Source organism: Aeromonas bivalvium, assembly GCF_046078285.1.
In the GTDB taxonomy this organism is placed as follows: domain Bacteria; phylum Pseudomonadota; class Gammaproteobacteria; order Enterobacterales; family Aeromonadaceae; genus Aeromonas; species Aeromonas bivalvium.
This window is the reverse complement of the sequence record NZ_JBGXBV010000002.1, coordinates 1-456,715: the sequence shown is the minus strand read 5'-3', so window position 1 is coordinate 456,715 and position 456,715 is coordinate 1. Positions and strand designations below refer to the sequence as shown.

The following is a 456,715-nucleotide window of genomic DNA, read 5'->3' as shown; positions in this document are numbered from 1 at the left end:
CCGGCAAGACCTTCGCCACCGAATACAGCGGCATCGAGCCCGACATCATGACGCTGGCCAAGAGCCTCGCGGGCGGTTTCCCGCTCTCGGCCGTGGTGGGCAAGGCGGCGGTGATGAACGCCGCCAAGCCGGGAGGACTCGGCGGCACCTATGCCGGCTCCCCCATCGCCTGCGCCGCCGCCCTGGCGGTACTGGACGTCATCGAGGAAGAGCAGCTCAACCAGCGGGCACTGGCCCAGGGGGAGCAGCTCAAGGGGCGGCTGCACCAGCTGGCCGAGCGGTTCGACTGCATCGGCGACATCCGCGGTCCCGGGGCCATGGTGGCCATGGAACTGGTCAAGGGGCGCGATGCCAGCCAGCCCGATCCCGAACTCACCAAACGGCTGGTGGCCGAGGCGGGCAAACGGGGACTGGTGCTGCTCTCGTGCGGGGTGCGCGCCAACGTCATCCGCTTCCTGGCGCCCCTCACCGCCGCCCCGGCACTGATCGACGAGGGACTGGACGCCCTGGAGCAGGCCCTGGCCGCCGCCCTGGCATAAGCCAGGCCCAAGACCCGGCGCTCGACTGAGTATTTGCCCCAGGGCAAGTCTCTGAGCGCAAAGTGGATATATCCATTATCCCGGGCGACCATGGCTTGTCATCCCCCCGCATCTGGGGCAAAATGCGCGCCGCTAAAATAACCGACTTGGTTGCCAAGTCGGTTATTTCATTTTGTTGTTTTATCACCAATCCGAGGCCGGGCCTTTTTCCCGGAAATGATACCCGGGGTCGCACGCACAGATGGCGCGAACCCACCCATGAATTTATGCCGCTATGAGGAACAAGATGGGGCTCTCTTTCACTTCGTCTCCGCTCGCCGGAGTCCGTCTTGGCAACACGATTGCCAGCGTCCGCACCACTCCCGTGAGTGGCTGCCCGTTCAGCCCCCTGGCGTCTCGCCATGGCAGTGCCCTCGTGGCCGTGCGGGAGGTGTGCTGATGTCCAACGCCCCTGTTCGCCTCAAGAAGAGCCTCAAGCTGTGGCAGGTCGTGGTCATCGGCCTCGCCTATCTGACCCCCATGGCGGTGTTTGACACCTTCGCCATGGTCTCCGACATCACCAGCGGCCATGTTGCCACCTCCTACCTGCTGGCCCTGGCCGGGATCCTGTTCACCGCGTTCAGCTACGGCCACCTGGTGCGCAAATATCCCTCCGCCGGCTCCGCCTACACCTATGCCCAGAAGACCTTCCACCCCTATGTGGGCTTCATGGTGGGCTGGTCCTCCCTGCTCGACTATATGTTCATGCCGATGATCAACATGCTGCTGGCCAAGATCTATCTGACCGCCATGTTCCCCGGGGTGGAGCCCTGGGTCTTCATCTTCGGCCTGGTGAGCGTGATGACCCTGCTCAACCTGAGGGGCATCAACCTGGTGGCCAATTTCAATGGCCTGATCGTGCTGGTGCAGGTGGCCATCATACTGGTGTTCCTGGCCCTGATGGCCCATGCCGTCTACTTCGGCGAAGGGGAAGGCACAGTGCTGAGCAGCCGTCCCTTCTACTCGGATCACACTGCACTGCTGCCGCTCTTTACCGGTGCCACCATTCTCTGCTTCTCCTTCCTGGGATTCGACGGCCTGAGCTCCCTCAGTGAAGAGACCCCCAACGCCGGCAAGGTGATCCCCCGCGCCATCGTGCTGACCGCCCTCATCGGCGGCATCATCTTCGTGCTGGTCTCCTACTTCCTGCAGCTCTACTTCCCGGATATCTCCCGCTTCAAGGAGCCCGATGCCGTGCTGCCGGAGATCGCCCTCTACGTCGGCGGCAAGCTGTTCCAGAGCGTGGTGCTGGTCAGCACGACCGTGGCCGTGCTGGCCTCCGGCATGGCGGCCCACGCCGGGGTATCGCGCATCCTCTATGTGATGGGGCGGGATCGCATGATCCCGGAGCGGGTGTTTGGCTATGTCCATCCCACCTGGCGCACCCCGGCCATCAACGTGCTGCTGGTGGGTGCCCTGGCCCTCTCCGCCGTCTCCTTCGATCTGGACATCGCTCTGGCCCTGGTCAACTTCGGTGCCCTGGTGGCCTTCACCTTCGTCAACCTGTCGGTGATCGCCCAGTTCTGGGTGCGCGAGCAGCGCAACAAGTGCCTCAAGGATCACCTGATCTACCTGCTGCTGCCCCTGCTCGGTGCCGCCACCCTGGGAGCCCTGTGGATCAACCTGGAGCAGAGCTCCCTGGAACTGGGCCTCATCTGGGCTGGCCTTGGGGTGGCCTATCTGCTGCTGCGTCTGGCGGTATTCCGCATCCCCTTCCGTCAATACGAGGAAGCGGCGGACGGTCAGTAAGTCCGATGGCCATACAAAGAGGGGAGCTAGATGCTCCCCTCTTTCTATTCTGCTCCGGCCGATTGTGTTCCGGTCGATGGTGTTCTGGCCGATTGCGCCGCCAGGTCACCGACGAGCCGATGCTCAGTAGATGCCCGATTTACGCAGCACGGCCCTGCCTGCCGCCTGGGCCGGATCCGCCACCGCATCTTCGACCCGCGCCTTGGTGTTGCGAGCCTTGTTGTAGGCCTCGTCCACCCCAGTGGCCTGGGCCGCCTTGCGCCTGGCGTAATCGGCAGGATCCTCCACTGCATCTTCGACCCGCGCCTTGGTGTTGCGGGCCTTGTTGTAGGCTTCGTCCACCCCAGTGGCCTGGGCCGCCTTGCGCTTGGCGTAATCGGCGGGATCATTGACGACATTGTCTACCCGCTGCTTGGCACTCGCCGCGGAACAGCGACTGTTCACTCCGGTCGCACTGTTGACGGCAGAACCGATCGCGACTTGCTCGGCGCTGCAGCCGGCAGAGAGGGGATTCGCCTGGGATGGCAGGGAGAACAGGGCCAAGGGAAGGAGAAGAAGGGACCAGGGTTTCATGATCATGACAGACTCACCATTGCTAATAACATGACCAGACAGTCTACCCCTGCCAGGAGGAGAGTGTTACCAGAACCCCTGTCACCTCGCCATTCACACGTCAGTTTCTAACGCGGCGCACTGCCACGTCAGTCATATGAGCTAAAAACAGGTCAATTTTCAGCATAAATGCACCACCAAACCCCCTCAATGGGTCGCTGTCATCAAACCATCATCAAATCGTCACTTTGTCATATTTCTGTCATAGAGCCTTGCTTAAATGCGCGGGTCTACTTCAACCCAGAACGGTATTACCGTCCCCAAGAGGCGATATGCAACAGACGCAATCCTTGCCACAGCAGCGCACCTCCACCCACAAGTCGCTGTTCAACTGGCTCACCGTGATCGCACTGGTTTACACCATACTGGTGGCCGTTGGCGCCGTCTCCCACGGCTTCAAGGGCTTCTCCGGCGGTGCCGATGGGGCGGCCCAGATCTTCGCCTTCGCCAACAATCCCTTCGTCGCTCTCTTGCTCGGCATCCTGGCCACCGCCCTGGTGCAATCGTCCAGTACCGTCACCTCGGTGATCGTCGGCCTGGTGGCCGGTGGCCTGCCGATGGCCATGGCGGTGCCCATGATCATGGGGGCCAACCTCGGCACCACCATCACCAACACCATTGTCTCCCTGGGCCATATCCGCGACAGGGCCGAGTTTCGTCGTGCCTTCGCCGCCGCCACCGTCCATGACTTCTTCAATCTGATGGCGGTCTTCATCTTCCTGCCTCTGGAGCTGATGTTCGGCCTGCTGCAACACTGCGCCGAGGCCATCTCCCATCTGCTGGTCGGTTCCGCCGACATGTCGATGAAGGGGGTGGACTTCATGAAGCCGCTGACGGCCCCGGCCATGCAGCTCATCGATGGCGCCGTCGCCTTCCTGCCCGGCAAGGGGCCCGCCCTGGCCACCATCGTCATCGGCATCCTGCTGATCCTGGGCTCGGTCACCTACCTGGGCAAGGTGCTGCAAAAGGTGCTGGTCGGCCGTGCCAAGGCGCTGTTGCACAAGGCCCTGGGCCGTGGCCCCCTCACCGGCATCGCCTCCGGTACCCTGGTCACCATCATGGTGCAGTCCTCCTCCACCACCACCAGCCTGATGATCCCCCTGGCGGGAGGCGGTGTCTTCACCACCCGCCAGCTCTACCCCTTCACCCTGGGGGCCAACATAGGCACCACCATCACGGCCCTGCTGGCGGCCACCGCCATCGGTGGCAGCGGTGCCGAACTGGCGCTGACCATCGCCCTGGTCCATGTGCTGTTCAACCTGTTTGCCGTGGCGCTCATCTATGGCGTGCCCTTCCTGCGCGAGCTGCCCCTCAAGGCCGCCGAGTGGCTGGCCCGGGTCGGCAGTGAAAACAAGATGCTGGCCCTGGGTTATGTGGGGGGCCTCTTCTTCGCCCTGCCCGCCCTCATGATGATGGCCAGCAGATAATGGCGTAGTCGGGAATGGGGTAGTCGGAAATGGGTAGCCCCCTCGCCTGCCCCACCCATCTCGATGATGGCCAGCAGATAATGGCATGGGGAGCGAATACAGCATTCGCTCCCCGTTTTTTGCCAGCCCTGTCCCCCCTGATTATGCCCGGCCGAGCACATTCAGGGAGCCACGCCCTGTTCACCCACCTTTGCCAGCCCTGTCCCCCCCTGATGATGCCCGGCCGACCACATTCAGGGAGCCACGCCCTATTCACCCACCTTTGCCAGCCCGGTCACATCTGGCGCCGCCCGGCTCGCCCTTCGCCCCCGGCTGGGATAAGATGCCCAGCTCATGGCACCCGTTCTCATTTCACTTGAGGGAAACCCGATGAAGTTCATTTTGATCGCCATCCTGATCGCCCTGGCGGTCTTCTATTTCTACTCCAGCAGCAACAACAAGAAGCTGGCCGAGGAGAACATCCGCGCCGGCGATCTCTTCCTCGCCGAGAACAAGAGCAAGGCGGGGATTGTGACCACGGAGTCCGGCCTGCAATATCAGGTGCTGACCCCGGGTCAGGGCGGCATGCACCCAAGCGCCAGCAGCAAGGTCAAGGTGCACTATGAAGGCAAGCTGATGGACGGCACTGTGTTTGACAGCTCCATCGCCCGGGGCGAGCCCATCGAATTTGGCCTCAACCAGGTGATCTCGGGCTGGACCGAAGGGGTGCAGCTGATGACGGTGGGCGAGAAGGTTCGCTTCTTCATCCCGGCCAGGCTGGGCTACGGCAATCGGGCCGCCGGCAAGATCCCGCCCGGTTCCCTGCTGATCTTCGAGGTGGAGCTGCTCGCCATCCAATAGGTCAGCCCCATGATCCCCGAGGCCAGCCCGGTGCTGGCCTCGTTGCCACTCAGCCTCCCCCCGCCCTCCCATCGCAACTTTCAATCAATAGTGAACAGTGCTTCTACTTATCGCTTGATTGTTAACCACCCATCCAGGGCAGATAATGGTGCCATCGCCTCGGCCCCTCTCTCTGGAGTCCCATCATGCCCATTGCCCCCGTCTGGTTCATCTCTCACGGCGCCCCCGATCTGGTGTTGCGTGACCAGCCAGCCACCCAGTTTCTGACAAGATTGCGCCTCGGCGACATCAAGGGCGTGGTGGTGATCTCGGCCCACTGGTTCAGCCGCAGCGAGTTGCAGATCAACGTCGAGCCCAACCCGGCGCTCATGTATGACTTTTACGGTTTTCCCGAGCCCCTCTACCGCATTCGCTGGCCTGCCAGCAGCCCGGGCTGGTTGCAGCAGACGGTGAGCGACGACCTGGCGGCCGCGGGTCTGCATGCCGCGCCGGTACTCCGGGAGCTGGATCACGGGGTCTGGTCGCCGCTCTCCTTGATGGATCCCGCCAGCGAGACCCCACTGGTGCAGATCTCCCTCCCGGCCAGCTTCACCCCGGCCCAGCTGTGGCGCCTGGGTGAAGCCCTGCATGGCCTGCGCGCCCGGGGGATCGGCATTCTGGCCTCGGGGGCCATCACCCACAACCTGGGGGCCCTGGGACCAGATGGCTCGCCGCCTCCGTCCTGGGCCAAGGAGTTCGTCGACTGGCTGGAGCAGGCCATGGCCCGTGGCGATCGCCCTGCCCTGGAAGATTACCGGGCCCGCGCCCCGGGAGCCGTCGCCTCCCATCCCCATGACGATCACCTGCGCCCCTTGTTCGTGGCGCTCGGCGCCGCGGCCATGGACAGGCCAACCCGGCTGCATCAGAGCTGGGACTATGGCAGCCTCTATATGGGATCCTACCGCTTCGGCTAGGGTCGGCGCCCCTGAGCCCGGGATGAGGAAGGGGGCGGCGCCTGAGGGCTCGCGCCCATCGGATAACGCGATGGCGCCGTCTTCGCCAGCAAAAGCAGGAGGGGCCTTGGCCCCTCCTTCGCGTCATGCTTCCCCCATCAACGGGGCGACTGAGCCCGCATCGTCAGCTGCTCGGCGAGGCGATGACCATGCAGATAACTCTCGATCAGGGCGCCATCGGCCCGGCCACTCGCGATCTGCTGATACCAATGGGCCAGCATGGCGGCAAAACCGCGGCTCGCCAGCACTGGTTGCCAGTCGTCCGGCACCAGCGCCGCCATCTGCTTGTCTCGTGCCATCGAGCCCCGGGTGCAGTTCTCCAGATGAAGCGAGAGGTTGTCGCCGTAGGCGTCAATGCGCTCCTCCGTGATGCCGGCGCTGCGGTTCATGCTGCCGCTGATGGCGCGATCGCCACTCTGCCAGCTCACGCTCACCCCGGCCAGCAGGTTGCTGTCCTTCGCATCCGGCCGCAATACCGCATGGAGATCCCCCTGCGGCACGCCGCCATAGAAGCAGAGGCTGTCGAGCACATGGATGAAGTCGTCAAAGATGAAATCCCGCGCCCGTCCCGGCAGGGCAAATCTGTGCTTCTGCCAGTTGAGCTCGGTGAGCGGCCGGGCCCGGGCGGCAGCCATGGCGGGCAAGTAGCGGCGATTGAAGCCGACAAACAGCGGGCAGTCCTGCGCCAGGGCCAGATTGGCCAGTGTCTCGGCCTCGGCCAGGTTGTCGCACAGGGGCTTGTCGACAAAGGTGGGGATCCCTGCCCGCAGGCACTGCTCGGCCAAGGTGCGATGCACCGAGGTCGCGGCGTGGATCATCACGGCGTCCGGGCGGCTCCCTAGCAGGGCATCCACCTCGGTGAAACACTCGGCCACCCGATACTGACGGGCCAGCTTGCCGAGCACCGCCGGGTTGCGAGTGCAGAGCAGCGGGGTGACCCCCTCATCGCTCGCCAATAGCGGCAGATAGGCTTTCTGGGCAATATCGCCAAGACCAATCAGGGCAATGCGCATGTCAACTCCTTGTGATGGATGCGATGGGCAACAGAATAACATCCGATATGCGCTATTCCCCCTCTTTTGCCAGTCCCTTGGCCTGCGCTCTGGCATCGAGCCATTTGCCGACTCTGGCCCCCAGCTCGGAACAGAGCATGGCGCTGACCGCAGCCCAGAGCAGCTGGTTGAAATCAAAGTTCGCCTGCTGTTCAAACAAGAGGGGCACCAGCAGATTGAACCCGATGATCCCGAGCAGCAGCCCGAGCCCGCTGCCCACCTTCTCTCTTCTCGATCTCGCCTTCATCGCCATCTCATTGCTCCTGTTAAAGGAGGCAGGAGAGAGCCCATAGACCCCCACCTGCCACCATATCCGGCAACGCAAGATAGCAAAGCCCTTCCCTAATTGGGACAGCCATCTTTCTGAGTAAGCCGTTACCAAGCTGACTATCGATAACATGACGGGCGGGGGAGGAAATGATGGCGAGAGACGTACTGCGTCATAGTCATTCTGACACTGCCATTGCATTGCTCAGGTGGTGAAGATCAACACCATTCCCGGCATCGATTGGACTGCCTTGGTCTGGATATGAAACGTGAGCTGACGATTCAACGCTGCGGCTGATGACATCGCAGCTGACCACAATGGCGGGCAAATCGCTGGCAATGCTCCCTGTCCCCCACCACTCTGATACCTGGTCGTCGAAACAGTGCCACTCGCTTGAGCCAGCTAACCTCGTCCAACCCCAGCCTCGCCAGGATGGGAGCAAGATGAGCTGGAATATGACCACGCTTGCCTACCCGAATGGCGCGCCCTGTCCAGTCCACCAACATCAGATAGTCAGTGAAGGCATAAGGCAGGTCATCCTGATAGGGTGTGCCTTGGCCAGCAAATGGCAGCAATAACGGCGGCAGCGACTCTGCTGCTGGCTCCCGCTCAAGGCGTTGCTTGATGCTGGTGTAATCGCTCTGCTCGGGTCGCTCTGCCAGCGCCGCCCGTATCGGATTGAGGTCAACATACGCCATACAGGCCAGCAGGGCTGACTCGGTAAGCAGGGCCTGACTCTTGAAGCGCCCTTCCCAGAAATGGCCCTTGCAACCATCTTCCCGATTGGCCTGCCGCGCCAGGGTTTCGTTGAGCAGCCGCACAAACCAGCTGATGGAGTGCAGGCGTTCACGCCACTGCCCTATCAGTTGCTGCACCACAGCCCGTTCGGGCTCAATCAGGGATTCCCCCTGATACCAGCGCCGCACCAACAGCGGCCATTGAAACAGCGCAGCCCAGCGCTCGGCCACCTCCCGCTCGCTCCAACTGGCGGCGGTATCCGGCTCGACCTTGAGCACCAGGTGATAGTGATTGCTCATCACCGCATAGGCACAAACACCGATGGCAAACAGTCGCGACAATTGGCCCAACTTGTCCACCACCCACTGGCGCCGATGCTCGTAACTCTGGCCGGAATGGGCATCTTCCCCGCACAGAAACGCCCGCCGCACACAGCGACTGACCACGTGGTAGTAAGGCGTATCCTGCAAACTGATTTGACGTGAACGGGCAATGGTCATGGCTCACCCCCTGGGCAGTGACACCTCAAGCCAAGTACAGGGCTACGTCGCTGTCAAAAAGGTGGGTGTCCCAGACTTCATTTGACGCGAACGGGCAATGGTCATGGCTCACCCCCTGGGCAGTGACACCTCAAGCCAAGTACAGGGCTACGCCGCTGTCAAAAAGGTGGGTGTCCCAGATTTCCTCCCGTCAAAAAGGTGGGTGTCCCAGATTTCCAGATTTCCCCGGCGCAGACCAGCGCCGTCACGGCGGCCCAGAGCATCTGGTCAAAAAGGTGGGTGTCCCAGATTTCTGTTTTTTATTTCTGATAGTTGGGTCACTTTAAGGCTCGCCCCGGCAGTTTCGTTTGGCTTACCATAGCCATCCAGAACCTGTTGAACTGCGATGGGTTACTGCCACCGCGGGTCAAAGGAGCATATTGGAAGCTGTCATCCACGGGCGGTAGCGTGGGATTCGGAGGCGTTATGCCTCATACAAAAAGGTGGGTGTCCTAGATTTTTGTCTACCCGCCGCACACAGCGACTGACCACGTGGTAGTAAGGCGTATCCTGCAAACTGATTTGACACGAACGGGCAATGGTTATGGCAAGTTCCTCGGCAGTGACTCCTCAAGCCAAGTACAGGGCTACGCCGCTGTCAAAAAGGTGGGTGTCCCAGATTTCCTCCAAGCTTACGCCGCTGTCAAAAAGATGGGTGTCCCAGATTTTGCCAGCGCGGGTCAAGGAAACATATTGGAAGCTGTCATCCACGGGCGATAGCGTGAGATTTGGTGGTCTTACGCCTCACACAGAAAGGTGGGTGTCCTAGAGTCATCGCTGCTGATGCTCGCACAGGCAGCTTCGTTTGGCTTACCATAGCCATCTAGAACCTGTTGAGCTGCGATGGGTTGCTGCTAGCGCGGGTCAATGGAGCATATGGAAGCTGTAATCCACGGGCGGTAGCATGGACTCTGGCCAAACTACGACCAGAACCAAATGGTAGGTGTCCCAATATCTCGCGTTCCGAAATGGTGCATGCCAAGTTTTTTAGTAAAGAATCCCAACTCCATTTAATGTCATTACACCGACCGAAATTAATAAATGACTTACCGTCTTTAAAAATCAGCTCTCTCAAAAATTAGTCTTTACTTCGAGAAGTACCAATCTATCCTAAACTCGTTGCATATAATGGAAGTTTATAATGAGCGTTAACCATCACATAGAAATGAACCTAGAGCACTACTTTAGCTTGCATGAACCTGAATATGCATTTCTAATTACAGGTTCTTGGGGGGGTGGCAAAACATACTTTATTGACTCAGTTATTGAAAGCACGGAACGAAAAAATGAAAAAATGAAAATTGTAAAAATAAGTTTATTTGGTTTAAAAAGATCATCTGAAATAAACGACTTAATATTTCAATCATTCCATCCCATTCTTGGTTCAAAGGGTATGCGGATGGCTGGAAACATATTTAAAAGCGCAATAAAACTCGGGTTAAAGGTTGATCTTGATAGCGACGGAAAACCAGATGGTCAAGTTGAATTCAAGAGTGAAAACATATTTAGCGAGATTATTGAAAGATTAAAAAACAATAAAGAAAATAGTTTTGTATTGATATTGGATGACCTAGAGAGAACAGATATATCAATCACAGAAATCCTTGGCTACATTAATTACATTGTTGAAATATCGAAACAAAAGGTTGTTTTGATTGCCAATGAATCAAACATTTCTGAAAAAGAAAAATATAGTTTATTTAAAGAGAAGGTTGTAGGAAAGACATTTGAAGTTAAACATGACTTTGATGAATTCATTAACGCAACAGTACAGAAACACCCTTCATGTGATTTGTCAGGAAACGTTGAAATCATCAAAGATATATATGAAAAATCAAAGCTAAAAAATCTTAGAAAAATAAAAAGATCTATCGAGAACTTTGAATACTTGATAAGTCATATTGATGAATATAAGAGCAATGATGAATTTTATAAAAACTTAATCAGATGCTACTTCTCACTCAGCATGGAAATAGCTACTGGCAATATCAATGAAGAAGCCATAAGAAATAAATTTCCTTTTAATCGTGTAAATGCTGATGAAAAATTATTTGAAAATTCAGGCCTGACATCGAAGGAGATATACGAAAACTATTTCAAAGGCTATCCACAACTTTACTCAGGTGATGCTTGGTGTGACTATTTATACAAAGGTGACATAGAAAAAATAACCTCCCTCACTAAAGAGCTAGTATATTTCAATAAAGATAAAGACAATGTAAAAGATGACCCTCTATGGCTTAAATTATGGTATTATAACAAATTAGAGTTAGATGAATTTAATAAACTACTTCATGAGATGGAAGATGATTTCAAATCTCTAAAAGAGTACGAGCTACCAATCTATTTGCATATTGTTTCGCTAATGATATTTTTTATAAAGAATGGGCTTAGCTCACTCTCAATTCAAGACGTAAAAAATACCGTAAACCAATATGCGGTTAAATTTAAAACAAGCCCTCACTGGAAACAATCATATATCGGTAAAAAGGGAAGGACTAATGGAAGTGGATATGGATACATTTGTGATGAAGATGGAGATGACGACTTCGATTTCTGTAGAGAATTAATTAGATCTGAAAATGAAAAATCATATCTTGCTGAAGAGGCGGAGCACACTAAAAATAAAATTATTGAGGCCACATCTCACCTTTTTAACGAATTTAATGATACGACGTTTAAATCTTCATACGAAGAATATAAATACGAACCTATTTTTAAACATATAAATCCAACCGAATTCACTCATGTTATATTAAATAAATGCAACAATGAAATAAGCACATTTAATCAGCATCTGTTTGCCAGATATACAGAGTCAATGAATCTAAACAATAGACCAATATGCTTTTACTTTAGAAGTGAATTGTCATTTTGGATATCTTTAGAAGAAGAGCTAGCTAAAAATATAACTGACTCAGATACACTAAAAAGACACCTGATACAATTACTTATAAATAACAACATAAAAAGAATAATTAATATTTTAGAACCCCATCAGTCTTAATGATATTCTTGGAATAAGAAAGGACTCTAACGGACTATAAAAAGGCGACCACTCGGTCGCCTTTTTATTGATCTCGCTTTCCAATCAGCAAACTCACCTTGCCGGTCGCTTGGCTCCATTGCCTTTGGCCGCAGGCTTGCCGCCCTGAGTGGCGGGTTTGGCGCCCGGCTTGGCAGATCCGGCACGGGTCGGGGTTTTACCCTTATGGGCGGGTTTTCCGGCAGGTTTGCCCTGACTTGTGCCCTGTACGGCAGACTTGCCGTTACCCGCCCCTTTCTGCAACTGGGAGCCCACCGGTTTGCCATTGCCCGCCTTGCCACCAGCAGCCTTGCTGTCCGCCCCATTACCACGCTGATGCACGATATTGCTGTGACGGGTCAACGCAGGCTTGAGGCCCTTGTTACGGCTGCGCTCGGCCTTGGCTTCGCCGCGACCTTCCGGCGGCACCAGGCAGTCGGGGCCGTTGCCGATCAGGTGACCTTTGCCCATCTCCAGCAGGGCTTCGCGGATCATGGGCCAGCCGGCCGGGTCGTGGTAGCGCAGCAGCGCCTTGTGCAGGCGACGACGACGCTCCCCTTTCACCACGAACACGTCCCCGCCCTGGCGGCTCACCTTGCCCAGCGGGTTTTTCTCGGTGTAATACATGGTGGTGGCGTTGGCGAGCGGCGACGGGTAGAAGTTCTGCACCTGATCGAGCTTGAAGCGGTTGGATTTGATCCAGAGCGCCATGTTCACCATGTCTTCATCCGTGGTGCCCGGGTGAGCGGAGATGAAGTAGGGGATCAGGTACTGCTGCTTGCCCGCCTCTTTGGAATACTTGTCGAACAGCTCCTTGAAGCTGTAGTAGCTGCCCATGCCCGGCTTCATCATCTTGGAGAGCGGACCCTCTTCGGTGTGTTCCGGCGCGATCTTGAGATAGCCGCCGACGTGGTACTTGGCCAGCTCCTTGATGTAGCGCGGATCTTCCACCGCGATGTCGTAACGCACCCCGGAGGCGATCAGTATCTTCTTGATCCCCTTCACATCCCGCGCCTTGCGGTAGAGGTTGATGGTCGGGGTATGGTCGGTGTCCATGTGCGGGCAGATGGTCGGCCAGACGCAGGAGGCTCGGCGGCAGGTCTGCTCGGCCTTGGGGCTCTTGCAGCGTAAGCGGTACATGTTGGCGGTGGGACCGCCGAGATCCGAGATGACGCCGGTAAAGCCCGGCACCTTGTCGCGGATCTCTTCGATTTCCTTGATGATCGACTCTTCCGAGCGGCTCTGGATGATGCGCCCCTCGTGCTCTGTGATGGAGCAGAAGGAGCAGCCGCCGAAGCAGCCACGCATGATGTTGACCGAGGTCTTGATCATGTCGTAGGCCGGGATCTTCTCCTTGCCATAGGCCGGGTGCGGCACCCGCTGGTACGGCAGGCCGAACACCCCGTCCATCTCGTCGGTCTCGAGCGGGAAGGCGGGCGGGTTGACCCAGATGATGCGATCGCCGTGGGCCTGGGAGAGCGCGCGGGCACAGCCCGGGTTGGTCTCGTGGTGCAGGATGCGCGACGCATGGGCGTAGAGTACCTTGTCTTCCTTCACCCGCTCGAACGCCGGCAGCTTGACGTAGGTCTTCTCCCAGGGTTTCTGCTTGGGCGGCTGCACCAGGATGGGCTTGGCCTCCTGCTCCGCCGGCGCTGTGCCTTCGTCATCGGCGCAAGGCGCCCCTTCCATATAGGGGTTCATGATGGGGTCGATGCGGCCAATCTGGTCGAGCTTGCTCGAATCCACCCCGCGCCAGCCCGGCAGCGGCTCCTTGCGGATGACGGCAGTACCGCGAATGTCCTGCATGGTGTCGATGGTCTCGCCACCTGCGATGCGGTGAGCCACCTCCACCAGGGGGCGCTCGGCGTTGCCATAGATGAGGATGTCGGCCTTGGCGTCGATGAGGATCGAGCGGCGGATGGTCTCGGACCAATAGTCGTAGTGGGCGATACGGCGAAGCGACGCCTCTATGCCGCCGATGACCACGGGGACCTCTTTATAGGCCTCTTTGCAGCGCTGGGTATAGACCAGGGTGGCGCGGTCCGGCCGCTTGCCGCCCACATCCCCCGGGGTGTAGGCGTCGTCGTGGCGCAGCTTCTTGTCGGCGGTGTAGCGGTTGATCATGGAGTCCATGTTGCCCGCGGTCACCCCGTAGAAGAGGTTGGGCTTGCCCAGACGCATGAAGTCATCCTTCGATGACCAGTCCGGCTGGGCGATGATACCGACCCGAAAGCCCTGGGATTCGAGCATGCGGCCAATGACCGCCATACCGAAGCTCGGGTGATCCACGTAGGCGTCGCCTGTCACCAGCACTATGTCGCAGCTGTCCCAGCCGAGCTTGTCCATCTCCGCGCGGGACATGGGCAGGAAGGGCGCAGTGCCGTAGCACTCGGCCCAGTAGCGGGGATAGGAGAAAAGGTTGGTAACCGGCTGCATTTTGACCACCTGGAACAATTCGGGTCGCGCATTATACCGGCAGAGCCAGGCGGGGGCGACGGCTTTTTGTCCCTGCTAATCGAAAGGGATAGCCGCTGCCACCCTGGGGCTAAGGGGCCCGCAAGGGGGGCTGGCGCCAGAACCTGTGGCGATGGCGCTGCCACCACTGATAACCGCCAAGCAGGATCCAGAACAGGGCAGGCAGCAGGAACAGGGGATGGGTCAGCTCCCGCACCATCAGCAGCCCCAGCAACACCATGACGAAGGGGCGGATCTCATAGAGCCACAGGGGCCAGCCACGCTTGCGCCTGCCCTTGTCATGACGTTGCTGATGGCTGATGCGGTACCAGACCAGGCCCCCGATGAGATAGGCAGCCAGACCCGCCAGCAGCAGGCTCGGCTGCTGGCTGGCCCCCATGAGCAAGAGTCCGCAGCCCAGGCAGAGAAAGGGCAGCGTCCCGTGACGTGACATGGCCAAGATGAACCCCTCGTTCAGAAGATGGATCCAGCCTAGTCAATGGCAGCCGACCCGGGTCGGCGCAGGCACTAGGCCATACCATATGGTGTCCCCCCTCATACTCTGGGCTGGGTGCCGATGGCCTCATCCACCTGCTGGCTGCGCTGCCCTGTCATGCCGGCCCTCCTGGCCAGCAAATGATAACAGGCGGGGATCAGCAGCAGGGTCACCAGGGTCGCGAGGGACAACCCGAAGAAGACCACGGTTCCCACCGTCATCCGGCTCTCGTAGCCCGCCCCCATGGAGAGCATCAGGGGCACGGCGCCAATCACGGCGGTCAGGGAGGTCATCAGGATGGGGCGCAGACGGCGCACCGCCCCCGAGATGATGGCCTCTTCGAACCCCTGGCCCCGCTGACGCAGCTGGTTGATGAACTCGACTATCAGTATGCCGTTCTTGGTCACCATGCCGATCAGCATGATCATGCCGATCTGGCTGTAGATGCTCATCTCCTGTCCCGTCAGCCAGAGGCCGAGCAGGCCGCCGAAGATGCCAAGCGGCACCGTCATCATCACCACGGCCGGGGTGATCAGGCTCTCGAACTGGGCCACCAGCACCAGATAGACCACCAGCAGGGCCAGAGCGAACACCAGGGCCATCTCCCCCTGGTTGTCGCGATAATCCTTGGAGTCGCCGGCGTAATCCACCGTCATGCCCGCCGGCAGGTTGTCGTTGGCCCAGCCGTCGAGGAAGTCCAGCGCCTCCCCCAGGGTGTGGCCGGGGGCGAGATCCGCGGTCAGGGTCACCGCCTTCTGGCGCTGATAGTGATTGAGCCGGTTGGGGCTGGCCACCTGCTTGAAGCTGGCCAGGGTGGAGAGGCTCACCATGTCGCCACTGGCGGCCTTGAGGTAGATGCGGCTCAGATCCGAGACGCCGTTGAGCTTGGTCTGATCGGCCCGCAGATAGACGTCATACTCCTCCCCCCTGTCGACATAGGTGGTCTTGCTGGTGCCGCCAAGCAGGGTTTGCAGGCTGTTGGCCACGGTGGAGACCGGGATACCGAGCTCGCTGGCTCGCTCCCGCGCTATGGTCACCTGCAGCTCGGGGGTCTTCTCGGCGTAATCGAGATCCCCGTTGAGCATCAGGCCGCTCTGCTGGGCCAGCAGCTGGAGCCGGCCGCCCACTTCATTGAGCTCCCCATAATCGCCCCCCTGCAACACGAACTGCACCGGGGCGGTGGAGCCGCGCCGAAAACCGGGCTGGAAGGGGCGGATCATCACGTCCGGAATGCCGGACAGACGGGCAGTCAGTGTCTTGGTGAAGGCGGTGGCGCTCTGGTCCCGCAGGGCCCAGTCGGTGAGCTGTATGATGGCCATGCCGGTCTGATCGCCCCCCTTGCCAAAGGCGGGGGTGCTGAAGCTCATGGCCTGCACCACGCCCTGGCCGAGCAGCGGCATGATGGCGGCCTCCACCTGCTGCATGTTGCGCTTCATCCGCTCTATGCTGGTGCCCTCGGCTCCCTTGACGAACACATAGACGACCCCCCTGTCCTCGGTCGGCGTCAGGTTGGCGGGCAACAGCCTGAGCAGCGCCAGACTGCCTCCCAGGCAGAGCGCCAGCACCAGCAGCGCCCAGCCGGAACGGGGCAGCAGCCAGCCAAGCAGGCGACGGTAGTGGCCCTCTACCCGGCCGAGGGCTCGGTCCAGGGCCGCTGTCAGCGGGTTGGTGCTCTCCTTGGCCCGCATCAGCCAGGACCCCATGGCCGGGGTCAGGGTCAGTGCCACCAGGGAGGAGCAGATCACCGCGAGGGACAGGAGGATGGCGAACTCGGTGAAGAGCCTGCCCACCATGCCATCCATGAAGGCGATGGGCACAAACACCATCACCAGCACCGCCGTGGTGGCGATGACGGCAAAGCCCACCTCGCGGGTGCCGTGCCAGGCCGCCAGCAGCGGCGGTTCGCCCCGTTGCAGGTGATGGTGGATGTTCTCCACCACCACAATGGCGTCATCCACCACCAGGCCGATGGCGAGAATGAGGGCCAGCAAGGTGATGAGGTTGATGGAAAACCCCAGATACCAGGCGCCGATGAAGGCCGAGATCAGCGACACAGGCACAGTGATGGCGGGGATAAGGGTGGTGCGCCCCTGGCCGAGGAAGAGGTAGAGCACGGCCACCACCAGCAGGGCGCTGATGGCCAGGGTGTTGTAGACCTCCTCGATGGACTGCTTGATGAAGATGGTGGAATCGTAATCGACCTCGAGGGTCGCTCCTTCCGGCAGGAAGCGCTGCATCTGGGTCATCTTCCGGGATATGCCTTCTGCCACCGCCAATGGGTTGGCGGTGGACTGGGGGATGACCCCTATCCCCAGGCTCTCCCGGCCGTTGCGCTGGTAGGCGCTGTCTTCGTTCTTGGCCCCCACGTCCACGTCGGCGATGTCCGCTAGATAGATGGGTTGACCGTTGCTGGCGGTGGTCACCTGGAGACGGCGAAAATCGGCGGCCGTGTGATAGAGGCGCGCTATCTGTACCGCCACCGTCATGCTGTCATTGCGGATCTCTCCCCCCGGCAGCTCTATGTTCTCCCGGGTCAGCGCCGCCTCCACATCGCTGATGGTGATGCCGCGGGCGGCCATGTCCACCGGGCGCAGCCTGACATACATGACCCGCTCCAGATCGCCGGAGAGCATCACCTCGCTCACCCCGTCCACCAGGCTCAAGGGGTCGACCAACACCCGGTTGGCGTAATCCGTCATGGCGGTTCTGTCCATCTGGCTGCTGCTGAAGTTGAGCCAGATGGCGACGTCGCCGTTGCCGCTGTCCTTGGTGATGAGGGGCTCGTCCACCCCGTCCGGCAGCTTGATGCGGGCGCGGGAGATGGCATCGCGCACGTCCGACACCCCCTCCACCATGTTCCAGCCGAGCTTGAACTCCACCGTGATCATGGAGCGCCCCTTGCGGGTCACCGAGTTGATGTTCTTGATGCCGCTGATGCCGGAAAGCTGATCCTCGATGGGCTTGGTGACCTGGCTCTCCATCACCTCGGGCGCCGCCCCCTCATAGGTGGTGCTGACGGAGACGGAAGGGGTCTGCACGTCCGGCATCTCCCGCACCGTCAACTTGGAGAAGGCCACCAGACCAAACACGGTGAGCAGGGCACTGATCACCACGGCCACCAGGGGCCGGCGTACCGAAATATCAGAGAGCCACATCAGCCGTTCACCTTCGCCAGATCCTTGACCAGCAAGCCATCCCTGAGATTGACCAGCCCCTCCACCACGATGCGATCCCCCGCCTTGAGCCCCTCGGTGACCCAGACCTGCTCGCCCTGGGTCTCACCGAGCACCACGGGCAGCCGCTTGACCCGGCCATCGGCCTCGAGGCGATAGACGAAGCGCTGCTCGCCCAGGTACTCCACCGACTGGCTCGGGATCAGGGTCATCTGCCGGGCGGGCAGGGCCAGCTCGACGCTGAGCAGCATGCCGGGACGCAACTGGCCCGCAGGATTGGGGAAGATGACGCGAGCCTTGATGTTCTGGCTGCTGTCTGAGACCCGGCTGTCCACCGTCTCCAGGCTGCCCTGGAACTGCTGATCCGGCCAGGCGGCGCTGATCGCCGTCACCGTCATGCCCGGGCGCAGCAAGGAGAGATAACGCTCGGGCACCGCCAGATCCAGACGCAACTTGTCCAGCTCATCCAGGTGCAACAGGCTGTCCCCATTGCCCACCAGGGCCCCTTCACTGAGATCGATCAGGCTCACTGTGCCATTGAAGGGGGCGCGCAATTCGCGCAGCCCCAGCTCGTAGCGGGCGGCGGCCAGGCGTGCCTGGGCCATGGCGGTCGTCGCCTCCTGCCCCTCCAGTTCGGAGCTGGTCACGGCCCCCCGCGCCACCAGGCGCCTCATGTCCCGCAGCTTGCGCTCCTCGTCGCGTACACTGGCGCTCTGCTCCGCCAGTTCCGCCTGCTGCTTGCCTACGTCCAGCTGGATCAAGACCTGACCCGCCGTGACCTGCTGGCCCGAGTGCACCAGGATGCGGGCGATACGACCCGTCACCTCTGGGCTCACCACCACGGCCCGATTGGCCGCCAGCTTGCCAACCAGCTTGAGGGTGGGGTTGCTCAGGGTCTCGCTGACGGTCTGGGTACGGATATTGACCCTGTGGGCGGCGCCCTTGACCTCGGGCGCTTCGGATCGGTAATACCAGGCACCGAGCACCAGGAGGAGAAGCACCGTCAGTGGCAACCAGCTACGCATTTTCATTGATGGATCCAGTAAACAAGGGTATGAATTTCACAATAGAGGGCCATTCTAGCCCCACTTCTTGCCGCGACTATGTATAAGTGTGACAAAAGGTAACAGGCCTGGCCCGCCAGCCGGCGGATCTCGCCCCTGCTCGCCCCAGACGCGGCCCATCATCATCAGCAAGGAGAGAACCGTGACACGAAGACCCAGATTGGGGCTCGCCCTCGGCAGTGGCGCCGCCAGAGGCTGGTCACATATAGGCATCATACGTGGGCTGGAGCGACTCGGGGTCAAACCCGATCTGGTCGCTGGCTGCTCCATCGGCAGCTTCGTGGGCGCCGCCTATGCGGCGGGGGCCCTCGACGCCCTGGAGGAGTGGGTACGCGGCTTCACCCGGCTGCAGGTCGTCAGCATGCTGGATCCCGCCCTTTCCGGTGGCCTGTTTCGAGGGGAAAAGGTATTTGGCATCGCCGGCGGCCACCTGGGGGAGCCCGACATCCAAGATCTGCCCATGCCGTTCTCCTGCGTCGCCACCGAGCTCGATACCGGTCGCGAGATCTGGCTCAAAGAGGGCCCCTTGCGCCAGTGCGTGCGCGCCTCCTGCGGCATGCCGGGTCTGCTGACCCCGACCCTGCTCAACGAGCAGTGGCTGGTCGATGGCGCCGTGGTCAATCCGGTGCCCATCTCGCTGGCCCGTGCCATGGGGGCCGAGGTGGTGATCGCCGTCAACCTCAACACGGACCTGCACCAACCCTGGGGCCAGGAACAGGAGGAGGTCTTGCCTGCCCAGAGCAAGCTGTTCGGTCAGTGGTTCAATCGCAGCGAAGGCCCGACCCCGCCCGGCATGTGGAACGTGATGAGCAGCACCCTCAACATCATGCAGGAGCGGATCACCCGGGCCCGCATGGCGGGGGATCCCCCCGAGATCCAGCTCTGCCCTCGCCTGGGCGGCCTCTCCATCATGGACTTCCACCGGGCGGCCGACGCCATCGAAGAGGGGGAAGCCTGCGTCGAGCGCAACGCCCATCAGCTCAAGGATGAGCTGACCCGGCTCGGCCTGCTCTCCCCCTGAGGACGGCACCGCGCAGGGAAAACACGGACAAAAAAATGCCGCCCCTGGGGGCGGCATTTCTCACTGGAACATTCTCAAGGCTCAGCCTTTGGTGAGATCGTCCGGACCAATCTGACCAATCTCGGCGACTTTCTTGTCGGCCAGCAGCCAGAGAGTGAACTTGTGCAGTTCCGGGTGATGAGCCAGGGCAACCAGGAAGGCGCCACCGACTTCACGGTAACCGAGTTCATAGTTTTTCAGGGTGGTGGGGGGAACACCCAGCAGATCGGCAAACTTGGGTCGGCTCAGGCCGACGGCTTCACGGATCTGGCGGATCTTCTTGCCAACAGTGTCAATGTTTGAATTCATAGTGGTTCCATACTCCGTATGGCGGATTGACTCCGCCTTATTTTTCGCGACGACTCGTAGTCAAGTGTATCAGTTTTGGACGGACTCGTTATGGTCGAGTCTCTATCTTATATACGCCTTCTGGCGACAACCCTTAAAAACCTCGGGGATGGTAATCGCTCAATCGCCCGAGGTAAACAGTCTCGAAAAGAAACCTTTATGGAGGCCCGATGAATCCTCCGTATAATCCCACCACTACCCATAAAGAGTAATAAACATGGCGTTTCCCGGCATCATCTCCCGCCTCCACCCAAGTACCCGCCCCCAGGATCTGGCCCTGCAACTGCAACAAGGCCAGCACTACCGGGCAGAAGCTCTGCTGCTGCCGGCCACCATGACGGCACACGCCGCCGAGATATTGCAGACCCTGCCAGAGCGCATCAGCCTCTATCTGACCCAGTCAGAACCGGGGCTTCCCCTGCGCAATCATGACGGCGTCATGACAGGTGAAGGCCTCTTGACCCTGCAAGATGGGCGCACCATGCCCCTGGCCAGCGAACCTGGACGAGGGATGCTGGTTCCCGAATCCGGCCTGCGCGACATGGCACGCTGGCTGGAGGCCGGCCATCGCCACTTCGTCTGTCCCGCCGCCGTGCAGCCGGTCGCCCGCGCCATTCTCAACATCTGGCCCCTCGACCCCTACCTGGCCAAACATTTTTTGCTCAGCTTCACTCCCCTGCTCGACACCGCCACCGAGCAGGAACTGCTCGCCGTATTGTCAGCCCGTCTGGAGCCCGCCAGCCCTTGCTCCGCCTGGGTTGGGTCCTATATGAAGCTTGAAAAACGACTGCACAGGACCTACTTAGACCACTAAATCCCGACCCTGAACCGCCCCTGAAGCAAGCGACACAAATTGGCTCACCCCTGTTTTGTGAGCTTGATCATGGTTTGAAATGGGAATAAAGTGCGCATCGTCATCGGATTGACACCCTTTTTTGGTGGGGAAAATGTGTGCAAGCACACCCCGCTGGTTCATGGATGAGAGAGATCCTGGAACACGGGATCCCTGTCAGACTCCTTGCCATCGTTGGCAGAGCCTGCAGCTTACATAAATCAAAAAGTGCGAAGCACGTGACAACGTGTTGCTCAACGAGGATATATTTATGATGAAAATGGCCCCTTCCCTGATTGCCATCGCCATGGCAACCCTGGGTGCTACTGCTGCCCAAGCCGCTGACAACGATCTGTACCTGGGTGTTGGTGCCGGTGCTGCTCACATCAACGGTCTGAACAAGATCGATGGCGTGAAAGACGGTGAAGAAAACGCTGCTGCTGCCAACGCCTTCGTCGGTTACAACTTCACCGAAAACTTCGGCGCCGAGCTGGGCTACCAGTACGCCGGTCGTGGCAACACCAACGGCTCCCGTTTCGAAAACCAGGGCGCAACCCTGTCTGGTATCGGTCGTCTGCCGGTTGCCAAGGACCTGTCCATCTTCGCTGAAGGCGGTGCCTACTGGGCTCACACCGACGGTCTGGAAACCAGCGACACTCGCGTTTCCCCGCTGGCCGGCCTGGGTCTGACCTACAAGCTGAACGACGCCCTGGATCTGCAGGCTCGCTACCGCTACATGTGGAATGTCTCCGACATCTCCACCTCTGCTTACAACACTTCTGGCGACAACTACAAAGACAACCAGAGCATCGGTACCGTGGAAGTGGTTTACCACCCGTTCCGCACCTCCTATGTTGAGCCGGTTGCTGCCCCTGTCGTTGAAGAAGCCGCTCCTGCTCCTGTCATGGTTGAGAAGAACTTCACCATGAGCTCCGACGTGCTGTTTGCCTTTGGCAAATCCACTCTGAAGCCGGAAGGTGTTGAAGCCCTGAACGGTCTGTACCAGCAGATCATCGACGCTCAGCCGAAAGATGGCAGCGCCGTGGTTGTCGGTTACTCCGACCGCATCGGTTCCGACGCTTACAACCAGAAGCTGTCCGAAGCCCGTGCCCGTACCGTTGCTGACTTCCTGGTCGGTAAAGGCATGGCCGCTGGTAAAGTCGCCATCGAAGGTCAAGGCGAAGCCAACCCGGTCACCGGCACCCAGTGTGACGGCATCAAGGCCAAGGCTCAGCTGATCGCCTGCCTGGCCCCGGATCGTCGTGTAGAAGTTCGCGTTTCCGGCGTACAGGAAGTTCAACAGTAATCTCCACGAGATACTGATCAAAGGGGACGCATCGCGTCCCCTTTCGCTTTTTGGGGCCAGATTGCGACACCTCTTGTCGGAACGCCTCCGCCAAATCCCCTCCAATGCCCCCCTGTTGCCCCCTCGGATGCCGCCTATCTGTTCGATAACTTGATCAATGCGAGTCAAAAGAATACAGTTATTCCGCTTCTAAGGTATTGGATGAGTTATTAAAAGTGTCTCTACCGGTTAGTTGTCCACGGCTGCCTTTGGTGCCGTGAGTAGCCAGGAGTCCTTCATATTCGTTCATGCCATCCGTGCTACAACACGGAGATATGCCATTCGGGCTTTGCTCGGGTGAACAGCATATGACTAAGAGTGCGCGCCAATGGCACGGCAAACTCAACGAGGATATAACGATGAAAATGAAAGTGGCACCGACCCTGATTGCCCTGGCCCTGGCGGCCGCGGGCAGCACCGCAGCTCAGGCTGCTGACAACGACTGGTACACCGGCATCGCCGCCGGTTGGGCCTATACCCACGATCTGGAAGATTTCGGCAAGAACGCCGATGTGGACAAGGACGCTACCGCGCTGAGTCTGTTCGGTGGTTACAACTTCACCGAAAACTTCGGGGCCGAACTCGGCTATCTGTACGCCGGCAAGGCGGGCATCGATGGCGTCGATTTCACCAGCAAGGGCGCGACCCTGTCTGGTATCGGCCGTCTGCCCCTGGGTGATATCTTCTCCGTCTTTGCCGAGGGTGGTGCCTATGTGTTCCACGCCAACGGCAATGGCCAGAGCGACAACGGCATCGCCCCCCTGGCCGGCCTGGGCCTGACCGCCAAGCTGTCCGACCTCATCGACGTGCAGGCTCGCTACCGCTACATGTGGGACGTGGGTGACGAGAACAAGACCGGCAGCGACAACATGATCTGGGAAACCGACATGAGCGTGGCCACCCTTGAGCTGGTGCTGCACCCGAATCGTACCTCCTATGTCGCGCCGGTCGCCGCCCCCGTGGTCGCCGAACCCGAGCCCGTCATCGTCGACAAGAGCTTCTCCCTGAGCTCTGACGTGCTGTTTGCCTTTGGCAAATCCAGCCTCAAACCGGAGGGGATGGATGCCCTGAACGGCCTGTATCAGCAGATCGTCGAGATCCAGCCCAAGGATGGCAGCGCCGTGGTCGTCGGTTACACCGACCGCATCGGCTCCGACGCCTACAACCAGAAGCTGTCTGAAGCGCGTGCCCGCACCGTGGCCGACTTCCTGGTCGGCAAGGGCCTGCCCGCCGGCAAGGTCGCCATCCAGGGTCAAGGGGAAGCGAACCCGGTCACCGGCAGCCAGTGTGATGGCATCAAGGGCAAGAACGAGCTGATCGCCTGCCTGGCACCGGATCGCCGCGTCGAAGTGCGCGTCACCGGTGTACAGGAAGTGCAGCAGCAGTAATGTTGCGTGTCTGACCCTGGTTCATCAGAAGAGGAGGCCCAGATGCCTCCTCTTTTTTATTGCCCCGTCTGCACCTGACCCTGGGTCTCCTTGCACCCTGGCCCCCTCTCCCCTTCCTGGGATCCGGCTCACAGGACACGCTGCCAGATGGGTACCGGGCCACGCAAAACCAGAGGGGGTGGCTATAACTAGATGGTGCGTAACAACTTTTGCACAACAACAAAAGAGGATAAGCGATGAAACCAAGCCTGTTATCCGCACTGATTGCCGTGGCTCTCACATCAGCTGCCAGCCTTCCCGTCCAGGCCAACGACTGGTATCTCGGGGGCGGTGGCGGCGTTGCCATCGGCCATGATATCGGTGATCTCGGCAAGGATGTCGACAAGAACGATACCGCCTGGAGCCTGTTCGCCGGGTACAACTTCAACGAGAACTTCGGCGCCGAGCTCGGTTACCTCAACACCGGCGACTGGCAGGTCGACAACGAGCAGTTCAGCAGCCAGGGGGCCACCCTGTCCGCCATCGGTCGCCTGCCGATCGGGGATGTCTTCTCGCTGTTTGCCGAGGGGGGCGCCTACCTCTATCAGGTGGACACCATCAATGGTTCCGACAATGACTATGCCCCGCTGCTGGGACTGGGCATGGGCGCCCGGCTGACCGACTGGCTCGATCTGCAGGCCCGTTACCGCTACATGTTCCGGGTCGGCGACGATGTCGACAACGGCAAGCTGGGCAGTGGCACGGATCGCTGGGTGACCGATGCCAGCGTCGCCACCCTGGAGCTGGTGTTCCACCCGAACCGCCATGCCTATGTGGCCCCCGTGGTCGCCCCCATGGTCGCGGCGCCCGAGCCCGTCATGGTCGACAAGCGCTTCTCCCTCAGTTCGGATGTCCTGTTCGAGTTCAACAAGTCCTCCCTGCGGGCCGAGGGCAGCAGCGCGCTGGCGGATCTCTACCAGCAGATAGTCGCGGTCAACCCCAAGGATGGCCAGATCACCGTCATGGGCTACACGGATCGCATCGGCTCGGATGAGTACAACCAGACCCTGTCCGAGGCCCGCGCCCAGACGGTGGCCGACACCTTGATAGGCATGGGCCTGCCGGCGGACAAGGTCGCCATCCAGGGCATGGGTGAAAGCAGCCCGGTCACCGGCACCCAGTGTGACGGCATCCAGGCCAAGAGCGAGCTGATCGGCTGTCTGGCGCCGGATCGCCGGGTCGAGGTGCGTGTCACGGGCATCCAGTCCGAGCAGACACCGGCCCCGGTGACGGCGGCGCCTGCCACCGAACCCATGGATGGCTGATCGGGCACTGTCCCTTGCGTTGTGCAAATGAAAGAAGGGATGCCGAGGCATCCCTTCTTGCTTGCCCTCCCCGTCAGAAGGAGGTGCGACGATAGCGCCGGTACTCGGGGCGCCAGAAGTTCGCCTCTATGGCCTTGTCGATCACCTCGTCCGGGGTCTGCACCGCCTTGCCCTGCAGCATGGCGGTCTTGGCCACCATCTTGGCGATGTAGCGGGACACCTCGTGGATATCCGCCAGATCCGGCAACAAGGATCCCTCCTCTCCCTTGACCAGGGGCGAGCACTCCGCCAGGGCGCGGCTGGCGGACATCAGCATGGCATCGGTCACCCGCTTGGCGCCGGAGGCGATGACCCCAAGACCTATCCCCGGGAAGATGAAGGAGTTGTTGCACTGGGCAATGACGTAACGCTTGCCCTTGTACTCCACCGGTGCGAACGGGCTGCCGGTGGCCACCAGCACCTGACCGTCGGTCCAGCGGATGAGATCCGCCGGCGTCGCCTCCACTCGGGAGGTGGGGTTGGAGAGGGGGAAGATGATGGGGCGGGCACAGTGCTTGTGCATGGTCTTGACCACCTCTTCGGTGAACAGACCCGGCTGGCCTGAAACCCCGATCAGGATGTCGGGGCGGCCGTGCTCCATCACCTCCAGCAGGGAGATGTTGTCCCCCACCGGCCAGTCGGCGATCCGCTCCACCGGCTGGGAGAGACGGCGCTGGAAATCGAGCTGGTTGGGGATCTTGTCGGTGATGAGGCCGAAGCGGTCCACCATGAAGACCCGGCCGCGCGCCTGGGCATCCGTCAGCCCTTCGGCCTTCATCTGGGCCACTATCTGTTCGGCGATGCCGCAGCCGGCGCTGCCGGCGCCGAGGAAGGCGACCCGTTTCTCGGAAAGCTTGGCCCCCGAGGCCTTGCAGGCGGCGATGAGGCTGCCGAGCGTCACCGCGGCCGTGCCCTGGATGTCATCGTTGAAGCAGCACAGTTCGTCCTTGTAGCGATTGAGCAGCGGCATGGCATTGCTCTGGGCGAAGTCTTCGAACTGCAACAGAATATCGGGCCAGCGGCGTTTGACCGCCTGGATGAAGGCGTCGACGAACTCGTAATACTCCTCCCCCGAGATGCGCGGATGACGCCAGCCCATGTAGAAGGGATCGTTCAGCAGCTGCTGGTTGTTGGTGCCGACATCCAGCACCACCGGCAGGGTATAGGCCGGCGAGATGCCGCCACAGGCGGTGTAGAGGGAGAGCTTGCCGATGGGGATGCCCATGCCGCCTATGCCCTGATCCCCCAGGCCCAGGATCCGCTCGCCATCGGTCACCACTATCACCTTGACATTCTGCTTGGTGGCGTTTTGCAGCATGTCATCGATCCTGTCCTTGTCGGAATAGGAGATGAAGAGGCCACGGGCCCGGCGGTAGATGTTGGAGAACTCTTCACATGCCTTGCCCACGGTCGGGGTATAGATGATGGGCATGATCTCGGTCAGGTGATCCCGGATGAGCCGATAGAACAAGGTCTCATTGGTGTCTTGAATGTTGCGCAGATAGATATGCTTGTCCATATCGTTGCCAAACGCCATGAACTGGCGATAGGCACGTTCCACCTGCTCTTCTATGGTCTCTATGTTCTGGGGCAGCAGACCTTCCAGGTTGAAGTTGCTGCGCTCCTCGCTGGTGAAGGCACTGCCCTTGTTGAGCAGCGGGGTCTCCAGCAGGGCGGGACCGGCGTAGGGGATATAGAGAGGACGTTTCTGATTATTATCTTCAAACATGGATCGGGTACCTTGACGATGACCTGGACAAAGGAGTCCGCCGATCCTAGGGGCTTGGGCCAACAATTTCAAAGGGTTTACACCTCCATTGCCACAGGTTTGCGACCCAGTCGGCGAAAGGCCCCCGGGGTCTGACCAGTCAGACGGCGAAAACGGTTCGCAAAGTTGGCGCCATCGCTGTAACCGACCCGGCTGGCCAGCTCATTGAGGGGCCAGTCGGTATAGAGCAATAGCTGGCGCGCCTTCGCCATGCGCAGCCCGGTCAGCCAGGCCATGGGCCCCATTCCGAAGCCCTGCTGACAGAGGCGGTGCAGGTGGGGAGGCGAGCAGGCCAGCAGGCTGGCGAGCCGGGCCACCGTCCAGGGTTCATCCAGCCGTCCCTCCACCAGACGTTGCAGGTGTTGCAGCCGATCGAGAGAGGAGCCCCGCGTCTCCCGCCGCAGCACCCGATCCAGCAGGGCCAGCAACAGGGAGAGCAGCTGGGGTTGCAGGGTGGAGCGACTCCCCTCCCTGTGCATCAGTTGCAGCAGATGGTGCAGCGACTCCCCCTCGTCACTGACCCGGCAGCCATGGCCCAGCCGGTGCAGATGGTGCCAGCGCGGCACATCGTCGAGCAGGATCCAGCTGATGCGCCAACTGTCGCCATCTAGCCGAAAGCCGCCGGGCAGGGCGGCGGGCAGAAACACCAGGGCCCCGGCCGGGATGGGGCTCTCCCCCTGCTCGGTCAGCAGGACGCCCCCCTCGCTGTGACTGATCAGCAGGATGTGAAAGGCGGGGCAGTTGCGCTGGATCAGGTAGTGCTCCCGCAGCTCCGACAGACCGGTCAGGAAGATGCCGGCCTCCCCCAGCAGGGGCAAGCCCTCCCGTCCCAGCATCCGCTCCTCGCAGGCCGGGGCAATCTCCAGACACTCACGGGCAAACATCTTGCGTCTCCCAATCGATGCGGTGTCGAAAATGAATCGACAATGGATAGTTTTGCACAAAGAAGACGATAGCCGCTCACAGCGGTCATTTCAGCAACAGCGCCTATGATACCGGCTATCTACTTTGGCTTTCCAGCACCCGGTTAACAGCGATGAACTATTGGCAAGCGATTTTCAAACAAACCACCGACAAGGCGTTCATGGGCAGGCTGTGGCGACTGGCCCTGCCCGTCTCCCTGCAATCCATGATGTTCTCCCTGCTTGGCCTCATCGACATCATGATGGTGAGCCAGCTGGGGGCGACCGAGGTCGCCGCCGTCGGCTTGGGAAACCGGGTCTTCTTCTTCAACCTGCTGGTGATAGCCGGCCTCTCCGGCGGCGTCTCCGTGCTGGCGGCGCAATACTATGGTCGCGGTGACATGGGCGGAGTACGCCGGGCCCTCACCCTGGCCCTGCTGGGATCCCTGCTGGTCAGCCTGCCCTTCGCCCTGCTCTATACCTTCTCCCCCGGCAGCGTGCTCGGCTTCGCCAGCCAGGATCCCGTGCTGCGCCCCCTGGCGGATCACTACCTGATGATCACCGGGGCCACCATCCTCTGCACCGCTCTGGTGGTGCCCCTGGAGGCGGCACTGCGCTCGGTGGGCAACGCGGCGGCCCCGACCCGGATCGGGATCATTGCCATCATCGCCAACGTCATCCTCAACTATGCCCTCATCTTCGGCCACTTCGGCTTCGAGGCCATGGGGGTGGCGGGCTCGGCCTGGGGCACCACGCTGTCGCGCCTGCTGCAAACCGCCCTGCTCATCGGCTATGTGATGCACAAGGAGGGACGCCTGCTGCCCCGTCGCCCCGACTGGCTGCTGGCCCTCTCCCCCAGGGAGGTGCGTCGCTTCGTGCTGATCGCCCTGCCCCTGCTGCTCCACGACGGGCTCTGGGCCTTCGGCATGCTGCTCTACGGCTTCCTCTATGCCCACCTGGGGGTCGATTCCCTGGCCATCATGACCACCCTCGGGGCCCTGGAGGGGATCCTCATCTCCCTCTTCTTCGGACTGGCGGTGGCCTGTGCCACCCTGCTCGGTCACCGCCTCGGTGCCGAGGAGTACGAGGCCGCCTGGCAGGAGTCCCAGCTGCTGCTGATGCTGGCACCGCTTGGCGCCCTCCTGGTCGGCCTCTTCGTCTGGTTCATGCAGGCGCCCCTGCTGCTCTGGATTGGCAACCTGCCCGCCGACCTGCTGCCCGAGGCCGGCCAGGTGCTCGGCATCCTCTGTCTGGGCATGCTGATCAAGGTGTTCAACATGGTGGGGATCGTCGGGGTGCTGCGCTCCGGGGGCGACGTCAACTACAGCATCCTCATCGACATCATCGCCATGTGGTGCATAGGACTGCCGCTGGCCTGGGTCGCGGTGAGCTGGCTCGGCTGGCCGCTGACCTGGGTCGCCGCCGTGGTGCTGCTCGAGGAGGTGAGCAAGATGTGGCTGGTCCAGCGCCGGGTGCGTCGCCGCCGCTGGCTGCGCAACCTGGTCATCAACTAGGTTGCGCCACGGGCACAAGTTGCAGCAAATCAAAGAGTGGCCGGGCTCCCCGGTGTATGCTGATGGCCGATACTGTGACGGGCGGCCCCAGGGCGGCCCAGGTTAGGAGAGAGACGATGCAGATACAAAGAGAGACCCTGAGTCAGGAGGCCCTGCTCACCCTGGCCAACGAGCTTATCCGCAGCCACGAGGATTTCATCCACGGCATGCGCGCCGACGCCGTGGAGCAGCGCGGGGACGTGCTGGTGTTCAAGGGGGAGTATTTCCTCGACCAGGATGGCACCCCCACCCCCAAGACCATGGCGGTGTTCAACATGTTCAAGTACCTGGCCCACCGGCTCTCGGACAAGTACCGACTGGCCTGACGGCAAGAGGGGATGCCATGACATCCCCTCTCCATCCCGCCCGCCTCAGGCGACCCGCGCCGCCGCGGCCTCCGGCCCCACCACGCAGTTGCGGCCCGCCACCTTGGCCTGATAGAGCCGCTCGTCGGCCCGGTTGAGCAGGCTCTCCACCGACTCGGATGGCTGCATCATGGCCACCCCTATGCTGACGGTCACCTCCAGCAGCTCCTCGCTGGTCGGACTCTTGATGAGACGCGCCTCCACCGCGAGCCGCAGCCGCTCGGCAAACTCCCTCGCCTGTCCGGCCCCCTCGCAGCGAGGCAGCAGGACGGCAAACTCCTCGCCGCCGTAACGCCCCAGCACCATGCCCGGCTCCAGCTGCTCCGCCAGGCTGGCGGCCACCTCCTTGAGCACCGCATCCCCCGCCAGGTGGCCGAAGGTGTCATTGATCCGCTTGAAGCGATCGAGATCCAGCAGCAGCAGGGCGAAATCCTGCTGCTGGTAGAGGAAGCGGGCGCGGGCCTGCTCCAGCCGTTTCATCAGCAGGCGCCGGTTCATCATGCCGGTCAGCTCGTCGGTGGTGGATTCCCGATAGAGTTGCAGCAGCATATTGAGCTGGCCGCACTGCACCCAGGCACTGGCCAGGGCAAACAGGCAGAGCAGCCAGACCTGATCCAGGGTGGCGCCACCGAGCAGGGGCTGGCCCAGCAGCAACCAGTTGCCTCCCAGCATGGCCAGCAGGATGCAGGCCGCCAGTTGCAGGCTGAGGGAGAGGGGCACGGGGAAGATGGCAAACAGGCTGATGAGCAGATAGGGAAAGGCGCTGTAACCGGCCTGCAGCGGCTGATCCGGTCCAAAGCTGGCCAGACAGAACAGGGAGAACAGCATCATCACCGTCATCAGGTAGCCGAGCGCCAGCTTCATCCGCTCCCGGCGAAAGTGGATCAGGTAGGAGAGCGGGATCAGGGGGGAGAGGGCCAGCAGGCAGAAGGCCCGTGCCTTGAGCAGCAGACCGAACTGCGCCTCGCCCAGGGTCAGCCAGTCCACCAGGCCCCAGGCGGGAATGCCGACCATCAGCAGGCAGGTGAGCAGTCGCAACCTGACCGTCATGAACCCCATCCGGGTCAGGGTAAAGTCTTCCGAGTGGGCGCGGGCACTCCAGAACTCCGACAACTTCAGCATCCAGCGTCTCCAGATCGCAAAGAGGGGCTCATTTTACGCCGATGCGCGGCAAAAAACCCGGGTCACCCCGCGATTTTTACCGATCGGGCCGGACGCAAACCGGCGGATCATATTACTGGCACGAAAACGTTTCAACCTCGCGACAAATAAACCCGTTGAGCGCCATTTGCCGCTGGATCTCCCCCCTTCAGTCACTACAATAGCCGCCAAAATTTCTCCCCACTCCCAGCACACAGAGGTATTTATGGAACAGGCTGTTCCCCAGCGCGCGACCGACCAGTCCGAACGACGCCCCCATCCGGATCTGGTCTACGGCATCAACGAGGTGCCTCCCCTGCCCCAGACCCTGTTCGCCGCCCTGCAACACATGCTCGCCATGTTTGTCGCCATCATCACCCCGCCCCTCATCATCGCCAATGCCCTCGGCCTGCCCGCAGACGACACCCGCTACATCGTCTCCATGTCCCTGGTCATGTCCGGCATCGCCTCCTTCATCCAGACCCGCCGCCTCGGCCCCGTCGGCTCGGGACTGCTGTCGGTGCAAGGCACCAGCTTCAACTTCCTCGGCCCCATCATCGCCTCCGGCCTCGCCCTCAAGCAGGCCGCCATGCCCACCGAGGATCTGCTCGGCACCCTGTTTGGCACCATGCTGGTGGCCGCCCTCACCATGGTGGTACTCAGCCGCTGCCTGCATCTGGTGAGCCGGATCATCACCCCCCTGGTGACCGGCATAGTGGTGCTGCTCATCGGCCTGACCCTGATCAAGGTGGGCCTCATCAGCATGGGGGGTGGCTATGGCGCCCTGGCCGACGGCAGCTTCGCCAGCCACTCCAACCTCTTCCTCTCTTTGCTGGTGCTGGGCCTCATCGTGCTGCTGCAACGCAGCCACAACCCCTGGCTGCGCCTCTCCGCCATCATGATCGCCATGCTGGTCGGTTACGGCGTCGCCCTGCTGATGGACAAGGTACAGGCCCCTGTCCTGAGCGGGCCCCTGCTGATGATCCCGGCGCCGCTGCGCTATGGCCTCGGTTTTGACTGGCAACTGTTCGTGCCGCTCGCCATCATCTTCGTGGTGACGGCGCTCGAAGCCATCGGCGACATGACGGCCACCTCGGATGTCTCGGGGGAGCCGGTCAGCGGCCCCCTCTACATGAGCCGCATCAAGGGCGGCGTGCTGGCGGATGGCTGCAACTCCATGCTGGCGGCTCTCTTCTCCACCTTCCCCATGTCCACCTTCAGCCAGAACAACGGCGTCATCCAGCTGACCGGGGTCGCCAGCCGCCACGTCGGCCTCTTCATCGCCGCCATGCTGGCCCTGCTCGGCCTGTTCCCGGCGGTGGCGAGCCTGGTGCAGCAGATCCCCGAACCCGTGCTCGGCGGCGCCACCATCGTCATGTTCGGCACCATAGCCGCCGCCGGGGTGCGCATCATCTCCCGCGAGGAGCTGGACCGCCGCGCCCTGATGATCCTCGCCGTGTCGCTCGCCATGGGGCTGGGGGTGGCGCAGGTGCCCGAGGTGTTGCAGCACCTGCCGGAGCTCGCCAGGAGCGTGCTCTCCTACGGCGTCGCCACCGGCGGTCTCACCGCCATCCTGCTGAACCTTCTGTTGCCAAAGCGCGCTGGCGCCCAGGCCTGATCCCTCGTCAATGAATCGGTAAAGCCCCGCAGTGCGGGGCTTTACCTCTCCTCCCGTCGCGGGTACTGTGCTTGCCAGCCCAAGCGTCAGGATGCCTTCATGCCTTATACCCTGCTGCCCCCACCGCCCGCCCACCAGACACCCGACCAGATCCTGGCCGAGGAGCAGCGCTGGCTGCAGGTGTGTGCCCGCGACACAGTGGCCCGTGCCCATCTCTGGCAGGGGCCCCAATGCCTCATCGTCACCCGCAAGGACACCCGGCTGCCCCGCTATCAGGCGGCCTGCGAGCGGCTTGCAAGGGAAGGCTGGCCTGTGTTTGTGCGCGACAGCGGCGGCACCGCCGTGCCCCACGGTGCCGGCATCCTCAATCTGTCGCTCATGCTGCCGCGCACCAGCACGGATCTTGGCCACTACTACCGGCTGCTGGGGGCCCCGCTGCTAGGTTTGCTGGCGCAATACGGCCTTGCGGGGAGCTATGACTTCGTGCCCGGCTCCTTTTGCGACGGCCAGTACAATCTGGTGATCGGGGGTCGCAAGGTGACCGGCACCGCCCAGCGCTGGCTGGCGCCGGGCCAGGATCACGCCGGCGCCGTGCTGGCTCAGGCCATGGTGCTGGTCGAGGGGGACGTGGACGAGGGTACCCGGATGGCGAGCCGCTTCTATGAACTGGCTGGCGGGGAGCTGCGCTTTGCACCCGGCACCTCCACCACCCTGGCGCAAGCCCTACAGTGGCAGGGGAGCGATGGCGAACTGGTGACAGAGATCAGTCACCGACTGCAGCAGCGCCTGGCGGCTGACTAGCCCCTCCTTTGCCCAGCCCCTGAATGCCCACGCCCTTCTACGGGCCAACAAAAAAGCCACGACCCGAGTCGTGGCTTTCATTTTGAATGGATGGTCGCGGGATCAGGCCGTCTGCGGCTCGGGCTCGGATTCTGTATCGCTGTCCCGACCCCGACGGAAGTAGGCCCTGGTCTCGGCGATCACCACGTGACGCAGACCAATCAGGCCGATGAGGTTGGGCACCGCCATCAGGCCGTTGACGATGTCGGCCAGCAGCCAAATCAGATCCAGATGGAGGAAGGCCCCGCTCGCCACCAGCGCCAGATAGACGAGGCGATAGGGCTTGATCCCCTTGACCCCGAACAGATACTCGGTGCAGCGCTCGCCGTAGTAGTTCCAGCCGAGGATGGTAGTGAAGGCGAAGAACAAGAGGCCAATGCTCACCAGATACTGGCCGATCCGGGCATCCAGCCCCTGGGCGAAGGCGGCGCTGGTCATGGCGGCGCCGCTGAGCTCGCCACTCCAGGCCCCGGTCACCACCAGAGTCAGCCCGGTCATGGTGCAGATGATCAGGGTGTCGAAGAAGGTGCCCGTCATGGAGACCAGCCCCTGCTCCACGCAGGAGTTGGTCTTGGCCGCCGCCGCCGCTATGGGGGCCGAGCCCAGACCCGACTCGTTGGAGAAGACACCCCGCGCCACCCCGGACTGGATCGCCAGCATGATGCCGGCGCCGACGAAACCGCCGGTGGCCGCATGGCCGGTGAAGGCGCTGTTTATGACCAACATCACCGCTTCGGGCAGGGCGCCAGCGTTGTTCACCAACACACCGGCGCAGGCGAGGATGTAGAAGATGGCCATGAAGGGCACCACCTTGCTGGCCACGCTGGAGATGGATCGAATGCCTCCCAGGGTCACCAGGGCCACTGCCAGGGTCAGCACCACGGCAGTCGCTTCCCGGGGCACCGAGAAGGAGAGGCTCATGGCGTCCGAGATGGCGTTGACCTGAGGGAAGGTGCCGATGCCGAAGAAGGCCACCCCTATGCCGAACAGGGCAAACAGCCTGGCCAGCGGCCTGGAGCCGAGCCCCTTCTCCAGGTAGTACATGGGGCCACCGGCCATCTGGCCGTTGGCGTCGGTCTGGCGATACTTGACCGCCAGCAGGCACTCGGCGTACTTGGTGGCCATGCCAAACAGAGCGGCCATCCACATCCAGAACAAAGCGCCCGGGCCCCCCAGCTTGATGGCGGTAGCGACCCCGACTATGTTGCCTGTGCCTATGGTGGCCGAGAGGGCGGTACAGAGCGCGGCGAAGCTGGAGACGTCCCCCTGCTTGCCCTGGCCCTGATCGCGGCCAAAGACCAGCTTGAGGGCGAGCGGCAGCCGCACCAGTTGCAGCAGGCCGAGGCGAAAGGTGAGATAGACACCGGTCCCGACCAGCAGGATCAGCAGGGGCGGACCCCAGACAAAGCTATCGATGGCGGCAAGCGCCGATTGAATTGATGACATGCATCCTCCTTAAAAAACAACGATTAAGGAGGAGAAGGATGATCTTCCCAAATAGTCGCGATCACCAGAGGGTGATCGGATGCGGGCCAAGCCCAGGTACAACCATCCCATCCCCTCTGTCCTTTTGCCTGAGAGTTTCCGGCCTGAATATCATTGATAAACAAGACCTTGCTCCTTCGGCGCCCGATTGAACGGGTCTCTCCAGAGTATCGTCCAGTAGCAGTCCACACCGGTTGCCCGGTACCTGAAAGATTCACTTCTTCGGTGGATGGTTGCCCATCGCTCTCCTGCTACCTTCATCCGAACTAGTTTTGGATTAGGAGGCGGCATAGTAATCGAAAATATTGTGATCTGTCTCGCAACAATCCCTTTTTTTCGCCCTTGGCCACCACATCCGGCCAAAGGTAAATAGATTGTTAATTATCAGATGGTTAGACCGCGTCTCACCAGAGCCCGCCTCCCCCCTCCTCTCCTTCTCTTTTTTCCTGGGATATCAATTTTCCCTTTCGTCTCGACCAGAAAAACTTGCCGACATAGCCAATCAAAATGCTTGCATGACAAGTCAATAAACCGATAATTGCGCGCATATCCAAGCAGTAATCATGGAAGTTATGCAACCTGCAGGATAGGTCCCTTCCGGACCGCTCGCCTGAGCCGGCCGTTGCCGTCTCAACAAACCAAGGCTAGGGCAGACCCGCCCCCTAAGGATGATCAAAAGACAATGAAAGAGACCCTTGTGGCACAAGATTACCGCCAGCTGGTTGAACAATTCGGATCCCCCCTGTTGCTGCTCGACAAGGCCGCCGTGCGCCGCCAGTATCGGGCCCTGTCTGCAGCCCTGCCCGAGGTGCGGCTGCACTATGCACTCAAGCCCCTGCCCCACGAGGCGGTCGTTTCCGTGCTCAAGGAAGAGGGAGCCTGTTTCGATCTGGCCACCAATGGCGAGGTGGATCTGGTGCGCTCACAAGGGGTGCGGCCGGGCCGCTGCATCCACACCCACCCCATCAAGCGCGACAGCGATATCCGCTATGCGCTGGAGTATGGTTGCACCGTCTTCGTCTACGACAATCCCCTGGAGCTGGAGAAATTCCTGCCCTACAAGGACGAGGTGCAGCTGCTGTTGCGGGTCAGCTTCCCCAATCCACACACCAAGGTCGACCTCTCCAAGAAGTTCGGCTGCACCCCGGAGCAGGCTCTGCCGCTGCTGCAACTGGCCCAGGCCAAGGGGATCAAGGTGATGGGGCTCTCCTTCCACGTCGGCTCCCAGGTACCCAACAGCGATCGCCACGTACAGGCCATCGATGCCTGCCGCGACATCATGGAGCAGGCCTGGGCGCTCGGGCTCAAGCCCTGGGTGCTGGATATCGGCGGTGGTTTCCCGGTCGACTATGATGGCGGCGAGTTCGACATCGACGGCTTCTGCGCCCCGATCCGCGCCGCCCTGGCCAAGCTGCCCGCCACGGTGCAGAAGATTGCCGAGCCGGGCCGCTTCATCAGCGCGCCAGCCATGACCTCGGTCGCCAGCGTGATGGGCAAGGCCCACCGCGGCGACAAGATCTGGTACTACCTGGATGACGGCCTCTACGGCAGCTACAACGGCCAGCTCTACGATCACGTCACCTACCCGGTGAGCACTCCCTATGCCCGCGGCGAACTGCACAATGCGGTGCTGTCCGGCCCCACCTGCGACAGCGTGGACGTGATCCGCGACGGCATCATGCTGCCGGACCTCGAGATCGGCGAGCTGGTGATCGGCAAGGTGATGGGGGCCTATACCTGGGCCTCGGCCTCCACCTTCAACTTCTTCCCCAAGGCCAATATCCTGATCCTCGATAGCGCGGCCCAGGGCCAGAAGCTGGTGGCCGCCGCCTGAGACGGGCCGGCCCATGACAAGAGGGGGAGCCACTGGCTCCCCCTCTTCGTTTCGCTCATGGCGTGGATCAGAACTGGCTGGCCAGCAACCAGCCGGTGTAGCCGATGAAGACGCAGAGCAGCAAGCCCCCTTCCACCCGGTTGATGCGGCCCTGGCCCTTGCGGCCCAGGCACATCACCAGCAGCAGCAGGGTCAGCCCCATCATCAGGCTCCAGTCACGGGAGAGCACGGCCGGGTCCACATCCAGGGGCGCGATGCCGGCGGCGATGCCGACCACGGCCAGGGTGTTGAACAGGTTGGAACCGAGCACGTTGCCCAGGGCCAGGTCATGCTCCTTCTTCTTGATGGCCATCAGGGAGGAGGCGAGTTCCGGCAGGGAGGTGCCGATGGCGACTATGGTCAGCCCGATGACGAGATCGCTGATGCCAAAGCCCTGGGCTATGGTCACCGCGCCCCACACCAGCAAACGGGAGGCTCCGACCAGCAACACCAGACCCACCAGCAGCCAGAAGATGGCCTTCTTGAGCGGCATGGCCTCGCTGTCTATCTCCACGTTCACGTCCGCATCCAGGGCATCCCCCTTGCCGGTGATCCCGGCCCAGATGGACCAGCCCATCAGCACCACAAAGACCAGTCCCAGGATCAGGGCGTCGGTGCGCCCCAGGTGACCGTCCATCAGCAGGGCGCCGGAGAGCAGGGTGATGCCGAGCAGGATGGGGATCTCCTTGCGTACCACCTGGGAGGAGACGGCGATGGGGCTGATGAGGGCGGTCAGGCCCAGGATCAGGGCGATATTGGTGATGTTGGAGCCATAGGCATTGCCAAGGGCCAGCCCGGGGTTGCCTTGCAGGGAGGCCAGGGCGGAGACCACCATCTCGGGGGCCGAGGTGCCAAAGCCGATGATCACCATGCCGATGAGCAGGGGCGGCATGCCGGCGTAACGGGCGGTGGCGGCGGCACCATCGACAAACTTATCCGCGCTCCAGACCAGCAGGGCCAGTCCGGCAATCAGGGCAACAAAAGCCAGGGTCATACGTCTTCTTTCCAGTCGGGGTTGTGCTTGGGGGCGCCGTGGTCATCACGGCATCAACAGGGGGCGCCGGCCCAGAGGGCCGTGCCGGCGCCAGTGTAACCGAGCAAAGGCTGTTTTCAAGGGGTAACTAAGCCTTGATTAACCGTCACACCAGGGTGAGCAGACTGGCGGCATCCGAGACCTCGAACTTGCCCGGCGCCTCTACCCGCAGCGCCCTGACCACCCCATCCTCGGCGATCAGGGCAAAACGCTGGGCCCGCACGCCGCCAAAGGCCCCCGTCTCCTTCTCCAGCCCCAGGGCGCGGGTCCAGCTGGCATCGCCGTCCGCCAGCATGGTGATGGCCTGCGCCCCCTGGGCGTCCCGCCACGCCTTCATCACGAAGGCATCGTTGACCGAGAGGCAGTAGAGGGCATCGATTCCCCGGGCGGTGAACTCGTCCGCCAGCACCACATAACCGGGCAGGTGGGCGTTGGAGCAGGTGGGGGTGAAGGCGCCGGGCACGGCGAACAACACCACCTTCTTGCCCGCGAACAGGGCCCGGGTATCCAGGGTCTGCCTGCCCTCGTCCGTGATGAAGGTGAATTCGCCCGCGGGCAGTGGCTGGCCAATGGCTATCATGATGGGTCTTCCTGACGGTGAATGATGACTCGCAGTCTACCCCAGATGCGCGCGCCGTGCAGGCTAGACTCAGGCGCCGCCCCTCGCCTGCCAGTGGGCGAGGGCTGTCAGGGAGTCGGGGGTGAACTCGGCGGCCCGGCTGGCTATCTCCGTCAGGCTCATCCAGTGCACGGCGCTCACCTCCTCGGCCTGCAGTTGCAGCGGCCCCTGGTAGCGACAGCTGTAGAGGTAGCCCCACACCCGGTAGTGGTCCCCTTCGGCCAGGAAGCGGCCATGGTCATGGAGCGCCACCCCGTCTATCCCCAGCTCCTCCCCCAGCTCGCGCAAGGCACTGGCCAGGGGTTGCTCCCCCACCGTCATGACGCCGCCGGCGCAGGCGTCCAGCATGCCGGGACAGAAATCCTTGCCGAGGGTACGTCGCTGTACCAGTATCTGATCCCCCTCCCCCAGCACCAGTATGTAACTGGCGCGATGGCGCAGATTCTCCCGGCGCACCCGCGCCCGATCCGCGACCTCGATGACATTGTCCTGCTCATCGACTACGTCGACCCACTCCATTGCCGTTCTCCGAAACATGCTGCTGACGCCGCAGTATACATGGCGCGGCCCCTGGCCGGATCCGCCTTCGCCCCTTTTCCTCGCCCTCATGGGCCAGTGCCCGCCATGAAAAAGGCGCCTGTCGGCGCCTGCGTGATGACGATGCCCGTCTCAGTTGTGCAAGATCTGGGACAAGAACAGCTTGGTGCGATCGGATTGGGGGTGCTCGAAGAAGGCTTCGGGCTCGTTCTCCTCGATGATCTGGCCCCTGTCCATGAAGATGACCCGGTCGGCCACCTGCTTGGCAAACCCCATCTCATGGGTGACGCAGAGCATGGTCATCCCCTCGTTGGCCAGCTCCACCATGACGTCCAGCACCTCCCGCACCATCTCGGGATCCAGCGCCGAGGTCGGCTCGTCAAACAGCATCACCTGGGGGTTCATGCACAGGCTGCGGGCGATGGCGACCCTCTGCTGCTGGCCGCCGGAGAGCTGCCCCGGATACTTGAGGGCCTGCTCCGGGATCCGTACCCGCTCGAGAAAGGTCATGGCGATCTGTTCCGCCTCCCGCCTCGGCAGCTGCTTGACCCAGATGGGCGCCAGGCAGCAGTTCTCCAGCACCGTCAGGTGGGGGAAGAGGTTGAAGTGCTGAAACACCATGCCCACCTCGCGCCGCACCGTCTCTATGTTCTTGAGATCCGAGGTGAGCGCCATCCCCTTGACCAGGATGTCACCCCGCTGGTGCTCCTCCAGCCGGTTGATGCAACGGATCATGGTGGACTTGCCGGAGCCAGAGGGGCCGCAGATGACTATCTTTTCCCCCTTGCTCACCTTGAGGTTGATGTTGCGCAGCACATGGAACTCGCCATACCACTTGTTGACACCCTTGAGTTCGACCACATAGTTGTTTTCCATAATCGACAGCTCCTAACGCTTGTGGCCCGTGTGCAGCTTGCGCTCCAGGTAGATGGAATAACGGGACATGCCAAAACAGAACATCCAGAAGATCAAGGCGATGAACACATAAGCCTCGGTGGAGAAACCGAGCCATTGCGGATCCGCCAACGCCACCTTGGAGATGGCCAGCAGATCGAACAGACCGATGATCAGCACCAGGCTGGTGTCCTTGAACAGGGCGATGAAGGTGTTCACCAGGGAGGGAATGGTGATCTTGAGGGCCTGGGGCATGATGATGAGCCCCATCACCTTCCAGTAAGAGAGCCCAAGGGCATCCCCCGCCTCGTATTGCCCCTTGGGGATCGCCTGCAGGCCGCCGCGCACCACCTCGGCCACGTAGGCCGACTGGAACATGATGATGCCGATCAAGGCCCGCAGCAGCTTGTCAAACTCCACCTCTCCCGCCACGAACAGCGGCAGCATGACCGAGGCCATGAACAGCACGGTAATGAGCGGTACCGCGCGCCAGAACTCGATATAGACGGTGGAGAGGCTGCTGATGATGGGCATGTGGGAGCGGCGCCCCAGCGCCAGCAAGATGCCGAAGGGCAGAGCCACGGCGATGCCCACCACCGCCAGCACCAGGGTCAGCATCAGACCGCCCCAGAGGTTGGTTTCCACCTGGGATAGCCCCAAGCCGCCATGGAGCAGCACGAAGGCGATGCAGGGAAACACCAGCAGGGTAAAGAGTGCCAGCCAGCCCTTGTACGGCGTTCTGGGCCAGATCAGCAGTGCCAGCAAGCTCGCCATGCCAGCAAATACGATGTTGACCCGCCAGCGCTGATCCACCGGATAGAAGCCATAGATGTACTGGCCGAAACGGCTCTCGATAAACAGCCAGCAGGCCCCTTCCTGGCCACAGTCGGCCCGGCTGCTGCCACTCCAGGTCGCGGAGATCAGGGCCCAGTCGATCAGATGCCAGATGGCGGGCAGCAGCAGATAGATCAGTGCCAGGGTCACCAGACCGTTCCACCAGTTGGGAAACAGGTTGGCCCTCAACCAGGCGAGCAGGCCGCGCCGACCCGAGGGGGGCGGCAGTGCCTCTTGCAACTCATTGACGTACATGGCGCCCCCCTCTCATCTGCCGATGAAGGCCAGAGGTGATACCTTGGCTGCATCTCATGGGATCTCCTCAGCGCTCCACCAGCGCCATCTTGCGGTTGTAGAAATTCATCAGGATGGAGGTGCCGATACTGATGACGAGATAGACCCCCATGGTCATGGCGATCACCTCGATCGCCTGCCCGGTCTGGTTGAGGGTGGTGCCCATGAAGACGGACACCAGATCCGGGTAACCGATGGCGGTCGCCAGGGACGAGTTCTTGGTCAGGTTAAGATACTGGCTGGTGAGGGGCGGTATGATGACCCGCATGGCCTGGGGGATGACCACCAGCTGCAGGGTTCTGGAGGTGGATAGCCCGAGTGCCGAGGCCGCCTCCGTCTGGCCATGGCTGATGGCCAGGATGCCGGATCGCACTATCTCGGCGATGAAGGCCGCCGTGTAGATGGTCAGTGCCAGCAGCAGGGCCACCAGCTCGGGCAGCACCGTCAGGCCGCCACGGAAGTTGAACCCTTGCAGGGTGGGCAGGCTCCAGCCTATTGGGCTGCCCGCCAGCCAGAAGGTCGCCAGCGGCAGTAGCAGGATCAGCGCCAGGGCGCTGAGCCAGACCGGGAATGCCTTGCCGGTCAGCTCCTGGCGGCGATGGGCCCAGCGCCTCAACCCCCAGCTCAGCGCCAGCGCCAGCAGCAAGGCCCAGAGCACATAGCCAAAGCCCTCCTCAAACAGGGGCTTGGGCAGATAGAACCCCCGCACGTTGAGGAAGGCCAGCCCGCCAAGATCCACGCTCTCACGCGGCGACGGCAGGGTGCGCAGCACGGAGAAGTACCAGAAGAAGATCTGCAGCAACAGGGGGATGTTGCGAAAGGTCTCGATATAGATGGTGGCAATGCGCGACACCAGCCAGTTTTTCGACAGACGAGCCACACCCAGCACGAAGCCGAGCAGGGTCGCCAATATGATCCCCAGCGCGGAGACCAGCAGGGTGTTGAGCAGGCCGACCAGGAAGGTGCGGCCGAAGGTGTGGGTCTCATCGTAGGGGATCAGGCTCTGCAAGATGCCGAAACCGGCCGTGTTGCCGAGAAAGCCAAACCCTGTGGTGATGCCGCGGGCCTCCAGGTTGGCCAGGGCATTACTGATGATGTAGAACAGGAAACCGAGGACAGCCGCGACGGCCAGACACTGGAAGATCAGCGCCCTTACCTTCGCGTCATACCACCAGCGGCCCTGTACTTTCCTCTGGTCGTGCGGATGTGACGCCATAGGGATTTACTCCGACAAAGCCAAGGCAAGAGGGAAAACGGGGGGCCTTGGCCCCCCGCACTGCTAGCGAATGGGAGGCGCGTACATCAGGCCACCCTTGTTCCACAGCGCATTGATGCCGCGATCTATCTTGAGGGGAGATCCGGCCCCCACGTTGCGCTCGAATATCTCGCCGTAGTTGCCGACCTGCTTGATGATATTGTAGGCCCACTTGTCATCCAGGCCGAGCACGCCGCCCTTGGGATCCTCGAGCCCCAGCAGACGCCGCACATCGGGGTTGGGCGATTTGAGCATCTCGTCCACGTTGGCACTGGTGACCCCGGCCTCTTCGGCGTTGAGCAGGGCATTCATGCTCCAGCGCACCACCTTGAACCAGGGTTCATCCCCCTGGCGCACCACGGGTCCCAGGGGCTCCTTGGAGATCACCTCCGGCAGCACGACGGCGTTCTCCGGCTTGGAGAGCTTGATCTTGAGGGAGTAGAGCTGGGATTGATCCGAGGTCAGCACGTCACAGCGTCCAGCCTCGAATCCCTTGACGGTCTGATCCGAGGTATCAAACACCACGGCACTGTATTTCATGCCGCCATTGGCGCGGAAATAGTCGGCCAGGTTGAGTTCTGTGGTGGTACCGGACTGGATGCAGACGGCGGCGCCATCAAGCTCCTTGGCACTCTTGACCCCCAGAGCCTTGGAGACCATGAAGCCCTGGCCATCGTAGTAGTTGACCCCGGCGAAGGTGAGACCGAGGGAGGCATCCCGGGTCAGGGTCCAGGTGGTGTTGCGCGAGAGCATGTCCACTTCACCGGACTGCAGGGCGGTGAAGCGCTCCTTGGCGGTCAGGGAGACATATTTGACCTTGTTGGCATCGCCCAGCACGGCGGCGGCGACGGCGCGGCACACGTCCACATCCAGGCCGGTCCAGGTGCCTTTGGCGTCCGGGTTGGAGAAGCCGGGCAGACCGTCCCCCACCCCGCACTGCACGAACCCCTTCTTCTTGACCGTATCCAGGGTTCCCTCGGCCAGGGCGCTGGCTGACGCCAGCGACAACGCCACCAATACACCAAGCTTATGTATCTGTTTCATATCACTCTTCCCTGTGGTTCGACTCGAATAGACATCACCGCAACCTGCCGATGACCTTCTCCCTTTTCTCACTTTTTTGCAGCTTATCCAGCCCGAAAAAAGCCTGTCAATCGGTGCAAACCGGCACAGAAATGGTGCAACAGCACAACATCACTTCCAGGCCCGATATACACCTTATGAATAAAAAATAGACCTATGTTGACCAAATAACATACCGAACTTTCCCAGCCATACCGTGTGGATATTTTTCCCGCTATTTTTGCCCTGCCCCATAAGTGGGCAGGTTTTTTATTACAACTGACTCAGATGATTCATATTTTTGTCATGGGATGCGGCCATAGTGTGCCCTGTCCAAACGAGAGGGTATGGTCGTGATGAAGGTGTTCAAGAGTTTGTCCCCCCGCCAGATAGCGCGTTACGTGAAGAGTTTTCACCGCGGCAGTTTCATGGTCGAGGAGATGGGCCAGTTTGAATTTACCGGGGGCGAGATCAATCTGGAGAGCCTGAGTTGCCGGCAGACCTTGAGCCTGGCGATGAGGGTAAACCGGGCGGTTCGCAGCCTGCGTCAGGACAGCCAGCTGTTGGGATAACTTCCGCGAGTCTTATTGGTCCTTTGCTTCTATCTTATTTTTTTCGGCTCGCCGGTCACTGACCGCGCGGGCCATCTTCTATGGCGGTGATCACCCCGTTCTCGACGGTGACGAACTGCATGAACTGACTCTTGCCGAAGTTGTAGGTCCAGCGTTCGGCATACTTGACCGTCATACGCACGCCAAAGCCGTTCTCCTCATAACGGGTCAACTCCTCCTTGAGCATGGGCTGGCCGCAGCGCACCAGCAGCAGGGCCGTGCTGTCCCCCTCGGTCAGCAGGTCGCTCTTGCAGCGCAGGGTGGCGGCAAAGGCGGGGAGCGTCAGGGCAAGCAGCAGGCAAGACGTGATCAGTCGTTTCATGTGGCGTTCCATCTGAACAGGGCGGCACCCAGGGTGACGCAGACCAGGGTAAACAGGGCGATCTGGGCCAGGGGGCTCGCCACCTCCTGCCAGCCGGCCCCTTCCAGCATCACGGCCCGCGCCGCGGCGATGATCTGGGTCAGCGGCAAACGGTCCGCTACCCCTTGCAACCAGGCGGGCGCCCCTTCCAGAGAGAACCAGACACCGGACAAGAACATCATGGGCAGACTGATGAGATTGAGCAAACCGCTGGCCAGCTCTTCGTTCTGGAGGCGGGCCGCCACCAGCAGACCCAGGGACGCCATGGCCGCCCCACCCAGCAGGGCGATGAGCAGCAATAGCCAGCCAGAGCCGAGCAGAGGTGCCCCCAGCAGCCAGTGGGCAACCAGAAATACCAGCAGACTCACCACCAGGGTGATGGCAAGGCGCGACAACAGCTGGGCGCAGAGAAACTCGGCGGCACTGAGCGGGGTCGCCCTCAGCCGCTTGAGCACCCCGTTCTTGCGATACCGCACGATCACATATCCGACGCCGAACAGGCCCGAGAACATCAGGTTCATGCCGATCACCCCGGGCAGCAGCCAGTCCCCATAGCGAATGGCCTGACCGGGCAGGGTATCACGCACCAATGGCGTCAGGCTGTGTCCCTTGAGCAGGTATTCGGCCAGCCCTCCCCCCGGCGAGTCCGGATTCACCCAGTAGTTGCCCCCGGCCGGATTGAGCAGCAGATCCAGCTGATGGTGGCGCACCTTGCGCTGGGCCGAAGCCAGGCTCTCGTACTCCACCAGCCTGAGCTGGGGAATGGTCTCCAGGGCCTGATAAGCAGGAGGCAGGGGCCCCACCACCCCGAGCTGCAACAGAGGGCGCTGGTTGCCTGAGAAGATCAGGGAGAACCCCAGCACCAGCAACAGGGGCACCAGCAGATTCCAGGCCAGAGCGGCCCTGTCGCGCACGAACTCCAGGTTGCGGGCATGGAAAAGCGCGCCGATGCGCCTCAGGCTGTCGCTCATCTTGGACTCCTCTGTGTCAGGCCCAGGTTCATGCACCGCTCCTCAGGCTGTGGCCGGTCAACTTGAGGAAGAGATCCTCCAGGTTGGGAGAGCGGATCTGCATGCCGGTCAGGGGCACCTGCAACGCCAGCAGGCGCGGCATCAGACTCGCCACGTCGGAGCAGACCAGCTCCACCTGTCCCCCCTGCCGGGTGCAAGGCAGCCCCAGTCTGGCCAGGGCGGGGTGATCGGACAGGCGCACCAGCACCCCCTCGAAATGCTGGTCCAGCAGGGCCTGGGGGGTATCCAGGCTGAGCAGATGGCCATGGTCGACGATGGCGATGCGATCGCACAGCTGCTGCGCCTCGTCCATGTAATGGGTGGTCAGCACTATGGTCTTGCCCTGGGCCTTGATGGCCTTGACCCTGTCCCAGAAATGGTGGCGGGCCTGGGGATCCAGCCCGGTCGTCGGTTCATCGAGAAACAGCAGCTCGGGATCCCCCAGCAGGGCCAGAGCCAGCAGCAACCGTTGACGCTGGCCGCCGGAGAGGCGACGACTGTCCCGATCGACGAAATCCTCGAGGGCGCAGAGGTGGATCAGCAGCTCGAGGGGCAAGGGCCGGGGATAGAGGCGGGAGAAGAGGCGCAGGGTGTCGCGCACGGTCAGGAAATCCTGCAGCGCCGTGTGCTGGAACTGGATGCCGATGCGGCCACGATAATCGGCACCGGGCGGCGCGCCATGGAACAGGATGCGGCCGCTGTCCGGGGTGAGGATCCCCTCCAGCAGCTCTATGGTGGTGGTCTTGCCGGCCCCGTTGGGACCGAGCAGGCCGAAACAGCTGCCCGCCGCTATGGCAAAACTGAGCCCATCCACCGCCTTGACCCCGGCGAAATGCTTGACGAGATCGACGACCTCTATGATGGCTGGCATGGCTTCCTCCCCTGGCTCATTCGACTATAACGAAAACCGGGGATCCGTCCCATCTTTGCCGCAGGCCAAAAACAAACGGCGACCCCAGGGTCGCCGTTTGCAGCAAGCAGGCTGGATCACAGAATGTCCAGCAGCTCCACTTCGAATACCAGGGCAGAGTACGGCGGGATGGAGCCGGCACCACGGGCACCGTAGGCCAGATCCTGCGGGATGAACAGCTTCCACTTGGAGCCAACCGGCATCAGTTGCAGCGCTTCAACCCAACCGGCGATGACGCCGGTGACCGGGAATTCAGCCGGCTCGCCACGGGCGACCGAGCTGTCGAATACGCCACCGTCGGTGAAGGTACCGTGGTAGTGCACACGCACGGACTGGCCGGCAACCGGCACGGCGCCATCGCCTTTAACCATGACTTCATACTGCAGGCCGGAATCGGTCACCTGCACGCCATCGCGCTTGGCGTTATCGGCCAGGAAGGCTTCGCCTTCGGCGGCGGCGGCCTTGGCGGCCACTTCCTGCTCGGCCTGCATGCGGCTGGTGATCACCTGGAAGGCGTCATTGATATCGTCGCGGCTGACCGCAAACTCCAGACCGTTCAGGGCATCTGCCAGACCCTGTTGCAGGGCGGGGATATCCAGACCGGCGAAGGCTTGCTGTGCCAGTTGATCACCCATGTTGCGGCCGATGCCATAGCTGGCCTTCTGTTCGATAGAGTCGTATTGGGACATTGAGATTCTGCTCCGGGTCCATGTGTCAAAAGAGCGGGAATGATAACAGAGTTTTTACCCGGGTGCTGCCGTCAGGGCTCCCCGTCCTGCGCCGGACCCACCCGGTCCACTCCGACCAGGGGAAGCCGCGGGGCCAAGGGGCTGGCCACCGCCGGCACCAGGGTCAGCGAGGCTGACCCCGATCGAGTCTGAACTCAACCCCTACTGATCCAGCAGGGCCCGCACCGCCGATACCTTGGCACCGTCGGTGATATTGACGCGGCCATCGTCCGATGGTCCCCATGTTGACGCCATGGCGAAGATCGGCACCATGCCGCTACGCCAGTTCTTTCTCAGTTCCGATCCAGCAGGGCCCGCACCGCCGATACCTTGGCGCCGTCGGTGATATTAACCCGACCGTCATCCGAGGTCCCCATGTTGACGCCATGGGGCACCATGCCGCCACGCCAGCCCATGCCGGACATATGGACCTCGTTCACCCCGGTGAACTCCAGTATGGTGCGCACGTTGTCGGCATTGACGCCGGCCCCCGGCATCAGGCTGGCACGCCCCGCCAGGGCCTGGGCCATGGCCTGCAGCGTCTCCAGCCCTGCCAGGGCGGTCGGAGCATGGCCGGAGCTCAGGATGCGTTCGCACCCCGCCCCCACTATCACCTCCAGATCCGCCCGCCAGTCGCTGCACAGATCGATGGCGCGGTGAAAGGTGACCCCCAGGGGGCCGGCCGCCGCCACCAGCTGCCTCAGCCTGTCTCCTGGCACCCGCCCCTGCGGGTCGAGCAGGCCGACCACCACCCCCTGCAGGCCGGCGGCGCGGGCGGCGGCGATGTCTTGCAGCATCAGCTCGAACTCGAGTTCGCCAAAGCAGAAATCCCCGGCCCGGGGACGGATCATGGCATAGATGGGAACACGGCCATGGCGCGCCGCCTGCTGCATCAGGCCATAGGAAGGGGTGAGCCCGCCGAGGGCGAGGGCGGAGCAGAGCTCGATACGATCGGCCCCGGCATCCTGGGCGATGAACAGGGACTCCAGGTTGTCGATGCAGACTTCGAGACGGGTCATGATATCTCCTCGTGATGGGTGAGGTGAGACCCGTTGTCGAGTCTCACAGATGAAGCAGGGCCGCACCGCGCACCCCGCCCGCGCCGCCAAACCGGGCCTGGCGGATCTCGGGCAGGGCGACACCGGGCAACAGATGACCCGGCAGGCGCAGCGGCAATTGTTCGTAGAGTGCGGGCAGGCCGCACAGGCCGCCACCGAGCACCACCACCTCGGGATCCAGCACGGAGAGGGCGGTGGCCAGGCCCGCCGCCATGATCTCCAGCCAGCAATCCAGGGTAGTGACGGCGTTCGGCTCCCTGGCTTCGAAGCGGGCCACTATCTGCTGGCCCGAGACGCGCTCGCCGCTGAGCTGCTGATAGAGGCGCTCGAGACCGGTACCCGAGGCATAGGTCTCGAAGCAGGCGAGCCGGCCGCAACCACAGCGCGGGCGCGGCAAGTCGGGGTATTTCATCAGGATGGTGCCGGGCAACGGGTAGTGGCCTATCTCTCCCGCCAGCCAGTTTCGTCCCTGCACCAGGCGCCCGTTGACGTAGACGGCGCCGCCGATCCCGGTGCCGATGGTGACCGCCAGGGCCGACTCGGCCCCCTCGGCGGCCCCTTGATGCACCTCGGACCAGAGGAAACAGTTGGCGTCGTTGTCGACCCGCACCTCACGGTCGAGCAAGGCACTCAGATCCGCCCCCAGATGACGGCCATTGATGCAGGGCAGATTGGCGGCCACTATGCTCTTGTCGCTGCGATTGAGGATGCCGGGAAAGCCGATCCCGACCATGCCACGCACGCCATAGCGCTTGTCCGCCGCCAGCACCCTGTCGAGGATCAGCCGCTGCAGCGCCGCGTAATCGTCTCCCGGCGTTCCGAGCCGCTCCTCGTGACACAGGGTCAAGGCGCCATCATAGATGGCGAATGCCACCTTGGTGCCGCCGATATCGAAACCGTAATACATGCCCACACTCCCTTGCAGCTTGAGAAAACGACGCTATTCCTGAGCGGGTCATTGTATTAATTCGCAAAAAAAATAAAGTGACCCACACCGTAAAACTGGCGGCCCGTCACAAGAGGCGGCACATTTTTCGCTGCAGGCAGGGCTGGCCCCGCTGGGTCAGGGTGCGCTGCTCCCCGTCGAAGCGAAAGCCGCGCCTCAAGTAGAACCCCTCCCCGACCCGATTGCCCGCCAGCAGCCAGAGACTGACCCGCTCGAACCCCGCTCGCCGCATCTGCATCGCCACCGCCTGCCACAGCCGTTTGCCGTGACCCTGACGCCAGTGGGCCGGGTGCAGGTAGAGGGCGCGGATATGGGCCTCGGGCCCGGTCTCCCCTTCTTGATGCTGCCAGTAGAGCAGGCCTATCACCCTCTGTTCGATGCAGATCAGCATGGGTTTGGGATCGTCCCCCGCGAGCCGCCGACGCCACAGCTGCAAGTGGACCCCGGGCGCCAGCGCATCCAGCAGCTCGGGGCCCAGTACCTCGCCATAGGCCGCCAGCCAGCTGGCCCGTTGCAGCACCGTCATGGCGGCGGCGTCTTGCAGCCGGGCCAGACGCAGGGTCGCCGTCAGGGTTTGCACTGGGGCGTGAGTCCGGCGGCGCGGGCCTGCTGATAGAGGGGGGTTGCCGTGGCCAGCTCGGCGCGCAGCTCGGCGATGCGGTTCGCATTGCTCGGGTGGGTGGAGAGCAGCTCAGGGGGAGCCTTGCCCCCGGCGGCGGCCCCCATGTTCTGCCACAGCGGGATCGCCTCTGCCGGGTTGAAACCGGCGCGAGCCATCAGAGCCAGTCCCAGCCGATCCGCCTCGCTCTCCTGCTCGCGGCCATAGGGCAGGGCTATCCCCACCTCGACCCCGAGCCCAAGCGCCGCCATGGTGGCGGCGCGATACTCGCTGGTGCCAAGGGCGATGTCCGCCGCCGCCAGCCCCAGTCCCGTGATCTGGCTGCGCGACAGCCGCTCGTTGGAGTGCTGGGCCAGCACGTGGGTCAGCTCGTGACCGATGACGGTGGCCAGCTGATCCTGATTTCTGGCCACGTCGAGCAAGCCGCTGTAGACCCCTATCTTGCCGCCGGGCAGGGCGAAGGCGTTGACCTGTTTGGAGTCAAACACCACCACTTCCCAGTCGCTGATGCCATAGCTGCTCGGCACCTGGGCGGTCACCGCCTGGGCGACGCAGGAGACATAACCATTGACCCTGGCGTCCTTGCTCAACTTCTCCTGCTGCTTCATCTGGTTGAAGGAGTCCGCCCCGAGCTGGTTCATCTGCTGGGGGGAGAAGAGCAGCATCTGGCTGCGGCCCGTGGGGGACTGGGCGCAGGCACCGAGCAACAGACCGGCGGCGGCCAGCAGGCCTGCCTTGGTGAGGAGTGAGGTCATCGACGGAGTCCTTGTGACGGAGAATGCCTTATTCTCGGGAAAGCGCGCACCGGGTGCAAGTCGGTCAGCATGACCTGCGGCTTGCTGCCATAAAAAAACGAGCCCGAATGGGCTCGTTTTGGCAAGGCTTGCCGCGGGGCGGTATTACATCAGGCCCAGCTTCTTGAGGTCGGCCTGAACCACCTTGGCCGGAACCGGCACATAACCGTCCTTGGCAACGATGGTCTGACCGGCCTTGGAGAGGATCAGCTTGACGAACTCCTGCTCCATGGGGGAGAGCGGCTTGTTCGGGTGCTTGTTCACGTACAGGTAGAGGAAGCGTGACAGCGGATACTTGCCGGTGATGGCGTTGTCGGCAGTGGCCGCGACGAAGGTGGTGCCATCCTTGGAGAGCGGTACGGCACGCACCCCGGAGGTGACATAGCCGATGCCGGAGTAACCGATCCCGTTGAGGGAGGCGGAGACCGACTGCACCACGGAGGCGGAACCCGGCTGCTCGTTCACGCCGCTCTTGAAGTCGCCGTCACACAGGGCGTGCTCCTTGAAGTAGCCATAGGTGCCGGAGACAGAGTTGCGACCGAACAGTTGCAGATCCTTGCCAGACCAGCTGCCATCCAGGCCCAGGTCGGACCATTTGCTGGCGGCCTTGGCTTCGCCGCACTTGAGGGTGCTGGAGAAGACGGCATCAACCTGCTGCATGGTCAGCCCCTTGATGGGGTTGTCCTTGTTGACGAACACGGCCAGGGCATCGACGGCGACGCGAATGGCGGTCGGCTTGTAGCCGTGGCGCTTCTCGAACGCTTCCTCTTCACCGGACTTCATGGCGCGGCTCATGGGGCCGAACTGGGAAGTGCCTTCGGTCAGGGCGGGAGGGGCGGTGGAGGAGCCGGCGGCCTGGATCTGAACGTTGACGTTCGGATAGACGCGCTTAAATTCTTCGGCCCACAGGGTCATCATGTTAGCCAGGGTATCGGAACCCACGGACGACAAGTTACCCGAGATGCCGCTGACCGGCGCATATTCGGGCAGATCCTTGTCGACGCCGTAAGCCATAGAGCCGGCAGAAAACAGCACTGCCGCAGTAACACCGATCACACTGGCCAATTTGTTGAGTTTCATCCAATCTCTCCAAAATTACAGAAGGTCCGTTCTTTAAGACGGCGCCAGTATCCGACCTGGCAGTGACAAATTTATGGCGTGATCATGACGCTTTCATGACAGCCAGCCAGATAAGCATAAAAACGGGGAGGGCCACCACTGTGGCCCTCCCCCTTGTCGTCAACCCCTTGATGTTCAATGAGGTCTACTTCGCCATCGCCAGCTTGGCCACCACCAGCCGCGCCGGGATCAGGAAGCTGAAGCGGCTCCCCATGCCCACCCGGCTATCGATGTCGAGGTGGGTATCGTGGTGGCTCAGGGCATGCTTGACGATGGCAAGGCCCAGCCCGGATCCACCGGTGTGACGGGAGCGCGCCTTGTCGACCCGGTAGAAGCGCTCCGTGAGCCGCGCCAGATGGTCCGGGGTGATCCCCTCCCCTTCGTCGCTCACCGCGAACAGGGCCTGATTGCCCTGACGGCGCCACTCCACCTGGATCTTGCGGCCCGGCGGCGTGTAGTGAATGGCGTTGTAGACCAGGTTGGACACGGCGCTGCGCAGCTGATCCTCGTCCCCGAGCAGCCAGAGATCCGGCTGCACCAGAAACTCGATGACATGGGCGCGATCCCCCGACAGGGCCCGCGCCTCCTGCTCGAGCAGGGAGAGCATGGCCGGCATGTCGACGCGATGGGACAGGTCGATATCCGGCGCCGCCTCGATGCGCGACAGGGTCAGCAGCTGGTTCACCAGATTGTCCATGCGCACCGTCTGCTCCATCATCACCCTGTGGGCCTTGGCCCACATGGCGGGCGGCGGCGGCTCCTCCGTCATCTCCAGGTACCCCTTGAGCACGGTGAGCGGGGTGCGCAGCTCATGGGAGACGTTGGCCACGAAGTGCTTGCGGGTCTTCTCCAGGCTGCGCAGCCGGGTCACGTCCCGCACCACCAGCATGGCCTGATCCTCGGCGTAGGGCATGATGCGAAACTCGAGAAACTTCTCCTCATTGATGGGGGAGTGCATCTCGAAGGGCTCATCATACTCCCCCTTGCCCAGGTAGCTGACGAAGGAGGGCTGGCGGATCAGGTTGCCGATGTGCTGGCCTGCATCCTCCGGCCAGCGAAAGCCGAGCAGCTGCTCCGCCAGCCGGTTGCACCAGAGGATGCTGCCGTCGGTGCGAAACACCACGGCGGCATCGGGCAGAGCCTCGGCCCCCTCCCTGAAGCGGCGGATGAGGCCCGCCAGCTCGCGCCGCCTGGCCCGATGGCGCTGCTGCAGCTTGTAGATGCCGTTGAAGATGTATTCCCAGCTGCCGCTGCCACTCGGCGGTACCAGGCTGCGGTCATGCCATAACCAGTCCGAGAGCCGCTTCTGGAAGCGGTAGTGCCAGCCAAGGTGCAGACAGGTTGCCACCAGCAGGCAGAGGGTCAGACTCTCCGTCAGCCAGCCAAACAAGGCGAAGGGCAGATAGAAAAACGCCATCCGCCACAACTGTCGTCGCCAGGCATAAGGTTGCAACATTAAGATCTCCTAGAGACAGCAAAGAGCAGGGCTCACTCCCGGCAGGCATGAGATTGCCCGATCATCCAGAGACTGCCAATGGCAACAAGCGCCAGCCAGGGTGAGATTGCAGCACAGGGCCCCTAGAGACGGGTGGAGAAGCGGTAACCTGCCCCGCGCACCGTCTGGATCAATCTGTCGTGGCCCGATCCCTCGACCGCCTTGCGCAACCGGCGGATATGCACGTCCACCGTCCTGTCTTCCACATAGACGTTGGTGCCCCAGACATTGTTGAGCAGCTGCTCGCGGCTGTAGACCCGCTCCGGGTGCGTCATGAAGAAATGGAGCAGCTTGAACTCGGTCGGCCCCATGTCCAGCGCCTTGTCCTCGGCACTGACCCGGTGGGAGACGGGATCCAGCCTCAGCCCCTGTACCTCGATCACCTCGTCCACCGAGGTGGGGGAGACACGGCGCATCACGGCATGGAGACGGGCGGTGAGCTCCTTGGGGGAGAAGGGTTTGGTGATGTAGTCGTCGGCGCCCGCTTCCAGGCCGCGTACCTTGTCCTCTTCCTCGCCCCGGGCGGTCAGCATCACCACGGGGATCTGGCGGGTCATCTCGTCTTGCTTGAGCTGCTTGAGGAACTGGATGCCGCTGCCCCCCGGCATCATCCAGTCCAGCAGGATCAGCTCGGGATAGGGTTCACACACCTTGGCCAGACCGTCGGCGAAGTCCGCCGCCTCTATCGCTTCATAACCTTTTTGCTCCAGTACAAAACAGAGCATTTCGCGGATCGGCGCCTCATCCTCGACCACCAGTATTCGCTTTGCCATATCCCTTCTCTCTCCTCATGAAGATTGGTGCGCCAATTATTAGAAGTTTGTATGACATTTTTATGACTTTATGACAGGGAGGATAATAAACGTTTTCAGTCGCGACTGTCAGCGTGGCGCGCCAGCAGATCCCAGCGGTTGCCACTGATGTCCTCAAACACCACCACTGTGCCGTACTCCTCTTCTCGTGGCTGTTCACAAAAATGGACACCGGCGGCGCGCATCCGCTCATAGTCACCCCAAAAATCCCGGGTCTCGAGGAAGAGGAACACTCGCCCGCCTCCCTGCTTGCCGATCTGGGCGCGCTGCTCGTCATTGGCGGCCCGGGCCAGCAACAGGGCGCAACCCGGCTGACCAGAGGGGGCTACCCTGACCCAGCGCTTGCCGGGCTTGCCAGGTTCATCGAGGGCGCTGTCTTCGAGCAGGGTGAAGCCGAGGGCCTGGGTGAAGAAGTGGATGGCGGCATCATAATCCGCCACCAGCAGGGTGAGGGCGCCGAGGTGGGAAGCCATGGGGGGTACCTTGTCTGACGATGGGAAGTGGGCAGAGTGTGCCCCACTCCTCTGCCAGATAGCAAACAGGGCCGAATGGCCCTGTTTTTTCGCGTCGGCCCGGGGCCGATGGCAGACCGTCAGCCGGCGCAAGTGCTCGGGATGACGGGGCGCCTCAGAAGTAGAGGCGGGTCACGGACTCGATGACGCAGCCGGGGCGACGCACGCCCTCGATCTCGACCTTGATCTCCTTGAGCAGCTCCAGCCCCCCCTTGACCGGCGTCACGCCAATCAACCTGGTGCGGGCACGCACCTGGCTGCCCACCTTGATGGGATAGGGGAAGCGCACCTGATCCAGACCGAAGTTGACCACCATGCGGGCCGTGGGGAACTCGGGGTTCGCCTCATCCACGGAGCCGGTGAGCCTGGGCAGGAGTGCCAGGGTCAGGAAACCGTGGGCTATGGTGCTCTTGAAGGGCGACTCGGCGGCGGCGCGCTCGGGATCTGTGTGTATCCACTGGTGATCGCCGGTCACGGCGGCAAACTGGTTGACCATCTGCTGACTGATGTGAAGCCAGTCACCGACATGGGTCTCTTCGCCGAGCTGGGCCTGCAGGCGCTCGAACACCAGGGCCGCCTCCCCTTCGAGGACGATCGTCGGCGCCTGGGGAGCCATGGCCTGACCGTTCACGGTCTGACGCTGCTCGCCCTGTTGTTCTGCCTCGGCAACCGGCTGACCATGGGCGTCAAGCACCCGCCCCAGCAAGGGGTGAAGGTGTGCTTTTTGCTGAAACTCACGCCAATAGTCGCGGATGGCCGGTGAGAGCCAATCCTTGAGCTCGAAGGGGTGCTGCGCCAGGATTTCACGCTTGCGCTTCAGAAAATCGACCACTTTCATTAACCGATCCCTATCTCTAATTAACCAGTGAACAGGTCTAACCAGTATCATTTTATGAAAGTTTCAACTGCAAGTGCAAAAAAATCTCAGCGTACAACTGTACCGGAGGTGAAAGTGATTACTCACAGGGACTCGCGAGAGCGAGCCACGACGGGCAGGAAAACGCTTGCCTTGGGGAAGCTTGAAGGGAAAATGCGGCTGATGCCATGACCTGGCCGGGCCATGTCACTCCCCCACCCTCACCACACCATCACAGGATGGCCAGACACTCGCACCATCACACAGCACGGACAGCCACCCGCCGGTGGCTTGAGTAAAGGACGAGGAGGCAATGGGCGGCGGCGCAGCCTCAGGTTGCGCCCTCGGGGGAGTGAGGCCGGTCGGCTCGCAGGAAGCGGGGCGAGCAGGCTCAGTCAGCCCAGCGGTTGCCTTCCTGAAAGCTCCAGGCCAGGATCCGGCTCTGCTTGTTGCCCAGGTTCATCTCTATCACCCGCACCCGCCTGGCTTCCAGCTGCTTGAGTCCCTGCCTGGCCGCCGCCAGATTCTCCTTCTTCGACACCAGGGAAGTGAACCAGAGACACTGGTCGGCAAACGCCCGGCTCTCGCGGATCAGGGAAGCGAGGAAGGCGGCCTCGCCGCCATCGCACCACAGCTCCGCCTTCTGGCCACCAAAGTTGAGCACGGGTGCCTCACTCGTCTCCTCTCCCCCCTTGCCCAGATTGCGCAGCTTGCGCCGGGTGCCGGCGCTGGCCTCGGCCAGGGAGGCATGAAACGGCGGGTTGCACAGGGTCAGGGTAAAGCGCTCCTTGGGCCCTATGATGCCGTGAAACACCCGCCGGGGATCGGCCTGCAGGCGACACTCTATCTGCTTGCCCAGACCGTTGCTGGCCGCCAGCAGGCTGGCCGCCTTGACCGAAACGGGATCGATGTCGGCCCCGACGAAACGCCAGCCATATTCTCGGCTGCCGAGCAAGGGATAGATGCAGTTGGCCCCCACTCCGATATCCAGCACCCTCACCCCCTTGCCGGTGCGCGGTGCCTCCAGCCCCTCGCTGACAAGGTCGGCCACGTGATGCAGATAGTCGACCCGGCCAGGGATGGGCGGACAGAGATAGCCCGCGGGCAGATCCCAGTGGCGGATCCCATAGTGCAGCGCCAGCAGCGCCTGGTTGAGCGCCTTGACCGCCGCCGGATCGGCGAAATCCAGGGTGCGGCCGCCATGCTCGTTGGTGAACACGAAGGGCGCCAGTGCGGGGGTTCGCTGGCTGAGCGCCGCCAGATCATAGGGGGCCTGATGGCGATTGCGGGGGTGCAAGCCGGCTTTGAGGGGAGTCTCTTTGGTCATCTGAGGCCTGATCTGTCTGGCAAAAAGCGGGCCCACACTATAGAGAGTCGCGCGGCAAAAGTCTAAACGGGGTCATGAAAAACCGGGCCGCCAGGGCCCGGTTTGAGTGAGGTTGGAAAAACGGTCCGTACTGCGGGCGGTTTGTCCAGCCTGGCTCTTAGATCTCGATGCGGCGCGCCTGCCAGAACTTGTTGCGCCAGTACTGATTGTCCAGCCGTGAACGTGTGACGCCGGCCCGGGTCGAGGCGTGAATGAACTCGCCGTTGCCCACATAGATGCCGACATGGTTCAGTCGACGATTGATCTTGAAGAACACCAGGTCTCCCTCGACCAACTCCTGCCTGGACACCCGGGTTCCCTCGTGTACCTGGGAACGAGTGTCGCGGGGCAACTCTATCCCCACGGCATTGCGATACACTTCACGGGCGAAGGCGGAACAATCGATGCCGCGCTCACTGGTTCCACCGAAACGGTATGGGGTACCACGCCACTCTTTGAATACGGTCAGAATTTCATTTACATCGGGTGTCTGGTTGACTTCCGGTTCAACCACGGGCTCCACCATGGAGACTTCGATCTTGCTTGCGACATCCGGTTGGGGTGCCGAGGCACAACCCACCATGCCGAGCGAGATCAGCAGCAGCATCAGGTAACGCAATCCTTTATCCCCGCAAATGTTAAAACTTGTTAAAATACAGCCTTTGGCAGGCTATTGATGAAATGCAACAGTTCTCGACTATATCCAAGTATTCTATCGAGGCAAGTGAAAATCCCTATCAAGCTCACATTCTTGCAATAAAATGCGTTATTTTTCAGCATTGATGTGACGACAGCCAGACAAGATGCCATGCCAGCATGCCGCACCACCTCTCTTGTTGGGTGATATCAACCCCTGTTTTATCGACTTTCTTAAGTGAATAATGATGACAATCACGGATCTGTTTCTGTTAAATAGCGCCACCCTGGCTCCTGCTCTGGTACAGACGCTGGAGTCCGAACTCAATCCGGTTCAGCACCTGCAGTGGCAGGGAGTGGTGCAGCCCCATAGACGCCGGGAATTTCTGATAAGCCGGGTGGTGATTAACCGGCTGTTGGCCCAGCGTCTGGGTCAGGATCCGCAAAAACTGCAGTTTTGCAGTGGCCCCCACGGCAAGCCCATGCTCGCCGGCCAGGGGGCACAGTGCTGCCACTTCAACCTGAGTCACAGCGGCGACTGGCTGGCCATCGCCATCGGCGAACAGGGCCCCATTGGCGTCGACCTCGAACTCGGCCGCCGGGCCCGCTCCCCGCTCCCCCTCGCCCAGCGCTTCTTCGCCCCCGCCGAGTATCAATACCTGGCCGCACTGCCCAAGGCGCAGCAGGCCGGCAGCTTCTATCGCTTATGGTCACGCAAGGAGGCGGTGCTCAAGGCCCATGGTGGCGGCATCGCCGCCGGATTGGAGAAGGTGGAGTTCGTGCCGCAGCAAGGATGGCGTCTGGTCAATCGCCTCGACGGGATCGACTATCGGGTGCAGGACTGGCCCTGGCAGGGGGGCTGGCTCAGTCTCGCCGGCCACCAGGATGACGTGCGCCTGCATCGCCTCGACGAACAGCTTGAAATCGTGGCGCTGCAACCCCATCTTTATGAAAACCCTTAGCAAAGAGCCCGCCTCATGATCGTTGACATCCATCCCCAGAATTTCCAGCATGAACTGCTCGATGCGTCCATGCAAAAACCGGTCGTCATCTACTTCCATGCTCCCCAGATGCCGGAGTGTCAGGGCATGACGCCGCTCATCGAACAGCTGGTGGGCGAAGACAATCCCCAGGTCACCCTGGCCAAGGTGGACATGAACGACCCCCAGCTGCAACCGCTGGCCGGACAGCTCGGCTTGCGTGCCCTGCCCGCTCTGGTGCTGTTCCATCAGGGCCGCCCGGATGAGCAGGCCTTCCTGGAGGGCCCCCAGGACGAGGCGACCCTGCGCGGCTACTTTGCCGCCTTCTCTCCCAAGGAAGAGGAACTGCTGCTCAAGCAGGCGCAGCACGATCTGGCCGAAGGCCGGTTCGAGGAGGCCTACGCCCAGCTCGCCAAGGCCCATCAGCTCGCCGCGGATCGCCACGATATCCATCTCTGGCTGATCCAGGCCGCCCTCGAGCTCAATCGCCTCGACGAGGCGGCACAGCGCATCGCCCAGATCCCCATGGCCGCCCAGGATGAGCACTACCAGACTCTCAATGCCCGGCTGGCCCTCGCGCAACAAGCGGCGGAGAGCCCGGAGCTGCGTGCTCTGGAAGAGCGTTATCAGCAGACCCCGACCGATTTTGCCCTCGCCCAGGAGCTGGCGGTGCTCTACAACCAGGCTGGGCGTCAGGAAGAGGCATTGACCCTGCTGCTGACCATATTGCAGCGTGACCTCGCCTTCGGTGAAGCCAAGAAGACCTATCTCGACATACTGGCCACCATGGGAGCCCATCCGGCCGCATCAGGATTCAGAAGAAAACTATATAGCCTGCTCTACTGATAGCCGACCAGCATGAAGCACAACCGGGCTATGTCAGGCACCCCTGGGTGAGGGACATGGCTCTTGTTGTCAAAGCCTGATGCCCGTAAGAGGGTAGGCAGAGGGAGTGCGAAGCAGTGAGTGAGGAGAGGGAGAGGCAAATTTTAGGCAAAAAAAATGGCGCAGTGACTGCGCCATTTTTTCGCATGAATTACTTCTTGTAGGAAGTAGCCATGTTGTCCAGACGCTGGTTAGCGCGCATGGCTTCTTGGTTGGCTTGAGCAACATCAGCGGCCATTTTGGATTGATCAGCACGAACAGCGCTAACATCTTGAGCCAGTTGGTCAACTTTGTTAGACAGATTCTGTACGGAAGTTTCCAGTTCGCTGGTGTTTGCACAACCGCCCAGCAGGGCAGACAGACCAACAACACCTACCAACAACATTTTTTTCATTTTTAAAGCTCCCTTGAACTCGCCAGACGTTTAGCAAGCGGCGTGATTATGGCACAAAAAAATATGACTTTGGATAGGCCCCATCACAGATAAATGCATTAAAACCCTCATTTTTTTTTCCACTTGCACGACTTGAGCAAATTTCAATCAAAACGGGGCCCCAGTGATGGAGTTCGCACAAAGCGTAACCAAAAAAAGCCCTTATTACAATTTCGTATGGAACTTAAGCCGAACGCTCAGTCAACATCTGACGATACTGCACCAGGTCTTCGATGGTCAGCACCGGCAACCCGTGCTGACGACCAAAGGTGACCAGGTCAGGCAGTCGTGCCATGGAGCCATCTTCCTTGGTCAGTTCGCACAGAACGCCGAAGGGTTTGAGACCCGCCAGCTGCATCAGATCCACGGTCGCCTCGGTATGACCACGGCGGGTCATGACGCCCCCGTTGCGGGCCCGCAGCGGAAACACATGGCCGGGGCGGTTGAGGTCGGACGGCTTGGCGTCATCGGCGATGGCGGCGCGTATGGTGGTGATGCGATCGGCGGCGGAGACCCCGGTCGTCACCCCTTGGGCGGCCTCTATGGTGACGGTGAAGGCGGTCTGATATTGGCTGGAATTGGCCTCGACCATCATGGGCAGCTCGAGCTGGCGTACCCGTGCCTCCGGCAGGCAGAGGCAGACGATGCCGGAACACTCGCGGATCATCATGGCCATCTGTTCCTGGGTCATGGACTGCGCGGCGAAGATGAGATCCCCTTCGTTCTCGCGATCTTCATCGTCGGCGACCAGTACGCCTCGGCCGGCGCGCAGGGCTGCCAGGGCCGCTTCGACCCGTTCGATGGGATGACCAAATTCACTGAGTAAAGACTGATTCATGGTAAGACTCCGTTGACTTCACAAGTACCAGAATCAGGGCATGGAGCAGACAGAGAGAGGCATGCGGCGGCCACCCGAAAGGGCCACGCGTGGAACAGTCTGTCTTATCCTCTTTCATCCGGACTATGACCGTCGGCTCCGGCATCTCACCGGATCTGCTGACCCCGACCAGTGGCCGGGCGCTCGCGGGCTCCCCGAATCGCATCGGGATACCGCCGGTGGGGAATTTCGCCCCGCCCTGAGAATAAGCCCGCACAGACTAAAGGCATTGTGCTTCGGATACCAGCCCGGGACGGCAAAAATCGGGATCGTGGAGATTTCGCCGCCGGGCTGTCCTTTGACTTTTCGTTTATGGCATAGTGCCTTAAAAAAGCGCGGCCAGTGGGCATCAGCCCGCCCCGGCAGCCATCACACAACGGAAACGATGACAGACATGGAAAAGAAAATACTGCTGACGGATTGCCCCGATGCCAAGGGCCTCATCGCCAAGATCACCAACATCTGCTACAAGCACCAGCTCAACATCATCAAGAACGACGAGTTCGTGGATCACGAGAACGGCCGCTTCTTCATGCGCACCGAGCTGGAGGGGCGCTTCAATGACGAGACCCTGCTGGCGGATCTCGACGATGCCCTGCCCGCCGGCGCCCAGCGTCGCCTGGTCAAGGCCGGCAAGAAGCGCATCGTCATCCTGGTGACCAAGGAGACCCACTGCCTCGGCGACATTCTGATGAAGAACTACGCCGGCGCCCTGGACATGGACATAGTGGCGGTGATCGGCAACTACGACACCCTGGCGGAGCTGACGGGCAAGTTCGACATTCCGTTCCACACCGTCAGCCATGACAACCTGAGCCGCACCGAACACGAGGAGCAGGTGCGGGCCATCATAGATGGCTATCAGCCCGACTATGTGATCCTGGCGAAGTACATGCGGGTACTGACCCCGAGTTTCGTCGCGGCCTACCCGCGCAAGATCCTCAACATCCACCACTCCTTCCTGCCCGCCTTCATCGGGGCGCGCCCCTATCGCCAGGCGTTCGATCGCGGCGTCAAGCTCATCGGCGCCACCGCCCACTTCGTCACCGACGATCTGGACGAGGGCCCCATCGTCGAGCAGGACGTGATCCACGTCGGTCACACCTTCAGCGCCGATGACATGGCCAAGGCGGGTCGCGATGTGGAGAAATCCGTGCTGAGTCGCGCCCTGGCACTGGTTTTGAGCGAACGGGTCTTCGTCTATGGCAACAAGACGGTGGTGTTCAAGTAAATCCGCTTCAAGGAACCAACAAAAAAGGCCCATACGGGCCTTTTTTCATGGTGTGCTTCTGGTGAGGACCATGGGCCCAGCTCAGAGCGGCAGTTCGTTGACCGTGAGCCTGCCCTGCTGCAGCTTGAGCTCGGCCTTGAGGTCGCTCTGCTGTGGCTTGAGGTAGCCGAGCTGCTGGAGCTGCTGCAGCATGGGGGCCAGCTGGGGCACCGCCTCCCCCATTCCCTCGCTCAGACTGAGTTGGAGCAGGCCGGAGAGCGCCTTCACGCCCTCCTGCTCCTCCGCCAGTGTGGCCAGGCTGGTCGGCGCCAGGGTCAGCTCTCCCGACAGGGAGGCGGGCTCGCCATTGAGCCGTGAGCTCAATTCGGTCAGGGTCAGGGTCAGGCCACGGCCCAGCACCCGATCCAGCGCCTCCATCAGGGCCTGCTGATCCAGGCTGCTCTGGGCGCTCAGCTCCTGCAATGCCTGGTAACCCGCCAGATCCAGCCCCCTGACCTCGAGGTCGAGGCGGGCATCGGTCAGGGCGAGTCTGTCGCTGTCATTGGCCATGTCCATGGCCGCCAGCTGGATCTGATAATGGTTGGACAGGGTTTCGGCCGCCTCCCCTTCCAGCTGGCTCTGGCTGGTCAGCCGTTGCAGGGAGACATTGACCCCTTCCTGGGGCTGGGTCAGGGAGAAGGTCTCCAGCGCCATCTCGCTCTGGGGCGAGAGCCAGTTGCCGTTGACCTCCCTCAGCTCGGCGCTGCCCCTCAGCCGGCTCAGCACCATATCCGCCTGGCTCTGGGTTTCATGCAGCGTCATGCCGGCCCAGTCGAGGGCCATGTAGCCATTGCCCGCAAGATCGCCGCTGTAATCCGCCTGCAATGGCTGGAACGTCATCTGGCCCTGCTCGTGCTTGAGGCTGAATGCCCCTATGTCCAGCTTGCTCTGATTATCCCGGGTCCAGAGGTTGGTGAGGCTGGTCAGGGTCAGGCGCCACTCCTTGAGCCCCTGGGCCGCCAGCAGGGGGGCCAGCGAGCCCTGCTCGGTATCGAGCAGGATCTCGTTTCTGACATAGAGGGGAAGGATCAAGCCCTTCACCTTGAACGCCAGCACGATGGGTTCGGCCTGGCTCAGTTCTTCATCGAGCCGGGCCAGGGCCGCCGGGCCTATCACCAGCTGCATCTCCCCATCGCGCCGCCACAGGGTGCTGCGCCCAGGTTGCCACTGCAACGCGATCCCGCTCTGCTCACGCAGGGTGACGGTCTGCTCGGCCAACTGGCGATCGAACGCCTGGCCGGTCATCCAGCAAGCCCCCAACCCCACCCCTGCCAGCGCCGCACCGGCGACGCCCCATACCCACTTTTTCATCCCATTGTCCGTTTTCAGCACGTCTTGTCAGGCACTTTACGGGGCTAACCTCGCGCCAGCAAGAACGGCGCATCCTTACAGCAGCGGGCTGAAGAGGTAAAAGATGTTTTCCATGACCCGTTTGTACCAGGGGCGGGCGCGCCACTGGGCGAGGGTCATGGGGGTTGCCTCGCTCATATAGCCTTCCACCAGCTTGCTCAACTCGCCGACGAACTCGGGGTTGTCCACCAGCAGGGTCACCTCGAAGTTGAGCCAGAGGCTGCGCCTGTCCAGGTTGACCGTGCCCACCAGGGCAAAGTCGTCGTCCACCAGCACGCTCTTGGTATGCAGCAGGCCGGCATCGTAGCGATACACCTCCACCCCGGCCTCCAGCAGCTCCTCCATGAAGGCGTTGCAGGCATGATTCGCCATCAGGGAGTCGTTGCGGGCCGGCAGGATCAGCTGCACCTGCACTCCTCGCGCCGCCGCCGAGGAGAGGGCCGCCGCCAGGGGATCATCGGGCACGAAGTAGGGGGTCGTCAGCACCAGGTGGTGACGGGCCTGATAGATGGCGAGCAGCAGGCTCTGCTGGATGCAATCGCCGCCCACAAAGGGGCCGGATGGGATCAACTGGGCACGATAATTGTTCTGGGGCCAGGACTCGGGCTCGTGCTGCAGGCTGTCGAGCAGGCGCTCCCCCGTCTCCATCTCCCAGTCCCACACGAAGATGGACCACATCAGCGGCACTATGGGCCCCTGCACCCGAATCATGATGTCGACCCACTGGCCAACCCCGGCGTTCTGCTTGAAGAAGCGGGGATCCACCATGTTCATCGAGCCTGTGTAGCCCACCCGATCGTCTATCACCACCAGCTTGCGGTGCATGCGCAGATCCTGGCGCTGGAAGGGGATGCGCCAGGCGCCGACCGGCAGCACCTCCACCAGCTTGACCCCGGCCTTGCGCAGCGCCTTGGGCCAGGCGGAGCGAAAGAAGCCCTTGCTGCCCACCGAATCGAGCAGCAGACGACAATCCACGCCGCGCTGTGCCACCTCGCACAGGGCCTCGCACACCTCGTCCGCCCAGCCCCCCGGGTGCCAGATGTAGAACTCCAGATAGCAGGATTGGGTGGAATGGCGGATGTCCTGGGCTATCTCCCGCAGGATGGATCCGGGCTGACTCAGCAAGGTCATGCGATTGCCCGAGAGCATGGGCATGGCGAGCCGCCCCTGGATCAGGTCATGCAGCGGTTGCGCCTTCTCGCCCACCTCGCAGGCGTGCTCGGGAAAGAGGCGGGCCAGCTGGCGGATCCACTTGGCATAAGGGCGATACATGGCCTGGGCCCGCTCGGCGCGGCGCTTGCCCAGACGCACCTCGCCAAACAGCACGTAGAACCCCACCCCGGCAAACGGGATGGCGTAGATGAGGGCGAGCCAGGCGAGGGAGACACCGATGGGGCGCCGTTTCATCACCACCCGCAGGGAGACGCCGGCGACGATGACGGTGTGAAACAGCAGCAGCAACAGACCCAAGAAGCGGGAAAACAGCAGATGAAGATCATATTCCAGGGTGTTGAACACGGAAGCTCCTTTGGAGATGGGGTGGGGCGGCCAGGAGATCCCGCCGAGCTGGGATGATATGCTGTCGGGCCAATTCCATTCAATCAGGACACAAGCATGATCCTGCACACCATGCTGCTCAGCCTGGCCATGTTAGGGCAAGGCTCATATGACATCAATGAACAGCAGATCAATCAGTACCTGCAATCCCAGGTCCAGGTGGACAAGCAGCTGGAGCTGCCCGGCATCATCAAGGCCCACGTCAAGCTCGAGCAGAGCGATGTCCAGATAGGACGCCAGAGCCCGGATACGGCCCGGGTCTTTGGCAAGGGCAAGCTCAACGTCAGCCTGCCGGACAACACCCAGTATGACGCCCACCTCACCATGACCTATGAGGCCAGGCCAAGGTATGACAAGGCCCAGGGCGCCCTGTTTCTCGACAACATGAAACTGATCGAATACAAGCTGGAACCCTTGGCGGCGGAGCAGAAGTTCGGCTTCATGCTCAACATGCTGCTCAAGAGCATGGAGAAGCGGCTGGAGACCCAGCCCGTCTATCGTCTGGACGACAAGGATCCCCAGCAGGCCTGGCTCAAGGAGAATCTTGTCGGTCTGGAGCTGACGCCGGGCACCATACACCTGCTGACCAAGGGATCATGAGGGCAGGGCACACGCTTCGGCTTCGGGATGGCGGATCAGCAGCTCTATCTGGTATCCCTGCCGATGCTGCTTGATGAAATGGGCATGGAGGGGCCCCTTGAGCTCCTCCAGTGCCAGTGCGACGAACCCCACCTTGTGGTAGAAGGGCTGCTCGAACGGCAGGGCATGGCAGACGATGGGTTTGCTGACGAGATCGCGGCACGCCAGCGCGAGCAGGCGCGAACCCAGCCCCAGAGACTGGTAATGGGGTAGCAGGCGAAACCCGCACAGGTGGTAATACTCTTCCTCTTCCCGCAGCCGCACGGCGCCCACCAGCCAGTGCGCGTCGCGCACCACGAACACCCGCTCGCTCAGATCGGGCACATAGTAGGAGAATGTGGTTTCGTAGTAGTCCCTGATCAGGGACAGGTCCGCATCACAATACTCCTCGAACGTGAGCTCCATGGCTCGACCATCCATCACACCACACTCCCCTGCCCGCACTGCCGCTGTCGACAACCCCAGACCGGTCTGATCAGACCAGCCAGCGGGAGAAGATAACACGGGGCTGAGCGACAAAACAGCCGGCACTGCGCGGTTTGTGAATAAGCGCGGATCCCCCCGCTCGCGGCCGGCATCCGTGGTGCTGCTGGCAGCATCCCGCGCCGCGGCAAGCCCCTTGTTCTTCCCGGGCCAGGCTGCTTTACTCAACGGGCATGGATGCAAGGAGAGACCCGTGAACACAAGGATGTCGCTCACCCTCATACTCGTCATCGGCCTGCCTGTCTGGGCCCAGTCCCCTCCCCCTGCCGAGGTGGTGATGGTCGGGGCCCAGGCCCGGGATCCCGCGCCCGGCAAGCCGTTTCAGGTCTACAAGTCGCAACAGCGCAATGGCGTGACGCGCTATTCGGACATCAAGCCGGAAGAGGGGCACTACGAGGTGATGCAGTTCAACGACTGCTTCGCCTGCAACCCCAAATCCAGGGTCGACTGGAACACCACCGGCCTCTTCCTCCATGACTACGCCAGCACCATACAGGCTGCGGCGCACGCCTATGAGGTGGAGCCGGCCCTGATCCGCGCCCTGATCCACGCCGAGTCGGCCTTCAACCCCGTCGCCGTCTCGCGCAAGGGGGCCATGGGCCTCACCCAGCTGATGCCAGCCACCGCCCGCGAGCTGGGGGTGGGCAACCCGCTGCTGGCGGAGCAGAACATCTTCGGCGGGGTCAAATACCTCGCCGGCCTGCTCAGGCAATACAAGGGAGATGTGGCCCTGGCCAGCGCCGCCTACAATGCCGGCGCTGGCGCCGTTCAAAAATATGGCGGCATCCCCCCCTATGCCGAGACCCGGGCCTATGTCCATCGGGTGCAACTGCTGCATCAGCGCTACCTCACCGTGATGAAGGCCAAGGGACTCTGATCTCCCCATCAACACGAAAAAAAACACGCCGGATGGCGTGTTTTTTTTCGATGCACGGATAAATCCGGGTTATTTCTGCTCGGTCGCCACCAGGCGATAGGCCAGTGCCCCCAGGATGCCGCCCACGATAGGCGCCACCCAGAACAGCCACAGCTGGCTCACCGCCCAGTCCCCCACGAACAGGGCAACGCCAGTGCTGCGCGCCGGGTTGACCGAGGTGTTGGTCACCGGGATGCTGATCAGGTGGATCAGGGTCAGGCACAGACCGATGGCGATGGGGGCAAAGCCCGCCGGTGCCCGGCTGTCGGTGGCCCCCATGATGACGAACAGGAAGAAGGCGGTCATCACCACTTCACACACCAGGGCCGCCAGCATGGAGTAGCCACCGGGGGAGTGCTCACCGAAGCCGTTGGAGGCAAACCCGCCACTGACATCGAAACCGGCCTGACCGCTGGCGATCACGAACAAGACGGCGCCGGCCGCGATCCCGCCCAATACCTGGGCCACTATGTAAGGGGCGACACCGGAGGCCGGGAAGCGGCCACCGGCCCACAGGCCAACGGTCACCGCCGGATTGAGGTGGCAACCCGAGATGTGACCGATGGCAAACGCCATGGTCAGCACGGTCAGACCAAACGCCAGGGAGACCCCGAGCAGACCGATACCCACATCCGGAAATGCCGCCGCCAGCACGGCGCTGCCACACCCGCCCAGCACCAGCCAAAAGGTGCCCAAAAACTCTGCTGCATATGGTCTCACGATAATTCTCCTGATTGATCAATCTCTTCTATGGCAAGAGCCTCACAAGGGGCCGCCATCTCAGCAAGTGTATTATCGGGATATGAAGACGAATGACGAGCTACCCAGTTTCCGGCAAAAGTGTGACATTCATCACAAGTTATTGTTCTTACAGCGATATATCCACAATATGAAAAAGGGATTGAACAATGGCGTCGGGGGAGAGCGACAAGAGGTGTCCAAATGAATCAAAAAACCGTCAGAAGCGGGCTGGAACCCGCCACTGGACGGGGCGCCAGCAGCCTATCGGTAGCGACCCCGCGCGGCCCCGGAGACCCGGCCCGCCATCTTGATCAGACTCTGGCGCGTATGGAAATGGCACAGGGCGACGCCGAGGGCATCGGCGGCATCGGCCTGAGGAGTGGCGGAGAGCTTGAGCAGATGAGTCACCATATGCTGCACCTGCTCCTTGGCGGCGCCCCCCGTTCCCACCACGGCCTGCTTGATCTGGGTCGCCGAATATTCACTCACCGGCAGAGAGGCGTTCACCGCCGCGACGATGGCACTGCCACGGGCCTGCCCCAGCTTGAGGGCCGAGTCTGCATTGCGGGCCATGAAGACACGCTCGATGGCAAACTCGTCAGGCTTGAACTGGGTAATGATCTCGCAGACGCCGTCATAGACCTGCTTGAGCCGCTCTGGCAGCTCGCCACAGTCGGTGCGGATACAACCGGACCCCAGGTAGCTGGCCTTGCCGGCAACGATACGAATGACGCCGTAGCCGGTGATCCGCGAGCCAGGATCGATTCCCAAAATGATACTCATGACAGCCGTTGTTCCAAAAAACCATGATGGGCGCCAAGATAGCAAACTCGAGGCCCCTGCGCTTGCCCAAGCCATCACTCAGGTGCGCTGGCAGGCGAAAATCCGGCTGCGCCTCCCCTATTCCCGCCCCTCCCTCGCGAGGTGGCGATAGAAGGTGGTGCGGCTGATGCCAAGCCGGCGCGCCGCCTCGCTCACGTTGCCGCCGCACTCTGCCAGGGTCTGCTGCACCCGCTGCCGGCTCTGCTCGCGCAGGGTGGTGGTGCCCCGGGGAGCCGGCATGGCGGCCACCTCGGGCAGGTGCAGGTGGGCGGGGTCAATCCAGCCCTGCCCTTCCGCCAGCACGCAGGCCACCTCCAGTGCCTGCTTGAGCTGGCGCACGTTGCCGGGCAGAGGGTGGGCCAGCAGCCGCTGCTCCGCCTGCGGCGTCAGTTGCAGGGCCGGGTCCATCTCGGCGAGCAGGTTCAGGATCAGCTCCTGGCGCTCGGGCACCGACCAGGCCCGCAGGGGTGCCAGTTGCTGGCGCCAGCCGCAGATGCGGTAGTAGAGATCTTCGCGAAACGTCCCGGCCGCCACCATGGCCGCCAGATCCCGGTGGCTGGCGCTCACCAGCCAGAAATCCACCGCCTCGGGTCTGTGGCTACCCACCGGGGTGACGGCGCGCTCCTGCAGCACCCGCAGCAGCCGGGTCTGGGCCGGGAGCGGCAACTCGCCAATTTCATCCAGCATCAGGATGCCCCCATGGGCGGCGCGCAGATAACCCTGGCTGCCCTGGCTGCGGGCGCCGCTGAAGGCCCCGCCTACATAGCCAAACAGCTCGGCCTCCACCAGATCGGCGGGCAGGGCGCCGCAGTTGACGCACACCAGAGGCCGCTCCCGACGGCTCGATCTGGCGTGCAGGGTGCGCACCAGGTGCTCCTTGCCGCTGCCGGTCTCCCCCTCGATGAGCAGGGAGATGCCGCGCTCCAGCATCTTGAGGGGCACCTGCTGCGCCTGCGATCCCCCCTCCTCAACCGCGCTCGGCAGGGGGAGCCTGGCGGCGCGCTCCCCCGCCTCCGGCACCAGCCGCAATCCGCGCCGATCCCGCAGCAACTGCTGACCGTCGAAGGGGTGCTGGCCTAGCCAGAGCCGTCCGGCCCGGTTGGCCCCGAGCAGCTCGCCCCCCTCCCCCAGCAGCAGGCGGGCAGACCAGAGGCTCTGGGGATCGAGATCCACCAGCCAGCCCGGCTGGCGCGCCAGCAGGGCGTTTTCCAGGGTCATGGCCAGGAGCCGCACCGTGCCCAGCATGTCGCCATCGTGATGGGCCGCATCGGTGGAGATGTCGAGCACGCCCAGCAGTTGCCCGTCCGGCCCGAGCAGGGGGCAGGCGCTGCAACTGAGGAAGCTGTGCTGAGCGAAGAAGTGCTGGGCCCCCAGCACCTGCACCTCGCTCTGCTCGGCCAGCGCGGTACCGATGGCATTGGTGCCCTTGCTCGCCTCACCCCAGCGGGCGCCGCTGCGCAAAAAGATACGCTCGGCATGGCGGGCGAAACCGTCGTCTCCACTGGCAGCCAGAATGGCCCCCTCACCGTCGCACAGCAGCAGGCGACAGGGTCTGCCCGCCAGCAACTGGGCAAACAGCGGCAGCACGAAGCGCTGAAAACAGGTAATCAGCGTCCTGTGTTCCTCCTGGCGGGCCGACAACTCCCCCTGGGGCAGCAAATCCAGCTCGGCGCTCTGCTGGCGGATCAGGCCCTGATGCAGGCAGCGCTGCCAGGAGCGCTGGATCGGGCTGGGACTGGGTTGAAGTGACTCACTCATCACGCCTCCTGCTCATACAGAACATGAATAGGGCCGGGGCTAGATTGAGATAACTCGCTCATCACGCCTCCTGTTCACAAAGGGCACAGTGTCACGGCCACTGTCCAGAAACGGCACAGTCTCATCGGGACCACCGCGGTCACTGGTTAATCAAGATACGCCGCCGCACCCCGTTTGATAACGTTTTTGTAACTTTTCGCCCTCTGGTCAGACCCTCTGGCACGGCACTTGCGATGACAGGAAGCAACCGGACTGCCCGCCAGGCCGGTCAGGACCACACACACATAAGGATGATGAGATGATTTATACCGCTCCCGGTCAGGCAGGTGCCCTGGTCAGCTTCAAATCCCGTTATGACAACTTCATCGGTGGCGACTGGGTGGCGCCGCGCGCCGGCCGCTACTTTGAGAACATCTCGCCGGTGGATGGCCGGGTTTTCTGCGAGGTGGCCCGCTCCGACGCCGCCGACATCGAGCTCGCCCTGGATGCCGCCCACAAGGCGTTCGCCAGCTGGAGCAAGACCAGCGTCACCGAGCGCAGCAACCTGCTGCTGCGCATCGCCGATCGCATCGAGCAGAACATAGAGGTGCTCGCCGTCGCCGAGACCTGGGAGAACGGCAAGGCGGTGCGCGAGACCCTGGCCGCCGACCTGCCGCTGGTGGTGGATCACTTCCGCTACTTCGCCGGCTGCATCCGCGCCCAGGAGGGCTCCGCCGCCGAGCTGGACCAGCACACCGTCAGCTACCACTTCAAGGAGCCCATCGGCGTGGTCGGCCAGATCATCCCCTGGAACTTCCCCCTGCTGATGGCCGCCTGGAAGCTGGCCCCGGTACTGGCGGCAGGCTGCTGCAGCGTGCTCAAGCCCGCCGAGCAGACCCCGGTCACCATCATGCTGATGATGGATCTCATCAAGGACATACTGCCCCCCGGCGTGGTCAACGTGGTCAACGGCTTCGGCGCCGAGGCGGGCCAGGCGCTCGCCACCAGCGACCGGATCCAGAAGCTCGCCTTCACCGGTTCGACGGAAGTGGGTGCCCATATCCTGCGCTGCGCCGCCGACAAGCTCATTCCCTCCACCGTGGAGCTGGGCGGCAAGTCCCCCAACATCTACTTCGCCGACGTGATGCAGCACGAGAGCAGCTACATCGACAAGGCGGTGGAAGGGATGCTGATGACCTTCTTCAACCAGGGCGAGGTGTGCACCTGCCCCTCCCGCGCCCTGGTGCAGGCCAGCATCTATGACGACTTTATGGACAGGGTGCTGGCCCGCGCCCGCACAATCGTGCAGGGCAACCCTCTCGACACCGCCACCCAGGTCGGCGCCCAGGCGTCCCGCGAGCAGTTCGACAAGATCCTGAGCTACATGGAGATTGGCCGCGGCGAGGGGGCCAGGATGCTGATCGGCGGCGGCCCGGCCAAGGTGAGCGGGCTGGAGGGGGGCTTCTACATCCAGCCCACCATCTTCTCGGGCCAGAACAAGATGCGGGTGTTCCAGGAGGAGATCTTCGGGCCGGCGCTCGGGGTCACCACCTTCAAGGACGAGGCGGATGCCCTGGCCATTGCCAACGACACCCAGTACGGGCTGGGGGCGGGCCTGTGGACCCGGGACAGCAACCTGGCCTGGCGCATGGGGCGCGGCATCCAGGCCGGCCGGGTCTGGGTCAACTGCTACCACGCCTACCCGGCCCACGCGGCCTTCGGCGGCTACAAGAAGTCAGGGATAGGCCGCGAGACCCACAAGATGATGCTGGACCACTACCAGAACACCAAGAACCTGCTGGTGAGCCACGACATCAACCCCCTCGGCTTCTTCTAAGCCCATCCCGTGATCCACAAGGGCGCCTGCGGGCGCCCTTTTTCATGCGGTTCAGGCCACGGGTTGGCCCAGTTGCTGGCGATAGCGCTGGGGGGCGCAGCCCTGTTCGCGCTGGAACATAGCGATGAAAGCCGAGGTGGAGGCGTAACCGAGGCGCCAGGCGATCTCCTGCACCGGCATCTCTCCCCGCAGCCAGTCCAGCGCCTTCACCAGCCGCAGCCGGGTGCGCCACTGACCGAGGCTCATGCCAAGCTCCTTCTGGCAGCGCCGCGCCAGGGTGCGCTCCGTGGTGTGCAGCGCCCTGGCCCACTCCACCAGCGTGCGGTTGTCCTCCGGCGCCGCCTGCAACGCCGCCAGCAGGGGGGCCAGCAGGCGATCCCGGCTCTGGGGCAGGTAGCTCGGCTGGCAGCGGGTGCGGGCCAGCTTCTCGATGAAGAGCGCCCCCTGGCGCGCATCCCACTCGTCCTCCATGTGACCGACCCGGCGCTGGGTGAAATCCTCCAGCAGGGCCCGCAGCAAGGGGGTGAGGGCCAGCAGCTGGGGCTCCGCTGGCAGGCGCGGGGCCAGCGCGTGGCTGACGTAGATGGAGGTGTAATCCAGGGTCTGCTCGTTGAAGGCGCTGTGGGGCAGGTTGGCCGGCACCCAGATGAGGTAGTCCGGGGGCGCCACCAGCCGCTCTCCCCCCACCTCCACCACCATGACCCCCAGGCTGATGAGGCTGAGCTGGCCCCAGGGGTGGGCGTGCTCGGCGCAGGCGTTGCCCCCCTGGATCTGGCTGTAGCGAAAGTAGAGGGGGTTGGGGTCGGCCAGCAGGCGATCCTGCTCGGCCAGGGTGAGGGTGCCCATGCAGATTGTCCCAAAGCGGTTATGACATGTCTTATTTACGCTACTTGCCTCGTTCAAGACAAGGCTAGACTCTCCCCATCGTACCAAGGAGTGCCTATGCCTTTTCTCTTCCCCCTGCTCGCCATCCTGATCTGGGCCGCCAATACCGTGGTCTCCAAGGCCGCCGCCGGCGTGCTGGATCCCGCCGCCATCTCCTTCTATCGCTGGGTGCTCGCCGCCCTCGCGCTCTCTCCCTTCTGCCTGCCGCAGCTGTGGCGCCGCCGGCGCGATCTCCGCCCCTGGCTCGGCAAGCTGCTGGTGCTGGCAGCCCTTGGCATGGTGCTCTTCCAGTGCCTCGCCTACTACGCCGCCCACAGCACCTCGGCCACCAACATGGGGGTCATCGGCTCACTGATCCCGCTGCTCACCCTGCTCATCGGGGCCTGCTGCTTTGGCCAGAAGCCGGGCAAGCAGGCGCTGCTCGGCATGAGCCTCTCCCTGTTCGGGGTGCTCTGGCTGCTGGGTCAGGGCAACCCCCTGGCGCTGCTGCACAGCGGCATCAACCCCGGCGATGGCATGATGCTGCTGGGGGCGGCCAGCTATGCCCTCTATGGCCTGCTGATCCGCCGCTGGCAACTGCCGTTCGGCCCCTGGCTCAACCTCTACCTGCAGATCCTGCTGGCGGTGCTGCTGCTCATCCCGGTGGCCCTGAGTGCGGACTCCCTGGCGGTGCCTGCCGAAGGCTGGGGTCTGGTGCTGTTCGCCGGGCTCGCCTCCTCCATCTTCGCCGCCTACTGCTGGATGCGCGGCCTCGCCACCCTGGGGGCGGAGCGCACCTCGGTCTTCATGAACCTGATGCCCCTGTGTACGGCCCTCATCGCCGTCATCACCCTGGGAGAGCCCATTCACGACTATCACCTGCTGGGGGGCGGTCTCATCCTGAGCGGGGTCATGCTCTCCCAGCTCAGGCCGAGGGTACGCCGCCCTCTGCCGGAAGGGGCATGATCCGGCCTGCACCATGAAAGAAGGGAGCCTCGGCTCCCTTCTTGCTGCCCTCGTCAGGGCAAATCTGACCTTTTCGCCATGGTGGCGTCTCATGGTGTCCTTGCCCCACCGCGCCCTCATGGGCAGCGAAGGCCCTGCGGGCCGCTCAGGCATTCACCCCCTTCATCCCCTCGGCGGTATAGCGCTCCCCCGCCACCGGCAGGGTACGGATGGCCTGGCCCAGGGCCCCGAGCTCCGCAGGCGTAAGGCGCACCGAGAGGGCGCCGAGGTTATCCTCCAGGTGGGTCAGGCGCCGGGTGCCGGGGATGGGCACTATCCCCTCCCACTGCGCCAGCAACCAGGCCAGGGCTATCTGAGCCGCCGAGCATCCCTTCTGCCGGGCCAGGGCCATGACCGCCTGCACAAGGGTGCGGTTGGTGGCGAGGTTCTCCCCCTGAAACCGCGGCAGACTGGCCCGAAAATCCCCCTCCTCGAACACCGCCTCCTGCTGGTAGCGCCCGGTCAGAAACCCGCGCCCCAGGGGGGAATAGGCCACCAGACCTATCCCCAGCTCCCGGCAGGCGGGGAGCACAGCTGCCTCCACCTCCCTCGTCCAGAGGGAGTATTCGGTCTGCACCGCCGCCACCGGGTGCACGGCATGGGCGCGCCTCAGGGTGGCCTCGCTCACCTCGCACAGGCCGATGCGGGCTATCTTGCCCTCCTGCACCAGCTGCGCCAGGCCAGCCATGGTCTCCTCGACGGGATGGGCCGGATCGAGCCTATGCACATAGTAGAGATCGATCTGCTCGATGCCGAGGCGGCGCAGGGAGCCCTCGCAGCTCTGACGGGCATAGCGGGCACTGTTGTCGAGAGTGCGCCTGTACTCCCCGTGCTGGCGCACTATGCCGAACTTGGTGGCGACCTTCACCTGCCCCCGCCGGGTCGCGAGAAAGCGCCCGATCAGCGCCTCGTTGTGGTGGGGGCCGTACATGTCGGCGGTGTCGAGCAGGTCGATGCCCCGCTCCACCGCCTCCGCCAGCACCCGCAAGGAGGTGTCGTCGTCCCGCGGGCCATAAAACTCACTCATGCCCATGCAGCCGAGGCCCATGGCGGATACGTCCAGATCAGTTCCCAGTGTTCGTCGTTGCATCGCTTTTTCTCCCTGACAAGTTGCAGGGGAGTATGGTCTTCCGAAAATGAATGAGATATAGAGATAACTGGCAACCCATATTCCGATAATGGAAATACTATGCACGATACCCTGCTCTGGGACGACGCCCGCGTCTTCCTGGCCATCGCCCGCAGCGGCACCCTGAGCGGTGCCGCCCACGCCCTTCGCATGGGGGTGGCCACCGTCTCCCGGCGCCTGGACAGGCTGGAGGCGGCCCTCGGCCTGCCCCTGTTCAGCCGCCACCAGCAGGGCTATCGTCTGACCGACGACGGGGAGGCCCTGCTGGAGCGGGCCGAGGCGCTGGAACATGCGGGACTGGCCTTTGGCGAGGCGGGGCAGCAGCGGGGACAGGTGGCCGGCACAGTGCGCCTCGCCACCGCCGAGAACCTGGCCAACCCCCTTATCATCCCCTCCCTGCCAACGCTCTTTGCCCAGCACCCCGAGCTGAGGGTGGAGCTGGTCACCGGGGTGCAGACGGTGAACCTGCACAGGCGCGATGCCGATCTCGCGGTGCGCATGGTCAAGCCCGATGCCGGCAACCTCACCATCAAGCGGCTGGGCACCATGGGTTTCGGTCTGTATGGGGCCCGCACCTATGTCGATACCCGCCAGGCGGGGACAGATGTCGCCAGCTTCGAGCAGGACGACTTCATCGGCTGGAACGAGACCAATGGCCACCTGCCCGCCGCCAGATGGATGACCCGCATGCTGCGCGGCCGCCCCTGCCGGCTGGAGACCGGCACCCTGGCGGCCCAGCTCGCCGCCGCCCGGGCCGGTCTCGGGCTGGCGGTGCTGCCCCACTTCCTCGCCCGCCAGACGGATCTGGTCTGCCTGCTGCCAGAGCTTGGGGTGGATCAGCCCATCTGGCTGGTGCTCCACAGCGATCTCGCCCACTCCCGGCGGGTGCGGGCCGTGGCGGATCACCTGATCGCCCTGTTCGAGCACTCCCGCGCCGCCCTGCACCCCTTATCGGGCGACCCCAGCTAGGTCAGGCCGGATAGCAAAAGGGGAGCCTGGGCTCCCCTTTTGCTATCCATGCTGTGCTAACGCCACCTCAATTGCCCCGACGCCAGTGGTAGCGCCGTTCGGGGCGGCCCCGCTGACCGTAGTTGAGATCCACGTCCAGCTTGTCTTCGGACTCCAGAAACTCCAGATAACGGCGCGCCGTGGTGCGGCTCAAGGAGAGGCGCAGCGCCACCGTATCGGTGGAAAACGCCGTGTCCGGCTCGCCGGCCAGCAGTTCCAGCACCTGGCGCAGGGTGATGGCGTCGATGCCCTTGGGGGTATCGCGCACCTCCTTCGGTTGAATGCGCCCCTTGCCCATCAGCTTGTCCAGATCGCTCTGTGCCAGGGAGCCCCGCTCGCAGATGCGCCTGTGCAGGGTGAGGATCTCCTCCAGGCTCTGTTGAACCCGAAACAGCCGCAGCGGCTTGATGATGTAATCCTGCACCCCCAGGTTCAGGGCCTGCTGTATGGTCTCCACGTCGCAGGAGGCGGTCACCATGATGACGTAGGCCTCCCGATTGTGGCTGCGCAGCCGGTTCACCCACTCGAGGCCCGAGCCGTCCGGCAATGAGATGTCTACCAGCAGCAGCTGGGGTTCGGCCGCTCGCATCATGAGATCGGCCTGGGTCAGGCTCTCGGCCCGACCCAGCAGGGAAAATCCGGGGGTGGAGGAGACCAGCTCGGCCAGGATGGCACCGATCCGTTCGTCGTCCTCGATCACCAGGGTGAAAATGGGCGCCATGACTCACACCAATTGGTTTTTATTCAAGTAGATACCGAACAAGGTGGTCTGTTCGGCGGTGCGGCGCCATTCTATCACACCCCCTCGTCTGGCCACCGTCTCCTTGACCAGGAAGAGGCCCACCCCGTGATCCCCGGTCTGACGGCTCACCCCGTAATCGAACAGGTGATCCGCCAGCGCCTCGTCCACCCCCTCGCCGCTGTCTTCCACCTCGATCACCAGGCGGCGGCCGAAGTCGTTGATGGAGATAAGCACCCGCGGCGGACACTGCTTGCGCCTGGCCCAGGCGGCGCGGATACCGTTGTCCAGCAGGTTGCCGATGAGGGTAATGAGATCCGCCGACACCGCCGCCGGATACTCCCCGAGCGCCGAATCGGGATCGAGTGCCAGGGTCACCCCCAGCTCCCGCGCCCGGCTGAACTTGCCGAGGATGAGGCCGGCCACCGGCTTGTCCTCGATGGCCCGCAGCAGATCCTGCAGCATGGTCTGGCACGCCTCGCTCTCCTGCTGGATCAGCTCCACCGCCTGATCCACGTGGCCCAGCTGCAGCAATCCGGAGAGACTGCTCAGCTTGTTGGCGAACTCGTGGGTCTGCATCCGCAGCATCTCGGCGTATTGGCGCAGGTGAGTCACCTGCATGCCGAGGCTGCCGGTCAGCTCGGGGCGGCTGAAGATGAGCAGACGGCCGGGCACCTTGCCCTCCACCGCCTGCCAGCGTCCCACGAACGCCTCCCCGTGCACGGTAAAACCGAATTCGGTCTCCACCTGGGTCACGGCGGGCGCCAGGGGCGGCGAGACCTGTGCCAGTGGCTGGCCCAGCAGGGCATGACGCCCTGTACCCGGCAGGCGCAGCTGATAAAACGCGGCGCTGTTGAGCATGCGGATACGGCCCCTGCAGTCCAGGGCTATCACCCCTTCCGGGATATGCTCCAGCACCAGATCCTGCAGCATGAAGCGATGGACGATGGCCTCGGGCTCGAGATCCAGCAGGGTGCGACGCAGCAGATGCTGCACCCAGAGCGCCAGCAGCAGGCCGCAGCCCAGCACGGCCAGGATGGCGCAGGCCAACAGGGCGACCCGCTCCAGATAGATGCCCTCCACCGTCTGCATCAGGTAGCCCACCACCACGGCGCCCATGGTGCGACCATCCGGGCCGAGCACGGGGGCGAAGCAGCGAATGGCGGGCCCCAGGGTCCCCTCATCCTTGGAGCAGTAGCTGATCCGCTGGTTGAGGGCGGGCCAGATGTCGTCGCCCCGAAACCGGCCGCCGACTCGTTCCGGGGAGGGGTGGCTCAGACGCACCCCATGCTCGTCGGTCACCACCATGTAGGCGGCGTCGGTGCGGCTGCGGATCCCCTCCACATAGTCCCGCAGGCCCGGATCCCGCCCCTGCTTGAGGGCCTGCACCACCCGGGTGTCCGCCGCCAGCACCCGGGCCAGATCGCCGCCGCTCTCCTGCAGGTTGCTCTCCAGCAGGTGGCGGATAAAGAGGGCGAGCAGGCTGCCCAGGATCAGGATCAGCAGCAGTGACAGCCCGAGGGAGAGGGTGACCACTTGGTGACGCAGTTTCATCGATTAGCCTTGCAACATCAGGACGCGGACCAATAGTGCGGACGCCACCAGGTCTGGTCAATGAGGGGCGCGGGATCACCGTCAAAATCCGCCAATCCCTCCTCGCGGGCGGTGAGGGCCACGGCGCGAGCGACCGCGCGGGCCACCTCCCCCACCTGCTCGATGGGAGGCAGCAGGCGCCCGTCGGCAAGGGGATAGGCCCCCACCGCCCGCACCGCCGCCTGCAACATGCCATCGCTGATGCGCCGCGCCTTGACCGCGCAGGCGCCAAGACCAATGCCCGGGAAGACATAGACGTTGTTGCACTGGGAGACCACCCGCGCCTCCCCGTCCACGGTGACGGGGGCAAACGGGCTGCCGGTGGCGAGCAGGGCTCGGCCATCTGTGGCCTGCCACACCTGCTCCGGCGTCGCCTCTGCGCTGCGGGTCGGGTTGGAGAGCGGCAGTATCACGGGGCGTTCGCACACCGCCCCCATAGCGCCAAGCACGGCCTCGGTAAAGAGGCCACCCTGGCCGCTCACCCCGATCAGCACCCCGGGGCGCAGGCGGGCGATGAGTGCGGGCAAGGTATCGCAGGCTTCCGCCGCCGGACGGGCGAAGGGCTGCTGGGTCTGGGTCAGATTGGCCCTGTCCTGGCAGACCAGGCCATCCTGGTCGAACAGCTGTATCCGCTGTGGGCTGCCCGCCAGCTGCGCCAGCATGGCGGCGATGCCGCAACCGGCAGATCCCGCCCCGACGATGAGCACAGGGGTGTCGGCCAGGGCAGTGCCCGCCTGCTGCAACCCCGCCAGCACGCAGGCGGAGGCCACCGCCGCCGTGCCCTGGATGTCGTCGTTGAACATGCACAGCTCGTCCCGATAACGGGCCAGCAGATTGGCGGCATGCTTGCCGGCGAAATCCTCGAACTGCAGCACCACCTGGGGCCAGCGTTTGCGAATGGCCGCCACCACCTTGTCCATGAAGTGGTAATAGGGCTCCCCATCCACCCGGTTGGCCTGCCAGCCGAGGTAGGAATCATCCTCCAGCAGATCCGGGTTGTTGGTGCCCACGTCCACGCACAGGGGCAGGGTGCGGGCCGGGTTGATGCCACCGGCGGCGCTGTAGAGCGCCAGCTTGCCGATGCAGATCCCCATGCCGCCGATGCCGAGATCCCCCAGACCCAGCACCCGCTCCCCGTCGGAGATGACGATGACGTCCACCTCCTGCTCCACCGAGGCGAAGATGGCATCCAGATCCTCCCTGTCGTGCCAGGAGAGATAGAGACCGTGGCTGCGCAGATAGAGATCGCTGTGGCGCTGGCACGCCTCCCCCACCACAGGGGTGTAGATGATGGGCAAGAGCTCGGGCAGGTGGTGGCGCACCAGATCGTAGAACAGCACAGGGTTGTCCTCCTGCAGCTGGCGCAGCAGCAGATGCTGATCGAACGGGCTTTGCATGGCGCTGACCAATCGGTAGATGCGGCGCCGCTGCTGGGCCAGGGACTCCTCCTTGTGGGGCATGCGCCCCATCAGGCCTTGTCGCTTGCGTTCGGCGTAGGGCAGGCTGGTGCCCATCATGATGTCGTTCATGGTCTGTTCCTTATGCCAGCAGCGAGATGAGCAGGGTGGCCAGGATCAACATGACGGCGCCCCCGAGACGAGAAGAGATCTGGGCGAACGGCATCAGCTTCATGCGCTGGGCCGCCGACAGCACGGCCACATCCCCCGTGCCCCCCATGTTGGCCATGCACAGACCGCCGGTGATGGCCGCCTCGATGGGATAGAAACCTATCATGCGCCCCACCAGGGCCGCGCCGAGGGCGCCGCCGACCACGGTCACCAGCACCAGCACGAAGTAGCTGACGGAGAAGGCGCTGATGAGCTCAGGGATGCTGGTATAGGCGACCCCGATCCCCACCAGCAAGGAGGGAGTGAGATTGGTGACCACGAACTGGTACCAGTCGGCGGCCGCCTGCTCGTAACGACGCGGCAGCAGGCCGCTCACCTTGACGAAGGCCACCGCCAGTATCATGAGGGCGAAGGGGTGCATGGGGATGAAGTTGCCGAGCAGGGAGCCCAGCACGAACATGCTGGAGCTGATGAAGAGCCCGAGTCCCAGGCTCTCCAGGGTCGGCGCCTGGGCCTGTTCTTCGGCCACACCGACACTGCTCTCTTTCACCATCAGCTGGCCGTTGCCGGTCAGGGACGGGAAGCGGCGACCGAGGCGCACCAGCAGGGTGCCCACCAGAATGGCCAGGGTGTTAGCGATGACCACGGCGGGCACCATGCGCGAGAGCAGATCGGCGCTCGACATCTGCAAGGGGCCGGAGAGGATCTCCACCAGGGGCACGGCGCCCGCCCCCATGCCGCCACCCATGATGGGCAGACCGATGAGCAGCACCGCATGCTTGAAGCCGTACCCCATCAGGGCGCCCACCAGACCGACGCTGAGCAGCGCCACGGCGACCCCACCCAGGATCACCGGCAGGTAACGCATGGCGGCGTTTTTCAGCAGGGCACTGCTCATCCCCAGCACGGACCCCGTCACCAGGCTGGCGATGAAGAAGTTCAGAAAGCCCCCCTCCTTCATGAAACGGGTGATCACCTGACCCGCTTCGACCGGCAGCACCTGGTATTCGAACAGGGCGGCGCCGCCGAAGATGGCGAGTATGGTGCCGCCTCCCAGGTATTCACGGATGGGGTGGATGCGCTCGCCAAGCTCGCTTAGCAGGGTGCCGAGCACGAACATCAGCGCCAGGGCGCCGACCATGCCGAGCGGCAGTGAGCCGTTCCAGCCGGAGAAGAGGACGCAGGCGGCCAGCCCGAGGAAGATCATCATGGGCATGCCGGCGATCTGTTGGCTGCCCCAGGGGGTGGCTTTCGCAGTAGAGAGGCTTTTCATTGTTATGCTCCAGGGTGTGAGGTGGCGCTACTCTAGTGCCCCGCCCTCCGCCTGTCGGTTAGCCCGGCTGCAAAGGCATATAAAAACATTAAAACCTTAAACGCCACCTCCCTCTGCCCGGCCAAGGCCGGACAGGCTGCTGTCCCCCTTGCCCGCCGTGACCCAGCGCCCCGGTAAACAAGATCTCGATCACACTATTTACTTAGCCTGCTAAATAAATATAATACTTAGCAGGCTAAGTAACAGGAGCGAGATGATGGTTAAGGATCTGGAGATGTTGCGCGAGTTGTCCCTGGCGGAACAGTTGTCCCGGCTCAGCCGGTTGTGGCGTACCGTGGCCGATCACGAGCTGGCCCCCCTGGGTCTGACCCATCCCCGCTGGACCGCGCTGTGGAAGCTCTCCCGCCTCGGGGGATCCCTCAGCCAGAAGAGCCTGGCCGATGCCCTGGAAATCGAGCTGCCCTCCCTGATGCGCACCCTGGGTCAGCTGGAGGAACAGGATCTGATCGCGCGCCACTGCTGCCATCAGGACAAGCGGGCCCGCATCGTGACCCTGACCCCGGCGGGCAAGGCCCTGCTCGACCAGATCGAGGACCGCATCATAGGGGTGCGCCGGGAGCTGCTCGGCGGCATCAGTCAGCAGGAGCTGACCCGGTTCGAGGAGATCATTGCCCGCATCTCGACCAACGCCATCGACAAGCTGACACAGCAGAGTGAAGAGAGAGAATAAAAGATGACGCCGGATCAACAATTTGCCCGCTGGATAAAATTTGCCATGCTCGGCTTCGCGGGGGTATTTGCCTACTTCCTGCTGGCCGACATAGAGATGCCCCTCACCCCCCAGGCCATGGCAACCCGGACCGTCACCCGCATCACCCCTCAGGTCAGCGGCAAGATAGTCGAGGTGGCGGTGAGCAACAACCAGACCGTCAAACGGGGGGATCTGCTGTTTGCCCTGGATAGCGAGCCCTTTCGCCTGGCGGTGGAGCAGGCCCAGCTCGCCCTGGATCAGGCCATACAGGACAACCGTCAGCTCGACGCCAGCCTGGACGCCGCCAAGGCGGATCTCAGCGCCAGCCTGACCGATCTCGCGCAAAAAGAGCGCGATGCCCATCGTCTGGAGACGCTGTTTGGCAAGAAACTGGTCTCCGCCCAGCAGCGGGATCAGGCCAACAGCGCCTGGCAGACCGCCCGCGCCAACCTGATGGCAAGTCAGGCGCGCCTGGACCAGATCAGGGTCAACCGCGGTCTGGCAGGCGCCGACAACCTGCGCCTGCGCCAGGCCCGCAACAAGCTGGCCCAGGCCGAGCTCAACCTCGCCTACAGCCAGGTGACGGCGCCCCAGGACGGCATAGTAACCAATATGCAGCTCAAGCAGGGCAGCTTCGCCGCCGCCGGCTCGCCCCTGCTGGCCCTGGTCTCTGACAAGGTGGATCTCATCGCCGATTTTCGCGAGAAGAGCCTGCGCAACGTCACGGCGGGGGCCAGGGCCCTGATCGCTTTCGACGGCAAGCCAGGCCAGATCTTCCAGGCCAAGGTCAGCAGTCTGGATGCCGGGGTCAGCGCCGGTCAGTTCGATGCCAACGGCCTGCTGGCCAGCCCGGTGGAATCGGATCGCTGGGTGCGTGATGCCCAGCGCCTGCGCCTGCACCTGACCCTGGATCAGATGCCCCAGGGCCTGCCCACCGGAGCCCGTGCCACCGTCCAGCTGCTGCCGGACAATGCCCTGACCGCCCTGTTTGCCCGCGGCCAGATCCGGTTGCTGAGCCTGCTGCACTACATCTACTGATGACGACCGGACGCCCATAATGGCAAGCACCCTGATCAATCCCACCCTCTGGCACAGGCCCCTGGCGGCCAACGAGCTGCGCCAATGCCTGCGCATCGCCTTCGGCAGCACCCTGGGCTTTCTGCTCTGCAAGCTGTTTGGCTGGAACTACGGGGTCTTCTTCACCGTGACCCCCATGCTGCTGCTCGGCATGATACCCGTGATGAACGGCCACGCCGCCCGCCAGCTCATCGCCGCCGCCGTGATGTGCGGACTGGAGGTGGGCCTGCTCGGCGGTCTGTTTGGCGCTCATCCCGCCCTGATGACCCCCGTCGCCTTCCTGCTGTTCGTCTATCGCTTCGCCGCCATGTCCCGGGGCAGCCTGTTTCTGTTTGGCGCCAACGGCGTGCTCAGTCTCAGCATCATGCTGCACTTTGCCAGCTACCCGGACACGGACTTGAACGATCTCATCTTCAGCAACCTCTGGGCCAGCGTGCTCTCCGTGCTCATCGCCTACCTGATGACAGCCCTGCTGCCTGACGTGGAGCCCAGACCCAGCCCAGCGAGCCAGCCCAAAGCGCCGCACCGGATGCGCCACGAGGCGCTGCTGGGGGCCGGGGTCGCCACCCTCTCCTTCCTCATATTCCAGATGTTCGACCTGCGCGACTCCATGTCCGCCCAGGCCACCACCCTGCTGGTGCTCTTCCCCATGCACTGGAACGGCGCCCTCGGTTATGCCAGGCGCCGGGCCATGGGCACCCTGCTCGGGGTCAGCTTCGGCATCCTGTGCCAGCTGGTGCTCTATGACTGGTCCGGGCAGCTGATCCTGGTCGCTCCCCTGCTCTGGCTCGGCGCCATGCTGTTCAGCCATGCCCACGTCAAGGAGGGGAGCGGCTCGGGAGTCGGTTTTGGCGCCCTTACCACCCTCGGCATCCTGTTCGGCCAGTATCTGACCCCGGGCAACGATCTGGTGTTCAGCGCCCTCTATCGGGTCAGCAGCATCCTCTTTGCCATCGTGGCCACCCTGCTGGCCTGCTACCTGCTGCACCACCTGCTTAACCGGTTCGAGGCGACCCGCTTCGGCCACTGACTACTGTGATGAGCCCATGGATGAGCTTGCTTTTTGCCCCGATCATCGGGGCTTTTTTTGGCCACAGGCCAGGCCCGGAGCGAGGGGGAAACGTCACGACTCGACCAGGGGTTTGCCCCTGCCCCTTGCCTGAGCCGCCCGCTCTGTTAGGCTTTACCCCAAGTGATGGGTTCAGTCGAACCTATACCGCACCATGGAGTCTTCATCGTGATATTTCTGCGCTTTTCTCTGCCGGGCGCCCTGCTGCTCGGCCTCGCGGGCTGTGCCCCGGCTCCCCACTCCCTCACCGTCACAGGTGGCGCCCCAATAGCCTATCAGTGTGCCAACGACCAGAAGGTGCAGGTGAGCTACTACGCCCTCTCTGACGACAGCCTCAACTTCATCAAGCTCGCGCTGCCCAATGGCAAGGATTACACCCTGCCCCAGGTGGTGTCTGCCTCTGGCGCCCGCTATACCGATGAGCACGAGGCCGTCTGGTGGAACAAGGGGAACGAAGGCTTCGTCGAGGTGAGGGGCGAGCAGGGTGAATGGCAGAGCGCCTACACCGACTGCAAGCAGCAATGAGCCCAAGGGCCCACGGACAGCAAAAAGGCCAACCCCCGGGTTGGCCTTTTCGTTGCTTCTGCCCTGTCGTGGCTCAGGCGCGTTTGTCCGTCACCACCAGCCAGAGCGCATGGACCATGCCGGGCAGGCCGCCGAGCAGGGTCAGCACTATGTTGATGAGGAAGTGGAGGCTGAAGCCCACCTGGATAAAGGCGCTGACAGGGGGCAGAAAGATGGCCAGCAGGATCTTGAGCAGATTGTTCATGGCGTTCCTCATGAAAGAGCGATTCGGGTTGGCCTAACCATAAACATCCCTGGCCTCAACTGCAAACCTGACAGGGGATCCGCTCCCCCTGTTGCGCCCGCCAGAGCGCGAGATCGTGAATGATCTGGTTGCTGCTGCCGCGCCAGAGCAGGCCGGGGTCCGCCAGCCCTTTCTCGAACTTGCCGTCCACCAGCACATCCAGTAAGCAAACCAGCTCACGCTGGGCTGGAGTGAGCTCGCCAAGCAGATAGCCGGTCCAGCACCAGATGTCCTTGCCGGGGCACTCGGCCCGCACCCGCCGCACCAGCGCCAGCACATGCGGCACGTTGGCGGGGTGGAGCGGATCGCCGCCCGAGAGCGACAGACCTCGCCGCTTGATGCGTGGATCCTTGAGATCCCTGATGACGCGATCGCTCATGGCCTCATCGAACGGCTTGCCACCATCGAGGCGCCAGGTGCTCTGGTTGTAGCAGCCCGGGCACTGGTGCTCGCAGCCCGACACGAACAGGGTGGCCCGGGTGCCGGGGCCGTTCACCACATCGACCGGGTAGTACTGGTGGTAGTGCATCTTCTCTCTCTATTTCAGCCCCCTCATCCCCAGCCCTTCTCCCGCAAGGGGAGAAGGGAGCTGATCGTCGCCAACAGCTCCTCGATCGGCCCCCTCTCCCCTGGGATAGGGGCCGACTTGCCCCTTGTTAAGGGGAGGCTGGGATCCGCTCTGGACTCACATATGCTTGACCCGGCGCTTCACCTCTTCCTGCTTGCCCGCATTGAAGGGGCGCGCATCCGGGCTGCCGAGGTAGCCGCACACCCGGCGGGTCACCGACACCTTGGCCGGGTCATGGTTGCCGCAGCGCGGGCAGGTGAAGCCCTTGGAGGTGCATTCGAACTCGCCGGTAAAGCCGCAGTCGTAGCACTCGTCTATGGGGGTGTTGGTGCCGTAGTAGGGCACCTTGTCGTAGCTGTAGTCCCAGACGTTCTCGAGCGCCTCCAGGTTGTGCTGGATGTTGGGGTACTCGCCGTAGCAGATGAAGCCGCCGCTGGCGATGGGCGGATAGGGCGCCTCGAAGTCCAGCTTGTCGTAAGGGTTTACCTGCTTCTCCACGTCCAGGTGGAAGCTGTTGGTGTAGTAGCCCTTGTCGGTCACCCCGGCCACCACGCCAAACTCCTTGGCGTCGATGCGGCAGAAGCGGGTGCAGAGATTCTCGCTCGGGGTGGAGTAGAGGCTGAAGCCGTAGCCGGTTTCCTCCTTCCACTGGTCGGTGGCCGCCTTGAGGCGGGCGATGATGGCGATGGCCTTCTGGCGCAGGGTCTCGCTGTCGAACAGATGAGTCTGCGTGCCGAATAGGGCGTTGATGGTCTCGTGCACTCCTATGTAGCCGAGCGAGATGGAGGCGCGGCCATGTTTGAAGATCTCGCTGACGTTGTCGTCGGCCTTGAGGCGCACGCCGCAGGCCCCTTCCATGTAGAGGATGGGGGCAACCCGCGCCTTGACGCCGTCCAGTCGCTTGATGCGGTACATGAGCGCCGTCCTGGCCACCCGCAGTGCCGCATCCAGCTTGTCCCAGAAATCCGCCTCGTCGCGGGACTTGAGCGCGATGCGCGGCAGGTTGAGGCTCACCACCCCTATGTTGTTGCGCCCTTCATGAATAAGCTCGCCATTCTCCTCGTAGGCACCGAGGAAGGAGCGGCAGCCCATGGGGGTCTTGAAGGAGCCGGTCACCTTCACCACCTGGTCATGGTTGAGGATGTCCGGATACATCCGCTTGGAGGCACACTCCAGCGCCAGCTGCTTGATGTCGTAGTTGGGATCGCCCTGCTTGTGGTTGAGGCCATCCTTGATGGCGAACACCAGTTTCGGGAAGACGGCGGTCTTCTTGTTCTTGCCAAGGCCGGCGATGCGGTTGCCGAGAATGGCACGCTGGATGAGACGCGACTCCCAGCTGTCGCCGAGGCCGAAGCCGAAGGTGACAAACGGCGTCTGACCGTTGGCGGTGTGCAGGGTGTTGACCTCGTACTCCAGGGACTGGAAGGCGTCGTAGCACTCCTTCTCGGTGCGGGCCATGGCGTAGGCATCCACGTCGCTGATGCCCCACTCCTCGGCCACTTCCCTGTGCTTCTGCCAGCTGATGGTCACATAGGGAGCCAGCACCTCGTCGATGCGGTTGATGGTGGTGCCGCCATAGATGTGGCTCGCCACCTGGGCGATGATCTGGGCGGTCACCGCGGTGGCCGTGCTGATGGATTTTGGGGTGTCTATCTCGGCGTTGCCCATCTTGAAGCCGTGGGTCAGCATCCCCTGCAGGTCGATCAGCATGCAGTTGAACATGGGGAAGAAGGGGGAGTAGTCGAGATCGTGGAAGTGCAGATCGCCGCTCTCGTGGGCCTGCACCACCTCGCGGGGCAGCATGTGGCTGATGGCGTAGTGCTTGGCGACTATGCCCGCCAGCAGGTCGCGCTGGGTCGGGATCACCTTGGAATCCTTGTTGGCGTTCTCGTTGAGCAGGGCCGCGTTGGTCTGCTCCACCAGACCGCGGATCTCCTGAGCCAGCCGGCCGCGGGCCTCGCGGGCCTGATCCCGGTCGTGACGGTACTCGATGTAGGCGCGGGCGATGGCCTTGTCGTCGGACGCCATCAGATGGTTCTCGACCCGGTTCTGGATCTCGTGGATGTCCACCTCGCCCCGCCCTTCCAGCTCCTGGCTGACCGCGCCTGAGATGCGCAGTGCCAGCGCCGGATTGGCCTGATTGACCGCTTCCGCCGCCCGGCTCACCGCCTCGGCGATCAGCTGGCCATTGAATGGTGCGCGACATCCATCACGTTTGATCACAACCGGTTTCATCTCTTATCCCCGCAAAAATGGTCGTATCGGGTCGACCCGATGAGCGATGCCAGCCCACCCGGCTCACGAGGGCGAGGCGGGGCCAGCCGGGCCTCTGACCCTGGCTGGCATCTGGCAGATGCTGGCGTTATCCACAGCTTACAAACACAATATATAGGTTATTTTTTTCTTTAATGCCCTATATGTGGTGGCTATTAGGCCCCAAAGCCGGTTCCGCTTTCTTGATCCAGAACAGGTTTTCCGCCAGCTGCTCAGTTCGAAATCAGACCCAAAGGGGTTCAGACTACATCCAGGCCAGACCCTGCTTGGCCCGGGCGCCGATCCCCCTATCGCGCTTTTTCCAGGCCTTCCCTTGTGCGTCGTGACGGCGCCATCCTGTCACCCCCCTGTCGTCATTCCTGCTCCTGCGGCCAGCAGAAACAACAGACCCGGCCTGGGCCGGGTCTGTTGTCATCGTGAAGAGAGGGAGATCAGGACTGGAGCGCCGCCTGCAGCTCGGCCTCGGTCCAGATGGTGATGCCAAGCTCCTGGGCCTTGGCCAGCTTGGAGCCGGCGGCCTCCCCTGCCACCAGCACGTCCGTCTTGGCCGAGACCGAGCCCGCCACCTTGGCCCCCAGCGCCTGCAGCGCCGCCTTGGCGTCATTGCGCGAGAGCTGGGTGAGGGTGCCGGTCAGCACGAAGGTCTTGCCGGCGAAGGGTTGCTCCCCTGCCTCCTTCCTCTCGATGGCGGGCCAGTGGATACCGGCCGCCAGCAGGGCGTCCAGCACCTCCATGTTGTGGGGTTGGCGCAGGAAGAAGTAGACGTGCTTGGCCACCACGTCCCCCACGTCCGGCACGGCCAGCAGCTGCTCCACGCTCGCCTCCCGCAGCGCCTCCAGGGTGAGGAAGTGGTTGGCAAGGTTCAGCGCCGTCGCCTCCCCCACCTCGCGGATCCCCAGAGCAAACAGGAAGCGGGGCAGGGTGGTGCTGCGGGCCTTGTCGATGGCCGCCACCAGATTGAGGGCGGATTTGGGCCCCATCCGCTCGAGGCCGGCCAGCTGGATGGCATTGAGGCTGAACAGGTCCGCGGGGGTCTTGATCATCCCCTTGTCCACCAGCTGATCCACTATCTTGTCCCCCAGGCCATCCACGTCCATGGCGCGCCGCGCCGCGAAATGCTTGATGGCGGCGGCGCGCTGGGCCTCGCAGAACAGGCCGCCGGCGCAGCGGGCCACCGCCTCCCCTTCCAGCCGCTCCACCGCCGAGCCGCACACGGGGCACTCGGTCGGGAAGAGGATAGCGCGGGCATCACCTGGGCGCTTCGCCTCCACCACGGCCACTATCTGCGGGATCACGTCCCCCGCCCGGCGCACTATCACGGTGTCGCCTATCATGACGCCGAGACGCTCGATCTCGTCGGCATTGTGCAGGGTGGCGTTGGAGACGGTGACGCCGCCGACGAACACGGGCTTGAGCTTGGCCACCGGGGTGATGGCACCGGTGCGCCCCACCTGGAACTCTACGTTCTCAAGCTCCGTCATCTCCTCCTCGGCCGGAAACTTGTGGGCGGTGGCCCAGCGCGGCGCCCGGGCCACGAAACCCAGCTCCTGTTGCAGCGCTATGTCGTCCACCTTGTAGACCACGCCGTCAATTTCATAGGCCAGCTCGCCGCGGCGGGCCAGGATGTCGTCGTGAAAGGCCTGACAACCGGCCGCCCCTTCCATCAACTTCACCTCTGGGCTGAGCGGCAGCCCCCAGGCCTTGAGCTGATTGAGACGAGCGAAGTGGGAGTCCCCCAGTTCATCGCCGCCGACCCCCACGCCGTAGGCATAAAAACTCAGGGGACGGCTCGCCGTGATGCGGGAATCGAGCTGGCGCAGGCTGCCGGCGGCGGCGTTGCGCGGGTTGACGAACACCTTCTCCCCGGCGGCCAGGGCTTTCTCGTTCATGGCCGCGAAGCCGGCCCTGGGCATGAAGACCTCCCCCCGCACCTCCAGCCTCGCTGGCCAGCCGCTGCCCCGCAGGGAGAGCGGAATGGCCTTGATGGTACGCACGTTCTCGGTGATCTCCTCCCCCGTGGTGCCATCCCCCCGGGTGGCGGCCTGCACCAGCTGACCGTCCACATAGAGCAGGCTCACCGCCAGGCCATCGAGCTTGGGCTCGCAGCAGAAGGTGAAGGTCAGCTCCCGCTTGAGGCGATCCTTCATGCGCTGCTCGAACGCCTGCAGCTCCTCGCCGCTGAACACGTTGTCCAGGCTCAGCATGGGGATCTCGTGGCGCACCTGTCTGAAGGCCGAGAGTGGCGCACCGCCGACCCTGGCACTGGGGGACGAGGGGGTCTTCAGCTCGGGGTGCTCGGCCTCGAGGGCGATCAGCTCGCGCATCAGGCGATCGTATTCGGCGTCCGGCACAGTGGGGTTATCCAGCACGTAATACTGGTGGCCGTAGTCATTAAGCAGTTCACACAGCTGGCTGTGGCGGGAGAGGGGCTCGCTCATGAAAAAGTCTCGAAGTGTGATGAAAAATCCAGGCCGGGGCAGAAACAAAAATGCGGCACCTGGGTACCGCACTCTTGCTCTTGCAGACCCCGGGGAGTCTTAGTCGCGGCCCGCCTCGAAGGCGGCCAGCTCGCGGCGATAACGGGCTATGGTCTCGTCGCTCAAGGGGCTGCGCTCCATGTCGGTCAGCATGGCATCCAGATCGCTGGCCAGCTGATCGGCGGCCTGCAACATGTGTTCGAAGGCAAACGCCACATTGCTGCGCAGGGGCAACTGCATGAAGAGGGACACGCCCGGGGTGCTGAACTGCTCCATCCGGTAGGGATTGAAGGTGCCCGGCTTGACCATGTTGATCATGGAGAAGAGCACCTCGCCATGACCATCCAGCCCCTCGTGGCGGTGGAAGATGTCCATCTCGCCAAACTTGAACGCCAGGGATTGCAGGGAGGCGAGCAGGGCGGCCCCTTGCAGCTCCTGACCAGGACGGGCCATCAGGTTGATGACATAGACATCCTGCCAGATTTTCTCTACCGGGGCGCGTACCGGCTCGGGCTCGTCATAGACGGGGGCCTGAACGGGGGCGACGCGTTCGCTCCGGGTCTCGATCTGGGGCGCTCGTTCGGCGACGGGCTCGGCAGCCTGACGGGGTTGGGCCCGGGGCGCCTCGCCAAAGCTGAGGCCGCTGGTGTAATCGGGCTCGCTCTGGGTCTCATCATCGAACGGCTGCATGGCAGGTTCGCGCTGGGGACGGGAGCGGTAGACCGGGGTGCGACGATTGACCTGGGCAGGCTTGCGCTGCGGCTCGGGAGGCACTGTCTCCAGCACAGGCTCCTCCATCTCCTCTTCCTCTTCATAGGCGGGAGGGGGGGCGACCGGGCGAGCGACGGGTTTGCGCGGGGCGGGCGGCGGCAGCTCGTCCTCATCCTCGTCATCGAGATACTGGCTGCGCGGGACGGCTTCGCTCTGCAGCTTGGGTTCGGCGCGGCGGCCAGCACTGACCACGCGTACCTGACCGATGCCATCGCTGTCGAAGGCATCGCTGTCACGATCCCGTGTTTTGCTGTCCATCCGGTTCAAGGGTTTCTCCTTGATCGGGGACTGACGATTCTTCCTGTTGCTCCACAACCCGTGAATGAGCAATGCCGCAATGGCAATCCCGCCCAAGGCGACCAAGATGTAACGCAATTCCTGCATTAGCTGCTTCTCTTTCTAGTTTTGCTCAGCCAAAGCGACGGCTTCACCGATATCGACCGATACGATGCGAGAAACCCCGGGCTCTTGCATCGTTACGCCGACCAGTTGTTCGGCCATCTCCATGGAGACCTTGTTATGACTGATATAAATGAACTGTACTGTGCTCGACATCTCTTTGACAAGAGAACAGAAGCGACCGACGTTCACTTCATCGAGCGGAGCATCCACCTCATCCAGCATGCAAAATGGCGCCGGATTGAGTCTGAAGATGGCAAAAACCAGCGCCAGCGCGGTCAAGGCCTTCTCCCCCCCGGAAAGCAGGGCAATGGTAGCATTCTTCTTGCCCGGAGGTCTTGCCATGATGCTCACCCCTGCCTCCAAAAGATCGTCGGAGGTGAGTTCCAGCCAGGCACTCCCGCCCCCAAACACCTTGGGGAACAGGGATTTTAAATCTTCATTGACCTTATCGAAAGTGTCACGGAAGCGTATTTGTGTCTCTTTATCAATTCTTTTAATGGCTTGGCTCAAAGTTTCCAGCGCCTGTTCGAGATCCTGACACTGATCTTCCAGGTACCCGGCCCGGCTCTTCGCCTCTTCATATTCCCCGAGGGCGGCCAGGTTGATGGCCCCCAGCGCCTCCACCTGCCCCTCCAGGGTCTGGATCTCCTGGCGCAGGGCGGTGCGGTTGGCGGCGATCAGCGCCGCCTGATCGAGGTCGATCAGGCGCACCCCCAGCTCCTCGAGCTGCTCGTGCAGCCCCTGCCTGCGGGTGAGATTGCGCTCGCGCTCCAGACGCAGCTGGGCCAGCTGCTCTTGCAGGGTCACCATCTGCGCCCGATCCCGGCTGCGGGCCTGCTCCAGCTCGGCCAGCTCCTGATCCAGGCGGGCGATACGCTGATGACAGGCCAGTTGGGCCTCTTCGAGGGCCCGTTGCTCGCCGAGCAGGGGCGACAATTCCTGACTCTCCTGCGGCTGCGGCGCCTTGAGCTGCGCCAATTCCAGCCCGAGTCGGGCCAGTTCCTGCTCTCCCAGGGCGATGAGCTGGCTCAGGTTCTGTTTTTCCAGCAGCAGGCGCTGGCATTGTCCCTGCTGCTGCTCACGGCGCCCCCGCACCGCCTCCAGATCCTGCTCGGCCCGCAGTGCCTGTTCCTCGAGCAGGCGCCGCTGTGCCTGCTGTGCCTCCCCCTGGGCCAGATGTTCCTGCCACTGGGCATCGGCCAGCTCGTGGGCCTGGGTGAGGGCTTCGCCGCGGCTGGCCTCGGCGGCCTGCTCGGCGTCGAGGCGACTCAGCTCTTCCCCGAGCTGGCCCAGGCGCAGCAGACGCTCCTGACGCTGGCCCTGCTGCTGGCTCCAGGCTTCCCGCAGCTGCTGCCACTGCTGCTCCTGCTCGCGCAGGGCACGCTGGCTCGCCTCAACGGCGCCGTGCAGCTGGGCGCGATCGCCATCGGCTCCCCCCAACTCGGCATTCAGCCGGGCCAGCGCCTGTTCCCCTGCGGCCAGCTCGGTGTGCAACCGCTCACGTTCCCCCAGCAGCGCCAGGGTGCCGAGGGCGCCGCCCTGACCGAGATCGGCCCAGTTGGGGCCAAACCAGTCTCCCGCCGGGGTCAGTACCGACTCACCGGCCAGGAGCGATGGCTGGCGGGCCAGTGCCGCCTGCCTGTCATCGGCCAGCCAGATGACGTTGAGGAAGGCGGGGATGTGCTCCCCCTCCAGCCGGGCCGCCAGGGTACCTGGCACCGCTGGGTGGGCAGGGCCTATCCAGAGCCCGTCTTGCTCCAGGTTGCACTCATCCCCCGGCTGGGCGGTGAGCCAGCGCCCGAGCACCTTGTCCAGGGCCTGGGCCCACTCGGGGGCGATCTGCAGCCGGTCCGCCAGGGTGGCCCCCGCCATCTGCTCTCCCAAAATCTGATCAAGGGTGGCGAGGCGGGCACCGAGTTCCCGCAGCAGACCGCCCTGGCGATCCCGCTCTCCCTTGAGCGTCTCGTGGCGGGCCACACCGGCCTGCCACTGCGCCTCCAGCTCCTCATGACGGGCCCGGGAGAGCGCCAGCTCCTCCGACAGGGCATCCAGTCGAGGCTGCAGATCCGGCTGCTGGCCGAGGGCGTCCCCCTGCGCCTCCTCGAGCTTGAGGCGGGCGAGCCGGGTCCTGGCCTGCAACTCCTGCAGACCCTGTTGCTGGGTGCGGATCTGGTTGAGCTGGGTTTGCAGCTGCCCCTGACGCTGCTGCCACAGCTGTTGCCGGCCCCTGGCTCCCTCGAGGGCCTCGCTCGCCGCCAGTCGTCGTGCCTGCTGTTCGGTGAGCAACTGCTCACACTGCTCGAGGCGGGCCTCTTCCTGCTCGGCGCTCAGGGCAAGATTTGCCTGGGCCTCATGCTGCTCGGCCAGCCGACCCTTGAGCCCCTCGATCCGCTCGCTCAGGGCGCCATGGCGAGCCTGCCAGTCGCGGCCCAGCTCGTCTCGGTGCAATTGCTGCTGCTCAAGCCGGGCGATGGCCTGGCCGCCGAGGAAGAGTTGCTGCTGACGCGCCGTCTGCTCGGCCTGGGCCTCCTGGCGGGCCACCGACAGACCGATGTGACGACTGTCATCCTGGCTGCGTCTGGCATCGAGGGCGGCGATGGCAAGCTCCACCTTGCCCAGCTCCTCCTTGGCCTGGGCCAGCCGGGTCTCCAGCGCCCACAGCTCGGAGCCGATGAGCTCGGCGCGGGCGGCGCGCGAGCGGCTCTTGAGCCGGGTGTAGCGTTCGGCGGTCTCGGCCTGGGATTTGAGGTGTTCGAGGCGCGACCCCAGCTCGCCGCGAATGTCGCCGAGGCGCTCCAGGTTCTCCTGGGTGTGGCGGATGCGCAGCTCGGTTTCCCGACGCCGCTCCTTGTAGCGGGAGACCCCGGCGGCCTCCTCCATGAACAGTTTGAGATCGGCGGGGCGCGACTCCACCAGCCGGCTGACAGTGCCCTGCTCTATGATGGCGTAGCTGCGCGGACCCAGGCCCGTGCCGAGGAAGAGGTCGGTGACATCCTTGCGGCGGCACTTCTGGCCGTTGATCTCGTAGTGGTTGGAGCCGTCCCGCAGCACCTCCCGGCGCACCGAGATCTCGCTGAAGCGGCCAAATTCACCGGGCACCCGGTTGTGGGGATTGTCGAACACCAGTTCGACCGAGGCGCGGCCATGGGCGCTGCGGTTGAGGGAGCCGTTGAAGATGACGTCGGTCATGTTCTCGCCGCGCAGATGGCGGGCCGAACTCTCCCCCAGCACCCAGCGCACCGCGTCGATGACGTTGGACTTTCCGCAGCCATTGGGGCCCACTACGGCGGTCATGTCGGCACTGAGCACTATCTTGGTCGGCTCGACAAACGACTTGAAGCCGGCGAGCTTGATCAATTTCAGACGCATGGGGGCCTATATCCGGGCTAAATAGTGGGGAGGCGGGCTGGCGACTTTACCAAATCAACGGCTTGTTTGTAATATGCAGGCTGTTTCCTGTCACGGATGGAGCTCAGATGAGCCAATCACGCCCCCTAGTCAAAGACTCTATCAGCGGTGCAGACTACTTCCTGCGAGGTTTCTCGCTGATCCGCCAGCCGGGGATCCGCACCTTCGTGCTGATCCCCCTGCTGGTCAACTTCGTGTTGTTTGCCGGTGCCTTCTACGCCCTCTTGCTGCAACTGGACGGCCTGTTTGCCTGGTTGCACCAGCAGATCCCGAGCTGGCTCTCCTGGCTCGATTATCTGCTCTGGCCCATCGCCCTGCTCACCATACTGGTGGTCTTCTCCTTCCTGTTCAGCTCGGTGGCAAACTGGGTGGCCGCCCCCTTCAACGGTCTGCTGGCCGAGAAGGTGGAGCAGCAGCTCACCGGGCAGGCCAGCGCCGAGACGGGCATGCTCGACATCGTCAAGGATGTGCCGCGCACCTTCGGCCGTGAATGGAAGAAGCTCAAATACTATCTGCCCAAGGCGATCGGCTGCCTGATCCTGTTCCTGATCCCCGTGGTCGGCCAGACCCTGGCCCCCCTGCTCTGGTTCCTGTTCAGCGCCTGGATGATGGCGATCCAGTATGTGGATTATCCGTTCGACAACCACAAGATCGACTTCATCACCATGCGCGATGCCTTGAAGCAGCGCCGCGGCAAGTGCCTGAGCTTCGGCGCTCTGGTGACCCTCTTCTCCGCCATTCCGGTGGTGAACCTGTTCGTCATGCCGGTGGCCATCTGTGGCGCTACCGCCATGTGGGTGGATCAGTACCGGGATGAACAGCTCGGACGCTGAGGCGATGACGACATGAGAAAAAGAGGGGGCGACAGCCCCCTTTTCATTACTTAATCTAATGTGAATATGGTGTCGCTTGTAGGGACTGCGCAGGATTGTTAGGATGCGGGCCTTTCTTTAATCCCGGGTATTTCTCATGTTACATGCACTCTTCCTGCTCGGCCTGGTGGCCGAGGGAATGACGGGGGCCCTGGCGGCGGGTCGCAGGCGGATGGACTTGTTTGGCGTTGTCATCATCGCCTCGGCCACGGCCATCGGTGGCGGCACCATACGGGATGTGCTGCTCGGTCACTACCCCCTGCTCTGGGTCGAGCATCCCCACTATGTGGTGCTGGTGGCGGGGGCCGCCCTGCTCAGCGTCATCTGCGCGCCCCTGATGCGCTACCTCGGCAAGCTGTTCATGGCCCTTGATGCCCTGGGACTGGTGGTCTTCTCCATCTTCGGGGCGGCCCGGGCTCTGGAGATGGGCCACGGCGCCGGTATCGCCTGCATCATGGCGGTGGTGACCGGGGTGTTTGGCGGTGTGTTGCGGGACCTGCTCTGCCAGCGCATTCCCCTGGTGTTCAGACGCGAGCTCTATGCCGGCGTCTCCCTCATCACCGCCGGGCTCTATTGCCTGGCCCTCGAGCAGGGTCTGCCCAACGACTGGGCGGCGTTCGGTGCCATCGGCATCGGCTTCGTGCTGCGGCTGCTGGCGGTGCGCTTCAAGTGGGGACTGCCCACCTTCAACTACCAGTACGCCTCCCACTGAGGGATGGCGAGCAACAAAAAAGCGCCTGACGGCGCTTTTTTGTTGCTCGGGGCTACTTGATCCCTTCCGAGCTGAAGAAGGTCGCCTTGTCGGCGATGAACCGGATCTTGATGTTCTGCTCGGCGTCGCCCCAGACACAGCTGGTGGTGCCGAGCACGTCGTCACAACTGTCCGCCTTGCCGAGGATGGCACTGGCCTGGCTGTAGCTGATCCCCATCTCCAGCTTCTCATAGTTGTCACGGTTGACCTTGCTGCAACCCGTCAACGCCAGGGCCATCAAGGCACCTATCAGGATCTGCTTCATCTCGTTCTCCTCTTCTGGTGAGCGCAAAGCCTAGCAGGCCGGTCCCGCCCCTGTCAGCAAATAAGGCCGAATGAGTCTACCAACTGCGGGCCGGGCCGGTATCGAGGTGAACGAAATTGTCGCTGGGGTAGTAACCCACCCCGCCCACCTTGAGCTGCAGCGCCGCCTTGTGCAGGTGGGCGAGCTGCACCCCTTGCAGCCGCACATCGACCGCCTGGCCCAGGGTGTGATAGCTGCGCTTGGCAACCCCCTTGCTCCGTCTGTGCTTGGCGGCATTGGTGGCGGGGGAACGGTAACCCGAGATGAGCTGGATCTCGCCCCTGTGGCCGAGGCGTTGCTGCAACAGGAAGAGCTGATCGAACAGCTTGCGATCCATGTTGAACACCTCGTCCCGCCTGTAGTCACGCAGCAGGTGATTGAGTTCGGCCAGACCATCGGGCAGGTAACGCCCCTGCTCCCAGTAGCTTGCCTTGACCCGCTCGCCGGTATTGAGGTTGAAGAAGCTCAGCTCGCGGCTGTGGGTGCTGCGGCTCGCCAGGGCCGGAAAGGAGAGCAGGCTGGCGCCCATCGCACAACCGGCCCCCAACAGCAGGCGGCGTCGGCTTATCTCTGTGTCGAGCATGTCGGCTCCGTCCGTATGTGAATGAATTTGATACAACCGCTCGAACTTACCCGCCGCCTCGCCCCCCTGTCAAACCCAAACCCGCCGACAAAAAGCCCGGCCGGGGCCGGGCTGTCGACTCTGTGTGCGGGATCACAAGAGTTGGGGCTGGAAGCTGACTCGATCAAATCCATAGATGTCGCTGCGCAGCTGCTGGCGCCCGTCACTGTCGATCCAGCTGCTCCAGTAGACGGTAAACACAGGGGTCGGCGTGCTGAGGGGCAACCACTTGGTCTTCTCCTCTTTCAACAGGCTGGCCACCTTGTCCGGCTGGTAACGGGAGTCGGCCAGCAGCAGTTCGGCCAGATCATCGGCATGTTCGACCCGGATGCAGCCCGAGCTGAAGGCCCGTGCCCCCTGCTCGAACAAGCGCTTGCCCGGAGTGGAGTGGAGATAGATGGCGTCATTGTTGGGCAGGTAGAACTTGTAACGACCCAGGGCATTGTGGTCCCCCGGTTTTTGCCGCAGCCGGTAGGGGAAGCCCTCGGCCAGGGCCTGGTGCCACTGCTCCTCGGTGAAGTAGAGGGGATTGCCTGCACTGTCCGTCACCTCGAACCGCTCCCGGGCAAGATAACCCGGATCCCGGCTCAGCTTGGGCAGTATGTCCTTGCTCAGGATGGATCTGGGCACATGCCAGGCGGGGTTGAGCACCACTGAGCGGATCTCGCTGGCGAGGATGGGGGTCTCCCGCTGCTCCTTGCCGACGATGACCCGGCTGGTGAACACCTCGCTCCCCCCCTGCACCACGCTCAGCCGATAGTCGGGAATATTGACCAGCACGTAACGGCTGCCCACCAGGTGATCCACCAGATCCCGCCGCCAGAGATTGCGCAGCAGCAGGCTGGCGCGCACCACTGGGCCCGTGTTGAGCCAGGCCAGGGTGCGGCGACCTATGATGCCGTCTGCGGTCAGGCCGTGACGGCCCTGAAACAGCCTGATCGCCTGCTCGGTCTCGGGATCATAGCGCTCGTCCTCGTGGGCGGGGGCGATATCGCCGAGTTCGTTGAGCATGGCGCGGATCTGCCCGAGTGCGGGGGAGGGCTCGCCCAGCCTCAGGGTCGGCATGGCGAGAGTCGGCCAGTCCCTGGCCATGGGCAGGGCAAGCAGGCGCGCCACCTGGGCCCGCACCGCATCGTATTCCGCCACCTGGGGACGCAGGCTCATGACTTGTTCGAGCAGATCGCCTCCCTCCGGCGGCAGGATCGGAGGCAGGGAGAGATCCAGCTTGCGGGTCTTGAGCTGCTCGCGCGCGACGAGATCCATGGCACGCCACCCTTGCTGGAAGCGGGCCAGCTTGCCAAATGCCTCGTCATAGAGGGGACCACGCTCCTGCTCTGGGGTAGCCTTGAGCCGCTGCCACAAGGGCTTGAACTCGGGGTGCAGCTGGGCCAGCACCGCCTCCTGCAGCTGCTGCTCCAGCTCGTGCCTGGCCTGCTCGGCCCTGGCATCCTGGTACCACTCATGGGTTCCGCTTGCCGCACTCACCACCACGGCGGTTTCGGTGGCCTGCGCCTGCCCCAGCGGCCAGCACCCCAGCCACATCAGGTTTGCCAATGCCAACCAATACTTCTTTGCCATGTGAACCTCAATTCATCCGAACATTGCTTGCAATCGATACGGCCTGACTGTCTGCCCATGATGCGACAATCGGCGCAAGCTGGCTAGCGCACCCGGGTATAGCGCCGCCAGATCCGCTCATAGTCACTGGTTGCCTTGAAGGCAGCCAGAGCCTGGTTGAACTGCGCCAGGAAGTGGGCAGAGACAGTTTGCCGACTCAGCATAAAGTAGCTCGGCGACTCATACACCACCATGGGATGGTACGAGAACTGGCCTTCCATCCCCTCCTTGCCGAGCCCGCTGGGGGTCGCCAGCATGTCCCCAAGGAATCCGTCGATGCGGCCCCGAGCCAGCTTGACGTAATTCTGCTTGTCGCTCACCGCGCTCACCTGCCCGGGATAGCGGGCGAGCAAGGCCATCACCTCATCACCGTAAAAGTAATCCTTGGTGATCCCCAGCCGGTACCCCTTGGCCAGCCAGGTCGCCAGATCCTGCTCCTGATACACCTTGCCCTGCCGCACCCACAGCAGGGTACGCCCCGGGTTGTAGGGATCGGAAAAATAGGCATAACGGGCACGTTCATCGTTCATGTTGGCTTCCATCGCCACATCGATCTCGCCGTACTCCAGCCCATGGAGCACCCGCTTCCACGGCAGCTCCAGATAGGTGACCTCGCAGCCCATTCTGGCCAGCACGGCAGACAGCACCTCGGCCGCGTAGCCGTGCACCCGGGACGGCGGCGGCGCCTCACGGTAGTGATAAGGGGGCCAATCGTCGAACCCGACCCGCAGCGGGGACGCGCATTCGGTTGCCGCCAGCAAGGCCGGTGACAACAACAAGACGATCAGGGGGAGAAACAAGCGGTTCATGGGCCATCCTTGCGCAAGAGTGAGTCCATCATAAAGGGAGAAAGATGACATGGCGACTGCCACCGCCGAAAAACAGGTGTCAGGCCATGACGCACCCTTGCCCTTCGGCCAGGAGGCGCTCCACGGCCCGGGGGCCCGTCATATGGCGCCTCCGGGGAGATAAACCCATATGAAGCCTGGTCTGCCCGTCCCCCGAGAGGTGGCGAGCCTGGTTGGCCTGGGGCTAGGCTGGGGTTAATATGTGACCAAATATTTTTTTGTGATCCACTATGCTTTTTTTGCAATTGGATTAGCATATGCGCGGTTAGCCCCGCCACAGGCCGTAGAGAGCAATATGACTTACAAAAAGTTCGGATTCATCACAGCCATCCTCGCCTTGAGCGGCTTTTATCTCTACACCCTCTATCTGGCTGCCCACCCCGACGTGAGCCTGGCCTACCGCCTCTATTACCTGGAAGGCAAGACCCGCTTCTGGGAACACAATTCCAGCATGACCTATCGGGTGGGCAACGAGCTCAACCTGACCAAGCCGAGCCGTTTTCTCTCAAGCGAAGGCTGGGCCAAGAAGCCGAGCGAACAAGGCACCCAGCTCAGCGGCCAGGGCGGCCTCTACTTCCTGCTGCCCCAGCGCGGCGCGGCCCACACCCTGACGGTCCAGGCGCGCATCAACAGCCCCGAGGCGGGCGCCCTGCTCAAGGTCGCCATGGGCAATGACTTCGTCACCACGGTCAAGCTGGCCAAGGCGGGGCTGAACGAGATCAACTTCCGCCTGCCCGGTGAGGCCCTGAACCAGGATCCCCAGCAGCTCAACTTCCTGGCCCTGTCGACCGCCACCCCGCTCAATGTCGAATCACTGCGCCTGACCACAGAGCCCAGTCGCCCCCTTCTCCACTGAAGTCCCCGTTCTCCTATAAGGACAACCCCATGTCGCAAGCCGATTTCCGACTCTCTCTGGTCGTGCCCGTTTATAACGAGGAAGAGAGCATAGATGCCTTCATTGCCGCGATAGACACAGAACTTGCCTCCATCAGGGAGCACCTGGAGATCGTCTTCGTCAATGACGGCAGCCGTGACAGCACCCGCGAGGTGATCGAGCGGGCCATCGCCCGGGATCCACGCGTCACCCTGGTCAACCTGGCCCGCAACTTCGGCAAGGAGGCGGCCATGACCGCCGGTCTGCACCAGGCCCGCGGCGATGCCATGGTGCCCATGGATGTGGACTTGCAGGATCCCCCTGCCCTCATCCTGGAGTTCGTCAAGCTGTGGCAGAGCGGTGACTACGACACCGTCTACGGCATCCGGGTCGACCGCAGCGCCGACACCCCGATGAAGCGGATCACCGCCGGCGGCTTCTATCGCTTCTTCAACATGCTCTCCAGCACCACCAAGCTGCCGGAGAATGCCGGTGATTTTCGCCTGATCGATCGCCGGGTGGTGGAGGCGCTCAAGCAGCTGCCCGAGCGCAACCGCTTCATGAAAGGCCTGTTCGCCTGGGCCGGTTTTCGCGCCGTCGGTGTCCCCTACGAGCGCCCCGCCCGTCACGCCGGCGAGACCAAGTTCAACTACTGGAAGCTGTGGAACTTCGCCCTCGACGGTTTGATGAGCTTCTCCAGCTGGCCGCTGCGGGTGTGGAGCTATGTGGGGATCGGGGTCTCCTTCATCGCCTTCCTCTACATCCTCAAGATAGTGACCCAGGTGCTCTTCTTCGGCATCGACGTGCCCGGCTACGCCTCCCTGATGTCGGTGGTGCTTTTCCTCGGCGGCATCCAGCTGTTGTCGCTGGGCATCATAGGCGAGTACATAGGCCGCATGTTTGTGGAAGTGAAGCAGCGCCCCGTCTATCTGGTCGAAGGGGTCTATGGCCAATATGCCGCCGATGAGGCGGGCAAGCCCGCTGTGCGCAAGAGTCGGGCCAAGGCGGCCAAGCCGGTGCAATCCGCCCAGGACAGCGACGACAAGGAGCAGCAGACCCCATGATCTCCCGGGATGAATGCTGGCGTCTGGTGCGATTCGGTTTCGTCGGGGGAGGCGCCACCCTGGTGGATCTGGGCACCTCCTTCGCCCTGTTTCATGGCTGGCCGGGCATCAATGAACACCTGGTCACCACCCTCGCCTTCCTGATCGCCTTCTGGTTCTCCTTCTTCGGGCACAGGTACATCACCTTCCAGAAACAGGGGGCTGCCGGCAAGTTTCTGCTGGTGGCGCTCTTCTCCCTGGCGGTGCGCAACCTGATCCTGAGCGGCCTGCTGTTTGCCGGGCTCTCCGGCCTGCTGCCCGTGGTCATCGCCACCCTGACGGTGACCGTACTGACCTATGTTCTCTCCCGTATCTGGGTATTTGCCTGATGAGTGACCTGACCCTGTCCCAGGGGGCAAACGCCCCCTATCGCCCCTCCCTGCGCCTCGCTGGCCGGGACTGGCTGCTGATCCTTGCCGCCTTCTTCCTGAGCCGGCTCGCCCTGTACGGCATGGGCTACTTCGGTACCCAGCTTTACGGCCCCGATGTGGGCCCCTTCCAGGCCTATTGCCAGTTCGACTGCGTCTGGTTCCAGCGCATCATCGAAAATGGCTATGACCTCTACCCCCGCTGGCTCAGCAAGGGCAATGCGGCCAACTGGGCCTTCATGCCTCTCTACCCCATACTGGCCGGCAGCATCTCCAACCTGCTCGAGGTCGAGAGCCTGTTCGGCCTGATGCTGGTGGCCAACCTCGCCTTCTTCATCAGCCTGCCGCTGATGCTGCTGGTGTTGCGCCAGCTCAGGCTGGGGGACGATACCGCCCGCTTCGGGGTCTGGCTGCTCGCCTTCTCCCCCTTCTCCGCCTACTTCGTCTCGGGCTATACCGAGCCCATGTTCATGGCGCTCATGCTTGCCATGTTCCTGTTCGCCTATCGGGAACAGTGGCTCATGGTCGCCTTCCTCGGCATCTTCATCTCGGGGACCCGCAATCTGGGGGTGATGATGGTGTTCCCCGTGCTGATCCTGGCGCTGCAGGCCTACGGCTGGCGGGAGTTTTTCCGCTTCACCGAGCGCACCCTCAAGGTGGTGTTCACCCTCTGGCTGATCCCGTTTGGCCTGTTCGCCTACATGGTCTATCTGCACAACCTGGTGGGGGATGCCTTCGCCTTCAAGCACATCCAGGTCGCCTGGGGCCGTGAAATGGACAGCCCCCTGGACTGGTGGCTGAGCGGCTTCGAGCTGGGGGGACGCAAGGCCTATCTCTCCATCATGGTGATGTTTGGCTGGGCCCTGAACCTCTATCTGTTCAGCCAGAAGCGCTGGGCCGAGGCGACCCTGATGTTCATCTGCTGCACCATACCTCTGATGACGGGGCTCAACGCCATGCCGCGCTACATGTTCGGCCTCTACCCGACCCTGCTGGCCATCATACTGCTGACCCACCGCTGGCCCGCCCTGCGCCCGGCCGTGCTCTGCCTCTCCGGCATGGTGGCCTCCTTCATCGCGGTCGCCTTCGTCAACCACCTCTTCTTCACCGTCTGACCCAGAGGTAACGAAGAGAGCCATGGCTGAATGCCGGTCAAGGGACCGGCATTGTTCTGGCAGGCCTGCTCCCCCGCTTTGCCCCCGTCACACTTTCCCATCCTTGAAAACGTAACCAGGGTCACAGAGCTCACAGATCGGCATTTTGCCGATCCAAGGAGGCGAGTCCCCCTCCTAGAATGGGTGCTCATTCGAACTGCCCTGCTCAAGGAATGGCATATGCGTCCCTCGCTTCGCTTCTCTCCCCTGTGGCTCGCCCTGCTGGCCGGCCCGCTGCTTCCCCATCAGGTACTGGCCGCCCCCGAGGTTCGTCTCTATGTGGATGGCGAGCCGGTCGGCGACGCCGTGACGCTGGACAAGGGCATGATCACCCTGACCCATCCCCTGACCAAGGGCAGCCACCAGATCCGCATCGGCGATGCCGGCAACCGCTGCGGCACCAGCTTCGGGCCCACCGAGGCGAGGCCCCTCCCCTTCGGCACCGCCCAGCCCATGGACAAGTGCGCCAAGGGGACAAGTTTCACCCTGAGAGTCGTTCTGGCGGGGGACTACGAGTTCAGCTTCAACCCCGATACCCCCAGCCTCAAGGTGCTGCGGGCAACCAAGAAGAGCGAGTTCAAACGCCAGCCGCCAGCGGAGTCCTGCATCAGCTGGGATGGCGGCCCGGTTACCGTATCCCTGAAAGGGGTCTGGCCCGACGGCACCCGGCTGCGGGAGGCTTACTCGGGACAGGAAGCCGTGGTCAAGGGGGGCAAGCTCACCCTGACGCCGAGCAAGGAGAGCGGCGGCCTGCTGCTGCTCGAACCGGTCAAGGCCGCCAAACCGGTCCCCTTCAGCTGGGATCAGGCGAGCGTCTATTTCCTCCTGACCGACCGCTTCCACAACGGCGACCCCAGCAATGATCACAGCTTCGGCCGCCAGAAGGATGGCCAGGACGAAGTGGCCACCTGGCACGGCGGCGACTTCAAGGGACTGACCGAGAAGCTCGACTACATCAAGTCCCTCGGCATCAACGCCATCTGGATCACCCCCATGGTGGAGCAGGTGCACGGCTTCATCGGTGGTGGCGAACAGGGCAACTTCCCCTTCTACGCCTACCACGGCTACTGGGCACTGGACTTCACCAGGATTGATCCCAACTACGGCGACGAGGAGAGTCTGAAAACCCTGGTGGACGAGGCCCACAGGCGCGGCATGCGGATCATCCTGGATGTGGTGATGAACCATGCAGGTTACGCCACCCTGGCCGATCTGCAGGATCTGGGGCTTACCGATCTGACCCAGCACACCGGCAAGCTGCCGAGCCGCTGGAACGAATGGCGCCCGAGCGGCGGCCTCAACTGGCATGGCTACAACCAGTTCATCGACTATCAATCGAGCGATTGGAGCAACAAATGGTGGGGCCCTGACTGGGTGCGCGCCGGTCTGCCCGGCTACCCCCAACCCGGCACAGACGACGTCACCGGCTCGGTGGCGGGGCTGCCGGATTTTCTCACCGAATCAGCCAAACCGGTGGGCCTGCCGCCCCTGCTGGCGGCGAAAAAAGACACCCGGGCCAGGGCGCTGTCCAATGCAAGCGTGAGCGATTACCTCATCGCCTGGCACACCGACTGGGTGCGCCGTTTCGGTATCGACGGCTTTCGGGCCGACACCGTCAAGCACCTGGAACCGGAAGTCTGGGCCAGGCTCAAGCTGGCGGGCACCGCCGCACTCAAGGAGTGGAAGGCCGCCAACCCGGACAAGGCCCTCGATGATCTGCCCTTTTACATGGTGGGCGAGGTGTGGGATCACGGGGTGAGCAAGGATTTCTGGTATCAGCACGGCTTCGACTCCCTGATCAACTTCGACTACCAGCGCGAGTTCGCCCTGCCCCAGGCCCAGTGCCTGGCAGGAGCCGAGCCCACCTATGCCAGCTACGCCAGCCGCATCAACCAGGATCCCGAGTTCAACGTGCTGAGCTACATCAGCTCCCACGACACCAAGCTCTTCTTCGGCGACTACCAGGACGTGGCGCTGCAACGGCGGGTGGCCAACAGCTTCATGCTGCTGCCGGGGGGCATCCAGATCTACTACGGGGACGAGTCCGGCCGGGGGCTGGCCAAGGATGGCGGCGTGTTCGATCAGAGCGTGCGCTCCGACATGAACTGGCAGGAGCTGGCCAGTGGCGACAAGGCCGAGCTGGTCAAGCACTGGCAGCGGCTCGGCCAGTTCCGCGCCGCCCATCCGGCCATCGCCGCGGGCAGCCACAAGAAGATTTCCGATGCCCCCTACGGCTTCGTCCGGGAGAAGGGGGAGGACAAGGTGGTGGTGGTGTTTGCCGGCCGCCAGCAGTAGCGGCCAAGCCAGAAATAAAGAGGGGAGCCCATGGCTCCCCTCTTCCCATTTCCCAGCCCAGATCAGCCCTGGGACTGGGCGGCCAGCGCGGGCCACTGGTCGGTGGCCCGGGCCAGGGTCTCCTGCCACAGGGGCCAGGCCAGCAGGCGATGCTGATAGGCCCCCGCCGCCCCCGGCAACCAGATGCCGTAGTTGAACAGCCGCTGCGCCATGACGGCATAGCAAGCATCCACTATGCCGGGGGCGCCGAAGTAGAACTCGGCCCCTGCCTGGGACCAGAGCACCTGCAACCTGGCCAGCTCGGGCAGCGCCGCCAGGGGCGGCTCCTGCACCCTGGGGGCGCCGAGGAAGAAGGGCAGCAGGGTGCGCGTCTGGCCAAACCCGGCGTGCAGCTCGGCGCACAGGCTGCGGGCCAGGGCGCGCTCGGCCCGATCCGACGGATACAGGTGGCGCTCGGGGCAGATCTCATGCAGGTATTCGGCGATGGCCAGGGAGTCATGTACCCGCACGGCCCCATGATCCAGCCAGGGCACCAGGCCGGCCGGAGCCTGCTGCTTGAGGCGATGCATGTCGGCGGCATCCGCCAGATCGAAGGCCCGCTCGCGCCACGCCAGTCCGCTGAGCCCCAGCACCAGGGCGGCTCGCATCGCCCAGGTCGAGCCGGTCCCCACCGTCAATACCATCTCGTCCATCTGCTTCTCCTCTATCCCTGTGCCATCGGCGGCCGGCAGCGGCTATTGACAAGGTTGCAACCTATCCCGGCCAGGCATCACAATTGTCGCGCCACGGGTTTGACCCTCATGGGCGGCGGTGCTAGTTTGGTGTTCCAAAACAAATAGTTAACATCGAGCTATGGACAGCCAATTTACCATCGTCATCGCAGATGACCACCCCCTGTTTCGGGGCGCCCTCTATCAGGCCGTGCACATGGCCATCAGCGATGCCCAGCTGCTGGAAGCGGACTCCATCGACAGCCTGGCCCAGCTGCTGGCGGCCCATGCCGAGGTCGATCTGCTGCTGCTGGATCTCAAGATGCCGGGCGCCAACGGCTTCGAGGGGCTGGTACACCTGCGCGGCCAGTATCCGGACCTGCCCATCGTCGTGGTCTCGGCCTCGGAGGATCCCGCCATCATTGCCCAGGTGCTGCGGCTCGGTGCCCTCGGCTTCATCCCCAAATCCTCCCCTCTCCAGCAGCTGGTGACGGCCCTCAACGCCGTCATCGCCGGGGATACCTGGCTGCCCGAGGGGATCTCGCTCCAGTCCGAGTACGAGGACGGCCCCGACTTGGCCAGCAAGCTCGCCAGCCTCACTCCCCAGCAGTACAAGGTGCTGGTGATGCTGCGGGACGGCAGCCTCAACAAACAGATCGCCTGGGAGCTCAATGTCTCCGAGGCCACCATCAAGGCCCATATCACGGCCATCTTTCGCAAACTCGGGGTCAAGAACCGTACCCAGGCGGTCATTGCGCTCCAGCAGATGGACATCAAGGACGACTAAGCCCTCACAGCCTCGGCGCAAAGCACCGTACCCAGGCGGTCATTGCGCTCCAGCAGATGGACATCAAGGACGACCAAGCCCTCACAGCCTCGGCGCAAAGCATCGTACCCAGGCGGTCATTGCGCTCCAGCAGATGGACATCAGGGACGACTGAGGCTGCCCCGCCTCACACCAGGATCCAAACAACCATCTAAATACCCCCACCTGGCCTGACATTGACGCCTTTTCGCAATATTTGTGGCTCGACAATTAGCACGATCGTCCTCTATGCTGGCGAGCCGGACGAGAGAGGGAATGGGATGAGCAAGGGCCGGTTGACCCGGGAGTACATTCTGGACCAGGGCTTCGAGCAGGCGAGCATCCAGGGGCTGGAAAGCCTGACCATAGGCTCCCTGGCCAGTGCCTGCGACATGTCCAAGAGCGGCCTGTTCGCCCACTTCCAATCCCGCGACAACCTGCAGATCGCCGTGCTCGAGCATGCCGCAGAGGTGTTTCGGAGCAGGGTGATCCAGCCGGTACGCCGGCAGCAGCACCCGAGCCAGGGCGAGAAGCTGACGGCCCTGCTGCACGCCTGGCTGGCCTGGAACCAGAGTTTCGCCGGACGCTGCATGTTCCTCGATGCCTGGACCTCGGCACAAGAGGGGGCGGTACAGCAGGCGGCCCGCCAGCTGGTGCGCTTCTGGCTCGACTACCTGGCTCGCCAGGTGGTGCAGGGTCAGGAGCAGGGGGAGTGGCGCGGGGATCTGGATCCCTGGCGCGCCGTCTACCGCCTCTATGGCCTCTATCTGGGGGATCAGGTGTTCGGTGCCCTGGGACTGTGCCAGGATGCCGGGCAACATTTCTGGCCCGAGGTGGAGGCGCTGCTGGCCAGCTGGCGCGCGCACTGACCCCGCCCTGAGGCCGAAAGAGGCGCCAGGAGGGCCTGCGATCCACGCTAGCAGGCAAGGCTGGCCGGGCCGCTTTTCACCGCCGACCAGCATTTTTTTAAAACCGACAAAAAAGCACGACCGTTCGCAACCCAATGATGCGCTCGCCCCGTGTCGCCACAGGATTGACCCATGAGCAGCAAGATCTACTTCAACACCCGCCGATTCAGCCCGAGCAAGTGGTTGCTGGGCATAGGCACCCGACTGCACCACGGCCTGGCCCCGCGCCACGCCAGGCGTACCGCCAGCCGCCTGCTGCTGACTCCCCAGCGCAATCAGCGGGACCAGGCCGCGCCCGAGGGGCTCGTCCGGCAGGCCGTCCACACCGGCGAGGGGCAGCTGATGAGTTACCGGCTCGGCCAGGGTCCGGTCTGGCTGCTGATGCACGGCTGGTCTGGCAGCGCCAGTCAGTTGTTCCCGCTGATGGAGCAGGTTGCGGCCCAGGGCTTCACCGCCATCGCCTATGATCATCCCGCCCATGGCAACAGCGAGGGCAGCACGGGCCACCTGCCCCGCTTCGTACGGGCGCTGGATGAGCTGATCGAGCGGGTCGGCCCCATCCATGGGGTCATGGCCCACAGCATGGGGGGCGCTGTCGCCCTCTCCAGCCGCCATCCCGGCCTGGAGCACTGCCCCCTGCTGCTGGTCGCCCCCGTCATCGACTATGTGCCCCAGCTCTACGCCATGGTGGCGCGATCCGGTTATTCGATGCGGCTGTTCGATGCCGTGGTCAAGGAGATAGAGCAGGAGTACCAACACCCTTTGAGCGAGGTGGATCCCCTGGCCGCCCTGGCCAGACGCAGCGGCCCGACCCTCATCGTCCACGACGAGGCGGACAGGTTCGCCCCCCACAAAGACTCATTGCGCGCCAGCCAGGACGGCCGTACCCGCCTCATTTCCACTCAGGGGCTGGGTCATGGCCGCATCCTGGCGAGCCCGGCCCTGTTTGCCGCCTTCGCCCAGCTGAGCCAGTCAGCCTCCTAGGCCCCGGCTGCCAACGGGCCGTGAAAAATGAGATCGCGGCCCATTTTTATCCCGGATACAAGCTCTTATAGTTAAGTGGCGCGGTGGCAACCGCCCTTGCACTCACCATAAGGCGCATCCCTATGGCCAGACCCAATACAGCACTGCTGTTAACCGGCGGTGGCGCACGCGCCGCCTACCAGGTTGGCGCCCTCAAGGCCATTGCCGAATTCTATCCCCGCAATCAGGGGATCCCCTTCCCCATACTGTGCGGCACCTCGGCCGGCGCCCTCAACGCCACCTCTCTCGCCTGCCACGCCTCCTGCTTTCAGCTCGGGGTACGCAAACTGGAGTGGGTCTGGCGCCGCTTCGAGACGCATCACATCTTCGATTTTCACCCGGGTCGCCTGCTCTGGCGCCTGCTCTACGAGGGCTCGGCCGGCCTGATCCACCCGGACCCGAACCGCGCCTTCAACCTGTTCGACAACGGCCCCCTGCGCAAGCTGCTCGAACAGCTCATCGACTATCACCGCATCGATGACAACATCCTCTACGGCAGCCTGGAGGCCCTGGCCATCACGGCATCGGACTACGGGGACGGGCTCAGCACCACCTTCTTCCAGGGGCGATCCCAGCACCAGCCCTGGCAGCGGGAGCGCAGGCGCGGCGTCCGCACCCTGATCACCTCGGATCATCTGCTCGCCTCCAGCGCCCTGCCCTTCGTGTTTCCCGCCACCCGCATCGGCGACAAATTCTATGGGGATGGCTCCATCCACCAGCTCAGCCCCCTGAGCCCGGCCATCCACCTGGGAGCGGAGCGGATCCTCGCCATCGCCCTGGCCTCGCCGCCCGAGCCAGGCCAGGGCCAGTTCCGGGAGCGGCTGACCAGCTCCCACATCGCCAGCCACCTGCTGGAGACAGTGTTCACCGATACCCTCAACTCGGATCTGGAGCGGCTCGGGCGCATCAACCTCACCCTGTCGCTCATCCCGGAACGGGACAGGGCCAGGCTCAAACTCAAGGAGGTGGAGGCCTGCCTGTTGCAGCCGAGCCAGGATCTCGATCTGCTGGCACTCCCCTTCCTGCCGCAGTTGCCGACCAAGATGCGGCGCCTGCTGCGGATCCTCGGGGTCAAGGGGGATGAAGCCAGCAGTCTGGCCAGCTTCCTGATGTTCGTGCCCGGTTACTGCCAGCAGCTGATTGCCCTCGGCTATCAGGACACTCTGGACGACAGGGAGAGGGTGGCCCGCTTCCTCGACATCCAGAGTCCGCTGACCCAGCCCCAACCGCGCCAGGCCAACCCCAGCCGCTAGCCTGGGCGCCCCGGCAAGAGGCCCCTCAGCCGCCGCGGCTCGGGGCCGACCATGGGGTTGCCAAGAGGCGCTCCGGCTCGATACGAAAGGCCGTCAGCCCCCCTCCAGCAGGCGCTGCTCGGCCTGCTCTATGGCGGCATTGGTGCCAAAGAGCACTAGCGTATCCTCCGCCTCCAGCCGCAGCTCCCCCCTGGCCTCCAGCACCTCCCCCGCCCGGTGCAGCTCCTTGATGTGCACCGATCCCAGGGCCAGCTCGTGGACCCGGCGACCGATGGCCCAGGCCTGGTCGCTGAGCCGCACCGGATGCAGCCGCTCCAGACCATGGTCCCGCTCCAGCCCCTGGGCGCTCTGCTCGCCCCAGTAGAAACCGTGCAGGAAGGAATACTGGCTGGATCGCTCCTGCTCCATACGCCGGATCACCCGGCCTATGGGCACCTCGCAGTGGCGCAGCAGGTGGGAGACCAGCATCAGGGTTCCCTCCTGGGATTCGGGTACCACCTCATGGGCCCCCGCCTGCTTGTACTGCTCGAGCAGGCGATCGTCCCGGGTGCGCACCAGCACCTTGACCCCCTCGGCCAGCTGGGGGATGAGGGCAAGCATGGCGTCGATCCGCTTGGCATCGTCGAAGGTGATGATCACCAGCCTGGCCCGGGTCAGACCGGCTGCCAGCAGTATGTCCCGCCGGCTGGCATCGCCAAAGGCGACCTGCTCCCCCGCCAGCTTGGCCTCGCCGACCCGCTCGGGATCCAGGTCCAGGGCCAGGAAGGGGATCCCCTCCAGCTTGAGGAAGCGGGCGCAGGTCTGACCGGCCCGGCCGAACCCGGCGATGATGACATGACCACTCTTGCCAAGGCCGGATTGGGCCAGCTCGGATTCACCGAGCAGGGGGGAGCGGCTCAGCCAGCGCGCCAGCTCCCGGGATCGCCCCACCAGCCAGGGGGTAAGGGCGATGGAGATGACCCCGACCCCGATCAGCAGGGAGACGAGACGCTGACCCAGCATGCCGTATTGATGAGCCAGGGCCAGCAGCACGAAACCAAACTCCCCGACCTGGCTGAGCATGATGCCCGCCGCGAGGGCATCGCGCTTGCGCTCCCCCATCAGGCGCCCCGCCAGCAGTACCAGCAAGGATTTGAGCAGCATCAGCAGCAGGACGAAGCCCATCAGCTGCCAGCCATGGCGCACCACCAGCAGCCAGTCCATGGTCATGCCGATGGTGACGAAGAAGAGTCCCATCAGCACGTCGCGAAACGGCTTGATGTCTACCTCCAGCTGGTGGCGATAGTGGGACTCCCCCAGCATCATGCCCGCCAGGAAGGCCCCCAGGGCCATGGAGAGCCCCATCCACTGGGTCAAGGAGGCCGCGAGCAGGGCCACCAGCAGGGCGCTCAGGACGAACAGCTCATCGGAGCGGGCCCGGGCCACCTCGTGAAACAGGGAGGGCAGCAGCCACTTGCCCACCGCCAGCAGGCCGAGCAGGGCCAGGATCCCCTTGAGGGAAGCCCAGGAGATGGCCGCCAGCAGGGCCTCTCCCTGGGCCTCGGGTTCGGCCAGTATGGGGATCATCACCAGCAGGGGCACCACGGCAAGATCCTGGAACAGCAGGACGCTGACCCCCAGCTGGGCTCGCCGGGTATGGAGCTGCTTCTGCTCCCCCAGCTGCTTGATCACCACGGCGGTCGAGGAGAGGCTGAGGGTGCCGGCCACCACCAGGGCCTGGGGCAGGGTCAGCCCCCACAGCCAGCCCAGCCAGCAGAACAACGCCGTGGTCAGCACCACCTGCAGCCCCCCCACCCCGACCACCAGGCTGCGCATGGCGATGAGCTTGGAGAGGGAGAACTCGAGGCCGAGGGAGAACATCAGGAAGACCACCCCCAGCTCCCCCAGGGTGTGCATCATGGCCTGCTCCTTCACCAGCGCCAGGCCATGGGGGCCCAGCAGCACGCCGGCGATCAGGTAGGCGAGGATCACCGGCAGTCCCAGGCGCCGGAAAACCGCCACCAGCAGGACGGCGGCAGAGAGCAGGATCAAGAATTCCGTATACAATTTTTCCTCCATTTTTATCGACTTAAGTCTAGCCAGCCTGGGTTGGTCCCATAGAACATATTTTGGGCACAGCTTTTGCATTTCGACTGCCAGGGGCGGGCCAGAGGGCCGCTAGGTGAGGAAAGAGAATGGACAATTCAATATCTTGGAGAGAGGCAAACGCCTCGGTCGGCTTCGATGCAACCCAGTGGATCCGCCAGCTGGATCATCAGACGCCCGCCCTCAAACAGGCGGACAAGGGTCTGCTCGAGCGCCTGCTCGGCCAGCAGACCCTGAGCGAGCTGCTGGCAATCTTTGCCCGCACGGCGGCAAGGGTTGTCCGCATTCACAGCCTCTGCCTCGAAGGGCCGGCTCACCACAGCCTGATCCAGTGTCTGCCCCAGGAGCAGATCAGCCTGCACAGCCACCAGTTTCCCCTCAAGGACAGTCACGGCCTCTGCCTTGGCCAGCTCCACTACCAGCTGACCCAGATCCCGAGCGAGGGTCAGATCGCCGAGTTGCAGAGCTGCCATCGTCAGTTGCAGCTGGCCCTGCCCCTCTACCTGCGCCTGGCCAATCTGGAACAGCAGGTACGCCTCGATCACCTGACCGGCCTCGGCAATCGCGCCTACTTCGACGAGGCCCTCGGCCGCGCCGTGGAGCAGCACAGCCGCGACCCTCATGGCCTGGTGCTGGTGCTGCTGGATCTCGACAGATTCAAGCAGATCAACGACACCTGGGGTCACCCGGTGGGCGATCTGGTGCTCAGCCGCTTCGCCCAGCTGCTGGGCCAGAGCATTCGCGCCACGGATCAGGCGTTTCGCCTCGGCGGCGACGAATTTGCCCTGCTGCTGCAACCCGCCGAACCCGAGGCCTGGCGCCCGGTCTGGTTGCGGCTGCAACAGATGCTGCGCAGCCACCAGGAGCTGGCGAGCTTCTCGGTCGGTTGCACCCTGGGGGCCGCCTGCTGGCAACCCGGCATGGATGTCTACACCCTGTACGAGACGGCCGACAGCCACCTCTACGCCCGCAAGAAGGCGGATGGAACGGCCTGAAACAGCAGCAGCCCTGGCGCCCGCAAGAAGGCGGATGGCACGGCCTGAAACAGCAGCAGCCCTGGCGCCCGCAAGAAGGCGGATGGAACGGCCTGAAACAGCAGCAGCCCTGGCGCCCGCAAAAAGGCGGATGGCACGGCCTGACCTTCCCAGTCACTCGCATGGCGGCATGAACACAGCAAAACATCGAGGCGGCCAATGGCCGCCTCGATGTTTTCATGGCAAGGGGTCATCCCCCTCTTGCGGATTGACGGGTGGGCCCTGCCGCAGCCAGGACAGTCCCTGCGGACCCGTGCGGGCGAACCCCTCGCAGATGAAAAGGCCAGGCACCGCGGCCGGCTGCTCCCCATAGAAGAGAATGGGCACGCGGCCTCGCTGCCAGGAGGGGATGCCGTACTCCTGCCACAGCTTCTTGAGGCGGCGGCTCCCGCCCCGCCCCTGGGGCCTCAAGGTCTGGCCCGGCGCCACCGCGAAGCGCAGGGAAAGAGGTTCATCGGCCCGGGGCAACCGCAGGGGCCCCTCCTCGCTTTGGATAACGCCCAGGGTGCCCAACTCCTCCGGCAGGGTCGCCCTCACCCCGAGGGTGAGGGGGATCTGATCGCTCAGGGGGGCGAGATCCGGGCGCACCAGATAGAGCCGCCCCTGATGGCGGCGGCAGCTCACCCGCCCCCAGTTGAGCTGGGGGTTGGCATCGGGGCGGGCCAGTGCCAGCTCGTCCCAGAGCCGGGCCAGCTGATCCCGGGCCGGCATCTCCCCCCCCTGGCGCCGGATCCAGTGGCGCAGCAGGTTGTTGCGCCTGGCGGGGCTCAACTCATGGAGGGGGGCTATGCGCAGCGCCTCTCCGTCCCCCGCCCGTTGCCAATCTCCCTCGGCCAGCTCGGCGAGGAGCGTCTCCTGCTCGGCGCACAGGGCCATGCTGCGGGCCGCCGTCTCGGCGATGGCGGGCCAGCGCGCCTTGAGCACAGGGATCACCTGCTGGCGCAGGAAGTTGCGATCGTAACTCACATCCTGATTGCTCTCATCCTCGACCCAGCTCACCCCGGCCTCCCCCACTGCCTCGGCCAGCACCTGACGGGGCTCCGCCAGCAGGGGGCGCAGCAGCAGCCCGTCGGCGAAGGGCTGGCTCGGCAGTATCCCGGCCAGCCCCCGGGGGCCGGCGCCACGCTTGAGGGCCAGCAACAGGGTCTCCAGCTGATCGTCCTGATGGTGGGCGGTGAGCAGCCAGCCGCCGGGAGGCAGGGCCGCCCCAAGCCTGGCGTAGCGCGCGCTGCGGGCCTGGGCCTCGAGACTCTCGCCATTGCCTCGCGCCAGCTGAACCCGCTCCACCTGCAGCGCCACCCCCAGCTGCCGACAGAGGGCGGCGCAGCGCTCGGCCCACTCGTCGGCGTGAGGGCTCAGACCATGATGCACATGCAGGGCGCCCAGGGGCAGTCGATGCTCGCGGGCGTAACGCTCGGCCAGCAGCAGCAGCAGGGTGGAATCCAGACCGCCGCTGTACGCCACCAGCAGGGCGCTGGAACTTGTTGGCGTCGGCAGGGTCTGACAGAAACGTGAATAGAGTCGAGAAATCATAGGCTTCCCCAGGATGGACGGACCATCTTAGCAGATGCGGGCTTATCAAGCTGTACCCCGGCTGTTAGAGTGAAATCGCCTGCTCACCCCTTGAGCAAGGAAGCAAATGACCCGAATTGGAACCATAAGAATGCACAACAAGAAAAGCATACTGGCCGGGCTCATCGCCCTGGCACTGCTGGCTGGTTGCAGCCAGGGAGACCATCAGAGCCAGGCCCGTTCAGGACTGAACCTGGCCAACATGGATACCGGCGTCAAACCGGGCGACGATTTTTTCCGTTATGCCAACGGCCGCTGGCTCGCCAGCGCCCAGATCCCCGATGACAGGCCCGCCGACGGCGCCTTCTACACCCTGCGCGACAAGTCCCTGGCGGACGTGCGTACCCTGATAGAAGCCCTGCCCAAGGACGCGCCCCAGGGCTCGGAAGATCAGCAGATCCGCGATTTTTACGCCAGCTACCTGGATCAGCAGACCCGGGATGCCAGGGGCATGAGCCCGCTGCGCCCCCTGCTCGCCGAGCTGGACAAGGTGAGCGACAGCCAGAGCCTGGCCCGTGCCCTGGCCCGCGCCGGCAAGGTCGGCGGCAATGCCCCCTTCGGCTTCTGGATAGGGCCGGATGCCAAGGCGCCGAGCCAGTACATCGTCAATCTCGGCCAGTCCGGTCTCGGCCTGCCGGACAGGGACTACTACCTCAAGACAGATGCGGCCAGCGTGAACCTGCGCCGGCAGTACCAGCAGCACATCGCCACCATGCTGGGCCGGGCCGGCGAGGACGATGCCAACACCCAGGCCGCGCAGATAGTGGCGCTGGAAGCCGCCATTGCCCGCATCCAGTGGGACAAGGTGGCGCTGCGGGACAGGGAGAAGAGCTACAACAAGCTGGCCACGGGTGAACTCGGCCGCCTCGCCCCCCATATCGACTGGCAGAGCTATCTCGCCGAGGCGGGGATCGCCCATCAGCGCCAGCTGATCCTGGGGCAGCCCGGCTACCTCCAGGCCTTGGACGCGCTGATGGCCCAGACCCCGACCACCCAGTGGCGCAGCTACCTCAAGTGGCAGCTCATCAGCGACTATGCCCCCTACCTCGACGGCGAGACCGACAGGGCCAACTTCGCCTTCTTCGGCACCACTCTGAGCGGCACCCCCAAGCAGCGCGCCCCCTGGGAGCGGGCCCTGGCGGTGCTCGATGCCCACCTGGGGGAGGCGGTTGGCAAACGCTATGTGGCGCAATACTTCCCCCCCGAGGCCAAGGCCCGCATGGAGCAGCTGGTGGAGAACCTGCGCACCGCCTATGGCCAGAGCATTGAGGAGCTGGACTGGATGTCCCCGGACACCAAGCGCCAGGCCAGGGAGAAGCTCGCCAAGTTCAGGCCCAAGATAGGCTACCCGGACAAGTGGCGGGATTACAGCGGCATCCGGGTCGAGCCCGATGATCTGGTGGGCAACCTGATGCGGGCCCGCGCCTTCGAGTACCAGGAGAGCCTGGATCGCCTCGGCACCCCGGTCGACAAGGATCTCTGGTACATGTCGCCCCAGACGGTGAACGCCTACTACAACCCGAGCAACAACGAGATCGTCTTCCCGGCCGCCATACTCCAGCCCCCCTTCTTCGACATGGCGGCGGACGACGCGGTCAACTACGGCGCCATCGGCGGGGTGATCGGCCACGAGATGGGCCACGGTTTCGATGATCAGGGGGCCAAATCCGACGGTGACGGCGTGCTGCGCGACTGGTGGACGGCGCAGGATCTCAAGGAGTTTCGCTTTCGCACCAGCCGGCTGGTGGCCCAGTACAACCGCTTCGAGCCCATCGACGGCCAGTTCGTCAACGGCCAGTTCACCCTGGGGGAGAACATAGGCGATCTCGGCGGCCTCACCATAGCCCACAAGGCCTACGAGATCTCCCTGGCCGGCAAGGAGGCGCCTGTGCTGGACGGCTTCACCGGCGAGCAGCGCTTCTTCCTCGGCTGGGCCCAGGTGTGGAAGGGCAAGTATCGCCCCGAGCTGATGCAGATGCTGCTCGCCTCGGATCCCCACTCTCCGCCCGAATACAGGGTCAACGGCGTGGTGCCGAACATCCCCGCCTTCTACGAGGCGTTCAACATAGATCCCCAGGACAAGCTCTATCTGGCCCCGGCCAAGCGGGTCAAGATCTGGTGATGACAACCCGGGCAGGGGGCGGCCGACCAGCGGCCCCCTGTCCGTCACAGACACAACAAGCAGCAACAAGGGTCACATCCATGAAAGCCTTATTCCTTGCTCTCGGCCTGCTCACCCTGCCCCTGACCACCCTGGCGGCGGACGGCTTCTTCCAACAGCTGACGCTCCCCTCAGGCCAGGTGGTGACCGTCGGCGAAGGGCGCGGCGAGCCCGCCTCCACCGGCAGCTACGACGTGCGCCTCTACACGGGTGCCAATCCCCAGTTTCCGCTGGATCAGTTCATCGACGGCAAGGTGCTGCTGCGAGACGGCAGCATCAAGGCACTCAAGCTGCAGGATCTCGACGGCGACAAGCAGCCCGAGCTCATCGTCATCGTCGAGAGCGCCGGCAGCGGCAGCTACCTGAGCGCCGACGCCTTCACCATCTTGCCCCAGAAGGGGCTGGACACCTTCAACCACGTGGAGGGACTGGCCCCCAGTGACGATGTGATTGAGGCCCTCAAGACCCCGCGCGACTGACAAACCCTCACGCCCCGCCAGCGGGGCGTTTTTTTACCCCGCGCCTCCCGATGCGGCGCCCCCCCACAGGGCGGATGGACGCTTATTTTTTCTGCGCTTATACTCGCCGCACCCTGCCATAACGAAACACAAGGAGGTAAAAAATGGTTATCCAAGCGTGTCCGATGTTCTCGGCTCGCCTGTTCGGCACATTCAAGTGCTCTTGCCTGCATACCATCGCGCTGCGATAGCGGGTTCGAGCAAAGCCGACTCCCTTCCATACCGAGACCTTTCTCGACTCTGCCGTTGTCGCCAGCGCTCCTGATGACAGGGATTTCCCATCCCGCGATTTAAGAGAGCAAGAGCATGACAACCCTGATGAGTACCCATTCCCTGCAGATGAGTGCGGGGCACCTTCCGTTATTTAACCACCTCGAACTCGGCATTCGCGCAGGCGACCGACTCGGCCTGATTGGCGCCAACGGCTGCGGCAAGAGCACATTGCTCGCGCTGCTGGCGGGCGAGCGCACGCCCCAGGCCGGCCGGGTCGTGCAGGCCGCCGCCTGCCGCTGCGAGTTCGTGGCCCAGCAACTGCCAGCCGGGCTCTCGCTCCTCAGCACCCGCGCCGTGCTGCTGGATGCCCTGGGCAACGACCCGGGCGCCGAATGGCAGGTGGACAAGCTGCTGGCCGAACTGCAGCTGGAGGCCCAGGCCGCGCTGCCGGTCACTGCGCTCAGCGGTGGCCAGCACAGCCGGCTGCAGATAGGCCGCGCCCTGCTGCGCCAACCCAATCTGCTGCTGCTCGATGAGCCCAGCAACCACCTGGACTTGCCCGCCCTGCTCTGGCTCGAGCAGTTTCTGCTGGGCTGGCGCGGCGCCTTGGTGCTGGTCTCCCACGACGCTCGCCTGCTGGACAGGGTCACGGATCAGACCCTGATCCTGCAGGGCGGCCAGCTGCACCGCTTCGCCCTGCCCTGCAGCCAGGCCCGGGCGGCGCTGGCTGCCGAGGATGAGCAGACCCGCCTGCGCAGGGCGGACGAGCAAAAGGAGATAGACCGCCTGAGCGCCAGCAGCAAACGTCTCGCCATCTGGGGGCGCGAGTATGACAACGAGAAGCTGGTGCGCCAGGCCAAGTCCATGGAAAAACGCGTCGCCCGCCTGCAGGAGGAGCAGAGCCAGGTCGCGGCGCCGGCCCCCTGGCGACTCGAGCTGCACGGGCTGAGCCTGCCCGCCGACACATTGCTGCGACTGGAGGCCCTCGACGTATCGCCGGCGCCGGCACTGCCGCTGCTGCTGCGGGCAGAGGGGCTCTGGCTGCGGGCGGGAGACAGGGTCGCCCTGCTCGGTGCCAACGGCACCGGCAAGTCCTCCCTGCTGCGCCAGTGCTGGCGCGAGCTGGCCACCCAGAGTCCGCAGGCGGGCTGGTACTGCCACCCCGGCGCCAGCATCGCCTATTACGATCAGTCCCTGCAGCAGCTGGCGGACGACGCCACCCTGAGCGACGCCCTCTACCCGCTGGCCCCCCTGCCTGAGGTGACGCGGCGTCAGGCGCTGATCCGGGCGGGCTTCCCCTATGTCCGTCACGGCCAGCAGGTGCGCACCCTGAGCGGGGGCGAGCGGGCACGGCTGCTGTTTCTCGCCCTGTCGCTCGGCAGCCACCACATGCTCTGGCTCGACGAGCCCACCAACCACCTGGATCTGGCGGGCAAGGAGGAGCTGGCCGAGGCCATTGCCGCCTTCCCGGGGGGCGTGCTGCTGGTCTCCCATGACCGGGAGCTGATCGAGCGCAGCTGCAACCGCTTCTGGCTGATCAAGGACGGGCGCATCCAGGAGGCTCACAGCGCCGAGCGGGCCTATGCCGAGCTGCTGGGCGATGCCCCCTTGCCCCAGGCGGGCAGCCCGGCTCAATCAGGTGAAGCGCAGGCCGCGGCCGCCACGGGGAATGACGAAGAGGCGCTGCTGGCGCGCTGGTACGAGCTCGATGCCCTGCTCGCCGCCGATCTGGCCCGCAAGCCCAGGCACCAGACCCCGCGCCTGCAACAGCAGTGGCGGGGCGAGCTGCAAGCCCTGGCCATTCGCCTGGGGCTCGGCGCCCACTGAGGTGAGCCTTCCCGGTACATCTCAATGCCTGTGCATCGACGACAAGCCCCGCACTGCGGGGCTTTTTTGAAGGTTACTTGATGGCGCAGACGTCGCCGGCCAGCATGCGGCGGCGCCTGCGCCGCCACAACGAAAAGCCGCCATACCCCAGACTGAGCAGCACGGCATAGAGTACCTGGGAGGCAAGCGCCACCAGCACGGCAAGACAGAGCAGCACGCTCACCCCCGCCAGCCACTTGCCGCCTCCCGTCAGCAGACGCCAGCCCGCCGCCATGCACAGCAGATAGACCAGCACGAAGTTGCCGTTGGCGTAGCGGATCAGGGTATCCAGGGGCAGGGTCCAGTAGAGGATCAGGGTGATGGAGAGGACGCAGACGACGATCACCCAGCCGAGGGCCCGTACCGGCGCCCCCCGGGCCGACAGGGTGGCCAGGGACGCGGGCAGCTTGCCTTCCCGCGCCATGCTCCAGATAAGCCGCGCAAAGCCTTGCAGGTAGATGTTGATGCTGGCAAAGCAGGAGAGGTAACCCAGGATGGCCACCAGCCACTTGGCGGTGGGGCCGAACAGCAGGGAAAGCAGGGTCGGGATGGCGGTGGCATTGGTCGCCTCGTCACCGTAGAGACCGTACTTGAGCACCACCAGGGAGTGAACCCAGTAGATGAGCCCGGCCAGCAGGACGCCGCCGAGCAGAGCCAGGGGGTAGTCCCGCTCCGGGTTTCTGAACTCCTCCCCCATGTGGGCGAAGGCCTCCAGGCCGACGAAGCACCAGAACATCACCGCCAGGGCAGTGGCCATGGCTGGCCACTGCCCCGGGGCGGGCAGGGGCGTCGCCGCGTCCTGCCAGCGGATCTCCCCCTTGATGGCGATGAGCAGGGTCAGCCCCACGATGGCCAGGGCGATCAGCAGTTGCAGGTTGCCCGAAGAGCGCGCCCCCCGCAGCCCCAGCAGCAGCACCCCCAGCAGGGTCAGCAGCTGGATGGCCCACAGGGTCAGCTCGCCGAGCTCGAACAGGGCGTGCCAGAATCCCGCCGCTATGGTGAGGGCGGCGGGCAGCCCCACCGGCAGCACCGCCAGGAACAGAAAGGCCGAGTAGCGCTCGGCCCCGGCCCCGAACGCCTTGCCGATAAGATGAGGCGCGCCCCCCGCGTGGGGATAGCGGCGCCCCAGCCTGGCGAAGGTGAAGGCGATGGGCAGCACCAGCACGATGAGCAGCCCCCAGGCCCAGAGGGAGGCTTCCCCTGCCAGGGAGGCGGCGGCGGCCGGCACCACGAATATTCCGGTGCCCAGCAAGGAGGTCGCCAGCAATCCCATCCCCTGCCACAGACCCAAATCCTTCTTTAAACTCGACATAATCCCTTGTCCGATGTGAGAATCGCCCACCATGTTAGGCCAAATCGGCGCGGCTGATAAGCCATCAAGCCGCCCCTTGGCGACGGCGAAGTGACGGTTGTCGCCGCCATTTCGTCGGCAGCGGATCGAACGCCCCCAACAGAGGCAACAAAGAGGCAAGGTGGACAGATACGACGAGAAGATGGTGGCCCTGCTGCAGCAGGATGGCCGCCTCAGCATCAGCAAGCTGGCCGAGGCGGTGGCCCTGTCCCGCTCGGCGGTGAGCGAGCGGCTCAAACGCCTGGAAGAACGGGGCATCATCCTGGGTTATCGCGCCGTGCTGGCCGAGCCAGAGGGGCAGATCAGCGCCTTCTTCGAACTCTGCTTTCGCACGCCCCGCTGCGAACAGTATGGCGCCCTCATCGGCCAGATCCCCGAGGTGCGCCTGTGTTACAGCATCAGTGGCGATACCGACATGCTGGTGCAGGTGAGGGTGGCCGGCATGGCGCGGCTCGAAGCCATCCGCCAGCAGCTGGAGGCCCTGCCCCAGCTCACCATGATCAAGACCCACACCATCCTCAGTGAACTGGTGGATCGTACCCGCTAAACCCGGCTCCCCATGGGCAACCCCCATCCCCTTGTGAGTGAACGGGTGGCTCGTACCGCCAGGCTCCCCCTATGCACAAAGCCGCCCTGAGGCGGCTTTGTGCTATCCGAGACCAGGCTCAGAACAGCAGGGAGTAGAGGATCCCCGTCATGGCCAGCACCCCTATCAGGGTGACGAACAGGTTGCTCGGCTGGCCGGCAAACCTGGCCATGGCGGGCACCTTGCGGATGGCGTACATGGGCATCAGGAACAGCAGCATGGCGATGATGGGGCCACCAAGGGATTCAATCATACCCAATATGCTGGGGTTGATGGTGGCCACGGCCCAGGTGGTCAGGATCATGAACAGGGCTGTGATGCGATCGAGCTGGGCCACTTCCAGTCGCTTGCCGCGCTCGCGCAGGGTCTTCACCATCAGGCCGTTGAACCCCTCCTTCGCTCCCAGATAGTGACCGAGGAAGGACTTGCTGATGGCGACCATGGCGATGAGGGGGGCCAGGGTGGCGATCACCGGGTTGTCGAAGTGGTTCGCCAGGTAGGAGAGGATGGAGATGTTCTGCTCCTTGGCCGCCAGCAAGTCGGCGGGGGAGAGGGCCAGCACGCAGCTGAACACGAAGAAGAGCACGCTGACCACCATCATGATGTGGCTGCCGAGCAGGATGCGGTTGCACTTGCCATCCGCCCGCTCCCCGTAGCGCCGCTTATTGTCCACCGCGAAGGAGGAGATGATGGGAGAGTGGTTGAAGGAGAACACCATCACGGGGATCGCCAGCCAGAGCGTCTTGATGAAGTCACCGCCAAAGGCCTCGGACAGGGGGGGCGCCTCGCTGATGATGGCACCGTTCCAGTGAGGCACCAGATAGAGGGCCAGCCCCATCAGGGCGATGACGAAGGGGAAAACCAGCACGCTCATCGCCTTGACGATGAAGTGGCCCCCCAGGCGCACCACGGCCATCAGGGCGAGGATCAGCCCCAGGGCCAGCAGGGCCCGCGGCGGCGGTGTCATCCCCAGCTGGTGCACCATCAGGCTCTCCACCGTGTTGGTGATGGCCACCGCGTACATCAGCAGGATAGGGTAGATGGCGAAGAAGTAGAGCAGGGTGATGAGCTTGCCCGCCGTCTTGCCGAAGTGCTCCTCGACCACCTCTGTGATGTCCCCCTCCCGGGTCGAACCGGAGAGGACGAAGCGGTTGAGGCCACGGTGGGCGAAGAAGGTCAGCGGCAGGGCCAGCAGCGTCATGGCCAGCAGTGGCCAGAGGCCGCCCACGCCGGCATTGATGGGCAGAAACAGGGTGCCGGCACCGATGGCGGTACCATAGAGTCCCAGCATCCACACCAGATCGGCCCTGTTCATGCCGCTGGCGCGCGCCCCCTGACGTGGCAGGCCGGCCTCTACTGCAATATTCATCTCGGACATGGGTCTTTCCTGTAGTTTGACAATCGAAATCTGGCACATGGCATACGCCGCCTCGTTCCGACTCCCTGGAACCCTGTCTCCCCCCTGGATGCTGCCCGCGTCCCGACCCGGGCCTATCGCGGCAACATGCTGGCAACGGCGGGGGCGCGCAGACGGGTCAGATCCCATCGGCCGCTCGGGTCATTCACATCCCGTTAACCCCTGCCATGTCTATGGGGTCACTGTAAATTAAACGCCCGGCCAAACAATAGATAAATTTTAATGATTCAACAAAAGTTTGACCTAAATCGTGTTTCCGGTGCCCAGGTTCACACTCTTGTCCCAAACTTGTAAAACCGGGGTAAACCGAAGGCCGCCCCAGAGGTCATGGCCGCCGGGCGTTAACAAGGTGTTTGCATCTTGCGCTTGGTGCGCCCGATTGTGCGCCGCCCTGCCCTGGCGTACCCTGTTCTCCCCACCTTTTCGCTGGATCAACATGGCCATCACCCGCACCGATCTTGCCGAGCTGGCGGTGTTTGCCGCCGTCGCCCGCCACCAGAGCTTCAGCAAGGCCGCCCTCGAACTCGGGGTCTCGGCCTCCGCCCTCAGCCACAGCCTCAAGGGGCTGGAAACCCGGCTGGGGATCCGCCTGCTCAATCGCAGCACCCGGGCCGTGGTGCCCACCGAGGCGGGCCAGCGGCTGCTCGTGGGGTTGCTGCCCACCCTCACCACCCTGGAGGAGGCCCTGGCGGAGCTGACCCGCCACGGCGACGAACCTGTGGGGCGCCTCAAGATCAGCGCCCCCCGCAGCGCCATCGACGAACTGCTGACCCCGGTGCTCATCGACTATCTGGCGCTGTATCCGCGCATGCAGGTGGAGGTGGTGGAGCAGGAGCTGATGCCGCGCCTCATCGAGGATGGTTATGACGCCGCCATCTTCTATGGCGACCTGCTGCCCAAGGAGATGATCGCCGTGCCCATCGGGCCGCCCCAACGCTACCTGGTGGTGGGCTCCCCCGCCTATCTGGCCGAGCACGGCACGCCGCAACACCCCAGGGATCTGGCGCGCCATGCCTGCATCGGCTATCGGCTGACCCCCTCCCACCACTACCGCTGGGCCTTTGCCGGGGAAGAGGGAAGCCTGCTGGAGATAGAGGTGAGCGGGCCGCTGACCGCCAGCTCCCCCTCTCTCTATCTGGGGGCGGCCGAGGCGGGTCTGGGGCTGGCCTACTGCCTGGAGGAGGAGGTGAGCGCCCCCCTGGCGGCGGGTCGGCTGGTGGCCGTGCTGACCCCCTGGAGCCCCACCTTCGCCGGTTTTCACCTCTTCTATCCCAGTCGCCATCAACTGAGCAGGGGACTGCGCGCCCTGATCGATCTGCTCAAGGCCCGCCAGGCGCCCAATTACTGAGAATTACTCAGCAATTCATTAAATAAAAACCGGATTATCAAAGAAAAGCGATCAATCTAGACTATCAGCTCGATGATTGCCGCGAGATAAGTCTTATGTCCGCCCATGTCAGCCTGCGTCAGCAGGCCATGATCCGCCGTTTCTGGGGCCAAGCCCTCCCCTCCATCCTCGCCATGCTGGTCTCGGGTGCCTACTACCTGATCGATGGCATCTTCGTCGGTCACTACGTGGGGGCCTCGGGTCTGGCCGGGATCAACTTGGTCTATCCGGTCATCATGGTGCTGATCGGCCTCGCCGCCATGGTCAGCATGGGCACGGCCACCGCCATCTCCTTCCAGCAAGGGGCCAGGCAGCCGGGATTGGCCCGCCAGGCGCTGGTCAACGGACTCTGGCTGCTGCTGATCCTGGGCACGGTAGCGCCGCTGCTGCTGCACCACTGGCACACCGACATCCTGCTGGCCCTGGGCATGGAGCAGGGCAGCGAGACATGGCGCCAGGCCAGCGACTACCTCGGCTGGATAGGGGGCGGCACCCTGCTGCTGGCCAGCAACCTGGCGGTGCCCTATCTGCTGCGCAACGACGGCCGTCCCCGCCTCGCCATGGTGCTGGTGAGCGGCGGCGCCCTCCTCAACATCATCCTCAACTACATCATGGTCGGCCGGCTGGGGCTGGGACTGATAGGAACGGCCCAGGCCACCCTCATCTCGGAAGGAGTGGTGAGCCTGCTGGGGCTGGGCTACTTCTTCACTCCCTACGCCAGGCTGCGCCTTGGCTGGCACCAGCTCCTGCCCAGGGCGCGGCTCATGCCAGGACTGCTGTTCACCGGCCTGCCGAGCCTGATCGCCCAGTTCAACCTCGGCCTGCTGCTGTTGCTGCACAACCTCCAGCTGATGGTGTACGGCTCGGTCAAGGATCTGGCGGGCTTTACCGTGGCCGGTTACACAGAGGCGGTGTTCATCGTGATCCTGCAGGGGCTGGCGTTTGGCATCCAGCCCCTCATCAGCCAGGCGGCGGGGGCCGGTCGCCATCGGGCTCTGAGCTTCCTGATGGCCATGGGGCTCAAAGTGACGCTGATCTACGGGGTGGCGGTCTGGCTGCTGGTCCAGCTGCTGCCGCGCCAGGTGGCCATGCTCTACACCGGCAGCCAGGATGGCGAGCTGCTCGCGGCCGCCGTTCGCAGCCTGACCCTGAACCTGGGGGCCATTCCCCTGGAGGGGGTCATCATGTTCGGCATAGTGCTGCTGCAATCCATGACCCGCACCCGCCAGGCCCTGCTCATCTCGGTGGCCAAGACTCTGCTGTTGCTGCCGCTGATCTTCTGGCTGCCGCTCCAGTGGGGCCGGGACGGTGTGCTGCTGGCCCAGCCCGTCACCGTGCTGTTGCTGACCCCGCCGCTGTGCTGGCTGCTGTGGCGTGAATGGCGCCGCCTCAAGGAGGCCGATGCCCCGCTGGCAAGGCCAGGTCCCGCTCTCCCCCGCCGGGAACAGGTACTCGATCGTACCTAAAGCCGGCTGGCACGGATGCGGATCTCGGGCTCGGCCAGCGCCTGCTGGGCGGCCACCAGTTGCAGCTCGCCAGCCCCCGCCAGCCAGGTCTGGGCCAGCACGGCATCGACGCTGGCGTTGGTGCGCTCGAACGCCGTCACCGGATCAAACCCCGCCAGCAGATTGGCCAGCAGGGTGGCGCTCAGCAGGTCTCCGACGCCTATGGGGTGGCGGGCAAAGGGGTAGAGAGGGCGAGCGATATGGAAGGCCCCCGCCTCGCACACCAGCAACATCTCGAAGCGGTCCGCGGCAAAGCCCGCCCTGCAAAGGTGCTTGACCATCAGGATCTTCACCCCCTGCTCCCTCAGCTGCTGACAGGCCGCCAGGGCCTGGGGCACATTGCGGATCTCCCGGCCGATGAGCTGTTCCAGCTCCAGCAGATTGGGGGCCAGCATATCGGCGCAAGGCAGCGCCCGGGCCTTGAAAAAATCGGCGACGCCGGGGGCCACCACGCACCCCTTGTCCGGATCCCCCATGACGGGGTCGCAGAAATAGATAGCGTTGGGGTTGAGCGCCTTGAGGTGGGCCACCGCCGCCAGGATCTCCTCCCCCTGCTCGGCCGAGCCGAGATAGCCGCTCAAGATCCCGTCGCACTGCCCCAGCACACCTATGTCGGCAAGCCCCGTCATCAGCGCACTGATGTGGCCATCCGGCATCCGCATTCCCTGCCAGCCTGCCTTGTACTGGGTATGGTTGGAGAACTGCACCGTATTGACGGGCCACACCTCTACGCCTAGGCGACGCATGGGAAACACGGCGGCGCCATTGCCGGCACAACCAAATACCACGTGGGACTGGATGGATAACACTCGTTTCATGACAAGCACCCATGACAATGGATTGATAACGCAGGCAAAAACGGGCCTTGCGGCCCGTTGTGTCACTCTCGCTTAACGCAGCACCTTGACGGTGTAGCTGCCATCGGCCTGACGATAGAGACCGTGGATGTCGGTCTCGAAGCCCGGATAGTGGGCGCCGATCTCGCACAGCATCTCGAGGAACTCCAGCACCGGCTGGGAGTCGGCCGTCACCATCTCCCCCGGCAGCACCAGGGGCACTCCCGGCGGGTACGGCAGTATCATGTTGGCGCTGACGCGATTCACCATGTCCCGCAGGGGCACCTCCTCCACCTTGCCCGCCAGCTCCTGCTGCCAGGCGGCGTGGGGGGTCATGGTCATCTCGGGCAGCACGTCGAACGCCTTGAACATCAACTCAGGCAGACGGTACTTGCAGGTCAGCTCGTGAATGCGCTGGGCCAGCTCCTGGATGCGCATCCCTTCGTAGAAGCCGGGGTCTTCCCGATACAGGCTCGGCAGTATGCTCTTGATGGTGAGGTTGAGATCATAGCCGCGCTTGAACTCGGTCAGGGCGCGCAGCAGCTGCATCGCCTTGGACTGATCGATCCCGATGGAGAAGAGGAACAGCAAGTTGTAGGGGCCGGTCTTCTCCACCACTATGCCGCGCTCGTCCAGGAACTTGGAGACCAGGGAGGCGGGGATGCCGCGCTCCAGCAGCTGGCCGTCGCGACCCATGCCCGGGGTCAGCAGGGTCACCTTGATGGGATCCAGGTACATGTGGTCGTCATCAATGTCCTTGAAGCCGTGCCAGTCATCCTTGGGATCCAGCTTCCAGCACTCGAGGGTGTCGATGTCGTCCGGCTGCCACACGTCGAAGAACCAGCCTTCGCTTTGCTCGCGCAGGCGCTTGATCTCCTTGCGGAAAGAGATGGCCCGCTCGATGGAGTCCTTGATGAGGCGCTTGCCGCTGTTGCCCCGCATCATGGCGGCGGATATCTCGGTGGAGGCCACTATGCCGTACTGCGGCGAAGTGGAGGTGTGCATCATGAAGGCTTCGTTGAAGGTCTCCTCCTCCACGTCCCCCTTGATGTGGATCATCGAGGCCTGGGAGAAGGCCGCCAGCAGCTTGTGGGTGGACTGGGTCTCGTAGAACACCTTGCCCGGCATGGCCTCGCCGCTCATGCCGCACTTGCCCTCATAAATCGGGCTGAAGTTGGTGTAGGGCACCCAGGCACTGTCGAAGTGGATGAAGGGGGTGTCCAGCGCCTCCTTGATGAAGCCGGTGTTGTAGAGCAGGCCGTCATAGGTGGAGTTGGTCACCACGGCGTAGCGCGGCATCTGGGCACCCGGGGTGGCGGCCACCTTGGCGGCTATGGTGTCGCGGCTGAATTCGCTTTGCGGAATGCCCCCCAGAATGCCGTAGGCGTTGCGGGTCGGGCGAAAATAGATCGGCGTCACGTCGTTCATCATCATCAGGTGAGTGAGGGACTTGTGACAGTTGCGATCCACCAGCACGGTACTGCCCGCCGGCGCCGAGTACATGCCGACTATCTTGTTGGCGGTGGAGGTGCCGTTGGTGACTATGTAGGAGCGATCGGCGTTGAAGGTGCGGGCGATGTACTCCTCGGCCTCCTTGTGGGGACCCGAGTGATCCAGCAGGGAGCCCAGCTCCGGCATGGAGATGGAGACGTCCGCCTTGAAGGCATTGGGGCCGTAGAAGTCGTAGAAGAGGCTGCCGGCCGGGCTCATCTGGAAGGCGGTCCCCCCCATGTGACCCGGGGTGCAGAAGGTGTACTTGCCCTCTTCCACGTACTTGAACAGCGCCTTGGTGAACGGCGGCAGTATGGCGTCCTGATACGCCTGGGTGGCCTGGCCCATCTTGAGGGCGATGTCGTCGGCCATGCCGAGACGGTATTCGAAGAAGTGGACGTTCAGACGCAGGTCGGTCAGGTGAATGTCCAGGGTGGACTGGTCGTTGGCGAAGGCGAAGATAGGCAGCTTCTCGTTGCGATCGTGGATCTCCTTGCAAAGCCCCAGGGAGTATTTGTCCCAGTCGAAGATGGCGCCGCAGACGCGGGGGTTCTTCTCGATGAGCTTGAGCAAGTCGGCCACGTCGACCGGGTAGACGACCTCGAAGCCCTTGCGCTCGAGGGAGGCTTGCAGCTGGCGGATGGGTTCTTCTTTGAAGAAAACGCCCAGGTGGTTGAGGATGGCAATGATGTTCATCTTGATGCTCCACACGTGAAGAGGCGCTCTCCATCAGGGATGGTGAGTGAAGAGCGCATGGAAAAGGAAAAGGGATCAGTGGCTGGCTTGTTCTTTGAGCAGGGCGTCGTGCTGACGCAGACCCTGTTTCTTGGCGTAGAACATCAGGATGATGAGCGACACCACGAAGGTAGCTGTGAGGTTGGAACCCTGGGCCCCCATCAGGGCCACCAGACAGAAGACGCAGGCCACACCGGAGAAGATCATGGTGCCCATGCTGCGGGAGGTCATGCCCTCGAAACGGATGAGGTTAATGCTGGAGTAGAAGTAGGGCAGCATGGTCAGCAGCACCGCATCCGTGGTCAGCACGTTGAACAAGTCGGCGGCGTGGGCGGAGTGGGAGGTGAAGGCGGTCAGCACCACCATCAGCGCCGTCATCTTGAGGGAGCCCAGGATCAGACCCTTCTTGGCCACGCCGTTCTTGTCCACTTCGCCGTAGATCTTCGGGAAGTTGCCGTCGTTGGCGGCGCGCTTGCCTGCCTCGCCCACCAGCATCATCCAGGAGCCCAGGGAGGTGAAGCAGGCCAGGGCGGTAAAGGCAGACACGAAGGGGGCTGACCAGTCACCAAAGATGGCGGAGGAGGCCATGGCGAACGGCGCGCCGGAGGCCGCCACTTCCCCGGCCGGGAACATGCCGCCGATCACCTGGGTGGAGAGTATGTAGATGACACCGGCGATGCCGGTACCCAGCATGGTGGCAAGGGGAACGGTGCGCTTGGGATCCTTCACCATGCCAGAGGAGACGGCGGCAGACTCGACGCCGACGAAGGACCAGAGGCAGATCAGCACGGCGCTGATCACTGCATGCAGATCGCTGCCGCTGGTGGTGTTCCAGTTCTGGCGGTAGAGCTGGGGGTCGAAGTGGCCCCAGCCGATCAGGGCTGTGCCCACCACGGGCAGCAGGATCAGCACCAGACCCAGGGTACAGAGCCGGCTCACCCAGCTGCCGCCAAGCAGGTTGACCAGGGTAAAGATCCAGACCGCGGCTATGGTGGCGACCGATGCCGGTATGGGGTCATTGAGGATGGGGAAGAAGACCGAGAGGTAGGAGACCCCTGTGATGGCGATGGCCAGGTTGCCTATCCAGTTGGCGTGGTAGTAGAGCACGCCGGTCTGGAAGCCGAACACAGGGGAGATCTCGCCGGCGTAGGCGATGGGGCCTCCCTCTTGCGGGTTCTTGGTGGCGAGGCGGGCGAAGACGAAGGCCAGGCCCATGGCGCCCACCAGGCAGATGGCCCAGCTGAACACAGAAATGGAACCTATGGTGGCCAGGGCCGAAGGCAGCAGCGCGATGCCGCTCCCCATCATGTTGCCGGCCACCACACCTGTACAGGCGATGAGGCCGATCTTCTTGCTCGTATCGAGGGACATAAGATCTCCGGGGCAGTGAAAGGTCGGGGCATCCCATGCACTACTGGGCAGCACCCCGCCAACGAATGGCCACAGACTAGGCCTCTGCCCCCCGGAAAACATAAGGAACCGCTAACGGATAAAAATATGAGCCGTTTTTTTTCGCTGCCTCGCAGCCATTAAAAAACACATTTAAAAACAGAGTCTTGAGAGCATTCTCGCCAGCAGCTTGATAAAACCTTGATATCCGGCAATCTGGTTTTCGCCCCTTTATCACTCCCTTATCCGGCCCCCTTGATGTTTTTCCCGGGACACACCCGAGAGAAAGGGACTCTCATAGCGCCCCCCCCCCTTGTGGGCATCCGAACGCCCTCTGAGCCATGACGTGGCCGCTCATCCCTATCCGGCCAGCAATAAGACAGTGGCAACCCTCGACGTGGCGGCAAACCTCAGCGGCCATACTCTGTTTTTGGCAATGGGCAGGCCATAGCCACATTCACGGTGAGATAGCGTGGTGAACAGCAGGAAACAAATCAGGCTGCGCCAAAACGGGCTATTCAAGCTGGCGGGCAAGCAGGATTGAGACAGGCAGAAACGACACAGGCCGCCCGAAGGCAGCCTGTGCAAGGGGCTGGCCACAGAACCGCCCGAAAGGAGACAAGAGCCCCAGTGTTAGAAGAGCTTCACCTTGCTCTGGCCCAGCCCATTGAACAGGGCGGGAGTGAGGGTCTCCATGTTGCTGTAAAAACCCAGTTGCTGGCAGAGCAGATAGGTCTGCTCGGTCGCCTCCATCAGGAAGGCCTGACTGTAGGCATCCCCTGCCGCCTCGGGGCGACCGTCCAGCTCCGCCAGCTTGCCCTGCAATATGTAATAGAGCACGGAGCGGCCCCGGCTGGCGGCCCGCGCCAGCAGATAGCCGGCCTGTTGCGGCTGCCCCCCCAGGATGGCCTGCAGGGTCAGCGCCTCCCACACCCGGGCGGGCAGTGGCCCCTCCCCCCGTACCAGGACGGCGAGGCGGCTGCCTGTCTCCAGCAGACGATCGCTCTCGGACTTGCCCGCCAGGGTCGCCAGCGCCTCGCCGGCCAGATAGCGCTCCGCCAGCAGCAGGGGCTGGTCGGGCTGACTGGCGAGGGCCTGGTCGAGCAGCACTATGCCGCGCCTGAGGGCCACGGGATCCCGGCTGTTGATGTAGTAGCGCGCCTCCATCATGGCCATCAGAGAGGCGTCATCGGTGGGCCAGCCCATGCCGGGCACCACTTCGGGCCTGTCCAGGGCGCGCAGCAGATCCTGACTGCTCGCCTGCAAGACCTGATGCACCTTGTGGCGGCTGAGCTGGTACTGCTGACTGAACAGCACCCGGTTGGTGTTGAGGTTGCGGTACTCCAGATCCAGATAGGTGCCCCGTGGCTGGCGGCTGACCCGTACGCTCAGCTCCTTGCCGGGCAGTATGCCCCCCGTCGGATTGGTGGCGCCGTACTGCACCCGCAGCGCCGTGGCGGCCGCCACCTCCCCCATCAAGGCACGGGTGATACCGTCGGCCAGGCGCACGTTCTCGTTATTGCCATCCATGCCGGCGTGGAAGCGAAACACCAGCAGATGGGGATCCAGCATGGCGCGCACCCTGGGGCTGGCCCCCTGATAGCTGAGCAGGCTCACCATGGCGATCAGCACCAGGACCACGAAGAGATCGAAGCCAAACATCCTGGCGCGGCTGCGGGGATCCTTGGCCCGAGCCGAGATGGCGCGGGTCAGGGGCCCGGCCGGGAAGGGGGCCGGGCCAGGCGGCGCAGGCTCGGCACAGGCCGATGGGGCCTGCATGGGCGGCAACGCCGCCGCAGGGGCTCCATCATCGGCCGCCCCCTGGGAGAGCGGCGGGACCGTTCGCACCGGCGCCACCAGCTTGTAGCCCCGTTTTGGCACTGTGACGATATAGTCGGTCGCGTCGGGGCGGCCGTCTTTCAAGAGTTTGCGCAACTCGAAGATGGACTGGGTCACCACCTGATCGGTCACCTCGGCGCCATCCCACACCTCGTCGATGAGGCAGTCGCGGCCGAACACAGTGCCGGCATGGCGGGCCAGAAAGCGCAGCAGGTTGACCAGCCTGGGTTCGAGGTAGACCTCGCGGTCGGGGCGACACAGCAGGTTTTCATCCACCTTCAGGGTCCAGTCATGGATCTCAATAACCGATTCGCTCATGGTTCACTCGCAGCAGATAAAGAGAAGGCCAGATGCGAGTGGCACACACCCTGAGTGGTCGACGAGGCAGGATCTTGGCAAAGAGGGTCTGCCGCAGGGTGGGCGCCTCCTTGCATCAGAGTGGGCGGGCCACTCGGTTTGGGTCTGCGGGCATCCTTGCGGGTCTTCCAATCGGTGAGATCGGAAGGGGGAATACTGTAAGCAAAGCGGGCGCCAGAACCCACCTCTTTTGCCCACCAATCACCGCTGAATTGATCCAAGAAGGGGTTTTGGCAGACAGTGCCGGCAGATAGCCATGTGGGCAGGATTTTCATCCGGGCAGCCAACCCCGAAAACAAGAAGGCCCCCGCATTGCGGGGGCCTTCGACAGCGCCAGGACGGCGAGGGCTTAGCAGTAGCCGTAGCCCAGCAGACGCTGGTAGCGCTGCTCCAGCAGCTGGTCGGCGTCCAGGGGGCGCAGCGCCTCGAGATCCTGCTTGATGCGGGCCTTGAGGCGCTCGGCCATCAGGGGCACATCGCGGTGGGCGCCGCCGAGGGGCTCTTCGACGATGCTGTCGATGAGTTTGAGCTCCTTGAGACGCTGGGCCGTGATGCCCATGGCATCGGCGGCCACCGGTGCCTTGTCGGCGCTCTTCCACAGGATGGAGGCGCACCCTTCCGGCGAGATGACGGAGTAGGTGGAGTACTGCAGCATGTTGACCCGATCGCCGACGCCGATGGCCAGGGCGCCGCCGGATCCGCCTTCACCGATCACGGTGCAGACCACGGGCACGGTCAGACCGGCCATCACTTTCAGGTTGCGGGCGATGGCCTCGGACTGACCACGCTCCTCGGCGCCCACGCCGGGGTAGGCACCCGGGGTGTCGATGAAGGTGATGATCGGCATCTTGAAGCGCTCTGCCATCTCCATCAGGCGCATGGCCTTGCGGTACCCTTCCGGGCGCGGCATGCCGAAGTTGCGCTTGATCTTCTCCTTGGTCTCGCGACCTTTCTGGTGACCGATGATCATCACGGGCTCGCCGTCAAGACGGGCGATGCCGCCGACGATGGCCTTGTCATCGGCGTAGGCGCGATCGCCGGCCAGTTCGTCGAAGTCGGTGAAGATCTGCTCGATGTAGTCGAAGGTGTAGGGACGCTGAGGATGACGCGCCATCTGGGACACCTGCCAGGCACCCAGATCGCCGAAGATCTTCTTGGTCAGCTCTTCGTTTTTCTTCTCCAGCCGACGAATGTCCTCATTGAGATCGACGGCACTGTTGTGCTCACTCACATGGCGGAGTTCATCGATCTGCGCCTGCAACTCGGCAATCGGCTGTTCAAAATCCAGAAAAAGACTCATAGGGCCTATAGATCCTCTAATCAAAAACCAATTCCACCCGCTCTCGTCCCAGCAGGACGCGCAAGTCATCTATCAGTTGATCGGTGGGCGTCACCCGCCACTCGGTACCAAGGGTCAGTCGCACCCGGGAGCCGGGGCGCCGATAGTGTACCTGAACCGGACAGACTCCGGCACGGGCGGGTTCCAAAATCTCGTTAAAACGCTGAAAAAAGCGTTCATCTATCCGTTGTTCGTCGAGGAAGATGCGGATCGCTCTGGCGAATCGTTCCCTCGCATCGTTGATATCCAATACTTCACGGGCCGACATTTTAAGGCCACCGGAGAAGTCATCAAAGCTGACCTGTCCAGAAACCACCAAAATACGGTCTTTTTGCATCAATTCTTCGTACTTTTCCAGCGCTTCGCTGAACAGGGTCACGTCCAGACGCCCGGATCTGTCGTCCAGGGTGAAGATCCCCATCTTGTTGCCGCGCTTGGTCACCATGCTGCGGGCCGCGATCACCAGCCCCGCCGCCGTGGTCACCGTATCCCGGGAGGTGGGGTGCAGGTCGCACAGCCGCCCCGACGTGTAGCGACGCAGCTCGCCGCTGTACTGGTTGATGGGGTGACCGGTGAGATAGAGGCCGAGGGTCTCCCGCTCCCCCTCCAGCCAGACCTTGTCCGGCCAGTGGGGCACGTTGGCGAACGCCTTCTTGACGTCGTCTATCTCCTGGGTCAGTACCCCGAACATGTCCACCTGACCGAACGCCTGGGCCTTGGCATGCTGCTCGGCGGCGCGCATGGCTTCTTCCAGGGTCGCCATCAGGGCGGCGCGGTGGGGGCCGAGCCGGTCCATGGCGCCGGAGTAGATGAGTTTTTCCATCACCCGCTTGTTGATCTTCTTGATGTCGACCCGGTTGCAGAAGTCGAACAGATCCCGGAAGGGGCCGTCCTGATCCCGGGCGCTGAGGATGGCGTCGATAGGGCCTTCCCCCACCCCCTTCACCGCACCTATGCCGTAGACGATGTGGCCGTCCTCGTTGACGCTGAAGCGATAGCGGCCCGTGTTCACGTCCGGCGGTATCACGGTGAGCCCCATGCGCTGACACTCGTCCACCAGCGTCACTATCTTGTCGGTGTTGTCCATGTCGGCGGTCATCACCGCCGCCATGAACTCGGCCGGGAAGTGGGTCTTGAGCCAGAGGGTCTGGTAGGAGACCAGGGCATAGGCGGCGGAGTGAGACTTGTTGAAGCCGTAACCTGCGAATTTCTCCACCAGATCGAAGATCTTCATCGCCAGCTCGCCGTCGACGCCGTTCTTGACCGCCCCCTCCTCGAAGCCGGCCCGCTGCTTGGCCATCTCCTCGGGTTTCTTCTTGCCCATGGCCCGGCGCAGCATGTCCGCGCCACCCAGGGTGTAGCCCGCCAGAGTCTGGGCTATCTGCATCACCTGCTCCTGGTAGAGGATGATGCCGTAGGTGGGCTCGAGTATGGGTTTGAGGCTCTCGTGCTGCCACTTCTCGTCCGGGTAGGAGATGGCCTCCTTGCCGTGCTTTCGCTCGATGAAGTTGTCCACCATGCCGGACTGGAGCGGGCCCGGACGGAACAGGGCCACCAGGGCGATCATGTCTTCGAAGCAGTCGGGCTGCAGCCGCTTGATGAGATCCTTCATGCCGCGGGATTCGAGCTGAAACACCGCCGTGGTCTCGAAGCGCTGCAACAGGTCGAACGACTTCTTGTCGTCGATGGGGATGGCGGCGATGTCGACCGGCGGCTTGCCCTCCTTGGCCAGGCGCGGGTTTATCATGCCAAGGGCCCAGTCGATGATGGTCAGCGTGCGCAGCCCCAGGAAGTCGAACTTGACCAGGCCGGCGTACTCCACGTCGTTCTTGTCGAACTGGGTGACCGGGTGCTGGCCCTCGCTGTCGCAATAGAGGGGCGCAAAATCGGTGATCTTGGTGGGGGCTATCACCACGCCACCGGCGTGTTTGCCGGCGTTGCGGGTGATCCCCTCCAGCCGGCGGGCCATGTCGATGAGGTCTTTCACCTCCTCGTCCTGCTCGTAGAGCTCCGGCAGCTTGGGCTCGGCCTCGAACGCCTTGGCCAGGGTCATGCCGGGATCCGGCGGGATCAGCTTGGAGATGCGATCCACGAAGCCGTAGGGGTGACCCAGCACCCTTCCTACGTCCCGCACCACCGCCTTGGCCGCCATGCTGCCGAAGGTGATGATCTGGGACACCGCATCCCGGCCATACATGTCAGCCACGTGGTCGATCACCTCGTCCCGTCGGTCCATGCAGAAGTCGACGTCGAAGTCAGGCATGGAGACCCGCTCGGGGTTGAGGAAACGTTCGAACAGCAGATCAAACTCGAGCGGATCCAGATCGGTGATCTTGAGGGCATAGGCTACGAGCGATCCCGCCCCCGAGCCCCGGCCCGGCCCCACCGGAATGCCGTTGTCCTTGGACCACTGGATAAACTCCATCACGATGAGGAAGTAACCGGGGAAGCCCATCTGGTTGATCACCTTGAGCTCGATGTCGAGACGCTCGTCATACTCGGGACGGCGCTCGGCCCGTACCGCCGGATCCGGGAACAGAAACGCGAGACGCTCCTCCAGCCCTTCCTTCGATTTCATCACCAGGAACTCTTCCGTGGTCATGTCGCCGGTGGGGAAGTTGGGCAGAAAATATTCCCCCAGGCGCACGGTCACGTTGCAGCGCTTGGCGATCTCCACCGTGTTCGCCAACGCCTCCGGGATGTCGGCGAAGAGCTCCAGCATCTCGGCCTGGCTGCGCAGATACTGCTTGGGGCTGTAGTTGCGCGGCCGGCGCTTGTCCGCCAGGGTGTAGCCGTCATGGATGGCGACCCGGATCTCGTGGGCATCGAAGTCTTCGGCCTCGAGGAATACCACCTCGTTGGTGGCCACCACCGGCAGGTCGAACTCGGTGGCGATCGCCACCGCCATGTGCAGGTAGACCTCCTCGTCCGGGCGCTCGGTGCGCAGCAGCTCCAGATAGTAGGCATCGGGGAAGTGCTGGCGGTAGAAGGCGAGACAGGACTCCGTCATCTGCCGGTTGCCCTTGAGCAGAAACTTGCCCACGTCCCCCTCGCGGCCGCCGGACAGCACTATGACCCCCTTGGCGTGCTCGCCAAGCCAGCCCTTGTCGATGACGGGCTTGTCCTGGACATGGCCGCGCTGATAGGCCCGGGAGATGAGCAGTGTGATGTTCTGGTAGCCCTCGTTGTCCATGGCCAGCAGGGTGAGGCGAAACAGCTCGTCGCCAAGCTCCTGGCTCTGCACCCAGAAGTCGGCCCCGACGATGGGCTTGATCCCCTTGCCGTGGGCCGTGCCGTAGAAGCGCACCAGGCCGCACATGTTGACCTGATCGGTCAGGGCCAGGGCGCCCTGGCCATCGGCGGCGGCGGCGGCCACGATGGGGCCTATCTTCTGCAGGCCGTCGACCATGGAGAAATCGGAATGCACGCGCAGATGGATAAAGCTAGGCTCGGCCATGGTCACCTCTTGGGTTGGCGGAAGAGAGAGTCAATTGCATCATGGGTGAGGGGCTGGCTCACTCCTGCCCGAGCGCACGGCGCACCGGCTTGAAGCTCTGACGGTACTCGGGCAGGGGGCCGCGCTCGGCCAGTATGGCAAGGTGCTCCGCGGTGGGATAGCCCTTGTGGCGGGCGAAGCCGTACTCGGGATGGCGGCTGTCCAGCTCGGTCATCTCGGCGTCGCGGGTCACCTTGGCGAGGATGGAGGCGGCGCTGATGGCGGCCACCAGGCTGTCCCCCTTGACCACGGCGCGTGCCTCCATCGGCAAAGTCGGGCAGCGGTTGCCGTCGATGAAGACCAGCTCGGGCGTCACCTTGAGCCCCGCCACGGCGCGCTGCATGGCCAGCATGGTGGCGTGCAGTATGTTGAGCTTGTCTATCTCTTCGGGCGTCGCCCGGCCTATGGCCCAGGCCAGGGCCTTCTCCCTGATCTCGCCGTACAGGGCGAGGCGCTTCTTCTCGGAGAGCTTCTTGGAGTCGGCGAGGCCAGGGATGGGATTGGCGGGATCCAGGATCACGGCGGCGGTGACCACGTCCCCCACCAGGGGGCCGCGACCCACCTCGTCCACGCCGGCAATCAGCTTGTCTTCGGGAATATCGATCGTCATCTCGGAGCCTTGAATCAAAACCGGCCCCGCAGGGCCAGTATCAGCACAACATCACGCATTACGCGCACATTCCTGCCCAACTAGCGGTCAAGCAACGCAGCGACCGCTTCCGCAGCCTGCACGTCCGCATTGCAGCGGATCTTCTCGTGCAACCGGGTGAAGGTGGCGATGAGTTCGCTGTTGTCATGGTCGAGCAGCTTGCTGACCTCTTCCACCAGGTTCTCCGTGGTGCACTCATGCTGAAGGAGCTCGGGCACCAGCATCTGATCCGCCAGCAGGTTGGGCAGGGAGACATAGTCCGTCTTCACCAGACGCTGGGCCAGCCAGTAACTGAAGGGTTTGAGCTTGTAGCCCACCACCATGGGTTTTTTCACCAGCATGGCTTCCAGCGCCGCGGTGCCGGAGGCGAGCATCACCACGTCGGCGGCGATCATGGCCTCCCGGCCCTGGCCGTCCAGCAGCACCATGTCGAGATCCGGCGCCACCTCGGCCTTGATGGCCATGAACTGCTCGCGCCGCTTCTGGTTGACCAGGGGCACGATGAAGCCGAGATCCGGGTTGTGCACCGTCAGGTGCTTGCACGCCTCGAGAAACAGGGGCGCCATGAAGCCCACTTCCGCACTGCGACTGCCCGGCAGCACCGCCAGCCAGCGGCGGGACGAATCCAGCCCCAGTTCGGCGCGCACCGCCCCTTGATCCGGTACCAGGGGGATGTCGTCCGCCATGGTGTGGCCAACGAAGCGACAGGGGGCGTCGAAGCGGTCGTAGAACGCCTTCTCGAACGGCAGGAAGGCGAGCACCATGTCGGTGGCCGCCTTGATCTTGTGAATGCGGCCCTGACGCCAGGCCCAGACCGAGGGGCTGACATAGTGGACCGTCTTGATACCGGCGCGGCGCAGTTTCAGCTCCACCCCGATATTGAAATCCGGTGCATCCACCCCGACGAAGATGTCAGGGGGATTGGCGATGAAGTGGCGCAGCAGCTCGCGGCGCACCTTGAGGATGCGGGGCAGACGGCCCAGCACCTCGGTGATCCCCATGACGGAGAGCTCTTCCATCTCGAACAGGGCCTTGACCCCGAGCGCCTGCATCCGTGGCCCGGCAATCCCTTCAAACTGCGCGTCCGGGTAGCGGGCCTTGAGCTCGCGCACCAGGCCGGCGGCCAGGATGTCGCCGGAGGTCTCTCCGGCGACTATGCCGATGCGGATGGGATCAGGCACGGATGATGCCACGCTCGTTGTCCTTGAGGAAATCCACATAGAGCTGGACCGCAGGCTCGGTGGCCGCCATCTCGATCAGCACGGGCAGCACCTCTTCGATGGTCTTGCCGGAGCGGAAGATCTCCTTGTAGGCGCGCTTGACCGCCGAGATGGCCTCAGGGCTATAGCCACGGCGACGCAGGCCTTCGGAGTTGACCCCGAACGGCTTGGCATAGTTGCCCGCGGCCATCACGTAGGGCGGCACGTCCTTGTTGAGGGCGGCGCAGCCACCGACGAAGGCGTGGGAGCCGACCCGGCCGAACTGGTGAATGGCGGAGAGGCCGCCGAAGATGACGAAATCGCCGATCACCACATGGCCCGCCAGGGTGGCGTTGTTGGCGAAGATGCAGTTGTCACCGATGATGCAGTCGTGGGCCACGTGGACGTTGACCATGAACAGGTTGCCGCTGCCCACCTTGGTCAGGCTCTGGTCCTGGGTGGTGCCGCGATGCACGGTGCAGTTCTCGCGAAACACGTTGTTGTCGCCGATCTCGAGGAAGGTGCGCTCGCCGGCGTATTTCTTGTCCTGGCAATCCTCACCGATGGAGGTGTGCTGGAAGAACTTATTGCCACGGCCAATCCTGGTCGGGCCCTTGATCACCACATGGGAACCCACCCAGGTGTCGTCGCCTATCTCCACTTCGGCACCAATGACGGTAAAGGGGCCGATTTCAACCCCTTTACCTATCACGGCAGACTCATGGACGATGGCAGTATCGTGAATCATGGCTGTCGAATCGATCACTATTACACCTCGCGTTTGGCACACATCAGCTCGGCGGTACAGACCACCTCGCCATCGACGGTGGCCACACCGGTAAACTTGGCGATGCCGCGGCGCTCCTTCAGGAATACCACGTCCAGCACCAGTTGATCGCCAGGACCGACCGGGCGCTTGAAGCGGGCGTTGTCGATGGAGGCGAAGTAGTAGAGTTCATTGGGGGACGGCTTGCCCACCATGGTGAACGCCAGGATGCCGGTGGCCTGGGCCATGGCTTCCAGGATCAGCACACCGGGGAACACCGGCTTAGCCGGGAAGTGTCCCTGAAAAATGGGTTCGTTGAACGAGACGTTCTTGATGGCGCGCAGCGTCTTGCGCTCATCGCTGATCTCGTAGTGCTCCACCTTGTCCACCATCAGGAAGGGATAACGGTGCGGCAGCAGATCCATGATTTCCTGGATCCCCAGGCTTTTCTTTTCAGTAGTCAAAACAGTACCCTATCGTGATTATTCTTCTTCACCCAGTTTCTTCTCAAGCTTGCTTATCCGCTTGTGCATCTCGTCGATACGCATCACCCGGGCGGCGGTCTTGCGCCACTCTTTATTGGTTTGCAGGGGGATGCCGGAGGAGTAGACACCGGGCTCGGTAATGGGTCGCATCACCATGGCCATACCGGTAACGGTGGCCTGGTCGCAGATCTCCATATGCCCGTTGAAGACGGAAGCGCCGCCAATAATACAATACTTACCGACCTTGAGACTACCGGCCATCACGGTCGAGCCCGCCACGGCGGTGCCGTAACCGATCTCGACGTTGTGGGCGATCTGACACTGATTGTCGATGATGACGTTGTCGGCAATGCGGGTGTCTTCCAAGGCTCCCCTGTCAATGGTAGTACAGGCGCCTATCTCGACCCGATTGCCTATGGTGACACCGCCCAGCTGGGGGATCTTGATCCATTCGCCACGCTCGTTGGCGTAGCCAAAGCCGTCGGCCCCGATGACGGTGCCGGCTTGCACCAGGCAGTCGGTGCCCAGGGTCACCTTGTGATACAGGGTGACGTTGGCCCACAGGCGGGAGCGAGCTCCCAGCCGGGTGTCCTTGCCAACGAAACAGCCGGGGCCGATGCGCACATCGTCCCCCAGCACCACACCGGACTCAATGACCGCATTGGCACCGATGGCAACCCTCTCACCCAGCTGGACATCGGCGGCGATGACGGCGCTAGGATGGATATCCGTGGCCGGCTGCGGCGTGGTGTCCAGCAACTGGGCAACCCGGGCAAAGCCGACATAGGGATCCTTGAGCACCAGGGCATTGGTGGGGCAAAACGGCAGATCCGCCTCTGTGATGAGCACGGCGCTCGCCTTGCTCTGCGCCAGATAGTCGCGGTACTTCTTGTTGGACAGGAAGGTGATATCCCCCTCCCCGGCCTTCTCCAGTGTCGCTACCCTGCGAATTTCCAGGTTTTCGTCCCCATGAACCTCGGCCCCCAGTTGCTGGGCCAGCTGTGCGAGAGTGAATACCATCAATTAGTTGCTCTTGCTGACCTGAGAAATGACCTGACCGGAGATGTCCAGCTTGCTGGCGGCGTAAGGGGCGGCATTGCGCTCCAGCACCAGATCGTAACCATTGCTCTTGGCGATGGAGTCGATGGCAGCTTTCACCTTGGTCAGGATCTTGTTGCGTTCTTCCGCCTGACGACGGCCATTATCCTGCTCGAACGCCTGACGCTTCTGGTTGAATTCCATCTGCAGCTTGGCCAGCTTCTCCTGGTTCTGCTTCTTCTGCTGGGCGCTCATGAAGGCTTCATCCTTCTTGAACTTCTCGACCAGCTTCTGGCCGTCGGCTTCCAGCTTCTGCAGCTCGCGCATGCGCGGCTCGAACTCGCCTTTGAGCTTCTGGGAAACGGCTTCACGCTGGGGCAGCTTCTGGAAGATTTCGCCCATGTCGACCACGGCAATCTTGGTGTCAGCCAGGGCGGAACCCATGCCAGCAGCCATCAGAGCAATACTCAGACCCGCGACTTTCAATGCTTTGTTCACACTAACTCCTTGTTCCCTCAAGGTGAGGGTAACGGATTACCTTGAATGACAAGCGGCACCCTGTGCCGACTCGTTACTTGGCGGGGCCGACAGGCCCCGGCATTACCTGCCCTCGCCAGGAGGGCATCTCATCGAGAAAGGCGCCAGGAAGGCCCCTTTCTGTTAGAAGGTTCGACCTATGTTGAACGAGAAGAACTCTGTCCTGTCACCCTCGTACTCCTTGAGCGGCCGCGCGATGGCGAACACCAGGGGGCCCATGGGGGAGAGCCACTGCAACGACAGGCCATAGGAGGCGCGGAAGTTGGTGGGATCCGAGTAGTCCAGCAGATACTTGCAGCCCGTGGTGCAGCGATCCTTGTACTGGTCATAGTCGAAGGTGGTGTCCCAGACCGAACCGGCATCGAGGAAGACGCTGGTACGCAGCTGGGGCTGATAGGTCTCGGACGCAAACGGCGTCGGCACTATCATCTCCAGAGACGCCACCGCCAGGGCGTTGCCCCCCACCGAACTGTCGGTGCCCTGGGTCACGTCATTGCCCGCGACGTTGTAGTAGTAGAGCGCCTTGGGACCGACCGTGTTGCTCTTGAAGCCACGCAGGGTATCGAAGCCACCGGCGAAGTAGTTCTCGAAGAAGGGCAGCACGTGCTCGTAGTCACCGTTGTTGCCATAGCCGTTGCCGTAGGAGGCGCGGGCACGGGCCATCAGCACCCACTGGTGATCCGCATCGAACGGGAAGTAGTGGGCGTCCTCGGCGTTGAGCTTGAAGTACTGCAGATCCATGCCGGGAATCGTCACCTTGGCATTGACCCGCTGGCGGTTGCCGTCGGTCGGGAAGGTGCCCTTGTTGAGGGTGGAACGGGTCCAGCCGGCGGTGAAGTCGACCGTGTTGAAGGTCAACCGGTTGTCGCCGTCTATGTTGCCGTTGTAGACCTTCCAGAACTCCTCTACCTGCTGATAGGGGTTGGGCTGGGAGAGCTTGTTGTTCTCGATCCCGAGGCTGAAGTCGAGGCGGTTGTTCTCGTTGACCGGGAAGCCGCTGGAGAGACGGAAACCTATGGTGGTGTTCTCGTAGTCGACGATGTTGGCATCGGCCGCACTGAACTCGTTGTAGTAGAGGCGACCGCCCAGGCTGACACCGTCCACGGTGAAGTAGGGATCGTTGTAGCTCAGATCGACGCTCTTGGAGTACTTGTTGGTACTGGCGGAGATGCCGATCTTCTTGCCGGTGCCCATGAAGTTGTCCTGCTGCAGGCCCGCCTGCAGGCTCAGACCCGACTCGGTACCATAGCCGACACCGGCGTTGATGGAGCCCGCCGGCTGTTCCTTGACCTTGAAGTCGAGATCGACCTGATCGTCCCGGCCAGGCACCCGCTTGGTGTCCACGTCCGCGCTTTCGAAGAAGCCGAGACGGTTGAGACGGGTCTTGGACTGTTCGACGTTGTCGGAGGAGAGCCAGGTGCCCTCCATCTGGCGCATCTCGCGACGCAGCACCTCATCCTGGGTGGTGACGTTGCCGCTGAAGTTGATGTTGCGCACATAGACACGGGGGCCCGGCTCTATGTTGACGATGAGCTCCACCTCTTTGCTCTCGTCATTGATCTGCGGGAAGGTGGTGACCTTGGGATAGGCGTAGCCGTAACGGCCGAGGAACTTGGAGAGCACCTCTTCGGTGTGGGTCACCTGGCTGGCGGAATAGACGCTGCCCGCCTCGATGGGGATCAGCTCCTTCATCTCGCCACCGCGATCTATCATGTCGCCCTTGAGCTGGACGCCGGAGACCTTGTACTGATCCCCTTCCTTGAGATTGAGGGTGACATAGACCCCCTTCTTGTCCGGGGTCATGGAGACCTGGGTCGACTCCTGGGCGAAGCGGATGTAGCCGCGGTCCAGGTAGTAGGAGCGCAGCACCTCGATGTCGCCGGCCAGCTTCTGCTTCTGATAACGCTGATCGCCGGTGAAGTTCCACCAGGGCACGTCATCTTTCAAGGAGAGCTGGGCCAGCAGCTTCTCTTCCGGGAACACCTGGTTGCCGACGATGTTGATCTGCTGGATCTTGGCCGCTTCCCCTTCCACGAAGGTGAACTTGAGGTCGACCCGGTTGCGGGGCAGCGGGGTGACGATGGCCTTGACCTTGGCGGAGTACTTGCCCACGCCGTAGTAGAAGTCTTCCAGTCCCTTCTCGAGGGAGCTCAGCACGGTGCGATCAAGGGGGTCGCCCACCCGGATGCCGGAGGACTCCAGGCTCTGGGTCAGCTGCTCTTCCTTGATGTCCTTGTTGCCGGAGAACTCGATGCTGGAGATGGTCGGCCGCTCCTTGACCGCCACTTGCAGCACGTTGCCGTCCCGATAGACCTTGACGTCCTCGAAGTTGCCCGAGGCGTAGAGCCGCTTGATGGCGGCGGCCAGGGTGACAGGATCCACGGTGTCACCGACCCGGATCGGCAGGTTCAACAGGGCGGCGCCCAGGGTCACCCGCTGCAAACCGTCGACCTGAATGTCTTGCACCACAAAAGAGGCAGGGGCCGCCTGGGCCAGGAAGCTGGCACCCAGCAGGCAACTCAACACCAATGCTTTTTTAACAGCCATTTTGTTCTTATGTGTCCTTGTTGATGCTCTGGCCTCAGAGGCGAGCGAAATCATTAAACAGCGCAATACCCATCAGCAACATCAGAATGGCGGCGCCTATCCTGAACCCCACTTCCTGGATCCGCTCCGAGACCGGCTTGCCGGTCACCGCCTCGATGAGGAAGTAAACCAGGTGGCCGCCATCGAGCACCGGCAGGGGGAACAGATTGATGATCCCCAGGTTGACGCTGATCAGCGCCAGGAAACCGAGAAAATAGACCAGACCATAATCGGCGCTGTTGCCCGCGCCCTTGGCGATGGAGATGGGGCCGCTCAGGTTGTCCAGCGACACTATGCCACCGATCAGCTTGCCTATCATGTCGAAGGTGAGCGTGATCAGGCTCCAGGTCTTGTGCATACCCTGCCAGAGGGCATCGAACGGCCCATACTGTAACAGAATTCGATATTCATCCGGTAATGGAACCACCTGAGGCGATATTCCTACGAATCCCACCGCCTTGCCCTTCACCTGCCTGGACTGGGGGGTCAGCTCGATGGGCAGTTCGCTGCCATCCCGCGCTATGGTCAGCCGCAGGGGTTGCTCGGGAGAGGACTGCACCTGGCCCACGAAGCGAGCCCAGTCGGCCAGCGGCTCCCCCTCCAGGGTCAGGATCTTGTCGCCCTTGCGCATCCCGGCCGCCGCAGCGGCGCTCCCCTCCACCACCTCGGCCACCACAGGCAGCACCTTGGCACCCAGGGGCACTATCCCCAGGCTGGAGATGGGGGACTCCTTGTCCGGATCGAACTGCCAGTCGTGCAGCATCAGCGTCTTGTCGGTGACATAGCTGCTCTGGGGCGCAGTCAGCTTGAGGGTGACCGCGTCTTCCCCCAGGTGGCTGATGAGGGCATAGGTGATGCTCTCCCAGTCGCCGGTCGGCTCACCGGCCACCTCGACGATCTGCATGCCGGGCAGCAACCCCGCCTCGGCGGCGATGGATCCGGTGCGCACCTCGTCGACGATGGGCTTGACGCTAGGGACCCCTATCATGAACATCAGCCAGAAGGCGAACAGTGCAAACACGAAATTCGCCATGGGGCCGGCGGCGACGATGGCCATCCGCGCCCAGACGCTCTTGTGGTTGAAGGCCTGGGCCTCCTCCCCCGGCTTGAGCTCGTCGACCCGGCCATCCAGCATCTTGACGTAGCCGCCGAGCGGGATCAGGGCCAGCACATACTCGGTGCCATCCTTGCCCATCTTGCGCCAGATAGCCTTGCCAAAACCGATGGAGAAGCGCTCCACCTTGACGCCGCAGCGGCGGGCCACCCAGAAGTGGCCAAATTCATGTACCGCGACCAGCAACCCGAGGGCGACGATGAAGGCGCCTATGTTCCACAACAGCGTGCCCATCAGCCCAGCACCTCGACTCGGTGTGCGACCCTGCACCCGAAGGGGGGAGTGGCAATCTGCCTGAGCGCGTCATTCATCGGCTAAGTTCCTCAATCAAGTCGTGAGCCCGGGCCCGGGCCGCCCCGTCCAGGGCAATCAAATCATCCAGCGAACCGGCACCCTGCTGACCGAAGGCCTGCAGGGCCGCCTCGTTGACTCTGGCAATATCCATGAAACCGATGCGCTCGGCAAGGAAAGCCGCTACCGCCGCTTCGTTGGCGGCATTGAGGGCCGTGGTAGCCGCCTGACCTTGTCGGCAGGCCGCCATGGCCAGGGCCAGGCAGGGGTAACGATCCAGGTCGGGCCGGATAAAGCTGAACTCTCCGACACTGAAGAAATCCAAAGGTTCCACCCCGGAGGAGATGCGGTCCGGATAGGCCAGGGCGTGGGCGATGGGGGTACACATGTCCGGGTTGCCGAGCTGGGCCAGCACGGAGCCATCCTTGTACTGCACCATGGAGTGGATGACCGACTGGGGATGGATGACCACCTGGATCTGCTCGGGGGCGGCATTGAACAGCCAGCGCGCCTCTATGTACTCCAGCCCCTTGTTGAACATGGTGGCGGAGTCCACCGAGATCTTGGCCCCCATGGACCAGTTGGGGTGCGCCACCGCCTGGGCCGGGGTGACAGAGGCCAGTTCGTCGATGTCGCTGTAGCGAAACGGGCCACCGGAGCCGGTCAGCAGTATCTTGCTGATGCCGGCGGCGGCCAGATCGCAGAAGCCGGGCTGACGCTGGATGGCCTCGGGCAGACACTGGAAAATGGCATTGTGTTCGCTGTCGATGGGCAGCAGCTCGGCACCATGGTCGCGCACCGCCTCCATGAAGAAGGCGCCGGACATCACCAGGGCCTCCTTGTTAGCCAGCAGAATGCGTTTGCCGGCACGCACGGCGGCCATGGTAGGAGCCAGCCCCGCCGCACCGACGATGGCGGCCATCACGCTGTGGGCGTCGGGGTGCGCCGCCACCTCGCATAGAGCCTTGGCGCCGGACAGCACCCGGGTCTGGCTGCCGTGAGCCTTGAGCCGGCTCGCCAGTTCGCGGGCAGCCGTCTCGTCCACCATGACGGCGAAGCGAGGAGAGAATTCGAGGCAATCACGCACCATGGCATCCAGGCTGCGCCAGGCGGTCAGGGCCAGCACCTGCCAGCGCCCGGGATTCTGCCGCAGCACCTTGAGGGTGCTCTGGCCGATGGAGCCGGAGGCCCCCAGGATCACGAGCTGGCGCATCAGACCCCCTGGCTCAGCAGCAGATAGCTGAGCAGGAACACGGGCAGCGCCGCGGTCAGGCTGTCGATGCGATCCAGGATGCCGCCATGGCCGGGCAGCAGGGTGCCGGAATCCTTGATGCCCGCCTCGCGCTTGAACATGCTTTCGGTCAGATCGCCGAGCACGGAGGCCAGCACCGCCAACAGGGAGCAGAGCAGCACTGTCCCCATCTTGGCGGGGACGAAGCCCATGAACCAGGTGACCCCGACCGCCAGCAATCCGGCGGTAAACAGGCCGCCGCACAGCCCCTCTATGGTTTTACCCGGGCTGACCGCCGGCGCCAGCTTGTGCTTGCCGAACGCCTTGCCAAAAAAATACGCGCCAGAATCTGCCGCCCAGACCAGCCCCATGACAAACAGCAGGATCCAGGCGCCCATGGCGGAGTCGTGATAGAAGTTGTAGCCGCGAATGGCGACCATGGACCAGAAGAAGGGGATCAGGGTCACCAGACCGAACAGGGACTTGAGCCAGATGGATGCCTTCCACAGCCGGGCGCTTTGGGGATAGCGCAGCACCAGCAGCAGGCCGAGCAGCCACCAGCTGGCGGCGGTCCAGAGTACCCCCATCAGCAGGGGATGCAGGTCGGGCGCCCATAACTGCTCCACCGGCAGCCACACCAGACTGGCCCCCAGCAACAGACAGAACAGCAGCGGGATCCATTCCCGCCGCTCGGCACTCACAAAACCACTCCATTCACGGCTGGCCAGCAGAAAGACCAGGGCTGCCAACAGGGCAAAAAATTTCAAAGGCAAGAAAAACAGCGCCCCCAGCACCAGGGGGATCAGACACAATGCGGTAATAATTCGTTGTTTTAGCAAAAGAAACCTCTCTCTTGGGAGCGGGGTTTAGCCGGTCTGTTGCGCGGCGATCAATTCCCGGATCTGTTCACCCGTACACCCGAAGCGACGCTCGCGGGCCACGAAAGAGGCAACTGCCTCACTGAACTCGGCCTCGTCAAAGTCGGGCCATAACACAGGGGTAAAATGGAGCTCGGCATAGGCGAGCTGCCATAACAAAAAGTTGCTGATGCGGTGATCACCACCGGTGCGGATCAGCAGATCGACCGCAGGCAGGTCCGCCATGCAGATGGCTTGCCCCAGTCGTGTCTCATCTATCTCGTCGGCCTGCAGCTCGCCGGCCGCCACGGCCCGTGCCAGTTGGCGCGCCGCCTGGGCTATGTCCCACTGGCCGCCGTAGTTGGCTGCGATGTTGAGGGTCAGACCTGTGTTGCCATCGGTCAGCGCCTCCGCCTTGGCGATCTTGCCTCGCAGCCGCTCGCTGAAACGCGAGGTATCGCCGATGACCCGCAAGCGGATGCCATGGCTGTGCAGCTTCTTGACCTCGCTGCCCAATACGGTGAGAAAGAGTTCCATCAGGGCACTGACCTCCCCTTCCGGGCGACGCCAGTTCTCGCTGGAGAACGCAAACAGAGTCAAGGCTTCCATCTTGGCCTGAGCGGCAAAGGTGACGGCAGCCCGCACGGCCTTGACGCCGGCCTTGTGCCCATAGACCCGCATCTTGCCACGGTTCTCGGCCCAGCGCCCGTTGCCATCCATGATGATGGCCACATGACGGGGCAGACACTGGTTGGCGCTATCGCCTAACGCTGCCAAACGCGACATTCATTTCTCCCACAAAGACAAAAGCGCCGTGCAGGGGCACTACACGGCGCTCGTAATATACCTGTCAGAGCCTTAGATTTCCATTAGCTCCTTTTCCTTCGCGGCCAGGGCTTCATCCACCAGCTTGACGAAGGAATCGGTGAGTTTCTGGATCTCTTCCTGGGCACGACGGTCGTCGTCTTCGGAGATCTCCTTGTCCTTGAGCAGCGCTTTCAGGTCTGCGTTGGCATCGCGGCGGATGTTGCGCACGGCGACGCGGGCACCTTCGGCCTCGGCACGGACGATCTTGGTCAGATCCTTGCGGCGCTCTTCGGTCAGCGGCGGCAGCGGCACCCGCAGGGTCTGGCCGTTGCTGGACGGGTTCAGGCCCAGATCCGAGGTCAGGATGGCTTTTTCCACCGCCTGGATCATGGAGCGATCGAAGATGGAGATGGACAGGGTGCGGGCATCTTCAGCCACCACGTTGGCCAACTGCTTGAGCGGAGTCGCTGCGCCATAGTACTCAACCTGGATGCCGTCGAGCAGGCTCGGGTGAGCGCGGCCAGTACGGATCTTGGACATCTGGGATTTGAGCGATTCTACGCTCTTGGACATGCGGTCCTTGGCGTCGTTTTTAATCTCGTTGATCACAGTGGTTTTCCTTTTGGCGAACGAACCCGCAACGGGTCCGTTTCTGACTTATTTACTGACGTAATGGATAAGAGTCCTGTCGGCTCATTTACCAATGTGGTGGATCAGGGTGCCTTCCGGCTCACCCATGATAACCCGACGCAGGGCGCCCGGCTTGTTCATGTTGAACACCCGGATCGGCAGGTCGTGGTCACGCGCCAGGGTAAAGGCGGCAAGATCCATTACTTTGAGTTCTTTATCAAGCACTTCGTCATAGCTCAGCTCATGATACAGCACGGCGTCCGGATTCTTAACCGGATCATCGCTGTAAACACCGTCGACCTTGGTGGCCTTGAGCACGACGTCAGCCTCGATCTCGATCCCGCGCAGGCAGGCCGCAGAATCGGTCGTGAAGAAGGGGTTGCCGGTACCGGCGGAGAAAATGACGACCTTGCCGGCGCGCAGCTGGCTGATCGCCTCGGCCCAGACATAGGAGTCACAGATGCCCTGCAGGGAGATGGCAGACATCAGACGGGCATTCACATAAGCACGATGCAGGGCATCACGCATGGCCAGGCCGTTCATCACGGTCGCCAGCATACCCATGTGGTCACCCACCACGCGGTTCATGCCCGCCTTGGCAAGACCGGCACCCCGGAACAGGTTGCCGCCGCCGATGACCAGACCGACCTGAACACCCAGCTCAACCAGTTCCTTGATCTCTTGGGCCATGCGATCCAGTACTGCCGGATCGATGCCGAAGCCTTCTGCGCCTTGCAGGGCCTCACCACTCAACTTAAGAAGAACGCGTCTGTATGCAGGTTTGGGATTGGTACTCATGTCACTGATTCCTGGTCATATAAAGACCGCGACATAAGTCGCGGTCTGGAGTTAGCGAAAACCGGTTCGGTTATGCCTTCTGAGCAGCCGCGATCTGGGCAGCAACTTCGGCAGCGAAGTCAGTTTCCTGCTTCTCGATGCCTTCGCCTACTTCGAAGCGAGTGAAGGAGACAACGTCAGCACCTTCTTTCTTCAGCAGCTCGGCAACGGTCATGGACGGATCCTTGACGAAGGGTTGACCAGTCAGGGATACCTCACCGGTGAACTTCTTCATGCGGCCTTCAACCATCTTCTCGGCGATCTCTTTCGGCTTGCCGGAGTTGATGGCGATGTCGATCTGGATTTCGCGCTCTTTGGCAACGACTTCGGCAGACACATCTTCGGGCTTGACGAACTGCGGGCTGTTGGCAGCAACGTGCATGGCCAGATCTTTGGCCAGCTCGTCGGAACCACCGGTCAGCTTGGTGATAACACCGATGCGGGAACCGTGCACGTAGGTACCCAGGTTGTCACCTTCCACCAGCATCACGCGACGCAGGTTCATGTTCTCACCGATCTTGGCGATCAGGTTGGTGATGGTCAGCTCGACGGTCTCGCCGTTGCCGAAGTCGGCCGCTTTCAGGGCGTCAACGTCAGCAATTTTCTGGGTGGCAGCGATCTCGACGATCTTCTGACCCATGGCCAGGAAGCCGGCATCCTTGGAGACGAAGTCGGTCTCGCAGTTCAGCTCGATCATCACGGCAACCTTGCCTTCGGTACGGGCAAAGATCACGCCTTCGGCGGCGATACGGCCCGCTTTCTTGGCGGCTTTGGCCTGACCAGATTTGCGCATGTTTTCGATAGCCAGTTCGATATCACCGTTGGCTTCTTCCAGCGCTTTTTTGCAATCCATCATGCCAGCGGCGGTGCGCTCGCGCAGTTCTTTCACCAGGGCGGCGGAAATATTTGCCATGTCCAGTATCCTCGGTCTCGAGTTATCAAGAAACAGGGGCCACAAGGGCCCCTGCTAACCAATTACATCAGCTTGGTTAATAAGGGCTTTAACAGACCTTATCAATTACTCAGCTTCAACGAAGCCATCTTGTTCGGCTTGAACAACGATGTCTTGAGCGCGCGCTTCCAGTACGGTATCAGCAGCAGCGTTCAGGTACAGTTGAACGGCACGGATCGCATCGTCGTTACCCGGGATGACGTAATCAACGCCGTCCGGATTGGAGTTGGTATCAACGATGGAGACAACCGGGATACCCAGGTTGTTGGCTTCTTTGATAGCGATGTGCTCGTGGTCGGCATCGATCACGAACAGAACGTCAGGCAGGCCGCCCATGTTCTTGATACCACCCAGGCTCTTCTCCAGCTTTTCCATTTCGCGAGTACGCATCAGCGCCTCTTTCTTGGTCAGCTTTTCGAAGGTACCGTCCTGGCTCTGGGTTTCCAGATCTTTCAGACGCTTGATGGACTGACGAACGGTTTTCCAGTTGGTCAGCATGCCGCCCAGCCAGCGATGGTTCACATAGAACTGATCGCAACGAGCAGCAGCTTCTTTGACGGCTTCAGACGCGGCACGCTTGGTACCAACGAACAGTACCTTGCCTTTCTTGGCGGCAACGGAGCTCACGAAGTTCATGGCTTCATCAAACATAGGAACGGTTTTTTCCAGGTTGATGATGTGAACCTTGCTGCGGGCACCGAAGATGTAGGATTTCATTTTCGGGTTCCAGTAACGAGTCTGGTGACCGAAGTGAACGCCGGCTTGCAGCATGTCGCGCATAGAAACTTTAGCCATTTTATACCTCTGTATTGGGGTTAGGCCTCCACACATCCCATGTAACCGACCCCAGAGGGGCACCCCGGTACAGGTGTCGATGTGTGTGTGTTATTGATTAAGGGTGATGAAACCGGATCAGTAGTTCCGGTTCCGGCGCGCTTTATATCACAAGTTTGCCTCAGGCGCCACCGGCAGCCGTGCTAAAAACGGGTGCCCGAGCTTCACTCTGTGCCAGAGATTTGACCCTGTGATGACAATCACACTGGAAGTCGGCGGGGGTTGCGGATAAAATTTTGCCCTGATTGCAAACGCATCTATTTTTCATTACCTGCTTGTTGTCGGCCATGCCGGCGAGGAACCAGGCCGCAAGAGAGATCCCATGTCCATTAAAATCAAGACGCCGGAAGAGATTGAAAAGATGCGCGTTGCCGGCCAGCTGGCCGCCGATGTGCTGGTGATGATAGCCCCCCACGTCAAGGCTGGCGTCACCACTGACGAGCTCAACACTCTGTGCCATGACTTCATCGTCGATGTCCAGCAGGCCATACCCGCGCCCCTGAACTACCACGGTTTCCCCAAGTCCATCTGCACCTCGGTCAACGACGTCATCTGTCACGGCATCCCCAACCACAAGAAGTTGCGGGAAGGGGACATCATCAACCTGGACATCACCGTCATCAAGGATGGTTTCCACGGCGACACCTCCGCCATGTTCATCGTCGGCCAGACCACGCCCCTGCGCCGTCAGCTGTGCAAGGTGGCCCAGGAAAGCCTGTACGCCGCCATCAAGCGGGTGCGCCCCGGCATGTGCATCACCGAGATCGGCGCCGTGATCCAGCCCATCGTCGAGCAGGCGGGCTTCTCCGTGGTGCGCGACTACTGCGGCCACGGCATCGGCGCCGAATTCCACGAAGAGCCGCAGATCCTGCACTATCGCAACAGTGGCAAGCTGGAGCTCAAGCCGGGCATGTGCTTCACCATAGAGCCCATGGTCAACAGCAAGAAATACCACTGCCGCACCAACCCGAAAGATGGCTGGACTGTCACCACCAAGGATGGCGGCGACTCCGCCCAGTGGGAACACACCCTGCTGGTGACCGAGGATGGTTGCGAGGTGCTGACCCTGCGCCCCGACGACACTATCGACCGCCATATCAAACACGGTTAACATCAAACCCCGGCCCCGCGCCGGGGTTTGTGTTTTCAAGATGACGAGATGCCATGGACGCCAGCCTGCTTTCCCCCCACCTGCTCCCCGATGACGACCTCGGTCGGGACAACTGCAAAGAGTACCTGACCCGTTTCCTCGGCTGGTTGCACGAGCGCTTCGATGCCGGTGACAACATCATAGAGCTGGTCGCCACCCGCTCCCTCTACATGGATCAGCTGCTGACCCGGCTGTGGCACAAGTTCGGCTTCGATCAGGAGAACCACCTCACCCTGATCGCGGTCGGCGGTTATGGCCGGGGCGAACTGCACCCCCACTCCGACATCGACCTGCTGATCCTCTACCAGGGGGATGAGCTGGATGAGGCCCTGGGTCAGCGCATCGGCGAGTTCATCACCCTGCTCTGGGATCTCAAGCTGGAGGTGGGCCAGTCGGTGCGCAACCTGGCCGAGTGCATCGAGCAGGGGCTGGCCGACATCACGGTCGCCACCAACCTCATAGAGGCGCGCTACATCACCGGCAATCAGGCCGGCTTCGAGGCGCTGCAGCGGGCGACCCGCCCAGAGGTGTTCTGGTCGAGCGAGGATTTTTTCCGCGCCAAGCGCGCCGAACAGGCCCAGCGCCACCAGCAGTTCCTCGGCACGGCCTACAAGCTCGAGCCCGACCTCAAGAGCAACCCGGGGGGGCTGCGGGATATCCAGACCCTGGCCTGGGTCGCCCGCCGCCACTTCGGCGCCACCACCCTGTTCGAGATGACCAGCCACGGCTTCCTCAACCGGGCCGAGTACCGGGAGCTGCTCGACTGCCAGAATTTCCTCTGGAAGGTGCGCTTCGCCCTGCACATGGCCATCAACCGGGGCGACAACCGGCTGCTGTTCGACAGGCAGCGCACCGTGGCCGAGATGCTCGGCTTCGAGGGAGAAGGCAACCGGCCGGTGGAGCAGATGATGAAGCGCTTCTACCAGACGGTGCGCCGGGTCTCCGAGCTCAACGAGATGCTGCTGCAGCTGTTTGACGAGGCCATTCTCGGCAACACCGCCATGGACGTGCGCCGCATCAGCGACGAGTTCCAGCTGCGCGGCCGCCTCATCGATGCGGTGGATGCCGAGCTGTTTGGCCGCGATCCCGCCGCCATCCTGCGGCTCTTCTACCAGATAGCCCAGCACCCCGAGATAGCCGGCATCCACTCCGCCACCCTGCGCCAGCTGCGGGAGGCGCGGCGCAAGCTCGACTGCTGGCTGCAGGAGATCCCCGAGTGCCGGCGCCTGTTCATGGCGCTGTTGCGCCACCCCGGCGGCATAGGCCAGCCCCTCACCCTGATGCACAAATACGGGATCCTGGCGGCCTACCTGCCCCAGTGGAACCTCATCGTCGGCCAGATGCAGTTCGACATGTTTCACGCCTACACGGTGGACGAGCACACCCATCGGCTGCTCAAGAACATCCACCAGTTTCCCAATCCGGCCAGCCGCCAGACCCACCCGCTCTGCCACGAGATCTTCAATCGGCTGCGCAAGCCGGAGCTGCTCTGCATCGCCGCCCTGTTCCACGACATCGCCAAGGGGCGACGCGGGGATCACTCCGAGCTTGGCGCCGTCGATGCCCTGGAGTTCTGTCAGCTGCACGGCCTGGATCGCTACGAGAGTCGCCTGGTGGCCTGGCTGGTGCGCCACCACCTGCTGATGTCGGTCACCGCCCAGCGCCGGGATATCCACGACCCGGACGTGGTCACCGACTTCGCCCAGAAGGTGCGCGATGAACAGCATCTGGATCTGCTCTACTGCCTGACGGTGGCCGATATCTGCGCCACCAACGATACCCTGTGGAACGACTGGAAGGGCACCCTGCTGCGGGAGCTCTATTTCTCCACCCAGAAGGCGCTGCGCCAGGGGCTGGAGAATCCTCCCGACATTCGGCTGCGCATCCGTGAAAACCAGCGCCAAGCGCGCCAGCTGCTCGGCCAGCGCCACCTGGACGATGCCTCCATCACAGCCCTGTGGAGCGACTTCAAGGCCGACTACTTCCTGCGCCACAGCCCGGAGCAGATCGCCTGGCACAGCCGCCATATCCTGGAGCAGGAGGGGGCCGGCGAGACGCCCCTGGTCACCATAGGCAAGCACCCGACCCGGGGGGGCAGCGAGGTGTTCATCTACTGCCGCGACACCCCGAACCTGTTCGCCACCGTGGCCTCGGCCCTGGATCAGAAGAACCTCAACATCCACGACGCCCAGATCATGAGCTCCCGCAGCGGCTATGTGCTCGACACCTTCATCGTGCTCGAGCCCAATGGCGAGCCCATCAGCCCGAACCGCACCGCCACCATCAAGAAGGCGCTGGAAAAAGCCCTGCAGGAGCCGGGCAGACTGGTATTGCGCAACAAACCCCTGTCACGGCGCCATCGCCAGTTCATGGTGCCGACCCGGGTGGTGTTCCTGCCCCACAAGGGCGAGAACCGCCACACCCTGCTGGAGCTGACCGCCCTGGATACCCCCGGCCTGCTGGCCCGTATCGGCGCCGTGTTCCAGCAGTGCGGCCTCTCCCTGCATGCCGCCAAGATCACCACCATAGGGGAGCGGGTCGAGGATTTCTTCAGCCTGACCAATCGCGATGGTGAGCCCCTGACCCAGCAAGAGCAGCGGGCCCTGGAAGAGAAGCTGGTGCATCAGCTCAACCCCCAGGAGCAGGAAGCCTGAGCCAAGTGAACCTATTGGGCCACGCCCGCCGCAGTTCTGGGGAAGAAATCCCCCCTCCCCCTTAAAACCGGCGGGAAAAGTGTGATACAACAAACAGAATTTTTTCAAAGGAACCCCACCATGACCGAGTTGCAACAGATCATTGAGTCGGCCTTCGAGCGCCGCGACACCATCACCCCTGGCACGGTAGACGGCGCCACCAAGGCCGCCATACTGCAAGCCATCGAGCTGCTGGACAGCGGAAAGGCCCGGGTCGCCGAGAAGATCGCCGGCGAGTGGGTCGTCCACCAGTGGCTGAAAAAAGCGGTGCTGCTCTATTTTCGCATCAATGACAACGGCATCATCAAGGGTGACGACGCCCAGTACTTCGACAAGGTTCCCCTCAAGTTCTCCGACTACAGCGCCGAACAGTTCAAGGAAGCGGGTGTGCGCGTGGTGCCGCCGGCTACCGCTCGCAAGGGCTCCTTCATCGCCCCCAATACCGTGCTGATGCCCTCCTACGTCAACATCGGCGCCTTCGTCGATGAGGGCACCATGGTCGACACCTGGGCCACCGTCGGCTCCTGCGCCCAGATAGGCAAGAACGTCCACCTCTCCGGCGGCGTCGGCATCGGCGGCGTGCTGGAACCCCTGCAGGCCAACCCGACCATCATCGAGGACAACTGCTTCATCGGTGCTCGCTCCGAAGTGGTGGAAGGCGTCATCGTGGAAGAGGGCTCCGTCATCTCCATGGGCGTCTTCATCGGCCAGTCCACCCGCATCTATGACCGCGAGACCGGCGAGATCCACTATGGCCGCGTCCCGGCCGGCTCAGTGGTGGTCTCCGGCTCCCTGCCGTCCAAGTGCGGCAAGTACAGCCTGTACGCCGCCGTCATCGTCAAGAAAGTGGATGCCAAGACCCGTGCCAAGGTCGGCATCAACGCCCTGCTGCGCTCCATCGACGAGTAACAGGCTTCATGGCTATACAAAGGGCACCCCAGGGTGCCCTTTTTCGTTTCCAGCGCCTTCCGAGAACGGGCCTGAACGGCACCACCGATTTTGGTGCCCCAGTCACAGGCCGATCGTACTTTCTCGGCTATCATGGCTGGGCAAGACGCTTTCAAGCCAAGGAACAGTCGAATGTACGAGAATCTGAAGAGTTTGGGGATCCAGGATCCCACTGCGGTGGACAGTTATACCCTGCGCCAGGAAGCCAACCACGACATCCTCAAGATCTACTTCAAGAAGCAGAAAGGCGAGTTCTTCGCCAAGAGTGTCAAATTCAAGTACCCGCGCCAGCGCAAGACCATACTGGTGGACTCGGGCACCCACCAGTACAAGGATGTCACCGAGATCAACGCCAATCTCAAGTACGTGGTGGATGAGCTCGACAGCCTGACCCAGGGGATCCATGTCCAGGCGGATCAGGATCTCAAGAAGAAGATTTTGCGTGACCTGCGCCATCTGGAAAAAGTGGTGGCCAACAAGATAAGCGAGATAGAAAAGGATCTGGAAAAGCTCTGAGCCCGGCTCAATGCCGGCTCACGGCAACCAAAAGGGTGCCTCTGGGCACCCTTTTGGTTGCATCTTGGCCCCGGGGCCGCAGATGCCCAACATGAAAAGAGGGAGGCCAGCGCCTCCCTCTTTTCGTCTTCTGTCTGTCAAGCAAGCGGATTAGTTGCTCTTCATCCAGATATCCATGTCGGTCTTCAGGTTGTCGGACTTGGTACCGAAGATGGCTTGCACACCGGAGCCTGCCACCACCACACCGGCGGCGCCCAGCTTCTTCAGACCCGCCTGGTCAACCTTGGCCACATCTTTCACCCCAACCCGCAGACGGGTGATGCAGGCATCCAGAGAGGCGATGTTCTCTTTGCCACCGAAGGCGCTGACCAGGGCAGCAGACATCTCGTCCTTGCTCTGACCCACGGTCTCCTCGGCACTCTCATCTTCGCGACCCGGGGTTTTCAGGTTCATGGCACGGATGACCACGGTGAAGACCACGTAGTAGATGACCGCATAGACCAGACCCAGACCCACCAGCAACAGCATGTTGTCGGCACGGGGTGATTGCACCACGAAGTCGATGAAGCCGTTGGAGAAGGTGTGACCGTGTACGACACCCAGGGAGTTGGTCAGCACATAGGCCAGACCGGCCAGCAGGGCGTGAATCGCATACAGCACAGGTGCGACGAACAGGAAGGAGAACTCGATAGGCTCTGTGATACCGGTCAGGAAGGAGGTCAGGGCTGCGGAGGCCATGATCCCTACGATCTTGGCGCGGTTTTCCGGCTTGGCAGCGTGAGCGATGGCAAACGCAGCGGCAGGCAGACCGAACATCTTGAACAGGTAACCACCGGCCAGTTGACCGAAGCCGTTACCGGCAGCACGGGAAGCGTCATCGGCAGTCAGGAAGCAGGTCATGATGCCGTGTACGGTTTCGCCAGCAGCGTTGACACAGGTACCCGCCTGATAGAAGAAGGGGACGTTCCAGATGTGGTGCAGACCGAACGGGATCAGGGAGCGCTCAACCACGCCGTAGATACCGAAGGCCAGTACCGGGTTCTGGTTGGCAGCCCAGTCGGAGAAGGCACCGATGGCACCACCGATCGGCGGCCAGATGAAGGAGAGCACAACACCCAGGCCGATGGAGACGAAGCCGGTGATGATGGGCACGGCACGCTTGCCGGCGAAGAAGCCGAGGTACTCGGGCAGCTGGATCTTGTAGAAACGGTTGAACGCCCAGGCGGCGACACCACCGGCGAGGATACCCCCCAGCACACCGGTGTCTATGCTCTCGACGCCCATCACAGGTGCCATGACCTTCAGGGTTGCGACCATGATGCCGTAGCCGACGATGGCAGACAGACCGGATACACCGTCGTTATTGGTAAAGCCAAGGGCCACGCCCACGGCGAACAGCAGGGCCATCTGACCAAACACTGAACCACCGGCCTGCTCCATCAGTTGGGAGACGATTTCCGGCAGCCAGCTGAAGTGGGCTGCGCCCACCCCCAGCAGAATACCTGCAACGGGCAAGACCGATACAGGCAGCATCAGCGCCTTACCGACCTTTTGCAGATTAGAGAAAGCATTTTTTAACATGTGTGTACTCCTGAATGATTGTTCCCTAACGGACCCATTCGAAGTTAAGCCTATCATCCGCATGAATGCTAACCAGAACTGGGGGATCGGGTGTTTTTTATTTTGACCAAGGAAATATACCCCATGAAATAGGGAAATTCTTCAGTCAGAAATTAGCAGATAAGAAATTTGGAGAGGAGATCACAAGATGATTGACACAAGACAAAAGCAGAATTTTAGAATTAATTTCCGGCAGGATAACTATATTTCAATTCAATGAAAACTACCGTTTCTTATTGTATTTTCTCTTTACCAAAACAACACAAAAAGAAACTCAATGTAACCACGTGTAACCGACATCCCATTTAGTGTAGAACCAATATAGCCATTAAAAAGGCCCCCGACAATGGAGGCCTGATAAATATAACCACGTCAGCGGATGATGTTATTTCTGCTGGGAGCGCTTCACCGCATCGATAAACACAGACTTCGCCTTGGTGGAACCGGCCCGTTCGGCTTCACTGACCAGCTGCATCGCCTTGTCGATATCGCCAGCCTTCACCGCTTTTTCGATCTGGCTGTTGTAGAAGGTTTCCGTCTCGCTCAGCATGGCGGGCGCCGGCTTGCTCGGCGCCGTGGCCACCAGAGCCGTCCCCGCCACCGCGGTCGTCGCCGCCGCAGTGCTGGCCTGCTGGCCCTGGCTCAGGGCCACTTTATCGGCATATTCGGGCTTGAAGACGGCTTCTATGCCCTGCGCCTTGGCCATGTCGGTGACCACTATCTGCACCAGGCCCCAGGGAGAGTGCGGGATCACCGGATCTGCCACGGCCGGCTCGACCGTGTTGTTGGCCCGGGCGAAGGCCTTGGCGGGATGCAGTATGGTGGTGGAGCCGCTCAGCTGATCGGCCGGCGCATAGACCACCATATAGGTTTCGCTGGCCGGGTTGCCCGGCATGCTGCGATCGACAAAGACCTTGCCTTCGATACGATCGCCATCCATCAGGTGTGCCGGCTGGTAAGCAAATACGGACTCCCCTAACACACGGGTCACCTTGAAGTTGCCATCCAGCATGATGACCTTGGGCTGCAAGACTGACTTGCCGACCTGAGAGGCCAGGCGGATGTAGAGGTTCCCCGTGTCCTTGGGCAGACGATAGGCGGCAAAATAGCTCATGCCTTCATCGAAGCGGTAGCTGGGCTGTTTGCCATCCAGGCTCAGCAGCGTCTCCCCTTCGGGCAGATTGGCGTATTGGAATTCGCTGAAACCGGCACAGCAACTGTTGGCCTGGGCAAGGGCTTGCCTGGCCTGATCGGCGTTATCCAGCACGGCGCCATGCTCCTGCAAGGAGACCCCCATGTTACCCGCACAACCGGTCAACCAGGCGGTCACTACGGCTGCAATCGACATCTTTACCAGCGTCATTCTTATTGTCCCCATAATCCAATGGCCGTTACCCGGCGAAACGAAACTGCCCCCAAGTGGGGGCAGTCACTAACTTAACTGAAAGCCGGGCTTACCACCAAGCTTCCGCTTGGATACCGAAGTTCCAGGTGTTGTCGTCGTTGTTGCTGCCATTGAAGGTCTGACCGTTGTCGCCACCGGACTTCAGGTAGGACGCAAACACACGGATTTCCGGACGGGCCCAGAAGCTGGAACCGGCGGACCAGGCCTGAGCGATGGTGTACTTCTGACCAGTGCGGTCCTGGCTGTCCTGATCACGGACATCCTGGGTGTCACGATAGTAGCCCAGCTCCAGGATGGTCTTCTGGATGTCATCCCACTTGTACATGGGACGGATCACCGCGGAGAAGGTATCGGCATCGGAGCCAGTCACACCGTTGATGGTCACGTCATTGGACTGACCGTAGACCAGCTGGTGACCAAACTCGACCTTGTCACCGACAGGCAGCACGCCCCAGTTGATGATGCGGAAGCCGTCGCCGCTGGCGCCATCCTGGCTGGTCCAGTTACCGGCACCGTAGTAGATCGGCAGGGTGGCATAGCTGTCGCTCATGTACTGCAGCGTGGTCTTGTTGAAACCACCCAGCAGGTTCTGGGTCAGCTCGGCGGTCACCATGACGCCATCCTTGATGTCGTCGTTGACTTTTTCCTGATCGTCGGTCGGGTTGGCGATGGCGTAATCAACACCCAGCTCCAGGGAAGCGTCGCTCCACAGCGGGATGCCGGCATAACGGGCATCCAGGATGTTGTTGTTCAGCTCGCCAGCATCGCTGCGGGTCCAGGCCAGGGAGAATTTGCCCGGACCGGCCTGGATGTTCTCGATACCGGCACCGGCACCGGACACGTCCCAGTAGTAGAAGTCGGAGATGTGGATGTCGTGACGCTGGTAGTAACGCTTACCGGCCCACAGGGTCGCTTCCGGGGCAAAGCCCAGCACGCCCTTGGCCTGGACGTTGAACTGACGCAGGGCGAAAGTGGCATCGTCTTCACACTGCTTGGTGTCGAAGTTGCAGCTGGTGCCAGTGCCTTCCCAGTCGTTGGACTGGTTGCTGACCATGGCGACCATGGAGTCGACGTAGAAGGACTTGCCATCCTTGTTGTAGACCTCTTGGCCCAGTTGTACTTCGCCGTAGGTCTCGTTTTCGTTACCCAGACGACCTACCTTCTGCTTGTCGAAGGTCTGCATGTCACCATCTTCGGAGATGCCGACACCGGAACGGAAGTAGCCGTGGAAATCAACGGCGAAGGCGGCTTGAGAAGCCAGGGCTGCGGTTACTGCGGCAGCGATCGGGAGCCACTTTGCTTTCATTTTCATTTTCCTTATTTCCCGCTGTGGAGTGTGTGTCCTGAGGTTCAACTTCCTATCACCATAAAAACGTTTTGGTGATAACCGGGGTCGATTATAGGTAGGTGATATAGGGACAAACATGAGCCATTTCACAAAACAGGGACAAATAACACCCAACCTTTCCAAGGTAGCAGCAGCACCCTAAATAACGCGATATACAGCAACAACTAACCAATTAACATCCATTCAAGCCGAACAACACCAACATGAAAGCGGTACCAACAATTATTTCGCAACGAAAACAAAGCTTGATTGTGGCAATGGGATGACAAAAACATGACTGAAATCGCTTTCAATGAGGAACTTTTAAATTTGCGACTTGTCTGCATAGCCCCACTTTATCCAGGCGGATATCAGGATGCTGGCGCTTCAGAAAGACAGATGAGGAAAAAATAATATTTGCCGTCAGGAAGAGACCACAAAAAATAACGGGCCAAATAGTGGCCCGTTTATCTTGTATAAAAGCGTCAATGATGTTCCCCGGGTGCTGACGAGAGGCGCTCTTGCCACTCAGCCAGCCAGGCGAGCGCCACCACTTCCGGCTCGTCCACCTGGGTCGCATCTATTTCCAGTCGGGGCAGCAGGGCATGGGCCCCCAGCTCCTGAAGCAGGGTGTCTAGCTGGCGACCGGCGCCGCAGAAGTGCTCATAGCTGCTGTCACCCATGGCGATCAGCGCATAATTGAGCCCCTTCATATAGGGGGCTCTCTCCCTGAGATCGGCGGCAAAGGGGGCCAGGTTGGGGGGAATATCCCCCTGGCCCGTGGTCGCCGACACCAGCAGCAGGAAACGACTGATGTCTATGTCTTCGAGGCGCGCCTCCTCGTGAAGACGGCACTCATGGCCCTGCTCCTCCAACGACGCCATCAGCGTCTGTGCCACCAGAAAGGCGGCGCCATAGACGCTGCCCACTACTATATCTATCTGTGCCATCTTGCCTCCTCAGTCGGGGAATGACCCCAGCATGCCACAGTGGGGGAACAGGGCAAGGCACCAGGTGGCAGAAGCGGCGTGCCGGTCAGTAATCACTCTCGCTGGCGGGCCATCCCAACCTGGCGAACAGGCTCAGCAGCTCGGCGCCGAGGGGGGCCTGGATCCGCATCGGCACCTTGAGCACAGGGTGCTCGAAGCTCAGGGTGCGCGCCACCAGCAGCAGGCGCTGGCAGTCAAAATGCTCTCGAAAGAAGCGATTGTGGCGGCCATCGCCATGGGTGGTGTCCCCGACGATGGGGTGGAACAGGTGATCGAGATGGCGGCGCAGCTGATGTTTGCGGCCGGTGTGGGGCGCCAGGCGCACCAGGCTGTAGCGACTGGTGGCGTGCTTCTTGGACACCGCATGGGGCAGCTCCACCTGATGCAACCGGCTGAAACTGGTCACCGCCTCCTGGGCGGGCTTGTCCGGATCGGCGAAGGCATCGGCTATCTTGTCCAGCTGCTCCTTGAGGGGATAATCGATGAGCCCGCGGGCCGGGGCCCAGCCCCGCACCAGCGCCAGATACTCCTTGTGCACCCGCCGCCCGGCAAATGCCTCGGTCAGGCTGCGGGCCACCTCGGGGCTCAGGGCAAAGAGCAGCACGCCCGAGGTCGGCCGATCGAGCCGATGCACGGGATAGACGTGACGACCCCCGATGAGATCCCGGGTCATCTGCATGGCGAAACGGGTCTCGCCCTTGTCGAGCCAGCTGCGGTGCACCAGCAGGCCGGAGGGCTTGTTGACCGCCACCAGCCAGTCATCCTGATAAAGCAGGGTCGGCGCCAGCGCATCTTCCCCGGACTCGGAGCCAGGGGGCAGGGGCTCACTCATTTTTCCACCACCTTGCCGGAGAGCAGCAGATCGAAGCGGGCGATAAGCCGCAGCAGGTCGGCCACCTCCGCCAGGTTCTCCTTGTAGCTCTCGCTCGCCATGGGATAAAGGGAGACATTGGCGGGCAGGGGTGCCTGCAACATGACCAGCTGCTCCATACGCGGGATCAGCACGAACTGCAGCCACTGATCGAAGCTCAGGGTATCGACGCAAAACGGCAGCGTGCTGGCCAGCGCCTCTTCCCCTGGGTGGTCGCTCTGCCAGCGATCCAGACGCTGCAACTCGGCGCTCAGCTCGCCCAGCAGGCCAGCCACCAACAGATACTTGTTCATCATCTACTCCTCAAGGCCGGGAGCCTTGCTCAATCGGGCCGGTCGCATCAGCCGCCAGATACCATCAGGGATAGCCCGGCCGGTCGCATCCGCTGCCGGATGCCATCAATGACTGTCGGGCAGGGGCAGATCCGTCGGCGGGGATACACAAAGGGGCGCCACTATACACAATCTCGCCACAGTTAGGCAGGGGCCACGCCGCTGGCTATCTGGTGCCGGCTCCTTATAATCGGGGGCCATGACCCATCAGCCTCTTCATACCATGACCGCCATCAACACCCTGACCGAATTCCTGACCCAGGCCGATACCCAATTCCAACTGTTCGATCTGGGCCGCCAGGTGCGCCCCCTCGACAGCGCCGAGTTCGTGCGCGTCGAACAGCAAGCCATCCCCTACCCCTGGCCCCTGCAGCAACACGCCTGGCTCGCGGTGCACTTCTTCCAGCGTGCCGAGGAGAAACACTACCTCTGGTTCCTCAAGTTTGCCCTCGATGAGCGGGGTCTGCTCGTCAGCGCCGGTCCCAAGCACTTCATGGATCTGGTGGTCGAGACCCTGGGCTACAAGCTGACCGGCGAGCTGGACGATGCCACCGCCAAGCGGTTGGCAGACAACCCCTACACCTTCCGCCCGGCCGAGGCCAAGATGGCCAGCCTGCACGCCAAGCTGGGATGCCAGCTCGAACAGGCACCCTCCGGCTACTATCAGGCCCTGTGCCACTATCTGGCCGCCCCCAGTGAAGAGGGCTGGCAGCAGCTGGGCCTGCAGGGCTTTGCCGATCTCGCCGAGCGCCTGCAACAGGAGAGCAACCTGGCCCTGGTGTGCAAGGCCATGGCGCGCCTGCCCGAGGCGCCGCTGCACGCCCTGTGCCAGAGCCTGGAGAGCGCCCCCCTGCCCCCTGCCCTGCAAGGGGCACTGCTCGAGCGCATCGCCCGGGAGCAGGAGTCGGCTCACCCCAATCCCGAGACCCTGGCCTATCTGTGCCGCGCCTTCGCCGCCACCGCCAGCAACGGCCAGCGCATCAACAAGCTGTTGACCCTGCTGGAGACTCACCCCAGCCCCAGCCTGCTGCTCGCCATCGCCGGCCGGCTCTGGCCGGATCTGCAAGATCCCGCCCTACTCGATCTCTTCCTCGAGCGACTGGCCGAACAGCCGACCCCCTTCTTCAATCAGGTCTTTGCCGAGCTGGTCACCCTGCCCCTGTTGCGGCCCCAGGTGCTCGCCACCCTGCGCAGCCCGACCCGAAGCGAGGCGGTCAGCCGCGCCATCGGCCGCCTGTTCAAGGCAGGCTGACCGCAAGGAGCCCATCATGGAAGAACTGCTCTGGATCCTGCTGCTGGTTGTGCTGGCATCCGCCTTCTGGCACCAGCGTCGCCAGGCCGAACTGGCATGGCAATACCTGAGGCGCTACTGCCAGCAGCATCAGCTGCAACTGCTGTCGGTGGCCCGCAGCCATCGGCAGCTGGCCCATCGCCCCCTGCGCCTGCTCACCTGCTACCAGTTCGAATTCAGCAGCGATGGCGAGAGCCACTACCTTGGCACCCTCACCATGCAGGGGCTCAAGATAGCCGGGGTCGAGCTGCCCCCCCACCGGCTGCCGAGCGAGGGATAGCGCCAGCGATCGGACGAAGCGAGGCAGGGGGCGGCTATAATCTAGGCATTTGCACCAAGGAGAAGAAAGATGGACCCCATGGTACACGACATGCCCACCCTCTTTGCCCAGCTGGGGCTGCCCAACGATGCCGACAGCCTGCGCCGCTTCATCGACAGCCATACCCTGCGCGATGGCATGGCGCTGGCGGACGCCCCCTTCTGGAATGCGTCCCAGGCCAGCTTTCTGCGCGAATCCCTGCGCGATGATGCCGCCTGGAGCGAGACCATAGATCAGCTCGATGTGCTGTTGCGCCAATGACCCCGGGCTCGCCGGGGCAGTGACAAGCGCCAGCCCATGACTTACCCTGCCTGCGCCAACCGCCCCGCACCAACCCGGCCCAGGGGCCGCCCCGGCCAAGACCCCAGAGGAGCCCTCATGTCGTCCAGCGAAATACATCAGATTGCCAGCGAGCTCAAGGCCCGCGGTATCAGTCCTACCACCGCCATGATCAAGGCGCGGCTGAGCCAGCCCATCCCCATGGCCGAGCTGCTCAAGGGCCTCAGCCAGTGGAAGCAGGCCCAGCTCAAGGCGCCCCAGGCTGAACCGGCACAGGAGACGCAGGTCCAGGCGCCTTGCGCTCAGTCGGACTCGGCCACCCCGGAGGCGGACGGCCACAGCCTGCAGAGCCTGAGCGATCGGCTGGCGCGGCTCGAACAGAAGCTGGACCACCTCCTTGCCCTCATGACCCAGCCCCGCTAAATCAGGCCCAGCATCCACCATGTATATTCTCGAACTCACCTTCGAATGCTATCGCGACACCTCCCTCGGCGAGGCCGAGGGTGCCATCGTCAACTACCTCGACATGCTGCGCTATCAGGGCCAGATCCTGGGCCGGGAGTTTCCCACCAGCATCCACGATGGCCATTTCATCAGCCGGGTGGTCTGCCCCGAGCAGGACAGCCTGCACCCGGACAACCAGAGCGAGCTGGTGACCCTGGCCGAGCAGAGGCTGCACCAGGCCGGTCTGCTGGCCCCCAAATTGCAACTGCAAGGGATGGATCTGCTCTCCGACAGCACGGATCCCTGCCCCCAGGGCGAAGCCCGCCCCGGCTGGCTGCTGCTCTATACCAGCTTCCTCCACAGCTGCTCGCCGGTGCGCTGCGGCGATCACTTCGCCCCCGTCCCCCTCTATCGGCTGCCCGCACTCGCCAACGGCGATCACAAGCAAGTCATCAAGTGGCAGGAGGATTGGGAGGCCTGCGATCAGCTGCAGATGAACGGCTCCATCGCCGAACACGCGGCCCTGCACGAAATAGGGGAGACGGGCAGCCGCCTCGCCCGGCGCGGCCGGGATCTGTGCCAGCGGCTTGAGGCCCTGACCGGCATTCCCGTCTACTACTACCTCTATCGGGTCGGCGGCCTGAGCGGCGCCGAGGAGCGTGCGCGCCCCTGCCCGGGCTGCGGCGCTGACTGGGCACTCCAGGCCCCCCTGCACGAGATCTTCGACTTCAAGTGCGATCCTTGTCGACTCGTCTCCAACCTCTCCTGGGATTTCAAGGACTGAGGGGCGCCAGCAATAAGCAGATGGCAGAAGGGCCTGGCCATGGCGGCCAGGCCCTTCTCGTTTCAGGCGATGTCACATCACCCCTCGATGGGGCCGGGTCTCCAGCCGGGCGAGCAAAGCAGGCAGGGCAAAAGTCCCTTCTCCCCCAAAGTCACTTCACATGCCCCCCTTCATTCAGATCACCTCTCAGTGAGGCAAGGTTTCCAGCCGGGCAAGGAAAGCGGGCAGGGAGGGCGCCAGCGCGAGGCGGCGGCCCGAGTCGAGCCACTCCAGCCACACCTGGCCTGTCTCATTGTCCAGGGAGATGAGGGTCATCTCGTTGCGGGTGGTGGCGATAAACAGCGACGGGGTCCGCTTCAGCTTGCGCAGCATCAGCAGGTGGCCTATCAGGTTCTCCCGCAGCAAGTCGAGATCCTGCTCGTTCCAGGGCAGGATCAATTCGAGGCGCAACCCCTTGAACAGGCAAGGCAGCGGCCGGCTGAACCCCAGACCGAACCAGAGCCTGGCGCTCGGATGCAGGGTCAGCTCGAGGGCCGCCTCCATGGCGCTGAAATCGGCGGGCTCGGGGCGAACATGGGGCCGCCAGGCGACCTGTCCCCCGCTGGGCTCCCCCAGCTCGCAGGGGGAGCGCCAGTCCGCCTCCCACTGGCACAGAGGCAGCCCGCGCCGCGCCTCCCCCTCCCGCTGCCAGCGCAACAAAAAGTGCGTCAGGGCAGACAAGACTTGATCCGGCATCGAAATTCCTCACAATTAGCGACAACATTCGCCATTGCACCATCAATCCCATGAGCAAACAAGACAGATACCAGGATGCCGCAGCCCTGCAGGGCCTGAGCCTGGGCCAGCAGTCCGCCTATATCAGCCAGTACAGCCCGGCGCTGCTGCAACCCGTGCCCCGCAGCCTCAACCGTGACGACCTCGCCCTGCCGGATCCCCTGCCGTTCCAGGGCTCAGACATCTGGACCCTGTACGAGCTCTCCTGGCTCAATGGCAAGGGCAAACCCATGGTGGCCCTGGGAGAGGTGAGCGTGCCCGCCAGCAGCGCGAACCTCATCGAATCCAAGTCGTTCAAGCTCTACCTCAACTCCTTCAACCAGACCCGTTGCGCCAGCATGGCGGCGGTGCGCGACCTGCTGACCCAGGATCTGAGCGCCTGCGCCGGCGCCCCGGTGGCGGTCACCCTCTTCCCCCTGGAACAGGCGCCGCACCGGATAGCCACTCTGCCCGGGGAGTGCATCGATGACCTCGATATCGAGGTGGACGAGTATGAATTTGATGCCGGCCTGCTGGCGGACGCCGCCGGGGACGAGGAGGTGGAGGAGACGCTGCACAGCCACCTGCTCAAGTCCAACTGCCTGGTCACCCACCAGCCAGACTGGGGCTCAGTGGTGATCCGCTATCGCGGCCCGCGCCTGGATCGGGAGAAGCTGCTGCGCTATCTCATCTCGTTTCGCCAGCACAACGAGTTCCACGAGCAGTGCATCGAGCGGATCTTCACCGACCTCAAACACTTCTGCCGCCCGAGCCAGCTGACCGTCTACGCCCGCTATACCCGCCGTGGCGGTCTGGACATCAACCCGTTTCGCAGCGACTGGGAAGCACCCGCCGAGAACCTGCGCCTGATCCGGCAGTAAGCAGGAGGGACGCTGACGGCAATGACACCGGTATCATATCTGTCAGTAAACTCTGGACTCACGGGGGGGGGCTTGGATAACATGCCCTCACCCCCGTGCGGCCCTCAATACCATGAATCAACTGTTTTTTCTGGCAATGATGATGTCCTCCCTGTCGGCTCCCAGCGTGGACCTGACCAAGGATCAATTGTCTATCGATCTCCAGCAGGCTCAGACCCTGGTGCAAAGCGATCCGGCCAGATGCGTACAGATCACCTCCGCCTTCCTGGTCCGCACGGCCAACAATCCCAAGCAGATCATCAATAGTCGCCAGGACTATGGCTACCGCGAACCCATGCTCACCTTCGGCACCATAGCCCAGGCCACCGGTGCCCACCTGCTCAAGGGGGAGTGCCTGATCCAGCTCGGTCAATACAAGCTGGCCCAGCAGGACCTGCAGCAGGCCCTGACCCTGGCCAGCAAGGAGCAGCAACCAGAGCTGCAGGCCCAGAGCCTCTATCTGATGCTGCGCAACCAGAACCTGCTGGGTGCCGGTCAGGACAATGCCCCCCTGCGCGCCCAGCTCTCCCGCCTGCTCGACGAGCGGACACTCCAGAACAGTCCACTGCAGGTCTACAGCCGACTGCTGCGCGCCACCGATCAGATCCAGGCCCATCAGTTCGAGGAGGCCAAGCAGCGGATCACCGAGGCGCGGCAGTGGGCAAACGCCACCGGCGACATCAGAGCCCTGGCCTGGATCGATGCCGTCAGCGGCGACCTCTATCATGCCCTCGGTCAGCCGCAACTGGCCCTTGGCGACTACATCTCGGCCCAGCAACAGGCCAGACCCCTGGCCGACCCCCTCTTCCTCGGCCTGCTCGCCAACCAGATAGTGAACCTCTATCAGGAGGAGCAGGAGCCCCATAAGGCGCTGCAATACGCCAACGAGGCCACCAACTACTTTCACGCCCTCGGCAACCCCATACTGCTCAGCCAGGCCCTGAGCGTGCTGGCGAGTCTCAACCGCAACCAGGGCGACATGAACATGGCCCTGGTCTACTTCTTCAATGCCCTGGATCTGCTGGACGAAGGGAGCCAGCGTACCCGGGTCGCCCAGCTCAAGTACGAGATAGGCAAGACCTATCTGCAAAGCGGCAACCTGCCCCTGGCCCGCAGCTATCTCAGCGCCGCCCGCCAGGCGCACAGGGCGGGAGATGACAAGGAGCCCCTGATCGATACCCTGCTGCTGCTCGGGGAGCTGCACCTCAAGCAGAAGGAGGCGGCCATCGCCATCCTGCAGCTGGAAGGGGCCCAGGAGCTGGCCAATCAGATAGACGACGTGCGCCGCCAGCTCGAGATCTACCGCCTGCTCTCCCTGGCCTATGAGCAGAAGGGCTACCTGCAACAGGCCCTGGAGAGTTACAAGCGCTTCCACCAGCTGAGCGAGCGGATCAACCAGCAGCAGGTGGATCTGGAGCAGGAGGCGATCCGCGACAACTACAGCCAGATCGAGCGGGAGCAGCAGATCAAGGCCCTGGAGCTGAGCCTGGATCACAGTCGCCACCAGCAGGAACGCTACCTCTGGTCGAGCGTCATCTCGGGCCTACTGCTCGCCTTCTTCATCTACCTCTTCTTCACCCTCTGGCTGCGACTCAAGAGTGCCCGCCAGCAGGCGCGTTTTCTCGGCGAAGCCATGCTGATTGAACCCCGCAGCGGCCTGGCCAACTGGCAGCGCCTGATGAATCGCTGGCCCAGGGAGATGGCCAAGCGCCAGCAAAAATCGGAGCGCTGGTACCTCAATGAGCTGACCGAGGGGGAGTTCGACGACAAGCTGCACTACCTGCTGTTCCGGGTTCCCTTCCTGGCCAACAACCTGGAACGCCACGGCTATCAGCTGGCACGGGAGATAGAGAGCGCCTTCGGCGACTATGTGGCCGGGCTGACCCCCACCGATGGCCGCATCTATGACCTGCGCGAGGGGCATCTGCTCTATGTGGTGCCCCAGCGCCACGTCGCCCAGCTGCATCAGCTGGCCAGGCAGCTGCTGGAACAACTCGCCGCCTTCCCCTGCGATCAGCCCCTGGATCGCCGCATCAGCCTTGGCATCGTCAGCCACCCCTTCCTGCCCAAGGCCGCCAGTGCCCTCGATCACCTCGGTCTGTTCGACCTCTGCTACCTGGCCCTGGCGGGCGCGACCCAGCTCAGCGAGCGAGCCAATCAGAGCGCCTGGCTGGAACTGGCGGCGATCGACTGCCAACAGGCGGCGTTTTTTAACGGTGACGTGTGGCAATGCTGCCTGATGGCGATTGACAAGGGATTGGTAAAAGTAAACTCTTCTCACGACAAACAGTGGATCAACTGGCCTGGCCTGTCACGGACGAGAGGCGCAGATGATCGATGACAAGATAGCGGATCGCTGGGGATCTGAGTCGGCCTCGCCCACAGAGGACTATCCCACCTCCATGGACAATAACAACAAACAGGGCAGCCTGAACAATGAATGACATCACTGCCGTAGCAGGGCAACTGGCCAGACTCAGGGAGTCGCTCCAGCACAAGCAACTCGAGCTCGATGAAACTGTGCTCTGCAGCCAGGCCGAGCGCAGCCGCAGCATCCAGTTTATCGCCAAGCTGATGCAGGCCTGCCGCGGCCATGATCGCGAACTCGACAACAAGCTCGCCCGTCTCAAGCAGAAGCTGGAGGGACAACCCTCCCTGACCAGCCTGGACAACGACCTCGCCGCCATCGAGAAGCTGCTGCAACAGCACAGTACGGCCCTGGAAGAGTCTATCACCCTGACCGCCAGCGCCATCGAACTCGGTTCCCGGCAGCTCAAGTCCCTCAAGGGATTCCCGGAGGAGACCCGCAAGTCCCTCAAGGCCTTCCTGGCCGCCCCCAACGGCTATGGCCTCAGCGACCATCAGCGCCGGGTCGCCCAGCTGCTGGAGTTCTACCAGCAGGCCATCAAGATCCAGCTGCTGCCCAGCCAGCCTCTCCCCCCTTATGGCACCTCCGCCGACAAGGGGGCCAATGGCGTGCCCCAGGAAACGGACGAGGCCGCCAGCCTCGACGTCAAGGTCTACAACCGCATCGCCGACGAGCTGCAGCGCCTCATCACCGAGCTCGATTTTGCCGGCGCCGTGGGGGAGAGCCTGGGAGAGATCCGCCGCCAGCTGCTGATGGGGATGGATCCCTCCCTGCTGGCAGAGTCCTGCCTGCAGGTGATCCAGCTCATCATCGAGGGCACCCGCGAGGAGCGCAAGAGCTCGCGCGCCTTCCTGACCGCCCTCAACGAGAGCCTCTCCTCGGTTCATTTCAACTTCACCGAATCCCTGGATGAGGGGCGGGCCTTGCAGCAGGCGAGCCAGACCAGCCGCCAGGCCCTGGACAACGAGGTCCAGGCCATCGATGACACCCTGACCCGCCACCACTCCTCGGAGGCGCTCAAGCAGGCCATCAGCGACCACATGGCCGCCATCGGCCTGCTGCTCAAGGAGCGCGAGGCCATGACGGCCCGCGAGCTGCACCTCATCACCCGCCTCTCCACCATGGAGGCCAAGCTGCGGCTGATGAAGGAGGAGACGGCGGAGTACAAGAAGCGCCTCACCATCCAGAAGCACAAGCTGTTCCTCGACAGCCTGACCCAGGTCCACAACCGGGCGGCCCTGGATGAGCGGCTCGAGCTGGAATACAAGCGCTGGCTGCGCTATCGCACCCCCCTGTGCCTGGCCATCATCGACATAGATCACTTCAAGGGGATCAATGACAACTACGGCCACATGGCGGGGGACAAGGCACTCAAGGTGGTCGCCAAGGCGCTGCAAAAATCCCTGCGCGATACCGACTTCATCGCCCGCTTCGGCGGCGAGGAGTTCGTGGTGCTGCTGCCCAACGTCAATCCGGACAAGTTCGAAACCCCTCTCGAGAACCTGCGCAAGGCGATCAAGAGCATTCCGTTCCGTTTTCGCGATGCCAGGGTCGAGATCACCATCTCCATCGGTGCCACCCTGTTCAAGGAGGGGGATCAGCCCTCCGACGCATTCGAGCGGGCGGACAAGGCGCTCTATGGCTCCAAGCACGCTGGCCGCGACAGGGTCAACACCGACCTGGGCTGATGCCCACCGTGAAGGGGGGGCCGGCACGCCGGCCCCCTTCGCAGCCGCTCAAAAAAACGGCAGTCGCACCCGCCCCTATTCCCCTCCCCCATCCGTTGGCTCTACTATCAGGCGAGAGGGATGCCCAAAGGCATCCCCTCTATCCCCAGGGAAAGAGAGAACGATAACAACTGAGCGAGAAGGGGAAGATCATGATCACGCACATCAATCCCGTGGGCAGCATGGACCTGCTGTCCCAGCTCGAAGTCGACAGACTCAAGCAGACGGCCTCCAGCGATATCTATCAACTGTTTCGCAACTGCTCGCTGGCGGTACTGAATTCGGGCAGCCACACCGACAGCTCCAAGGAGATTCTGGAGCGTTTCAAATCATTCGACATTCATGTGATCCGGCGCGAGCGCGGGGTCAAGCTGGAACTGTTCAACGCACCTGAGCACGCCTTCGTCGATGGCGACATCATCCGCGGCATCCAGGAGCATCTCTTCTCGGTACTGCGCGACATCCTCTATGTTTCCAACCAGATAGAAGCCAACCGCCTGGTGGATCTGACCAGCCCGAGTCACATCTCCAACCTGGTCTTCTCCATCTTGCGCAACGCCAAGGCGATCCACCCGGGGGCGGACCCCAACCTGGTGGTGTGCTGGGGCGGTCACTCCATCAACGAGACGGAATACCAGTACACCCGCGCGGTGGGCAGCGAGCTGGGCCTGCGCGAGCTCAACATCTGCACCGGCTGCGGCCCAGGCGCCATGGAGGGGCCCATGAAGGGGGCTGCCGTGGGCCATGCCAAGCAGCGGGTGCGCGATGGCCGCTACATAGGCCTGACCGAGCCCTCCATCATAGCGGCCGAGCCTCCCAACCCCATCGTCAACGAACTGGTGATACTGCCGGACATAGAGAAGCGGCTCGAGGCGTTCGTGCGCCTGGGCCACGGCATCATCATCTTCCCGGGCGGGGTCGGCACCGCGGAGGAGCTGCTCTACCTGCTCGGCATCATGATGCACCCGGCCAACGAGCGCCAACCCATCCCCATCGTACTGACCGGGCCCAAGGAGAGCGCCGACTACTTCCGCGCCATCGACGACTTCATCAAGGCGACCCTGGGAGAGCCGGCCACCAGCCTCTATCGCATCATAGTGGGAGATGCCCCCGAGGTGGCCCGCACCATGAAGGAGGCCATGCCGCGCATTCGCGAGTACCGCAAGTCGGTGGGGGATGCCTACTCCTTCAACTGGTCCCTCAAGATAGAGCCCGACTTCCAGCTGCCCTTCGAGCCCAACCACGCCAACATGGCCAGCCTGGATCTGCACCGCAACCAGGCGCCACAGCAGCTGGCGGCGCACCTGCGCCGCGCCTTCTCCGGCATAGTGGCGGGCAACGTCAAGGAGGCGGGGCTCCATGCCATCGAGCAGCACGGCCCCTTCAAGCTGCACGGCGACAAGGAGCTGATGGTGCTGATGGACAAGCTGCTGGAGAGCTTCGTCAAGCAGCAGCGCATGAAGCTGCCGGGCAGCCAGTATGTGCCCTGCTACGAGATAGTGCGCTAGGACAAGGAGCATCACCCCGTGACGGGAGGGGCGCAATGACGCCCCTCCCTTGTTACAATGGCGCCATTCCCGCGCGCCAGCGCCACACCCCGCCGCTCCCCGAGCCGGCCCTTGGAGAAAGCGCACCGCCACCATGTCGCCCAAGTCTCATCTGCTGATCATCGATGCCCTCAACCTCATCCGCCGCCTCCATGCGGTACAGGCCCAGCAAGCTCTGAGTCCGGAGCAGGCACTGCTCGCCACCCGGGCCAACCTGGTCAACACCAGCCGCAAGCTGCTGGCAGGTGCGGCGCCGACCCATGTCATCGCCGTATTTGATAGTGAGCTCGATGGCGAGGTGCCAGGCTGGCGCAAGGGGCTCTATCCTGACTACAAGGCGGGGCGCAGCCCCATGCCCCCCGAACTCAAGGCCGGGCTGGCCAGCCTGCAGGATGCCTTCTGGGAGTGCGGCATCGATGCCCTGCTCTCCCAGACGGACGAGGCCGATGATCTGGTGGCCACCCTGGCCTGCGGCATCGCCCGCCACGGCCACAGGGCCACCATCATCTCCACCGACAAGGGGTTCTGCCAGCTGATAGGCCCCGGGATCCAGGTGCGCGACTACTTCAACAAGCGCTGGCTCGATGCCGCCTTCGTCCAGCAGCACTATGGGGTCGCCCCGGACCAGCTCGTCGATTTCTGGGCCCTGACCGGGGTGGCTGGCTCCAGCATCAAGGGGGTGGCGGGCATAGGCCCCAAGGGCGCGACCCAGCTGCTGCAGCAATACGGCAGCCTGGACGGCATGCTGGCAGTGGCCATCGAGGAGGCTGGCAAGCCCCTGCAAAAGGTGCTGGCCCAGGCCGAAAATGCCAGACTCGCCCAGACACTGGTGCGACTGAGGCTCGACATTCCCCTGGGCTTCAACCTGCAGGAGATCCGCTATACGCCTCGCTGATCCGCGTCGGCGCAATCATGACGGCGCTCACCTTCGCTGTTGAGGAAAACCGGTAGAATGTAAAGAAACATGGTGGGATTGGGGTAAAAATGATATAAAAACCGCCGAATCCTCCCCCTCCTCTGTTCCCTAGAAGTGGATACGTTTCATGTCAAAAACCAAGATCACCGTCATCCCGGGCGACGGCATAGGCCCCAGCATCATCGAATCCGCCATCCAGATCCTGACCCATGCCGGCTGCGACTTCGAATATGAATACGCCGATGCGGGCCTGGTGGCCCTCGAGAAACATGGCGAGTTGCTGCCCCAGTCCACGCTCGATCTGATTGAAAAGAACAAGATCAGCCTGAAAGGGCCGCTCACCACCCCGGTCGGCGGCGGCTTCACCTCCATCAACGTCTCCCTGCGCAAGCGATTCCATCTCTACGCCAACGTTCGCCCCGTCATCTCCTTCAAGGGCACCAAGAGCCGCTACGACAACATCGACATCATCACGGTGCGGGAAAACACCGAAGGCATGTATTCGGGGGCAGGCCAGAAGCGCAGCGACGACAACAACAGCGCCGAGGCGATGAGCATCATCACTCGGGATGGGGCCGAGCGCATCGTCACCTTCGCCTACGAGCTGGCCCGCAAGGAGAGTCGCAAGAAGGTCACCGCGGTCCACAAGGCCAACATCCTCAAATCCACCTCGGGCCTGTTCCTGGAAGTGGCCCGGGAAGTCGCCGCCCGCTACCCGGACATCCAGAGCGAGGAGATGATAGTCGACGCCGCCTGCATGAACCTGGTGATGTACCCGGAGCGGTTCGATGTGATGGTCACCACCAACCTGTTTGGCGACATCCTCTCGGATCTGTGCGCCGGCCTGGTGGGGGGCTTAGGCATGGCCCCGGGCGCCAACATAGGCGAAGGGGCGGCCATCTTCGAGGCGGTCCACGGCTCGGCGCCGGACATCGCGGGCAAGAACATCGCCAACCCCACCTCCGTCATCCTCGCCGCCATCCAGATGCTGGAATACCTCGGCATGCAGGACAAGGCAGAGCGGATCCGCGAGGCGGTGCGCGCCACCATAGAAGCGGGCGAATGCGTGACCCGGGATCTGGGGGGCAGCGCCTCTACCGACCAGTTCACCCAGGCCATCATTGCCCGGCTGTAAATGATTTAATCCATTGATTTAAAAAGGGAGCTTCGGCTCCCTTTGTTTTATCAGACTCACCGCTTTCCCCTTGTCCCAATGGCAACTATGTTCAATAGACCAAGGATAAGGAGATCCGACATGCGAGCTATGCTGATGCTGCTATTGATAAGCAGCGGGGTAATGGCCATCGACAGACCCGTCGCGCAGCGAGCCTGGAAAGAGGCCCCCCCACAAACCCCCACTCAGACCTGGCAATCCAGTCTGGACACCAATGACCTGTTGAAAGCCCCCAAACCCCTCTCCTTTGGCGTCGAGATCACCACGGACAACCTGGGCAACCAGACCATCACCCACTACCAGAAGCTCAATCTGACGCCGGAAAAGAGCGTCAGCCTCGCCTTCGAGAATTACAAGCCCAAGATCAAGTTCAAGGCAGGCGGCATGAACACGGCGGTCAAGTTGCGGGGCGACGGGGTCAAGGTGCAGTTCAACCCGACCGACAAGACGATCCCGCTGCAAGTCGAGCTCAAGGTCACCGATGACGAGTCTTCCCTGCGCTTTGACTACAAGTTCTAGCTTGCTCCTCTTGCCCCAAAAAGCAGACCGGCTCGCGCCGGTCTGCTTGTTTCTGTCTTTTCGGGGTGTCGCCGTCAGATCTTCTCTTCGAGCTTGGAGACCCAGTACTTGTTGTAGACATGTACCGTGATCTCTTCCCTGTCGTGGTAGAGCTGCTTGGCCTGGATCACGAAGGCGTTGTCGATCTGCCTGAGCAGGTCACGCAGCACCTCTATGTTGTGCACCGCCTCGGCATAGCGCTTCTTCATCGGCAGCTTGAGGTTGAACATGGCCTCCTGGCAGTCCCCTTCCCGGAACCAGTCCGCGATCATGTGGGTCACCCGCGCCGGCTTCTCCACCATGTCGCACACCAGCCAGTAGATGTTCTTCTTGCCGGGCCGCCAGACGAAACCGTCATCACGAACATGCTTGACCTGGCCCGTCTCCATCAGGGATGGGGCCATCATGCCGTTGTCCACCGCGGTCACCATCATGCCGCGACGCACCAGCTGATAGGTCCAGCCGCCGGGGCAGGCCCCCAGATCCACCGCCTTCATGCCGGAGGTGAGACGACGGCTCCACTCCTCCTTGGGTACGAACACATAGAAGGCCTCTTCCAGCTTGAGGCTGGAGCGGCTCGGCGCATCGGCCGGGCAGCGCAGGCGCGGTATGCCCATGTGGAATTCGGAGTTGTTGAAGGAGTAGGAGTAGCCCAGCAGCAGGTGATCGTTGGCCATGAAAAAGGCGTGGAACACGGGGCGGTTGCCTGTCTCCTTCTTGGTCAGGATCTCGTTGCTGCGCAGGGCCTGGCGCAAGGGGACGGTGAACTTGCGGCAGAAGGCCGACAGCTCTTTCGCCTCATTGGTGTCGGCGGTTTCCACCCGCAGATCGCCACAGATGGTGTAGTCACGCGCCGCTTCGATGATGGGGGAGATCCGATCCGCCACGTCCAGATCCTTCAGCTCGTGGGTCACCACCAGCATCTGACGGATGAAGATAAGCTCACGGAACGGCAGCTTGCGCGCCAGCAGATCGGCCTGCTCCTCGTCATACAACTCGTATATCACGTAACCGCTGTCGTCCTTGACCCGGGCGAAACCGTAGCATTGCATGTTACTGGCACGCTCGGTGATCTCTGCCGCCGCCTCTTTCTCAAAACCGGGGCGGCAATAAAGCAGCAGATTATTCATTTTTTCCTCCAAGACGACAGCCCACCCAGACAAGGGCGGTCCATCCCAACATAAAACAGAGGCCACCGGCCGGGGTCACAAGCCCCAGCCCCTTGCTGCCAAGCAGCACCATGGCATAAATACTGCCGGAGAATCCCAGGATCCCCAGCGTGAACGCAACGCCCGCCACCGTCACGGCACGGCGGCGCGGTGCACACCAGCCCAGCATCAGCAGGGCCAGGGCATGAAAGAACTGATAGTTGACCGCGCTCTGATAGGCCGCCAGCTTGGCCGGCGTGACACCGCTCGCCGCCAGGCCATGGGCACCATAGGCCCCCAGGATGGTCGCCGTCAGGCCAAACAGGCCCGCGAGCACCAACCAGACAGGATGAGTTCGCATCCAGACACTCCTTCTCGACAGGGAAAACGGATCAGATGGCCCCTGCCCCGATGAAGGCCCTGATGTGGGCCGCCGCCTGCGCCAGGTTGTCCGACTCGGTCAAACCGCTTGCCTTGCGCGGCTTGAAACCGTGATCGCCATCGGTCAGCCAGCGCACATCGACCCGGGCACAGAAGGGAAAATCGGCTAGCTCGAGGCGACTGCCGAAGCTGTCGCGCTCCCCTTGCAGCAGCAGGGTTGGCGTCGCGATCGTCTTGAGCACCTCGCCGCGCCAGGCATCGGGCTTGGCGGGAGGGTGGAAAGGATACCCGAGAACGAGCAATCCTGCAGCATTCACCTCATCGGCTATCTCGGCCGCCATCCGCCCCCCCATGGATTTGCCGGCCAGATAGAGCCTGGGATGGGCGAACTGCTGTACCATCTGGCGCCAATGGTCCAGCAAGACCGGCTGCCGGTCCGGCGGTCTGCGCCTGCCGTCCTGGGCCCGCTTGCTCATGTAGGGAAAGTTGAAGCGCACCACCTCTATCTCCGGCCCCGCCAGCAGTCGGGACAGCTCGGCCAGGAAGCTGTGCTCCATGCCGGCACCGGCGCCATGGGCCAGCAGGATACGCACCGGGGCGTCCGCCGCCCCCTCCCGGATCAGATCAGGCATCGGCCAGCCTCGCCCGGCGGCGGGCCTCTTCCTGTTCCACCAACTCCAGCATCCAGTCGCGAAACGCCACTATCTTGCCCTGATCCGCCTGCTGTTCCTGACACACCAGGTAGAAGGCATTCTTGCTCACCAGCACCTGCTCGAACGGACAGATGAGACGGCCCGCCTCGATTTCAGGCTGAGCCAGCACGCTGTGGCCGAGCGCCACCCCCTGGCCATGGATCGCCGCCTGGATCACCATGGTGGAGTGGCTGAAGATGGGTCCCTGGTTGACGTTGGGCGCATCGATGTCGAGCTGGCGAAACCAGGCCTTCCAGTCGCGACGGGAGGTGTCGTGCAGCAGGGTGTGACGGGTCAGATCCTCCGGGGTGCGCAGCGGCTTGGGGCCGGTCAGCAGCAGGGGGGAGCAGACGGGGATCAGGTACTCGGTGTGCAGTTTGTCACAGCGCAGTCCCGGCCAGTTGCCGCGACCGTAATAGATGGCCACGTCCACGTCGTCGGTGAGCGCCCCCTCGTCCATGTCCACCGCCTTGATCCGCACGTCTATGTCGGGGTGGCGCTCGCTGAAACGCACCAGCCGCGGCACCAGCCACTGGATGGCGAAGCTGGGCTGCAGGGAGACGGTGAGGGCCCCCTTGGCGCTGCGGGCCAGCAGCTTGTCGGTGGCCTCCGAGATGGAGGCGAAGATGTCCTTGATGTCGAGGAAGTAGCCTTGCCCCTCCTCGGTCAGCAGCAGGGAGCGGTTCTTGCGCCGGAACAGCTTGATGCCAAGGTACTCTTCCAGTGCCTTGATCTGGTGGCTGATGGCAGCCTGAGTCACGAACAGCTCTTCGGCTGCCCGGGTAAAACTTAAGTGGCGCGCCGCCGCTTCGAAAGCCTTGAGCGCATTGAGCGGGGGTAAACGACGAGACATGACACCAGCCAACGATGAGTTTTTCTAATGGACGGCATTATAATTTGTCGGTTGCGGGCCGACCAGCGAATAAACATAATTCGCCCCGCAATCCGTTGTCATATGGCTCACTTTTTCTGCTCCGTGTGGTTCACATGTGCTTTTTGAGCCGGCTTCCGATTGTGGTGTTGTGTTTCTTCCTCTGCGGGAAGAGGGGTTTTGGCCGCAAGGCTTTGACCCAGTCTGTCATCTGAATGTGTTTGGCGCCTCCTATGGATGGCGCCTTTTTTTGTTGAAAAAATAATGGATTGGCACCCCATGAACCGCCGGGGTGCCGTCGTCACACCTTGAACTGACCGACCAGTTGCTGCTGTTGATCCGCCAGGGCGGCCAGGGCCCGGCTGTTTTCGGCCGCACTCGCCGCCTGCTCGCGAATGCGGTGGCTCACGTCGCGAATGTTGCTGACGTTACGGTTGATTTCGTCGGCCACCCCGCTCTGTTCCCCCGCTGCCCTGGCTATCTGCTCGTTCATCTGGTGTATGGTGCCCACCGCATAGATGATCTGCTCGAGCACCCGCACCGAGGAGTCCACCTTGCCCAGGGTGAGATCCGCCTGACTGTGGCCGCTCATGATCGCCTTGACCACCCCTTGAGTGCCCGATTGCAGCTGATGGATGAGAGCCTGGATCTCCACGATGGCATTCTGGGTACGACCGGCCAGGTTGCGCACCTCGTCCGCCACCACAGCGAAGCCACGCCCCTGCTCCCCGGCCCGCGCCGCCTCGATGGCGGCATTGAGTGCCAGCAGGTTGGTCTGCTCGGCGATGCTCTGGATCACGGTGAGGATGTCGTTGATGTTCTCGCTGTTGACCGACAGTCGCTCCACCTCCGGCTTGGCCTCGCTGATCACCGCCATCAGCCTGGCCATGGCCTCCTGGGTATCGGCCACCACGAACTTGCCCTCCTGGGCGGCGCTGTCGGCCTCATCGGCCGCCGCCACCGCCGCCCTGGCATGGCCCGAGACCTGCAGGGCGGTGGCACTGAGTTCCTCGAAAGCCGTCGCCACCAGATCCACCTCCTGGTACTGGGCCTGCATCCCCGCGCTGGTGCTGTCTGCCACCACGGCGGCCTCGCTGGCGCTGGCCCGGGTGCCGCCCACCGTGGTGATGATGTCGCCTATGGTGATTTGCAGCTTGTCGAGAAAACCGTTGAAACCATCGGCCAGCTCGCCAATCTCGTCGCTGCGCTGGATATCGATGCGTTGGGTGAGATCCCCCTCCCCCGAGGCAATGTCCTTGAGTCGCGCCACCACGGCACGGATGGGGGCCACGATGCGATGGGCCATCCACCAGATAAACAGCAGGGCGCCCAGGGTGATGGCCCCCCCGACCCCGAGCTGAGACCAGACGCTGCTCCTGGCCTGGGCCGCCAGCTCTCCCTGCAGCTGGTTGGCCGAGGCCAGCACCACGGTGCGGGGCAGATCGATATAGATGCCCCAGTGCTGGGAGGTGCCCCGCATGGCGACCGGCATGAAGCTCTGCAGGCTGGCACCATCCTGGCTCCACTGGGTGAGCGGCTCTCCCTGGCGCAGCCAGTCGCCAATCTGGGTCAGCAGTGCCTGATCCCGGGTACCGGGCGCCTCCCCCGGCTTGATGTCAAACCCGGCGGCGCCCGCCACCCGGCCCCCCTGGCTCAGCAGCAAGATGCGCCCCTGGCCCTGGTAGAGGGTCTGATCCATCTCGGCCACCAGCGTCTGCAACCTGGCCAGGGAGATGTCCATGCCGACCATGCCAAGCAGTGCTCCCTCTTCGCGCAGCGGCGTGGTGACCGAGGTCATCAGCACCTGCTCGCCCCCCACGTCGTCCAGATAGGGCTCGAGCAGACAGAGCGCCTGCTCCCGCAGGCTGCAGCGATACCACTCGTTCTGGGGCGTGCCGAACGCATCCGGGCTGGCATCCTTGAGGGTCGCCTCGTCCATCACCTCCAGGCTCACCTTGTCCCCCACATGGGCCCAGTAGCTGGAGAAGCGCCCCTTGTCGTTGGAACCCAGCTCGGTCGAGCCCTGGTAGTTGGCATCTTCCCCATCCAGTTGATCCGGCTCGAAGATGGCGTAGGCGCCGATGAGATTCGGGGAGTGGGTGACCGCACTGTGCAGCTGCTGGTTGATGGCGCCCCGCAGCGCCTCGGAGTGGGTGAAGTTGTCGGCGGCGTTCTGGCGCTGGAACAGCAGGCTCTGGGCCAGCAGGGTGGTCCTGAAGTAGGCTTCGTCCAGATAGCTGGTGATCCTGGCCGCCTGCTCGGAACCCATGGCCTGCATCCAGCGGGTGGCGGCGAGCTCGGCCTCCGTGGTGGTGGACCTCATCACCTCATCTTGCATGCGCGAACCGGTGTAGAGGGAAGAGACCACCAGGGTGGCGGCACACAGCAACAGGGAGCAACCCGCAATCAGGGTAATACGCCCCTGGACCGAGAGAGAAAACATGCGAAAGATCCTTTTAGTGCAGTCGTCTTCAGGTTATCGGTGGCAACAACAAAAACTTAACCACCCGTATCGAGATCCAGGCTGAGCTGGTTCACCTCCCCCTCCCTGGGCAGACCCACCACCAATCCCAGGAGCCGTATGGGTTTCCCCTCCGCCCGCAGCAGCCCTTCATGGAGCAGATCGTGGAACAGGGTGGCCGAATAGCCACCGTGGCTGCGATAGACGCTGGTCTGCTGGAAATCGGCAAACTTGAGCTTGATCCCCTGCCCCATGATCTGTTCGGGTGGGCAGCGCTGACCAAAGCGCAGCTCCAGTTCGGGGATAAGCCGGCTGAGCACGGCCCAGCAGGCCGCCTCGTCATGGACATCCGCATCCAGGGTGGTCTCCACCCCTATGGTCTTGCGCACCCGGGTCGGCTGCACCTGGCTGTCGTCACGACCCCAGACTCGCTCGGCCAGCATGGCTCCCAGCTTGCCAAAGCGTGCCTTGAGCTCCTCGTCACTGAGCTGGCGCGCATCCTCGCACAGATAGAGCCCCTGCAACTCGAGCCGCTCCGCCGTCTTGCGCCCTATCCCAGGGATCTTGCCAAGGGGCAGATTGCGCACGAACTCATCCACCTCCTGGGGGGCGATGACGAAGAGGCCGTCCGGTTTGCGCCGCTCGCAGGCGAGCTTGGCCAGAAACTTGTTGGGGGCCACCCCGGCCGAGGCAGTCAGCCCCAGCTCGCTGGCGATGGCAGCACGGATTTCCATCGCCATCAGGGTCGCGCTGCCGCCGCAGTGGGGGCTGGCGCTCACATCCAGATAGGCTTCATCCAGGGAGAGGGGCTCCACCAGATCCGTGTAACGGTGGAAGATGGCCTGGATCCGGGTCGAGGTCTCCTTGTAGAGGGCCATCCGCCCCGGCAACAACACCAGGGGCGGACAGAGCTTGCGCGCCAGGGCGGTGGGCATGGCAGAGCGAACCCCGAAGCGGCGCGCCACATAGTTGCAGGTGGAGATGACCCCCCGCCTGTCCGCCGCGCCACCGATGGCCAGCGGCACCTCCCGCAGGGCCGGGTTCTCGCGCATCTCGACGGCAGCGAAGAAACAATCCATATCGATGTGAATGATCTTGCGCATGACACTGTACAAATAAACAGTTTATGACCCCATGCTACCGCAGCGCGCCCCTGGATGCCATGCCGGATCTGCACAAGACGCAGCCCCACTCCTTCCCCTCGTGCGGGGGCGGCTCAGGAGGCCATGGCAACCCCATTCAGGGGGCCACCGAGGAGACACTGACGCCATTGCACTAGTCTGCAAGACGCGACAAGGGAAGATTCGGGAGGGGATATGAAAAGAGGATGGCGATATCGGGGGCTGGTCGCGGGCTTGCTGCTCTGGCCCATGCTGGGGAGTGCCAAGCAGCATCCCACCGCCGAGTGCCGCTGGCTGCACGACAGGATACTCATACTCAAGCAGAGCATTGCCAGGGGAGACACCCTGGGCACACGAGAGGAGCTGGCCCGCTGGCAGCAGGAGTACCAGAAAAAACGGTGCAGCCAATACGACTACTGACGTGGCCAGGAGAGGAGCTGCATCGCCAACCCGGCAACCCGGCAACCCGGCAACCAACAAGGCCATCCCGGGGGATGGCCTGATGGCAATCAGATGATCCTGTGCTCTTCCAGCATCTTGCGGCGAGCCTCTTCCTTGGCCATCTTCTGCTTGCGATTGTCGCAGGGTTCCGGACAGTCGCACTCCTTCTCAATCCCTATGGTGCCAAGGCCGCCACAGGAGCCGGAGATGCTCTTCTTCTGGAAGATGTAACCGATGGCCATGCCGACCACCACCAACAGAAACACCCCGAAGGTGATCAGAAAAATCTGCATATTCAATCCTTACCCCTGATTGCGGGTCAGAAATGGCTGGAAGGCGGGGGAGTAAGTCTCCTCGAACCCTTCATCCGTCTTGGTCACCATGAAGATGGCCAGCCCCTGTTCGGTGGCATAGGCCATGCCCTTCTCGGGCCCCATCACGGTCAGCGCCGTGGCCAATCCATCTGCGGTCATGCAGGAGGGATGCACCACTGTCACCGACACCAGTCGATGGTGAATGGGCTTGCCGGTGGCGGGATCTATGGTGTGGGAGAAACGCTGACCATCCATCTCGTAATAGTTGCGATAATCCCCCGAGGTGGCAACCCCGTTGTCACCGACCTGGATCACCTCCTGTACCGAGCCCAGATTGGCGGTCGGCTTCTCGATGGCAACGCGCCAGGGGTGACCCTTGCCGTTGACGCCATTGATGCGCAGTTCGCCGCCTATCTCCACCAGGTAGTTGCGCGAGCCCCTGGCTTCCAGGTACTCGGCCACCTTGTCCACCCCAAAGCCCTTGGCGATCGAGGAGAGATCCACATAGAGATCCGGGATGTCCTTTTGCAGGGTATCGGCATCGGCCGAGGTGATCACATGCAGATTGCCGAGGCCCGTCTTCTGCCGGGTCTGGGCGATCAGCTCGTCGGACGGCACCTTGGTCGGCCGCTTGTCCGGGCCAAAGCCCCACAGGTTGACCAGGGGTCCCACGGTCACGTCCAGCGCGCCCCGGGTCTCGCGACCCAGATGGAGGGACTCGGTCACCACACGGGCTGTGTCGCGGGACACCACCACGGGCTGGTTGTCACGGCTCTGGTTGAAACGCGACAGCTCGGACTCGGGCCGGTAGGTGGACATCTGATCGTTCACCCGCTCGAGCAGCCGATCGACCTCGGCCTGGAAACCGGCCTTGTCCTGGATGGCATCGTCCGCCACCTTGATGGAGTAGTAGGTGCCCATGGTGCTGCCGGTGATGTGGATCTCCGGATGGGTCTTGACGTTCTCCTGGCCGCACCCCGCCAAGAAAAAGGCTAGCCCGAAGGCTAGCCAGGTCTTTACAACACTGTGCATGGATTAACCACCAAAGTCATCCAGGAGGATGTTTTCGTCTTCAACGCCGAGGTTTTTCAGCATGTTGATGACGGCCGCGTTCATCACGGGAGGTCCACACATGTAGAACTCGCAATCTTCCGGCGCCTCGTGGTTCTTGAGGTAGTTCTCGAACAAGACGTTGTGGATGAAGCCGGTGTAGCCATCCCAGTTGTCTTCCGGTTGCGGATCCGACAGGGCGACGTGCCACTGGAAGTTGTCGTTCTCGGCGGCCAGCATGTCGAAGTCTTCGACATAGAACATCTCGCGCTTGGAACGGGCACCATACCAGAAGCTCATCTTGCGATTGGTCTTCAGGCGACGCAGCTGGTCGAAGATGTGGGAACGCATCGGCGCCATGCCGGCACCACCACCGATGAACACCATCTCGGCGTCGGTGTCCTTGGCGAAGAACTCGCCGAACGGACCCGAGATGGTCACCTTGTCTCCGGCCTTGAGGCTGAAGATATAGGAGGACATCTGGCCGGGAGGGGCGGTCCAGTTGCTGGGCGGCGGGGTCGCGATCCGCACGTTCAGCATGATGATGCCGAACTCTTCCGGATAGTTCGCCATGGAGTAAGCACGAATGATCGGCTCCTTCACGGTGGACTCCAGATCGAAGATCTTGAAGCGATCCCAGTCACCACGATACTCCTCGGGAATATCGAAGGTGTTGTACTTGACGTGGTGAGCCGGGGCTTCGATCTGGATATAACCACCGGCGCGGAACGGGACGCTCTCGCCATCGGGGATCTGCAGCTTGAGCTCCTTGATGAAGGTGGCCTTGTTGTCATTGGAGATGACGGTACATTCCCACTTCTTCACCCCGAAGATCTCTTCCGGCAGTTCGATGTCCATGTCGGCACGGACCGTCACCTGGCAGGCCAGACGCTCGCCGTGACGGGCCTCGCCCTTGCTGATGTGATCCAGCTCGGTCGGCAGTATGTCGCCGCCACCGGATTTCACCCGCACCTTGCACTGACCGCAGGAGCCGCCGCCGCCGCAGGCGGAGGAGACGAAGATACCGCTGCCGGCCAGCACGCCGAGCAGCTTGCCACCCGCCGGGCTGCTGACAGCCTTGGCCGGGTCGCCGTTGATGCTGATTGTCACGTCACCTGCGGTCACCAGCTTGGACTTGGCGAACAGAATGACTGCCACCAAGGCCAGCAGGATCACGGTGAACATGACCACACCCAGAATAATTTCCATTTATGATTCCTTTTCCGATTACAGGGAAATACCAGAGAAGGACATAAAGCCCAGCGCCATCAGACCCGCAGTGATGAAGGTGATGCCCAGACCGCGCAGGCCGTCCGGCACATCGGAGTACTTCATCTTCTCGCGGATCCCCGCCATCGCCACGATGGCCAGCATCCAACCGGCACCCGAGCCCACGCCATAGACCACAGACTCCACGAAGTTGTAGTCACGTTGCACCATGAAGGAGACGCCACCGAAGATGGCGCAGTTCACGGTAATGAGCGGCAAGAAGATGCCGAGGGCGTTGTAGAGGGCCGGGAAGTACTTGTCCAGGGTCATCTCCAGGATCTGCACCAGGGCCGCGATCACCCCGATGAAGGTGATGAAGCTCAGGAAGCTCAGATCCAGACCTGACACCAGGGCACCGTCTTTCAACACGAAGTTGTAGATCAGGTTGTTGGTCGGGACCGCGATGGTCTGCACCACCACGACCGCGACGCCCAGACCCATGGCGGTCTTGACCTTCTTGGACACCGCCAGGAAGGTACACATGCCCAGGAAGAAAGAGAGGGCCAGGTTTTCGATGAAAATCGAACGAATCAACAGACTCAGATAATGTTCCATACCTTAATCCTTCGCCTCCACCTGCTTGGGATCCTTGGTGCGTACGCCCCAGATGATCAGACCAATGATGAAGAATGCACTCGGCGGCAGCAGCAGCAGGCCGTTGGGCACATACCAGCCACCATTGTTTACCAGCGGCAGCAGCTCGATGCCGAACCAGGTGCCTGAGCCCAGGATCTCGCGCACTGTGGCCACGGTCAGCAGCACGGCGCCATAGCCCAGGCCGTTGCCGATACCGTCCAGGAAGGAGGGCAGCGGGGCACTCTTCATGGCGAAGGCTTCCGCACGACCCATCACGATACAGTTGGTGATGATGAGGCCGACGAACACCGACAGCTGCTTGGAGATGTCATAGGCATACGCCTTGAGCACCTGGTCAACCACGATAACCAGGGAGGCGATGATCGCCATCTGGGCGATGATGCGCACACTGTTGGGGATCTGGTGGCGGATCAGAGAGATGAACAGGTTGGAGAAGGCGGTGACCGACATGACCGCCAGGGTCATGACGAACGCCGTCTTCATCTGGCTGGTAACGGCCAGGGCGGAACAGACACCCAGCACCTGCAAGGCGATGGGGTTGTTACCGAGCACCGGCGTCAACAGCAGTTTTTTCATTGCGCTATTGTCAGCCATTGTTGAGTTCTCCTGCGCGGATCTTGGCAAGGAAAGGACCGAAGCCCTGGGGGCCCATCCAGAAATCGAACGAGTGCTGGACACCGTTGCTGGTCAGGGTGGCACCGGAGAGACCGTCGATCTCGTGCTCGGAACCTTCAGGGGCATGGCCCTTGATCACCCGCAGCGCAGGTTGGCCTGCCTGGTCGAACAGCTTCTTGCCGACGAACAGTTCGCGCCAGGCCGGATTCTCGACCTCACCACCCAGACCCGGGGTTTCGCCCTGGTCATAGTAGGTGATGCCCTTGACGGTCTGGCCATCGGCCGCGACGGCGACGAAGGCATACATGGTGGACCACAGACCCTGGCCGTACACCGGCAGGATGATGTTGTCGACCTTGCCTTCGCTGTCTTTGGCGAAGAAGACCGGCATCAGCTTGGAGATCTGACGGATACCTGCCTTGTCGTCGGCAGGCGCCAGACGAATGTTTTCGGCCGGGTTCTTGGCTGCCAGCTTGAAATCGAAGCCGTCGGCGTCGCCGTCAACGAATTCGCCGGTGGTCAGGTCGACCAGGCGAGCTTCAATCTTGTCACCATACAGCTTGCCCAGCTCGCTCTTGGCGATGCTGGCGGTATCGATGCCGGCAACGGAGAGGATGTTGCTCTGCTTGTCCAGCGCCTTGTTCAGCTGCTGAGCCGGACGCAGGCCCACGGCGGCCACGGAGACCACGATGGAGCAGACCAGGCACAGGCCCGCCACTATGCTGACGGTACCGACGGTTGAATCTTTATTAAACGCCACGACTGATCCTCCGCTTGATGTTCGCCTGCGCCACGAAATGGTCAAACAAGGGGGCAAACAGGTTCGCAAACAGAATGGCCAACATCATGCCTTCCGGGAAGGCGGGGTTCACAACACGGATCAGCACCACCATGAAACCGATCAGGGCGCCGTACCACCACTTGCCCTTGTTGGTAAAGGCGGCGGAGACGGGGTCGGTCGCCATGAAGGCCATGCCGAAGGCAAAACCACCCAGCACCAGGTGCCAGTGCCAGGGCATGCTGAACATGGGGTTGGTGTCGGAGCCGATGACGTTGAACAGCAGGGAGGTCACCACCATGCCGACCATGACGCCGGCGATGATGCGCCAGGAAGCGATCCGCATGTAGACGATCATGGCTGCGCCGATGAGGATCATCAGGGTGGACACTTCACCGATGGAACCCGGCAGGTTGCCAAGGAAGGCATCCATCCAGCTGATGGCCTGACCGGTTGCACCGTTGATCAGTGCCATCTGGCCACCTTGGGACCACTGGCTCAGGGCGGTTGCGCCGGAGAAGCCGTCGACGGCAACCCAGACGGCGTCGCCGGAGATCTGGCTCGGATAGGCGAAGAACAGGAAAGCACGACCCGCCAGCGCCGGGTTCAGGAAGTTCTTGCCGGTACCACCGAACACTTCCTTGGCCATGACCACACCGAAGGTGATACCCAGGGCGGCTTGCCACAGGGGCAGCTCGGGCGGCACTATCAGGGCGAACAGGATGGAGGTCACGAAGAAGCCTTCGTTGATCTCGTGCTTGCGGATCATGGCAAACAGCACTTCCCAGAAGCCACCGACGATGAAGACGGTGATATAGATGGGGAAGAAGTGCGCCGCACCGATAAGCATCTTGCTGCCGACGCCGGCGACCGCCGGATCCAGCGAGGCCCCCAGCAGGGTGGCCAGGCCATATTGCCAGGAGGCGGCACCGGCGGCGGAGCCGAGGTGCGCGATGGCGGCGATGGCCTGGTTGCCGACGTTGAACATGCCCCAGAACATGGCCGGGAACACAGCCAGCCACACCATGATCATCATGCGCTTCAGATCGAGCGCATCACGGACGTGGGCGGCGTTACGGGTTACCAAACCCGGGGTATAGAAGATGGTGAAGGCCGCTTCGTACAGGGCGTAGTACTTCTCGTACTTGCCGCCCGGCTCGAAGTGGTGTTCCATCTTTTCAAGAAATTGCTTGAAACTCATCGCTTAACCTTCCAGTTCGATCTTGGTCAGGCACTCACGCAAGATGGGGCCGTACTCTGTCTTGCCGGGGCAGACAAAGGTACACAGCGCCAGATCTTCCTCATCCAACTCCAGGCAACCCAGCGCCTGGGCGCTGTCGGTGTCACCGGCGATCAGATCCCGCAGCAGCAGGGTCGGCAGGATGTCCAGCGGCATCACCCGCTCATAGTTGCCGATAGGCACCATGGAACGATCACTGCCGTTGGTGGTGGTGGTGAAATTGATCAGCTTGCCCTTCACCAGGTGAGACAGGGTGGTACGGGTGATGGAGAACTTGCTGGCGCTGGGTTTGATCCAGCCCAGGAACTCCTTCTCGCGACCTTCACCCAGTACGCAGACCTGATTGTGGTAACGACCCAGATAGTCGTGCGCCTCATCGGTCTTGGCACCGCTGAGCAGGGAACCGGAGATGATGCGGTTCTCGTCGGCACGCAGCTCGTTGCTGGTCAGCTGGCTGATGCAGGCACCCTGACGGGTACGCAGCAGGCGCGGCTTGACCACGTTCGGGCCGGCCAGGGCGATCACCTTGTCGGTGAAGATCTGGCCAGTGGTGAACAGCTTGCCGAATGCGATCACATCCTGATAGTTGATGTGCCACTGGATCTTGTGGCTGCCAACCGGATCGATGAAGTGAATATGGGTACCCGGCAGACCTGCGGGGTGAGGACCAACGAAGACCTCTTCCTGGACTTGCGCTACGGAAGCCTGCGGCAGACTGCCTTCGCCCTTGCACACATACACCTTGCCATCCGTCAGGCGGCTGAGCAGGGTCAGACCGTCGATGAAGGCCTGGGATTGCTCCTTGATGATGAGCTCGGCACTGGCGGCCAGCGGGTTGGAGTCCATGGCGGTCACGAAGATCGCACGGGGCTCGGAACCGACGGCGGGCACCTTGCTGAAGGGGCGGGTACGCAGCGCAGTCCATTGACCTGACTCGACCAGGATCTCTTGCACCTTGCTGCGCTCGAGCTTGGCCAGCTCGGCGGAGGCAAAGTGCTCAAAGGTCACCTGCTCGTCAGACCCATCGATGTCGATGACCACGGATTGCAGAATGCGTTTGGCACCACGGTTGATCTCTGAAACTACGCCGGTGGCGGGAGCCGTGAATTTAACGCCAGGGTTCTTCTTATCTTCGAAGAGCACCTGACCTTTAATGACGCGATCCCCTACTTTGACAAACATAGTAGGTCGCATCCCCACGAACTCTTCGCCCAGTGTAGCAACACGGGTGATGGCCGGGCCATCGTAGATTACTTGCTCTGGCGCACCCAGCACGGGGATGTCCAGTCCTCTTTTAATTGTAATCATACTCACTTGCACTACCGTTACGGGGAGAGAGAATGGTTAGCGCCGAGAAATACATCACGACGAGTTGTTGAACACACGCGGCACATGGCTAGCTGAATACAAACAAACAACAAATCAGCAACATACAGGGTGTGTCAAAAGCGCTTGAGTTTACCACTTCCGGCTTGATGACTGCCACGTCAAATGGGGAAAATTAACCCCCTATCACAAAATTAGCTTGGGCTGCTGCCCGGCCCGTCGGCATGAAAATCCCCTATGCCGCCGCCGCCGGCATGAAGTACCACCTAAGAGGTATTCTGCGAGATCGCACCGGCAAGATTAGAAAAATTGATGGCGTACCGTCCAAAAAACGTTCGATAAAACGGCAAGGGATGAGTTCGATGTTAACGAAACATCACAGCGGCCCGGGTATCGCCCTGCCTATTGAGGGCCCAGCTTGCTGACGCAGCCTGGGGTGCGCGGCGCCATCCCCTTTTGCTGCCACTCCTCGGCCGTATAGGTATGCAATGCCAGTGCATGAACCGGGCCAGCCAACAGCTCGGCCAGCAACTGGTTGATCTGGCGATGGCGGGCGATGAGGCGCTGGCCGACGAAGGCCTCGCTCACGACGATCACCTTGAAGTGGCTCTCGGCTCCCGGCTCGGTACGGTGCATATGACTCTCGTTGAGCACCTCCAGGTGGCTGGGTGACAGCGCCTCGCTGAGGCGGGCCTCGATGGTCTGTTGCATCTTCATGGGGTACTCCGACAGAGGGAAAGGACATGGGCCCTCATTCTATCGACTTTGAGGGGCAGGGAGAACTTGCACGGCGGGGCGATTGGTGAATCGGGGCACCACCGCTAGAATAGCGCCATCCGATCCAGCCGTGAGACAAAGAGTTCGATGCAGACCCACCTCGAGACAGACCATTGCCGCCTGACCCTGCTGCGCTACCCGCGCCAGGCGCAGGATCCCCTGCAGGCCTGGGATGCCGCCGATGAGTACCTGATCCAGCACCTGGCCGAGCAGCCTCCCACCGGCAGCGGTCCCGTCATCATCATGAATGACAACTTCGGCGCCCTGGCCGCCTTCCTGCACGGCCATCAGCCCCTGTGCATCACCGACTCCTTCGTCAGCGAGCAGGGCACCCTGGCCAACCTGGCGGACAACGGCCTGGATCCGGCCAGCATCCGCATCCAGGACGCCCTGGCGCCACTGCCCGAGGCGCCGTCCCTGGTGATCATCAAGGTCTCCAAGTATCAGGCCCTGCTCGAACAGCAACTGCTGGCCCTGCGCGCCGTGGTCACCCCGGCGACCCGCATCATTGCCGCCGGCAAGGCCAAGGAGATCCACAGCTCCACCCTCAGGCTGTTCGAACACTATCTGGGGGAGACCCGCACCTCGCTGGCCTGGAAGAAGGCGCGGCTCATTCACTGCACCGTCGCCAGCGCCCCCGACGAGCGTCCTCCCCTTGCCGATCCCTTCCCGACCGTCTGGCCCCTGGAGGGGAGCGGGATGCAGATCCACAACCACGCCAACGTCTTCTCGCGCACCAGCCTGGACATAGGCGCCCGCTTCATGCTGGCCAATCTGCCCATTCACAGCGCCCGCAAGGTGATCGATCTGGGCTGTGGCAACGGGGTGCTCGGTCTCTCCCTGCTGGCGCGAGACAGCGAGGTGGAGGTGACCTTCATCGACGAATCCTACATGGCGGTGGCCTCGGCCCGGCTCAACGTCCAGCACAATCTGCCAGATGCCTTGGCGCGGTCCCACTTTCTGGTCAACAACTGCCTGGACGGTCTGCCGAGCGGCTATGCGGACCGTATCCTCTGCAATCCGCCGTTCCACCAGTTGCAGGCGATCACGGACCATATCGCCTGGCAGATGTTTCAGGATGCCCACAGGGTCTTGCCCAAAGGGGGGGAGCTCTGGATAGTGGGCAACCGGCATCTGGACTATCACAACAAGCTCAAGCGACTGTTTGCCAATGCGCAAGTCGTTGCATCCAATAATAAATTCGTTATTTTGAAAGCCATCAAACGCTAGAGGACCCCATCATGAAATCATCCTTTCTGCTGCTCACCGCCCTGCTGCTTGGCGGTTGTGCGACCCACTGGCCCGAGACGGCACTGCTCAATCCCCAGGTGATCCCGGCGAACCAGCAATACTACTCCGGCAACCGCATCACCATGGAGGGCATCGACAAGCGCACCGCCGCCCATGTGTTCGCCATCCAGCAAAAAGAGAAGGCCCCCGTCTACATCCGAAGCGAACAGCCCCTCAACACCCTGCTGGTCGAGCGTCTTGGCGAAGGGCTGCGCGGCCAGGGGCTGGAAGTGGGCAGCAGCGGCACCACCCACCTCACCCTGCAGGTCAACAATGCCCTGGTCAATGTCGACGAGAAGACCTTCACCTATGTCACCAAATCCAAGGTGAGCCTGCAGGTGATGGCCGATTTTCAGGGCAGCCGCCTGACCAAGGTGTTCAACGCCAGCGCCAGCAAGGAGGGGCCGGGTGAACCCAGCATCGCCGATCTGGAGCGGGTGCTGAACCAGCAGCTCGGCAACCTGATCCAGCAGATCATGGCCGACGAGCAGCTGCGCGGTTACCTCAAGGGCCAACCGAGCGCCTGATCCCTCAACGTCCAAGGAAATATGCGATGAAAAAGCTGATGTTACTGGCCCTGCTGGTCTGCCCGCTGGCCTTCGCCGCCCCCAAGGTGAAGCTGGAAACCAACCACGGCAACATAGTGGTGGAGCTGGCCCCCAAGGCGGCGCCCCAGACGGTGAAGAACTTTCTGCGCTACCTGGCCGATGGCAGCTATGACGGCAGCCTGTTCCACCGGGTCATCCCGGGGTTCGTGGTGCAGGGGGGCGGCTACAACCAGCAGTTCCAGCAGCTGCCTACCTATGATCCCGTGGTGAACGAGTCCAAGGGGGGCCTGCCCAACGTCCGCGGCAGCATCGCCATGGCCCGTACCCAGGCGGTAGACAGCGCCACCCGCCAGTTCTACTTCAACCTGGCCGACAACAACAACCTCAACGCCAATGCCGGCGCCGGTTACACCGTGTTCGGCCAGGTGGTACAGGGCATGGAGGTGCTGGACAAGCTGGCCCAGGTGCAGACGGGCTACAGCCCCATACTGCGCGCCAACGACGTGCCCACCAGCACCATCATCCTCAAGAAGGCGAGCCTGCTCGCCAACTGAGCCAAAGGCGGGCCCTACCGGGCCCGCCTTGCATCGCGATCCCCCCCGGGTCCAGCATCAGGGCCCAGCCCCCATCCCTCGCCGCCATCCGGCTCAGCCCCGCGGATCAAGGCAACTCGCCAATTTCTGGCACATGGGAGAGGTACTTCCCGACTGACTTCCTCTGAGTACCACCAGGGCGATGACGAGGCCCGGCCCCGAGCACGCCCTCCCACCACAGGCCCAGCCCCCCATTTGACGGCGCTGCCACGGCAGGTCCCGGGCAGATCGACCCCCTCTTTATCCCCGCAATATCCCCGCAATCTGAGCGCCCGCCTTGGCGCGGCACCATGAACCTGCCAAAATGGCTCACTTTTTTCGAGGAGTCAGGCACTTGAACGCTGTCAGCAAACCAAGCTGGAGAGAATCCCTGCGGGTCTATCTCGAGCCCCGCGTCCTTATTCTGTTTGCCATGGGGTTCTCCTCCGGTCTGCCGCTGCTGCTGGTGTTCGGCACCCTCTCCTTCTGGCTGCGGGAAGCCGAGGTGAGCCTGACCGACATCGGCTACATGAGCTGGGTTGCGCTGGCATATGGGGTCAAATGGCTATGGTCCCCTCTGGTGGACAGGCTGGCCCTGCCCCTGCTGTCGCGCCTGCTCGGCCGGCGCCGCAGCTGGATGCTCTTCTCCCAGCTGCTGATCGCCGCGGCCCTGGTCGGCATGTCCTTCTGCGATCCCAAGACCCAGCTGGCCCAGCTCGCCCTGTTCGCCCTGCTGGTGGCGTTCGCCTCCGCCACCCAGGACATCGTCATCGATGCCTACCGCATCGAGTCCGCTCCCGAACGCTTGCAGGCGGCCATGGCGGCCTCCTACATGACGGGCTACCGGCTCGCCATGATCATGGCGGGAGCCGGCGCCCTGGCGCTGGCGGCCTGGCTTGGCAGCAACAGCGCCTATGACTATCGCGGCTGGCAGCTCACCTATCTGCTGATGGCGGGGATGATGAGCATCGGCCTGGTCACCACCCTCTGCTGTCACGAGCCCGACATCGATGTGGCGAGCCAGGACAGACAACAGGCGCAGCGCAAGGCTCTCCTGCTGCAACATGGCTGGCCCACCCCCCTGGCGGGACTCGGCGCCTGGGCCTATGAGGCCATCTGGTGCCCCTTCGCCGACTTCTTTGCCCGCCATGGCCGCTCGGCCCTGCTGATCCTGGGGCTCATCGCCTGCTATCGCATCTCGGACGTGGTGATGGGGGTCATGTCCAACAGCTTCTATGTGGACATGCAGTTCAGCAAGACGGAGGTGGCCACCATCACCAAGGTGTACGGGGTCATCATGACCCTGGTGGGGGCCAGCCTGGGGGGAATACTGGTGATGCGTTTTGGCACCCTGCGCATCCTGATGCTGGGGGCCCTGCTCACCGCCAGCACCAATCTCCTGTTCGCCCTGCTCAACCAGCTCGGCCACAACCTGGAGCTGCTGACCCTGATCATCTCCCTGGACAACCTGAGCGCCGGCATCGCCACCGCCGCCTTCATCACCTATCTGTCGAGCCTGACCAACGTCGCCTTCTCGGCGACCCAGTACGCCCTGTTCAGCTCTGTGATGCTGCTGCTGCCCAAGCTGCTTGCCGGGTTTTCCGGCCGTTTCGTCGAGCAGTTCGGCTACAGCACCTTCTTCGTCACCACCAGCCTGCTCGGCATCCCTGTGCTGCTGCTGATCGCAATGGTTGCCAGACGGAACATGGCCTTGTCACCGAAATCGGACAAATAGCAAGCGTTTGCGCGAAATTGGGGGTGATTAGATTCACACTTCCAGAGAAAGTTCCCTCTTGAACGTTTATCCGCTGAATTTATTTGGCTAGAATCCCTCCGCTCCTTGTGGGCAGGCTACGGAAAACCTCAACTAAACGCACAAGAGACCAATAAAATGGCCAAATTTACCAAGACTCTGATCGCTGCTGGTCTGCTGGCGGCTTCCGCCACTCCGGCTATGGCTGCTGACTATAGCGGCGACATCCACAAGAACGACTACAAGTGGTTCCAGTTCAACGTGATGCACACCATCGACCAGCTGCCCTACAGCGAAGCCGAAGGTGGCTACAACGACACCTACTTCGAAATGGAATTCGGTGGTCGCTCCGGTATTTTTGACCTGTACGGTTATGTCGACGTATTCGATATCTTCCAGAGCAAGCACGACGACAAGCATGACAGCGACAACCTGTTCATCAAGTTCGCCCCGCGCCTGTCCATCGATGCCATGACCGGCAAAGATCTCTCCTTCGGTCCGATCCAGGAAGTCTACATCGCCAACCTGGTCAACGTGGGTGGTCCGGATGGCCTGTTCGAAGCCATGACCGGTCTGGGTGCCGACGTACAGGTGCCCTGGTTCGGCAAGGTGGGCATGAACCTGTATGCACGCCACGTCAACGAAGGCTCTGGCGAGCAAGGCTGGAACGGCTATCAGTTCTCCATGAACTGGTTCAAGCCCTTCTACACCTTCTCCAACGGCAGCTTCGTCGCCTATCAGGGCTACCTGGATCACCTGTTCGATGCCAAGGACAGCTCCACCGACGGTACCGCCATGTTCAACGGCCTGTACTGGCACTCCGACCGCTACGCCGTCGGTTACGGCCTGAAGTACTTCAACGACATCTACGGCATCCAGAACGGTACCTTCGGCCTGAAGACCACTGGTTTTGGCCACTACTTCTCCGTGACCTACAAGTTCTAATCGAACCTGTTCTCACTGAGACAAAAAACCGGAGCCCAGGCTCCGGTTTTTTTTGGCGTCGGTCCGACGAAATAAAGAGGGGCATCCCCTCTTTATCCGCAGTCAGTCGCGGAAATTCTGGAACTGCATCGGCTGGCCCAGCTCGGCGCCACGCACCAGGGCCATGGTCTCCTGCAGATCGTCGCGCTTCTTGCCGGTGACTCGCACCTCGTCACCCTGGATGGCGACCTGCACCTTGATCTTGGAATCCTTGATGAGCTTCACCAGCTTCTTGGCGGTCTCTTTCTCGATCCCCTGCTTGAACTTCACGGTCAGGTGGAAACGCTTGCCGGAGTGAACGCTGTCGCCCACCTCCATGGAACTGTTCTCGATGTTGCGCTTGAGCAGGGCGCCCCGCAGCATCTCGACCATCTGCTTGAGCTGGAAGTCGGCATCCGCCTCCAGCTTGACCTCTTCCTTGTTCAACTCGAAGCTGGCTTCAACACCACGAAAATCGAATCGGGTGGCCAGTTCACGATTGGCGTTGTCGACCGCGTTCAACACCTCGTTCATTTTGACTTCAGAGACAATATCGAATGACGGCATGGCCGGGGCTCCTCATGTTGCATTATTGGCGGCCAAATCTACCAGAAAACCGGCAAATTTGCTGATTTCGATAAAGACGCTCTGTTAGAATCCTTGCCATTGCCGACAGGTGAGACCCATGAGTGTCCACCTCCAAGCCTCCCAGGCTGGACGGCCCACCCTGATGATCGAGTCATATCATGCCAAGCGGATCCCAACTTCCCCCTCCCCCCTCCTGGTCCCTGCTCGGTTGTGGCGCACTCGGCGGCGTGTTCGCCACCCTGCTGACCCAATCCGGCCAACCCACCCAGCTGCTGCTGCGCGAACGCCACAGAGCCACCCTGCATCCTGTCGTCGACTTCACCGGTCTGGATGGTCAGCATACCCTCATCGCCATCCCCCGCGCCTTCGTGGCCGATCGCCCGGCCATCCGCCGCCTGCTGGTGATGACCAAGGCGGACCAGGTGATCCCGGCCCTGCTCCCTCTCCTCGGCAAGCTGGACAAGCAGGTGCCCATCGTCCTGCTGCACAACGGCATGGGAGTGGCCGAGCGCGTGGTCGAGCTGTTCCCCGACAACCCCGTCATCGCCGGCGTCACCAGCCATGGCGCCCTGCAGCAGGGCCACTTCGTGTTTCGTCACACCGGCCGTGGCGAGACCTGGCTCGGCCCGGTCAACGAGGCGGGGCGCCAGTTCGCCCCCCTGGCCGATCGACTGGCCCAGGCCCTGGGTCAGGCGAGCTGGGATGAGCAGATCCTCACCCGCCAGTGGCACAAGCTCGCCATCAACTGCGCCATCAACCCCCTCACCGCCCTCTATCGCATCAAGAATGGCGAGCTGACGGGTCCGCGCTTTGCCGACACCCTGCAGCAGATCTGCATCGAGGTGGCCGACGTCATGAACGCCGAGGGGATCACCACCACGGCGGAGGAGCTGGCGCGGCGGGTGCAATCGGTCGCCGGGCTCACCGCCGACAACTACTCCTCCATGCACCAGGATCTGGAGCAGGGCAAGGAGACGGAGATAGAGGCCATCACCGGCTTCCTGCTGGCCAGGGCCCAGGCACACGGCATCATGGTGCCGGTCAATCAGGGGCTCTACCAGGCCATCAAGGATCGCAGCCAGGACCAGGGCTAAGCTTTGACGGCTCGCCCCCCATTTCTCACAGGAGTCACCCCATGAGCGTCTTGTTGCTGGTCGCCCCCGGCTCGGAAGAGATAGAAACCGTCGCCACCCAGGACGTGCTGGTGCGCGCCGGCATAGAGGTGGTGCTCGCCTCCTGCTGCCCGACCGGTCAGCGCCTCGTCCGCGCCTCCCGTGGTGTGCAGCTGATGGCAGATTGCCACCTCGACGAGCTGCCAGCAGGCGACTTCGAGTTGATCGTCGTGCCCGGCGGCCTGCCCGGCAGCGAATGTATTCGGGATAACCCCAGGGCCATCGCCCTGCTGCGGGCCCAGGCCGAGGCGGGCCGCTGGCGCGCGGCCCTGTGCGCCGCCCCCGCCGTGGTATTGCTGCCCCATGGTCTGCTGGGGGAGGCCAAGGCCACCTGCCATCCCGGCTTCTGGGCCCGGATCCCCGCCCCCCAGCTCAGCCAGGAGCGCGTCGTCATAGATAGCGGCTCTCGACTGGTGACCAGTCAGGGACCCGGCACCGCCATCGAGTTTGCCCTCGCCCTGGTGCGAGTGCTGCGGGGCGCCGAGGCGGCCGATGCCGTGGCCGGCCCCATGGTGCTGTAACCGGCAGGGGAACTGTCCGAGTCACGCCAACGAAAAGGCCTCCGCAAGGGAGGCCTTTCTTATGACTGCGCCAGAGGGGAGACTTACTTGACGGTCACCCGGGCAAACTTGCGCTTGCCGACCTGGTAGACGGCGGTGCCGGCACCGATGAGTGCCTTGCCATCGTCCAGCTTCTCGCCATCCACCTTCACCGCGCCCTGCTTGATCATGCGCAGCGCCTCGGAGGTGGTGGCCACCAGATCGGCCTGCTTGAGCAGGTTGGCGATGGCCAGGCCGTCCCCTTCCAAAGCCAGTTCGACTTCCGGCATCTCGTCCGGGATGGCGTTCTTGGAGAAGCGCTGGGTGAAGTCTTCGTGGGCCGCCTCGGCTGCCGCTTGGTCGTGGTAACGGGCGATGATCTCCTTGGCCAGCCAGATCTTCACGTCGCGCGGGTTCAGGGTCCCGGCTTCGATCCCTGCCTTGAACTCTTCAATCTCGGCGAGCGGACGGAAGGAGAGCAGCTCGTAGTAGTTCCACATCAGGGTGTCGGTGATGGACATGATCTTGCCGAACATCTCCCCCGGGGCATCGTGCACGCCTATGTAGTTGGCGGCGGACTTGGACATCTTCTTGACGCCGTCCAGGCCTACCAAGAGCGGCATCATCAGCACGCACTGGGTCGCCATGCCGGCATCTTTTTGCAGCTCGCGGCCCATCAGCAGGTTGAACTTCTGATCGGTACCGCCGAGCTCGACGTCCGCTTTGAGCGCGACCGAGTCATAGCCTTGCAGCAGCGGATAGAGGAATTCGTGAATGGCGATGGACTGGCCGTTGCTGTAGCGCTTCTTGAAGTCGTCGCGCTCCATCATGCGGGCCACGGTCTGCTTGGCCGCCAGCTTGATCATGCCGGTCGCGCCCAGCTCGCCGAGCCAGGTGGAGTTGTACTCGATGCGGGTCTTGGCCGGGTCCAGGATCTTGAACGCCTGCTCGGCATAGGTGAGGGCGTTGTGCTTGATGGCCTCTTCGGAGAGCGGCGGACGGGTGGCGTTCTTGCCGGAGGGGTCACCCACCATGGCGGTGAAGTCGCCGATCAGCAGGATCACTTCGTGGCCCAGGTCCTGGAAGGTCTTCAGCTTGTTGAGGATCACGGTGTGACCCAGGTGGATGTCAGGTGCCGTCGGGTCCATCCCCAGCTTGATGCGCAGGGGGCGCCCTTCCTTCAACTTGGCAACCAGTTCCTCTTCCACCAGAATTTCTTCCGCTCCGCGCTTGATCTCGGCTAGCGCCACCTCGAGCTGGGACATTTTTTGACTCTCCAATCACGATTCCACAGGGCCAGCCATATTACTGGAATGGCGGGCCAATTGGAAAGGCGGTAAACTCCGACCTTCTTCCCGGCTCAACTTCGTCAGCTTCCCATGGTCCTTTGGCACGCCTTCAACTCTCTCCCCACCTGGCACCGCAAGATGGTGCTTATTCTGAGCATACTGGTGATGATGCTGGCGGCCTGGCCGAGCGAGCGCGCCGTGGCCACCCGGGTCGATGACAACGACAACGAGCTGGCCGTCGAGCAGCAGGTCGATGAGGAGGCGCTGCTGGCACGGGCCGAGCCCGTCACCCCGCCCAAGCCGCGTTATGTCACCAGGCAGGTGAAGGTGCGCAGCGGCGACAACATGGGGGTCATCTTCCAGCGTCTGGGCCTCAGCACCGCGGATCTGCACCTCATCGATCAGCTCGAGGGCACGGATACCCTGCGCCTGCTCAGGCCCGGCCAGGAGCTCACCTTCAAGCTCACCCAGGGCGGCGAGCTGCACAGCCTCTATTACCCCCACAGCCTGGAGCAGGCGCTCAAGGTGAGCCGCAAGGACGACAGCTTCACCGCCAGGGCCGTTCGTCTCGAGCTGGACACCCGGGAAGCGAGCGCCCAGGGCAGCATTCGCTCCAGCTTCTGGGGCGCCGCCGTGGAGGCGGGCATGACGGAGGATCAGATCATGGATCTCGCCGCCATCTTCGGCTGGGACATCGACTTTGCCCAGGACCTGCAACCGGGGGACAGCTTCCGGGTGCTGTTCGAGGAGAAGTATCAGGATGAGGAGCGGGTCGCTTCCGGCGACATCCTGGCCGCCGAGTTCATCAACCAGGGCGAGATCTATCGCGCCGTGTTGAGCGAGGATGGCAACTACTACACCCCGGCGGGCAAGGCGATGCGCAAGAGCTTCCTGCGCGCCCCGGTCAACTTCAAGTACATCAGCTCCAACTTCAACCCCCGTCGCCTGCACCCGGTCACCGGCAAGGTGCGCCCCCACAACGGCATCGACTATGTGGCGCCGGTGGGCACCCCCATCATGGCGGCGGGCAGCGGCAGCGTGGTGGCGGCCGGTTACAACCAGTTCAACGGCAACTACGTCTTCATCAAGCACGCCGGCAACTATGTGACCAAGTACCTGCACCTCTCCAAGCGCACCGTCAACAAGGGGCAGCGGGTGAAACAGGGGCAGACCATCGGCCTGCTCGGCGGCACCGGCCGGGTCACAGGCCCGCACCTGCACTATGAATTCGTGGTGGGCGGCATCCACAAGAACCCGCGCACCCTGATCCTGCCCCAGGCCGAGACCCTGAGCGGCAACGCCCTGAGCCGATTCAAGGTGCAGGCCCGCCAGCAACTCGCCAAGCTGGAGCAGCCGCAGTTGCAACTCGCCCAGCGCCGGGACGCCTCTTGACGGCCATCTCGGCGACTGGCGACACGGGCCGCTCGCACGCCCCTGAACCACAAGGAGCCTTGTCATGGCAGAGCGTCATATCGGATTGATCTCGGGGACCGGAGCAGGGTATGGCATCGAACCGTTCCTTTGCATCATTGAAAGGGGGTTGTCATGACCGAACGCTATATAGGATTGATGTCCGGAACCAGCCTGGACGGCATCGATGCCGTGCTGGTGAGCATGGAGGGCGAGACCCTCAAGGTCGAGACGGCCCTCTGCCATCCCTGGCCTGCCGATACCGCCCACACCCTGCATGATCTCTGCACTCCGGGGGAGAGCGAAATCGACCGCATGGGGGTGGCCGACAATCGGGTGGCCCGCGAATTTGCCGTCGCCACCCAGGCCCTGCTCGCCAAGGCCGGCCTCACGCCTGCCGATATTCGCGCCATCGGCAGCCACGGCCAGACCATTCGCCACCGTCCCGCCCTCGGCTTTACCCTGCAGATAGGCAATGCGGCCCTGCTGGCGGCGCTGACCGGCATCGACGTGGTGGCCGATTTTCGCACCATGGACATGGCCCTCGGCGGTCAGGGGGCGCCCCTGGTGCCCGCCTTCCATCAGGCGCTCTTTGCCCGCCCCGGCGCCCTGCGGGTGGTGCTGAACCTCGGCGGCATCGCCAATATCTCTGTGCTGCCCGGCCTGGCCGATGGCGGATCTGGTTCAGGGGTATATGGCTTCGATACCGGCCCGGCCAACACCCTGCTCGATGGCTGGTATCGCCGCCATCATCCCCACGGCGGCAGCTATGATGCCGGTGGCCAGTGGGCCGCGAGCGGCCAGCTTGTTCCCGCGCTGCTCGAGAAACTGCTCGCTCACCCCTACTTCGCCGCCCCCGCTCCCAAGAGCACGGGGCGGGAGATGTTCACCCTGGAGTGGCTCGACGGCGAGCTGGCAGGCACGGCATACGCCCCCGTGGATGTGCAGCGCACCCTGCAGGCGCTGACCTGCCACAGCATCGCCCGCCAGTTGCCCGCACTGGATGGCGCGCCAACCCGGCCCGAGCTGTTTGTCTGCGGCGGCGGCGCCCACAACGCCCCCCTGCTGGCGGAGCTTGCTGCCCTGCTCCCTGGCTGGCATCTGGCCAGCACAGCCCTGCTCGGCCTCGCGCCGGACTGGGTGGAAGGGGCCGCCTTTGCCTGGCTGGCACAGCGCTTTATCCAGCGAAAGCCGGGCAACCTGCCTGCGGTGACCGGCGCCAGCCGCCCGGCGGTGCTGGGCGCCCTCTATCCCGCCTGAGGCGGGTCACCGGGCGCCATCCCCTGAATAGAACAAGCCCGAACAGGTGCACCTGATCGGGCTTGTTGTTATGGCTGACGCCAGATGGCGCAGACCCGTCGCTGGATGCGCCTTACCCGAGCCGCTCCTTCAGCCTGGCCGCCTGCGCCTTGAAGAGATCATGATCGGCCGCATGCCGGCTCCTGGCGGCGGTGATCCACTGCACGCCCGTCTCGTCGGCGTGGGAAAACTCGATGCGAAATTCATATTTCGCGCTGGAGAGCAGCCCCATCAGGGCGCCAACCAGAAAACCCACCAGGGGCAGGAACAGCACGATGAGCCAGTTGCCCGCCTGCTCGTAGGAAGGGGTGAAGTAGAAGAGCACACTGGAGGTGACCACCCCCAGCAGCAAGATCTTCTTGAGCCGATCCACCCAGCCGAGTGATTTTACCTGCACGCCGACGATACGGCCCAGATCGTAGCTATCCTTGTTGACCCTCAGTGTGTTGTCCGACTATTCAATGGCAATGGCCATCCTGATACTCCGTCCTGTTGGCTATGGCGATAACGGGTCTGCCGTGGCGGCCCCGGGCTGTGCATCCCGTGGGCATGACGGGACCAGCGGCCAGCCACAGGGGCGATGGGCGGCGCCTCCCACCAACAGGAATACACGATGCGCATGGTATCGTATGGCGCCAAACATCAAAAGAAGTTCACATCAAAAGGCGAGGCGGCTCACCTCCTGCCTGACCCTTTTCGCCCGTGCAGCCTGTGTCTTTCCTGACAATCCCAGCTCTTGGGCAAGGTAGTTGGGGATCCGGAAGGCGGGAGCCAGATTGCATCCCAAGAAGATCGGGATACGCCTGGGCGGCAAAGCAGGGCAAACTCCGGGCCCGCTCATATGGAGGGTCATGGTTGGAGCGACATATACCGGCGGGGCGGCGAGTCGGGGCAGGCCCCTCCCCTTGCCTGCTTCTGCTGCCTGCTGGCGGGCTGCACTCGCGCCGCTGAAAAAATATGGCATAGGCGGCGCGGCAACCTGCCCATGTCTGCCTCGGCATCAGAGGCTAAAAAGCGCCCTCTCTTTCTCCCGCTTTTATTTCATGGCTTGTGGCCATGCAGAGAGGATGAATGTTATTTCAGTGTGCTCGCCGCAGCATATTTCGGCGGCGCTGAACAGAGCGTCTAGAGTGTGATAAATAGATAGCTATGCAAAACCGGGGCAATAATCTGCAATCCCGTCAAGGTCATTAACTTATGGTTCACACCTTGTAACCCTGATGAGTGGCAATAAGGCGCTATCTGGTCCCACTTTCATATGAAAGCGGGATCGTCATCACCTTTATTTGCCATGCCCGTCATGAATTGAATCGCAAAATGAATATATTTCACTCTGTTGAGCCACCTCATAGAAACAGGATCCCGGTTTGCATCCCCGAATAGTCGCCCCCTAGAATCCTTCCGTCTGAATCACCAGGCCAATTTCTCTCCCTTGTCTGTTGCACGCGCTGTCTGCATCGAAACAGGGCTCGACACTGTGATGATCGTTCTCCTTTTCTTCGTCGCCCTGCGACGGGAACGGGCAACTGTTGCCGCAATATCACGAGTCGCCAGCGCGCCGCATTCGGCCAGGGAAGAACAACGCGGCCCGGACCCTACATCAAAAACGAAAAAGGAGTATCGCCATGAGTGGTACCATCATCAAATCCGCCAGAAATACCCCCAATGCCCCCCAGGATCTGGGGCCCTATACCCAGAGTGTGGCTTTCTCCCACTACAACAATATTGCCGCCCAGCTGCCGGTCGATCCCAGGACGGGCAAGATGATCGAGGGAGATATCCAGGCGCAGGCCAGGCAGTGCCTCACCAATATCCAGGCCATCGTCCAGAGCATCGGCCACGGCATGGAGGACATGGTGAAGGTGACCCTCTTCCTCGCGGACATCGCCGACCTCGATGCCGTCAACGCCGTCTATCGGGAATTCTTCCCCCACTCGCTGCCGACCCGTACCGTGCTGGCCGTCGCCGCTCTGCCGCTCGGTGCCAGGGTGCAGATGGACGCCCTGCTCTCCAACGGGGAAGGCACCTTCCCCCAGGCCCCCTGCCCGCTGCTCAAACTCGCCCGAAACAGCGACCGCGCCCCGCAGGATCCGCTCTCCAGCCAGAGCGTCGCCTTCTCCCACTACAACAATATCGGTGCCCAGCTGCCCATGGATCCCGCCACCGGCGCCCTGGTTGACGGCGGCATCCTCGAGCAGGCGGCCCAGTGCCTGCGCAATATCAAAACCGTGCTGGAGAGCATCGACGTGCCCTTCGACGACATCGTCAAGGTGACCCTCTATCTGACCAATCTGGCGGATCTCGACGCCGTCAACGAGGTTTACACCACCTTTTTCCCGGACTCCGCCATCGCCCGTGCCGTCGCCTATCTGCCCGCCCGCTCTGTGGTGAGTGCCGTCGCCCTGCCGCTGGGCGCCCGGGTGCAGATGGATGCGGTCATCTCCCACGGCGACGGCACCCCGCCCCAGCTGGTGGAAGACAGACACAATCTGGTGATCCGTGCCCGCAATACCGACCAGGCGCCACGCAGCCCGCTCCATAGCCAGAGCGTCGCCTTCTCCCACTACAACCATCTCTCTGCCCAACTGCCGATTGACCCCGCCACCGGCAAGATCCTGGCTGGCTGCGTCAAGGAGCAGACCGCCCAGTGCCTCGGCCATATCAAGACCATCGTCGAGAGCATCGGCCACGTGATGGACGATATCGTCAAGGTCAATATCCAGCTTGCCAACATCGCGGATCTGGCGGACATGGATGCCATCTACACCCAATACTTCCCGGCCTACCTACCCGCCCGCACCGTCATCGGCGTAAGCGAGCTGCCCGCCGGCGCCCTGGTGCAGATTGATGCAGTGATGTCCAACGCGGAAAGCACACCGCCGCAGGTGTAAGGTTGCGTTAAATAATAAAAAGAGACCGGCTGATAGCCGGTCTCTTTTTATGTAACATGTGGGGGATTACTTTTATGGCATCGTCTTAAAGAACGCGAACGTCCGATTACGCTTCGCTAATCGAACCTACAAGCTCATGCATATAATTGATGTCACTACAGATACTTGGGGATGGTTAGTGATGAGTAAAATTTCAGAAAGAGTAAGACATGTAAAAATCAGAGATGGATATTGTTTGATTTGTGGAGAATTTGGCACACTCTCGATAGATCATGTTCCTCCACAGGGTTCAATTACTGTAACCAAGGTTGAACAACGTCATATTATGGAAATGATGGGAGCAGGTGCCAAATCAATAAAAGGCGTACCATCAACCAATGGAAGCAAATTCAGAACAATCTGCAGCGACTGTAACAGTAATATCTTAGGAGGCAATGATGGCGAGGTTGCGGATGCAAATAAAAAGCTGACAAGTAAAATTCGTAATTATTTTCAGAATCCAACCTCCCCATATAATACCGTATCTATTGACATAAACCCTATCAAATATGCCAGAGCGATGATAGGCCATATTCTATCTGCAACATCAGTGACCGAGTGTAAAGAGCCACCACAAAAATCTCTGTACTTTGATCCACTAAAGAAATTTGTACTAGGGGATGACTATGCTATTACAAAAACCCATGATATATATTATTGGTTTTATCCTTACGATCGTCACTTGAGCGCAAAGTGTGTGAGCTTTTTCAATCAAGGGCATTCTACAGCACTAAGTTTATTGTCATTTTTTCCAATCGCATTTCTCGTAACCCCAAAAGATGAAGGTATATACCCAACGCATGCCGCGCGATTTGATTTCAGTTCTAGTAAATTAGTTCTAGATTTATCCAGTTACAACATTCATTTCTCTGACTTTCCTTTTTCAGAACTAAAAGGAAATCAGATGTGTTTACTAAACGATTGTCAGACAATAATAAGTTATCCAATTAAGAACCAAGAGATATAGTATATTTAACTATTTTTATTACAATAAAAAAGCGCCTCCCAAGGGAGGCGCTTTTCAATTCAGTATCAAGCAATCAGCTATTACAGGGATTCAGCGGTTGCAACCACGTTTTCCACGGTAAAGCCGAATTCCTTGAACAACAGCTCGGCCGGGGCGGACTCACCGAAGGTGCGCATGCCGATGATCTTGCCGCCAAAGCCCACGTACTTGTACCAGTAGTCGGCGATGCCCGCTTCGATAGCCACGCGCTTGGTGACGGCGGCCGGCAGGACGGACTCCTTGTACTCGGCGGACTGGGCATCGAACACGTCGGTAGACGGGATGGAGACCACACGCACGGCACGACCCTTGGCAGTCAGCTGCTCATAGGCTGCGGCAGCCAGCTCCACTTCGGAACCGGTGGCGATCAGGATCAGCTCCGGGGTACCGGCGCAATCCTTCAGCACGTAACCGCCCTTGGCGGCATCGGCCAGTTGCTGGGCGGTGCGGTCCATCTGGGCCAGGTTCTGACGGGAGAAGATCAGAGAGGTCGGGCCGTCGGTACGCTCGATGGCGTGTTTCCAGGCGATGGCGGACTCTACCTGGTCACAGGGACGCCAGGTGCTCATGTTCGGGGTCAGACGCAGGGAGGCGATCTGCTCCACCGGCTGGTGAGTCGGGCCATCTTCACCCAGACCGATGGAGTCGTGGGTGTAGACGAAGATGGCGCGCTGCTTCATCAGGGCGGCCATGCGCAGGGCGTTGCGGGCGTATTCCATGAACATCAGGAAGGTGGCGCCGTAGGGGATGAAACCACCGTGCAGGGCGATGCCGTTCATGATGGCGGACATGCCGAACTCGCGCACGCCGTAGTGGATGTAGTTGCCTGCGGCGCTCTCGGGAGTCAGGGACTTGGAGCCAGACCACATGGTCAGGTTGGACGGCGCGAGATCCGCGGAGCCGCCCATGAATTCCGGCAGCAGCTTGCCGAAGGCTTCCAGAGAGTTCTGGGAGGCTTTACGGGTCGCGATCTTGGCCGGGTTGGCCTGCAGGGTTTCGATGATCTTGGCGGAGTCGCTTGCCCAGTTGGCCGGCAGCTCGCCAGTGGTGCGGCGCTTGAATTCGGCAGCCAGGGCCGGGTGAGCGGCTTCATAGGCGGCGAACTTGGCAGCCCAGTCGGACTCGAGCTTGGCGCCCTTTTCCTGACCGTTCCACTCGGCGGCGATGTCGGACGGAATGACGAACGGCGCGTGGTCCCACTTCAGGAAGGCACGGGCGGCGGCGATCTCGTCGTTGCCCAGCGGTGCGCCGTGGCAGTCGTGGGAGCCGGACTTGTTCGGGGAACCGTAACCGATGATGGTGCGGCAGCAGATCAGGGTCGGCTTGCCGGTCTCGGCCTTGGCGGCTTCGATGGCGGCGTTGATGGCTTCCGGGTTGTGGCCGTCAACGGCCGGGATGACGTGCCAGCCGTAGGCTTCGAAGCGCTTGGGAGTGTCGTCGGTGAACCAGCCTTCTACGTGACCGTCGATGGAGATGCCGTTGTCATCCCAGAACGCGATCAGCTTGCCCAGACCCAGGGTGCCGGCCAGGGAGCAGGCTTCGTGGGAGATACCTTCCATCAGGCAGCCGTCGCCCATGAAGGCGTAGGTGTAGTGGTCGACGATGTCGTGACCCGGCTGGTTGAACTGCTCGGCCATGGCCTTCTCGGCGATCGCCATGCCCACGGCGTTGGTGATGCCCTGGCCCAGCGGACCGGTCGTGGTTTCAACGCCCGGCGCGTAGCCGTACTCCGGGTGACCCGGGGTGCGAGAGTGCAGTTGGCGGAAGTTTTTCAGATCCTCGATGGAGAGGTCATAACCGGAGAGATGCAGCAGGGAGTACAGCAGCATGGAGCCGTGGCCGTTGGAGAGGATGAAACGGTCGCGGTCGGCCCATTTGGGGTTGTTCGGGTTGTGCTTGAGGTGGCTGCGCCACAGCACTTCAGCGATATCCGCCATTCCCATGGGGGCGCCCGGGTGACCGGAGTTGGCTTTTTGCACGGCATCCATACTCAATGCACGGATGGCATTGGCAAGCTCTTTACGAGAAGGCATCTGTATCTCCTGATATTGCTTCATTTGATGGCCAAGTTTTTAGGCGCGTTATTGTCCCAGCAGGGGGCGCGGCGTGCAAATATTATCTGGGCGAATAAAGTGGCTTTGGGAGCGCAGTCGCTTTTCTCGGGCCGGCAAACGATTCGGCCCGCGCCACGTTCCAGCCCTTTGGGGGTAGGGCTGGCCGCGGTCGGCACCAAACCAAAATAGTGCTGGCAATCCCACTGCCCCCTCTCTAAAATAGACGTCCAGATGTAGATACCTCTACAAATCCTGTCCTTTTATCCGGTTATGGCCGAGGCGATAACCCCCAAGCGTTGAGAATTCATCCATGGCAAAGCTGTTTACTTCCGAGTCGGTCTCCGAAGGCCATCCCGATAAAATCGCCGACCAGATCTCCGATGCGGTGCTGGACGCCATCTTGGAGCAGGATCCCATGGCCCGTGTGGCCTGCGAGACTCTGGTCAAGACTGGCATGGTGCTGGTCGGCGGCGAAGTAACCACTTCCGCCTGGGTCGACATCGAGCAGATAGTGCGCGATACCGTGCGCGAGATTGGCTACACCCACTCCGACATGGGCTTCGATGCCGACTCCTGCGCCGTGCTCAATGCCATCGGCAAGCAGTCCCCGGACATCAACCAGGGTGTCGACCGCGCCGATCCGTACGAGCAGGGTGCCGGTGACCAGGGCCTGATGTTCGGCTACGCCACCAACGAAACCGACGTGCTGATGCCCGCCCCCATCACCTACTCCCACCTGCTGGTGAAGCGTCAGGCGCAAGTGCGTAAAGACGGCACCCTGCCGTGGCTGCGTCCGGATGCCAAGAGCCAGCTCACCTTCGCCTACGACAGCGAAGGCAAGATCCTGGGCGTCGATGCCGTGGTGCTCTCCACCCAGCATTGCGACTCCATCAGCCACAGCGACCTGGTCGAGGCGGTGCGCGAGGAGATCATCAAGCCGGTGCTGCCGGCCGAGTGGATCAGCAAGGAGACCAAGTTCTTCATCAACCCGACCGGCCGTTTCGTCATCGGCGGCCCCATGGGTGACTGCGGTCTGACCGGTCGCAAGATCATCGTCGACACCTACGGCGGCATGGCCCGTCACGGTGGTGGCGCCTTCTCCGGCAAGGATCCGTCCAAGGTGGATCGCTCCGCCGCCTACGCCGCCCGCTACGTGGCCAAGAACATAGTCGCCGCGGGTCTGGCGGATCGCTGCGAGCTGCAGGTCTCCTACGCCATCGGCGTGGCCGAGCCCACCTCCATCAGCGTCGAGACCTTTGGCACCGCCAAGGTGGCCGAAGAGCTGCTGGTCGCCCTGGTGCGCGAGCACTTCGAACTGCGCCCGTATGGCCTGATCGAGATGCTGGATCTGAAGCGCCCCATCTACCAGGCTACCGCCGCCTACGGCCATTTCGGTCGCGACGAGTTCCCTTGGGAGCGTACCGACAAGGCCGAGCTGCTGCGCGCTGCCGCCGGTCTGTAAGCCGCCATCTGGCAAAGCCATGTGGCAAGAAGGGGAGCCTGGGCTCCCCTTTTTCATGGCCGCTCTCCGGCTAGGCGTGCGCGCCTCCCCTTGCACCGACGCCAGCAGCGGGTAGACTGCCCCCTCTCGTTCATGCCCTGACATCGCCATGACCCAATCAGTCCCCACACTCCCCCAGATGCAGCAGACCCTGACCGAGCGGGTGGATGCCTGCTTCAGCCAGGCCGAGCGGCGGCTCGGACGCACTTTTGCGCGTCCGCAGATCCACTGCAACATGCGGGGCCGGGCGGCGGGGTCGGCGCGGCTGCAAACCTGGGAGCTGCGTTTCAACCCTGTGCTGTTTGCCGCCAATTATCAGGCCTTCCTGGACGAGGTGGTGCCCCACGAGGTGGCCCATCTGCTGGTCTATGCCCTGTGGGGCGAGGGGCGCGGCAAGAGCCGGGTACTGCCCCACGGCCGCCAGTGGCAGTCGGTGATGCGGGAGCTGTTTGGCCTCGAGCCCAGCACTACCCACAGCTTCGATCTCGCCGTGCTGGCCCAGCCGACCGTGCCCTACGCCTGCACCTGCCAGCAGCACGGGCTCTCCATCCGCCGCCACAACAAGGTGATGCGCGGCGAGGCTCGCTACCATTGCCGCCGCTGCAAGCAGCCACTGGTGCCGGTGGCGCAGCCTGGCTAGACCGTCGTCCCCGGGGCAAGTCGCTCTCTTTTCTTCATTCAACCCTTTCACTGCCAAGGATATTCATGTTTCGCCCCCTGCTCTCCATCGCGCTCGCCCTGCTCATCATTGCCCCGGCCCACGCCCAGACCTTTCGCGAAGCCAAGCGGGATCTGGTCAAGCTCTACCGCACCCAGCCCGCCGTCACCAGCTTCTACTGCGGCTGTGACATCGACTATCGGGGCAAGCAGATGAGCCCGGATCTGGCCAGCTGCGGCTATGAACCGCGCAAGCAGGCCAAGCGCGCCGCCCGCATCGAGTGGGAACACGTGGTGCCCGCCTGGGAGTTCGGCCACCAGCTCCAGTGCTGGCAGGAGGGGGGGCGCAAGAATTGCGGCAAGAGCCCGGAATTCAACAAGATGGAGGGGGACATGCACAACCTCTTCCCCGCCATCGGCGAGGTCAACGGCGACCGGGCCAACTACCGCTTCACCGACTGGAACGGCAAGCCGAACCAGTATGGCCAGTGCCAGATGCTGGTGGATTTCAAGGCGCGTCAGGTACAGCCGCCCAAGGGGCCGGTACGGGGCCAGATCGCCCGCGCCTACCTCTACATGAGCCAGCAGCATGGGCTGCGTCTGGCGGCGCAGCAGCGTAGACTGTTCGAGGCCTGGGACCGCCAATACCCGGCACAGGGCTGGGAGTGCGAGCGCAACCGCCGCATCGGCAAGCTGCAGGGCAATACCAATCCCTTCATTGAAAAGCAGTGCCAATAACCCCATTTGACCAGGGAGGGGGAGCGCCCCCTCTCTACCATGAACCCCTTTCCCGCTGTCGCGTGAGCCTTGCTCGCCGCCGTGCAGTAAGGTATTGAAGGGGTTCCAAGCAAGAGACTGACAAGCCGCCATGCGCATTCCACGAATTTACGAACCGGCCCCTCTGCAAGTGGGCCAGACCCTCGCCCTGTCGGAAGACGGTGCCAACCACATCGGCCGGGTGCTGCGCATGCAGCCGGGCCAGCAGCTCGAGCTGTTCAACGGCGACGGCCACCAGTACCCCGCCACCATCACGAGCGTGGGCAAGAAGTCGGTGGAGGTGACCATAGACAGCTGCGACGCCCAGTCGGTGGAATCCCCCCTGGCCATCCACCTGGGCCAGGTGATCAGCCGCGGCGACAAGATGGACTTCACCATCCAGAAATCGGTGGAGCTCGGCGTCACCTGCATCACTCCCCTCTTCTCCGAGCGCTGCGGCGTCAAGCTGCCCGCCGATCGGCTGGAGAAAAAACGCGAGCAGTGGCAGAAGGTGGTGATCAGCGCCTGCGAGCAGTGCGGCCGCAATACCGTGCCCGAGGTGCGCATGCCCATGGAGCTGGATGCCTGGCTAGGGGAAGAGACCCAGGAGCTCAAGCTCAACCTGCACCCGCGCGCGCCCTACAGCATCAACACCCTGCCAGTCCCCGAGCACGGCGTGCGTCTGCTGATCGGCCCGGAAGGGGGCTTGTCCAGCGACGAGATCGCCCGTACCGTGCAGGAAGATTTCAAGGAGATGCTGCTGGGGCCGCGGGTGCTGCGCACCGAAACCGCCGCCCTGACCGCCATTACCGCGCTGCAGTGCCGCTTTGGCGATCTGGCCTGAAACAGGTTTTAAGAATCTCACTCGCAATCGAGCCACCAGAAGGAATTTCGGATGACCATCAAACTCGGCATCGTGATGGACCCCATCTCGGCCATCAACATCAAGAAGGACTCCAGCTTCGCCATGCTCGAAGAGGCGCAAAAGCGCGGCTACGAGCTCTTCTATCTGGAGATGAAGGATCTCTACATGGAGGGCGGACGGGCGTTTGGCACCATGCGTCCGCTCACCGTCAAGCATGACTATGCCCACTGGTTCAGCCTGGGGGAGGTGGTGGATCAGCCGCTGTCGACCCTGGACGCGATCCTGATGCGCAAGGATCCCCCCTTCGACACCGAGTTCATCTACGCCACCTACATGCTGGAGCGGGCCGAGGACGAGGGCTGCCTCATCGTCAACAAGCCCCAGAGCCTGCGCGACGCCAACGAGAAGCTCTACACCGCCTGGTTTGCCGAGCACACCCCGACCACCCTGGTCACTCGCCGCGCCGACAAGCTGCGCGCCTTCCACGCCGAGCACAAGGACGTCATCCTCAAGCCCCTGGACGGCATGGGCGGCGCCTCCATCTTCCGCATGAAGGAAGATGACGCCAACGTCGGCGTCATTATCGAGACCCTCACCGCCCACGGCAGCCAGTACTGCATGGCCCAGACCTTCCTGCCCGCCATCAAGGAGGGGGACAAGCGGGTGCTGGTGGTGGACGGCGAGCCCGTGCCCTACTGCCTGGCCCGCATCCCGGCCCAGGGGGAGACCCGTGGCAACCTGGCGGCCGGTGGTCGTGGCGAAGCGCGCCCCCTGAGCGAGTCCGACTGGGCCATCGCCCGCGCGGTCGGTCCGACCCTCAAGGAGAAGGGGCTTATCTTCGTCGGCCTCGACATCATAGGCGACCGCCTAACCGAGATTAACGTCACCAGCCCCACCTGCATCCGCGAGATCGAAGCCGCCTTCCCGGTGCACATCACCGGCATGCTGATGGATGCCATCGAGCGCCGCCTCGGCCGCTAAGCCCGAGGCCCGGACGAGAAAGGGAGTGGCCAGGCCACTCCCTTTTTTATCTGACGGCCGCCATCTGGATGGGGATGCGCAGCCATCGGCCCGCCCTGACAGCCCCCACCAGGGCGGCGCCGGGCGAAAAAGCGGTTTTGCCCACCCGCCCTAGCTGCCATAATTGGCCCAAATCCTCGGCCCATGCACTCTTTGACCCATGCAAACACTGCAAAATCATTTTCTGCTCGCCATGCCGAGCCTCAAGGATCCCTACTTCGAGCGCGCCCTCGTCTATCTGTGTGAACACAATGCCGAAGGTGCCATGGGGCTGGTAGTCAACATCCCGGTGGACATGTCCCTGGACACCATGCTGACCCAGCTCAAGCTGACGCCGCCCCCCAGACCCGAGCTCAAGCAGCCGGTGCTGCAAGGGGGACCGGTCGCCGCCGAACGCGGATTCGTGCTCCACAGCTTTCGCCCCGGCTTCAACTCCACCCTGCAGGTCAGTGACGAGCTCATGGTCACCACCTCCAAGGACATCCTGGAGACCCTGGGCACGGACGAGGCCCCGGATCACTACCTGGTGGCCCTGGGCTATGCCGGCTGGAGCGCCGGCCAGCTCGAGCAGGAGCTGGTGGACAGCGCCTGGCTGGTGATACCGCCGGATCCTGCCCTGCTGTTCGAGACCCCCACCCATCTGCGCTGGCAGCAAGCCGCCGCCAGCATAGGGGTCAATCCCCTGCATCTCTCCAGCGACATTGGCCACGGCTGAGCCGGGCCGCCACATTAGGAACAGACGATGTCATCACGCAGCATCATGGGCTTTGATTACGGCACCAAGAGCATAGGGGTCGCCATCGGCCAGGAGCTCACAGGTACGGCCCAGCCCCTTCGCTCCCTCAAGGCCAACGACGGCATCCCCAACTGGGACGAAATCGAGAAGTTGCTCAAGGAGTGGCAACCGGACCTGCTCATTGTCGGCCTGCCGCTCAACATGGATGGCACGGATCAGGAGATCACGGTGCGGGCCCGCAAGTTCGGCAACCGCCTCCATGGCCGTTTCGGCAAGCCGGTGGCGTTCAAGGACGAGCGGCTCACCACCACGGATGCCCGCGCCCGCCTGTTCGAGCGCGGCGGCTACAGGGCACTGGACAAGGGCAGCGTGGACGGGGTCTCCGCCCAGCTCATCGTGGAAGCCTGGATGGAAGAGCAGTACGGTTGAGCCAGCGGGCCGACCACAGCTTATCTCCCCGCCCCCGCAGACGCCCCCATGGCAGCGCGCCAACCCACAGCAGCCCCTGGCCGTCATGACGAACCGCGAAACGGTGAACGCGGTCAAGCCATGCCGGCCATCCCCTGATGACATGACAATGCCGGGCAGCCCCCAGAAGTACGCCGGGCTGTCCCGGCGTGCTCCCGTCCATCAAGGGGGTCGAACTGTCACTCCGTCAGCCGGCTCAGGATGGCGTGGGCCGCCTCGATACGGGCTTCATTCGGATAGTTTCGATTGGCCAACATGACGATGCCGATGCCCTGGGCCGGAACGAAGGCCACATAGGCGCCGAAGCCGTTGGTCGATCCCGTCTTGTTGAACAGGGTCTCGCCCTTCGCCACCACAGGCTTGGCGATGGGCGTCACCCCATGGGCCTTGAACGCCATATCGGCACTGTTGCCGGCTTGCAGCTCGGCCAGGCTCAGCGGGTAGTCATACATCTCCCACCCCAGCCCCTGGGTCATCTCCCCCACCGAGTAGAAACCGGTACGGGTCAGCGCCATCGCACGCTTGATCCCATCGTCTCCCTGATATGCCATGTTGGCCTCGACAAACTTCAGCAGATCCGCCGAGTTGGTCTTGATGCCATAGGCCTCGTCCGCCAGGACGCCCGGATTGACCCGAATGGGTTTGCCCTCTTTCGAGTAGCCATAGGCGTAGTTGGCCATGGCCGCAGCGGGCACCTTGAGATAGGTATGCTCAAGACCGAGTCCGGGCAGCAGGGTCTGGCTCATCAGCCGCTCAAACGGCTGACCCAGGCTCTGCGCCGCCAGATGGCCAAACAGGCCGATGCTGGGGTTGGAGTACTGGCGATGGCTGCCTGCCGGGTAGGCTGGTGTCCACTGGCGATAGTAGGCACGCATCTTGTCCGTGGAGTCCACCTCGTCGGGGAATTGCAGCGGCAGGCCCCCGGCGCTGTAGGTGGCCAGCTCCCCCATGGTGATGCCGTCAAATGCCGATCCCTTGAGCCAGGCGGCATGCTGGCTCACCTTGTCATCGAGCTGGAATCCCCCCTTGATCAGGGCGTAGGCCCCAAGCGTTGCCGTAAGAGTCTTGCTGACCGAGCCTATCTCGAACAGGGTCTGATCGCTCACCCGCTGGCCGCTCTCCTGGTTGGCCATCCCATAGTTGAAGTAGTGGGCCTTGCCATCTTTCAACACCGCCACCGCCATGCCGGGAATATGATGCTCCTTCAGCAGGGGCTTGATGGTGGCGTCGACGGTCTGGCGCAGGGCATCAGGCCCTGTGCCGGACGTGCTCCTTACCGTATCGGCCAGCGTCTGGCCCGCCCACAGCAGCGCACTCGCCACCAAAGTCATCCGCAGGTGTTGTTTCATCACTCTCTTGTCCTCTCATTTGTCGGGATCGCCGCCCGTACGGCGAACAGTGAGGCCAGCATAGGACACCTGCATGTGCTGGGTATGAGCTTGTGTGAAGTCCGGGTGAAGTGACGCCGGTTCGCCCATGAAAAAGGGGAGCCAGTGGCTCCCCTCGTCATCGCGGCAAAGCGACAGCGTTATTTCTTGGCCGGGGTATCCCAGATCCCCGCTTCCAGCTGGCTGCGGATCTCGGGGTACTTGTTGGCATCGAAGGTCGGCACCTTGCCGAGCTTGAGCTGGTCGTTGTAATCCTTGGCCAGCTTGATGGCCACCCCGGAGAGCAGCAGGATGGCGACCAGGTTGACGATGGCCATGAAGCCCATGGAGACATCCGCCATGGCCCACACGGTCGGCAGCTCGCCGACCGAACCGAACATCACCATGCCGAGCACAAACAGCCGGAACAGCAGCAGGCCGCCCTTGTGGTTGTGCTCCAGGAACACCAGGTTGGTCTCGGCGTAGGAGTAGTTCGCGACGATGGAGGTAAAGGCGAAGAAGAAGATGGCGGTGGCGATGAAGATGTTGCCCGCACTGCCGATCTGGGAGGAGAGCGCCCGCTGGGTCAGCTCCACCCCGGTGATGCCGGAGCCCGGCTCAAACTGCCCGGACATCAGGATGATGGCGGCGGTACAGGTACAGATGACGATGGTGTCCATGAAGACCCCCAGCATCTGCACATAGCCCTGGGACGCCGGGTGCGGCGGATAGGGTGTGGCAGTGGCGGCGGCGTTCGGCGCCGACCCCATGCCCGCCTCGTTGGAGAAGAGGCCGCGCTTGATGCCGTTGATCATCGCCTGGGAGATGGCGTAACCCAGGGCGCCTGACCCGGCCTGCTCTATGCCGAAGGCCGATTTGAAGATGAGGACGAACACGCCAGGCAGCTCAGAGATGTTCATCACCACGATTGCCAGGGCCAGCAGTATGTAGGCCAGTGCCATGAAGGGCACCACCAGCTCGGCAAAACGGGCGATGCCGCGGATGCCGCCGAAGATGATGAGGCCCGCCAGCAGCACCAGGGCGATGCCGCTCATCCAGTCGGGAATGCCGAATGCCACGTTCATGGCCAGACTGATGGAGTTGGCCTGCACCGCATTGAACACCAGGCCGAACGCCATGATGAGGCACAGGGAGAACAAGACCCCCATCCAGCGCATGCCGAGGCCGCGCTCCATGTAATAGGCAGGACCACCGCGATAGTTGCCATCCTCATCCTTGACCTTGTAGAGCTGGGCCAGGGAGCTCTCGACGAAGGCGGTCGCCATGCCGATGAAGGCGATCAGCCACATCCAGAAGATGGCCCCGGGGCCGCCGAGGTAGATGGCGACGGCGACACCGGCCAGGTTGCCGGTGCCCACCCGGGCCGCCAGGCTGGTACACAGGGCCTGGAAGGAGGAGATGCCCGCCTTGTCGGATTTGCGGCTGTGGCGCAGGACCGAGAACATGTGGCCGAAGTGGCGTACCTGAATAAAGCCCAGGCGGAAGGTGAAGAAGATGCCGACCCCGATCAGCAGGTAGATGAGCACGGCTCCCCACATCAGGTCGTTTAGTAAAGCTATCAAGGTATCCATAATTCTCTCGTTGTCATTCACATCCATGGCCAGTCTGCGCTGACCGTTTTGCTGTATGTTGCCGAATTAGCTTTCTGCTAAAGGGGCGGAATCTAGCATAGCGAGCCCATTCAGAATAGTGATCCCGCTCACCCGGATCACAAAAAACGAGCGATGACAGGCCAAAAAGCACCAAATATTCAGCAAATCTTCAACAAAACCATTAATCCACAGCCCGGCTGACGACCAGGTTCCGCCCTGGGGGCGCGCCCATCCCTCCCCTCTCCACGCCATCGTTTGCCCAAACGTTTGCCAGACACGGGCAGAAAATCGGCCCAGTTCCGCCAAACGTTTTACACGTAATAAAATTTCAAGTAGTGGTCATGATATTTTTTGTGATCAATCACACAAAACCAGAAAAACCCTGAAAAAAGTGCCGTTGACAAGCGACTCGATAAGGATGGGAATGCATGAAAAAACCGATATAAATCATTAGCTTTAACCATGACTCACCCCAGGGTTCCTCCCGCTGTTCGATCCCTGTGCAATCCCCCCTCTTGCGGGCAGCCCCCCAACTGTATTAAGTAGGCAAACAGTGTGGATGGGGAGCTCCCCTCCCGCAGTTCTGAGCGTCCGCCGCCCTGGTTTTGTAATTAATTTTCAAAACTGGCCGCCCACGCCATCACCCTGGGATGACTCCCCATCAAGAGATGATATTTGCCATGGCCGATAAATTAACCCAGCTCAAAGCCCTGACCACAGTCGTCGCCGACACCGGTGATATCGAAGCCATCAAGCGCTACCAGCCGACCGACGCCACCACCAACCCCTCCCTGGTGTTGAAGGCCTCCGAGATCCCCGAGTATGCGCCCCTGATCGACGACGCCATCGCCTGGGCCAAGGCCCAGAGCCAGGACAAGGCGCAGCAGATCATCGATGCCGGCGACAAGCTGGCGGTCAATATCGGTCTGGAAGTGCTGAAGATAGTGCCGGGCCGCATCTCCACCGAAGTGGATGCCCGCCTCTCCTTCGATACCGACGCCAGCATTGCCAAGGCCCGCAAGCTGATCCGCCTCTACAACGAAGCCGGCATCAGCAACGATCGCATCCTGATCAAGCTGGCCTCCACCTGGGAAGGCATTCGTGCCGCCGAGGTGCTGGAGAAAGAGGGCATCCAGTGCAACCTGACCCTGCTGTTCTCCTTCGCCCAGGCCCGTGCCTGCGCCGAAGCCGGCGCCTTCCTGATCTCCCCGTTCGTCGGCCGCATCCTCGACTGGTACAAGGCCAAGCACAACCGTGACTACACCGCGAGCGAAGATCCGGGCGTGGTTTCCGTCACCGCTATCTACGACTACTACAAGCAACACGACTACCCGACCGTGGTCATGGGCGCCAGCTTCCGCAATACCGGCGAGATCCTGGAGCTGGCCGGCTGTGACCGCCTGACCATAGGCCCGGCCCTGCTGGAAGAGCTGAGCAAGGCCGAGGGCGTGGTCGAGCGCAAGCTGCACTATACCGGCGAGCGTCAGGCAAAACCGGCTCCCATGAGCGAAGCCCAATTCCGCTGGGAGCTGAACCAGGACGCCATGGCCGTCGAGAAGCTGGCAGAAGGCATCCGCCTGTTCGCCGTCGACCAGGGCAAGCTGGAAACCATGCTGGCCAGCCGCCTGGCCTGACTCGAGGCACGATGACGCCATGCATAAAACCGGGAACCCGAGAGGGGACCCGGTTTTTTTATTGCCCGACATACCCCAATTGATACCCGTCATATGGCTGTAATGAAAACGTTTTAATTTTCATGATGCTGTGTTATACGATTGGTGAAAACAATAACAACCAAGGAGGGATCCATGGATATGTTCAGCTTTGAGGTTGAAGATGTTGTTGAGTTGGGTTCACGCGGTCGCGGGACAACGGGAAAAAAACGCAAATGGAGAGAGATCGAGGCATTGAAGGATAAACATCGTCTGCAAAAGGAGCTGCAATCGATCGATATCACCTACGATAGTCTCTCCGAAGAGATAGTGCTGTAACGGCATCCTCTCTCGACCAGGCCCCCTGCGGGGCCTTTTTATTGCCGCGATGACCAGCGCCCGCCTTGGCGCCTCATCAATCGGCAGGCCCCAAAAGCAGCAGGCCCGGCATGATGCCGGGCCTGCGCCATTGTGCTGGTGTCAGCTGATGGGCAACGAGAGCCGGTGGGCCAGCTCCTTGAAGTGTTGACTCACCTCGGGTCCGAACAGGGGATCGCCGATGGCCCGGTTCTGCCACTGCTGCTCCAGCTGACGCCAGTCATCCTCGGTCAGCGCCTCCCGCAGCAGGGGGAACACCACCCCCTCCTCGTAGTTCATGTGCGCCTCCTGCTGGGCGATGAAGCGGGCCAGCTTGGCGGTGAACTGGTCGAGGGGAATGACGGCATCCAGCAGTATCATCTCCACCATCTCCTTGAGCTCGGTGCCCGCCTCTATCAGGCTGGCGTGCTCCAGTTGCAGGCGGTGACTGATCTCCCCTTCGACCAGACGGTACTTGAGGTAGTACTCATAGATCAGATCTTCCTTGGGATGGTGATAGCTATCAGACACCTCTCGCAGGTAGTCGATCACATCACGCACCAGCGCATAGTTGACCGCTCGCTCCTCATTGATGGCATCGAGCTTGCTTTTCAGCAGCTGAAGTAGTTTGGCGATGTTGAGATGATCCTGGTGCAGCTTGGCTAACATAAGCTCTCCTTGGCTTAAAAATGAGCATGTCCGCCTTTGAGTATACGGCCATTTGCCCCCTCAACTTTGCCCTTCGTCAAGTCAGCTGCAGACAGAGTCCCACTCGATGGGCCCCTGACCCTGTTGTGCCAGCAGGCGATTGGCCTCGCTGAAGTGGCCGCAGCCGATGAAACCGCGATGGGCCGAAAGCGGGCTGGGATGGGGCGCCGTCAGTACATGATGGCGGCTCCGATCGATGAAGCGCCCCTTCTTCTGGGCATGGGCCCCCCACAGCAGAAACACCACTCCCTCACGACTGACATTGATCTGTTCAATCACCCGATCGGTGAAGGTCTCCCACCCCAGGCTGGCATGGGAGTGCGCCTGACCCGCTTCCACCGTCAGCACCGTATTGAGCAGCAACACCCCCTGCCTGGCCCAGGACTCGAGGAAGCCGTGATTGGGGATGGTGAATCCGGGCAAGTCCCGCGCCATCTCCTTGTAGATGTTGACCAGGGAGGGCGGGGTGCGCACACCGGGCAGCACGGAGAAGCAGAGGCCATGGGCCTGATCCGGGCCGTGATAGGGATCCTGCCCCAGGATCACCACCTTGACATCGGCGAGCTCGGTCAGCTTGAAGGCGTTGAATACCTCGCTGGCGGGGGGATAGACCAGCTTGCCCGCCTCGCGTTCGGCCCTGACAGCGGCCAGGGTCTGCTTGAAATAGTCCTGCTCCTTCTGGGAGCCAATCACATCCTTCCAGGTCAACACCGGGATACCTCGTTCTCAGTTTCGGCAAGGGGCCCAGAATAGGGGGATGCCCCCTCGGGTGCAACCGGGGCAAGGATGACCTCACTCGGTGGCGGATAGCCGGAGCGTCGCCCCTCCTCCGCTCCCGGGCCGGGCCAACCGGTCAAATATGGACAAAATTCATGATAAGATGTAGTTAAATTACTAGATTAATAAATCAAAAGAAGCATAATTGGCATATCTTATGATTTGGTAAAAATGACTTAAATTTGATTAAACTCAATTAATTAATTGCCTTAAAGCGCCGCTTTTCGGGTATTTTTTGATTTGGATCAAATTTGGTTTTATTACCACCATGCTATATATGACCCCATCAAAGTAAAGGTGTAAGGCAAGGGCCCGTTAAATCACCCAGGTGGTTTAAATACATCAGGGTAATGTCCTTACAGTTGAATCCGCTTTCCCATGAGGAGTCATACCATGATCAAGGGCATTCAAATCACCCAGGCCGCCAACGCTGCCTTGCTGAACTCTTTCTGGTTGCTGGACGAGGCGCAGCAACAGGCGCGCTGCATCTGCGCCAAGGGCGATGTCTTCGCCGCCGATCAGGAAGTCAAGCTGTCGGATCTTGGCCAGTTCGAATACCGTGAACTGCCGCTGCAGAGCGAGCCCGTGGTCGAGGGCGGTCAGCATCTGAACGTCAACGTACTGAGTCGCGAGACGCTGGAAGATGCGGTCGCCAATCCGGAAAAATACCCCCAGCTGACCATCCGCGTCTCCGGCTATGCGGTGCGTTTCAACGCCCTGACCCCGGAGCAGCAGCGCGATGTCATCACCCGTACCTTCACCCAGAGCCTCTGACCCGCTCTGCGCCCACAGGTACCATCAAAAGCGGCCCGAACGGGCCGTTTTTTTGTGGGTCATATCTGGCGTCGACACGACAAGGCCCCGCATCGCGAGGCCTTTTTCGTTTGTCGTGACGGCCGTCGCTATCAGGCGGAGGTATCCAGAGGCTCGAAACCCTTGATGAGATCGTCGATGGCCTTCATCTGCTTGAGGAAGCCTTCCAGCTTCTCCAGGGGCAGAGCGCTCGGGCCGTCGCAGCGGGCAACCTTCGGATCCGGGTGGGACTCAATGAACAGACCCGCCAGGCCCACCGCCATGCCGGCACGGGCCAGCTCGGTCACCTGCTCGCGGCGACCGCCGGAGGCGGCCCCCAAGGGGTCGCGGCACTGCAGGGAGTGGGTCACGTCGAAGATGACGGGGTAGCCGCCGGTGCTCTTCTTCATGACGCCCAGACCCAGCATGTCCACCACCAGGTTGTCGTAGCCGAAGTTGGCGCCGCGCTCGCACAGGATCAGGCGATCGTTGCCGCACTCCTCGAACTTGTCGGTGATGTTCTTCATCTGGCTCGGGCTCAGGAACTGCGGCTTCTTGATGTTGATGACGTTGCCGGTGCGGGCCATGGCCTCCACCAGATCGGTCTGGCGCGCCAGGAAGGCGGGCAGCTGGATGACGTCCACCACCTCGGCCACCGGCTTGGCCTGAGCGGGCTCGTGCAGATCGGAGATCACCGGCATGCCGAAGGTCGCTTTCAGCTCCTCGAAGATCTTCATCCCCTCTTCCAGACCCGGGCCGCGGTAGGAGTGGATGGAGGAGCGGTTCGCCTTGTCCCAGCTCGCCTTGAACACGAAGGGGATGCCGAGCTTGCTGGTCACTTCCACGTACTTCTCGCACACCGCCATCGCCATGTCGCGGGACTCCAGCACATTCATGCCGCCGAACAGCACGAAGGGCTTGTCATTGGCGACGTCGATCTGGTTGATCTTGATATTCTTCTGTTCCATCTCAGGCATCCTTAGGTGAGGCTCGGGGCTCGATATGCTTCTGTTTCACTTCCCAGGCACCCTTAACGTGAAGAGGCTCGGGGCTCGATATGCTTCTGTTTCACTTCCCAGGCACCCTTAACGTGAAGAGGCTCGGGGCTTGATATGCTTCTGTTTTACTGCCCAGGCACCCTTAACGTGAAGAGGCTCGGGGCTTGATATGTTTCTGTTTTACTGCCCAGGCACCCTTAACGTGAAGAGGCTCGGGGCTTGTATTCAGCTTGGTCCGCTGTGCCTTGGGCACAGCGGACCTGGATATTGTTCAGTTTCGTTTCCCAGGCCGTCTCAATGGAGGGGCTTGGGGCTGAGGTCCAGGGCGGCCAGCTGCATCTTGAGCACGTCGGCCACCGGATCGTCCGGGCACTGCTCAATGAAGTATTCAAAATCGTCGGCGGCAAAGCGCGGGCAGTCGAGCTGCTCGTAGATAAAACCCCGATCCCGCGTCTCCTGGGGATCCCCCGGTTTCATGCGCAGCAGCAGTTCGCTGGCGCGCAACGCCTCCGTCATGCGGTTCTCCCGCAGCAGGGCCGCCTTGTTGACGTTGAGCAGTCGCTCGATGATCTCCCACTGGCCCGAGGGTTGCAGGTAATCCTGACTCAGGCTCGCCAGGTTGCCGAGGGCGCCCCGCAGCAGCGACTCGATGCGGGCCAGGCTCAGCACCTCGCCGTTGAAGGGATCGACATAGACCTCCCCCTCGTCGCCGGCAAAACTCACCAGGAAGTAGCCGGGGAAACAGATCCCCTCCACGTCGAGGCCGATGCGCCGCCCGAGCTGGATCAGCAGTATACCGAGGCTGACCGGGATCCCCTGGCGCCCGGTCAGGACGGCGGCCAGATCGCTGTTGGCGGCGGAGAAGAAATCCTGCCAGTCGCCGTGAAAGCCCAACCCCTGGTAGAACCCCTGGATCAGCTGGCTGCGCACCTCGTCGGCCGTCCCCTCATGGATGGACTCGTTGAGCCACTCATCCAGCAGCTCCAGTTCCCGCAGGGCCTCCTCTGTGTCGCGCTGATAGATATCCTCGCTGACACTCAGGGCCAGCAGCGCCAGATCCTGGGCCTCGAAATCGGTCCACTCATCGATGCGAAACATCAGACACCCCCGGGCGAAGCAGGCCGCCACAGACATTCAAGGTAAAACCGGCCGCGCGGCGCCGATGGCTTGCTGACATCCTCACTCCTCACGCAAACAGGCTGGCATGTTTGAACAGGGCCAGCTTGACCACGAAATAGAGCCAGCCCAGGGAGCCCAGGAAGGCGAACCAGCGGATCAGATTGCCCCGGGCCAGGCGCAGGGCCATCAACGCCAGGAAGGCCACCACCAGGATGGCCACCAGCTTCTCGCTGAGCCAGGGCACGGCGTTGTTGAGGGGGTTGAGATCCAGCACCATGCACAATAGCACTCCGCTGATCACCACCAGGCCGTTGCACCAGCCGCTCACTTGCAGGGTACGCGGGCTGCGCGCCAGGAGAGACCCGGTCTGCTGCCAGTAAAAACGCAGGATGAACATCAGCACGGCGGCGGCGATCAGCAGCAGGTGCAGATGCTTGAGAGCAAAATACATCACAAAACCTCAATTGACTCGTTGCGGTGCGCCGGCCGGTGGGCCCGCTCACCGCGAATGGGGTAAAGGGTAAAAGAGAACCCCTACCCTTGAAATGGTGCGGGATCGGGCTCAGCCGCCACGCCTGGCCAGCATCCCAGGGTCACCCGCTCGTTGTCCCCGTAGTCACGTACGGTCGCAACCTGCTGATAACCCTGACCTAGCAGCAAGCGACGCACCGCCTCCCCCTGCTCCCAGCCATGCTCGAGCAAGAGCCAGCCCCCCGGCAGCAGATGGTCGGGGGCCTGCGCCACTATCTGGCGCAGGTCAGCCAGCCCCTGCTCGTCGGCCACCAGGGCCGAGCGCGGCTCGAAACGCACATCCCCCTGGGCCAGATGCTGATCCGCCCCGTCGATATAGGGGGGATTGGAGACAATCATCGCAAAACGCGGTGCATCCTCCAGGGGCGCAAACCAGCTGCCCTCGCGCACGACGATGGGCAGCCCCAGGGCGGCGCTGTTGCTGCGGGCCAGGGCGGCGGCGTCCGCCATCCGATCCACCGCCCAGATATCGGCATCGGGGCGTTCGGACTTGAGCGCCAACGCGATGGCGCCGGTGCCTGTGCCCAGATCCAGCAGGGCACAGGGGCTGGCCGGCAGGCGCGCCAGGGCCTGCTCCACCAGCAGCTCGGTGTCCGGGCGCGGGATCAGGGTGGCCGGGCTCACCTTCAGCGGCAGGGACCAGAACTCCCGCTCGCCGATGAGATGGGCGATGGGCTCGCCATTCAGACGGCGCGCCAGCCAGCCCTGCAGGGTCGCTTGCTGGGCGGCATCGAGCTCGCGCTCGGGCCAGGTCATCAGGTAGCTGCGCCGACACCCCAGCAGATGGCAGAGCAGGGCATCGGCATCGGCGCGGGGAGATTCCCCCTGTGCCAGGGTCGCCATGATGTGGGCGCGGGCCTGCTGGATCTGCATCAGTGGCGCTCCCGTCCGCTCGCCATGGCGAACGCCGCCAGCGAGCCTCTTTGCATCGGCACTGTGCTCATCAGCCGTTATCCGCCAGGGAGGCGAGCTGATCCGCCTGATACTCCTGCACCAGGGGGGTGATGACGCAATCCAGATCCCCTTCCAGGATTTCGCCCAGCCGATAGAGAGTGAGGTTGATGCGGTGTTCGGAGAGGCGACCCTGAGGGTAGTTGTAGGTGCGGATGCGCTCGGAGCGATCCCCGGAGCCCACCAGATTGCGGCGGGTGCTCTGCTCGGCGGCGCGGTGGCGCTCGTCCTCGGCCGCCTGCAGGCGAGCGGAGAGCACGGACATCGCCTTGGCGCGGTTCTTGTGCTGGGAGCGCTCATCCTGGCACTCCACCACCAGGCCGGTGGGCAGGTGGGTGATGCGGATGGCGGAATCGGTCTTGTTGACGTGCTGACCACCGGCCCCGGAGGCGCGGAAGGTATCTATCTTCAAGTCCGAGGCATTGATTTCGATCTGCTCGGCTTCCGGCACTTCCGGCAGCACGGCCACGGTACAGGCGGAGGTGTGGACCCGGCCCTGGGATTCGGTCTCGGGTACCCGCTGCACCCGGTGACCGCCGGACTCGAACTTGAGGCGACCGTAGACGTGCTCGCCGTCCACCTTGGCGATCACCTCCTTGTAGCCGCCATGCTCGCCATCGTTGCAGCTGACGATGGAAACGCGCCAGCCCTGACGCTCGGCATAACGGGAATACATGCGAAACAGATCCCCCGCGAAGATGGCCGCCTCGTCACCGCCGGCGCCGGCGCGGATCTCCAGGTAGCAGTTGTTGTCATCCCGGGGATCCCGGGGCAGCAGCATCACCTGCAACGCCTGCTCCTGCTCCTCCAGGCTGGCCTTGACCAGGGGCAGCTCCTCCTGCGCCATCTCGCGCAGCTCGGGGTCATCCTCCTCCAGCATCAACCTGGTGGTCTCGAGATCCTCTTCGGCCTGGCGAAAGCGCTGGAAGGCGTGAACGATATCTTCCAGCTGGGCATATTCCCGGGTCAGGGCACGGTATCTGTCCTGATCCGAGGCGACCCCGGGTTCGCCGAGCAGGGCCTGTACTTCTTCATGGCGCTCGATGAGGCCTTCCAGCTTTCTGATCAGTGACGGGTTCATGGTTTCCGGTATCTCAATGGTGACGGGGCCGCGGCGGGCCCGGACAAGGTTATTCGGCGGACAGGCCAAGGATCTGGCGCAGCTGACCCAGCTGCTCCCGATCGCCACTGGCGCCGGCCTGGCGCAGGGCCTGGGTCGGGGCATGGATCAGCTTGTTGGTGAGCCTGTGGCTCAGGGCGCGGGCGGCCGCCTCGGGGGACTCGCCCTGTGCCAGGGCTTGCAGGGTGCGAGCCAGCTCCTCTTCGGCATACTGCTGGGCCTGGGCACGGTAATCGCGAATGAGGTCGACCGCATGGAGCGAACGGTACCAGCCCATGAAGTCGTCCCGCTCTTCCAGCACGATAAGCTCGGCCTCGGCGGCCGCCCGTTTGCGGGTCTCCAGGTTCTGCTCGATGATCCCCTGCAAATCGTCCACCGTGTAGAGGTAGGCATCGGAGAGATCGTCCACCTCGGCCTCTATGTCCCTCGGCACCGCTATGTCCACCAGGAACATGGGTCTGAAACGGCGCGCCTTGAGGGCACGCTCCACCATGCCCTTGCCGATGATGGGCAAGGGACTGGCGGTGGAGCTGATGACGATGTCCGCCTCGTGCAGGTAATCGGGGATCTCTTCGAGCGTCATCACCTGGGCGCCAAACTCCTCGGCCAGGGCATGAGCCCGTTGCAGTGTGCGGTTGGCGACCATCATCTGACGCACGTTCTGCTCGCGCAGATGGCGGGCCACCAGTTCGATGGTCTCGCCGGCGCCCACCAGCAGCACCTTGGTCTGGGAGAGATCCGAGAAGATGCGCCGGGCCAGGCTGACCGCGGCGAAGGCCACCGACACGGCGCTGGCGCCGATCTCGGTGTCGGTGCGCACTCTTTTCGCCACCGAGAACGACTTCTGGAACAGGCGTTCCAGCGAGCCCTTGAGCACCTCGGCCTGCTGGGCATGGGCGTAGGACTGCTTGATCTGCCCCAGGATCTGGGGCTCTCCCAGCACCAGGGAGTCGAGGCCGCAGGCGACCCGCATCAGGTGGCGCACCGCCTCCTCATCGTGATGGCGATAGAGGGCGCCCTGCACCTCGCCGGCATCCAGGCCGTGGTAGCGCTGCAGCCACTGGGTGACCTGATCGTCGTGCCCCTGCTCCAGGGCGCAATAGAGCTCGGTGCGGTTGCAGGTGGAGACGATCACCGCCTCGTGCACCCCGGGCTGCGCCGCCAACTCCCGCAAGGCGTGGTCGATGCAATCGGGGCCAAAGGCGACCCGTTCCCGCAAGGCGACACTGGCGGTGTTGTGGTTGATTCCGAGGGCAAGCAGACTCATGAGTGGGCGCTGGTCGTTTCTTGGGCACAGGGTGTATAAGGCTGCCAATTGTACGAGAAAGGGTAAGGCTTTAAAAGCAATACGGCCGCCCCGTATACTGTGCCAAACCACCATGTCGGGAGCCCTACCTTGTTCTTGCGATTTTTGCCCCTGCTCGGCCTGCTGCTGCTCGCCGGTTGTACCACGACCTCCCCCCAGCGCCAGCAAGTGGATTGGCAGCAGGAGCGCGCCCGCCTCGAGCGACTCGACCACTGGCAGCTGTCGGGCAAGATGGCCATCATCAGCGCCCAGCAGAGGGGCAGTGCCCGCCTCAACTGGCAGCAAGATGGCGAGGATTATCGCCTCAACCTCACCAGCCTCATCGGCACCAGCATACTGGAACTCTCCCGCAGCCAGGGCCGGGTCAGCCTGACTGACAACGAGGGGCGCCAGCACCAGAGCCAGGATGCCGAGGCGCTCATCTTCCAGCTCACCGGCTGGCACCTGCCCATCGCCGGCCTGCCGGACTGGATCAAGGGGCTGCCCGGCAAGGCGGACTACCGCCTCAACCCCGACAACAGCCTGGCGAGCGTACGCGATGGCCAGTGGCAGATAAGCTATCAGGAGTACCGGGATCAGGACGGCTATCGCCTGCCTCATCTGCTCACCATGACGGGGCCCCAGAGCCGCCTCAAGTTGCAGATCAACGAGTGGGCCCTGCAACCATGACCCAGCTGCGCTGGCCCGCCCCGGCCAAACTCAATCTCTTCCTGCACATCAATGGCCGCCGCCCCGACGGCTATCACGAATTGCAGACCCTGTTCATCTTCCTCGATCAGGGTGACTGGCTCGAGTTCGAGCCATTGCCGGACACGGACCTGCTCACCCTGACCCCGGCCATCCCCGGGGTACCCGATGAGCAGAATCTCATCATCCGCGCCGCCCGCCTGCTGCAGACCAGATTGCCGCGCCCCCAGGGGGCCCACATCCGGCTGGAGAAAATTCTGCCCATGGGGGGCGGCATCGGCGGGGGGTCGTCTGACGCCGCCACCACCCTGGTGGCCTTGAATCACCTCTGGCAGGCAGGGCTCGCGCAAGATGAGCTGGCCGAGCTCGGCGTCAGCCTGGGGGCCGATGTGCCTGTGTTCGTGCGCGGTCGCGCCGCCTTTGCCGAAGGAGTGGGAGAGCAGTTGCAGCCGGTCACCCTGCCGCAGCACTGGTATCTGGTGATCAAGCCGCAGTGCCATGTCAGCACGGCGGCCGTGTTTCAGGATCCCGAACTGCCCAGAAATACCCCTAAATTGACATTGCAGGGATTGCTGGCAGGAGAATGGAAAAACGATTGCGAGCCCCTGGTGAAAAAGCGCCACCCCGAGGTTGCCAATGCGCTCGGCTGGTTGCTAGAATACGCGCCGTCAAGAATGACGGGCACAGGAGCCTGCGTCTTTGCTCAGTTTGAAGACGAAGTGAGTGCTCGAAAGGTGTTGGCCAAGGTACCGAAAGCGTGGGGAGGGTTTGTCGCCAAGGGCGAGAACATATCACCACTCTTCGTGACATTGCAACAGGCTCAATGATTGGGGTATCGCCAAGCGGTAAGGCAGCGGGTTTTGATCTCGCCATTCCTAGGTTCGAATCCTAGTACCCCAGCCATCATTGCAGTACGGGAAGCGTAACCGAAGGCAGACTCCCGTCATGGCTTCGCCCCCTCCCTTTCTGCTATAAGGTCTGTGCAGGGTTCATTCGGTTGGCCTGCCGGTCCGGGCCCTTAGCCCTGCCCCGTCAGCTTGCTAAATCGTTTGCTACCGAACGATGATGGGTCCGATAACGGACTCACCCACATACTGGATGCAACCCCGAGGTTTCAAACCGTGCCTGACATGAAGCTGTTTGCTGGTAACGCAACGCCGGAACTAGCCCAGAAGATCGCAGATCGCCTGTTTATCAAACTCGGCAATGCTGCCGTAGGTCGCTTTAGCGACGGCGAAATCAGCGTACAGATCAATGAGAATGTACGTGGTGGCGATATCTTCATCATTCAATCCACCTGTGCCCCGACCAACGACAATTTGATGGAATTGATCGTGATGGTGGATGCCCTGCGTCGTGCTTCAGCTGGCCGTATCACTGCTGTCATTCCCTACTTTGGCTATGCCCGCCAGGACCGCCGCGTCCGCTCCGCCCGTGTGCCCATCACCGCCAAGGTCGTCGCAGACTTCCTCTCCAGCGTGGGTGTGGATCGCGTGCTGACCGTTGACCTGCATGCCGAACAGATCCAGGGCTTCTTCGATGTCCCGGTAGACAACGTGTTCGGCAGCCCGGTGCTGCTGGAAGACATGAAGTCCAAAAACCTCGAATCCCCCGTGGTCGTCTCCCCGGACATCGGCGGCGTGGTCCGTGCCCGTGCCATCGCCAAGCTGCTGGATGACACCGACATCGCCATCATCGACAAGCGTCGTCCCCGTGCGAACGTCTCCCAGGTCATGCACCTGATCGGTGACGTTGCCGACCGCGACTGCATCATAGTCGACGACATGATCGATACCGGCGGCACCCTGTGCAAGGCCGCCGAAGCGCTGAAAGAGCGCGGCGCCAAGCGGGTGTTTGCCTACGCGACTCACCCTGTCTTCTCCGGCACCGCCGTCGAGAACATCAAGAACTCGGTCATCGACGAGCTGATCATCACCGACTCCATCCCGCTGACCCCGGAGATGAAGGCCGTTGGCAAGGTCAAGCAGCTGACCCTCTCTACCGTGCTGGCCGAGGCGATTCGCCGCATCAGCAACGAAGAGTCCATCTCTGCCATGTTCGAGCATTGATGCCGGCTCGCCAGTGCGCTGGCAGGCCAGAACAGAAAAACCGCCCCCGTGGCGGTTTTTCTCTTTTCCGGGGTCTTGGCCGCGGCGGGACAGCATTGGTTGAGTGATCGTCACTCGGCGGCTAGAATATTGCGTCCTATTGCCCCGGGCACACCGCTTTGGGCAGCTGCGAGTGAAGAGAGCGAGCGTGACAAGCCAAATCAAACTGATCGTCGGGCTGGGCAACCCCGGCGCCGAATATGCCAAGACACGCCACAACGCGGGTGCCTGGTATGTCGAGCAGCTGGCCCGCTGGCACAATGTCAGCCTGCGTGAAGAGCCCAAGTTTTATGGTCACACGGCCCGCATCCTGGTGGAGGGACAGGACGTTCGCCTGCTCATCCCGAACACCTACATGAATCTCTCCGGCAAGGCAGTGGCCGCACTGGCCCGCTTCTACCAGATAGAGCCGCAAGAGATGCTGGTGGCCCACGACGAACTGGATCTGCCCCCCGGCATCGCCAAGTTCAAGCAGGGTGGCGGCCATGGCGGCCACAACGGCCTCAAGGACATCATCGCCAAGATGGGCAACAACAAGGAGTTCTTCCGGTTGCGGCTCGGCATCGGCCACCCCGGCGCCAAGGAGCTGGTCGCCGGCTTCGTGCTGACCAAGGCGCCCAGCAGCGAGCAGGGCCTGATCGACGCCGCGCTGGACGAAGCCCTGCGCGCCACCGACATCCTGTTCAAGCAAGACATGACCAAGGCCATGAACCGCCTGCACAGCTTCAAGGCCGAGAAAGTCTGATCCGGCACGCCGGACGGGCCATCACGAGCAAGATATGACCAAGGCCGGGCACCGCGAGGCGGCGCCAGGCCGAGAAAGCATGACACGGGTCGCCCGGGCGGCCTGACAGCATCCACCAAGTAAGGTAACTATCCATGGGTTTTAAATGCGGTATCGTGGGCCTGCCCAATGTAGGCAAATCCACCCTGTTCAATGCGCTGACCAAGGCCGGCATCGAAGCCGCCAACTTCCCGTTCTGCACCATTGAGCCGAACACGGGTGTCGTGCCCATGCCGGATCCCCGTCTCGACCAGCTGGCGGCCATCATCAACCCCCAGCGCGTCGTGCCGACCACCATGGAGTTCGTGGACATCGCCGGTCTGGTGGCGGGCGCTTCCAAGGGTGAAGGTCTGGGCAACCAGTTCCTGGCCAACATCCGCGAGACCGAGGCCATCGGTCACGTGGTGCGCTGCTTCGAGGACGAGAACATAGTCCACGTCGCGGGCAAGGTCTCTCCGGCCGATGACATCGAGGTGATCAACACCGAGCTGGCCCTGTCGGATCTGGATGCCTGCGAGCGCGCCATCCACCGTCAGTCCAAGCGCGCCAAGGGCGGCGACAAGGATGCCAAGCTGGAAGTGGAAACCCTGGAAAAGATTAAAGCCGCTCTGGAAGATGGCAAGATGATCCGTGGTCTGGATCTCTCCAAGGAGGAGCTGGCCGCCGTTGCCCACCTCAACTTCCTGACCCTGAAACCCACCATGTATATCGCCAACGTGGCGGAAGATGGCTTTGACAACAACCCCTTCCTCGACAAGGTGCGTGAAATCGCCGCCGCCGAGAATGCCGTGGTGGTCGTGGTCTGCTGCGCCATCGAGGCGGACATCGCCGAGCTGGATGACGCCGACCGCGCCGAGTTCATGGCGGATCTGGGCATCGAGGAGCCGGGCCTGAACCGGGTAATTCGCTCCGGTTACGAGCTGCTGAACCTGCAGACCTATTTCACCGCCGGGGTGAAGGAAGTGCGGGCCTGGACCATCCCAGTCGGTGCCACGGCGCCCCAGGCGGCTGGCAAGATCCACACCGACTTCGAAAAAGGCTTTATTCGCGCGCAAACCATCGCGTTTGACGACTTTATCACCTACAAGGGTGAGCAAGGCGCGAAGGAAGCGGGCAAGATGCGCGCCGAAGGCAAGGACTATATCGTCAAGGATGGCGATATCATGAACTTCCTGTTCAACGTCTAACCCCATGACAGGCCAGCAAATGCTGGCCTGTTTTTTAAGGGGTAGCAGCGGTTGGCCCAAGGCTCCCTGAGCTTAAAAAAGTCAGATTGTTGGGCTTTTGCGCGACAGAGCGCAATATCTGGCCAAACGCACCCAAATTCGGTTTTTCTGGCAAAAAAAGGGTTGACGCCCCAAAGCCAGATACGCATAATTCGGGCCGCACAGTGACGAGGCAACGAGGCACTGGAAGCAAGGTTGGCTATGTAGCTCAGTTGGTTAGAGCATCGCACTCATAATGCGAGGGTCACAGGTTCGAATCCCGTCATAGCCACCATTAATCTTGCAGTTGGGGTATCGCCAAGCGGTAAGGCAGCGGGTTTTGATCTCGCCATTCCTAGGTTCGAATCCTAGTACCCCAGCCATTTTTGAAAGTTCTTTGGCAAGTCTCATGACTGTCGAGGAGCGCTGTTGGGGTATCGCCAAGCGGTAAGGCAGCGGGTTTTGATCTCGCCATCCCTAGGTTCGAATCCTAGTACCCCAGCCATTATTATGTTTTCTTCCACCTTGTGGTTGATAACAAAGGCTATGTAGCTCAGTTGGTTAGAGCATCGCACTCATAATGCGAGGGTCACAGGTTCGAATCCCGTCATAGCCACCATTCTTGTTCTGTTGGGGTATCGCCAAGCGGTAAGGCAGCGGGTTTTGATCTCGCCATCCCTAGGTTCGAATCCTAGTACCCCAGCCATTATTGCCGTTCATCGAACTTGTCGGTGAACACTGTGGTCAACGTAAGAGATTGTTAATCTCGTCGACGTTGCTAGGTTTCTATCCTGGTGCCGCAGTCATTTTTAAAGGTTCCTTGATCAGTCTCATGACTGTCGAAGAGCGCTGTTGGGGTATCGCCAAGCGGTAAGGCAGCGGGTTTTGATCTCGCCATTCCTAGGTTCGAATCCTAGTACCCCAGCCATTATTTTTATCATCGGCTTGACCGGTGATGTAAGGCAGTGTGGTGAGCGTGAGCGATTTTACTCTCGTCAACGTACCTGGGTCCGCATCCTAGTATCACAGCCATTTTTCTGTCGTTGACATCAAGGTGTCTATGACACACGAACAGGGCCGCTGGCCCTGTTCGTTTAGACGTTCAAGGCTATGTAGCTCAGTTGGTTAGAGCATCGCACTCATAATGCGAGGGTCACAGGTTCGAATCCCGTCATAGCCACCATATTGTTTTGCGGAAGTGGCGAAATTGGTAGACGCACCAGATTTAGGTTCTGGCGCCCTAGGCGTGAGAGTTCGAGTCTCTCCTTCCGCACCATCAATAGCAGTACCAAACAGACCAGCCCAGGCTGGTTTTTTTGTGCTTGTTTTTCCCCATCGAGCACGCCCCTGCCTGCCCTTCCCATATCCAGTCGTGCCAATAAGAAAGCGGCCCAGGGGCCGCCTGTCTCTCATCTCTGTCATCAGAACGGGAACAGCCAGGGAATGGTCAACACGCTCACCGCCATCACCAACAGGGTGAAGGGCACCCCGATACGCACGAAGTCGATGAAGCCATACTCGCCGGGCCCCAGCACCAGGGTATTGACCGGCGAGGAGACGGGAGTCATGAAGGCCGCCGAAGCCGCGATGGCAATGGTCATGGCGAAGGGATAGGGCGAGACGCCCATCTGCTGGGCGGCGCCGATGGCGATGGGCGCCATCAAGACGGCGGTGGCCGTGTTGGAGATAAACAGACCGGTCAGGGCCGTCAAGGCAAACAGGCTGGCCAGCATCACTCTCGGTCCCATCTCCCCGACCAGGGCCATCAGGCCCCCGACAATCAAGTCCACTCCCCCGGTCTTTTGCAGGGCCAGGGCGAAGGGCAGCATGCCGACGATGAGGATCAGGGTCGGCCAGTGAATGGACTGGTAGGCGCTCTCGAGATCGATGCAGCGAAACTGACCCATCAGCAGACAGGCAATCAGGGCGGCCACCACATTGGGCACGGGGTCCGTCACCATCAACAGCACCATGATCCCCAGCGAGAGCAGCGCATAGGCCGCCTGACTGCGCGCCGGGGCCATTTCGTCCACCTCGGCAGGCAACCCCAGCAACAGGAAGTCACGGTGATGGCTGTGCAGCTGACGGATGAGGCTCCAGTTGCCCGCCAGCAGCAGCCTGTCCCCCAGCTGCAGCGGTTCATCCACCAGGCGCCCGACCAGGGCCTCGCCATTGCGCCGTATTCCCACCACGCTCAGGCCATACTGGCTACGAAACGCCGTCTCCCGCAGGCTCTTGCCAAGCAGGCTGGATTCGGGGATGAGCGACACCTCGGCCAGCCCCACCTCCCGCGCCTGATCCGAGAAGTACTCGCCCCTCAGTATCATGGGCTCGAGCATGGCCTCGCGGCAGAACGTTCGGATATCCACTTCGGGATCCGCCATGTCGATGAGCAGCACGTCCCGCGCCTGAAATTCCGAGATCCCGGAGACGCTCACCATGACCCGCCGAAACTTGCGCCAGCGCTCCACCCCTATGACGTTGGCGCCATAACGGGCCCGCAGCTGCAAGGCATCCAGGGTATGGCCTATCAGGGGCGACCCCGGCCGGATCGCCAGTCGCCGCGCCCGCCCGGTCAGACGATAGTCGCGGATGAGATCCCGCAGCGTGCTGCGCCTGCTCCCCTTGTTGCGTCCCGCTTGGACGTCCCTGGCCAGGGAGCCGCGCACCAGCAGCATGTAGGCGATGCCGAGCAGCAGAATGAGCAGGCCCATGGGACTGAAGTTGAAAAAGCCAAAGCCCGGAATGCCATGGCGCACCAGCTCGCTGTTGACCACCATGTTGGGAGGGGTTGCCACCAGGGTCATCATGCCGCTGATGAGGCCGGCGAAACCGAGCGGCATCATGAGCCGCCCCGCCGGGATCCCCATGCGGTTCGCGACACTGAGTACGACCGGGATGAAGATGGCCACCACCCCGGTCGAGCTCATCACGGCGCCGAGCCCGGCCACCGCCACCATCAACAGCACCAGCAAACGGGTCTCACTGTTGCCCGCCACCTTCACCAGGGCATCGCCCACCTGATAGGCGATGCCGGTGCGCACCAGCCCCTCCCCCACCACGAACAGGGCGGCGATCAGGATGACGCTGGGATCGCTGAAACCGGCCAGCGCCTCGGGCAGGGTCAGGGTGCCACTCAGCACGAACAGGATAAGCACCAGCAGCGCCGTCACATCCATGCGCACCCGGTTGCTGACAAACAGATAGATGGCCCCCAGCAGCAAGCAGAGCACCCAGATCAACTCTCCATTCAACGCCCTCTCCTCCCTTACTTGCAGTCCTGGATAGCGGTGGACTCTATCAGAACACAATCACGGCATCAGCGTCTTGTGACATATCAAGAAAGCCCCTGGCCGTCACCGCCAGCATCATGGCTCCGGTACCGCCACAAGGCAGATGAAGGCTGGGTGAGACCCATGAAGCCCCGGCATGGGCGAAAGACATTGCCGGGCAAGAAGAGACCAGGCCCCATCCAGGGGGCGAGCGTTTCGGCGGGACGATACAGATGGGCACAGGCACGGCGAGGCAGAGCTTCCAAGGTAGCTTGCCAATTCTTCCCATCCTGTGCATGCATCGACGACCAGGAGAAAAAACGGCAGCAATTGCATCCGTTTTCCTCCAACCTTATAGTCTGCACTATTGTTCCAAACGCAGCCCAATCAATACCATGCTGGATAACGCCGACCTTGCCCCCCATGAGAAGTGGTGGCTGACCCTGACCTCACCCCAGATAGCCTTTCAGACTCAATGGCGCGAATATCTCAAACCCACCTCGTTGAGGGATGGGCTCGAGGATCGCAACACCCTCGCAGATGACTGGAATATCGAGAATCGCCTCGATCTGCACCGCCAGATACGCCAGCTGGCCTTTGGCGAGTGTCATGGTCACCTGATGCTTGAAGAGTATGGAGCCTTTCACTGCATGCAACCCAGCCAATGGCAGGCGAGGCGAGAGCGTGCACAAACCCCGCACCAGCGTGCCTCACTCGATTTCGTGGCTCGTACCGCACCTTACATAGGTGCGCACGGAGTGCAGGCCTGGGACTACGGCCGCGCCTCCTACCTTGCCCGGGAAGGGCTGCGCTATGGCTGGGTCAGCGAGGAAGAATTCGGCTTTATCCACAACCACCTCGCCTATCAGGCACGCCGGCGATACCACTCATGGCTGCAATACACCCAGGCCTGGTATGCCGGTCGCTGCCTCTGGAAATTCAGCCATGAAGAGGGGGAGCCTGAGCAGGCCGCTTATGCATTGCTGCACGGCTGGATCGCCAACCAGATGAGGACAATGCTGGCCGACGCCATCAGGGATCCGGACAACCCCATTCACGGGCAAAGTTGGTATGACGTACCTATGCCCGACATCCCGCAACCCCAGAGCCTCATCGACCTCTTCAATGACGAGCCGCAGGAATAAATCATGGACATCTGGCAACGACTCGGGCTCAAAGAGACCGGCGATCTGTCCGCCATCAAGCGCGCCTACCACATCAAACTGCGTGACTGCCACCCGGAAGAGGATCCCGAAGGATTCCGCCTGCTGCGTGAGGCATATGAAAAGGCCAGCCGGCCACCCCCTGCCATGAGCCAGGCGACCGGACCTGCAACCGAGCTGGTTCATCCTGCCGAAGCATCAGAGCTGACCGCCCTGCTTTCGTTACTTGGCGACGCCAGTCGACGCTTTGTCATGACCGAGTGGGATGAGTGGCAAACGTCGCTGCACTCCCTCTCATTGGTGCAGCAGAGCCAGCTCTCGGACGAGGTGCTGCAACGTATTTTTCAATGGCAGTGGCTACCGGCGCCGCTGATAGAGCATCTCTGGCAAGCGCTCGATTGGGCCTCACTCTTGCGCCGCTCCGGCGACATGCAAAAAAAGGGGGAGTTCCTCGACTGGTGGCGACAGGCACCGCTGGCTGCGCCCCTCGAATGGCTCGCGACCTTGGATCATGCCCATCAACGCGCCGTGCTGGCTTTTTACCAGCCATTGCTGCTGTCGTTGGACGCCGGTGATCGCAATGGCGTGCTGGGGCTCATTTATCACTCTACCCTGCCCATCGTCGGCGATCACCCGGACCTGATGCGTCTGCAACTGCGGGCCCTGCAAGCCGCCGGTGATGATGGCGATGCCACCCACCGCCTCTCCCTCACCCTGGCTCTGTTGGCCCAGGAACAACTGAGCGAAGATGACTGGCGGTTACTCTCCGACTCCGCCCTGCGTTGCGGCAAGGAACTACTGGTGATGCGCATCGCCGAGACACTGGCAGAAAGAGGCTACGAGGCGCTGCTCACCAACCATCTCATCGGCTGGTACATCCGCTGCGAACCCGAGCTGGCGCGCTGGCTGCAAGCCCTGGCCATCGCCAACCACTGGCCAACCACCCGCAGCGCTTTCTGGGAGCCCCAGTGGCTGATGCAGCCTTGGCTGCAACCCGATCCGCTGGAGACGTGGTTGCACGCTCAGATGGTGAGCCTTGACAAGACGCCACTCACGATACTGGCCCTGGAGTCCATACCGGGTCTTCGCGGTGCACTTGCCCGCCTCTGGTGGAGCAGTGAATATGGCACCTGGCAAGCCCTGGAGGCGGCACTGGCGCAACCCGAACTGGCCGATGCCGAGGGCGGCTGGCTGTTCCTGGTACGCCTGCTGCAGCGCCATGCCCGCCGCAAGCTGGCCGAACGGCCCGACTTGCCCCTGCTCGACGCCCTGCTCGCCGGTTATGGCAAGGATGACTGGCTCGCCATCGCGCCCCCCAGTGCCGAACAGCTTGCCTGCGCAACGCCGGAGCAATGGCTCGATTATCTGCGCCGCTATCCGCTGCTGCCCGACGCCTGGTTCAAGGCCATCGCCCAACGAGCCAGCAAGGAAGGGTGGGATGAGAAGATGATGCAGGGGGAACATCTGGGCGCTCGCCTCTCCCATCAACGCTACTACAGCGACACTGTGCTCGCCGATGCCTGGCATGGCGAGAGCTGGCCCGGCTGTTTCCGCTGGGCGCTGTTTTATTACGCCCGCCCCTGGACGCCGAATCAGCACCTCGACGCCCTGCGCCAGTCGATGGGGTCTCTGCCAGCCAATCAGGATGACACGCCGCTGGCCACCTTGCTGCACCTCTGTGCCCAGCCCACCGTCTACCAGGCGATCATCATGGATGCCTGCGCCCGCTGGCCACAGCAGTACGTGCTGTCACTGGCGCTGCGCCACCAGACCGAATCCCTCAAACACTCCGATGTCGGCGACGAGGCTCTGCTCGAGCGCGCCCGTTTGAACGAACTGCCCGCCCTGGCCGCCCTGATCGACCGGCGACTGGATAACGAGCCGGATCTGGCCTGCACCATAGTGCTGTGGAACCTGCTGCTTTGCCACAAGACAAGTAACGAGGCTTATGAATACCTTTTGACTCCGCTACGCCAACGGCTTGAAACACTGCGCCAGGCACAGGGATTGGCACTGGAAGTCTACCCTTACGCCGAAGAGTCACTGATCTACGCTTACTTGCAACAGGACCCCGACAATATCACCACGCTGGAAGAACTAGAGAAACACCACCCGAACGCAGCCGCTGCCAAGTTTGTCTATCCCGTCTGTTATGCCCTGGCCATGCTGGCTCATGATTTTGGCAGCCATGGCTTTCAGGCCCGTCAGCTCGACCCGCTCTACAAGCAACAGGACGACCTCACGCCAGCCCAGCAGGAGGTGAGCTCTCTGGTGCAGGGCTATCTGGAGGACAAGCTCAACACCCAGCTTGAACATGACAGGGCACACGCCAAGAAGCGTTTCAGGCTACAAAGCGGTGCACAGCTGATCTTCGTCAGCATACTGTCAGCCATCCTGCCCTACTTTGTGTTTCCACTGGAACCATCCCTGCGTGAAGTCCTCGCCTCCGGCTCACCCTACTGGGTGGAATACTATTCCCTCGGTCTGGACATGGCGGCGATGCTGTTCATGAATCTCTATCTGATGTGGCACATCTGCCGGGCCCAGACACGTCCGCGTACCAGTCGGAACTATCTGATCTGGAGCCTGATCTGGCTAGCCATCGCGTTCTACATCAACAGCGCCTGGCTGGCTGTTCCACTCTGGCTAGGTCACCTCGTCATGAGCTGCCGGCTGAGGCCTGGCGCACTGCGCCGTGGCTGGCCCAGGGCGTTCTACAAGCAGGGCAGGATGTCGCTGAGCGATATCCTCGACTAGTGCCACTGAGTGAGCAGCTTGTTCATCTGCTGGCGGAACGAGTTGATGACTTGCGGGTCCTGGCTGGCCAGGACCCGTTCGAACTGCAGCAGCCACTGCTCGATCTGACGACGCTCGTCGCCGATGCTCTCTTCATAGAGTTGCTGCAATCGCTCGCTCAGGGTCAGATTGGGTAGGGCATCGCGCGGATGCTGCTTGAGCCGGGCAAGCCGCTCTCGGCTCTCACGCTTGCTCTCTTCGGTCACGCCGGCAGGACTTCTGTCTATCACCTTCTGGAACAGTTCACCCGAGTTCACCAGGGTCACGTCCACCTCCAGCATGCCATTGATGTCGTAGCTAAAGCGCACATCCACTTCCTGGATACCCTTGCCGGTCGGCAGCGGGATCTCGAGATCGTCCACATGCAGGTTGTCGCGCACCCAGAAACGCTCCCCCTGATAGATGCTGATGCACACGGCCCTCTGCTGCTCGTGTCGGCTCTGATAACGCTCTACCCGTGAGGCCGGCACCACGGTATTGCGCTCGAGGATGGGACTGAACACGCCACTCAGATCCCCTTGATTGACCGCAACCCCCAGGGTAAAGGGGCAGACATCGGTCATGATGAGCTCTTCCACCGCACTGTCTCGCAGGCGGCAGGCTGCCTGGATGGCCGCCCCCATGGCCACCACCCGATCCGGATCCAGCTCGTGGCGACCAAAGCGGCCGAGCAGGCGTACCGCGGTTTGCTGCACCTCGCTCTGGCGGCTCGCCCCGCCGACAAAAATCAGTTCGTCGACTTCGTCGGGCTGCAGGCGCGCATCGGAAAGTGCCTGACTCAGCGGTTTGCGCAGCCGGTTGAGACTCTCGCGCCAGATGTCGGTCAGCTCGCTCTCGACGAAGCCGAACGTCCGGTTCCACTCAGCACCAAGCACCACCTCAAGGCCGCTGCCGCTACGATGACGTTTCGCCCGCTCGCAAGCCAGATAGACCTGCCCGAGTTGGGAGAGCGTCAGCTCGCCGCGATCGATACCGAGCCGACCCAGCACCGCATCCACCAGATCCTGGGTAAAATCCTCGCCACCGAGCCGGTTGTCCCCCGCCGAGGCGCGCACCTCCATGATGCCCTCCTGATACTCCACCAGGGTCACATCGAAGGTGCCGCCCCCCAGATCGAATACCAGAAAGCGGCGACTATGCTGCTCGTGCAGGCTGTAAGCCATGGCCGCAGCCGTCGGCTCGTTGATGAGTCGCACTGCCTCGAGTCCGGCCAACTCGGCCGCCAGCCGCACCTGCTTGCGCTGCTGATCACCAAAATAGGCCGGTACCGAGATGACGACCTCACGGATCCCGTGACCCAGCCAGGTCTCCGCATCCGACTTCAGGCTGCCGAGCACCAGCGCGCAGAGTTCGGTCGGGGTGTACTGCTCCCTGCCCAACCGGTAGCGCCGCTCGCTGCCGAGAAAACGCTTGAAATGGGAGGCCGTATTGGACGGATGTGTCAGTTGACGGGTGACCGCAGCCTGGCCCATCAACAGGGTATCGTCCTCGCCGATACTGATGATCGACGGCGTCAGATCTTCGCCATGGGCATTGGGAATGAGGTAGGCCTTGTCCTCTTGCCAGACGGCAATCGCACTGTTGGTTGTTCCCAGATCGATGCCGATGGCCGGCGTCCGAACCACTGTCATGACGATACCTCTACGCAAGTGAGTCCATTTCAGAATCTGGATTGTCGCGATGGAGGTTATCCGCAGTCAAGTGGAACTCAATTTGGTCGACCAGCGACTCATCGCCATGGTGCATTGTCAGCCCGGTGGGCGTGAGTGCAGTGAAAGGGGTTTAACGAAAAGCCATAAAAAACGCCCCTCTCGGGGCGTTTTGTTCACGGCAGCCATTACATGGCGTTGGTGGATTCGAAGATCTTGTCGGCGGACGCTTCGACAAAACCCGGGTAGAGGGTGCCGTCGGCCTGGGGGTAGCGCAGGGCGAACTCGTAGAAGCAGCTCGGAATGGTACGCACGCCGTCGCTGAAGGCCACCTCGGCCTTGTCAGCCATGGTGGAGGATTGCTCCAGCATCACCTGGGGATCCCCCTTCACCTCGCCACCGACGGTATTGAGCACGAAGCCCGCCGCCTTGAGGGCGGCATTGACCTGCTCGATGGTATCGAACTCCTTCAGGCGGTTGATGTTGACGGTGAAGTGGTTGGCACGATAGCCCCAGGCCGCCATCCAGGCCGCGTACTCGCTCTCGGCCAGCAGGGTCTGGTAGTCGGCGTGGGAGACCTGCCAGGGGGCACCGGCGTAGAGGAAGGCCGAGGTGTCGGTCAGGTGATCGGGCACCTGATCCACCAGCTTGTGGATGATGGCCTGGGCGCCTTCGGAGAGTTCCTCCACCTTCAGCTCGCTGATGAACACCTTGGGCGCATCCGGATCGGCATGTTCGAAGTGTTTGGCATAGAGCTTCTTGGCCTTGAACACATACTCGCCCTTCTCCTCGTACCCCAGGGCACGGAAGTGGGCCGCCAGTGTCTCGAGACCGAGCTTGGGCAGGTTGTAGGTCCGAAACGCCACGTGATCGTTGATGATGGGGGCACCGCCTCCCAGCAGTTGATGAACCTTGTGGGCACTGGGGGTGACTTGAATGTAGTTGTCCCACAGATGGCCAAACAGGGTCTCGATATCCTTTTGCATCTCTCTTTCCTTTGATTGCGGGTACAGACAAGGGCACCTGTTCAGTGCCCCTCTTTATTTTCTTGTTATCAGCAGACCGGGGATATGACGCAGTCGTCGGCGGCCTTGGGCCTCTCCTGCGGCATCAAACCCGCTCCTTCTCGATTAGAAGGTCAAACCCGGGGACAGCTGCTCCGGCATGGCAGCCTTGCTGTCTTCGACGGAGGCAACCGGATACGCACAGTAGTCGGCGGCGTAGTAGGCGCTCGCCCTGTGGTTGCCGGAGGCACCGATACCGCCGAAGGGTGCGGCGCTGGAGGCCCCCGTGATGGGCTTGTTCCAGTTGACTATGCCGGCACGAATGCGCTTGAAGAAGTGGTGCCAGTCCGCCTCGTTGTCGCCGAGCAGGCCGGCGGAGAGGCCGAAGCTGGTGGCGTTGCCTTGGTCGATGGCGGCATCGAAGTCGTCGTAGCGAATGAGCTGCAGCAGCGGGCCGAAGTACTCTTCGTCCGGCAGTGCGCTGACCGCACTCACGTCTATGATGCCCGGAGAGACGAAGCCGGTGCCCGCTTCCAGGTGTTTGAGGGCAAGCAGACTCTCGCCGCCCAGCGCTTGCAGGTTGGCTTGCGCCTCGACCATGGTTCGCGCCGCACGCTCGCTTATCATGGCGCCCATAAAGGGCTGCTCGGCGGCGTCATAGAGACCGACCTTGATCTGGCCGACCACCTCCACCAACCGTTTGACTAGGGCATCGCCGCGCTCGCCACGCTCCACGAACAGGCGGCGGGAGCAGGTGCAGCGCTGGCCGGAAGTGATGAAGGCGGACTGGACGATGGCATGGACGGCGCCGTCGATGTCGCTCACATCTTTCACGATGAGCGGGTTGTTGCCGCCCATCTCCAGCGCCAGGATCTTGCCCGGCTGACCGGCGAACTGCTGGTGCAGGAAGTGGCCGGTGCGGGACGAGCCGGTGAAGAAGAGGCCGTCGATGTCCGGATTGCCCGCCAGGGCCTTGCCTGTCTCCACTTCCCCCTGCACCAGGTTGATGACACCGGCGGGCAGGCCGGCCTCCAGCCACACCTTGAGCATGGCTTCGGCCACCATGGGGGTCAGCTCGGAGGGTTTGAACACCACGGTATTGCCGGCGATGATCGCGGGCACTATGTGGCCGTTGGGCAGGTGGCCCGGGAAGTTGTAGGGGCCGAACACGGCGACCACGCCATGGGGCTTGTGGCGCACGAACGCCTTGGCACCGGGCATGGGGTTTTCCACCGTGCCGGTGCGCTCGTCATGGGCACGGATGGAGATGGCGATCTTGCCCTGCATGGCGGCCACTTCGGTGCGGGTCTCCCACAGGGGCTTGCCGGTTTCCCGGGCTATGGTGAGCGCCAGGGCTTCCTTGTGTTCGCCCAGCAGGTCGGCGTAGCGGCGCACTATGGCCAGACGCTCCTCGAGGGCCAGATCGGACCAATGGTAGAAGGCCGCGCGGGCCGCCTTGACGGCGGCATCCACCTGGGCCTGGCTTGCCGCCTGCCCTTGCCAGATCACCTGATCCTTGGCCGGATCCCGCGACTCGAATCCCTTGCCCTCGCCCGCCAGCCATTGGCCGTTAATCAGCTGTACTAATTCGCTCATTGCATATCCTTGTTGCTTGCGTTGCCTGGCGTCCGAGCCTGCGGGCGCCCAGTCGTCATGTTCGCGGGAAGGGGCATCCCCTCCCCCTTGTCAGTCCAGATCCACGACCCGCACCAGATCGCCATTCTCCACCTTGAGGGCGGCGGCCATCTTGGGCGGCACTATGGCCTCCTGCTTGTCCAGATCGACCCGGATATTGCCAAGACAGGCCCGATACTGTTCGAAGCGGGTGTTGCACAGCAGATAGGTGTGGCCCCCCAGGGGTTCCCCCACCACCACGGTCAGGCGCTTGCTGCGGCGTATGGTGCGGATGTTGTTCACGTCGCACTCGACGGTGGGGCCGGCATCGAAGATATCCACATAACCGCGGTTCACGAAGCCTTCATCTTGCAACATCTTGATGGCAGGACGAGTCTTCTCGTGGGTCTTGCCGATGACGGCCCGCGCCTCATTGCTGAGCAGATTGACGTAGATGGGGTACTTGGGCATCAACTCGGCGATGAAGCGCTTCTTGCCGATCCCGGTGAGATAGTCGACGGTGGGAAAATCCATCGAGAAGAAGTGCTTTTGCAGCCACTCGTAAAACGGGCTGTGACCATTGGCATCGGAGACGCCGCGCATCTCGGCAAAGACGGTCTTGTCAAACAGCTCCGGATGCTCGGCCATGAACAGGAAGCGGTGCTTGGAGAGCAGTCGGCCATTGAGCCCCTCGCGGGCACATTCGCGCAAAAACAGGGTACACAGCTCGGAATTGCCGGTGTAGTCGTTGGACAGGGTCAGCGTCTCGACCACGTTGTAGATGCCGAGCTTGGGGGAAGAGTGGACGACCTTGCCGATATGGTAGTTGTAAAACGGCTGGGACAGGCCCACGGCCGCGTCGATGGCACAGGTACCAACCATGTCCCCGCTCTCCAGATCCTCGGCCACGAAGAAATAGAGGCAGTCGCCCTTTCCCGCGGGTTTGTCCGAAAAGGTCTGGGTGGAGGCATCGATCTTGCGCTGCAGCAGCTCATCATTGACCGGCAAGGAGGTCATGCCGGTGCCGGATTCGATGGCACAGGTCTTGAGCCCGGCAAAATCTTTCTGTTCGATGGGACGAATTAACAACATAGATGACAACTCCCTTTCATTGACGACAGGTGGGGTCCCGGCTCCTGCCGGGAGTGGCCCCCACCTCAATTCGGGATCAGGCGTTAACGACCTGAGCCACGGCCAGCTCGAAGCGAGCCAGCCCTTCCTTGATGTCCGCTTCCGGGATCACCAGGGAGGGAGCAAAACGCACCACGTTGGTGCCAGCCACCAGGGCCATCAGCCCCTGATCGATGGAGGCCAGCAGGAAGTCGCGGGAACGGCCCTTGAAGTCATCGTTGAGCACGGCGCCGAGCAGCAGGCCCTGGCCACGCACTTCGCTGAAACAGTGGTACTTGGCGTTGATGGCGTCGAGCCCGGCACGGAACAGCTGCTCGCGCTGCTTGATGCCGCTGAGCACCTCCGGGGTGTTGACCACGTCCAGCACGGCCTCGGCCACGGCGCAGGCCAGCGGGTTGCCGCCGTAAGTGGAGCCGTGAGTACCCACTTTCAGGTGGGCCGCTATCTCGGTGGTGGTCAGCATGGCGCCGATGGGGAAGCCGCCGCCGAGCGCCTTGGCGCTGGTGAGGATATCCGGGGTGACCCCCAGGCCCATGTAGGCAAACAGCTCGCCGGTACGGCCGACCCCGGATTGCACCTCGTCATAGACCAGCAGGGCATTGTGCTTGTCGCACAGCTCGCGCACCCCTTTGGCAAACTCGTCGGTGGGACGAATGATGCCACCCTCCCCTTGCAGCGGCTCCATCACCACGGCGCAGGTATTGTCGGAGATGACGGCGGCCAGCTCGGCCAGATCGTTGTAGGCGACATGGGTGATGTCGGCGGGCTTGGGACCGAAGCCGTCGGAGTAGGCCGCTTGGCCGCCGACGCTGACGGTGAAGAAGGTGCGGCCGTGGAAGCCCTGGTGGAAGGCGATGATCTGGGTCTTGTGGGCACCGAACTTGTCGATGGCATAGCGGCGAGCCAGCTTGAGCGCGGCTTCGTTGGCTTCGGCGCCGGAGTTGCAGAAATAGACCTTCTCGGCGAAGGTGGCGGCGACCAGCTTCTTGGCCAGGCGCAGGGCCGGCTCGTTGGTCATCACGTTGGAGAGGTGCCACAGCTTCTCGCCCTGGGTTTTCAGGGCCTCGACCAGCTTGGGATGGCAATGACCCAGGCCATTGACCGCGATACCGCCGGCGAAATCCACATACTCGCGGCCTTCCTGATCCCAGACACGTGACCCTTCACCACGCACCGGGATGATCTTGGCGGGCGCATAGTTGGGAACCATGACTTCATCAAACACTTCACGTGTCACTGCCAACAACTCTGACATACTTGCTCTCCTTCCAGATGGCGACAGAATAATCCACCGCCTAAAAGTTAAATCCGTGTAAACGTGACGGGATTATCACAGAAAAAAAGTAAAAAGTCTGTAACCTGACGACCTACAAGGAACAATGTTCGATTGCTCATGAGATTTTAGGCAGCCCCATTGCATAACGGCTCAGAGGGTATTGGCAAGAGATAATTTGGGCAGGTAGCAGAGTGAATAAAGTGTCAGGGAAAATTTTTCCGGCGACATATGGAAAACGAGAGTCAGATCACGACTTTCGACCGAAATGGGGTGAAATCCCCCCGGGATCCCGGGAGTCAGGAGCCAAAAACCTAGTCGAACGAAGCCCATTCTCCATGACGACACCGGCCGTTTCCCTCAGGGCTGGCGCCATTTGGACGGGGGAAGAGCGCCAGCCGCGGCACTTGGTGGATTATCCTGTCAAAGGGGGAAGCAGAGCAGAAAATAGGGATCAGCGCCGGGAGAGAAAGTTGGCCAGCAGCTCGTGGCCCTGTTCGCTCAGTATGCTCTCGGGATGAAACTGCACCCCTTCCACCGCCAGCGTCCTGTGGCGCAGCCCCATGATCTCGTCGAACGAACCATCGGCGTGCTCGCTCCAGGCGGTCACCGCCAGGCAGTCAGGCAGGGTGTCGCGCCTAACCACCAGGGAGTGGTAACGGGTCACCCGCAGCGGATCCTGCAATCCTGCAAAGACCCCCTCCCCCCCATGGCGGATCAGGGAGGTCTTGCCGTGCATCACCCGGCGGGCACGCACCACCTCGGCGCCAAACGCCTGGGCCAGGGACTGGTGACCAAGGCAGACCCCGAGGATGGGGATACGACCGGCAAAATGTGCGATAGCGTCCAGCGAGACGCCCGCTTCATTGGGGGTGCAGGGGCCGGGGGAGATCACCAGGTGATCGGGGGCCATGGCCTCGATGTCGGTCAGGGTCAGAGCATCGTTGCGCTTGACCACGACCTCCTGCCCCAGGGAGCCGAAATACTGCACCAGGTTCCAGGTAAAGGAGTCGTAGTTGTCGATCAGTAACAGCATGGGCAGCGGGAGGCTTAGCGATCCAGGTAGCGGCCCTGTTCCATCTCCCGCTCCCGTTGGCACTCGGCGAGGTAGATGGCGGCGACGATGGCGGGGGTGGCATGGTGCCGGTCGATGGCGTTGGAGACCATCAGTTGCAGGGTATTGAGGTTCTTGGCCTTGCGAAACTTGCGCAGCCAGTGGCCCTTGTCCCCCAACTCTTCAATGGTGATTTTTTCTTCGGTCAACATGTTCACTCTTGGGACTCAAGGTCCGCTCAAATCGGGATCCGGAGATCGCTCATAGCGGCGGGCAAAACAAAGAAAGCCAGGTTGATACCCGGCTTTCTACGGTGTCACCACAATCCGATATATCAGGCTCTTGGAACGAAGCCGACCACATCATATACCCTGGCCAGGGTTTTTTCAGCCCTTTCCCTGGCCTTTTCTGCGCCGGCGGCGAGAATGGCTTTCAGGTGGGTCTCATCCTGACGCAGCGCGTGGAAACGGGCTTGCAGCGGCTCGAGCAGGGCGACCACGGCCTCGGCGGTCTCCGTCTTCAGATGGCCATACATCTTGCCTTCGAAGTGCTGCTCCAGCTCCGGAATGGTGCGGCCGGTCACCCCCGACATCAGGGTCAGCAGGTTGGACACCCCGGGCTTGTTCACCGGATCGAAGCGCACCACGGCAGGATCGTCGGAGTCGGTGACGGCCCGCTTGATCTTCTTGACGATCTGCTTGGGATCTTCCAGCAGGCCGATGAAGTTCGCCTCGTTGTCGTCGGACTTGGACATCTTCTTGGTGGGATCCTGCAGGCTCATCACTCGGGCCCCCTCTTCCGGAATGAAAGGCTCCGGCAGGGTGAACACCTCCCCATGCAGGTTGTTGAAGCGGGTGCAGATGTCGCGGGTCAGCTCCAGGTGCTGCTTCTGATCGTTGCCGACCGGTACCTGGTTGGCCTGGTAGAGCAGGATATCCGCCGCCATCAGCACCGGGTAGCCAAACAGGCCGACGTTGACGTTGTTCTCGAAACGGGCGGACTTGTCCTTGAACTGGGTCATGCGCGACAGCTCGCCCATCTGGGTGTAGCAGTTGAGGATCCAGCCTAGCTCCGCGTGCTGGGGCACGTGGGACTGGATGAAGACGGTGCTCTTGGCCGGATCGACCCCCACCGCCAGATAGAGGGCGGCGGCATCGAGGCACGCCTTGCGCAGGGCGGCCGGATCCTGGCGGGTGGTGATGGCGTGCAGGTCGACGATGCAGTAGAGGCAGTCGAAGTCATCCTGCATCTTGACCCACTGGCGCAGGGCGCCCATGTAGTTGCCTATGGTGAGTTGGCCGGAGGGCTGGGCGCCGCTCAGTACGATTGGTTTAGCCATGAAGGGAGTCCTTGTTCTTATTCGGCCAGCAGGGCGTCGAGTTCACCGAAGCGCTCGCACACCCAGTCAGGATTGGAGTCGGCGATGGGGCGGCCATAGTTGTAGCCGTAGGTAAGACCCACCACCTTCATGCTGGCGGCCTGGGCGGCCAGCACATCATTTTCGGAGTCGCCCACCATCAGGGTACGGGAGGGCGTTACCCCAAGTTCGTGGCAGGCGTGCAGCAAGGGTTCGGGCCTGGGTTTCTTCTCGGGCAGGCAGTTGCCCCCGAGCCAGAGCGCGAAGCAGTCGCTGATGCCGAGGGCATCGAGAATGGGTTGCACGAAGTGGCTGGGCTTGTTGGTCACCACCGCCTGTTGATAGCCCAGGCGTTGCAGGCGACGCAGGCTCTGCTCCACCCCGTCATACATGGCCAGCCCTTCCAGCAGACAGGCCTGGTAGTGACGATCGAACAGAGGGCGCGCCCGCTCAAACAGCTCGTCGCCTTCGCGATACGCCAGGGCACGGCTGATGAGCTTGTCGGCGCCATTGCCGACCCAGGTACGCACCACGGCCTCATCGGCCTCGGCCAGCCCCAGATCGGTGAGGGTGCGATTGACCGCCAGCGCCAGCTGGGCGGCACTGTCTATCAGGGTGCCGTCCAGGTCGAACAGCACCAGGTCGAAGGGACGCTCAACGGACATGGGCCAGCTCCGCACGCATCTGGTCGATCACCGCCTTGTAGTCAGGCTGGCTGAAGATGGCGGAGCCCGCCACGAACATGTCGGCACCGGCCTCGGCGATCTCGCGGATGTTGTCCACCTTGACGCCGCCGTCGATCTCGAGGCGGATGTCACGACCGCTCTCGTCGATCAGGCGACGCACCTGGCGCAGCTTGTCGAGGGTGCCGGGGATGAAGCTCTGACCGCCGAAGCCCGGGTTGACCGACATCAGCAGGATCACGTCCAGCTTGTCCATCACGTATTCGAGGCAGGAGAGCGGCGTGGCCGGGTTGAGCACTAGGCCGGCCTGGCAGCCCTGCTCCTTGATGAGGCCCAGGGTGCGGTCCACGTGATCGGAGGCTTCCGGGTGGAAGGTGATGAGGGAGGCGCCCGCCTTGGCGAAATCGGGCACGATGCGATCCACCGGCTTGACCATGAGGTGCACGTCGATCATCGCCTCGATGCCGAAGTCACGCAGGGCCTGACAGACCATGGGGCCTATGGTCAGGTTGGGCACATAGTGGTTGTCCATCACATCGAAATGCACCACGTCGGCCCCCGCAGCCAATACCTTGGCAACATCGTCACCCAGGCGGGCGAAGTCGGCGGAGAGGATCGAGGGGGCTATCAGAAAGTCTTTCATCACGTCATCCATTGGCAGCTAGGCGAAAAGCGGCGCAATTTTACCCCAAAGCGGGCCAGGAAACGAGGCCGATCACCGCCTCTCCCCGCCCGAAGACGCGGGAGGGAGCCTGCCGGGCAGACCGGAAACGGGGAAGACAGAGGAGGGAGTGACCAAAGCTGACTAGGCTGATAACCATCAGGAGGCACCCATGAACCAGCGACTCTCCCTATGGCATACCCTCACCAGCACCCTGGCAGCCCTGTTTGGCGTGCAATCCCAGCGCAATCGCCAGCGGGACTTTGCCGGCGGCTCGCCCCTTCTGTTCATCCTGATGGGACTGCTGCTTATTGGCGCCCTGGTCGGCAGCCTCTGGCTGCTGGTGAGCTGGGTGCTGGGGTAAGGCAGGCCTTGCTCAGGCGCTCGCCTCGCTCTCGATCAGATCTCCGGGATACCAGCCCTGCTCGGGGGCGATGCCGGGCGGATAGAGCGCCAGCAGCTCGGCCACCTTGTTGCGGGTGCCGCCATTGCGGCTGATGGTGCGCTTGACCAGGATCTCGTCGAGCCTGGCACCGCGATAGAGCTCACGGGTCAGCTCGATGTCGTGGTTGCTGATGAGCACGGGCACCCCCTTCTCGGCAGCCGTATGACGGGCCAGCCGGGCCAGGATCGCCTGATCGTCCAGGGTAAAGCCCCCGGCGGAATAGGTGGTGAAGCTGGCGGTGGTGGAGAGCGGCGCATAGGGGGGATCGCAGTAGATCACCCAGTCCTGCTCCGCCCGCTTGATGGCGTCGGCATAGCTCTCACAGATGAATGTGGCTTTTTGTGCCTTCTCGGCGAAGGCCCACAGCTCCTTTTCTGGGAAGTAGGGCTTCTTGTAGGAACCGAACGGCACGTTGAAGCCGCCCTTCTTGTTGTAGCGGCACAGGCCGTTGAAGCCATGGCGATTCAGGAACAGGAACAGCAGGGAGCGATCGAAACTACCCTGGGTCTGATTGAACTGGGTACGCAACCGGTAGTAAGCCGCCTTGTGGTTGTTGTCGGCCACGAACAGCTTGCGCGCCTCGGCGATGAGCCGATCCGGCTTCTGCTTGAGATGGTTGTAGAGCGCAATCAGATCCGGATTGATGTCATTGAGCACATAGGCGTCATAGTCGGTGTTGAGAAACACGGATCCGGCGCCGACGAAGGGTTCAAGCAACACACGCCCTGCTGGCAACCGCTCGGCAATCTCTTCCACCAGGGAGTATTTTCCCCCGGCCCATTTTAAAAAAGCGCGTGTTTTCTTCATGGAAATCCGGCGTTAAGGAGGCAGCAACCCAAAAAGGGGGACGATTCTACCCCCTTATCCGACCTGCCGCTATGGCTTCAGCTCTTTTTGTACCTGGGCGAACGACTTGGGCCAGGGCTGTCCCTTGAGCAGGGCCGGCGGCAACTGGCGGATTGCCGCCTTCGCCTGCTGGGCGCTGCCGTAATCCCCCTGCAACACCACGAACCAGGGACTGCCGCGAAATTGGGTCTGATAGAGCCAGATCTTGCCGGCCAGACGATGTTCGGCCACGAACTTGTCGACCGCCGGGCGATTGCTCGCCCCCATCAGCTGCACGCTGTAGTGGGTTCTGGCCTTCTTCTGCAAGGTGGCGACCGGCGTCAGGGGGACGCGGGGGGCGGCCACGGCAGGTTCCGTGTGCTTGGTCGAGTCAGACTGGATTGTGCTCGTCTGGCGCTGGGCGGAAGCCGCGTCCTGACGAGGCTGCGTCCCGGCCTGACTCTGGGGATTGGCGGGGGCGGCCTCGCCGGTCAGCTCCTTGACCACCTGGGTCGGCAGAGCGCCGCTGACGCCGGGCTGGGTCATCAGCTTCTCGACCACGTCGTCGGAAATGACCAGACGACGCCCCTCATAGTTGCCGGCATCCGCGGTCACCGTCTCGCTCTGTACCGCCTTGGGCAGGTCCTGGCTCTCGGCCTGCCAGTCGCGCACCAGGGCGGCGTTGTCCTGATCGCCACTCCCGGTGCCGACCGCTGCGCTCTGGGCTGATCCCTCCTGGGTCACGGCCCCTTGCGACCCGTCCCCCGGGATGGGCAGGGGCAGCGGGGCATCGAGGGCTTGGCTCCCCGCCACGTCTTCCTGTTTGTCCCCAAACAACGCGGGCACCAGGTAAGTGAGCGCCAACAAAATGCCGATGACGGCAACAAACCCCAGCACGATCGTCTTGATGGGCAACTTGGGTTGGGGCTTCTTGGGTCTTCTGTCGGTCATGATATCCTCCAGGGCCTGCATGATGGTGGACGGGTGTCCTTTCGCCTGGCTCAGGATCTCCTCTACCTTGCTTTTGGGCAAGAGGCTGGCCGGTATCTTCTGTGCCTTGGCCTTTTCATACAGGAAGATCCGCTGTTCGGGGGCGCTCAGGGGCGCGACCTCCAGCTCCAGGGCAGGCATGGCCCGCCCCTTCAGCCCAGCCCGTCCCCTGCGACACCAGCCGTCATCCCCGCTGAGCAGGATCGCCAGCTGATGGGGTCTGGTCAGGGTGTCGTTGTGGCGGCACAGGGCCCACAGCTCGCCAAGCAGCTCGGCGGGCAGGTCACTGGCCCGCTCGATGAGCAGCAGCAGGGTGGCGGGTTTGCCCTCCAGCATGCGAAAGAAGCTGTCGGCCAGGGCATCCTGAGGATTGAACAAGGGCCTGTCGACCACCTGCTCGAGCAGTAACTGGCGCACCTCGGCCATCTTCATGTCGGGGCGGCCGATGAGGCTCACCACTGTCACCTTCTCTGGCAGGCGGCCGAGCAAGGATTCGCAGAGGGTGGCGCGGCCGCTGCCGGCCGGACCGGAAAGAAAAATGAAAGGGTGATTGAATTCAATCAGATGCAGCAGCCGTTCGACCAGCTGCCGCTGGGAGGGAAACTGGAGTAACTTACTCACATTCGGACTCGATCACCGACTGCAGTTGGGCATCAGACACATCGGCCACCACTTCGGCATGGCCGATCCCCACCGGCAATACCAGGCGAAGCTTGCCCGCCAGCACCTTCTTGTCCCGGCGCATGTGGCGCAGGTAAGCATCGAACCCCATGCCGACAGGGCCCTTCACCGGCAGCCCGGCGGCCAGCAGCAGGGCGCGGATCCGCTCCTCTTGCTCGCCATCGAGCTGGCCACGCAAGCGGGCCGTGGCGGCCGCCTGCATCATGCCTGCGGCAACCGCTTCACCGTGCAGCCAGTTGCCGTAGCCCTGTTCCGCCTCGATGGCGTGACCGAAGGTGTGACCCAAATTGAGCAGCGCCCGTACGCCGTGCTCCGTCTCGTCCTCGGCCACCACTTCCGCCTTGATCTCGCAGCAACGCTTGATGGCATAGGCCAGCGCCGCCGGATCCAGCCGTTGCAGCCGGGACATGTTCTGTTCCAGCCAGTGGAAAAAATCCGCATCCCAGATGATGCCGTACTTGATCACCTCGGCCATGCCGGCGGCAAACTCGCGCGCGGGCAGGGTCTGCAGGCACTCGGTGTCGATGACCACCAGCTTGGGCTGGTAGAAGGCGCCTATCATATTCTTGCCGAGGGGATGGTTGACGGCGGTCTTGCCGCCGACGGAGGAGTCGACCTGGGAAAGGAGGGTGGTGGGCACCTGAATGAAGGGGATGCCACGCTGGAAACTGGCGGCCGCGAAGCCCACCACATCCCCTATCACACCCCCACCCAGGGCGATAAGTGTGGTATCGCGTCCATGGTTGGTCTCAAGCAGCGCAGACATGATGCGCTCGAAGGTCGCCAGGGTCTTGTGCGCCTCACCATCCGGCAGGATCAGGTGTTCTACCTGATAATCCGTCAGCAGCTGGCTCACCCGCTCGAGATAGAGGGGCGCCACGACAGTGTTGGTCACTATCATGACCCGCTTGCCCTGGATGGCCTGAGTCAGCGCCTCGGGGCGCTGCAACAGTCCAGCCGCAATTTCTATGGGGTAAGAGCGCTCACCCAGTTCGACCTTCAACCTTTCCATGGACGTCCTCGAGATTACATACCGATCAGCTTGACGATTTGATTGGCGACGACTTTAGCACTCTGATCATCGGTGTGGATAACAAAGTCGGCCACTTCCTCGTACAGGGCGTTGCGCTCTTGCGCCAGACGCTCCAATACCTCGCGGGGCGGCTCTTCGGTTTGCAGCAGCGGACGGCGCTTGTCTCTCTGTGTGCGCGCCAGTTGCTTCTCTATGGTGGTTTCGAGGTAAACGACGATGCCGCGAGCAGAGAGCTTGTTGCGGGTTTCGCGGCTCTTGATTGCTCCGCCGCCCGTTGCCAGCACTATGCCTTGCTGCTCGGACAGATCGCCGATCACCTTCTCCTCGCGGATCCGGAAACCTTCTTCGCCTTCAACATCGAACACCCAGCTGATATCGGCACCACTGCGGCGCTCAATTTCATGATCTGAGTCGAAAAACTCCATATGCAGTTGTTCTGCCAGATGTCTACCTATGGTGCTCTTGCCCGCACCCATGGGACCTATCAGGAAAATATTGCGTTTCTCAGCCATGTCTTTTCGTTAGTAATTACAAACTGTACGACCCCGATGAACTATGGATCGGGGTACCTATGAACCTTATCTTTCGATGGATCAGGAGGGGGATTATCTCAATAGAAATCGGGACTGGCAACCGCAGCCCTTACGCCCCAGCCTCATTGGGGCGTAAGGTTATATGTGTTTTAACCTCACATGTAAAGCATTCAGAAGCTGTCGGTAACTATCCTCGGGGTCACGAAAATCAGCAGTTCCCGCTTCTTGTTCTCGCTGGTGGTCTTGCGAAACAGGGCGCCAAGACCCGGGATGTCCCCCAGCAGCGGCACCTTGCTGACATCGTTCTTGATGGTCTGCTGATAGATGCCGCCCAGCACCAGGGTCTCCCCGTTGTTGACCAGCACCTGGGTGGTGATGGACTGGGCATTGATGGAGACCGCATCCCCGGTACCGGTCGGTACCGTCTCCCCCTTGGTATCCTGGGTCACGGTCAGGTCCAGGATGACCCTGTTGTCCGGAGTGATCTGCGGCGTCACCTTGAGGCTCAGCACCGCCTTCTTGAACGTGACCGAGGTGGCGCCACTGGAGGAGGACTCCACATAGGGGATCTCGGTACCCTGCTCGATCAGTGCCGGCTTCTGGTTCGCCGTGGTGACTCTCGGGCTCGCGATGATCTCCGCCTTGCTCTCTTTTTCCAGTGCAGAGAGCTCGAGATCCAGCAGGGTGCCGTTGGCGAGACGGGCCACCTGGAAGGCCAGGGTACCGGCGGCATTGGTCACCGGCAGATTGACGTTGAGCCTGTCTTCGACACTCCCAGCCACCCCTGTGCCATTGGAACTGTCATTACCCTCTATGGTGCCCGAGGTGCTGTTGCCGTGACCATCGTTCTTGCTGACCCCCCAGCGTACCCCGAGCGCCTCGTCGAAGCCGTCATCTATGGTCACCATCCTCGCCTCTATCACCACCTGCTTGACCGGAATGTCGAGGATGTCCAGCATCCGCTTGATGTTGCTGATGACCTCCGCCGTGTCTTTCACCACCAGCACATTGGTGCGCTCATCCACGCTCACGGCCCCCTTGGCCGAGAGCAGCTTGGTGCTCTCGGAGGAGAGCAGGGCCGCCACTTCCGACGCCTTGGCGTAGTTGATTTGCAGGTAATCTGTGTAGAGGGGGGCGAGATCCGCCACCTGATTGCGGCTCTCCAGCTGCTGCTTCTCGCGGGCGGCGATCTCTTCGGCCGGCGCCACCAGCAATATGTTGTCATCGAGCCGCTTGTCCAGCCCCCGTACCTTGAGGATGATGTCAAGCGCCTGCTCCCAGGGCACCCCATCGAGGCGCAGGGTGATGTTGCCTGAGACCGAATCCGTGGTCACCAGATTGAGGTTGTTGAAGTCCGCGATGAGCTGCAACACGGTGCGCACCGGTATGTCCTGGAAGTTCAGGGAGATGGGCTTGCCCTTGTACTGCCTGGCAGCCGCGCCAACCGGTGCCCGTTTCTTCACCTCTATGATGAAAAGCTTGTCCGCCTGATCGTAGCGATAGTCGAACTGGCCGGTCACCGCCAGTTCGAATCGGGTGTCATTGCCCTGGCGAAACGTCTCTATCTGGGAGACAGGGGTCGCAAAATCCAGCACATTGATGATGTTCAGCAAATCATCCGGGATCCGGGTACCATGAAACTTGGCCACCACCTTCTGCCCGGTACTGCTGACATCGACGGCCGCCGAACTGTTGTCCAGGCGCACCAGAAATTCCCCCTGGCCATCCTTGCCCCGGCGAAAATCGACCCCCTTGACCGTGTTGAAGTAGGCGCCGCCCTGAACGCCATTGCTGGCGGACGAGACCATGGGGATCTTGGCGACGGGGGTCGGCTCAGGCTTGGAGGCCTTGTCGCCGAGGGAGACCAGCAGCTTGTTGCCCTGCTGACGCACCTGATAGGGCATCAGTCTGTCCAGGGCGATCCGCACCTCCAGCCCGGTCCCCTTGCCATCGACCTTGATGCTGTCGACCCCCTGCTGCTGGATGGGCAGCGGGTTGACCTTGAGTGCCCCTACCGCCCCCGGGATGCTGAGCATCAGCTGGTTCGGTTGATAATCCAGGCGATCGGTAAACCCGGAGACGGGTTCGCTGAAGCCGAGCTCCAACAGGAGTTCACCGGCCAACAGGGGGTTGACCTTGACCTCCTGCAGGGTCGGAATAGCCCATGCCAGCTGCAAGCCAGCGCCCAGTAACAGCGCAGCCACCCTGAAAAGTATCGCCATTGTTGTTCTCATCGACGCTCGTCCCTGATTATCGTTTTACTTCAAGAAGATGGGTCATTACCGGCCGCGAACCTCATGCTCATCCCTGATTATCTTTTTGCCTCGAGACCTGCCATCACCAACTGGGTCTCTCGCGTCACCCAACACCCCTTGCCGTCGGGTATCGTCTCCAGCAGATCGACCGCCGTCTTGCTGATCCGGATGATCCTGCCCTGATCCAGTCCCATGTAATGATTCAGTCCCATGCGCATCGACTGGCCATCGGGCGTGCGGATCAGCGCCCACAACTGCCCCTGACGGCCCATGGTGCCCTGCATGGCCAGGCTCGCCAGCGAATAGTTTTCTAGTACCTCCTTGGGTCTGTCGGCAACGATCTGGGCACAATCGGCCTTGGGCTTTTGCTCCACCCCGGCGCGACTTTCCGGCTGGGGTGCGATGAATGGGCTTCGTTTGTCACTCGAATCATAGCCCATGGGGGAGAAGGGCGTGATGGTGGGCAGCGGCTCTATGGCCACTGGCGGCCTGGCCCTGACCTCACTGAGGTAGCCATCCAGGTTTTCCTGGTTGTTGCAGGCGGTCAGCACGAGGGCGAGACCGCATCCGATGAAGGGTCTCATTTCTGTTGCCCTCCGGCATTGTCATTGTACTTGTAGGTCTTGGCCAGCATGGACATGGCGATGATGTCGTTGCCTGCCCCCTGGCTCAGGGTGAAGGAGTCGAGGATGACGATGCGCGGCAGGGCCGCCATGGCGGCGGTGAACTTGCCAATCTCATGGTAGCTGCCGGCCACCTCGATGCGCATCGGCAGCTCGGTAGAAAACTCATGGGGCGTCTCGGGCTCCCAATGGATGCGCTTGAGGGTCAGGCCGTTGTCGGTCGCGATGAAGCTGATGTCATCGAGCAGGCCGGCGACTTCATGGGTATTGGGCAACTGCTTGAGCTGGGTATCGACCAGTTGCTCCAGTTCGGTAAGCTGGGTCTTGTAGGCGGGCAAATTGGCCGCCAGCATGGCCTTGCTCTCGAACTGCGCCTTGAGCTCCCCCTCCTTGTTGCGCTCCTGGGTCAGGGCGGTCGTGGAGTCCGCGATCACATAGTAATAGATGGCGCCAGCGAGCAGGGCACAACCGAACAGGATCAGCACCACCTTGGCCGCCTTGGGCCAGTCCCCTATGTTGTTCAGGTCCAGATCGTTGAATTGCTGCAGATTCATGACTTGTTGCCTCCCGCCCCATCTACCGGCGACTCTGTGACCTGAAACATCATGGAGAACTGGCTGAGAGCAACGGGAGCCACATCCGAGGCGAAGATGGTGCTCAGTCGCGATGATCCCAGCCAACCGGCCCCATCGATGCGCCGCATCATGCTGGCCACCCGGCCGTAGGCTTCCGCCTTGCCGTTTACATCGATGACATCATGCTTCAGTGCCAGTGTGTTGAGATAGACCCCATTGGGAACCAATAATGGCAACTGGTTGAACAGGCGCACCGGCAAGTTGCGTCTCTGCTGCAGCCGCTCGATGAGCTGCATCCGGTCGAGCAGGCCCTGGCGCTTCTCCTTGATGAGACGGATCTCGCCCAGCTGGGCATCCAGGGTGACCATCTCCCGCACCAGGCGCTGATTCACCTCCCGCTGGCTGGCTGTCTGCTGGTTGATGAACCAGTCCACCGCAAACCCCAGGGAGGCCGTCACCGCGAGACAAACCCCGAACAGCACCCCGAATTGCGCCTTCTCGCGCTTCTGCCTGGCTTCACGCCAAGGCAGCAAATTTATATTTGACATGGGGTGAAGCTCCGCAAGGCCAGACCAAACGCCGTCATGTACTTCGCGCCATGACCACGGCTCTCATCACCGCCACGGCCAAACAGGGCAAAGGGATCCGGGTGCAATACCTCCAGGGAGAGCTCCTGGTGCAGCGCCTCGGTCAGGCCGGCCACCAGGCTGCCCCCTCCGGTCAACACCAGCTTGGCCAGCTCCCGCTGTCCCGACGAGCTGGCAAACAACTGAATGTTGCGGCGCACCTGTTGCAGCAGATTCTGCAAATAGGGTTGCAGCACCTCCATTTCATGGTCGGCGGGCAACTGCTGCCGGACCTTGGCGAGCTCGGCTTCTTCCAGGGGAAGGTTATAAAAGGAGGAGATGGCCTGGCTGTACTGATCGCCACCAAAGTTTTGCAGTCGAAAATAGGTCACCTCGCCTTTTTGCAGGGAGGCGAAGGTCATGGCACTGGCCCCTATGTCGATGACCGCCACCGGTTTGTCCAGGCTGGCGAGATCGGGCTGGCAGGCCAGCACGGCGCGCACCAGGGCATGGGCCCCCACATCCACCACCCGGGTAGTCAGCTCGGCTTCGGCCAGGGCACTGACCCGGCCATTGACGCTCTCGGTGCGAGCGGCGCTGAGCAATACCCGCTGGCGATCCGTTTCCGATGCGCCGGCCAGCACCTCGAAGTCCATGCTGACTTCATCCAGGGGATAGGAGATGAGTTGCTCCGCCTGCAACTGCACCTGGGCCTCCAGCTCTCCCTCGCTGAGGTGGCCATCCACCAGGATCACCTTGGTGATCACATTGGAACCCGTGACGGCGGTGGCGACCTGCTGGTTGCTGCCGATGAGTTGACGCTTGAGGGTCTTGATGGATTGACTGACCCGCTCGATATCCTGCACCTGATAGTCGATCAATGCCCCCTTGGGCATGGCGACGTCGGCAACGGATTCGAGTCTGGGCTTGGCCGCAGAGCCGTTGAGGGTGACCGCCTTGATGGACTGGCTGCCAAAATCCACTCCTATCAAGGGGACCAGAGTTCCTTTCTTGAATAGCCCAACCATATACACATCCATGCGTTGCTGGTTTTGGCATTGATTGTAGAACAGCTAACGCCAGATGGCGGGTCGCGTGCAGTTAGAATGGTTGAATTATCAGTGCCATAACACATCCTTCCCAGATAGCGACTATCATGGTCATCCTGGCCCGGCTTGGTGAAAAGAGCCCGGGATGCTAATCTGGGCGCTCTTTGCCCAGCCATTCCCCCACCGGAAAATATCGAATTTTCGTCGGCAGTGGGGGTATACTCTGCGCCCTTTGGTTAATTTTAAGACGATTGGTAGTTCTTCCATGCTGAAATGGCTCGTACGCCTGTTTATTGTGATGATGCTGGGTGCCGTGCTGGGTGTCGCCAGCCTCATTGGCATCTATTTCTACATCAAGCCCCAGTTGCCGGATGTCTCGGCCCTGCGCGACGTCAAACTGGCCACCCCCATGAAGGTGTACAGCCGCGACGGCGAATTGATCGCCCAGTTTGGCGAAATCCGTCGCATTCCGCTGCAGTTGAGCGAGATCCCCCAGCCCATGATCGATGCGGTGCTGGCCACCGAAGACGCCCGTTTCTACGAGCATCCCGGCATAGACCCCATCGGGATCCTGCGGGCCGCCACCGTCTGGGCCGTCTCTGGCCGTCCCCAGCAAGGGGCCAGTACCATCACCCAGCAGGTGGCGCGCAACTTCTTCCTGACCAATGAGAAGACCATAGTGCGCAAGGTGAAGGAGGTTTTCCTCGCCTGGCGTATCGAACAGAACCTCACCAAAGACGAAATTTTGGCGCTCTATCTCAACAAGATCCCCCTGGGCTATCGCTCATTCGGGGTCGGCGCCGCCGCCCAGGTCTACTTCGGCAAGGAGGTGAGCGAGCTCACCCTGGACGAGATCGCCATCATTGCGGGCCTGCCCAAGGCCCCTTCCATGCTCAACCCCATTCGCTCCCCCGAGCGCGCCTTCGCCCGCCGCAACGTGGTGCTGGGCCGCATGCTCGATACCGGCAAGATCACCCAGGCCCAGTATGACGAAGCCAGCAAGATGCCCATCAAGGCTCGCTACCATGGCGCCGAGACCACACTGCACGCCCCCTATCTGGCCGAGATGGTACGCCAGAAGATGGTGGATCAGTTCGGCGAAGATGCCTACACCATGGGGCTGCATGTCTACACCACAGTCACCGCCAACCGCCAGCGCGCCGCCAAGGAGGCCCTGCTGGAAGGCATCATCGCCTACGACACCCGTCACGGCTACCGTGGCCCGAGCGCCCAGCTCTGGAAGGAGGGGGAGCCCCAGTGGGACTACAACCAGATAGTCGCACACCTCAACAAGGAGCCTGCCTACTCGCCCCTGATCCCCGCCGTGGTGACCAATCTGGGGGACAAGAGTGCCAGCCTGGTGCTCAAGAACGGCAAACAGGCCGAGCTGAACTGGGATGGCATCAAGTGGGCTCGCGCCTTCATCACGGACTCCCGCCAAGGCAATGCCCCCAAGAGCGCCAGGGATGTGCTGAAAGTGGGTGCCCAGATCTGGGTGCGCGAGCAGGGTGAGGCCCTGATCCTGGCCCAGATCCCGGACGTCAACGCGGCCCTGGTCGCCATGAACCCGGCCGATGGTGCCATCGAGGGCCTGGTGGGCGGCTTCAGCTTCGAGTTGTCCAAGTTCAACCGGGTCGACCAGGCGCGTCGCCAGATCGGCTCCAACATCAAGCCCTTCCTCTACGCCACCGCCCTGGAGCAGGGCTATACCCTGGCGTCCATCATCAACGATGCACCGATCAACCAGTGGGACCCGGCCAAGGGCCCTATGTGGCAGCCGAAGAACTCCCCGGCCGTCTATGATGGCCCGACCCCCCTGCGCATCGGTCTGGCCAAGTCCAAGAACGTGATGTCGGTGCGACTGATGCGGGCCATCGGGCTGGATACCTATATCGACGGCCTGACCCGGTTCGGTTTCCCCCGCGAACACATACAGCGCCATGAATCCCTTGCGCTCGGGGCTGCCGAGTTCACCCCGCTGGAGGTGGTGCGCGGCTTCGCCATGCTCGCCAATGGCGGCTATCAGGTGACCCCCTATTTCATCACAGAGGTGAAAGACAGCTTCGACAAGACGCTGTTCTCCGCCAACCCGGCCGCCGCCTGCCGTGGTTGCGGCACCCTGGCCGCCGCCGACATGAACGCCCCCGATGCCTACCTCAACGTGCCCGGTGACTGGCGCGCCCAGTGCGCCATCGACCCCGTGGTGCCCAACAATCTGGCGCCCCAGACCATCAGCGCCCAGAGCGCCTTCCTCATCACGGACACCCTGACCACCGCCATCTGGGGCGGCCGGGGCTGGATGGGCACCGGCTGGCGAGCGGCCCGCGACCTCAAGCGCCGCGACATCTCCGGCAAGACAGGGACCACCAACGAATCCCGGGATGCCTGGTTCTCCGGCTATACCCCGAATCTGGTGGCGACCGCCTGGATCGGGTTTGACAATCATCAGCGGGCCCTGGGCCGGGCCGCCTACAACCCGAACATGGGCCGCGATCAGACCGCGGGAGGCGAGTTTGGCGGCAACGCGGCGCAGCCCATCTGGATCGACTTCATGAAGGTGGCCCTCGACAAGGTGCCCGAGCAGCCGATGCCGGTGCCCGAAGGCATCATCAAGCTGCCGATCGATGGCGAGACCGGGCTGCTCTCCCACAGCGGCGCCACCACCACTGAGTATTTCAAGGAAGGGACGGAGCCGACCCGCTATGCGACCCCGAGCTCGGACGGCAATCGCGTCTATGGCGACGGCTACTATGGCGAGGGCCCCGTCTCCACCGACGATCTGTTCTGATCCGAAGCGGCTCCCTCGAGGAGCCCATGAAAAAAACCGGCGCACTGGCGCCGGTTTTTTTTGCATCAGATCCCTGGGTTCAAGACGCCAGATGTGCCTTCATCAGGGTGCGGATGCGGGCCGCCAGCTCATTGAAGCAGGGGCGACGCACCGAATAGTGGCGATAGAGCAGCGAGATGGCCCGTCCCGGCACGGGATCGACCACGGGCCGATAGCTGACCCCGCCCTCGTCACGCTGGGCAGGCACCGCCAGCCGGGGGATCAGGGTCATGCCGCTGCCCGCCGCCACCATGTTGCGCAGCGTCTCCAGGCTGGTGCCCTTGAAGCGCACGTCCTCCCCCACGCCGGCGGCGAAACAGAAGCCCATGGCCTGATCCCGCAGGCAGTGACCGTCTTGCAGCATCAGCAGTTTCTTGCCCTTGAGATTGCCAAGCGGCACCGCCTTGGCCTGGGCCTCCGGGTGCTGCCTGGGCACAGCCAACCACATGGGCTCCTCATAGAGCGGCAGAGAGCCAAAGCCGTCCATGCCGTCCAGTTCAGCCAGGATCACGCAGTCCAGCTCCCCCTCCTCCAGCCGCTTCATCAGCAGCTGGGTCTGCTCTTCGTAGAGGTAGAACTCCAGTTTCGGAAAGTGTTCGCGCAGATCCTGGATGATGTGGGGCAACAGATAGGGGCCGACCGTGGGGATGAGGCCGATGTGGATCTCTCCCGACATGGGCTCGGCGAAGTGCTGACCTATGCTCTTGAGCTCGCGCACCTCCCGCAGCACCTTGCGGGCCTGCTCGGCCATGGCGTCACCGGCGGGGGTGAACAGCACCTTGCGGGAGGTGCGTTCGATCAGGATCACCCCCAGTTCGTCCTCCAGCTTGCGCAGCTGACCGCTCAGGGTCGGCTGGCTGACGAAGCAACGCTCCGCCGCCTTGCGAAAATGCTTCTCCTCTTCCAGCGCCACCAGGTATTCGAGATCGCGAAGGTTCATATATCCCCACTGCTTGCCGATAAAATCGGCCCCTAGCATGCCCAATAAGTGCTTGAGGAACAAGGCGATCGACGCCAGAGCCCGCCTGCCATCGCCTCCCTTGGGCGCCCCCGCAGGCCATCAGTCCTGCTGCAGACGGGCCAGGAAGGCGGCGGGATCCCCCAGATAGGCACCGACCGCTATGGGCTGCAACTCGTCCCCCCACGCCAGCCCCAGGGTCGGATAACCCTGGCCTCCGAGGCGGCGCAACCAGGTCTGGCTCTCCCTCAGGGCGGGCTCCAGCGCCTGCTGTTCATAGGCGTGGCGAAAGGCCCCCTCCTCCAGCCCCAGCTCGGTCGCCAACCGGGTCAGTGTGGCGAGATCCCCGACCCAGACACCGTCCCGATAGTGGGCGCTTTGGATCCGTTGCAGCAGGGCCAGCTCGTCCGCCCCCAGGGCGCCGGCCGCCAGGATGGCACGAATGGGGGGCGCCGAATCGAGCATGAGCGCCTCGTTGAGCAGCAAGCGGTTGAAGTAGGCCTCACCGAAGGGTTGGCCCGTCATCGCCTGGATCCGTGCGTCGTGGGGTTTGACGTAGTCCCGCAGCGCCGGTCCCATCCGTTGTCGCCGCTCCCCAAGCCAGAGTCCGCCCGGATGAAGCCGGATGCTCACCGTCGCCAGGGTGGCCGCAGCGGCCAGCAGGGGCGCCGAGCCATAGCACCAGCCACAGAGGGGGTCGTACACATAATGCAGTGTCTTGTGAGGTATCGACATGTTGTTCGTCTCTTTGTTCAATGACAAAAAAACCGGGCCCGGGCCCGGTAAAAAAACACAGGGAAGCAGGCGTTGGCCTTACCAGCTCATTTCGCCGGTATTGACCTTGGCGCCGATGGCCAGGCCATCATCGAGCGGCAGGGAGGGGTAAGCCTGCTTCAACCCTTCGATCAGCGCAGCTGAACCCTTGCTACTGGCCAGCTCCTGCTCGAAACGCTGCACATAGTCACGGGTAAAGGTGACGGCATCCACGCCCTTGGGCTCGTCCCCCAGGAAGTGGCCGGGCACGACGCGCTCGGGTTTCAGGGCCAGCAGTTCGTTGAGGGTCTTGACCCAGTGGGCGCGGGCTTCCCTGGTCTGGCTGTCGGCCATCCATACGTGTACGCCGCTGTAGACAGGCACGCCACCGAACGCGGTCTTGATGGACGGCGCCCACAGGTAGGCGGTCGGAGTATTCATCTCCTTGACCTCGATCGTCTCCCCTTCCAGGGTCAGATGGCTCGCCGTCATCACCTGGGGAAGGGTCAGGCTCTTGGGCGCATTTTCACCCAGGATCGGACCCCAGTACGCCAGCTTGGCATCCTTGGTCTTGTTGATATGGTCGACCACGTGCTGATCGGCCAGCACCTTGACGTTCGGGAAGGCCGCCATGATGGGCTCCAGACCGAAATAGAAGTCGGGGTCGCCACCACTGATGTAGACGGTGGTCAGCTGCTTGCCGCTCTGCTTGATCATCTCCACCAGCGCCTGGCCACTCTTCACGTCAAACTGGGCATCGATCAGGATGGCTTCCTTGTCACCGGCCACCAGGGAGGAGGAGACGGGGAAGATGGCATGCTCACCGGGGTTGTAGACGGTGACGCTGAGTGGCGCCGCCATGGCGGCGCCACTCAGCAGGGTGGTCGCCAGGGTCAGATTGCGGATCAGGGTGCGGTTCATTCGGTATTCCTCAACAGGTTAGCGGGGGTTCATCAGATGGACACAGTGTATTGGATCACTTAAGTTACAAATACCGCATGAAAAGCGCATCACTGTTGCACATATCGAGCATATAGAGGTTTGAAGATGGATCGACTCACCGCGTTGCGGGTCTTCGTCAGCGTCGTAGAACAGGGCAGCCTGAGCGGCGCCGGGGAGAGGCTGGAGATGTCCCGGGCCATGGTCTCCCGCTACCTGGCCGAGCTGGAGCGCTGGATGGGGGCCCGCCTGCTCCACAGGACTACCCGTCGCCTCAGCCTGACCGGGCCGGGGGAAGAGGCGCTGAACCGGGCCAGGGCCATGCTGGCACTGGGGGAGGAGATGGAGCAGATCGCCATCCGGGGCGACGAGACGCCCAAGGGCCAGCTGCGCATCACCAGCAGCTACTCCCTCTCGGATGCCCTGCTGGTGGGGGCGGCCAACGAGTATCTGGCACTCTACCCCGACACCGCCATCGACATACTGCTGCTGGACAGAACCGTCAACCTGGTGGAGGAGCGCATCGATCTGGCCCTGCGCATCACCAACGATCTGGACCCCAACCTGGTGGCCCGCCGCCTCGGCACCTGCCACTCCGTGGTCTGCGCCAGCCCGGCCTATCTGGCCAGGCACCCGACCCCGCAGCGCGTTCAGGATCTCGCCCTGCACAACTGCCTCACCTACACCTATTTCGGCAAGAGCCTGTGGGAGTTTCAGGGGCCAGGCGGCCCCCAGTCGGTGCCGGTCAGCGGCAACCTCAGCGCCAACATCTCCAACCTGCTGCTGAATGCCACTCTGGCGGGCGCCGGCATCAGCCTGCAACCCCGCTACTCGGTGGTGCAGCACCTGGCACGCGGGGAGCTGGTGGCCCTGTTGCCTGAGTGGCAGCCCAAGCGGCTCGGGGTCTACGGTGTCTATGGCACCCGCAAGCAGATGTCTCCCCTGCTGCGCAGCTTCCTCGACTTTCTGGTGGCCCGGATGGCCGAGGACTCGCTCTGGCAATAAAAAAGGGGCCGAACGGCCCCTTGTCTATCGCGGGATCAGGCTTCGAAGCCCGTCATGGGGAGTGGCTCCTCTTCCCCGGGTGCGAGGAAAATATCCTGATAGGCCATGTAGATGGAGTAGTTGAGGGCGGGCAGCACCACCAGCAGGCCGATCAGCATCAACAGGGTGCCAAGCAGCAACATGGCGCACCCCAGCAGGCCCCACCAGAGGAAGGGCCACATGTTGCGCAGGCACCCCTGAAAACTCAGCCTGACGGCCTGCCAGACGCTGACATCGTGAAAATAGATCAGCGCCGGGGCGAAGGTCACCGCCATCAGCACGGGTACCAGCAGGGCCATCCCCACCAGCAGGCAGAGCAGCACGCCCCTGGCCTGCTCCACCGTCAGGGTGAGCTGCTCCGGATCCTGGCTGAATATATCCTCCAGCCCCCACAGGGAGAGCAGCCCCAGACAGAGCATGACCACCAGGGTGAAGAGTCCCAGGGTGAGCAGGCCACCCATCACCAGTGGCGTCAAACGGTGACGAAAACCGGCGAAGAGATCGGAAAAGGTCAACCGCCCCTGCTCGTCACCGCCCTTGGCCACCACCATCCAGCCCGCCATCCACACCATGTAGAGCAGCTGGGAGATGAAACCACCGGCCGGCAACTGCTCAATCAGCAGGCCGATGCCGAGCCAGAGCAGCAACATGGCGACACTCGGCCCCATGCCCTTGTTGAAGATGTCGAATCCGCTGCGGATCCACAACCAGCCACGACCCAGGGGGTGGCGCTGGGGCTCGACGCGCAAGGCGCGGTTACTGTTCATCATTAAGCCTCGGTTCGGTTGTCGGGGAGGAGGGCGCTCAGGGCACTGTCACCGTCACCATGATGGTGGCGGTATAGGATCCGGTTCGCACCGGCTGACCCGGCAGCCTGGTCGGGTACACCCTCACCCTGTAATCTGTCTTGTGGGTAATGTGCGAATAGGGTACCGCGATGCCGGTATCCAATGGAATAGGTGTGTCCCCATCCTGCTCGAGCAGTCCTATGCCCACCCCCGCCAGAGAGGTGGTGATGAAGTTGCCCTGGCTGGCGAGGGCGCCGCCGAAACGGTAATCGAGGGGAGTGACATAGTCGCTCGGCACCTGACTGCAAGTCACGCTCACGTTGACGCTGCGCGGAGCATAGCCCTGGGGCACGCCTCCCTCGACGAAGGCGCTCTGGGCCACGGCACCGAGATCTAGGGGAATGCTGCTGCCCGCCGGGAACTGGCAACTCGGGGTCGAGGTGACGCTGATGTTCATGGCCAGCCGGCTGAACTCGTTGCCGACTCCGGTATCCGGTGCATTGACCCGGCGCACGAACAGGCTGGCGACCGTGCCGCTGAAGGTCTGGGTGCCCGTGATCCCCTTGAGCAGCTTGAGGGTGTAGCTGCCGCCATTGACATGAATGCCGCCGAGCGCCAGGTCGAGCAGATTGCCGACACAGAGCAGCAGCACGCCTGACGTGGTCGCATTGAAGGGCACGGTACGATCGCTCCCCCCCACATTGAATGCCACCCTGAGCCCGAAGTAGTCATTGAGCTTGATCAGGGTGCCCATCGGATCGGCCAGGGTGGGCAGCGTGGTGGTTCCCTGATAATGGGTGGTCTGCAGCAGGCCCAGATTGATGCCGGTGCAGTTGCAATTGGCCGAGCTGGTGGTGGCAAACGTGCCGCCGGTCTCCTCCCCTGGCTGGTAGAGCGCCGACGGGCTGGTCAGGGGCACGGTCGCCATGAAGGCACTGGTGCACTGGCCGTTGACGGCATGGGCCCCCGGCAGGTAGCAGAGCGTCACCAGCAGGATGAGTACAGCGCCAAGCCCCCTCATGCCCGACCCCTTGCGATCTTCCCCCATCATCCCCCTCCCAGCCCAAAACCCTGTTCATGGTAATTGCCATCGTCATCGATCCATCGCAACCGGCCATGACTGACCCCTTTGAGCCCCGCCATGGGCAGCCTCAGCTCCCCCAGGGGCGGGATCAACGCCGCCTCGCGCCAGGCCTGCGGCCCCTGCCCTCCTTCCAGCAGCACCTCGCTCACGCTGATGTGAAAAGGGCTGTCATTGCGCACCCTCAGTCCCTGCCCAGGCTCCAGCCGCCACACCAGGTGAGCCACCGCCTGACGAGGGGATCCCGCCAGGCCGGCGGGGCGATAGAACAGCTTGATTCGGGTGCGATAGGCGATCTGCACCCTGGCCCCCGTCGCTCTCGCCCTGGGGGGCAATCCCAGCACGTTGAGCCAGAATAGGGATTCCCGATCCCGGGCCAGGGCGCGATTCGCCACCCTGTAGATGCGCAGCGCCTGCCCCTTGCCCGCCCCCAGTCGCATCACGGGCGGCGTCACCAGGAAGGGGGCCTGGCTTCTGTCTGGCCCCAGGTTCGCATTTCCCTCATCGACCCAGGCCTGCAACAGACTGGGAGCCCCATCGTCGTTGCGCACCATGAGGCTGGTCTCGGTCGAATCTGCCTGGTAGATGAGGCGGGTCGCCAGCAGGTTGATGGCCCCCTGCACCTCGCCCTGAACCAGCAGGATCCCGCACAGCAGCCCATATCGAATCCTATTTGTCATTCTCCCTCCCCGGCCAGCCTGACCCGCGCGGCAGGGCGCCCTGCTCTCCCCCATTACTGCGCCTCCTCCCGCAGGCAGCGAGCCGCCACCTGCTGATAGGGAATGGCGGGATCCACCTCGGGTTGCCGATAGTCGAGGCGGCAGCGTTGATGGCTGCCCTTGCCCCACTCCACATGGAGCGGCCCCGATTCACCCCGCACGAAGATGAGGCCGCCCTGGCCCACCACGGCCACGGAGCGGCCACCGGCATCCACCACATCGGCGCCAAAGGGCAACGGCTCCTGGCTCGCCAGGCTGGCCTGCAGCAGCAGGGGCTGGCCAATCCGGGTCTCGTAATCGAGCTTGACGATGGCACCGCGCCTGGGCGCCACCAGCTGAGCGCTGCCGTCTATCTCCACGTCCACCGGCAGGCCGCTCGGATCCAGGCTGATGATGTTGTTGCGATAGGGATTGAGTCCGGCCACGACGGCGTAGCCATCTCCATCCACCTCGCTGCCGATCCCCTGGCTTATCCTGGCCCCCTGGGCCCCCCTGGCCTCCACCAGCGCCATTGTTTCCCCCTGGCTCTGGCCGAGGGCCCAGCCCTCCTCGTGGATCAGCAGAGTCCCCTTGGCTGAGGCCACGTACTGGGCGTAATTCTCCCCCTGGCTGGTGCTGACGCCGAGCTGGGTCTTGGCCCCCTGATACTGCAGGTTGCCGCCATAGCCATAATGGCTGCCGCCATGGCTGGCATAGAGGCCGTAATAGAGGCGGCCATCGCGGGCTCCGCCATTGAGATCCGCCCGGATCAGATGGCCCTGCCCCTCCTGGTAGGAAAAGGTGCTGCCGAGGCGAGGGCTGCCCAGGCTCTCCCCTATGGGGATGCTGAGACTCAGCACATACTGGTTCCCGCCGTCATCGTCGAGGGAGTGACTGGCGGAGAAGGTGAGGCTGCCCCAGGCGAACCCCTTGTTGTAGCCAAGCTGGAAGCTGCTGCTGTTCCCCTCTCCCCCCCAGTAGTTGCGGGTGATGCCGCTCAGATAGAGATCCCCCAGTTCCCCCACGGGTTGGCTGATATTGAGCTGGAAGCGGTTGCGCTCCCGCTGCACCAGGCTGGGGTTATCCCCCTGCAGCACCGCCATGTCGTTCAGATCCAGATACCCCTCGCTCGAGAAACGGTAGGCGGCCAGGGTGACGTAGGTGCGGGTGTAATCCATCTGCTTGCTGTAGGCCAGGCGGTAGCTCTGACCCGACTGCGCCTCGGCAAGGCCCGACTCGGCGGGCAGATCCCGCGCCCAGGAGCCGGTGACATCGAGGGCCAGGGCGCCATAGTCGGAGCCGACCGCCAGACCGCCGAGCAGGGCGCCATAATCCTGAGCCCCGATGAGCCCGCCGTAGAGGGTCAGGGTATTGGAGAGGCCGCGCCGGTAGGTGCCCTGCAGGAAGTTGGGGCCCTGATCCCCGTTGTCGCCGCGATGGCGGCCCAGGGTCAGGCTGAAGCGGGACGCATCTGCGCGCAGCATCTGCACCACGGAGGAGAATGGCAGGGTGAAGCTGCGGCTGCGGCCATCCGCCTCCGTGATGGTGACATCGAGATCCCCGGCGAAGCTGGTGGCATAGAGGTCATCGATGGCGAAGGCCCCCGGGGCGACCTGGGTCTCATAGATGAGGGCATCCCCCTGACGTATGGTGACCCTGGCATTGGTGTCGGCGCTGCCGCGCACCACGGGGGCGAAGCCCCGTTCGAAATCCGGCAGCATGGCATCATCGCTGGCGAGCTGGATGCCGGTGAAGGGGACGCTGTCAAAGCTGTCTCCCGGGGTGAAATACTCCCCCAGGGTGAGCTGGGCCCGCATTGCCGTGACATCCCGCTGGACATAGCTGTTGAGCGCCCGATAGTCCCCATGGCCCTCGAACGATCCGTTGTGGCGCAGGCGCCAGCCCCCCAGGTTGAGCCCGCCATTGAGGTTGACGTTGCCGCTGAGGTGCTCGGAGGTACCACGCTGGTCGCTGTAATAGAGGTTGGCGTTATACCCGATGAAGGCGGCGTTGATCCCCTCAACCCACTGATCCGGCCCCACATGGTTGCGGCGTACCCGTCCGACATAGGCCTGGGGCAGGCTGAGTGATCCGGTCAGGCTGGGCAAGTCCATGGTGAAGCTGGCCTCGGGCACCAGGGCTGCCACCTCGATGCAGTCGCTCTTGAGCAGTCTCTTCACCGTCCGCTGACGGGGGAGACGCTCGACCAGCAGGCCCCACTGCTCGACCTGGCTGGCCTTGAAACAGAAACGGGGGGCATCTGGGGTCTCCCCCGCCCGTATCTCCAGGCGCTGGCTCAGCTTCTCCTTGCCATTGATGATGATGTCGAGCTGATAGAGCCCGGGGGGCACGAAGTCGGGGCGGGAGAAACGGGTCAAGTCTATCTCCATGCCGAGGCTGCCCAGCAGCTGGCTGTCAAACTCCACCTCGGCGGCGGGCGCCGCAGCCGGTTCGGCGGCCATGGTCCCCTGGCCGATGAGCAGCAGAAGCGGGAACCACCCGGGATGAGCGCCCCGCCACAGCGTGCGGATGCCGGGAAGCGCAAAGGTGAGGGGGCGCATGGCAGCAAGCTCACGGACTGTCAGGGCTCACCTCCTTCCTGAGACGAACAAGGGCCGGATACGGGCCTGAAAACGCCGATCCCTTACGCGTCAGTTGAACGAAAACCGGCCCATCTCCCGGGCACCGTAGTCATTGAGCCAGTAGAAGGTCACCGCCTTGGCCTTCACGGCACCCCGCAACTGTTCCAGCGGAAAATCGAAGCTGCCCCCCGGCGCCACCATGCCGCCGCTGCGGTTGCTGAACGTCCTGGCCTGGGCTGTCTGCAACTGGAGATTGCTGATGCTGACGTGAAAACGGCCCGGATTGCTGGCCCGCAGCACATAGCCCTCGGCCCGCGGCACCAGCTGCCAGCGCAAGCCATTGGCCGACTGCTGGATATCACCGGGCAACCCCTGAGGACGGTAGAACAGCTTGATCCGGGAGCGAAAGGCGAGCTGCACCAGGTTCTGACCCGCCATGGCCGCCTTGGCACTGGGGGGCACCTCCAGCACATTGAGCCAGAGCACGGACTCCTTGTCCCTCGGCAGGCCCTGCCCCACGTAGGCGACGCGAAGGGATTGGCCCCGCTGCGCCTCGATGCGGGTGATGGGAGGGGTGATGAGAAAGGGCAGCTTGTCGGCCCCAGGCCGGATCCGGCGATCGCCGGCATCCATCCAGACCTGCACCAGCGCCGGCGCCATGCCCTTGTTGGTCAGCTCCAGCGTCACCTCACGGGCCGTGGCGGGGTAGATGACCCGGGTGCCGGATATCTGGACCTGAGCCCAGGCCAGCATGGGGAGCAGGGCCAGGGTGCACATCAGCAGACGACCACACCACCTGACGCCCAGGGTCTGACTCGCCAGCGGGATCATGGGAAGTCACTCAGTGATAGTCGAGGGAGTAGATGAGATCCGCCGACACCAGACCGGCTCCCACAGTCCCGGTGGCGATGTAGCGGGCGCTGTAATAGAGAGTGGCATCACCGGTGGCGCTGAAGTCGACCAGCACATCATTGCCCGTGTTGTCCCTCAGATCGATGGCCGTGCTGTTGGCCGACAGGATCTGCACCTCGACATTGGCTGCTGGGTTCTTGCCGCCGGATGCCACCGCCTTGTTGCTCAGGTTCCCGGTACTCTGCTCCACCCCTATGTTCTCGAAGTAGGCGCGCACCGAACCCGTGGTGGGGCAGCTGGTGAGATCCAGTTTGAAGCCCGTGGTGCCGGCGGTCTGTCCGAGACCGGAGAGGGCATTGGTGCTGACGGTGGGCAGGGTCACGAACGCCGACGAGTTGCCACCGTTGACCGAGATGTCACAGGTGCCAGCGGTGACTTCGCCCGTGATGGTGATGGTGCCGTTGAACGCCAGGGCGGCGCCCGACATCAGCAGACCGCTTGCGATGCCAATCGTTACTAGGGGGGTCATTTTCATCACAGCCTCCAGCAAAGCCGTTGGAGTAGAGGCGCCTGGTGTGCGGTGGCTGAACCGCGGCTCACCCGGTACAGGGTCATTTAGCGCCCGAACATTACTGACATATAAGTAAATAGCACACAGCCATGAAACCCGCTTGCGTCGCCTGAAAATGACGCAAGCCGCCATGGCGACTCCTCCGGGTCTGCCCTGCCGACGACCTGCGCCAGACAGCCGGATGACAATGTGGCATCATCGCCCCCTCAATGACCCATGCCGGAGCCCCCATGCGCCTCTTGTTCTCTGTGTGCCTGCTGCTGTGCAGCGCCAGCCTCCATGCCGAAACCGGCTTCATCAGCCGCCTGCTCAACCAGCCGGTTCCCGGCGGCGTCGCCGTCATTCCCCTCGACGAGGGGAGTCAATCCCCCGCCCCCCGCTATCAAGACAAGCCGGTGCTGGTGGTCAAGGAGGAGGGGAGACAGTGGGTCGCCATCGTCGGCATTCCGCTCAAGAGCAAACTTGGGGAACACCGGCTCGTCCTGGCCGATGGCCGCACCCTCACCTTCAACGTCGCCGACAGGCACTACCGCGAGCAGCACATCAAGCTCAAGAACAAGCGCCAGGTCAATCCCGATCCGGACGATCTCGCCCGGATCCAGCGCGAGCTGGCGGAGCAGACCCAGGCCTATCAGACCTTCAGCGCCACCCAGCCAAGCAACTTGCTGTTCGACAAGCCGGTGCAGGGCCCGCTCTCCAGCCCGTTCGGCCTGCGCCGCTTCTTCAATGGCGAGGAGCGCAACCCCCACTCCGGCCTCGACTTCGCGGTCGGCGCCGGCACCCCCATCAAGTCCCCCGCCGCCGGCAAGGTGATCCTCGTGGGCAACTACTTCTTCAACGGCAATACGGTATTCGTCGATCACGGCCAGGGGCTCATCAGCATGTTTTGCCACCTGTCGAAGGTCGATGTGACGCCGGGTCAGAGCCTGCCACGCGGCGGCATCGTCGGCCGGGTCGGCTCGACCGGCCGCGCCACCGGCCCCCACCTGCACTGGAACGTCAGCCTCAACGATGCCCGCGTCGATCCCGCCATCTTTATCGGCGCCTTCAAGCCCTGAACGGGGCATCAAAACCAGGAGGGCAGCCCATCGGCTGCCCTCCTGCTATTCCTCATGGGATGAGTTCCCCTGTCAGGACAGTGCCGCCGTGCCATGGCGAGCCGACTCCTGCCTCATGGCCCACACCATGATGATCACCAGCAGGGTGCTGCTGGTGGGCAGCGCCAGCCAGACCCCGGCCACCCCCCACAGGGAGGAGAAGGCCCACAGGAAACCGCCAATCAGTACCAGCTTGCCCCCGGTGAGCAGGGAGGCGATGCGGGCCCGGTTGATGGCCTGGAAATAGACAGCCCCTACCAGCAGCAAGCCCTCCATGGGCAGGCCCCAGAAGTAGAGCCAGATGCCGAGGCTGGCCACCGGCAAGAGGGCCGCGTTGTCACCGGCAAAGAGATAGACCACCCCCTCAGGCCAGAGGTAGAGCGGAATCATGCCGCACAGCGCCACCGCCAGGGTCACCCCCAACGCCAGGTTGCGCACCCGCAGCACCCGCTGCCAATTGCCCGCCCCGGCGTTGAAGCTGGCGATGGGCTGGATGCCCATGGCGATCCCCTCGAAGATGAGATAGAAGAAGGCCTCGCTGTAGCTGATGACGCCGTAGGCGGCCACGTGCAGGGAGCTGCCGACCGACAGCAGCGCCTTGTTGTGCAGCGCCAGCACCACCGACAGATAGAGGTACATCAGAAAGCTCGACGCCCCGAGTCGCACTGTTTCCCCCATCAGGCGCCAGTCCGGCATCAGGGTATCCCAGCGGATGCGCAACTGGCTGCGGGGGGTGAAGAAGTGCCACAGGCACAGGCCCCCGGTCACCGCCTGGGAGAGCATGGTGGCAATCGCCGCCCCCGCCAGTCCCCAGGGGATCAACGCCATCAGCAGGTAGTCGAGCAGCACGTTGAGCACGCCGCCCCCCACCAGGATCCAGGTGGTGAGGCCGGGTCGCCCGTCGTTGCGCAGCAGGGCGGTGAACGCCATTGAGAGCACGGCGAAGACCCCGAGCCAGGCGTACCACTGCAGGTAGGCAAACCCGGCGTCGAAGATGACCCCCTCGGCCCCCATCCAGATCAGCATCTCCCTTCCGTACCGGATGCCGATGAAGGCGAGCACGGCGGAGGCGACGAGCACCATCACCAGGGCGTTGCCGACGATGTGGCGCGCCTTGGCCTGCTCCCCCTTGCCCAGATAAAACGAGGCGAGGGACGAGGAACCCATGCCGATCAACGCCCCCACCGCATAGAGCACGGCGCAGATGGGGTAGGCCAGCATCATGCCCGCCAGACCGTCCTGGCCCAGGATATGGCCGACGAAGATGCCGTCTATGGTGACATAGACGCCGGTGACCAGCATGGCGGCCACCGTCGGGGTAACGTAACGCAGGAAAAGACGAGAGAGGGGGGCCGTGCCCAGATCGACAGTGGACATAAATTGCTCAAGGGAGGGGAACGGCCAGAATAATAGCCAAACAAGACCCGGATCACCCGTTATTTATGTTGCAGATCATTCATGTGGAAGGCTTTACCCACCCCAGCCCCTGCTTTAGGCTAAGGCGACTTCTCATGATCGGAAACGCGCCTCATGTTGCACCGCCTGCTCCCCCTGCTTTTCCTCTGCCTTCCCCTGCTCTCCCAGGCCGATGACGCCACCATCCAGATAGAGGAACTGCTCCAGAGCGTGCCCAAGGGTGAGACCCCGGAGAATCAGAAGCTGAGGGAGAGTTACCAGCAGGCGCTGCAATTTGCCCGGGATGCCGAACGCTATCGGGCCCAGGGCAAGGCCTACCAGCAGCTGATGATCGACTATCCCAAGGAGTCGGCCCGGCTCAAGGATGCCCTGCACAACTACCAGCCCGTCAACCGGGTGGCCCTCGCCAGCCTGAGCGAGGATGCCCTGCGCCAGGCGCTGGGGCTGAGCAGCAGCCGTCAGCTCAATCTGCGCAAGGAGCGCCAGGAGCTGCTCGACGGCCTCAATCAGCAGGAGATCACCGGCCAGGAGTTCCACCTGCGCATCGATGAGCTGCGCAAGCAGTTGCAGCAGACCCGGGCCCAGCTCGATCGCATGAGCTTCAGTGGCGAGTCGGATCGCCTGCACGAGGCCCAGCAGCTGATGACCCGTCTCAAGGAGCAGTCCCTGTCGGACAGGATCCAGATGCTGGAGCTGGAGCAGCTCTCCGCCCAGCAGCGCAGCGATCTCGCCAAGCTCAAGGTGCAGGGGCTCAACCTCGCCATCACGGACGAGGATGAGTGGCAAAACGCCCTCGTCAATCAGCAGAACCTGCTCAGGCGCAAGAACACGGAGCGGACCCTGGCCGAGAGCGAGCGCCTCCAGGCCCAGCTCACCGCCGACATGCCGCTGCTGCAAGAGCAGCAGCAACAGAACCAGACCCTCTCCATCCAGCTCGGCGCCCTGGAGGAGCGGATCGAGGGGGTGCAAGACGAGCAGCGGGATGTGGACAACAGCCTCTCCCACCTCAACGACCTGGTGAACTCGGTACGAGAGCAGCTGGAATGGCTGCAGATAAGCAACGCCTATGGCGAAAACCTGCGCAGCAAGCTGGCCGACCTGCCCGCCCTCTTCCCCCTCGACAAGCTCGAATCGGCCATAGTGCAGTCGCGCATCGCCAAGTACAGGTATGAGGGGGAGCAGGAGGAGCTCAAGGATCCGGCCAAGGTGCGGGATCAACTGCTCAAGGAGGAGGACAAGCTGGATCGCGCCCAGCTCACCGTGCTCGACAACCTGCTCAAGACCCGTCGCCTGCTGCTGACCCGGCTCAACGATGCCGCCGACACCCTGATCCAGGAGCAGACCCGGCTCAAGCTGCTCTATATCCGCCAGAACAGCAAGATAGACGAGATCCGCGAACTCAGTGCCAGTCACCTGTTCTGGCTGCCCGACGTGCCGCCACTGGCCCCGGCCGTCCTGCTCGGGGTACCGGCCGCCCTGGGGCTGGCCCTCGACCCCGCCAACTGGTGGCAGCTGCCCCTGGCCCTGTCCGAGGGGGGCGCCACCCGGCTCACCTTCACCGTGCTCGCCCTGCTGCTGCTGTTCGTGACCTGGATCCGGCTGGCCCGCCACCTGAGCCACTTCAGCCAGCAGATAGCCCCCAGGATCGGCAAGGTGACCCAGGACAAGTTCAGCCTCACCAGCCGTCTGCTGCTGCGCTCCCTGATGGCCGCCCTGCCCCTGCCCGCCATGGCGCTGCTGCTGCGCTATCAGCTGGAAGGGGCCTGGCAATATCCCTTCACCATCGCCATCGCCAAGGGGCTGGGGGAGATCTGGTTCCTGCTGCTGGCGCTGCTGCTGGTGCGTCATCTGACCCTGGAGAAGGGGATCCTCATCCACCACTTCGGCTGGAACGGCGCCCGGGTCGCCCGGGTCTGGGGCCAGTTTCGTACCCTGCTGCTGATCCTGATCCCCAGCTTCTTCGTGCAGGGCATGGCCGACAGCTACCAGGAACACGCCTTCTACGACACCCTGGGCCGACTCGCCTTCATTGTGGGGGCGCTCTGGCTGCTGCTGTTCTTCGTGCGCCTCAACCGGGAGCGCCTGCCGCTCACCTGGGGCCAGGCGGACATGAACAAGCCCCACCTGTTGCACCACTTCATCTGGAATGCCCTCATGCTCGCTCCCCTGGTGGCGGTGGTGGGCGCCCTGCTCGGCTACTTCTACACCTCCCGCACCCTGCTGCGCCAGCTGGAGGTCAGCCTGCTGATGGGGCTGGGCTGCCTGCTGGTCTACTACCTGGCGCGGCGCTGGATGCTGATCCAGCGCCGTCGCCTCGCCTTCGATCGCGCCAAGAGCCGGCGGGCAGAGATCCTGGCCCAGCGGGGACGCGAGGAGCAAGATGACCTCAGCTCGGAGATCCCGGACGTGGTGGAGGAGCAGGAGCTGGATCTGGACACCATCAGCGCCCAGTCACTTGGCCTCATCCGAACCCTGCTGATGCTGGGCTTCACCATGCTGCTGGTGGTGCAGTGGTCCGATCTCAACTCGGCCTTCAGCTTCCTCAGCAACATAGAGGTGTGGCAGGTGAGCAGCAAGGTGGCGGGGATAGAGCAGCTCTCGGCCATCACACTGCAGGATCTGATGCTGACCCTGTTCGTCTTCATCCTGACGGTGATGACGGCGCGCAACCTGCCTGGTCTGATGGAGCTGACCCTGCTCCAGCACCTCAGCCTCTCCCCCGGCACCGGCTTCGCCCTGACCACGGTCAGCAAGTACCTGGTGATCCTCATCGGCGCCCTCACCGGCTTCTCCATGCTCGGCATCGACTGGTCCAAGACCCAGTGGCTGGTGGCGGCGCTCTCGGTGGGGCTGGGCTTCGGGTTGCAGGAGATCTTCGCCAACTTCGTCTCCGGCCTCATCATACTGTTCGAGAAGCCGATCCGGCTCGGCGATACCGTCACCATTCGCGATCTGACCGGCACCGTCTCCAAGATCAAGACCCGGGCCACCACGATCGTGGACTGGGACAGGAAGGAGATCATAGTCCCCAACAAGGCCTTCATCACCGAGCAGTTCATCAACTGGTCCCTGTCCGATGCCATCACCCGGGTCAAGCTGCGCATCCGCATCGGCCTGACCCAGGATCCGAAACGGGTGCAGCAACTGCTGGAGCAGTGCGTGCAGGAATCCAGCCTGGTGCTGGATACCCCGACCCCTGAGGTGTTCCTGATCGAGTTCACCGATTCGGCCCTCATCTACGAGATCCGCCTCTACGTCAACAACATGGACCACAGGATGCCCATCACCCACGAGGTACACTCCGCCATCCTGGAGAAGCTCCATGCCCTGGGCATGCACCTGCCCCACCAGCAGATAGACATCAGGATGAGCCGAGGCTGAGCCAGCCCCAAAGAGCGACAAATCCGGCGCCGTGTCTCTACGTAGCGACACAGACAACAGGAGCCCATGATGCAGGGCTGGTAGAGTGCGACAAGCGCAGCGCCGTGCACCAACAACAGGAGCCAATCATGCAGATCATCGCCCACCGCGGGGCCAGTGGCCTGGCCCCGGAGAATACCCTCAAGGCCATCCGCCTCGCCCTGACCCTGGGGGCCCCCGCCATCGAGATCGACGTGCAGCAGGCCGATGGCGAGCTCTGGGTGTTCCACGACCGTCGCCTGGAGCGCTGCACCGACGGTCACGGGGTACTGACCCGGCAGAGCGCCGACTACCTGAGGGGCCTGGATGCCGGTGAGGGGGAGCCCATCCCGACCCTGTGGCAGGTGATGGCCGCCATCGCGGGACGCTGCGAGCTGCACATAGAGCTCAAGGGGAGCGACACGGCAGAGGGAGTGGCCATGCTGACCCGGCGGGCCGAGCGCGATCTCGGCTTCACCCCGGCCCACTGGCTGGTCTCTTCGTTCCACCACCCCGAGCTGGCCCGCTTCGGCCGGTTGCGCCCGGATGTCCGGCTCGGCGCCCTCATCGCCCACCGTCCCCTGGCGCTCTCCCCGCAAATCCAGGCCCTCGCCCCCTGGTCCCTCAACTGCGACCTCGACTTCGTTGATCAGGCCCTGGTGCACGAGATCCATGACCGCGGCCTCAAGATCCTGGTCTATACGGTCGATGATGTGGACGATGCCAGGCAGCTGGCCGAGTGGGGAGTCGATGGCATCTTCACCAATCATCCTGAGCAAATGCTCAAAGAAACCCAAATGGGTCAAAACGGCCCAGACCGCGAAAATAAAGGCTCGCAGGGGATAAAGAAGCCGGAAATCGGCCGATAACCTAGGGGACCAAAACAATAAAATACATCCCCATGACTAACGCAGACTGACGCTCACAAGGACGTAGATATGAACCTATCCATCAAGAACAAGCTGGTACTGGCCGTCGGCCTGATCATCCTGATCATCACAGGGCTGCAGGTCTGGTACAACACCACCCAGCTCAAGGGAGAAACCCAGCGCCTGGTCTGGAACATCATTGACGAGAGCTCCAGCTCCAACGTCAAGGGGATCTCCCGCTGGCTCGACTCGCGCATCGGCATGGTCACCTCCGCCAAGGAGGCCTTCACCGACCAGGATGCTCCCATCAGCCATCTGGCCCAGGCCATGAATGCGGGCAATTTCGATCTGGTCTATGCCGGCACCCAGGACGGCAAGATGATCCAGAGCAAGCCCACCGACCTGCCTGCCGGCTATGATCCGCGCCAGCGCCCCTGGTACAAGGCGGCCATCGCCGCCGGCAAGCTCATCGTCACCGAGCCCTATGCGGACATCACCACAGGCCAGCTCATCGTCACCATCGCCGAGCCCTTCAGCCGGGGCAACACCCAGGGAGTGATCGCCGGTGACGTCTCCATCGACAGCCTGGTGCGCGACATTCTGGCCATGAGCCAGGAGGGCACCTACGCCATGCTGGTGGACAAGAATGGCACCGTCATCGCCCACCCGGACAAGACGCTGGCCCTCAAGCCCGCCACCGAGCTCTCCCCCGAGCTGACGGCGGCCAGGATCAACGAGCTGGCCCATGACGGCATGATTTCCGACATGGTGATCGGCGGCAAGGCGAGCGTGTTCGACCTCACCGAGATCCCCAACTCCAGCTGGTATTTCGGCATAGTGGTGGACGAGGCGGTCGCCTACCAGTCCGTCTCCCGCATGGTGACTTCCACCCTGCTGCAAGGCCTGCTGACCATCCTGATCGTCGCGGGTTTCTCCTATCTGGCCATCAGCCGCGCCCTCTCCCCGTTGCAGATCCTGGGTGACGCCATCGCCGATCTCTCCCGCGGCAACGGCGATCTGACCCGCCGCATCAAGATCGAGCGGGAAGACGAGGTCGGGGCCGTGGCCAAGCACGTCAACACCTTCATCGAGCGCATCCACGTCATGGTGCAGGACATCTCCAACTCCTCCGGCCAGCTCAACCTGCAGGCCCGCTCCTCCCACGACATGGCGGAGAAATCGAGCCAGGGTCTGGCGCGCCAGCAGAACGAGATCTCCCAGATAGCCACTGCGGTGCACGAGATGTCCGCCACCGCGGTCGAGGTGGCCAGCAATGCCGAGCAGACCGCAGACGCGGCGCGCACCTCCTCCGAGAGCTGTGAACACGGCAAGCAGGTGATCGCCCGCAACCAGCGTTCCATCACGGATCTGGCGGGTCAGGTGGAGCAGGCCTCCAACATCATCCAGGAGCTGGAGAAGAACGCCCAGGAGATCAACACCATCCTCTCCACCATCCAGGGCATCGCCGAGCAGACCAACCTGCTGGCCCTCAACGCCGCCATCGAGGCCGCCCGGGCCGGCGAGCAGGGCCGCGGTTTTGCCGTGGTCGCCGACGAGGTGCGGGTACTCTCCCAGCGTACCCACAGCTCCACCGTCGAGATCCGCAACATGATAGAGACGCTGCAACGCAACACCCAGGGGGCGGTCAGCACCATGCACGAGGGGCAGCTGCTGGCCCAGAACAGCGTGGACGATGCCAGCAACGCCACCCTGGCCCTGGAGCAGATCACCGCCTCCATCAACCAGATCTCCGACATGGCAACCCAGATCTCCAGCGCCGCCGAGGAGCAGCGAGCCGTCACCGACGAGGTGAGCCGCAACATCCAGGCGGTGAAGGATGTCTCGGACGAACTGGCCGGGGATGCGGACAGCTCCCGCAACCTCTCTGCCCAGCTCAAGAACATCTCGGGCGAGCTGAGCAACCAGGTCGGCATGTTCCGCATCTGATCCCGGCATGGCGCTCGCCAGCCACCATGATAAAGGGGCCGCACGGCCCCTTTCTGCTATGGCCTCGCCATGGTCTCCCTTCCCCTCTCCCCCCAACTGGCTCGAAACAGGCATCCTCATATGAGGCATGTTCTGTTATAAAACAGTATGCTATCGCCGACTTCGAATTAGTTTTTTGAAGCCGATACCAGAGCGGCTCATCAGCGAATAATTCTTATTAAACAATTTTGATAAAAAACTTAAAAACTTTAGGGTTAATACCTAAAAAGAGAGGCATTTCTCATTTTGCCGACAGAAAACTTCGTACAATTCTGAGGTTAAAATAACCAAATCAAGGCGTGTGGCTGATCCTGATCACTGATGGATGGCGATAATTCTGGTGTTTTCATCCAAGGAATGGGGTGACTCTAATAAAAGTCACCATTGCCAAGCACTAAAACAGAGCAGTTTGACTTGCATCAAGCCTGAATTTTTTTGATAGAGCAAAATCGTGCCCAGCAAATCTATCCCTAAGGAGGCAGATGTGGATATTATCAAGACCGATGTCGCCATCATCGGTGCCGGTGGTGGTGGCCTGCGTGCCGCTATCGCCATAGCAGAAGCCCATCCCGACCTCGAGATCGCCCTGATCTCCAAGGTCTATCCGATGCGCAGCCATACCGTCGCCGCCGAAGGTGGCGCCGCCGGCGTCGTCCGTGACGACGACTCCCTCGAAAACCACTTCAACGACACCGTCTCCGGTGGCGACTGGTTGTGCGAGCAGGACGTAGTCGACTACTTCGTCGAAAACTGCACCAACGAGATGATCCAGCTGGAGCACTGGGGTTGCCCCTGGAGCCGCAAACCGGACGGCAAGGCCAACGTGCGCCGTTTCGGCGGCATGAAGATCCCCCGCACCTGGTTCGCCGCCGACAAATCCGGCTTCCACATCCTGCACACCCTGTTCCAGACCTCCATCAAGTACCCGAGCATCAAGCGCTTCGACGAGCACTTCTGTCTGGACCTCATCGTGGAAGAGGGCCGCGTCCAGGGCGTGTTGACCTTCGACATCCAGAACGGCATCACCCGCTTCATCCAGGCCAAGTCGGTGATCCTGGCCACCGGCGGCGCCGGTCGTGTCTATCGCTACAACACCAACGGCGGCATCGTCACCGGCGACGGCATGGCCCTGGCCTACCGTCACGGCGTGCCCCTGCGGGACATGGAGTTCGTCCAGTATCACCCGACCGGCCTGCCGGGCACCGGCATCCTGATGACAGAGGGCTGCCGTGGCGAAGGCGGCATCCTGGTCAACAAGGATGGCTACCGCTACCTGCAAGACTATGGTCTGGGCCCGGAGACCCCGGTCGGCGAAGCCAAGAACAAGTACATGGAGCTGGGTCCGCGCGATCGTCTCTCCCAGGCCTTCTGGCAGGAGCAGCAGAAGGGACGCACCATCCCAGGCCCCATGGGCGACGTGGTGCACCTCGACCTGCGCCACCTCGGCGAGAAGTACCTGAAAGAGCGCCTGCCCTTCATCTGCGAGCTGGCCAAGGCCTACGTGGGTGTGGATCCGGTGAAAGAACCCATCCCGGTCCGTCCGACCGCCCACTACACCATGGGTGGCATCGAGACCAACGGCCAGTGCGCCACCCGTATGCCGGGCCTCTATGCCCTGGGCGAGTGCGCCTCCGTCGGTCTGCACGGCGCCAACCGTCTGGGTTCCAACTCCCTGTCCGAGATAGTGGTGTTCGGCAAGGTGGCCGGTGAGCACGCCGGTGAATTTGCCAAGACCCAGCAGCATGGCAACACCCAGGCCCTGGCCGCCAAGGCCGAGGCGCTCATCAAGCAGCACCTCTCCCTGCTCGATATCGACGGCACCGAAAACCCGGCGGATATCCGCAACGAACTGGGTCTCTCCATGGAAGCCGGGGTCGGTATCTACCGCACCGAAGAGCTGATGCAGGGCACCATCGACAAGATCAACGAGCTGAAAGCCCGTTACAAGAAGATCAAGATCAACGACAAGTCCTCGGTCTTCAACACTGACCTGCTGTACGCCATCGAGCTGGGCTACATGCTGGACGTGGCGGAAGCCATGGCCCACTCCGCCATCAACCGCAAGGAGTCCCGCGGTTCCCACCAGCGGCTGGACGGGTTCGAGGAGCGTGACGACGTCAACTTCCTCAAGCACACCCTCTCCTTCTACAACCAGGAAGGCACCCCGACCATCGACTACTCGGATGTGAAGATCACAAAATCCCAACCGGCGAAACGTGTATACGGCTCCGAGGGTGAGAAACAAGACGAGGCTAAGAAGCATGGCTGAGATGATCGAAATTGAAATCCTGCGCTACCGTCCGGAGCAGGATAACGAGCCCTGGATGCAGACCTTCCAGGTGCCTTACCTCAAAGAGATGTCCCTGCTGGACGCCCTGCAGTACATCAAGGATCAGCTGGACTCCACCTTAAGCTTCCGCTGGTCCTGCCGGATGGCGATCTGCGGCTCCTGCGGCATGATGGTCAACGGCATTCCGAAGCTGGGTTGCAAGACCTTCCTGCGGGACTACCTGCCAGGCAAGATGACCATAGAGCCCCTCAACAACTTCCCCATCGAGCGCGATCTGGTGGTGGACATGTCCGATTTCATCGAGAAGCTGGAGAGCATCAAGCCCTACATCATCCCGTCTGAGCCGCGCAGCCTGTGTGACGGCGAGTACACCCAGACCCCGGCCGACATGGCGAAGTATCACCAGTTCTCCATGTGCATCAACTGCGGTCTGTGCTACGCCGCCTGCCCGCAATATGGCATCAACAAGAAGTTCACCGGCCCGGCGGCCCTGGCGCTGGCCTATCGCTACAACGCCGACAACCGCGACAGTGCGTCCAAGGAGCGGATGAAGATCATCAGCCAGGACGAGGGCGTCTGGGGTTGCACCTTCGTGGGCTACTGCTCCGAAGTGTGCCCTAAGGGCGTGGATCCGGCCGCCGCCATCCAGCTTGGCAAGGTCGAGAGCGCCAAGGACTACATGATCGCCATGTTCAAGCCGGATTGAGACCAGGAGTGAGACCATGAACAACACCCAGAGCAAACGTAAGCCCTACGTGCGCGAGATGAAGAAAGACTGGTGGCTGAAGAATGCCTTCTACACCGGTTACATGATCCGCGAAGGCACCAGCATCTTCGTCTCCATCTACGCCGTGGTGCTGATGTGGGGTCTGCTGCGGCTGGTACAGGGTCAGGAGGCGTTCAACGGCTGGCTGGAATCCCTGCAAAGCCCCATTGCCATCCTGTTCCACGTCATCGCCCTGGCCGCCTGCCTGTTCCACGCCAAGACCTGGTTCGCACTGGCCCCCAAAGCCATGCGTATCTTCCGTGGCGAAGAGCTGGTGCCGGAGAAACCCATCGTCATCGCCCAGTATGTGGCGCTGGCGGCGGTATCCCTGCTGATCCTGTTTATCGTGGCTTGAGGAGATTAATAATGAGACGTTCTGACGAGCCCGTGTTTATTGGCGTCTGTTTGGTACCGGTAGCGCTATATGAGGAAAAATCATGAGACGTTCTGACGAACCCATTTACTGGGGACTCTTTGGTGCCGGTGGCATGGTGGTTGCCATGCTGCTGCCGGTCATTGTCCTCATCACAGGTCTGCTGGTGCCCATGGGCATCATGGACGTGGAGACCATGAGCTTTGAGCGCGTGCATGATTTCGCCAGCTCCTGGTGGGGTGCCTGCATCCTGCTGGTCATCATAGCCCTGCCCGTCTGGCATGGCATGCACCGCATCTACCACGGCCTGCACGATCTCGGGATCCACACCACCAAGCTGCACCACTATGTGTTCTATGGCTTCGCCTTCCTGGTGTCCGCCATCACCGTCGGCCTGCTGATGGTGCTGGTGCTCCAGTAATCCTTACGTTGCCAGCAACAGATGATAAAACCGGGCCCAGTGCCCGGTTTTTGTTTAGCCTATGACCGCCACGCAATTCTTCGTTTGGCGGCATGGAGCTCAAGGAAGCGGCATTGCCTCCTGCCACAGGGTCAGCAGGGGCGCAGGGATGGCGCCGTAGCGCAGGGTCGGCGTCTGGTGCCAGTGCGCCAGTTTTTGCAGCGCCTTGCCCAGATCCTGCGCCAGGGTGCGCGTCACCCTGACCCCGTCTTCCAGATAGAGGCTCTTGACCTCGAACACCCCCTCCTTGCGATGGGCCTTGGCGTCCATCCTGCCCACCAGCTTGCCGCGATGCAGCAAGGGCAGCACGAAGTAGCCGTACTGGCGCTTGGGGGCCGGGGTGTAGCACTCGATGCGATAGTCAAAGTCAAAGAGCTCGCTGGCCCGCTTACGATCCCACACCAGCGGGTCAAAGGGCGAGAGCACGGCGGTGTGGCTCGCCTTGAGGGTGCCCGCCTGGGCCCGGACCAGCTCATCGGCCAGGGAAGCGTGAACGAAGGCGCCGTGCTGCCACCCCTCCACTCGTACCGGCAACAGCTCCCCCTCGTCCGCCAGCTGGTGGAGCAGGGCGTCGTATTTCCCCCGTTTAAGGCGATAGTAATCCGCCACCCAGCCGGTCTTGACCAGCCCCAGCGCCCGGCAACTGGCTCGCACCATGTCCCGCCGGGCGAGATCAGGGCTCGGCAGATCCCGCTCGTCGTTCCATTCCGGCATGACCCGCTCGGCGAGATCGTAGACCCGCTGGAAGTTGCGCCGTTCGCGCACCATCAGCTGGCCTGCGGTAAACAGCACCTCCAGGTGACGCTTTTCGGGCTTCCAGTCCCACCAGCCGTTGCCCTTGCCCCCCTTGCGTTCGAAATCGCTGGCCCGCACCGGGCCATCCTGGCGAATGCGCTCCACTATCTGCGCTATCTCTCCGCCGTGGGTCTTAAGCCACTGGGCGGAGAACTTCCAGCCCATGGCGGCGGGATCCAGCATGCGATGGCGCAGCAGCCGGTAATCTTCCCGGGGAACGAAGCAGGCCTCGTGAGCCCAGTATTCGAAAAGGTCCCCATCGGCCAGCAGTTGTTCCAGCCAGCGCGGATCGTAGTGGCCAAGGCGGCTGAACAGCACCAGATAGGGGCTGCGGGCCACCACGGAGATGGTGTCTATCTGCAGCAACGCCATGCGTCTGATGCAGGCAAGCAGATCGGAGGGAGAAGCCTTGGCGCGGCGCGGGGTCAGCAGCCCCTGAGCCGCCAGTTGCAGGTGGCGGGCGTCTTGCAATGAGAGGTGGGGGATCGACATGGAGATGGGGGCATCCGTTCCTAGGTATCAGGCCACCAGCATGCCCAACTCATGGCCAAATGAAAACGCCCCGCTCAGGGTTTGGTGAACACCGCCACATCGGCGTGGGGAAACTCGACCTCTGCCTGCCAGCGGGCCGCCAGGGCCCGGAACGAGGCCTCGGCGAAGAAGACGATATGGGTGGGATCGTGGCGATAGCGCCAGGTCTTGAAGCGATCGTCCCCCAGCACTCGCTGGGTCTGCAATACCAGCACTCCGCCGGGCTTGAGGCAGCCCCAGAGCGTGTCCAGCACGGCGCGGGGGGTGGCGATGTGCTCTATCACCTCGGTGCTGGTGATGAAGTCGTATTGCCTTGTCAGGCACTCGGGGTCGTCGGCATAGAACTTGTCGTAGCCCGCCATCTCGAAGCCCGCCTCCCGCCCCATGGCGATGAGGGCAGGCCCGGGGCCGCAGCCAAAATCGAGGCCGCTGGCAGGAGGCGACACCCGGGCCAGCACCTCGCCGAAGGCCCGCATCAGAAAACCGCGATATCGGGGATCGTCCACCCGGTTGTCGTGCCCGTCATAGACCGCCTTCTCGGCCCCCTCATCTAGGTGATCCGCCTCATCCATCCAGACCAGCTCGCACGCCTGGCAGCGGTAATAGCCCTTGCCCGCCACCGGCAGGTCATGGTGCCGAGGGGAGAGACACAGGGGGCAGTGAACAGGGGATGGCATGGCGGCTCCTCGCGTGGCGACAGCGGGGCAGATTGCCTGCCACGCCCGCTGCTGGCAACTGTTTTGTCTTGGGCCCTCATCGGCCCGCTCTCGCCCCCCGTCAGAATTTTTCTTCTTTTTGTGCTCCTTAAGGGTTTCTTAAGTTTGCCCTCTTACGCTCAACCCATCCCAAGAGAAGGAGCCAGCCATGACCATAGAGATCCAGGCACCCTACCAATTGCTGCTAGCCAAGTCCCCGCAGCAGGTCATGGCGCTGCAAACCTATATCCAGGCCGCCTACACCCAGGAGTTCAACGCCCGCATTCCCCATTTTCTGCCCTGCCTGCTCGGGCTCTACCGGGCCGATGGGGTGCTGGTTGGAGCCTGCGGCCTCAACCAGGCCTGCCATGGCGAGCACGCGCAGCCCCTCTATCTGGAGCAGTATCTGGAGCAACCCGTCGAGGCCGCCATCGAAACCCGTCTCGGGGTACGCCCGGCCCGCCACCGCATCATCGAAGTGGGCAACCTCGCCTGCCGCGAGCCGGGCAATGCCCGCCTGATGTTTGCCGCCCTGTGTCGCCTCTTGTGTGACAACGCCCTCGACTATGTGGTGTTCACCGGCACCGCCCGGCTTCGCAACAGCTTTGCCCGCCTGCGCCTCAACCCGGTGGAGCTGGCCCCAGCCCAGGCTCATCAGGTGGGAGAGGATGCCAGTGCCTGGGGGGAATACTACCGCTGCCAGCCCAAGGTGATGGCAGGCGACATCAATCAGGGGCGCGAGGTGCTCGCCCAGAGCAGCCTGCTGCTCAACCTGCTGGGGCCCATGCCCCGCCTTTTTAACCATGCCGACATCGACAAGAGGTGTGCTCAATGACGCTGTTCGACACCATCGCCCGCCATGCCAGCCAGACGCCACAACAACCGGCACTGCAAGGCAGCCAGGGCGAGCTGGATTACCAGAGCCTGTGGCAGCAGATCGAGCAACTGGCAGGAGCGCTGCAAGGGGCCGGCATCCGCCGCCTGGCCCTGCAACTCGACAACGGCCTGCCCTGGGCGCTGATCGATCTGGCCTGCACCCGGGCCGGCATAGTGGTCATTCCGGTTCCCCACTTCTTCAGTCCGGCCCAGCAGGCATGGCTGCTGGAAAGCAGCGGCGCCGATGCCCTGGTCGGCCCCGAGCATGAGGGCTGGCAGGCCGCTGCCCCCCTCATCCTGATGACGGGCAGGCCGGATGAACAGGCGCTGCCCCTGTGGCGCCGCATCCCGGCCAGCCTGCCCGAGCTGCCGGCGGGCACCGCCAAGATCACCTATACCTCGGGCACCACGGGCCAGCCCAAGGGTGTCTGCCTGTCCCTGGAACAGATGACCTCGGTCTGCGAGTCCCTGGCCCTGCGGGTCGCTCCGGCCCGGGTCGAACAGCACCTGACCCTGCTGCCGCTTGCCACCCTGCTGGAGAACCTGACCGGTCTGTACGTGCCGCTGCTGACCGGCGCCTGCAGCCGCATCCCCTCCCTGGGGGAACTCGGCTTCTCGGGCTCCAGCAAGCTGGATCCAGCTGCCCTGGCCCAGGCACTGCTGCGCTGGCCCAGCCACAGCCTGGTGCTGGTGCCCGAGCTGCTGCGCCTGCTGCTGGCCCTGTGCGCCAATACCCCGGCCCTGGCCGAGCGGCTCAAGGGGCTGCGCTTCGTCGCCGTGGGTGGCGGCAAGGTGGCCCCCGAGCTCATCGGCCATGCCCGCGCCCTGGGGCTCCCTGTCTATGAGGGTTATGGTCTGTCGGAATGCGGCTCTGTCGTGGCGCTCAACGGCCCGGACGCCGACCGCCCGGGCAGCGTCGGCCTGCCCCTGCCCCACTGCCAGGTGACGATCGCCGCCGACGGCGAAGTCATGGTGAGCGGCAGCGCCATGCTGGGCTATCTGGGGGAAGAGGCGCCCGCCATCCCGAGCATCGCCACCGGCGATCTGGGTCGGCTCGACGAGGAGGGTTTTCTCCATATCACCGGGCGCAAGAAGAATGTCCAGATCACCGCCTTTGGTCGCAACTTCTCCCCCGAGTGGGTAGAGGCCGAGGCCCAGCTCTGCCCCGCCATCGCCCGCATCGTGGTCTTTGGCGACGGCCAGCCAGCCAACGTGGCGCTGATCCAGCCCCTGCCCGGCAGCGAAGCGGATCTGCCCCGCCAGATCGCACAACTGAACAGCCGGCTGCCCGACTACGCCCGCCTGCACCACTGGTTGCCGGTAGCGCTGGATCAGTCCCCCGGGCTGCTGACCGCCAACGGTCGGCCCCGTCGCAACGAGATTTATCAACACTTTTCCCGGCAGATCAGCCAGTGCCTCAGCGAAGGCCTCACAGGAGAATCAGCATGAGCTTCTACCAGACCCTGCAACAAGCCACTTCCCAGGAGCGCGAGCACCTGTTCAATGCGCCCATCATCGAGGCTTGCCGCCGTGGCGACATTCAGCGCGAGACCTACCTCGCCTTCCTGACCGAAGCCTATTACCACGTGCGCCACACGGTTCCCCTGCTGATGGCAACCGGTGGCAAGCTGGGTCAGGAGTACGAGTGGGTGCGCGCGGCCATCAAGGAGTACATAGAGGAGGAGTACGGCCATCAGGAGTGGATCTTAAGCGACATCCGCGCCTGCGGCGGGGATGCCGAGGCGGTGCGCCACGGCCAGCCCGGTCTGCCCATCGAGCTGATGGTGGCCTTCCTCTACGACCAGATCCAGCGGGGCAATCCCATGGGTTTCTTCGGCATGGTGCAGGTGCTGGAGGGAACCAGCGTCGCCATCGCCCTGACCGTCGCCGACCAGCTCAAGAGCGGTCTGGGGCTGCCACCCCAGGCCATGAGCTACCTGAGCTCCCACGGCGCCCTGGATCAGGAACACCTCAAATTCTTCGAGTCCCTGATGAACCGGGTGGAAGACCCGGCAGATCAGGCGGCCATCATTCACGCCGCTCGTGTGGTCTACCGCCTCTATGGCGACATGCTCTATCAGCTCACGGGATCCTGCCAATGAAGCTTGAAGGGAAACGCATACTGCTGACCGGCGCCAGTGGCGGCATAGGGGAAGCCCTGGCCATGGAGCTGGCGGCCCAGGGGGCCCACCTGCTGCTGCACGGGCGTCGGGCCAGCGCCCTGGAGCGCCTGCGCCGGGAGCTGCCCCATCCGGAGCGCCACCAGACGGTGACCGCCGATCTCGGCTCGCCCCAGGAGCGGGCCAGACTGCTGCAACACCCGGCGCTGGAAGAAGGCCTGGACGTGCTCATCAACAGCGCGGGCTGCAACCAGTTCGCCTGGCTGGAGGATCAGAGCAGTGAACAGGTGACCCGCCAGTTGCTGCTCAACATAGAGGCCCCCATCCAGCTCACCCGGGCCCTGCTGCCCCGGCTGCGCAAGCCCGCCATCATCATGAACATAGGCTCCAGCCTCGGGGCCATCGGCTATGCCGGTTACAGCGTCTATTGCGCCAGCAAGTTCGCCCTGCGGGGCTTTAGCGAGGCCCTGGGGCGGGAGCTGGAGGGCACCGGCATCAAGGTGCTGCACTTTGCCCCCCGCGCCACCCGCACCCACCTCAACTCCGAGGCGGCCTATGCCATGAATGCCGAGCTCGGCACCCACACCGACAGCCCCCAGGACGTGGCCGAGGAAGCCGTCATCGCCCTGTGCAACGAGACACGCCGCCGCTGGCTCGGCTGGCCCGAGAAGCTGTTCGTGCGGCTCAACGGCCTGCTGCCCGCCGTGGTGGACATGGCCCTGGCCAGGCAGCGCCCGATCATCGAGCGCCACGCCCGCCGCACCGCCTCCCCTGCCCCCGCCCCCGCCCCCGCCCACAGGAGCGACCGCGCCTGTGCCACGCACGAGAAGGAACATTGAGATGAAACACGTCACTTTCCGTCCCCGATTTGGTCACGGTCCCCTGTTGCTCGCCCTGGCAGGCACGCTGGCAAGCGGTCTGGCCCAGGCCGCCGATGCCCTGCCCACCATTCAGCAAGAGTGGGCCCACTGCCAGTACCAGCAGACCGGCAACGCCAAGGAGCACTGCCTGGAGACCCTGAGTGCCAAGGCCGATGAGGCGAGCGCCAAGGAGGCGTTTCGCACCGACCTGCTGATCTGGTCCGCCATCGTCAAGAGCACCTGGGCAGGGGCCAAGGGCGGCCTCGGGGCCCTGAGCCTGGTGAAGGAGGCCAAGGCCAAACTGGAGATCGCCATCAGGCAGGATCCCAGGGCGCTGGAAGGCTCGGCCTATACCAGCCTGGGCTCCCTCTATTATCAGGTGCCGGGCTGGCCGGTGGGCTTCGGGGATGACGAGAAGGCGGAGCAGTTGCTCAAGCAGGCGCTCGCCATCAATCCCACCGGCATCGATCCCAACTTCTTCTACGGCGACTTCCTGCTGGATCAGGGGGACAAGGCCCAGGCGAAGCACTATCTGGACAAGGCCCTGGCCGCCCCTGCCAGACCGGGCCGCGAGGTGGCGGACGAGGGCCGTAGAATGGAAATCCGCGAGCGTCTCGCCAAGCTGTAAACACAAGCAGAACAGTGCGCTATTTAAACTCTGCCCACCAGCTTGCATACTGGTGGGCAGCGTCATTTGAGGGAGAGAACAATGCGAGTCCTGTTGGTGGAAGATGATGTGATGCTGGGAGACGGCATGGTGGATGCGCTGCGCAGCAGCGGCTACACGGTGGACTGGCTCCAGCAGGGGCTGCCGGCCCTCTCGGCACTCAAGAGCGAGGAGTTCGCCGCCCTTATCCTGGATCTCAACCTGCCGGACATCGACGGCATCAGCCTGCTGCGCAAGCTGCGCCGGGAGGGGCAGACCCTGCCGGTACTCATCCTCACCGCCCGGGATGCCCTGGACGATCGGGTGCTGGGGCTGGATGCCGGCTCCGACGACTACATGGTCAAGCCCTTCGCCCTGCAGGAGCTCAACGCCCGGCTGCGCGCCCTGGTGCGACGCAGCAAGGGGCAGGCCCAGGCAGTGCTGGAGTACGGGGAGTTGCAGCTCTTCCCCGCATCACAGCAGGTCACCTATCGGGGCGAGCCGGTCAAGCTCACCCCCCACGAATACAAGCTGCTGCAGGAGCTCATCACCCAGAGCGGCCGGGTCCTGAGCCGGGATCAGCTGCAACAGAGCCTCTACGGCTGGGACGAGGGGGCAGAGAGCAACGCGGTGGAGGTGCACATTCACCACCTGCGCAAGAAGTTCTTCCCCGAGCTCATCCGCAACATTCGCGGCGTCGGCTACATAGTGCCGCAACAGGAGGGTCAGGGCACCAAGGGGGCGCCAGCCCCATGAGCCGCGTCCGTTCCATCCGCCGCTTCCTGCTCTCCGGCATCCTGGCCCTGGTCAGCCTCAGCCTCGCCATCAGCGGCCTGATCGGCTACCTGCAGGCCAACCACGAGATGGAAGAGCTGTTTGATGCCCGTCTCGCCCAGTCCGCCCGCATCACCAACCAGCTGCTGGCCACCTACCTCAAGCAGAGCAAGACACTGCCCGCCGATGGCACCCTCTATCAGGAGTGGACCCGGAAAAACCCCGACAACGGCCCCGAGGAGCAGGGATTCAACCTCAGGGGCGAGGACAGAGAGCTGACCCCCTACGGCCATGAGTTTGAACGCAATCTCACCTTCCAGCTGGCCGATGACGAGGGCCGGCTGCTGCTGCGCTCCCCCAGCGCGCCGCCGCGGCTGCTCGGCAAGCTGACCATCGGCTTTGACACAGTGCGTCGGGATGGCCATGACTGGCGCACCTTCACCCTCTACAACCAAGGTGAACAGACCTGGCTCATCGTGGCGGAGCGGGATGACGAACGCAGCGAGCTGGCCAGCAAGATGGCCACCCTCACCATGCTGCCCCTCTTCATTACCCTGCCCTTCCTGCTCGGCCTGCTGTGGTGGCTGGTCACCCGCGGTCTGGCGCCGCTGCGCCAGCTGACCCAGGCCATCGGCGAGCGTCACCCCGCCAACCTGAGCCCCCTCAATCTCGCCATCAAGGCCGAGGAGCTGACGCCCCTGGTGGGGGAGATCAACCGGCTGATGCACACCCTGGCCGATACCCTGGAGCGGGAGAAGCAGTTCACCAACGAGGCCGCCCACGAGCTGCGCACGCCCCTCGCGGTGCTGAGGATCCACAGCGAGAACGCCCTGGCGGCGCAGGATGAAGCGAGTCGACGCCAGTCGCTGGCCAAGATGCTGCTGGCCCTCGATCGCAGCGACCGCCTGCTGCGCCAGCTGCTGACCCAGGCCCGCATCGACAACCAGCAGGATCTCGTGCTGGAGCGCGTCGATCTTGGCCAGCTGCTGCAAGGCTGTCTGGCCGCCCTGACCCCGCTGGCACTGAACAAGGAGCAGCAGATCTCCCTCGAGCGCAGCGGCCGGGTAGAGATCATGGGCCAGCCCACCCTGCTTGAACTGATGTTTGGCAACCTCATCGACAATGCGCTGCGCTACACCCCGGTCGGCGGCGTGATAGCGGTCGCCGTCGAGCCATCGGGCAACCGGGTACGGGTAACGGTCAGCGACAATGGCCCAGGCATCCCCGCCGAGGCGATGGCACGCCTGTGTGAACGCTTCTTCCGGGTCAATCCCCAGGCAGGGGACGGGGTGGGCCTGGGGATGGCCATAGTACGCCGCATCGCCGAGCTGCACGGCGCGGACATGAGTATCCACAACCGGCCAGAGGGGGGACTTGAGGTGAGCCTGCTGCTGCCAGCACCGCCGATCTAGCCGGGCACCGGAACAAAAAACGCGGGGGCCCTGGCCCCCGCGCGTGATTCATGCTCCCAGGAACAGCCCCTTAACCACAGCTGGGCTGCACCGTGAAGGTGCGGGCGGAGTCCACCGGACCCAGCTCCGCCAGCAGGCGACGGCCGATCAGCACGGGATAGAGCATGTCGCTGCGATCCCGCAGGGTGAACCACTCCTTGTAGACCTTGTCGCCGAGGCAGACGGACAGGGTGACTGTGGGGCGCTGCTCCATGCCGCCCGCCCCGCGCACCGTCACGCTGCGCTCCACCGGCCGCTCCAGGGTCTGGCGCACCACCTTGTCGGTGTTGGCATCGGTCAGCACCAGGGTGAAGCGCACCCAGGGCTTGTCGTCACGCTTGAAGTGGTGCAGATCCCGCGCATCCATCGAAGAGGTGAGGGCCCCGGTATCGAGTTTCATCTTGACCGCCACGGCGCTGGGCATGATCAATCCCTTCTCGATCCAGCCATAGACGGTGGGGGACGCCGCCATCCCGGGCAGGGAGAGGCAGGTCAGTAACAGCAAGGTCATGGTTCGCAATGCAAGCACGTTCGCTCCTGATCAAGGCCGGGCCGACGCTGGCCCCAGAGGCCAAGAGTGGGGATGGAAAGGCCAGCTGTCAACCGGCGAGAGGCGGCGCCCTGGGCAGGATGGCGCCTCTCGCACCGCCCGCGTCAGGATCCGGACTGGGGGTGAAAAAGGGAGTCAAGGGAGGCATTCCTGGCAGGCACCAAGGGGGGATGTCCCGGGGAATGGGTGCCTGGGCTGTGCTCAGGTTGTGACGCCAAAGGCTACCACAGCGATGCGTGAATTATCAGTCTTGTTCTGACGGGATTTTTGCCTACACTGCTGTAAACCGGAGGCCCTGAAAACCACCGGTTTTTTTGTGCCTGCCGAAAAGTTGCCACTGCAAAGTGACCTCTCACACAAGGCTCAATAAGGAATTTGCAATGCGTATCGAAGAAGACCTGAAGCTCGGTTTCAAGGATGTGCTGTTTCGCCCCAAGCGCTCTACCCTCAAGAGCCGCGCCCAGGTCAGCCTGACCCGCCAGTTCACCTTCAAGCACACCCGGACCCAGTGGCAGGGTACCCCCGTCATCGCCGCCAACATGGACACCGTCGGCAGCTTCGCCATGGCGCGCACCCTGGCCGGCTTCGAGATGATGACGGCGGTGCACAAGCACTACAGCCTGGCCCAGTGGCAATCCTTCGTCAGCGAAACCGATCCGGCCCTGCTGGGCCATGTCATGGTCTCCACCGGCACCTCGGAGGAGGACTTCACCAAGACCCGCCAGATCCTCGCCATGTCCGAGGCGCTGCGCTTCATCTGCGTGGACGTGGCCAACGGCTACTCCCAGCACTTCGTCGAGTTCCTGCGCAAGATACGCGAAGCCTGCCCCAACCACGTGATCCTGGCGGGCAACGTGGTGACCGGCGAGATGGTGGAGGAGCTGATCCTCTCCGGCGCCGACATCGTCAAGGTGGGCATAGGCCCGGGATCGGTCTGCACCACAAGGGTCAAGACCGGGGTCGGCTACCCCCAGCTCTCCGCCATCATAGAGTGCGCCGATGCGGCCCACGGCCTGGGCGGCCAGATCGTCGGTGACGGCGGCTGCACCTGCCCGGGGGATGTGGCCAAAGCCTTTGGCGGCGGCGCCGACTTCGTGATGCTCGGCGGCATGCTGGCGGCCCACGAGGAGTGCGGCGGTGAAATCGTCGAGGTCGATGGCGAGCCCTTCATGAAGTTCTACGGCATGAGCTCGGCCAGCGCCATGGACAAGCACGCCGGCGGCGTCGCCGAGTATCGCGCCTCCGAAGGCAAAACCGTGCTGCTGCCCTACCGCGGCCCGGTGGAGCACACGGTGCGCGACATCCTGGGCGGGGTGCGATCCACCTGCACCTACGTCGGCGCCAGCCAGCTCAAGGAGCTGACCAAGCGCACCACCTTCATCCGGGTGCGCGAGCAAGAGAACAACGTCTACGGCAAGGAGTAACCTGTCGCAGGCTCCGTCACGCGCTGACGGTTAGAAGCCGACCCACCGGTGTGCTACCCTGCGCACCGGTTTTTTGCATCTGGAACCCCGAGCCATGACAAGCCCTCTCCCCCCGTTCGACTGGGACATCTTCTGCACCGTGGTGGACAACTTCGGCGACATCGGCGTCACCTGGCGGCTGGCCCGCCAGCTCAAGCGGGAGGGGAGGATAGAGTCCCGGGGCCATGGCACCTCGGGGGAGGCGACCCCCGCACAGGACGGTGACATGCAGGTACGGCTCTGGGTGGACGATCTGGCGAGCTTCGCCCGCATCTGCCCTGGGCTGGATCCCGCACGGGATGGCCAGTGGGTCGACGGCATCTATGTCCAGCACTGGCACGAGCGCCTGCCCGCCAACGTCGTTCCGGCGAACGTGGTGATCGAGGCGTTTGCCTGCGAGCTGCCCGCCCCCTTTATTGAACGCATGGCCGAGCAGAGCCCTCCCCCCTGCTGGGTCAACCTGGAGTACCTTTCGGCCGAGAGCTGGGTCGAGGATTGCCACGGCCTCGCCTCTCCCCAGCAGGTGGGCAACAAGCGCCTCGACAAGTTCTTCTTCTTCCCGGGCTTCACGGCCAGAACCGGCGGTCTGCTGTGCGAGCAGGGACTCATCGCCGAGCGGGATCGCTGGCAGCAGGACGAGGCGGGGCTTGCCGCCTACTGGGCCAGCCTGGACCTGCCCCCCCAGGCAGAGCACGAGATCAGAGTCAGCCTGTTTGCCTACGAGAGCGAGGCGATCCGTTCTCTGGTGATCGACTGGCAGGCCAGTCCCACCCGCGTCACCCTGCTGCTGCCCCTGGGGCGCGCCGTACCGGACGTGCTGCGAGGCCTGGGCCGGGAAGGAGAGGCGGTGCAACCCGGGGATCTGCTGCGCGCCGGCAGCCTCGCCGTCAAGCTGCTGCCGATGACGGACCAGGCGGGATACGATCGCCTGCTGTGGAGCTGCGACCTCAACCTGGTGCGCGGCGAAGACTCCTTCGTGCGGGCACAGTGGGCGGCACGGCCCTTCCTGTGGCACATCTATCCCCAGGAAGAACAGGCCCACATGGTCAAGCTGGACGGCTTCCTCGACCACTATCTGGCCGACCTGCCCCCGGAGACCGCAAGCTGGCTGCGAGCCTGCAACCACGCCCTCAACCAGGGGGAAGAGACCCGTGAGCTCTGGGCCCAATGGCCGCAATACGCGGCCAGATGGCGGCAACATGGGCGAGACTGGTCACAGAAGCTGCACCGGGATGGGGATCTCGTCACACGATTGGTGAAATTTCTGGAAAGCCGTATATAATCTGGCAGTTTTTTATTCGTCCGTTTCACGAACAGGAATTTTGACATGAAAACCGCACAGGAAATCCGCGCTGGTAACGTAGTCATGATCGGCACCGAGCCGATGGTGGTGCAGAAGGCTGAGTTCAACAAATCCGGCCGTAACTCCGCCGTGGTCAAGATGAAGCTGAAAGGCCTGCTCAATGGCAGCGCCACCGAGACCGTCTTCAAGGCTGACGACAAGCTGGAAGTGGTTCAACTGGAGCGCAAAGAGTGCACCTACTCCTACTTCTCCGATCCCCTGTATGTCTTCATGGACACAGAGTACAACCAGTACGACGTCGAGAAGGACAACCTGGGTGACGTGCTGAACTACCTGGTAGACGGCATGGAAGACATCTGCGAAGTGACTTTCTACAACGAGAAAGCCATCTCCGTCGAGCTGCCGACCACCATAGTGCGCGAAATCGAGTACACAGAGCCGGCCGCCCGTGGCGACACCTCCGGTAAAGTGACCAAGCCTGCCCGCCTGAAAGGCACTGGCTACGAGCTGGCCGTTGCCGCCTTCGTCGAGATCGGTGACAAGATCGAGATCGACAGCCGCACCGGCGAATTCAAGCGTCGTCTCTCCTGATAGACTCTTGAATCGAATGCAAAAAAGCGAGCCCAGGCTCGCTTTTTTATTGGTTGCTCCCCGCCCCAGCCTTGCCGCTCCCGGCGTTCGAATGGGCAGCTAGATGCCGGGCAAACTGACCCCCATGCACAGCAGGGCGGCCCGCCGCGCACATGCCCCCTTCAGAAATGGCCCGAGCTGCCGTTAACAGGAGACCCAGTCCCGGGACGAAACGAGAGGGGCCCATGGCCAGAGTGTCACTATCGCTGTGTTTGCTGAGTCTGTGCTGCCTGAGCGGCGAGGCAGCCCGTGCCAGCGAGATCGCTCCGCCTCCCCCCGCCGACTACTGGCAGAGCGCGGACTGGCAGGGGCTGCCGGACAGCACCCGGATAGAGCAGCAGACAGTGCTCTATGCCAGGCACGACGGTGACAGCTATCTGGGGCTGGCCATCTTGCTGCCGGACTGGCAGCGCAGCGGCCAGCTGTGGCAACTGACCCGGGATCTGGGACGCCTGGGCTTCGACACCCTGCTGCTGCTCCCCTCCCCCCGGCAGAGCGAGCTGGATCCTGCCGCCGAGAAGCGGCAACCCGCCATGGAGACCTTTCGTGACCAGTTCGCCGAGCGCATCACCAAGTTGGGGGATGCCAAGTGGAAGGAGGGGGGCTTCAGGCTGCTGCTGGCCCAGGGCACCAGCGCCGCCTGGGCCGCCAATCTCATCGCCAGCGACAAGCTGCCTGCCCCGGATGCCCTGGTGCTGCTCGACGGCTTCTTCCCCCTGCCCCAGAGCAACCAGGCCCTGGCCAAGCAGGTGGCCCAGACCAGGGTGCCGACCCTGGACCTCTATCAGGACGAGCCAGGGCGCTGGCCGCAACTGGCCGCCGAAGCCCGCCAGAGCGAGAGCCGGCGCAGCCACAAGCTCAACTACCGTCCCTACGCCTTGCTGACCCTGGACGAGACCCCTGCCCGCATCCAGGGCTGGCTCACCCACCTCGGCTGGCTCTGATCCCGCCACTCTTGCCGCTCCCCAGCCGACGGCATGCGGGCTGGCTCTGATCCCGCCCCCATCGTCTCCCCTACGATTGGCGGCATTGGGGCTGACGCTGATCCCGCCACTATTGCCTCTCCCCAGCCTGACGGCATGCGGGCTGACGCTGATCACGCCCTATCGCCGCTCCCCAGCCTGACGGCATTCGGGCTGGCTACTGGGCGCCACTCTTTGGCATCATGGCCCCATCAATGGCAGGAGGCTTCATGCAGCAAATCGTGTTTCTCGACAGCGACACCCTGGATGCGAACGTGCATCTGCACCGTCCCGATTTTCCCCACCACTGGCAAAGCTACCCGAACACGGCCCCCGAACAGGTGGTGGCGCGGCTCAGGGAAGCCAGCATCGCCATCATCAACAAGGTGCGCATAGGCAAAGCCGAGCTGGCCCAATTGCCCGAGCTGCGGCTGATCGCCCTGGCCGCCACCGGCAGCGACAACCTGGATCTGGAGGCCTGCCGCGCCGCCAATGTCGCCGTGTGCAACATCCGCAACTACTCGGGCCCCTCCGTGCCCGAACACGCCATGGCGCTGATGCTGGCCCTGTCGCGCAACCTGTTCGCCTGGCGCCAGTCCCTGCAAGAGGGGCGCTGGCAGCAAAGCGGCCAGTTCTGCTTCTTCGACCACCCCATCATGGACTTGCAGGGCAAGCGCCTCGGCATCATAGGCAAGGGCACCCTGGGCCAGGCCCTGGGGGAGCGGGCCCTTGGCATCGGCATGGAGGTGCGCTACGCCCAGAGCCAGGTGGGCGCCGCCACCGAGGATGACCGCCTGCCCCTGGATGCCCTGCTGCAGAGCTCGGATGTGGTGAGCCTGCACTGCCCGCTCACCCCCTACACCCGTCATCTCATCGGCCCGCGGGAGCTGGCCATGATGAAACCGGGGGCCCTGCTGATCAACGTGGGTCGCGGCGGCCTGGTGGACGAGCAGGCCCTGCTGGAGGCCCTGGCCAACGGTCGCCTCGGCGGCGCCGGGTTCGACGTGGCAAGCGTGGAGCCGCCGCCCCCGGATCATCCCCTGATGCAGGCCCTGCAATACCCCAATTTCATCCTGACCCCCCACGTGGCCTGGGCCAGCGAAGAGTCGATGCAGCGCCTCGCCGATCAGCTCATCGACAACATCAACGCCTTCGCCGCCGGCAGGCGTCAGCACCGCCTGGTCTGACACAGGGCTGCCCTCACGGATCCGCTCATCGACAACATCAAGTCCCTCCCGGCCAGACGGCGTCAGCACCGCCTGGTCTGAACGAGGGGCACGAAAAAGGGGCCCCTGGCCCCTTGCTGCATCTCCTGACCGACCTCAGTCGTCATGCCATCTGTGTTTGCGGTGCTTCTTGTAGTATTTCTTCTTGTGCTTGGGGTGATGGTGATAATGGCGATCGCCACGGTGGCGATGCCCATCGTAGCGTCGCCCGTCCCTGTCTGAGCCACGGGCCTCGTGCCCGTCACCGGTCCGTGCCCCTATGGCGGAGCCGCCGGCGCCACCTATGCCGGCCCCGATCAGCTGACCCGTGTCCCCGCTCAGGCTCTTGCCGATGGCGGCCCCCCCCAGGGCACCCACGGCCCCCCCGATGGCGGCCTCGTTCTTGTTACCCCGATTGGCGGTCGCCGCCCCACCGGCGGCGCCCCCCAGGGCAGCCCCCACCAGGGCTCCCGTATCGCCGCCGAGCTGCTTGCCCAGCATGGTGCCTGCCACGCCCCCCACACCGCCACCGAGCACGGTATTGAGTGTCTCGGAGGCCCGAACTGCACCGCTCATCAGCAGCAGTGAACCCAACAGGGCCAGGGCGCTCATGCCGTGTCTTCTCATCTCCATGGGGTACTCCTGTCAAACCTGATTAATTTCCCCTGCACTATACGAATGGCCATGCCGGGCGCCAGCCACCCCGAAGGAGGAGGGTTTAATTCAAAGGAATCCCGCCTTGAACGACGGCGCAAGATGGAAAAGTTAACAGCATGAAAGACAAGGTAAAAAAATCCATTTTCATCTGAAAAAGCAGGGGCCTTGCCCCGAACTGCACTGTCGCACTCCATTCGGGGGCGCCCCCTGTCAGACAGATACTGTCATCGCCCGGGGGTCGCAGTCACTGTCTGACTCCCGGGGCCCACTGAGATGCCAGCGATCCCGCCCCAGCCGTTTGCTCCGATATAGGCACTCATCGGCCCGATCGAACAGCAAAGGGGCATCATCCGGATAGCGGGCGCCCCCCGCGCTCAGGGTGATGGAGGCCTCGAACTCCCGCCATTGCAGGGCTCGCACCCGACCAAGCAGATGGGTCAGGCGGCATTCCAGCTCCGCCTGATCCCAGGGCAGCAAGGCCGCAAATTCATCACCCCCGATGCGATAGACTCGCTCATCCCCCAGGGTTCTCGTCATGATGGTGGCCACCCGGAACAGCACCGCATCCCCCACACTGTGCCCCCAGCCGTCGTTGACCCCCTTGAAGTTGTCCACATCGAACAGTACCAGCCAGTAGGGCACCCCCTCCAGCTCCAGTCTGGCCCTCTGCTGATCGAAGGCCCGCCGGTTCATGATGCCGGTGAGGGGATCGTGCAGCAGGGCATCCTGCCCTTGCAGCAGGCTGTTTCTCATCTGCTCTATCTCCCCCAGGCTGCCGTGCACGAACCAGGTTCGCTGACGCCGCTGGATCTCCTTTCTTGCCTCATCCCGGATGAGCCCGCTGAGGGAACCCTGAACCAGGGCCTGCTCCTGACGAAATATCCGCACCAGAAACCACAGGCTGCACAACCAGATGAAGAGCAGCGCCAGAGCGGGCAGCACCACCATCAGCAGGGTGTCTTGCAGGTTTGCATGAAAATGGGAGGGGGCCAGATAGACGTTGAGATCCCACTCCATCCCCTCCAGAACGTGTTGCAGGTGGCGACCTTCCCAGAACACGTCCAGCCCAGCCCCCTGCTTCTCCCGATCGAGGCGGGACGGCAGCAGTTGCAGATTGTGACCCACCACCAGCTGGCCCCCCTTGCGCGCCGTGATGTAGAGGGCCACCTGATCCTCGCCCACCGCCCGTTGCAACGCCCCCTGCAAGGCGCTGAACGACATGTCGACCATCAGCAGTCCCAGCAACTGCCCCCCATCATCCTTGACTCGCTTGATCAGGGTCAGCACCTGCCCGGCCGAATCGAACTCCGGGTAGGGACCGAACCAGATGAGGTCGTCACCCTCGCCGGAGAGTGCCTGATACCAGGGCCGCGCTTGTGCCCGGTAGCCCTCGGGTTGCTGCCAGTCGGGATAGCCGTCGAGCCGCTGGGTGCGCGTGTTGTAGAAATAGAGAAAGTGGGCGTCGTGTTTGAACTGATGGGCAATGGCCCAGATGGGATTGATGGCCGATGCCCCGGCGGCGATGGCCCGCTTGTCCAGGGAGGCCTCCAGCACGCCGAGCTGGCGGCGGTTGTCCTGCGCCATCTCCTGGATCAGGGTGGCGTCGAGGGCGGCGAGCATGTGACCGTAACCCGCCATGGTCTTGTCGATGCTGCCGAGGTAACTGGCTGCCGCCAGCAACAGGGTGGCGATCAGCACCAGCCCTCCCAATAGCAGCGACAGCGGAGTCAGTATGTAATAGCGTTCCTTGATCAGCGCTGCCGTCATGCCACCCTCTATAAAATGTCATATTGGATGGATTTTATAGTTTAAACATCTGACAAAGTTATTGATTGAAGTCATCAAGCGCCACTGTTAATGATAAAAAACATATCAGCATCCCCCGCGGCCATCTGCGCCTTTGCCGCGTGAATATCCATGAACAGTAGAAACAGTCATCACCCTGAGTTGACGGTTTATTGCGCGCAAGGTGTTATAGTCGTTGACTCTAGAAATCGGAGCCAGATGGCCTTTGTCGCCATGACTGGTGGCGATGATTCATCAACCAAGGAGATGTTATGAGCAGTCCGTTTATCGAACAGATCAAAGCACGTCGTACCATCTATGCCCTGGGCAACCGGGTGACCCATTCCGAGGCCCAGCTGACGGCGATCATCAAGGATGCCATCAAGCACAGCCCCTCCTCCTTCAACTCCCAGAGCTCCCGCGCCGTCATCCTGTTCGGTGATCAACATCATGCCCTGTGGGATCTCACCAAGGAGACGCTGCGCAAGATAGTACCGGCCGAGGCCTTCCCCCAGACCGAGAACAAGATCAACGGCAGCTTCCGCGCCGGGTTTGGCACCGTGCTCTTCTTCGAGGACACCGCCGTCATCGAAGACCTTCAGCAGAAGTTCGCCCTCTACGCCGACAACTTCCCCATCTGGTCGGAACACGCCACCGGCATCGCCCAGTTTGCGGTCTGGACCGCCCTGGCCCAGGAGGGAATTGGCGCCTCCTTGCAGCACTACAACCCCCTCATCGATGACGAGGTCCGCCAGCGCTGGGAACTGCCAGCGAGCTGGCTGCTGCGCGCCCAGATGCCCTTTGGCAGCATAGAGCAACCCGCCGGCGACAAGACCTTCATGGATGACGCCGAACGCTTCCGGGTCTTCAAGTAACCCAGACGGCCCCCGTCTCTGGCCCCCGCTCGTCGGGGGCTTTTTGTTGCCAGCGCCTCGTCAGATCAGCAGGGCCAGCTGCAATCCTCCCCCCTCATCGAGGCGCACAGTCACCTGGCGCCAATCCTGGATCACCGCCAGCACGGCCGGATCGAGCCGCTCCTTGCCGCCGACCTGCACCACGGGGCAACCGGCCGCCAGGGCGCTGCGGATGCCTGCGGGGGCATCCTCGAACACCAGGCAGTCGGCGGGGGCCAGCCCGAGTCGCCCGGCCGCCAGCAGATAGGGTTCGGGATCCGGCTTGCCATGCTCTACCTCCTGCGCCCCCACCAGCAGGGATGGCAGCGGCAGACCGGCGCTCTGAAGCCGATGACGGGCCACCTCCTGGCTGGCGGAGGTCACCAGGGCCCAGCATCCCACCGGCAAGGCGCTCAACACGGCGCGACACCCCTTGATCGCCTCGCCCTGCCCCGTGTGGCGGATCTCCAGCTCATCGAGCAGCGCCACCTCCCGGGCCAGATCCAGCTCCGGCGCCAGGGCCCGTATCACCTCCCGCGAGCGCACCCCGTGGCACATGGCCAGCACGGGCTCGGGATCCAGCCGATGACGCCGACACCAGAGCCGCCACACCGTCTCTACCTCGCCGCCGGAGTGAACCAGGGTGCCATCCATGTCCAGCAGCAGGGCGGCGGCCCTCAGGGTGAGCTGGCTCATGATGCGCCCCCCGTCAACACATCGGCGAAGGCCTGACGCTGGGCCAGGGGTTCGTAACAGGCGAGCGCCTGCTCGGCATTGCCCGCCCACACCGGCAGAGGGCCGACGACGAAGCCCTGCTGCAACAGGCCGACAAGCAGCTCCCCCGTCTCAGGGGCTGCCACGGGTTGGGCCATCACCAGACTTCCCTTGATCAAAAACAGATAGCGTTCGCTCGACATGAGATGACTCCTTGTGACTGGTCAGGGGCAAAAGGCCCGTTTCGAGACCATTAGAACAAGGCAGTTAGATAATTTATAATCAATTAATCGCCACATTGGATAACCAAATGGAATGAAATTCGACTTAAGACAGCTGCAAGCCTTCGTCATGCTGGCCGAGACCGCCAACTACCGGGAGGCGGCCGGTCGGCTCTTCATCACCCAGCCGGCCCTGACCAAGCAGATCCAGGGGCTGGAGCTGGCCCTCGGCGCCACCCTGTTCAACCGGGGCCGCCACGGCGCCGAACTGACCGCCATCGGTGCCCAGCTGCTCACCCAGGCCAGCGCCCTGGTCGACCATGGCAAGGGGTTCGAGCGCCACGCCCTGGCCCTGGCCAGCGGCATCGCCGGGCGGCTCAAGATAGGGTTCGGGCTGTCGAGTTTCGCACTGGCTCCCTCCCTGGTGGCCCGCTTCAAGCAGCAGGCCCCCGATGTGATGGTGCATCTGCAGGACATGACCTCCGCCATCCAGCAGGAGCGATTGCTGTCGGGTCAGTTGCAGCTGGGCTTCATGCGAAGGCCAGAGGCGCCCCAGCTGCGGGAGCACAGACTGCTGACCGACAGGCTGGTGCTGGCCGTGCCCAGCCAGATGACGGGGTCGGACCCGGCCACCTTCGACGTGGCCTGGGCGCTGGCCCATCAGCCGCTGCTGCAGATGGTGGGGCACCGCTGCCCTGGCCTCAGCCAGCAGATAGCCCGCTTCCTCGGCAGCAACCGGCTGACGGCCACGGTCCAGGAGGCGGAGGATATCCAGACCCTGGTGGCCCTGGTGGCCGCGGGCATCGGCAACGCCATCCTGCCCCGCAGCGTCAGCTTCATCGCCGGCCCCGACGTGACCCTCTACCCCCTCTCGGGCCCCTGGTCCGAGTGGGAAATCAGTCTGGTGTGGAATCCGGCCTTTGCCGATCCCATCCGGGATCATTTTCTGCAGATGGTGACGACCCAGGTGCCGCTCGCCGCGTCTCCTCGGGCAGACACCCCAAGCCTCTGAGTTGCGACCCGGCCAGGTCTGGGTGTATGGTCAGCGGCACTGACTCAGCCTGGAGGTGTGATATGAGATTGATACGCTACGGCGCCCTGTCCTTGCTGCCCTTGTTGGCCCTGACCGGCTGCGCCGAGTCAGGCTCGGCGCCCGCCCCGGCCAGCATAGGCACCCCCAATCCGGCGTCCGTCTACTGCGCCGATCAGGACGGCAAGCTGGTGCTGGAGCAAGAGCCGGGGGGGACGGTCGGCTACTGCCACCTGCCGGATGGCACCGTCATGGAGGAGTGGACCCTCTACCGCGCCGCCCAGCAGGCCCGCTAAGGCCAAGGCGCGATATTCACCAGGCAACAAGGCCGATCCCCGGGATCGGCCTTGTTGCCTGGTGGGCGTTGGCTGACCTGGCCCTAGCGCCCCTGCGCCGAGACCAGCTGTTCCACCCGGATAACCTCGGCGATACGCCCGAGCTGGCGCAGGGAGGCATGGTGCTCATTGGCATCGGCGGCGGCGCAGGCATCTTCCAGTATGGTGATAGCGTAGTCCCGATCGTGGCCATCCCGGGCAGCGGCCTGAATGGCCCACGTGGTGCTGATGCCGCACAGGTAGAGATGCTCGATGCCATTGACCCGCAGCGCCGCTTCTAGGGCCGTGCCGTAGAAGGGGCTGACCCTGGGCTTCTCCAGCACCAGATCCGTCCCTAGCACCGCCAGGTCGGGATGAAATTCCCCACCCTCGCCATCGAGGCGCAGGGCTCCGAACTCCTGGGCCCGGCCAAAGATGGGCGAACCCTTGGGTTGCAGATGATAGTTGGCCTCGAACCCCACCTTCACCAGGATCACCAGCCAGCCCCGGGCCCTGGCATGGGCCAGCGCCTGGTTGGCATGGGTGATGGCATCCTGCTCCTGCACATGGCGGGAGCAGGCCGCGACCTTGCCATCCGGGTGGGCGAGATCCTTGATGAAATCGATGACCAGCAGTGCCTTGTCCGTCATGGTTGCCTCCGCGTCGTTGAATCCCGGCTACACCAGCCCCAGGGCATAGCGCAGGGCCATCTCCTTGAGCGGGCCCGCCTTGTCCGCCAGATTGAGGGCCAGGTTGCGAGCCAGCTTGAGCGGCCCTATCTCGTTGCTGAACACCCCGTAGAAGAGGTCCATCCCCGACTGCATCAGCAGGTTGTCCGGGCGACGGCGCCGCTCATAGCGTGCGGCCAGGGCGATGTCGTGCCAGTCGGCCCCCGCCTTCTCCAGCAGCTCGACCCAGCAGGCCACATCCTTGAAACCCAGATTGACCCCCTGCCCCGCCAGCGGGTTGATGGTGTGGGCGGCGTCCCCCAGCAGCACCACCCGATCGGCGTGGTAGGCGTTGGCGTGGCGGCGCACCAGGGGGAAGTTCCCCTTGCCGGTCACGGTAAAACCGCCGAGCCGGGCCGGGAAGTGGCGGCGCACCTCGGTGGCCAGCGCCTCGTTGTCCATGGCGGCCAGGGCCCGGATCCGGGCCGGGCTGTCATACCAGACCAGGGAGCCGTGCTGGCCGGACAGGGGCAGGAAGGCGCGCGGGCCGCTCGGGGTGAACTGCTGCCAGGTGATGTCCTCCTGCGCGAAATCGGTGTCGATATTGATCAGCAGGCAGTGCTGGCGATACTCGAAACGGGACACGCCGATCCCCGCCAGCCGGCGAATCTGCGACTCGGCGCCATCACAGGCCAGCAACCAGCGCCCCCGCAGCACGCTGCCATCCGCCAGGGTCAGGGCCACCCCGTCACCGTCCTGCGCGAGGCCGTGCACCGTCGCCGGGCTGTGAAGATGGATGTGGGCAAGCGCCTCGATGCGACGCAGCAAGGCGAGCTGGATCAGGCGGTTCTCTATGATGTAACCCAGCTGGGGCAACCCCAGGGTGGCGGCATCGAAGGCGGTCGCGCAGCCATCCAGCTCCCAGGTTTCCAGCCGGCGATAGGGGCACAATCGCATCTGCCTGAGCGGCTCCCAGGCACAGGCGCGATCCAGCAGGGCAACCGAGGCCTGACTGATGGCGGAGACCCGCAGATCCCGTGGCTGCTCCGGGGAGAAGGGGGCGGGCAGGCGGCTCTCGACGAGGCGCACCGAGCGGCCCTGACCTGCCAGCAGGCAGGCGGTGGCGGCGCCCACCATGCCGGCGCCGACGATGATCACATCGCACTCTTGGGGGGCGGCGGTTTGGGCATCTTGCATTGCGGACATGGCTGCTTCCTGAAAACGGGCGCCGCGAGGCGCAAGGCCCGCCAGGGGCGGACGGGTGACAACAAGGTGGCGCGGACGGCGCGGCATCTGCGGGCCATGATACCCCAAGATGCCCTGGCAAGCAGTGACCTGGCTCGCCAAGATCCCGGCCGGATGGGCAGGTGCCAGCTGGATATTAGCTAGGCAGTATCCAGATTGCGGGGTAAAATGCCCGGTCCTTTGACCATGTCGCTTTCAAAAACAGTCAAGAGTAGCAATGAGCAAGAAACTTCATATTAAAACCTGGGGCTGCCAGATGAACGAGTACGACTCGTCCAAGATGGCCGACCTTCTGGATGCCAGCAACGGCTATCAACTCACCGACGAGCCGGAAGAAGCAGACGTCTTGCTGCTCAACACCTGTTCCATTCGCGAGAAGGCCCAGGAGAAGGTGTTCCACCAGCTCGGTCGCTGGAAGAAGCTCAAGGCTGACAAACCCGGTCTGGTCATCGGGGTGGGGGGCTGCGTCGCCTCCCAGGAGGGGGAGAGCATTCGCAGCCGCGCCCCCTATGTGGACATCGTCTTCGGCCCCCAGACCCTGCATCGCCTGCCCGCCATGATCAAGCAGGTGCAGGAGGGACGCGGTGCCCAGGTGGACGTCGCCTTCCCCGAGATAGAGAAGTTCGACAGCCTGCCGGAGCCCCGTGCCGAAGGGGCCACCGCCTTTGTCTCCATCATGGAAGGCTGCTCCAAATACTGCTCCTTCTGCGTGGTGCCCTACACCCGTGGCGAGGAGGTGAGCCGCCCGCTCGACGACGTGCTCTACGAGATCGCCCAGCTCGCCGAACAGGGGGTGCGCGAGGTCAACCTGCTCGGCCAGAACGTCAACGCCTACCGGGGCCCGACCCATGACGACGGCATCTGCTCCTTCGCGGATCTGCTGCGCCTGGTGGCCGCCATCGACGGCATCGACCGCATTCGCTACACCACCAGCCACCCCATCGAGTTCACCGACGACATCATCGAGGTCTACAAGGACACCCCAGAGGTGGTCAGCTTCCTGCATCTGCCGGTGCAGAGCGGATCGGATCGCATCCTGACCATGATGAAGCGTCCCCACACGGCGCTGGAGTACAAGTCCAAGATCCGCCGCCTGCGCGCCGCCCGTCCCGACATCACCATCAGTTCCGACTTCATCGTCGGCTTCCCCAACGAGACGGACGAGGACTTCGAGGCCACCATGAAGCTCATCGAAGAGGTGAACTTCGACATGAGCTTCAGCTTCATCTACAGCCCGCGCCCCGGCACCCCGGCCGCCGACATGCCAGACGATGTCGACATGGAGGTGAAGAAGGCGCGCCTGGCCAGGTTGCAGCACGTCATCAACAACCAGGCGATGCAGATCAGCCGCGCCATGCTGGGCACCAGCCAGCGCATCCTGGTGGAGGGCCCCTCCAAGCAGGATCCCATGCAGCTGCGCGGTCGCACCGAGAACAACCGAGTGGTCAACTTCGTGGGGCCCCGCTCCCTCATCGGCGGCTTCGCCGACGTGGAGATCACCGAGGTGCTGCCCCACTCGCTGCGCGCCACCCTGCTGCGCGGTGAGGCCGAGATGGATTTGCGGGTCGCCGTCGCGCCCCGGGAGATCCTGGCCCGTCGTCCGGACAACGTGCCCGACGCCCTCGGCGTCGCCGGTTTTACCCCCCATTAAACGCCGGATCGGCGGGGCACCCGCCGATCTCGCTCATGAGACGAGGATCCCTTGACCCGACACATCTCGACCCTGAACCTGCATCTGGAGCCCGCGGACAACCTGCGGCTCGCCAGCCTGTGCGGCCCCTTCGACGACAACCTCAAGCAGCTCGAACGCCGGCTCGGCGTCGAGATCAGCTATCGCAACAACCACTTCCAGCTGCTGGGCAAACAGGCCCAGGTGGATGCGGCTGCCGCCATCCTCAAGCACCTCTATGTGGAGACCCAGGCCCTCAAGGGGGGCAAGGTGAGCGACATCCAGCCCGAGATGGTGCACCTGGCGGTGCAGGAGTCCCGGGTGCTGGAGCAGGATGACGAGGCCCCCGCCCAGGGGGGCGACAAGGCGGTGACGGTCAAGACCAAGCGCGGTCTCATCAAGCCCCGCAGCCCGAACCAGGCGCAGTACATCAGCAACATAGTGCGCCACGACATCAGCTTCGGCATCGGGCCCGCCGGGACCGGCAAGACCTATCTGGCGGTCGCCGCCGCGGTCGATGCCCTGGAGCGCCAGGAGATTCGCCGCATCCTGCTGACCCGCCCCGCGGTGGAAGCCGGGGAGAAGCTCGGCTTCCTGCCCGGGGATCTCTCCCAGAAGGTGGACCCTTACTTGCGCCCCCTCTACGACGCCCTGTTCGAGATGCTGGGCTTCGAGCGGGTGGAGAAGCTGATGGAGCGCAACATCATCGAAGTCGCGCCGCTCGCCTATATGCGCGGCCGCACCCTGAACGATGCCTTCATCATTCTCGACGAGGCCCAGAACACCACCACGGAGCAGATGAAGATGTTCCTGACCCGCATCGGCTTCAACTCCAAGGCGGTGGTGACCGGTGACATCACCCAGGTGGATCTGCCGCGCAACATGCGCTCCGGCCTGCGCCACGCCATCGAGGTGCTGCAGGGGGTCGATGGCCTCTCCTTCAACTTCTTCGAATCCAGGGACGTGGTGCGCCACCCCGTGGTGGCTCGCATCGTCCAGGCCTACGAGGCGTTCGACGCCGAGCAGGCCGCCCGGTCGAACTCTGCCGCCGGCAAGGAGGGCGCAAAATGAGCGTGATCCTGGATCTGCAGCTGGCCTGTGAGCAAGAGACCGGCCTCCCGAGCCAGGCCCAGTTGCAAGCCTGGCTCGACGGCACCCTTCTCGGCTTTCAGCAGGAAGCCGAGGTGACGGTACGCCTGGTGGACGAGGCGGAGAGCCGCGAACTCAACCACACCTATCGTGGCAAGGACAACCCGACCAATGTGCTCTCCTTCCCGTTCGAGGCACCGCCGGGTCTGGAGCTGCCCCTGCTTGGCGATCTCGTCATCTGCCGCCAGGTGGTGGAGCGGGAAGCCGCCGAGCAGAACAAGCCCCTCGAGGCCCACTGGGCCCACATGGTTGTGCATGGCAGTCTGCATCTGCTAGGTTATGACCATATCGAGGATGAGGAAGCCGAGGAGATGGAGGCGCTCGAGCGCGAGATCATGGCCGAGCTCGGCTTTGCGGATCCCTATCTCGACGATGAAGCCTGATCCCTGACCGAGGCATGTCACGGCATTGAAACAGGCCGCCGTCATCCTCATGTAGCAGACACACTAATCCCGCATGTTTAAATGAGTAACCAAGAGAAAAAATGACCGACGATCACCCTAGTACCGGCTCGCCGAAGAAAACCTGGCTCGACAAGCTCAGCCAACTCTTCCAGGGCGAGCCAAAAGACCGCAACGATTTGGTGGATGTGATTGCCGACGCAGAGGAGCGCGATCTCATCGATCAGGACACCAAGGACATGATTGAGGGTGTGCTCGAGATCGCCGATCTACGCGTACGCGACATCATGATCCCCCGCTCCCAGATGGTGACCATAGAGAAATCCCAGTCCGTGGATGAACTCCTGCCGGTCATCATAGAATCGGGTCACTCCCGTTTCCCGGTGATCAACGAAGACAAGGATCATGTGGAGGGCATACTGCTCGCCAAGGATCTGCTGCCGTTCGGTTTTGGTTCCCACCATGCCAGCGAGCCCCTCGCCCTCGAAAACATCCTGCGCCCGACCGTGATCGTGCCCGAGAGCAAGCGGGTCGACCGCCTGCTCAAGGAGTTTCGCGAGGAGCGCTACCACATGGCCATAGTGGTGGACGAGTTTGGCGGCGTCTCGGGTCTGGTGACCATTGAAGACATACTGGAACTCATCGTCGGCGAGATAGATGACGAGTTCGATGACGATGACGACGAGCCGGACGAGATCCGCCGCATCAGCAAGCGGGTCTTCTCGGTCAGCGCCCTGACCGAGATAGAGGACTTCAACGACTTCTTCGGCACCCAGTTCAGCGATGAAGAGGTGGATACCGTGGGTGGCCTGGTGATGCACGCCTTCAGCCATCTGCCGAAAAAGGGCGAGGAGATCGAGCTGGGCGGCTACCTGTTCAAGGTGATGCATGCCGACCGGCGCCGCCTGCAGCAGTTGCAGGTCAAGATCCCGGAGAACCATGTCGCGGCCCAGTCCGAGACCCAGTGATCCCCCCTCGTCGCGCCTCGACATCAGGCCCCGCCACGCGGGGCCTTTTCATTGGATGGCCGTGCTGGAGGTAGGCTAACGGGCCCTTCGGGAGCGGGACAGAGGGCGGCCGTGGCGCACCGGACTCGCCGTTGCCCACCATTACGGGTTAAGATATCCACCAACTCCGTTTTCAGCCCAATTTGAGCCCCATCACCCGTGAAATCGAAACTCCTGACCAGCCTGTGCGCCCTGGCCTGTGGTGCCCTCGCCGTCCTGGCCTTCTCCCCCTTTGGCTACTGGCCCCTGGTGATCCCCTCCCTGCTCGGCCTCTACGCCCTGCTGGACAAGGCGAGCCCGCGCCAGGCCGCCTGGCGCGGCTTCGGCTATGCCATGGGCCTCTTCCTGCCGGGTCAGTGGTGGATCCATGTCAGCATGACGGAGTTTGGCGGCATACCGCTGCCGGCCGCCTTCCTGCTGCTGGCGGGGCTGGCAGCCTATCTCTCCCTCTACCCGACCCTGGCCTGCTGGGTCTTCGCCCGCTACTTCACCGCCCGTCACTGGAGTCGCTGGCTGCTCGCCTTCCCGGCGCTCTGGCTCATCGCCGACTGGCTGCGGGGCACTATCATGACCGGCTATCCCTGGCTCTGGTTTGGTTATACCCAGATAGACGGCCCCCTCAAGGGGTTCGCCCCCATTCTCGGGGTGCAGGGCATCACCCTCGCCCTGCTGCTCACCGCCTCCGCCCTCTGGCTGACCTGGCAGAGCCGCAAGCCGGCCTGGCTGTTGCTGCCCGTCGCCCTGGTGGGCACCGCCCTGGGACTGATGCAGCTTAACTGGGTGACCCGGGGCGAGCCGGTCAAGGTGGCGCTGGTGCAGGGCAATATCGCCCAGTCTCTCAAGTGGAACCCGGAAGCCCTGGTCCCCACCATCCGCACCTATCAGGATCTCAGCCGGGAGCACCAGGATGCCGACCTCATCGTCTGGCCCGAGTCGGCCATTCCGGCCCTCGAGAAGGAGATGGGCAGCTATCTGGAGAGTCTGGACAAGGCGATGAAGGTGAACGATACCGCCCTTCTGGCGGGCATCATCAACTACGATGCCAAGTCCCAGCGTTTCTACAACGTGGTGCTCGGCATGGGGGTGCAGGATGCGGACGGCAAGGCCTCCTATCACTACGAGCACGAGAACCGCTTCAACAAGTACCATCTGCTGCCCATCGGGGAATATGTGCCGTTCGAGGATTGGCTGCGCCCCATCGCCCCCTTCTTCAATCTGCCCATGTCCTCCTTCAGCCCGGGGGATGCGGTGCAGCCGAACCTGATCGCCAAGGGACTCAAGCTGGCGGCCGCCATCTGCTACGAGATCATCTTCCCCGAGGAGCTGCGCCGCAACGTCCAGCCGGATACCGACTTCCTGCTGACCGTCTCCAACGACGCCTGGTTCGGCACCAGTATCGGCCCCTGGCAGCACATGGAGATCGCCCGCATGCGTGCCCTCGAGCTGGCCCGCCCCCTGCTACGTGCCACCAACAACGGCATCACCATCACCACGGAAATCGATGGCAGCATCACGGGCCAGATCCCCCAGTTCGAGGCAGGAGTGCTGCGCACCGAGGTGCGTCCCGCCCACGGCCAGACCCCCTACCTGCGCTTTGGCAGCTGGCCGCTCTACGGTTTCTGCGCCCTGGGGCTGCTGCTGGCGCTGGTGCTGCGCCCCCGCGCCCACCCCTGGGCCCGCGAGCTGTAAGCGGCCTGGTTCGGCCAAGGCTGACCCGTCAATGAAAAGAGGCGCCCAATGGGGCGCCTCTTGCCATTCCGCCAGCCAATGATATCCGGGGCGGGCTCAGGGCGAGAGCGGCTCCCTGTGATACTCGCTGGCGCCGCACTCCGGGCAGGTGCCCAGCTGCTCCGGTTTCAATACCGTATGACGCCAGCCGCACTGATCGCACACCATGACTCCCAACCCCACCCAGTCGCCGGCCTGATAGAGCCCCTTGTGCTCCAGCTCGTCCGCCAGCTCCTGCCACTCCACCTGGGAGCGGTCGGTCACGTCCGCCAGCCAGGACCACACTGTATCCTTCAACGCCAGCATAAAGGCGGACTCGGGTACCTCGGCGCGACTCTCGTCATAGTTGCCCAGATCCCGCTTCACGTATTCGGCGATGAGGGCCAGCTCGTCCTGGGTCAGATCCCCGGCCGCCTCCAGATAGGCCTGCACCTTGGCGATCATCTTGTTGAGACGCTCTCCCTGAAAGGCCTCCGTCTCCTCCCACTGCTTTCTGAGCTGGGCGATGAAGGCCTCATAACCTTTTCGGCGCTTGTCCATGGCGTAACTCCTCTCTCAATGACGGATGGGTGCTCTGCCTCGGGCGACCCGGGACGCTGACGGTTGTTGCCGCCGCAGGATATGGGTATTCTATTGCGATTTCCCAGCCGATTTATCTATCCATTTCACAGATCCGGATGTCACCAAATGCAAGAGCAATACGTTCCCCAATCCATTGAACCAGCAGTGCAACAGCACTGGGACGCCAAGAAAACCTTCAAGGCAGTGGAGAAAGTAGATAAAGAGAAATTCTACTGTCTCTCCATGTTCCCCTACCCGTCTGGTCGTCTACACATGGGGCACGTGCGTAACTACACCATAGGTGATGTGATCTCCCGTTATCAACGGCTCAATGGCAAGAACGTGCTGCAACCCATAGGCTGGGATGCCTTCGGTCTGCCCGCCGAGAACGCCGCGGTCAAGAACAAGACGGCGCCGGCTCCCTGGACCTATGAAAACATCGAATACATGAAGAAACAGCTCAAGATGCTGGGGCTGGGTTATGACTGGGACAGAGAGCTGGCGACCTGCAAGCCGGATTACTACCGCTGGGAGCAGTGGTTCTTCACCAAGCTCTACGAGAAGGGCCTGGTCTACAAGAAGACCTCTTCCGTCAACTGGTGCCCGAACGACATGACGGTGCTGGCCAACGAGCAGGTGGTGGACAACTGCTGCTGGCGCTGCGACACCCCGGTGGAGCAAAAAGAGATCCCCCAGTGGTTCATCAAGATCACCGACTACGCCGAAGAATTGTTGAACGACATCGACAATCTGGAAGGCTGGCCCGAGATGGTCAAGACCATGCAGCGCAACTGGATTGGCCGCTCCGAAGGGGTCAACATCAGCTTTGCCATTGAGGGTCAGGACGAGCACCTGGAGGTCTACACCACCCGTCCGGACACCTTCATGGGTGTGACCTATGTGGGCATCGCCGCCGGTCACCCGCTGGCCGCCCAGGCTGCCGAAAGCAATCCGGAACTGGCCGCCTTCATCGAAGAGTGCAAGCACACCAAGGTGGCCGAGGCAGACATGGCCACCATGGAGAAGAAGGGCATGGCCACCGGCCTGTATGCCATTCATCCCCTGGATGGCCGCAAGGTGCCGGTCTGGGTCGCCAACTTCGTGCTGATGAACTACGGCACCGGCGCCGTGATGGCGGTACCGGGTCACGACCAGCGCGACTTTGAATTCGCCACCAAGTATGGCCTCGAGATCAAGGCCGTCATCAAGCAGGCCGACGGGGAAGCGCCGAACGTGAGCGACGCCGCCTACACGGAGAAGGGCGCGCTGTTCAACTCCGGCGAATTCGACGGTCTCGACTTCCAGGGTGCCTTCGATGCCATCGCCAGCAAGCTGGAAGGCCTCGGTCACGGCAAGCGCACCGTCAACTACCGCCTGCGCGACTGGGGGGTTTCCCGTCAGCGCTACTGGGGTGCCCCCATCCCCATGCTGACCCTGGCGGACGGCACAGTGGTGCCGACCCCGGAAGATCAGCTGCCGGTGCTGCTGCCCGAAGACGTGGTGATGGACGGCATCCAGAGCCCCATCAAGGCCGACGCCGAATGGGCCAAGACCACTTACAACGGCCAGGACGCGTTCCGCGAGACCGATACCTTCGACACCTTCATGGAGTCCTCCTGGTACTACGCCCGCTACTGCTCCCCGGACTACGACAAGGGCATGCTGGATCCCGCGGCCGCCAACCACTGGCTGCCGGTGGATCAGTACATAGGCGGCATAGAGCACGCCTGTATGCACCTGCTCTACGCCCGCTTCTTCCACAAGCTGCTCCGTGACGCGGGCCTGGTCAACAGCGACGAGCCGTTCAAGCGCCTGCTCTGCCAGGGCATGGTGCTGGCCGACGCCTTCTACTACAAGGACGAGAAGGGCGGCAACGTCTGGGTCAGTCCGACCGAGGTCAAGGTGGAGCGCGACGACAAGGGCCGCATCACCAAGGCGGTGGATCTGGAAGGGCGCGAGGTGATCCACTCCGGCATGACCAAGATGTCCAAGTCCAAGAACAACGGCATCGATCCCCAGCTGATGGTGGAGCGTTACGGCGCCGACACCGTCCGTCTGTTCATGATGTTCGCCTCCCCGGCCGACATGACCCTGGAGTGGTCCGATTCCGGCGTGGAGGGCGCCCAGCGCTTCCTGCGTCGCCTGTGGCGCATCACCTTCGAGCACGTTGCCGGGGGTGCCGTCGCCCCGCTGGATCTGGCCGCCTTGACCGGCGAACAGAAAGCGGTGCGCCGCGAGCTGCACAAGACCATCGCCAAGGTGAGCGATGACGTGGGTCGCCGCCAGACCTTCAACACCGCCATCGCCGCCATCATGGAGCTGATGAACAACCTGGCCAAACTGGGCTCAGACGCCCAGGATCGCGCCCTGATGCAGGAAGCGCTGGAAGCCGTCGTGGTCATGCTCTACCCCATCACCCCGCACATCGGCTTCGAGCTGTGGAAGATGCTGGGCAAGGAAGGGGACATAGACGTGACCGGCTGGCCGGTGGCCGACGAGGCCGCCATGGTCGAGACCGAGAAACTGGTGGTGGTGCAGATCAACGGCAAGATGCGCGGCAAACTCACCGTCCCGGCCGACATCAGCCAGGCCGATGTCGAGCAGCTGGCCATGAACGATGCCTCGGTGCAGAAGTTCACCGACGGCCTGACCGTGCGCAAGGTGATCTATGTGCCGGGGAAATTGCTCAACATAGTAGCCAACTGATCCGGGCCGGTTTGATAGCCATCGCCCTGGTGCCCGGCCTGCGGCCGCGCACCTTCATATAATCGAAGGAGGCGGCGCGCCCATGCGCGTCGCCTCCTTCTTGAATCAGAGAGGACATGCCATGGGTTCGCCCCTCATTCGCCGAGTCACCATACTGGTGACAGCCCTGCTGCTTTCGGCCTGCGGTTTCCAGCTCCGTAGCCAGGCCATCCCCCCCGAGCTGATGACCATGAAGGTGGTCGGTGACACCAAGAGCGATCTCTATCGCCAGGTCACCACCCGCCTCAAGGCCTCGGGAGTGAACCTGACGGACAAGGAAGGCATCCCCGTGCTGACCCTGGGTGGGGTCAGCAACAGCAGTCAGGTCGCCTCGGTTGACGCCCTCGGCCAGGACAAGGAGTACGTGCTCGGCTACAGCACCAGCTTCACCGTCTCCATGCCGGGCCAGCCGACCCAGATCTTCCCCATCACCTTCAACCGCAGCTTCCTGAACAAGCCGGATGCGGCCCTGGCCTCCTCCCGCGAGCAGGAACAGCTTGGCAAGGAGATGCAGGAGCAGGCAGCGAGCCTCATCATCCGGCAGCTGAGCCAGGTCAAGTTCTGATGGGAGCCGCGTGATGGGCATCCATCCAAAACCCTCTGCGGATCACCTCAAGGCAGGGCTCAGGCCCTGCTATCTCGTCTTTGGCGACGAGCCGCTGCTCGAGAAAGAGCGGGCCATCGACCTTGCGTTCTCCTCCCTCAACCAGGCCGGGTGCTGATGCGGATCTACCCTGAACAATTCGCGGACCACCTCAAGGCGGGGCTCAGGCCCTGCTATCTGGTCTTTGGCGACGAGCCGCTGCTCAAACAGGAAGCCATCGACGTCATCCGTCAGGTCGCCCGCAAGCAGGGGTTCGATGAGCGCCACAGTTTCGTGGTCGAGCCCGGTCTGGACTGGAATCAGGTCTACGACGCCTGCCAGGCCCTGAGCCTGTTCTCGACGCGCCAGCTCATCGAGCTGGAGCTGCCGGCCAAGCTCGACAAGGATATCGCCGCCCGCATCACAGAGATCGGCAAGCAGCTTCATCCCGATCTGCTGCTGGTACTCTCTGGGGGACGACTAAACCAGACCCAGATGAAAAGCGCCTGGTTTGACAAGCTCTACCAGATTGGCACCCATGTGCCGGTCAATCACCCCGAGCCGCGCTTCTTCCCGCGCTGGATGGGGGCCCGGTTCCAGCGCTTTGGCCTCAAGGCGATGCCGGATGCGGTCAACTTCATGTGCCATGCCTACGAGGGCAACCTGCTGGCGGCGAGTCAGGAGATAGAGAAGCTGACCCTGCTCTCGCCGCCCCAACCGATCACGGTTGCCTACCTGCAGGAGACCATCATACGCCACGCCCACTTCACCCCTTTCCAGCTCATCGACTGCCTGCTGGAAGGCAAGGTGAACCGGGCCCAGCGCATCCTGCTGGCGCTGCGGGCCGAGGGCACCGAGCCCGGCATGCTGGCCTGGACCCTGTGCCGGGAGCTGGAACAGCTCACCGAGCTGTCGCTGGCCATGCGCGCTGGCCAGCCCCTGGGGGAGCACTTCAGCCGGCTGCGCATCTGGCAGAGCCGCCAGCAGCTGATCCAGCAGGCCCTGATCCGCTTGCCGTTCGCCAAGCTGCAGCAGCTGTGGCAGCTGATGACCCGCCTCGATGACGCCCAGCGCCGCTTCGATACCGAGCAGGCCTGGCTGATGTTGCAGACCATGGCCCTGGGGTTTCGCGATGGCACCCTGCTGCCTCTGCCCGAGACCAGTCCATGCTGAAGCCACCCGTCGGTATTCTCGGAGGCACCTTCGATCCTGTCCACATAGGTCACCTGAGACCGGCCATCGAGGCCCGCGACGCCCTGGGACTGGCCGAGATCAGGCTGATCCCGAACCATATCCCGCCCCATCGCGCCAATCCGCTCTGCTCGAGCGAGCAGCGCCTGGCCATGGTCAGACTGGCGGCGGCAGAGAACCCGGGGTTCGTGGTAGATGAGCGGGAATTGAAGCGGGACAAGCCCTCCTGGACCATAGACACGCTCATCGAGCTGAGGGGCGAGCTGCCGGACACTCCGCTCTGCTTTCTGATGGGGATGGACTCATTGCTCACGCTGCCGAGCTGGCATCGCTGGCAAGAGCTGCTCGATTACGCCCACTTGGTGGTGAGCCTGCGCCCGGGCTGGCAACCGGACTACCCGGCCGACATAGCCGGGCTGCTGGCACGCCACGGCACCCGCCGGGCCGAAGATCTGCACCTCAAGCTGAGCGGTCACATCTGGCTGGCGGACAACCTGCCCATTGCGCTCTCCGCGACCCGGCTGCGGGATTTGCTGGCCCGGGGCCAGGATACCCGCTACCTGTTGCCAGCCTGTGTCGCGCACTATATTGAGCAAGAGGGGCTCTACCGCACTGTGGCGGAAAACCCCCAGGCAGGCCCCGCCCAGCCGGGTGGGAAACCAGGCCACCCATGATATAATCCGCCGCCCCACGCCTGCGCGAGCCGCGGCGGATCCAGAGGAGAAACACTATTGCAAGGCCAAGAACTGCACGCTTTCATCATCGACAAGATCGATGACATGAAGGGCCGCGACATCGTCACCCTGGATGTGCGCGGTCAATCCAGCATCACGGACACCCTGATCATCTGCTCCGGCAACTCCAGCCGCCATGTCTGCGCCATCGCCCACAACCTGGCGAGCGAGGCCCGTCATGCCAAGCTCGACCTGCTCAGTGTCGAAGGACAGCAGACCGGCGAGTGGGTGCTGGTGGATCTCGGCTCCGTTATAGTGCATGTGATGCAGGACGAGTTTCGCGACTTCTATCAACTGGAAAAACTCTGGGGCAATGCTCCGGTACAAGCCTGATCCCCCATGAAGATTCAGTTGATTGCCGTGGGCACCAAGATGCCCGCCTGGGTCGAGCACGGCTTCCAGGAGTACCGTCGCCGTTTCCCGAAAGACATGCCGTTCGAACTGGTGGAGATAAGCGCCGGAAAACGCGGTAAAAACGCCGATATCCCCCGCATCCTGCAAAAGGAAGGGGAAGCCATGCTGGCGGCCGCCGGTCGCGCCCGCCTCGTCACCCTGGACATTCCCGGCAAGCCCTGGACCACGGAGCAGCTGGCCGGCCAGCTGGAAGCCTGGAAGCTGGATGGCCGCGACGTGGCCTTGCTGGTGGGCGGGCCCGAGGGCCTGTCTCCCGAGTGCAAGGCCGCCGCCGAACAGAGCTGGTCCCTCTCGCCCCTCACCCTGCCCCATCCCCTGGTGCGGGTGCTGGTGGCCGAGAGTCTCTACCGGGCCTGGAGCATCACCACCAACCACCCCTATCACAGGGAATAGCGCCTTATGCCTTCGCTCTCCCCGACTCCCGAGGCCTCCCCATGCTGAAACAGCGCATCGAGATGCGCGATCACAGCGCAGAGGGCAACCTCTTCTTTCGTCGCACCCTGGTCGCCTATCTGGGCATGCTTGCCCTGATGCTGGTGCTGCTCGGCAACCTCTACTATCTGCAGGTTGAATCGTTCGACACCTATCAGACCCGCTCCAACGACAACCGGATCCGCGTCGTGCCGGTGGCGCCCCCCCGGGGCCTCATCTATGACGCCAACGGGGTGCTGCTGGCGGAGAACCGTCCTGTCTACAGCCTGGAAATCGTGCCGGAGGAGGCGGGGGACATCGACAAGATGGCCGACGATCTGATCGCCCTGCTGGGCCTGCCGGAGGGAACCAAGGAGAAATTTCTGGCCGAGGTCAAACGCCAGCGCCGCTTCAAGCCGGTCTCCCTCTACGAGAAGCTGACCGAGAAACAGGTGGCGCTCTTCTCCGTCGACCAGCACAACTACCCGGGAGCCAGCATAGAGGCCTATCTCAAGCGCTATTACCCGTTTGGTGACACCCTCACCCATGCCCTAGGCTATGTGGCCAAGATCAACACCCGGGACGTGGAGCGCCTGGAGAAGGAGGAGAAGCTCGCCAACTATGCCGCCACCAAGGACATCGGCAAGCAGGGGGTGGAGAAGTTCTACGAGGATGAGCTGCACGGCGTGGCCGGCTACCAGGAGGTCGAGGTCAACAACCGCGGCCGGGTGGTGCGCACCCTCAAGTTCCAGCCGCCCCAGCCCGGCAAGGACATCTACCTCAACATCGACATCCGCCTGCAGCTCAAGGCCCAGCAGCTGCTGGACGGTCGCCGGGGCGCCATCGTCATGATGGATCCCAAGACGGGCGCCATCCTGGCCATGGAGTCGAGCCCGAGTTACGACCCCAACCTGTTCGTGACCGGCATCTCCACCGCCAACTATTCCGGCCTGCTCAACGATCCGGCTCGCCCCCTGGTGAACCGCACCACCCAGGGCATCTATGCCCCCGCCTCCACCGTCAAGCCCCTGCTCTCGGTGATGGGACTCAACGAGGGGGCCATCACCCCCCAGTACCGCTACTTCGGCGGGCCCAGCTTCTCCATCCCGGGCACCACCAAGAAGTTCCGTGACTGGCGACGCTGGGGCCATGGCTGGCTCGATGTCTATCGCGCCATCGAGGTGTCGGCGGATACCTATTTCTACGATCTCGCCTACCGGGTCGGCATCGACAAGATCCACGAATACATGACCCAGTTCGGCTTTGGCCGCTACAGCGGGGTCGATCTGTATGAAGAGACCAAGGGGGTCATGCCCTCCCGGGACTGGAAGATGGCCCGCTGGCGCCAACCCTGGTATCAGGGGGACACCATCTCGGTCGGCATCGGCCAGGGTTACTGGAGTTCCACCCCGATCCAGCTCGCCAAGGCCATCAGCATTCTCACCCAGAATGGCCATGACGTGACGCCCCATCTGCTCAAGAGCACCGTCTCCCTCGACGGCACTGTGCCTGCCCCCATCAACCCGAACGTGGCGCTCAAGGTCAAGCATGACAGCTACTGGCAGGTGGGACGGGATGGCATGTGGCGCGTCATCAACGGCCACGAGGGCACGGGTCGGCGCGCCTTTGCCAACACCCCCTATGTGGCGGCGGGCAAGTCGGGCACGGCCCAGGTGGTCGGTCTCAAGGAGAACCAGGTCTACAACGCGGCCACCACCAAGGTGGAGCACAGGGACAATGCCCTGTTCGTCGCCTTCGCGCCGTTCGACGCCCCCAAGGCCGTGGTCGCCCTGGTGCTGGAGAACGCAGGTGGCGGCAGCGCCATGGCGGCCCCCGTCGCCCGCCATATGCTGGATGCCTATCTGCTGCCGCCAGAGCCCCAGCTGCCCCCGGCACCGGCCAAGAAGCCCCAATCCGAAGAGGTTGCCTCTCATGAGTAACTCCGCTCGCCAGCAAAGCATCTGGTACCGGCTGCACATCGACCTGCCCCTGCTCATCGGCCTGCTCTGCCTGATGGCGCTCTCCATGGTGGTGCTCTACTCCGCCTCGGGCCAGGATCTGGAATCCATCGTGCGCCAGCTGGTGCGCGGCGGCCTCGCCTTCGTGCTGATGCTGGCCCTGGCCCAGCTGCCCCCGACCCTCTATGCCCGCTGGGCCATCCCCGTGTTCGTGGTGGTGGTCCTGATGCTGATCGCGGTGGACGTGTTCGGCCACATCGGCAAGGGGGCCCAGCGCTGGCTGGACCTTGGTTTCATGAAGTTCCAGCCCTCCGAGGTGATGAAGGTCTCCATGCCCATCATGGTGGCCACCTGGCTCAGCCGGCACTCCCTGCCCCCCAAGCTCAGTCATGTGGTGATCGCCCTTGTCATGGTGCTGCTGCCTACCCTGCTGATCGCGGCCCAGCCCGATCTGGGCACCTCCATCCTGGTGGCGGCCTCCGGCTTCTTCGTCATCTTCCTGGCGGGGATCAGCTGGTGGCTCATCGGCCTGGCGGTGATGCTGCTCGCCGCCTTCCTGCCCCTGCTCTGGTTCTTCCTGATGCACGACTATCAGCGCCAGCGGGTGCTGATGCTGATCGACCCGGAGAAGGACCCGCTCGGCCGTGGCTACCACATCATCCAGTCCAAGATAGCGATAGGCTCAGGCGGCGTGTTCGGCAAGGGGTGGCTGCAGGGGACCCAGTCCCAGCTGGAGTTTTTGCCAGAGCGCCACACCGACTTCATCTTCGCCGTGTTCAGCGAGGAGTTCGGTCTGGTGGGTGTGGCCTTGCTGCTCGCCCTCTACCTCTACATCATCAGCCGCTGCCTCTACATCTCGATGCAGGCCCAGAGCAGCTTCGAGCGCCTGCTCGGCGGCGCCCTGACCCTCACCTTCTTCGTCTATGTGTTCGTCAACATGGGCATGGTGAGCGGCATACTCCCGGTGGTGGGCGTGCCCCTGCCCCTGGTGAGCTACGGCGGCACCTCCATGGTGACCCTGATGGCGGGCTTCGGCATCCTGATGTCCATTCAGACCCACAGAAGGCTACTGGCATGATGAGGCGGATATATTCTGCCGGTGGTGGGAGGCCCCTGCCCCTGGTGAGCTACGGCGGCACCTCCATGGTGACCCTGATGGTGGGCTTCGGCATCCTGATGTCCATTCAGACCCACAGAAGGCTACTGGCCTGATGATGCGCCTCGCTCCCGCCCTGCTGCTGGCGGTCTGGCTGCCGGCCGCAGGGGCCGCCGCCGGGCCGGATGAGCAGGCCCTGGCCCGTCTCGCCGAGCGTCAGGCCGTGCCCCTGGCCGAGCTGGAGGCCGCCGTGGGATCGGCCCGGCTCAATCCCGAGGTGCTGGCCCTGATGCGCCGCCCCTGGGAAGCCAAGCCCTGGTACCAATACCGGCCCCTGTTCGTCACAGCGCAACGCATTCAGGCCGGGGTACGCTTCTGGCAGGAGAACAGCGAACTGCTGACCCGGGCGGAGCAGACCTACCGGGTGCCCGCCGCCCTCATCACCGCCATCCTGGGTGTGGAGACCGCCTACGGCAAGCAGATGGGGCGCCACGACGTGCTCGGCAGCCTCTATACCCTGGGGTTTCACTACCCGGAGCGGGCCGATTTCTTTGCCAAGGAGTTTGCCCAGCTGGTGCTGCTCGCCAGGGAGGAGCAGCTGCCCCTCACCGCGCTCAAGGGCTCCTACGCCGGCGCCATGGGCATGGGCCAGTTCATGCCCTCCAGCTATCGCCACTACGCCGTGGATTTCGACGGTGACGGCAGGCGGGACTTGTTTGCCAGCCGGGCCGATGCCATCGGCAGCGTGGCCAACTACTTCGCCGAGCATGGCTGGCGCTGGCGCGACCCCGTGGTCGAGCCGGCCGAGGCCAGTGCGCCTGTGGCCGAGGCCCTCATTGGCCAGGCCCCTGAGCCCAGCCTGCGCTGGCAGACCCTGTCCGAGGCCGGGCTGCGTCTGGCCACTCCTCCCGCGGACGATACCCTGGTGCGGCTGCTGGCCCTCGAGGAGGTCGACGGCCCCCGCTACTGGGTCGCCCGCCACAACTTTTACGTGATCAATCGCTACAACCGCAGCCCTTTGTACGGCATGGCGGTACACCAACTCAGTCAAGCCATCCAGGATGCCTATGCAGCACAACAGACTCCTCCCCCTCAGCCTGGCCTTGTTCCTGGCCGCCTGTAGCAGCCAGCCGGATGCCCCGGCACCGGCACCTCTCCCCGAACCGGTCGAAGTGGAGAAGGCGCCCGTCATCGAGTTTCCCCAGGCCACGGGGGCCATCCCCCGTCCCGAACCCCTGAGCGCCAGCGGCAACCGGGACTACTGGATTGGCAAGCAGAAGTACCAGGTGTGGCGCGACATCAAGCACTACAGCGAAGAGGGCAGCGCCAGCTGGCTCGACAAGGGGCTGGACGGCAACAAGACCGCCAATGGCGACACCATGGACAGCACCCTCTTCACGGCCGCCCATCGCAACCTGCCGCTGCCGAGCTATGTGCGTGTCACCAACCTAGACAACGGCCGCGAGACCATAGTGAGAGTCAACGATCGGGGGCCCTTCACCGCGTCCCGGCTCATCGATCTCTCCCATGCCGCGGCCCATCAGCTTGGCATGGTCGAGCAGGGTGAGGCGCGGGTCAGGCTGGATCTCATCACAGACACCCCGGATCAGCAGATTGAACGGGTGGCGGATATTCCCATGACGGACACCCGCCCCGGCCAGGAGACAGGCACAGCCGCCCCCGCCAAGGCGGTCCCCCTGGCCGCGGCCATACCGGCCACCGCTTCCTCCCCCCAGGCAGATGCAGCCCCGGCTGTCTCCTCCCAGGCTGGCGGCGGCAAACGGATGCAGGTGCTCGCCAGCGGATCCAGGGAGCGGGCCCAGGCCCTGGCCAAGCAGCTCGGCAGCCAGTACGGCGTGCCCCATGAGATCCAGGCCGTCGGCCAGATCTACCGGGTGCTGCTCGGCCCCATCCCGGCGGCAAAGCAGGGGGCGCTGCTGCAACAGGTGCGCAGTGAAGGGTTCGAGCAGGCCTTCTTCCTCCCCTGAGCCCCTGCTTTTCACCACGACAGGTGGCGCGCCTGATTACGACGCGCCACCGGTCAGTGAGTGTTAAAAAATGCCCATCGATCGCCATGCCGGGCTATGACCAGAGCCCTCTTCTGGTATAGTGAGCCCCGCATTTTCATTTACCAGGGGTCACCCCCAACCAGGCTCGCAGGAATTTTCACGATGTCCAAATTTGCCCATTCAGTCATCCTCGCCGCCCTGATCAGCGCGACCGCCCAGGCCAATACTCCGACGCGGGATCCGCTGCCCACCCCCAACAGCATGCCGGTCGTCGTCCCCGCCGCGCCGACCATCTCGGCCAAGGCCCATATTCTGATCGACTACGCCAGCGGCCAGGTGCTGGCCGAGGAGAACGCCGAGGAGCGGCTGCCCCCCGCCAGTCTGACCAAGATGATGACCTCCTACATCATCGGCCAGGAGCTGGCCAAGGGGAACATCAAGCGCACCGACATGGTGACCATCAGCCAGAACGCCTGGTCCAAGAACTACTCCGACTCCTCCAAGATGTTCATCGAGGTGGGCAAGCAGGTCTCGGTCGATGATCTGAACAAGGGCATCATCATCCAGTCCGGCAACGACGCCTGCGTCGCCATGGCCGAATTCCTGGCGGGCAGCACCGACTCCTTCGCCAGCCTGATGAACACCTGGGCCGCCAAGCTGGGCATGAATGACAGCCACTTCATGAACCCCCATGGCCTGGATGCCGAGGGTCACTACAGTACCGCCCACGACATGGCGCGCCTGGGCCAGGCCCTGATCCGCGACCTGCCGGAGGAGTACAAGATCTACGCCCAGAAGTCCTTCGTCTTCAACGGCATCACCCAGCACAACCGCAACCGCCTGCTGTGGGATCAATCCCTGCAAGTGGATGGCATCAAGACCGGCCATGTCAGCCAGGTCGGCTACAACCTGGTCTCCTCCGCCACCAACAACGAGGGGATGCGTCTGATCGCCGTGGTGTTCGGTGCCACCAGCGAGGCTTCCCGCGCCGCCGAGAGCAAGAAGCTGCTCACCTACGGTTTCCGCTTCTTCCAGAGTGCCACCCCCTACAAGGCAGGCACCGAACTGGTGAGCCAGAAGATCTGGATGGGTGACAAGCCCGAGGTCAAGCTCGGTGTGGATCAGGATGTCTCCGTCCTGGTGACCCGTGGCCAGGCCAGCAACCTCAAGGCCGACTTCCAGCTCGACAGCGAGCTGAAGGCCCCGCTGGCCAAGGGACAGCGCGTCGGCACCGTCTTCCTCAAGCAGGGGGACAAGGAGATCAAGCAGGTTCCCCTGGTTGCCCTGGAAGAGGTGCAAGAGGGTGGCCTGATGAGCCGTCTGTGGGACTATGTGGTACTGCTGGTCACCAGCTGGTTCAAGTGATCTCAGGGTAAAATCTTGTCAAGCAACGGCGCCATCGGGCGCCGTTGCTGTCTTGATGGAGCCTGGCAGCGAATAACCCTGCAATCTGCAGGTTCCGCCGACCCGGGATTTGTGGTAAAAAGCAGCACTTCCACGTCTTGTCGCACGATACCGGGTCTTGATCCCGGTGTGGGCCATGCCCATATAGACTTGTACTGGCGGCCCCCTGGGCCAATGGCAACGAGCCACATGAGAGAGTCATCCCGGATGACGAAAAGGTGAGTCAATGAATACCAAGTTTGATGAACTGCTGGAATTCCCCTGCAAGTTCCCCTTCAAGGTACTGGGTGTGGCCGATCCCGCCCTGCCGGATCTGGTGGTCGAAGTGTTGCAGCAGCACGCCCCCGGCACCTACAGCCCCACGGTACAACCCAGTTCAAAGGGCAACTACCACTCGGTACGAGTGACGGTCACCGCCCAGAGCAAGGAACATATCGAAGCCATGTATGCCGCCCTCGGCAACATATCCCTGGTTCGCTACGTTCTGTGATCACACCCGCGTCGCCCCGTCCAAGGGGCGACGGCCTGTTTGTCCGCCCAGCCCATGAGGAAGCCATGTCCACCCCAGCACAACGCCATCTGCTGACAAGAGACCTGGGTCGCCGCCCCTATCAGGCCGTATGGGACGCCATGAAGGCGTTTACCGACGCGCGCGGCGAAGAGACCCCGGACGAGTTCTGGCTGGTGGAGCACGATCCCGTCTACACCCAGGGCCAGGCCGGCAAGGCCGAGCACCTGCTCGCCCCCGGCGACATCCCTGTGGTGCAAAGTGATCGCGGCGGCCAGGTGACCTATCACGGCCCCGGCCAGCTGGTACTCTATGTGCTGGTGGACGTGCGCCGCAGCAAGCTGTCGGTGCGCGAGCTGGTCACCTGCCTGGAAACCGCCATCATCCAGGTGCTCGCCAGGAGCGACATCCAGGCCTATGCCAAGGCGGACGCCCCCGGCGTCTACGTGCGAGACGGGCTCGGCCTAGAAGCCAAGATAGCCTCCCTGGGCCTGCGCATTCGCCGTGGCTGCTCCTTCCATGGACTGGCCCTCAACGTCAACATGGACATGAGCCCCTTCCTGCGGATCAATCCCTGCGGCTATGCGGGCATGGCCATGACCCAGACCAGTGCCCTGGGGGGCCCCTTGAGCGTGCCCGAGGCGGCCCGGCCCCTGATGGCCGAGCTGGCCAGCCTCATCGGTTACCAGACCATCACCCATGTCGAGCAAGGCGCCATGCCATGGCACGATGCGAATCTCAAGATGCCCTCTGCGGACATCAATCAGACAGTAACAAACACCGAGAGTGAATCATGAGCAAACCCGTTCGTATGGAGCCGGGCGTCAAGCTGCGCGATGGCGACAAGATGGCCCTGATCCCGGTGAAATTCATGCCGGATCCCACCGAAGAAGTGCTGCGTAAACCGGACTGGATGCGGATCAAACTGCCCCCCTCGAGCCAGAAGATCGAGCACATCAAGAGCACGCTGCGCAAGAACAAGCTGCACTCTGTGTGTGAGGAGGCCTCCTGCCCCAACCTGGCGGAGTGCTTCAACCACGGCACCGCCACCTTCATGATCATGGGCGCCATCTGCACCCGCCGCTGCCCCTTCTGCGACGTGGCCCACGGCCGCCCGCTGGCGCTGGATCCGGAAGAGCCGAAGAAGCTGGCCCTCACCATCAAGGAGATGGGGCTGAAATACGTGGTCATCACCTCGGTGGACCGCGACGATCTGCGGGACGGCGGTGCCCAGCACTTCGCCGACTGCATCAAGCAGATCCGCGAGCACAGCCCCCAGACCCGCATCGAGATCCTGACCCCGGACTTTCGCGGCCGGATGGAGCAGGCCCTGGCGGTGTTCCGCGAGACCCCGCCGGACGTGTTCAACCACAACCTGGAAACCGCCCCGCGCATGTACCGGGTCGCCCGCCCCGGCGCCGACTACAAGTGGTCCCTGGAGCTGCTGCGCCGCATCAAGGAGATGCACCCCCATGTGCCGACCAAGTCCGGCGTCATGATGGGTCTGGGCGAGACCAACGAAGAGATAGTCCAGGTGCTCAAGGACTTGCGCGAGCACGGTGTCAACATGCTGACCCTGGGCCAGTACCTGCAGCCGAGCCGTCACCACCTGCCGGTGAAACGCTATGTGCCGCCCGCAGAGTTCGACGAGCTGAAGGATGTCGCCATGGAGCTGGGCTTCTCCCATGCCGCCTGCGGCCCCTTCGTACGCTCCTCCTACCATGCGGATCTGCAGGCCAAGGGCGAAGAGGTCAAATGACCTTCTCTCCTCTGCACTGAAAAAAGAGCGCCAAAGGGCGCTCTTTTTTTATGGTCGTAGTCACGGGTTCAATGGGGGCCCCGCAACTGCTGATGCAGCGCAAGCAGGGCCCGAACCTCGGCCAGCCGGCGCCGGGTCAGGGCAATGCGCGCCTCCCTGTCTATCCCCTCCCCGAGCAGCAGCCCGGCCAGGCAGTGTTCATAGAGCGCACCCTCCTGGCGCCAGCCCTGGTGGTATGACCCCTGAGTCAAGGTGAGCCGCTCCCCGTTGCCGCAGCGATCCAGGCTGATCTGGCCACCATCGGCCAGGAATGCCGTCACCCCTTTTTGCCCGCCCCCGGGACCGGCATACTTGTCGAGCCGGATCTGCAGCGGTATCCCCCCGACCGATCCCCGCAGCCGAGCCCGGCCCTCGGCGACGTGCAGGTCACCATGGACGATGGCCGCCCCCAGCCGGTCGGTCACCTCCCCAGCCAGCAGTTGCAAGGATTCATCACATCCCAGTGCCGCCACCAGCTCCCGTATCTGAGTCAGCACATGGGTGCCGATATCGAGAATAACCCCATCCGGATGGCGCAGCGTGCGGCAGTCCGCCTCTCCCGTCGCGAAGTTGAGGGCAATGGGCCGGCCTTGCTCATCCTGACCACTGGGCTCTTGCAGATAGCCCTCCAGTCGCAGCAGCCGGGCTCCGCTCAGATCTGGCGGATTGCCCTGGGCCGAGTCCTCCGGCAGCCAGTTCGCTCCCAGCTGCCCCGATAACAGTTGCTGGATGCCGGTGCGCGCCATCCAGTGATCCAGGGCCAGCACCCGACCGGCACAGGCAGGCTCCGCCAGCAGCGCCTCCAGCTGCTCGAGCTGATCCAGGCGGGCGACCACGGGCTTTTCCACCACCAGCAGGGGGATGGCGCTGGCCAGCGCTGCGCTCAGGGTCACCAGATGATCCAGGGAAGGAGTGGTAATGAACAACAGATCCAGCGGTCTGGCCAACAAGGCATCCAGACTCGGCAGCGCATGAACCCCTGCCAGTTGCCGGGCAGGATCCCGATCGTAACCCCACAACTCAAGGCCCGACAGGGCCAGTCGCCTCAGGGCCGGCAGGTAGGCCGTCTCCACCACGGCCCCCAGGCCCACGAATCCAATCTGCATCTGCTCTCCTCCAAATAGCCTCAATCTAGCGCCGCCCAGCTTGCTCTGACCTGATCCAGGGCAATTAATCGCCAGGGGCTGACGCGGTACAGGGCGCCTCATCGACATCCGGAGGCAATGGCAAGACCCCGTTCGAACATTTCTGTTCCTGAGGGCAGAGGCTATCATGCCCACTTCCCAGCGCCTTCAGGAGTATCACATGTCCCCCATCACCGCCTTTATCATCCATGGTTACACCGCCTCGCCCCAGGCCAACTGGTTTCCCTGGCTCGCCGCCCGGCTCGAGGAGCAGGGCATCCAGACCCGGGTGCTCGCCATGCCGGATCCCCAGGCGCCCGAGCCCGCCGCCTGGGATGCCCATCTGGCGGCCAGCATAGGCGAGGCGGATGGCCACACCCTGCTGGTTGGCCACAGCCTGGGCTGCATCTCGGCCCTGCGCTACCTGCATCAGCACCCTCCCCTGAGCGACCTGGGTGGCCTGCTGCTGGTTTCCGGCTTCGATGAACCCCTCGCTACCCTGCCCGAGCTCACCCCCTTCGTCGCCCAGCCCCTGCCCCTCGCCCATATCAGGGCCAGAGTGCCGCGCTGCGCCCTCATCGCCTCCACCGATGACGCCATCGTCCCCCCGTCCTTCTCCCTGGCCCTGGCCCAGCGGTTGCAGGCCCCCCTGCATCCGATTGCACAGGGGGGCCATTTTCTCGATCGGGAGGGCTTTACCGAGTTGCCCCTCGCCTATGAGCTGCTGATGGAGATGGCCGGCGCCATCAGGGCGGCGGCGAAGATCCCGCAGGCGAGCTGACTCGCGGCCCTCACTCCTGTGCAAAGGCCGGGTGGTAGCTCACTTCACCACTGGCCCCCGCCGCCCCCAAGCGGCGGGCCATGAAGTATTCCGGGGGCACGCCGGGCAGGGTCAGCGCCCCGTTCGCCACGAAGCCGCAGCGGCGGGCCAGTTCGGATATTTTCATGACAACCACTCGCAATGGGATCCGTGAGCCGATGATGGGAAACTTAAACGGTGAAGCTGTAGACGGGTCAACGCCTTTTTCCTGAGCATCGCCCATAAAAACGGCCACCCCAGGGTGGCCGTCATCGGCATACAGACAGACTCACGAGCGTCAGAGGCCGGCGGCCTCCAGATGCTCCACCAGCAGTTGCACGCTGCGGTTGCCGCGCCACTCGTTGACGTCGAGCCGGTAGACCAGCCGCACCCGTTTGACCGAGGCATCGGGCCAGCGCTTGAGATCCACCCCGAAGGCGATGGCATCCACCGCGTGGCCGGAATCCGTGGTCAGCATCATCTTGAGGTGTTTCTCCCCCACCAGCCTTTGTTGCACCAGCACGAATTCGCCGTCAAACAGCGGTTCGGGGAAGGCCTGGCCCCAGGGGCCGGAGGCGCGGATCAGCTCCGCCAGCTCGAGGGTGAGCTCGTCCGGCAGCAACTCGCCATCGGTGAGCAGCACCCCGGTCAAGAGCTCCGGCGTCACCAGCTCGCCGATCACCGCCTCGAAGGCGCGACCGAAGGCTTCGATATTGGCCTTGGGCAGGGTCAGCCCCGCCGCCATGGCGTGGCCGCCAAACTTGCCCATCAGGCCCGGATGGCGGGTATCGAGCAATTCGAGCGCATCGCGCAGGTGCACCCCGGGGATGGAGCGGCCCGAGCCCTTGAGCTCGGTCTCGCTGCTCTCGGCAAACGCGATGACCGGACGGTAGTACTTCTCCTTCACCTTGGAGGCCACCAACCCCACCACCCCCTGATGCCACTCGTCCCGGTGCAGCACTATGCCGGAGGGGACTTCACCATCACGAAAACGGATCTGCTCCAAAGTGGCGAGGGCCTCCTGCTGCATCCCCTGCTCTATCTCCTTGCGCTCCTGGTTGAGGCTGTCCATCTCGGACGCCAGCTGGCGCGCCAGGTTGAGGTCGTCGCACAGCAGACAGGCGACCCCGAGGGACATGTCGTCGAGTCGACCCACCGCGTTGAGGCGGGGCCCCAGGGCAAAGCCGAGATCGGCGGCGCACAGGCGGCGGCCGTCACGGCCGGAAACATCCACCAGCGCCTGAATGCCGGGGCGACAGCGTCCGGCCCGGATCCGCTGCAGGCCCTGATGGACCAGGATGCGGTTGTTGCCATCGAGCGCCACCACGTCGGCGACCGTGCCGAGGGCCACCAGATCGAGATAATCCGCCACATTGGGGGCGCGAATGCCCTGGCGCTCATACCAGCCACTCTGGCGCAGGTGGGTGTTGAGGGCCGCCATCAGGTAGAAGGCGACCCCGACCCCGGCCAGGGACTTGGAGGGGAAGTCGCAGCCATGCTGGTTGGGGTTCACGATGGCATCGGCGTCAGGCAGCTCCTGGCCCGGCAGGTGGTGATCGGTAACCAGTACCCGCATGCCGGCCGCCTTGGCCGCCGCCACCCCGGCGATGCTGGAGATGCCGTTGTCCACCGTGATGAGGAACTCGGCGCCCCGGGCCACCGCCAGCTCGACGATCTCGGGGGTGAGGCCGTAGCCGAACTCGAAACGGTTGGGCACCAGAAAATCGATGTGGCGCCCCCCCATGGCGCGCAGGGCCAGCACGCACAGGGCCGAGCTGGTGGCGCCGTCACAGTCAAAATCACCGACGATGAGGATACGCTGCTGCGCCGTCAGGGCATCCGCCAGCAGGGGTACCGCCTGCTCCATGCCAAACAGGCGCTGGGGCGGCAGCAGCTGGCTGGCGCTGCGCTCTAGTAGGGCGGGATCTTCCACCCCGCGGCTGGCGAAGATCTGGCGCAGCAGGGGGTGCAGGGTATCGGGCAGATGGGAATCATCCACCCGGGGGCGACGACGGATTTGCAAAGACATGGCGATATCCAGTGGGTTCAAACGGGGGCAGAGGCCGAAACAGGCTGCAAGGATCGCACTCCTGTCCCCCTTAGGCAAATGCCGGGGCTGAGAAAACGTCCGCCCTCCCGAGGGCGCGATCAGGGCCTCTTATTGCCAATCCCGTTAATAACCGGGTGATAACAGAAATTTAGCCTGCTCAGGTTGCCAATTGGACTCTGCCACCGCAAGCTATCAGGGGTGGCCAGGGGGCAGGGATTATCCCGCCTTCTGGCCTAGCATCATGACCCCTTATTTTGCTCAACCTTACCCATTTTGGAGGGAATTCAATGAGCCTTATCCAGGAATTCAAGGCCTTTGCTGCCCGTGGCAACGTGATCGACATGGCCGTCGGTATCATCATAGGTGCCGCCTTTGGCAAGATAGTCTCCTCGTTCGTCGGCGACATCATCATGCCCCCCATCGGCATCATCCTCGGCGGGGTAGATTTCAGCGATCTGGCCGTGGTGCTCAAGGCGGCGGAGGGGGACACCCCGGCCGTGGTCATCGCCTATGGCAAGTTTATCCAGACCATCATCGACTTCCTGATCATCGCCTTCGCCATCTTCATGGGTGTCAAGGCCATGAATAGCATGAAGAAAAAAGCGGAAGAGGCCCCGGCCGCCCCCGCAGCGCCCACCAAGGATCAGGAGCTGCTGAGCGAGATCCGCGACTTGCTGAAATCCCAGCAGGGCAAATAACCCCCCCCCTGCTGGTGCATCGCTAAAAAAACCGCGTGAACGCGGTTTTTTTTTTGCCCGAAGCGGGGTGACTCAGGCGCGGGGGTGGTGCTCGCCATGAAGCGCCTTGAGCCGCTCGTTGGCCACATGGGTGTAGATCTGGGTGGTGGAGAGATCCGCATGACCCAGCAGCATCTGCACCACCCGCAGGTCGGCGCCATGATTGAGCAAATGGGTGGCGAAGGCGTGGCGCAGGGTATGGGGGGAGAGCTCTCCCTGGATGCCGGCCCGCAGGGCATAGAGCTTGATACGGTGCCAGAAGGTCTGGCGCGTCATCATCTGGGCCCGCTTGGAGGGGAAGACCACGTCCGAGCTGACTCCCCCCAGCAAGAGGGGGCGCCCCTGCCGGTAATAACGCTCCAGCCAGTAAACCGCCTCCTCCCCCATGGGCACCAGCCGCTCCTTGTTGCCCTTGCCCACCACCCGCACCAGCCCCTGGCGCAGGCTGACATGCTCGGCGGTGAGCCCCACCAGCTCGGAGACCCGCAACCCGGTGGCATAGAGCAATTCGAGCATCGCCTTGTCCCTCAGCTCCAGGGGATCCTCCACATTCGGCTCGTCGAGCAATGAGCCCACCTGCCCCTCGCTCAAGTCGGAAGGGAGCTTCTTGGGCAGCTTGGGCCCCTCCAGCAGCACTGTGGGATCATCCCCCCTCAGCTTCTCCCGGTTGAGATACTGGTAGAAACGACGCAGGGCAGAGAGGAAGCGGGCCGTGCTGCTGGCGGCAAAGCCCTGATCCACCCGCCAGGCGAGGTAGTGCTGGATGTCGTCCATCCCGGCCAGCAACAGGGCGCCGCCCTGGCCATCGAGCCAGAGGGCAAACTTGCCCAGATCGACCCGGTAGGAGGCGATGGTGTTGTCTGACAGACCCCGCTCCAGCCAGAGGGCATCGAGGAACTGCTCGATCAAGGGATGAGGCGGCGTGGCGGACGAGGCGGCTTTGCGGGTCATGGCGCGAGTCGGGTTGGCGAACGGACCTCCATTCTAACGCCAAGGCGGGGCGAGACGGCAAGGGTTACCACGCCGGCCCGAAGCAGGATGAGCGGGCTGGGAAGGGGACGCCACTCTCTGGTAAACTCGCCCCTTTACTTGAGCTGGCGGGAAGAGCGATGAAGATTGGTCTGTTTTACGGTTCCACCACCTGTTACACCGAGATGGCCGCCGAGAAGATCCGCACCCTGCTGGGCCCGGAGCTGGTCGACATTCACAACATCAAGGATGTCCCCCTGGCGCGCATGACTGAGTACGAGATCCTGATCCTCGGCATCTCCACCTGGGATTTTGGCGAGCTGCAGGAAGATTGGGAATCCCGCTGGGAAGACATCGCCGATGTCGACCTGGAGGGGCGCATCATAGCCCTGTTCGGCATGGGGGATCAGCTGGGCTATGGCGAGTGGTATCAGGATGCCCTGGGACTCTTGCACGATCAGCTGGTGCCCAAGGGAGTCAGGCTGGTGGGTTACTGGCCCAATGAGGGCTACGAATTCGACGCCTCCAAGGCACTGATCGACGACGGTCGCCACTTCGTCGGCCTGGCCCTCGATGACGCCAACCAGTACGAACAGACCGACGAGCGACTCGAACAGTGGACCCTGCAGATCCTCGGCGAGATCCAGGCACTGCTCTGACAGAACAACCCCCACTGTGGGCCTGGCAGCCCCTCGGCGAGATCACACCAGGCAAGGCTCTGACAGAGCGACCCCACTGTGGGCCTGGCAGCCCCTCGGCGAGATCACACCAGGCAAGGCTCTGACAGAGCGACCTCCACAGTGTGCCTGGCAGCCCCTCGGCGAGATCACACCAGACACGGCGTCATGCCTTCCCTCGCGCCTGTTTTCTATCGTCGCCATCGGGTTTGGCCTAGCGACTTTTGTACCCTGGTCTGTAACAATGTTAACCAGCGCCCAACATAAGCCTAAAAATCAGGGCGCTGGAAGCAAACAGGAATAGACCAGAAAAGGACATTCTATGAATCAACTCTCTCTCCTGGCCCCCGCCATCGCCCGCGACGTGCTCGATCACGCCCTGCGGCTTGGGGCCGACTTTGCCGAGCTGTTTGTGGAGCGCAAGCGCCGCAGCCAGCTCAGCCTGCTCTCCAGCCAGATAGAAAACATCAGCGGTGGCCTCGATTTCGGCATAGGCGTGCGCCTGTGCTACGGCCACAAGGTGCTCTACGGCTACACCAACCTGGCCGACCGCGACGAGCTGTTGCGTATCGTCACCCTGCTGGCGGCCAAGGACAGGCGTGACCCCCTGGTCACCGCCACCGCCTTCGACTTCACCCGCTTGACCGATCGCAACCCTGTGGCCCTGCCGCTCTCGGCCGACAAACAGCTGGAGCAGAAGATTGCCTACCTGCACACCATGGACGCCGCGGCCCGCGCCGAGAGCGAGCGGGTGAGCCAGTTCTCCGGCAACCTGCTGGGCTGGGAGCAGGAGGTGGAGATCTTCAACAGCGAGGGGCTTTGGATAAGCGATCGCCGCCACTACAACCGCATCATGGCCCAGGCCATCGCCGCCCTTGGCAGCGAGCAGACCATGGGCTACGAAGCCCCCGGCGCCCTGATGGGCTGGGAGCATGCCGAGAGCATAGATCCCCGCGAGCTGGCCCTCACCGCCACCCGTCAGGCGCTGGTGAAGCTGGGGGCAGCCCCCTGCCCGAGCGGCAAGCTGCCGGTCATCATGGAGAGCGGCTTTGGCGGCGTCATCTTCCACGAGGCATGCGGCCACCTGTTGGAGACCACCTCGGTGGCCAAGAAGGCCTCCGTGTTCCACGACAAGATGGGCCAGCTCATCGCCAATCCGGCGGTCAGCGCCGTGGATGAAGGCTTGCAGAGCAACGCCTGGGGCTCCATCAACGTCGATGATGAAGGCATGGCGACCCAGCACACCCAGCTCATCAAGGAGGGCGTACTCACCGGCTTCCTGGTGGACAGGATGGGGGCCCTCAAGACCGGCCATGCCCGTACCGGTTCAGGACGGCGGGAATCCTACAAGTTCGCCCCCACCTCCCGCATGCGCAACACCTACATAGAGCCGGGCAGCCACAGCCTGGACGACATGCTGGCCACCGTCGAGCACGGCATCTATGCCAAGAAGATGGGGGGCGGCTCGGTGCAGCCGGGCACGGGCGAGTTCAACTTCAACGTGCAGGAGGCCTATCTCATCGAGGGGGGCAAAATCACCCGGCCCCTCAAGTCGGCGACCCTGATAGGCACGGGCCCCCAGGTGCTGAAAGAGATCTCCATGGTAGGGAGCAATCTGGCCCTGGCCGCCGGCATGTGCGGTTCGGTTTCCGGCTCTGTGCCCACTTCTGTGGGTCAGCCCGCCCTCAAGGTGGACAATATCCTGGTGGGAGGTAATTCCTGATGAATGACACCATTAAGCTCCTGAAAGTGGACCTGATGCTGATCGGGGGGAACGCCTGATGAGCCAACTCGACATGAATCAACTGCTCAGCCGCCTGCTGGACAAGGTCGCCGATCTCGGCGCCGAGGCGGACATCATCGCCAACCAGGACAAGGCCTTCTCCCTCAAGGCCGACAAGGGCGAGCTCAGTGAATACAAGGTCACCAGCAGCCAGCAGATAGGCATTCGCCTGATAAAGGAGGGCCGGGTCGGCATCGCCTACTCCGAGTCCCTCGATGAACCGGCACTGGATGCCATGGTGCAGGATGCCCTGGATGCCAGCCGCTTTGCCAAGGTCGATGCGGATCAGCGCATCTCGGTGACAGGCAGCCATATCACCACCGACTGCGCCGAGATAAGCCAGCCCGACACCACGGCGGTGGAGGAGAAAATAGCCCTGGCCCTGCGCCTCGAATCGGACATGCTGGCCCTGCCGGCTGTCACCGGTGCCCCCTACAACGGCTTCTTCGAAGGAGAGAGCCGGCTGTGGCTCGCCAACAGCCAGGGCAGCCTCTGCCAGCACCAGGAGTTCAGCGTCGGTTGCCACAGCTCGGCGCTGATCGAGCGGGACGGCCGTCAGTCCATGCACTACCAGGGACAGTACGCACGGCGCTTCGACGAGCTGGAGAGCCAGGCCCTCATCCGCCAGATCCACGCCGTAGCCGATGGCTTGCTGATGGGGGAGGCGGTGCAAAGCGGCCGCTACAGCGTCCTCTTCAGCACAAACTGCCTGGCCAGTCTGTTTGGCTGCTTCCAGTCTGCGCTGTCGGGCAAGTGGGCCCAGCAGGGGATCAACCCCTGGCGCGGCAAGCTTGGGCAGAGTGTGGCGTCCCGCTGGCTCACCCTGGAGAGCCGGGTCCATATGCCTGGGGGCATGAAGATCAAGGCATTCGACGGCGAAGGGGCCGCCACCTCGGATCTGCTGCTCATCGGCGAGGGGGAGCTCAAGACCCTGCTCCACAACAGCGCCACCGCCCGCCATTTCGGTGTGGCCAGCAATGGCGCGGCGGCCCGCAGCGCCCGCAGCGCCCTGGATGTGAGCCCGCGCCACCTGGTGTTCGGGCTCGGCCCTCACAGCGAGAGCGAGGTGCAGGGCGGCGACTATCTGGAGCTGGTCAAGCTGGACGGCCTGCATTCGGGGGCCGATGCGGTGAGCGGCGACTTCTCGTTCGGCGCCTCAGGCTTCCTCTGCCGGGACGGCGAGCGGGTGGCACCGGTGCGCGGCATCACGGTGGCGGGCAACTTCTACCGCCTGCTCGGCGAGCTGGAGGCCGTCGGCAATGTGTTGCACCACGACGATGGCAAGGGCTTCTACGCCCCCCTCATCCGTTTCGGCGGGCTGAGCATCGCCGGCAAGTGAGACCTTCGGACAAGGAGAGCCGCAGCCTGCCGGCACAGAGATGGGTCGGTGGCCTGAACCTCGAAGGCAACTGACTGTATGCAGTGCAGAAACGGCTGCTCTCCCCCACGCCAAAACGGCGCCTTATGGCGCCGTTTTTTCATTGATGGCGCCCCTGTTCAGCCACTCCTACCCTCAAGGAGCCACCGGTCGCATCGGCCGGAAACCGCGGGAGAATACGAAGATGGACAATACCCTGGTCTGGGCCGACATTCCGACTCGGGATCTGGATCGCGCCATGGCCTTCTATGCCGCCCTGCTCGACGTGGACGTCACGCCGGTACAGGAGGAGATACGCTTCGCCATGTTGCGCCACGACGGCAACAACGCGGCGGCCTGCCTCGGCCCCATGGATGAATACCACCAGCCCGGCTCCGCCGGCCCCCTCATCTACCTTTCCCTGGGCGATCGGCTGGAAGAGGCGCAGCGGCTGGTGCCCGGCCTTGGCGGGCGCGTGCTGGCCCCCCTGCACAGCATTGGCAGCGGCCATGGCTCCCGGGTCATCATAGAGGATACCGAAGGCAACCGGCTCGCCCTCTATGCCCCGCCCGGCCCCTGAGTGGCCACCAGAAACAACAACGGCGACCCTGGGGTCGCCGTTGTTGTTTCTGGTGGAGGAGTCGATCACGCCTCGGGATTGAGGCGAGTCGGCATACCGGAACGCTGCTCCAGCGCCTCTTTCACCAGCGCGGAGTCGCTCTCGGCGTTGGCGATGAAGCGGCTGATGGGGGCGGTCAGCTTGAGGGGCACGGGGGCATTGGAGTTGAACTCCGCCTCGCTGCGCGACAACGGCTCATGGACCTCCAGGTAGCGGCTGCCGTCCGGCTCCACCGTGGCCTTGACCGGCTGGTTGACGAACTGGACGCGAGTCCCGACCGGCACGTTGTCAAACAGGTACTTGATGTCGTCGGCACGCAGGCGCACGCAGCCGCTGCTCACCCGCAGGCCGATGCCGAAGGTGGCATTGGTACCATGGATGGCGTAGAGGTTTCCGATGTAAAGGGCGTGCAACCCCATGGGGTTGTCCGGACCGGCCGGCCAGACCGCCGGCAGTGTCTTGCCCTGGGCAGCATAGCGGCGACGGATGTTCTCGGTCGGAGTCCAGGTCGGGTTGGCGCGCTTGCGTTCCACCTTGGTGACCCAGTTTTCCGGGGTATTCACCCCCAGCTGGCCGATACCGATGGGCAGCACATGCACCACCTTCTTGCCCTTGGGATAGTAATAGAGGCGCATCTCGGCCACGTTGACCACTATGCCTTGGCGCGGTGCGTCCGGCAGGATCAGCTGGTGGGGGATCACCAGTGTGCTGCCCGGCGTCGGCAGGAAGGGATCCACCCCGGGGTTCGCTTCCATGATATTGGTCAGCCCCAGCTGGAAGTCGGCGGCAATCTGCTCCAGCGGGCGATTGTCGGCGGGCACCACGTATTCCTGGTTCTCGCCGATCAGGCGGCTGTTGGCCGCGGGCAGAGCATATTCAACGGCGGCGGCCTGCTGGCTGACCAGCATCAGACTGCACAGCAGGGCCGAGGTGGCGGTGCTAACCGCGGTACTAAAGGCGTTCATACAATTCCTATGAGTGTTCCTGTCAACCAGGTCAGGGTGGTGCCCGTTCATCCCTTGATGAACACGGCGGCACGGCTGGTGCGCATTCTTCCCTGCCGAGGCGCAAATTTCAACGTCCAGACGGGGGATTTCTCACCCAGGGCGCCGCTTTTACCACCCTTTGCGTCATTTACCTTATCGCGCCCCGCCTGATTATTCCATGAACAGGAGGGCGGGCCCCCGGCCAAGCCCCCGCCGCACTCCGTGAGACGGCTCACAATCGAAGTCACTTGAAACCAAATTGCAGGGTTCGCGCCCTATAATGCCCGCGCCGCAAAAGGGCAATCTTCATAGTCGCTACGGAAAATATAATGAAACTGATCCCCAAGACCCTGCTCGCCGCTGCCATTTCCCTCGGATTGATGGCAGGCTGTCACAGCAACAATGACTCCAAGGCCCCAGATCCCATGGTTCGCTTCGCTACCTTCAACCTCTCCTTCGATCGCACCGCCCCCGGCATGCTCTCCGGCGAACTGGCGCTGGACCGCGCCGCCCAGGATGCCCTGTTGGCCCGCCTCGCCGACGGCACCTTGAGCGGCGCCGAGAAGACCAGGGCCCTCGACGTGCAGCAGATCCGCAATATCGCCGAAATCATCCAGCGCACCCGGCCGGATGTCTTCCTGCTCAACGAGTTCGACAACGACGGCAAGGGGGAGAGCACAGCCGATCTCAAGGCCTTCAACGACAACTACCTGGCCCATGCCCAGCACGGCGAGGTGCAGGCCATCAGCTACCCTGTGATGCAGAATTTCGCCACCAACACAGGGCTGATGAGCGGCCACGACCTCAACCTGGACGGCAAGCGCAACAACGGGCCGGACGACGCCTGGGGCTTTGGCAACTACCACGGCCAGTACGCCTTCGCCCTGATGTCGAAGTATCCCATCGACACCAAGGGGATCCGCACCTTCCAGCACTTCAAGTGGAAGGACATGCCGGGCGAGACGAACCCCGTCATCGACGACTGCAACAACCCCAGGGCGCCGATCCCGGCGGGCCGCCAGTGCGGCGAGCCCTGGTATGACGACGCCGCCTGGGCGCAGTTCCCGCTCTCCTCCAAGAACCACGCTGACGTGCCGGTGCGGGTCAAGACCGCCAAGGGGGAAGAAGTGATCCACTTCCTCATCTCCCACCCGACGCCCCCCATCTTTGGCAATGCGGCGCGCCACAACGTCAAGCACAACAGGGCCGAGGTCGCCTTCTGGCAAGACTATGTGGAGAGCGCCAGCTACATGGTGGACGACGCCGGCAAGGCGGGCGGCCTGCCACAGGGTGCCCGCTTCGTCATCGCCGGGGATCTCAACGCCGATCCGCAAGCAGGCGATGGGGATCTCAGTGCCATCCAGGACTTGCACAACCATGTGCTGGTCAATCAGGCGGTCACCAATGGCGCCCTGATCCCGGTGAGCCAGGGGGGCCCGGAGTGCCTCGCCAGTCAGCCGGATCTGTGCAAGCGCAACAACAACCGCACCACCCCGGAGCGCATCACCAGCAGCAGCGGCCTGCAGCTCGATCACCTGATCCCCTCAGCCAACCTCAATGCCATCGCCTCTGGGGTGTTCTGGCCCGCCAGCTTCGAGCCGGGCTACCACCTGGTGTATGACGCCAAGCTGGGCATCGCCAAGGGGGTCAGCTCGGATCACCGCCTGGTGTGGGTGGACTTCGAACTGGACCAGTGATGTTCAGGGTAACTCAATGAAAAGCGGGGCCATGATAGCCCCGCTTTTTTTGCCTCTGGCGCTACACCAGCTTCTCCACCCGGGCCGGCAGGCCCTGGCGCGCCGAGGAGCCGATGGCCCAGTCCACCAGGGGGTAGCGGCCGTGACGGCTGGGATCCAGCACCGCCAGATCGTTGAGGTTCACCCCGGCGCCGCGCAAGGGGCTGGCCACCACCTCCTTGCCGTCGACCCAATGCGCCCGCGCCCCCAGCTCCTTGTGACCGAAGCCGTGCTCGATGGCGATGGCATCTTCCTGCACCCCGGCCACGCACTCCGCCAGCCCGATCACGCTGCCATTGGGGGTGCTGACCCGCACCCTGTCCCCGCTCACTATGCCAAGACGCGCCGCCGTCTGGACGTTGAGCCGCACCCCGTTGCTGGGGTGCACCTGACGCAGGCGATCCGAGCCTATGCTCATGGAGCTCATGGTGTGGGACTTGTAGCTGGTGAGCAGCAGGGGCCACTGGGACGGCTTGAACGCCTCGCTCAGCGGCGTGCCGTCCGCGAGCTGGGGGCGGAAGAAGCGCGGGGTGCCGCTCAAGTATTGGCCGCTCTGGCTGTGGCGCCGGCTGCCCACCGCCGGGTTCCACAGCATCAACGGCTTGGGCCAGCGCTTGCTCGGCTGACCCGATTCATCGCGCCCCTTGGCCACCGGCTCGAAGCGCCCGCCTCGGGCGAAGAGGTAGGCAGCGCGGCCCGCCTCCTCCGCGCTCAAAGTGGTATTCAGCACCGGCAGGATCCGTTCCACCCCGGACCAGGCGAGATCCTCAGGATCTATGGCAGGCACAGGCTCGCCGAGATAGGCCACGTTGGCCGCCCCGTAGAGGGAGAAGTCCGCCGCCTTGTTCAGGGCGTGCAGCTTGCCATCCGCCCCTTTGAGGGCCCCCTCGCCAAAGCCCGGCAACCCCAGCCGCTTCGCCACGGCGATGAAGAAGGACTCCATGCAGACCGGATCCCCCGAGGCTGTCTTGGCGACTCTTGGCTCCACCACGGGCCAGCGGCCGGTGGAGACCTTGGTCATGACCCCGTGCCAGGCGCTGGCCCAGCCCCAGGACTCGTAGGTCAGGGTGTCAGGCACTATGTAGTCCGACAGCGCCGAAGATTCGTTGATGAAGCTGTCGATGCTGACAAAGAGCGGCAGCACGGCAGGGTCCTTGAGCTGCTCGCCTATGGCATGGCTGAGCCCCGCCTGACCGTAGAGGGGGTTGCCCATGTGGTTGATCCAGACCTTGGCGCGGTAGGGATAACCGCTCACCGCCGCGGTCAGATGCTCGCCGAGCAATGGGCCGGAGATCGGGAACCAGGGCTCGTGGGCCGGATAGGGGTTCTGCCCCGCTTCGCGCTTGCGGCGATATTCGGAAGTTTTCTCGTAGGGGAACTTGGATCGCGACAGGAAGACCCCGGCGGGTTTGACCATGCCGGGGAAGCTCGCCAGATCGTAGCGCGGCCCGGCCCCGAAGGGATCGAACTTGCCGCCGCTCGCCACGGCGCCGCCCCGGGCGTTGAGGTTCCCTATCATGGCGTTGAGCATCATGATGGCCCAGGCCGAATAGAAGCCGTTGGCGCTCATGGTGCCGCCATGGGAGATCACCGCCGCCCGGGTGCCGTGGCTGGTGAACTCCCGCGCCAGCTCCTTGATGTCGCTCACCGGCACGGCGCACTCGGCGCTGTATTGCTCGAGAGAGTGCTCCCGGCTCGCCTCGGCCAGCAGCTGGAAGCTGCTCTTGACCCTGAGCTCCCCGCCCGGAGTCGAAATGCTGCGCGCCACCCAGAGGTTGGCCCGCTCACACTGGCCTGCGGGTTTCAGCGCGTCGCTCCCCTCCTCGACCACCAGCACCGCATCCCCCTCCCCATAGGCTTCCCCATCAAAGGGCAAGCCAAGATCGCTTGCCCGCAGCATCTGGCCGAAGCGGGGGTGGGACTCGTCGCAGACAACCAGGTGGCTGGCGTTGCAAAAACCGCGATAACCGGCTCGCTCGGCGGCCTCGGCATGGGGGGCCGCCAGGAAGGGCTCGGCGTAGCGCTCGTTGTCGATGATCCAGCGCAGCATGGCCATGGCCAGGGCCGAGTCGGTGGCGGGCCGGATGGGCAGCCAGCGGTTGGCGGGGGCGGACGGCAGGTTCACCGTGTTCGGCAGGCTGGGGGCCACCACCACGTAGGAGAACGGCTTGCCCTGCCGCGCCCGCCCCGCCGCCAGCTGGCGGGACTGGCGCTTGAAGGGGTTGCCGGACTGCTGGGGGGAGGTGCCCATGAACAGCAGGAAGTCGCTCTCGTCCCAGTCCGGCTTGAGGTGGGCGTTCTTCTCCAGATCGTCCAGCAGGGCACCGGCCCCGACCCGGAACGACAGGCCGCAGTAGGCGCCGTGGTTCGCGAAATTGCGGGTGCCGAAGCTGTTGAAGGTGAAGCGCTTGATGAAGGCATCGCGCCCCTCGTCCGAGGCGTTGCTCACCAGCAGCTGGTTGGCCCTGGGGCCGTATTCGGGGTTCGCCGGGTCCAGCGGCTCGGCGAGGTTGCGGATGGCCCTCAGCCCCTCCACTTTCCCCTCCCCGAACAGATTTCCCCCCTCCACCACCTCCTCGATCAGCTGTTCGAAGGGGATGCTCTGCCAGCGGCCGCTGCCGCGGGGGCCGACTCGCTTGAGGCAGCGGGTGACCCTGTGGGGGCTGTCGAGCTGCTCCAGCATGGCGTTGCCCCGGGCGCAGGCGGTGGAGCGCCCCTCCAGCCCCCCTTCCTGATGGCCGCTGGTAGCGAGCAGCGCCTGCTTGACCGGCGTCTTGAAGTCGATGTGGTGCAGGGCCGAGAGCGGGTGATAGGGGTTGCCCAGGATGCGCACTATCCTGTCGCTCTCGTTGTCGATGCGGGCCCGCACCCCGCACAGGGTCCAGCAGCCGAGGCACATGGTGTTGGCGAGGCGCTGATCCGGATTGGGATGAAGCTCCCCTTTCTCGTCGACCCTGTACTCCACGGCGAGCGAGTTGCCGTGAATGGGATCCCGGGTCGGCTTGCCGGAGCTGCCGGTGGCCACCCCGCTCGCCACCTGCTTGAGGGTGTCGCTGTAACCGGCCACGAAGAGCCCTGTGCCCCCGGCAATGGCGGCCCCTTTGAGAAACTTGCGTTTGCTGTGATCCATCAGAGTGCCTCGCGAGCGGAGTGGGGGTTGGCTGCCTGGGTGGCAGAGGAAGTGGTGACGGATGGCAGAGCCGGAGCGCACACCAGCTCTGAGAGCGCCACCAGCAGGGCCAGCAGCAGGCCGAAGGTGCCGAGGATGCCGAGCACCCCGGCCGGTCCCCAGGCGATGTCGTAGAGATAGACCCCGGCCCCGTATTTCGGGACCAGCTGCCCCTGGATGAGCACCAGCCAGCGCAGGCCCCACACCAGGTGCAGTGCCAGCAGCCCCAGGCCCCAGGTTTGCAGGCGGGGGGAGAGTCTTGCTCCAGCCAGCAGCAGCAGGCCGAGCAGCCCCAGGGTCAGCAGCAGCCAGTGGGCCGCCAGCCGCCAGCTGGGATCCAGCCGATAGAGGGCACTCGCCTCAGCCGCCGAGGCGCCGCCAGACAGGGCCCAGCCCAGCAGGGAGAGGGCGAGCAGGGCCAGGGTCGGGCGGATCTGGCGCAGCAGCCCCGCCTCGGTATGCTGCTGCCAGCCAGCCAGCAGGCGATTGAGCAGCAGCAGGGCGCTCTGGGCCGCCAGCAGGGCGCTCAGCGCCAGCAGCCAGGGCAACCAGGGGGTATGCCAGAGCGGGCGCGCCTGCACCGCCATGGTCTCGAGCCCGGTGTAGAGGGCGATGCTGAGACCACTCAAGGCCGCCACCACCGCAAGGGGCCTCAGCCACGCATCGCCGGACCAGCTTCCCAGGCAGAGCAGCCGCGCCAGGGCGGCCACCCTGTCATGCTCCTCGCCGCGCCTGGCCAGGTTCGGCCTTATCAGCAGCCAGCCGAGCAGCATGGAGAGCAGGCTGAACAGGGGCAGCAGGTAGGCGCCATACCACATGACGGAGGTGAAGCGGGTCTGGGCGTAGAAGTGCCAGGCCCGGGCTGGCTGGTGCAGATCCGCGGTCAGGGCGATGGGAGCCACCAGGCCGGCTGCCACCATCAACACGGCGGCCAGGGTCTGCAACCGCGGGTCCTGCGCCTTGCGCCACAGATCGAAGGCGCCGAGCCAGAGGGCACCGTAAGCGAGGCCGATGAGGAAGAAATATTGCACCGCCCAGGGCAGCCAGGTGATGGGCTGAGCCGGGGCCAGCAGTTCATGAATGGTCATGGGCTATCTCCTTGCCGTCGTCGCCGAGCAGGGTGCGCAGCGGCGGATGGCCGTCGATCTTGCTCACGAAGGCCTCGTCCATCCCGAGATAGAAGACCCGCGGCTGGGTATGGGCCTCGGGCTTGAGCACCTTGATGGCGGGCTCGTATTCCCGCAGCAGTCTGCTGATCCGGCTTTTGGGATCGTTTAAGTCCCCTATGATGCGCGCCTCGCCGACGCAGCTCTCCACGCAGGCGGGCAAGAGTCCCGCCTCCAGCCGGTGGGCGCAGAAGGTGCACTTGTCGGCGGTGTTGGTCTCGTGGTTGATGAAGCGGGCGTCGTAGGGGCAGGCCTGCACGCAGTAGCCGCAGCCGACGCACCAGTCGTTGTTGACCACGACGATGCCGTCGTCGCGCTGGAAGGTGGCCCCCGTGGGGCAGACATCGAGGCAGGCGGGCTCGGCGCAGTGGTTGCACAGCCTCGGCAGCATCAAGAGGGAGGCGGGAGCCTCGAGGGCCGCCACGTCGCTCACCTCGTACTGGCTGACCGTGGTGCGAAACTGGCCGAGGGGGGGCTGGTTTTCCATGGTGCAGGCCACGGTACAGGCCTGACAACCGACGCAGCGGCGCAAGTCGATCAGCATGCCGTAGCGCTTGCGTCCGTCCCCGCGACTGATGGCCGCCCGCCCATTGCGGGGAACGGGGACGGACTGGGCCTGAGTCACGGGGATCAGAGCCGCCCCTGCGGTGAGGGCGGCGATCCCGGATAACAATCGGCGCTTGCTGGGCTCCATGGCGTCTTTCCTTCTGCTGAGCTGGCTTCCCCGAAAGGGGGTTGGGCCGATTGTCCGCAACGCAGGAAGTCGCCTCTATTGTGGTTTTCCACATACCGGGAGCCAGGTTGATCCAGCGCAATAAAACCGGCCCCATAACCGCCAAACTGTGACCAAAGCCCCATTCGTCGCCCATCACGGCGCCAGGGCGGCCCAGCACATCGCCCCGGTGATAGACTGGCCTCCCCATCAGCCGCCCAAGGAGAGCGCCCTGTTCCGTCACGCCCCCTCATCGCCCGCCCGCAAGTCCCTGCCGGCCCTGTTGCTCTGGCTCTGGCTCGCCCCCGCCCTGGCAGGGCCTGTGCCGCCCCAGGCTGAGTCGGCGCTGGCCCGGAGCGAGCCGGTCCGCATAGGGGTGCTGGCAACCCGCGGCCCGGCGCTGGCCAGGGCACAGTGGCAGCCGCTGATGGCGTGGCTGGACGAGCGCGTGCCAGCGCGGCGCTTCGCGCTGGTGCCCCTGGAGCTCGATGCGCTGGCCGAGGCCGTCGCGCAAAGCAGGCTCGACTTTGTCATCACCAACCCGGGCCAGTCGGTGAGCCTGGCGCGCCAGTATCCACTGGCCTGGCTCGCCACCCTCAAGAGCCCGGCGGGGGGTGACAACCTCGCCATCGGCGCCGCCCTGGTGGTGCGCGCCCATGCCCCCTACCTGCACTGGCAGGATCTCGAGGGGCAGCCGGTCGCCGCCGTGTCGGAAAACGCCTTCGGCGGCTACCTCGCCTACCGCTTCGAGGCAGACATGCAGGGGATCAGGCTGGAGCGCTTCTTCTCCGCCGTGCGCTTCACCGGCTTCCCCCTGGACAGGCTCATCGAGCAGCTGGCGGCAGGGGACGTCGCCGCCGCCATAGTGCCGGTCTGCCAGCTGGAGCGCATGGTGCGAGAGGGCAAGGTCGCCGCCTCGGATTTTAGGGTGCTGGACAACCAGGCTCCGGCGGGCTTTGGCTGCCAGAGCTCGACCCGGCTCTACCCGAACTGGGCCTTCGCCCAGACGGAGCAGGCCTCCCCTGCGCTCGCCCTGGCGGTGACGCGAGCGCTGTTCGACCTGCCCGCACACAGCGAGGCGGCCATGGCCGCCGATTCGGCGGGCTGGACAGTGCCCACCAGCCAGCTCGCCATCGACCGCCTGCTCAAGGCGCTGGATCGCCACCCCCTGCAGGGCCCCTGGTGGCAATCGGCCTGGCACTGGCTGCGCCAGCATCAGCAGTGGGGCTGGGGCGCCCTGGCGCTGGTGCTGCTGCTCGGCGGTCACCACCTGCTGCTGCAACGGCTGTTCAACCGCAGCCAGCGCCGACTGCTCGCCACCCGCCAGCAGCTCGAGGAGAAGGGGCGCCAGCTCGAGCAGGCCAGACGCCTCGCCGAACTCGGTGAACTCGGCGCCAACGTGGCCCACGAGATCAACCAGCCTCTCACCGCCATCGCCAACTACAGCCAGGGTGCCCTGCTGCGTCTGGCGAGGCAGGGGCAGGATCCCTCCCAGGAACCCCTGCGCCAGGCCCTTGAGCAGATAGGGCTCCAGGTCCAGCGCATCACCCAGACCGTCAACCGGCTGAGATCCCGGCTGCAGAAGCGCCCCCGCCAAGCCGAGCCCACGGACCTGGTCGCCCTGGTGGAGGGGCTGCAACCCCTGCTCGGTCAGATGTTGACCCCCCTCGGGGTCGTCTTCACCCTGCGCTGGCTGGGGCAGCCACGCCTGCTCCCTCTGGATGGCACCGGGGTGGAGCAGTTGCTGATGAACCTCATCAAGAATGGCGCCGAGAGCGCGGCCCGAACGGACGGTCCAGCGGCGCAAAGGGCTGAGCCGGGCCGGGTCGAGCTGCTTGTCTCCTTCGAGGCGGAGCTATTGGTCCTGGAGATCCGCGACAACGGCCCCGGACTGAGGATGCCAGAGGCCTGGCTGCAACAGGCGTTTCACAGCGACAAGGACGACGGCATGGGGCTGGGTCTCGCCATCTGCCGGGACGTGGTCGAGTCTCATCGTGGCCAGCTCGCCTTGAGCAACCTGAACCCCCACGGCTGCCTGGCCCGGGTGACCCTGCCCGCCCCTCGGCAGCAGCCTGGGGCCGCGTCCCCTCTCAATCCAAGGAGCTGATATGCAGTCCACTGACCGCCCTCCCCTCTACCTGGTCGATGACGACCAGGCCGTGCTCGACTCCCTGCGCTTCATGCTGGAGAGCTGTGACGAGCGGCCGCTGCACTGCTTTGCCGATGGCGAGCGCTTCCTGGCCGAGGTCGATCTGCGCCTGCCCGCCTGCCTCATCCTGGATTGCCGCATGCCGGGGCTGTCGGGCCCCGAGGTGCAGCAGCGGCTGAAGGCGGCCCAAAGCCCCATCGCCATCCTGTTTCTCACCGGCCACGGTGAGGTGCCCCTGGCGGTGGAATCCCTCAAGCAGGGGGCGGTGGATTTCTTGCAAAAGCCGGTGCAGCTGGCCCCTTTGCTCGCCGCCATGGCGCGGGCCGAGCAGGCGACCCTGGCCGCGGCGGCGCGGCTTGCCCACCGACACGCTTTCGAGCGGCTCACCCCCCGCGAGCACCAGCTGTTGCAGCTCATCGCCCGGGGTCACAAGAATCAGCAGATAGCGCAGGATCTCTGCATCTCGGTGCGCACCGTCGAGGTGTGCCGCGCCAGCCTGATGAAGCGCCTAGAGGTGGGCTCCTTGGCCGAGCTGATGCTGCGCTATGCGGCGGTCAACGGGCAGCCCTGACTGGCCCACGCCATGGGCAAACCCAATCCCGGGACACAAAACGCGGCGAGATCACACACTCGGTACCGTCTTGGGGGTAGAGTAGCCCCTTCCCTTTATCAGGACGGACCGAGGTCCTGCGCATTATTTCGAGGAGACATCATGGAACTGCTTCTGCTCAGCAACGGCAAAACCACAGAACACCCGGGCCTGCTCGGCTGGGCCCGCGACCGGGTGCAGACCCTGCTCGCCCGCAAACAGGTCAAGCGCATCCTGCTCATCCCCTATGCGGTGATCCGCAGCGACTGGGATGCCCGCGCCCAGGATCTCACCGAGAGCCTGGGGGTGGAGACCATCAGCATCCACCAGTTCGACGATCCCGTGGCGGCCATCCATCAGGCAGACGCCATCTTCATCAGCGGCGGCAACACCTGGCGCCTGAACCAGCTGCTGCACGAATACGGCCTGGTAGTGCCCATACAGCGCGCCGTGCGCGAACGGGGCGTGCCCTATGTGGGCTGGAGCGCAGGTTGCAACGTGGCGACGCCGAGCATTCGCACCACCAACGACATGCCGGTGTGCAGCGCCGCCGTGCTGCCGGCGCTGGGCCTGTTCCCGCTGCAGATAAATCCCCACTATCTGGACGCCAGCATCAGCGGCCACATGGGGGAGACCCGGGACGAGCGGCTCGCCGAGTTCTGCGCCATCAACCCGAGCGAGTTCGTGGTGGCCCTGCGCGAAGCCAGCCTGCTGCAGATCAGCGGCGAGACAGTCGAGTACTGGAGCGTGCGCGGCGAGGGCTTCAAAATCTTCAAGCACGGCGAGGCGATCCAGGAGCATGAGGACGCCGCTCCCCTGGCCGCCCTCACCCCCTTCACCCCCAAGATCTGAGTCAGGGGCGCTGCAATGAAAAGAGGGATGGCCAGGGCCATCCCTCTTTTCACCTGGCATGGGGTCACAACCCGGCGCTGCCCTGATACTGGGCGGCGCTGATGAATTTGCCAAACGACTCGCACCATATGATGGCGGTGGTGTAGGTATCCGGATTGACATGACCGGGCACGGAGATCACGAAGCTGTCGAAGCTGCGCACATCCCCTACCAGCGCCATCTTGTCCTTGAGCGCCAGGAAGTCCGCCTCCGTCTCGACGAAGGTCGGTGAGAGATAGAGCTTGTAGTCCGGCCCCGGGGCCATCTCCCCCACCATGGCAATGGCATGATCACCCACGAACAACCTGCCCTGCGCCCAATGCAAGGGGTCGCTGCCCGCCAGCTCCCGGCGAAACGTCCCCTGGTAGTGCGCGGCATCCTGGGCCAGTTGCAGGCTCGCCTGGGCAGGGGTATGAGACTGCGCCACCAGGATTGGCAAGGCATAGATGCCCGCCATGAAGCCCAGCACAGCCACCAGACCATGGGATACCAGATTTCTTGCCAACCGCGCCATCCTTGCGCTCTCCTTGTGCTCGTGCCCCCATGAACAGGGCACCATGATGATCCGCAGACACCGTCATGGGATATCCATCCGGCCCTGTCCGACAAGACTCTATCAGCATCAATCCAGCAGGGGTACCCCCTCCCCGGTGCTCCCGTCTCGTCTGGGTGACTTGAGCAACAGCACCAGCGGAATGGCGCACAGGCTGACCCACATCATCAGGCGGAAGTCCTGCAGGTAGGCGAGCAGGCTGGCCTGGCGAGTCACCTCGCCATTGAGCTCCACCAGCCCCTTGACCGTGTCCAGCTTGGCGATCTCGCCGCTCTGATGCAGCGCCATGTTGAACGGATTGATGTAGGAGGCGAACACCTCGTGATTCATCTGGGTGCGCTGGGCCAGGTAGGTGATCACCACAGAGATGCCGATGCTGCTGCCGATGTTGCGCACCAGGCTGAACAGGGCCGTGCCCTCGTTGCGATAGCGCGGCGCCAGGGTCGCGAAGGTGATGGTGGAGAGGGGCACGAAGATGAAGCCGAGCCCCAGCCCCTGGATGATGCCTGTGCGCACTATGTCCCAGCTGCCGATATCGGTATTGAACAGGGTCATCTCCCACATGGAGAGGCTGGTGAGCAGCAAGCCCAGCAGGATCAGGATGCGTACATCCACCCGGCCCGACAGCCGACCCACCAGCATCATGGCGAACATGGTCCCCACCCCGCGCGGGGCCAGCAGGTAGCCCACATCGATCACCGGATAGCCCATCAACCCCTGCATGAAGGGGGGCAGCAGGGTCATGGTCGCCAGCAGTATGATGCCGACGATAAAGATAAACACCAGGCCGACGCTGAAGTTGCGATCCCGAAACAGGGCCGGCTCTATGTAGGGATGCTTGTGGGTGAAGATGTGCACCACGAACAGATAGAAGGCCATCACCATCAGGGCGGTCTCGATCACTATCTCCCGGCTGGCGAACCAGTTCTGGGACTCCCCGCGGTCCAGCGCCATCTGCAGCGCCCCTATGCCGAGACTGAGCAGGGCGAACCCCAGCAGATCGAACCGGCGGCTGGCATCGATCTTCGTCTCCTCGATGAAGGCGGCAAGCCCGAACCAGGCCAGCAGGCCGAACGGCAGGTTGATGTAGAAGACCCAGCGCCAGTTGTAGTACTCGGTGAGCCAGCCCCCGAGAGACGGCCCCAGGATGGGGCCCACCATGACCCCTACGCCCCACATCGCCATGGCGGAGCCGTGCTTCTCGGGGGGATAAGTATCGAGCAGCACCGCCTGGGAGAGGGGCACCAGGCTGGCGCCGAAGATCCCCTGCAGTAGACGGAACAGCACTATCTGATCCAGGCTCTGGGCCGCGCCGCACAGCATGGAGGCGACGGTAAAGCCCGCCACCGACCACATGAACAGTCTTTTGCGGCCAATTCTTGCCGAGATGAAACCGGTCAGCGGCATGAAGATGGCGGCCGCCACTATGTAGGAGGTGAGCACCCAGGAGATCTGATCCTGAGTCGCCCCCATGGCACCCTGCATGTGGGGCAGGGCCACGTTGGCGATGGTGGTGTCCAGCGCCTGCATGATTGTGGCCAGCATCACCGACAATGTGATGAAGGTGCGGCGGGAGACTTGGCCGGCCTGCCCTGTGGCTGCACTCGTCATATCAACCTCGACCTGACAGGCCGGGCAGGGTGCGCTGGTGGCCGGTGTCAATCTCGGCGGTGGCGCTCAGGCCGGCGCGCAGGGTGGGCAGATCCGCCCCCTCCTCCAGCTTGATCCGCACCGCGACGCGCTGGGCGATCTTGACCCAGTTGCCGGTGGCGTTCTGGGCCGGGATCACCGAGAACTCGGAGCCGGTGGCCGGGCTCAGGCTCTCCACTACCCCGTGCCAGCGGGCGTCCGGGTAGGTGTCCACGCTGATGTCCACCTTCTGACCCGGCTGCACATGGGTCAGCTCCGTCTCGGTGAAGTTTGCCTCCACCCAGGGGGTGTCGGTCTCCACCAGCATCATGGCGGTCATGCCCACTATGCTGTACTGGCCGGGCTTGGGCAGCTGGCTGGCGATGCCGTTGGCGGGGGCATAGATGGTGGTGCGGGCCAGATCCAGCCTGGCCTTGGCCAGCTCGGCGGCGGCTTCCCGGTAGGCGGGCTGCTGCTCCACCGGCAGGTTGACGTCGCCGCTGAGGGAAGCCTCTATCTTCTTGAGTCCCTCCTCCAGCGCCACCTGCTGCTGGCCTGTCTGTATGGTGAGCTGGCGGGCGTCATCGTAGTTGGCGGTGGAGGTGAAGTGCCTGGCCACCAGATCCGCCTGACGACGCTCCTCCTTCAGGGCATAGGCATGGCGAGTGCGGGCCACGGCAATCTCCGCCTGCTGGCCGCGATAGCTGGTCTGCAGCGCCACCAGGTCGGTGCGCACCTTGGCGAGTTCCGCCTCGGCCTTGGTCACGGCGACCTGGAAGGACTCGGGATCCAGTTCGAACAGCGGCTGACCGGCCTTGACCTGCTGGTTTTCGGCGACGAACACCTTGGCCACCCGGCCCAGCACCTCGGTGCTGATGGGCACCTTGTCCGCCTTCACATAGGCGTTGTCCGTCTCCACATAGCGTCCGCCATGCAGATAGATGGCGCCCGCCCCGAGCAGGGCCAGCGCCGGCACCACCACCAGCAACAGCAGGCGGGTACGGCGTCGGTTGGCCGCGGGACGGGAGGAAGAGGGGGAATCAGTGGTCATGATATGGCTCCACGTTGGTTGGCATCACAGGAAAACATCAGAGGTGGCCCAGGTTGGTACGCAGGATCTTGAGGGAGCGGCACAGCGCATCCGTCGCCTCCTCCCCCAGCTCGCCGATGGCTCTCTGATGCACCTGATCCGAGGCCTGCTTGATCATCGCCAGATAGGGGGTCGCGGCCTCGGTCAGAAACAGCTGATGGGCTCGTCTGTCATGGGGGTCGCTGCGCCGCTCCACCAGGCCGCTCTCCGCCAGCTGATCGAGCTGGCGGGCCAGGGTGATGGGCTGGATATCGAGCCGATCCGCCAGATCCACCTGACGGATCCCCTCGCTGCGGGCGATGTGCACCAGGGCGCGGGCCTGGGCCAGGGTAAGGCAGCTCCCTTCCAGCTGCTGCTGGAACTGGCGGCGCATCAGACGCTGGACGTCGCCGATGAGAAAGCCAAGGGTGTCGGGTTGTTGGCTCATAGTACGCAACCTATATAGTAAGCTTTACTTATTATAAGCAATACAGTGTCATGTGCAAGCTGGCCCCGACCGCCGTTTGGGTTCATGCTGGGGAACACCCCTCTCATCGGCAGGAGAATCCCCATGAACATCAGGATGGAACGAGACAGCCTGGGAGAGATAGCCGTCCCAGCGGACAGGCTCTGGGGGGCCCAGACCCAGCGCTCCCTGCACCACTTCAACATCTCGGGAGAATGCCAGCCCATGGCGATCATTCATGCCCTGGCCCGGATCAAGCAGGCCTGCGCCCGAGCCAATCTGAGCCTGGGCCTGCTCAACTATCAGGTGGCCGAGGCCATCATGGCCGCCGCCGCCGAGGTGCTGGCGGGGCGCCATGATGAGGAGTTTCCCCTGGTGGTGTGGCAGACAGGTTCCGGCACCCAGACCAACATGAACCTCAACGAGGTGCTGGCGAACCGGGCCAGCGAACTGCTGGGGGGCCCGAGGGGAGAGGGGCGTCTGGTGCATCCCAACGACGAGGTGAACAAGAGCCAGTCCAGCAACGACGTCTTCCCGAGTGCCATGAACCTGGCGGCGGTCACCGCCATCAGGGGCCAGCTGCTGCCAGCCCTCATCACCCTCAGAGAGACCCTGGCCGACAAGGCCGCCGCCTTCGACGACATCGTCAAGATTGGCCGCACTCATTTGCAGGACGCCACCCCCCTCACCCTGGGCCAGGAGATCTCCGGCTGGGTCGCCCAGCTCGCACAGGGTGAGCGTCACATCCGGGCCGCCCTGCCCCATCTGTGCGAACTGGCGCTCGGCGGCACCGCGGTGGGCACCGGTCTGAACTGCCCCCCCGGCTTTGCCGAGGCGGTGGCCAGGGAGCTCGCCAGCCAGACGGGGTTGCCCCTCGTCACGGCGCCGAACAAGTTCGAGGCCCTGGCGGCGAGCGACGCCCAGGTTTACGCCCACGGCGCCCTCAAGACGCTGGCGGCTTCTCTCATGAAGATCGCCAACGACGTGCGCTGGCTGGCGAGCGGCCCCCGCAGCGGGCTGGGGGAGCTCATCATCCCCGAGAACGAGCCCGGCTCCTCCATCATGCCGGGCAAGGTCAACCCGACCCAGAGCGAGGCACTCACCATGCTCTGCGCCCAGGTGATGGGCAACGACGTGGCCATCAACATCGGCGGGGCCAGCGGCAACTTCGAGCTCAACGTGTTCAGGCCGATGATCGCCTACAACTTCCTGCAGAGCGTGCGGCTGCTGGCGGATGGCATGCAGAGCTTCCACGATCACTGCGCCGTGGGCATCGCTGCGAACCGGGCGCGCATCGACGAACTGCTCTCCCGCTCCCTGATGCTGGTGACGGCCCTCAACCCCCATATCGGCTATGACAAGGCGGCCGAGATCGCCAAACTGGCGCACCATCAGGGGCTGAGTCTGCGGGAGGCGGCCATCGCCTCGGGCCACCTCAGCGCGGAGCAGTTCGACGCCTGGGTGGTGCCCGCCGACATGGTGGGTCGGCAGCCATAGGCCATCTCAGCCCTCTGGGAGTCAGATACCGGTGCCTACCCAGATGGAGGGACCAGGTAAATGGAGGCGGTTACCAGCAGAAAGGGCGCCATAGCGCCCTTTTCATTGCAGATCTGCCGTCAGGTCTTGCTCTGGCAGTTAAACATCCAGCGGGTGCCGAACTTGTCCACCAGGGATCCGAAATAGTCGCCCCAGAACATCTCCGCCAGCGGCATCTCCACCTGGCCCCCCTCCCCCAGGGCCGCAAACAGGCGGTCGGTCTCGGCCCGACTGTCCGGCTCCAGGTTGAGGTAGCTGTTGTTGCCCTGCACCAGGGTAAACCCCATGCTGGCCGGGGCATCCGTGCCCATCAGCACGTGGCCGCCGAGGATGGGCAGTGCCACATGCATCACCAGCTCCCCGTCTTCCTGTGACAGAGGGGGCTGGCCCGGGCAACCCGGAGACTCCTTGAACCTGTGGATGGGGCCGTCAAACTCGCCGCCGAACACCTCCCGATAGAAGAGGAAGGCCGCCTCCGTCTCCCGGGCAAAATTGAGATAGGTACTGACACGCGCCATGGGTTTCTCCTTGATCACCAATAGCTGGCCCCTGTGGCCAGCTAACAGCATAGAAGAGCACGGGGTGCTGTCAGGTGGCGATCCGGCGCCCCTCCCCGCATGGGGTGCAGGGAATGGCCCGCTCGCTGGCCTCGCTTCGGTCGCACCAGCAAAAAACGCAACCCGATTTGCAAAAGGTTGCACCTCATATCCAGCATTCATAAGGTGCATTGCCAACCCATTAATAATGCTGTGAAAAGGGGACAAGCGGCAGATTTGAAGAGAGCCTGATGGAGACCGGATTCATGGAAGAATTCAACAATGTAACCAATACATTAAAATTTCTTGCTTGAAGGTTGCACCTGGTTGCACCATCATCGGCGAAATTTAACCGTCCGGTAATATTGTTACCTTCTAGACACAGGAAGTCCCATGGCCACTACCACCCTCGGCGTCAAACTCGATGAAGCGACCCGCGACCGCCTCAAGCAGGCTGCGCAGACCCTGGATCGCACCCCCCACTGGCTGATCAAGCAAGCCATCTTCACCTATCTGGAGCAGCTGGATCGCGGTCTGACCCCGCCCGAGCACTCCGGGCTGGCTGCCGCCGCCGGGGAAGAGGCCGTCGAGACCCTGACCGAGCAGGGCATCCAGGTCTTCCTCGAGTTTGCCGAGAGCATTCTGCCCCAGTCCGTGCTGCGGGCCGCCATCACGGGGGCTTATCGTCGCCCCGAGACCGAGGCCGTCCCCATGCTGCTGGAGCAGGCCCGTCTGCCCAGGGAGAAGGCTGACGCGACCCAGAAGCTGGCCATGGGCATCGCCGAGAAGCTGCGCAACCAGAAGAGCGCCAGCGGCCGTCAGGGCCTGGTGCAGGGGCTGCTGCAGGAGTTCTCCCTCTCCTCCCAGGAAGGGGTTGCCCTGATGTGCCTGGCGGAGGCGCTGCTGCGCATCCCCGACAAGGCGACCCGGGATGCCCTGATCCGCGACAAGATAAGCGGCGGCAACTGGAGCCAGCACCTGGGCCAGAGCACCTCACTGTTCGTCAACGCCGCCTCCTGGGGCCTGCTCATCACCGGCAAGCTGGTGGCCACCCATAACGAGGCGGGCATGAACAGCTCCCTCAAGGGGCTGATCGGCAAGGGGGGTGAGCCGCTCATCCGCAAGGGCGTCGACATGGCGATGCGCCTGATGGGTGAGCAGTTCGTCACCGGCGAGACCATCGCCGAGGCGCTGGCGAACGCAGGCGGCATGGAGAGCAAGGGGTTCCGCTACTCCTACGACATGCTGGGGGAAGCGGCCCTGACCGAGGAGGACGCAAAACGCTATCTCGCCTCCTACGAGCAGGCCATCCACGCCATCGGCAAGGCCTCCCACGGTCGCGGCATCTACGAGGGGCCGGGCATCTCCATCAAGCTCTCCGCCCTGCATCCGCGCTACAGCCGCGCCCAGTACGATCGCGTCATGGAGGAGCTCTACCCCACCCTGCTGGGGCTGACCCAGCTCGCCAGGCAGTACGACATCGGCATCAACATCGACGCCGAGGAGGCCGATCGGCTGGAGATCTCCCTCGATCTGCTGGAAAAACTCTGCTTCGATCCGTCCCTCGCCGATTGGAACGGCATCGGTTTCGTCATCCAGGCCTACCAGAAGCGCTGCCCCTATGTGATCGACTATGTCATCGATCTCGCCAAGCGCAGCCGTCACCGCCTGATGATCCGCCTGGTGAAGGGCGCCTACTGGGACAGCGAGATCAAGCGCGCCCAGCAGGAAGGGCTGGAAGGCTACCCGGTCTATACCCGCAAGCCCTACACGGACGTCTCCTACCTCGCCTGCGCCCGCAAGCTGCTGGCGGTGCCCGAGGCCATCTATCCCCAGTTCGCCACCCACAACGCCCACTCCCTGTCTGCCATCTATCAGCTGGCGGGTCAGAACTACTACCCGGGCCAGTACGAGTTCCAGTGCCTGCACGGCATGGGTGAACCGCTCTACGAACAGGTGGTCGGCAAGGTGGCCGACGGCAAGCTGGGTCGCCCCTGCCGCATCTATGCCCCGGTGGGCAGCCACGAGACCCTGCTCGCCTACCTGGTGCGCCGCCTGCTGGAGAACGGGGCCAACACCTCTTTCGTCAACCGCATCGCGGACAACAACATCTCCCTCTCGGATCTGGTGCAGGATCCGGTGCAGCAGATCGAGCAGATGGCCGCCCGTGAAGGGGCCCTGGGTCTGCCCCATCCTCGCATCCCCCTGCCCCGGGATCTCTACGGCGAGGCGCGCCCGAACTCTGCAGGTCTGGATCTCGCGAACGAGCACCGCCTGGGGTCACTCTCCGCCGCCCTGCTCGCCAGCACCAACACCGTCTATCAGGCCGTGCCCATTCTGGGTTGCGACACCGAGGCGCCGACCCAGTTCCAACCCGTGGTCAACCCGGCGGATCACCGCGATGTCGTCGGTCAGGTGACCGAAGCCACGGTAGCGCAGGTGGACAAGGCTCTCGCCTGCTCCCTCACGAGCGGCCAGATCTGGCAAGCGACCCCCCCTGCCGAGCGGGCCGCCGTGCTGGAGCGCGCCGCCGATCTGATGGAGTCCGAGCTGCAACCCCTGATGGGCCTGCTGGTGCGCGAATCCGGCAAGACCTTCGCCAACGCCATCGCCGAGGTGCGCGAGGCGGTGGACTTCCTGCGCTACTACGCCGCCCAGGCGCGCAACCACTTCGCCAATGACACCCACAGACCGCTCGGCCCCGTGGTCTGCATCAGCCCCTGGAACTTCCCGCTGGCCATCTTCAGCGGCCAGGTGTGCGCGGCCCTGGCCGCCGGCAATACGGTGCTGGCCAAGCCTGCCGAGCAGACCCCCCTCATCGCGGCGCAAGCGGTGCGCATCCTGCTGGAAGCTGGGGTACCCGCCGGTGCGGTGCAACTGCTGCCGGGCCGCGGTGAGACCGTGGGCGCGGCCCTCATCGCGGACGAACGGGTGCGCGGCGTCATGTTCACCGGCTCCACCGAGGTGGCGGGCATCATCTCCCGCAACCTGGCCGGTCGCCTCGACGCCCAGGGTCGCACCATTCCCCTCATCGCCGAGACCGGCGGCCAGAACGCCATGATCGTCGACTCTTCCGCCTTGACCGAACAGGTGGTGATGGATGTCATCTCCTCGGCGTTCGACAGCGCCGGTCAGCGCTGCTCCGCCCTGCGAGTGCTGTGCGTGCAGGATGACGTGGCGGATCGGGTGATCCGGATGCTCAAGGGCGCCATGGCCGAGTACAAGGTCGGCAGCCCCGAGCACCTCTCCACCGACATCGGCCCCGTCATCGACGCCGAGGCCAAGGCCAACATAGAGCGCCACATCAAGGCCATGGGCGACAAGGGGCGCAAGGTGCACCAGATCGCTCGCACCCAGGGGGATGCCTGCAGCCGCGGCACCTTCGTGCTGCCGACCCTGATCGAGCTCGACAGCCTGGACGAACTGGGACGCGAAGTGTTCGGCCCCGTGCTGCACCTGGTCCGCTACCCGCGCACCCGGCTCGGGGAGCTGCTCGCGCAGATCAACGGCAGCGGCTACGGCCTGACCCTGGGGGTTCATACCCGCATCGACGAGACCATCGCCCAGGTGGTCAACACCGCCAAGGTCGGCAACCTCTACGTCAACCGCAACATAGTGGGCGCCGTGGTCGGGGTGCAGCCGTTCGGCGGCGAAGGGCTCTCCGGCACCGGTCCCAAGGCCGGTGGCCCGCTCTACATGTATCGCCTGCTCGGCGCCCGTCCCCAGGAGGCGGTGGCCAACCAGCTGCATCAGGAGTCCGGTGCCCTGCACGCCGAGGCGAAAGCCCCCCTCTTGGCCCTGCGCGACTGGGCGAGCAAGCAGGATCCGGCCCTCGCCGCCCTGTGCGATCACTACTCCGCACTCTCCCAGAGCGGCCGTACCCAGTTGCTGACCGGCCCCACCGGCGAGCGCAACAGCTACAGCCTGCTGCCCCGGGAACGGGTGCTCTGCCTGGCAGAAGATAAGGCAGACCTGCTGGCCCAGCTGGCCGCCTGTCTGGCGGTCGGCAGCCAGGTGCTGCTGCCGGACGATGCCCAGACCCGCTCCCTGCTCTCTTCCCTGCCGACCGAGGTGCGGGATCCCATCGCCCTGGTGGCGGACTGGGCCACGGGGGAGACGGACTTCGATGCCCTGCTGCACCACGGTGACTCGGATCAGCTGCGGGAGGTGAGCAAGCTCGCCGCCGCGCGCCAGGCGGCCCGTAACGGCGCCATCATAGGCGTGCACGGCCTGCACCGCGGCGAGACCGACATCCCGCTGGAGCGCCTGCTCATCGAGCACGCCCTCTCGGTCAACACCGCCGCCGCCGGTGGCAACGCCAGCCTGATGACCATCGGCTAAGCGCCGAACCGTTCCCTGAATCCAAGCCCCGCTTATGCGGGGCTTGTTCTTTCGTCTCTGGGACACGCCCATGAAAAAGGCCGCCCTTATCGGGGCGGCCTTTTTGTTCTCCCTTCTCCCCTCGCGGGAGAAGGGTTGGGGATGAGGGGCAACTCGCCTACACATACTCCATAAAGACGCGGGAAGTGAGCTTGGTGATGAGCTCATAGGGGGAAGATCGTGCCTATCTCCTCGACCGCCATCCCGAGTCAAAGTGTTAGACGTACTCCATAAAGACTCTGGACGTCAGCTTGGTGATGAGCTCATAGGGAATGGTGCCGATCTGGTCGGCCACCCGCTCCACCGGCAGCCCTTCCCCCCAGAGCACCGCCTCGTCACCGGCCTTGTCGGTGGCGCCGGGACCGAGATCCACAGTGGTCATGTCCATGGAGACCCGTCCCACCAGGGGCACGATGCGGCCATTGACCAGCACTGGCGTGCCGTTGGGGGCCATGCGCGGATAACCGTCGCCATAGCCGATGGCAATCACCCCGAGCCGGGTATCGCGGGTCGACACCCAGTTGGCGCCATAGCCTACCGGCTCGCCCGCCTTGTGCTCCCGCACCGCGATGAGCTGGGTCTTGAGGGTCATCACCGGCTTGAGGTCGTAATCGGCCGCCACCGTGTTGGGGAAAGGGGAGACGCCGTAGAGGATGACGCCCGGGCGCACCCAGTCGCAGTGGGAATCCGGCCACGCCAGGATGCCTGCCGAGTTGGCCATGGCGCGCTCGCCCAACAGCGGCGCGGTCAGCTGGCTGAACAAGTCAATCTGCTCGCGGGTGGCGGGTTGCTCCAGCTCATCGGAGCGGCTGAAGTGGGTCATGACGTTGAACGGCTGCACCAGGTTCTTGCACTTGCCGAGGCGCTCAATAAAGGCAGGCATCTCGTCGGCCCGCACGCCGAGCCGGTGCATGCCGGTGTCGAGCTTGAGCCAGGCCACCACGGGGGCGGGCAGCTCGGCCTTCTCCAGCGCCTCGAGCTGCTCCCAGGTGTGCACCGCGGTCTGCAGGTTGTTGGCCGCCAGCACCGGCAGGTCGGCGGCGCTGAAGAAGCCCTCCAGCAGCACTATGGGCTTGACCACGGCGCAGGAGCGCAGCATCAGCGCCTCTTCGATGCGGGCTACCGCGTAGGCGTCCGCATCCACCAGGGTGCGGGCGACCGGCAGCAGGCCGTGGCCGTAGGCGTTGGCCTTGACCACGGCGATGATCTTGCATTGGGGGGCGTGGCGCTTGACCACGGCGAGGTTGTGGCGCAGGGCCGCTGTATTGATCTGGGCGATAGCCGCTTTCATCTGTTTTCCCTTACGAGGGCATGATAATCAGGCACCGGGTGGTGTCAGCCCTCAAATCTCATCGTCTAAGGCCGGACCGGCAGAATTGTCGAACCGGGAAAACAAGCCCTGACGGTCGGCCACTATCTGAGTTGGCCATCGGTCAGGGCAGTTGCAGTGATGGCTACGCAGCCCTCACCTTGGGTTTACATCAATAGTCATCATCAAACGCAGGACCCGCGTAGTTGTCAAAGCGCGAGAACTGGCCCTGGAAGGTGAGCCGCACCCGGCCTATGGGGCCGTTACGCTGCTTGCCGATGATGATCTCGGCGATCCCCTTGTCGGGACTGTCATCGTGATAGACCTCGTCGCGGTAGATGAACATGATCAAATCCGCATCCTGCTCGATGGAGCCCGATTCCCGCAGGTCCGAGTTGACCGGCCGCTTGTCGGCCCGCTGTTCCAGGCTTCGGTTCAGCTGGGAGAGCGCCACCACAGGGCATTGCAGCTCTTTGGCCAGGGCCTTGAGGGAGCGGGAGATCTCACCTATCTCCAGGGTCCGGTTGTCGGAGAGCGCGGGCACCCGCATCAGCTGCAGGTAGTCGATCATGATCATGGAGAGGCCGCCGTGCTCGCGGGCGATGCGCCGGGCACGGGAGCGCACGTCGGTCGGGGTCAGGCCGGAGGCGTCGTCTATGTACATCTTGCCCTTCTCGAGCAGCAGCCCCATGGTGGAGGAGAGGCGGGCCCAATCCTCGTCGTCGAGCTGGCCGGTCCGCACCTTGGTCTGGTCGATGCGCCCCACAGAGGCGAGCATACGCATGATGATCTGCTCGGAGGGCATCTCCAGGGAGAAGATGAGCACCGGCTTGTCGGCGGTGAGGGCCGCGTGCTCGCACAGGTTCATGGCAAAGGTGGTCTTGCCCATGGAGGGGCGGGCCGCGACGATGACGAGATCCGAGCGCTGCAGGCCGGCGGTCATCTTGTCCAGATCGTTGTAGCCCGACGAGACGCCGGTCACCCCGTTGTGGGGGGTCTTGAACAGCTCCTCAATCTTGTCGACGGTCTGTTCGAGAATGAGCTTCAAGGGCTGGGGACCCTCGTTGGCGCTGGTGCGCTGCTCGGCGATCTTGAATACCTTGCTCTCGGCGAGATCCAGCAGATCGCCGGAGGTACGGCCCTGGGGCTCGTAGCCCGCCTCGACTATCTCGTTGGCGACCGAGATCATCTCCCGCACCACGGCGCGCTCGCGCACGATTTCGGCGTAGGCGCTGATGTTGGCGGCGCTCGGGGTGTTCTTGGCGATCTCCACCAGATAGGCGAAACCACCGGCCTCCTCCAGCTGCTCGGAACGCTCCAGCTCCTCCTGCAGGGTGATGAGGTCGATGGGGTTGCCGGCGTTGGAGAGCCTGTCCATGGCCTGGAAGATCAGCCTGTGGGGTCGGCTGTAGAAGTCCTTGTCGATCACCCGCTCGGCCACCCGATCCCAGGCCTCGTTGTCCAGCATCAGGCCGCCCAGTACGGACTGCTCTGCCTCGAAGGAGTGGGGGGGAACTTTCAGCTGTTGTGTCTTGGCGTCTTTTTTCGCCGTCACTTGCTCTGCCATACACCTAAAAACCGCAGCGGGAAGGGGACGGGAATTTTACAAAAGAAAGCCCGCCACCGCGAGCGCTAATCTGGCGAGGAACCGGATCGGCCCGCGCCGCCCTTGCCAGGGAGGCACCACTCGGGCAGGCTGTCTCCCCCTTACTTCGTTCATGAACAATTCATGCCTGGGATGTTACTCCTAGCGCCAAGCTGCGCCACATTGCGGGACTGGCAGCCTGCCATGCGCCTTGCCACTAGCGGGACATGCCCCACCCATAGCTGAGAGTGAAACGCGTCAAAATGAAAAAAATGCTGACCCTGTTTGCCCTGATCCTGGCCATTGGCCTGGGGGCTCCCATCGCCGAAGCCAAGAAATTTGGCGGCGGCAAATCCTTTGGCAAGAGCTACAAGACGGCGCCGGCCCAACCGGCGGCCAAGCCTGTGGACAACAAGAATCCGACCCTGGGCGCGCAAGCGGCTCCCAAGAAGAGCGGCATGATGGGCGGCCTGCTGGGCGGCTTGCTGGCCGGTGGCCTGTTCGCCTACCTGCTGGGCAGCGGCGCCTTCGAAGGTCTGCAGGGCATGGACATGCTGCTGATAGCGGCTCTGGCCCTCGGCGCCTTCTTCCTGATCCGCGCCCTGCGCCGCAGCAAGGCGGCCCAGATGTCACCCCAGCAGCGCACGGCCTATGCCGGCTACCAGCCTCAGGCCCCCCAGCAGTTCGAGCAGAGCGCCAGCGCCCCGCAGGCGACCGGTTTCGCCGACAGCGACGTGCCCTTCCGCCTGCCGCCGGGCTTTGACATGAACGGTTTCCTGTCCGGTGCCCGCGATCACTACCGTACCCTGCAAGAGGCCTGGAACCAGAACGATCTGGAGAAGATGCGCGAGTACGTCAGCCCCGAGCTGTTCGAGCAGCTCAAGGCGGAGCGCGCCGAGCTCTCCGGCGAGCAGCATACCGAAGTCATGTACGTGGACACCCAGCTGGTGCGCGCCGACCACGGCAGCGACTGGGCCCAGGTGAGCGTGCGCTTCAGCGGCCGCTACATGGACCGTCAGGAGCAGGTCGAGGAAGATATCAAAGAGGTGTGGCACCTGGAGCGCAATCTGGCCAAGGCCGGCGCCCCCTGGCATATCGTGGGTATCGAGCAGCTCTGATCCCGCGCTCTGCATGCTGAAAAGGCGACCTTGCGGTCGCCTTTTTCATTGCCGGGGGCTGCCAGCGCCTTCGCTTTCGGCCCTGTCATGCGTCACGCAAGGCTGCATCCTCTGCGCCCTGGGCCCTGCGAGACCAGGGTACGCCCGCAATAACATCCCGGGATGCGTGATCTGACCCGCCTCACCCTCCCCCGCTCATGCCATGCTGCCCCGCGGGCTCAGGCACTCGGCACAGATGCTGGCACGGCAATGCCCTGGGCCGCGCCATGGCAACACCGTCCTCGCGGCAGGCCACCGCGAGCCAGGCAACAGACCGAGCTCCCAAACGGACATGAGTGCTCTCCCCATGGCTCCTCGAAAGTCACCAGCAATCGGCGCCTGGGCCGGGCGGCATGGAAGCCAGCCCCTTTGCCCGGCCCCTCTCCCCCAGATTCGGCCATAAAAAAAGAGCCCTCCCGGGCTCTTTCTCATGACGCTGACCTTGTGCCTCAGAGGATAAAGGTCGACACCTGCTTGCTCAGATCCGTGGCCCGGCCCTTGAGGCTGTGGGCCTGATCCAGATCGCGCATGGCGGAGGCGGTGATCTCGTCGGTCACGTCCTTGATCGCCGTGGTGTTCTGGGTGATCTCGCCGGTTACCTGGGTCTGCTCCTCGGCGGCGGTCGCTATCTGGCCCGCCATGTCGGAAATGAGGGACACGGCCTGGGTGATCTCTTCGAGCGCGGCGGCGGCGGCATCGGCATCCTGCACGCTGTTGTCCGCCAGACCCTGGCTGGTCTGCATCAGGCTGACCGCACGGGCCGTGGTCTGTTGCAGCGTCTCTATGGTGGACTGGATCTCCTGGGTGGAGTCCTGGGTGCGGCGCGACAGCACCCGCACCTCGTCCGCCACCACGGCGAAACCGCGGCCCTGCTCACCGGCACGGGCGGCCTCGATGGCGGCGTTGAGCGCCAGCAGGTTGGTCTGCTCGGCGATGCCCTGGATGGTGGAGAGGATGCCGGAGATGGCCTGGGCGTGGCGACTCAGCTCGCCGATCACCTCGGTCGCCTGCCCCACTTCACTGGCCAGGCTGTTGATCGATTGCCGGGTCTGGTTCACCAGCTGCTTGCCCTGTTCACTGCTCTGGGTCGACTGCTGGGCCGCCGCCGCCGTGTTTTCGGCGTTGCCGGCGATCTCCATGGTGGCGCTGGCCATCTCGGTGACGGCAGTGGCGACCATGGTCACCTCCTGCTGCTGGCGCTGCAGCTCTTCCACCGCGGCCTGGTTGGTGACCAGACTGCGCTCCGCGTCCGCGTCCAGCTCGTGGGCCAGGTTGCGAATGTGGCCAATCAGCTGATGCTGGCTGCCTACGAAGCGGTTGAAGCTGTCCGCCAGCTGACCCACCTCGTCATTGGCATCTATCTTGATGCGCTGGGTCAGGTCGCCGTTGCCGTCGGCGATGCGGGCCAGGGCCTGGGAGACCTTGACCAGGGGGCCCAGCAGCAGGCTGACCAGCCAGGAGATGGCGAGTATGCTGCCCACCAGCACCACCAGCGCCATGGCCAGCTGGGTCATCAGCAGGGAGGAGAGGGGCGCCTCCAGGGTTCCCTTGTCCAGCACCAGTACCAGCTCCCAGTCGGTGCCCGGCACATCGACCGCCAGCAGCAGCTTGTCGCGGCCTTCGCCATCAAAGTAGGCTGGCACCAGGCTCTGGCTCGCCTTGCTCTGATCGATCAGGGCATTGGTGAGATCGTTGTCGATCTCGGTGGCCGGCTTCATCGCCTTGGCGGCATCCTTGTAGGCGATGACGGTGCCGTCCTTGTGCATCATGATGGCAAAACCGTCGGCGGGCAGCTTCATCTTGGTGATGTCTTCCACCAGGGCCGCGATGGAGAGATCCCCCCCCACCACGCCGCCCTGGGCCGGCTGGGCCAGGGTGACCACCATGACGTTGTAGGCCACGTCCAGGTACGGCTTGGTCACTATCATGCCGCCCTTGGCCATGGCTTCCTGATACCAGCCGCGGGAGCGGGGATCATAGCCGTCACGGTTGATGGAAGGGTCGGAGTCATGCATCTTGCCGCTGCCCTCACCAAAATAGGTGAGCTGAAAACGGCCGGAGACCTGGGCCTGCTGCAGGGCATCGAGGGGTTGGGCACTCGCCTTGTTGCCCAGGGCCTGGATGACGTCCCGGCGGGCCGCGAGCCAGTCACTGACACTCTGGGCCTGCTGGTCGCCCAGACGCAGCACCTGCTCCTGACTGCCTTGCAGCAACTGGTTTTTCTGGCTGGAGTAGCTCTGCCAGGAGAGCAGCAGGATCACCAGCGAGAGGGCGATCACCACAGATAACAGTATCTTCTGCTTGAGTGAGAGGTTTTTCATCATGTGTGCTTCTTATGTCAGGAAGAGAGTGTGCCCACCGATGCCATCGGCATCCTAGTCTTGCAGCAATGAATAGCGGCCGGTTGCGGAAAATCTGAACCCGGATCTTGCCAACCCGGCAAATTTTTCGCCCCCGCGGCCAAAAATGCACCACTCATTGCACCATCGAAGACGACAAGGGCGGGGCAACCCTGTTTATTCCTTCCACAATTGGCTAGAATATCCCGTTTTTAAATCACATCGACCCCGAGAGTTTTCACGATGTTTGAAGTCAATCCTGTATTAAACAAGCTTAAGGAGCTGTCTGAGAGGACCGAGCTGCTTAGGGGGTACCTTTGACTATGACGCCAAGAAAGAGCGTCTAGAAGAGGTCAATGCCGAGCTGGAACAGCCGGACGTCTGGAATGAACCCGAGCGTGCCCAGGCCCTTGGCAAGGAGCGCGTCGCGCTGGAAAACGTGGTCGGCACAATCGACACCTTGACCCAGGGCGCCGACGACGTGGCCATGCTGGTCGAGCTGGCCGTGGAAGGCGAGGACGAGGACACCTTCAATGAAGCCGTGGCCGAAGCCGACGGGCTGGAGGCCAAGCTGGTGGATCTCGAGTTCCGCCGCATGTTCTCCGGCCAGCACGACGCCTCCGACTGCTATATCGACATTCAGTCCGGCTCCGGCGGCACCGAGGCCCAGGACTGGGCCAACATGGTGCTGCGCATGTACCTGCGCTGGGGCGATGCCCACGGCTACAAGCCCGAGCTCATCGAATGCTCCGAAGGGGACGTGGCCGGCATCAAGTCCGCCACCATCAAGTTCACCGGCGAGTATGCGTTCGGCTGGCTGCGCACCGAGACCGGCGTCCACCGTCTGGTACGGAAATCGCCGTTCGATTCCGGTGGCCGTCGTCACACCTCGTTCTGCTCCGTGTTCGTCTATCCCGAGATCGATGACGACATCGACATCGAGATCAACCCGGCGGATCTGCGCATCGACGTCTACCGCGCCTCCGGTGCCGGTGGTCAGCACGTCAACCGAACCGAGTCCGCAGTGCGTATCACCCACATCCCGACCGGGGTGGTGGTGCAGTGCCAGAACGACCGTTCCCAGCACAAGAACAAAGATCAGTGTATGAAGCAGCTGAAGGCCAAGCTCTACGAGCTGGAAATTCAGAAGCAGAATGCCGAGAAGCAAGCCCTGGAAGAGACCAAGTCCGACATCGGCTGGGGCAGCCAGATCCGCTCCTACGTGCTCGATGACGCCCGTATCAAGGATCTGCGCACCGGCGTCGAGACCCGCAACACCCAAGGGGTGCTCGACGGCGATCTGGACAAGTTTATCGAAGCCAGCCTGAAGTCAGGCCTGTAAACACAGAACAGCAGGAATCACCATGTCTGAACAAACCACCACTGCGGAAGTCGATCAATCACTCGAACTCAACAACGAGATGACTGAGCGTCGTTCCAAGCTGGCCGCCTTGCGCGCCCAGGGCAATCCCTTCCCCAACGATTTTCGTCGTGACAGCCTCTCCGGCGATCTGCACGCCGAGTTCGGTGACAAGAGCAGCGATGAGCTGGTCGCCCTGGGTAAACGGGTATCGATCGCCGGTCGCATCATGACCCGCCGGATCATGGGCAAGGCATCGTTTGCGACTCTGCAGGACATGGCTGGCAAGATCCAGATCTACGTGACCCGTGACGACCTGCCGGAAGGCTTCTACAACGAGCAGTTCAAGAAGTGGGATCTCGGTGACATCGTCGGTGTCGAAGGTACCCTGTTCAAGACCCAGACCGGCGAGCTCTCCGTCCACGTCGAAGCCATCCGCCTGCTGACCAAGGCCCTGCGCCCGCTGCCCGAGAAGCACAAGGGGCTGACCGACCAGGAAGCCCGCTGCCGTCAGCGTTACCTGGATCTCATCGCCAACGAAGAGTCCCGCAAGACCTTCGTGACCCGTACCAAGGTGGTGGCAGGTATCCGCAAGTTCCTGAACGACAAGCGTTTCATGGAAGTGGAAACCCCCATGATGCAGGTCATCCCGGGTGGCGCCTCCGCCCGTCCCTTCGTCACCCACCACAATGCGCTGGACATCGACATGTACCTGCGTATCGCCCCCGAGCTCTATCTGAAGCGTCTGGTGGTCGGTGGCTTCGAGCGTGTCTACGAGATCAACCGCAACTTCCGCAACGAAGGCATCTCCGTTCGCCATAACCCCGAGTTCACCATGCTCGAGTTCTATATGGCCTACGCCGACTACATCGATCTGATGGATCTCACCGAGGAGATGCTGCGCACCCTGGCCCAGGACATCCTGGGGGACACCAAAATCCGTTACGCCAAAGAGGGCGAAGAGGGTCTGACCATCGATTTCGGTCAGCCGTTCCAGCGTCTCTCCATGGTGGACTCCATCCTGAAGTACAACCCGGATGTGACCCGTGACGATCTGGCCACCCTGGAGAAGGCCACCGCCGTCGCCAAGGGCCTGAAGATCGAGCTGATGAAGAGCTGGGAGCTGGGCCACGTGATCACCGCGATCTTCGAAGAGACGGTGGAACACATGCTGCTGCAACCGACCTTCATCACCGAGTACCCGGCCGCCGTCTCCCCGCTGGCCCGTCGCAACGACCAGAACCCGGACGTGACCGACCGCTTCGAATTCTTCATCGGCGGCCGCGAGCTGGCCAACGGCTTCTCCGAGCTGAACGATGCGGAAGATCAGGCCGAGCGCTTCCAGGCTCAGGTTGACCAGAAAGCCGCAGGGGACGACGAAGCCATGTTCTACGACGCCGACTTCGTCACCGCGCTGGAACACGGCCTGCCCCCCACTGCCGGTCAGGGCATAGGTATCGACCGTCTGGTGATGCTGTTCACCAACAGCCACACCATCCGCGATGTCATCCTGTTCCCGGCCCTGCGTCCGCAGAAATAAGGTCCGCAGACGGCAAGCTGTCAGGCCAATCCTGACAGCCAGTGCAACGAGAGGCTCCGCCATGGCGGGGCCTCTTTTTTATGGTTACATCATGACAATGGCATTCCATGGACCTCAGCCAAGCGGGAGCTGCCACTCTCCCTTGACTCAGGATCAGGACACTCTCCCGACGCCACCATGGGCGCCATCCCGCATCCAGCGTCCGTCCGACTCTTCTTAATGCCTCAATCGAATAAAAAAGACATTTTTATTCTTTGTTGTTATCCATCGTACCCCTTACCCTGACCAAAAATCAGACCATGGAAGACGTGTGTGATGCAAGTGACGGACTCTTTGACCCAGATAACCCCCCTCTCCGATGAGCAGCAGCGCCAGCTGAGCCAGGCCCTCGCCACCCTCAACAGCCAGCAACTGACCTGGGTCAGCGGCTACCTCTATGGTCTGGCCCAGGCCGGTGGCGGGGTGGCGGCGGCGCCGATCCCGGCCGCGGCGGCCGGCGGCAGCCTGACCATTCTGTACGGCTCCCAGACCGGCAACGCCAAGGGGGTGGCCAGCGCCATCCACCAGCAAGCCCAGGCACAGGGACTGCCGGTGACCCTGGTCTCCATGGCGGACTACAAGCCCAAGCAGCTCAAGAAGGAGACCCACCTGCTGGTGGTGGTGAGCACCTATGGCGAGGGCGAGCCGCCCGAGCCCGCGGTGGATCTGCACGAGCAGCTCAAGAAGGGCAAGCTCGGCAAGCTCGACGGCGTCAAGTTCGCCGTGCTGGGGCTGGGGGACAGCTCCTATGAATTCTTCTGCAAGACAGGTCAGGATTTCGATGGCTGGCTGGCCCAGGCCGGCGGTGAGCGCATCGCCCCCCTCGCCAGTCTGGACGTGGATTACGAGGCCGGCGCCAAGGCCTGGACCGAACAGGCCCTGGCCGCGGTCGCCGCGACCCTGAATACGGGCCCGACCGGCTCTGTGGCTGGCGCCGTCAAGGCGGCCGTGGGTCACCGCCAGTTCGACAAGGCCAACCCCTTCCCAGCGCGCCTGTCAGTCAACCAGAAGATCACCGGCCGCGACTCCACCAAGGACATACGCCACATCGAGATCAGCCTGGAAGAGTCCGGCATCCATTATCAGCCCGGTGACGCCCTCGGGGTCTGGTTCGACAACGACGCCGATCTCGTGGGGGAAGTGCTGGCCCTGGCGGGTCTCACCGGTGACGAGCCCGGCGAGCATGGCTCCCTGCGCGCCGCCCTCACTCGCCACTACGAGCTGACCCGACTGCACGGCGGCTTCATCACCGGATTGGCCGAGATCTCCACCGATGCGGCGCTCCATGACATCGCCGGTGACAAGGCCCAGCTCAATGCCCTGGTGGCTTCCGCCCAGGTGGTGGATGTGCTCAAGCGCTTCCCGACCGCCCTTGGCGCCGAGCAGCTGACCAGCCTGCTGCGCCCGCTCACGCCCCGCCTCTATTCCATCGCCTCCGCCCAGAGCGAAGTGGAAGAGGAGGTCCACCTGACCGTGGGCGTGGTGCGCTACCCCCAGGAGGATGGCACTGTGCGCAGTGGCGCCGCCTCCTCCTATCTGGCCGACAGGCTGGATGACGGGGCCGAGGTACGGGTGTTCGTGGAGCACAACGACAACTTCCGCCTGCCGGCCAATCCCGATACCCCCGTCATCATGGTGGGCCCGGGTACCGGCATAGCCCCGTTCCGTGCCTTCTTGCAGGAGCGGGACGCCATCGGTGCCTCCGGCAAGAACTGGCTCTTCTTCGGCAACCCCCACTTCACCCAGGACTTCCTCTATCAGGTGGAGTGGCAGCGCTATGTGAAGTCGGGCCTGCTGTCGAAGATCTCCTTGGCCTTCAGCCGGGATCAGGCCGAGAAGATCTATGTGCAGGATCGCCTGCGCGAGGCGGGGCTTGAGCTCTACCAGTGGCTGGAAGCCGGCGCCCACTTCTATGTGTGCGGCGACGCCAACCACATGGCCAGGGATGTGCAGGAAGCCCTGCTGGATGTGATTAGCGAGCACGGCCACAAGAGCCGTGAAGAAGCAGAAGAGTATTTGAGCGAATTGCGTCGTGCCAAACGTTATCAAAGGGATGTCTATTGATGAGCAAGCAACTTATTCCGGGACCGGTCGAAGGGCCGCTGGCTGACAACGAACGCCTCAAGCGCGAGAGCAACTTCCTGCGCGGCACCATAGAGCAGGATCTCAAGGATCCCCTCACCGGCGGCTTCAACGGCGACAACTTCCAGCTGATCCGCTTCCACGGCATGTACCAGCAGGATGACCGCGACATCCGCCCCGAGCGCGCCGCCCAGAAGCTCGAACCCCTGCACAACGTCATGCTGCGGGCCCGTCTGCCGGGCGGCATCATCACCCCGGCCCAGTGGCAGGTGATCGACAAGTTCGCCGAGGAGCACAGCCTGTACGGCAGCATCCGCCTGACCACCCGCCAGACCTTCCAGTTCCACGGGGTACTGAAGCGCGACATCAAGCTGATGCACCAGACCCTCAACAGCACAGGCATCGACAGCATAGCCACCGCCGGGGACGTGAACCGCAACGTGCTCTGCACCAGCAACCCGGTGGAGTCCGAACTGCACCAGGAGGCCTACGAGTGGGCCAAGCAGATCTCAGAGCACCTGCTGCCCAAGACCCGTGCCTACGTGGAGATCTGGCTGGACGGCGAGAAGCTTGGTGAAGACGAGGAGCCCATCCTGGGTTCCAACTACCTGCCGCGCAAGTTCAAGACGACCGTGGTGATCCCGCCCCACAACGACATCGATGTCCACGCCAACGATCTCAACTTCGTTGCCATCGCAGATGGCGGCAAGCTGGTGGGCTTCAACGTGCTGGTGGGCGGGGGTCTGGCCATGACCCACGGCGACACCAGCACCTATCCGCGTAAGGCGAGCGATTTCGGCTTCATTCCGCTCTCCCACGTGCTGGACGTGGCGGCCGCCGTGGTCAGCACCCAGCGCGACTGGGGCAACCGGGTCAACCGCAAGAACGCCAAGACCAAGTACACCCTCGAGCGGGTGGGCGTGGAGGCCTTCAAGGCCGAGGTGGAGCGCCGCGCCGGCATCGCGTTTGCCGAGAGCCGCCCCTATGTCTTCACCAGCCGTGGCGATCGTTTTGGCTGGGTGGAGGGGATCGACGGCAAGCATCACCTGACCCTGTTCATCGAGAACGGCCGCCTGCTGGACTTCCCGGGCAAGCCCCTCAAGACCGGCATGCTGGAGATCGCCAAGATCCACCAGGGGGATTTTCGCCTCACCGCCAACCAGAACCTCATCATCGCCGGGGTGCCTGCCGGCGAGAAGGCCCGCATCGAAGCCCTGGCCCGTCAGTACGGCCTCATCGATGATGGCGTGAGCGAGCAGCGCAAACAGTCCATGGCCTGTGTGGCCCTGCCCACCTGCCCCCTGGCGATGGCCGAGGCCGAGCGCATGCTGCCGGCGTTTGTCACCGACATCGAAGGGCTGCTGACCAAGCACGGCCTGGCGCAGGATGCCATCATCTTCCGGGTCACCGGCTGCCCCAACGGCTGCGGGCGCGCCATGCTGGCGGAGGTGGGTCTGGTGGGCAAGGCCCCCGGCCGTTACAACCTGCACCTGGGCGGCAACCTGGAGGGGACCCGCATCCCCCGCATGTATCAGGAGAACATCACAGAGCCGCAGATCCTGGCAGAGCTGGATGCCCTCATCGGCCGCTGGGCCAAGGAGCGCAACCAAGGCGAGTGCTTCGGCGACTTCGTGATCCGTGCCGGCATCATAGCCCCCGTGGTCAACTCCGCCGTGGACTTCTACGCCGCCTGATCCCAAGGGCGCCGCGAGGCGCCCGTTTCTTCACAGAGCGAGACACAGAGATGACACTGGATCTGACACAACTGCTCACCCTCTCCAAAGAGGAGCAGGTCGCCGCCCTGGCCCCCCACAACCGCGAGCTGGAGGCCATGAGCGCCCCCGAGCGGGTACGCTGGGCCCTGGCCAACCTGCCGGGACAGCACATCCTCTCTTCGAGTTTTGGCATTCAGGCGGCCCTGATGCTGCACCTGGTGAGCCGCGAGCAGGCCGATATCCCCGTGGTGCTGACCGACACAGGTTATCTGTTCCCCGAAACCTACCGCTTCATCGACGAGCTGAGCGAGCGCCTCGCCCTCAACCTCAAGATCTACCGGGCCGAGCTCAGCCCGGCCTGGCAGGAGGCCCGCTTCGGCCTGTTGTGGGAGCAGGGGGTGGAGGGGATCACCCGCTACAACCAGCTCAACAAGGTGGAGCCCATGGACAGGGCCCTGAATGATCTCGGCGCCCAGACCTGGTTCTCGGGCCTGCGCCGGGAGCAGTCCGGCAGCCGCGGCAAGCTGCCGGTGCTGGCCATCCAGCGCGGCCGCTTCAAGTTCCTGCCGGTCATAGACTGGAGCAACAAGGACGTCTTCTACTACTTCAAGGAGCACGACCTCCCCTACCACCCCCTGTGGGAGCAAGGCTACCTGTCGGTGGGCGATGTCCACACCACCGCCAAGTGGGAGCCGGGCATGAGCGAGGAGCAGACCCGCTTCTTCGGCCTCAAGCGCGAATGCGGCCTGCACGAAGAGAGTGGCGAGAGCGACGGCTCGGGGATCTGATCCCGCCGCCCCCAATACAAACGCCCGGGTCATCCCGGGCGTTTTCATGGCTCGACACAGTGGCAAGGATTAGAGCTTGCGCCCGAGCCGCCTCTCGACCTGGCGTCGCTCCCAGTCGGGGCCGAGCCACTTGGGCAGCTTGAACAGGTTGAAGGCGTGGGCCCCCAGCCCTATGCCCCAGCCCAGCATGGGCCACCAGGCCCAGATATGTCCCGGGCTGGTCACCAGGTTGATGACCCAGAGCAGGCAGATCACCAGCCCGTAGCTGATGAGGTGGCCGTAGAACCCCTTCAATCCCTGCACAAACTCCATCGCCTCGCGCTCGTCCGGCGCAACGCCTTGCGCTCCCTTGGTTTCACTCATCTCGCTCTCCTGCAGTTGACTGATGTCGAGTTCGAAGACGGCGGCCAGGGCCTTGAGGGATTCGAGACCGGGGGCCTGGCCCCCCTCTATCCGTTGCACCGTGCGGACACTCAACCCGGACAGGGTGGCCAGTTGATCCTGTGACCAGCCGCGCTGCAATCTCAACTTCCTGACGATCATCGATGAACTCCTTGTGGTAGTGACGAGAGCAAGCGTACCCGGCTTAGGCGAAATCCTTGACGACAGCGACCCGACATTCGGGTGACAGTCATTGCAGATCAATATCTTATAGCCGATTTACCCGGATGAAAAAAGCCCGGCACACAGGCCGGGCGGGGAGAGTGACGGGGGGATGGCGCCTAGTTGGCGGCCCGCGCCGCCGTGAGCCACTGCGTGACCAGGGCCTCGTGCCCCTTGAGCCAGGCGTCGGCATGACGCGCTATATCCGCCGGCTTGTTCTGCCCCTGCTTCATCAGGCTGTTCTGGATATTGATGTCATTGATGGGCAGCTTCATCTGCGCAAACAGCGTAGCCGCCGAGGGGTTCGCCTCGGCGAATGCCTTGTTGGCGACGATGTGCATGCTGTTCATCTCGAAGCCATAGTTCTTGCCATTGGCCAGCTTGGTGTCGCCCTCGCGGCCATCCGGCAGGGCGGTGAAGGGCACCTCCAGCCAGACCACATCCTTGCCCGGCACCAGTTCACCGCTCACCCAGTAAGGGGTCCAGGTGTAGTAGAACACCGGCTTGTGCTCCTTGTAGCGGGTGATGGTGTCGGCAATGATGGCCGCGTAGTTGCCCTGCTGGTGGGTCACCGTCTTGTCCAGCTCGTAGGCCTTGAGCTGGTGGTTGATCACCCCCTCGCAGCCCCAGCCCGGGTTGCAACCGGCCAGATCGGCCTTGCCGTCACCGTCGCTGTCAAACAGGGCCGCCAGCTTGGGGTCCTTGAGCTGGGCGATATTGGTGATGCCGTACTTGTCGGCGGTCGCCTTGTCGATGAGATACCCCTGGGCCGCACCGGTCACATAGTCCCCATGGCGGTAGAACTTGGCGTCCCCACCCGACTTCTCGTACTTGTCCTTGTGCAGCGGATTCCAGTTGAAGGCGAGGAAGGTCGCATCGCCACTGGCGACCGAGGCATAGCCCACGTTGTAGTCCGCCTCCTTGGCGGGCTTGACGTCATAGCCAAGCTCCCCCAGCAACTTGCTCACCAGCAGGGTCTGGAACGCCTCCTCCGGCACGTTGCTCTGAATGGGCTGCACCAGGGTGGCGGCCATGGCGGTCGAGCTCAGCAGCAGGGTGCTCAGGGTCAATCCCTTGGTGATGGTTCTCATAATACTTCTCCTTTGGTGTGAGTCTGATGATGGCGCCCGAACGGGGCGAGCAGCAGGCCGACGGGGCCTCGTTGATACCAGCGCCCGACGCGCCCGCCCCCCGACTGGCCCATGGCCTGGGTGAGGCGATCGAGCACTATGGCCAGCAGCACTATGCCAAGACCACCGACCGAGGCCATGCCCATGTCGAGGCGACCTATGCCCCGCAGCACCATCTGCCCCAGACCACCCACCGCGATCATGGAGGCGATCACCACCATGGAGAGGGAGAGCATGAGCGACTGGTTGACCCCGGCCATGATGGTGGGCATGGCCAGGGGCAGTTGCACCTTGAACAGCAACTGACGCGGGCTGGCGCCAAATGAATGGCCCGCCTCGATGAGATCCGCCGGGACCTGGCGAATACCGAGAATGGTCAGCCGTATCATGGGGGGCAGGGCGAAGATGATGGTCACCACCACTCCGGGCACGTTGCCGATGCCAAACAGCATGACGATGGGGATGAGGTAGACGAAGGCCGGCGTGGTCTGCATGGCATCGAGCAGGGGCCGGGTCCAGGCGGTGGCTCGCTCGCTGCGCGCCAGCAGTATGCCGGTCGGCAGGCCGATGACCATGCAAAACAGCAGGGAGGTCATCACCAGGGCCAGGGTCACCATGGCATCAGACCAGACACCGATGAGGCCTATCGCAACAAGGGAACCGAGCGCCCCCAGAGCCATGGCGCCGCTGACCAGCTGCCAGGCAATCAGGGTCAGCAGGAGCACCATGATGGCGGAGGGCACGGTTTGCAGCGCCTGGGTCAAGGCGTTGAGGGTCACCTCCACCGGCGCCCTGATGATCTGGAACAGGGGGCGAAAGTGGGTGACCAGCACGTCGATGCCCTGCTCCACCCAGGCATCGAGCGGCAGCCAGGCCTGCTGGAAGGGATCCAGGGGGTCGAAGGCGGGCCCGTCATCGGCCTCGGCTATTTGGTCTTGCCAGTCATTACTGGCCACGGCGGTTTGAGTGGTGCTGCCCCAGGGATCCGCTTCGCTCTGGCTGGCGGGGGCGCTGGCCCAGGGATCCTCGGGCGCACCGGCGGCGTCGGCCCAGGCCGGTTGGCTGGCCAGCAGCAGCGTCGCCAGCCAGAGGGATATCAGCTGTTTCATGCCGGGGTACTCCTGTCCAGGGTGTTGAGCAGACTGGCCTTGGAGATGAGACCGAGATAGGTGCCATCTTCCTCGACCACGGGCACCTGGCAGGGGGCCGCCGCCACCTGACTGATCAGTTCGTGCAAGGGAGTATCCGCCAGCAAGGGGGGGATCTCCCCCAGCAGGGCCTGATCCAGGCTGCCCTTGCTCGCCACGGCGCGATCCAGGGAGTCGAGGGAGACGACACCGACGAAGCGCCGGCTGCGATCCACGACATAGCCGAACTCTCTCTCCTGCTCCTTGAGCTGGCGCAGGGCATTGGCCGGGCCATCGGTGACATGCTTCTTGATGAGGGGCATCTGCTTGCGGCTGACGATATCCCGGGCGCTGAAGACGTTGGCGAGATCCACCCCGCGAAAGAAGGCGCGCACATAGTCGTTGGCCGGCTGGCTCAGGATCTCGTCCGGGGTGCCCACCTGGATCACCCGGCCATCCTGCATGATGGCAATGCGATCGCCGATGCGCATCGCCTCGTCCAGATCGTGGGAGATGAAGATGATGGTGCGCTGATGGTTCGCCTGCAGCTTGAGCAGCTCATCTTGCATCTCGGTGCGGATCAGGGGGTCGAGCGCCGAGAACGCCTCATCCATCAACAGGATATCCGGGTCGTTTGCCAGGGCGCGCGCCAGGCCGACCCGCTGCTTCATGCCGCCGGAGAGGGCATCGGGGTAGGCGTGCTCCCAGGTATCCAGGCCAACCTGGGCCAGGGCCTGATGGGCACTGCGATGGCGCGTCGCCAGGGGGACCCCGGCCAGCTCCAGACCGAAGGCGGCATTGTCCAGCACCGTCAGATGAGGCATGAGTGCGAAGGATTGGAACACCATGCTGATCTTGTTGCGACGCACCTGGCGCAGGGCCTCGTCCGAGATGGTGGCAATGTCTTCGCCATCGATCAGCACCTGGCCACGGGTCGGCTCGATCAGGCGATTGAGCAGCCGCACCAGGGTGGATTTTCCGGATCCGGACAGCCCCATCACCACGAAGATCTCGCCCTCATGGATCTGCAGGTTCACGTCATGAACGCCGAGAGTCTGCCCGGTCTTTTGCAAGATACCGGCGCGATCCTCTCCCTCTTCCAATAGTTTGAATGCCTTGTCAGGCTGATCGCCAAAGATCTTGTACAGGGTCTTTACTTCCAGTTTGACTGTCATGTTGCCCTTTTTTAATGGATGACTACCGTAGCGCCATGGAGTGACCATGGCGCAATTCCATTACTACACTAAACACTTTACAGGAACATTAAAAGGGTAAATAGCCACTACGATACGGTGATACATTCATAAGCTCATGATTTAAAGCTATTTAACAGCTGAAGAGAGATATCAGATCTCTGCCCTCATCGTTAGCCTAGTAATGAAATTTCAATTTTTTGTTTAATGATCTAAACATTAATTTACCCATGGGTCGCTGCGGGCCAGAAGGGACGGCGAGCAGGCCCTTGCGAGCGCCGGCACCTGACAGGCAGCCCACTGACCACTCGGCAAAAACACGAAAAAAGTCACGCTCAATGCACGAACGTCGGTGAAATACCGGAAAACATACTGGAAATCAGGCGCTGACAGAGAAGGGATTGGCGCTGACTCGGGAAGGTGAACGGATGGGATGACAGGGGCTGGAAAGGGTTGAAAGCGAAGGAAGGGGACGGCGATCACCCGGCCCATGGCGCCAGGTGATCGCCGGAGCAGAGACTTAGAGGGACTGCATGACTCGGGCCCCCAGTTCGAAGGAGCGCAGCCTGGCCTCCTGATCGAAGATGGGGCCATTGAACATCAGCTCGTCGGCCCGGGTCTCGGCCAGCAGCGCCTGGATGCCATGGCGCACCGCCGCCTCATCCCCCACCAGGGAGCGCGACAAGGTCTTTTCCATCGCCACCAGCTCATGGGGAGCCCAGCCGGTGAGCTCCTCCACCGGCGCCGGCAGCTCACCCGCGTCCCCCCGATAGAGACGTAGGAACTGCTGCTGCACCGTGCTGAACAGGAAGCGCGCCTCGGCCGTGCTCCGGGCGGCGATCAGATTGACACAGACCAGGGCATAGGGCTTGGGCCAGCGGGCCGAGGGGCGATACTGGCTACGATAGATCTCCAGTGCCTGGGACAACAGAGCCGGGGCAAAATGGGAGGCGAACCCGAACGGCAAGCCCATGGCCGCCGCCAGCTGGGCGCTGTAGAGGCTGGATCCGAGCAGCCAGACGGGGAGATGGAGCCCGAGCCCAGGCACGGCGCGCACCGGGCCCGCCTCATCCCCGAAATAGGCTATCAGTTCGGCCACGTCGGCGGGAAAATCATCCACCTCACCGCTGCGCTGGCGACGCAAGGCCTGCATGGTACGCTGATCCGAGCCGGGCGCCCGGCCAAGACCGAGATCGATCCGATCCGGATAGAGAGAGGCGAGCGTGCCGAACTGCTCGGCGATCACCAGAGGGGAGTGGTTGGACAACATGATGCCACCCGCCCCGAGGCGCAGGGTGCGGGTACCGCCGGCCAGGTGACCGATGAGTACAGACGTGGCCGCACTGGCGATGCCGGGCATGTTGTGATGCTCCGCCAGCCAGTATCTGTGATAGCCCCAGGCCTCGGCCTGCTGGGCCAGCGCCAGGGAGCGGCGAAAGGAATCGGCGGGGTGAGAGCCGACGGGAACGGGTACCAGATCCAGTACCGAATAGGGAACGCGCATGACTCACTCCTGGGAGGGGAAAGGGCTCACTCTATCATTAGCTCTAAATGAGACACAATCATTCCCTCACTGGCGATCCTGATGTCATGAGCCACACTCATTGCTGGTCAACCATGGATGAATGACCATCACAAGGATACGGATCATGAGGCTAACCGGTGCACGACGCCGCCCCTTCTACGTGCATATCGCCACCCTGTTTATCGGCCTGTTCGGCCTGCTCGGCGCCCTGTTGATACTACAGCAGTTCGACCAGCATAGAGCCCTGGGCATGGCTTATGAATATCGCAGTTTCCAGCAGTATCGCGACCAGCTGGCCCTGGCACTGCGACTCAACGAGCGCCCCGCCCGCACCAGCCTCTCCCTGCTGGCGGCCGGGACACTGATGCAGGCCCAGACCCAGGAAGCCCGGCTCGCCTTCCTGCCCCAGCTGACCGAGGCACTGGCCAGCAACCACGGCTATGGCGCCATCTTTGTCGGCTATGAGAACGGGGATTTCTTTCTGGTTCGCCCCTTGACCGACAGGGTCAAGGGGCAGCTGGGCCCTCTGCCCGAGGGGAGCAGCCTGCTGGTGCAGAGCCTGGTCGGCGGCAGGGGAGAATACCTCTACTATGATGCCCGCCAGCAGCTGATCGCTCGCACGACCGTGGCAGACTACCAGTTCGATCCTCGCGCCCGCCGCTGGTATCAACAAGCCCTGCGCAGCAGCGGCATCGCCAGTACCCCGCCCTATCTCTTCTTCACCACCCAGGAGCCGGGGATCACCCTGGCCATGGCGAGTCGGGACAAGAAGGCGGTGATCGGCATCGATGCCAGTGTCGAGCGCATCTCCACCCTCATCGGCAAGATACAGCAGGAGGGAACCCTGCTGGTGCTGTTCGATCATCACGGCACCCTGCTGGCAACGGATCCGGCCCAGCTGCCCGGCTACGAGCGGCTGAGGGTCTTGCCCAAGATCTCGAGCCTCAACGATCCCGTCTTCACCCTGCTGCAGCGTCGCCTCAGCGCCGAGCCCACCCTGCTTGATGGACATAGCGCCCTGACCCTGGACGATCCAGAGCGGGGGGAGTGGCAGGTCAATCTCTCCCCCATCGGCGAGGGATCCCCCTTCTACCTGGGGCTGCTGATCCGCAGCGAGCGCCTGTTCGCGGGGGCCAAACAGCAGGCCTTGCACAATCTTGGCAGCGCCCTGCTTGCCCTGTTGCTGCTGCTCCCCATCATCTGGCTGGTGGCCAGACGCACCGCCATGCCCCTGCGGGCCCTGACCCGGGAGGCCGAGCGCATCCAGCATTTCGATTTCAGTCAGGGAGAAGATCCCCACTCCGCCATCCTGGAGATAGACGATCTCTCCCGTACCATGTCGGGCATGCGCCTGACCCTGGGCAACTTCATGAACATAGGTCGGGCACTCGGGGCCGAACACGACGTCGATGCCCTGTTCCAGCGGGTGCTCGGCGAGACCATAGCCGCGGCGGGCGCCAACGGCGGGGCCCTCTATCTGGTCGTATCGGGGGAATTGCATCCGGAGCGCGCCTTCTGGCGGGGCCAGCCGCCGCAGCGGATCGATGGCGCCCCCCTGCTGCGCCCCGTGTTGCGCGGCGAGCGGGTGAAGCTGGTCCTCGAGGCCGGGCTCTGGCAGCGCCATCTCGCGGGCTGGGGTGACTATCCGGGTGAGGGGCATCTGGTGGCCGAACCCCTGCATGATCATCATCAGGAGGTGATCGGTTGCCTGCTGATCCTGCTGCCTCCCTGCTCGCCCGCCGAACTGGGCGCCCGCATCAGCCTCATCGAGGCGCTGGCCGGCACCTCGGCCTCAGCCATCGAGAACCAGCGCCTGCTGGCGGAACAGAAGCGGCTGCTGGCGGCCTTCATCGAGCTCATCGCCGGCGCCATCGATGCCAAGAGCCCTTACACGGGCGGCCACTGCCAGCGGGTGCCGGAGCTGACCCGGTTGCTGGCCGAGGCGGCCAGCGCCGAGCGGCAAGGCCCCTTCGCCAGCTTCAACCCGAGCGAACAGGAGTGGGAGGCCATCCACATTGCCAGCTGGCTCCATGATTGCGGCAAGGTGACCACCCCGGAGTTCGTGGTCGACAAGGCAACCAAGCTGGAGACCCTCTACGATCGCATCCATGAGGTACGCACCCGCTTCGAGGTGCTCAAGCGCGATGCCCACATCGCGGCCCTGAGCGAGCAGTTGACCGAGGCGCAGCAGAGCGCGGCCCGGACCGCCGTACTGCCGTGCTGGGCCGAGCTGGATGCGGAGTTTGCCTTCGTGGCCGAGTGCAACCAGGGGGGGGAGTGGATGGCCCCCGAGCGGCTCGAGCAGTTGCAGCGCATCGCCAGTCGCAGCTGGTGGCGCACCCTGGACAACCGGCTCGGCCTCGGTACCGAGGAGCTGGGGCGCTACCAGGGCGCCCCGGCTGCCCTGCCCTGCCGCGAGTCACTGTTGTCCGACAGGCCGGAGCACAGGATCCCCCGCAGCCAGGATGAGCAGCTGAACCCGGACAATCCCTGGGGCTTCAAGGTGGCCGTGCCCGCATATCGCTATGATCGCGGCGAGCTTCACAACCTCGGGATCCGTCGAGGCACCCTGAGCGAGGAGGAGCGCTACAAGATCAACGAACACATCATACAGACCATCAAGATGCTGGAGCGGCTGCCCTTCCCCCGCCACCTCAAGCAGGTGCCCGAGATAGCCGGCGGCCACCACGAGAGGATGGATGGCGGCGGCTACCCCAGGGGACTGACCCGGGAGCAGATGAGCATACCGGCCCGCATCATGGCCATCGCCGACATCTTCGAGGCCCTGACCGCCAGGGATCGCCCCTACAAGTCGGGCAAGTCCCTCAGCCAGTCCCTCGCCATCATGAGCCAGATGGCCGACGAGGGGCACATAGACCCTGACCTCTTCGCCCTCTTCCTGCGCAGCCGCATCTGGCAGCACTATGGCGAACGCTTCCTGGAGGAGAGCCAGTGTGACCGGGTCGATCTGGTCGCCTTCCTGCCCCCGGCCCAACGCGGGCAAGCAGGCGCCCACACCAGGCCAGCCCGCCGAGCCAGCAGGGAGGCGCCTCCCTGAGTCGCGGCTAGTGCCCGCCCAGCTCGGCGCTCATCAGCTCCTTCATGCGAAATTTCTGCAGCTTGCCGGTCACCGTCATGGGGTACTCCTCCACGAAGCGGATGTAACGGGGCACCTTGAAGTAGGCGATCCGCGCCGACAGGAAGTGCTTGATGGCCTCTTCATCGGCATCGCAGCCGGGCCTGAGCTTGATCCAGGCACACACCTCCTCCCCGTAGCGATCGCTGTCGATGCCGAACACGGCGGCATCCTGCACCGCCGGGTGGTCGTAGAGCCGCTCCTCCACCTCTCGCGGGTAGATATTCTCACCGCCACGGATGATCAGCTCCTTGCTGCGACCGACGATCTGCACATACCCCTCTTCGTCCATCACCCCTATGTCGCCCGAATGCAGCCATCCCTCGGCGTCTATGGTCTCGGCCGTCTTGGCCGCGTCCTGCCAGTAGCCGCTCATGACGCCGTAACCCCGGCAGCAGACCTCCCCCTTCTCGCCGATGGCAACCGTCTCGCCACCCGGGCTGACCAGCTTGATCTCGGTATGACCTATGGCCCGGCCCACCGTGGTGACCCGCTTGTCGAGGGGGCAATCCACCGCCGTCATATGGTTGATGGGGCTGCACTCGGTCTGGCCATAGGCGATGGTCACCTCCCTCATGTGCATCAGGGTCTGCACCCGCAGCATCAGCGGCTCCGGGCAGATGGCTCCCGCCATGATGCCGGTGCGCAGCGAGCCCAGATCGAACTCGGCAAAGTGCGGCAGCTCCAACTCGGCGATAAACATGGTCGGCACCCCGTGCAGGGCAGTGCAGCGCTCTTCCTCCACCATCTGCAAGGTGGTCGCGGGGTCGAAGGATTCGGCCGGAAACAAGGCACAGGCCCCCACGCTCAGACAGACCAGATTGCCGAGCACCATGCCAAAGCAGTGATAGAGGGGAACAGGGATACAGAGCCTGTCCTGCTCCGTCAGTCCCATGCCGGCGGCGACCAGCATGCCGTTGTTGAGAATGTTGTGGTGGCTCAACGTGGCCCCCTTGGGGCTGCCCGTGGTGCCCGAGGTGAACTGGATATTGATGGGATCCGAGGCCCTGAGTCCGGCAGCCACCCGCGTCAGATGGTCAAGGTCCGCTTCATCCCCCAGGGTCTGCAGGTCGCCGAAATTGAGCATGCCAGGGCTTTTGTCCTCTCCCAGCCGCACCACCCAGGACAGGGTCGGCAAGGCGGCCGCCTTGAGTGCTCCCGGCTCGGCACTGGCCAGCTCGGGGGCCAGCGCAGCCAGCATGGCGAGGTAGTCGCTGCCCTTGAACCGGCTCGCACAGATGAGGGCACGGCAGCCGACATTGTTGATGGCAAATGCCAGCTCTTCCTGGCGATAGGCGGGATTGATGCAGACCATGATGGCGCCGATACGGGCGGTGGCAAATTGCACCAGGCACCACTCTATGTTGTTGGGAGACCAGATGCCGACCCGATCGCCGGGGCGGATCCCGATGGCCAGCAGGCCTCTGGCCAGCCTGTCTATCTCGCGGACGTACTCCTGCCAGTTCCAGCGGATCTGCTGGTGACGCACCACCACGGCGGGTCGCTCCGGGAAGCGGCGCGCCATGGTGTGCAGGTATTCACCTATGGTCTGTTCGAGCAGGGGGGCGTCGGTCGGGCCGGCGCGATAGCTGAGTGGTGCGGACATGAAGGCTCCTTGCCATGAGGGGAACGAGTGGCCTAAGGCTCGGCTGGCGACGTCTCGCGGTCGAATGTTACGTTAGTGTAAAAACATGGAAATTCAACGCCCACTTTGGTCTAAGCAGGCCATCGGCAGCCCGGAGATCCACAAAAGGAGGATCCGATCACAAAGTGGAAAAGTGCCATAAAAAACGGCCAACCCTGGGGTTGACCGTTTTTCTGACAAAATCTAGTGACAAATGCTTAGAACAGCAGGTGCGCTACCCCGGCTATCACGGGCAGGGTCACCAGGGTACGCAGCAGGAACACCACGAACAGCTCCCACAGCTTGACCGGGATCTTGCTGCCCAGCAGCAGGGCACCCACTTCAGACATATAGATGAGCTGGGTCACCGACATGGCGGCGATGACGAAGCGGGTCATCTCGCTCTCTATGCTGGAGGCCAGGATCGCCGGGATGAACATGTCGGCAAACCCCACCACTATGGTCTTGGATGCGGCTTCCGCTTCCGGCAGTTGCAGCAGCTCGAGCAATGGGATGAAAGGAGCCCCCAGCCAGTTGAAGATGGGAGTGTGCTCGGCCAGCAGCAGGGCGCAGGTTCCGATCGCCATCACCACGGGCAAGACCCCAAACACCATATCCAGGGCATTCTTCACCCCTTCCCGGGCCACGGCCCCCAGATCGTTGACGCTGTCGGCCTTCTTGAGGGCACGCTCGAAGCCATAACTCACTAGGCTATGCTCGTGGGGTACCGCCTCCTGCTTGCGGCACAGCGGGGTGCCGTCACTGTAGACATCCTTCTTCCAGGAAAGCGGCGGCAGGCGCGGCACTACGATGGCCGCCACCACGCCGGCCAGGCAGACCGTCAGATAGAAGGGTACAAACATGTGCTCCAGCTTGACCTGGGAGATCACCACCAGACAGAAGGTGATGGAGACGGCGGAGAAGGTGGTGCCGATGACGGCGGCTTCCCGCTGGGTGTAGAACTTGCCTTCGTACTGCTTGCTGGTCAGCAGGATGCCGACACTGCCATCGCCGAGCCAGGAGGCGAAGCAGTCCACTGCCGAGCGGCCGGGCAGACGGAACACGGGGCGCATGATGCGGGTCATCAGGGTGCCGATGAACTCAAGCAGTCCGAAATCCAGCAGCAGGGGCAGCAGGAGACCGGCGAAGATGAACACGGAGAACAGCACGGGCAGCAGATCGTGCAGCACCAGTCCCCCGGTGGCATCGGATCGCAGCGCCTCCGGCCCGACGCCGAAGAAGACCAGCAGGGCAAAGATACCACCCAGCACCCGTACGCAAGCCCAGAAGGGGGAGACATTGAACAGGGCATTGAGGAAGGGACGACGCACCAGGATGGCAGGCTTGAACAACCAGGCGACCAGGGTCAGCAACATGGTGGTGGTGATGAGACCACTCACCACGGCCACCAGGGAGTCGGCGAACACGGCCTGCACCGTCTTGGCCAGCACGGCCACAGGTATGGTGATATTGCCGTCGTAGAGCACCGGGGTCATGAACAGCAGGATCCCGATGAGTGACGGGACCAAGAACATCAGCAAGTTACGGCGGGTATTCACCGTGGGGGCATCGAGAGTCTTTTCCAGCATGGTATTACAGCCTTAATGTTACTTTTCCTTAGCCAGGTCGCCTGCATACTCATGCCCCGCCCAGCAAAACGGGCGAAAGAATACTCCAAAAAAACGCACAAACAAGCTTTTAATGCATTATTTTCAGCATAAGTATTTTCACAGACGAAGCGTCCATCAGAACATACCCAAACAGATATGCATATTGATTCACACCAAAGTGTTAGCATATTGTTTCAGTCAGGTTGCGTTCAGGTGCGCAGTATAACCAGCTGAAGATGCCAGGCAAGAACTGGCATCACAAATCCCACAATTGGCGCGCTTCGAGTCCATCGCTATCCCTGGACACCTCGATAAAAAAACCGGAGTCCGTTGCCGGACTCCGGTATTCATGCGATGACACGAAAGGCGACTATCAATCGCGGACGTAAATGACCTCTACCCCGTCATCATCGTCTTCATCCCAGTCATCGTCGCCAAGGGATTCATCGAAGGCACGGGAGGCCGCCGCTGCGTCCGCTTCGGCCTGGGCCAGCTGGTTCTTGTGGTAGTCATCCCACTTGAACTCCACCTTCTCGATGGCGTCTTTGGCATCCTGCTCCAGCTGACGAGGCATGGTGTCCAGCAGATCCAGGATGTCGTAGCACAGCTTCTTGGTGCCTTCCTTGCTAATGGCCGTGATGGCGTAGACAGGACCTTCATGGTTCAGGGCCGCCTTGACACGATCCATCACCTCGACCGCTTCCTCTTCCAGGATCAGGTCCATCTTGTTGAACACCAGCCAGCGCGGCTTGTTCGCAAGCTCAGGGCTGTACTTCTCCAGCTCCCGGACTATGGTGAGGGCATTTTCGGCCGGATCGGAACCATCCACCGGGCAGATATCTACCAGATGGATCAGCACGCGGCAACGCTCGAGGTGCTTGAGGAAGCGGATCCCGAGACCTGCCCCCTCGGCGGCGCCCTCGATAAGACCCGGGATATCGGCGATCACGAAGGAGCGGGAGTTCTCCCCGCGCACTACCCCCAGGTTCGGCACCAGGGTAGTGAAGGGGTAGTCGGCCACTTTCGGACGGGCGGCGGAAACGGCGCGAATGAAGGTGGACTTGCCCGCATTGGGCAGCCCCAGCATGCCGACGTCAGCCAGCAGCAGCAGTTCCATTTTGAGGCTGCGCACCTCGCCCGGAGTGCCGTTGCTCTTCTGGCGCGGCGCCCGGTTGACCGAGCTCTTGAAACGGGTGTTGCCAAGGCCGTGGAAACCGCCCTTGGCGACCAGCAGCTTCTGGCCATGATGGGTCAGATCGCCGAGCAGCTCACCTGTATCCTCATCGCTGGCACGGGTACCGACCGGCACTTTCAGGGTGAGATCCTTGCCGCGGCGACCGGTACAGTTCGCACTCTGGCCGTTCTCGCCACGCTCGGCGGCATGAAAACGCTCGAAACGGTAGTCGATCAGGGTGTTCAGGTTCTCGTCGGCGATCAGGTAAACGTCGCCACCATCGCCACCATCGCCACCATCCGGGCCACCGTTGGGGATGTACTTCTCACGGCGAAAACTCACACAACCGTTACCACCGTCACCGGCATCGACTCGAATCTGGACTTCATCAACAAACTTCATAGGTAACCGTCACCTTAATTCGAAAAACCGATACGCAATTATAGTGGTACAGGCCCCTGCGGGCGATACGCATCTGGATGATGGCGCCTGCGGCAGACCATCGGCGTCCCGTTTTTTCGTGCAAATGCTGTATAAAAACAAAAGCCCCGCCATACTGGCGGGGCCTCGGATCCTTGCGGTCCGTAATTACTCAGCAACGATGCTGATGTATTTACGATTCTGCGGACCTTTAACTTCGAACTTCACCTTGCCATTCGCGGTTGCGAAGATGGTGTGGTCCTTGCCCACGCCAGCGTTCTCACCGGCGTGGAACTTGGTACCACGCTGACGAACGATGATGCTGCCAGCCAGTACAGTTTCGCCGCCGAAGCGCTTCACGCCGAGACGTTTGGCTTCTGAGTCGCGACCGTTACGGGATGAACCGCCAGCTTTTTTATGTGCCATTTTTCAGATTCCTCTCGAATTAAGCGCTGATGCCAGTGATTTTGACTTCAGTGAACCACTGACGGTGGCCCGCTTGCTTGCGATGGTGCTTACGACGACGGAACTTGACGATAGTCACTTTCTCGCCACGGCCGTGAGCCACAACTTCAGCTACAACCTTGCCACCTTCAACGAAAGGAGCACCTACTTTAAAAGTGTCGCCTGCAGCAACCATCAGCACTTCGTTGAAGTCGATGGTAGCGCCAGTCTCAACGTTCAGCTTTTCCAGACGAACGATTTGACCTTCGGCCACACGGTGTTGTTTTCCGCCGCTTTGGAATACCGCGTACATTTGATTAACTCCGTAAAGGCGAGTCTTTTGCTCAAGGCCAGACCCGCACAAAAACTATAACAATGGGCCGGCATTCTACGCATATCGGTCTACTCAGGCAAGACCAATTTAGCAAAAAGTTTATTTTGTGCGCATATGCCCGACCGTGAATAAACGCTTAACTGTAACCCATTGTGAAATCGTGTAGAATCCCCGCCATTACTAAAACTGCAGACATTGCTGCCCGTCACGTTACGAGACTTATGGACCAACAGACTATTCGAGCGCTCTGTGCCGCCGACATGACGGCGGTCAATGAGCTGATCCTGGCCCGGCTCCAGTCCGATGTCAGCCTGATCAATCAGCTGGGTTTCTACATTGTCAGTGCCGGCGGCAAGCGGATGCGCCCCATGCTGACCGTCATGGCCGCCAGGGCGCTGGGTTACGAGGGACAAGATCACCTCAAACTCGCCGCCATCATCGAATTCATCCATACCTCGACCCTGCTGCACGACGACGTGGTCGATGAGTCCGACCTGCGCCGCGGCCGGGAAACCGCCAACGCCATGTTTGGCAATGCCGCCAGCGTCCTGGTGGGGGATTATCTCTACAGCCGCTCCTTCCAGATGATGGCGGAGCTCGCCGACCTGCGGGTAATGGAGATACTGTCCGACGCCACCAACACCATCGCCGAAGGCGAGGTGATGCAGCTGATGAATTGCAACGATCCGGACACCACGGAACAGAGCTACATGACGGTCATCTACTGCAAGACCGCCAAGCTGTTCGAAGCCGCCACCCGGCTCGCCGCCGTGCTGACCCAACAGCCCGAACCCATCGAGCAGGCGATGACAGATTACGGCAAGTACTTGGGCACGGCGTTCCAGATCATCGATGATGTGATGGATTACTGCTCCCAGAGCGACGAGATGGGCAAGAACGTCGGTGATGATCTGGCCGAGGGCAAGCCCACCCTGCCCCTGCTGCGCGCCATGGAGATGGGCAGCCCGGCTCAGCGCCAGCGCATTCGTGATGCCATCGAACACCGCAACGGCATGGCGCACCTTGACGAAATCCTCGCCATCCTCGACGACACAGGCGCCCTGGAATACTCCCGTCAGCGTGCCCGGGAAGAGGCCGACAAGGCCATCGCCGCCCTCATGGTCCTGCCGGACACCCAACACCGCCAGGCCCTGATCCAGCTGGCCCAGATGGCGGTTCAACGCAGCACCTGAACCTTCCTTTCCAATATCAGCACAAAGAGGCCCGCTGCGGCCTCTTTTTCATGGGCCGTCATGGCCCTCTCCCACGATTTGGGAGAAGACCTCCTCACTCCCTGATAGAAAACCTCCTCGCTCCCCGCGCCCTTGACCACAAGGCCGGGAGCCTACTGTCGGCGAGGTTCTGAACCAGCAAGAATAGAATGAGATCCCCTGGAGAGCGCTCTTTCATGGTTTGGGAGACGGCGCCGCTCACACTCCATGCCGCCCCCTCGCCACACCGGGCTTTGAGCCGGCAGAAATAGAAAGAGGGCCCCTTGAGGGCCCTCTTGCATCATGCACTGTCTGCGCTTACGGCTGGCTGCCTTGCGGCGACTTGAGGTAGCGGAAGAACTCGCTGTCCGGCTTGAGCACCATCAGGTCGTTGCCACCGGCGAAGCTCTTACGATAGGCCTCCATGCTACGCACGAAGCTGAAGAACTCGGGGTCCTTCTTGTAGCTGTCGGCATAGATCCTGGCGGCTTCGGCGTCCCCTTCACCACGCAGCTGACGCGCATTACTCTCGGCGTCGGCGATCATGACGGTCACCTTGCGGTCGATGTCGGCCCGCAGGATTTCGGCCTGCTCGCGACCCTGGGAGCGGTGCTCACGGGCAACCGCAGTCCGCTCGGCACGCATCCGCTGATAGATGGAGTTGGACACTTCCACCGGCAGGTTGATCTGCTTGATCCGCACATCCACCACCTTGATGCCGAGCTCGGAGGAGCGCGCCATCTTCATCAGGGCATCTTCCATCACGGTACTGCGCTCACCGGAGACGATGTCCTTGATGGTGCGGTTACCTATCTCGGAACGCAGACCGTTGTTGATCTTGCGCTTGAGCAGGTCTTCGGCCTGGATCTTGTTGCCACCACCTGTGGCCAGGTAGTACTTGGAGAAGTCCTCTATCTTCCACTTCACATAGGAGTCGATGATGAGGTCTTTCTTCTCGGAGGTCACGAAGCGATCCGCCTGGCCTTCCAGGGTCTGGATACGGGCATCCATCTTGCGCACCTGATCGATGAGCGGCACCTTGAAGTGCAGGCCAGGCTCATAGAGCCGCGGCTCGCCGGATTCAACCCGCTTCACCTTGCCAAACTGCACGACTATCCCCTTCTGCCCTTCATCGACGATGAAGACGGAGGAGAAGCAGACCATGGCGGCCACAGCGATAACACCAATAGCTAGTTTTTTCATCTATTAGTTTCTCCCTGAGCTGAAACGGTCGCCGCTACGCAGCGGAGTCGGGGTGGAGTTGGCTCCCTCGTTGGACACCGGGGTCGATTCAACCACAGCGCTGCCTGCAGGACGCGCAGCTTGCACCGCATTCGCCTTGCCGGAGAGCTTGTCGAGCGGCAGGTAGATCATGCTGTTGTTGCCAGCCGGCATGTCCACCACCACCTTGTTGGTCTGCTGATACAGCTCTTCCATGGTTTCCAGGTAGATACGCTCACGAGTCAACTCGGGGGCAGCCTGATACTGGGGCAACAGCTCGTTGAAGCGAGCCACTTCACCCTTGGCCTTGAGCACGATCTGGGACTTGTAACCCTCGGCTTCCTGTTCCAGGCGCTTGACCTGGCCACGGGCCTTGGGCTCCGCCTCACGGGCATAGGCTTCCGCTTCACGGATGAAGCGCTGTTCATCTTCCTGGGCTGAGATGGCGTCATCGAAGGCGTCTTTCACCTCTTCCGGCGGACGGGCAGGCAGGAAGTTGACGTCGACGATCTGAAGCCCCATCTGATATTGATCAATGATGCCGTCGATCACCTGCCAGGTCTCCTGGCGGACCTTTTCCCGACCCGTGGTCAGGACGTCATCCATCCGGGTGTGACCCACCACATAACGCAGGGCACTGTCGGTGGCCTGGCTCAGGCTCTCGTCCGCGTTGGTCACGCTAAACAGGTAGGCCTGGGGATCCACGATGCGATACTGCACGTCCATCTCGACCCGGACCACGTTCTCGTCCTGGGTCAGCATGAAACCGGAGGCCGGCAGAGAACGCACGGACTCGACGTCCACCGGGATCACCCGGTCGATGAAGGTCGGCTTCCAGCGCAGGCCGGGATCCACGTTGTGAGAGTACTGGCCAAAGCGCAGCACGACGCCGCGCTCCGCTTCGCGAATGGTATAGAAGCCGCTGACGACCCACACCACCACGGCGATCAGCACGGCGATGGAGATGCCGAACTTGCCCATCTCACCACCGGATTTGCCACTGCCGCCAAACAGGCCACCAAAACGGCGGCTCAACTTGCGCAGCATCTCGTCCAGATCAGGGGGTCCCTGAGTCTTGCCGTTATTCCCCCAGGGGTCACGGTCTTTGCCGTTGTTTCCAGGCTCATTCCAAGCCATCAGCGTCTCCATTTAAATACGTGCGAATGGATGTCATCTCTATCGGCATCATGCCGCCGGGCCTAATCGCCCAGATGGCGGTTCAATGCATGATAAAGCGTTGTAAAACTTCACCTTCTTGCTTCACGAGGCGGTTCCAGTCGGCCACTTGCAAGCGGACTTCCAGCACAAAATCCCCCTCCTCGCTAAAACCTTCCTGCTCTATCCCCTTGAGGCGATAGAGGGTACTGCGCAACCGGGCGGCCGAAGGCGGCAACTGCAACCTGTGGTGTACCATGGTCCCCGCCAGCAGCTCGGTCAGGGCCTGGAACAGCAGCTCACGCCCCTCCCCGGTCTGGGCCGAGAGCCAGACCCGGACAGGGCGCCCCTCATCGTCGCGCTCCAGCAGGGCCGGGCGATCGCTCAGCTTGTCGATCTTGTTGCAGACCATCAGCTGGGGGCGATCATCGGATTCAATCTCGGCCAGTACCCGTTGTACGGCGTCGATATTGTCCTGCATCTGCTCGTCGGCACAGTCGACCACGTGCAGCAAGAGGTCGGCTTCCCGGGTCTCCTGCAGCGTCGCCTTGAAGGCCGCCACCAGATCATGGGGCAGGTGTCGGATAAATCCAACCGTGTCCGCCAGAATCACATCCCCCACGTCCCGGATCTCCACTTTACGCAGGGTCGGGTCCAGGGTCGCGAACAATTGATCGGCAGCATACACGCTGGCAGCTGTAAGTTCGTTGAACAAAGTGGATTTTCCGGCGTTGGTATAACCCACCAGGGAAACGGTCGGCACTTCGTTGCGATTGCGGGCGCGGCGCCCTTGCTCCCGCTGCCTGGCCACCTTGTCGAGCCGGCGCAGGATGGCCTTGATGCGTTCACGCAGCAGACGACGGTCTGTTTCGAGCTGGGTTTCACCTGGTCCGCGCAGGCCGATACCGCCTTTCTGACGCTCCAGGTGGGTCCAACCGCGAACCAGCCGGGTAGAGAGATGGCGTAACTGGGCAAGTTCGACCTGAAGTTTACCTTCATGGGTTCGGGCGCGCTGGGCGAAGATATCGAGAATGAGGCCGGTTCTGTCGACCACCCGGCACTGGAACAGCCGCTCCAGGTTACGCTCCTGGGCCGGGGTCAGGGCATGATTGAAGATGACCACGTCCGCATCCAGGGACTGCACCTCGGCTGCGATCTCTTCCGCCTTGCCGCTGCCGACAAAAAACTTGGCACTTGGCGCACTGCGGCTGGTAGTCACCACCCCCAGCGTGTTGACCCCGGCTGAGCTCACCAACATCTTGAGCTCTTCGAGATCCTCACGTTCACCCTCATCGCTGAAGTTGACATGCACCAATACGGCCTGTTCGCCTGCTTCATAACGGTCAAACAAGCGCTGACTCCTTAACGGAATTCATGGGATCTGTATGGCGAGCGGGCTCGCCGCGTCGGCTCACGCCTCGCTGTCACCGGACTGCTCATCACCCTGGCCGGTGGCGACATGCTGGTGATGATTGACGGCACGGGCCGGCACCACGGTAGAGATGGCGTGCTTGTAAACCATCTGGCTCACTGTGTTCTTCAGCAAGATGACAAACTGGTCAAACGATTCGATCTGACCCTGCAACTTGATGCCGTTCACCAAATAGATAGAAACAGGAATCCGCTCACGGCGCAGCGCATTCAAAAACGGGTCTTGGAGAGATTGCCCCTTAGCCATCTTCTTTTTTCCTTATAGTTTGTAGTTTTTAAACACCGGATATCACTATAACAACCTGATTATACAGGGAGTGTCAAGCCGCACCAGCGCTGGCGACGACCCTGGCGAGGTTGTCAGACTCACCAGATCCCAACCAGGTGACATCAGGCCAGCCCCGCAACCAGGTCATCTGCCGTTTAGCAAGCTGACGAGTGGCAACGATGCCACGATAACGCATCTCATCATACTCCAGTTCCCCGGCCAGGTAGTCCCACATTTGGCGGTAGCCAACGCAGCGGATAGAGGGTAGGTCGGGGGTGAGATCGCCCCGGGCGCGCAAGGCCCTGACCTCCTCTTCGAACCCCTGTGCCAGCATGAGATCGAAGCGCCGCTCGATACGCTCATGAAGCAGGCTCCGATCGGCAGGGGCGATGGCAAACTGATGCACCCGATAAGGCAGCCCCTCCCCCTGCACCCGGGTCAGCTCGGTGAGGGTCTTGCCGCTGATGCGATAGACCTCGAGTGCCCTGCTCAGGCGCTGGGGATCATTGGGGTGGATGCGGGCACCGGCCACGGGGTCGATGCGCACCAGTTCGTCGTGCAGCGCCTGCCAGCCGATGCGCTGGGCCTCGGCCTCAATCTCGGCGCGGATGGCCGGATCGGCGGACGGCAAGGGAGAGAGCCCCTCCAGCAGCGCCTTGAAATAGAGCATGGTCCCGCCCACCAGCAACGGGATGCGGCCACGACCGGCTATCTCGGCCATTTCACGCAAGGCGTCGCGACAAAAGTCTGCCGCCGAATAGCTCAGGGCGGGATCCAGGATGTCGATCAGGCGATGGGGGGCGAGCCTGAGCTCATCGGCGCTGGGCTTGGCGGTGCCGATATCCATGCCGCGATAGATGAGGGCGGAATCCACGCTGATGATGTCGCAGGGCAGGGCCTGACACAGTTCGATGGCGAGATCCGTCTTGCCGGAGGCGGTAGGCCCCATCAAAAAAATCGCGCTCGGCAACTCGCTCACGTTCAGCTTCCTCTCACAGGGCAAAATACAGGGTCGTCTTGGCAGGCGGGCCCCGGCATCACTCCCCGCCCTTGGGCGGGAATACCGGGCGCGTTCTCACTCGCCATCAAATTCGGCCAGGGTGGCAGCCAGGGACAGGGGGCGCAGCAGCCGCCTGTCGGCGAAGGGCTCCCCGGGCAGATGGGCCAGCTCCCCCAGCAGGCGGTTGGCACTGGCAAAATCATATTGCTTGTCTGCGGCCAGCCCTTGCTCCACCAGCCACTGGCAGAGCACCTGGGCCTGCTCCTGGTCGTCGGCCGCCCCGAGCCCTTCCACCAGCTGCAACAACTCGGGCAGCAGCCGGGCCAGGTCGGTCTGGCGCAGCAAGGCGGGCACCCGAGTCAGGATCATGGTGTCGCGCCCCCCGCTTTTCAACTCCAGCCCCAGCCGTTTGAGCAAGATTTCCTGCTCGTTGGCCACCTGCTGCTGGGATTTGGCCAGCTTGAAGGAGACGGGCAGCAGCAGGGGCTGGGCCGCGAGCCCCTGCCCCCAGCCATCTTGCAGCCAGTGCCGCAGCAGTCGGCGCTCCGCCGCCACCAGCCGCAGCAGGGCGAGCCGCCCCCCTTGCTCCAGCAGCAGGTAGCGCCCCTCGACCAGAGAGAGTGCCCGGGCCACTTGCCCGCTCTGGGGCTCGTCCCTGACCGGGCCAGCCTCCCCGGATTCGGGCAGCGTGGTGAGCAGGGCCTGCATGCCCCGCAGCGCCTCCCGGCTCGGGGCCTCGGCCAAACCGACGCCATGGCCCGTGATGGCCCCGTGCGCGTGCGCCGCTTGCCCCGCCCTGTCCGCGCCGCCCCCGCCGGCAGGGGCTCCCCCCCGTTCACCGGCCCCCTCCTCGCGCACGGCGGCGGGGGCACGATAGCCATGCTCGGCGCCGTACCAGTCGGTGCGCGGGGCCTGGCCCGGGTACTCGGGCGGCTCGGCCACCGGCAGGGTCACCTCGCTCATGGCCAGGGGGGCCTCTTCCCTGGCCCGATGCAGGGCGGCAAAGAGCGCCTGGTAGATGAAATCGTGGATGAGCCGCGCCTGATGGAAGCGCACCTCATGCTTGGCCGGATGGACGTTGACATCCACCTGGCGGGGATCCAGCTCAATGTAGAGCACATAGGCCGCGTGGCTGCCGGCGGGCAGCAGCTCGTCATAGGCCTGGCGGATGGCATGATTGATCAGCTTGTCGCGCATCATGCGACCGTTGACATAGGTGTACTGCAGATCGTTCTGGGGCCTGGCCCCGGCCGGGGTCGCCAGCCAGCCCCGCAGTCGCACGTCGCTGTGCTCGCTCTCGATGGCCAGCGCATGGTGCATGAAGGGGCTGCCACACACGGCGGCGAGACGGCGCTCCTGCTCCGCTATCGTGCTGGCGGCGCGATACTGGCGCACCAGCTTGTCGTTGTGGCGCAGCAGCAGGGTGACATCGAAGCGCGACAGGGCGATGCGGCGCACCAGCTCGTCGATATGGGCAAACTCGGTCTTTTCGCTGCGCATGAACTTGCGCCGCGCCGGGGTGTTGAAGAAGAGATCCACCACCTCGACCGTGGTCCCGACCGGATGGGCCGCCGGCTTGATGGTGACGTCCATCTCCCTCCCCTCGGCCTGGGCCTGCCAGGCCTCTGACTGCGCCTGGGTGCGGGAAGTGAAGGTGAGACGGGAGACGGAGCTGATGGAGGCGAGCGCCTCGCCACGAAAGCCCAGGCTGTTGATGCCCTCCAGATCATCCAGGGTCGCCACCTTGGACGTGGCGTGGCGCGACAGTGCCAGCACCAGTTCGTCTTGCGCCACGCCGCAGCCGTTGTCACGGATGCGGATCAGCTTGGCGCCCCCCTTGTCGATGTCGATCTCGATCCGGTTCGCCCCCGCATCCAGGCTGTTCTCCACCAGCTCCTTCACCACGGAGGAGGGGCGCTCCACGACCTCGCCTGCGGCAATCTGGTTGGCAAGAATAGGAGGTAAAATACGGATCGGCATCGCTTACTCCTGATGATTGACCTTGGGGGGCGCGGGTGTCCTCCAGAAAGGGGAGCCATACCGCCACCTTGCCGGCGGCAAGATACGGCTCGTCACCCCTTATCCTCTGGGGATATAAAGCACCTGACCAATCTGGATCTCGTTGGATTTCAGATTGTTGTATTTCGCCAGTCGGGACATGGGGATGCCGTGGCGCTCGGCCAGGCGCGACAGGCTCTCACCGCGCTTCACCACGTGCCGGATGCTGCGCTGCTTGTCGATGGTGCTCAGCGCACCATTGCCGGGCAGGCTGGCCACCGGTTTGATGATCCCGGCCCCGGAAGCACTGGCCACGCCCACCACGGGGGCGGCGGCGCGCGCCGACTGGCTGGCCGGTGCCACCTGGCTGACGGGGCGCTGCACCGTGCGGGTCGGGGAGCTGCTCACCTTGCCCGCCATGATGGGGCCCTTGGTGGGATGCGCCCGGTAGTAGTTGCGAATGCCTTGGAAGATGGCCTGGGCCAGCTTGTTCTGATAGGCGGTACTGGCCAGCAGCTTCTCCTCTTCGTGGTTGGAGATGAAGCCCGTCTCCACCAGCACAGAGGGGATGTCTGGCGCCTTGAGCACCGCCAGACTGGCGTGCTCGGGGGCCGACTTGTGCAGGCGGGCAACCCGTCCCATCTCCTTGAGGATCTGGCGGCTGACGTCATATCCCTCGGCACGGGACTTGTCCATGGAGAGATCCAGGAAGGTGCGCGCCAGATAGGGGTTGGGATCCGATTCGGCGATCACCTTGCCGACGCCGCCAAGCAGCTCACCCTGCTTCTCCTGCTTCTCCAGCCAGCTGCCCATCTCGCGATTGGCGCGGTTGGTGGAGAGCACCCAGACCGAGGCGCCCCGCGGACGCGAGTTGTGGAAGCTGTCCGCGTGCACGGAGACCAGCAGATCCGCCTTGGATTTGCGGGCAATCTCCGAGCGCTTGTTGAGGTCGACGAAGTAGTCGCCCCGGCGGGTCATCACCGCCTGCATCCCGGGCTCGCGGTTGATGAGCGCGGCCAGCTTCTGGGAGACCGCCAGGGTCACCCGTTTCTCATAGGTTTTCCGTGGGCCTATGGAGCCCGGATCCTCGCCGCCATGGCCGGCATCGATGGCGATGATCACCTTGCTGCCTGGGGCCGCGGGCGGCGGCGCCGCATGCCTGGCGGTGCTCTCCTCGTAGGGGAGATCGATCACCAGCCGGTGGCCATAGGGGCCAGCTGGTGCCAAAGGAAACACCACCGGCTTGATGGCGGACTTGAGATCCAGCACCAGGCGCAGGCCCCCCTTGTCCACCGGGGTGCTCTCGCGGATTTTTCGCACCAGCTCGCTCTTGTTCTCGACCCGCGCCAGATTGGTGCCATTGCTGGCCCCCTTGAGGTCGATGACCAGACGGTCCGGGCCCGTCAGGGTGAAGTAGTTGAACTGGGGCGAGCTGGCGAGATCCAGCACCACCCGGGTGTTGTCGGGAGAGGGCCAGATCCGCACGCTCTTGAGCTGATTGGCCCAGACGGGCAAGGCCAACAGAGTAAACAACAGGGAAATTATCAGACGCACTTGGGTTGCAACCGTTCCAGAATGGCTTCGCCGATCGCAGTGCGGGCCACCAGCAGGGCCTCGCGCTGCATGTCTACATAGGTCAGGGTTATCTCGAGATCCGGGGCGGGCAGCCAGCCCTCTCCCTTCTGTGACCACTCCACCAGACAGAGGGTATGGGGTCCGAAGTAGTCACGGATCCCCATGAATTCCAGCTCCTCTGGATCAGCCAGCCGATACAAATCAAAGTGATAGACCTGCCAGGCACCCAATTCATAGGGTTCGACCAGTGTATAGGTCGGACTCTTTACCTTGCCTGAATGGCCGAGTCCCTGCACCCAGCCACGGGTGAGGGTGGTCTTGCCCGCCCCCAGGGTGCCGTGCAGAAACACTGTGGTCGCCTGCTCGCTGGCCTGGGCCAACTGGCCACCCAGGGCTACGGTCGCTGCCTCGTCCGGCAGCCTTATCATCAACTGTTTTGCCATCGTCTTCTTAATCTGTCAGGAGTATCGGGGTTGGCCAGAAGGCGGATCCATGGCAACAGGTCCGATGCCAGCATGCCTCTCTCCCCTTCTGCCGCCGCCAGATCGGCAGCTTCCCCATGAATGACGGCCCCCAGGCAGGCCGCGTCGCGCGCCCCCAGCCCCTGGGCCAAAAGGGCGGCGATTATACCAGATAACAGGTCACCCATGCCGCCCCCCGCCATGCCCGGGTTGCCCTCGTGGCAGAGCCAGATATGCTGGCCGTCCGCGATCAGGGTTCCCGCCCCCTTGAGCAGCACGACGCCGCCGTAGCGTGCTTGCAGGGACACCACAGCGGCGAAGCGATCGGCCTCCACCTCTGCCACGCTGCACCCCAGCAGGCGCGCCGCCTCGGCGGGATGAGGCGTGAGCACCCAATTATCCTGATGGCGAGGCCCTTGCGCCAGCCAATTCAGCCCATCGGCATCCAATACCAGGGGCAGATCCCGGCACAAGGCCGCCTCGAACAGGGGACGCGCCCACTCGTCTCTCCCCAATCCCGGCCCCAGTACCCGCACCGATTCCCAGGCGGGCGCCAGGGGATGGCATGCCTCACCTGAGGCCGCAGACAGGAGTGCCGACGCCGGCAGGCCCATCAGCTCTGGCTGAGTCAGGCTGGCGGCGGGATTGGCCGGATGCTGGCACAGCCGCACCAGGCCGGCCCCCGAGCGCAGGCAGGCCATGGCCGCGAGCAGTATGGCGCCCCCCATTCCCTGATTGCCCCCAACCAGCAGCACCCGACCATGGTGCCCCTTGTGGGCGCTGCGGGGGCGGGGGGTGAGCAGGGGCGCCAGGCCGGGGTAATCGATGCGCCGGGCGGCAGGAGCCTGCCAATCCGCCAGCGCCAGGCCGAGGGGGTGCAGATCCAGCTCGCCGCACCAGCTGGGCCCCTGCCCCGTCAGCAGCCCCTGCTTGAGGCCGACCAGGCAGAGGGTGCGGGTCGCCTGCACCACGGCCCCCAGGACCTGACCCGTATCGCCATCCAGGCCTGAAGGGAGATCCACCGCCAGCACAGGGGCGGGCAAGGCATTGATGGCTGCGACAATCTCTGTCATGGCCGGGGAGAGCGGCCTGTGGGTGCCGCTGCCAAGCAGGGCATCTATCACCAGATCAGGCCCGGGGCTCGTCCCGGCCTGGCTACTGTGGTCGTCGGCGAACCGCTCCACTTCCCCACCCGCCGCCACAAAGGCGGCGGCGCTGTGGGCCTCCCCCTTGAGAGCCGAGGGATCACGGGCGGCGATGAGCCGTACCGAGAGACCGGCGGCCAGAGCCAGGCGCGCCAGCACGAAGCCATCGCCGCCATTGTTGCCGGGGCCGGTGAAGATCCACCAGTGGCGCGCCTCGGGCCAGTATCGTCTGGCATGGTCAAACAACGCGCTCCCGGCTCGCTCCATCAGGTCATGGAGGCTGATGCCCGCGGCGCCCGCCAGCTCGACCTCGGCCCGGCGGATCTGATCGGTTCGCCACAGCGCCTCGGGTAGCGCCGCGCCAGGATGGCTCGGTTCGGTGCGAAGCTGTGGTAAACTGCCCGCACCTTTCCTGTTGATCTGCATCATGACGGCTCCCGATTTCGACAAACTGGCCCACGATATCAAGCTCTGGGCACGCGAGCTAGGATTTGACCAGGCCGGCATCACGGATACGGATCTGAGCCTGGAAGAGCCCAGATTGCAGGCCTGGCTCGATGCGGGCTATCACGGCTCCATGGATTACATGGCCCGCCACGGCATGATGCGCGCCCGCCCCCACGAACTGCTGCCCGGCACCCTGCGGGTGCTGTCGGTGCGGATGAACTACCTCCCGTTCGAAGCGGGCTTTGCCGCCACCCTGCGCGACCCCAGCCTGGGCTACATCAGCCGTTATGCCCTTGGCCGCGACTATCACAAGCTGCTGCGCGCCCGCCTCAAGGCGCTCGGCGAGCGCATCGAGGCCCGCTGCGAGGCCCTGGGCTGGCGCCCCTTCGTCGATTCGGCCCCCGTGCTGGAGCGCCCTCTCGCCGCCAAGGCTGGGCTTGGCTGGGTTGGCAAACACTCACTCCTGCTCAATGAGTCCGCCGGCTCCTTCTTCTTCCTCGGCGAGCTGCTGCTCAGCCTGCCGCTCCCCCTGGACCAGCCGGTGGAGAAAGCGCAATGCGGCAAGTGCGTGGCCTGCATCAATATCTGCCCCACGGGGGCCATAGTCGCGCCCTATGTGGTGGACGGTCGACGCTGCATCTCCTACCTCACCATAGAGAGTGACGAGCCCATCCCCATCGAGCTCAGACCCCTGCTCGGCAATCGCATCTATGGCTGCGACGACTGCCAGCTCATCTGCCCCTGGAACCGCTACGCCGATGCCAGCCCGGAGCCCGATTTTCGCCCGCGTCCCAACCTGCACAGCCCCAAGCTGCTGGATCTCTGGGGCTGGTCGGAGCCCGAGTTTCTCAAGCACACAGAGGGCAGCCCCATCCGTCGCATCGGCTATCAGCGCTGGCGCCGCAACCTGGCGGTGGCCCTTGGCAACGGGCCGGCCGACGAGGCGGTCTTCGCTGCCCTGCGTTCGGCCCTGCCAGAGGCCCTGCCCATGGTGGCCGAACACATAGAGTGGGCATTGGCGAGCCTGGCTGCCCGCCAGCAGGGGGAGAACCGCAAGACCCGATTGCTTATCCGCTGCATCGAAAAGGGTCTGCCGGATCACGCTTGAAGACCCGCCCCCTTGCTGTTTTCGCGCACATTTTCCATGCTTTAGCGCGCCTGGATGGCGCCATCATCACAAGGATCACAAAGATGCAGATATTGGGTGTGGACATAGGAGGCTCGGGCATCAAGGGGGCCCTGGTCGATACGCAAAGCGGCGAGCTCATCGGCGAGCGTCACCGCATTCCGACCCCGCAACCCGCCACCCCGGCGGCCATCGCCCACGCCCTCAAGCAGCTGGTCGAGCACTTCCAGTGGCAGGGCCCCATCGGCTGCGGCTTTCCCGCCACCATACATCACGGCGTGGCCAAGAATGCCTCCAACATCGACAAGAGCTGGATAGAGACGGATGCGGCCAGACTGTTTGGCGAGGTGACCGGCCTGCCCTGCTTCGTGCTCAATGACGCCGATGCCGCCGGTCTTGCCGAGATGCGTTTCGGCGCCGGGCAGAGCCATGGCGGCGTCGTCATCCTGGTGACGGTCGGTACCGGCATAGGCACGGCCCTGTTCGTGGAGGGGCATCTGCTGCCCAACACAGAGCTGGGTCACCTGATGCTGGAGGGCATGGTTGCCGAGCGCTACTGCTCCGATGCGGCGCGCAAGCGCGAGGATCTCTCCTGGGGAAAATGGGGCAAGCGCTTCAATCAGTATCTGGCCCGGCTCGAGTTTCTGTTCTCCCCCGACCTCTTCATTCTGGGTGGGGGCTGCGCCGCCAAGCTCGACAGATTCGTGGACAAGATAGCGACCCGAGCCCCCCTCATCGCCGCCGCCAGCCTCAATCAGGCCGGGATCATCGGGGCCGCGCTCTACGGCGCCGAACAGATCAGATTGCAGCAGGGAACCAGGAAAAAGCGGGGCGATGCCCCCAAGCAGACCCACTGAGGCGAGGCGCCAGGCTCAAACCGTCCTCTGCCATGGCGGGCTCGTCCTGCCCTAGAGGTCATCGAGTCGATGGGCGCCATGGACCAGGCGGGTCAGGCGGGCCTGCTCCAGCCCGCTCAGGTTGCGCAGCAGGGCGGCGGTGGCCTCGGTGGGGCACTCCCGTGCCAGCCTGTCCAGCTCGGCCACCAGCCTCCCCTCCAGATCGCAGGCCAGGGCCACTATCTCATCCCCTTGCGCCCCGGCCGGCAGCGTCAACTCGGCGATGAGGGGCAGCAGCTCCTCATCGAAGCCCAGCTCGAACCAGGTCAGGGCCTGGGCCTCCCCCAGCTGCTCGGCATACTCCTCGAGGTGAGCGGCGGCGGCATCTTCCCTCCCCCGCAGATACACCAGCAACATGCGACTGCGTTCGGCATCCACTTCCCGGCTCAAGCGGCCATAGGCCAGCGCCAGCCTGTGGTGCACCTCCCCGAGATAGCGCAACAGATCCTTGATTTGCTTGCTGCTCATGGCTCCTGCTCCCCTTGTCCTCACTCTGCCCCAGTATAGGGCCGCCGCACACCGCCCCTGCGAGGATCCAACCATCCCTTGCGTTGCATCAAGGGGAGCGACAACAAAGGGGATCCTGGACCAAAACGGTACATTTTATGCCTGTCACAGAGGCGACGGCCCGGCTCGAGAAAAGGGCGGCGAGATGATTGCAGCAGCGGTGTGCACAGGGAGTGCGCACAGGGATGCGGTGAGCAGGGTTCAAACAGGAAGACGATGGGAGATGGGCAGAAATGACCAGGTCGAGAGGCAGACAGCAAGAGGGATGAAGGCGGAAAACGAGACTCGCACTCGCGGCCCTGGCCCTGGCAAGCACGGACAGTGCGCTACCAACCGAGTTGACGATGGTCGTATTGAAATTCTGGGCTTGGGTAAACGAACAATGAAGAGAGATTGGAGCGGGAAACGAGACTCGAACTCGCGACCCCGACCTTGGCAAGGTCGTGCTCTACCAACTGAGCTATTCCCGCAACGAAGGGTGTTAATCACAGCTATCACTGACGGCTTGCGGATGCTTGGAGCGGGAAACGAGACTCGAACTCGCGACCCCGACCTTGGCAAGGTCGTGCTCTACCAACTGAGCTATTCCCGCATCGATTCGACATGAGGTCGATGCATCTGCAAACAGGGTTCTCTTTTGCAAGAGTGGAGCGGGAAACGAGACTCGAACTCGCGACCCCGACCTTGGCAAGGTCGTGCTCTACCAACTGAGCTATTCCCGCAACGGATAGTGCCAAAAACAGGTACTGCTGACGTCTTTGCGGATGCTTGGAGCGGGAAACGAGACTCGAACTCGCGACCCCGACCTTGGCAAGGTCGTGCTCTACCAACTGAGCTATTCCCGCATCGATTCGACATGAGGTCGATGCATCTGCAAACACGGTATTCTTTCGCAGGAGTGACGCGGGAAACGAGATTCAGACTCTCGACTCCGGCCTTGGCAAGCAAGATTCATGCTCTACCAGCCTGGCTACTCCGGCAAAATCTATTGGAGCGGGAAACGAGACTCGAACTCGCGACCCCGACCTTGGCAAGGTCGTGCTCTACCAACTGAGCTATTCCCGCAACATGGGTACTGACTTGGGTACATCAAGAAGGGCATATGCTTGGAGCGGGAAACGAGACTCGAACTCGCGACCCCGACCTTGGCAAGGTCGTGCTCTACCAACTGAGCTATTCCCGCATCATCTCGGCGTTACACCGATGCATCTGCCTAACTCTTTGCTTCTTCATCGATATTGGAGCGGGAAACGAGACTCGAACTCGCGACCCCGACCTTGGCAAGGTCGTGCTCTACCAACTGAGCTATTCCCGCAACATCATCGATAAAAAAATCGTGCGGCATTTGGTTGCTTGCGCTACCACACGGGAGCCGAATTATAAGAGCCGGGGGATCAATTGCAAGGGCTTTTTTGTCTGGCAATGCCTGTTCGCTTAAAAGCTGGTCGAACTGCCGATTTTCCCAACCGATAGTGCCGGTTGCCCCTTATTTCACCCTCTTCTGCCTGTCAGAGCGAGCGGCCTGACTCGTCTCGACTCACCATGCGCCCGAGAGCCCGAGGAGCCGACTCAGATCTTGAAGACCTGGGCGCGGTAGAACTGCAGCTCGGCGATGGACTCGCGGATATCGTCCAGCGCCTGGTGGGAGCCGCTCTTCTTGAATTGATCCAGCAACTCCGGCTGCCAGCGGCGCACCAGCTCCTTGATGGTGCTGACATCCACGTTGCGGTAATGGAAGAAGGCTTCCAGCTGCGCCATGTGCTTGACCATGAAACGGCGATCCTGGCCGATGCTGTTGCCACACAATGGGCTGGTACGCTCCGGCACCCACTGGCGAATGAAGGCGAGGGTCTCGGCCACGGCCCTGGCCTCGTCATGCTGGCTCGCCTTGACCCGGGCCACCAGACCGCTCTTGGTGTGGGTGTTGACGTTCCACTCATCCATCTTGGCCAACTCTTCGTCGCTCTGGTGAATGGCGATGACAGGCCCCTCGGCCAGCACGTTCAGATCCTTGTCGGTGATGATGGTGGCAATCTCGATAACCACGTTCTGTTCGGGGTCCAGCCCCGTCATCTCCATGTCGATCCATACCAGGTTCTGCGCGCTGACTGTCATGATTGCTCTCTCTATCTCGGGAGGAATGGCGGAATTTTGCCAATTTGCATGTATCATACTGGCTTTGGATCTGTTCATAAACCGGCAAACCCCGTGGCAAAGAAAGCGAAACTCAATCTGGGTCAACAAAGGCGTGTCCAGGTCAACCGTGAGAAGCGGTTACAAAAAGAGCACAACAATCAGGTGGATGACACCCTGTTCGGCCCGGCCATCGAAGGCATGGTGATCAGCCGTTTCGGTCAGCACGCGGACGTCGAGGCCAGCGATGGCACCATACACCGCAGCAACCTGAGACGCAGCAGCATCAGCAGCCTGGTGTGTGGCGATCGCGTGGTGTGGCGTCCCGGCCTGAACGAGGCGACCCCTGGGGTCATAGAGGCGGTGCATCCGCGTCACTCGGTACTGACCCGGCCGGACTTCTACGATGGGGTCAAGCCCATCGCCGCCAACATCGACCAGATCGTCATCGTCTCGGCGGTGATGCCCGAGTTCTCCACCAATATCGTCGACCGCTACCTGGTGGCCGCCGAAGATGTGGAAATCGCCCCCCTCATCGTGCTGAACAAGGTCGACATGCTGGACGATGCCGCGCGCGCGCAGATCGAGCGCCAGCTCGCCGCCTACCGCAAGCTCGGCTACCCGGTGCTGCTGGTGAGCTGCGAGAGCGGCGAAGGCATCGACGCCCTCAAGACGGCACTGACCGACAAGATCAGCATCTTCGTCGGCCAGTCCGGGGTGGGTAAATCGTCACTCACCAACGCCCTGATGCCGGGGCTGGGCGTGCTCACCGGCGAGATCTCCGAAAACTCGGGGCTGGGCACCCACACCACCACCACGGCGCGGCTCTATCACTTCCCGAGTGGCGGCGATCTCATCGACTCCCCGGGGATCCGCGAGTTCGCCCTCTGGCACCTGGAAGCCGATCGCATCACCTGGTGTTTCGTGGAGTTTCGCGACTACCTGGGGGGCTGCAAGTTTCGCGACTGCACCCACAAGGACGATCCCGGCTGCGCCCTGCGCGGCGCGGTAGAGCGGGGCGAGATCAGCGCCGACCGCTTCCACAACTATCACCGCATCCTGGAAACCATGCAGGAAGCCCGCCACGGTCGGCAACAAGCCCGGCTGTGACCCATACCCCCTTTTGCTATAAAAGAGCAGATGAAGATCATGAGCATTACTGACAACCTGAAAATTGCCGGCCAATACTGTCTGCCCAAGCACGCCCTTTCCCGTCTGGTGGGCAAGCTGGCGGCCGCCGAGTCCGGCAAGCTCACCACCCGGGTGATCGAGGCCTTTATCAAGCAGTACGGCGTCGACATGAGCGAGGCGCTGCACGAAGATCCCGCCCACTATGCAAGCTTCAACGCCTTCTTCACCCGCGAGCTCAAGCCCGGCATCCGCCCTGTGGTGGAAGACGCCATGACCCTGGCCCTGCCGGTGGATGGCACCGTCAGCCAGCTCGGTCCCATCAGCCAGGGCCGCATCATCCAGGCCAAGGGCCACGACTACAGCGCCCGCGAGCTGCTGGGCGGCTATGAGGATCTGGTGGCGCCGTTCAAGGATGGCGACTTTGCCACCATCTATCTGGCGCCCAAGGATTACCACCGCATCCACATGCCCCTGGACGGCGTGCTGGAGAGCATGGTGTTCGTCCCCGGCGATCTCTTCTCCGTCAACCCGCTCACCGCCGAGAATGTGCCCAACCTGTTTGCCCGCAACGAGCGGGTGGTCGCCACCTTCCGCACCCCCCACGGCCCCATGGCCCTGGTGCTGGTCGGCGCCACCATAGTCGCCAGCATCGAGACCATCTGGGCCGGCAACATAGCGCCGACCAAAGAGAAGAAGGTGGTGCGCTGGGACTACACCGGCGATGAGGCCATCACCCTGCAAAAAGGCGCCGAGATGGGCCTGTTCAAGCTGGGCAGTACCGTGGTCTGCCTGTTTGGCCCGGGCATGCTGGCCGGTTTCGAGCCGCACCTGGCCAACGGGGTCACCACTCGCATGGGTCAGCCCTTTGCCACCCTGGCGGCGCAAGCATGAGCGATCAACCCGCTTCCCAGAAGAACAACCCGCTGCACGGGCTGACCCTGGAGGCCATCGTCACCGCCCTGGTCGCGCACTATGGCTGGGAAGCGCTGGGGCAGCAGATCAATATCCGCTGCTTCACCGATAATCCCAGCATCAAGTCCAGCCTGAAGTTCTTGCGCAAGACCCCCTGGGCCAGAGAGAAGGTCGAAAGCCTCTATCTGTACGTCCAGCGCAAGCAGGCCAAAGAGAAGGAGTGACGCCATGGCGTTCAAGATTACCTACACCTACAAGAAGCAGGCCAGGGAGATTGGCTACGCCAACGACAAGTTCAACAGCATCTATGATGCCGTTGCCGCCGCCGAGGGGATCGATCTGACCCGCTTCCACGCCATGGAAGAGCAGCTGGCCCAGGTGTGCCGCCGCGACAAGAAGAGCGTGAAGGATTACCGGGAGAACTACTTCAAGGAGCTGGGCTTCTCCAACATCGTCATCGAGCGGGATGCCAAGGAGTAACCATGCGTACCTTGACCCTGATGGCGGCCACCCTGCTGCTGGCCGCCTGCAACACGACACCGAGGGAGCCCCTGGTCGGCGCGGATCGCGACGAACATGGCTGCATCGGCAGCGCGGGTTATCAATGGTCGGCGCTGGCAGGCAAGTGCGTGCGGCTGTTCGAGCAGGGCATTCGCCTCAACCCGACCGATGCCGGTCAGACCGTCAGCGCTTTCGTGCTGTTCAATGCCGATCAGAGTCAGGCCGAGCTGACCCTGCCAGAGGGCGAGCCGATCCGGCTGGTCCGCCAGGGCGAAGAGGGCAACTGGTCCTGGCAGGGCGGCGGCTATCAGCTCTTCCCCTGGAAGGGCTATGTGCTCAAATCCGGCGACCATGTGCTCTATCACGGTGATCTGCCCCCCTGATCCTCTGGCGTCATCCCTCCCCTCACGCCCTGATGGACGCAGAGCAGGCATAAAAAACCCCGTTGCACGCAACGGGGTTTTTCATGATACCCGGCAGGATCAGTTGCCAAGGGTGGAGAACAGGCTCTGTTCCAGGCTGCCGCGGGAGACGCACACCGGGGTGATGGAGGGAGCCAGCACCCGCTCGCCGGAGGACTCGACGAAGTAGAGCTGGGTATTGCCCTTGACGTTCACGGTGGCGACGCTGTTGTTGCCGCTCTGGGTGATGATCAGGTTGATCTGCAGGTTGGGGTTGCCCAGCGCCACCTTGGATCCCATGGTGCCGCAATCCAGCCACTCCAGACCATCGGCCGAGTTTTCCACGTTGGCGGTCATCAGACCGGCACCACGCTGGCTGTTCTCGATGTTCAGGCCGTGATCGCCGAACCACTTCTCGGCACGGGCCCACACCAGATCCACCGGGATCGCCATCTCCTGGGTGTTGTTGGTCGCCTTGGCAACCGGCGGAGTGTAACGGTACTGCTCGCCACCATTGTTGTCCGCCGCACAGCCTGCCAGCAGCAGCGCCAGGGCGCTCCCCATTATTTTTTTCATCTGTCTTTTCTCGTCTCGTCATGAGGCCATAGGCCAACCGGCGGCTATTATGGCGCCGGGACAAGCGGCTGTCAGCAGGACAACAAAGAAATGATCGGGGCCCAAGCGGGCTTTACAAAAAGGCTTGCCTGTCATAGATTTGCTCGAAACTTGCCCTTTGAGCCCACCTTTCCATCTTGTTTACCCCAGACCAGCTTCAAGCCCTCATCGATCAGCTCCCCATGACGATTTTCTGTCGGGATCCGGCTGGCCGTTATCTGCTGGTCAATCGCCAGTTTGCCCGGCACGCCGGTGCCGCCCACCCGAACGAGATCGTCGGCAAGACGGATGGAGAACTGCCCTGGGGCGACCTGTTTCGGGAAGAGGACGACCAGATCCTCGCCAGTGGCCACCCCCTGCTGCACCAGCAGCAGCTCTGCCATGGCGAGGAGAGCGACTACTGGATCGAGACCCACAAGGTGCCGCTCTACGATGAACTCGGCGACCCCTTCGCCCTGTTCGGCGTGGTGAACGAGATAGGCCAGCACAAGGCGCTGGAGCAGACCTTCAAACAGCAGCAGCTGTTGCAGCGCCGCCTGCTGGACGCCATTCCCGACCCCATCCGGCTCGAGGATCACGATGGCCGCGTGCTCGATTGCAACCAGGCCTTCCTCGATTTCATGGGGCTGCAGGCGAGCGAGGTGCTGGGTCACAACATCGGCCAGCACCTGCCCCCCCAGATGCCCATGGGACGTGGCGAGTATTGTCTGCTGGACGCCAGGGGACAGGGTCGCCACCTGGAGATCATCCGGGTCGAGGTGCCGGATGACAATGGCCTCTCCCTCGGGGTACTGACCCTGAGCCGCGATATCACTGGGCTGCGCACCACCCAGGCCCAGCTGCAACAGGAGCAGCACTACGACAGCCTCACCGGCCTGCTCAAGCTCTCCCACTTTCTGCAAACCAGCCGCCACCTGGGGGGGCGCCCGGCAGGCCTGCTGCTCATCGATCTGCAACACTTTCGCGAGATCAATGACAGATTCGGCATCCGCATCGCCGACCGCTTGCTCAGCCAGGTCGCCCAGCGCCTGCAACGGCTCACCCCGGCCAACGCCCTGCTGTGCCGGGTCGCCGCCGATGATTTCGCCCTGTTGCTGCCCGAGCCGGGCAAGCCTCTGCTCGAGTGGAGCCAGCGACTGCAAGAGGAGTTGATGGCCCCCTACCAGGTCGAGGAGCACCGCATCCAGGTCACCGCCTTCCTCGGCATCGCCCAGGGGCGGGCCAACGATGCCGAGCGTCTGCTGGGCCATGCGGAGGCCGCCCTGGCCGAGGGCAAGCGGCTGCAACAGCACAGCACCCTGTTCGACCCCCTGCTCTATCAGCAGTTGCAGCGACGCAAGCGGCTCAGCGCCGACTTGCCCCAGGCGATCCGTTCGGCCGAACTGGTGGCCGTCTACCAGCCCATCATCTGTGCCCGGCAGGACAAGCTGCACGGTGCCGAGCTCCTCTGCCGCTGGCCCCACCCCCAGCTCGGCATGATATCGCCGGACGAATTCATCCCCCTGGCCGAGGAGCTGGGACTCATCGGCCGGCTCGGTGATCTGATGCTGGAGCAGGGGTGTGCCCAGCTCGCCCGCTGGCAGGCGGTGTGGCCGAGTCTGATGCTGTCGGTCAACCTCTCCCCCCTGCAATTTCGTGACCCCGGCCTGTGCGACCACGTCCAGGCCTGCGCCCGGCGCCACGGCATCGCCCCCGCCACCCTGGAGCTGGAGATCACCGAAGGCGTGCTGATGGAGAATGCCGACGAGATAGAGCAGAACCTCTCCAGCCTGATCCGGGCCGGCTTCCAGCTCGCCATCGATGACTTCGGCACCGGCTATTGCTCGCTGGCCTACCTGCCCCGGCTCGAGGTCGCCACCCTCAAGCTGGATCGAAGCTTCACCCGGGATCTGGTCAGCAATGGGGCCACCACGGCCATCGTCCGCTCCGTCATCGGCCTGGGCCATGAGCTCGGCATCCAGATCACCGCCGAGGGCGTCGAAACCCAGGAGCAGCACCGCTGGTTGAGCGAGGCGGGCTGTGATCGGCTGCAGGGTTATCTGTTCAGTCGCCCCCTCCCGCCAGACGAGTTTGGCCGCAGCTACGGTCTCGGCGACTGATCGCCTGCTACCATTGCCCCAGACGCCAGACGCCAGACGCCAGACGAGTTTGGCTGCAGCTACGGCCCCGGCGACTGATCGCCTGCTGTCGTACCTCCCGGGGAGTGCGGGCACCGGGACACGGCTCATCACCAGATGACGAAAAGCAGAAGGCCACCCGCAGGTGGCCTTCTCGTGTATGGCAGGGTCGCAGCCCGCTCTCGCGCCAAGGCCGGGGCCCCGGCCGTTGCCTGGGTCAATCCCGGCCCCGCATCACTCCTGGAAGTAGGTGCCCCAGCCGTCGTAATCGACGCCGTATTTCTCCAGGATGGGACGCATCTTCTCGATATCGGCGAGGATCCGCTCCACATCCAGGGCACATTCGACCGTGGCATCGAAACAGAAGATGGTGGCGCCGTCGTCCAGCTCCATCTCTTCGGCATCGGTCACTTCGAAGCCGGCCTTGAACAGGTCCACCGCGGCCTTTTCCAGCAGATCGAAATCCTGGCAGGCGAAGTGGTGTTCAATCTCGTAATCAAGATCGGGGTTGCTACCATCGGCCAGCAGTTCGTTGACGATGGCGCTGGTCTCGTCGCGCCACTCTTGCATATCCAGACTCATGTTGCCTCCCAGGCGGTATGGTTGCGCAAAGCATACCTGTCCGGCGCGCCGCGCTCAACGAGTGTCGACGCCATCTCGCCCCTCCTCAGCGCCCCGGCCATCTCCCCCAAATGGGGACATGCCCGTTTTGGGGGAACATCCGCACCATATTCCAGAAAATAGCGACAAGACCGCATATATCACAGGAAATAAGCCGATGAAGAAGAGGGATCGGACCATGACGCTATGTTCCCACAGCACGGGGCAAGCGTCCGGGTGCCATGACAAAGTGGGACGACTCGGGTTATCAAGGGTCGGCAAGCCAGCCTTGCAATCGAGAGAGGAGCCCGACCGGGCTCCTTTTTTTCACGTGATGGAGCACGTTGATAATGACTACAAAAACCATACTGAGCCTGCTGGTCGGCTCGACCCTTATGATTGGAAACCAAACCCAGGCCGCCCCGGCCCATGGCCCGTTCGATGCCCCCCTGGCCGATGAAACCAAGGTGCTGGAGATGCTCAAGAAGAGCGGCCGCATCCCCACCCTGGCCTCCCCCGAGCAGGAGCTGGCCGCCCTGGCCCGTTTCTACCGCGACAAGTCCCGGGCCTATCAGGGCCAGGGGGGCACCCTGGCCCTGAAAGAGGGCAAGGTGCGGGAAACCATCCTCAAGAAGATCCGCCTCAACGGCACCGCCCGCCCGGGGGACAGGGTGCCCACCCTGCTGCTCAAGGCCATCGAGAAGGAGCACTACCGGGGCAGCATGCGGCAGGACAAGATCCTCGCCATCCTGGTGGACTTTCCCGACTATCCGAAAAACAGCATCACCCCGGACCTCACCAGGATGTACTACCCGGACTACAGCCCGGCCCACTACCAGGATCTGCTGTTCTCGGCCAAGGGCTATGCCGGTCCCAATGGCGAGCGGTTCATCTCCATGCGCCAGTTCTACGAGCAGCAGTCGGGCCAGAGTTATAGCGTGCGCGGCCAGGTGGCGGGCTGGTACACCGCCAGCCAGCCCGCCGCCTACTACGGCAGCAACCTGAACGAGACGGCGGTGCGCGAGCTGGTGAAGGAGGCCCTGGCCCAGGTGGCGGCGGATCCCGCCATCGATCTCGCCGAGTTTGATCAGGAGGATCGCTACGATCTCAACGGCAACGGCAAGCTGGACGAGCCGGATGGCCTCATCGACCACCTGATGATCTTCCACTCCAGCGTGGGGGAAGAGGCCGGTGGTGGCGATCTTGGCGAGAATGCCATCTGGGCCCACCGCTGGAATCTGGGCGCCCCCTACCCCATCCCGGGCACCAGCAGCCCGGCGGGGGATTTCAACGGCCAGTATGCCGCCTACGACTACACCATACAGCCCATCGATGCGGCGGCCGGGGTCTGCGCCCACGAATATGGCCATGATCTCGGCCTGCCGGACGAGTACGACACCAAGTACAGCGGCAAGGGCGAACCGGTGGCGACCTGGTCCATCATGTCCTCCGGCTCCTGGGCCGGGGTCATAGGCGGCACAGAGCCGACCGGCTTCTCCCCCTGGGCCAAGGCGTTTTTGCAGGCCTCCCTCGGCGGCAACTGGCTACACGGCAGCAATGTGCATGTCGACGACCTCGGCCGGCGCGGCAACGTCTACATGCTGGATCAGGCCAACGACAAGGGGCGCAACGACGATGTGGTGCGCATCAACCTGCCACCCAAGCAGGTGCCCCTCAATCCCCCCTACGCCGGCCAATACCAGTACCACGGCGGCAAGGGCAACAATCTGGACAACCGCATGAGCCTCGCGCTGGATTTGCGCGACCGCCAGCACGCCGCCCTGACCTTCAAGACCTGGTATCAGATTGAGGAGGGCTACGACTATGCCAGGGTGCTGGTCAACGGCGAGCCCATCCCGGGCAACCTGACCACCAGCGACGATCCGAACGGGGCCGGTTTCGGGGTCGGCATCACGGGCAACTCCAATGGCTGGGTGGAGGCCGAGTTCGACCTCACCCCCTGGGCCGGTCAGCAGATCCAGCTCAGCGTGCAATACCAGAGCGATGGCGGCGTGGCCGAGCATGGTCTGTTCCTGGACGATATCCAGCTCGTCGCCGATGGCGACACCCTGCTCAGCGACGGGGCCGAGGGCACCTCTTCCTTCACCCTGGCCGGCTTTGTGAGAAGCAATGGCAACGAAGCCAAGGATCACTACTACCTGGCCGAATGGCGCAACCATGCCGGGGTCGACAAGGGGCTGGCCCACATCAACGTCAGCGACCAGCTGATGCGCTACGAACCGGGCATGCTGCTCTGGTACGTGGACAGCAGTCAGGAAAACAACTGGGTGGGCCTGCATCCGGGCGAGGGCTTCCTCGGGGTGGTGGATGCGGATCAGCGCACCCTGACCTGGAGTGACGGCGCCGTGGCCGGTACCCGCTACCAGATCCACGATGCCACCTTCAGCCTGGGCTTCCAGCGTCCCCTGCAACTGGACCACCCGAGCGGCTCCTTCCTGCGGGATCTCTGGCTGGCCCCCAGGCGCACCTTCAAGGATGGCAACCGCTACCAGAGCGACGCCATCCCGGATGCAGGCCGCACCCTGCCCCACTACGGCCTCAAGATTGCAGTCACGGGGCAGGCGCGGGACATGAGCACGGGGCGCATCATCATCAGCAGACAGTGACACCCCTGATACCAGGCCCCGACAGGGGCCTTTTCTACGCTGCCCCGCCCAGTCCCCACCGCCATTGGCGAGGAAAGCGGCGGATTGTGCAGATGTCGAGCGAACGGTGAATTAATCGAGTCATGCGGTTGACACTGATGCGGCAAAAGGGTTTAATGCGCGCCGTTGCCCAGATAGCTCAGTCGGTAGAGCAGGGGATTGAAAATCCCCGTGTCGGCGGTTCGATTCCGTCTCTGGGCACCAACAATTCCTCCTTAGTTCAGTCGGTAGAACGGCGGACTGTTAATCCGTATGTCACTGGTTCAAGTCCAGTAGGAGGAGCCAAATTTGAAAAGCCCGCTCAATCGAGCGGGCTTTTTGTTTTTTCACGGTCGGGGCGACGCCGACAGCCCGCCTCCCCTCTGCTCACCCCGCCAGCTCTATCTTGCCGTAATCGAGGCGATTCTCCTTGGGTGCCCCCTCAATGCTGCGCACCTCGTTGAACCTGTACCTGAGGATGTAGCCGAAGCAGGCGAAGAAGAGCCCTATCACCAGGGCGCCAACCCACTGGATCTCGAGAAAATCAAGCTGGAACAGCAGGGTCAGGCCGGCCAGCATCAGCAGGTTTAGCCCGAAGTAGCGCCACTGGCCGAGCCGCGCAGTGGTCAGTCCCAGGTTGTCGGTGTAGAGACGGATCAGGGAGTCGAGGGAGTTTATCACCATGGTGATCCCCACGGCGACCATGGCCCAGTTGAAGAAGCCGGCGGTCGACAGTCCCTGTTCGTGGTAGTAGTAGAGCACGGCGAACCAGACGGCGATGGCCAGGGAAGGGAACACCAGCATGGCCCCCAGCAGCTGCCAGGTGCGCAGGCCACCGACGAAACGGGCGGTGAACTGGCCGATCATGATGCTCCAGGAGAACCACCAGTAGAGATAGAAGGCGTGGTAATCATTGAGGGGCAGCACGAAGCGCTCTATGTGACCAAAGTAGCCCCCCACCAGCGCCAGGGTGGCGACGAAGTCTGCGGGGCTGCCCGCCGGGGTGAGGAAGGCGGCGCCCCACATCAGGGCGATCAGGGCGATGAAGCAGGTCGTGGTGCCCAGACTCAGGATCCTGACAAACTTCAGACTGGTGCTCGAATAGATGGAGAGCCCTATCACCACCAGCACGAGCAGGTAAAAACTCGCCACCAGGCTCTCGCCGTCCCCTATCTGGGGCAAGTACCAGGGCAGGTTGCTCAGCAACAGATAGGCGGTGAAGGCGCAGGTGCCGATGATCACCAGGTTGTTGAGAAACTTCACCGGCGCCAGCTCGAAGAACTTCACTCTGGGTTCTATCACGCAGAAATAGAAGCAGGTCAGGAAGTAGAAGCCCCAGATGAGAAAACCCCAGTAGCCGAACTCGATGGCGAGCGGATTGGTGAAGCCGTATTCCGGGCTCCCCTGAAGATCGGCATAACCGGCAAATTCGGTGAGCGGGAACATGATCAGACCCACGTCCAGCCCTGAGGTGAACAGGATGGCGATGAAGGTGAAGGTGCGCACCGGCGTGGTGCCGATGCAGCGGATATTGCCCCAGCGATAGAGGACAAACGCGATGGCGGCAAAGGTAAAGAGTATTCCCGCACTGAGCCAGGCCGTCATGACTGACCTCCCGCGATATCCATTTCGTGACCAAACATAGCTGCTCCTTGTCATTGCATTGTGATGTTCAAGGTGGGCAGTTCGGCTTCCTGCGGCCATGGCTTCCCCTACCCCACGGCGGCGGGGGAAGAGATGGACGCGGGATCAGGACTTAACTATCGCCAGCGCACAGAGGGCCCGGTGATAGGTAAAGACTGACGAACTGCCGCGATCGGATGCGCTCTGCACCCAGTGTCGTTGTCGTGAACCCTCAGGCCAGGGCGCGTACCGGCGCCCGGGGGCGCTGCTTCTCCTGCCAGTATTCGGCCAGCCCCACCTCGGCTGGCAGTGCCGCGAGCGGCGTCTTGCCGAGGATCAGGTCGGCGGCGCGCTCCGCCACCATCAGGGTGGGGGCATTGAGGTTGCCGTTGGGGATGGTCGGAAAGATGGAGGAGTCCACCACCCGCAACCCTTGCAGACCATGGACCCGGGTCTGGGGATCCACCACCGCCAGGGCGTCCGTCCCCATCTTGCAGGAGCAGGAGGGGTGGTAGGCGCTCTCCACAGCACTGCGCACGAAGGCATCTATCTGCTCGTCGCTTTGTACCGAGGCCCCCGGCTGTATCTCCTCTCCCCGGTAGGCATCCAGCGCAGGCTGGCCGATGATCTCCCGGGTCAGGCGCACGCAGGCGCGAAACCCTTCGACGTCATCGGGATGGGAGAGATAGTTGAAGCGGATGGCGGGAGCCTCGCGGGGATCCGCCGAGCGCACCGTCACCTGGCCGCGACTGCGGGGCTTGTTGTGGCCGATATGCACCTGGAAGCCGTGACCCGCAAACGCCTCCCTGCCGTCATAGCGCATGGCGGCGGGCAGGAAGTGGTATTGCAGATCCGGCCAGGGCACCCCGGCCTTGGAGCGAATGAAGCCGCAGGACTCGAAGTGATTGGTCGCCCCCAGGCCATCCTTGCGCAGCAGCCAGCGGCTGCCGATGAGGAACTTGTCCCACAGCCCCAGCTTGCCGTTGAGGGTGATGGGCTGCTGGCAGCGAAACTGGAAGTAGAACTCCAGATGATCCTGCAGGTTTTCCCCCACCCCGGGCAGAGGATGCAACACCCCTATGCCCGCTTGCTTCAGGGTATCGGGGTTGCCGATGCCGGAGAGTTGCAACAGATGGGGGGAGCCTATGGGTCCGGCACTCAGGATCACCTCCTTGTCGGCCCTCACCTCCTCCATCTTGCCTGCGCGCTCGAAGCGCACCCCGACCGCCCGCTTGCCCTCCAGCAACACCTTGTGGACCAGGGCGCCGGTTTGCACAGTGAGGTTGGCCCTGGCCATGGCGGGCCTCAGATAGGCATTGGCACTGGAGCTGCGCACCCCTTGCTTCACCGTCATGTGCATGGGGCCGAACCCCTCCTGCTGGCGACCGTTGTAATCGGCCGTGGCGTCATAGCCCGCCTCCACACCGGCGTCGACGAAGGCCTGGTAGAGGGGGTTTTGCATCTGGTTGCCGTTGTTGACCCCAAGGGGCCCTTCGTTGCCACGATACTCGTCCCCACCGAAGGCCCACTGCTCGGCCCGCTTGAAGTAGGGCAGGCAGTGTGCATAGTCCCAACCCTCGGCCCCCGCCTGCTGCCACTCGTCAAAGTCACCGGCGTGGCCGCGCACATAGACCATGCCATTGATGGAAGACGATCCCCCCAGCACCTTGCCCCGGGGGCAGTGCATGCGCCGCCCGTCCAGATGGGGCTCGGGCTCGGTCTCGAACTGCCAGGCGTACTTTTTGGTGTTCATGGGGATGGAGAGGGCGGTCGGCATCTGGATGAAGATGCTCCTGTCGCTGCCCCCTGTCTCCAGCAGCAGCACCCTGTAGCGGCCATCCTCGCTCAGGCGGTTGGCCAGCACGCACCCGGCGCTGCCCGCCCCCACTATGATGTAATCGAATCGCTTCATGGCGCCTCCTTAGAACGGGCTCTGCATGGCTTGCATGCCGACATAGACGGATTTGAGCTGGGTGTAGTGCTGCAGGGTCGCCAGACCGTTCTCCCGCCCTATGCCGGACTGCTTGAAGCCGCCCACCGGCATCTCGGCCGGGGAGGCGCCATAGCTGTTGATCCAGCAGATCCCGGCCTGCAACTGATGCACCACCCGGTGGGCGCGGCGAATGTCCCGGGTAAACACCCCGGCCGCCAACCCCAGGGCCGTGTCATTGGCCCGTCGCACCACTTCTTCCTCCTGCTCGAAGCTGAGCACCGACATCACGGGGCCGAAGATCTCTTCCCGGCAGATCCGCATCTCGTCCCGGCACTCGCTGAAGATGGTGGGGGCGACGAAGAAGCCATTGGGCGCCATGGCGGGGCGCAGCGCCTCCCCGCCGCAGCGCAGGGTGGCCCCCTCCTCCTGGCCGATGCGGATGTAGTCGAGCACCTTGCGCTGATGTTCGCGGGAGATGAGGGCGCCGAAGTTGGTGGCCGGATCCATGGGGTCCCCGACTCGGATATTGTCCCGGGTGCGGGCCAGCAGGCGCGCCATGAAGGCGGGGTAGATCCCCTGCTGCACGTAGACGCGGGTGCCATGGGTACACACCTCCCCCTGGGTGTAGAAGTTCGCCACCATGGCGGCGCTGACCGCCTCTTCCAGATCCGCATCGTCGAAGATGATGAGGGGGGATTTTCCCCCCAGCTCCATGGTCACCCCCTTGAGGGTGTCGGCGGCGGCGCGCATCACCTTCTTGCCGGTACCCACCTCGCCGGTGAAGGAGACCTTGGCCACCTCGGGCGCCTGGCTCAGCCAGGCACCGATCCGGCCATCCCCCTGTACCACGTTGAAGACCCCGGCAGGCATGCCGGCCTCGATGAAGATCTCCGCCAGCTTGAGGGCGCCAAGAGGCGTCTCCTCCGAGGGTTTGAAGATCATGCTGTTGCCGCAGGCCAGTGCCGGGGCCGACTTCCAGCAGGCGATCTGCAGCGGGTAGTTCCAGGCGCCGATCCCGGCGCAGATGCCGAGGGGCTCGCGGCGGCTGTAGTAAAAATCGGCCCCCAGCTGCTGCTGGTTACCCTCGATGGCGGCGGCCAGACCGGCGAAGAACTCTATGCTGTCGGCGCCGGTCACCACGTCCACCACGGAGGCCTCCTGCCAGGGCTTGCCGGTGTCGGCCACCTCGATGGCGGCCAGAGCATCGTTGCGCTCGCGCAGCAGGGCCACGGCCCGCAGCAGGATCCGGCTACGCTCGACTCCGCTCATGGCGGACCAGAGCGCAAACCCCTGCTGGGCACTCGCGATGGCGGCGGCCTGCACGGCTTCATCGGCCACCTCGACCTCGTAGATGACGGCACCGGTGGCCGGATTGATCACCTCGAAGCTCTCGCCAGAGGCATTGGCCAGGTAACGGCCGTCGACAAAATTCTGATAACGGGTCAAAGACATGAATTCACTCCGCTGGGGTCAGTCGTTGCAGGATAAAAAGTTTGCACAGCCGCTCGGCACGGCTGAAGTCGGGTTCGGGGCTGGGGCTCAGGGCGCTGCGCAGCCAGAAGCCATCTATCATGGCGGCGCTCTGCTGGGCTGCGGCCAGAGCCTGCCGGCGCGGCAGGCTGGCGCCGAAGGAGCAGGCCAGATTGCTCAGCAGCCGCCGCTGGTTGATCCGCTGCAAGCGGGCCAGAGCGGGCTCATGGCTGGCCTGGGCCCAGAAGGCGAGCCAGGTGCGCGCCACGGCACGGGAGCACTGCAAGGGGGTGAAATTGGCTTCCACGACTGCCATCAGCCTCGCCCGGGGCGACATGCCGGGGCGCAGCCGCTGCCGCAGCGCCGCTCCCAGGGCCGAGAGCAGCTCCCGCACCACCGCCTCGATCAGCGCCTGCTTGCCGCCGAAATAGTGGCTGATGATGCCGGACGACATGCCGGCCTGGGCGCTGATGCGATTGAGGGTGGTGTGCTGCAAACCGAACTCGGCCACCGAAGAGATGGTGGCCTGGATCAGTTGCTGACGACGCTTTTCCGAGACTCCGACAATGGGCATGTTTTTGTTAATTGATTGTTCAATGAAGCCACACCCTAAAGGTTAGATGCGAAATGATCAACCCATCAAAACCACACAAAAAAAGCAGATAAAAACAAGCTAAAACCAATAACTAACACAAAAACATATGGTTATATTGCGTCTCACATAGCGCAAATTAATTTAGACATCTAATGATTTAATTATGAAATGTTAGCGAGTTGCGTCATTTTTCAGGTATGGGTCGGCGAGCAAGGCTGGTTTTCCCCTCCCGAAAAAGGACCCCATATGAATCGCCTTTGGTACGACAGCGACGGCAAGAAAGGGTCGATAGCAGCCTGAACGCGCACGCCGAGGGCAAGGGTGAAAGTCTAGTGACAGGTGCACTCGCGCATGCCATCGCCACGAACAAGCCAGGTTCAGCGGGATATTTTCATGAACGCAGTGGACAGGGCGAAGGCGCCAGGCGCACGACTTCCCCCTTCCCAATCCAGGGGGACGCGACACAAACCACCAAAGTTGCCAGCCGGGCCCACAACCGGCGTGACCACATTCGGGGCCATGGTTATGATGTGGCTCCCCCATTGCCTCGTTTCGGGAGAAGGCCAGATGAATCGCCCCTTGAGTTATGTGCTGGATGGCGTCCTGTGTGAGCCCCGGCTGTTCACCGTTCCCCTCGATCATCGCCAACCGGAGGGCCCGGCGCTCACCCTGTTTGGCCGCACCCTCTGTCGCAAGGACAAGCTGGACGCAGACCTGCCCTGGCTGCTCTATCTGCAAGGGGGCCCCGGCTTTGGCGCCCCCCGCCCCACCAACCAGAACGGCTGGCTCAAGCGGGCCTTGCAGGAGTTTCGGGTGCTGCTGCTGGATCAGCGGGGCACAGGCCACTCCACCCCGGTCAGCGCCGATGCACTAGCCCATCTGAGCCCATCCGAGCAGGCCGATTACCTGAGCCACTTTCGGGCAGACGACATAGTGCGCGATGCCGAGCTGATCCGGGCCGAGCTCTCGCCCCACAGGCCCTGGAGCCTGCTCGGCCAGAGCTTCGGCGGCTTCTGCTGCCTGACCTATCTCTCTCTGTTTCCCGCCGCCCTGCACGAGGTCTATATCACGGGAGGGATCCCCCCCCTTGGCCGCCGGGCAGAGGAGGTCTATCGCGCCACCTACCGCCGGGTCGCCGACAAGAACCGCGCCTTCTTCAGCCGCTTCCCCCATGCCCAGGCCATCGCCAACCGGCTGGCCAATCACCTGCACAGCCACGAGGTACGCCTGCCCAACGGCCAGCGCCTGACGGTGGAGCAGTTGCAGCAGCAGGGGCTGGATCTCGGCGCCAGCGGCGCCTTCGAGGGGCTCTATTTCCTGCTGGAGGACGCCTTCATCGGCGAGCGGATCAATCCCGCCTTCCTCTATCAGGTGCAGGCCATGCAGCCGTTCAACGCCCATCCCATCTTCGCCATACTGCACGAGGCCATCTATTGCGAGGGGAGCGCCAGCGACTGGGCGGCCGAACGGGTGCGCGCCGAGCATCCCGAGCTGGCCTGGGCGCCGGGCCAGGACTTCGCCTTCACCGGCGAGATGATCTTCCCCTGGATGTTCGAGCAGTTCCGCGAGCTTGTCCCCCTGAAAGAGGCCGCCCATCTGCTGGCCAAGAAGGCGGACTGGGGCCCCCTCTATGACCCGGCACAACTGGCCCGCAACCCGGTGCCGGTCGCCTGCGCCGTCTATGCCGACGACATGTATGTGGAATTCGATTTTTGCCGCGACACCCTCAAGGGCCTTGGCAACAGCCGCGCCTGGATCACCAACGAATATGAGCACAACGGCCTGCGCGCCGATGGCGAACAGATCCTGGACAGACTCATCCGGCTGAACCGGGACCGCTGATCCTACAGGGCTCCCGCCCGCAGCATGACAACCCGTTCGAGGGCGGTCCATGAGCCGCCCTGCCCATGGAAGCAACACACAATAATAAGGACACCCATTGGATCACCCGGAACTCTCGGCGAGCTGGCTGAGCCGCCTCTTCTATCACTGGACCTCCCCCTTGCAGCGCAAGGGGTTGCAGGAGAGTGCCGTCAGCCTGGACGATCTCTACCCCCTGCTGCCCCAGGACAGCCGGGATGCCAGGGCCGATGAGTTTCTGGCCCTGACCGCTCGCCAGCCGGTGCGCCCCTGGCTCATCACCCGCCACATCTGGCGTCACTACGGCAGCCGCATCGGCCTGCTCACCCTGTTGCAGCTGCTGGCCATGCTGGCGACCCTGACCAGCCCCTGGCTGCTCAACCATGTCATGACCCAGCTGGGCGCCGGCGCCACCACGGCACACAAGCTGCTGCTGGCCCTGGCCCTGTTCGCCTCCGTGCTCGCCGCCGGCATGTTGTCCGAGCACGCCCTGCAGCTCTCCCTCAAGATGCACGTGCCCATCCGCCGTCTGCTGGCGGAGGCCCTGCTCGCCAAGGTGATGAAGCTAGGCGGCAAGAGCTTCGACGACCGGGCTGGCGGCCGGGTGCAGAACCTCATCAACCGGGACGTGTGGGACATCACCTGGATCCTGGCAGACCCCGCCATGCCGGTGACCCTGCTGCTGCAGCTGGCGGGCACTGTCACCCTGCTGGTGTGGCAGGTGGGCAATGCAGGCCTGGTGGGCTGTGCCGTGCTCATGCTGTTGCTGCTGCTCTCGACCCGGCTGATCCGGCGCATGAACCAGCAGGAGCAGCGCCTCAAGCACAGTCAGGACGAGCGCAACGGCATCCTGGCCGAATACATCAAGAAGCTGCGGCTGGTGCGCCAGAACGGGCTCGGCCCCTTCTTCACCCGGGCGGCCCGGCACAAACGCCAGCGGGAGCTGACCGTGCTCGGCCGGGTGCTCAGGCTGGATGCCATCAATGATGCCCTCATGCTGAGCACCCCCCTGCTGGTTACCCTGGCCACCTTCATCACCTACCTGGTATCGGGCCAGCACCTGACCCTGCCCCAGGTGTTCACCACCATCGCCCTGTTCGCCGTGTTGCGCATCCCCATGCAGCGCCTGCCTTATCTCATCCGCACCCTGATCAACTTCAATACCGGCTTCAACCGCTTGTGCGAACTGCTCAACAGCCCGGAGCAGCACCGCAGGCTCGATGACGAACACCTGGCCAGAGGGGCAGTCGTGCTGGAGGCGGTGAGCGCCCGCCATCGGCAACAAGCCGTGCTGGCCGGGGTCAAGCTGACCATAGCGCCGGGAGAACTGATCGGCATCACGGGGGCAACCGGGGCCGGCAAGAGCTGCCTGCTGCACCTGATTGCCGGCTTCGATGACGAGTTCGAAGGGGAGATCCGCCGCCACGGCCGGGTTGCCCATCTGGGCCACAAGCCCTGGCTGATGAACGACAGCATCCGCAACAACATACTGTTCGGCCAGCCCTGGGACGAGGCCCACTACCGCTGGGTGCTGGAGGCCTGCACCCTCAACGGGGATCTGGCCCTGCTCGCCCATGGGGATCAGACCCTGGTAGGCGAGCTGGGCACCCGGCTCTCAGGCGGCCAGCAACAGCGGGTGGCCCTGGCCCGGGCCCTCTATACCCGGGCCGATATCCTGCTGCTGGACAATCCTCTCTCGGCCCTGGATCCCCTGGTCGCGGCCCAGGTGCTGCGCCTGGGGCTGACCTTTCGCCCCGGCCCGACCCGCCTGCTGGTGAGCCATGATCCCGAAGTGCTGGCCCGCTGCGATCGGGTATTTGCCATCGAGGGGGGGAGCCTGATCGAGCTGGCCCCCCGCCAGTTGGTGGATCTGCCGAGGAGCCCGTCTTATGCCCCCCTGCTCCCTCCCCGGGAGCAGGAGCGGTTCCACGAGGAGAAGATGGTGGAAGGCAAGGTGGACTGGGGGCTGTTCGGCTTTCTCTGGCGGCGGCTCAGCGCCCCCGGCCTCATTCTCCTGATCCTGATGCTGACCCTGGGGCAGGAGGGGCTGCGCATCGCCTCGGATCTCTGGCTCGGCGGACGGGCAGAAGGCACGGCGCTTGGCCCCCTGATCGGCATCTATGCGGCCCTGGGTCTGGGATCTCTGCTCTGCATCACCCTGGTGCGGGTGCTGAACTACAAGCTGGGACTCAGGCTCGCCTGGAGTCTGTTCGACGGCATGCTTGACCGCATCAGCCGCGCCCCCATGGCCTTCTTCGACAAGGTGCCCCAGGGGCGCATCCTCAACCGCTTCGATCGGGATCTGGCGGAGACCCAGGAGACGCTGTTACCCATGTTGGTGAGCCTGGTGGGCATGTTGATCTCGGTGCTGTTGCAGGTGCTGGTGATCGGCATCAACCTGCCGCTGTTGTTGCTGGTCGCCCCCCTGGTGGGCTGGGCCCTCTATGTGCTGCAGCGGCGCTACCGGGCGGTGCAGCTCAAGCTCAGACGCCAGGCCTCGGTGCTGCGCTCGCCGCTCTACATCAGCATAGGCGAGACCATACGCGGCGCCCCCGCCCTGCGTCTGGCCGGCGCCGAGCGATACGCCCTGGATCAGGTGCTGGTGCACTATGACAACAACCTGCGCAGCTGGTACACCACCACCTCCATCAACCGCTGGCTCGGCATGCACCAGACCCTGCTCTCCGCCGCCCTGGTGGGGGCCGTGGCCATCATGGTCGCCCTGAGCGACAGCACTCTGTTCGGCGCCGTGGCCATCACCTATGCCTTCACCACCTCGGCCATGCTCAATGCCCTGATCCGCAACTTCGCCGAGGTAGAGCAGATGATGAATGCGGTCGAACGGGTGCGGGAATACAGCGAGATAGAGAGCGAGCGCCAGCAAGGCGCGCCGCTGCAGCTAGTCCATCCCGCCGTGCGTTTCGCCGACCTTGGTCTGCGCTACCCCGAGGCGAGCCAGTGGGCCCTGCACGACGTGAATTTCGAGCTGGCTCCGGGGGAGAAGGTGGGGGTGTGCGGGCGCACCGGGGCGGGCAAGAGCTCGCTGCTCGGCGCCTTGCAGGCCATGTATCCCGCCACCCAGGGGGAGATCTATTACGGCGATCAGCCCCTCTCGACCCTGGCGCCGGAGGCGGTAAGGGCCCTGTATGATACCGTCTCCCAGACCCCCCTCACCTTCTTCGGCACCCTGAGGGCCAACCTGGTCCCCCTGGCGGAGCCCGCGGAATCAGCCCAGGCACCGCTGCCGCCGCGGCCGGGCTCAGACGAAGATCTCCCACCCGACTGGGCTCGCCAGGATGAACGCCTGATGGAAGCATTGGGGCGGGTTGGCCTGGGCGAGCGCTGCGCCGGCCGGCTGGATGAGGATCTCGACAGGCTGCAGCTCTCCGCCGGCGAGACCCAGCTGCTGGTGATCGCCCGCATCCTCCTCTCCCACCGCCCGCTCATAGTGCTGGACGAGGCGACCTCGGATCTCAGCCACGGCGGCATGCGCGAGATGGCCGAGCTGCTCTACCGCTACCGGCCAGAGGCCAGCTACCTGGTGATAGCCCACCATCTGGAGCCCCTGCTGTCGGTGGACAAGGTGGTGGTGATGGAGGCCGGCACCGTGGTGGAGCAAGGCTCGCCGGTCAGCCTGCTGGCCAACCCCGCCTCCCGCTTCCATCAGCTGTTTGCCGGCCAGGTCAATCGTCAGATAGACCAGATAGCCTGATATCTTACGCAACAGGGCTGCCCCCGGGCAGCCCTGTTTATGAGACAAGATGCGTTCAGCGCTCCATTATCTGGGTCACATCCTCCTTGCTGATCATCACCTCCCGCCCCTCTGAGTCATGGTAGCGGTACATGCCGGTACTCTCATCCAGCCTGGGCTTGCTGTCTGTGGTGATCATCCTGCCATCCCGGGTGCTCATGATGTATTGGGAGCTGCATGCTGTCATGCCCAGCACGCAGCAGAGTAATACCATGGTGACTCTCATCGTCAGTCTTCCTTGCCTGTCCCTCCCCGTGAGGGATCACCCGGAAAGACTAGCTCACGGTGACAAGGTTCAGCATCGGGAGCGCCCACAAAAAGGCCGGATAGGATCCGGCCTGTTGCTCATTCTGCGCTGGGCTTGCGATCCCCTGTGACGATGGGATTCGCGGGATCCGAGCTCCATTCATACCAGCCGCCGTCGTAGACGCTGATCCGCTGCCAATCCATCAGCCAGGCGTAGAAGAAGGCTTCCGAGGCGCGCCAGCCGGTGCCGCAGTAGAAGGCGGCCTGCTGGGTCGGCGCTATGTTCCACTGGTCCCACATGGCCAGGATCTCCCCCTGGGGCTTCATGGTGCCATCCGGGTTGTGGAAGTCGCTCATGCTGTTGGCATCCACGCCACCGTGTCCCCACTTGGCGCCCGGTATGTCCCCCTTGGCGTCGATATAGCTGTAGCCTGAGGTCTCGCCGGTGAACTCGTCCCAGGTGCGGATGCTGACCAGGGCGCCGTCGGCCTGTTTGAGCAGGGCCTTGGCCTGGTCGGTGGAGGTCAGGTATTCGGGATGCACCGGGATCTTGGCCCCAAATGACGCGACAGCCTCATACTTTCTCGGGAGACCCGCTTCGGTACTCAGGTGAGCGGCGAACCAGGCATCGATGCCGCCATCGAGCAGGCGCACGTCAGCCACGCCGGCATACATCAGCAGGTGGGCGGCCCGGGCGGCTGCCATGGAGTTGCGACCATAGAGGATGACGCTGGTGTCGTGGCGGATGCCATTCTTGAGCAGCAGCGCCTCCAGATCGGCATCGGAGACCTTGTTCCACAATGGTTCCTGCTCCAGGCTGTTGGTGTCGATGTAACCCGCCCCCGGAATATGGCTCAGCAGGAAGGCCTTGGGGGCCCCCCAATCCACTTCAAACAGCTTCCAGTCCCCCTTGGGAGCGGCCGCCACCGGCTTGCCCGCCTGCAGATCCGCCAGCCACTGGGGATAAACCAGCTGCTGCCAGCGGGCCAGGTGAACACGCTCGGCCTGCTGCCAGCCCTTGAGTTCATAGAGTTGGTGGAAGCCGCGCATGCGCAGCAGACGGGCCACCTCGGCCAGCCCCTTCTCCTCGCCATAGAGCGCGACCGGCTTTCGGGCATCCAGCCCCTTGGCGCTCAGGGCCTGGGGCCACTGCTCATCATCATATTTCCAGTCGGCGGAGAGACTCACGGCCCCCGCCACGTGCCCGCCCTGTTGCTCTCCTGCCATGGGCCAGCCCTGGTAGAAGTGGCTGGGGCGGGTATCGATCAGGATGGCGCCCTGGGTCTTCGCCTCCTCGAGGGAGAGGGGGGCCAGTTCGTCGGCCCCGGCAGGGGTGCTGAACCAGAGCAGCAGGCTGGTGGTGGCGGTTAGCAGCAGCCGAATCGCGTGTTTCATTGACGTGCTCACTTTTGATGGATGGCAATTAGAAGATGGATCGGCCGAGGCGCCCGGACAGCAGCTCGAGGGCCGCCGTGCCTGCCAGCGAATTACCGGCCTTGTTCAGTTCGGGCGACCAGACGCAGACGCAGAGCTCACCCGGGATGAGGGCCATGATACCACCGCCAACCCCGGACTTGCCCGGCATGCCGACCCGATAGGCAAAATCCCCGGCCTCGTCATACAGGCCACAGGTGGCGAGCAGGGCATTGACCTGCTTGGTGGTGCGCGCCGGCAGCAGGGGCTCGCTCGCCCCGAGCGGCAGGCCGCGGTTCGCCAGATAGACGAAGGTGCGGGCAAGATCGACGCAGCTCATGCGGATGGCACAGGCGTTGAAGTAGCTCTGCAACACCTTGTCCACCTCGTTGTGGAAGTTGCCGTGAGACTTCATCAGGTAGGCGATGGCGGCGTTGCGCGCAGAATGCTGATACTCGGAGCGGGCCACCACGGCATCCGCGACGATGGCAGGGTTGCCGGCCAGACGGCGCACCAGCTCCAGGGTACGCTGACGCGGTGCCGTCAGCCGGGTTTCCAGCAGGTCGCTGACCACCAGGGCGCCGGCGTTGATGAAGGGATTGCGGGGAATGCCATGCTCGAACTCGAGCTGCACCAGGGAGTTGAATGGCTGACCCGAGGGCTCCTTGCCGACCCTGGCCCAGATCTCCTCTTCCCGATAGAGGGTGAGCGCCAGGGTGAGGCTCAGGGCCTTGGAGATGCTCTGGATGGAGAAGGGTTCGTCCGCATCCCCCGCGGTGAACAGTTCCCCCTCCACGGTGCAGACCGCCATGCCGAGCCTGTCCCCCGGCACCCGCGCCAGGGCCGGGATATAGTCGGCCACCTTGCCTTGTCCCAGCAGGGGACGCACTTCATCGAGAATGCTTTCCAGTAATTGCGATGACAACTGCATTGAGAGGTTCCACAACTCAAAACGGGGTCAGCCACCCCACCGACAAAAATCCCGCCAGCGGCGGGATTTTTCATGCTGGCCCGATCAGGCCGGTTCACCATACCAGAGGTCGAACAGCTCGGTGACCTCGACGGCCTCCATGCCCTTGGCGTCCAGCCAACCCTTGATGGCGGCACGGTCTTCCTCGGTGCACTTGCCCAGGGCCTGGGTGCAGATCATCCCTTCCCAGGCCAGGTGGCCCGAACCGGCGAAGGCCAGCTTGCGCGGCTCGATCACCTCATCGATCATGGCATCGATGACGGCATCTATGGTCTCTTCGGCTGTGTTCACCGGGAAGTTAAAGCTCAGATCGAATCCCAGTTCCTGGAACTCCTCGACGCGCAGTTTCTTGCGCAGACGGCGACTACGGTTTGCCATGACAGCTCCTCAGGTTCAGTTAACGCGTTTGAAAATCAGATCCCATACCCCGTGGCCAAGACGATGGCCCCGTTGTTCGAATTTGGTCAGCGGGCGCCACTCGGGACGCTCCACCCAGTTGCCATGGGCCGAGGTGTTCTCGTACCCTTCGGCGGCGCTCATCACTTCCAGCATGTGCTCGGCATAGTTTTCCCAGTCGGTCGCCATGTGGAACACACCACCTATGGCCAGCTTCTGGCGAATATCCTGGGCAAAGGCCGGCTGCACGATGCGTCGCTTGTGGTGACGGCTCTTGTGCCAGGGATCCGGGAAGAAGAGCTGCAGACAGGAGAGCGAGCCGTTCGGGATCATGTGCTCCAGCACCTCGACCGCATCGTGGCAGATGACCTTCAGATTGGTCACCCCGGCTTCCTCGGCGCTGCCCAGACAGGCACCCACCCCTGGGGTATGCACCTCGATGCCGATGAAATTCTTCTCGGGGGCATGCTTGGCCATCTCGACCAGGGAGGCGCCCATGCCAAAGCCAATCTCCAGCACCACGGGGGCATCGCGACCAAACAGGGCGACGAAATCCAGCGGAGCCGTGTCGAAATCGATCCCCATGACAGGCCACTGTTCGGCCAGGGCCTTCTCCTGACCCTTGGTCAGGCGGCCTTCACGACGGACAAAGCTGCGGATCTTGCGCATGAACTTGCCGTCTTCGTTAAATTCGTCTTGGGTCACTGGCATATTGGATTACTCGTTATTTCATCTATCGGCACAAACAGGGGAGCGAATTATCCCAAGATGGGCCCAAGGCGCAAGTCTTTCCGACAACAAATGACCCAGGCGGGTTGGGTTCGTGCCACGCCTGCGGTAATTGCCAGCGGGTTCACAGAATCCGGCTTCCCGCGGGTGCATCCTGCTTCGCGCCAATAACATCATATACAACAAAGGATTGCAGTATGAGAAAGACCCTTGTCGCCCTCTGCCTCAGCGCCCTGCTGGCCGGTTGCAACACCTCAAGCAACGAGTCACAGGCCCCCATCGCCCCCACCCCGGCCGAGCAGGCCTTGGAGTACCTGACTCAACTCGGCTCGAGCGCCGAAGGCATCGGCGCCCGTCCTACCGGCAGCGCCGCCGAGACCCGCGCCGCCGACTGGATCCAGGACAAGCTGGGCGGCTGGGGCTACGAGGTCACCCGCCAGCCGTTCAGCTATCAGCGGCGGGGGGAAGATAAGTCCTCCCAGAACCTGATCGTTGAGCTCAGGGGCCAGAGCGACCGGGTGATCCTGCTGGGGGCCCACTACGACAGCACGGGGGAGGATGAGGGCTCGGAAGGGGCCACCGACAACGGCGCCGGGGTCGCGGCCCTGCTGGCGGTCGCCGAGGCGCTCCAGGGCCAGTCCCTGCCCCATACGGTACGCTTCGCCTTCTTCGGCGCCGAGGAGAACGGCCTCAACGGCTCCAAAGCCTATGCCGCCAGCCTGGATGAGGCCGCCATCGACGCCCTGCTGGCCATGGTCAACTACGACACCATCGCCGGAGGCGACATCGTCTATGTCCACTCGGCCCACTCGGACGAAGCCGAATATGGCTGCGCCGATCCGGCGCGCTACAGCCATGACCCCAGGGTGCGGGATCGCCTGCTCGCCATCTCCAGGCAGAGCACCACCCCCTTCGCCATCCACCCCAGCTATGCCGGTTATCCGGAAGGGGAGACCGGCAGCTGGTCGGATCATGCACCGTTCGCCTGCCTGGGGGTGCCCATCGCTTATGTGGAGGCGACCAACTTCACCATCAATGGCCAGGACGGGTACGACGGCTACTCCCAGAGCACCCATCCGGCGCTGTGGGACTGCTACGACGACACCACCAAGAGCGCATGCGATCGGGACAGCGAGAGCCAGTGGGGCAAGATCTGGCACACCGGCCATGATCGCCTCGACAAGATGGCCGAACTCTTCCCGGGCCGGATCGAGCAGCAGCTCGGCGCCAATACCGAGATCCTGATCCGCTTCCTGCGCGAGCCCGGTCTCTAGCCCGGGTCGCAGCCGTTTTGGCGAGGGGATGGCGGGTCGGGACGATAAAATATGGGCAGGTGTCAAACCTGCCCTTTTTTATGGATTTTGGTGACAGCCATTGCCTCATTTTTTAAATCTGATACAAACGGATAACTTGGCGGTTGAATGGAGCGACCGCCTACCCGTCAGAGAGAGTCCTATGCAGCCGTTTTTTGCCCAGCGCTTCGAGAAGGTCGAACCTTCCTTTATTCGAGAGATCCTCAAAGTCGCCGCCAACCCGGAGATCATCTCCTTCGCCGGCGGCCTGCCCAACCCCAACCTGTTCCCGGTCAAGGCCATCGAGCAGGCCTGCCAGGATGTGCTGCGCGAGCAGGGCGCCGCGGCGCTGCAATATGCCGCCACCGAGGGCTTCGCCCCCCTGCGCCAATACATTGCCGATCGCTACCTTAGCCGCCACGGCATGACCGTCAATCCGGACAACATCCTGATCACCAGCGGCTCCCAGCAGGCGCTGGATCTGCTGGGCAAGGTGCTGGTGGACGAGGGGCAGGATCTCATCATCGAAGAGCCGGGTTATCTTGGCGCCATCCAGGCCTTCTCCGTCTATCAACCGAATTTCAAGCCCATCGCGCTCGGGGAAGCCGGGCTGGATCTGGCGGCGCTGGATGCGCTGCTGGAGCAGGGTTCCAACGCCAGGCTGCTGTATGGCGTGCCGAACTTCCAGAACCCGAGCGGGGTCTCCTACAGCCGGGCCAACCGTGAAGCCCTGGCCGAACGCCTGGTGCGCCACGATCTGCTGATGGTGGAAGACGACCCTTACGGCGAGCTGCGCTTCGAAGGGGAACACCTGTCCCCCATCGCCAAGCTGGCGCCGAACAATACCGTGCTGCTCGGCTCCTTCTCCAAGACGGTGGTGCCCGCCTTCCGTCTGGGCTGGATGCTGGTGCCGGACTGGCTGCGCAAGAAGGTCACCATCGCCAAACAGGCCACCGACCTGCACAGCAACGCCTTCAGTCAGCAGGTGCTGCATCGTTTCCTGACCGATCACTCCCTCGACGCGCATCTGGAGAAGATCAAGGAGGTCTATGGCCGTCAGCGTGCCGCCATGGAAGCCTCCCTGGCCCGCCACTGCCCGCCAGGAGTGAGCTACACCCGCCCCGAGGGAGGCATGTTCCTCTGGCTGACCCTGCCGGCCAGCATCTCGGCCATGGCCCTGTTCGAGGAGGCGATCAAGGAGAAGGTGGCCTTCGTGCCCGGCGCCCCCTTCTATGTGCGCCCGGAGATCCAGAATACCCTGCGCCTGAGCTTCTCCTGCGTGGACGAGGCGACCACGGAGGAGGGGATCAAGCGACTGTGCAACGCCATGAGGCGCATGCTCTGAGCCCTCTCCCAGAGACAATGAACACAAAAAAGCGGCCAGATGGCCGCTTTTTTGTGCCCGAGAGTCAGGCGATGCGGACGGGCGTCTGTGCCGGGAGCAGGCTGGGCAGGGTCTGCTCGAACTCTCCCATGGGCAGAGGCCGGCTGAAGAGATAGCCCTGCAGATAGTCGACGCTGCGCGCCTTGAGATAGTCCGCCTGCAACCGGTTCTCCACCCCTTCGGCCACTATCATGAGACCGAGCCGGGTCGCCAGGTCGATCACATTGTCCACTATGTGGCAGGAGAGGGCATCTGAGCCGATCATGGCGACGAAGCTCTGGTCGATCTTGAGGAAATCGACCTGGAACTTCTGCAGGTAGGTGAGGCTGGAGTGTCCCGTGCCAAAATCATCGATGGCGATGAATACCCCGAGATCGTGCAGCTCGGCAAACAGGCGATCCGTCACCGCTGTGACCTCGATCAGCTCGCGTTCGGTCAACTCCAGCACCAGCTTGACGGGGTTATCCTTGAAGGCTTCCAGAAAGGCGCGGCAATCGTCCACCAGACTCAGATCCTGACAGTGGCGGGCGCAGATGTTGAAGCCAAAATGAAAGCCGGCGGGCAGCAAATGGGCCTTAGGCGCGAAACGTTGCCGCACCTGACGCATCAGTTCCCCTGTCATGGGGATGATGAGACCACTGGCCTCCGCCATGGGGATGAAGCGATCCGGCGGTATCATGCCCTGCTGGGGATGCTGCCAGCGCATCAAGACCTCGCAACCGGCGCAGTGCCCCTCCCCATCCATCACGGGCTGCAGATAGGGGATGAACTCCCCCTTGGAGAGGGCCCGTGCCAGCTCCTGCTCGGGGGAAACGGGCCGCCCCGTTATCCAGAAGGTGACACCACCGGCCAGCAGCGCCAGCAGGGTATAGAGCGCCATGCTGCCATTGCTGTAATTCCAGGCGCGCAGCCAGTATTGGCGCGGCGTGATGTGCGAACTCAGGTGATAGGCATACCGCTGGGAGATGATGCCAAATCTGTCCCCCTCCAGCCTGGGAGCGCCATCTTGCACCCCGCCCAGGCTACCCATCCAGCGCTGGCCAACCTGAAACGCCATGGGGGTCTCGCGGCTCATCAGACGCAGCGTGTTATGGAGGTAGTAGCCATCGACGCTCACCAGCACACTGCCCCCCTCCCCCAGGCTGCGATAGACAATGAGGGCGCGATCCGGCGTGACCGGGTTGCCCGGCAGCAGATCAAGCTGCCCCTGCACATAGCCGCTGGGATCGTAATCCTGGTCGTACTCGCCATAGAGGGAGGTGCAATAGATGCGCTTGCCCAGGGTCAGGTTGACCGAGCGCACGTCCGGTACCGTCGCCACCTGGCGGCGCAGCATCTGCTTGGCGTCGGCACAGGGTTGACCCAGCAGGGGTTTGACCGCCATGGCCGCCTGATGGGCGTTATCCAGGGTGCGATCGAACATGTCACGGGCATGGCTCAGCCTGGCATGGATGTCACTGCGCATCTCCCTCACCGTCTGCCAGCCGATGATGGCGGCGCCGAGCAGCAGGATCAGCACAAAGACCAGGCTTGCCAGGGCTCCTCGTCTGAGCTGCTGGCGTGGTTTGAAGCGGCGAAATGGCATTGTCACCCCACATTGATGACGAAAAAGGCAGCGATCATACAGGTTCAAATGTGACGCTTGATAACAATTTCTGCTACCGGCTCGTTATAAACAATAAAGTTAATAGCATCTCCCCCTACCCGACTGACCATCCCGTGGCGAGGCAAAAGGGAGTCGCCGCCATAAAAAAGAGCCCCGCAGGGCTCTTGAACCACCAGCAGAGACTCAGGCGCGCAGGGACTTCTCCGCACGCGAGATGCCGCACACTCCGGAGCGCACCACCTCGATGATCTCGTTGGTCTGGGCGGCAGTCTTGATGAAGGCGTCCAGCTTCTCGCTGGTACCCACCAGCTGCACCGTGTATTGATCCGGGGTGACGTCCACAATCTGGCCACGGAAGATGTCCGCCAGCCGTTTCAGCTCGTCCCGGGCGCCACCGGCTGCGCGGGCCTTGACCAGGGCGATCTCCCGCTCTATGTGCTCCCCTTCGCTGAGGTCACACACCTTGAGCACGTCCACCAGCTTGTGCAGCTGCTTCTGGATCTGCTCGAGCACCCGCTCGTCACCCATGGTCACTATGGTCATGCGCGACAGGGTGGGATCCTCGGTGGGGGCCACCGTCAGGGTCTCGATGTTGTAGCCGCGCTGGGAGAAGAGGCCCACCACTCGGCTCAGGGCGCCGGATTCGTTCTCCAGCAGTACGGAAATGATATGTCTCATGATGTTTCCCCCGCCTTGCTCAGCCACATCTCATCGACGGCGGGCTCCACCAGTACGACCGAAATGATATGTCCCATCGTCAGGTCCTCTCCGTCTTGCTCAGCCACATCTCGTCCATGGCACCGAACTTTATCTGCATCGGATAGACGTGTTCGTCCGGATCGACCGAGATGTCCATGAACACCAGCCTGTCCTTCATGGCGAAGGCCTTCTCCATGGCGCTCTCCAGCTCGGCCGGGTCGCTCACCGCCATGCCGACATGGCCGTAGGCTTCCGCCAGCTTGACGAAGTCCGGCAGGGATTCCATGTAGGAGTGGCTGTGACGGCCACCGTAGAACATCTTCTGCCACTGCTTGACCATGCCAAGGGCACGGTTGTTGATGGAGATGATCTTGATGGGCACCCCGTACTGCATGCAGGTGGAGAGCTCCTGGATGTTCATCTGTACCGAGCCATCGCCGGTGACGCAGCAGACCACGGCGTCCGGGTTGGCAAACTGGGCCCCCATGGCGGCCGGGATGCCAAAGCCCATGGTGCCAAGGCCCCCTGAGTTGATCCACTGGCGCGGCTTGGCGAACGGGTAGTAGAGGGCGGCGAACATCTGGTGCTGGCCCACATCGGAGGCGACGAAGGCCTCCCCCTTGGTCACCTTGTAGAGGGTCTCTATCACCTGCTGGGGCTTGATCAGGGTGGGGTGGGTCTCGTAGGCCAGGCAGTTGCGGGAACGCCACTGGCCAATCTGGCTCCACCACTCCGCCATCGCCTGCTTGTCGTTGTCAAACCCGCACTCGCCGATCACATCCAGCATCTGCTGCAGCACGGTTTCCACCGAGCCGACGATAGGCACATGGGCCTGCACCGTCTTGGAGATGGAGGTGGGGTCTATGTCGATATGGACCACGGTGGCATGGGGACAGAACTTGCTCACGTTGTTGGTCACGCGATCATCGAAGCGGGCCCCCACGGCGAAGATGAGATCCGCGTTGTGCATGGTCTTGTTCGCTTCGAAGGTACCGTGCATCCCCAGCATGCCGATGAATTGCGGATGGGTGCCGCTGAAGGCCCCCAGCCCCATCAGGGTGGTGGTCACCGGCAGGTTGAGCAGCTCCGCCAGCCTGGTCACCAGCGCATCCGCATTGGCATTGATGGCGCCGCCACCCACGTACATGACCGGACGGCTCGCCTCGGTCAGCAGCTTGGCGGCCCGCTTGATCTGGCCCTTGTGTCCGGCCTTGGTCGGATTGTAGGAGCGCAGGGAAACGGACTCGGGATACTGGTAGGGAAATTTCTCTTTCGGGTTCTGTACGTCCTTGGGCAAATCCACCACCACGGGCCCCGGGCGGCCGGTCGCGGCTATGTAGTAGGCCTTCTTGATGGCGTCGGGGATTTCGCTCGCCGTCTTGCACAGGAAGCTGTGCTTCACCACGGGGCGGGAGATACCGATCATGTCGGTCTCCTGGAACGCATCTTCCCCGATCATGCTGGTCGGCACCTGGCCGGACAGGATCACCAGGGGGATGGAGTCCATGTAGGCGGTGGCGATCCCCGTGATGCAGTTGGTCGCCCCCGGCCCCGAGGTCACCAGTACAGTGCCCACCTTGCCGGTGGATCGGGCGTAACCGTCTGCCATATGCACCGCGGCCTGCTCGTGGCGTACCAGCACGTGCTCCATCTTGCCGTTTTCGAAGAGAGCGTCATAGATGTCGAGCACCGAACCACCCGGGTAGCCGAACACATGCTCAACCCCCTGATCCTCCAGCGCACGTACCACCATCTGAGCGCCTGATAACATCTCCATGATAAAGCCCTCCAGGCTTTGCTCCGTTTAGCAATTCTATCGACGGCTCCGCTGCTTCCCGGCACCACCCAGTCTGTCTGTTGTTGATTCGCTATCAGACGGGGCGAGTACGGAGTGCGATAGTTGAAAAATAGGGTTTGTCCATCATTCCCCCATAAAATGGGGTGAAAAACCAAGTTAACCCGCTTCCACCGGCTTGTCCACGGCTTTGTCTGACAACAACAGTCATAAATTTCAAACAGCCATTAACATTTAGTGAGCAGCCTGATAAAAACGGCATGATTACCTGTTCGTTCAGTGAGTGAACAGCGGATCATGCTAGGGAGGGAAATATCGGCAGGGGAATGCCCATCCCGGCGGGATGGGCATGACAAGAGGAGATCAGGGGTTTTCGTCTGGCTCGGCCAACCAGATCTGTTGATCCGGATCCGTCTCCTCGCAGACGGAGATGCTGACCCCCATATCGATCAACTCATGGAGAGTCAGGCTGTCCGCCAGGTTCATCACTTCGCCGTTTTCGTTGGTAAAACGCATCTTGATTGTCCTCAGCTATGGGGCTCCATCAGTTTAGTCCATGCTGACGCAGGGCTGGGATCACGGTCCCTCACTCCAGGACGCCGAGCTGGGACAGCCAGGCGCCGCCGATGGTTTCCCCTTCCGCCAGCTCGCTCAACCTGTCCCCCACCTCCTCGGGAAACAGTGTCTTGGCCCAGAGCCGACGCGACAGACTCGGCAAGGGCTCCTCGGCCCCCTCGGCCAGCCAGATCGCCAGGGCCGCCGCCACATCCGGATAGACGATAGGACCAGGTGCCGAAGTATCGAGCCAGCTGCGTACCCCATTGGCATCCAGGCTGTCCATCAGCTGGGCCAATCCCATCAGCTCCAGGGTCTTGCCGTTGCTCAACTGCTCGAACTGGCCGCCCAGGGGCTTGACCAGCAGCTTCTTGCCAAGAGAGAGCGCCTCCGAGGCCAGCTCGAAGCCCGCATTGGAGATGACGCCACGACAGCCGCACAGCTGCGCCTTAAAGCCATCCCTGACCTGGGGCTCGAAGCGGATGTTGCGCCACTCGCTCGTCTCTGTGATGGCGGGATGAAAACAGACGAAATGGTGCTGGCTGAAGCGCGACAGCAGGGCGGCGATGGCATCTGGCTGCTCGAACGGCAGATAGACCAGGATGCTCTGGTTGTCTGGGGTCGGGCGCATGGCATCGACGATGGGGGGCAACAAGGGGTGGCCGAAGTGAAACCAGTGCAGCCCGAGCCGCTGGCGCACCGGGGCATAATGACGCATCAGCTGCTGGCTGAGCCGGTTCTCCCCCCAGCGGGGCACGGGCCAATGAAAACTGGCCTGATGGCTGATGCTGATACTGGGCACCCCCTGGCGCCTTGCCGCATGGGCGCTGAGCGGCTCGAAGTCGCTGATCACCAGATCGTAGCCACTGCAGTCGAGCCCCTTCAGATCCTGCCAGAAGCGCAGCGGCGCCAGTTGGCGCAAGGTGTCCCAGGGCTGCACGCGCCCCGCCCGACTGACGAAACTGATGCCATCGAAGCTGCGATAGTCACCGAAGGTTTCCATCTCGAAATAGCCGGCCCGCGCCCGGCCGCTGAACAGGTAATCGACCTCGATCCCCTGCTCGGCCAGGGCCCTGCCCAGGGTGCGGCTGCGACTGATGTGGCCATTGCCCGTGCCCTGAACCCCGAACAGTATCTTCATGTCAGCCCCCCCTTCCGAAGGAGGATGTCGCCGCCCCTCGGCACGGGTCGCACCATGGGCCGCCTCATCCCTGACCCCAGCCGAGGGCCAGCTTGGCGCATCCCATGCCGAGCAGGGCGCCAGCGATGAGATCGCTGCCATAGTGAACGCCGAGCAGCAGGCGCGAGGCAGCCACCAGACTGGCCCAGGCGAACAGCACACTCGTCCACTCGGGATAACTGGCCGCCAAGACGGTGGCCATCAGGAAAGCGGCGGCGGTATGGCCGGAGGGCAGGCTGTAGCGATCAGAGGGGGTGATGAAAACGGGCAGGCCGCTGGGACGCGCACGGCGCAGACTGTTCTTGAGCAGCAGATAGAGGGGCAGTTCCAGGGCGAAGGCGAGCAGCGCCGCCTCCACCGTATCCTGGCCCCGGCTGCCCTGCTGCCAGAGCAACGCGGCCACCAGCAGATAGAGGGGGCCGTCACCACTGTGGGAGACGAGACGGCTGGCTCTGGCCAATGGCCGGTTATAGGGGTGCAGTAGACAGAGCCGACACACCCGCTGATCCCATTGCTGAATTTTGTTCATCGCCCTCGCCTCTCGCCATCCGGGATCCACAGGCTAAGGCAGCATGATGACAGTCAGGTGAAAAGGGGATAACAGATTGATGAATGGCAGGGCCCGTCGGCCCCGGCGCTCCTGGCCCTAGACGCAGGTCAGTTTAAACCCAGGCGCAGCCCGGATTCCATCAGGCGACAGTTGTGATCCGCCAGGCGACTCATGAAGTGCTCGTCGACGGTCAGACCAAACACCTGCTCATAGAGCTCCTTCATCACGAAGGGCTGCCACATCATGCTGAGGAAGGAGACCTTGAGCATCTCGGGATCCACGTCACCACCGAGTTCGCCGCTCTCTCGCATGGCGCTCAACAAGGCATCGAACTGGGGCATCTGACGCTCCAGGAGACGATTTAGCACAAAATCCCGCCCAGGGCTTTTCTCGGTCGATAATGCGCTGGAGATGGCGGAGGTCAGCTCGCTGTTGGGCGCCATCACCTGATAGTAGGTGCTGAGCAGGTCATTGAGGCTGCGATGACCGCTCTCGTCCTGCCAGGCCTGCTCCAGCGGCTCGGCCACATCCCCCAGCACGGCCTGATAGAGCCCCTCCTTGCTGCCGAAGTAATAGTGGATCATCGCCAGATTGGAGCCGGCTCGTTCGGCGATCTCCCGGGTGGTGACCTTGCTGTAGGGGGTGCTCAGAAAGCGCTCACGGGCGGCGGCGAGCAGCTTGTCACGAATGTCTGATCGTCCGACCGGGCGACCGGGTCTGCGTTTTTCCATGAAATACCTCGAATGAATGCGCGAAAGGCTGATAAGTCGATCCGGTTGCTCAGACGATTGAGTGCAGCAGGAATGACCGGATAATCGAGCAATGGCGGAACATGGAACAAGGAAATTTGCACTCCTTTACAATTCGATTAAATAAGACAGGGGATCCCATGGGTAAAGTCCAATTGACACAGCATAAAAAACTCGATATTGGTAAAGCATGACTGACTGGAAGGATTGTTCACCTCATGGGTATTGCCGCTCGCCTACTACTAGTTTCCCTAATCGCGACTCCTCGCGCGGGATCCTTGTAGCCGGGCTCAGGCAAAGCCGGTCATTACAAAAACCCGTGCAACCTGCACGGGTTTTTTTATGCCATTGGCAGGATGCACACCAAAGCACTTAGGAAGAGGGAAAAGAGATGTCAAATCGGGTAATCATATTCGATACCACCTTGCGTGATGGTGAGCAGGCGTTGGCGGCCAGTCTGACGGTCAAGGAGAAGTTGCAGATAGCCTTTGCCCTGGAACGGCTCGGCGTCGATGTCATGGAAGTGGGCTTTCCCGTCTCCTCCCCCGGCGACTTCCAATCGGTGCAGACCATTGCTCGCAGCATCAAGAACAGCCGGGTCTGCGCCCTGGCCCGCGCCCTGCCCAAGGACATAGACGCCGCCGGCGAAGCCCTGCGGGTCGCCGATGCCTTTCGTATCCATACCTTCATCTCCACCTCCTCGATCCATGTGGAAAGCAAGCTGAAAAAGAGCTTCGAGGATGTGCTGGAGATGGGGATCCGCGCCGTCAAACATGCCCGCCGCTACACAGATGACGTGGAGTTCTCCTGCGAGGATGCGGGCCGCACGCCGATCGATAATCTCTGCCGCATGGTGGAGGCCGCCATCAAGGCGGGGGCCCGCACCATCAATATCCCGGATACCGTGGGCTACACGGTGCCGACCGAGTTTTCCGGCATCATCCAGACCCTGTTCAACCGGGTACCCAACATAGATCAGGCCATCATCTCGGTGCACTGCCACGACGATCTGGGTCTGTCGGTGGCCAACTCCATCGGCGCCGTGCAGATGGGGGCGCGCCAGATAGAGTGCACCATCAACGGCATCGGCGAGCGGGCGGGCAACTGCTCCCTGGAAGAAGTGGCGATGATCCTGAAGACCCGCGCCGACCTGCTCGGAGTGCACACCAACATCCGCCACAACGAGATCCATCGCACCAGCACCCTCGTCAGTCAGCTGTGCAACATGCCGGTGCAGCCCAACAAGGCCATCGTCGGTGCCAACGCCTTCTCCCACAGTTCCGGCATTCACCAGGATGGGGTGCTCAAGGCGAAGAACACCTACGAAATCATCACCCCCGAGAGCATAGGCCTGACCCAGAACAGCCTGAACATGACCTCCCGCTCCGGCCGCCACGTCATCAAGCACCGCATGGAGCAGATGGGGTATTCGGAGAGCAGCTATGACCTGGACCATCTCTACGGCAAGTTCCTGACTCTGGCCGACAAGAAGGGGCAGGTGTTCGATTACGATCTCGAGGCCCTCGCCTTCTTCAGCCAGATCCACGAAGAACCCGAGCACTTCAAGCTGGAGTACCTCGGCGTGCAGAGCGGCAGCTCTGTGCTGGCCACCGCCTCGGTCAAACTCAAGGTGGGTCAGGATCTCATCTGCGAAGCAGCCACCGGCAATGGCCCCGTGGATGCGGTCTACCAGTGCATCAATCGCATCAGCGGCATCGATATCCGCATCGACAAGTACGAACTCAAGGGCAAGGGAGAGGGCAAGAATGCCCTCGGCCAGGTGGACATAGTCGCCGAGTACAAGGGGCGCAAGTTCCACGGCATGGGGCTGGCCACCGACATCATCGAATCTTCGGCCCAGGCCCTGGTCCACGTGATCAACAGCATCTGGCGCGCCGATCAGGTGGCAGAGCAGATGGGGCGCAACAGCAACCTCAAATCGGAAACCGTCTGAGCAGCGATCGGCTCGCTGAACGGACGGAATGCAATCACAACATCAGGACGGAGACAGTCTGAACAGGCATAAGCTCGCAATATCGGGGCACTGGACGGATGGCACTCAAGACAGCATCAGGACGGAGACAGTCTGAACAGGTATAGGCTCGCAGTATCGGGTCACTGGACGGATGGAACTCAAGACAACATCAGGACGGAGACAGTCTGAACAGGTATAGGCTCGCAGTATCGGGCCACTGGGCAGATGGACTCAAGACAACATCAGGACGGAGAGAGTATGAGCAGTTATCGGATCGCAGTATTGCCGGGGGACGGCATTGGCCCGGAAGTGATGGCCGAAGCCATCAAGGTACTGGAAAAGGTGCAGACCAAATTCGGCTTCTCCCTCGACTATGATCGCTTTGATGTCGGCGGCATCGCCATCGACAACCACGGCACCCCGCTGCCCCAGAGCACCGTAGCGGGCTGCGAAGCGGCCGACGCCGTGCTGTTCGGCTCGGTCGGTGGCCCCAAGTGGGAGCACCTGCCGCCGAACGATCAGCCGGAGCGCGGCGCCCTGCTGCCCCTGCGTGCTCACTTCAAACTGTTCTGCAACCTGCGCCCGGCACGCATCTACACCGGCCTGGAGCAGTTCTCCCCCCTGCGTGCCGACATCTCGGATCGCGGCTTCGACATCGCCTGCGTGCGCGAGCTGACCGGCGGCATCTACTTTGGCCAGCCCAAGGGGCGTGAAGGGGAAGGTGCCACCGAGAAGGCGTTCGACACCGAGGTCTACCACCGCTTCGAGATTGAGCGCATCGCCAAGATAGCGTTCGAATCGGCCCGGGTGCGCAAGTCCAGAGTCACCTCCATCGACAAGGCCAACGTGCTCGCCTCCTCCATCCTGTGGCGCGAGGTGGTGACTGAAGTCGCCAAATCCTACCCGGATGTGACCCTGAACCACATGTACATCGACAACGCCACCATGCAGCTCATCAAGGATCCGTCCCAGTTCGACGTGCTGCTCTGCTCCAACCTGTTCGGTGACATCCTCTCCGACGAGTGCGCCATGATCACCGGCTCCATGGGGCTGCTCCCCTCCGCCAGCCTGAACGAATCCGGCTTCGGTCTGTTCGAGCCGGCCGGTGGCTCGGCTCCGGACATCGCCGGCAAGGGCATTGCGAACCCCATCGCCCAGATCCTCTCCGCCGCCCTGATGCTGCGCTACAGCCTGGGCCAGGAAGCCGCCGCCCAGGCCATCGAGCAGGCCGTGGCCCAGACCCTGGCAGAAGGCTATTTCACCGCCGATCTGCATCAGGCCAGCGCCAAGCACCCGGTACAGAGCACCGCCGACATGGGCAGCCAGATAGCCGCACGGATCTGAGCCACGCAGCACATAACAAGGGATACAGAGCAATGTCCAAGACCCTCTATCAGAAAGTGTTCGACGCCCACCTGGTGCGGGAAGTGGAAGGGGAAACCCCCCTCATCTACATCGACCGTCATCTGGTGCATGAAGTGACCAGCCCCCAGGCGTTCGACGGCCTGCGCGCCATGAAGCGCCCGCTGCGCCGCCCGGACCTGACCTGGGCCACCATGGATCACAACGTCTCCACCACCACCAAGGACATCGCCGCCTCCGGCGAGATGGCCCGCATCCAGATGGAGACCCTTGCCGCCAACTGCAAGGAGTTCGGGGTTCGCCTCTACGATCTGAACCACAAATACCAGGGCATAGTCCACGTGATGGGCCCGGAGCTCGGCATCACATTGCCCGGCACCACCATCGTCTGCGGTGACTCCCACACAGCCACCCACGGCGCCTTCGGGTCGCTCGCGTTCGGCATCGGCACCTCCGAAGTGGAACACGTGATGGCCACCCAGACCCTGAAACAGGGCCGGGCCAAGACCATGCGCATTTCGGTCAACGGCAAACTGAGCGACGGGATCAGCGCGAAAGACGTGGTGCTGGCCATTATCGGCAAGGTCGGCGCTGCCGGCGGTACCGGTTACGTGGTGGAGTTCGCAGGCGATGCCATCACGGGTCTCTCCATGGAAGGGCGCATGACGGTGTGCAACATGGCCATCGAGCTCGGCGCCAAGGCGGGCATGATAGCCCCGGATCAGACCACCATCGACTACATCCGCGGCAAGGAGTTCGCCCCCACCGGCGAGGCGCTGGCCCAGGCCATCGCCTACTGGCAAACCCTCAAGAGCGATGCCGATGCCAGATTCGATGCCGAAGTGGTGCTGGACGCCGCCGACATAGCCCCTCAGGTCACCTGGGGCACCAACCCGGGCCAGGTCATCGCCGTCAATGAACCCATCCCGGCGCCGGAATCCTTCGCCGATCCGGTGGAGCAGCAGTCCGCCCGCAAGGCGCTTGCCTACATGGACTTGCAGCCGGGCCAGAAGCTCTCTGACGTCGCCATCGACAAGGTGTTCATCGGTTCGTGCACCAACAGCCGCATCGAGGATCTGCGTGCCGCCGCCGCCATCGCCCGTGGCCGCAAGGTGGCCGCCGGGGTCCAGGCCCTGGTGGTGCCGGGCTCCGAGCAGGTGAAGGCCCAGGCCGAGGCCGAGGGGCTGGACAAGATCTTCCTCGAGGCAGGCTTTGAATGGCGCCTGCCCGGCTGCTCCATGTGCCTGGCCATGAACAACGACCGGCTGCAACCGGGAGAGCGCTGCGCCTCCACCAGCAACCGCAACTTCGAAGGGCGTCAGGGCCGCGCCGGCCGCACCCACCTGGTGAGCCCGGCCATGGCCGCCGCCGCCGCCGTCACCGGCCGCTTCGCCGACATTCGCGCACTGTAAGAGGGAAGAGAGATGACAGGATTCAAACAACACAAAGGGGTCGTCGTCCCCCTCGACAGCGCCAACGTCGACACCGACGCCATCATTCCCAAGCAGTTTTTGCAGAAGGTGAACCGCATCGGTTTTGGCAAGCACCTGTTCCACGACTGGCGCTTCCTTGACGATGCCGGGGAGCAGCCCAACCCCGAGTTCGTGCTGAACCAGCCGCAATTCGCCGGCGCCAGCATCCTCTTGGCCCGGGAGAACTTCGGCTGCGGCTCGAGCCGCGAGCACGCCCCCTGGGCACTGGCAGACTACGGCTTCAAGACCATCATTGCCCCGAGCTTTGCCGACATCTTCTACGGCAACGCCATCAACAACGGCATGGTGCCGGTACGCCTGAAAGAAGAAGAGGTCGACGCCCTGTTCCAGCTGGTCGCAGCCCAGCCGGGCATCGAGATCGAAGTGGATCTGGAGGCGAACCAGGTGCGTGCAGGTAGCCTCACATTCGGCTTCGAGATCGACGAGTTCCGCCGCTACTGTCTGCTCAACGGGTTGGATGCCATCGGCCTGACCCTGCAGCACGAAGCCGCCATCAGTGCCTTCGAAGCGAAGCAGCCGAGCTGGATTTAATCAGCCAGTTGCAAAAAACGAGTAGAATCCACAGGGAGCCATGGCTCCCTGTTTTATTGTCAGGTCAAGGTTCACGCCATGGCCCGCCATTTCTGCATGCCCGACGAGACACCTGGATGAAGACGACGATTGCCCTCCCCCTGCTCTGCAGCCTCTGGCTGGCGCTGCCGGTCTGCGCCGGGCAGACCTATTTCAACAGCAGCGGCGGCCAGCTCAACGTCGGCTGGCAGGACAGGGAGGGCAAGGCACAGCAACTCAGCTACCGGCTGGAGGCGGGCAAACTGCCGCCGCTTATCGCCTATCGCCCGGCCAGGATGCAGGAGGAGGTGTTGCAGAGTTTGCTGCAGCAGGCGGAGCTTGAGTTCCCCGAGGTGCAGTTCTCCCTCTCTCGCCCCAGCCTCGCCCTCAGCCTCAAGAGTCGCAACGCCGACAAGGCCAGGGAAGCCTCGCTATGGGTCAAACCGGAGCAGGCCAGGCTGGAGGCCGAGTGGCTCAAGCAGCACTACTTCCAGCCCTTCACCCCGCCCGACGGCCAGCCCGCCATCAAGCAGGACCATGTGCGCATCGCCCTGGAGAGCCGCGCCGAGCTGGCGCCCCTGGCCGAGCAGCTCGAGCAGGAGGGCGCCACAGAGACAGAGGCGCGCCAGAAGGCGGTGACCCATATGCTCGACTTCGTGCAGGCCATCCCCTATCAGCTGCTCGACAGCCAGTCGGGTCGCTCGGGCAAGGGCTTTCTGACCCCGCGCCAGGTGCTGGAGCAGAACCGGGGGGATTGCGACAGCAAGGTGACCCTGATGGCCGCCCTGCTGGCCCAGCTCTTTCCCGATCTCAAGCAGGCCATGGTGTTCGTGCCGGGTCATGCCCTGCTGGGGGTGGCCCTGCCGGCTCAAGCGGGCGAGGCGACCCTGAGCTGGGAGGGGGAGACCTATCTGTTGCTCGAGCCAACCGGCCCAGCGCCCCTGCCCCCGGGCCAGCTGGCGCCGAGCAGCAGAGTCTTGGTGGAGAGCGGCCAGCTGAGCGTGCAGCCGGTGCGTACCGAGGAGGCAGGATGAGTCGACGGGGATGCCTATGCGCCCCTGCCGGGCGCATCCATCAACCTATCTGTTGAAATTCCACCGCCAGCAGCTTGCCTTCTGCCTCGTCCAGCTCCCGAATGATGCGAGCCCTGGCCTCAAACGGTGGCAGCAGATTGCTGTGGGTGGCGAGACTGACCCGGATCGGCTGGCCAAGATCGAGGCCGTGTTCGCTGACCAGTATCCCCATGCCATTGGCGCTGAGATCCCGGCAGATCCCCACCAGGATGAGATCCTGCTGATAGAGGGTGACGGGGGCATTGATTATCATGCGCTGGAAGGCGCGTCTTTCCTTGGTACTGGTGATCACTCAAACCTCCTGGTGTGGTTATGCTTGCCCCGCCCACTGCGCAAGTTGTGCTGGCCTGGCCCCCAGAAGGTTAATACAATGCGACTCCTTGCTCAAACGGGGTGCGCCAGGCGCTGAGATGATACCCGTGAACCTGATCCAGATAATGCTGGCGGAGGAATTTGAGACAAGAGGCGCGGGGCGCCTCCTCATCCGTCGGCTCCTCACAGGAGTGCCATAGATGAACACCATGCTGACCGCCGCCACCGCCCTGCTGCTCACCGGCGCCGCCCAGGCCGCGACCTCCCCGACCCTCACCGTCTATACCTATGACTCTTTCGCCTCCGAATGGGGCCCGGGACCCAAGGTCAAGCAGGCCTTCGAGCAGGAGTGTGGCTGCACCCTCAATCTGGTTCCGCTTGAAGACGGGGTCGCCATCCTCAACCGGCTGCGCCTCGAAGGGGGCCACAGCAAGGCCGATCTGGTGCTGGGTCTGGACGATGCCCTGGTGGCCGAGGCCAAGCAGAGCGGTCTGTTCGCCCCCCATGCCACCCAGCTCGACGCCCTCAAGGTGCCGGGTGGCTGGCAGGATGACACCTTCGTCCCCTATGACTACGGCTACTTCGCCTTCGTCTATGACAAGGACAAACTCGCCCTGCCCCCCAAGAGCCTGAAAGAGCTGGTGGAGCGCCCCGATCTCAAGGTGATCTATCAGGATCCCCGCACCTCCACCCCGGGACAGGGGCTGATGCTGTGGATGAAGTCCGTCTACGGTGACCAGGCCCCCGCCGCCTGGGAACAGCTGGCCAAGAAGACGGTCACCGTCACCAAGGGGTGGTCAGAGGCCTACGGCATGTTCATGGACGGCGAGGCGGACATGGTGCTCTCCTACACCAGCTCCCCCGCCTATCATCTGATCGCCGAGCAGAAGAGCCAGTATCGGGCTGCCGCGTTTGAAGAGGGGCACTACCGCCAGGTAGAGGTGGCAGCCAAGCTGAAAAACGCCATGCAGGACAAGCTCGCCGACCAGTTCCTGCAATTCATGATAAGTCCAGCCTTCCAGCAACTGATCCCGACCGGCAACTGGATGTATCCGGTCATCAACACCGAACTGCCTAAGGGGTTCGAGCAGATGATCACCGTGGCCAAACCGCTCGCCTTCAGCGCAGATGAGGTGGCCACCCACCGCAAGGGCTGGATCCGCGAATGGCTGCAAGCCGTGACCCAGTGAGGCAGGTGCGCCCCTGCTGGTGGCTGCCGGGCCTTGGCGCCACCAGCATCATCCTCTTGCTGGCCCTAGGGCCGCTGGTCGCCCTGTTATGGCAGGCGGGAAGCTTCTCCCTGCGCGCCCTGCTGGCCGATCCCTACCTGCGCCATGTGCTGGGCTTCAGCCTGGGACAGGCCCTGCTCTCCACCCTGCTGAGCCTGGGACTGGCCATTCCGGTGGCCCGCGCCCTGGCCCGGCGCCGCTTCCCGGGTCGCCGCCTGCTGCTCAAGCTGTTCGGCCTCTCCCTGGTGCTGCCCGTCATCATTGCCATCTTCGGCATCGTCGCCGTCCATGGCAGGCAGGGCTGGCTGCCACAGCTGCTGCGCGGACTCGGTATGGAACCCGGCAACTATCTGTACGGCCTGTTCGGCATCCTGCTGGCCCATGTCTTCTTCAACATGCCCCTGGCGGCCCGCCTGCTGCTGCAAAGCCTGGAGACCATCCCCGAATCCTCCTGGCGCCTGGCCAGCCAGCTCGGCATGCGCTCCTCCCATATCTTCCGACTGCTGGAGTGGCCGCTCATTCGCGCCGCCCTGCCGGGGCTGGCCAGCCTCATCTTCATGCTCTGCTTCACCAGCTTCACCACAGTGCTGGCCCTTGGCGGCGGCCCCAAGTCCACCACATTGGAGGTGGCCATCTATCAGGCTCTGCGCTTCGATTTTGATCTCGCCACCGCTGGCGGCCTGGCCCTGGTGCAGCTGCTGCTCACCGCCGCCCTGCTCCTGGTGCAGCACAAGTTGCAGAGCAGCCCGCCCGGTCGCGTGAACCGGGCAGGCACCATTCGGCGCCCGGATAGCCAGCAGGCGGGCACCCTGCTGACCGATAGCCTGGTGCTGCTGCTGGCCATCGCCATCTTCCTGCCGCCCCTGCTGGCCATCCTGATCGCTGGCGCCAATGACGAACTGCTCACGGCGCTGGCCTCCCGCGCCTTGTGGCAGGCGGCAGGCCAGTCACTGCTCATCGCCGTCGGGGCCGGGATCCTCGCCACCCTGCTCGGCAGCGGCCTGCTGCTCACCAGCCGTCACCTCAAGGTGCGCAGGCGCCGTCGCCGCGCCGCCGCCCTGTGGGAAGCCAGTGGCGCCATGATACTGATGATACCGGCGGTGGTGCTGAGTACAGGGCTCTTCATCCTGTTCATGCCCTTCGCCGATGTGTTCGCCCTCGCCCCCTGGCTGGTGGTGCTGGTCAACGCCCTGATGGCCCTGCCCTATGTGTTGCGTACCCTCTCCGCGCCCATGCAGCTGGTGGTGCGCCAGTATGACAGGCTGGCGGACAGCCTGGGGGTGAGCGGGCTCCATCGCTTTCGCCTGGTGGAGCTGCCTCTGCTGCGCCGCCCGCTGGCGCTCGCCATGGCGCTCTCCATGATACTGTCCCTCGGGGATCTCGGCGCCATCGCCATGTTTGGCAGCCAGAGCCTCACCACCCTGCCCTGGTTGCTCTATCAACAGCTCGGCAGTTACCGGCTGACCGAGGCGGCCGCCACCGCCCTGCTGCTGCTGCTCTTGTGTCTTTCCCTGTTCTGGTTGGTCGAAAGAGGTCTTGGAGGAAAGCATGCCGAACATTGAGGCCCAGCACTCTCACCACTTATTCGGCCCCCCTGGTTGGTCCAACCGCCTCCTGGAGAAGACAACATGCCGAACAGTGAGGCCCGGCACTCTCACCACTTATTGGCCCCCCCCTGGTTGGTCCAGCCGCCTCTTGGAGAAGACAACATGCTGAACATTGATGGGCTGGTCACCAGCTACCCCGACTGGCGCGTCAGCTTCAGTGCTACCCTGCCCAGGGGAGAGATCACCGCCCTGATAGGACCGAGTGGCGCCGGCAAGTCCACCCTGCTCGGCATGATAGCGGGCTTCGTGCCGGTAGAATCCGGCAGCCTCAGCTTTGACGGGGAGGATCTCTTGCCCCTGGGCCCGGCCGAACGACCGGTCACCACCCTGTTTCAGGATCACAACCTCTTCCTGCACCTGTCGGTGTTCGACAACATCGCCATCGGCCTGCACCCGGGACTGCGCCTGAGTGCTGCCCAGAGGACCCAGGTGATCGATGCTGCCGGACGGGTGGGCCTTGGCGACATGCTGGCCCGCCTGCCGGAGCAGCTTTCCGGCGGCCAGCAACAGCGGGTCGGGCTGGCTCGCGCCCTGGTGCGGGGCAAGCCGCTGCTGCTGCTGGACGAGCCCTTCTCGGCGCTCGATCCCGCCCTGCGTCGGGAGATGCTGGCCGAAGTGGCCCGCCTCGCCTGCGAGCAGGGCATTACCGTGCTCATGGTCTCCCATAACCCGGAGGATGCCCAGCTCATCGCCGACCGGCTGCTGTTTATCGACGAGGGACGCATCGCCCTGCAAGGCACACCCGATATCCTGCAACAGAGCGATCACCCCGGCCTCTTGCGCTACCTTGGCCGCGCCCCCTTGCCATAAGGTCGGCACCCGGCGTCAGAGAGCAAAAAGGGAAGCCGACCGGCTTCCCTTTTCATATGCAGCTATGTGGTTAAATCAGAGGTTTTCCTCGGCAAACGAGGCCAGTCGGCTGCGCACCACCCCGTTGAGGTAGATGTTGGCGCTCCCTTCGAAGTTCTTGAATCGCTCGACGATGTAAGTCAGGCCCGAGGTCACCGGGCTCAGATAATTGGAGTCAATCTGGGCCAGGTTGCCGGAACAGACAATCTTGGTGCCCTCGCCGCAGCGGGTGATGATGGTCTTGAGCTGGGAGGCGGTCAGGTTCTGGCACTCGTCCAGCAAGACGAAGGTGTTCTGTATGCTGCGCCCGCGCATGAAGTTGACCGATTTGAACTGGATGTTGGCCTTCTCCATGATGTAGCTGAGCGACCCGCTCATGTTCTCGTCCTGCTTGTGCAGCACCTCCAGGGTATCGGTCACCGCCGCCAGCCAGGGCATCATCTTCTCCTCCTCGGTGCCGGGCAGGAAGCCGATGCTCTCGGCGATTTCCGGGGTGTTGCGGGTGACGATCACCTTGTCGTAGATCCCTTTCTCGATCACCAGCTCCAGGGCTGCCGCCATGGCCAGCAGGGTCTTGCCGCAGCCCGCCGGGCCGGTCAGGATCACCAGCTCGATGTGGGGATCGAGCAGGGCATCCAGGGCCATGCCCTGATAGATGTTCTTGGGATGCACGCCCCAGGCCTTGCGCGACATCAATCGCTCGCGGCCCAGATCCCGCAGCCGTATGTGTTGATCGTCATGCTCGAGCACCCGGGCGGCGAAGAAGTTCTCCTCGTCGATGAGGTACTGGTTCACATGCACCCCCTCGAGCAGCTTGGTTTCGACTACATGGACGGTTTCCCGGCCATGGGTCTCGCTCTCGCACTCGCCGACCCGCTCCCAGAAGCTGCCAGGCACCTGCTGGAATCCCTTGGCCAGCAACCGGATGTCGTCGATCAGCTGGTCGCTGCGATAATCCTCCACATGGGCCAGCCCGGCGCCCTTCGCCTTGAGCCGCATGTTGATGTCCTTGGTGACCAGCACCACCTGACGCTTGGACTCATGCTTTTGCAGGTAGAGGGCGGCGTTGATGATGCGGTTGTCCGCCTCCTTGTCGGTGAAGATCTCGGCGTCCTGGGGCAGATGGTGGTCACTGAAGATGGAGATATGGCCCGAGGCCTCCCCGGCCAGGGGCACCCCTGTGGTGATCTGCTCCGGCGTCGCGTCGCGAAACACATCCTCCAGCGCACGGATGGCGACCCTGGCATCCCGGCTCACATCCTTCTGGCGATCCTTGATGTTGTCGAGCTCTTCGAGCACCGTCATGGGGATGAGCACGTCGTGCTCTTTGAAGGAGTAGATGGCGAGGGGTTCGTGTAACAGAACGTTGGTATCCAGGATAAACAGCTTCCGGTCCGCATTGTCCATAAGCATCCTCCTTGGCACTGAAGGTGCCACGTGTGTGAATCTCAGATGTCATTGAAACCACACGACCGTGACAGTTTTATTACCCCCAACGCTACGCCCGATTTTACCACTGCGCAACAAATCGCTTGCACATCAGTCTCGCTTGAACATAAAAGCAGCAATGAAAAGACCGGCACTCTGGCCGGCCTTTCATCACCTTTCACTCCCTTACCCGCACCTGGAGTCGCCGCAATTGAGGCAGGTCATGCAGCCATCCTTCTGCACCAGCGCCTTGCTGTGACACTTGTAGCAAAGCGCCGCACCGGGCGGGAAACCGTCCCCCTGCTGCGGTTGCTCGGCCTGCTTCTTCGCCAGGAACGCCTGCTGATGCTCATCGGGCCCGGGCACCTTGAGCATGCCGATCTCGGTGAGGTGGGTCTCGATCACGTTGCCAATTTCGGCGATGAGCGACGGCACATACCTGCCCTTGTTCCAGTAGCCCCCCTTGGGATCGAACACGGATCTCAGCTCCTCCACCAGGAAAGTAACATCGCCGCCCTTGCGAAACACCGCCGAGATGATGCGGGTCAACGCCACTATCCACTGGTAGTGCTCCAGGCTCTTGGAGTTGATGAAGATCTCGAATGGACGGCGGGTCTCGTGCACCGTGCCTTCGTTGAGCACTATGTCGTTGATGGTAATGAACAGCGAATGCTCGGAGACATGTTCCGGTGTCTTCAGCTTGTAGGTGGTGCCCATCAGCCGCTCCGGGCGCAGTACCGTCTCGTGCATGTGCACCACCTCATCCTGAGGAGCCAGCGCTTCTTGCGGTTCATCCCGGGGTTTCACCTTGTAGGCGACGATTTTCCTGTCGATCTTCTTGACCATGCCTCGTCCTCAGAACTTGCCGTAATAGCCTTCTTTCAAGGCGTCGTAGAGGTTGGCGGCGGTGTGCAGCTCGCCATCATATTCGACCTCTTCGTTCCCCTTGGCCGTGATGACGGTGCCATCCTCCAGGGTGAACTCATAACTCGTATTCTCCAGATCCTGCTCCTTCACCAGCACGCCCTGGAAGGCCTCGGGGTTGAAGCGGAAGGTGGTGCATCCCTTGAGGCCGGAGTCCGAGGCATAGAGGTAGATATCCTTGAACTGCTCGAACGGGAAATCGGTCGGCACGTTGGCGGTCTTGGAGATGGACGAATCTATCCAGCGCTGGGCCGCGGCCTGGATGTCCACGTGCTGGGCCGGGCTGATGTCGTCGGCAGTGATGAAGTAAGCCGGCAGAGGACTCCCCGCTTCTTTGGCATAGGGCATGGCCGCCGGATTCACCAGCTCGCGATAGGCCAGCAGCTCGAAGGAGTAGACATCCACACTCTCCTTGCTCTTCTTGCCCGCCTTGATGACGTTGCGGCGGTAGTGGTGGGCAAAGCTCGGCTCTATGCCGTTGCTGGCGTTGTTGGCGAGCGACAGGGAGATGGTGCCGGTCGGCGCTATGCTGCTGTGGTGGGTGAAGCGCCCACCCACCTCGGCCAGCTCGGCCATCAGGGCGGGATCCACCTTGGCCACCTGCTGCATATAGCGGCTGTAGCGGGCGTGCAACACCTTGCCCTTCACCTTGTCGCCGAGCTTGATGCCATCTGCCGCCATCTCGGGGCGCAAGCGCAGCATCTTGCCGGTGACCTCGAACTCCTGCTCCAGTATGGGCGCCGGGCCCTTCTCTTTGGCCAGCACCAGGGATTCGCGCCAGCCAGTCATCGCCAGCTCCTGGGAGACCTGCTCGGTAAAGGCGACGGAGGCCGCGGATCCATATCTTATCTGCAGCATGGTGAGAGTCGAGCCCAGCCCCAGGAAACCCATGCCGTGGCGGCGCTTGGCGGTGATCTCCTCGCGCTGTCTGGCCAGCGGCAGCTGGTTTATCTCCACCACGTTGTCCAGCATGCGGGTGAAGATGGCCACCACCTTGCGAAACGTGGACCAGTCGAAGGTCGCCTGCTCGGTGAAAGGCTCGCGCACAAACCTGGTCAGATTGACCGACCCCAGCAGACAGGCCCCATAGGGCGGCAGGGGCTGTTCCCCGCAGGGGTTGGTGGCGCGGATCTCCTCGCAGAACCAGTTGTTGTTCATCTGGTTCACCTTGTCGATCAGGATGAAGCCGGGCTCTCCATAGTCGTAGGTGGAGGCCATGATGATGTTCCAGAGCGTGCGGGCGGGCAGGGTCTTGTAGACCTTGCAGGCCACCTGCCCCGAGTCGCTTATCACCACCCCCTCCTTGTTGGGCCAGTCCGCCCAGATCACCTGCTCGGGATCGTCCAGGGCTATGCCGTCCTGCTCCACCTCCTTGACGGTGTAGGGAAAGATAAGCCGCCAGGGGGCATCCTCCTTCACCGCCTTGACGAACGCTTCTGTGATGAGCAGGGAGAGGTTGAACTGGCGCAGGCGACCATCCTCCCGCTTGGCCTGGATGAACTCGACGACATCGGGATGCCGGATATCCATGGTGCCCATCTGGGCGCCACGACGGCCACCGGCAGAGGAGACGGTGAAACACATCTTGTCGTAGATATCCATGAAGGAGAGCGGGCCCGAGGTATAGGCCCCAGCGCCGGAAACAAAGGCACCGCACGGGCGCAGGGTCGAAAAGTCGTAACCGATACCGCAACCGGCCTTGAGAGTGAGGCCGGCCTCGTGCACCTTGCCGAGGATATCGTCCATCGAATCCTCAATGGTGCCGGAGACAGTGCAGTTGATGGTCGAGGTGGCAGGCTTGTGCTCGAAGGCCCCCGCATTGGAGGTGATACGACCCGCCGGGATGGCGCCATTGCGCAGCGCCCACAGAAAGGGTTCATACCAGGCATCGGGCTCGCGCTCCTGGGCCGCCAGGGCGCGGGCAACCCGCTGATAGGTCTCGTCTATGGTGCCGTCGATGGGGGCCCCATCCTTGCTCTTGAGGCGATATTTGCTGTCCCAGATCTCGAGGGAGGTCTCCTGCAGGGGGATGAGGGCAGAGTTGGGTCCACTCTCCAGCACTGGGTTGGATTTAGCCATTTTCAAGCCACCTTATGTGTATGCAACCACGTCATGACAGAACGAAGAACACAACCAATAGGTTTTATATCAACCAACTCATACTATATGTAGTATCTCTCCCACGGACCGCCGATGCTATCCCAAAAAAATGCCCCGGCCAGAAACGTCTGGACCAGGGCATTTAACTGATTCATTTCCCGAAAGATTTAACAGGGAGAGAAATGTCAGGGCTGCTTGACGTACACACTCGGCGTCTCGCCCGCCATATTCAGGTAGAACTCATAGACGCCATCGGCATCCGGTGAGAACTTCATGTCCTCGTACTTGGAGCAGGGATTGACCGGCACAGGCTCCCCTCCCAGTACGGCAACCCCGTCACTCGGACTCAGATAACCGAAGTTTGTGCCGCAGCTCCAGCCGGAGTCGGCAAACTTGAACTTGTAGGGCGCCCACTCTTTCTTGAGGGTACCCTTGGCCATATAGAGCTTGTCGGCCACCTTGACGACCTTGCTCTCGTCGGTTGCCATCCAGTCGTTCATCTCACCGCGCAGGTAAATGGCCTTGCCACCGAAGTCGCTGTTGTCTGCCGCCTGCTCTGCACCGCCATTGGCTGTGCAGCCGCCTAATACCAGGGTTCCCGCCGCCAGTATCGTCGTTACTGTTCTCTTGAACATGTGTCCATTCCTCAGATTATTGTGATTCCTTGGTCCATCGATGTGGACTCATGGATTAAACCAGAGCACTCGGCACAAGAAAGGTAAGGCCATCACAATCCGTACTTTTTATATCCAGCACGCTGAATCAAGGAGCGAATGTCGAACAGATGAAAGGTATGGATGAGGCGAAGGGCAACGATCGTCAAACCGCAGGATGGCTAGAGGCCGATGAACAGGCGATATATTGATTTTCAGGCAATAAAAAACCCCGCTCGAGTGAGCGGGGTTTCTTGTATTGGGTGCCTGGCAGTGTCCTACTCTCGCATGGCGAATGCCACACTACCATCGGCGCTACCGCGTTTCACTTCTGAGTTCGGCATGGGATCAGGTGGTTCCACGGCGCTATGGCCGCCAGGCAAAAAACTTCATCTGGAAAGCTGACGTGAATAACAACTCGGCTAGTTCGCCTTGTCACTATCACTGAATTTGTAAGTAGTTTCGCACTTGCTACAAGGCCAGAAACACTTCTTGGGTGTTGTATGGTTAAGCCTCACGGGTAATTAGTATGGGTTAGCTCAACACGTCGCCGCGCTTACACACCCCACCTATCAACGTTGTGGTCTCCAACGGCCCTTTAGGACCCTCAAGGGGTCAGGGATGACTCATCTCAGGGCTCGCTTCCCGCTTAGATGCTTTCAGCGGTTATCGATTCCGA

400 protein-coding genes, 18 tRNA genes, 2 rRNA genes, 4 pseudogenes and 3 riboswitches (1 of these 427 cut by a window edge) are annotated in these 456,715 nt (G+C 63.0%); of the genes and pseudogenes, 192 read left to right on the top strand and 232 right to left on the bottom strand.

Going from position 1 to position 456,715, the window contains the following annotated elements; genetic code table 11:
- Together gabT and ACEUCR_RS09270 are read left to right on the top strand one after the other, a co-directional pair.
- Nucleotides 1-539, top strand: the final stretch of a protein-coding gene (gabT, locus tag ACEUCR_RS09275; protein ID WP_408789586.1) for a 4-aminobutyrate--2-oxoglutarate transaminase. The gene continues 739 nt to the left of window position 1, outside the view; only the last 539 of its 1,278 coding nucleotides appear in the window; the start codon falls outside the window, past its left edge; the stop codon is at nt 537-539.
- 438 nt (nt 540-977) lie between these two features.
- Complete coding sequence (locus tag ACEUCR_RS09270; protein WP_041993708.1) at nt 978-2,327, top strand: APC family permease; 1,350 nt, start codon at nt 978-980, stop codon at nt 2,325-2,327.
- Between the two features lie 123 nt (nt 2,328-2,450).
- Here the strand turns inward: ACEUCR_RS09270 and ACEUCR_RS09265 are convergent, their stop codons facing one another.
- A complete protein-coding gene (locus ACEUCR_RS09265; protein WP_162625733.1) occupies nt 2,451-2,906 on the bottom strand; it encodes a hypothetical protein in 456 nt (151 codons plus the stop codon).
- 305 nt (nt 2,907-3,211) lie between these two features.
- Between ACEUCR_RS09265 and ACEUCR_RS09260 the strand changes: the two genes are divergently transcribed.
- The 3 genes from ACEUCR_RS09260 (at nt 3,212) to ACEUCR_RS09250 (ending at nt 6,159) form a co-directional block, all read left to right on the top strand.
- Nucleotides 3,212-4,366: a sodium:phosphate symporter gene (locus ACEUCR_RS09260; protein ID WP_041993702.1), complete on the top strand. Its 1,155-nt coding sequence runs from the start codon at nt 3,212-3,214 to the stop codon at nt 4,364-4,366.
- Between the two features lie 369 nt (nt 4,367-4,735).
- Entirely contained in the window at nt 4,736-5,206 is a 471-nt protein-coding gene (locus ACEUCR_RS09255; protein ID WP_111873850.1) for an FKBP-type peptidyl-prolyl cis-trans isomerase, read from the top strand.
- Between the two features lie 185 nt (nt 5,207-5,391).
- Nucleotides 5,392-6,159, top strand: coding sequence for a DODA-type extradiol aromatic ring-opening family dioxygenase (locus tag ACEUCR_RS09250; protein ID WP_408789584.1), 768 nt, complete (start codon nt 5,392-5,394; stop codon nt 6,157-6,159).
- A 137-nt stretch (nt 6,160-6,296) separates the two neighbouring features.
- Here ACEUCR_RS09250 and ACEUCR_RS09245 read toward each other — a convergent pair whose 3' ends face one another.
- The 4 genes and pseudogenes from ACEUCR_RS09245 to ACEUCR_RS09230 all read right to left on the bottom strand — a co-directional run.
- A complete protein-coding gene (locus ACEUCR_RS09245; RefSeq protein WP_408789581.1) occupies nt 6,297-7,211 on the bottom strand; it encodes a Gfo/Idh/MocA family protein in 915 nt (304 codons plus the stop codon).
- Between the two features lie 52 nt (nt 7,212-7,263).
- Nucleotides 7,264-7,503 carry a hypothetical protein gene (locus tag ACEUCR_RS09240; protein ID WP_111873847.1) on the bottom strand — a complete coding sequence of 80 codons (240 nt, stop codon included), beginning with the start codon at nt 7,501-7,503 and terminating at the stop codon, nt 7,264-7,266.
- 296 nt (nt 7,504-7,799) lie between these two features.
- Nucleotides 7,800-8,756: a transposase gene (locus tag ACEUCR_RS09235; RefSeq protein WP_408789579.1), complete on the bottom strand. Its 957-nt coding sequence runs from the start codon at nt 8,754-8,756 to the stop codon at nt 7,800-7,802.
- 507 nt (nt 8,757-9,263) lie between these two features.
- A pseudogene (locus ACEUCR_RS09230) lies at nt 9,264-9,341 on the bottom strand (transposase); the annotation flags it as partial.
- A 595-nt stretch (nt 9,342-9,936) separates the two neighbouring features.
- Here ACEUCR_RS09230 and ACEUCR_RS09225 point away from each other — a divergent pair.
- Complete coding sequence (locus tag ACEUCR_RS09225) at nt 9,937-11,802, top strand: P-loop NTPase fold protein (protein ID WP_408789576.1); 1,866 nt, start codon at nt 9,937-9,939, stop codon at nt 11,800-11,802.
- 93 nt (nt 11,803-11,895) lie between these two features.
- Here the strand turns inward: ACEUCR_RS09225 and ACEUCR_RS09220 are convergent, their stop codons facing one another.
- The 4 genes from ACEUCR_RS09220 to ACEUCR_RS09205 all read right to left on the bottom strand — a co-directional run bounded on the left by ACEUCR_RS09220 (nt 11,896) and on the right by ACEUCR_RS09205 (nt 18,974).
- Complete coding sequence (locus ACEUCR_RS09220) at nt 11,896-14,256, bottom strand: YgiQ family radical SAM protein (RefSeq protein WP_408789573.1); 2,361 nt, start codon at nt 14,254-14,256, stop codon at nt 11,896-11,898.
- A 109-nt stretch (nt 14,257-14,365) separates the two neighbouring features.
- The gene (locus ACEUCR_RS09215) at nt 14,366-14,728 is read right to left on the bottom strand and encodes a hypothetical protein (RefSeq protein WP_408789658.1); all 363 of its coding nucleotides are present in this window, start codon (nt 14,726-14,728) and stop codon (nt 14,366-14,368) included.
- Between the two features lie 101 nt (nt 14,729-14,829).
- The gene (locus tag ACEUCR_RS09210; protein WP_408789570.1) at nt 14,830-17,925 is read right to left on the bottom strand and encodes an efflux RND transporter permease subunit; all 3,096 of its coding nucleotides are present in this window, start codon (nt 17,923-17,925) and stop codon (nt 14,830-14,832) included.
- Nucleotides 17,925-18,974 (bottom strand): efflux RND transporter periplasmic adaptor subunit, encoded by a 1,050-nt coding sequence (locus ACEUCR_RS09205; protein ID WP_392444223.1) that lies wholly within the window; start codon nt 18,972-18,974, stop codon nt 17,925-17,927. The genes ACEUCR_RS09210 and ACEUCR_RS09205 overlap by 1 nt, the downstream gene beginning before the upstream one ends.
- Nucleotides 18,975-19,149: 175 nt before the next feature.
- On the opposite strand from ACEUCR_RS09205, the gene rssA reads away from it, so the two are divergent.
- Nucleotides 19,150-20,028 carry a patatin-like phospholipase RssA gene (gene rssA / locus ACEUCR_RS09200; protein WP_111873841.1) on the top strand — a complete coding sequence of 293 codons (879 nt, stop codon included), beginning with the start codon at nt 19,150-19,152 and terminating at the stop codon, nt 20,026-20,028.
- 81 nt (nt 20,029-20,109) lie between these two features.
- Here rssA and ACEUCR_RS09195 read toward each other — a convergent pair whose 3' ends face one another.
- Complete coding sequence (locus ACEUCR_RS09195; protein ID WP_041993657.1) at nt 20,110-20,376, bottom strand: helix-turn-helix domain-containing protein; 267 nt, start codon at nt 20,374-20,376, stop codon at nt 20,110-20,112.
- A 256-nt stretch (nt 20,377-20,632) separates the two neighbouring features.
- Here ACEUCR_RS09195 and ACEUCR_RS09190 point away from each other — a divergent pair, with 256 nt between their 5' ends.
- The 4 genes from ACEUCR_RS09190 (at nt 20,633) to ACEUCR_RS09175 (ending at nt 25,284) form a co-directional block, all read left to right on the top strand.
- On the top strand, nt 20,633-21,229 hold the full coding sequence (locus tag ACEUCR_RS09190; protein WP_408789567.1) for a hypothetical protein: 597 nt from the start codon (nt 20,633-20,635) through the stop codon (nt 21,227-21,229).
- A gap of 289 nt (nt 21,230-21,518) precedes the next feature.
- Nucleotides 21,519-22,553, top strand: coding sequence for a porin OmpA (gene ompA, locus ACEUCR_RS09185; RefSeq protein ID WP_041993651.1), 1,035 nt, complete (start codon nt 21,519-21,521; stop codon nt 22,551-22,553).
- Between the two features lie 398 nt (nt 22,554-22,951).
- On the top strand, nt 22,952-23,980 hold the full coding sequence (ompA, locus tag ACEUCR_RS09180) for a porin OmpA (protein WP_111873839.1): 1,029 nt from the start codon (nt 22,952-22,954) through the stop codon (nt 23,978-23,980).
- Nucleotides 23,981-24,216: 236 nt separating this feature from the next.
- Nucleotides 24,217-25,284: an OmpA family protein gene (locus ACEUCR_RS09175; RefSeq protein ID WP_408789564.1), complete on the top strand. Its 1,068-nt coding sequence runs from the start codon at nt 24,217-24,219 to the stop codon at nt 25,282-25,284.
- A 73-nt stretch (nt 25,285-25,357) separates the two neighbouring features.
- On the opposite strand, the gene ACEUCR_RS09170 is transcribed toward ACEUCR_RS09175, so the two are convergent.
- Nucleotides 25,358-27,052 carry an NAD-dependent malic enzyme gene (locus tag ACEUCR_RS09170; RefSeq protein ID WP_041993644.1) on the bottom strand — a complete coding sequence of 565 codons (1,695 nt, stop codon included), beginning with the start codon at nt 27,050-27,052 and terminating at the stop codon, nt 25,358-25,360.
- A gap of 77 nt (nt 27,053-27,129) precedes the next feature.
- Nucleotides 27,130-27,975: an AraC family transcriptional regulator gene (locus tag ACEUCR_RS09165; RefSeq protein WP_408789561.1), complete on the bottom strand. Its 846-nt coding sequence runs from the start codon at nt 27,973-27,975 to the stop codon at nt 27,130-27,132.
- Between the two features lie 152 nt (nt 27,976-28,127).
- Here ACEUCR_RS09165 and ACEUCR_RS09160 point away from each other — a divergent pair, with 152 nt between their 5' ends.
- Complete coding sequence (locus tag ACEUCR_RS09160; protein WP_392444214.1) at nt 28,128-29,507, top strand: MATE family efflux transporter; 1,380 nt, start codon at nt 28,128-28,130, stop codon at nt 29,505-29,507.
- A gap of 116 nt (nt 29,508-29,623) precedes the next feature.
- Nucleotides 29,624-29,872 (top strand): YciN family protein, encoded by a 249-nt coding sequence (locus tag ACEUCR_RS09155; RefSeq protein WP_408747589.1) that lies wholly within the window; start codon nt 29,624-29,626, stop codon nt 29,870-29,872.
- A gap of 45 nt (nt 29,873-29,917) precedes the next feature.
- Here the strand turns inward: ACEUCR_RS09155 and ACEUCR_RS09150 are convergent, their stop codons facing one another.
- Nucleotides 29,918-31,033, bottom strand: a complete 1,116-nt coding sequence (locus tag ACEUCR_RS09150; protein ID WP_111873836.1) for a GGDEF domain-containing protein — start codon at nt 31,031-31,033, stop codon at nt 29,918-29,920.
- 244 nt (nt 31,034-31,277) lie between these two features.
- Here ACEUCR_RS09150 and ACEUCR_RS09145 point away from each other — a divergent pair, with 244 nt between their 5' ends.
- Both ACEUCR_RS09145 and ACEUCR_RS09140 read left to right on the top strand, forming a co-directional pair.
- A complete protein-coding gene (locus ACEUCR_RS09145; protein WP_408789558.1) occupies nt 31,278-32,669 on the top strand; it encodes a nucleobase:cation symporter-2 family protein in 1,392 nt (463 codons plus the stop codon).
- 99 nt (nt 32,670-32,768) lie between these two features.
- Nucleotides 32,769-33,470: a lipoyl protein ligase domain-containing protein gene (locus tag ACEUCR_RS09140; protein ID WP_408747593.1), complete on the top strand. Its 702-nt coding sequence runs from the start codon at nt 32,769-32,771 to the stop codon at nt 33,468-33,470.
- A 102-nt stretch (nt 33,471-33,572) separates the two neighbouring features.
- Here ACEUCR_RS09140 and ACEUCR_RS09135 read toward each other — a convergent pair whose 3' ends face one another.
- Nucleotides 33,573-34,955 carry an alanine/glycine:cation symporter family protein gene (locus tag ACEUCR_RS09135; RefSeq protein WP_408747595.1) on the bottom strand — a complete coding sequence of 461 codons (1,383 nt, stop codon included), beginning with the start codon at nt 34,953-34,955 and terminating at the stop codon, nt 33,573-33,575.
- Nucleotides 34,956-35,061: 106 nt separating this feature from the next.
- A riboswitch (glycine riboswitch) is annotated at nt 35,062-35,170 on the bottom strand.
- Nucleotides 35,171-35,676: 506 nt separating this feature from the next.
- On the opposite strand from ACEUCR_RS09135, the gene ACEUCR_RS09130 reads away from it, so the two are divergent.
- Nucleotides 35,677-36,828, top strand: coding sequence for a type III PLP-dependent enzyme (locus tag ACEUCR_RS09130; protein ID WP_041993626.1), 1,152 nt, complete (start codon nt 35,677-35,679; stop codon nt 36,826-36,828).
- A 67-nt stretch (nt 36,829-36,895) separates the two neighbouring features.
- Here ACEUCR_RS09130 and ACEUCR_RS09125 read toward each other — a convergent pair whose 3' ends face one another.
- The 7 genes from ACEUCR_RS09125 to ACEUCR_RS09095 form a co-directional block, all read right to left on the bottom strand.
- Nucleotides 36,896-37,861, bottom strand: a complete 966-nt coding sequence (locus ACEUCR_RS09125; RefSeq protein ID WP_041993622.1) for a calcium/sodium antiporter — start codon at nt 37,859-37,861, stop codon at nt 36,896-36,898.
- Between the two features lie 145 nt (nt 37,862-38,006).
- Complete coding sequence (locus ACEUCR_RS09120) at nt 38,007-38,480, bottom strand: peroxiredoxin (protein WP_408789556.1); 474 nt, start codon at nt 38,478-38,480, stop codon at nt 38,007-38,009.
- A 69-nt stretch (nt 38,481-38,549) separates the two neighbouring features.
- Nucleotides 38,550-39,038 carry an NUDIX hydrolase YfcD gene (gene yfcD / locus ACEUCR_RS09115; protein WP_408759748.1) on the bottom strand — a complete coding sequence of 163 codons (489 nt, stop codon included), beginning with the start codon at nt 39,036-39,038 and terminating at the stop codon, nt 38,550-38,552.
- A gap of 150 nt (nt 39,039-39,188) precedes the next feature.
- Nucleotides 39,189-39,932, bottom strand: a complete 744-nt coding sequence (locus ACEUCR_RS09110) for an amino acid ABC transporter ATP-binding protein (protein ID WP_041993615.1) — start codon at nt 39,930-39,932, stop codon at nt 39,189-39,191.
- A gap of 12 nt (nt 39,933-39,944) precedes the next feature.
- The gene (locus ACEUCR_RS09105; protein WP_408789553.1) at nt 39,945-41,039 is read right to left on the bottom strand and encodes an amino acid ABC transporter permease; all 1,095 of its coding nucleotides are present in this window, start codon (nt 41,037-41,039) and stop codon (nt 39,945-39,947) included.
- Between the two features lie 67 nt (nt 41,040-41,106).
- Nucleotides 41,107-42,294 (bottom strand): amino acid ABC transporter permease, encoded by a 1,188-nt coding sequence (locus ACEUCR_RS09100; RefSeq protein ID WP_408747602.1) that lies wholly within the window; start codon nt 42,292-42,294, stop codon nt 41,107-41,109.
- A gap of 63 nt (nt 42,295-42,357) precedes the next feature.
- Nucleotides 42,358-43,377: an amino acid ABC transporter substrate-binding protein gene (locus ACEUCR_RS09095; RefSeq protein WP_111873829.1), complete on the bottom strand. Its 1,020-nt coding sequence runs from the start codon at nt 43,375-43,377 to the stop codon at nt 42,358-42,360.
- A 374-nt stretch (nt 43,378-43,751) separates the two neighbouring features.
- On the opposite strand from ACEUCR_RS09095, the gene ACEUCR_RS09090 reads away from it, so the two are divergent.
- Nucleotides 43,752-43,967: a DUF1107 family protein gene (locus ACEUCR_RS09090; protein WP_111873885.1), complete on the top strand. Its 216-nt coding sequence runs from the start codon at nt 43,752-43,754 to the stop codon at nt 43,965-43,967.
- A gap of 55 nt (nt 43,968-44,022) precedes the next feature.
- On the opposite strand, the gene ACEUCR_RS09085 is transcribed toward ACEUCR_RS09090, so the two are convergent.
- The 16 genes from ACEUCR_RS09085 to ACEUCR_RS09010 form a co-directional block, all read right to left on the bottom strand.
- Entirely contained in the window at nt 44,023-44,340 is a 318-nt protein-coding gene (locus tag ACEUCR_RS09085; protein WP_041993606.1) for a DUF2845 domain-containing protein, read from the bottom strand.
- Complete coding sequence (locus tag ACEUCR_RS09080) at nt 44,325-45,338, bottom strand: ABC transporter permease (RefSeq protein WP_041993604.1); 1,014 nt, start codon at nt 45,336-45,338, stop codon at nt 44,325-44,327. Before ACEUCR_RS09080 ends, ACEUCR_RS09085 begins: the two co-directional genes overlap by 16 nt.
- A 28-nt stretch (nt 45,339-45,366) precedes the next feature.
- The gene (locus tag ACEUCR_RS09075; protein WP_408789550.1) at nt 45,367-46,248 is read right to left on the bottom strand and encodes an ABC transporter ATP-binding protein; all 882 of its coding nucleotides are present in this window, start codon (nt 46,246-46,248) and stop codon (nt 45,367-45,369) included.
- Between the two features lie 116 nt (nt 46,249-46,364).
- Complete coding sequence (locus tag ACEUCR_RS09070) at nt 46,365-46,976, bottom strand: FKBP-type peptidyl-prolyl cis-trans isomerase (protein ID WP_041993599.1); 612 nt, start codon at nt 46,974-46,976, stop codon at nt 46,365-46,367.
- A 201-nt stretch (nt 46,977-47,177) separates the two neighbouring features.
- Nucleotides 47,178-47,270 carry a copper homeostasis protein CutC gene (locus ACEUCR_RS09065; protein WP_408789547.1) on the bottom strand — a complete coding sequence of 31 codons (93 nt, stop codon included), beginning with the start codon at nt 47,268-47,270 and terminating at the stop codon, nt 47,178-47,180.
- Nucleotides 47,271-47,308: 38 nt separating this feature from the next.
- Nucleotides 47,309-48,034, bottom strand: a complete 726-nt coding sequence (locus ACEUCR_RS09060; protein ID WP_392444193.1) for a copper homeostasis protein CutC — start codon at nt 48,032-48,034, stop codon at nt 47,309-47,311.
- A gap of 43 nt (nt 48,035-48,077) precedes the next feature.
- Entirely contained in the window at nt 48,078-48,980 is a 903-nt protein-coding gene (locus tag ACEUCR_RS09055; protein ID WP_408789544.1) for an ROK family protein, read from the bottom strand.
- A gap of 106 nt (nt 48,981-49,086) precedes the next feature.
- Nucleotides 49,087-49,545: a GNAT family N-acetyltransferase gene (locus ACEUCR_RS09050; protein WP_041993853.1), complete on the bottom strand. Its 459-nt coding sequence runs from the start codon at nt 49,543-49,545 to the stop codon at nt 49,087-49,089.
- A 41-nt stretch (nt 49,546-49,586) separates the two neighbouring features.
- A complete protein-coding gene (locus ACEUCR_RS09045) occupies nt 49,587-50,393 on the bottom strand; it encodes a M48 family metallopeptidase (protein WP_408789542.1) in 807 nt (268 codons plus the stop codon).
- Nucleotides 50,394-50,537: 144 nt separating this feature from the next.
- Complete coding sequence (locus tag ACEUCR_RS09040) at nt 50,538-51,512, bottom strand: PstS family phosphate ABC transporter substrate-binding protein (protein ID WP_408747609.1); 975 nt, start codon at nt 51,510-51,512, stop codon at nt 50,538-50,540.
- Nucleotides 51,513-51,696: 184 nt separating this feature from the next.
- The gene (gene phoR, locus ACEUCR_RS09035) at nt 51,697-53,007 is read right to left on the bottom strand and encodes a phosphate regulon sensor histidine kinase PhoR (protein ID WP_041993589.1); all 1,311 of its coding nucleotides are present in this window, start codon (nt 53,005-53,007) and stop codon (nt 51,697-51,699) included.
- Nucleotides 53,008-53,129: 122 nt separating this feature from the next.
- Nucleotides 53,130-53,819 (bottom strand): phosphate regulon transcriptional regulator PhoB, encoded by a 690-nt coding sequence (gene phoB / locus ACEUCR_RS09030; protein WP_041993586.1) that lies wholly within the window; start codon nt 53,817-53,819, stop codon nt 53,130-53,132.
- A gap of 95 nt (nt 53,820-53,914) precedes the next feature.
- The gene (locus ACEUCR_RS09025) at nt 53,915-54,331 is read right to left on the bottom strand and encodes a VOC family protein (RefSeq protein ID WP_408789539.1); all 417 of its coding nucleotides are present in this window, start codon (nt 54,329-54,331) and stop codon (nt 53,915-53,917) included.
- 154 nt (nt 54,332-54,485) lie between these two features.
- A complete protein-coding gene (locus ACEUCR_RS09020) occupies nt 54,486-55,208 on the bottom strand; it encodes a MaoC family dehydratase (RefSeq protein ID WP_041993578.1) in 723 nt (240 codons plus the stop codon).
- Between the two features lie 409 nt (nt 55,209-55,617).
- Nucleotides 55,618-56,553, bottom strand: coding sequence for a 23S rRNA (adenine(1618)-N(6))-methyltransferase RlmF (gene rlmF, locus ACEUCR_RS09015; protein ID WP_408789536.1), 936 nt, complete (start codon nt 56,551-56,553; stop codon nt 55,618-55,620).
- A gap of 157 nt (nt 56,554-56,710) precedes the next feature.
- On the bottom strand, nt 56,711-57,199 hold the full coding sequence (locus ACEUCR_RS09010) for a C40 family peptidase (RefSeq protein ID WP_041993573.1): 489 nt from the start codon (nt 57,197-57,199) through the stop codon (nt 56,711-56,713).
- 274 nt (nt 57,200-57,473) lie between these two features.
- On the opposite strand from ACEUCR_RS09010, the gene ACEUCR_RS09005 reads away from it, so the two are divergent.
- A complete protein-coding gene (locus ACEUCR_RS09005; protein ID WP_408789533.1) occupies nt 57,474-58,190 on the top strand; it encodes a 4'-phosphopantetheinyl transferase family protein in 717 nt (238 codons plus the stop codon).
- 15 nt (nt 58,191-58,205) lie between these two features.
- Nucleotides 58,206-59,054, top strand: coding sequence for a tetratricopeptide repeat protein (locus ACEUCR_RS09000; RefSeq protein WP_408775030.1), 849 nt, complete (start codon nt 58,206-58,208; stop codon nt 59,052-59,054).
- Nucleotides 59,055-59,244: 190 nt separating this feature from the next.
- On the opposite strand, the gene ACEUCR_RS08995 is transcribed toward ACEUCR_RS09000, so the two are convergent.
- Complete coding sequence (locus ACEUCR_RS08995; RefSeq protein ID WP_041993569.1) at nt 59,245-59,487, bottom strand: Lpp/OprI family alanine-zipper lipoprotein; 243 nt, start codon at nt 59,485-59,487, stop codon at nt 59,245-59,247.
- A gap of 223 nt (nt 59,488-59,710) precedes the next feature.
- Nucleotides 59,711-60,364, bottom strand: a complete 654-nt coding sequence (gene ribB / locus ACEUCR_RS08990) for a 3,4-dihydroxy-2-butanone-4-phosphate synthase (protein WP_041993565.1) — start codon at nt 60,362-60,364, stop codon at nt 59,711-59,713.
- 102 nt (nt 60,365-60,466) lie between these two features.
- Nucleotides 60,467-60,614, bottom strand: a riboswitch (FMN riboswitch).
- A 183-nt stretch (nt 60,615-60,797) separates the two neighbouring features.
- Between ribB and purU the strand changes: the two genes are divergently transcribed.
- Nucleotides 60,798-61,634 (top strand): formyltetrahydrofolate deformylase, encoded by an 837-nt coding sequence (gene purU / locus ACEUCR_RS08985; protein ID WP_111873820.1) that lies wholly within the window; start codon nt 60,798-60,800, stop codon nt 61,632-61,634.
- A gap of 81 nt (nt 61,635-61,715) precedes the next feature.
- Here the strand turns inward: purU and ACEUCR_RS08980 are convergent, their stop codons facing one another.
- Nucleotides 61,716-62,984 carry a DUF945 family protein gene (locus ACEUCR_RS08980; protein WP_408789530.1) on the bottom strand — a complete coding sequence of 423 codons (1,269 nt, stop codon included), beginning with the start codon at nt 62,982-62,984 and terminating at the stop codon, nt 61,716-61,718.
- Between the two features lie 75 nt (nt 62,985-63,059).
- Entirely contained in the window at nt 63,060-64,541 is a 1,482-nt protein-coding gene (gene cls / locus ACEUCR_RS08975) for a cardiolipin synthase (RefSeq protein WP_408759728.1), read from the bottom strand.
- Between the two features lie 96 nt (nt 64,542-64,637).
- On the opposite strand from cls, the gene ACEUCR_RS08970 reads away from it, so the two are divergent.
- The gene (locus ACEUCR_RS08970) at nt 64,638-65,180 is read left to right on the top strand and encodes a DUF1439 domain-containing protein (RefSeq protein ID WP_041993556.1); all 543 of its coding nucleotides are present in this window, start codon (nt 64,638-64,640) and stop codon (nt 65,178-65,180) included.
- On the opposite strand, the gene ACEUCR_RS08965 is transcribed toward ACEUCR_RS08970, so the two are convergent.
- A complete protein-coding gene (locus tag ACEUCR_RS08965) occupies nt 65,175-65,624 on the bottom strand; it encodes a GNAT family N-acetyltransferase (RefSeq protein ID WP_041993553.1) in 450 nt (149 codons plus the stop codon). The two genes, ACEUCR_RS08970 and ACEUCR_RS08965, sit on opposite strands and share 6 nt — an antisense overlap.
- A gap of 283 nt (nt 65,625-65,907) precedes the next feature.
- Here ACEUCR_RS08965 and ACEUCR_RS08960 point away from each other — a divergent pair, with 283 nt between their 5' ends.
- Nucleotides 65,908-66,579 (top strand): lytic transglycosylase domain-containing protein, encoded by a 672-nt coding sequence (locus ACEUCR_RS08960; protein WP_111873817.1) that lies wholly within the window; start codon nt 65,908-65,910, stop codon nt 66,577-66,579.
- A 69-nt stretch (nt 66,580-66,648) separates the two neighbouring features.
- On the opposite strand, the gene aqpZ is transcribed toward ACEUCR_RS08960, so the two are convergent.
- From aqpZ to ACEUCR_RS08945, 3 genes are all read right to left on the bottom strand, one after another.
- Entirely contained in the window at nt 66,649-67,338 is a 690-nt protein-coding gene (gene aqpZ, locus ACEUCR_RS08955; protein WP_041993547.1) for an aquaporin Z, read from the bottom strand.
- Nucleotides 67,339-67,620: 282 nt separating this feature from the next.
- A complete protein-coding gene (gene ruvC, locus ACEUCR_RS08950; RefSeq protein ID WP_111873816.1) occupies nt 67,621-68,142 on the bottom strand; it encodes a crossover junction endodeoxyribonuclease RuvC in 522 nt (173 codons plus the stop codon).
- A gap of 117 nt (nt 68,143-68,259) precedes the next feature.
- Nucleotides 68,260-69,939: a sigma-54-dependent Fis family transcriptional regulator gene (locus ACEUCR_RS08945; protein WP_408789528.1), complete on the bottom strand. Its 1,680-nt coding sequence runs from the start codon at nt 69,937-69,939 to the stop codon at nt 68,260-68,262.
- A gap of 298 nt (nt 69,940-70,237) precedes the next feature.
- Between ACEUCR_RS08945 and exaC the strand changes: the two genes are divergently transcribed.
- Complete coding sequence (exaC, locus tag ACEUCR_RS08940) at nt 70,238-71,755, top strand: acetaldehyde dehydrogenase ExaC (protein WP_408789525.1); 1,518 nt, start codon at nt 70,238-70,240, stop codon at nt 71,753-71,755.
- A 51-nt stretch (nt 71,756-71,806) separates the two neighbouring features.
- Here exaC and ACEUCR_RS08935 read toward each other — a convergent pair whose 3' ends face one another.
- Complete coding sequence (locus ACEUCR_RS08935) at nt 71,807-72,601, bottom strand: AraC family transcriptional regulator (protein ID WP_392444178.1); 795 nt, start codon at nt 72,599-72,601, stop codon at nt 71,807-71,809.
- Between the two features lie 96 nt (nt 72,602-72,697).
- Here ACEUCR_RS08935 and ACEUCR_RS08930 point away from each other — a divergent pair, with 96 nt between their 5' ends.
- Entirely contained in the window at nt 72,698-73,585 is an 888-nt protein-coding gene (locus ACEUCR_RS08930; RefSeq protein ID WP_408789521.1) for a DMT family transporter, read from the top strand.
- A gap of 145 nt (nt 73,586-73,730) precedes the next feature.
- Here the strand turns inward: ACEUCR_RS08930 and ACEUCR_RS08925 are convergent, their stop codons facing one another.
- The gene (locus ACEUCR_RS08925; RefSeq protein ID WP_408789518.1) at nt 73,731-74,714 is read right to left on the bottom strand and encodes an aldo/keto reductase; all 984 of its coding nucleotides are present in this window, start codon (nt 74,712-74,714) and stop codon (nt 73,731-73,733) included.
- 99 nt (nt 74,715-74,813) lie between these two features.
- Here ACEUCR_RS08925 and ACEUCR_RS08920 point away from each other — a divergent pair, with 99 nt between their 5' ends.
- The gene (locus ACEUCR_RS08920) at nt 74,814-75,722 is read left to right on the top strand and encodes a LysR family transcriptional regulator (RefSeq protein WP_408747634.1); all 909 of its coding nucleotides are present in this window, start codon (nt 74,814-74,816) and stop codon (nt 75,720-75,722) included.
- 67 nt (nt 75,723-75,789) lie between these two features.
- Here ACEUCR_RS08920 and ACEUCR_RS08915 read toward each other — a convergent pair whose 3' ends face one another.
- The 4 genes from ACEUCR_RS08915 to ACEUCR_RS08900 are packed head-to-tail and all read right to left on the bottom strand — an operon-like array spanning nt 75,790 to nt 80,934.
- Nucleotides 75,790-76,482, bottom strand: a complete 693-nt coding sequence (locus ACEUCR_RS08915; RefSeq protein WP_041993528.1) for a response regulator — start codon at nt 76,480-76,482, stop codon at nt 75,790-75,792.
- Nucleotides 76,483-76,485: 3 nt separating this feature from the next.
- Complete coding sequence (locus ACEUCR_RS08910) at nt 76,486-78,054, bottom strand: ATP-binding protein (RefSeq protein ID WP_408789514.1); 1,569 nt, start codon at nt 78,052-78,054, stop codon at nt 76,486-76,488.
- 17 nt (nt 78,055-78,071) lie between these two features.
- The gene (locus tag ACEUCR_RS08905; RefSeq protein WP_408789511.1) at nt 78,072-79,622 is read right to left on the bottom strand and encodes an NAD-dependent malic enzyme; all 1,551 of its coding nucleotides are present in this window, start codon (nt 79,620-79,622) and stop codon (nt 78,072-78,074) included.
- Nucleotides 79,623-79,632: 10 nt separating this feature from the next.
- The gene (locus ACEUCR_RS08900) at nt 79,633-80,934 is read right to left on the bottom strand and encodes a 2-hydroxycarboxylate transporter family protein (protein WP_408789508.1); all 1,302 of its coding nucleotides are present in this window, start codon (nt 80,932-80,934) and stop codon (nt 79,633-79,635) included.
- A 256-nt stretch (nt 80,935-81,190) separates the two neighbouring features.
- Here ACEUCR_RS08900 and slyA point away from each other — a divergent pair, with 256 nt between their 5' ends.
- From slyA to ACEUCR_RS08880, 4 genes are all read left to right on the top strand, one after another.
- The gene (gene slyA, locus ACEUCR_RS08895) at nt 81,191-81,664 is read left to right on the top strand and encodes a transcriptional regulator SlyA (RefSeq protein ID WP_041993844.1); all 474 of its coding nucleotides are present in this window, start codon (nt 81,191-81,193) and stop codon (nt 81,662-81,664) included.
- Nucleotides 81,665-81,667: 3 nt separating this feature from the next.
- Nucleotides 81,668-82,723 (top strand): HlyD family secretion protein, encoded by a 1,056-nt coding sequence (locus ACEUCR_RS08890; protein ID WP_041993517.1) that lies wholly within the window; start codon nt 81,668-81,670, stop codon nt 82,721-82,723.
- A 19-nt stretch (nt 82,724-82,742) separates the two neighbouring features.
- On the top strand, nt 82,743-83,792 hold the full coding sequence (locus tag ACEUCR_RS08885; RefSeq protein WP_392444163.1) for a DUF2955 domain-containing protein: 1,050 nt from the start codon (nt 82,743-82,745) through the stop codon (nt 83,790-83,792).
- A 207-nt stretch (nt 83,793-83,999) separates the two neighbouring features.
- Nucleotides 84,000-84,356 carry an MliC family protein gene (locus ACEUCR_RS08880; RefSeq protein WP_041993512.1) on the top strand — a complete coding sequence of 119 codons (357 nt, stop codon included), beginning with the start codon at nt 84,000-84,002 and terminating at the stop codon, nt 84,354-84,356.
- 73 nt (nt 84,357-84,429) lie between these two features.
- Here ACEUCR_RS08880 and ACEUCR_RS08875 read toward each other — a convergent pair whose 3' ends face one another.
- The 6 genes from ACEUCR_RS08875 to ACEUCR_RS08850 form a co-directional block, all read right to left on the bottom strand.
- Nucleotides 84,430-84,600, bottom strand: a complete 171-nt coding sequence (locus ACEUCR_RS08875; protein ID WP_408789505.1) for a YqaE/Pmp3 family membrane protein — start codon at nt 84,598-84,600, stop codon at nt 84,430-84,432.
- A gap of 55 nt (nt 84,601-84,655) precedes the next feature.
- Nucleotides 84,656-85,168, bottom strand: a complete 513-nt coding sequence (gene nrdG / locus ACEUCR_RS08870) for an anaerobic ribonucleoside-triphosphate reductase-activating protein (RefSeq protein ID WP_408789503.1) — start codon at nt 85,166-85,168, stop codon at nt 84,656-84,658.
- Nucleotides 85,169-85,324: 156 nt separating this feature from the next.
- Nucleotides 85,325-87,442, bottom strand: coding sequence for an anaerobic ribonucleoside-triphosphate reductase (gene nrdD / locus ACEUCR_RS08865; RefSeq protein ID WP_408789501.1), 2,118 nt, complete (start codon nt 87,440-87,442; stop codon nt 85,325-85,327).
- A 470-nt stretch (nt 87,443-87,912) separates the two neighbouring features.
- Nucleotides 87,913-89,919: an NAD-dependent DNA ligase LigA gene (gene ligA / locus ACEUCR_RS08860; protein WP_408789499.1), complete on the bottom strand. Its 2,007-nt coding sequence runs from the start codon at nt 89,917-89,919 to the stop codon at nt 87,913-87,915.
- Between the two features lie 99 nt (nt 89,920-90,018).
- The gene (gene zipA / locus ACEUCR_RS08855; RefSeq protein ID WP_408789496.1) at nt 90,019-91,113 is read right to left on the bottom strand and encodes a cell division protein ZipA; all 1,095 of its coding nucleotides are present in this window, start codon (nt 91,111-91,113) and stop codon (nt 90,019-90,021) included.
- A gap of 15 nt (nt 91,114-91,128) precedes the next feature.
- Nucleotides 91,129-94,500, bottom strand: coding sequence for an AAA family ATPase (locus ACEUCR_RS08850; RefSeq protein WP_408789494.1), 3,372 nt, complete (start codon nt 94,498-94,500; stop codon nt 91,129-91,131).
- 107 nt (nt 94,501-94,607) lie between these two features.
- On the opposite strand from ACEUCR_RS08850, the gene cysZ reads away from it, so the two are divergent.
- Together cysZ and ACEUCR_RS08840 are read left to right on the top strand one after the other, a co-directional pair.
- Nucleotides 94,608-95,372 carry a sulfate transporter CysZ gene (gene cysZ / locus ACEUCR_RS08845; RefSeq protein WP_041993494.1) on the top strand — a complete coding sequence of 255 codons (765 nt, stop codon included), beginning with the start codon at nt 94,608-94,610 and terminating at the stop codon, nt 95,370-95,372.
- Between the two features lie 136 nt (nt 95,373-95,508).
- Complete coding sequence (locus ACEUCR_RS08840; RefSeq protein ID WP_111873801.1) at nt 95,509-96,123, top strand: trimeric intracellular cation channel family protein; 615 nt, start codon at nt 95,509-95,511, stop codon at nt 96,121-96,123.
- A gap of 52 nt (nt 96,124-96,175) precedes the next feature.
- Here ACEUCR_RS08840 and ACEUCR_RS08835 read toward each other — a convergent pair whose 3' ends face one another.
- The 4 genes from ACEUCR_RS08835 to ACEUCR_RS08820 all read right to left on the bottom strand — a co-directional run bounded on the left by ACEUCR_RS08835 (nt 96,176) and on the right by ACEUCR_RS08820 (nt 99,514).
- Nucleotides 96,176-96,427 (bottom strand): lipoprotein, encoded by a 252-nt coding sequence (locus ACEUCR_RS08835; RefSeq protein ID WP_041993488.1) that lies wholly within the window; start codon nt 96,425-96,427, stop codon nt 96,176-96,178.
- Nucleotides 96,428-96,503: 76 nt separating this feature from the next.
- Nucleotides 96,504-97,049 (bottom strand): YcbK family protein, encoded by a 546-nt coding sequence (locus tag ACEUCR_RS08830; RefSeq protein WP_111873800.1) that lies wholly within the window; start codon nt 97,047-97,049, stop codon nt 96,504-96,506.
- Between the two features lie 132 nt (nt 97,050-97,181).
- Complete coding sequence (locus ACEUCR_RS08825; protein ID WP_408789491.1) at nt 97,182-98,666, bottom strand: L,D-transpeptidase family protein; 1,485 nt, start codon at nt 98,664-98,666, stop codon at nt 97,182-97,184.
- Between the two features lie 83 nt (nt 98,667-98,749).
- A complete protein-coding gene (locus tag ACEUCR_RS08820; protein ID WP_408789488.1) occupies nt 98,750-99,514 on the bottom strand; it encodes a substrate-binding periplasmic protein in 765 nt (254 codons plus the stop codon).
- Between the two features lie 334 nt (nt 99,515-99,848).
- Here ACEUCR_RS08820 and ACEUCR_RS08815 point away from each other — a divergent pair, with 334 nt between their 5' ends.
- The 5 genes from ACEUCR_RS08815 (at nt 99,849) to ACEUCR_RS08795 (ending at nt 105,347) form a co-directional block, all read left to right on the top strand.
- Entirely contained in the window at nt 99,849-100,409 is a 561-nt protein-coding gene (locus ACEUCR_RS08815) for a hypothetical protein (protein WP_041993476.1), read from the top strand.
- 29 nt (nt 100,410-100,438) lie between these two features.
- A complete protein-coding gene (locus ACEUCR_RS08810) occupies nt 100,439-101,491 on the top strand; it encodes a glycosyltransferase family 2 protein (protein ID WP_408789485.1) in 1,053 nt (350 codons plus the stop codon).
- Complete coding sequence (locus tag ACEUCR_RS08805; RefSeq protein WP_041993472.1) at nt 101,488-101,859, top strand: GtrA family protein; 372 nt, start codon at nt 101,488-101,490, stop codon at nt 101,857-101,859. Before ACEUCR_RS08810 ends, ACEUCR_RS08805 begins: the two co-directional genes overlap by 4 nt.
- Nucleotides 101,859-103,013 (top strand): membrane protein, encoded by a 1,155-nt coding sequence (locus ACEUCR_RS08800; protein WP_041993470.1) that lies wholly within the window; start codon nt 101,859-101,861, stop codon nt 103,011-103,013. Before ACEUCR_RS08805 ends, ACEUCR_RS08800 begins: the two co-directional genes overlap by 1 nt.
- Before the next feature lie 219 nt (nt 103,014-103,232).
- Nucleotides 103,233-105,347: an alpha-amylase gene (locus ACEUCR_RS08795; RefSeq protein ID WP_408789482.1), complete on the top strand. Its 2,115-nt coding sequence runs from the start codon at nt 103,233-103,235 to the stop codon at nt 105,345-105,347.
- 62 nt (nt 105,348-105,409) lie between these two features.
- Here ACEUCR_RS08795 and ACEUCR_RS08790 read toward each other — a convergent pair whose 3' ends face one another.
- Complete coding sequence (locus ACEUCR_RS08790; protein WP_041993466.1) at nt 105,410-106,039, bottom strand: glutathione S-transferase N-terminal domain-containing protein; 630 nt, start codon at nt 106,037-106,039, stop codon at nt 105,410-105,412.
- Between the two features lie 160 nt (nt 106,040-106,199).
- Between ACEUCR_RS08790 and ACEUCR_RS08785 the strand changes: the two genes are divergently transcribed.
- From ACEUCR_RS08785 to ACEUCR_RS08770, 4 genes are all read left to right on the top strand, one after another.
- Complete coding sequence (locus ACEUCR_RS08785) at nt 106,200-106,844, top strand: response regulator (protein WP_408789479.1); 645 nt, start codon at nt 106,200-106,202, stop codon at nt 106,842-106,844.
- 299 nt (nt 106,845-107,143) lie between these two features.
- A complete protein-coding gene (locus tag ACEUCR_RS08780; protein ID WP_408789476.1) occupies nt 107,144-107,731 on the top strand; it encodes a TetR/AcrR family transcriptional regulator in 588 nt (195 codons plus the stop codon).
- Between the two features lie 171 nt (nt 107,732-107,902).
- Nucleotides 107,903-108,754 carry an alpha/beta hydrolase gene (locus tag ACEUCR_RS08775; protein WP_041993459.1) on the top strand — a complete coding sequence of 284 codons (852 nt, stop codon included), beginning with the start codon at nt 107,903-107,905 and terminating at the stop codon, nt 108,752-108,754.
- Nucleotides 108,755-108,876: 122 nt separating this feature from the next.
- Entirely contained in the window at nt 108,877-110,046 is a 1,170-nt protein-coding gene (locus tag ACEUCR_RS08770) for a patatin-like phospholipase family protein (protein ID WP_408789473.1), read from the top strand.
- A 93-nt stretch (nt 110,047-110,139) separates the two neighbouring features.
- Here the strand turns inward: ACEUCR_RS08770 and ACEUCR_RS08765 are convergent, their stop codons facing one another.
- Nucleotides 110,140-112,092: a monovalent cation:proton antiporter family protein gene (locus ACEUCR_RS08765; protein ID WP_041993451.1), complete on the bottom strand. Its 1,953-nt coding sequence runs from the start codon at nt 112,090-112,092 to the stop codon at nt 110,140-110,142.
- A gap of 128 nt (nt 112,093-112,220) precedes the next feature.
- Here ACEUCR_RS08765 and ACEUCR_RS08760 point away from each other — a divergent pair, with 128 nt between their 5' ends.
- The gene (locus ACEUCR_RS08760; RefSeq protein ID WP_111873793.1) at nt 112,221-113,126 is read left to right on the top strand and encodes a GGDEF domain-containing protein; all 906 of its coding nucleotides are present in this window, start codon (nt 112,221-112,223) and stop codon (nt 113,124-113,126) included.
- 216 nt (nt 113,127-113,342) lie between these two features.
- Here ACEUCR_RS08760 and tilS read toward each other — a convergent pair whose 3' ends face one another.
- The gene (gene tilS / locus ACEUCR_RS08755) at nt 113,343-114,698 is read right to left on the bottom strand and encodes a tRNA lysidine(34) synthetase TilS (protein ID WP_408789470.1); all 1,356 of its coding nucleotides are present in this window, start codon (nt 114,696-114,698) and stop codon (nt 113,343-113,345) included.
- Between the two features lie 130 nt (nt 114,699-114,828).
- Here tilS and ACEUCR_RS08750 point away from each other — a divergent pair, with 130 nt between their 5' ends.
- From ACEUCR_RS08750 to ACEUCR_RS08740, 3 genes are all read left to right on the top strand, one after another.
- Nucleotides 114,829-116,859 carry a M13 family metallopeptidase gene (locus ACEUCR_RS08750; protein WP_408789467.1) on the top strand — a complete coding sequence of 677 codons (2,031 nt, stop codon included), beginning with the start codon at nt 114,829-114,831 and terminating at the stop codon, nt 116,857-116,859.
- An 80-nt stretch (nt 116,860-116,939) separates the two neighbouring features.
- Entirely contained in the window at nt 116,940-117,377 is a 438-nt protein-coding gene (locus tag ACEUCR_RS08745) for a PliI family lysozyme inhibitor of I-type lysozyme (protein ID WP_408789465.1), read from the top strand.
- Between the two features lie 345 nt (nt 117,378-117,722).
- Entirely contained in the window at nt 117,723-119,456 is a 1,734-nt protein-coding gene (locus ACEUCR_RS08740; protein WP_408789462.1) for an ABC-F family ATP-binding cassette domain-containing protein, read from the top strand.
- Nucleotides 119,457-119,529: 73 nt separating this feature from the next.
- On the opposite strand, the gene yjeH is transcribed toward ACEUCR_RS08740, so the two are convergent.
- On the bottom strand, nt 119,530-120,807 hold the full coding sequence (yjeH, locus tag ACEUCR_RS08735) for an L-methionine/branched-chain amino acid transporter (RefSeq protein ID WP_408759684.1): 1,278 nt from the start codon (nt 120,805-120,807) through the stop codon (nt 119,530-119,532).
- Nucleotides 120,808-120,967: 160 nt separating this feature from the next.
- Between yjeH and ACEUCR_RS08730 the strand changes: the two genes are divergently transcribed.
- A complete protein-coding gene (locus tag ACEUCR_RS08730) occupies nt 120,968-121,393 on the top strand; it encodes an Lrp/AsnC family transcriptional regulator (protein ID WP_041993430.1) in 426 nt (141 codons plus the stop codon).
- Nucleotides 121,394-121,511: 118 nt separating this feature from the next.
- Here ACEUCR_RS08730 and ACEUCR_RS08725 read toward each other — a convergent pair whose 3' ends face one another.
- Nucleotides 121,512-122,810 (bottom strand): HAAAP family serine/threonine permease, encoded by a 1,299-nt coding sequence (locus tag ACEUCR_RS08725; RefSeq protein ID WP_041993427.1) that lies wholly within the window; start codon nt 122,808-122,810, stop codon nt 121,512-121,514.
- Nucleotides 122,811-123,285: 475 nt separating this feature from the next.
- Here ACEUCR_RS08725 and ACEUCR_RS08720 point away from each other — a divergent pair, with 475 nt between their 5' ends.
- Nucleotides 123,286-124,197, top strand: coding sequence for a LysR substrate-binding domain-containing protein (locus ACEUCR_RS08720; RefSeq protein WP_408789655.1), 912 nt, complete (start codon nt 123,286-123,288; stop codon nt 124,195-124,197).
- A gap of 95 nt (nt 124,198-124,292) precedes the next feature.
- Nucleotides 124,293-125,702 (top strand): MATE family efflux transporter, encoded by a 1,410-nt coding sequence (locus ACEUCR_RS08715; protein WP_408789459.1) that lies wholly within the window; start codon nt 124,293-124,295, stop codon nt 125,700-125,702.
- Here ACEUCR_RS08715 and pdxY read toward each other — a convergent pair.
- From pdxY to rpsB, 21 genes are all read right to left on the bottom strand, one after another.
- Nucleotides 125,699-126,559 (bottom strand): pyridoxal kinase PdxY, encoded by an 861-nt coding sequence (pdxY, locus tag ACEUCR_RS08710; protein WP_041993418.1) that lies wholly within the window; start codon nt 126,557-126,559, stop codon nt 125,699-125,701. The two genes, ACEUCR_RS08715 and pdxY, sit on opposite strands and share 4 nt — an antisense overlap.
- Nucleotides 126,560-126,631: 72 nt before the next feature.
- Nucleotides 126,632-128,764 carry a lysine decarboxylase CadA gene (locus tag ACEUCR_RS08705; RefSeq protein ID WP_408789456.1) on the bottom strand — a complete coding sequence of 711 codons (2,133 nt, stop codon included), beginning with the start codon at nt 128,762-128,764 and terminating at the stop codon, nt 126,632-126,634.
- A 75-nt stretch (nt 128,765-128,839) separates the two neighbouring features.
- On the bottom strand, nt 128,840-130,174 hold the full coding sequence (gene cadB, locus ACEUCR_RS08700; RefSeq protein WP_408759675.1) for a cadaverine/lysine antiporter: 1,335 nt from the start codon (nt 130,172-130,174) through the stop codon (nt 128,840-128,842).
- Nucleotides 130,175-130,825: 651 nt separating this feature from the next.
- A complete protein-coding gene (gene cadC, locus ACEUCR_RS08695) occupies nt 130,826-132,349 on the bottom strand; it encodes a lysine decarboxylation/transport transcriptional activator CadC (protein WP_111873786.1) in 1,524 nt (507 codons plus the stop codon).
- A 388-nt stretch (nt 132,350-132,737) separates the two neighbouring features.
- Nucleotides 132,738-133,688, bottom strand: a complete 951-nt coding sequence (gene accA, locus ACEUCR_RS08690) for an acetyl-CoA carboxylase carboxyl transferase subunit alpha (RefSeq protein WP_111873785.1) — start codon at nt 133,686-133,688, stop codon at nt 132,738-132,740.
- Between the two features lie 16 nt (nt 133,689-133,704).
- On the bottom strand, nt 133,705-137,184 hold the full coding sequence (dnaE, locus tag ACEUCR_RS08685) for a DNA polymerase III subunit alpha (protein WP_041993407.1): 3,480 nt from the start codon (nt 137,182-137,184) through the stop codon (nt 133,705-133,707).
- A 58-nt stretch (nt 137,185-137,242) separates the two neighbouring features.
- Nucleotides 137,243-137,833 carry a ribonuclease HII gene (gene rnhB / locus ACEUCR_RS08680; RefSeq protein ID WP_408789452.1) on the bottom strand — a complete coding sequence of 197 codons (591 nt, stop codon included), beginning with the start codon at nt 137,831-137,833 and terminating at the stop codon, nt 137,243-137,245.
- An 80-nt stretch (nt 137,834-137,913) separates the two neighbouring features.
- Nucleotides 137,914-139,053, bottom strand: coding sequence for a lipid-A-disaccharide synthase (gene lpxB / locus ACEUCR_RS08675; protein ID WP_408789653.1), 1,140 nt, complete (start codon nt 139,051-139,053; stop codon nt 137,914-137,916).
- Nucleotides 139,046-139,837, bottom strand: a complete 792-nt coding sequence (lpxA, locus tag ACEUCR_RS08670; RefSeq protein WP_084205250.1) for an acyl-ACP--UDP-N-acetylglucosamine O-acyltransferase — start codon at nt 139,835-139,837, stop codon at nt 139,046-139,048. Before lpxA ends, lpxB begins: the two co-directional genes overlap by 8 nt.
- A gap of 2 nt (nt 139,838-139,839) precedes the next feature.
- On the bottom strand, nt 139,840-140,301 hold the full coding sequence (gene fabZ, locus ACEUCR_RS08665; protein WP_041993394.1) for a 3-hydroxyacyl-ACP dehydratase FabZ: 462 nt from the start codon (nt 140,299-140,301) through the stop codon (nt 139,840-139,842).
- A gap of 18 nt (nt 140,302-140,319) precedes the next feature.
- A complete protein-coding gene (gene lpxD / locus ACEUCR_RS08660) occupies nt 140,320-141,342 on the bottom strand; it encodes a UDP-3-O-(3-hydroxymyristoyl)glucosamine N-acyltransferase (protein WP_041993837.1) in 1,023 nt (340 codons plus the stop codon).
- A 3-nt stretch (nt 141,343-141,345) separates the two neighbouring features.
- The gene (locus ACEUCR_RS08655) at nt 141,346-141,858 is read right to left on the bottom strand and encodes an OmpH family outer membrane protein (protein ID WP_041993391.1); all 513 of its coding nucleotides are present in this window, start codon (nt 141,856-141,858) and stop codon (nt 141,346-141,348) included.
- Nucleotides 141,859-142,020: 162 nt separating this feature from the next.
- Complete coding sequence (gene bamA, locus ACEUCR_RS08650; protein WP_041993388.1) at nt 142,021-144,444, bottom strand: outer membrane protein assembly factor BamA; 2,424 nt, start codon at nt 144,442-144,444, stop codon at nt 142,021-142,023.
- A gap of 34 nt (nt 144,445-144,478) precedes the next feature.
- Nucleotides 144,479-145,831 (bottom strand): sigma E protease regulator RseP, encoded by a 1,353-nt coding sequence (gene rseP, locus ACEUCR_RS08645; RefSeq protein ID WP_408789449.1) that lies wholly within the window; start codon nt 145,829-145,831, stop codon nt 144,479-144,481.
- 73 nt (nt 145,832-145,904) lie between these two features.
- Nucleotides 145,905-147,101 carry a 1-deoxy-D-xylulose-5-phosphate reductoisomerase gene (ispC, locus tag ACEUCR_RS08640; protein WP_111873780.1) on the bottom strand — a complete coding sequence of 399 codons (1,197 nt, stop codon included), beginning with the start codon at nt 147,099-147,101 and terminating at the stop codon, nt 145,905-145,907.
- Nucleotides 147,101-147,958: a phosphatidate cytidylyltransferase gene (locus tag ACEUCR_RS08635; RefSeq protein ID WP_392444122.1), complete on the bottom strand. Its 858-nt coding sequence runs from the start codon at nt 147,956-147,958 to the stop codon at nt 147,101-147,103. Before ACEUCR_RS08635 ends, ispC begins: the two co-directional genes overlap by 1 nt.
- Before the next feature lie 27 nt (nt 147,959-147,985).
- A complete protein-coding gene (gene uppS, locus ACEUCR_RS08630; protein WP_041993377.1) occupies nt 147,986-148,762 on the bottom strand; it encodes a polyprenyl diphosphate synthase in 777 nt (258 codons plus the stop codon).
- Nucleotides 148,763-148,834: 72 nt separating this feature from the next.
- A complete protein-coding gene (gene frr, locus ACEUCR_RS08625; protein ID WP_041993374.1) occupies nt 148,835-149,392 on the bottom strand; it encodes a ribosome recycling factor in 558 nt (185 codons plus the stop codon).
- A gap of 84 nt (nt 149,393-149,476) precedes the next feature.
- Nucleotides 149,477-150,211, bottom strand: coding sequence for a UMP kinase (pyrH, locus tag ACEUCR_RS08620; RefSeq protein ID WP_041993373.1), 735 nt, complete (start codon nt 150,209-150,211; stop codon nt 149,477-149,479).
- Between the two features lie 70 nt (nt 150,212-150,281).
- Nucleotides 150,282-151,163, bottom strand: coding sequence for a translation elongation factor Ts (gene tsf / locus ACEUCR_RS08615; RefSeq protein ID WP_041993370.1), 882 nt, complete (start codon nt 151,161-151,163; stop codon nt 150,282-150,284).
- A gap of 105 nt (nt 151,164-151,268) precedes the next feature.
- Entirely contained in the window at nt 151,269-151,997 is a 729-nt protein-coding gene (gene rpsB / locus ACEUCR_RS08610; protein WP_041993367.1) for a 30S ribosomal protein S2, read from the bottom strand.
- Between the two features lie 361 nt (nt 151,998-152,358).
- On the opposite strand from rpsB, the gene map reads away from it, so the two are divergent.
- From map to ACEUCR_RS08590, 4 genes are all read left to right on the top strand, one after another.
- Nucleotides 152,359-153,147 carry a type I methionyl aminopeptidase gene (gene map, locus ACEUCR_RS08605; protein WP_041993364.1) on the top strand — a complete coding sequence of 263 codons (789 nt, stop codon included), beginning with the start codon at nt 152,359-152,361 and terminating at the stop codon, nt 153,145-153,147.
- A 53-nt stretch (nt 153,148-153,200) separates the two neighbouring features.
- Nucleotides 153,201-155,840 (top strand): bifunctional uridylyltransferase/uridylyl-removing protein GlnD, encoded by a 2,640-nt coding sequence (glnD, locus tag ACEUCR_RS08600; RefSeq protein WP_408789446.1) that lies wholly within the window; start codon nt 153,201-153,203, stop codon nt 155,838-155,840.
- A 120-nt stretch (nt 155,841-155,960) separates the two neighbouring features.
- A complete protein-coding gene (gene dapD, locus ACEUCR_RS08595) occupies nt 155,961-156,788 on the top strand; it encodes a 2,3,4,5-tetrahydropyridine-2,6-dicarboxylate N-succinyltransferase (protein WP_041993357.1) in 828 nt (275 codons plus the stop codon).
- A gap of 171 nt (nt 156,789-156,959) precedes the next feature.
- On the top strand, nt 156,960-157,343 hold the full coding sequence (locus ACEUCR_RS08590) for a DUF3461 family protein (protein WP_111873777.1): 384 nt from the start codon (nt 156,960-156,962) through the stop codon (nt 157,341-157,343).
- 150 nt (nt 157,344-157,493) lie between these two features.
- Here ACEUCR_RS08590 and ptsG read toward each other — a convergent pair whose 3' ends face one another.
- From ptsG to ACEUCR_RS08560, 6 genes are all read right to left on the bottom strand, one after another.
- The gene (ptsG, locus tag ACEUCR_RS08585; RefSeq protein WP_041993352.1) at nt 157,494-158,924 is read right to left on the bottom strand and encodes a PTS glucose transporter subunit IIBC; all 1,431 of its coding nucleotides are present in this window, start codon (nt 158,922-158,924) and stop codon (nt 157,494-157,496) included.
- Between the two features lie 424 nt (nt 158,925-159,348).
- On the bottom strand, nt 159,349-160,326 hold the full coding sequence (locus ACEUCR_RS08580; protein ID WP_041993349.1) for a MalM family protein: 978 nt from the start codon (nt 160,324-160,326) through the stop codon (nt 159,349-159,351).
- A 91-nt stretch (nt 160,327-160,417) separates the two neighbouring features.
- Complete coding sequence (locus tag ACEUCR_RS08575; RefSeq protein WP_041993347.1) at nt 160,418-161,674, bottom strand: maltoporin; 1,257 nt, start codon at nt 161,672-161,674, stop codon at nt 160,418-160,420.
- A gap of 506 nt (nt 161,675-162,180) precedes the next feature.
- On the bottom strand, nt 162,181-162,645 hold the full coding sequence (locus ACEUCR_RS08570) for a flavodoxin (protein ID WP_408789443.1): 465 nt from the start codon (nt 162,643-162,645) through the stop codon (nt 162,181-162,183).
- A gap of 85 nt (nt 162,646-162,730) precedes the next feature.
- Nucleotides 162,731-163,516 (bottom strand): tRNA pseudouridine(65) synthase TruC, encoded by a 786-nt coding sequence (gene truC / locus ACEUCR_RS08565; protein ID WP_408747497.1) that lies wholly within the window; start codon nt 163,514-163,516, stop codon nt 162,731-162,733.
- A complete protein-coding gene (locus tag ACEUCR_RS08560) occupies nt 163,513-163,848 on the bottom strand; it encodes a YqcC family protein (RefSeq protein WP_041993337.1) in 336 nt (111 codons plus the stop codon). Before ACEUCR_RS08560 ends, truC begins: the two co-directional genes overlap by 4 nt.
- A gap of 262 nt (nt 163,849-164,110) precedes the next feature.
- Here ACEUCR_RS08560 and ACEUCR_RS08555 point away from each other — a divergent pair, with 262 nt between their 5' ends.
- The 5 genes from ACEUCR_RS08555 (at nt 164,111) to ACEUCR_RS08535 (ending at nt 167,004) form a co-directional block, all read left to right on the top strand.
- Nucleotides 164,111-165,139, top strand: coding sequence for a DUF3549 family protein (locus tag ACEUCR_RS08555; protein WP_041993334.1), 1,029 nt, complete (start codon nt 164,111-164,113; stop codon nt 165,137-165,139).
- Between the two features lie 16 nt (nt 165,140-165,155).
- Entirely contained in the window at nt 165,156-165,458 is a 303-nt protein-coding gene (locus ACEUCR_RS08550) for a DUF3301 domain-containing protein (protein WP_041993332.1), read from the top strand.
- A gap of 69 nt (nt 165,459-165,527) precedes the next feature.
- A complete protein-coding gene (locus ACEUCR_RS08545) occupies nt 165,528-165,758 on the top strand; it encodes a DUF2789 domain-containing protein (RefSeq protein WP_408789440.1) in 231 nt (76 codons plus the stop codon).
- 117 nt (nt 165,759-165,875) lie between these two features.
- Nucleotides 165,876-166,199 (top strand): hypothetical protein, encoded by a 324-nt coding sequence (locus ACEUCR_RS08540; protein ID WP_408789437.1) that lies wholly within the window; start codon nt 165,876-165,878, stop codon nt 166,197-166,199.
- Nucleotides 166,200-166,218: 19 nt separating this feature from the next.
- Nucleotides 166,219-167,004, top strand: a complete 786-nt coding sequence (locus ACEUCR_RS08535) for a Zn-ribbon-containing protein (protein ID WP_408789435.1) — start codon at nt 166,219-166,221, stop codon at nt 167,002-167,004.
- Nucleotides 167,005-167,190: 186 nt separating this feature from the next.
- Here ACEUCR_RS08535 and syd read toward each other — a convergent pair whose 3' ends face one another.
- Complete coding sequence (gene syd / locus ACEUCR_RS08530) at nt 167,191-167,739, bottom strand: SecY-interacting protein (RefSeq protein WP_111873772.1); 549 nt, start codon at nt 167,737-167,739, stop codon at nt 167,191-167,193.
- Between the two features lie 50 nt (nt 167,740-167,789).
- Between syd and queF the strand changes: the two genes are divergently transcribed.
- The 7 genes from queF (at nt 167,790) to ACEUCR_RS08495 (ending at nt 176,928) form a co-directional block, all read left to right on the top strand.
- The gene (gene queF, locus ACEUCR_RS08525; protein ID WP_408789432.1) at nt 167,790-168,638 is read left to right on the top strand and encodes an NADPH-dependent 7-cyano-7-deazaguanine reductase QueF; all 849 of its coding nucleotides are present in this window, start codon (nt 167,790-167,792) and stop codon (nt 168,636-168,638) included.
- Nucleotides 168,639-168,750: 112 nt separating this feature from the next.
- A complete protein-coding gene (locus tag ACEUCR_RS08520) occupies nt 168,751-171,018 on the top strand; it encodes a hypothetical protein (protein ID WP_408789429.1) in 2,268 nt (755 codons plus the stop codon).
- 95 nt (nt 171,019-171,113) lie between these two features.
- Nucleotides 171,114-172,733, top strand: coding sequence for a GGDEF domain-containing protein (locus ACEUCR_RS08515; RefSeq protein WP_408789426.1), 1,620 nt, complete (start codon nt 171,114-171,116; stop codon nt 172,731-172,733).
- 191 nt (nt 172,734-172,924) lie between these two features.
- Nucleotides 172,925-174,280, top strand: a complete 1,356-nt coding sequence (gene ppnN / locus ACEUCR_RS08510; RefSeq protein WP_041993307.1) for a nucleotide 5'-monophosphate nucleosidase PpnN — start codon at nt 172,925-172,927, stop codon at nt 174,278-174,280.
- A 133-nt stretch (nt 174,281-174,413) separates the two neighbouring features.
- Entirely contained in the window at nt 174,414-175,214 is an 801-nt protein-coding gene (gene xni / locus ACEUCR_RS08505; RefSeq protein WP_392444108.1) for a flap endonuclease Xni, read from the top strand.
- Between the two features lie 148 nt (nt 175,215-175,362).
- Nucleotides 175,363-176,370 (top strand): isocitrate dehydrogenase, encoded by a 1,008-nt coding sequence (locus ACEUCR_RS08500; RefSeq protein ID WP_408789423.1) that lies wholly within the window; start codon nt 175,363-175,365, stop codon nt 176,368-176,370.
- Nucleotides 176,371-176,490: 120 nt separating this feature from the next.
- The gene (locus ACEUCR_RS08495; protein WP_041993300.1) at nt 176,491-176,928 is read left to right on the top strand and encodes a hypothetical protein; all 438 of its coding nucleotides are present in this window, start codon (nt 176,491-176,493) and stop codon (nt 176,926-176,928) included.
- A 74-nt stretch (nt 176,929-177,002) separates the two neighbouring features.
- Here ACEUCR_RS08495 and rlmM read toward each other — a convergent pair whose 3' ends face one another.
- From rlmM to dinB, 6 genes are all read right to left on the bottom strand, one after another.
- Nucleotides 177,003-178,097 (bottom strand): 23S rRNA (cytidine(2498)-2'-O)-methyltransferase RlmM, encoded by a 1,095-nt coding sequence (gene rlmM / locus ACEUCR_RS08490; protein ID WP_041993297.1) that lies wholly within the window; start codon nt 178,095-178,097, stop codon nt 177,003-177,005.
- Nucleotides 178,090-178,476, bottom strand: coding sequence for a DUF423 domain-containing protein (locus tag ACEUCR_RS08485; protein WP_408789420.1), 387 nt, complete (start codon nt 178,474-178,476; stop codon nt 178,090-178,092). Before ACEUCR_RS08485 ends, rlmM begins: the two co-directional genes overlap by 8 nt.
- Nucleotides 178,477-178,507: 31 nt before the next feature.
- The gene (locus ACEUCR_RS08480; RefSeq protein WP_041993291.1) at nt 178,508-179,128 is read right to left on the bottom strand and encodes an alpha/beta family hydrolase; all 621 of its coding nucleotides are present in this window, start codon (nt 179,126-179,128) and stop codon (nt 178,508-178,510) included.
- Nucleotides 179,121-180,041 (bottom strand): transcriptional regulator GcvA, encoded by a 921-nt coding sequence (locus ACEUCR_RS08475; RefSeq protein ID WP_005893350.1) that lies wholly within the window; start codon nt 180,039-180,041, stop codon nt 179,121-179,123. Before ACEUCR_RS08475 ends, ACEUCR_RS08480 begins: the two co-directional genes overlap by 8 nt.
- Before the next feature lie 319 nt (nt 180,042-180,360).
- Nucleotides 180,361-182,502 carry a methyl-accepting chemotaxis protein gene (locus ACEUCR_RS08470; RefSeq protein ID WP_408789418.1) on the bottom strand — a complete coding sequence of 714 codons (2,142 nt, stop codon included), beginning with the start codon at nt 182,500-182,502 and terminating at the stop codon, nt 180,361-180,363.
- Between the two features lie 56 nt (nt 182,503-182,558).
- Nucleotides 182,559-183,623, bottom strand: coding sequence for a DNA polymerase IV (dinB, locus tag ACEUCR_RS08465; RefSeq protein WP_111873765.1), 1,065 nt, complete (start codon nt 183,621-183,623; stop codon nt 182,559-182,561).
- A 23-nt stretch (nt 183,624-183,646) separates the two neighbouring features.
- On the opposite strand from dinB, the gene ACEUCR_RS08460 reads away from it, so the two are divergent.
- Nucleotides 183,647-183,799 carry a hypothetical protein gene (locus tag ACEUCR_RS08460; protein WP_408789417.1) on the top strand — a complete coding sequence of 51 codons (153 nt, stop codon included), beginning with the start codon at nt 183,647-183,649 and terminating at the stop codon, nt 183,797-183,799.
- A gap of 37 nt (nt 183,800-183,836) precedes the next feature.
- Nucleotides 183,837-184,061 carry a hypothetical protein gene (locus tag ACEUCR_RS08455; RefSeq protein ID WP_408759659.1) on the top strand — a complete coding sequence of 75 codons (225 nt, stop codon included), beginning with the start codon at nt 183,837-183,839 and terminating at the stop codon, nt 184,059-184,061.
- Between the two features lie 89 nt (nt 184,062-184,150).
- Here ACEUCR_RS08455 and nqrM read toward each other — a convergent pair whose 3' ends face one another.
- From nqrM to ACEUCR_RS08410, 9 genes are all read right to left on the bottom strand, one after another.
- Nucleotides 184,151-184,375: a (Na+)-NQR maturation NqrM gene (nqrM, locus tag ACEUCR_RS08450; protein WP_041993275.1), complete on the bottom strand. Its 225-nt coding sequence runs from the start codon at nt 184,373-184,375 to the stop codon at nt 184,151-184,153.
- Between the two features lie 9 nt (nt 184,376-184,384).
- Nucleotides 184,385-185,428, bottom strand: coding sequence for an FAD:protein FMN transferase (locus tag ACEUCR_RS08445; RefSeq protein ID WP_408789414.1), 1,044 nt, complete (start codon nt 185,426-185,428; stop codon nt 184,385-184,387).
- Between the two features lie 3 nt (nt 185,429-185,431).
- Nucleotides 185,432-186,655, bottom strand: coding sequence for an NADH:ubiquinone reductase (Na(+)-transporting) subunit F (nqrF, locus tag ACEUCR_RS08440; protein ID WP_041993268.1), 1,224 nt, complete (start codon nt 186,653-186,655; stop codon nt 185,432-185,434).
- An 18-nt stretch (nt 186,656-186,673) separates the two neighbouring features.
- Nucleotides 186,674-187,270, bottom strand: a complete 597-nt coding sequence (gene nqrE, locus ACEUCR_RS08435; RefSeq protein WP_041993264.1) for an NADH:ubiquinone reductase (Na(+)-transporting) subunit E — start codon at nt 187,268-187,270, stop codon at nt 186,674-186,676.
- Between the two features lie 3 nt (nt 187,271-187,273).
- Complete coding sequence (locus tag ACEUCR_RS08430; RefSeq protein WP_408747480.1) at nt 187,274-187,906, bottom strand: NADH:ubiquinone reductase (Na(+)-transporting) subunit D; 633 nt, start codon at nt 187,904-187,906, stop codon at nt 187,274-187,276.
- Nucleotides 187,899-188,687: a Na(+)-translocating NADH-quinone reductase subunit C gene (locus tag ACEUCR_RS08425; RefSeq protein ID WP_392444096.1), complete on the bottom strand. Its 789-nt coding sequence runs from the start codon at nt 188,685-188,687 to the stop codon at nt 187,899-187,901. Before ACEUCR_RS08425 ends, ACEUCR_RS08430 begins: the two co-directional genes overlap by 8 nt.
- The gene (locus ACEUCR_RS08420) at nt 188,677-189,906 is read right to left on the bottom strand and encodes an NADH:ubiquinone reductase (Na(+)-transporting) subunit B (RefSeq protein WP_041993255.1); all 1,230 of its coding nucleotides are present in this window, start codon (nt 189,904-189,906) and stop codon (nt 188,677-188,679) included. Before ACEUCR_RS08420 ends, ACEUCR_RS08425 begins: the two co-directional genes overlap by 11 nt.
- A gap of 3 nt (nt 189,907-189,909) precedes the next feature.
- Nucleotides 189,910-191,253 carry a Na(+)-translocating NADH-quinone reductase subunit A gene (locus ACEUCR_RS08415; protein ID WP_408789410.1) on the bottom strand — a complete coding sequence of 448 codons (1,344 nt, stop codon included), beginning with the start codon at nt 191,251-191,253 and terminating at the stop codon, nt 189,910-189,912.
- A gap of 420 nt (nt 191,254-191,673) precedes the next feature.
- Nucleotides 191,674-191,988, bottom strand: coding sequence for a BolA family protein (locus ACEUCR_RS08410; protein ID WP_408759658.1), 315 nt, complete (start codon nt 191,986-191,988; stop codon nt 191,674-191,676).
- Nucleotides 191,989-192,135: 147 nt separating this feature from the next.
- Between ACEUCR_RS08410 and ACEUCR_RS08405 the strand changes: the two genes are divergently transcribed.
- The 5 genes from ACEUCR_RS08405 (at nt 192,136) to ACEUCR_RS08385 (ending at nt 197,156) form a co-directional block, all read left to right on the top strand.
- A complete protein-coding gene (locus ACEUCR_RS08405) occupies nt 192,136-193,278 on the top strand; it encodes a methyltransferase (protein WP_392444092.1) in 1,143 nt (380 codons plus the stop codon).
- A gap of 11 nt (nt 193,279-193,289) precedes the next feature.
- Nucleotides 193,290-193,865 carry a YajG family lipoprotein gene (locus ACEUCR_RS08400; RefSeq protein ID WP_111873762.1) on the top strand — a complete coding sequence of 192 codons (576 nt, stop codon included), beginning with the start codon at nt 193,290-193,292 and terminating at the stop codon, nt 193,863-193,865.
- A 26-nt stretch (nt 193,866-193,891) separates the two neighbouring features.
- Entirely contained in the window at nt 193,892-194,440 is a 549-nt protein-coding gene (locus ACEUCR_RS08395) for a peptidylprolyl isomerase (RefSeq protein ID WP_041993238.1), read from the top strand.
- A 373-nt stretch (nt 194,441-194,813) separates the two neighbouring features.
- Complete coding sequence (locus tag ACEUCR_RS08390) at nt 194,814-196,193, top strand: AmpG family muropeptide MFS transporter (protein WP_041993235.1); 1,380 nt, start codon at nt 194,814-194,816, stop codon at nt 196,191-196,193.
- Between the two features lie 156 nt (nt 196,194-196,349).
- Nucleotides 196,350-197,156, top strand: coding sequence for a nucleoside-specific channel-forming Tsx family protein (locus tag ACEUCR_RS08385; protein ID WP_041993232.1), 807 nt, complete (start codon nt 196,350-196,352; stop codon nt 197,154-197,156).
- Nucleotides 197,157-197,258: 102 nt separating this feature from the next.
- On the opposite strand, the gene ACEUCR_RS08380 is transcribed toward ACEUCR_RS08385, so the two are convergent.
- Nucleotides 197,259-197,741 carry a YajQ family cyclic di-GMP-binding protein gene (locus ACEUCR_RS08380; protein WP_041993229.1) on the bottom strand — a complete coding sequence of 161 codons (483 nt, stop codon included), beginning with the start codon at nt 197,739-197,741 and terminating at the stop codon, nt 197,259-197,261.
- Nucleotides 197,742-197,920: 179 nt separating this feature from the next.
- On the opposite strand from ACEUCR_RS08380, the gene ACEUCR_RS08375 reads away from it, so the two are divergent.
- Together ACEUCR_RS08375 and ACEUCR_RS08370 are read left to right on the top strand one after the other, a co-directional pair.
- Nucleotides 197,921-198,856, top strand: coding sequence for a ketopantoate reductase family protein (locus ACEUCR_RS08375; protein ID WP_408789406.1), 936 nt, complete (start codon nt 197,921-197,923; stop codon nt 198,854-198,856).
- 41 nt (nt 198,857-198,897) lie between these two features.
- Nucleotides 198,898-199,455 (top strand): DJ-1 family glyoxalase III, encoded by a 558-nt coding sequence (locus ACEUCR_RS08370; protein ID WP_408789403.1) that lies wholly within the window; start codon nt 198,898-198,900, stop codon nt 199,453-199,455.
- 83 nt (nt 199,456-199,538) lie between these two features.
- Here the strand turns inward: ACEUCR_RS08370 and tyrS are convergent, their stop codons facing one another.
- Complete coding sequence (tyrS, locus tag ACEUCR_RS08365) at nt 199,539-200,738, bottom strand: tyrosine--tRNA ligase (RefSeq protein ID WP_408789400.1); 1,200 nt, start codon at nt 200,736-200,738, stop codon at nt 199,539-199,541.
- A 114-nt stretch (nt 200,739-200,852) separates the two neighbouring features.
- On the opposite strand from tyrS, the gene ACEUCR_RS08360 reads away from it, so the two are divergent.
- Entirely contained in the window at nt 200,853-202,154 is a 1,302-nt protein-coding gene (locus ACEUCR_RS08360) for a peptidoglycan DD-metalloendopeptidase family protein (protein WP_408789397.1), read from the top strand.
- A gap of 153 nt (nt 202,155-202,307) precedes the next feature.
- Entirely contained in the window at nt 202,308-203,432 is a 1,125-nt protein-coding gene (locus tag ACEUCR_RS08355; protein ID WP_408789394.1) for an anhydro-N-acetylmuramic acid kinase, read from the top strand.
- Nucleotides 203,433-203,544: 112 nt separating this feature from the next.
- Here the strand turns inward: ACEUCR_RS08355 and ACEUCR_RS08350 are convergent, their stop codons facing one another.
- Nucleotides 203,545-203,868, bottom strand: coding sequence for a hypothetical protein (locus ACEUCR_RS08350; RefSeq protein WP_408789392.1), 324 nt, complete (start codon nt 203,866-203,868; stop codon nt 203,545-203,547).
- A gap of 1,228 nt (nt 203,869-205,096) precedes the next feature.
- On the opposite strand from ACEUCR_RS08350, the gene ACEUCR_RS08345 reads away from it, so the two are divergent.
- Nucleotides 205,097-206,362, top strand: coding sequence for a Rid family detoxifying hydrolase (locus tag ACEUCR_RS08345; RefSeq protein WP_408789389.1), 1,266 nt, complete (start codon nt 205,097-205,099; stop codon nt 206,360-206,362).
- Nucleotides 206,363-206,543: 181 nt separating this feature from the next.
- Nucleotides 206,544-207,368, top strand: coding sequence for a hypothetical protein (locus ACEUCR_RS08340; RefSeq protein ID WP_408789385.1), 825 nt, complete (start codon nt 206,544-206,546; stop codon nt 207,366-207,368).
- An 80-nt stretch (nt 207,369-207,448) separates the two neighbouring features.
- Here the strand turns inward: ACEUCR_RS08340 and tkt are convergent, their stop codons facing one another.
- Nucleotides 207,449-209,440: a transketolase gene (gene tkt, locus ACEUCR_RS08335; RefSeq protein WP_408789382.1), complete on the bottom strand. Its 1,992-nt coding sequence runs from the start codon at nt 209,438-209,440 to the stop codon at nt 207,449-207,451.
- 331 nt (nt 209,441-209,771) lie between these two features.
- Between tkt and metK the strand changes: the two genes are divergently transcribed.
- The 7 genes from metK (at nt 209,772) to ruvX (ending at nt 215,425) form a co-directional block, all read left to right on the top strand.
- Nucleotides 209,772-210,923 carry a methionine adenosyltransferase gene (metK, locus tag ACEUCR_RS08330; protein WP_041993205.1) on the top strand — a complete coding sequence of 384 codons (1,152 nt, stop codon included), beginning with the start codon at nt 209,772-209,774 and terminating at the stop codon, nt 210,921-210,923.
- Between the two features lie 148 nt (nt 210,924-211,071).
- On the top strand, nt 211,072-211,602 hold the full coding sequence (locus tag ACEUCR_RS08325) for a SprT family zinc-dependent metalloprotease (RefSeq protein ID WP_111873750.1): 531 nt from the start codon (nt 211,072-211,074) through the stop codon (nt 211,600-211,602).
- A 65-nt stretch (nt 211,603-211,667) separates the two neighbouring features.
- Nucleotides 211,668-212,357, top strand: a complete 690-nt coding sequence (locus tag ACEUCR_RS08320; protein WP_408789379.1) for an endonuclease — start codon at nt 211,668-211,670, stop codon at nt 212,355-212,357.
- Nucleotides 212,358-212,487: 130 nt separating this feature from the next.
- Nucleotides 212,488-213,219 (top strand): 16S rRNA (uracil(1498)-N(3))-methyltransferase, encoded by a 732-nt coding sequence (rsmE, locus tag ACEUCR_RS08315; protein ID WP_041993194.1) that lies wholly within the window; start codon nt 212,488-212,490, stop codon nt 213,217-213,219.
- A 51-nt stretch (nt 213,220-213,270) separates the two neighbouring features.
- Nucleotides 213,271-214,221 carry a glutathione synthase gene (gene gshB / locus ACEUCR_RS08310; RefSeq protein WP_392444071.1) on the top strand — a complete coding sequence of 317 codons (951 nt, stop codon included), beginning with the start codon at nt 213,271-213,273 and terminating at the stop codon, nt 214,219-214,221.
- A gap of 199 nt (nt 214,222-214,420) precedes the next feature.
- Nucleotides 214,421-214,975: a YqgE/AlgH family protein gene (locus tag ACEUCR_RS08305; RefSeq protein WP_041993188.1), complete on the top strand. Its 555-nt coding sequence runs from the start codon at nt 214,421-214,423 to the stop codon at nt 214,973-214,975.
- A 27-nt stretch (nt 214,976-215,002) separates the two neighbouring features.
- Complete coding sequence (gene ruvX / locus ACEUCR_RS08300) at nt 215,003-215,425, top strand: Holliday junction resolvase RuvX (RefSeq protein WP_111873747.1); 423 nt, start codon at nt 215,003-215,005, stop codon at nt 215,423-215,425.
- 218 nt (nt 215,426-215,643) lie between these two features.
- Here ruvX and ampC read toward each other — a convergent pair whose 3' ends face one another.
- The gene (ampC, locus tag ACEUCR_RS08295; RefSeq protein WP_408789375.1) at nt 215,644-216,813 is read right to left on the bottom strand and encodes a class C beta-lactamase; all 1,170 of its coding nucleotides are present in this window, start codon (nt 216,811-216,813) and stop codon (nt 215,644-215,646) included.
- Between the two features lie 179 nt (nt 216,814-216,992).
- On the bottom strand, nt 216,993-218,423 hold the full coding sequence (locus ACEUCR_RS08290) for an alanine/glycine:cation symporter family protein (protein ID WP_041993183.1): 1,431 nt from the start codon (nt 218,421-218,423) through the stop codon (nt 216,993-216,995).
- A gap of 701 nt (nt 218,424-219,124) precedes the next feature.
- Here ACEUCR_RS08290 and tal point away from each other — a divergent pair.
- Nucleotides 219,125-220,078, top strand: a complete 954-nt coding sequence (gene tal, locus ACEUCR_RS08285) for a transaldolase (RefSeq protein WP_041993829.1) — start codon at nt 219,125-219,127, stop codon at nt 220,076-220,078.
- Between the two features lie 174 nt (nt 220,079-220,252).
- Nucleotides 220,253-220,435: a DUF3545 family protein gene (locus ACEUCR_RS08280; RefSeq protein WP_041993178.1), complete on the top strand. Its 183-nt coding sequence runs from the start codon at nt 220,253-220,255 to the stop codon at nt 220,433-220,435.
- Nucleotides 220,436-220,576: 141 nt separating this feature from the next.
- Here ACEUCR_RS08280 and ACEUCR_RS08275 read toward each other — a convergent pair whose 3' ends face one another.
- Both ACEUCR_RS08275 and ung read right to left on the bottom strand, forming a co-directional pair.
- Nucleotides 220,577-221,122 (bottom strand): hemerythrin domain-containing protein, encoded by a 546-nt coding sequence (locus ACEUCR_RS08275; protein ID WP_041993175.1) that lies wholly within the window; start codon nt 221,120-221,122, stop codon nt 220,577-220,579.
- A gap of 81 nt (nt 221,123-221,203) precedes the next feature.
- On the bottom strand, nt 221,204-221,872 hold the full coding sequence (gene ung / locus ACEUCR_RS08270) for a uracil-DNA glycosylase (protein WP_392444067.1): 669 nt from the start codon (nt 221,870-221,872) through the stop codon (nt 221,204-221,206).
- Between the two features lie 459 nt (nt 221,873-222,331).
- Between ung and grcA the strand changes: the two genes are divergently transcribed.
- Nucleotides 222,332-222,712, top strand: coding sequence for an autonomous glycyl radical cofactor GrcA (grcA, locus tag ACEUCR_RS08265; protein ID WP_111873745.1), 381 nt, complete (start codon nt 222,332-222,334; stop codon nt 222,710-222,712).
- Nucleotides 222,713-222,843: 131 nt separating this feature from the next.
- Here the strand turns inward: grcA and kdsA are convergent, their stop codons facing one another.
- The 6 genes from kdsA to hemA all read right to left on the bottom strand — a co-directional run bounded on the left by kdsA (nt 222,844) and on the right by hemA (nt 228,716).
- Entirely contained in the window at nt 222,844-223,698 is an 855-nt protein-coding gene (kdsA, locus tag ACEUCR_RS08260; protein WP_408747448.1) for a 3-deoxy-8-phosphooctulonate synthase, read from the bottom strand.
- A gap of 324 nt (nt 223,699-224,022) precedes the next feature.
- Nucleotides 224,023-224,826, bottom strand: coding sequence for a SirB1 family protein (locus tag ACEUCR_RS08255; protein ID WP_111873878.1), 804 nt, complete (start codon nt 224,824-224,826; stop codon nt 224,023-224,025).
- Nucleotides 224,827-224,914: 88 nt separating this feature from the next.
- Complete coding sequence (locus ACEUCR_RS08250) at nt 224,915-225,298, bottom strand: SirB2 family protein (protein ID WP_408789651.1); 384 nt, start codon at nt 225,296-225,298, stop codon at nt 224,915-224,917.
- A gap of 83 nt (nt 225,299-225,381) precedes the next feature.
- Nucleotides 225,382-226,251, bottom strand: a complete 870-nt coding sequence (prmC, locus tag ACEUCR_RS08245) for a peptide chain release factor N(5)-glutamine methyltransferase (protein WP_408789370.1) — start codon at nt 226,249-226,251, stop codon at nt 225,382-225,384.
- Nucleotides 226,252-226,321: 70 nt separating this feature from the next.
- Nucleotides 226,322-227,410, bottom strand: coding sequence for a peptide chain release factor 1 (gene prfA / locus ACEUCR_RS08240; RefSeq protein ID WP_041993157.1), 1,089 nt, complete (start codon nt 227,408-227,410; stop codon nt 226,322-226,324).
- A gap of 49 nt (nt 227,411-227,459) precedes the next feature.
- On the bottom strand, nt 227,460-228,716 hold the full coding sequence (gene hemA, locus ACEUCR_RS08235) for a glutamyl-tRNA reductase (RefSeq protein WP_041993154.1): 1,257 nt from the start codon (nt 228,714-228,716) through the stop codon (nt 227,460-227,462).
- Between the two features lie 129 nt (nt 228,717-228,845).
- Between hemA and lolB the strand changes: the two genes are divergently transcribed.
- From lolB to ACEUCR_RS08165, 14 genes and pseudogenes are all read left to right on the top strand, one after another.
- On the top strand, nt 228,846-229,424 hold the full coding sequence (lolB, locus tag ACEUCR_RS08230) for a lipoprotein insertase outer membrane protein LolB (RefSeq protein WP_392444062.1): 579 nt from the start codon (nt 228,846-228,848) through the stop codon (nt 229,422-229,424).
- A pseudogene (gene ispE, locus ACEUCR_RS08225) lies at nt 229,421-230,291 on the top strand (4-(cytidine 5'-diphospho)-2-C-methyl-D-erythritol kinase). The gene lolB and the pseudogene ispE overlap by 4 nt, the downstream one beginning before the upstream one ends.
- Nucleotides 230,271-230,345: transfer RNA gene (locus tag ACEUCR_RS08220), tRNA-Gln, on the top strand. The pseudogene ispE and the gene ACEUCR_RS08220 overlap by 21 nt, the downstream one beginning before the upstream one ends.
- Before the next feature lie 218 nt (nt 230,346-230,563).
- Nucleotides 230,564-231,511, top strand: coding sequence for a ribose-phosphate pyrophosphokinase (locus ACEUCR_RS08215; protein WP_041993145.1), 948 nt, complete (start codon nt 230,564-230,566; stop codon nt 231,509-231,511).
- Between the two features lie 187 nt (nt 231,512-231,698).
- Nucleotides 231,699-232,295 carry an aminoacyl-tRNA hydrolase gene (gene pth / locus ACEUCR_RS08210; protein WP_408789367.1) on the top strand — a complete coding sequence of 199 codons (597 nt, stop codon included), beginning with the start codon at nt 231,699-231,701 and terminating at the stop codon, nt 232,293-232,295.
- Nucleotides 232,296-232,429: 134 nt separating this feature from the next.
- Entirely contained in the window at nt 232,430-233,521 is a 1,092-nt protein-coding gene (gene ychF, locus ACEUCR_RS08205; protein WP_041993139.1) for a redox-regulated ATPase YchF, read from the top strand.
- Nucleotides 233,522-233,757: 236 nt separating this feature from the next.
- Nucleotides 233,758-233,834: transfer RNA gene (locus ACEUCR_RS08200), tRNA-Met, on the top strand.
- A gap of 13 nt (nt 233,835-233,847) precedes the next feature.
- A tRNA-Gln gene (locus tag ACEUCR_RS08195) sits at nt 233,848-233,922 on the top strand.
- Nucleotides 233,923-233,969: 47 nt separating this feature from the next.
- Nucleotides 233,970-234,044, top strand: a tRNA-Gln gene (locus tag ACEUCR_RS08190).
- Between the two features lie 37 nt (nt 234,045-234,081).
- A tRNA-Met gene (locus ACEUCR_RS08185) sits at nt 234,082-234,158 on the top strand.
- A gap of 12 nt (nt 234,159-234,170) precedes the next feature.
- Nucleotides 234,171-234,245 (top strand) — tRNA-Gln (locus ACEUCR_RS08180).
- Nucleotides 234,246-234,392: 147 nt separating this feature from the next.
- Nucleotides 234,393-234,467, top strand: a tRNA-Gln gene (locus tag ACEUCR_RS08175).
- A 178-nt stretch (nt 234,468-234,645) separates the two neighbouring features.
- Nucleotides 234,646-234,722, top strand: a tRNA-Met gene (locus ACEUCR_RS08170).
- Nucleotides 234,723-234,731: 9 nt separating this feature from the next.
- Nucleotides 234,732-234,815: transfer RNA gene (locus ACEUCR_RS08165), tRNA-Leu, on the top strand.
- A 145-nt stretch (nt 234,816-234,960) separates the two neighbouring features.
- Here the strand turns inward: ACEUCR_RS08165 and ACEUCR_RS08160 are convergent.
- Entirely contained in the window at nt 234,961-236,793 is a 1,833-nt protein-coding gene (locus ACEUCR_RS08160) for an SLC13 family permease (protein ID WP_408789364.1), read from the bottom strand.
- Between the two features lie 413 nt (nt 236,794-237,206).
- Here ACEUCR_RS08160 and ACEUCR_RS08155 point away from each other — a divergent pair, with 413 nt between their 5' ends.
- Together ACEUCR_RS08155 and ACEUCR_RS08150 are read left to right on the top strand one after the other, a co-directional pair.
- Complete coding sequence (locus ACEUCR_RS08155) at nt 237,207-237,956, top strand: DUF1266 domain-containing protein (RefSeq protein ID WP_408789362.1); 750 nt, start codon at nt 237,207-237,209, stop codon at nt 237,954-237,956.
- 3 nt (nt 237,957-237,959) lie between these two features.
- The gene (locus tag ACEUCR_RS08150; protein WP_408789359.1) at nt 237,960-240,731 is read left to right on the top strand and encodes a J domain-containing protein; all 2,772 of its coding nucleotides are present in this window, start codon (nt 237,960-237,962) and stop codon (nt 240,729-240,731) included.
- Here the strand turns inward: ACEUCR_RS08150 and ACEUCR_RS08145 are convergent.
- The 10 genes from ACEUCR_RS08145 to rpe all read right to left on the bottom strand — a co-directional run bounded on the left by ACEUCR_RS08145 (nt 240,728) and on the right by rpe (nt 251,178).
- Complete coding sequence (locus ACEUCR_RS08145) at nt 240,728-242,401, bottom strand: Hsp70 family protein (protein WP_408789356.1); 1,674 nt, start codon at nt 242,399-242,401, stop codon at nt 240,728-240,730. The two genes, ACEUCR_RS08150 and ACEUCR_RS08145, sit on opposite strands and share 4 nt — an antisense overlap.
- A gap of 206 nt (nt 242,402-242,607) precedes the next feature.
- Nucleotides 242,608-243,405 carry a DUF1338 domain-containing protein gene (locus ACEUCR_RS08140; protein WP_408759637.1) on the bottom strand — a complete coding sequence of 266 codons (798 nt, stop codon included), beginning with the start codon at nt 243,403-243,405 and terminating at the stop codon, nt 242,608-242,610.
- Nucleotides 243,406-243,549: 144 nt separating this feature from the next.
- On the bottom strand, nt 243,550-245,019 hold the full coding sequence (gene astD / locus ACEUCR_RS08135) for a succinylglutamate-semialdehyde dehydrogenase (RefSeq protein WP_408789353.1): 1,470 nt from the start codon (nt 245,017-245,019) through the stop codon (nt 243,550-243,552).
- A 90-nt stretch (nt 245,020-245,109) separates the two neighbouring features.
- Nucleotides 245,110-246,129, bottom strand: coding sequence for an arginine N-succinyltransferase (gene astA, locus ACEUCR_RS08130; protein WP_111874024.1), 1,020 nt, complete (start codon nt 246,127-246,129; stop codon nt 245,110-245,112).
- 76 nt (nt 246,130-246,205) lie between these two features.
- Nucleotides 246,206-247,423 carry an aspartate aminotransferase family protein gene (locus tag ACEUCR_RS08125; protein WP_408789350.1) on the bottom strand — a complete coding sequence of 406 codons (1,218 nt, stop codon included), beginning with the start codon at nt 247,421-247,423 and terminating at the stop codon, nt 246,206-246,208.
- Nucleotides 247,424-247,895: 472 nt separating this feature from the next.
- A complete protein-coding gene (locus ACEUCR_RS08120; RefSeq protein ID WP_392444050.1) occupies nt 247,896-248,477 on the bottom strand; it encodes an aminodeoxychorismate synthase component II in 582 nt (193 codons plus the stop codon).
- A gap of 14 nt (nt 248,478-248,491) precedes the next feature.
- Nucleotides 248,492-248,707: a hypothetical protein gene (locus ACEUCR_RS08115; RefSeq protein WP_041993114.1), complete on the bottom strand. Its 216-nt coding sequence runs from the start codon at nt 248,705-248,707 to the stop codon at nt 248,492-248,494.
- Between the two features lie 122 nt (nt 248,708-248,829).
- Nucleotides 248,830-249,834: a tryptophan--tRNA ligase gene (gene trpS / locus ACEUCR_RS08110; RefSeq protein ID WP_392444049.1), complete on the bottom strand. Its 1,005-nt coding sequence runs from the start codon at nt 249,832-249,834 to the stop codon at nt 248,830-248,832.
- Between the two features lie 17 nt (nt 249,835-249,851).
- Nucleotides 249,852-250,517 (bottom strand): phosphoglycolate phosphatase, encoded by a 666-nt coding sequence (locus ACEUCR_RS08105; protein WP_041993108.1) that lies wholly within the window; start codon nt 250,515-250,517, stop codon nt 249,852-249,854.
- Nucleotides 250,507-251,178 (bottom strand): ribulose-phosphate 3-epimerase, encoded by a 672-nt coding sequence (rpe, locus tag ACEUCR_RS08100; protein ID WP_041993105.1) that lies wholly within the window; start codon nt 251,176-251,178, stop codon nt 250,507-250,509. The genes ACEUCR_RS08105 and rpe overlap by 11 nt, the downstream gene beginning before the upstream one ends.
- Nucleotides 251,179-251,368: 190 nt before the next feature.
- On the opposite strand from rpe, the gene ACEUCR_RS08095 reads away from it, so the two are divergent.
- Nucleotides 251,369-251,560 carry a DUF2970 domain-containing protein gene (locus ACEUCR_RS08095; RefSeq protein WP_408747436.1) on the top strand — a complete coding sequence of 64 codons (192 nt, stop codon included), beginning with the start codon at nt 251,369-251,371 and terminating at the stop codon, nt 251,558-251,560.
- Nucleotides 251,561-251,572: 12 nt separating this feature from the next.
- Here ACEUCR_RS08095 and ACEUCR_RS08090 read toward each other — a convergent pair whose 3' ends face one another.
- From ACEUCR_RS08090 to pilM, 9 genes are all read right to left on the bottom strand, one after another.
- The gene (locus ACEUCR_RS08090) at nt 251,573-252,448 is read right to left on the bottom strand and encodes a Dam family site-specific DNA-(adenine-N6)-methyltransferase (RefSeq protein WP_041993100.1); all 876 of its coding nucleotides are present in this window, start codon (nt 252,446-252,448) and stop codon (nt 251,573-251,575) included.
- Nucleotides 252,449-252,517: 69 nt separating this feature from the next.
- Nucleotides 252,518-254,077 carry an SPOR domain-containing protein gene (locus ACEUCR_RS08085; protein ID WP_408789345.1) on the bottom strand — a complete coding sequence of 520 codons (1,560 nt, stop codon included), beginning with the start codon at nt 254,075-254,077 and terminating at the stop codon, nt 252,518-252,520.
- Nucleotides 254,070-255,149 (bottom strand): 3-dehydroquinate synthase, encoded by a 1,080-nt coding sequence (gene aroB, locus ACEUCR_RS08080; RefSeq protein ID WP_041993093.1) that lies wholly within the window; start codon nt 255,147-255,149, stop codon nt 254,070-254,072. Before aroB ends, ACEUCR_RS08085 begins: the two co-directional genes overlap by 8 nt.
- 14 nt (nt 255,150-255,163) lie before the next feature.
- Nucleotides 255,164-255,682 carry a shikimate kinase AroK gene (gene aroK / locus ACEUCR_RS08075; RefSeq protein ID WP_041993090.1) on the bottom strand — a complete coding sequence of 173 codons (519 nt, stop codon included), beginning with the start codon at nt 255,680-255,682 and terminating at the stop codon, nt 255,164-255,166.
- Between the two features lie 191 nt (nt 255,683-255,873).
- The gene (locus ACEUCR_RS08070; RefSeq protein WP_408789343.1) at nt 255,874-257,937 is read right to left on the bottom strand and encodes a type IV pilus secretin PilQ; all 2,064 of its coding nucleotides are present in this window, start codon (nt 257,935-257,937) and stop codon (nt 255,874-255,876) included.
- Nucleotides 257,938-258,014: 77 nt separating this feature from the next.
- Nucleotides 258,015-258,542 carry a pilus assembly protein PilP gene (locus ACEUCR_RS08065; protein ID WP_408775235.1) on the bottom strand — a complete coding sequence of 176 codons (528 nt, stop codon included), beginning with the start codon at nt 258,540-258,542 and terminating at the stop codon, nt 258,015-258,017.
- Complete coding sequence (tapO, locus tag ACEUCR_RS08060; protein WP_111874031.1) at nt 258,539-259,135, bottom strand: PilO family type IV pilus biogenesis protein TapO; 597 nt, start codon at nt 259,133-259,135, stop codon at nt 258,539-258,541. Before tapO ends, ACEUCR_RS08065 begins: the two co-directional genes overlap by 4 nt.
- Nucleotides 259,132-259,704 (bottom strand): PilN family type IV pilus biogenesis protein TapN, encoded by a 573-nt coding sequence (tapN, locus tag ACEUCR_RS08055; protein WP_041993078.1) that lies wholly within the window; start codon nt 259,702-259,704, stop codon nt 259,132-259,134. The genes tapO and tapN overlap by 4 nt, the downstream gene beginning before the upstream one ends.
- Nucleotides 259,692-260,750, bottom strand: a complete 1,059-nt coding sequence (gene pilM / locus ACEUCR_RS08050) for a type IV pilus assembly protein PilM (protein WP_041993074.1) — start codon at nt 260,748-260,750, stop codon at nt 259,692-259,694. The genes tapN and pilM overlap by 13 nt, the downstream gene beginning before the upstream one ends.
- A 286-nt stretch (nt 260,751-261,036) precedes the next feature.
- Between pilM and ACEUCR_RS08045 the strand changes: the two genes are divergently transcribed.
- On the top strand, nt 261,037-263,559 hold the full coding sequence (locus ACEUCR_RS08045) for a penicillin-binding protein 1A (RefSeq protein ID WP_408789341.1): 2,523 nt from the start codon (nt 261,037-261,039) through the stop codon (nt 263,557-263,559).
- Nucleotides 263,560-263,638: 79 nt separating this feature from the next.
- On the opposite strand, the gene oxyR is transcribed toward ACEUCR_RS08045, so the two are convergent.
- From oxyR to ACEUCR_RS08030, 3 genes are all read right to left on the bottom strand, one after another.
- Nucleotides 263,639-264,538, bottom strand: coding sequence for a DNA-binding transcriptional regulator OxyR (oxyR, locus tag ACEUCR_RS08040; protein ID WP_111874034.1), 900 nt, complete (start codon nt 264,536-264,538; stop codon nt 263,639-263,641).
- A gap of 120 nt (nt 264,539-264,658) precedes the next feature.
- A complete protein-coding gene (locus ACEUCR_RS08035; protein ID WP_408789338.1) occupies nt 264,659-265,291 on the bottom strand; it encodes a DsbA family protein in 633 nt (210 codons plus the stop codon).
- Nucleotides 265,292-265,369: 78 nt separating this feature from the next.
- A complete protein-coding gene (locus ACEUCR_RS08030; protein WP_408789335.1) occupies nt 265,370-266,230 on the bottom strand; it encodes a Vmh family MBL fold metallo-hydrolase in 861 nt (286 codons plus the stop codon).
- A gap of 126 nt (nt 266,231-266,356) precedes the next feature.
- Between ACEUCR_RS08030 and ACEUCR_RS08025 the strand changes: the two genes are divergently transcribed.
- Nucleotides 266,357-267,253: a LysR family transcriptional regulator gene (locus ACEUCR_RS08025; RefSeq protein ID WP_408789332.1), complete on the top strand. Its 897-nt coding sequence runs from the start codon at nt 266,357-266,359 to the stop codon at nt 267,251-267,253.
- Between the two features lie 35 nt (nt 267,254-267,288).
- Here ACEUCR_RS08025 and ACEUCR_RS08020 read toward each other — a convergent pair whose 3' ends face one another.
- From ACEUCR_RS08020 to ACEUCR_RS07995, 6 genes are all read right to left on the bottom strand, one after another.
- Complete coding sequence (locus tag ACEUCR_RS08020) at nt 267,289-268,059, bottom strand: BPSS1780 family membrane protein (RefSeq protein WP_041993058.1); 771 nt, start codon at nt 268,057-268,059, stop codon at nt 267,289-267,291.
- Between the two features lie 37 nt (nt 268,060-268,096).
- The gene (locus tag ACEUCR_RS08015) at nt 268,097-269,131 is read right to left on the bottom strand and encodes a fimbrial protein (RefSeq protein ID WP_392444033.1); all 1,035 of its coding nucleotides are present in this window, start codon (nt 269,129-269,131) and stop codon (nt 268,097-268,099) included.
- A complete protein-coding gene (locus ACEUCR_RS08010; RefSeq protein WP_408789329.1) occupies nt 269,128-269,841 on the bottom strand; it encodes a fimbrial biogenesis chaperone in 714 nt (237 codons plus the stop codon). The genes ACEUCR_RS08015 and ACEUCR_RS08010 overlap by 4 nt, the downstream gene beginning before the upstream one ends.
- A 53-nt stretch (nt 269,842-269,894) precedes the next feature.
- On the bottom strand, nt 269,895-272,420 hold the full coding sequence (locus ACEUCR_RS08005) for a fimbria/pilus outer membrane usher protein (RefSeq protein ID WP_408789326.1): 2,526 nt from the start codon (nt 272,418-272,420) through the stop codon (nt 269,895-269,897).
- Nucleotides 272,421-272,510: 90 nt separating this feature from the next.
- The gene (locus ACEUCR_RS08000) at nt 272,511-273,272 is read right to left on the bottom strand and encodes a fimbria/pilus periplasmic chaperone (RefSeq protein WP_084205247.1); all 762 of its coding nucleotides are present in this window, start codon (nt 273,270-273,272) and stop codon (nt 272,511-272,513) included.
- A 10-nt stretch (nt 273,273-273,282) separates the two neighbouring features.
- Nucleotides 273,283-273,828 (bottom strand): fimbrial protein, encoded by a 546-nt coding sequence (locus tag ACEUCR_RS07995; RefSeq protein WP_041993048.1) that lies wholly within the window; start codon nt 273,826-273,828, stop codon nt 273,283-273,285.
- 266 nt (nt 273,829-274,094) lie between these two features.
- Between ACEUCR_RS07995 and ACEUCR_RS07990 the strand changes: the two genes are divergently transcribed.
- Nucleotides 274,095-274,922, top strand: a complete 828-nt coding sequence (locus ACEUCR_RS07990) for a peptidoglycan DD-metalloendopeptidase family protein (protein ID WP_408789324.1) — start codon at nt 274,095-274,097, stop codon at nt 274,920-274,922.
- A 72-nt stretch (nt 274,923-274,994) separates the two neighbouring features.
- On the opposite strand, the gene ACEUCR_RS07985 is transcribed toward ACEUCR_RS07990, so the two are convergent.
- Nucleotides 274,995-276,338: an MATE family efflux transporter gene (locus tag ACEUCR_RS07985; protein WP_111874043.1), complete on the bottom strand. Its 1,344-nt coding sequence runs from the start codon at nt 276,336-276,338 to the stop codon at nt 274,995-274,997.
- A 153-nt stretch (nt 276,339-276,491) separates the two neighbouring features.
- Between ACEUCR_RS07985 and mscM the strand changes: the two genes are divergently transcribed.
- The 7 genes from mscM (at nt 276,492) to frdD (ending at nt 286,481) form a co-directional block, all read left to right on the top strand.
- A complete protein-coding gene (mscM, locus tag ACEUCR_RS07980) occupies nt 276,492-279,758 on the top strand; it encodes a miniconductance mechanosensitive channel MscM (protein WP_408789321.1) in 3,267 nt (1,088 codons plus the stop codon).
- Nucleotides 279,759-279,886: 128 nt separating this feature from the next.
- Nucleotides 279,887-280,645, top strand: coding sequence for a glycerophosphodiester phosphodiesterase (locus ACEUCR_RS07975; protein WP_408789318.1), 759 nt, complete (start codon nt 279,887-279,889; stop codon nt 280,643-280,645).
- A gap of 69 nt (nt 280,646-280,714) precedes the next feature.
- A complete protein-coding gene (locus ACEUCR_RS07970; RefSeq protein ID WP_408789315.1) occupies nt 280,715-282,592 on the top strand; it encodes a methyl-accepting chemotaxis protein in 1,878 nt (625 codons plus the stop codon).
- A 523-nt stretch (nt 282,593-283,115) separates the two neighbouring features.
- The gene (frdA, locus tag ACEUCR_RS07965; protein ID WP_041993030.1) at nt 283,116-284,900 is read left to right on the top strand and encodes a fumarate reductase (quinol) flavoprotein subunit; all 1,785 of its coding nucleotides are present in this window, start codon (nt 283,116-283,118) and stop codon (nt 284,898-284,900) included.
- Nucleotides 284,893-285,627, top strand: coding sequence for a succinate dehydrogenase/fumarate reductase iron-sulfur subunit (locus ACEUCR_RS07960; RefSeq protein WP_041993027.1), 735 nt, complete (start codon nt 284,893-284,895; stop codon nt 285,625-285,627). The genes frdA and ACEUCR_RS07960 overlap by 8 nt, the downstream gene beginning before the upstream one ends.
- Before the next feature lie 16 nt (nt 285,628-285,643).
- On the top strand, nt 285,644-286,042 hold the full coding sequence (locus ACEUCR_RS07955) for a fumarate reductase (protein ID WP_041993025.1): 399 nt from the start codon (nt 285,644-285,646) through the stop codon (nt 286,040-286,042).
- 82 nt (nt 286,043-286,124) lie between these two features.
- Nucleotides 286,125-286,481: a fumarate reductase subunit FrdD gene (frdD, locus tag ACEUCR_RS07950; RefSeq protein ID WP_111874049.1), complete on the top strand. Its 357-nt coding sequence runs from the start codon at nt 286,125-286,127 to the stop codon at nt 286,479-286,481.
- A 99-nt stretch (nt 286,482-286,580) separates the two neighbouring features.
- Here the strand turns inward: frdD and ACEUCR_RS07945 are convergent, their stop codons facing one another.
- Together ACEUCR_RS07945 and ACEUCR_RS07940 are read right to left on the bottom strand one after the other, a co-directional pair.
- Entirely contained in the window at nt 286,581-287,807 is a 1,227-nt protein-coding gene (locus tag ACEUCR_RS07945; RefSeq protein WP_408789312.1) for a winged helix-turn-helix domain-containing protein, read from the bottom strand.
- A gap of 74 nt (nt 287,808-287,881) precedes the next feature.
- Nucleotides 287,882-288,523 (bottom strand): class I SAM-dependent methyltransferase, encoded by a 642-nt coding sequence (locus ACEUCR_RS07940; protein WP_408789309.1) that lies wholly within the window; start codon nt 288,521-288,523, stop codon nt 287,882-287,884.
- Between the two features lie 187 nt (nt 288,524-288,710).
- Between ACEUCR_RS07940 and ACEUCR_RS07935 the strand changes: the two genes are divergently transcribed.
- The 7 genes from ACEUCR_RS07935 (at nt 288,711) to ACEUCR_RS07905 (ending at nt 295,229) form a co-directional block, all read left to right on the top strand.
- Nucleotides 288,711-289,376 (top strand): thermostable hemolysin, encoded by a 666-nt coding sequence (locus tag ACEUCR_RS07935; protein WP_041993013.1) that lies wholly within the window; start codon nt 288,711-288,713, stop codon nt 289,374-289,376.
- Nucleotides 289,373-290,866, top strand: a complete 1,494-nt coding sequence (locus ACEUCR_RS07930; protein WP_408789307.1) for an AMP-dependent synthetase/ligase — start codon at nt 289,373-289,375, stop codon at nt 290,864-290,866. The genes ACEUCR_RS07935 and ACEUCR_RS07930 overlap by 4 nt, the downstream gene beginning before the upstream one ends.
- Nucleotides 290,863-291,519 (top strand): TenA family transcriptional regulator, encoded by a 657-nt coding sequence (locus ACEUCR_RS07925; protein ID WP_408789304.1) that lies wholly within the window; start codon nt 290,863-290,865, stop codon nt 291,517-291,519. Before ACEUCR_RS07930 ends, ACEUCR_RS07925 begins: the two co-directional genes overlap by 4 nt.
- On the top strand, nt 291,516-292,376 hold the full coding sequence (locus ACEUCR_RS07920; protein ID WP_408789301.1) for an SDR family oxidoreductase: 861 nt from the start codon (nt 291,516-291,518) through the stop codon (nt 292,374-292,376). The genes ACEUCR_RS07925 and ACEUCR_RS07920 overlap by 4 nt, the downstream gene beginning before the upstream one ends.
- 1 nt (nt 292,377) lies before the next feature.
- Nucleotides 292,378-293,025: a tetratricopeptide repeat protein gene (locus ACEUCR_RS07915; RefSeq protein ID WP_408747412.1), complete on the top strand. Its 648-nt coding sequence runs from the start codon at nt 292,378-292,380 to the stop codon at nt 293,023-293,025.
- 81 nt (nt 293,026-293,106) lie between these two features.
- On the top strand, nt 293,107-293,799 hold the full coding sequence (locus tag ACEUCR_RS07910; protein WP_041993000.1) for a response regulator: 693 nt from the start codon (nt 293,107-293,109) through the stop codon (nt 293,797-293,799).
- Complete coding sequence (locus ACEUCR_RS07905) at nt 293,796-295,229, top strand: ATP-binding protein (RefSeq protein ID WP_408789298.1); 1,434 nt, start codon at nt 293,796-293,798, stop codon at nt 295,227-295,229. The genes ACEUCR_RS07910 and ACEUCR_RS07905 overlap by 4 nt, the downstream gene beginning before the upstream one ends.
- A 70-nt stretch (nt 295,230-295,299) precedes the next feature.
- Here the strand turns inward: ACEUCR_RS07905 and rloA3 are convergent, their stop codons facing one another.
- A complete protein-coding gene (rloA3, locus tag ACEUCR_RS07900) occupies nt 295,300-295,797 on the bottom strand; it encodes a retropepsin-like aspartic peptidase RloA3 (RefSeq protein ID WP_408789295.1) in 498 nt (165 codons plus the stop codon).
- A 401-nt stretch (nt 295,798-296,198) separates the two neighbouring features.
- On the opposite strand from rloA3, the gene ACEUCR_RS07895 reads away from it, so the two are divergent.
- The 5 genes from ACEUCR_RS07895 to ACEUCR_RS07875 all read left to right on the top strand — a co-directional run bounded on the left by ACEUCR_RS07895 (nt 296,199) and on the right by ACEUCR_RS07875 (nt 301,363).
- Nucleotides 296,199-297,242 carry a GMP reductase gene (locus ACEUCR_RS07895; protein ID WP_408789292.1) on the top strand — a complete coding sequence of 348 codons (1,044 nt, stop codon included), beginning with the start codon at nt 296,199-296,201 and terminating at the stop codon, nt 297,240-297,242.
- A gap of 94 nt (nt 297,243-297,336) precedes the next feature.
- A complete protein-coding gene (gene earP, locus ACEUCR_RS07890; protein ID WP_408789289.1) occupies nt 297,337-298,563 on the top strand; it encodes an elongation factor P maturation arginine rhamnosyltransferase EarP in 1,227 nt (408 codons plus the stop codon).
- Between the two features lie 45 nt (nt 298,564-298,608).
- Nucleotides 298,609-299,175, top strand: coding sequence for an elongation factor P (gene efp / locus ACEUCR_RS07885; protein WP_041992985.1), 567 nt, complete (start codon nt 298,609-298,611; stop codon nt 299,173-299,175).
- 224 nt (nt 299,176-299,399) lie between these two features.
- Nucleotides 299,400-300,158, top strand: a complete 759-nt coding sequence (locus tag ACEUCR_RS07880; protein ID WP_408789286.1) for a DUF3530 family protein — start codon at nt 299,400-299,402, stop codon at nt 300,156-300,158.
- 248 nt (nt 300,159-300,406) lie between these two features.
- Complete coding sequence (locus ACEUCR_RS07875; protein WP_111874060.1) at nt 300,407-301,363, top strand: D-2-hydroxyacid dehydrogenase; 957 nt, start codon at nt 300,407-300,409, stop codon at nt 301,361-301,363.
- 135 nt (nt 301,364-301,498) lie between these two features.
- Here the strand turns inward: ACEUCR_RS07875 and ACEUCR_RS07870 are convergent, their stop codons facing one another.
- Entirely contained in the window at nt 301,499-302,014 is a 516-nt protein-coding gene (locus tag ACEUCR_RS07870) for a YMGG-like glycine zipper-containing protein (RefSeq protein ID WP_111874061.1), read from the bottom strand.
- Nucleotides 302,015-302,248: 234 nt separating this feature from the next.
- On the bottom strand, nt 302,249-303,805 hold the full coding sequence (locus tag ACEUCR_RS07865) for a GGDEF domain-containing protein (protein ID WP_408789283.1): 1,557 nt from the start codon (nt 303,803-303,805) through the stop codon (nt 302,249-302,251).
- Nucleotides 303,806-304,095: 290 nt separating this feature from the next.
- Between ACEUCR_RS07865 and ACEUCR_RS07860 the strand changes: the two genes are divergently transcribed.
- Nucleotides 304,096-304,698 carry a nitroreductase family protein gene (locus ACEUCR_RS07860; protein WP_041992971.1) on the top strand — a complete coding sequence of 201 codons (603 nt, stop codon included), beginning with the start codon at nt 304,096-304,098 and terminating at the stop codon, nt 304,696-304,698.
- Nucleotides 304,699-304,758: 60 nt separating this feature from the next.
- Here the strand turns inward: ACEUCR_RS07860 and ACEUCR_RS07855 are convergent, their stop codons facing one another.
- The gene (locus tag ACEUCR_RS07855) at nt 304,759-305,412 is read right to left on the bottom strand and encodes an HAD-IA family hydrolase (protein ID WP_392443997.1); all 654 of its coding nucleotides are present in this window, start codon (nt 305,410-305,412) and stop codon (nt 304,759-304,761) included.
- Nucleotides 305,409-305,633, bottom strand: a complete 225-nt coding sequence (locus ACEUCR_RS07850; RefSeq protein WP_041992965.1) for a hypothetical protein — start codon at nt 305,631-305,633, stop codon at nt 305,409-305,411. The genes ACEUCR_RS07855 and ACEUCR_RS07850 overlap by 4 nt, the downstream gene beginning before the upstream one ends.
- A 112-nt stretch (nt 305,634-305,745) precedes the next feature.
- Between ACEUCR_RS07850 and ACEUCR_RS07845 the strand changes: the two genes are divergently transcribed.
- Both ACEUCR_RS07845 and ACEUCR_RS07840 read left to right on the top strand, forming a co-directional pair.
- A complete protein-coding gene (locus ACEUCR_RS07845; RefSeq protein WP_408789279.1) occupies nt 305,746-306,663 on the top strand; it encodes a LysR family transcriptional regulator in 918 nt (305 codons plus the stop codon).
- Between the two features lie 62 nt (nt 306,664-306,725).
- Entirely contained in the window at nt 306,726-306,977 is a 252-nt protein-coding gene (locus ACEUCR_RS07840; protein WP_111874065.1) for a putative hemolysin, read from the top strand.
- An 83-nt stretch (nt 306,978-307,060) separates the two neighbouring features.
- Here ACEUCR_RS07840 and ACEUCR_RS07835 read toward each other — a convergent pair whose 3' ends face one another.
- Together ACEUCR_RS07835 and ACEUCR_RS07830 are read right to left on the bottom strand one after the other, a co-directional pair.
- Nucleotides 307,061-307,645, bottom strand: coding sequence for an isochorismatase family cysteine hydrolase (locus ACEUCR_RS07835; protein WP_111874066.1), 585 nt, complete (start codon nt 307,643-307,645; stop codon nt 307,061-307,063).
- Nucleotides 307,646-307,672: 27 nt separating this feature from the next.
- Nucleotides 307,673-308,860, bottom strand: a complete 1,188-nt coding sequence (locus ACEUCR_RS07830; protein ID WP_408789648.1) for an FAD-dependent oxidoreductase — start codon at nt 308,858-308,860, stop codon at nt 307,673-307,675.
- A 265-nt stretch (nt 308,861-309,125) separates the two neighbouring features.
- Between ACEUCR_RS07830 and miaB the strand changes: the two genes are divergently transcribed.
- The 5 genes from miaB to lnt all read left to right on the top strand — a co-directional run bounded on the left by miaB (nt 309,126) and on the right by lnt (nt 314,823).
- Entirely contained in the window at nt 309,126-310,559 is a 1,434-nt protein-coding gene (miaB, locus tag ACEUCR_RS07825; protein ID WP_392443993.1) for a tRNA (N6-isopentenyl adenosine(37)-C2)-methylthiotransferase MiaB, read from the top strand.
- Between the two features lie 51 nt (nt 310,560-310,610).
- Nucleotides 310,611-311,648, top strand: coding sequence for a PhoH family protein (locus ACEUCR_RS07820; protein ID WP_408789276.1), 1,038 nt, complete (start codon nt 310,611-310,613; stop codon nt 311,646-311,648).
- Nucleotides 311,645-312,109: an rRNA maturation RNase YbeY gene (ybeY, locus tag ACEUCR_RS07815; RefSeq protein WP_408789273.1), complete on the top strand. Its 465-nt coding sequence runs from the start codon at nt 311,645-311,647 to the stop codon at nt 312,107-312,109. Before ACEUCR_RS07820 ends, ybeY begins: the two co-directional genes overlap by 4 nt.
- A 101-nt stretch (nt 312,110-312,210) precedes the next feature.
- Nucleotides 312,211-313,095 carry a CNNM family magnesium/cobalt transport protein CorC gene (corC, locus tag ACEUCR_RS07810; protein ID WP_041992942.1) on the top strand — a complete coding sequence of 295 codons (885 nt, stop codon included), beginning with the start codon at nt 312,211-312,213 and terminating at the stop codon, nt 313,093-313,095.
- A gap of 198 nt (nt 313,096-313,293) precedes the next feature.
- Nucleotides 313,294-314,823, top strand: coding sequence for an apolipoprotein N-acyltransferase (gene lnt, locus ACEUCR_RS07805; RefSeq protein ID WP_041992938.1), 1,530 nt, complete (start codon nt 313,294-313,296; stop codon nt 314,821-314,823).
- Nucleotides 314,824-314,919: 96 nt separating this feature from the next.
- Here the strand turns inward: lnt and ACEUCR_RS07800 are convergent, their stop codons facing one another.
- Nucleotides 314,920-315,402, bottom strand: coding sequence for a zinc ribbon-containing protein (locus ACEUCR_RS07800; protein ID WP_041992936.1), 483 nt, complete (start codon nt 315,400-315,402; stop codon nt 314,920-314,922).
- Between the two features lie 147 nt (nt 315,403-315,549).
- Here ACEUCR_RS07800 and leuS point away from each other — a divergent pair, with 147 nt between their 5' ends.
- The 16 genes and pseudogenes from leuS to lipA all read left to right on the top strand — a co-directional run bounded on the left by leuS (nt 315,550) and on the right by lipA (nt 330,235).
- On the top strand, nt 315,550-318,129 hold the full coding sequence (gene leuS / locus ACEUCR_RS07795) for a leucine--tRNA ligase (RefSeq protein ID WP_408789270.1): 2,580 nt from the start codon (nt 315,550-315,552) through the stop codon (nt 318,127-318,129).
- A gap of 121 nt (nt 318,130-318,250) precedes the next feature.
- Nucleotides 318,251-318,733: an LPS-assembly lipoprotein LptE gene (locus tag ACEUCR_RS07790; protein WP_408789268.1), complete on the top strand. Its 483-nt coding sequence runs from the start codon at nt 318,251-318,253 to the stop codon at nt 318,731-318,733.
- 13 nt (nt 318,734-318,746) lie between these two features.
- A pseudogene (locus ACEUCR_RS07785) lies at nt 318,747-318,854 on the top strand (DNA polymerase III subunit delta); the annotation flags it as partial.
- A gap of 35 nt (nt 318,855-318,889) precedes the next feature.
- Nucleotides 318,890-319,924, top strand: coding sequence for a DNA polymerase III subunit delta (gene holA / locus ACEUCR_RS07780; RefSeq protein ID WP_408789265.1), 1,035 nt, complete (start codon nt 318,890-318,892; stop codon nt 319,922-319,924).
- Nucleotides 319,918-320,616 carry a nicotinate-nucleotide adenylyltransferase gene (nadD, locus tag ACEUCR_RS07775; RefSeq protein WP_408747397.1) on the top strand — a complete coding sequence of 233 codons (699 nt, stop codon included), beginning with the start codon at nt 319,918-319,920 and terminating at the stop codon, nt 320,614-320,616. The genes holA and nadD overlap by 7 nt, the downstream gene beginning before the upstream one ends.
- 57 nt (nt 320,617-320,673) lie before the next feature.
- On the top strand, nt 320,674-321,009 hold the full coding sequence (rsfS, locus tag ACEUCR_RS07770; RefSeq protein ID WP_041992921.1) for a ribosome silencing factor: 336 nt from the start codon (nt 320,674-320,676) through the stop codon (nt 321,007-321,009).
- A gap of 6 nt (nt 321,010-321,015) precedes the next feature.
- Nucleotides 321,016-321,483, top strand: a complete 468-nt coding sequence (rlmH, locus tag ACEUCR_RS07765; protein WP_041992918.1) for a 23S rRNA (pseudouridine(1915)-N(3))-methyltransferase RlmH — start codon at nt 321,016-321,018, stop codon at nt 321,481-321,483.
- Between the two features lie 41 nt (nt 321,484-321,524).
- Nucleotides 321,525-323,441, top strand: coding sequence for a penicillin-binding protein 2 (gene mrdA, locus ACEUCR_RS07760; protein ID WP_111874075.1), 1,917 nt, complete (start codon nt 321,525-321,527; stop codon nt 323,439-323,441).
- Entirely contained in the window at nt 323,434-324,537 is a 1,104-nt protein-coding gene (rodA, locus tag ACEUCR_RS07755) for a rod shape-determining protein RodA (protein WP_041992913.1), read from the top strand. The genes mrdA and rodA overlap by 8 nt, the downstream gene beginning before the upstream one ends.
- Nucleotides 324,534-324,671, top strand: coding sequence for an FtsW/RodA/SpoVE family cell cycle protein (locus ACEUCR_RS07750; protein WP_408789262.1), 138 nt, complete (start codon nt 324,534-324,536; stop codon nt 324,669-324,671). The genes rodA and ACEUCR_RS07750 overlap by 4 nt, the downstream gene beginning before the upstream one ends.
- A 2-nt stretch (nt 324,672-324,673) precedes the next feature.
- Entirely contained in the window at nt 324,674-325,678 is a 1,005-nt protein-coding gene (gene mltB, locus ACEUCR_RS07745; protein WP_408789645.1) for a lytic murein transglycosylase B, read from the top strand.
- On the top strand, nt 325,617-326,543 hold the full coding sequence (locus ACEUCR_RS07740; RefSeq protein ID WP_111874077.1) for a septal ring lytic transglycosylase RlpA family protein: 927 nt from the start codon (nt 325,617-325,619) through the stop codon (nt 326,541-326,543). The genes mltB and ACEUCR_RS07740 overlap by 62 nt, the downstream gene beginning before the upstream one ends.
- Before the next feature lie 183 nt (nt 326,544-326,726).
- The gene (locus ACEUCR_RS07735; protein WP_041992908.1) at nt 326,727-327,929 is read left to right on the top strand and encodes a D-alanyl-D-alanine carboxypeptidase family protein; all 1,203 of its coding nucleotides are present in this window, start codon (nt 326,727-326,729) and stop codon (nt 327,927-327,929) included.
- Between the two features lie 265 nt (nt 327,930-328,194).
- Entirely contained in the window at nt 328,195-328,458 is a 264-nt protein-coding gene (ybeD, locus tag ACEUCR_RS07730; RefSeq protein ID WP_041992905.1) for a DUF493 family protein YbeD, read from the top strand.
- Between the two features lie 65 nt (nt 328,459-328,523).
- Nucleotides 328,524-329,183, top strand: a pseudogene (lipB, locus tag ACEUCR_RS07725) (lipoyl(octanoyl) transferase LipB); the annotation flags it as partial.
- Nucleotides 329,184-329,269: 86 nt separating this feature from the next.
- Nucleotides 329,270-330,235, top strand: a complete 966-nt coding sequence (gene lipA / locus ACEUCR_RS07720) for a lipoyl synthase (RefSeq protein ID WP_041992902.1) — start codon at nt 329,270-329,272, stop codon at nt 330,233-330,235.
- 68 nt (nt 330,236-330,303) lie between these two features.
- Here the strand turns inward: lipA and ACEUCR_RS07715 are convergent, their stop codons facing one another.
- Nucleotides 330,304-331,380 (bottom strand): Gfo/Idh/MocA family oxidoreductase, encoded by a 1,077-nt coding sequence (locus ACEUCR_RS07715; protein ID WP_111874078.1) that lies wholly within the window; start codon nt 331,378-331,380, stop codon nt 330,304-330,306.
- A gap of 199 nt (nt 331,381-331,579) precedes the next feature.
- Between ACEUCR_RS07715 and ACEUCR_RS07710 the strand changes: the two genes are divergently transcribed.
- Nucleotides 331,580-332,179 carry an RBBP9/YdeN family alpha/beta hydrolase gene (locus ACEUCR_RS07710; RefSeq protein ID WP_408789259.1) on the top strand — a complete coding sequence of 200 codons (600 nt, stop codon included), beginning with the start codon at nt 331,580-331,582 and terminating at the stop codon, nt 332,177-332,179.
- A 10-nt stretch (nt 332,180-332,189) separates the two neighbouring features.
- On the opposite strand, the gene ACEUCR_RS07705 is transcribed toward ACEUCR_RS07710, so the two are convergent.
- Together ACEUCR_RS07705 and recJ are read right to left on the bottom strand one after the other, a co-directional pair.
- Entirely contained in the window at nt 332,190-332,345 is a 156-nt protein-coding gene (locus ACEUCR_RS07705; protein ID WP_408789256.1) for a hypothetical protein, read from the bottom strand.
- Nucleotides 332,346-332,495: 150 nt separating this feature from the next.
- A complete protein-coding gene (gene recJ / locus ACEUCR_RS07700; protein ID WP_111874082.1) occupies nt 332,496-334,226 on the bottom strand; it encodes a single-stranded-DNA-specific exonuclease RecJ in 1,731 nt (576 codons plus the stop codon).
- Nucleotides 334,227-334,534: 308 nt separating this feature from the next.
- Here recJ and mscL point away from each other — a divergent pair, with 308 nt between their 5' ends.
- Nucleotides 334,535-334,945, top strand: coding sequence for a large-conductance mechanosensitive channel protein MscL (gene mscL, locus ACEUCR_RS07695; protein WP_041992893.1), 411 nt, complete (start codon nt 334,535-334,537; stop codon nt 334,943-334,945).
- Between the two features lie 72 nt (nt 334,946-335,017).
- On the opposite strand, the gene xerD is transcribed toward mscL, so the two are convergent.
- Complete coding sequence (gene xerD / locus ACEUCR_RS07690; RefSeq protein ID WP_041992890.1) at nt 335,018-335,935, bottom strand: site-specific tyrosine recombinase XerD; 918 nt, start codon at nt 335,933-335,935, stop codon at nt 335,018-335,020.
- A gap of 158 nt (nt 335,936-336,093) precedes the next feature.
- Here xerD and fldB point away from each other — a divergent pair, with 158 nt between their 5' ends.
- From fldB to ACEUCR_RS07670, 4 genes are all read left to right on the top strand, one after another.
- Complete coding sequence (fldB, locus tag ACEUCR_RS07685) at nt 336,094-336,612, top strand: flavodoxin FldB (RefSeq protein WP_041992887.1); 519 nt, start codon at nt 336,094-336,096, stop codon at nt 336,610-336,612.
- Between the two features lie 340 nt (nt 336,613-336,952).
- Nucleotides 336,953-338,353, top strand: a complete 1,401-nt coding sequence (locus tag ACEUCR_RS07680) for a TldD/PmbA family protein (RefSeq protein ID WP_408789253.1) — start codon at nt 336,953-336,955, stop codon at nt 338,351-338,353.
- Nucleotides 338,354-338,411: 58 nt separating this feature from the next.
- Nucleotides 338,412-339,752 carry a TldD/PmbA family protein gene (locus ACEUCR_RS07675; protein WP_408789250.1) on the top strand — a complete coding sequence of 447 codons (1,341 nt, stop codon included), beginning with the start codon at nt 338,412-338,414 and terminating at the stop codon, nt 339,750-339,752.
- A 223-nt stretch (nt 339,753-339,975) separates the two neighbouring features.
- A complete protein-coding gene (locus ACEUCR_RS07670) occupies nt 339,976-340,350 on the top strand; it encodes a VOC family protein (protein ID WP_408789247.1) in 375 nt (124 codons plus the stop codon).
- A gap of 65 nt (nt 340,351-340,415) precedes the next feature.
- Here the strand turns inward: ACEUCR_RS07670 and ACEUCR_RS07665 are convergent, their stop codons facing one another.
- Nucleotides 340,416-341,354, bottom strand: coding sequence for a L,D-transpeptidase family protein (locus ACEUCR_RS07665; RefSeq protein ID WP_041992878.1), 939 nt, complete (start codon nt 341,352-341,354; stop codon nt 340,416-340,418).
- 350 nt (nt 341,355-341,704) lie between these two features.
- On the opposite strand from ACEUCR_RS07665, the gene ACEUCR_RS07660 reads away from it, so the two are divergent.
- On the top strand, nt 341,705-343,072 hold the full coding sequence (locus ACEUCR_RS07660; protein WP_408789245.1) for an endonuclease/exonuclease/phosphatase family protein: 1,368 nt from the start codon (nt 341,705-341,707) through the stop codon (nt 343,070-343,072).
- Between the two features lie 61 nt (nt 343,073-343,133).
- On the opposite strand, the gene ACEUCR_RS07655 is transcribed toward ACEUCR_RS07660, so the two are convergent.
- From ACEUCR_RS07655 to dsrO, 3 genes are read right to left on the bottom strand one after another with little or no spacing between them, the layout of a single operon-like run.
- The gene (locus tag ACEUCR_RS07655; protein WP_408789242.1) at nt 343,134-346,241 is read right to left on the bottom strand and encodes a tetrathionate reductase subunit A; all 3,108 of its coding nucleotides are present in this window, start codon (nt 346,239-346,241) and stop codon (nt 343,134-343,136) included.
- Entirely contained in the window at nt 346,241-347,368 is a 1,128-nt protein-coding gene (gene nrfD, locus ACEUCR_RS07650; protein ID WP_408789241.1) for an NrfD/PsrC family molybdoenzyme membrane anchor subunit, read from the bottom strand. Before nrfD ends, ACEUCR_RS07655 begins: the two co-directional genes overlap by 1 nt.
- On the bottom strand, nt 347,355-348,140 hold the full coding sequence (gene dsrO, locus ACEUCR_RS07645) for a sulfate reduction electron transfer complex DsrMKJOP subunit DsrO (RefSeq protein WP_408789239.1): 786 nt from the start codon (nt 348,138-348,140) through the stop codon (nt 347,355-347,357). The genes nrfD and dsrO overlap by 14 nt, the downstream gene beginning before the upstream one ends.
- Before the next feature lie 289 nt (nt 348,141-348,429).
- Here dsrO and ACEUCR_RS07640 point away from each other — a divergent pair, with 289 nt between their 5' ends.
- The 3 genes from ACEUCR_RS07640 (at nt 348,430) to pepE (ending at nt 351,748) form a co-directional block, all read left to right on the top strand.
- A complete protein-coding gene (locus ACEUCR_RS07640; protein ID WP_408789642.1) occupies nt 348,430-350,265 on the top strand; it encodes a sensor histidine kinase in 1,836 nt (611 codons plus the stop codon).
- A 1-nt stretch (nt 350,266) separates the two neighbouring features.
- Nucleotides 350,267-350,878 (top strand): response regulator transcription factor, encoded by a 612-nt coding sequence (locus ACEUCR_RS07635; RefSeq protein ID WP_408789236.1) that lies wholly within the window; start codon nt 350,267-350,269, stop codon nt 350,876-350,878.
- A 141-nt stretch (nt 350,879-351,019) separates the two neighbouring features.
- Complete coding sequence (gene pepE, locus ACEUCR_RS07630; protein WP_408789234.1) at nt 351,020-351,748, top strand: dipeptidase PepE; 729 nt, start codon at nt 351,020-351,022, stop codon at nt 351,746-351,748.
- Between the two features lie 64 nt (nt 351,749-351,812).
- Here pepE and ACEUCR_RS07625 read toward each other — a convergent pair whose 3' ends face one another.
- From ACEUCR_RS07625 to ACEUCR_RS07610, 4 genes are all read right to left on the bottom strand, one after another.
- A complete protein-coding gene (locus ACEUCR_RS07625) occupies nt 351,813-352,301 on the bottom strand; it encodes a DM13 domain-containing protein (RefSeq protein WP_408775191.1) in 489 nt (162 codons plus the stop codon).
- A 108-nt stretch (nt 352,302-352,409) separates the two neighbouring features.
- Nucleotides 352,410-353,951: a DHA2 family efflux MFS transporter permease subunit gene (locus tag ACEUCR_RS07620; protein ID WP_408789231.1), complete on the bottom strand. Its 1,542-nt coding sequence runs from the start codon at nt 353,949-353,951 to the stop codon at nt 352,410-352,412.
- A gap of 1 nt (nt 353,952) precedes the next feature.
- Nucleotides 353,953-355,020 (bottom strand): HlyD family secretion protein, encoded by a 1,068-nt coding sequence (locus ACEUCR_RS07615; RefSeq protein ID WP_408789228.1) that lies wholly within the window; start codon nt 355,018-355,020, stop codon nt 353,953-353,955.
- A gap of 37 nt (nt 355,021-355,057) precedes the next feature.
- Nucleotides 355,058-355,486, bottom strand: coding sequence for a MarR family winged helix-turn-helix transcriptional regulator (locus ACEUCR_RS07610; protein ID WP_408789225.1), 429 nt, complete (start codon nt 355,484-355,486; stop codon nt 355,058-355,060).
- A 123-nt stretch (nt 355,487-355,609) separates the two neighbouring features.
- Here ACEUCR_RS07610 and fumC point away from each other — a divergent pair, with 123 nt between their 5' ends.
- Nucleotides 355,610-357,001: a class II fumarate hydratase gene (fumC, locus tag ACEUCR_RS07605; protein WP_408789223.1), complete on the top strand. Its 1,392-nt coding sequence runs from the start codon at nt 355,610-355,612 to the stop codon at nt 356,999-357,001.
- A gap of 119 nt (nt 357,002-357,120) precedes the next feature.
- Here the strand turns inward: fumC and ACEUCR_RS07600 are convergent, their stop codons facing one another.
- The gene (locus tag ACEUCR_RS07600; protein WP_408775186.1) at nt 357,121-357,558 is read right to left on the bottom strand and encodes a VOC family protein; all 438 of its coding nucleotides are present in this window, start codon (nt 357,556-357,558) and stop codon (nt 357,121-357,123) included.
- Nucleotides 357,559-357,969: 411 nt separating this feature from the next.
- Here ACEUCR_RS07600 and putA point away from each other — a divergent pair, with 411 nt between their 5' ends.
- Complete coding sequence (putA, locus tag ACEUCR_RS07595) at nt 357,970-361,917, top strand: trifunctional transcriptional regulator/proline dehydrogenase/L-glutamate gamma-semialdehyde dehydrogenase (protein ID WP_408789221.1); 3,948 nt, start codon at nt 357,970-357,972, stop codon at nt 361,915-361,917.
- Between the two features lie 256 nt (nt 361,918-362,173).
- Here putA and alr read toward each other — a convergent pair whose 3' ends face one another.
- Entirely contained in the window at nt 362,174-363,247 is a 1,074-nt protein-coding gene (alr, locus tag ACEUCR_RS07590) for an alanine racemase (protein WP_408789218.1), read from the bottom strand.
- 190 nt (nt 363,248-363,437) lie between these two features.
- On the bottom strand, nt 363,438-364,832 hold the full coding sequence (gene dnaB, locus ACEUCR_RS07585) for a replicative DNA helicase (RefSeq protein ID WP_041992836.1): 1,395 nt from the start codon (nt 364,830-364,832) through the stop codon (nt 363,438-363,440).
- A gap of 281 nt (nt 364,833-365,113) precedes the next feature.
- Between dnaB and ACEUCR_RS07580 the strand changes: the two genes are divergently transcribed.
- Nucleotides 365,114-365,968: a Tim44 domain-containing protein gene (locus ACEUCR_RS07580; protein WP_041992834.1), complete on the top strand. Its 855-nt coding sequence runs from the start codon at nt 365,114-365,116 to the stop codon at nt 365,966-365,968.
- 488 nt (nt 365,969-366,456) lie between these two features.
- Here the strand turns inward: ACEUCR_RS07580 and ACEUCR_RS07575 are convergent, their stop codons facing one another.
- Complete coding sequence (locus ACEUCR_RS07575) at nt 366,457-368,328, bottom strand: methyl-accepting chemotaxis protein (protein ID WP_041993805.1); 1,872 nt, start codon at nt 368,326-368,328, stop codon at nt 366,457-366,459.
- 261 nt (nt 368,329-368,589) lie between these two features.
- Here ACEUCR_RS07575 and prfB point away from each other — a divergent pair.
- From prfB to ACEUCR_RS07550, 5 genes are all read left to right on the top strand, one after another.
- A protein-coding gene (prfB, locus tag ACEUCR_RS07570) for a peptide chain release factor 2 (protein WP_111874099.1) occupies nt 368,590-369,688 on the top strand; the annotation gives its coding sequence in 2 pieces (ribosomal slippage) (nt 368,590-368,664 and nt 368,666-369,688; 1,098 coding nt in all).
- A 22-nt stretch (nt 369,689-369,710) separates the two neighbouring features.
- Nucleotides 369,711-371,246: a lysine--tRNA ligase gene (gene lysS / locus ACEUCR_RS07565; protein ID WP_041992831.1), complete on the top strand. Its 1,536-nt coding sequence runs from the start codon at nt 369,711-369,713 to the stop codon at nt 371,244-371,246.
- 315 nt (nt 371,247-371,561) lie between these two features.
- The gene (locus ACEUCR_RS07560) at nt 371,562-373,349 is read left to right on the top strand and encodes an assimilatory sulfite reductase (NADPH) flavoprotein subunit (RefSeq protein WP_408789638.1); all 1,788 of its coding nucleotides are present in this window, start codon (nt 371,562-371,564) and stop codon (nt 373,347-373,349) included.
- Entirely contained in the window at nt 373,349-375,061 is a 1,713-nt protein-coding gene (gene cysI / locus ACEUCR_RS07555; protein ID WP_041992826.1) for an assimilatory sulfite reductase (NADPH) hemoprotein subunit, read from the top strand. The genes ACEUCR_RS07560 and cysI overlap by 1 nt, the downstream gene beginning before the upstream one ends.
- Nucleotides 375,062-375,111: 50 nt before the next feature.
- Nucleotides 375,112-375,870, top strand: a complete 759-nt coding sequence (locus ACEUCR_RS07550) for a phosphoadenylyl-sulfate reductase (protein ID WP_408775180.1) — start codon at nt 375,112-375,114, stop codon at nt 375,868-375,870.
- Nucleotides 375,871-375,939: 69 nt separating this feature from the next.
- Here ACEUCR_RS07550 and ACEUCR_RS07545 read toward each other — a convergent pair whose 3' ends face one another.
- From ACEUCR_RS07545 to ACEUCR_RS07525, 5 genes are all read right to left on the bottom strand, one after another.
- Nucleotides 375,940-376,413: a 2TM domain-containing protein gene (locus ACEUCR_RS07545; protein WP_111874104.1), complete on the bottom strand. Its 474-nt coding sequence runs from the start codon at nt 376,411-376,413 to the stop codon at nt 375,940-375,942.
- A 179-nt stretch (nt 376,414-376,592) separates the two neighbouring features.
- Nucleotides 376,593-377,564, bottom strand: a complete 972-nt coding sequence (gene proX, locus ACEUCR_RS07540) for a glycine betaine/L-proline ABC transporter substrate-binding protein ProX (protein WP_041992820.1) — start codon at nt 377,562-377,564, stop codon at nt 376,593-376,595.
- A complete protein-coding gene (gene proW / locus ACEUCR_RS07535; protein WP_408789213.1) occupies nt 377,561-378,712 on the bottom strand; it encodes a glycine betaine/L-proline ABC transporter permease ProW in 1,152 nt (383 codons plus the stop codon). The genes proX and proW overlap by 4 nt, the downstream gene beginning before the upstream one ends.
- Entirely contained in the window at nt 378,709-379,905 is a 1,197-nt protein-coding gene (gene proV / locus ACEUCR_RS07530; protein WP_392443953.1) for a glycine betaine/L-proline ABC transporter ATP-binding protein ProV, read from the bottom strand. Before proV ends, proW begins: the two co-directional genes overlap by 4 nt.
- 538 nt (nt 379,906-380,443) lie before the next feature.
- The gene (locus tag ACEUCR_RS07525) at nt 380,444-381,427 is read right to left on the bottom strand and encodes an MsnO8 family LLM class oxidoreductase (RefSeq protein WP_041992812.1); all 984 of its coding nucleotides are present in this window, start codon (nt 381,425-381,427) and stop codon (nt 380,444-380,446) included.
- Nucleotides 381,428-381,572: 145 nt separating this feature from the next.
- On the opposite strand from ACEUCR_RS07525, the gene ACEUCR_RS07520 reads away from it, so the two are divergent.
- On the top strand, nt 381,573-384,506 hold the full coding sequence (locus tag ACEUCR_RS07520; RefSeq protein WP_408789209.1) for an HD domain-containing phosphohydrolase: 2,934 nt from the start codon (nt 381,573-381,575) through the stop codon (nt 384,504-384,506).
- 7 nt (nt 384,507-384,513) lie between these two features.
- On the opposite strand, the gene ACEUCR_RS07515 is transcribed toward ACEUCR_RS07520, so the two are convergent.
- The 5 genes from ACEUCR_RS07515 to rplU form a co-directional block, all read right to left on the bottom strand.
- The gene (locus tag ACEUCR_RS07515; protein WP_408789206.1) at nt 384,514-386,190 is read right to left on the bottom strand and encodes an AMP-binding protein; all 1,677 of its coding nucleotides are present in this window, start codon (nt 386,188-386,190) and stop codon (nt 384,514-384,516) included.
- A gap of 236 nt (nt 386,191-386,426) precedes the next feature.
- Complete coding sequence (locus ACEUCR_RS07510; RefSeq protein WP_041992807.1) at nt 386,427-387,797, bottom strand: YjiH family protein; 1,371 nt, start codon at nt 387,795-387,797, stop codon at nt 386,427-386,429.
- A 394-nt stretch (nt 387,798-388,191) separates the two neighbouring features.
- Nucleotides 388,192-389,394, bottom strand: coding sequence for an Obg family GTPase CgtA (gene cgtA, locus ACEUCR_RS07505; RefSeq protein ID WP_041992805.1), 1,203 nt, complete (start codon nt 389,392-389,394; stop codon nt 388,192-388,194).
- Nucleotides 389,395-389,580: 186 nt separating this feature from the next.
- Nucleotides 389,581-389,838, bottom strand: a complete 258-nt coding sequence (gene rpmA / locus ACEUCR_RS07500; RefSeq protein ID WP_041992803.1) for a 50S ribosomal protein L27 — start codon at nt 389,836-389,838, stop codon at nt 389,581-389,583.
- Nucleotides 389,839-389,857: 19 nt separating this feature from the next.
- A complete protein-coding gene (rplU, locus tag ACEUCR_RS07495) occupies nt 389,858-390,169 on the bottom strand; it encodes a 50S ribosomal protein L21 (protein ID WP_005304210.1) in 312 nt (103 codons plus the stop codon).
- A 242-nt stretch (nt 390,170-390,411) separates the two neighbouring features.
- On the opposite strand from rplU, the gene ispB reads away from it, so the two are divergent.
- Nucleotides 390,412-391,383: an octaprenyl diphosphate synthase gene (ispB, locus tag ACEUCR_RS07490; protein ID WP_041992797.1), complete on the top strand. Its 972-nt coding sequence runs from the start codon at nt 390,412-390,414 to the stop codon at nt 391,381-391,383.
- A gap of 336 nt (nt 391,384-391,719) precedes the next feature.
- On the opposite strand, the gene hflC is transcribed toward ispB, so the two are convergent.
- The 9 genes from hflC to ACEUCR_RS07445 form a co-directional block, all read right to left on the bottom strand.
- Nucleotides 391,720-392,604 carry a protease modulator HflC gene (hflC, locus tag ACEUCR_RS07485; RefSeq protein WP_041992793.1) on the bottom strand — a complete coding sequence of 295 codons (885 nt, stop codon included), beginning with the start codon at nt 392,602-392,604 and terminating at the stop codon, nt 391,720-391,722.
- A 3-nt stretch (nt 392,605-392,607) separates the two neighbouring features.
- Nucleotides 392,608-393,759: an FtsH protease activity modulator HflK gene (gene hflK, locus ACEUCR_RS07480; protein ID WP_408789203.1), complete on the bottom strand. Its 1,152-nt coding sequence runs from the start codon at nt 393,757-393,759 to the stop codon at nt 392,608-392,610.
- 82 nt (nt 393,760-393,841) lie between these two features.
- Nucleotides 393,842-395,128 (bottom strand): ribosome rescue GTPase HflX, encoded by a 1,287-nt coding sequence (gene hflX, locus ACEUCR_RS07475; RefSeq protein ID WP_041992787.1) that lies wholly within the window; start codon nt 395,126-395,128, stop codon nt 393,842-393,844.
- Between the two features lie 60 nt (nt 395,129-395,188).
- Entirely contained in the window at nt 395,189-395,455 is a 267-nt protein-coding gene (hfq, locus tag ACEUCR_RS07470) for an RNA chaperone Hfq (protein ID WP_041992785.1), read from the bottom strand.
- Between the two features lie 73 nt (nt 395,456-395,528).
- Nucleotides 395,529-396,446: a tRNA (adenosine(37)-N6)-dimethylallyltransferase MiaA gene (gene miaA / locus ACEUCR_RS07465; RefSeq protein WP_408747501.1), complete on the bottom strand. Its 918-nt coding sequence runs from the start codon at nt 396,444-396,446 to the stop codon at nt 395,529-395,531.
- Between the two features lie 105 nt (nt 396,447-396,551).
- On the bottom strand, nt 396,552-398,456 hold the full coding sequence (gene mutL, locus ACEUCR_RS07460) for a DNA mismatch repair endonuclease MutL (protein ID WP_408789200.1): 1,905 nt from the start codon (nt 398,454-398,456) through the stop codon (nt 396,552-396,554).
- A 99-nt stretch (nt 398,457-398,555) separates the two neighbouring features.
- Nucleotides 398,556-400,028 (bottom strand): N-acetylmuramoyl-L-alanine amidase, encoded by a 1,473-nt coding sequence (locus tag ACEUCR_RS07455; RefSeq protein ID WP_111874112.1) that lies wholly within the window; start codon nt 400,026-400,028, stop codon nt 398,556-398,558.
- On the bottom strand, nt 400,019-400,492 hold the full coding sequence (gene tsaE / locus ACEUCR_RS07450) for a tRNA (adenosine(37)-N6)-threonylcarbamoyltransferase complex ATPase subunit type 1 TsaE (protein ID WP_111874113.1): 474 nt from the start codon (nt 400,490-400,492) through the stop codon (nt 400,019-400,021). Before tsaE ends, ACEUCR_RS07455 begins: the two co-directional genes overlap by 10 nt.
- Nucleotides 400,477-402,084 carry an NAD(P)H-hydrate dehydratase gene (locus tag ACEUCR_RS07445; protein WP_408789197.1) on the bottom strand — a complete coding sequence of 536 codons (1,608 nt, stop codon included), beginning with the start codon at nt 402,082-402,084 and terminating at the stop codon, nt 400,477-400,479. Before ACEUCR_RS07445 ends, tsaE begins: the two co-directional genes overlap by 16 nt.
- Here ACEUCR_RS07445 and queG point away from each other — a divergent pair.
- Together queG and ppgK are read left to right on the top strand one after the other, a co-directional pair.
- Complete coding sequence (queG, locus tag ACEUCR_RS07440; RefSeq protein WP_408789194.1) at nt 402,083-403,210, top strand: tRNA epoxyqueuosine(34) reductase QueG; 1,128 nt, start codon at nt 402,083-402,085, stop codon at nt 403,208-403,210. The genes ACEUCR_RS07445 and queG overlap by 2 nt on opposite strands.
- A gap of 83 nt (nt 403,211-403,293) precedes the next feature.
- A complete protein-coding gene (ppgK, locus tag ACEUCR_RS07435; RefSeq protein WP_111874115.1) occupies nt 403,294-404,085 on the top strand; it encodes a polyphosphate--glucose phosphotransferase in 792 nt (263 codons plus the stop codon).
- 51 nt (nt 404,086-404,136) lie between these two features.
- Here ppgK and ACEUCR_RS07430 read toward each other — a convergent pair whose 3' ends face one another.
- The 9 genes from ACEUCR_RS07430 to orn all read right to left on the bottom strand — a co-directional run bounded on the left by ACEUCR_RS07430 (nt 404,137) and on the right by orn (nt 406,746).
- On the bottom strand, nt 404,137-404,592 hold the full coding sequence (locus ACEUCR_RS07430; RefSeq protein WP_111874116.1) for a hypothetical protein: 456 nt from the start codon (nt 404,590-404,592) through the stop codon (nt 404,137-404,139).
- 433 nt (nt 404,593-405,025) lie between these two features.
- A tRNA-Gly gene (locus tag ACEUCR_RS07425) sits at nt 405,026-405,101 on the bottom strand.
- 46 nt (nt 405,102-405,147) lie between these two features.
- Nucleotides 405,148-405,223: transfer RNA gene (locus tag ACEUCR_RS07420), tRNA-Gly, on the bottom strand.
- A gap of 54 nt (nt 405,224-405,277) precedes the next feature.
- Nucleotides 405,278-405,353, bottom strand: a tRNA-Gly gene (locus ACEUCR_RS07415).
- Nucleotides 405,354-405,400: 47 nt separating this feature from the next.
- Nucleotides 405,401-405,476 (bottom strand) — tRNA-Gly (locus ACEUCR_RS07410).
- 144 nt (nt 405,477-405,620) lie between these two features.
- Nucleotides 405,621-405,696 (bottom strand) — tRNA-Gly (locus ACEUCR_RS07405).
- Nucleotides 405,697-405,738: 42 nt separating this feature from the next.
- Nucleotides 405,739-405,814: transfer RNA gene (locus ACEUCR_RS07400), tRNA-Gly, on the bottom strand.
- A gap of 56 nt (nt 405,815-405,870) precedes the next feature.
- Nucleotides 405,871-405,946 (bottom strand) — tRNA-Gly (locus ACEUCR_RS07395).
- Nucleotides 405,947-406,200: 254 nt separating this feature from the next.
- Entirely contained in the window at nt 406,201-406,746 is a 546-nt protein-coding gene (gene orn, locus ACEUCR_RS07390; RefSeq protein ID WP_111874951.1) for an oligoribonuclease, read from the bottom strand.
- 93 nt (nt 406,747-406,839) lie between these two features.
- Between orn and rsgA the strand changes: the two genes are divergently transcribed.
- Genes rsgA through ACEUCR_RS07365 form a run of 5 tightly spaced genes read left to right on the top strand, consistent with a single transcriptional unit; the run spans nt 406,840 to nt 409,691 of the window.
- A complete protein-coding gene (rsgA, locus tag ACEUCR_RS07385) occupies nt 406,840-407,874 on the top strand; it encodes a small ribosomal subunit biogenesis GTPase RsgA (protein ID WP_216823832.1) in 1,035 nt (344 codons plus the stop codon).
- A 39-nt stretch (nt 407,875-407,913) separates the two neighbouring features.
- Entirely contained in the window at nt 407,914-408,786 is an 873-nt protein-coding gene (gene asd, locus ACEUCR_RS07380; protein WP_111874980.1) for an archaetidylserine decarboxylase, read from the top strand.
- Nucleotides 408,783-409,031 carry a VF530 family protein gene (locus tag ACEUCR_RS07375; RefSeq protein WP_041212447.1) on the top strand — a complete coding sequence of 83 codons (249 nt, stop codon included), beginning with the start codon at nt 408,783-408,785 and terminating at the stop codon, nt 409,029-409,031. Before asd ends, ACEUCR_RS07375 begins: the two co-directional genes overlap by 4 nt.
- A gap of 4 nt (nt 409,032-409,035) precedes the next feature.
- The gene (locus tag ACEUCR_RS07370) at nt 409,036-409,287 is read left to right on the top strand and encodes a DUF2960 domain-containing protein (protein WP_010675489.1); all 252 of its coding nucleotides are present in this window, start codon (nt 409,036-409,038) and stop codon (nt 409,285-409,287) included.
- A 2-nt stretch (nt 409,288-409,289) separates the two neighbouring features.
- On the top strand, nt 409,290-409,691 hold the full coding sequence (locus ACEUCR_RS07365; RefSeq protein WP_408789189.1) for a hypothetical protein: 402 nt from the start codon (nt 409,290-409,292) through the stop codon (nt 409,689-409,691).
- A 99-nt stretch (nt 409,692-409,790) separates the two neighbouring features.
- Here the strand turns inward: ACEUCR_RS07365 and ACEUCR_RS07360 are convergent, their stop codons facing one another.
- Nucleotides 409,791-410,285, bottom strand: coding sequence for a hypothetical protein (locus tag ACEUCR_RS07360; RefSeq protein WP_408789187.1), 495 nt, complete (start codon nt 410,283-410,285; stop codon nt 409,791-409,793).
- A 176-nt stretch (nt 410,286-410,461) separates the two neighbouring features.
- Here ACEUCR_RS07360 and ACEUCR_RS07355 point away from each other — a divergent pair, with 176 nt between their 5' ends.
- A complete protein-coding gene (locus ACEUCR_RS07355; protein WP_456319340.1) occupies nt 410,462-412,423 on the top strand; it encodes a sensor domain-containing protein in 1,962 nt (653 codons plus the stop codon).
- Between the two features lie 252 nt (nt 412,424-412,675).
- On the opposite strand, the gene rraB is transcribed toward ACEUCR_RS07355, so the two are convergent.
- Nucleotides 412,676-413,011 (bottom strand): ribonuclease E inhibitor RraB, encoded by a 336-nt coding sequence (gene rraB, locus ACEUCR_RS07350; RefSeq protein ID WP_041992747.1) that lies wholly within the window; start codon nt 413,009-413,011, stop codon nt 412,676-412,678.
- A 380-nt stretch (nt 413,012-413,391) separates the two neighbouring features.
- Here rraB and ACEUCR_RS07345 point away from each other — a divergent pair, with 380 nt between their 5' ends.
- From ACEUCR_RS07345 to ACEUCR_RS07335, 3 genes are all read left to right on the top strand, one after another.
- Nucleotides 413,392-415,668 carry an immune inhibitor A domain-containing protein gene (locus ACEUCR_RS07345; protein ID WP_408789181.1) on the top strand — a complete coding sequence of 759 codons (2,277 nt, stop codon included), beginning with the start codon at nt 413,392-413,394 and terminating at the stop codon, nt 415,666-415,668.
- A 167-nt stretch (nt 415,669-415,835) separates the two neighbouring features.
- Nucleotides 415,836-415,911 (top strand) — tRNA-Phe (locus ACEUCR_RS07340).
- Nucleotides 415,912-415,916: 5 nt separating this feature from the next.
- Nucleotides 415,917-415,992 (top strand) — tRNA-Asn (locus ACEUCR_RS07335).
- A gap of 81 nt (nt 415,993-416,073) precedes the next feature.
- On the opposite strand, the gene ACEUCR_RS07330 is transcribed toward ACEUCR_RS07335, so the two are convergent.
- From ACEUCR_RS07330 to betI, 4 genes are all read right to left on the bottom strand, one after another.
- Complete coding sequence (locus ACEUCR_RS07330; protein ID WP_392443936.1) at nt 416,074-417,291, bottom strand: BCCT family transporter; 1,218 nt, start codon at nt 417,289-417,291, stop codon at nt 416,074-416,076.
- A gap of 250 nt (nt 417,292-417,541) precedes the next feature.
- Nucleotides 417,542-419,221, bottom strand: a complete 1,680-nt coding sequence (gene betA / locus ACEUCR_RS07325) for a choline dehydrogenase (protein ID WP_408789178.1) — start codon at nt 419,219-419,221, stop codon at nt 417,542-417,544.
- Nucleotides 419,222-419,230: 9 nt separating this feature from the next.
- Nucleotides 419,231-420,694: a betaine-aldehyde dehydrogenase gene (betB, locus tag ACEUCR_RS07320; RefSeq protein WP_408789175.1), complete on the bottom strand. Its 1,464-nt coding sequence runs from the start codon at nt 420,692-420,694 to the stop codon at nt 419,231-419,233.
- Between the two features lie 4 nt (nt 420,695-420,698).
- On the bottom strand, nt 420,699-421,286 hold the full coding sequence (gene betI, locus ACEUCR_RS07315) for a transcriptional regulator BetI (protein ID WP_408789172.1): 588 nt from the start codon (nt 421,284-421,286) through the stop codon (nt 420,699-420,701).
- A 588-nt stretch (nt 421,287-421,874) separates the two neighbouring features.
- Between betI and ACEUCR_RS07310 the strand changes: the two genes are divergently transcribed.
- Both ACEUCR_RS07310 and ACEUCR_RS07305 read left to right on the top strand, forming a co-directional pair.
- Entirely contained in the window at nt 421,875-423,149 is a 1,275-nt protein-coding gene (locus ACEUCR_RS07310) for an alpha/beta fold hydrolase (protein WP_408789169.1), read from the top strand.
- 97 nt (nt 423,150-423,246) lie between these two features.
- Complete coding sequence (locus ACEUCR_RS07305) at nt 423,247-426,879, top strand: ATP-binding cassette domain-containing protein (RefSeq protein WP_408789166.1); 3,633 nt, start codon at nt 423,247-423,249, stop codon at nt 426,877-426,879.
- Between the two features lie 55 nt (nt 426,880-426,934).
- On the opposite strand, the gene ACEUCR_RS07300 is transcribed toward ACEUCR_RS07305, so the two are convergent.
- The 5 genes from ACEUCR_RS07300 to trmB all read right to left on the bottom strand — a co-directional run bounded on the left by ACEUCR_RS07300 (nt 426,935) and on the right by trmB (nt 430,654).
- Nucleotides 426,935-427,144: a YgdI/YgdR family lipoprotein gene (locus tag ACEUCR_RS07300; RefSeq protein WP_408748429.1), complete on the bottom strand. Its 210-nt coding sequence runs from the start codon at nt 427,142-427,144 to the stop codon at nt 426,935-426,937.
- Between the two features lie 119 nt (nt 427,145-427,263).
- The gene (locus tag ACEUCR_RS07295) at nt 427,264-428,559 is read right to left on the bottom strand and encodes a rhodanese-like domain-containing protein (protein ID WP_408789163.1); all 1,296 of its coding nucleotides are present in this window, start codon (nt 428,557-428,559) and stop codon (nt 427,264-427,266) included.
- A 28-nt stretch (nt 428,560-428,587) separates the two neighbouring features.
- A complete protein-coding gene (gene glsB / locus ACEUCR_RS07290; protein WP_041992705.1) occupies nt 428,588-429,508 on the bottom strand; it encodes a glutaminase B in 921 nt (306 codons plus the stop codon).
- Nucleotides 429,509-429,592: 84 nt separating this feature from the next.
- Nucleotides 429,593-429,925 carry a 50S ribosome-binding protein YggL gene (locus ACEUCR_RS07285; RefSeq protein WP_041992702.1) on the bottom strand — a complete coding sequence of 111 codons (333 nt, stop codon included), beginning with the start codon at nt 429,923-429,925 and terminating at the stop codon, nt 429,593-429,595.
- Nucleotides 429,926-429,940: 15 nt separating this feature from the next.
- Nucleotides 429,941-430,654 (bottom strand): tRNA (guanosine(46)-N7)-methyltransferase TrmB, encoded by a 714-nt coding sequence (trmB, locus tag ACEUCR_RS07280; RefSeq protein ID WP_111874963.1) that lies wholly within the window; start codon nt 430,652-430,654, stop codon nt 429,941-429,943.
- Between the two features lie 215 nt (nt 430,655-430,869).
- Here trmB and ACEUCR_RS07275 point away from each other — a divergent pair, with 215 nt between their 5' ends.
- Nucleotides 430,870-431,946: a M28 family metallopeptidase gene (locus ACEUCR_RS07275; protein ID WP_408789159.1), complete on the top strand. Its 1,077-nt coding sequence runs from the start codon at nt 430,870-430,872 to the stop codon at nt 431,944-431,946.
- Between the two features lie 181 nt (nt 431,947-432,127).
- Complete coding sequence (locus ACEUCR_RS07270; RefSeq protein WP_408789156.1) at nt 432,128-433,309, top strand: aminotransferase-like domain-containing protein; 1,182 nt, start codon at nt 432,128-432,130, stop codon at nt 433,307-433,309.
- A gap of 64 nt (nt 433,310-433,373) precedes the next feature.
- Here ACEUCR_RS07270 and ACEUCR_RS07265 read toward each other — a convergent pair whose 3' ends face one another.
- The 7 genes from ACEUCR_RS07265 to ACEUCR_RS07235 form a co-directional block, all read right to left on the bottom strand.
- Nucleotides 433,374-434,933 carry an EAL domain-containing protein gene (locus tag ACEUCR_RS07265; protein ID WP_408789153.1) on the bottom strand — a complete coding sequence of 520 codons (1,560 nt, stop codon included), beginning with the start codon at nt 434,931-434,933 and terminating at the stop codon, nt 433,374-433,376.
- A gap of 204 nt (nt 434,934-435,137) precedes the next feature.
- Nucleotides 435,138-435,632: an acetolactate synthase small subunit gene (gene ilvN / locus ACEUCR_RS07260; protein ID WP_041992687.1), complete on the bottom strand. Its 495-nt coding sequence runs from the start codon at nt 435,630-435,632 to the stop codon at nt 435,138-435,140.
- 79 nt (nt 435,633-435,711) lie between these two features.
- Nucleotides 435,712-437,430, bottom strand: a complete 1,719-nt coding sequence (locus ACEUCR_RS07255) for an acetolactate synthase 3 large subunit (protein WP_041992684.1) — start codon at nt 437,428-437,430, stop codon at nt 435,712-435,714.
- A gap of 381 nt (nt 437,431-437,811) precedes the next feature.
- Nucleotides 437,812-437,964, bottom strand: a complete 153-nt coding sequence (locus tag ACEUCR_RS07250; RefSeq protein WP_084205235.1) for a hypothetical protein — start codon at nt 437,962-437,964, stop codon at nt 437,812-437,814.
- Nucleotides 437,965-438,034: 70 nt separating this feature from the next.
- Nucleotides 438,035-439,144 (bottom strand): MJ1255/VC2487 family glycosyltransferase, encoded by a 1,110-nt coding sequence (locus ACEUCR_RS07245; RefSeq protein WP_408789151.1) that lies wholly within the window; start codon nt 439,142-439,144, stop codon nt 438,035-438,037.
- A 64-nt stretch (nt 439,145-439,208) separates the two neighbouring features.
- Entirely contained in the window at nt 439,209-439,712 is a 504-nt protein-coding gene (locus tag ACEUCR_RS07240; RefSeq protein ID WP_111874968.1) for a phosphatase PAP2 family protein, read from the bottom strand.
- Between the two features lie 128 nt (nt 439,713-439,840).
- Nucleotides 439,841-440,464, bottom strand: coding sequence for a TetR/AcrR family transcriptional regulator (locus ACEUCR_RS07235; RefSeq protein WP_041992676.1), 624 nt, complete (start codon nt 440,462-440,464; stop codon nt 439,841-439,843).
- A 409-nt stretch (nt 440,465-440,873) separates the two neighbouring features.
- On the opposite strand from ACEUCR_RS07235, the gene leuA reads away from it, so the two are divergent.
- From leuA to ACEUCR_RS07210, 5 genes are all read left to right on the top strand, one after another.
- Nucleotides 440,874-442,436 (top strand): 2-isopropylmalate synthase, encoded by a 1,563-nt coding sequence (gene leuA / locus ACEUCR_RS07230; RefSeq protein ID WP_408789148.1) that lies wholly within the window; start codon nt 440,874-440,876, stop codon nt 442,434-442,436.
- Nucleotides 442,437-442,715: 279 nt separating this feature from the next.
- Nucleotides 442,716-443,801, top strand: coding sequence for a 3-isopropylmalate dehydrogenase (leuB, locus tag ACEUCR_RS07225; protein ID WP_408789146.1), 1,086 nt, complete (start codon nt 442,716-442,718; stop codon nt 443,799-443,801).
- 32 nt (nt 443,802-443,833) lie between these two features.
- Nucleotides 443,834-445,231 carry a 3-isopropylmalate dehydratase large subunit gene (leuC, locus tag ACEUCR_RS07220; RefSeq protein WP_041997771.1) on the top strand — a complete coding sequence of 466 codons (1,398 nt, stop codon included), beginning with the start codon at nt 443,834-443,836 and terminating at the stop codon, nt 445,229-445,231.
- Between the two features lie 12 nt (nt 445,232-445,243).
- The gene (leuD, locus tag ACEUCR_RS07215) at nt 445,244-445,843 is read left to right on the top strand and encodes a 3-isopropylmalate dehydratase small subunit (RefSeq protein WP_408789142.1); all 600 of its coding nucleotides are present in this window, start codon (nt 445,244-445,246) and stop codon (nt 445,841-445,843) included.
- A 116-nt stretch (nt 445,844-445,959) separates the two neighbouring features.
- Complete coding sequence (locus ACEUCR_RS07210; protein ID WP_408789139.1) at nt 445,960-446,895, top strand: transglutaminase domain-containing protein; 936 nt, start codon at nt 445,960-445,962, stop codon at nt 446,893-446,895.
- Nucleotides 446,896-446,935: 40 nt separating this feature from the next.
- On the opposite strand, the gene ACEUCR_RS07205 is transcribed toward ACEUCR_RS07210, so the two are convergent.
- On the bottom strand, nt 446,936-447,226 hold the full coding sequence (locus ACEUCR_RS07205; RefSeq protein WP_041997774.1) for a PilZ domain-containing protein: 291 nt from the start codon (nt 447,224-447,226) through the stop codon (nt 446,936-446,938).
- An 87-nt stretch (nt 447,227-447,313) separates the two neighbouring features.
- Nucleotides 447,314-447,403: riboswitch (TPP riboswitch) on the top strand.
- Nucleotides 447,404-447,446: 43 nt separating this feature from the next.
- Between ACEUCR_RS07205 and thiB the strand changes: the two genes are divergently transcribed.
- The 3 genes from thiB (at nt 447,447) to thiQ (ending at nt 450,892) form a co-directional block, all read left to right on the top strand.
- Nucleotides 447,447-448,436 carry a thiamine ABC transporter substrate binding subunit gene (thiB, locus tag ACEUCR_RS07200; protein ID WP_408789135.1) on the top strand — a complete coding sequence of 330 codons (990 nt, stop codon included), beginning with the start codon at nt 447,447-447,449 and terminating at the stop codon, nt 448,434-448,436.
- Complete coding sequence (thiP, locus tag ACEUCR_RS07195; RefSeq protein ID WP_408789132.1) at nt 448,412-450,037, top strand: thiamine/thiamine pyrophosphate ABC transporter permease; 1,626 nt, start codon at nt 448,412-448,414, stop codon at nt 450,035-450,037. The genes thiB and thiP overlap by 25 nt, the downstream gene beginning before the upstream one ends.
- Before the next feature lie 147 nt (nt 450,038-450,184).
- Nucleotides 450,185-450,892 carry a thiamine ABC transporter ATP-binding protein gene (thiQ, locus tag ACEUCR_RS07190; protein ID WP_408789130.1) on the top strand — a complete coding sequence of 236 codons (708 nt, stop codon included), beginning with the start codon at nt 450,185-450,187 and terminating at the stop codon, nt 450,890-450,892.
- A 75-nt stretch (nt 450,893-450,967) separates the two neighbouring features.
- On the opposite strand, the gene ACEUCR_RS07185 is transcribed toward thiQ, so the two are convergent.
- The 6 genes from ACEUCR_RS07185 to ACEUCR_RS07160 all read right to left on the bottom strand — a co-directional run.
- Nucleotides 450,968-452,338, bottom strand: coding sequence for a PhoH family protein (locus ACEUCR_RS07185; RefSeq protein WP_041997778.1), 1,371 nt, complete (start codon nt 452,336-452,338; stop codon nt 450,968-450,970).
- Between the two features lie 207 nt (nt 452,339-452,545).
- Nucleotides 452,546-453,205, bottom strand: coding sequence for a TSCPD domain-containing protein (locus ACEUCR_RS07180; RefSeq protein WP_408789127.1), 660 nt, complete (start codon nt 453,203-453,205; stop codon nt 452,546-452,548).
- A 9-nt stretch (nt 453,206-453,214) separates the two neighbouring features.
- Nucleotides 453,215-455,362, bottom strand: coding sequence for an adenosylcobalamin-dependent ribonucleoside-diphosphate reductase (locus ACEUCR_RS07175; protein ID WP_408789125.1), 2,148 nt, complete (start codon nt 455,360-455,362; stop codon nt 453,215-453,217).
- 206 nt (nt 455,363-455,568) lie between these two features.
- Nucleotides 455,569-456,018 (bottom strand): pullulanase, encoded by a 450-nt coding sequence (locus tag ACEUCR_RS07170; RefSeq protein ID WP_392443893.1) that lies wholly within the window; start codon nt 456,016-456,018, stop codon nt 455,569-455,571.
- Nucleotides 456,019-456,301: 283 nt separating this feature from the next.
- A 5S ribosomal RNA gene (gene rrf / locus ACEUCR_RS07165) occupies nt 456,302-456,416 on the bottom strand.
- A 123-nt stretch (nt 456,417-456,539) separates the two neighbouring features.
- Nucleotides 456,540-456,715, bottom strand: a 23S ribosomal RNA gene (locus tag ACEUCR_RS07160); the annotation flags it as partial.

Coding starts and splice junctions, on each gene's coding strand:
- ACEUCR_RS09270 (WP_041993708.1), top strand. CDS start 978: ATGTCCAACGCCCCTGTTCGCCTCAAGAAGAGCCTCAAGCTGTGGCAG.
- ACEUCR_RS09265 (WP_162625733.1), bottom strand. CDS start 2,906: ATGATCATGAAACCCTGGTCCCTTCTTCTCCTTCCCTTGGCCCTGTTC.
- ACEUCR_RS09260 (WP_041993702.1), top strand. CDS start 3,212: ATGCAACAGACGCAATCCTTGCCACAGCAGCGCACCTCCACCCACAAG.
- ACEUCR_RS09255 (WP_111873850.1), top strand. CDS start 4,736: ATGAAGTTCATTTTGATCGCCATCCTGATCGCCCTGGCGGTCTTCTAT.
- ACEUCR_RS09250 (WP_408789584.1), top strand. CDS start 5,392: ATGCCCATTGCCCCCGTCTGGTTCATCTCTCACGGCGCCCCCGATCTG.
- ACEUCR_RS09245 (WP_408789581.1), bottom strand. CDS start 7,211: ATGCGCATTGCCCTGATTGGTCTTGGCGATATTGCCCAGAAAGCCTAT.
- ACEUCR_RS09240 (WP_111873847.1), bottom strand. CDS start 7,503: ATGGCGATGAAGGCGAGATCGAGAAGAGAGAAGGTGGGCAGCGGGCTC.
- ACEUCR_RS09235 (WP_408789579.1), bottom strand. CDS start 8,756: ATGACCATTGCCCGTTCACGTCAAATCAGTTTGCAGGATACGCCTTAC.
- ACEUCR_RS09225 (WP_408789576.1), top strand. CDS start 9,937: ATGAGCGTTAACCATCACATAGAAATGAACCTAGAGCACTACTTTAGC.
- ACEUCR_RS09220 (WP_408789573.1), bottom strand. CDS start 14,256: ATGCAGCCGGTTACCAACCTTTTCTCCTATCCCCGCTACTGGGCCGAG.
- ACEUCR_RS09215 (WP_408789658.1), bottom strand. CDS start 14,728: ATGTCACGTCACGGGACGCTGCCCTTTCTCTGCCTGGGCTGCGGACTC.
- ACEUCR_RS09210 (WP_408789570.1), bottom strand. CDS start 17,925: ATGTGGCTCTCTGATATTTCGGTACGCCGGCCCCTGGTGGCCGTGGTG.
- ACEUCR_RS09205 (WP_392444223.1), bottom strand. CDS start 18,974: ATGAAAATGCGTAGCTGGTTGCCACTGACGGTGCTTCTCCTCCTGGTG.
- ACEUCR_RS09195 (WP_041993657.1), bottom strand. CDS start 20,376: ATGAATTCAAACATTGACACTGTTGGCAAGAAGATCCGCCAGATCCGT.
- ACEUCR_RS09190 (WP_408789567.1), top strand. CDS start 20,633: ATGGCGTTTCCCGGCATCATCTCCCGCCTCCACCCAAGTACCCGCCCC.
- ompA (WP_041993651.1), top strand. CDS start 21,519: ATGATGAAAATGGCCCCTTCCCTGATTGCCATCGCCATGGCAACCCTG.
- ompA (WP_111873839.1), top strand. CDS start 22,952: ATGAAAATGAAAGTGGCACCGACCCTGATTGCCCTGGCCCTGGCGGCC.
- ACEUCR_RS09175 (WP_408789564.1), top strand. CDS start 24,217: ATGAAACCAAGCCTGTTATCCGCACTGATTGCCGTGGCTCTCACATCA.
- ACEUCR_RS09170 (WP_041993644.1), bottom strand. CDS start 27,052: ATGTTTGAAGATAATAATCAGAAACGTCCTCTCTATATCCCCTACGCC.
- ACEUCR_RS09165 (WP_408789561.1), bottom strand. CDS start 27,975: ATGTTTGCCCGTGAGTGTCTGGAGATTGCCCCGGCCTGCGAGGAGCGG.
- ACEUCR_RS09160 (WP_392444214.1), top strand. CDS start 28,128: ATGAACTATTGGCAAGCGATTTTCAAACAAACCACCGACAAGGCGTTC.
- ACEUCR_RS09155 (WP_408747589.1), top strand. CDS start 29,624: ATGCAGATACAAAGAGAGACCCTGAGTCAGGAGGCCCTGCTCACCCTG.
- ACEUCR_RS09150 (WP_111873836.1), bottom strand. CDS start 31,033: ATGCTGAAGTTGTCGGAGTTCTGGAGTGCCCGCGCCCACTCGGAAGAC.
- ACEUCR_RS09145 (WP_408789558.1), top strand. CDS start 31,278: ATGGAACAGGCTGTTCCCCAGCGCGCGACCGACCAGTCCGAACGACGC.
- ACEUCR_RS09140 (WP_408747593.1), top strand. CDS start 32,769: ATGCCTTATACCCTGCTGCCCCCACCGCCCGCCCACCAGACACCCGAC.
- ACEUCR_RS09135 (WP_408747595.1), bottom strand. CDS start 34,955: ATGTCATCAATTCAATCGGCGCTTGCCGCCATCGATAGCTTTGTCTGG.
- ACEUCR_RS09130 (WP_041993626.1), top strand. CDS start 35,677: ATGAAAGAGACCCTTGTGGCACAAGATTACCGCCAGCTGGTTGAACAA.
- ACEUCR_RS09125 (WP_041993622.1), bottom strand. CDS start 37,861: ATGACCCTGGCTTTTGTTGCCCTGATTGCCGGACTGGCCCTGCTGGTC.
- ACEUCR_RS09120 (WP_408789556.1), bottom strand. CDS start 38,480: ATGATAGCCATTGGCCAGCCACTGCCCGCGGGCGAATTCACCTTCATC.
- yfcD (WP_408759748.1), bottom strand. CDS start 39,038: ATGGAGTGGGTCGACGTAGTCGATGAGCAGGACAATGTCATCGAGGTC.
- ACEUCR_RS09110 (WP_041993615.1), bottom strand. CDS start 39,932: ATGGAAAACAACTATGTGGTCGAACTCAAGGGTGTCAACAAGTGGTAT.
- ACEUCR_RS09105 (WP_408789553.1), bottom strand. CDS start 41,039: ATGTACGTCAATGAGTTGCAAGAGGCACTGCCGCCCCCCTCGGGTCGG.
- ACEUCR_RS09100 (WP_408747602.1), bottom strand. CDS start 42,294: ATGGCGTCACATCCGCACGACCAGAGGAAAGTACAGGGCCGCTGGTGG.
- ACEUCR_RS09095 (WP_111873829.1), bottom strand. CDS start 43,377: ATGAAACAGATACATAAGCTTGGTGTATTGGTGGCGTTGTCGCTGGCG.
- ACEUCR_RS09090 (WP_111873885.1), top strand. CDS start 43,752: ATGAAGGTGTTCAAGAGTTTGTCCCCCCGCCAGATAGCGCGTTACGTG.
- ACEUCR_RS09085 (WP_041993606.1), bottom strand. CDS start 44,340: ATGGAACGCCACATGAAACGACTGATCACGTCTTGCCTGCTGCTTGCC.
- ACEUCR_RS09080 (WP_041993604.1), bottom strand. CDS start 45,338: ATGAGCGACAGCCTGAGGCGCATCGGCGCGCTTTTCCATGCCCGCAAC.
- ACEUCR_RS09075 (WP_408789550.1), bottom strand. CDS start 46,248: ATGCCAGCCATCATAGAGGTCGTCGATCTCGTCAAGCATTTCGCCGGG.
- ACEUCR_RS09070 (WP_041993599.1), bottom strand. CDS start 46,976: ATGTCCCAATACGACTCTATCGAACAGAAGGCCAGCTATGGCATCGGC.
- ACEUCR_RS09065 (WP_408789547.1), bottom strand. CDS start 47,270: ATGGCGTCAACATGGGGACCATCGGACGATGGCCGCGTCAATATCACC.
- ACEUCR_RS09060 (WP_392444193.1), bottom strand. CDS start 48,034: ATGACCCGTCTCGAAGTCTGCATCGACAACCTGGAGTCCCTGTTCATC.
- ACEUCR_RS09055 (WP_408789544.1), bottom strand. CDS start 48,980: ATGTATTACGGTTTCGATATCGGCGGCACCAAGGTGGCATTCGCCATC.
- ACEUCR_RS09050 (WP_041993853.1), bottom strand. CDS start 49,545: ATGACGGTGCTGCAACGGGCCAGCTGGCTGGCGGCCTATGGCGAGGTA.
- ACEUCR_RS09045 (WP_408789542.1), bottom strand. CDS start 50,393: ATGACCTCACTCCTCACCAAGGCAGGCCTGCTGGCCGCCGCCGGTCTG.
- ACEUCR_RS09040 (WP_408747609.1), bottom strand. CDS start 51,512: ATGAAACTCAACAAATTGGCCAGTGTGATCGGTGTTACTGCGGCAGTG.
- phoR (WP_041993589.1), bottom strand. CDS start 53,007: ATGTTGCAACCTTATGCCTGGCGACGACAGTTGTGGCGGATGGCGTTT.
- phoB (WP_041993586.1), bottom strand. CDS start 53,819: ATGGCAAAGCGAATACTGGTGGTCGAGGATGAGGCGCCGATCCGCGAA.
- ACEUCR_RS09025 (WP_408789539.1), bottom strand. CDS start 54,331: ATGGCTTCCCACCTCGGCGCCCTCACCCTGCTGGTGGCGGATTATGAT.
- ACEUCR_RS09020 (WP_041993578.1), bottom strand. CDS start 55,208: ATGAAAGTGGTCGATTTTCTGAAGCGCAAGCGTGAAATCCTGGCGCAG.
- rlmF (WP_408789536.1), bottom strand. CDS start 56,553: ATGACCAAAGAGACTCCCCTCAAAGCCGGCTTGCACCCCCGCAATCGC.
- ACEUCR_RS09010 (WP_041993573.1), bottom strand. CDS start 57,199: ATGCTGCTGCTGATCTCGCTCGGCATGGTGGGTTGTGCCTCGGCACCC.
- ACEUCR_RS09005 (WP_408789533.1), top strand. CDS start 57,474: ATGATGACAATCACGGATCTGTTTCTGTTAAATAGCGCCACCCTGGCT.
- ACEUCR_RS09000 (WP_408775030.1), top strand. CDS start 58,206: ATGATCGTTGACATCCATCCCCAGAATTTCCAGCATGAACTGCTCGAT.
- ACEUCR_RS08995 (WP_041993569.1), bottom strand. CDS start 59,487: ATGAAAAAAATGTTGTTGGTAGGTGTTGTTGGTCTGTCTGCCCTGCTG.
- ribB (WP_041993565.1), bottom strand. CDS start 60,364: ATGAATCAGTCTTTACTCAGTGAATTTGGTCATCCCATCGAACGGGTC.
- purU (WP_111873820.1), top strand. CDS start 60,798: ATGGAAAAGAAAATACTGCTGACGGATTGCCCCGATGCCAAGGGCCTC.
- ACEUCR_RS08980 (WP_408789530.1), bottom strand. CDS start 62,984: ATGAAAAAGTGGGTATGGGGCGTCGCCGGTGCGGCGCTGGCAGGGGTG.
- ACEUCR_RS08970 (WP_041993556.1), top strand. CDS start 64,638: ATGATCCTGCACACCATGCTGCTCAGCCTGGCCATGTTAGGGCAAGGC.
- ACEUCR_RS08965 (WP_041993553.1), bottom strand. CDS start 65,624: ATGGAGCTCACGTTCGAGGAGTATTGTGATGCGGACCTGTCCCTGATC.
- ACEUCR_RS08960 (WP_111873817.1), top strand. CDS start 65,908: ATGTCGCTCACCCTCATACTCGTCATCGGCCTGCCTGTCTGGGCCCAG.
- ruvC (WP_111873816.1), bottom strand. CDS start 68,142: ATGAGTATCATTTTGGGAATCGATCCTGGCTCGCGGATCACCGGCTAC.
- ACEUCR_RS08945 (WP_408789528.1), bottom strand. CDS start 69,939: ATGAGTGAGTCACTTCAACCCAGTCCCAGCCCGATCCAGCGCTCCTGG.
- exaC (WP_408789525.1), top strand. CDS start 70,238: ATGATTTATACCGCTCCCGGTCAGGCAGGTGCCCTGGTCAGCTTCAAA.
- ACEUCR_RS08935 (WP_392444178.1), bottom strand. CDS start 72,601: ATGGGCACCCTCACCCTGGCCGAGCAGGATCGCCTGCTGGCCGACCCC.
- ACEUCR_RS08930 (WP_408789521.1), top strand. CDS start 72,698: ATGCCTTTTCTCTTCCCCCTGCTCGCCATCCTGATCTGGGCCGCCAAT.
- ACEUCR_RS08925 (WP_408789518.1), bottom strand. CDS start 74,714: ATGCAACGACGAACACTGGGAACTGATCTGGACGTATCCGCCATGGGC.
- ACEUCR_RS08920 (WP_408747634.1), top strand. CDS start 74,814: ATGCACGATACCCTGCTCTGGGACGACGCCCGCGTCTTCCTGGCCATC.
- ACEUCR_RS08915 (WP_041993528.1), bottom strand. CDS start 76,482: ATGGCGCCCATTTTCACCCTGGTGATCGAGGACGACGAACGGATCGGT.
- ACEUCR_RS08910 (WP_408789514.1), bottom strand. CDS start 78,054: ATGAAACTGCGTCACCAAGTGGTCACCCTCTCCCTCGGGCTGTCACTG.
- ACEUCR_RS08905 (WP_408789511.1), bottom strand. CDS start 79,622: ATGAACGACATCATGATGGGCACCAGCCTGCCCTACGCCGAACGCAAG.
- ACEUCR_RS08900 (WP_408789508.1), bottom strand. CDS start 80,934: ATGAAAAGCCTCTCTACTGCGAAAGCCACCCCCTGGGGCAGCCAACAG.
- slyA (WP_041993844.1), top strand. CDS start 81,191: ATGGTTAAGGATCTGGAGATGTTGCGCGAGTTGTCCCTGGCGGAACAG.
- ACEUCR_RS08890 (WP_041993517.1), top strand. CDS start 81,668: ATGACGCCGGATCAACAATTTGCCCGCTGGATAAAATTTGCCATGCTC.
- ACEUCR_RS08885 (WP_392444163.1), top strand. CDS start 82,743: ATGGCAAGCACCCTGATCAATCCCACCCTCTGGCACAGGCCCCTGGCG.
- ACEUCR_RS08875 (WP_408789505.1), bottom strand. CDS start 84,600: ATGAACAATCTGCTCAAGATCCTGCTGGCCATCTTTCTGCCCCCTGTC.
- nrdG (WP_408789503.1), bottom strand. CDS start 85,168: ATGCACTACCACCAGTACTACCCGGTCGATGTGGTGAACGGCCCCGGC.
- nrdD (WP_408789501.1), bottom strand. CDS start 87,442: ATGAAACCGGTTGTGATCAAACGTGATGGATGTCGCGCACCATTCAAT.
- ligA (WP_408789499.1), bottom strand. CDS start 89,919: ATGAGCGAGCCCCTCTCCCGCCACAGCCAGCTGTGTGAACTGCTTAAT.
- zipA (WP_408789496.1), bottom strand. CDS start 91,113: ATGCAGGAATTGCGTTACATCTTGGTCGCCTTGGGCGGGATTGCCATT.
- ACEUCR_RS08850 (WP_408789494.1), bottom strand. CDS start 94,500: ATGCGTCTGAAATTGATCAAGCTCGCCGGCTTCAAGTCGTTTGTCGAG.
- cysZ (WP_041993494.1), top strand. CDS start 94,608: ATGAGCCAATCACGCCCCCTAGTCAAAGACTCTATCAGCGGTGCAGAC.
- ACEUCR_RS08840 (WP_111873801.1), top strand. CDS start 95,509: ATGTTACATGCACTCTTCCTGCTCGGCCTGGTGGCCGAGGGAATGACG.
- ACEUCR_RS08835 (WP_041993488.1), bottom strand. CDS start 96,427: ATGAAGCAGATCCTGATAGGTGCCTTGATGGCCCTGGCGTTGACGGGT.
- ACEUCR_RS08830 (WP_111873800.1), bottom strand. CDS start 97,049: ATGCTCGACACAGAGATAAGCCGACGCCGCCTGCTGTTGGGGGCCGGT.
- ACEUCR_RS08825 (WP_408789491.1), bottom strand. CDS start 98,666: ATGGCAAAGAAGTATTGGTTGGCATTGGCAAACCTGATGTGGCTGGGG.
- ACEUCR_RS08820 (WP_408789488.1), bottom strand. CDS start 99,514: ATGAACCGCTTGTTTCTCCCCCTGATCGTCTTGTTGTTGTCACCGGCC.
- ACEUCR_RS08815 (WP_041993476.1), top strand. CDS start 99,849: ATGACTTACAAAAAGTTCGGATTCATCACAGCCATCCTCGCCTTGAGC.
- ACEUCR_RS08810 (WP_408789485.1), top strand. CDS start 100,439: ATGTCGCAAGCCGATTTCCGACTCTCTCTGGTCGTGCCCGTTTATAAC.
- ACEUCR_RS08805 (WP_041993472.1), top strand. CDS start 101,488: ATGATCTCCCGGGATGAATGCTGGCGTCTGGTGCGATTCGGTTTCGTC.
- ACEUCR_RS08800 (WP_041993470.1), top strand. CDS start 101,859: ATGAGTGACCTGACCCTGTCCCAGGGGGCAAACGCCCCCTATCGCCCC.
- ACEUCR_RS08795 (WP_408789482.1), top strand. CDS start 103,233: ATGCGTCCCTCGCTTCGCTTCTCTCCCCTGTGGCTCGCCCTGCTGGCC.
- ACEUCR_RS08790 (WP_041993466.1), bottom strand. CDS start 106,039: ATGGACGAGATGGTATTGACGGTGGGGACCGGCTCGACCTGGGCGATG.
- ACEUCR_RS08785 (WP_408789479.1), top strand. CDS start 106,200: ATGGACAGCCAATTTACCATCGTCATCGCAGATGACCACCCCCTGTTT.
- ACEUCR_RS08780 (WP_408789476.1), top strand. CDS start 107,144: ATGAGCAAGGGCCGGTTGACCCGGGAGTACATTCTGGACCAGGGCTTC.
- ACEUCR_RS08775 (WP_041993459.1), top strand. CDS start 107,903: ATGAGCAGCAAGATCTACTTCAACACCCGCCGATTCAGCCCGAGCAAG.
- ACEUCR_RS08770 (WP_408789473.1), top strand. CDS start 108,877: ATGGCCAGACCCAATACAGCACTGCTGTTAACCGGCGGTGGCGCACGC.
- ACEUCR_RS08760 (WP_111873793.1), top strand. CDS start 112,221: ATGGACAATTCAATATCTTGGAGAGAGGCAAACGCCTCGGTCGGCTTC.
- tilS (WP_408789470.1), bottom strand. CDS start 114,698: ATGATTTCTCGACTCTATTCACGTTTCTGTCAGACCCTGCCGACGCCA.
- ACEUCR_RS08750 (WP_408789467.1), top strand. CDS start 114,829: ATGCACAACAAGAAAAGCATACTGGCCGGGCTCATCGCCCTGGCACTG.
- ACEUCR_RS08745 (WP_408789465.1), top strand. CDS start 116,940: ATGAAAGCCTTATTCCTTGCTCTCGGCCTGCTCACCCTGCCCCTGACC.
- ACEUCR_RS08740 (WP_408789462.1), top strand. CDS start 117,723: ATGACAACCCTGATGAGTACCCATTCCCTGCAGATGAGTGCGGGGCAC.
- yjeH (WP_408759684.1), bottom strand. CDS start 120,807: ATGTCGAGTTTAAAGAAGGATTTGGGTCTGTGGCAGGGGATGGGATTG.
- ACEUCR_RS08725 (WP_041993427.1), bottom strand. CDS start 122,810: ATGTCCGAGATGAATATTGCAGTAGAGGCCGGCCTGCCACGTCAGGGG.
- ACEUCR_RS08720 (WP_408789655.1), top strand. CDS start 123,286: ATGGCCATCACCCGCACCGATCTTGCCGAGCTGGCGGTGTTTGCCGCC.
- ACEUCR_RS08715 (WP_408789459.1), top strand. CDS start 124,293: ATGTCCGCCCATGTCAGCCTGCGTCAGCAGGCCATGATCCGCCGTTTC.
- pdxY (WP_041993418.1), bottom strand. CDS start 126,559: ATGAAACGAGTGTTATCCATCCAGTCCCACGTGGTATTTGGTTGTGCC.
- ACEUCR_RS08705 (WP_408789456.1), bottom strand. CDS start 128,764: ATGAACATCATTGCCATCCTCAACCACCTGGGCGTTTTCTTCAAAGAA.
- cadB (WP_408759675.1), bottom strand. CDS start 130,174: ATGTCCCTCGATACGAGCAAGAAGATCGGCCTCATCGCCTGTACAGGT.
- cadC (WP_111873786.1), bottom strand. CDS start 132,349: ATGAGCGAATCGGTTATTGAGATCCATGACTGGACCCTGAAGGTGGAT.
- accA (WP_111873785.1), bottom strand. CDS start 133,688: ATGAGTCTTTTTCTGGATTTTGAACAGCCGATTGCCGAGTTGCAGGCG.
- dnaE (WP_041993407.1), bottom strand. CDS start 137,184: ATGGCCGAGCCTAGCTTTATCCATCTGCGCGTGCATTCCGATTTCTCC.
- rnhB (WP_408789452.1), bottom strand. CDS start 137,833: ATGACGATCGATATTCCCGAAGACAAGCTGATTGCCGGCGTGGACGAG.
- lpxD (WP_041993837.1), bottom strand. CDS start 141,342: ATGGTATTCACTCTCGCACAGCTGGCCCAGCAACTGGGGGCCGAGGTT.
- bamA (WP_041993388.1), bottom strand. CDS start 144,444: ATGGCTGTTAAAAAAGCATTGGTGTTGAGTTGCCTGCTGGGTGCCAGC.
- rseP (WP_408789449.1), bottom strand. CDS start 145,831: ATGGGCACGCTGTTGTGGAACATAGGCGCCTTCATCGTCGCCCTCGGG.
- ispC (WP_111873780.1), bottom strand. CDS start 147,101: ATGCGCCAGCTCGTGATCCTGGGGGCCTCCGGCTCCATCGGCCAGAGC.
- uppS (WP_041993377.1), bottom strand. CDS start 148,762: ATGTCGCGTTTGGCAGCGTTAGGCGATAGCGCCAACCAGTGTCTGCCC.
- pyrH (WP_041993373.1), bottom strand. CDS start 150,211: ATGAGTACCAATCCCAAACCTGCATACAGACGCGTTCTTCTTAAGTTG.
- tsf (WP_041993370.1), bottom strand. CDS start 151,163: ATGGCAAATATTTCCGCCGCCCTGGTGAAAGAACTGCGCGAGCGCACC.
- rpsB (WP_041993367.1), bottom strand. CDS start 151,997: ATGGCTAAAGTTTCTATGCGCGACATGCTGCAAGCCGGCGTTCACTTC.
- map (WP_041993364.1), top strand. CDS start 152,359: ATGTCCATTAAAATCAAGACGCCGGAAGAGATTGAAAAGATGCGCGTT.
- glnD (WP_408789446.1), top strand. CDS start 153,201: ATGGACGCCAGCCTGCTTTCCCCCCACCTGCTCCCCGATGACGACCTC.
- dapD (WP_041993357.1), top strand. CDS start 155,961: ATGACCGAGTTGCAACAGATCATTGAGTCGGCCTTCGAGCGCCGCGAC.
- ACEUCR_RS08590 (WP_111873777.1), top strand. CDS start 156,960: ATGTACGAGAATCTGAAGAGTTTGGGGATCCAGGATCCCACTGCGGTG.
- ptsG (WP_041993352.1), bottom strand. CDS start 158,924: ATGTTAAAAAATGCTTTCTCTAATCTGCAAAAGGTCGGTAAGGCGCTG.
- ACEUCR_RS08580 (WP_041993349.1), bottom strand. CDS start 160,326: ATGACGCTGGTAAAGATGTCGATTGCAGCCGTAGTGACCGCCTGGTTG.
- ACEUCR_RS08575 (WP_041993347.1), bottom strand. CDS start 161,674: ATGAAAGCAAAGTGGCTCCCGATCGCTGCCGCAGTAACCGCAGCCCTG.
- ACEUCR_RS08570 (WP_408789443.1), bottom strand. CDS start 162,645: ATGGCACAGATAGATATAGTAGTGGGCAGCGTCTATGGCGCCGCCTTT.
- truC (WP_408747497.1), bottom strand. CDS start 163,516: ATGAGTGAGCCCCTGCCCCCTGGCTCCGAGTCCGGGGAAGATGCGCTG.
- ACEUCR_RS08560 (WP_041993337.1), bottom strand. CDS start 163,848: ATGAACAAGTATCTGTTGGTGGCTGGCCTGCTGGGCGAGCTGAGCGCC.
- ACEUCR_RS08555 (WP_041993334.1), top strand. CDS start 164,111: ATGACCGCCATCAACACCCTGACCGAATTCCTGACCCAGGCCGATACC.
- ACEUCR_RS08550 (WP_041993332.1), top strand. CDS start 165,156: ATGGAAGAACTGCTCTGGATCCTGCTGCTGGTTGTGCTGGCATCCGCC.
- ACEUCR_RS08545 (WP_408789440.1), top strand. CDS start 165,528: ATGGACCCCATGGTACACGACATGCCCACCCTCTTTGCCCAGCTGGGG.
- ACEUCR_RS08540 (WP_408789437.1), top strand. CDS start 165,876: ATGTCGTCCAGCGAAATACATCAGATTGCCAGCGAGCTCAAGGCCCGC.
- ACEUCR_RS08535 (WP_408789435.1), top strand. CDS start 166,219: ATGTATATTCTCGAACTCACCTTCGAATGCTATCGCGACACCTCCCTC.
- syd (WP_111873772.1), bottom strand. CDS start 167,739: ATGCCGGATCAAGTCTTGTCTGCCCTGACGCACTTTTTGTTGCGCTGG.
- queF (WP_408789432.1), top strand. CDS start 167,790: ATGAGCAAACAAGACAGATACCAGGATGCCGCAGCCCTGCAGGGCCTG.
- ACEUCR_RS08520 (WP_408789429.1), top strand. CDS start 168,751: ATGAATCAACTGTTTTTTCTGGCAATGATGATGTCCTCCCTGTCGGCT.
- ACEUCR_RS08515 (WP_408789426.1), top strand. CDS start 171,114: ATGAATGACATCACTGCCGTAGCAGGGCAACTGGCCAGACTCAGGGAG.
- ppnN (WP_041993307.1), top strand. CDS start 172,925: ATGATCACGCACATCAATCCCGTGGGCAGCATGGACCTGCTGTCCCAG.
- xni (WP_392444108.1), top strand. CDS start 174,414: ATGTCGCCCAAGTCTCATCTGCTGATCATCGATGCCCTCAACCTCATC.
- ACEUCR_RS08500 (WP_408789423.1), top strand. CDS start 175,363: ATGTCAAAAACCAAGATCACCGTCATCCCGGGCGACGGCATAGGCCCC.
- ACEUCR_RS08495 (WP_041993300.1), top strand. CDS start 176,491: ATGCGAGCTATGCTGATGCTGCTATTGATAAGCAGCGGGGTAATGGCC.
- rlmM (WP_041993297.1), bottom strand. CDS start 178,097: ATGAATAATCTGCTGCTTTATTGCCGCCCCGGTTTTGAGAAAGAGGCG.
- ACEUCR_RS08485 (WP_408789420.1), bottom strand. CDS start 178,476: ATGCGAACTCATCCTGTCTGGTTGGTGCTCGCGGGCCTGTTTGGCCTG.
- ACEUCR_RS08480 (WP_041993291.1), bottom strand. CDS start 179,128: ATGCCTGATCTGATCCGGGAGGGGGCGGCGGACGCCCCGGTGCGTATC.
- ACEUCR_RS08475 (WP_005893350.1), bottom strand. CDS start 180,041: ATGTCTCGTCGTTTACCCCCGCTCAATGCGCTCAAGGCTTTCGAAGCG.
- ACEUCR_RS08470 (WP_408789418.1), bottom strand. CDS start 182,502: ATGTTTTCTCTCTCGGTCCAGGGGCGTATTACCCTGATTGCGGGTTGC.
- dinB (WP_111873765.1), bottom strand. CDS start 183,623: ATGCGCAAGATCATTCACATCGATATGGATTGTTTCTTCGCTGCCGTC.
- ACEUCR_RS08460 (WP_408789417.1), top strand. CDS start 183,647: ATGACCCCATGCTACCGCAGCGCGCCCCTGGATGCCATGCCGGATCTG.
- ACEUCR_RS08455 (WP_408759659.1), top strand. CDS start 183,837: ATGAAAAGAGGATGGCGATATCGGGGGCTGGTCGCGGGCTTGCTGCTC.
- nqrM (WP_041993275.1), bottom strand. CDS start 184,375: ATGCAGATTTTTCTGATCACCTTCGGGGTGTTTCTGTTGGTGGTGGTC.
- ACEUCR_RS08445 (WP_408789414.1), bottom strand. CDS start 185,428: ATGCACAGTGTTGTAAAGACCTGGCTAGCCTTCGGGCTAGCCTTTTTC.
- nqrF (WP_041993268.1), bottom strand. CDS start 186,655: ATGGAAATTATTCTGGGTGTGGTCATGTTCACCGTGATCCTGCTGGCC.
- nqrE (WP_041993264.1), bottom strand. CDS start 187,270: ATGGAACATTATCTGAGTCTGTTGATTCGTTCGATTTTCATCGAAAAC.
- ACEUCR_RS08430 (WP_408747480.1), bottom strand. CDS start 187,906: ATGGCTGACAATAGCGCAATGAAAAAACTGCTGTTGACGCCGGTGCTC.
- ACEUCR_RS08420 (WP_041993255.1), bottom strand. CDS start 189,906: ATGAGTTTCAAGCAATTTCTTGAAAAGATGGAACACCACTTCGAGCCG.
- ACEUCR_RS08415 (WP_408789410.1), bottom strand. CDS start 191,253: ATGATTACAATTAAAAGAGGACTGGACATCCCCGTGCTGGGTGCGCCA.
- ACEUCR_RS08410 (WP_408759658.1), bottom strand. CDS start 191,988: ATGAAGATGCAACAGACCATCGAGGCCCGCCTCAGCGAGGCGCTGTCA.
- ACEUCR_RS08405 (WP_392444092.1), top strand. CDS start 192,136: ATGCAGACCCACCTCGAGACAGACCATTGCCGCCTGACCCTGCTGCGC.
- ACEUCR_RS08400 (WP_111873762.1), top strand. CDS start 193,290: ATGAAATCATCCTTTCTGCTGCTCACCGCCCTGCTGCTTGGCGGTTGT.
- ACEUCR_RS08395 (WP_041993238.1), top strand. CDS start 193,892: ATGAAAAAGCTGATGTTACTGGCCCTGCTGGTCTGCCCGCTGGCCTTC.
- ACEUCR_RS08385 (WP_041993232.1), top strand. CDS start 196,350: ATGGCCAAATTTACCAAGACTCTGATCGCTGCTGGTCTGCTGGCGGCT.
- ACEUCR_RS08380 (WP_041993229.1), bottom strand. CDS start 197,741: ATGCCGTCATTCGATATTGTCTCTGAAGTCAAAATGAACGAGGTGTTG.
- ACEUCR_RS08375 (WP_408789406.1), top strand. CDS start 197,921: ATGCCAAGCGGATCCCAACTTCCCCCTCCCCCCTCCTGGTCCCTGCTC.
- ACEUCR_RS08370 (WP_408789403.1), top strand. CDS start 198,898: ATGAGCGTCTTGTTGCTGGTCGCCCCCGGCTCGGAAGAGATAGAAACC.
- tyrS (WP_408789400.1), bottom strand. CDS start 200,738: ATGTCCCAGCTCGAGGTGGCGCTAGCCGAGATCAAGCGCGGAGCGGAA.
- ACEUCR_RS08360 (WP_408789397.1), top strand. CDS start 200,853: ATGGTCCTTTGGCACGCCTTCAACTCTCTCCCCACCTGGCACCGCAAG.
- ACEUCR_RS08355 (WP_408789394.1), top strand. CDS start 202,308: ATGACCGAACGCTATATAGGATTGATGTCCGGAACCAGCCTGGACGGC.
- ACEUCR_RS08345 (WP_408789389.1), top strand. CDS start 205,097: ATGAGTGGTACCATCATCAAATCCGCCAGAAATACCCCCAATGCCCCC.
- ACEUCR_RS08340 (WP_408789385.1), top strand. CDS start 206,544: ATGAGTAAAATTTCAGAAAGAGTAAGACATGTAAAAATCAGAGATGGA.
- tkt (WP_408789382.1), bottom strand. CDS start 209,440: ATGCCTTCTCGTAAAGAGCTTGCCAATGCCATCCGTGCATTGAGTATG.
- metK (WP_041993205.1), top strand. CDS start 209,772: ATGGCAAAGCTGTTTACTTCCGAGTCGGTCTCCGAAGGCCATCCCGAT.
- ACEUCR_RS08325 (WP_111873750.1), top strand. CDS start 211,072: ATGACCCAATCAGTCCCCACACTCCCCCAGATGCAGCAGACCCTGACC.
- ACEUCR_RS08320 (WP_408789379.1), top strand. CDS start 211,668: ATGTTTCGCCCCCTGCTCTCCATCGCGCTCGCCCTGCTCATCATTGCC.
- rsmE (WP_041993194.1), top strand. CDS start 212,488: ATGCGCATTCCACGAATTTACGAACCGGCCCCTCTGCAAGTGGGCCAG.
- gshB (WP_392444071.1), top strand. CDS start 213,271: ATGACCATCAAACTCGGCATCGTGATGGACCCCATCTCGGCCATCAAC.
- ACEUCR_RS08305 (WP_041993188.1), top strand. CDS start 214,421: ATGCAAACACTGCAAAATCATTTTCTGCTCGCCATGCCGAGCCTCAAG.
- ruvX (WP_111873747.1), top strand. CDS start 215,003: ATGTCATCACGCAGCATCATGGGCTTTGATTACGGCACCAAGAGCATA.
- ampC (WP_408789375.1), bottom strand. CDS start 216,813: ATGAAACAACACCTGCGGATGACTTTGGTGGCGAGTGCGCTGCTGTGG.
- ACEUCR_RS08290 (WP_041993183.1), bottom strand. CDS start 218,423: ATGGATACCTTGATAGCTTTACTAAACGACCTGATGTGGGGAGCCGTG.
- tal (WP_041993829.1), top strand. CDS start 219,125: ATGGCCGATAAATTAACCCAGCTCAAAGCCCTGACCACAGTCGTCGCC.
- ACEUCR_RS08280 (WP_041993178.1), top strand. CDS start 220,253: ATGGATATGTTCAGCTTTGAGGTTGAAGATGTTGTTGAGTTGGGTTCA.
- ACEUCR_RS08275 (WP_041993175.1), bottom strand. CDS start 221,122: ATGTTAGCCAAGCTGCACCAGGATCATCTCAACATCGCCAAACTACTT.
- grcA (WP_111873745.1), top strand. CDS start 222,332: ATGATCAAGGGCATTCAAATCACCCAGGCCGCCAACGCTGCCTTGCTG.
- kdsA (WP_408747448.1), bottom strand. CDS start 223,698: ATGGAACAGAAGAATATCAAGATCAACCAGATCGACGTCGCCAATGAC.
- ACEUCR_RS08255 (WP_111873878.1), bottom strand. CDS start 224,826: ATGTTTCGCATCGATGAGTGGACCGATTTCGAGGCCCAGGATCTGGCG.
- ACEUCR_RS08250 (WP_408789651.1), bottom strand. CDS start 225,298: ATGTATTTTGCTCTCAAGCATCTGCACCTGCTGCTGATCGCCGCCGCC.
- prmC (WP_408789370.1), bottom strand. CDS start 226,251: ATGCAGATCCAGCAGGCCCGCGCCCACATCATGGCGACCCTGGCACAG.
- prfA (WP_041993157.1), bottom strand. CDS start 227,410: ATGAACCCGTCACTGATCAGAAAGCTGGAAGGCCTCATCGAGCGCCAT.
- hemA (WP_041993154.1), bottom strand. CDS start 228,716: ATGAGTCTGCTTGCCCTCGGAATCAACCACAACACCGCCAGTGTCGCC.
- ychF (WP_041993139.1), top strand. CDS start 232,430: ATGGGTTTTAAATGCGGTATCGTGGGCCTGCCCAATGTAGGCAAATCC.
- ACEUCR_RS08155 (WP_408789362.1), top strand. CDS start 237,207: ATGCTGGATAACGCCGACCTTGCCCCCCATGAGAAGTGGTGGCTGACC.
- ACEUCR_RS08150 (WP_408789359.1), top strand. CDS start 237,960: ATGGACATCTGGCAACGACTCGGGCTCAAAGAGACCGGCGATCTGTCC.
- ACEUCR_RS08145 (WP_408789356.1), bottom strand. CDS start 242,401: ATGACAGTGGTTCGGACGCCGGCCATCGGCATCGATCTGGGAACAACC.
- ACEUCR_RS08140 (WP_408759637.1), bottom strand. CDS start 243,405: ATGCAAAAGGATATCGAGACCCTGTTTGGCCATCTGTGGGACAACTAC.
- astD (WP_408789353.1), bottom strand. CDS start 245,019: ATGAGCGAATTAGTACAGCTGATTAACGGCCAATGGCTGGCGGGCGAG.
- astA (WP_111874024.1), bottom strand. CDS start 246,129: ATGTTGTTAATTCGTCCCATCGAACAGAAAGATTTTGCCGGGCTCAAG.
- ACEUCR_RS08125 (WP_408789350.1), bottom strand. CDS start 247,423: ATGTCAGAGTTGTTGGCAGTGACACGTGAAGTGTTTGATGAAGTCATG.
- ACEUCR_RS08120 (WP_392444050.1), bottom strand. CDS start 248,477: ATGCTGTTACTGATCGACAACTACGACTCCTTTACCTGGAACCTGGTG.
- ACEUCR_RS08115 (WP_041993114.1), bottom strand. CDS start 248,707: ATGTTGACCGAAGAAAAAATCACCATTGAAGAGTTGGGGGACAAGGGC.
- trpS (WP_392444049.1), bottom strand. CDS start 249,834: ATGGCTAAACCAATCGTACTGAGCGGCGCCCAGCCCTCCGGCCAACTC.
- ACEUCR_RS08105 (WP_041993108.1), bottom strand. CDS start 250,517: ATGTCCGTTGAGCGTCCCTTCGACCTGGTGCTGTTCGACCTGGACGGC.
- rpe (WP_041993105.1), bottom strand. CDS start 251,178: ATGAAAGACTTTCTGATAGCCCCCTCGATCCTCTCCGCCGACTTCGCC.
- ACEUCR_RS08095 (WP_408747436.1), top strand. CDS start 251,369: ATGAACCAGCGACTCTCCCTATGGCATACCCTCACCAGCACCCTGGCA.
- ACEUCR_RS08090 (WP_041993100.1), bottom strand. CDS start 252,448: ATGAAGAAAACACGCGCTTTTTTAAAATGGGCCGGGGGAAAATACTCC.
- aroB (WP_041993093.1), bottom strand. CDS start 255,149: ATGGAAAGGTTGAAGGTCGAACTGGGTGAGCGCTCTTACCCCATAGAA.
- aroK (WP_041993090.1), bottom strand. CDS start 255,682: ATGGCTGAGAAACGCAATATTTTCCTGATAGGTCCCATGGGTGCGGGC.
- ACEUCR_RS08070 (WP_408789343.1), bottom strand. CDS start 257,937: ATGAGAACAACAATGGCGATACTTTTCAGGGTGGCTGCGCTGTTACTG.
- ACEUCR_RS08065 (WP_408775235.1), bottom strand. CDS start 258,542: ATGAGACCCTTCATCGGATGCGGTCTCGCCCTCGTGCTGACCGCCTGC.
- tapO (WP_111874031.1), bottom strand. CDS start 259,135: ATGAATCTGCAGCAATTCAACGATCTGGACCTGAACAACATAGGGGAC.
- tapN (WP_041993078.1), bottom strand. CDS start 259,704: ATGTCAAATATAAATTTGCTGCCTTGGCGTGAAGCCAGGCAGAAGCGC.
- pilM (WP_041993074.1), bottom strand. CDS start 260,750: ATGGTTGGGCTATTCAAGAAAGGAACTCTGGTCCCCTTGATAGGAGTG.
- ACEUCR_RS08045 (WP_408789341.1), top strand. CDS start 261,037: ATGCTGAAATGGCTCGTACGCCTGTTTATTGTGATGATGCTGGGTGCC.
- oxyR (WP_111874034.1), bottom strand. CDS start 264,538: ATGAACCTTCGCGATCTCGAATACCTGGTGGCGCTGGAAGAGGAGAAG.
- ACEUCR_RS08035 (WP_408789338.1), bottom strand. CDS start 265,291: ATGTCGATACCTCACAAGACACTGCATTATGTGTACGACCCCCTCTGT.
- ACEUCR_RS08030 (WP_408789335.1), bottom strand. CDS start 266,230: ATGAACCGCACCCTGATCCGCAATCTGACCCTGGCGACCACCCTGCTG.
- ACEUCR_RS08025 (WP_408789332.1), top strand. CDS start 266,357: ATGGATCGACTCACCGCGTTGCGGGTCTTCGTCAGCGTCGTAGAACAG.
- ACEUCR_RS08020 (WP_041993058.1), bottom strand. CDS start 268,059: ATGAACAGTAACCGCGCCTTGCGCGTCGAGCCCCAGCGCCACCCCCTG.
- ACEUCR_RS08015 (WP_392444033.1), bottom strand. CDS start 269,131: ATGATGGGGGAAGATCGCAAGGGGTCGGGCATGAGGGGGCTTGGCGCT.
- ACEUCR_RS08010 (WP_408789329.1), bottom strand. CDS start 269,841: ATGACAAATAGGATTCGATATGGGCTGCTGTGCGGGATCCTGCTGGTT.
- ACEUCR_RS08005 (WP_408789326.1), bottom strand. CDS start 272,420: ATGCGCCCCCTCACCTTTGCGCTTCCCGGCATCCGCACGCTGTGGCGG.
- ACEUCR_RS08000 (WP_084205247.1), bottom strand. CDS start 273,272: ATGATCCCGCTGGCGAGTCAGACCCTGGGCGTCAGGTGGTGTGGTCGT.
- ACEUCR_RS07995 (WP_041993048.1), bottom strand. CDS start 273,828: ATGAAAATGACCCCCCTAGTAACGATTGGCATCGCAAGCGGTCTGCTG.
- ACEUCR_RS07990 (WP_408789324.1), top strand. CDS start 274,095: ATGCGCCTCTTGTTCTCTGTGTGCCTGCTGCTGTGCAGCGCCAGCCTC.
- ACEUCR_RS07985 (WP_111874043.1), bottom strand. CDS start 276,338: ATGTCCACTGTCGATCTGGGCACGGCCCCCCTCTCTCGTCTTTTCCTG.
- mscM (WP_408789321.1), top strand. CDS start 276,492: ATGTTGCACCGCCTGCTCCCCCTGCTTTTCCTCTGCCTTCCCCTGCTC.
- ACEUCR_RS07975 (WP_408789318.1), top strand. CDS start 279,887: ATGCAGATCATCGCCCACCGCGGGGCCAGTGGCCTGGCCCCGGAGAAT.
- ACEUCR_RS07970 (WP_408789315.1), top strand. CDS start 280,715: ATGAACCTATCCATCAAGAACAAGCTGGTACTGGCCGTCGGCCTGATC.
- ACEUCR_RS07960 (WP_041993027.1), top strand. CDS start 284,893: ATGGCTGAGATGATCGAAATTGAAATCCTGCGCTACCGTCCGGAGCAG.
- ACEUCR_RS07955 (WP_041993025.1), top strand. CDS start 285,644: ATGAACAACACCCAGAGCAAACGTAAGCCCTACGTGCGCGAGATGAAG.
- frdD (WP_111874049.1), top strand. CDS start 286,125: ATGAGACGTTCTGACGAACCCATTTACTGGGGACTCTTTGGTGCCGGT.
- ACEUCR_RS07945 (WP_408789312.1), bottom strand. CDS start 287,807: ATGTCGATCCCCCACCTCTCATTGCAAGACGCCCGCCACCTGCAACTG.
- ACEUCR_RS07940 (WP_408789309.1), bottom strand. CDS start 288,523: ATGCCATCCCCTGTTCACTGCCCCCTGTGTCTCTCCCCTCGGCACCAT.
- ACEUCR_RS07935 (WP_041993013.1), top strand. CDS start 288,711: ATGACCATAGAGATCCAGGCACCCTACCAATTGCTGCTAGCCAAGTCC.
- ACEUCR_RS07930 (WP_408789307.1), top strand. CDS start 289,373: ATGACGCTGTTCGACACCATCGCCCGCCATGCCAGCCAGACGCCACAA.
- ACEUCR_RS07925 (WP_408789304.1), top strand. CDS start 290,863: ATGAGCTTCTACCAGACCCTGCAACAAGCCACTTCCCAGGAGCGCGAG.
- ACEUCR_RS07920 (WP_408789301.1), top strand. CDS start 291,516: ATGAAGCTTGAAGGGAAACGCATACTGCTGACCGGCGCCAGTGGCGGC.
- ACEUCR_RS07915 (WP_408747412.1), top strand. CDS start 292,378: ATGAAACACGTCACTTTCCGTCCCCGATTTGGTCACGGTCCCCTGTTG.
- ACEUCR_RS07910 (WP_041993000.1), top strand. CDS start 293,107: ATGCGAGTCCTGTTGGTGGAAGATGATGTGATGCTGGGAGACGGCATG.
- ACEUCR_RS07905 (WP_408789298.1), top strand. CDS start 293,796: ATGAGCCGCGTCCGTTCCATCCGCCGCTTCCTGCTCTCCGGCATCCTG.
- ACEUCR_RS07895 (WP_408789292.1), top strand. CDS start 296,199: ATGCGTATCGAAGAAGACCTGAAGCTCGGTTTCAAGGATGTGCTGTTT.
- earP (WP_408789289.1), top strand. CDS start 297,337: ATGACAAGCCCTCTCCCCCCGTTCGACTGGGACATCTTCTGCACCGTG.
- efp (WP_041992985.1), top strand. CDS start 298,609: ATGAAAACCGCACAGGAAATCCGCGCTGGTAACGTAGTCATGATCGGC.
- ACEUCR_RS07880 (WP_408789286.1), top strand. CDS start 299,400: ATGGCCAGAGTGTCACTATCGCTGTGTTTGCTGAGTCTGTGCTGCCTG.
- ACEUCR_RS07875 (WP_111874060.1), top strand. CDS start 300,407: ATGCAGCAAATCGTGTTTCTCGACAGCGACACCCTGGATGCGAACGTG.
- ACEUCR_RS07870 (WP_111874061.1), bottom strand. CDS start 302,014: ATGGAGATGAGAAGACACGGCATGAGCGCCCTGGCCCTGTTGGGTTCA.
- ACEUCR_RS07865 (WP_408789283.1), bottom strand. CDS start 303,805: ATGACGGCAGCGCTGATCAAGGAACGCTATTACATACTGACTCCGCTG.
- ACEUCR_RS07860 (WP_041992971.1), top strand. CDS start 304,096: ATGAGCAGTCCGTTTATCGAACAGATCAAAGCACGTCGTACCATCTAT.
- ACEUCR_RS07855 (WP_392443997.1), bottom strand. CDS start 305,412: ATGAGCCAGCTCACCCTGAGGGCCGCCGCCCTGCTGCTGGACATGGAT.
- ACEUCR_RS07850 (WP_041992965.1), bottom strand. CDS start 305,633: ATGTCGAGCGAACGCTATCTGTTTTTGATCAAGGGAAGTCTGGTGATG.
- ACEUCR_RS07845 (WP_408789279.1), top strand. CDS start 305,746: ATGAAATTCGACTTAAGACAGCTGCAAGCCTTCGTCATGCTGGCCGAG.
- ACEUCR_RS07840 (WP_111874065.1), top strand. CDS start 306,726: ATGAGATTGATACGCTACGGCGCCCTGTCCTTGCTGCCCTTGTTGGCC.
- ACEUCR_RS07835 (WP_111874066.1), bottom strand. CDS start 307,645: ATGACGGACAAGGCACTGCTGGTCATCGATTTCATCAAGGATCTCGCC.
- ACEUCR_RS07830 (WP_408789648.1), bottom strand. CDS start 308,860: ATGCAAGATGCCCAAACCGCCGCCCCCCAAGAGTGCGATGTGATCATC.
- miaB (WP_392443993.1), top strand. CDS start 309,126: ATGAGCAAGAAACTTCATATTAAAACCTGGGGCTGCCAGATGAACGAG.
- ybeY (WP_408789273.1), top strand. CDS start 311,645: ATGAGCGTGATCCTGGATCTGCAGCTGGCCTGTGAGCAAGAGACCGGC.
- corC (WP_041992942.1), top strand. CDS start 312,211: ATGACCGACGATCACCCTAGTACCGGCTCGCCGAAGAAAACCTGGCTC.
- ACEUCR_RS07800 (WP_041992936.1), bottom strand. CDS start 315,402: ATGGACAAGCGCCGAAAAGGTTATGAGGCCTTCATCGCCCAGCTCAGA.
- leuS (WP_408789270.1), top strand. CDS start 315,550: ATGCAAGAGCAATACGTTCCCCAATCCATTGAACCAGCAGTGCAACAG.
- ACEUCR_RS07790 (WP_408789268.1), top strand. CDS start 318,251: ATGGGTTCGCCCCTCATTCGCCGAGTCACCATACTGGTGACAGCCCTG.
- holA (WP_408789265.1), top strand. CDS start 318,890: ATGCGGATCTACCCTGAACAATTCGCGGACCACCTCAAGGCGGGGCTC.
- nadD (WP_408747397.1), top strand. CDS start 319,918: ATGCTGAAGCCACCCGTCGGTATTCTCGGAGGCACCTTCGATCCTGTC.
- rlmH (WP_041992918.1), top strand. CDS start 321,016: ATGAAGATTCAGTTGATTGCCGTGGGCACCAAGATGCCCGCCTGGGTC.
- mrdA (WP_111874075.1), top strand. CDS start 321,525: ATGCTGAAACAGCGCATCGAGATGCGCGATCACAGCGCAGAGGGCAAC.
- rodA (WP_041992913.1), top strand. CDS start 323,434: ATGAGTAACTCCGCTCGCCAGCAAAGCATCTGGTACCGGCTGCACATC.
- ACEUCR_RS07750 (WP_408789262.1), top strand. CDS start 324,534: ATGATGAGGCGGATATATTCTGCCGGTGGTGGGAGGCCCCTGCCCCTG.
- mltB (WP_408789645.1), top strand. CDS start 324,674: ATGCGCCTCGCTCCCGCCCTGCTGCTGGCGGTCTGGCTGCCGGCCGCA.
- ACEUCR_RS07740 (WP_111874077.1), top strand. CDS start 325,617: ATGCCTATGCAGCACAACAGACTCCTCCCCCTCAGCCTGGCCTTGTTC.
- ACEUCR_RS07735 (WP_041992908.1), top strand. CDS start 326,727: ATGTCCAAATTTGCCCATTCAGTCATCCTCGCCGCCCTGATCAGCGCG.
- ybeD (WP_041992905.1), top strand. CDS start 328,195: ATGAATACCAAGTTTGATGAACTGCTGGAATTCCCCTGCAAGTTCCCC.
- lipA (WP_041992902.1), top strand. CDS start 329,270: ATGAGCAAACCCGTTCGTATGGAGCCGGGCGTCAAGCTGCGCGATGGC.
- ACEUCR_RS07715 (WP_111874078.1), bottom strand. CDS start 331,380: ATGCAGATTGGATTCGTGGGCCTGGGGGCCGTGGTGGAGACGGCCTAC.
- ACEUCR_RS07710 (WP_408789259.1), top strand. CDS start 331,580: ATGTCCCCCATCACCGCCTTTATCATCCATGGTTACACCGCCTCGCCC.
- ACEUCR_RS07705 (WP_408789256.1), bottom strand. CDS start 332,345: ATGAAAATATCCGAACTGGCCCGCCGCTGCGGCTTCGTGGCGAACGGG.
- recJ (WP_111874082.1), bottom strand. CDS start 334,226: ATGTCTTTGCAAATCCGTCGTCGCCCCCGGGTGGATGATTCCCATCTG.
- mscL (WP_041992893.1), top strand. CDS start 334,535: ATGAGCCTTATCCAGGAATTCAAGGCCTTTGCTGCCCGTGGCAACGTG.
- xerD (WP_041992890.1), bottom strand. CDS start 335,935: ATGACCCGCAAAGCCGCCTCGTCCGCCACGCCGCCTCATCCCTTGATC.
- fldB (WP_041992887.1), top strand. CDS start 336,094: ATGAAGATTGGTCTGTTTTACGGTTCCACCACCTGTTACACCGAGATG.
- ACEUCR_RS07680 (WP_408789253.1), top strand. CDS start 336,953: ATGAATCAACTCTCTCTCCTGGCCCCCGCCATCGCCCGCGACGTGCTC.
- ACEUCR_RS07675 (WP_408789250.1), top strand. CDS start 338,412: ATGAGCCAACTCGACATGAATCAACTGCTCAGCCGCCTGCTGGACAAG.
- ACEUCR_RS07670 (WP_408789247.1), top strand. CDS start 339,976: ATGGACAATACCCTGGTCTGGGCCGACATTCCGACTCGGGATCTGGAT.
- ACEUCR_RS07665 (WP_041992878.1), bottom strand. CDS start 341,354: ATGAACGCCTTTAGTACCGCGGTTAGCACCGCCACCTCGGCCCTGCTG.
- ACEUCR_RS07660 (WP_408789245.1), top strand. CDS start 341,705: ATGAAACTGATCCCCAAGACCCTGCTCGCCGCTGCCATTTCCCTCGGA.
- ACEUCR_RS07655 (WP_408789242.1), bottom strand. CDS start 346,241: ATGGATCACAGCAAACGCAAGTTTCTCAAAGGGGCCGCCATTGCCGGG.
- nrfD (WP_408789241.1), bottom strand. CDS start 347,368: ATGACCATTCATGAACTGCTGGCCCCGGCTCAGCCCATCACCTGGCTG.
- dsrO (WP_408789239.1), bottom strand. CDS start 348,140: ATGGAGCCCAGCAAGCGCCGATTGTTATCCGGGATCGCCGCCCTCACC.
- ACEUCR_RS07635 (WP_408789236.1), top strand. CDS start 350,267: ATGCAGTCCACTGACCGCCCTCCCCTCTACCTGGTCGATGACGACCAG.
- pepE (WP_408789234.1), top strand. CDS start 351,020: ATGGAACTGCTTCTGCTCAGCAACGGCAAAACCACAGAACACCCGGGC.
- ACEUCR_RS07625 (WP_408775191.1), bottom strand. CDS start 352,301: ATGGCGCGGTTGGCAAGAAATCTGGTATCCCATGGTCTGGTGGCTGTG.
- ACEUCR_RS07620 (WP_408789231.1), bottom strand. CDS start 353,951: ATGACGAGTGCAGCCACAGGGCAGGCCGGCCAAGTCTCCCGCCGCACC.
- ACEUCR_RS07615 (WP_408789228.1), bottom strand. CDS start 355,020: ATGACCACTGATTCCCCCTCTTCCTCCCGTCCCGCGGCCAACCGACGC.
- ACEUCR_RS07610 (WP_408789225.1), bottom strand. CDS start 355,486: ATGAGCCAACAACCCGACACCCTTGGCTTTCTCATCGGCGACGTCCAG.
- fumC (WP_408789223.1), top strand. CDS start 355,610: ATGAACATCAGGATGGAACGAGACAGCCTGGGAGAGATAGCCGTCCCA.
- ACEUCR_RS07600 (WP_408775186.1), bottom strand. CDS start 357,558: ATGGCGCGTGTCAGTACCTATCTCAATTTTGCCCGGGAGACGGAGGCG.
- putA (WP_408789221.1), top strand. CDS start 357,970: ATGGCCACTACCACCCTCGGCGTCAAACTCGATGAAGCGACCCGCGAC.
- alr (WP_408789218.1), bottom strand. CDS start 363,247: ATGAAAGCGGCTATCGCCCAGATCAATACAGCGGCCCTGCGCCACAAC.
- dnaB (WP_041992836.1), bottom strand. CDS start 364,832: ATGGCAGAGCAAGTGACGGCGAAAAAAGACGCCAAGACACAACAGCTG.
- ACEUCR_RS07580 (WP_041992834.1), top strand. CDS start 365,114: ATGAAAAAAATGCTGACCCTGTTTGCCCTGATCCTGGCCATTGGCCTG.
- ACEUCR_RS07575 (WP_041993805.1), bottom strand. CDS start 368,328: ATGAAAAACCTCTCACTCAAGCAGAAGATACTGTTATCTGTGGTGATC.
- lysS (WP_041992831.1), top strand. CDS start 369,711: ATGTCTGAACAAACCACCACTGCGGAAGTCGATCAATCACTCGAACTC.
- ACEUCR_RS07560 (WP_408789638.1), top strand. CDS start 371,562: ATGCAAGTGACGGACTCTTTGACCCAGATAACCCCCCTCTCCGATGAG.
- cysI (WP_041992826.1), top strand. CDS start 373,349: ATGAGCAAGCAACTTATTCCGGGACCGGTCGAAGGGCCGCTGGCTGAC.
- ACEUCR_RS07550 (WP_408775180.1), top strand. CDS start 375,112: ATGACACTGGATCTGACACAACTGCTCACCCTCTCCAAAGAGGAGCAG.
- ACEUCR_RS07545 (WP_111874104.1), bottom strand. CDS start 376,413: ATGATCGTCAGGAAGTTGAGATTGCAGCGCGGCTGGTCACAGGATCAA.
- proX (WP_041992820.1), bottom strand. CDS start 377,564: ATGAGAACCATCACCAAGGGATTGACCCTGAGCACCCTGCTGCTGAGC.
- proW (WP_408789213.1), bottom strand. CDS start 378,712: ATGAAACAGCTGATATCCCTCTGGCTGGCGACGCTGCTGCTGGCCAGC.
- proV (WP_392443953.1), bottom strand. CDS start 379,905: ATGACAGTCAAACTGGAAGTAAAGACCCTGTACAAGATCTTTGGCGAT.
- ACEUCR_RS07525 (WP_041992812.1), bottom strand. CDS start 381,427: ATGCGCGTTCCCTATTCGGTACTGGATCTGGTACCCGTTCCCGTCGGC.
- ACEUCR_RS07520 (WP_408789209.1), top strand. CDS start 381,573: ATGAGGCTAACCGGTGCACGACGCCGCCCCTTCTACGTGCATATCGCC.
- ACEUCR_RS07515 (WP_408789206.1), bottom strand. CDS start 386,190: ATGTCCGCACCACTCAGCTATCGCGCCGGCCCGACCGACGCCCCCCTG.
- ACEUCR_RS07510 (WP_041992807.1), bottom strand. CDS start 387,797: ATGCTGGAAAAGACTCTCGATGCCCCCACGGTGAATACCCGCCGTAAC.
- cgtA (WP_041992805.1), bottom strand. CDS start 389,394: ATGAAGTTTGTTGATGAAGTCCAGATTCGAGTCGATGCCGGTGACGGT.
- rpmA (WP_041992803.1), bottom strand. CDS start 389,838: ATGGCACATAAAAAAGCTGGCGGTTCATCCCGTAACGGTCGCGACTCA.
- rplU (WP_005304210.1), bottom strand. CDS start 390,169: ATGTACGCGGTATTCCAAAGCGGCGGAAAACAACACCGTGTGGCCGAA.
- ispB (WP_041992797.1), top strand. CDS start 390,412: ATGGACCAACAGACTATTCGAGCGCTCTGTGCCGCCGACATGACGGCG.
- hflC (WP_041992793.1), bottom strand. CDS start 392,604: ATGAAAAAACTAGCTATTGGTGTTATCGCTGTGGCCGCCATGGTCTGC.
- hflK (WP_408789203.1), bottom strand. CDS start 393,759: ATGGCTTGGAATGAGCCTGGAAACAACGGCAAAGACCGTGACCCCTGG.
- hfq (WP_041992785.1), bottom strand. CDS start 395,455: ATGGCTAAGGGGCAATCTCTCCAAGACCCGTTTTTGAATGCGCTGCGC.
- mutL (WP_408789200.1), bottom strand. CDS start 398,456: ATGCCGATCCGTATTTTACCTCCTATTCTTGCCAACCAGATTGCCGCA.
- tsaE (WP_111874113.1), bottom strand. CDS start 400,492: ATGGCAAAACAGTTGATGATAAGGCTGCCGGACGAGGCAGCGACCGTA.
- queG (WP_408789194.1), top strand. CDS start 402,083: ATGACGGCTCCCGATTTCGACAAACTGGCCCACGATATCAAGCTCTGG.
- ACEUCR_RS07445 (WP_408789197.1), bottom strand. CDS start 402,084: ATGATGCAGATCAACAGGAAAGGTGCGGGCAGTTTACCACAGCTTCGC.
- ppgK (WP_111874115.1), top strand. CDS start 403,294: ATGCAGATATTGGGTGTGGACATAGGAGGCTCGGGCATCAAGGGGGCC.
- ACEUCR_RS07430 (WP_111874116.1), bottom strand. CDS start 404,592: ATGAGCAGCAAGCAAATCAAGGATCTGTTGCGCTATCTCGGGGAGGTG.
- orn (WP_111874951.1), bottom strand. CDS start 406,746: ATGACAGTCAGCGCGCAGAACCTGGTATGGATCGACATGGAGATGACG.
- asd (WP_111874980.1), top strand. CDS start 407,914: ATGAGCATTACTGACAACCTGAAAATTGCCGGCCAATACTGTCTGCCC.
- ACEUCR_RS07375 (WP_041212447.1), top strand. CDS start 408,783: ATGAGCGATCAACCCGCTTCCCAGAAGAACAACCCGCTGCACGGGCTG.
- ACEUCR_RS07370 (WP_010675489.1), top strand. CDS start 409,036: ATGGCGTTCAAGATTACCTACACCTACAAGAAGCAGGCCAGGGAGATT.
- ACEUCR_RS07365 (WP_408789189.1), top strand. CDS start 409,290: ATGCGTACCTTGACCCTGATGGCGGCCACCCTGCTGCTGGCCGCCTGC.
- ACEUCR_RS07360 (WP_408789187.1), bottom strand. CDS start 410,285: ATGAAAAAAATAATGGGGAGCGCCCTGGCGCTGCTGCTGGCAGGCTGT.
- rraB (WP_041992747.1), bottom strand. CDS start 413,011: ATGCAAGAGTGGCGCGACGAGACCAGCGCCATCGTCAACGAACTGCTG.
- ACEUCR_RS07345 (WP_408789181.1), top strand. CDS start 413,392: ATGACTACAAAAACCATACTGAGCCTGCTGGTCGGCTCGACCCTTATG.
- ACEUCR_RS07330 (WP_392443936.1), bottom strand. CDS start 417,291: ATGACGGCCTGGCTCAGTGCGGGAATACTCTTTACCTTTGCCGCCATC.
- betA (WP_408789178.1), bottom strand. CDS start 419,221: ATGAAGCGATTCGATTACATCATAGTGGGGGCGGGCAGCGCCGGGTGC.
- betB (WP_408789175.1), bottom strand. CDS start 420,694: ATGTCTTTGACCCGTTATCAGAATTTTGTCGACGGCCGTTACCTGGCC.
- betI (WP_408789172.1), bottom strand. CDS start 421,286: ATGCCCATTGTCGGAGTCTCGGAAAAGCGTCGTCAGCAACTGATCCAG.
- ACEUCR_RS07310 (WP_408789169.1), top strand. CDS start 421,875: ATGAATCGCCCCTTGAGTTATGTGCTGGATGGCGTCCTGTGTGAGCCC.
- ACEUCR_RS07300 (WP_408748429.1), bottom strand. CDS start 427,144: ATGAGAGTCACCATGGTATTACTCTGCTGCGTGCTGGGCATGACAGCA.
- ACEUCR_RS07295 (WP_408789163.1), bottom strand. CDS start 428,559: ATGAAACACGCGATTCGGCTGCTGCTAACCGCCACCACCAGCCTGCTG.
- glsB (WP_041992705.1), bottom strand. CDS start 429,508: ATGCAGTTGTCATCGCAATTACTGGAAAGCATTCTCGATGAAGTGCGT.
- ACEUCR_RS07285 (WP_041992702.1), bottom strand. CDS start 429,925: ATGGCAAACCGTAGTCGCCGTCTGCGCAAGAAACTGCGCGTCGAGGAG.
- trmB (WP_111874963.1), bottom strand. CDS start 430,654: ATGCCAGTGACCCAAGACGAATTTAACGAAGACGGCAAGTTCATGCGC.
- ACEUCR_RS07275 (WP_408789159.1), top strand. CDS start 430,870: ATGAGAAAGACCCTTGTCGCCCTCTGCCTCAGCGCCCTGCTGGCCGGT.
- ACEUCR_RS07270 (WP_408789156.1), top strand. CDS start 432,128: ATGCAGCCGTTTTTTGCCCAGCGCTTCGAGAAGGTCGAACCTTCCTTT.
- ACEUCR_RS07265 (WP_408789153.1), bottom strand. CDS start 434,933: ATGCCATTTCGCCGCTTCAAACCACGCCAGCAGCTCAGACGAGGAGCC.
- ilvN (WP_041992687.1), bottom strand. CDS start 435,632: ATGAGACATATCATTTCCGTACTGCTGGAGAACGAATCCGGCGCCCTG.
- ACEUCR_RS07255 (WP_041992684.1), bottom strand. CDS start 437,430: ATGGAGATGTTATCAGGCGCTCAGATGGTGGTACGTGCGCTGGAGGAT.
- ACEUCR_RS07250 (WP_084205235.1), bottom strand. CDS start 437,964: ATGCGTTTTACCAACGAAAACGGCGAAGTGATGAACCTGGCGGACAGC.
- ACEUCR_RS07245 (WP_408789151.1), bottom strand. CDS start 439,144: ATGAAGATACTGTTCGGGGTTCAGGGCACGGGCAATGGCCACATCAGT.
- ACEUCR_RS07240 (WP_111874968.1), bottom strand. CDS start 439,712: ATGAACAAAATTCAGCAATGGGATCAGCGGGTGTGTCGGCTCTGTCTA.
- ACEUCR_RS07235 (WP_041992676.1), bottom strand. CDS start 440,464: ATGGAAAAACGCAGACCCGGTCGCCCGGTCGGACGATCAGACATTCGT.
- leuA (WP_408789148.1), top strand. CDS start 440,874: ATGTCAAATCGGGTAATCATATTCGATACCACCTTGCGTGATGGTGAG.
- leuB (WP_408789146.1), top strand. CDS start 442,716: ATGAGCAGTTATCGGATCGCAGTATTGCCGGGGGACGGCATTGGCCCG.
- leuC (WP_041997771.1), top strand. CDS start 443,834: ATGTCCAAGACCCTCTATCAGAAAGTGTTCGACGCCCACCTGGTGCGG.
- leuD (WP_408789142.1), top strand. CDS start 445,244: ATGACAGGATTCAAACAACACAAAGGGGTCGTCGTCCCCCTCGACAGC.
- ACEUCR_RS07210 (WP_408789139.1), top strand. CDS start 445,960: ATGAAGACGACGATTGCCCTCCCCCTGCTCTGCAGCCTCTGGCTGGCG.
- thiB (WP_408789135.1), top strand. CDS start 447,447: ATGAACACCATGCTGACCGCCGCCACCGCCCTGCTGCTCACCGGCGCC.
- thiP (WP_408789132.1), top strand. CDS start 448,412: ATGGCTGCAAGCCGTGACCCAGTGAGGCAGGTGCGCCCCTGCTGGTGG.
- thiQ (WP_408789130.1), top strand. CDS start 450,185: ATGCTGAACATTGATGGGCTGGTCACCAGCTACCCCGACTGGCGCGTC.
- ACEUCR_RS07185 (WP_041997778.1), bottom strand. CDS start 452,338: ATGGACAATGCGGACCGGAAGCTGTTTATCCTGGATACCAACGTTCTG.
- ACEUCR_RS07180 (WP_408789127.1), bottom strand. CDS start 453,205: ATGGTCAAGAAGATCGACAGGAAAATCGTCGCCTACAAGGTGAAACCC.
- ACEUCR_RS07175 (WP_408789125.1), bottom strand. CDS start 455,362: ATGGCTAAATCCAACCCAGTGCTGGAGAGTGGACCCAACTCTGCCCTC.
- ACEUCR_RS07170 (WP_392443893.1), bottom strand. CDS start 456,018: ATGTTCAAGAGAACAGTAACGACGATACTGGCGGCGGGAACCCTGGTA.